The organism is Halosolutus gelatinilyticus, from assembly GCF_023028105.1.
In the GTDB taxonomy this organism is placed as follows: Archaea; Halobacteriota; Halobacteria; order Halobacteriales; family Natrialbaceae; genus Halosolutus; species Halosolutus gelatinilyticus.
This window is the reverse complement of sequence record NZ_CP095491.1, coordinates 2,410,271-2,863,246: the sequence shown is the minus strand read 5'-3', so window position 1 is coordinate 2,863,246 and position 452,976 is coordinate 2,410,271. Positions and strand designations below refer to the sequence as shown.

Sequence of the window (452,976 nt, the reverse complement as noted above, 5' to 3'; positions counted from 1 at the left end):
GCGAGTGCGCGACGGTCGCCGGAGAGATCAACGCGACGCTACGACGTGACGGAGCACCGATCGAGGATGCCGACGTGATGATCGCCGCCACGGCCCGCGTTCACGACGTTCCGGTAGTGACGAACACCGTCGATCACTTCGAGCGAGTCGACGGTCTCGAAATTCTGACGTACTGACCGAGAGTACCCGATCGCCGCTTCCCCATCCGTTTTCACGGTCGGACGTGAACCCGCTCCCATGGAGTATACTACGCTCGGAGACACCGGAACGACCGTATCGCGACTCTGCTACGGCACCTGGCGCTTCGGCAAGGAGAGCGGCGACACCGTCGAGACCGATCGCGAAGAAGCACACGAACTGCTCGACGCTTGCCGGGACCACGGCATCAACTTCATCGACACCGCGAACGTCTACGGCGACCCCGACGGCACCAGCGAGGAGTGGATCGGCGAGTGGCTCGAAGACCAGAACCGCGAGGACTTCGTCATCGCCTCGAAGGTCTACTTCCCCTTCGACGGGTGGGGCGAGCCCGGGCCGAACGACTCCGGGTTAGGCCGAAAGCACATCCGGGCGCAGATCGAGGGCACCCTCGACAGGTTGGGAACCGACTACCTCGACCTCTACTACATCCACCGCTGGGACGAGGATACGCCGATCCGCGAGACGCTCTCCGTGCTCACCGACCTCGTTCGCGAGGGGAAAGTCCACTACCTCGGCGCCTCTTCGATGGCCGCCTGGCAGCTCACGAAGGCGCTGTGGACCAGCGACGTCGAGGGGCTCGAACGGTTCGACGTCACCCAGCCGATGGTCAACGCCGCCCACTACGACGCCGTCGGGGACTACCTCGACGTCTGCGCCGACCAGGACCTCGCCGTGTGCCCCTACTCGCCGCTGGCCGGCGGCTTTCTGACGGGCAAGTACGATCGCACCGAGGACGGCGGCGTCGCAGCGCCGGACGGCTCCCGCGGGAGCCTGAACGACGTCTTCGAGGATCGCTACGCGACCGATCGGGCCTGGGACGTCCTGGAGGCCGTCGAGTCGGTCGCCGACGAGGTCGACGCCGCGCCGGCGCAGGTCTCCCTGCGCTGGCTGATGGAGCAGGATCGATTCACCTGCGTGCCGATCGTCGGCGCGCGATCGCCCGACCAACTCGAGGAGAACGTCGGCGCGGTCGAAATCGACCTCACGGACGAGCAGTTCGATCGGATCGACGCGGCCCGGTCGTCGGACGACTGATCCCCGAATTCAGTTACCGCGCGTTCTCGACCGCGTCGATGATCGCGTCCGCGTCGAACGGATCCTCGACCGCCTCGCCGTCGACCAGCACCGTCGGCGTCTCGTTCACGCCGTTTTCGTCGCCGCGCTGCCAGTCGGCCGCGATGACGGGATAGTACGTGTCGTTCGCCAGCGCGTCCGCGACGGTATCCCGGTCGACGTCGAACTCGTCGGCCGCGAGCGCGGCCAGCCCCTCGTCGCTTTGGTCGTCGACGCCGGCGACCGCGCGCTTGTACTCGAAGAACGCCCCTGCGGGATCGTCGTCCGTCATCGTTTCGGCCTGGACCGCGCGCCCGGCGTTCGCCATCGGGACCGATCGGTCGTCGTCGACCGGGAGCGGGAAGTCGCGGTGGCGATAGGTCGCGTCGTCCGGGTTGAGCATGCGCTCCTCGAGTTCGGGGAGGACGTCCGCGTCGAAGTCGTGGCAGTGCGGGCAGGCGAAGTCGCTGTAGGCGTCGATCGAGACGGGCCCGGCGCCGATCGACGGGGCCGGAAGCTGGTCGGGATCGGGGTCGACCTCTTTGAGTTGGTCGGGAAGGGACGCCTCGAACAATCCCGTACAGCCGGCGATCGAGGCGATCGCGCCCGCACCGGTCAGCGCGAGAAACGAGCGACGGTTCATGAGGGAGCTAGCGGCTGGGGCGTGTTATCGCTGACGTTCCCGGACGGCGAGGTCGTCGGTCGAAACTCGCGGCCTCGGAGACGATGGCCGGCGGTCCGTCTCGCGATTATCGAACCGCGTCAGAAGGGCCTTCCCAGAACGAGTGCGTCCACGAGCACCGCGACCAGCACCGCGCCGAGGAAGGCGTTGGAGGCGTGGAACGATCGGAACGCGGCGGTCTCGGTCTGCTCGAAGTGGAGCCGAACCGCCGCCCAGAGGAAAATTCCGCCGAAGACGGCGACCGTCGCGGCGTACAGCGCGCCGAGGTCGGTGATCCACGCGAGCGCGATCGTGCTGCCGAGCGTCCCGGCGAGGTAGTAGAGGATGTGTTTCCGGGTTTCGGTCTCGCCCCGGACGACGGGCATCATCGGGAACCCGCCGCGGGCGTAGTCGTCCTTGTAGGCCAGCGCGAGGTTGTAGAAGTGCGCCGGCGTCCAGAGGAAGATGACGCCCGCGAGCGCGAGCGCCGGCCAGCCGATCTCGTTGGTGACGGCGGCCCAGCCGATCAGCGCCGGCAGCGCGCCCGCGAAGCCGCCGATGACCGTGTTCTGAACCGTGTTGGGTTTGAGCACGAGCGTGTAGACGACGCTGTAGAACAGGATCGCGGCGAACCCGAGCGCGGCCGCGAGGGCGTTGACCGTCAGGAAGACGGCCATCGAGGCGCCCGTCAGGAAGAATCCGAACAGCAGGGCGTTGCGCACCGGGATGAGATCGGTCGCCAGCGGCCGATCGGCCGTCCGCGACATCCGCCGATCGACGTCGCGTTCGAGGACGTGGTTGAACGTCCCCGACGCGCCGATCGCGAGGACGCCGCCGCCGAGCGTGGCGACGATCGTGTGGCGGTCGAGCGCCGGTCCGGCGGCCAGCGCCATCCCTGCGGCGGCGACGAGACAGAGCAGCCACATCAAGCGGGGCTTCATCATCTTGAAGTAGGCGAAGGCGGTGAGCCGGGCGCGTTCGAGTCCGCCGGACGGGGTCGATCGCTTCGGGACCGGTGCCCCGGGTTCGTCGATCGGCTCCGGGTTCGGCCGTTCGATCGCGTCGTCTTCCTCGCCCGTCGCGAGTTCGAGGTCCCAGGCGAGCGCGAGCACGACCGCCGTGAAGATGGCGAGCCCGAGCGCGAGGTGCAGCCCCGGAACGATCGCCGCGGGGCCGACCGTCGCGGTGACGGCGCCGACGCCGATCTGGACGACGTAGAGGACGGCGCCGACGAGCAGGAGCGCCCGAACGCGTCGGGTCGCGTCACCGAGCGCTGCGGTGATCGCCGTCGCCGCGACCAGGAAGCCGACGAGGACCGCGGCGAGTCGGTGCCCCCAGGCGATCGCGAGTTGGGTCTGGTTCAACGGATCGGTCGGCGCGTGACACGTCGGCCACGTCGAACACGCCGCGGCGGCGTTCGTCAGCGACGTCGTCGCGCCGACGATCAACAGGAGGTAGACGCCCACCGCGGTCGCTGTGAGCAGCGCGGCAAAGCGGCGTTGCGTGCCGATCGGGCGAGGAAACGGCTCGGTTGTCACGGCTATTCTCGTGTGAACCTTCGACTCTGGATATTTATGGCTCCCGCTTTTTCCCGGTCGGTAGTGACCGATTACGCGAGTGTCTGGCACGCAGTACGGCGGTTACCGGATGCGGAAGTCGGCCGAAGAACAATGAGTGTCGAGGTCGTCCCTGCGATCGTGGCGACTCGCGACGCCGAATCCGAACCCGAGACCGACATCCAGCGGGGCGCGACGACCCGCTCGATTCCGGCGACCGCCGTGCCGGACGAAGCAGCGGCGGTCCGCTGTCCCTACTGCGGTCGGCCGTTCCGACGGCGGCGCCAGCGATCGCTCCATCAGGGGATCGAACACCCCGATCGGCTCTCCGATCGGGAGCGCGCGGCCTTCGAACGCGCCGCCCGCGAGGAAACCGCGGCACTCCGCCGATTTCGGTTGTACGTCCTCGGATCGCTCATCCTGCTGTACTTCCTGTTTCTCATCGTCTACGCGCTTGTCGCCTGAACGGCGGTTGTCACCCGAGCGCCGTCAGCGGCGATCGACGAGCACGAAACGATTCGTGCGGGTCACATCCCCATATCCGCGGCCGCCTCTGGAACCGGCAACTCGCGTGGCGAGACGCCGAGTACTTCCCCCGCGTGATCGAGCGCCATATCGAACCCGTAGTACCGCTCGAGTTCGTCGCCGTCGGCCGTCGACCGGACCTTCAACATCGCGTAGCCCTCTCTGTTCTGGGCGATCGCGGCGGTCCCGCTCGCGCGCGTCGAGTCGTCGATCGATCGGAATTCGAGGATCCGCTCCGTCTCGGTCTCCTCGTAGCTGGCCCGAATGCCGTTCGCCTCGGCGATGTGGTCCGCGTCGGTCATGCGTGTCACTCGGGAACCGACCACCGGGAACCTGTCGATTCCGGCTAGGAGTCATCCGATTCCGATCGACGGGGGGATTTGGGTACTATCTTGGGTGGTCAGTCAGCATCGAAAACACCACGACAGCACCTTTCAGTCCCACCCGCGGTGGCATCCTGGTCAACCGCTACGGGTGGGACTGAAAGGTGCTGCCGTTGAGCAGACGCGGAGCGTCTGCGATGCTCGGGAGAGCTGCGTTCTCCCGAGCATCGCGGAAGCAAGCTTCCGCTCAACGCCAGGGACTTCCGTGGTGTTCGTAATCGTTTCCGTACCGCGGACTCCGCACCTGCGCCCACGTCGAACGAATCGACACCGACATTCATTTTTCGGCTCCGTCGAGAGTGTGGGTCGTGACAGCGCCGACGGCCGACACGTCACAGCCCTCCCGGCCGATCGCGACCGTTCGCGTGAGCCGGGCGATCGCGGTCCGGACGATCGTCGTCTCGGTCGTCGCCTTTTTCGCGTCCGCCTACGGCTTCGGACACCTCCGGGCCGCGGTTCGCGGCGAGTCGTTCGAACCGATCGTCGTGCCTGCGACCGCGCCGCCGGACGCGATCGGCTGGCTCGTCGCCACGCTGGGGCTGATCGTGCTCGTCGTCGCTCCGCACGAACTCGTCCACGGGCTGTTCATGGCCCGGTACGGCGGATCCCGCACCTACGGGGTCGGGGTCTCGCGCTTCCTGCTGCCGTACGCCTACGCCGCGGCGGACGGGGCGAGCTATTCGCGCAATCAGGTACTCGTCGTGGTGCTCGCCCCGCTCGTCGGCATCACAGCCGTCGGCGTCCTGGCAATGGCGATCGTCCCCTCGACCCTGCTCGTCGTCGCGCTCGCCGTCAACGTCGCCGGCTCGATCGGCGACTGCTGGATGGCCGGCGTCCTCTGTCGGTACCCGGCCGACGTTCGGATCACTGCGCTCCCGGACGGTGATGGGCGGGGGTTCGGCATCTACGGACCGACCGAAGCCCGCGACGAACGGCTCTCGGAGCCGAGTGCGCTCTCGAGGTTCGTCCTCGGCGTCGTCGCCGCGACCGTCCTGATCGCGGGTGCACTGCTCGTCCTCGTCTTCTACTCGCTGACCGTCGGCGACGGAGACGTGGTCCTCGCCGGCGACGGCTGGCTGCTCTTCCGACACGAACGCCAGCCGGGCGGCAGCGTCCACCTCGCGCTCGGCGCCCGGCTGCTGGCGGCCGTCGCGATCGCCGGCGGGCTCGTACAGGTCGCGATCGATCGGCTGTGGCGAGCGCTCGGTTGACCGATCCCGACGCGGCCGAACCCGCGTCGCCGAGTGTGGGGATCGCGGACCGTAACGTTCGAGCGATTCCCCGATCGATATCGAGCCAACGCATGGCGAAGTGGCTCCAGAGCGGTCGACGACGCGACACGTGTGTTCTGCTCGCGGCCGGCGGCGAGATGCGGGGCCAGCGGCTGAAATCCCAACTCGAGTCCCACTACGACGAGCACATCGAACCGAAGTCGTTCTACGGCTCGCTGTCGGCGCTGGTCGACGCGGGATTCGTCGAGGAGCGGACCGAGGGGATCCACGACGTGTACGCGCTGACCGAGGCCGGCGAACGGCGGGTGCGAGAACACTACGAGTGGATGCGATCGAGCCTCGACGCGAACGGCGACACCGAGTGACACCCTGTCGGAGACGACTGGCTCGGGTCAGCAGGTTTATCTACGACTGATCGGAACAGCGGGCAAATGGGCTCGGACGAGTATGTAGTGAACGTGCAGGGCGCCGTCGTTCGAGACGAGGAATACCTCCTCATCGAACGCGCCGCCGAAGAGGACCACGCCGGCGGGAAGCTAGGATTCCCGGGCGGAAAAGTCGAACAGGAACCAGGCGGGGAAGCGACCATCGAGGCGACCGCGAGGCGCGAACTGCGCGAAGAGGTCGGCGTCGAGGTCGGCACCGTCGAATACGTCTTGAGTAGAACGTTCGAAGCCGACGACGGAACACGGTGTCTCAACATCGTGACCCTCTGCGAACACGAGTCGAGTACCGCACGTCCGCGATCGCCCGCCGAAGTCGTCGACGTCTTCTGGTTGTCGACGGCCGAGATCGCCGACCGCGAGGACGCTCCGGACTATCTCGAACGGGACGTGAAACGGATCGACTCCCATCGCCACAGCGGATCGGCGTAAGCCGTCACCGTTCTCTGCGGGCTTCGGACGGGCACGATCGCCGGGATACGAACCCCGTCTTTCGGGCTCGGTTCGATCGAGCCGGGTAACTCGTGGCGCCGATCGGGTCGATCCGGCTTACTCGGAAAGTACCTGATCGCCGATCGTGTTCCGGAGCACTTCGCTCGTCCCCTCGTAGATCTCGTTGAGCTTGGCGTCGCGGTAGAACCGTTCGGCGGGGAAGTCCTTGGTGTAGCCGTAGCCGCCGTGGATCTGGATGCCCTCGTTGGCGACCTCGCGGCTGACCTCGGAGGCGTAGAGTTTGGCCTGGGCGGCGTCCTTGATGAAGGTCTCGCCGCGAATCTTCTTGTCCGCGGCTTTGTGCATGAGCATCCGGGAGGCCTGGATCTTCGTGTCCATGTCGGCCAGCTTGTGCTTGATCGCCTGGAACTCGCCGATCGGCTGGCCGAACTGCTCGCGCTCGCGGGCGTAGTCGCGGGCCTCGTCGAACGCGGCACGGGCGATGCCGACGCTCCGGGCGGCGATCGTGATGCGGCCGCCGTTCAGGGTCTTCAGGGCGTGGACGAAGCCCTCGCCCTCCTCGCCGAGCCGGCGCGATTCCGGGATCCGGAGGTCGTCGAAGCGGAGTTCCGCCGTCGGACACCCCTTGTCGCCGAGTTTCTCCTCCGTACCTTCGACGATGAAGCCGTCGTCCTCCTCGGGCCGGACGACGAACGACGAAATGCCCTTATTGCCGGCGTCGGGGTCCGTCTTCGCGAACAGGGTGATCGTGTCCGCGACGGAGCCGTTCGAGATCCAGAGCTTCCCGCCGTTGATCACGTACTCGTCGCCCTCCTCTTCGGCGGTGGTCTCCATCGCCGGCACGTCGCTCCCCGCGCCGGCCTCCGAGAGCGCGAACGCACCGATGTCAGTTCCCTCCGCGAGCGGCGTCAGGAACTCCTCCTTTTGGGCCTCGTCGCCGAACTCGTAGAGCATGTTGCCCGCCAGCGAGGTGTGGGCCGCGACGATCGTTCCCAGCCCGCCGGAGCCGCGGGAGATCTCCTCGAGGCCGATCGCGTAGGAGTGGTAATCCAAGCCGGCGCCGCCGTACTCCTCGGGGAAGGGCATTCCCAGCAGCCCCAGTTCCGCCATCTCGCTCACGAGGTCGCGGGGGAACTCGTCGTCGTGGTCGATCTCGCCGGCGATCGGCACGATCTCCTCGTCGACGAACTCCGAAACCATGTCCCGGATCTGCCGTTGTTCGGCTGAGAGCGCGAAGTCCATACCACGACTGTCGATCGGTCGGTTCTTTACTGTTGTTCCAATCGGTCTCCCGTTCACTCTCGTGTATCGCGATCGCGATGTTCGTCCTCGCGAGGTGCGGGGTCTGCCGTCTCCCGCTGGCAAATTTGTCAACGATCGGAATATCCCGCCGGGACCACGGTGTTTTTCCCGGATGGGAACAAAACCCATCCGTTAGATGACCACGGGCCAGCACGAAGAAACAGTCGACGCCGACCTCGAATGGTGTTTCGAGGCGGTACACGGCGTTTCGCGGACTTTTTCGATCACTATCGATCGACTCGACGAGCCGATGGCGACGCACATCTGCCTCGGCTACCTGCTCTGTCGGATCGCGGATACCATCGAAGACGCCGGCCACATCCCGCCGGAGACGCAGACGGAGCTGCTGACCGCGTACGATCGGCTGCTCGATCCCGACGACGAGCTGACGGTCGGCGAGTTCATGGACGCCGTCGAGCCGTGGCTCCCCGACAGCCGAGACAGCGACTGGGAGGTCGTGGCCAAGACGCCGCAGGTCCTGCGGACCTTCGAATCGCTCGAGGCGGAGCCTCGGGAGATCATGCGCGATCCCGTTCGGGAGCTCGTCGACGGGATGGCGATGTTCACCGATCGGTACGCGGACCACGGCGGATTACGGCTGCAGACCCTGGAGGAACTCGAAGAGTACTGCTGGTACGCCGCCGGCACCGTCGGGACGCTGATCACCGGGCTCGTGGCCCGCGGCGCCTCTCAGGAGCGCGCCGACGAGCTGCGCTCGAACGCCCGCTCGTTCGCGTTGCTGTTGCAACTCGTCAACATCGCCAAGGACGTCGAGAACGACTACCACGAGGAGAACAACGTCTACCTGCCCGCCGAGTGGCTCGAAGAGGAGGACGTCGCCGTCGAGAACGTCACCGACGCCTCGAATCACAGCGGAGTCACGAACGTCATCAGACGGGTCACCGGGCGGGCGGAGACGTACCTGGACGACGCCCAGCGCTACCTCGAAGTCGTCCCCGAGACCCACGGCAACCGGCTCTCGGCGTGGGCGATTCCGTACTTGCTCGCGGTCGGTACGATGCGGGAACTTCGCGAACGGCCCGAAGACGTCATCCGCGAGGGCGACGTGAAGGTCTCGCGCGCGGAGGTGTTCGCGCTCCTCCAGCAGTTCGAGGAGGGCGTCCCGCGATCGCGACTCGCCGATCTCCGCAGCGAGATGGCCGAGAAACCGCTCCACGATTGATCGACGCCGAAACGTCTCGAGTTCTAGTTCGGTTCGGCCCGCCGAACGACGGCCGTTTGTCGCCCGATCTGCGAACAGAGATAACCGACAGCGCCGGCGCCGACCCCCCACGGGACGAAGAGGACGCCGGCGAACAGGGGATCGAATCCGAAGACGTAGTACGGTGAAAACGCTGCGACGGGGACGAGCGGCGCGATCACCGCTATCGCGCCGAACTGCCAGGCGGACTCCCCGCACTCGAGCGCGTACCCGAGCGGCAGAAACAGCGCCGCGGCGAGGCCGAAGGAGGCGGCGAGCAGCGCGAGGGCCGGACCGGAGAGGAGCCAGCCGAGGCCGCCGAGGGCCCCCGCCGTTCCGGCGGCGATTCCGACGAGCGTCCGTCGACCGACGGTCCCGCCGAGCCGATCGACGCCGCGCTCGATCGCCGATCGACCCGGTCCACCCAACGGAACCAAGAGTCGACCGGTCCTGGCCGTAGAGGCCGCGACGGTCGCGATCCCGAGAAGAGCGACGGGAGCGATTCCGGCTCGGACGGTGTGCTCGAGGACCAGCGGCCCGAAGACGACCGAGCCCGATCCCCACGATTCCAGCGTTCCGACGACGTCCGATCGGCCGTAGGTCACGTACGTCTTCTGGACGGGAGCGCCGGTTCCGCCGCGGGCGTCGCTCGCTATCCACGTCACCGTTCCGTCCTCGGCGACGGCGTTCGGCGGTTCGTTCGCCGCCTGGTATCCGTCCGGGAGGTGAATCGTCACGCGGTCCGCCGCGAGCTCGTACCGCTGGTTCGTCCCGCCGGCGTAGAGGTAATCGAAGACCCAGCCGTCGCCCACGCCCGCCGTGGCGACGTCGTCGACCGCGTACCGAACGACGACGGTTCGCTCGGAGATCGACGCGTCGACGTCGTCGCGATCGTCTCCGACGGTGTCGTAGCGACGCCAGCCGTCTTCGACGGCCGCGTCGAGCGCCGCGGGATCGCTCCGGTACGCGTCGGCGGCGTTGCCATCGACGGGGACGCGGGCGATCCACTCCGAGTCCCCGTTCTCGTCGACGTGAATGTCGAGCGTGCCGCCATCGGTCGCCCCGTCGAGTCCGTCGCAGACGCTGCAGACGGCGAGGGGCGGGGGAGCCGCGCCGACGAGGGCGGCGGTCGCGAGGACGACGAGGAGACTGCAGCCAACTAGGGCGGGAAGGGACGTACGCATCGGCGCGTAATCGGTCGCGCGATCGTAAATAATTACCTACAGTTGAGAACAGGATTCAACAGAGAATGCGCGAAGACGAGCGACGACTCCGAGAGCGATGACTCCGCGACGCGAATCGCAGAGAATACCCACGACCGAAACCGTGGAGTGAGCTACTCGATCGGCTCAATCGTACTCGTAGAATCCCTTCCCGGTCTTCTTGCCGAGTTCGCCGGCTTCGACCTTCCGCTTCAGGAGGTAGGCGGGCTTGTACCGATCGCCGAGTTCCTCGTACAGCGTCTCGGAGGCGTGCAAGCAGATGTCGAGGCCGATGTGGTCTGCCAGCGTCAGCGGTCCCATCGGGACGTTCGTGCCGAGTTCCATGCCCGCGTCGATGTCCTCCTTCGTGGCGACCCCCTCGTCGTAGGCTCGGATGCCCTCGTTGATCCAGGGCATGAGGATCCGGTTCGTGACGAAGCCGGGCTTGTCGTCGGACTCCCAGGTCGTCTTCTCGAGATCCTCGGCGATCTCGTGGGCCAGTTCGACGGCCTCGTCGGTCGTCTTCTGCCCGACGACGACCTCGACGCCCGTCATGATCGGAACCGGATTCATGAAGTGGAGGCCAACGACGCGCTCGGGCCGATCGAGCACCGACGCGATCGAGGTGATCGAGAGCGTGCTCGTGTTGGTCGCGAGCAGGACGTCATCGTCGCAGACCGACTCGAGGTCCGCGAAGATGTCCCGTTTGACGTCCATGTTTTCGAGGGCGGCCTCGACGACGAGATCGCAGTCCGCGAGGTCGTCGAGGTCGGTCGTCCCCTCGATCCGATCGCGGATCGTCTCGGGGTCCGCCGGAAGGGCGTCCTTCCCCGCGAGGCGATCGAGGCTGTGTTCGATGCTGCCGAAGCCGTTCTCGACGAACTCGGGTTCGACGTCCCGCATCCGGACGTCGTAGCCGTGGGTCGCGGCGACCTGCGCGATCCCGCTGCCCATCGTTCCCGCGCCGACGACGCCGATTCGATCGATCTGATCGCGGACCATACACGGCCGTATTCCCGAGGCGGGCGTAAGTGTGCTGGTTCCTGCCCCGAACTACCGCCGACGCACCGCGCAACGGGGACCTCGGGCGCCGCTAAGGGGTATCACTTTAGTCTCGTCATCGAATCAGGTGGTATGGTCACGGTGCTCACCGCGAACGACGTCGAATCGCTGTGCGATGTGGAGACGATCCTGCCGGCAGTCGAAACCGCGCTCGTCGAACAGGCCGCGGGGAACGTCGAACGGCCCGATCGGCCCCACTTCCCGGTCGGGGCGGGACTGGACGGAAACGATCCTCGCGGCACGGCGCTGACGATGCCGGCGTACGTCCGCGGCGAGCCGTACTACGCCACGAAGCTCGCGAGCGTCCACGAGGGCAACGAGTCCCGCGGACTGCCGACGATCCAGGCCCAGATCGCGCTCACCGACGCCAAGACCGGACGGCCCGTCGCGTACATGCCCGGGACGCGCGTGACGAACGTGCGAACGGGCTGCGTCGGCGGACTCGCGGCCCGATCGCTCGCCGCCGAGCCCGTTCGACTGGCGGTGATCGGCGCCGGCGCACAGGCGCGCTGGCAGACGCGGGCGATCGCGGCGACCTCGGACCTCGACTCGGTGTCGATCTACTCGCCGAGCGACTCGAAGGACGAGTGTGCCGACGACCTCTGCGCAGACGGGATCCCGGCCGAAGCCGTCGAGACGCCTGTGGACGCCGTCTCGGACGCGACGGTCGTCGTGACGGCGACGACGAGCACCGAGCCGGTGTTCCCGGCCGACGCGACCGACGCGGAGCTGGTCGTCGCGGTCGGCGCCTACACCGCCGCGATGCGGGAACTCGAACCCGCGCTCGTCGAGCGCGCCGATCGACGCTTCGCCGACGTACCCGGCGAGGCAATCGAGACGGGCGATTTCCGGGATATCGGGGCGGAGATGGACGATCTCGAGCCGCTGGCGAGGGCGTTCGCGGACGATCGGCCGATCGAACGCGCGGACGGACTCGCGGTGGTGAAAAGCGTCGGGAGCGCGGTCATGGACTTGACCGCGGCGACGGCTGTCTACCGGCGGGCCCGGGCCGACGGCGCCGGAACCGAGGTTCCGTTCCGAACCGGCGGCGAGTGATGGTCCGTTTAGAAGTTTGGGTAACTTTCAAGACGTGAGAGTGTGAGCTACGGGTAACCGGTGAACCGCGTGAATAAGGAATTGATACGGAGCGACCCCGAGGCCGACAGCGGCGCCGATCGGGACGACGTCGAACAGTCCGAGTCGGTGACCGATCGGGGCGGGGAGACGGTCTCTCCGACGAAACTGGTGTTCGGCATGGGATCGGCGCCGGACCGCGCCGGGGAGCGGATCGAATCGGCGGAACGAGCGGCCCTCGAGGCGGCCGGCGTCGACCCCGCCGTCGTCGAGAACAAGGAGTACTCCTACCGGATGCTGCTCGACGACGGCGTCGACGACGAGGCTGCGGACGCGCTCCGCCGGCGCTTTTCGCTCCCCTGGTCGTTCGAGAGCGACGGGGATCTCGATCTGCGATCGGCCGCCGTGCGGGGGCTCGACGACGCCGAGCGCGAGTGGATCGCCGCCAGCGGAACCGAGGACTGGCAGTCGTTCGATTACGCCCGGTCGCGAACCGTCGACGTCGGTCGGGACGAACCGGCGGAGCGCCCGTGGCCGAAACCGACGGCGGTGACGGCGGTGACCGGCGTCGGTCCCGAGGACGCCGATCGACTCGCCGAGGCCGGCATCCGATCGGCCGAGCGGCTGGCGACGATCAACGCGTTCGACGTGGCGAAGGCGCTCGATCTGAACGTGTTGCACGTCCGGACGTGGCGACACAACGCGCGCGAGTTGCTGTGATCGCGATCGACCGGGTCGGCCGATCGCGACCGGCCCGTCGCATCGTCCGCGATCGAAATCGTTTACTACTTCAGTAAGTAATTTAGTTAATTGAGACCACCAGAGATATATAGCGGCCTGGTGGACCAACTACCAGATGATTCCGATCGACGATTCACCGATCGTCCGCGACGGCAAGTGTCTGATTCTGGCGATGGATCACGGGCTGGAGCACGGGCCGGTCGATTTCGAAGACGTCCCGGAGAAACTCGATCCGTCGACGGTGTTCGAGACGGCGACCCACGACGCGGTCACCGCCATGGCCGTCCAGAAAGGGATCGCGGAGGGCTACTACCCGAGCTACGAGGACGACGTCAACCTCCTCCTGAAGCTGAACGGCACCTCGAACCTCTGGATGGGCGAGCCCGACTCGCCGGTCAACTGCTCGGTCGACTACGCCGCCGAACTCGGCGCCGACGCCGTCGGCTTCACCGTCTACAGCGGTTCGAACCACGAGGTGGAGATGTTCGAAGAGTTCCGCGACGCCCAGGAGAAGGCCCGCGAACACGACATCCCGATGGTCATGTGGTCCTACCCGCGCGGACAGGGGCTCAAGAACGACACCAAGCCGGGCACCATCTCCTATGCGACCCGCATCGCCCTCGAGCTGGGTGCCGACATCGCGAAGGTCAAGTACCCCGGCAGCCCCGAGGCGATGCAACACGCCTGCAGGGCCTCCGGCGACATGATGGTCGTCATGAGCGGCGGGTCGAAGACCTCGGACTACGAGTTCCTCTCGACCGTCGAGGCCGCCGTCCAGTCGGGGTGTAAAGGGCTCGCCGTCGGCCGCAACGTCTGGCAGCGCGAGAACCCCACCCACATCCTCGACGCCCTCGAGAAGGTCATCTACGAGGAGGCGACCGCCGACGCCGCGCTCGAGGAGTGATCGTGACGGTGTCCGACCCGGTCGTCGAGGCGGTCGTGTCGACCGTCTGCCGGACGGCCACCGAGATCCGCCAGGGACTGATCGGTCGCCGCAACACGGTCGACGAGGCGAACCCGAGCGGCGAGACCCAGGTCGAGGCGGACGTCTGGGCCGACGACCTGCTCGCCGATCGGCTCTCGTCGATCGACGGCGTCGGACAGTACGCGAGCGAGGAGCGGTCGGACGTGCTCGACTGCGGCGGCGACCCGGATACCGAGACGGACGCGTACGCGGTCGCCGTCGATCCCCTCGACGGCTCCTCGAACCTCCGGTCGAACAACAGTATGGGGACGATCGTCGGCGTCTACGACGCCTCGCTGCCGGCCCGGGGTGACGCGCTCGTCGCGGCTTGCTACGTCCTCTACGGGCCGGTCACGACGATGGTACTCGCCACCGAGGAGACCGTCACCGAGTACGAACTGACCGGCGGCGAGCGAACGATCGTTCGGCGAGACGTCACGCTCCCCGACGAGCCGGTCGTCTACGGCTTCGGCGGCCGCGTCCCCAACTGGACCGACGCGTTCAGCGAGTACGCCCGCGAGATCGAGCGCGAACTCAAACTCCGATACGGCGGCGCGATGATCGGCGACGTCAACCAGGTGCTCACCTACGGCGGGATCTTCGCCTATCCGGGGCTCGAATCCCGTCCGGAAGGCAAACTCCGCCTCCAGTTCGAGGGGAACCCGATCGGCTACATCGTCGAACGGGCCGGCGGCCGCTCCTCCGACGGCGAGCGATCGCTTCTGGCTGTCGAGCCGAACGACGTCCACGGTCGAACGCCCCTCTTCGTCGGTAACACCGACCTGATCGATCGACTCGAAGCGGCTCTCGAGTAAGGATCGAACGGTCCCCCGTTCTCGATTCGCATCGGCGTCGCTCGCTACGGCGACCTCCCGTTACCGCCACCCCGCCGTGATCAGTACGTAGCCGCCGACTCCGAACAGTAGCGCGACGTAGAACGCCCAGCGCGGCCAGCCAGCCGTGAGAAAGAGGAGCGTCAGGAAGACGACCCAGAGCGTGACGACGAACAGGTCGACGAGCAGGCGAGCCCCCATTCTCATCGCGCGGCGGACGGTCCCGGACCGGTTCGAGCGGGAGGCGTCGTTACTCATCGGCTATCGATCGGGTGCCTGCGGTCCGTTTCGGGCTCGGAAGCGGTCGCGACGTCGGTTCCATCCGCGATTCGAATTCCGTCTTGATGTGCAACATTCGTCGATCACTCAGAAGTGGTACCCGTGCATCTCGGTCAGTCGGTACGCCGCGACGCCCCAGATGTAGCTCTGTCCGGGCCACCAGGTTCGGGCGTTGTTGAAGCCGGCGACGAGGACGTCGCCGTCCTCGCCGTCCGGATCGGGGTGGTAGCTCACCGAGCCGCTGTCCCCGTCCGTCAGGTCCATCTCGCCGCCCCACCGGATCTGACCGTGGCGGCAGAAGTCGTCGGTGAAACAGGTGATCGCGTCGATCCCCTGGATCCGACCCCTCGTGTGGCCGGTCAGCGCCCCGACTTTCTCCAGTTCCTTTCCCCGGGCGATGAGGTCGGCCAATCCCCAGCGAGTGTACTGGCCGCGGATTCGGGTCGTCGTCGGCGCGTCGATGGCGGGCGCCGGATCGACCTGCTGACGGGGTTCGATCGCGACGACGTCTTCGCCAGGGTGGATGTGCGCGACGGTCCCGAGCTCCAGGGAGTCCGCGTCTTGAACCGGAAGGAAGAGTTGTCGTCTCCCGAGTTCCGCGTTCCCGTCGAAGGCGTGTGCGGCCGTCACGAAGAACTGTCGCCGACCGTCGGGATGGTACAGCGCGGGTCCGAGCGTCGCCAGACTGGTGGTCGTTTCGCAGGCGACACCGCTCGGAACCCGATCGTCGACCACGGAGCTGATGATTCGCGGTTCGAGCGGTTCGAGCCCGTCATGGATCTCGCCCGACTCGACGATCGTCTCGACGCTCACCGGGACGTCGCCCGAAAGCTGGTCGATCGTCTCCCTGAGCGACTTGGCGTCCGCGGAAATGCCGACCGAGACGGTCGCGGTCCCGCTGGCGTAGTCACCGGGGACGACCACGCTCCCGAGGTACCCGGTGAAGCCGTACCGCGCCAGCAGTTCGTTCACCTCGAGGGCCTTCTTGACGGACGCGTACCACTCGGCGGGGACGTGGCGAACCCGTTCCTCGAGCGACCACGGATCGTTGGGAGCGTTCCGGACGAGCGCGGTGACGACCGGGACCTCGCCGTCGTCGGCCGCGAGGAAATCGTCGACGCCGAGGAGGCGAGACGCGCCGAGCGCGTAGCCGCCGGTGACGAGCGTTCTGAGGAACTCACGACGATCCATCCCCGCGTGCAACCGATCGCGAAGGCTCGCGAGCCGGTGGACCAGAGACGGCGACTGGGTGCCTGACATATCGTCGATTCCGATTCGCGTACTCGTTTCCCGCTGACTCCCGCTCCGCCGACGCTACGGGCGACCTTCAGGAGCCAGTCATAGCTGTCGAATGGACGACGAAAACGTCGATAGGGGTTGTGCCTGCAACTGCCGCGGCCGTGATATCCGGTCCCGAAATGCGACGCGCGCCCCCTCCGATCGGGTGTTCGAGACCGGACGTCGGGCGGTCATATAATACGTGTACGAGTACAGGTGAGCGTTTGTGTCCCTCACCCGCCCACACAGAGACGTCTCCGTGTTGGTGACCACGGAGGCAGCGACATCACTCTCGTGCGGTTCGCGTCGGGTCGCGATTCGTGATCCACCTCGCCTGCTCGTTCGTGACGGTTCGTCCGATCGGTGGCGATCGTCCCGCCGCGATCCGTTTTTATTCGTTCCGCTCGACGCGGAGCGGTCGGGTTCGCGGCGGGCGTCCGATTTCGGCGCCTCTCGGCTACGCTTTTCGGCCAGTGAACGCCCTCGGCGTCGCGAACCGCGATGGAAAACGACTTTTATGCGGGCCGTCACAAATTTTGCCATGAAAGTCCGAATCGCGGCAGGGGCGTCGGACGAGGAGGCGTCGGCGATCGCGGCCGCGCTGGCCGAACACGTCGGCGACACGATCGAGGTCTACGTCGGCGCCGACGACGAGCCGATGGCGACCCACGAACACGAGACGGAACCGACGTCCGGATCGGGCGCAGACGGGCGGCGAGGGCCGACGGTACCCGCCGACGGCGGCGACGCCGACGCAGAACTCGGACCCACCGAACGCGAAGCGCTGCTTCGCGAGGAGATCGCGGACATCCTCGAAGGCGGGCCGGAAAAGTACAGGGACCAACTGCCCGAGGAGGGGAAACTGTTCGTGCGCGATCGGCTCGACCTCTGGTTCGGCGGCGAGAACGACGAGTTCCTCTTCGAGGACGGCAAGTTCGCGGCGTTCGACGACTGGCACCCGCGGGGGATGAATACGGGCCCGGACGACGACGATCGACTCCCGGCGGACGGCCTCATCACCGGCGCCGCGACCTTCGAGGGGCGGGACGTCCACTTCATGGCCAACGACTACACGGTCAAGCGGGGGAGCATGGCCGCGAAGGGCGTCGAGAAGTTCCTCCGGATGCAACAGCGGGCGCTCAAGAGCGGGAACCCCGTGTTCTACCTGATGGACTCCTCCGGCGGGCGGATCGACCAGCAGACGGGCTTCTTCGCCAACCGAGAGGGGATCGGCAAGTACTACTACAACCACTCGATGCTCTCCGGGCGCGTCCCGCAGATCTGCGTCCTCTACGGCCCCTGTATCGCCGGCGCGGCGTACACCCCGGTGTTCGCGGACTTCACGATCATGGTCGAGGGGATGTCCGCGATGGCGATCGCCTCGCCCCGGATGGTCCGGATGGTCACCGGGGAAGACATCAGCATGCAGGACCTGGGCGGTCCGGCGGTCCACGCCCGCGAATCCGGGTCGGCGGATCTGATCGCGAGGGACGAGGAACACGCTCGCGAGCTCGTCGCGCAGTTGATCACCTATCTGCCGGACAACGCCGACGAGAAGCCGCCCCAGCAGGAACCGATCGGACCCGCGAAGTCCTCGGAGGGGATCGACGCCGTCGTTCCCCAGCACCCGAACAAGGGGTACGACATGACCGACGTCATCGAGCGGCTGGTCGACGAGGGGTCGTACTTCGAGTTACGGCCCGATTACGGTCCCGAGATCGTCACCGCCTACGCCCGAATCGACGGCCGACCGATCGGAATCGTCGCGAACCAGCCCGCGAACCGCGCGGGAGCGATCTTCCCCGACGCGGCGGAGAAGGCCGCGGAGTTCATCTGGAAGTCGGACGCGTTTAACGTCCCGCTACTCTACCTCTGTGACACGCCCGGCTTCATGGCCGGCTCCCAGGTCGAAAAGGAGGGCATCTTGGAGCAGGGCAAGAAGATGATCTACGCGACCTCCGCCGCGACGGTCCCCCAGCAGACGGTTGTCGTGCGGAAGGCCTACGGCGCGGGGATCTACGCGATGGGCGGCCCCGCCTACGATCCCGAGAGCGTCATCGGTCTCCCCTCCGGCGAGATCGGCATCATGGGGCCGGAGGCGGCGATCAACGCCGTCTACGCTCGGAAACTCGCCGCGATCGACGATCCCGAGGAGCGCGAGCGCACCGAACGCGAGCTGCGCGAGGAGTACCGCGAGGACATCGACATCCACCGGATGGCCAGCGAGGTCGTCATCGACGAGATCGTTCCGCCGAGTGCGCTCCGCGACGAACTCGCTGCCCGCTTCGACTTCTACGCCGACGTGGAGACGTCTCTTCCGGACAAGAAACACGGCACCATCCTCTGACGGCGACGACGCTGATCGATCGCCGGGTCGTCGGCGGTGAATCGTTGCTGCCGGTCCGATTACCGTCGCCGATCGCGTCGACCGCGACTGTGCATCGGGACTAGTACTATTCGTTGACGGCTCAGCGCCCAGTTACCGCCACGTAACCGAGGCCCCGTCCATCCTACGGTTGCCATAACAATACCGGGAGTGATGGAACCGGCGCGTGCGGTAGCCCCGCGCGCTCTCCGGGCCGGACGGCGATCGGTTCGACTCCGATCGGGAGCCTATGAGTTTCGACGGCGCGTCGCTGCGCCACCGACTGCCCGGCGGCGTCACGCCCGTTCGCCTCGAGCGACTGTTCTGGGGACTCGTGGTCGTCTCGCTCCTCGGCGACGTGGTGACGACCTTCGTCGGCCTGCAACTTGGATTGGCCGAGTCGAACCCGATCGCCCGCGGCGCGATCGATAGCCACGGACTGGCGGGAATGTTCGCGCTGAAAGCGGTCGCGATCGGGATCGGTCTCGTCTGCCGACCGATGCTCCCCGCGGAGTACCGGGCGATCGTTCCGGCCGGCCTCGCGCTGCCGTGGACGGCGGCCGTCTTCATCAACATCTACATGATCGCGACCGTGGCGTGATCGCGATCGGCGATCGAGGTGGATCGGACGCGGCGCTCACGCTTCGAGACAAACCGTTACGTCCGTCGGATTTTCTCTCCACTCCGATCGCGAGACGCTGTATCGGACGCAGTCGACGGGCTCGCCGTCGATGACCTGCCAGTTCCGGAGGGTCCCCTCTCGACCGCCGCCGTGTGCTTCCGTGTACTTCCGGATCGCCCGCTTCGACCGATCGTTATCGACGAGCGCGAGCACCGCGACCACCTCAAGGTCGAGGCGCTCGAACGCGACGTGCATGAACGCGGCGGCGCGTTCGCCGGAGTAACCCCGGCCCCAGAACCGCTTTCGGAGCCAGACGCCGAGCGTCATCGTCCGACGGTCCCAGTCGACGTCGCACCCGGCACCGCCGGCGATCTCTTCCGCCCCGTCTTCGCCCTCGAGAGGGCGAATCACGTACGACGCGGCCTCGTTCGATTCGAACCGGTCGGCCGATCGCTCGACGTGATCGGCGGTTTCCTTCGGCGTCGGATGTGGGTCCCACGTCACGTACGCCGTGACCTCTTCGATCCCCGGATCCGACGAACAGATTTCGTACAACTCGAAGACGTCTACCGTCTCGGGTCCCGTCGCTTCGAGGCGCAGCCGATCGGTCTCGATCGTTTCGGGGAAGAGATCCGCCATGATACTGTCGTCGGGTTGATGGATAAAAGCCTTGCCGACGGTATGGGTACGCGTGCCACGCTGACGAACGGATCGATCGGTGCGGCACCCGGCGATCGGCTCACCGAGACCGTTCGAGGGCGCGCCGCCACCCTCTGACTTCGTCGAGGACGGCGGCCCACTGCTCACGACTGCCCGGCACCGCGGTCGGCGAGTCGCGTCCGCGCTGCGCTTCGAGCCGCGCTCGAACGCGCGCCGGGTCGTCGACGTTGCGGAAGGAAAGCGCCGCGCCGCCGGCGGGGTCGATCTCGACGGAACCGTAGTCGAACAGCCGGCCCGTCACGCCCTGTTCGAACGTCGTGTTCTGGATTCGATCGAGTCCGAGGAACCGCACGGAGAGGCCGAGAACGCCCGTTTTGGCGGCGATTCGACGGTTCGTGATCAGGTACGTTGTCCGCGAGACGCGAAGCGTCAGCCACCACACCGAAACGGCGATTGGCGGAATACAGAGCGCCGCCCACGGCGAGAGAACGTCCGCCGCGATCGCACCGAGGATCGCGATCGCGCCGACGATCCCGAGGGCGGCCCACGGGTAGACGGTCTGGATCCGCGGCCCGCCGACCCAACGAAGTTCCTCGCCGGCGTCGAGCGCGAGCCAGTCGAGTTCCCGATCGGTCGACGGATCGGGTTCGACCGCGCGATCGGTCGGCGATTCGAGACCGTCGGACCGATCAGCCGCTGACCCGGCGTCCGCGCGTTGGGCGTCGTCGCTCATCGTTGCCTTCGGCGGTCGTCGCCATCACGAGCGCCCCGGCCGTCCTTCGAAGGCCGCGCCGCGTCGCTCTTCGACTCCTCTACGGCCGCCCGGATCGCGCGGAGTTCGGTCAGGATCTCCGCGAGCGCGTCGTCGGTCGATCGCTCGTCGTCGCCCTCGCGCCGCGGGCGGTCGATCAGTTCGCTGATCCGCTGCTGGACCGCTCGCGGGTCGGGTACGGAGTCGAACGAGAGCTCGACACCCGAGCCGCCGGCGGTGCTGACGTCGACGTCCCCGTAGCCGAAGTGGTTCCCCAGCGCGCTCTGAGAGTAGGAGATGTCCTGGATCTTCCCGTGTTCGATCCGCTTGACGTCGCGGGAGAACACGCCCGTCTTCTTGTAGAGCGCCTGGTCCGTCACGACGTAGTGGGTGTTCGTCACCCGGAAGTACTCGCCGACGATGACGAAAATCCCGATCAGGACGATCGAGAGCGGGATCCCGACAAGGAGCGCCGGAATGAGCGTCCGTCGATCGGGACCGCTCGCCCAGACGACCTCCTCGTCAGCGTCGAGCGAGAGCCACTCGAGGTCGGCGGGATCCAGATCCGGGGCCGTCATTCGTCCCCCTCTTCCGCGTGCTCGCGCTTCAGCGAGAGGACGGTCCGATCGAACTCGCAGACGAGCGGTTCGTCCGGGTCGTTTACCTTGAAGACTTCGACGTGCATGGTCACGACGCCGCGCTCGCCGTCGCTGGTCTCGCGCTTGTCCGCGACCGTCGACTGAACGCGGATCGTGTCGCCGTGGAAGACCGGGTGCGGGTGCTCGACGGTATCGTACGAGAGGTTGGCGACGATCGTCCCGTCGGTCGTCTCGGGGATCGAGATGCCAACCGCCAGCGACATCGTGTAGAGGCCGTTGACCAATCGCTCGCCGAAGTCGGTGTCCGCGGCGAACTCCTGATCGAGGTGCAGCGGCTGCTGGTTCATCGTCATGTCGCAAAAGCGCTGGTTGTCGCTCTCGGAGATCGTTCGCCGGCGCTCGTGCTCGATCGTCTCGCCGACGGTGAACTCCTCGTAGTACAGTCCGGGCATAGGTTCGGAGTCGCGGAGATCCCACTAAAACGTGTCCTTCGCGCAATGTGTCCGGAGGTCGAAACGACGCGGCCCGCGAACGGGCACCGACGACAGCAAGGGGTACGCCGAAGGAACCGCGGGGATCAGTCCTGGTGGGTGAGTTCCGTGACTGCACACCGAATCGACACGACGACGGCGGGCGATCCGGAGCGCGCGGCGGCCGCGGTCGCCGATCGAGCGACGCCGATCGGTGAAGGCCTGGGCGGCCTCGTCGACGACGTCGCCGACGCGGACGTGGTCCTGCTCGGCGAGGCCTCGCACGGTACCTCGGAGTACTACCGCCTCCGGGCGCAACTGTCGGCGCGGTTGCTCGACGATCACGACTTCGAGTTCGTCGCCGTCGAGGGCGACTGGACCGACTGCTACGAGGTGACGCGGTACGCGACCGGCCGATCGGACGCCGAGAGCGCCCGCGAGGTCCTCGAGTCGTTCGAGCGCTGGCCGACGTGGATGTGGGCCAACTGGGAGGTCGCGGCGTTCGTCGATTGGTTGGCCGGGTACAACGCCGATCGGCCCGTCGGCGATCGGGCCGGTTTCTACGGGCTGGACGTCTACAGCCTCTACGAGTCGATGGCCGCGGTCATCGACTACCTGGAGGGCCTGGACCCCGACTTGGCGGATCGGGCCCGCGACGCCTATCACTGCTTCGAACCGTACGGCGAGGACGCCCGCGAGTACGCGCAGTCGATCCGACTGATTCCCGAAGACTGCGAGGCGGAGGTGATCGACGTGCTTCGATCGCTTCGTGAGGAGATCGCTGATCAGAATGCGGGGTACGACGGGGACGATCCGCTCGAATCCTTCGCCGCCGAACAGAACGCGCTGGTCGCGAAGAACGCCGAATCGTACTATCGAGCGATGGGCCGCGGCGGCGCGAACTCGTGGAATGTGAGGGATCGCCACATGAGCGAGACGCTCCAGCGACTCCTCGAATTCCACGACGGCCCCGGTATCGTCTGGGCGCACAACACCCACGTCGGCGACGCCCGCGCGACGAACATGGTCGATCGCGGGAAGCTGAATCTGGGTCAACTCGCCCGCGAGGAGGTCTGCGAGGACGACGCGGACGTCGCGACCGTCGGCTTCGGCTCCCGCCGCGGGACCGTCATCGCCGGCGAGGAGTGGGGTGCGCCGATGGAACGGATGACCGTCCCCGAGGCGCGATCGGGAAGCCACGAGGACGTCTTCCACCGGGCGGGCCTCGACGACGCCATTGTCCAGTTCGATCGGGGCTACGGAACGGCTGACGAGGACGACGGCGGACCGCTCGCCGAACCTCGGGGCCACCGCGCGATCGGCGTCGTCTACGATCCCGCCTACGAGGGCGGCAACTACGTCCCCACCGTGCTGCCCGATCGGTACGACGCGTTCGTCTACCTCGACGAGACCGAGGCGCTCCACCCGATGGGGATCGAGGGTGGTGAGGCGCCTCCCGAGACGTATCCGTGGGGCGTCTAGCGGCGTCTCTCGACCATCAACTGTCGAGGATAAACCGGACGAGAACACCCCGAAAGCCCCGGACTCGTTCCCACCTCTCAGCTGACCGGGCAGACCACCGCGGGTGGGAATGAAAGGGGCTAGGGCTTTCGTGGTGTTCTCAGAATCGGCGTCGTCTTGGGCGGGGCGCCGATTATCCGTGACCCTGCCCGAAATCACCGTTCATTCGACCATCTCGGTCTCCTCGCCGGCTTCGTGCTGGACCCAGATCGTCTTCGCGTTGACGAACTCGCGGATGCCGTGGCGGGCGAGTTCGCGCCCGTAGCCGGAGTCTTTGACGCCGCCGAACGGAAGCCGCGGATCGGACTTGACGAGTTCGTTCACGAACGCGAGGCCGGACTCGAACTCGCGGGCGACTCGCTCGCCCCGATCGAGGTCCTCCGTCCAGACGCTGGCACCGAGACCGAATCGGGTGTCGTTGGCTTTCTCGATCGCCGCCGCCTCGTCGGAAACCTTGAACACCGTCGCGACGGGACCGAACATCTCCTCTTTGTCCGCGGGCGCGTCTTTCGGCGGGTCCGTGATCACCGTCGGCGGATAGAACGCACCGTCGCGGTCCACCGGTTCGCCGCCGAGTTCCAGTTCGCCGCCCTGGTCGATCGTCTCCTCGACCTGCTCGTGGAGCTCCTCCATCAGATCCTCGCGGGCCTGGGGGCCGATATCGGTCTCGTCGTCCGTCGGATCGCCGACCGTCTGCGCGTCCATCTCCTGGACGAACCGATCGAGGAACTCGTCGTAGACGTCCTCGACCACGATGAACCGCTTCGCGGCGATGCAGGACTGGCCGTTGTTGATGAGCCGGGCCTGGACCGCCGTCTCCACGGTTTTGTCCATCGGGGCGTCGTCGAGGACGACGAACGGATCGCTGCCGCCGAGTTCGAGGACGCTCTTCTTGAGGTTGCTGCCCGCCGTCTCGCCGACCGCGCGGCCCGCGCCGTCGCTTCCGGTGAGCGTGACGCCCCTAATCCGATCGTCTTCGATCACCTGGTCTATCTCGCTCGAACTGATCAGCAGGGAGGTGAACACGCCCTCCGGGTAGCCCGCCTCGCGGAAGACGTCCTCGATCGCCCGGGCGCACCCGGGGACGTTCGAGGCGTGTTTCAGCAAGCCGACGTTGCCCGCGGTGAGGTTCGGCGCGGCGAACCGGAAGACCTGCCAGAACGGGAAGTTCCACGGCATGATCGCGAGGATCGGACCGAGCGGTTGGTAGACGACCTTCGTCGTCGCGTTCGGCTCGCCCGCGACGACCTCGTCGGCGAGGAACTCCGCCGCGTGCTCGGCGTAGTAGTCGCAGACCCAGGCGCACTTCTCGACCTCCGATCGCGCCTGGTCGATCGGTTTGCCCATCTCCTCGGTCATCAGGGTGGCGTACTCGTCGCTGTTCTCGCGAAGGACCTCGCCCGCCGCGGCCAGCAGTCGCTGGCGTTTTTCGATCGGGACTCGCGACCAGTCCTCGAACGCCTCGCTCGCCCGCTTCAGTTGCTCCTCCCGTTCGGATTCGGACTCCTCGTCGAACGTGTCGACGACCTCGCCGGTCGCCGGATTGATGCTCTCGATGGTCACGGGAGGTCGGACCACGACGAGCGGCTTGAATGAGAGGGGAGATAGTGCGCGGTGTGCAAATATTGCACGAACCCGAAGGAAGTAGCAAGGGTTATCCGGATCGTGGAGAAATCCCCTCGCATCGTCCCGGAGACGATCGGGAGCCGGCCCCCGACGGGCGATCGTCTCGCGCGGCTTCGATTCGGGGCGAGAGATCTACGGCGTGACCATGACAACAGCCGATCCCACAGCGGAATCCGACGCGCAGCGCACCGAACCGACGGCGAAGACCGTCGAACCGGAAGCCGAGAACGCCAAATCGGAGGCCGAGAGCGCCGTCGAAACGGCGCGTCGGCAGCTCGATCGCGCGGCGGCCCACCTCGACGTCGACGACGGAATCGTCGATCGGCTCCGGCATCCCACGAGCGTCTACCGGGTGACGATCCCGCTCGAGCGCGACGACGGGACTCGAGCGATGTACACCGGCTACCGCGCCCAACACGACAGCGTCCGCGGGCCGTACAAGGGCGGCCTGCGATACCACCCGGACGTCAGCGAGGACGAGTGTATCGGACTGTCGATGTGGATGACCTGGAAGTGCGCCGTGATGGACCTCCCCTTCGGCGGGGCAAAAGGCGGCGTTGTCGTCGATCCCAAGGACCTAAGCGCCGCCGAAAAGGAACGGCTCACCAGGCGATTTGCGGAGGAACTCCGGCCGGTCATCGGGCCGATGACGGACATTCCCGCGCCCGACATGGGGACGGACCCGGAAACCATGGCGTGGTTCATGGACGCCTACTCGATGCAGGAAGGGGAGACCGAACCCGGCGTCGTCACCGGCAAACCGCCCGTCGTGGGCGGTTCCTACGGCCGGGAGAAAGCTCCCGGTCGCAGCGTCGGCATCGTCGCGCGGGAGGCGATCGACTACTACGGCTGGGATGTCGAAGACACCACCGTCGCCGTCCAGGGATTCGGGAGCGTCGGCGCCAACGCCGCGCGCTACCTCGACGACCTCGGCGCGCAGATCGTCGCGGTGTCGGACGTCGACGGGGCGATATACGACCCGGACGGCCTCGACACGACCGACGTTGAGGACCACGACGAGACGCCGGGGATGGTCTCGGGCTACGACGCCCCCGAGACGCTCTCGAACGCGGACCTGCTCGAACTCGACGTGGACGTGTTGATCCCGGCCGCGATCGGGAACGTGCTCACCGGCGAGAACGCCGCTGACGTCAGCGCGGAGCTGATCGTCGAGGGCGCGAACGGCCCGACGACCTCGACGGCCGATCGAATATTCGAGGAGCGCGCCATTCCGGTCGTCCCGGACATCCTCGCCAACGCGGGCGGGGTCACGGTCAGTTACTTCGAGTGGCTCCAGGATATCAACCGCCGCAAGTGGAGCCTCGAACGGGTCCACGAGGAACTCGAGACGGAGATGCTCCGAGCGTGGGAGTCCGTCCGCGAGGAGTACGACGCGCGGGACGTCACGTGGCGCGACGCGGCGTACATCGTCGCACTCTCCCGGGTCGCCGAGGCGCACGACGCTCGCGGCCTGTGGCCGTAGCATGACCTCGCGACCGAGTTTGGTGCGCAGGTAACGCGGGCGCCCACACCCCTCGTTCAGCGTGATTCGGGATCGACACGCGATACGCCCGTTCAAAGTGAAACCACCCTCGTGCGTTCTTCGATCGCAATTCGGTATCGATCTCCCATCGATTCCCGCTTCGTTTTCACTCTGAACGAGGGGTTCCCATGACGATGCTGCCGGTCCGTCCGATCCGATCGCCCACCCCCCGATGTGGGCCCTGCTCCTCTCGACCCGTCCCAGCAGTTCGATCGGTTCCGGTCGAACGCGTTCCGCGCCGGCTATCCGCCCGATTCCCGCCGTACCGCGTCCCGTACTTTCACGGTCCCGCTTCTCGCACACGTCCGTATGGTACGTCGAAGCGTCCTGTTTACCCCTGGTGATCGTTCCGAGATGCTCCGTAAAGCCCCGAACGCGGGGGCCGACGTGATCGTCTTCGATCTCGAGGACGCCGTGTCCCCGACGCGCAAGGACGAAGCGAGAGACGCGGTTCGCGACGTTCTCGCCGACCCAGAATTCGACCCCGACTGCGAGGTCTGCGTTCGCGTCAACGCGACTGACGACGCGATCAAGGCCGATCTCGATACCCTGCTCGCGTCCCCCGACGAGGTCCGCCTCGACAGCCTGATGCTTCCGAAAGCGAGCGCCGCGGACGACGTTCGCGCGCTCGCCGATCGACTCGCCACCTGGAGCGTCTCCGCGCCGGTGCTGGCGCTGATCGAGAGCGCTCGCGGCGTCCTCGCGGCGCCGGAGATCGCGGCGGTTCCGGCGACCGACGCGCTGGTATTCGGCGCCGAGGACCTCTCGGCCGATATCGGTGCGACGCGGACCGCAGAGGGAACGGAAGTTCTCTACGCACGCGAACGCGTCGTCGTCGCGGCCGCGGCCCACGACTGCGAGGCGATCGACACCCTGGTGACCGACTTCCAGGACGACGAGGGCCTGCGCGAGGACGCCGAGCGATCGGTTCGGCTCGGTTACGACGGGAAGCTGGCGATCCACCCCGCGCAGGTCGGCCCGATCAATGAGGCGTTCACCCCGGACGAAAGCGAGATCGAGTGGGCCGAGGCGGTTCTCGAGGCCAGGCGGGAGGCCGAGGCCGAGGGACGGGGCGTCTTCGAGGTCGACGGCGAGATGATCGACGCGCCGCTGATCGCGCAGGCGCGACGAATCCGCGATCGTGCCGAGGCCGCCAGCGACGGCGCGTAACCCGGGCGCCGCCCGCGCCATCCCGTGGAACTACCTCGCGGTAGCTCGTCTCTGCGGCGCGATGGCGATCCCTCAGTGGTTCGATGGCGATTCCTCAGTAACGAGCGGGCGGTTTCTCGGCGAGACGAGGATGATGCTTCGGTGAGACGGTAGCGATTCTCAGGCGACGGCCGATCGGATGGGCGCACACCAACAATATAATTATCTCCTATTACCTTATATTGGGACTTAGTTACTAATCGGCTTCCGTCACGCTTATTTCGCCAACCTATGAACGTACTCGCAATGTCAGAGACTGCCAACCCATTCGAGAGCCTCCAGTCGCAAATCGACGAGGCGGCGGCGTATCTCGACATCGGCGACGACGTGATCGAGCGGCTCAAACACCCGGAGCGAGTGCTCGAGACCAACCTCACGGTCGAGCTCGACGACGGTTCGCTCGAGCGGTTCAAAGCGTTCCGATCGCAGTTCAACGGCGATCGCGGGCCGTACAAGGGCGGCATCCGCTACCACCCGCAGGTCTCCCGCGACGAGGTCAAGGCGCTCTCCGGCTGGATGACCTACAAGACCGCGATCGTCGACATCCCGCTCGGCGGCGGCAAGGGCGGCATCATCATCGACCCCGACGACTACTCCGAGAGCGAACTCGAGCGCATCACGCGCGCCTTCGCGAAGGAACTCACGCCGATGATCGGCGAGGACCGCGACATCCCCGCGCCCGACGTGAATACGGGCCAGCGGGAGATGAACTGGATCAAGGACACCTACGAGACGCTCGAGAACACCACCGAACCCGGCGTCATCACCGGGAAGGACCTCAACAGCGGCGGCAGCGAGGGCCGCGTCGAGGCGACCGGTCGATCGACCGTCATCGCGGCTCGCGAGGCATTCGACTACCTCGACAAGGATCTCCAGGGCGCGACCGTCGCCGTCCAGGGCTACGGCAACGCCGGCTGGATCGCCGCGAAGCTGATCGACGAGATGGGCGCGACCGTCGTCGCCGCCAGCGACTCCAGCGGCGGGATCTACAACCCCGACGGCTTCGATCCCGTCGCCGCCAAGGAGCACAAGAACGAGACGGGCAGCGTCGTCGGCTTCCACGACGCCGAGGCGGAGATCACCAACGAGGACGTGCTCACGCTCGACGTCGATCTGCTGATCCCAGCCGCCCTCGAGAACGCGATCGACGGCGACCTCGCCGAAGACGTCCAGGCGGACGTCATCTCCGAAGCCGCTAACGGGCCGCTGACGCCCGAAGCCGACGCCGTGCTCGCGGACGAGGACGTCTTCGTCGTCCCGGACATCCTCGCCAACGCCGGCGGCGTGACCGTCAGCTACTTCGAGTGGGTCCAGAACCGCCAGCGATTCTACTGGTCCGAAGAGCGGGTCAACGAGGAACTCGAGAACATCATCGTCGACGGCTTCGACGCGCTCGTCGAGGCGCTCGAGGCGAACGCCCTCGACAACCCGCGAACCGCAACCTACGTCGTCGCGATCCAGCGCGTCGCGGACGCCTACGAGGAAGCCGGCAGCTTCCCCTGATCCGGTAACACGTTTTCAGGGTTCGCGGGGAAGCTTGACCGCAGGACGATACGCTTTTTGTGTAGTGGATGGGATCGACGTACAGAACGTGATTCGACGGCGGCTCAACCGGTATCGCGATCGCGCCCGCAGCGAGTTGCGAGCCGCGTTTCGGACGGACCACACGCCACACCAGATCGGCGCCAGCTTCGCCGTCGGGATCTTCATCACGACGCTCCCGACGGGCGGACTCGGTATCGGCCTCTTTTTCGTGTTCGCGGCGCTGTGGTCGTGGGTCAACAAACCCGCGATCTTCGCCAGCGTCGCCGTCCTCAATCCGTTCGTGAAACCGGCCGTCTACGTCGCGAGTTACCACGTCGGCGGCGTCGTGCTCGGCACCCGGTCGATCCTGTCGAGCGATCCCGCTGTCGATTCGGCCGGAACGGCCGTCGGGCAGACGCTGCTCGGAAACATCCTGGTCGGGATCGGTCTCGCGGTCCTAAGCTACGTTGCGGTCGTCATCCTGACGCGAATTCGACGCGGGCAACAGCGCCACCCGCTCGAACTCTCCTCTGTGTCGGCGGTGCTCGATCCGTTCCGCCGGCGGTAGCGATCGACCGGCCGACGATCCCAACGCGAGCAGGACGAATCCGACGAGGGCCTGTAGGGCGACTACAGGCCGAGTTCCCGGCCGATGACGAGGTGTTGGATCTCGCTCGTCCCTTCGCCGATCTCCATCAGCTTGGCGTCGCGGTAGAACCGCTGCGGGGCGAAGTCCGTCGTGTAGCCGTAGCCGCCGAGCACCTGGACGGCGTCCTCGGCGACTTCGCGGGCGGCCTCGCTGGCGTCGAGTTTCGCGAGGGCGGACTCCCTGGTCACCGGCTGCCCGTCGTCGTAGCGCGTCGCAGCCTTGCGCGTCAGCAGCCGCGCCCGCTCGGTCTTTCGGTGCATGTCGACGAGCTTGTCGCGGATGGCGTCGAACTTCGAGATCGGCTGACCGAACTGTTCGCGCTCCCCGCTGTAGGCTTTCGCGTGGTCGTAGGCGCCCTGGGCCAACCCCGTCGAGAGGGCGGCGATCGAGATCCGGCCCCCGTCTAAGGTCTTTTTCGTCTGTTCCCAACCGTCGCCCTCCTCGCCGAGCAGGCGATCCTCGGGGAGCCGGACGTCTTCCAGCTGGATCTCGCAGGTGGGCGAGGCGTTCAGCCCCATCTTGTCCCAGATCGTCGTCACCTCGAAGCCGTCGTCCTCGCGGGGATCGACGATGAACGTCGAGATCCCGTCGTAGCCCGCCTCTGGGTCCGTGACCGCCTTGACGAGCACCGACCCGGCCTCGGAGGCGTTCGTGATGAACTGCTTCGTGCCATCGAGTACCCACTCGTCGCCTTCTTTCCGCGCCGTCGTGTCCATGTCCGAGGCGTCGGAGCCGCTGCCGGGTTCGGTCAGCGCCCAGCCGCCCATGTGCTCGCCCTCCGCGAGCGGGCGCAGCCAGCGCTCCTTCTGTTCCTCGGTGCCGAAGAGTTCGATCGGCTTCGACGCGAGCGAGATGTGCGCGACGTACGAGAGGCCGACCGAGCCGGAGACGCGGCCGATCTCCTCGGCGACCAGCGAGTACATGAGCGTGTCGCCGCCCAGCCCGCCGTAGGCGTCGTCGATCGGCACGCCCATCATGTCGAGGGCGGCGAGCTGGTCGAAGATCTCCGCGGGGAAGCGGTGCTCGTCCTCGATCTCCTGGGCGATCGGTTCGATCTCCCGCTCGCAAAAGTCCCGGACCGTCTCCTGTACCATTCGGTGCTCGTCGGGCAAGCCGAAGTCCATACGCAAAAATTGCCGGGCCGGAGGTTAAACGCACCGACCTTCGTCCGAGCCGCGATCGACGGACTCGCGCCGAACGCCGCGCGAACCGGCGGGAGCGGAGCGCTTTCGAGCGCTACCAGCCTCGATCGGAGCGATCGTCCTCGTCGCTCTCGTCGTTCTCATCGTCGGAGTGCCCCCACGGGTCGTCCCCGTCGCGGTCGGATCCCCACGAATCGGTCGACCGATCGTCTCCCGTACCCGCGTCCGTCCCGTCGTCCCACGCGCTCGACTCGTCTTCGTCGGCGGTTCCCCAGCGTCCGCCGGGGCGGCCCGGTTCGTCGGGCGTCTCCGCGCCCGCGGCCATCCCGCCGTCCGATCGGATGGCCGCGCGCTGGTCGGGGATCAGATCGAGGTCCGCGTCGGTGTCGCCGAGCAACAACAGCGCGTAGTACTTGAAGTAGGTGCGGACCGGCATCCAGACGACCGCGTAGAACAGCAGGTACGCGACGAGGGCGACGAGGCCGATCGGGATCAAGAGGTACAGCCCGGCGCCGCCCGCCACGTACGCCACAGCGCCGAGGACGAGAAACGGGATCGCGAGCAACAGCCCGCCCACGAGCAACACGAGCGAGATGCCGATATTCGCCACGAGGAGGATGATCCAGGCGAGTATCAGATACACCGCGTACTCGGCCCAGTTGGCCGTCCCCGTCCGCCAGAAGCGCCGCCACCCCCCGAGGACGCCCCGGTCTTCGAGCAACATGATCGGGGCGACGAACTCGGAGGTGAATCGCATCACGATCGCGTAGATCGCGTACCCGACGACGCCGACGAGCACTACCAGCGCGATCGAGCCGCCGAGTCGCTCCGGTGCGGGATCGAGAAGGATGATGTACGCCACGGGCCCCACCACGGCTAGGAGCAGCGGGAGCGTGAGCACCAGCCGGAAGCCGAACAGCCGCAGGCCGCGACCGACGTTGCGGCGCGCGTACCGTCTGACGCGAACCTCGGTCGTCCGCAGCGACTCGATGAAGACGAACTCCATGATCGCGCTGATCAGGCCGAAGACCAGCCAGAGGAGGATCACGAGGGCGAGCGCGATCGCCGCGTAGAACCAGAAATCCTCGGGAAGTTGCTCGATCGCGGAATCGATCCCGAACTCGGAACCGGATCCGGTCCCGGGATCGTCGGCGGGGGCTTCGAAATTGCCGGTCGGCGGCGAGGCGCCGCCGCCGAACCCGACGACGAACAGCACGACGATCGACAGCTTGAGCCACATCTTCGGGCGGACCGGGGTCAGCAGGTTTCTCGTCGCGTCGATCGCGTCCCCCAGATCGTCGATAGCGTCCATAGTTGCGAATACGTCGAGGAAGGTGAAAATGATACTGTTCTGTCGGGTGACTCGGTTCCCCGCGGAGTCGCTCGCCACGGGATCCGGTTCGGTCGCGATATCCGGCGAGCGCGTCACGACCGATCGCCGTCCGCGGGTCGGCGGACACCACCATCCGTTCGAACACATCTCGACGACGACAGTTCGGGAGGCATTTAACCTCGAGAGCCCTCTGTCAGGCATGGACATCCGCCAGCTCGCTCGAGGGAGCGTCGAATGGGAGCGCATCGAGCGCGTGATTCGGACGCTGGCGGCCCGGCACGACCGCGAGGCCGTCCGCGTCGAGTTCCTCGACGCCGACAACTGGCTCTCGACGCCCTGCGTGATCGACGACGAGTGGTTCATCAAGATCGTCTCGCGACAGAACGCGCTCGTCCACGCCGTCCTCACGACCGGCCGGAACGTCGGTGCGTTCACGTCCCGCACCGAGGGCTTCTTCGGGCGGTTCGACACGCCCCGCGAGATGGTCGAACACGAGTACGAGGCGACTCAGCGGATGCGCGAGATCGGCGTCAACGCCCCGCGGCCGATCGAAGCCTTCGAGGTCAACGGGCTCGGCGTCCTCGTCCTGGAGTACCTCCCCGAGTTCGAGTCGTTCGAGGACGTCCCCGCGTTCGTCGTCGAGAACCGATCCCGGGAGCTGTTCGAGATGCTAAAGACGCTCCACGATCACGGACTGGCCCACGGCGACCTGCGGGCCGAGAACGTCCTTATCTACGACGACGAACTCTACTTCATCGACGCAACGAACGTCCACGAGAACCGCGTCACCGAGACGTCGGCGTACGACCTCGCCTGTGCGCTCGCGATGCTCGAGCCCCGTATCGGCGCCCGCGCCGCCGTCGACGCGGCCGTCGCCGTCTACGATCCGTCCGCGCTGTTGCGCGCGCGACGCTTCCTCGATTTCGTCCGCCTGCGACCGGACCACGAGTTCGACTCGACGACGCTGCGCAGCGAAGTCGAAAAGGCGGCCGACCTCGGTCGCGGCTAGTTCGATCGAGCCCCTGTCTTCGAGCGGCCGCCCGGCGCCCATCTCCGACCTCCCGTCTCCCCGGCCGTTGCAGGCAGCAGCCGCTTTCGACGACCGGCGCTATCGTCGCGTATGGCTCCGACACCGTCCTTTTCCGACGACGACGTCGGCAAACGCGTCGAAACCGCCGCCGGCGAACCGATCGGCGTCGTCAAACTGACCGAGGACGAGACGGCGTACGTCGCGACAAAGGAGGGCGCGATCGACGCGATTCGCGCGGCTCACGACTGGGATCTCGACACCGAGGAGACGGTCCCGATCGACGCCGCCGCCGTCGACGCGGTCACCGCGGAGGCGATCCACCTAACGGAAGCGCCGTTCTCCACAGAGGGAACCGATCCGGTCTTCGATCGCGATGAGGGGACCGGCGGCCAGTTCGTCGACGGCGAGCGCCGGGAACTCGGCCCGGGCGCCGGCGAACCGGACGCCGACGACCTCCCGGAAGGCGAGGGCCGATCGGGCAAGGGCGTCCAACCCGAGACGGACGACATGCAGGAGTCGGGCGCCGAGCGCCACCCCGCCGAGGAGGAAGGTGACGAACCGGACGACGGCGAACGGACGGTCACGACGGATCGCGGTCGCGACGACGATCGGTGACGAATCGGTGACGACGCGTTAGACGTCGAACCCGACGGTACGCGCCGGTCGCGGAGATCGACCGCCCGCACCGAACGGGCGTTCGACGCCGGCGGAACCTGTTCGCCAGGGTCGGCGATCGGTCATCAAAGTACGGAATCGAGCACGGAGCGGTCGTGTAAGCGACCATCACTGTTTTCACCCCGCTCGTAGACGATTCGAATATGAGCCAGCAAGCCACGGAGCACGTGTACGGACACTACATCGGCGGCGAATGGGTCGACGGGAGCGGGTCGGACACGTTCGAGAGCGAGAACCCGGCGACCGGCGAGACGCTGGCGACGTTCCAGCGCGGCACCGTCGACGACGTCGACGCGGCGCTCGCGGCCGCCGAAGACGCCGTCGACGAGTGGCGGAACCTGTCGTACATCGATCGAGCGGAGTACCTCTGGGACATCTACCACGAACTGCGCGATCGCCACGAGGAACTGGGCGAGATCGTCACCAAGGAGTGCGGCAAGGAGATCAGCGAGGGCAAGGCGGACGTCACAGAGGCCTGGCACATGGTCGAGTGGGCGGCGGGCAACGCCCGCCACCCCCACGGCGACGTCGTCCCGTCCGAGATTCCGAGCAAGGACGCGTACATGCGCCGCAAACCGCGGGGCGTGATCGGCTGCATCACGCCGTGGAACTTCCCTGTCGCGATCCCGTTCTGGCACATGGCGATCGCACTGGTCGAGGGGAACACGGTCGTCTGGAAACCCGCGGAACAGACGCCGTGGTGCGGCCAGATCATCGCCGAGATGATGGCGGACGCCGGGGTTCCCGACGGCGTGTTCAACATGATTCAGGGCTTCGGCGACGCCGGCGCGGCGATCACCGACGACGAGCGCGTCGACACCGTCCTCTTTACCGGCTCGGCGGAAGTCGGCCACGAAATTTCGGGGAAAGTCGGCGGCGAACCCGGCAAACTCGCGGCCTGCGAGATGGGCGGCAAGAACGGGATCGTCATCACCGAGGAGGCCGACCTGGACGTCGCGGTCCACTCGGCGATCATGTCCTCGTTCAAGACGACCGGCCAGCGCTGCGTCTCGAGCGAACGGCTGATCGTCCACACGGACGTCTACGACGAGTTCACGGAGCGCTTCGTCGACATCGCCGAGGACGTCACCGTGGGCGACCCCCTCGACGAGGACACGTTCATGGGGCCCGCGATCGAGGCCGACCACGTCGAGAAGATCCGCAAGCACAACGAGTTGGCCCGACAAGAGGGCGCCGAGGTGCTCGTCGATCGGTTCGAACTCGACGCGGACGAGATCCCGGAGGGCCACGAGGACGGGGCGGCTGCTGCCGCCGATGGTGAGCGAAGCGGCAGCTTCGCGAACGGTCACTGGGTCGGCCCGTTCGTCTACGAGATCGACTACGACCCGGATCTGCGCTGCCTGAAAGAGGAGTGTTTCGGCCCCCACGTCGCCCTCATCGAGTACGACGGCGACATCGAGCGCGCGCTGGAGATCCACAACGACACGCCCTACGGGCTGGCCGGCGCGATCATCTCCGAGGACTACCGCCAGCTCAACTACTTCCGCGATCACGCGGAACTCGGGCTGGCCTACGCGAACCTGCCCTGCATCGGCGCCGAGGTCCAGCTCCCGTTCGGCGGCGTGAAGAAGTCCGGCAACGGCTACCCGAGCGCCCGCGAGGCGATCGAGGCCGTCACCGAGCGCACCGCCTGGACGATGAACAACTCGACGGACATCGAGATGGCCCAGGGGCTGTCGGCCGACATCACGACGCGCGAGGACTGAGCGCCGATCGGTCCCTCGAGCGCACCGCCGTCGAGTCGGAACGCGATCGACGGCGTCGATCGCCCCGGCGCGTGGCGGGGTCGCCGCCCGATTATTCCTCGGTCGGTTCGACGGGGACCTCGAGTGCGGCGGCCAGGATCGCAGTCTGCACCGTCCGAAGGTCCGAGTTCCGGATCGTCGCCGCGGCCTGGAACAGTTCCCGAGCGCGCGCGACGCGCTCCGGTCTGGCCGCGAGTTGCACGAGCACGAACGCGTCGGGATCGATCCGCGTCGCCGCGTCGAACGCCGCGTGGTCGTACAGCGCGGCGAACTCCGCGACGACGTCCTCGACGAGCGCGTCCGTCGCCTCGGCGCCCGGATCGCCCTCGGGGACCGAGTCTGCCGTCTCGTCGAAGTAGTCGTCGAGGTCGACGACGCCGGCCGTCTCGTACACCGACTCCGCGATCGCGTCGCGGACCGGCCGGGTCACGTACGCGCCGAACAGTTTGAACCGACCACCGGTCATCGTTCCCACCTTCGGGAGCGGCGTACAAATAAGTGCCAGCGGACGATCGCCTCTCGACTCCGCGAGTCGGGACCGAGCGCGAAGGAAGCTTACGCGAGCTTAAAGGTATGTTCGCGGCTCGCATCGCACCCGGGACAGACGTGGCGGTAGACGATTCGACTCCCGTCCGTCCGACTCTCCCAGTTGCCGCTCTCGTCGACGTAGCCGCACTCCGGACACTTCTTCTCGGTCGTCTCGTAGCGCCGCCGCACTCGTTCGAGGAGTGTTGTCATATAGCACAGTCCCGTCGCAGCGGGTAAAAAACGCCTGGTCAGCCCGGTACACTGTCTGCGTGGACTACGTGTTCGATCGTACTCGAACCGCGGCGTCGACCGGCGGGAACCGTACAAACCGACCGGTCAGATGTCCTGCAGAATCGGGCGGCGACCGAGCCGCCAGCCGGCGATCGCCGCAGCGATCGTGCCGGTGACGACCGCGATCGCGATCCCGCCGACGTAGATGGGTTCGGCCGTCCGGACGAGGCCCTCGAAGCCGACGACGGCCGCGGCGAGCCCGTTGAGCAGGCTCACGGCCGGCGGCGTGAGCGCGAGTCCGACGACCCCGCCGACGAATCCGATCGTCACCCCCTGGCCGATCACGATCGCGATCAACAGCGACGACGAGAGCCCCTGCGCTCGGGCCGCGGCGAACTCGCGCCGTTGCTGGAACACGACGAGCGACAGCAGCGACACCGTGAGCGCAACGCCCGCGCCGACCGCGAGCAACACGAGCGCACCGCCGGCCGCGAGGACGAGCACCTGCTCCTGGACGACCGCCTCGAGTTGCTCCTGGTTCGATCGGATCTCGTACTCCGGGTAGGACTCCCGGAGGTCCCGCTGGACGGCGTCGACGTCCGCGCCGTCCTCGCCGGTGATCGTGATGAACGTCGCGGGTTCGGTCCGGGTCGTCCCGGTCACCCGGTAAAGTTCGCTCAGCGGCATCGTCACAGTCGGCGCGCCGAGCATCCGCTCGAAGGTGGGCGAGATCCCGACGACGGTGAACTCGGTGTTGCGAGCGACCGAGAGCGAGCCGCCGACGTTGACCGTATCGCCGACATCGACACCGAGCGAGTTCGCCGTCTCCTCGTCGAGCAGGAGCTCGTTCGTCCGCGGGCCCTCGTAGGTCCCGTTCGCGTAGTGAGGGTCGCCGCTGAGCCCCGCTCCGTCGGTCACCCGGACGGACGACCCGCCGCCCGGAACGCCGGTGCCGACGAACGTCGCGAAATCGCCGTCGCCGGTTCCGACGTACACCGTCTCGAACGCGAGCGGAACCGCGGTGGCGACGCCGTCGTGAGCCTCCATCTCGCGGGCGACGGATCGCGAATCGTACAGCGAGTTCTCGAAGCCGCCGCCGCCGGAGGACGTCAACCGGGTTTCGCCCGCCGTCACCCAGAGATCCCGATCGGCCGCCGCGAACTGCTGTTGTCCCGTCTCGAGCACTCCGACGCCGGCCCCGGCGAGCAGCGTCGTCGCGAGGACGGCGAGCGCCACGCCGACGATCGCCAGCCCCAGCCGGAGCCGATGATGGCGGAGCTGTGCGAACGTCAGTCCGCCGGCGGCCCGGACGCGCTCGCGCACTCGGGCCAGCCGCCCGGATTCGGCGCTCGGACGGCCGGATTCGGCCCCCCGTCGCTCGGGTTCGGGCGCGTCGTCGGTCCTCCGCATCAGGGGACACCTCCGGTCAGTCGGCGTGTCGCCACGAGCAGCCACGGCAGCGACAGCAGTCCGATCGCGATCCCGACGGCGAGTCCGTAGGGGACGAACAGGGGCGTCGACTCGGCGATCGGCTCGCTCGTCAGCGTTCGGACGGCGAGCTCGTTGACGACCCGAATGACGCCGAGTCCGGCGATTCCGCCCAGGAGCCCGCCGACGGCCGTCGTCGCCAGCGTCTGGACGCCGACCAGCGCGAGCTGACTCCGGACGGAGACGCCGAGCGCGCCCATCGTCGCCAGCTGATCGCGATCGGCGACCAGTTCGAGGCCGGCGGTCGTGACGACGAACAGCGTGCCGATCGCGACGGCGACGACGACCGCCGCGAGCCCGAGCGCCAGCGGAAGGTCGGAGTCGAGCGTCCGGCTCGCCGCGAGTTCGCCGCGGGTGAGGACGGACGACTGCGGATACAGTCCGGCGAGGTCGTCTTTCACCTCGGGCGAGTTCGTGGACACTACGAACTGATCGGCCTGGTCGTGCCGATCGGCGCCCGAAAGCGTCTGGAGTTCGCTCAACTGCACCAGCGCGGTCGGAACGCCGCCGACGCGATCGGTCGACTCGTCGACTTCGGCGACGGTGAACGAGTCGTTTCCGGCGACCGAGAGCGGATCGCCGGTCGACGCCCCGAGGACGGACGCGGCGCTGTCGGAGAGGACGGCCTCGCCGGTCCACTCCCCGTCGTACCCGCCGTCGGCGTAGTACGGATCGCCCGGCGTCAGCGGCGCCGTCTCGACGCCGACGATCCGATCGATGTCCGAGTCGTTGACGACGCCGACGACCAGAACGTACTCCGTCGAGGATTCCGTCTCGACCCGCACGACCTGCATCAGGACCGGCGTGACCGAGTCGACCCCTTCGATGGCGGCGACCCGGTCGGTCGTCTCGTGGACGGACCCGAACTGCGGCCCGTCGGTCGCGACCAGCGGCGAGTCCACCCCGTTGCGCTCTGGAACGATCCAGTAGTCGACGTCGTCGTCGTAGACGGTCGTCCCGGTCGCGAGGCCGACGCCGATTCCGGTGACGGCGACCAGCAAGGCGATCGCGACCGCGACCCCGAGGACGCTGAACCGGGTCCGCTGTTGGGCCGTGTGCGTCGCTCGCGAGATCGTTCGCCGGACGCCGACGCCTGCGAGTCCGATCCACCGGACCAGACGCGCGCGAGGCCTCATGGATCGGTTCGAACCCGCGATTCCCGATCCGTTCGTCGGCCGTCTTTCAACCGGATCATCCGATCGCAGACGGCGAGCGTCTCCCGATCGTGGGAGGCGAGCACGACGGCGCGGTCCTCCGCGACGCGTTCGAACTCCCGGAGGATTCGCTCGCCGGTCTCCGTGTCGAGTTCGCCCGTCGGCTCGTCGGCGACGACCAGGGTCGGATCGGTGACGAGCGCGCGAGCGATCGCGACCCGCTGTTGTTCGCCCCCGCTCAGCTCCCGCGGGCGGTGGGTCACGCGGTCGCCCAGCCCCACTCGCTCGAGGAGTTCGGTCGCTCGGCGCCGCCGCTCGCGCTTGCGAACGCCGAGCTCGACCAGCGGCAGGGCGACGTTGGCGCGCGCCGACAGGGAGTCGAGCAGGTGGAAGTGTTGAAAGACGATGCCGACGTGCTCGAGGCGGTACCGCGCCCGCTCGCGAGTCGACAGCGACGAGAGGGTTCTCCCCCGAACCGAAACGGCCCCCTCGGTCGGTCGATCGAGTCCCGCCAGGAGGTGCAGCAGCGTCGACTTCCCGCTCCCGCTCGGGCCGGCGAGGCCGACGATCTCCCCGTCGGCGATCGTCAGCGAGACCGAATCGAGCGCGCGAACGGTCGGCGGCTCCGATCGGCCGAGCGCCCGCCCGAGGCGGCCCGGCTCCGTCCCCCGCGCGTAGCACTTCGTCACGTCGTCCGCGTCGACGACCGGGGGCAGGTCGTCCGAACGATCGGGAGAACCGGCGTGGGCAGCCATTAGCGGGACACTGATCTCGGATCAATTAACTCTCTCGATCGACATGTATCAACGTCGGAACGCGCGCCGGACTTCCGTCGTCCGGTGATCGGAGTACGCGAGCGAATCGCTTATAACTCGAATCCCGGTATCGTGACGTATCGATGATCGCTATCGTGCTCGCCGCCGGCGAGGGGACCCGGATCCGACCGCTTTCCGAATCGGTTCCGAAACCGATGCTTCCGGTCGCCGACCGACCGCTCGTCTCACACACTGTGGATGCAGCCGTCGACGCCGGCGCGACGGAACTCGTGCTCGTGGTCGGCTACGAAGCCGAAGCCGTCCGCGACTATTTCGGGGGAGAGTACCGCGGCGTCCCGGTTTCGTACGCCGTCCAGGAGGAACAACTCGGGACGGCCCACGCCGTCAACGCGGCCAGCGAACATATTGACGGGCCGTTCGCGGTGCTCAACGGTGACAACCTGTACGACCCGGACGCGATCGCGGCGCTGTTCGCGTCCTGTCCCGCAATCTGTGCGATCGAAGTCGACGATCCGCGTCAGTACGGCGTGTTGAGCGCCGATTCCGCGGGCGAGACCGTGACCGGGATCGTCGAGAAACCGGACGATCCGCCGACGAACCTCGCCAACGCCGGCGCCTACGCGTTCCCCGAGGAAGCGGCGGCGTGGCTCGAGGTCCCCGCGAGCGAGCGGGGCGAGTACGAGATCACGGACGTGGTCGCGCGGGTGATCGACGACCACGACGTGACCCCGGTCACGCTCCGCCGGTGGCTCGACGTGGGTCGACCGTGGGAACTGCTCGAGGCGAACGAGTGGAAACTCGGCGCCCTCGATCGACGGATCGACGGCGACGTGAGCGAGGACGCCCACCTGAACGGCGACGTCGTCGTCGAGGCGGGCGCCACCGTCAAACCCGGCGTCGTGATCGAGGGGCCAGCCCTGATCCGATCGGGGGCTACCGTCGGGCCCAACGCGTACGTCCGCGGCGCGACGCTCGTCGGCGAGGGCGCGAAGATCGGCCACGCCGCCGAAGTGAAAAACAGCGTTCTCTCGGCAGGCGCGTCGGTGAGCCACCTCTCGTACGTCGGCGACAGCGTGCTCGGCCGCGACGTCAACTTCGGCGCCGGCACCAACGTGGCGAACCTGCGCCACGACGACGCCGACATTCGGTTCACGGTGAAAGGTGAGCGGGTCTCGACCGGCCGTCGGAAGTTCGGCGTCGTCGCCGGCGACGAGGCCAAAACGGGCATCAACACCAGTCTGACCCCGGGACTGAAACTCTCCGGCGGGGCGACGACCCTCCCCGGCGAAACCGTCGATCGCGATCGATAACGGCACTTCGGGGCCTCCATTTTCGTATTCGAAGCGCTGAGAACACCACGAAAGCCCCTGGCGTTGAGCGGAAGCTTGCTTCCGCGATGCTCGGGAGAACGAAGCTCTCCCGTTGGTCTCCGGTCGAAGGGCTCGCTGCGCGCTCCTTCCAGTCGCATGCTTGCGTCCCCCATCTTCCCGGAGCACGGCAGGGGCTTTCGTGGTGATCTCACGAGCGCCGCAGGCGTCGAATGCGACACGATCACGATCGAATCGAGCCACCGATTCCGGTCAGGCGTCGGTATGGGCGCCCTCGTCCGCTTCAGCAGCCGCCTCTTCGACCGTCACCCAGAGGTGGGCGTGGTACTCCGTATCGTCTATCGACGGGTCCGCCGGGACGTCGCCGCCGGGGAACAGCAGCCAGACGATGCGGACGTTCTCGCCCGTCATCGTCGGCTCGATCTCGTGCGGGTGGTGCCAGGACTCGTTGTGCGCGAGTCGGGTCTCGAAACGATCGAGTTCGCGCTGCTCGGTGACGACCGTCTCGGTGACCGTCGTCACGTTACCGTCGGCCGTGGTCGTCTCGTTTTCCACTTGTTCGGTTCGCTGTTCGAGGACGACGATCGCGTAGTCGGTCGTCTCGTGCTCGTTATTGTCGACGCCGACGACGATCTCCGCGCTCTCGCCTCGGACGAACTCCGTCGGGTAGCCGTCGGCGACGAGGTCGCCCTCGTCGTTCTCGGTGAGGACGTAGACGGCGGAGAACTGCTCGCCCGGCGGCGGGGCGACGACCGCGAACCCGACGGCGGCGACGGCCAACACGATCGACGCGACTAGCAGGACGTTCAGGACGGCGTCGGTTCGCGTGTCGGGTTCGAGCAGTTCCGCGCGGCCCGCGCGATACCAGTTGCGATAGGGAACGGCGAACCGATCCTCGGTCGGAAGCTGCCAGCGCCGGTGTGCGGCGATCGCCGTCGCGGCGAGCGTGAACCCCGTCATCGCGACCATGATCGGGGACAGCCGGATCCCCCACGGAGTGAAATTCAACGCGAGGCCGATCAGCGGCGTGATCGCGATACTGAGGCCGAACGCGAGGGCCACGCGTTCGATCCCGTCGATCCCCGTTCGATCGGATGCCGGAACGAATCCCGCGGCGGTCTCCGGGATCGACCGCCCTGGGTCTCCCTCGGTTCCGGGTGCGCGATCGTCGGGCGGCGCTCCGGTCTCGGGAAAGAGCGCCGCCACGAAGACGTAACCGGGGACGAACAGGGCGAACGCGAGGCTGAGCGGGACCCGAAGCGGGGAGTCGCGAATCGCGGGCGCGAAGACGGCGACGTTGACCAGCGCCGTCACGGCGAGCGCCGCCGCGAGATCGGCCGGCAAGCCGCGCACGTGTCGCGGCAGCAGCAACCGGAGGGTCCGTCGATCGACCATTCACCCCTTCATCGGCGAGAGGACGATAAAAGTCGGTCGATCGACCAGTCGTAGAACGGAGCCGATCGGCTGCCCGCCGAATTCGGTACCGCCGGTCGCCCGACCGTCGACCCGGAGCCGGGGTCAATCGTCCGCGATCGGCGTCTCGGATTCGGTCGGCGGTGACGCCGCCTCGTCGTCACAGAGGGATCGAGCGACGTCGAGGAGCCGCGCCGCCTCCCGACGGGACACCGACTCGGGCGCGAACACCGCTCGTTCGTAAGTCTCCGTGATCGCGCGCAGTCGATCGCGATCGCGGGCGACGTCCTCGTCTCGATCGCCGACCGCGGTAGCCGCGGCGTCGTCGACGCCCCGTTCGGCAGCGACGTCGGCGTCCGCCGGGTCGAACTGCCGGTAGAACTCCCAGTGGGTGAGCGTTCCGGTGCCGATCGAATCCGGCGCGCAAGCCTGCCGAACGGCGGCGTAGCAGGTCCGTACCGCTCGTTCCGGCCGCCCGTCCGAAAGGTGCTCGCGCGCCCGGTCGAACAGCGCATCGACGAGCGCCGTCTCCGGCGTCCCCGACTCGGCTGCGGACGCCGCGGACGCGGTTCCGGCACCCGCCTCGGCCGACGGAGCGCGCGTCGATCCCACGCCCCGGGACCCGCGGTGGCGCCACCAGACCGCCGCTCCGACGCCCGCCAGCCCGATCGCGCCGACGAGAAGCGTCGACGGCGACACCGCAGAGAGCGCCCCCGCGAGAAGCGATCCGCCGCTTCCGGGCGGTCGGACCGTCGCCTCCGTCTCCGCCGCCGCGAGGTTCGTCTCCGGGTCGTCGTAGACGGCGACGACCGTCGCCTCGTCGTCGATCGCCGCCGCCGCGGTCACTCGCTCCGAAAATTCGCCGTTCGGCCCGGTCGCGACCGGGCCCGCTCGCGCGCCGTCGACCTCCACCGCGATCGACTGGTTCGGGACGTCCTGACCGTCGATCGTCGCGAGTCGGCCCTCGACCCTGAACTCGTCGTCGTCGATCGGGGTGACGTCGAGGCGCAGGTCGGTCTCGGTCTCGACGACGGACACCGATGTCGCGGCACTCGTCGCCGCGAGCGCGCGGTCGTCGTGGGGGAACGCGACGGTCAGCGATCGATCGCCGGCGGGGAGCGCCGCCGGAAGCCGAATCGAATCGGCGAACGCGCCGTCGGTGACGGCGACCGTGCCGATCGTGACGTCACCGACGGCGACCTCGAGTCGGACGTCGTCGACCGGAACGCCGTCGACCGAGAGGGTCCCCTCGACGGACAGCGACTCGTTGTACCCGATCGCGCCCGTCGTCTCGAGGTCGGCGATCGTCGGCTCGACCTGCTCGATCGAGGCGTTGACGGCGGTTTCGCTCCCGAGATACGCCGAGTGGGCCTCGGGAACGTACTCGACGGTGACGGTCGTCTCCGAGAGCCGCTGAGTGGTCGGTCGGTACTCGAAGTCGAGCGCGCCGTCGGCGTCCGTCCGCACGTCGATCGGGTGGCCGTCGATCTCGAGGCGCACCGTCTCGTTCGCGACGATCGAGTCGTCCGCCGTTTGGAGCTCCCCCCGAATCCGAATCGGATCGCTGAACGATCCCGTCTCCGCCTCGGCGTCGAGAACGAGCTCGGTCTCGACGAACTGTTCGGTCCGAACGACCGCCTGCAGTCGCCGGACGTTCGACACCGACTCCTCGACCGCGGCGGCGGAGTCCGAGGCGTTCGTCCCCGCCTCCGAGGAGTTCGCTCCGGACTTCGCGGCGATGATCTCGTAGTTCGTCACGACGGTTCCGCCGGTCGCCTCGATCTCCGCCGCGAGCGCCTCGAGTTCGCGGGCGAGGTCGCGAGCGCGGTCCTCCTCGCCCGCCTCCCGTGCGCGTTCGTACTCGGCGGTCGTTTCGTTGTAGGTTTCGACGAGATCGACCAACCGCGCCTGTTCGCTGGCCGTCTCGTCGAACACCGCAGCGTCCCCGTCGCCTCGGCTGCCGTCGTCCGATTCCCCGGCGACCTCGACGTACTGCTCGTACCGCTCCCGGTACTCCTCGCCGAGGTACTCGCGGGCCAGCTCGTACTCGCCCTCGTTGAGGGCTCGCGTGCTGTTCCGGAGCCGTTCGAGCAGCCGATTCGAGAGCCAAGCTTCGAGCTGGTCGGCGTCGCTTTCGCCCTCGTACTCGTCCGGGTGCCGGTGACGCACCGTCTCGCCGTCCCGTTCGGTCGCGTTCGCCGTCGCGATCGCGGCTCCCGAATCGCTCCCGGTCGACGCCGTCGCGCCGACGCCGATCGTCGCGGCGATCGGGAGCGAACACAGGAGCAAGACGGCGGCGAGCGCGCGGACGGCGTCGTTCACGAGCGGTGATTCTTTCCTCGGAACAAAAAGGTGTCTGCTCCCGTCGCGGCGCTCGACGCCCGACCGCACGAGGTGGGCTCTGTACGTTTATACGTCCGCCGACGAAACGTACGCCCGACCGATGGCAACTAGATCCGTCGTACTCGCGATCGCGTCGGGGTTCGCCACGTTTCTCCTCGTCGCGATCACCGTCACCCAAGTCGCCGGACAGTGGGTTGGATTCGCTCCGCTCCTCGGGCTCCCGATCGGCGCTCTCGCCGGGGCCGTCGCGACGGCGGCCGTCACCGCGGGGCTCACGGGCGACGTCCCGCCGCGACAGCGCCGCTTCACCGGCGCGTTCGCCGGCTTCACCGTCGGCTTCGTCGTCGGCTTCATCCTGGCGATGCAGGTCGTCTCGCTCGGGGGACGGCCGTCGTTCGGCGCCGGCGCCGTCGTCGGACTTCTCGCCGCCGCGTGGGGATCGCAACAGGGCGAGCCGCTGCACCTCGAAGAACAGCCCTGACTCGATTCGAGCCGAGCGATCGACCCGCAACTCGTCCCGTAGCGCTCGGTTGCGTCCGGGTCAGTTCTCGCGCGCCAGCTGATCGCCGCCGAACTCGTCGTCGCTTTGGATCCGCGAGGCCTGCGGGCCGGTCTGGTCCTGGTACTTCGAGCCGCGATCGCTGCCGTAGGGTCGTTCGGCGGGCGTTTTGAGCTCCGTGAAGGTCAGCTGGGAGATGCGCATCCCCGGCGTGAGCGCGACGGGCGCGGAGCCGAGGTTCGAGAGTTCGAGGGTGATCTGTCCGCGGTAGCCGGGATCGCACAGGCCCGCGGTGGCGTGGACGACGACGGCGAGGCGGCCCAGCGACGATCGGCCCTCGACGTGGGCGATCAGGTCCGACGGGATCTCGACGCGCTCGTAGGTCGTTCCGAGCACGAAGTCGCCGGGGTGGAGGATGAAGTCGTCCTCGTCCTCGACGACCGTCTCGCTGACGTACTCGTCGACTTCTCGTTCGGAGTCGGGGTGGATGCAGGGGATGTTCGTCCGCTGGAACTCGAGGAACTCGCGTCCCAGTCGGAGATCGACGCTCGCGGGCTGAATCTGGAGCTCGGGATCGTCGAGGGGATCGACGACGAGGTCGCCGTCCTCGAGCCGGTCGAGGATGTCCGCGTCCGAAAGGATCATATCGAGTAAGAGCGAGCCACGGGGCCCTAAATCACCCGATCCGCTGCGGGCAGAACGGGTCAGTGAAACCGGATTTGCCGAGCGGGTTCCGATTTCAGCCCGAACCGATTTGTACGACGCGTTCCGTACGGGGTCGCATGGGTGGGACGCAGGACCGATTCAACGGCGATACGCGGGTCTTGCATCAACGAGCGGTCAGAACGCCGCTCCCCGACGCGGAGGCGGAGCGGCTCTTTCACGAGAACATGATGACGATCGCGGACGCACAGGAGCGGAAGGCGGAGCTGCTCGCCGATCCGGACGTCCCGTTACTCGTCGCCTACGAGGAGGAAGTCGACCGCATCGCCGAGAGCTTCGAAGGGCGGCTCCGACGGGTCGCGGGCGACAACTACGGGGAGGCCGCGATCGCGTACCATCTCGGGGAGCGCGACGACAGGGTCGGGGCGATCGCCGCGTACTACCTCGAAGCGCTCTGGCGGCTCCAGCAGCAGGCCACGGTGACCGACATGGTGTTCTCGCCGCTGATCCTCCGCTACCCGGACAGCTTCACGGTGAACGTTCGCTTCGCCGGCGAGTACGCCGACCCGGACTCGGTCCGCTACGAATCCCCGGAACACTCCTCGGAGGAACTGGCCGAGGAGTACCTCGAGACCTACTACGCGGAGAGCCAGTACTCGCAGCGCCAGGCCGCGGCGTTCCACCGTGAGGCGGCGGCGATACTCCGCGACCAGTTCCCCGATCCGGACGAAGTTCCCTTCGAGGAGCGCAAGTACGGCGGGATCGTCTCCGCGGGCAGCCGGCGAGGGTCGACCTTCTCGGCGATGCTCAAACCCGTCGAACCGGACCGCGATCGATTTTCGGAGCCGGTCGCGGAAACGACGCTCGTCGGGGCCGGCGCGGAGGCGAGACGAACGGAACGGGCCCTTCGTTTCGGCGGCGAGATCATTCGCTGACCGGAACGGCGCCGAACGGGACGGATAGTCAGGGCTAAAGGCGCTCCTGTCATCGGTTCGGCCATGAAACAGGCCATCGTCGCTCGCACCGACATCGGCATGGGCCAGGGGAAACTCGCCGCGCAGGTCGCCCACGCGTCGCTGTCGGCCTACGAGAAGGCCGACGCGCAGTTGCAGCGTCAGTGGAAACAGGGCGGCCAGAAGAAGGTCGTCCTCAAGGGCGAGAACGAGCGCCAGCTGCACGAGCTCTCGGCGATCGCAGATAGCGAGGGGATCCCGAACGCGATCATCCGCGACGCGGGCCACACCCAGCTCGAACCCGGCACCGTCACCGCGCTGGCCGTCGGGCCGGCCGCGGACGACCGCGTCGATCGGGTGACCGGCGATCTCTCGCTGTTCTAGGCTCCGTTCGCCGACTCGCCAACCTCTTTTCCGTCGCGAGCCGTTGCGTCCGGTATGGTTACCGGTCCACACAGCGATCAGCCGATCGAACGCGCGGGATCGTCGCTCGCCGACGCCTCGGCGGCGGTGATCCTCGTCCACGGGCGCGGCGCACGCGCCAGCGGGATGCTCGGCATGGCGAACGAAATCGGCCGCGACGACGTCGCGTACGTCGCGCCGCAGGCCCGGCGCGGCAGTTGGTATCCGAACTCGTTTCTCGCGGACCTCGAGTCGAATCAGCCGCACCTCGACTCCGCGCTCGAGTTCATCGGCGAAACGGTCGAGGCCGTGACGACGGGCGATCTTGACGACGCCGGAGACGGGCTCCCGCTCGATCGGATCGTGCTGCTCGGCTTCTCGCAGGGCGGCTGCCTCGCCACGGAGTACGCGGCCCGCAACGCCGATCGGTACGGTGGCGTCGTCGCCCTGAGCGGCGGTCTGATCGGCCCCGAGGACACGCCACGGGAGTACGACGGCTCGATGGACGGCACGCCGGTGTTCATCGGCTGCGGCGATCGGGATCCGCACATCCCGGTCGATCGGGTCGAGGAGTCGGCGCGGGCGTTCGAGGCCCTCGACGCCGACGTGGAGACGCGGATCTACGAGGGCGTCGGCCACACGGTGCTCGAGGACGAACTAGAGTACGTCAGGGGCCTCGTCGCGGACGTCGCGGACTGAGCGGACCGACGGTTCGGCGGCTGAGACGCGGACGGAACGCCTCGTCAGCCGCCGAGCCAGCCCGCGGCGACGAGGAGCACGATCGTCAGCGCGGTCGCGGCGGCGAACGCGGTTCGCGTCGAGAGAGGGCGATCGACGCGGACGAGCGCCCACAGGAGCACGGCGACCGCGCCGATCCCGATCCAGACGCCGAATCCGGGCCCGTCGCCGGCGACGAACGACGCGACGACGATCCCGGCGCCCGTTCCGACAACCGCCGTAATCGCGCTCCGATCGTCGGACGAGACCATACGATCGGATCGTCAAGCAGGCTGATAAGACGATCGATCCGGAGCCTCGATCGATGGTGGACGGCGGGTCCGCTCTGACGGTTCGATCGCCGTGAGGTGGGCCGGCGGGTTACCGGAACTTCCCGACGTCCCGCGCGTGGAGTTCGTCTTCGGCCAGCCACGTCCGCGGCCGGAAGGCGATGACGACGGCGACGATGTACACCACGCCGAGCAGACCGGCCATCGCGACACCGGAGAGCGGTCCGATCGCCGCGCTTTGGGGCCACGGGGTCGACGAGAACGCGGTGACGTGGATGAACCACGCGCCGAGCATCACGGTAAAGAGCAGCAGATAGATCCGCCGAAGTCGGTGGGCGATCGCCTCTTCGGTGGTGATCTTGATGACGGGCGTGCGGTAGTCCTGGCTCAGTTTCCTCCGCCACTCGAGATCCGCGAGTCCCGCGGACGGATCGAGGCCGTACGCGAAGACGTTCTTCTGGAGGATTCGGACGCGACCGCGCCAGAGGTCGTAGGCCCGGTAGCGCTGTGCCTCCATGAATAGGAAGGCTCCCAGCGCCGCGATTCCGAGCAGAATAATGTAGTGGGGCCGATCCTCGCCGGAAAAGCCCCACGTGAGGACCCCGCTCATGACGATCACCGCCCAGTTCGAGGTCCGATCGAGCCGTTCGCGCCAGTACTTCATCCGGTGGATCTCGCCGCGGTAGAGGTGGGCCATCGCCGAACTCGGTCCCATCTCCTCGTCCAACAGTCCGGCGCCCACCTCCCGGTGCTCGGTATCGGTCGGATCGACGTCCTTGGCCGATGTCGAAGCCATCACTGCTCGCTACCACCGCCGGGCCCATAGAGGGAGTCTCGGCAAGTGAAACCCCGAGCGCGAGAACGAACCGATTTACCTGCGCCACCCCAAGCCGCCCGCAACGAGCATGCGCCCAGCCCACCCCACAGAGCGGACCGTCGGTATGGAGTACTACGTCAGCGACGCCGACGGGATCGGCGGTCGCCTGCGCGAGGCGGACGAGCACTTCCGGGTGCGCGAACTCGAACGGTTCGAAACCCGGCCCGCGGACGCGGACACCGACGCCTACCCGCACCTCGTCTTCCGCGCGACGCTGCGCGGGTGGGACACCAACGACTTCGCGAGCCGGCTCTCGGACGCGATCGGCGTCTCGCGCGAGCGGGTCGACTGGGCCGGCACGAAGGACAAGTACGCCGTGACGACGCAGCTGTTCTCGGTCTACGGCGCCGATCCCGCTGACCTGCCCGACGTCGACGGAGCCGACATCGAGGTGCTCGGCCGCGCGGGCCGATCGATCGAGTTCGGCGACCTCGCGGGCAACGCCTTCGAACTCGTCGTCACCGATCCCGAGCGGTCCGAGAACGCGGAGTCGATTACGGACGAGTTGTGCGAGTTCGGCGGCCTGGAGCCGCAGCGGAGACGCGGTTCCGGAACCGAGGCGGATCCGAACGCCACCCCGATCGGCGTTCCCAACTTCTTCGGCCAGCAGCGGTTCGGCAGCCGACGGCCGATCACCCACGAGGTCGGCCTCGCGATCGTCCGCGGCGACTGGGACGGGGCGGTGATGGCCTACCTCGGAAACCCGACCGACGCGGAACCGGCGTCGACGCAGGAGGCCCGATCCTTCGTACAGGAGACGCGAAACTGGCAAGCGGCCCTCGATCGCTTCCCGAACAGGCTGCGATACGAACGATCGATGCTGCACGAACTGGCCGAGGCGGACGGCGAGCCGGGTCCCGAAACGTTCCGGGCGGCCCTCGAACGATTGCCCTCGAACCTCCAGCGACTGTTCGTCCACGCCGCCCAGTCGTACGCGTTCAACCGGATGCTGAGCGAGCGGCTCGAACGCGGGTTGCCGTTCGATCGACCCGTCGCCGGTGACGTGGTTTGCTTTGCGGACTCGGACGCTCCCGAGGGACTCGTGCTGCCCGATACGGACCGGCTGCAGCGGGTCGACGATCGGCGGGTGAACTCGGTGACGCGCCACTGCGAGCGGGGCCGGGCGTTCGTGACCGCGCCGCTGGTCGGCACCGAGACGGAGCTCGCAGACGGTGAGCAGGGCGAGATCGAGCGGACCGTCCTCGACGACCTCGATCTCGAACCCGCCGATTTCGACCTGCCCGGCGAGTTCCACTCGACCGGAACGCGACGGGCGATCCTCGTCCAGACGCGGGTCGAGGTCGAGTCGGATCCGCTCGCGCTCTCGTTTTCGCTGCCCAAGGGATCCTACGCGACGGTCGTCCTTCGGGAGTACCTGAAGGTCGATCCGATCGACCTCGGGTGAAACCGCGATCATCCGGGCGGCCCTAGGTGGACTCGCCGTTACTCGAAGTACGTCCGCAGCACCGTCCCGAAGCCGGTGGCACCGATCGCGAACGCGATGAGGCCGCCGATCCCGGTCAGCGTGAGCAGGCCGTTGATCCCCGCGCCGACCAGCAGGGGTTTCAGCCAGCCGTCCCCGCGGCCGACCAGTCGCTCGCCGATCGCGAGGTAGGCGAACACCGACCCGATCGCCCACACGAGGTAAGCGGCGATCGCGAGCGGAATGGCGACGAAGATCCCAATGATCGTGATCGCGAACAGGACCGTCAGGATGATGACGGCCAGGAGGGCGAGGAGTCCGTAGATGAACGACCCGATCGGATCGTCGAGCACGACATCCGTCATCCGGTCCGTGTAGTCCGGTGCGATCGCGATCAGGATCGCGCCGATCACCAGCGTCGTCAGGAACGCCCCGATCGCACCGCCGACGAGACCGACGGGTGTGCCGACGTCGACGTTGATTCCGTCGACCTGCGCGACCGCCGCGACCGTCGTGAACGTCCACACGAATCCGTTCATACCTCACTCTCGCACCGGAAGGAGATAGCCTCGCGTATCCTGGTGCGACGTGCCGAGCGAACGGTGAGCGCGGGCCGGGAGACGGACTGCCGGCAGTTCGTGCGCTGCGGGGCGTCGCCCGACGGGTTAGGCGAACCGACAGTCACGCGCGGCCGGTAGGAAGGTTTTGCCAACGCCCGTCCTAAGTGGAGCCATGCGAAGCAATCGCCTGCAACGAGAGATCGACACCCTCGTAGCACAGGGCTGGGCGATCGAAGACGAAGCGCCCGATCGGGTCGTGATGGTCGATCGCGAGTTCGGGTCGGTCGCCTCCCACATCGTCGTGGCGATGCTGACGATCTGGTGGACCATGGGGCTTGGAAACGTCCTCTGGGGCGCGTACAACTACGCCGCCAACTCGCGGCGTCGGGTGCTCTGGGAGCGGCAGCTCGACTGCCCGAACTGCGGCGCGACGGTTTCCGAGGACGTCGCGTACTGCCCCTCCTGCGGGAGGGACGTCGAGGCGGAACCGGTGGTCGACACCGACGTCTGTCCCGAGTGTGATGCCGTCGTCGGAGACGACGCTCGATACTGTCGGGCCTGCGGAGCGAAACTCGCCGACGCGACGGAATCCGCGGGGTGACCGACGTTTGTCGACCGATCGCTCCCGACCGCGGCGAGACGGACGGTGAAATCGACCCGGTCGAAAACACGCTCGTTTTATCGCCGCGGACGAACACACGCGATATGGAGTGTCGCCACTGCGCCTCGCCGCTCGAGAAACCCGGCGACTTCTGTCTGATCTGCCGGGAGGCGAACACCGAGGCGGTGGTCCTCGACGCGTCGCGTGATCGAGCGACGCTGACGATGCTGGCCGGTGGCGACACGGACCCCGATCACACCGAGAACGCGACGGACGACGTCCTTGGCGAGACAACGATCACGACGACGCCGGAGGACGACGGCGAGAACGAGGTCGTCGAACTCCGCAACTTCGCGGGGCTGATCGGCGACGAGATCCGGCGCAAGCGACCCGCGGAGGTGTACGCCGCCGGGACCCGATCGGTGATCCGGGCCGTCCGGGACGACATTCACTATCCCTTCTACCGCGTCGACGGCGAGGACCCGGTCCAGTCGGTGCTCGAGCGGCGCGGCAGTCGAGCCCTGGACGTCGTCGAGACGCCACCCGCCGAGAAGATCGGCGGCAGCCACACGACGCTCATCGGCGGCCGAACCGGGATGCGGGCGATCCAGACCGTCGCCGGTCACCCGCACGTCAAGAAGGTGATCCCGGGGCCGATCGACGCCGGCGGGAAGGGGTCCCAATCCGGGCTGCGGGCGAAGGTGACCCGCGCCGACGACGGCGGCAACGTTCGAATGCTCCTTCGCGACGGTTCGAGCGTCCAGGAGAACCGCGTGGTGACGACCGCCCGCGATCGGGAGATGGGCGAGCGGATCCGCGAGGATTTGAACGAGGCGCTCGAATCGGCGGAATTCCGGTAGATTCGGATCCCGACTGCGCCGCTTCGACAGTTCGTGCCCGCGATCGCGGCGCGTTGGCCGGCGGCGACCAGAACCGGTGAGAGATGGTCACGAGCCGATGGAAGTGACACTCTCTGCTGGTTGTCCACCCCTTATCCGGCTCACTGTAATTAGATATAATTAGCTATGATCGAGCGACCGGACGTCGTCCTGGCTGCGATTCCGCTGCTCGCGGTGAGCGGACTCGCGCTCCGATTGGTGATCGCACTGACGGGAGTCGGAACAGGACTGCTCGCCGCCCCGCTGGCGATGGTGGGGTACCTCGCCGCGCTCGCGCTGGTCATCGGGGAGTTGCTCGTCGGGCCGGTCGCCGAGCGATCCGCCGAGGAATCGTCGTAACGTCTCACGGCTGTCGCCGTGGACGTTCCCCTTGCACTCGCCGCGAACGGGTGACGGTCGCCCACTATAGCCGTGACTCAACAGGTTTAAGAAGCCGGTGACGATAGTGAGCAGTACTATGGCCGATAAAGGAACCGTCGGCAGCGCGGGCCGCTTTGGCGCCCGGTACGGCCGCGTTGCGCGACGTCGCGTCAGCGAGATCGAAGACGAGATGAAACACGCGCAGGTCGACGGCGACGACGTTACGCGCGTCGGAACTGGCATCTGGAAGAACGAGGAGACCGGCGACGTCTTCACCGGCGGCGCCTACCGCCCGCAGACGCCCGCCGGCCGGACCGTCCGCCGCTCGATTCGCGCCGCACTGGCCGACGACGAATAATCCGCGCTCGCACACCACTCCAGTATGAGCTACAAATGTTCTCGCTGTAAACGCGACGTCCAGCTCGACGAGTACGGCGGGGTCCGCTGTCCCTACTGCGGCCACCGCGTGCTCCTGAAAGAACGCAGCCGCGACGTCAAGGAAGTCGACGTCCAGTAAGCCGGTGGCTTCTCACGACGCAACCCTCGAGCTCGAGTACGAGACCGCGTCTCGCGCACGGACCGTGGCCGAGAGCGTCGCCCGCGAAGTCGGCGAGATCGACGACGACCGGTCGCGAACGACGATCGACCGCGACGAGACGCTGGTCCGGGTTGAGATCGTCGCCGCCGACGTCGTCGCCCTCCGAGCGGCGCTGAACACCTGGTTTTCGCTGATCGACGTCGCGGAGCGCACCGCGGACGTCGGATCGGCGATCGTACCCGACGGCGATCGGCCGACCTAGCCGCCGGTCGGCGACCGTCGTCGTACGCACCTTCCGAATAGCCCGTAAACCGGACCGACAGGCCGAATACTCGGCGTCGGCGACGACGATCGGCAAAGCTTGGCTTTATCAGTCCGGAGGGCGACGGACGAAACATGCAAGGCAATCTGCCGCCTGAAGCACAGGAGAAAATCGAAGAGCTGCAGGGACTCCAGGAAACCGCCCAGGAAGTCGCCGTGCAAAAGCAGGAGGCCGAGTCGCGGCTGAACGAGTCCAAGAGCGCCCTCGACGAACTCGAGAATATCGATGAGGAGACGATGATGTACCGGAACGTCGGCGAACTCCTCGTCGAAACGAACTACGACGAGGCCCAGGAAGACCTCGAGGACAAGGTCGATACGCTCGAGATCCGCCTCGAGACCCTGGAGAAGCAGGAAGACCGTATCCAGCAGCAGTTCGAGAACCTTCAGGAGGACCTCGAAGAACTGCTCGGCGGCGGTGCGATGGGCGGCGGCCCGGCCGGCCCCGGCGGCCCCGGCGCCGGCGGCGCGTAGATGAGCGCGGACGAACCGACCGACGAGGAGGTCGTCCGGACGGCGGCCGACGCCGCGGAGGGGCTCATCTTCTCCCGGTACAAGCAATCGGCAGTGCGTGACGTCGACGTCACCGTGACCTTCGAGGACGGCGTCCTCGAGGTCGACGTCTACCTCAACGCCCCCGACGACGACGTCGATCCCGATCGGGTCGCCGACGACGCGGCTCTCGCCGCGCGGGAGGCCGTCGACGACCTCTTCGGCGAGTAGGGAGCCGAACCGTTCTTCTCCGGAAGCCACACCGCCAGAGGCATCGTTCGGGATTCGATTCCGACGGCCCACGTCCCCTCCCGGTACTCGATCCGCCGCGGGAGGTACCCGAAACGATTTTGTGCCAGCGCAGTGACGTTCGGTCCGAGCACGATGGAGACCTCTTCCTTTCGCTGAACCGGGGTCGTTCCGGCCGTCTCGTCGACGACGGTCGACGTGATTCCGCGGTAGCAGCTGACGGCCTAGCCCGGTCCGCGTTCGATTCCAGAGCCCCCGCTCCGCGAGACGCCGAAGCGGGGGCCGCCGTATCGACTCACACTACCATGACGACACTACGATCCACAGCGAAATGGCACGAGCACGAAACGAAAGCAGACGCACAGTCATCGCGAACCGATCGACGACCGCCCCCGTCGCGACCGACGAGATTCGAGCGCTGGTCCGCGCGCTCGGCGACGAGGTCGTCGCCGAACGAACGCAAGTCGGACCCGAAGACGCCGGAACGTACTTCGGCCGAGGAAAGCTCGACGACCTGGCCGAAACCGTGATCGCGACCGACGCCCGGCGCCTCGTCGTCGACGGCGAACTCACGCCGAGCCAGCACCGCGCGATCGAATCGACGATGCCGGACGGGACGGTGGTGATCGATCGCTATCGGCTCGTCCTCGAAATCTTCGAGACGCAGGCGGGAACGCGACGGGCGCAACACCAGGTCGAACTGGCGCGCCTTCGCTACGACCTGCCGCGAGTGATTGAGTCGGCGGACGAGGGGCTGCTCAACGAGGAGACCGAGAAGGGATCCCCCGTTTACGACGTTCGCGATCGAATCGATCGACTAGAAGGAAAACTCGAGGAACTCCCGGATCCCGCCGAGCAGTTCCGAAAACGCCGCCGCGAGGAGGGATTCGACCTCGTCACCATCACGGGCTACACGAACGCCGGGAAGTCGACACTTTTGCACCGGCTCGCCGACGACCTGTCGATCGAGGACGCACACCCCGACGGAGAGGGGGCTGACGGACGCTCGGCCGACGAGGCCTCGAACAAGAACGCGACCGCTGCCGTCGCCGATCGACTCTTCGAGACGCTCGAGACGACGACTCGGCGGGCAACGATCGACGGCCGACCGATGCTCGCGACCGACACCGTTGGATTCGTCGACGACCTGCCCCACGATCTCGTCGAGTCGTTCACTTCGACGCTCTCCGAGGCGGCCGCAGCTGACGTCGTCGTCCTCGTCGCCGACGCGAGCGGCCCTCGGGAAGGGGTTCGCGATCGACTCGAAGTCGCACTCGAGGTGCTCGACGTACAGGGTGTCGACGGCGAGAGGATCGTTCCGGCGCTGAACAAGGTCGATCGACTCTCGGCGGACGAGCGAGTCCGCCGTCGCGAACTCGCGTCGGACCGCGTGCCCGCGTCGGCGGCGGATCCGGTTCCGGTGAGCATCCTCGACGGAACGAACCTCGATCGGCTTCGATCGGCGATCCGGCGCCGACTGCCGACCGAGCGCGCGACGCTCCGAATGCCGAACTGTGACGACGCGATGTCGCTCGTCTCGCGGGCGTACGATCGGACGGCCGTCGAGGAGGTCGAGTACGACGGCGACGCCGTGACGATCGTCTGCCGCGGATCGCCGCCGACGATCGATCGGTTGCGGGCGGACGCGGCCCGGATTACCCGGGCGGCGTAGAAGTCGAAGCGAGCGGACGCTACTCCGGTCCGATCACTGCATCGCCTTGACCCAGCCCGGAACCGACGCCATCCCCTCCTTGTCCTCCCAGCCGCTCTCGCGGAGATAGGTTTCGAGGTCGACGAACTCGAAGCCGAAGCGGTCCTCGAGCGCGTCGATATCCGCGCCGTAGCCGACCTCGTTGAACCACTCGCACATGACGGTGAACTCCTCGCCGAAGGCGTCGTAGGCGTCCTCGATCGGGACGTGAACGGGCTCGACGTCCCGACCGGTGACCTCGGAGAGGACGTCGGCTGCCTCGGCGAGAGTCTTCTCGTCGCCCGCGAGTTCGATGCGATCGCCGACGAATTCGTCGGGGTTCTCGAACGCGACGGCGGCGGCGCGGCCGACGTCGTCGGTGTCGACCATCTGCAGGGGGACGCCCTCCTCGAGCGGCAGGGCGAGCGTCCCGTCTTCGACGACGTCCTCGGCGAACGCTTCGAAGTTCTGGAAGAAGAACACCGGGCCGAGCACGGTCAGGGGAAGGTCGAGGTCCCGAGCGTGCTGCTCGATATCCCACGCGGAATCGAAGTGCGGGACGCCGGTGTCCTCCCAGTGGCTGCCGACGCCGCTGAGGACGAACTGGTCGACGCCCTCGGCGGCGGCGACCTCGGCGATGTTTTCGCCCTGTTGGACCTGCTGGTCGTAGCCCTCGGTCCAGAAGTTGGTGACCGCGAAGACGGCGTCCACCTCGGCGACCCGGGGCGCCAGAGAGTCCGCGTCGTTCAGGTCGCCCTCGACCATCGTCACGCCCCGACCGGCGAGTTCCTGCGCCGTCTCGCCGGAGGCGTCCCGCGTGAGGCCGTAGACGTCGAAGTCGGCATCCGACGCCAAGAGGTGGTCGACGACCGCACCGCCCTGATTTCCGGTCGCTCCGGTGACGAGAACGCGCTCGACCATCTCAGTTCCCCTCCGTCTCGACGGGGCGGTTCGAACTCGATACGGTCGCGCGCGGCGCGTCGATTGACACTGATTGCATCACGTTACCTGATTCGCTTTCTAACCCATATATCCGTTTGGCGACAATAGTGCAACCACGTAACACCGGTGTAATCGGCATCGCACAACCGAGTCGAGAGCGATCGCCGCGAGAGAGTGCGGTCGACTTGCAGGGGTGTTCGGTCCGAACGAATCGAGCGTAACCGACGTAATTACGGAGAGGCCGGTCGAGTGTGGGCCAGAAAACCGTCGGCAGGAGTTACTGCCGGCAGATCTCGACGAAGTTCTCGAAGATTTCCTCGCCCTCCTCGGTGTGGGCGACCTCCGGGTGCCACTGGACCCCGTAGAGGTCGCGATCGGTGTCGCTCATCGCCTCGACGTCGCAGACGTCGCTTCGGGCGGTCAGGTCGAAGCCCTCGGGGAGTTCCTTCACCTCGTCGGCGTGGCTGGCCCAGACGCGGGTCTCGGGGTGCAACGTTCCGGTCAGAGGATCGCCGCCGTCGACGATCTCGACGTTCACGTCGGCGTAGCCGCCGTACTCGCCGCCACCGACGCGGCCGCCGAGTTCCGCTGCGATCAACTGCATCCCCAGGCAGATCCCGAGCACCGGGACGTCCGCGTCGAGGTAGTCGGCCGATCGGCCGATGCGGTCCATGTCCGGGCCGCCCGAAAGCACGACGCCGTCAGCGTCGGCTTCTTCGGGGGGCGTCTCGTTGTCGATCAACTCCGTGTCGACGCCGAGATCGCGAAGCGCCCGGCGTTCGAGGTGGGTGAACTGTCCGTGGTTGTCGACCACGACGATCTTGGTCATTGCAGGAGGGTAGAGAGCGGCCCGGTAAAAACCGTCCGAAACCGCGGTTCGATCGCAGACACTGCCCCGATTCCCGTCGACCGGTTTCGTCCGACTGTCGATCGAGTTCGCGGCGTGGCGATCGATGTCGGCGATCGAGTCGTCGCCGGTGGCCCGAACCGATCGGAGATCCGCGGCCGCCGATCGAGCTCGCGATCAGAATCGAGCGGGTTCCTGTCACCGACACGTTTATAGTTTATTCGCCGGACTGGTAGGATATGGCAGTCGATCTCAGCGAATTCGAGCATCCGGCGTGGATCACCGCTGCGGGGACGGGTGCGGGATATCTGCTGATCCTCGCGCTTCTCACGATCGCCCTGTTCATCGTCCCGTGGCTCGTCTTCGCGACGCTGTAGGTGAGCGCCGATCGCGTTCGGCACTGCGCGATCAGGACCGACTTGCATTCTCTTCTACCGCTCTCGACCGTCTGTCGACGAGATACAGCGCCCACAGATCGACGAGCAGCATACAAACAGGTAGAATTACGGTGATTCCGCGTCCGTTACGGGGCGGCGAAAAACTGCATTTCGACACGATAGTTTCGTGGGCGGTTCAGTGCTTGCCAGATCTCTATGGTCCGTGTGGTAGGCATTTACGATCAGAGTCCGACTGTCCGGACGATGGCTACCGAAGCGACGTTTACGATTCCGTCCGATCAGTTCCCCTTGGGAAGCGTGTTCACACAGCTACCGAGGATAACGGTCGAACTGGAACGGATTATTCCGGGACGAGAGTCGATCGTTCCCTACTTCTGGGTTCGAGGAACGGTCGTTGACGATATCGAGAGTGAATTTTCCGACCATCCGGGCGTGGATGCTATCCAACTTATCGATTCAGTCGAGGATCAATATCTGTTGCGCGTCGAGTGGGCGATGGAGTACAACGGCGTCCTGAGCGTCTTGACAGAAACGGAAATTCCACTCATCGAGGCAGTGGGAACGGCCCAGCAGTGGACGTTCAGCATTCGCGGGGACGACCAGTACGACATCACAACCTTTCAGCAACGCTGCCGAGAGTTAGACATCCCGATCACGCTGACGAAGCTTCACGCACTCACGCCGATCGAGTCGGATACCGAGGGCGCACTGACCGATACCCAAGAAGAGGCGCTGGTACTCGCCTACGATCGCGGGTACTTCAACTCTCCCCGCGACGTGACGATGGAAGAACTCGGAGACGAACTTGGAATCTCACACCAGGCCGTTGCGTCTCGACTCCGGCGTGGAATCCAGCACGTCCTTGGATCGACGCTGTCCGGCGTACGGAGTTCAGCCCGAGAAGACACTTAAAAGAGTGTTGGAAATGCAAAAGCCACCCTGAACCGCGCAAGTCGTTTATGTAGGGGTAATGGTTGGGTCTTCTACCGAGTTCGACGCAGTTCTTGAACTGTGTCAAGATCAGCACCGTCGCATCATCCTCGCAGCTCTCGCCCACGAGAACCGATCGCTAACGATGAACGATCTCAAGCAGATTATCGTCGATCAGAATCATCATACGGCCATAACGGAGCTTTCCGGAGAAGAGATATCGGACATTCAGATCTCGCTACTCCATACCCACATCCCGAAGTTGGAAGACCTCTCGATCGTCGAATACGATCGAGAGCGTCAACTGGTGGAACCAACACCGCAGTTCGAACAGCTGGAGCCCCAGCTTTCAGCCATCATCGATATCGATCCCGGTCTTGACCCACCAGTTACGCTGTGAAATCGGTTAGAACCATCTTCGACGAGAGGAGTTTGATTATTTCGGTAGTAGCAGACACGGAGGCGACGGTCAGTTCGCAACGAGGGTGTGCAATCGGTCCGTGACAGGAGGAGGTGGGTATAGTAGAAACGCCTGCGATCGAGAACCGAGTCGAAACCTGCCGCCCGAGTTTACGCGAACGTCTTCGAGACGTCTTCGGCGGCATCGGACTCCTGCTGGACCTTCTCCCAGGCGTTGTGGAAGTCCTCCATCCGGATCTCGGTGCGATCGTCGCGGATCGCGAACATGCCGGCTTCGGTGCAGATCGCTTTGACGTCCGCACCGGAGGCGTCTTCGGCCTCGGCGGCCAGCGCCGCGAAGTCGACGTCGTCGTCGACGTTCATGTCGCGCGTGTGGATCTGGAAGATGATCTCTCGGCCTTCCTCGTTCGGCTTTGGCACCTCGATGAGGCGATCGAAGCGGCCCGGTCGGAGGATGGCGCGATCGAGCATGTCGAAGCGGTTGGTCGCGGCGATGATGCGGATCTCGCCGCGCTCCTCGAAGCCGTCCATCTCGGAGAGCAGTTGCATCATCGTCCGTTGAACCTCTGCGTCGCCCGACGTTTTCGACTCCGTTCGCTTGGCGGCGATCGCGTCGATCTCGTCGATGAAGATGACCGCGGGTTCGTGGTCGCGGGCGACGTCGAACAGATCCCGGACGAGCTTGGCGCCCTCGCCGATGAACTTGTGGACCAGTTCGGAGCCGGCCATCTTGATGAAGGTGGCGTCGGTCTGGTTGGCGACGGCCTTCGCGAGCATCGTCTTGCCCGTCCCCGGCGGGCCGTACAGCAGGACGCCGCTCGGCGGGTCGATGCCGACGTCATCGAACATGTCGGGCTTCTCCAGGGGCATCTCGACGGTTTCGCGAACCTCCTGTAACTGCTCTTCGAGGCCGCCGATGTCCTCGTAGCTCACGTCGGGGCTCTCGGTGACTTCCATAACCCGAGCGCGCACGTCGGTTTCGTTCGAGAGAGTCTTAACGATAGAGAGGGAGTTGTTGACGGCCACGCGAGCGTCGGGTTCGAGGTCCTCGCGCATCTCCTCGGTGACCTCCGTCAGCGCCTCCTGGTTGTTCCCGTGCTGTTTGATGATGACGCCTTCGTCCGTGATCTCCTGAACCGTGGCGACGAACAGCGGGGACTGTTTGAGCTTCTTGTTCTCGTGGGTCAACCGCTCGAGCTTCTGCTGGTACTTGTTGTTCTCGGCGTTCGCATCGAGGAGTTTGTCGCGCATCTCCTCGTTTTGCGACTCGAGGATCTCCAGCCGTTCCTCGAGCGCCTGGATTTTCTCCTGTTGGGACGCCTCGTCCTCGTCGTACGGGAGGTCGACGTCGTCCACAGTGTCACTCATCACCCATGCTTTGGGTGTTGGTTCATAAGAGGCTTCGGGTAGATGCACTTCGGCGGCCCGATAACTGTGAAGAATAAAATGAAACAGAAAATATTATCACCTCGTATTTAGAATGGGTGAGTACGATGAGCGCATCCGTACAGCAAGAGACCAAGCGGGGCACGTGGGACGACGTGCGCGATCTCCCTCCGAGCGCCAAACTCGTCGCGAAGGTACTCGAGTACAACGACACGATGACCCAGCAACAGATCGCCGACGAGACGCTGCTCCCGGCGCGAACGGTCCGATACGCACTGAACCGCCTCGACGAGGAGAACGTCATCGACTCCCGCTTCTCGTTTTCGGACGCCCGCAAGCGACTCTACAGCCTCGATATCGACGCGTAATCGATCGCCATCCCCGCCGTTTCTCGCCGCCGATCGCCACGGTCGGGCCGTCGAGCGGCGGCGACGTGTCGCCGCTTGGAACCGATCGGCTCGCGTTATTTTCACTCCGGTCGCGGAACCCCTTTAGGGCGGGCACTCGAACGAGTGAGCAATGACGCGGGTGATACACACGGGCGACACCCACATCGGGTACCAGCAGTACAACGCGCCCGAGCGACGACGGGACTTTCTCGACGCCTTCCGGCAGGTCGCCGCCGACGCGATCGACGACGGCGTCGACGCGGTGATCCACGCCGGCGACCTCTTTCACGATCGCCGACCCGGCCTGGTCGATCTGCAGGGCACCGTCGAGATCCTCCGACGCCTCAACGACGCAGACGTGCCGTTTCTCGCCGTCGTCGGCAACCACGAGGGCAAGCGGGACGCCCAGTGGCTCGACCTCTTCGCCGACCTCGGCCTCGCAACGCGCCTCGACGCGACGCCGCACGTGATCGGCGACGCGGCCTTCTACGGCCTCGACTTCGTACCTCGCTCCCGCCGGGACGACCTCGAGTACGCGTTCGCCCCCGTTCCCGACGAGGCCGACCACGCCGTCCTCGTGAGCCACGGCCTCTTCGAACCGTTCGCGCACGCGGACTGGGACACAGAACGGCTCCTCGCAGAATCCTCGGTCGAGTTCGACGCCGTCCTGGTCGGCGACAACCACGATCCGGGCACCGCCGAGGTGAGCGATACCTGGGTCACCTACTGCGGTTCGACGGAGCGCGCGAGCGCGAGCGAGCGCGAACCCCGTGGCTACAACCTCGTCACGTTCGAGGAGGAGGTCGCGATTCGACGGCGCGGCCTCGACACCACCCGCGAGTTCGTCTTCGTCGACCTCGAACTCGAAGCCGACGAAGGGGTCGATCGCGTCCAGGAGCGCGTCCGGGAACACGACCTCGAAGACGCGGTCGTCGTCGTGACGATCGAGGGCGAGGGCCGGCCGATCACTCCGGCCGCGATCGAGGAGTTGGCCCTCGATCGCGGGGCGCTGATCGCCCGCGTCAACGATCGTCGGGACCTCCCCGACGAAGACGAGGAGGTGCGGGTGAGCTTCGCCGATCCGGACGAAGCGGTCCGGGAACGGATCCGCGAACTGGGTCTCAGCGACGCCGCCCGAAGCATCGACAAAACCGTTCGGAACGACGAGCTGCCGGACTCGAACGTCCGCGACACCGTCGAACGCCGCGTTCGAGACCTGCTCGAGGACGATCAGGGAGCGTTCGAGCCGGCGCCCGAACGGGAGCCCTCGGACGGAGACGTGACCACGGTCGCAGACGAACTCGGGTCGGTCGAGGGCGAGCCGGCGGTCGACGCGGAGGCGATCGACGCCGAGTCGGCCGAAGACGGGTCGTCTTCCGCCGAAGCGACGCTCGACGGCGCGGACGAGATGACGTTCGACGATACGGCCGAGACGTCCGAAGACGGGGCGACCACTGGTTCGACGACGGCCGCCGACGCAGCCGAGACGGACGAATCGGGCGGTAGCGACGAAACGGGAGAAGCCGACGCCTCGCTGGGTGATTTCGCGTGAGGGTCGATCGCGTCCGACTCCGGAATTTCAAGTGCTACGGGGACGCCGACCTCTCGCTCGATCGCGGCGTCACCGTCGTTCACGGCGTCAACGGTAGCGGGAAGTCGACGCTTCTCGAGGCCGTCTTCTTCGCGCTCTACGGCTCGAAGGCTCTCGACGATCGCACGCTCGACGACGTGATCACGACCGGCGAGGAGGACGCCGAGATCGAACTTTGGTTCGCCCACGACGGCCGATCGTACCGCGTTGAACGCGAGCTCAAACTGCGCGGCGATCGGGCGGTGACGACGAAGTGCGTCCTCGAGACGCCCGACGAGACGATCGAGGGCGCACGCGACGTCCGCCGCGAAGTGCGGACGCTTCTGCGAATGGACGCCGACGCGTTCGTCAACTGCGCCTACGTCCGCCAGGGCGAGGTGAACAAGCTCATCCACGCCTCGCCGAGCGATCGCCAGGACATGATCGACGACCTCCTCCAGCTCGGGGCGCTCGAGGACTACCGCGAGCGGGCCAGCGACGCCCGCCTCGGCGTGAAGTCGGTGCTCGACGGCAGACGGGAGGTCCTCGAGAACCTCAGGACCCAGGTCGAGAACAAGGAATCGCAGGATCTCCACGAGCAACTGAACGACCTCGAGTCCCGACGCCGGGAGCTTTCGGCGGAGATCGATCGCTTCGAGGACCAGCGCGAGCAGGCCCGCGAGACGCTGGAGGCCGCCGAAGACGTCCTCGATCGACACGAAGAGACGCGAACCGAGATCGAGACGTTGGAGTCGGAGATCGAGGAGCTCCGGGAGAAGATCGCCGAGACGGAGCGCGAGCGCGAGGACACGAAAGACGAGATCCGCAGCCTCGAGGAACGGCGGACGAAACTCGCGGCCGAACGCGACGAGTTGCTCGAGGGAGCCGACCTCGATCTGGTCGATCCCGACCGGGACGCGATCGACGACCGGATCGAAACGCTCGAAGCGCGGGACGAGGAGCTCCGCGACGACCTCGAGGACGTCCGCGTCGCGATCACGGAAAAAAACGGCGAGATCGACCGCCTTCGCGAGGAGGCCGCCGACCTCGAGTCCGACGCGGCGGAGGCGCGGACGGAGGCCGCCGACCTCGAGAGCCAGCTCTCCGCCGACGAGGAAGCGATCGACGAGCGCGAGACGAAACTGGACGACCTCGAGTCGGAGATCGAAACCGCGCGGGCGTCGTTCGACGACGCGTCAGTCGAGGTCGGTGACGCGGCGGATCACCTCGCCGACCTCGAAGCCGAACGCGAGGCACTCACCGACGAGATCGGCGACGTTACGGCCGACATCAGGACCGCCGAGAACGCGATCGAGGACGGGGAGACGCTGCTCGAGGAGGGCAAGTGTCCGGAGTGCGGGCAGCCGGTCGAGGACTCGCCCCACGTCGACGTGCTGGACGAGAAGCGCGAGCAGCTGGCCGAACTCGAGGACCGCCGGGACGAACTCCAGCGCGAGCGCGAGGAGCTCGACGAGCGAATCGAGCGGGCCGAAGCGCTTCGCGAGGCCGAGCGCCGGATCGATCGGCTCGCGGACAACCGCGATAACCTCGAACAGTTGCTCGCGGAAAAACGCGAGACGGTCGCGGAGCGCCGCGAGCAGTGCGAGCGGTTGCGCGAATCGGCCGCGGAGGACGAACGGGACGCCGAGGCGAAGCGCAACGAGGCGGACGCGCTGGAGGAATCGGTCGCGGAGACGCGGACCGGGCTCGGCGAGATCAACACCGAGCGCGGCGAGATCAGAGGGGATCTGGAGACGCTGGAACGCCTGGCCGAGATCGCCGACGAGCGGGCGGATCTCGCCGGGGAGGCGGAGACCCTGCGCGAACGGCGCGCGGACTGGGAGACGATGAACGACGAGCGCCGGGAGCAGCTCTCGGCGAAGCGCGATCGCAAGCGCGAACTCGAATCCGAGTTCGACGAGGATCGGGTCGAAGCGGCGCGCGACGACAAGCAAAACGCCGAGAGCTACATCGAGAAGGTCGATGAGAAGCTCTCGGCGTTGGAGGAACGCCGCGACGAGGTCCAGGGACGGATCGGCCGCGTCGAGGAGAAGCTCGAAGACCTCGAACGGCTCCGCGATCGCCTCGAGGCGGCTGAGCGGCGGTGTGAAAAGCTCGAATCGCTGTACGAGGAGGCAGAAACGCTCCAGGCGACCTACGGCGACCTGCGGGCGGAACTCCGCCAGCGCAACGTCGAGACACTCGAACGGCTCCTGAACGAGACGTTCGATCTCGTCTACCAGAACGACTCGTACGCGGGGATCGATCTGGACGGCGACTACCGGCTGACGGTCTACCAGAAGGACGGCGAGCCGCTCGATCCCGAACAGCTTTCCGGCGGCGAGCGGGCCCTGTTCAACCTGAGCCTGCGGTGTGCGATCTACCGGCTGCTCGCCGAGGGCGTCGAGGGAACGGCGCCGATGCCGCCGCTGATCCTCGACGAGCCGACGGTCTTCCTCGATTCGGGCCACGTCACGCGGCTCGTCTCGCTGGTGGAGTCGATGCGCGGCCTCGGCGTCGAACAGATCGTCGTCGTCAGCCACGACGAGGAACTCGTCGGCGCGGCCGATTCGATCGTCCGGGTCGAGAAGGACGCGACGTCGAACCGATCCAGACTCGAACGCGGCGAGCCACCGGAGGCGGCGTTGCTCGCGCCCGAGTAGCGCCGAATAGCGACACCGGCGATCGGCGACGCAGGACCGCGACCCGTGACCGACGATCGCGCGAGCGGGCGTGGATCGGAGGGACCTGTGATCGGAACCGGAATCGAAGCCGAATTCGCGATCGGGATCAGGCGGAGTCGATCGACGGTTCGTCGGGAACGGCGTCGTCGCCCTCGAGGTCGGGTCGGAGGACGTCGAGCGCGCGCCTGCACGGCTCGGTAATGCGGTAGCCGCGCTCGCCGGCGACCTCGGTTTCGTCGATCAGTCCCGCCGCCGAGAGGACCGTGAGTCTCCCGTGGAGGTCGCTCTCGCAGACGTCGTACGCGTCGAGAAGCGTTCGGATCCGGAGCGGGCCGCGATCCGCGAGTTCGATCAGCAGCCCCAGGGTCTGTTCGTCGTGGACGTTCGTCAGCAGCGTTCGGATCGGGCTGTCGATCGTCTGGGCGGCGGTCTCGAGGGCCGATTCGCCGACGACGTCGAGACGATCGTTCCGGACGTAACATTCGTTTCCGGTTTCGGGATCGCGAACGAGACTCGCACTCTCTGACTGCTTGAGCAGTAGATACCGTTTCCCGGTATCGTCGCGTACGGTTTTCATAGTGGCTGTGAACAGCGCGTGACGGGTGTTGTCGGCGATCGCTGAACTAGGTTTCGACCGATCGTCGGTCGGTCTCCGCCTCCCGTCCGACGGTCGGATCGGGAGTTACGCATCGTCCTCGTCATCCCTTCGCTCCATGTAGTCGCGGTACCGCTTGACGGCGAAGCCGAACAGGACGACGCCGCCGACGAGGAGCCCGAGGCTGCGGGTGTCCGCGCCCTCGAAGAACGCCAACAGCGCGCCGATCGAGAAGGCGAGGATCGCCGCGTTGAGCACCACGACGATCGCCCAGAAGGTTTTGAGTAGCTCGGGCGGAACGTCGGTCTCACCCGCCGAGAGGCCGTCTTCGGAGTCGGTGCGTTCCGATCGCAGATCCGCTCGGAGAGTCGACCCGGCGTCCTCGGTCGAAACCCGCGGAATGGTCAGCGAGTCGCTCTCCGGATCCCGCAGATCTTCCTCGGGGTCGTACTCTTCCGGTTCGTGCTCGGTCCGATCGAAGACCACAAGCGTGTGGACGACAGGCGGGCGCAAAAGGGTTCGCGTTCGCTCGCACGAGCGGGATCTCAGGCGAGATCCTTGAGCGCGAGCGGTCGGGTGGTTTCCACCCAGGCTAACGGGTTCTCCGCGTCGTAGAAGACGACGCCGTCGTCCGTCTCGTACGATTCGATCGTCGCGGTGCCCTCGACACTGGGATCGCTACGCGATTCGCTACTATCCATCGTCTCGTCGTCGTTCGCGCGTGTGGACACGTCGATCACCTGCTACCGTGTTATGTGGTAACACATTATATGTCTTTTTGCCCGCGCAGTATCAGGTTTCGCCGCGCGAGCGGGACGGAGTACGGGGGTTTTTATTCGCCGGCTTCGAACCTCGGTACCATGACCGAGGCGGGCCAGGCCGGACTCGCGGAGTTTGCCGAGGAGTCCGAGGACCGGCCGGACGAAGAGGCGGTTGCCGTGGCCGGCAACGGCGGCACGCGCGTCGCCGAGGTGATCGACGTACTCGATGAGACGCTTCCCGAATCCGACGGCGAACTCGAACTCGCCGTCATGCAGGTCGATTACACGATCGCGGGATACGGAGACTCGGAGCAGCCGATCATGCACGTGTTCGGCCGCACGCCGGACGACCGACTGGAGCACGTGCAGGTCGTCGGCTTCCGGCCGTACTTCTACGCGCCGACGGAGACGCTCGATCGACCGCCCGAAGAGGCGTACGATCGGCTGACGGGCAGCGAGGAGGAAGACGAGACCGGCGGTCCCTACGAGAGCATCCGCGGGGAGCGGCTGACGAAAATCTTCGGCCAGACGCCGCGGGACGTCGGTCAGGTGCGCGATGACTTCGAGCACTACGAGGCCGACATCCTGTTCCCGAACCGGTTCTTGATCGACAAAGACATTCGCAGCGGGATTCGCGTCCCGGAACGACGCGCCGACGACGACTCGCTCGTCGTCCCCCACGAGGAGGTCGAGGCCGCGGACGTCGACGCGACCCCCCGCGTCCAGACGTTCGACATCGAGGTCGACGATCGCTCCGGCTTCCCCGAGGACGGCGAGGAGCCGATCGTCTGTCTCACCAGCCACGATTCCTACCGCGACGAGTACGTCATGTGGCTCTACGAGGCGCCGACCGGCGACGGCGAGATCCCGGCCGAGGTCGCCGACTACGAGCCGATCGAGGGGGCGATCGACTACGACGTTCGGACGTTCGAGGAGGAGGAGGCGATGCTCGACGCCTTCATCGAGTACATCCGAGAAACCGACCCCGACGTCCTGACGGGGTGGAACTTCGAGGACTTCGACGCGCCGTACCTCCTCGATCGACTCGAGGAGCTCCAGGGATCACACCACGAGTACGACCTCTCGATCGATCGGCTCTCTCGCGTCGACGAGGTCTGGCGGAGCAACTGGGGCGGCCCGGACATCAAGGGCCGGGTCGTCTTCGACCTGCTCTATGCGTACCAGCGCCGCGTGTTCTCCGAACTCGACTCCTACCGACTGGACGCCGTCGGCGAGGCGGAACTCGGCGTCGGAAAAGAGCGCTACGCCGGCGACATCGGCGATCTCTGGGAGACCGATCCGACGCAACTGCTGGCGTACAACCTTCGGGACGTGGAACTCTGCGTCGAACTCAACCGCCAGCAGGAGCTGATCCCGTTCTGGCGGGAGATGGCCACGTTCGTCGGCTGCAAGCTCGAAGACGCCCCGACGCCGGGCGACGTCGTGGACATGTACGTCCTCCACGAGGCGAACGGGCGGTTCGCGCTCCCCTCGAAGGGCCAGCAGGAGGCCGGCGAGGAGTACGAGGGCGGCGCGGTGTTCGAGCCGATCACGGGCGTCATGGAAAACGTGACCGTACTCGACCTGAAGTCACTGTACCCGATGTGTATGGTGACGGTCAACGCCTCGCCCGAGACGAAGGTCGACCCCGACGCCTACGACGGCGAGACCTACACCGCGCCCTCGGGAACGCACTTCCGGAAGGAACCCGACGGCATCATCCGGGAGATGGTCAACGAACTGCTCGCCGAGCGCGAGGAGAAGAAAGCCCAGCGTGACGAGTACGACGCCGGCACGCCCGAGTACGAGCAGTACGATCGCCAGCAGGGGGCCGTGAAGGTCATCATGAACTCGCTGTACGGCGTCTCGGGCTGGGAGCAGTTCCGCCTCTACGACAAGGAGGCGGCCTCGGCGATCACCGCGACCGGCCGCGAGGTGATCGAGTTCACCGAGACGGCCGCGAACGAACTCGACTACCAGGTCGCCTACGGCGACACCGACAGCGTCATGCTCGAACTCGGCCCGGACGTTTCGAAATCCGAGGCGCTGGAGCACTCGTTCGCTATCGAGGAGCACATCAACGGTCGCTACGACGACTTCGCGCGCGAGGATCTGAACGCCCAGGAACACCGGTTCCAGATCGAGTTCGAGAAACTCTACCGGCGCTTCTTCCAGGCGGGCACGAAGAAACGCTACGCGGGCCACATCGTCTGGAAGGAGGGCAAGGACGTCGACGATATCGACATCGTCGGCTTCGAGTACCAGCGATCGGACATCGCGCCGATCACCAAGGAGGTGCAACACGAGGTCATCGAGATGATCGTCCGCGAGGGCGACGTCGAGGGTGCCAAGGCATACGTCAACGAGGTCATCGAGGAGGTCCGAAGCGGCGACGTCTCGCTCGACGAGATCGGCATCCCGGGCGGAATCGGGAAGCGTCTGACCGACTACGACACCGACACGGCGCAGGTTCGCGGCGCGAAGTACGCCAACCTGCTGCTGGGGACTAACTTCCAGCGCGGAAGCAAACCGAAGCGGCTCTACCTCGATCGGGTCGATCCGTCCTTCTTCGAACGTATCGAGGACGCGGAGGGACTCGACGCCCGCACCGATCCCCTCTACGGGGCGTTCAAGCGCAATCCCGACGTCATCTGCTTCGAGTACGAAGACCAGGTCCCCGAGGAGTTCGAGGTCGATTACGACGAAATGCTCGAGAAGACGTTACAGGGGCCGATCGAACGCATCCTCGAAGCGCTCGACGTCTCCTGGCAGGAGGTCAAGTCCGGCCAGCAGCAGACCGGACTCGACAACTTCATGTGACTGACTTCCCGGCGAGAAGCCACCGATTGGGAACGCCCGCCGATACGGCGGTCACTAATCGAACCCCGCACGGTCGTCCCCGATGACCTCGTCGATGCCGCTGATCTCGAATCGAGCACCGCCGGTTTCGCTCTCCGTCGCGCGCACCGACCAGCCGTGCGCGTCGGCGATCGCAGAGACGATCGCGAGCCCGAAGCCCGTCCCGCTCCCCGCCGTCGAGTACCCCTCCTCGAACACCTGCTCTCGGTTCGCCGCCGGAATTCCGGGCCCGTCGTCTTCGACGTAGAACCCGTCGGGCATCGACCCCACCGTCACGGTCACGTCGTCCTTACCGTGGTCGAACGCGTTTCGAAACAGGTTCTCGAGCAGTCGTCTGAGTCGACTTCGATCCGCGAGGATCCGCTCGTTCGAGTCGATCCGTAACTCGCCGTCTCGCGTGTCGATCATCGCCCACGACTCTCCGGCGACGGGCTCGAGGTCGACGGGCTCGGCGTCGATCGACTCGGCGGTCTGTCGCGAGATGGTGAGGACGTCCTCGATGATCTCGTCCATCCGATCGAGCGCCCTGTCGATCGCCTCGAGGTTGCTCGGCGAATGTCGTTCGCGTTCCAACTCCAGGTACCCCGTCGCGACGGTAAGCGGGTTCCGAAGATCGTGCGAGACGATGTTCGCGAACTGCTCGAGTCTGCGGTTCTGTTGCCGGAGGAGTTCGGTCTGTTCTCGCAACCGCCGCTCGCGACGACGGTCCGTCGTGACGTCTCTGGCCAGGACGACCCAGCCGACGAACCTCCCGTTGGCGGCGTGCACCTTCGAGACGTCGACGTTGAAGTGACGAAGCTCGTCGTCGTACTGAACCGAGAAGTCCCGATTCGTCTCGACGTCGTCCTCGATCATCTCGACGAACTCCGGGTGCTCGTCGTAGGCATCCTCGACGCGAGAGCCGACGAGCACCGCGCGAGAAGACTCGCTCATCGCCGCCATCGACTTGTTCACGTCGACGATCCGGCCATTGGTGTCGAGGACCATGAAGCCGTGCTCGAGCTCTTTGATGGCGGTGCTGCGGGCGATCGGGACCAGGTTGAGCAGCTCGAACCGGAAGAGCAACGCGTAAAACAGGATTCCGGTGATGGCGAGTGCAACCCCCGTCGGATCGACGAGCGGCTCGGTAGTGATGTACACCGCGCTGGCTATCGAGGGGATGCCGACCGCGAGCGCGAGCAGAATCAACTGTCGTCGGTGCGGGTTCCCCGGCTCCGCGCGAGCGAACTCGAGCACGTACAGGAGTAGCGCGCTCACGACCAGCGCGTACGAGTAGAGGACGTTGATCGTGAACGCCGGTCCCCACGTCGGATCTATCACGAGGAAGTCGCCGGCCGAGACCACGCGGTAGTCCCCGATCACGAGCCCGTGACCCATCGACAGATCGGTAAAGACCAATATCAACACGACGACGAACGGAAGCGCCAACGCCGCGACGGTTCGCCGGGTCAGGTACCGCCCCCGGTTCGTGTACAAGAGCGAGAAGAGGAAAATCGAGAAGACGAGCAGCGACGAGCCGACGAACCCGACGGCGTGTAATCGCAACATAGTCGACGGGTCGTTGCTCGCCAGGATCGCCGCATCCGATCCGGTCCAGATTCCGGATCCGAGGAGAACGCCGATCAGGGGTAGTGCACCTTCCTTGTCGCGGTTGCGATACACGACGTAGCTGAGCCCAAATGAGATGAACGACGAGAGGACGAGAATGCCCAGAAAGATGAATAGCCACTCCATTATTGTGTGATGCGAGTTGGATACGTCGGCGAGTATTCTAGTTCCGACATGACAATACAGCTGGTTATGCCCATCCAGATGGCCTAGTATTGGGGCCGTAGACGTATTAATACACCTCCGAACAGGTCACCGTTCGAGCGATCGCTAAGTGTCAACTGGAAGACCACCGGCGTACCGACGGCCGTCAGCGAATCCCCCATCCGGTCACCGCGTCTCCCGTCGGAGATGATAGAATTTTCGATGTCGGAAGTTTTCTTTTCGAACTGAGAATCGATCCGGTCGAAGACGAAATCGTTATGAGGTGAACGCCCCACCCTTCACACGACAGAGTACTATGGCACGTCTCGAACTACGCAACCTGCACGCGGAAGTGGCGGAGGGCGACGAGAAGATCCTCGAGGGCGTCGATCTCGAGGTCGAGTCGGGCGAGATCCACGCCCTGATGGGGCCCAACGGCTCCGGGAAGTCGACGACCGCGAAGGTCATCGCCGGCCACCCGGCCTACGAGGTCACCGAGGGCGAGGTGCTGCTCCACCTCGACGACGACGAGTTCGGCGACGAGGTCGAGATCGACGAGGACCAGCGCACCTGGGACCTGCTCGACCTCGAACCCAACGAGCGTGCCGCGCTCGGCGTCTTCCTCGGCTTCCAGTACCCGGCCGAGATCGAGGGCGTCACGATGACGAACTTCCTCCGCACGGCACTGAACGCCAAGATCGAAGAGCGCGAGGAGCTCTTCGAGGAAGACGAGGGCGAAGAAGCGGAGGGAGACGAGGGCTACGAGACCTCGCCGATGGAAGGCCCCGCCGACGACGGCGAGGTCGGCGTCGCCGAGTTCCAGCAGCTCCTCCAGGAGAAGATGGAACAGCTGGACATGGACGAAAAGTTCGCCCAGCGGTACCTCAACGCTGGCTTCTCCGGCGGCGAAAAGAAACAGAACGAAGTGCTGCAGGCCGCCATCCTCGAGCCGTCGATCGCCGTGCTCGACGAGATCGACTCCGGGCTCGACATCGATCGCCTGCAGGACGTCTCGAACGGGATCAACGCGCTGCGCGACAACGTCGGCACCGGCATCCTCCAGATCACCCACTACCAGCGCATCCTCGACTACGTCGAGCCGGACCACGTCCACATCATGCTCGACGGTCAGGTCGTCAAGAGCGGCGACGCCTCGCTGGCGGAAGAACTCGAGGACAAGGGGTACGACTGGGTCCGCGACGAGGTCTACGGCGCTGCGTAACCGAATTCGGCTAGAACAACGGTAATAACCCTGCAGCCGTAACCATATACACAATCAAATTATGAGTTCCGAACAAGATCACCTCAAAGAAACCGACACCGAAGCGCGGTTCGAGTTCAAGAAGGAACAGAACGCCGCGGTAAAATCCGACAAGGGGCTGACCGAGGAGATCATCCGGATGATCTCCGAGGACAAGGACGAGCCCGACTGGATGCTCGAGCGGCGCCTCCGCGCGCTCAAGCAGTACCAGAACATGCCGATGCCGACGGACTGGCCCGGGCAGCCGGACCTGTCCGAACTGGACGTCCAAGAGATCGTCCCGTACATCCGGCCGGACGTCGACAAGCGCGAAGGCGTCGACGACTGGACGGAACTGCCCGACGAGATCAAGGACACCTTCGACAAGCTCGGCATCCCGGAAGCGGAGAAGAACGCCCTCTCCGGCGTGGGTGCCCAGTACGAGTCCGAGATCGTCTATCAGAACATGCAGGAGCAGTGGGAGGAAAAGGGCGTCATCTTCTGCAACATGGACGAGGCCGTTCGGGAGCATCCCGAACTCGTCAAGGAGTACTTCATGACGACCTGCGTGCCGCCGAGCGACAACAAGTTCGCAGCGCTACACGGCGCCGTCTGGTCCGGCGGGAGCTTCGTCTACGTCCCCGAGGACGTCACGGTCGAGATGCCCGTCCAGGCGTACTTCCGCATGAACTCCGAGGGGATGGGCCAGTTCGAGCACACGCTCATCATCGCCGAACCCGGCAGCGAGGTCCACTACATCGAGGGCTGTTCCGCGCCCAAGTACGGCACCCACAACCTCCACTCCGGCGGCGTTGAGGTCTTCGTCAAGGAGGACGCCCACGTCCAGTACTCGACCGTCCAGAACTGGTCGAAGAACACCTTCAACCTCAACACCAAGCGCGCCATCGTCGAGGAGAACGGCACGATGGAGTGGGTCTCCGGCAGCATGGGCTCGAAGGCCACCATGCTCTACCCGTGCTCGATCCTCAAGGGGCGCGGCGCGACCGACACCCACATCACGATCGCCTTCGCCGGCAAGGGCCAGAACATCGACACCGGTGCGAAGGTCTACCACAACGCGCCGAACACGAAGTCGACCATCGAGTCCAAGTCGATCTCCAAGGACGGCGGCCGCACCAACTACCGCGGTCTCGTCCACATCGCCGACGGCGCCGAGAACTCCTCCACTGCGGTGGAGTGCGACGCGCTGATGTTCGACAACGAGTCCACCTCGGACACCATGCCGTACATGGAGATCGAGGAGTCGAAGGTCGACGTCGCTCACGAGGCGACGGTCGGCAAGATCGGCGACGAGGACATCTTCTACCTCCAGAGCCGCGGTCTGGACGACGACGACGCCAAGAAGATGATCGTCGCCGGCTTCATCGAGCCGATCACGGAGGAACTGCCGATCGAGTACGCGGTCGAACTCAACCGTCTCATCGAACTCGAGATGGAAGGGAGCCTCGGATAATATGAGCGCAGGAACGCAGGTACACGCCAATCTGACCGAAGAACAGGTACGCGAAATCAGCGAGGGACTCGACGAGCCCGACTGGCTGCTCGAGACGCGTCTCGAGGCGCTCGAGGCGCTCTCCGGGCTCGACATGCCCGACGTCATCCGAACGCCGGGTCGCAACTGGACGAACCTCCACGAGCTCGACTTCGAGTCGCTCGTGGACCCGCTGAACGTGGCGGAGAACAAAGACCAGGTCGGCCCCGATGAGGCCGACGTCCTGCCCTGGAGCGAGGCGGTCGACGAACACGAGGAGCTCCTCCGGGAGCACTTCGGCTCCGTCGTCGATCCCCAGGAGAACTACCTGACGGCGCTCTCGACGGCGCTGTTTAGCACCGGGACCGTGATCTACGTCCCCGAGGGTGTCGACGCCGAGGACGTCACGATTCGGACCGAGCAGAACTCCCGCTCGCTGTTCAACTACACGCTCGTCGTCACCGAGGAGTCCTCCTCGGTCACGATCCTAGAGCGCCAGTCGACCGGCGCCGAGCAGGACGAACAGTACTACAGCGGCATCGTCGAGGTCGTCGCCGGCGAGAACAGTTCGGTTCAGTACGGCAGCCTCCAGAACCTCTCGGAGGAGGCCTACAACTTCGCGCTCAAGCGCGGCGACGCCGACACCTACGCGACGATCAACTGGATCGAGGTCAACCTCGGTACCCAGCTGACGAAGTCCGGCGTCTCCACGGAGCTCAACGGCGATTCCTCGGAGACCCAGATCGTCGGGGCCTTCTACGGCCACAACGACCAGCACTTCGACCTCGACGCGAAGGTCTGGCACCGCGCCGAGCACACGACGGCCGACCTCGTCACCCGCGGCGTCACTGACGACATCGCCCGATCGGTCTACGAGGGCGTCCAGGACGTCGGCAAGGACGCCTGGGATACCAGCTCCTACCAGCGCGAGAACACCCTGATGCTCTCCGACGAGTCCGAGGCCGACGCCTCGCCGAAGCTGATCATCAACAACCACGACACCGAGGCCAGCCACTCGGCGACGGTCGGCCAGATCGACCGGGAGGACCTGCTGTACATGACCTCCCGCGGTGTCGATCCGCGCGCTGCGCGCAATATGCTCGTCGAGGGCTTCTTCGTGCCGGTCTTAGAGGAGATCGCCGTCGACGAACTGCGCGACGATCTCGAAGAACTGGTCGCCGCGCGACTCCGCCAGCGCAACTGATCGGGTACTCTTCCTCGAAACGGGATTTTGCGGTTCTACGTCTCGGTTTTCCGCCGATCGAGCAGCGGTAGCTCCCGCGTCCGCACGGCTCGCGATCGCTCCTGAGTTTTCTCTCGACGATCGTCGGCGAGGGGATCGTCTGACGACCCTTTTAGTACGCCAGTGGTGTACCGGGTGTCGATGCGGTCCCTGCCAGTCGAACTGGACGACGAGACGTTCGAGACGCTCGAGACGGAGCGACGGCTGATCGGCTTCGACAGCCGGAGCGCGTACGTCCGATGGATCATCGAGCACCGCGCCTCGATCACGGAGGAACCCGACGGATCGGAGCGGATTCTCGAGGCGTATCGCGATCGGATCGTCGATCTCGAGCGCCGACTCGCGACACTGGCCGATCGCGACGAGAGAGCGGACTCCGACGCGCAACCGACGACGCCTACCGACGAATCGGCCGCCACCGCAGCGGACCCCGACGACGAAGCGGCGGCGAACGGCTCGAGAGCAAGCGGGGATTCCGATAGCGGGTGGACTCGCTCGGAGCGCTATCCCTCGATCGAGTTTCGCGGCTCGCCGCGGACCACCGTCTCCCGCGATCGGGCCGTCGATACCGTCGATTTCCCCGACGGTACCGAGCGAACCGACTCCGATCGTAGGCGGGAACGGACGGCCGACTCGCGGCCGACCGACGTGGAATCAACGTCGGCGTCCGACGAAGCCGGGACCGACGCGTCCGGACTCGAACCCGAGCGCGTCGTACGCATCCGAGGAGACCCCGTCTCTGAGGACGCGGACGTGCTCGAGACGGTCGAACTCGATCGGCTGGACGAACTCTCCAGACGGGCGGTCGCGAAGACGCGATCGCGGTTGGACCGGCCGGTCGAAACCGGCCTCGAGTACCGATCGTCCACCGAGTTGGGCGACGAGACGATCCGACCGGGCGCGGACGTCGTCGATCTCGACTCGCTGTCGGTCCCCGGTCGGTCGGACGCGGAGGTCGAGGCCAGACGCGAGGTCGCCGGCCGAGCGATCGCGTTCCTCAAGGACCGAGGGCGGGCGCGCAAATCCGACTTCGTCGACGCGCTGTACGAGAGGCATCCCGCTGGGTACGAGACGGTCGAGGGCTGGTGGTCGTGTCTGAAGCGGACGCTCAAGCAGGTCGACGCGATCGACGGCGGCGGCGGCCGACGCGTGTGGCGGTACACGGGTTGACTCGCCACGATCGGATGCAGGAAGTTAAGTAGCATGCACACGGAAGACCAGCTATGAGTTTGGGACAGCGCGTCTCGAGCGACCACCAGCTCGCCCGACTGCTGCAGATCGGGGTCGTGCTCGAGGAGGTCGTCGAGTCACGCGCCGCCCACCACCTCGACTCCCTGCCCGCCGAACAGCGCGAGGCGATCGACGAGGAGGTGGAGGAGCTGCTCGCCGAGGCCGCCGCGGAGTCGGCCGACCACCGCGAGCGGCTCGAGGCGCTGGTCGACGACCTCGACGCCGAGACGGTCGAATACGAGGAGATCAACCAACTGGTCGACGCCCGGTACGGCCCGCCGGAGGACACGGACGGCGTCCTCTACGACCAACTGGCCAACGAGGAGACGGCGTACAAGTTCTACGACGATCTGATCGCGGCGATCGAAGCCTCGGACGCGACGTTCGCGATCGATCGCGATCGGCTCCTCGAAACGCTCTATGACATCCGCGAGGAGGAACGCGACGGCGTCCAGGAGGTTACCGAGATCATGGAGCACAGAGCATGACCGGTGCGTCAGTCGTCGTTCGACGCACCCGGCCCGCGCTTCGAGGCGCCGTGCGACCGCGAGAACCGGCCACAGAATACGTCGCAATCACCGATGGAGGGAGTCAATGAATACCGCAGATCAGTATCTCAAAGCGATCTACCTCGCCCAGCGCATCGAAGACGGTCCGGCCTCGACCGGCACGCTCGCCGACCTGCTCGATGTCAGTCCGGCGAGCGTCAACGAGATGATCGGTAAACTCGAGGGTCGAGGGCTCGTCGATCACGAGAAGTACAAGGGTGCCAGCCTAACCAACGAGGGCCTCGAACGCGCTCACGACGCCCTCCAGACGTACTGTATCATCGAGCGATTCCTCGCGAACGTCCTCGAAGTCGAGGAGTTCCGGGAGGAAGCCCGCGCGCTCGAGAGCGTCATCGACGACACCGTCGCCGAGCGCCTCGACACCATCATCGATCGGCCCGAGCAGTGCCCCGACTGTTTCGATCCCGAACGCGACTACTGCAAGCACCTCGAACTCGAAGCCGACGGTCACGCGGACTGAATCGGCCGCGCCGACGAATCGTTCTCAGCGCAACGCACCGGAGATGTATCACCGCCGCTTTCGAGACGGCGCTTCCGAAACCGCCCGTTGTTCGTCACCGAACCGAACGTACCGTCGCCCGACGATCGCCGCAGCCGCGAGCGCGAGGACGACCGGGAGCGTGAGCTCGATCGGGAACGACCACCCCTCGCGCTCCCAGTCGCCTTCGAAGACGTCGGCGTAGTAGGCGGCCGCGGCTTCGCCGTGGAGGACGAGCAGGACTTCTCGATTTTCCCGCAGGGAGTTGTCGTTCCAGTTGGCGCTGCCGACGACCGCCGTCTCTCGATCGACGACGATCCCCTTGGCGTGGATCTTCTCGAACCGGTTCCACCGTTCGTCGTCTACGAGACGAACGTCGAGGTCGAGGTCGTCGCGCGCGGCCGCCCGATCGAGGCGCGCTGCAAGGCGTTCGTGTTCGTCCGCGACGTACCACGACCCGTCGAGGAGGAGTCGGACCGTGACCCCGCGTCGCGCGGCGTCGATCGACGCTTCGAGCAGGGAGACGTCGGGGTCGACGCCGGCCTGTTCGATGAGCAGTTCGTCGTCGGCCGACGCGAGCAGCTCCTTCAACCGCGGCTCGGCGTTGTCCGGTGCGAGCAGGAGTTCGGCCGACTCGACGGGCATCGTCGTTGGAGGGTGGTCGGCGTCGAACTCGCGGGCCGGCGAGGGGTCGTCCGCGACGAACGACGCATTCTCGACGTGTGCCGGCCCCGGTTCGGTGTCCCAGCCGTCAAAATCGGCCTCGAACACCGCCGCGAGCCCGTCCGCGAGGTCGCCGTCGGAAACGCGGACGCCCCAGCCGCGATTCGACGCACCGCCGACGCCCGACGGCTTCCAGTTCTCGGTCGTGATGAGGACGGCGTCGTCTGCGACGAGGTACTTCGCGTGGTGGTAGCGGTATCGGGCACCCTCGCCGCCGATGACGCGAACGTCAATTCCGGCGGCGTCGAGCCTCTCGATTCGCGTCCGAGTTTCCTCGGGAGCGCCGCCGACCGGACCCGACTCCAGCAAGACGGCGACGTCGACGCCGCGATCGGCCGCGTCGACGAGGTCGGCGGCGATCGCCTCGTCGGTGAAGGTGTAGCCGGCGAGCAGGAGCCGGTCCTCGGCGTTCCGGATCGTCTCCCGCGGAACGTCGGGGGAGTCGGGGAGCACGAACGCCGTCGCCTCCTCCGGATCGAACGTCGAGACGGGGAGACAGGTGGCGTCGCGGGGCCACCACCGGCCGCGAGCGGCGGCGTCGGCTGCCGAATCGCTTTCGGCCGCTCGATCGCTCCGGTACCACCGTTCCGCGAGCGGCGCTCGATCGTAGGCCACGGTATCGAGCGTTGTCGTACCGTTTCGAAGGGAGAGTTCGTCGCCGTCGACCGCGAGCCGGAGCGTTCCGTCGAGTTCGAGGACGGGGTCGGCGGTCAGCGGCTCGGTCGCGGCGGGATCGGCGCTCAGGGCGATACGCCCCGAGACGGTCTCGTTCGGCAGGCGTGCGGTCGTGTGCCCGTCGGTGATCGTCCAGTTCTCGAGAGCGGTCTCGGGCGGCGTCTCGAGAACGAGGTACTCGCCGACGTTGCCGTGCACCGTCGGGTTCGGATAGAGTTCGACGATTCGGGGAGGACCGACGGTCGCCGACGATCGGTCATCGGATCGGTGGCGATCGGCGGGACAACGAAGACCGTCCGCGTCTCCGTCTGCGTTCGCCCTCAGCGCTTCGGACTCCGGACCGATCGCGTCCGGCGACAGTTCCGGCGTCGCGGACGCGGTCGCGATGGCTCCGACCGGCAGCGCGAGCATCGCGCTCGCGATCAGGATGACGAGGCCGACGATGGACGCCCGATCGGACATCGACGTGTCTGGCCGCCCCTCGGTACTTAAACTCCGGCGTCGACAGAACAGGAACGCGTGTCGGCGGCGATTCGAGGGGATTCGGATCGATTCGGGCGGCCGGATCTGGACGGGTCAGGCGACCGGTTCGAGATCGACGTTCTCGGCTTCGGCCTGGACGAGGTACGCGCGATCGTCCTCGTACTCGGCGACGATCTCGAGGGCCTCCCGCGTCCCGATCTGGTTGAGCGCCCACGCGGCGCTGGCGCGAACGCGATCGGACTCGTCGTCTTCGAGGACGTCCGCGAGCGGCTCGATCGCGCGGGTGTCGCCGATCAGGCCGAGCGCGCGGGCGGCCCAGCTACGGACGTCCGCTTCGTCGGCGACGAGTTGCTGGGCGATCGGTTCGACCGCCTCCTCGGCGCCGATCTCGCCGAGGGCGCGAAACGCCGGCTGCTGGAGGTTCGGGTTGGTGTCGACGTAGTCCAGCAGGGTGTCGACGACCTGCTCGTCCTCGACGCCGATCTTGCCGAGGACGCGCATCGCAGCCTGATCCCGGCGGTTCGCCTTCTGGAGCATCGGTTCGGTGGCTTCCTCGGGCCCCATCCGTTCTAAGGCCTCCATGCAGTGTTCCTCCATGAAGCCAGAGTCGAACGTCTCGAGCGCCAGCAGGATCATATCGACGTTGCCCCGCTTTTCGTGGACTTTCAGCGCGTGCCACTCGGGTGGAAAGTCCTTGACGTGATCGAGCACGTCGTAGAACCCCTCGCGGCGCAGCTGTTCGCGGATCTCGAGGTCCGTCCACTCGGTGGCGTCGTCGACGCCGCTCTCGAGGCCGTCGGTCGCGTCGAGCAGGCCGGCGATCGTCTCCGCGTCGTCGTCGGGGTCGAGATCGGCGCCCTCAACCGCCTCGACCGCGGAATCGAGGGTGGCGTCCAGCTGTTCCGAGACGTCCTCGCCCTCGTCGACCAGGGTGACGGCGCTTCCGAGCAGGTCGTTTAGCTCGGCGAGGAAGCCGTCGACGGCCTCGATCAGTTCCGCGTTCCCCTCCTCGGTCCAGCGGGTTCCCGTGATCGTGGCGCTCACGCCGTCGATTTCGCCGACGACGTCCTCGGCGTAGGGACCGCGCTGGTCTTCGAGATCGGATTCGAGGTCCGACACGTCGCTCTCGATGTCGTCGTACCGTTCCTGGAGTTCCTCCTCCGGCGTGACCGACTCCTCGTCCTCGTCTTCGTCCTCCGCCTCTTCCTCCGGCGGCTCCGGGACCTCGATCGTCTCGAGGTCCGATCGGAAGGCCTCGATGTCCTCCTCTACGACGTCGAGGTCGTCTTCGGTCTCGGCGGCCTCGAGGTCCGCGGCGAGCCCTTCGAGGTCGTCTTCGAGGGCTGTGAGGTCCGATCGGATCGCGTCGAGATCGACCGACTCCGCCTCTGCGTCCGCATCTGCCGTCTGCTCGGCGTCTTCGGCATCGTTCGACGATTCCGTATCAGCGTCTTCGTCGCTCATACTTCCACCTCCGGACGGCGCCGACGCGTGACAGTGACCATGCGTACAGGTCGTGTCAGCACGTTCCTAAGCGTTTCCATGCAGGCCCGTCTCGGCCGGCTGGGGCTCGTCGTCGCGCCAGTAGAACCAGGGGCTCAGCGTCATGTACGCGATGCCGAGCGTCAGGAGCGCGTACGGGAACGTCCGGCCGGCGAAGTCGGGGACGAGGATCGCGAGCGCGTGGACGACGCCCATGATCGCGGCGTCGCGCGCGAGCAGGTCCGGGTACGGGATGCGCGAGACCATCAGGTAACAGAACGCGCCGGTGATCGCCAGCACGAGCCGCGGGTCGGCGACGCCGGCGAGGATCGACGCGCCGATGACGGTCGCCGCGAGCGTCGTCTGGACGCCCTCGGTGTACGCGCCGGTCGTGTCGTACGCCGTGTAAAGTCCGAGCCTGGTGACGGCCATCGCGACGAACAGCGCGCTGACGGCCGCTACGAGCAGGAACTCGGGCGTGACGCGATCGAAGCCGATCCCGAGGCCGCCGCGGACCACGACGAAGGCGAGGACGGCGGGGGCGACGGCGAAGGAGGCGACGTCCGCGAGCGAGTCGAGGTACGGCCCCGCATCGGTCCCCCCGTAGCGCCGCGCGAGGATGCCGTCGAGCCCGTCCGCGATCGCCGCCAGCAGGATGAGCCGGGCGGCGAGGTGGATGTCGACGAACGCGACGACGACGGCGACGAAGCCGAGCGCGGCGTTGGCAATCGTCACCGCGTCCGCCGCGCCCAGGCGGCCGACGAAGCGGGGAAGCATACTCCCGGTTTCGACCGGCCGATACCTTACGTGTTTTCGTTCGGATCGCAATCGCCGACGGTCGATCGCGAAACGGGGTCGAACCGACGTCGCAGACCGAGGAGCGAACCGGCGGTCCGGCCAGCGCCGAACGTGTTCGACGGCCGAACCAGGGTCGTTATATCGCGACTCGCCCAATCGTCGCGTATGAATCGGCGCGCCCTGCTCGCCGCCCTCGGCTCCGGCACCGCCGCCGGCCTGTCCGGCTGTTCGTCCGTTCTCAACCTGTCCGGCGGCGACCCGTGCGACGGCGAGTCCTGCGACATCGGCATGACGCGAACCGAGTTCGTCCCCGAGACGTACGAGGTGCGCGTCGGCGAGACCGTCGTCTGGAAGAACACGAGCGAGGCCGTCCACACGGTGACGGCCTACGAGGAACTCATCCCCGACGACGCGACGTACTTCGCGACCGGCGGCTTCGAGAACCAGGCCGACGCCTACGACGCCTGGGGGGAAAGCCGCGGCGGCCGACTCGGGACGCGCGAGACGTTCGAGCACACTTTCGACGTCCCCGGAACCTACGAGTACGTCTGCATTCCGCACGAACGAGCCGAGATGAAAGGAACGATCGTCGTCACGGAGTAACCGATCCGGTACACGACAGAAAGTATTTATATTGGCGGGCAAATGCTCGAATTACCTCGGGTAGGGGTACACGAGGTATACGGTGTTTTTTAGGGACCAACCGATCGAGTCGCGACGCCGATCTGGATGGGGCTACCGGCCGTAGCAGCGGCTGTCGGACGGCGCGTTGCCAGCGTCGGATGAGTCCGGCTATCGCTCGCGAAGCCGCGACCGTCGCGTCGAAAAATCCGATCGGCAGTCGAGAGTCGACCGCGAATCGAGAATCGGGACCCGATCGACGACCGCGATCAGTCGTCGGCGGCGACGTCTTCCTCGTCGACGTCGACGGAGGTCGCCTCTTCTTCGGCGACTTCCTCGGGGTGGGCTTCGAGCGTCGCCTTTTGGATCTCGACGCGGCGCAGCGGGTAGATCGTCTTGGCTTCGCCGTAGATCGCCGACGAGAGCCGGCCCTCGACGACGCCGTCGATGAGCTCTTCGAAGGTGCGGTCGGCGGCCGCGTCCTCGACCATCTCGACCATCGTCTCGCGGATGGCTTGCTCCTGGCTCGCGTCGGCCTTCTTGGTGGTGAAGGCGACGGGCTGGACCTGCACGCGGTAGTCGTCCGTCGTAAGGACAGTGACATACGCCTCGATCTTGGAGGCGCCGCGGCGGACGAGCGAGCGCAGGTAGTCGCGGGTCAGCGAGTGCTCGATGAACTCCGTGTACGCCGCGTCGCTGCCGACGTCGGTCACCTTGAATGTGAGCTTCGTGTTGTTCTCGCTGGCGTTGTCGGTGAGTTCGCCCAGCGTCGTTTCGATGGTTCGGTCGTAGACCTTTTCCGGTTCGTCAGCGGGGGTCTGCCCGAGCTCCGTCCGGTCGAACTGCTCCGGTGCGAGCACGGTGTACCACCGCTTCTCCTGTTTCGCGCGTGAAACTGATCGTTCACTCATTGTTGGTATCTGGATCGCTATCGCTGTCGGACGCAGGTCCCGCGTCCGTCGGTTCCGCGTGCTGTGCAACCCGCATCGCGACGTCTACGTTGACGACGTAGTCGTCGACCGTCGAGTGGAGTCCGCTCGTCGTCTCGCGATCGATTCGCGTGCGGACCGCTCCCGGCTCGATCTCGGTCGGGGCGATCGCGGTCGTCTCCATCTCGTCGGTGTTGTCCGGGTCGAGCGCTCGCGCGAGCACGTCTGGATCGTCGTGTTCCGTCCGGATCGTCGCCGTCGCGCGCCGACTCATCGGAATCCCCTCACCGTCGCGATGATCGTCGACTCGTCCACGTCGGGGTCGTAGCGCAGGTAGCCGCGTCGGCGGGCGCCGTCGTACTCGACCTCGCCGTCGGTCTCGTCGGCGAGTTCGCGGGCGACGGCCTCGACGGTCGCGCCGAGGTCGTCCTCGCGAGCAGCCAGTCCCGCCTCGCCGTCGCCGATCGCGAGCGCGGTCGGCTCCGGAGAGCGGTAGGCCGCGGCGACGCGGGCGATCGCCTCGACGGGGCCGCCGTCGGTGCCGACGACGAACAGGCCGTCGTACCGTCCGGTCGACGCCTCGTCGAGCGCGGCGTGGGCGCGACGGCCGTGCTCGCGCCACGCCGAGAGCGCCGGGTCGACGGCGTCGTGGCCCATCGTAAGCGCGGCGCCGGTCCCGGGCTCGGTCCGGGCCGCCGCTGCGAGCACGTCGGCGTAGCCGCCGATCGTGGCGAACGCGCCGTCGGGGGTGGCGTACGGACGCAACGCGCGCTGGATCGCCGTCGCGGCCGTCTCGGACGCCGTCTCGTCGCCGACCGCGTCGAGCGCGACGACCGAGCCGATCGCCCGGTGGTCGTCTCCGTCGAGCGACTCGGGGTCGTCGCGGGCCGCGTCGGCGACGGCTCCGAGCGCCTCGCGCGTCGCCTCCGGATCGCCGGACCACGGCGCGCGAACGCGCGTGGAGTAGGCGATTCCGTCTACCGGGTCCGCGGTCGGAACGACGGCTCCGGGCCGTCGATCGATGAGTCCCCGATCGCGAGCGGCCTCGAGGAGCCACTCGCTCTCGCCCGCGCCGGGGTCGATCCCGGCGGCCGCGAGGCCGGCGAGCGCCAGGATCGGATCCGGCGTCGCGCCGAGTTCCCGCACGATCTCGCAGGCCGCGAAGGTGGCGGGACGGTCCGTCGTTCCGACGCGGGGAACGTCGGCGTCGGCGGTTCCGATCACGATCGTCTCGTCGCCCGCGCGATCGGTGTCGGCGCTCGCCGCCGCTTTGGCGGTCCGCGACGCGACGGTGCGGCCGATCGTCACCTGAAACGGCGTCCCGCGATCGGCCAGCGATCGGGCGAGCAGGCCGCTCGCGGCGAGACCGTCCCCATCGGCTCGCGTGACGAACCGAACGAAGCTCGCGCTCTCAATGGCGGCCGCGGCGGACGTCTGTTCGGCGGATCGACCCTCGGTGGACATCTGGTGGATAGTCGGTTAGCCTTCGAGCAGTTCCTTGGCCACGTCGTAGGAGTACGTGAAGTCGGGCTCGAGTTCGTCGCCGCGGTAGTAGGTGACCAGGCGGCGAACCTTCGACTCGGTGTTCTGCAGAGCGCGCTTGTTCTGGTGGTCCTGCGGGTTGGCCTGGACGTGCTCGCGCAGGCGCACGGCGCGTTCCATCAGGTTCCGGAGATCCTCGGGAACGTCCGCTTTCGCGTCGTTCTCCTCAAGGATCTCGGTGATCTTCTTGCCGGTCGCCAGTTTGACGTCCGGAACGGGCGTGCCCGTGACGCCTTCGTCACGCAGCGCGATCCCGATCTGGCTGGGATCGTGGCCCTGCTCCGCCAGTTCGACGACCCGCTCTTCGATCTTCTCGGGGTCGACGTCGCTCCACTCCGGGGGTTCGTCTGCCGCCGGCTTGTCCGAGCCGGACGAGCCACGGCGGCGGGTGTGCATTCGTGCCATTGGTAGAGGATAGGAATCGCACTGACCGCAGTCGCGTCTCGCGTGTAACCGGCTCTCGCCGGGTGCACTTCCGCAATCCCAAGCCGCCAGAATCGGCGGCGAGTCAGATTTGCGGCCGTGCGGTTCCCATCGGGTGTATCGCGAGCACCGACTAAAGGGTTGCGCCACGCGATCGATCGGTATCGGTCAGGTCGTGATCTCACAGCGCTGACGCAGTTGAGAATACCACGAAAGCCCCTGGCGGTATCCAGTCGAGGGGCTTGCTGCGCGTGGTTCGAGAGACCTGCGGTCTCTCGTCACTGAACCGAGCGAAGCTCGGCGAGGTCCAAAAGAGCGCATTGCGCTCTTTTGAAGATCACGAAAGACGCGGAGCGTCTTTCGAACGACCTCACTTCGGTCGGTGCTTACGGCGCCCGTCTTCCCGGATACCGCCAGCCCCTTTCAGTCCCGCCCGCGGTGGCAGTCCAATCAGCCGATACGGGTGGAAAGGGAATCGAGGGCTTTCGTAGTGCTTTCAGCAGTTATCGAGGGTCTACGGCAGTATCTGATCGCACCTCTACTCGATCGCGATCGCCGGTCCCCATCAAAAGGCCGATCGAAAAGTCCGCCCGAGCGTCCTATTGCTGACCGACTTTGCGCGCCTCGTCGTCCCAGTATTCCTCGCGAAGTTCGTACTTCTGGACCTTGCCGGTGGCCGTCTCGGGGAGGTCGTCGACGAAGTCGACGCTGGTCGGCTTCTTGTAGCTCGCCAGGTGCTCGCCGACGAAGCTCACGACGCCCTCCTCGTCGAGATCGGCGTCGTCCTTCGGGACGACCAGCGCCTTCGGCGTCTCGCCCCACTGCTCGCTCGGGACGGGGATGACGGCGGCTTTGAGGACGTCCGGGTGGTCGTAGAGGATATCCTCGACCTCGATGCTCGAGATGTTCTCCCCGCCGGAGATGATGATGTCCTTCTTGCGATCCTGGATGGCGATCATGCCGTCCTCGTCGATCGTCGCGAGGTCGCCGGTGTGAAAGTAGCCCTCGACGCGATCGTTGAAAGCCTCCTCAGTGGCGTCGGGCTTGTTCAGGTACCGGTCCATCACCTGATTCCCGCGGACGACGATCTCGCCGATCGTCGCGCCGTCGCGGGGGACGTCCTCGCCGTCCTCGTCGACGACCCGGACGTCGGTGCAGAGCGTCCCGAAGCCCTGTTTCACCTTGAGTTCGCGCCCGCGCTGGGCGAGGCGGCGCGGCGAGTTGCTCGTCGTGATGATCGGCGCGGTCTCGGTGAGGCCGTAGATGTGGATGATCCGCCAGCCGAACTCGTCCTCGACGGTCTCGATCGTGGCCGTCGCGGGCGCGCTCCCGGCCGTGGCGATGCGGACGTCGCGATCGCCGGTCGTCTCGACGTCGGCGTGTTCCTCGGCGTACGCGATGAGGTTGTTGAGCACCGTCGGCGCGCCGCACATGAACGTGACGTCGTCCTCGCGCACGCGATCAAACACACCTTGGGCGTCGAAGGTCCGCTGACAGACGTGCGTGCCGCCGGTGCCCGTGATCGCGTAGGTGTGGCCCCAGCCGTTGCAGTGGAACATCGGCAGCGTCCAGAGGTAGGTGTCGTCGTCCCTGATCTCCATGTGCTGGTTGAGCACCAGCGCGTGCCAGTGTTCGGTGCGGTGGGTTCTGACGACACCCTTGGGATCGCCCGTCGTCCCGGAAGTATAGTTGATGCTGGCGTCGTCGTCCTCGCTGATATCGGGCCGGTCGGGTTCCGCTGCGGACCGACCGTCGATGAACGCCTCGTAGTCGCGCCAGTCGTCGCCGGCTATCTCGTCCGCCCGGTACCCGACGAACGTCTCCGCCGGGATCTCGTCGCGGATCGGTTCGACCTTCTCGGCGTAGTCGTAGTCCGCGATCAGCGTTCCCGCCTCGCAGTCGTTCAAGATGTACTCGTACTCGCCCGTGGCCAGCCGGTAGTTAAGCGGAACGAACACGGCGCCGAGTTTGTTCGTCGCGTACAGGGCCTCGATAAAGTAGTGCGTATTCGGCGCGAGCAACGCGACGCGATCGCCCTGTTCGACCCCGCTGTCGACGAGCGCGTGAGCCAGCCGATTGACCCGATCGTTCACCTCGTCGTAGGTGTATTCGGTGCCGTCGTGCGCGACGACGCCGGTAACGTCCCCGTACAGGTCGACCGCCCGGTCCAGGAAGTCGGTGGTACGCATCTCCTGTTTCATGGTCTGGTATACGTTGGCACTAGACGATAGTCTGGGTCTAATTTCTTGCCACCGTTCGTGATCGCCGCGAACCGATCGCGCGCACGATTCGCGATCGGCGCGAGCCAGTTGTGCGACGCGAAACTCGGCCCGATCCGCGGATACGGCGGCGCTCGGGAGCCCTGGGCGGACGCAGCGGCGTCCGATCCTCGAACGAGGGGGTATCGCTCACCCGTCGCAGCCGCGGACGGCGAAACTGCCGCCTGATCTGTGGCAAACGAGTCCGAAACAATAGCCCCGGCCTGCGTCCGGTCGCCCAAGAGCAATCCGTGACACAATTCGATCGGACATCGCCGTCGCTTTCGCCGCACAGCACCGACGAGCAGGGCGAGGCGGTGGTTCGTCTCGACGCCGTCTCTCACGAGTACGGAACCGGGAGCCGGCGGTTTCGTCCGGGGAAAGACCGATCGGTGACCGCGCTTCGGGAGGTCTCCCTCGACGTCCGTCCGGGGACGATCGTCGGTCTCCAGGGCCCCAGCGGGAGCGGCAAGTCGACGCTGCTCCACGCAATCGCCGGCCTCCTCGTGCCGACGGCGGGGACGATCGAACTGTGCGGGACGGATCTGACGAGCCTCTCCGGCCGTGGGCGGACGCGGCTTCGGCGCCGGCACGTCGGCATCGTTTTCCAGCGCTTTCACCTCCTGCCGTCGCTCTCGGCGCGGGCGAACGTCGCGCTCCCGCTCGTCCAGCGGGGAATCCCGAAATCCGACCGGCGCGAGCGGGCGACGGCGCTGCTCGACGCGGTCGGGCTCGCCGACCGCGTCACGCACCTCCCCGGCGAACTCAGCGGCGGCGAACAACAGCGAGTCGCGATCGCGCGAGCGCTCGCGACGGACCCGGACGTGGTCGTCGCCGACGAACCGACGGGCGAACTCGACACTGACACCGGGACCGACGTGCTCGAGTTGCTCACCGACGTCGGACGCGACCGCGCGATCGTCGTCGCCTCCCACGACCCGAGCACGCTCGCCGTCGCCAATCGGGTGGTCACGCTCCGGGACGGACGGGTGATCGAGGATGGGCGGTGAGGATCCGGCGTACGGCGACGACGCCGGCACGCGCCGGAGCCGCTGGCGTGGACTCGTCGGCGTGACGATCGTTCGCCTCTGGAAGCGAGCGACGAAGACGCGATCGGGGCGGGTGCTCGCGACCGTCAGCGCCGTCGCCCTCACGATCGCGCTGCTGTTGCTCGTGACGGGGATCGCGTTGTCGCTTGCCGGCGGCGGGATCGCGACCGAGACCGACGCCGACGTCCGGGTCGCACCGGCGGACAGCGGGACGCTGTCGACCGTCGACGAGGTCGAGGGACCGCGACTCGGCGCCGCGAGCGAGCGGGCCGAGACGATCCGATCGGAGGAGGGCGTCGATCACGCCTCGCCCGTCCTCTACGAGACGGTCCAGCTCCAATCGGACGGCGGTGAGCCGAAGACCGTTCTCCTCGTCGGCGTCGTCCCCGACGAGCAGTCACGAACCGTCGCGGGCCTCCCGACGGACGAACTCGAGTCGGGCGACCGTCGCGACGCGACCGGCTCGAACGCCGGCCCGTCCGACCGTAAGATCGTCCTGTCGCGCGCGGCCGCGGAGCGCCTCAACGCGTCGACCGGCGACGACCTCGCCCAGTCGAACGATTTTACCCCCTCGAACGCCGATTCGGACGGCGACGCGGCGTGGAACGTGTCCGCGATCGAGACGGCGGGCAAGTCGGAATCAGCGAGCGGGACGCCGGTCGCCGTCGTCCACCTGCACGACCTCCAGTCGGCGTCCGGCGCCGACAACGGCGACCTCGCGAATCACCTCCTCGTCTGGGGGGATGTCGAGTCCGCGGAGGCGGCCGCCACCGAGGCGTACCCGAGCGCCAGCGTCGACCCGCTTGACGGGCACGACCCGTCGGCGCTGGCCGGTGACGGCCTGGCGCTCGCGACGAGTCTGCTCGCGCTCGTCGTCGGCGTCGTCATCTGCGCCTCGTTCGTCGCGACGACCGTCGGCATGACCGTCGACGACGACCGGCGCTCGATCGCCGTGCTCGAAGCCGTCGGGATCCCCACCCACGGTCGGCTCCTCGTGGTCGCGCTGACGACGCTGGCCACGACGCTGATCGGCGCGCTCCTCGGGATCGGGCTCGGAATCGCGGGGATCGCCGTCCTGAACGCGGTCGCCGGCGTGACCGCCGGACCGGGGTCCGTCGCGGCCTTTCACCCGCTGTTCGTCCCGTACGCGATCGTCGTCGCGCTGTTTTCGGGGCTCGTCGCCGTCCCCTATCCGATCGCGGTCGCCGCCCGGACGTCCGTCCTTCAGGAGGTGAGCCGATGAGCGTCCGCGAGGGGACGACGGGCGTCCGCGGCGCGAAGACGCGGGCGAGCGCCGTCGTCGGGATCGCGCTCGCACAGCTTCGCCGGTCGCCGGGCCGGACCGTGCTCACCGTCCTTGCGGTGATGCTGGCCGTGCTCTCGATGACGCTGCTCGCCGGCCTCGGCGTCGGCGTCATCGAGAAGGGCGAGGAGGGGCTCCAGAACGCCAATCGTGACATCTGGATCTCGAACGACCCGGTCGACCGATCCGCCAGCGGCACGGAGAACCCGATCGACGGCGCCCACGGCACCATCGCGGAGATCAACCAGCGAGAGGACATCCGGTCAGCGAGCCCGATCGCGATGCACGAGGTGTACGTGGGGACCGATCCCGGGTCACTGGAGCGCTACCCCGCCGTCGGGGTCCAGGAGACCCACGACAGGTTCAATTACGAAGCCGGCGGCGGATTCGAATTCGAAGCCGCGAACGAAGCCGCCGCGAGACGATCTGACGAACTGCAGTACGGCGAGATCATCCTCGATCCGCGGATCGCCAAAGCCCACGACGCCGAGGTCGGCGACACGATCTACGTCGGAACGAGCCGCGAGACGGCACCCGAGTACGAGTTCACCGTCGTCGGCATCTCCGCCTACCACTCGCAGTTCCTCGGCTCGCAGGCGATCACGGTCCCGTTCGCGGACCTCCAGACCGTCGCCGGGACGAGCGGCACCGATCGCGCGACGTTCATCACCGCCGAGGTGACGGAGGACGCCGATCGGGACGCGGTACGGGACGACCTCGCCGCGGAGTACCCCGACTACGACGTCCGCACGAGCGACGAGCAGGTCGAATCGATGATCGAAGATCGACCCGTGATCATCGCCAGCGGCGCCACGCTGATCGTCCTCGCCGTCGTCGGCGGTATCGCGCTGACGGTCAACGTCTTCGCGCTCGCGACCGCCCGCCAGCGCGGCGAACTCGCGGCCCTCCGAGCGATCGGCCTCTCCCGCTGGCTGCTCGCGGGCACGATCGCCGTCCAGGGGGTCGTCGTCGGCGTCCTCGGCGGCCTGGCCGGCCTCCTCGCTACCCGCCCGATCGCCGACGGGCTGAACGCCCTGGCTGCTTCCGTAGTGGGGTTCGACAACCTCCTACAGACCTCGCCCGTCGTGTACGCGATCGGGTTCGTCCTCGCGATCGTCGTCGGGACGATCGTCGCGGCGATCACCGGCTGGCGAGCGGGCCGGTACGCGCGAATCGAACACCTGAAACAATAGTTCGGAGAATGCGGGTTTCGATCGGAGCCGTTTTGGGGTCCGTGAGCGATCAGCACGATAGCGGTTCCCCCACGCTGTCGGCGAATATCGAGGGGTTTATACGGTCGTGCGTGAAAGCTGCTACTGCGATCGAGGGCTCGTAGATCAGCGGTAGATCACTCCCTTGGCATGGGAGAGGCCCCGGGTTCAAATCCCGGCGAGTCCACTCGAAATTAATTCCCGCGAGCGATGAGTATCACCGCACGGGAGAGGGTTCTAAATGGTCGAAATCAGTAGAATCGGCTAATTCTGACACCGCCGTAGGGAAGAGAGAGCACCGGAAAACTCGGCGGACCTCGACGACGTCGGGCGGTGAGCAAAGGGAGTACGACCCCTACGCACCGGTCTGCAACTACTGCGGCCTACCGATCGACCACGACCATCGGAAGTGCTCTGCGCTTGAGGAGGGGGTATGTCGACCGTGATTCTTCGCTGCGAGTGCGATGGGTTGAACGAACTCGCCGGGCGGGCACTTGGCGACCGCCACTGTGATCAATCCCTGCACGGCGGAGGTGTCGGGCGGTGACCCGATACTGCCCTCACTGCGGCGGCCGGATGAAGCCGGAGACGAGTCCGGGCGGTATCCCACAGATTGTCTGTGAGAACGGGCCGCACCCCGTCGGGGAGGTGTATCGAGGATCATGAGCGCGTTTCCGCAACCGACGGACGGAGAACCACTCGATTTCCACACCGAACGGGACGAGCAGTCGCGATCGTGGACTCGAGCCCGACCCAACGCCGCGCTGATCGAGCGGTTCGGACGGTTCGGTTACAAGGTGACGCTTCGAGGCGGCGAGGACGTCCACTACTGCGCCCTCGGAGTAGAGGAGGACAAGTACATCGGGCGGTGCGACTGCAAAGGCTGGAAGTATCACGACGGTCCCTGTGCGCACCTCTGCACGCTCAGGAAAGCCGCCTTCATCGGACTCATCGACGTCGAGAAAACCGATGGCAGCCCCGGCGACGAGCACGAAATGCGGCAGATGACCGGGGAGACGTTCGACGGAGAACGATTCGACGGCGCCATAGAGCGGGCTCAGGAGGAGGTGTGCCACCGATGACGCACGCACCCGCGCGCGATAGCCCTCCGCGGGCATCCCCCAGGGGGCGTGTGGCTAAACTGTCTATCTCGACGCCGTCTGCGTGTTCACCCGTGAACACGATGGGGTCAAACACCCCCGATTCTGTGTACACGTCGGCAGGTGGTCGTCGATGAGCCGGATGGGTGCCGAAGGCTACAGTAGCGCCGGTCAAACCCGTCTCAGTGCGAAAGTCGACGCGAAACTAAAGGAGGATTTCAAGGCCGCCTGCGAATCACTCGGCGAGACGATGACCGACGTCATCGAGGAGCAGATGCAAGACGTAGTCTCTGAGTATGGTTGCGTCGACGTCGACAGTAGGGACGACGGGTACTATCCGGCTGATCCTCAGCTGCGTGAACTGTACGAAGCATGCCTCAAGTACGCGACGGAAGACCTGAAAATCTACCAGCGGCGTCACGCTGGAAGTATCGCCCAGGAGACTCGGCAAGTGAGTAAGAACGAACTCCCAGACGCGCTAATGCCTCTCCGGCAGCAGGGATTCGTTGCGCTTGGAGCAATGCTGATCGGTCTCTCCGGCGAAGCGCTTCATCGCTGGCGGAACTGGTACGTCAAACCGCCGTGCGCTGATCCGAAACAGTGGAAGTACCGGGAAGGTAACGCGAACTGAGTAATAGGGGCATCTATGATGCCCTCATGCATGTAATCGAGAGCAAAGTTTCGTTCTTACGACTGAGTCGTGAATCGGCTGATCAATATCAGATGCGTATACAGCAAAGAGTGGCCTTAGATATTAGAAATCGAATATCCATTCTTGGAAAGAACTGCCTTAACGTCCTCTTTATAGTTTGAGGGAATATCTTCACGGGCAGCCGCTTCTCCGTTATCATCTACAATGTCAAATTCAATCGTCACTGTAGAGACATCATCATGTTCATCAATACCGATCAGTTCAACAAGCAATCCATCACCAAATGGATGGATTGTCATGGATTCAATCTCTTTCATAGGTCCTGAAACGGCGTATATGGAGCTTCGGCCTGACTCAACATAATTTTTGAGTCGAGGTGATCGTTACCGTCCCGAGCATCCGCGGCTGGGGATGTGTGGTAAAGCAATCAGTAGCCGGCAAACTTCGGTTAGTAAGATCAAACCGACTGTGGAGGCGAGTATGCGCATGATTCGGATGTGATATTCGCCAGCTCACGACCATGGGGACTTTTGTCTATTTCGTTCCTTTGTTCGATATGGCCGTCTACGAGACCGATCTTCCTGGGGTCGGAAAGAAGTTCGAGATCGACCTTGACGGGGAAGCCCAGCTCGTCATCGTCATCCACAACACGGGTAAGCGAGAGCTATTCTTACGGCAGACTCCTGAAGCCGACTCCGAAAAGGTGTTCGAGCTATCAGATAAGCTCGCGCGGCAGGTCGGCACGATCATGGAGGGCGCATATTTCCAACCCATTCGAGATGACCAGATCAGCACTGTATTAGACGACGAGACGATCATCGAGTGGGCCAAGGTGACCGCCGAGTCCTCCTTGATCGGCAAGACGCTCACTGAATCGGGTATCCGCCAGCGGACTGGCGTCTCGATTATCGCCATCCAGCGCGGCGGGGAAACGATCCAGAACCCGCCGCCGGACGTCACAATCGAAGAAGGCGACACGCTTGTCTCAATCGGTGACCGAGAGAGCCACCAAGAGTTCGAACGCCTCGCAGCCGGCGAAGCGAGCCTCGACGAACCTACAGAGAACGGCGAACAGTCGTACATCGACGAGTCGTAGATGGCGGAGACACCCCTGATCGAAATCGGGGCCATGTTCGTTACAGTGGCCCTTGCGGGAGCAATAGCTAATCGGATTGGACAGTCTGTCATCCCGTTTTACATCGTGGGTGGCATGCTCGCCAGCGAGTATGTCCTCGGTACCCTCGCGCCCCTGACGCTTGGCGATGCCGGTGTACAGATCCAGCAGCCGTTCATCTCTGAGAGTGAGTTCATCGAACTCGGGGCCGAGCTCGGGATCGTTTTCCTCCTTTTTTTCCTCGGTCTTGAATTCAGCATGACTCGACTACTCGAAAGTCGAGACCGGATCGGAAAGGCGGGTGTCGTCGACCTGGTGATCAATTTTCCAGCCGGAGTCATAATCGGCCTTGCGCTAGGCTGGTCGCTCGTCGAGGCGGTGTTGCTCGGGGGGATCGTCTACATCTCTTCAAGCGCGGTGATCACTAAGTCGCTGATCGACCTCGGGTGGATCGCCAACGACGAGAGTAGTCCGATGCTCGGGACGCTGGTGTTTGAGGACCTGTTTATCGCGTTCTATCTCGCAACCGTCTCCGCTATCGTGATCGGGAGCGGCGACCTCGGCGAGGCGGCGGCCGACATCGGCGTTGCTGTCGGCTTTCTTCTTATCCTCGTCGTCGGCGTCTTCTACGGTTCCGAATTCTTCCAGCGGTTTCTGGCGATCGACTCCCAGGAACTGACAATACTCCGGACGGTCGCTCTCGTCGTCTTTGTCGCGGGAATCGCGCTGCTGTTGGATGTTAGTGAGGCCGTCGCCGCTTTTTTCATCGGAATGGGATTTTCAAGCACCGATCACGTCGACGAGATCGAGAGGCTGCTGACGCCGGTCCGAGACGTGTTCGCGGCGATATTTTTCTTCTGGGTCGGACTCGGGACCGACCCACGAGTATTCGTCGACCTCGGATTGGTCGCTGTACTGGCGATCGCCGTGCTGGTGACAACGCCGACGAAGCTCGTTAGCGGTTACCTCGGCGGTCGTATCTACGATCTCGACGAGCGGCGATCGCTGCGGGTCGCGACCGGTATGGTCACCCGCGGGGAGTTCTCACTGATCATTGCGGCGACGATCGCAGCGGCCGGTACCGGTCCTATCATGACCGAGACGATTCCCGATCTAACAGTGGGATACGTACTCGTGATGAGCATCCTCGGCAGCGTGCTGATGCAGTATTCCGAATCACTCTGGGCAGTCGTCGGGCCGTATCTCGCCAGGATAGAGCGCGATCAGGTACCAACCACCGACTGACAACAGTAAATCATCGAAGTGTCACAAAATAGTAAGTATGCATGACATTCAAAATACTGTTTTATTATATTACTGTCATAAGACTCCAATGACAGTGTTGCAATTTTTACAGCTGATGAACACTACGTTTTTTCCGCCGACGTTCTTATCGGTAGCTCTAGGTTTGAGTCGGTGTTGACACTGCGGACAAAGCATGGTACCGGTTGATATCACCGTCAAACAGTTAATTCTGTATAACGCCCTATGGAGCAGGGAACAGGTATTCAGAATCATCAGGACAGTTCCCGGTCAACCGCTCACCGCCCTAAGCAAGGAGCAAACATATTGCTACAGCCATCTCCCGTAGCACATCCACGCAACAGTCGACCGGTTATTTAATTGATCGGAGGGTCATAGTGTCGATGACTGGACGTCAATACGCGAACTCAGAGACAGTAAGGGGCTGCATCCGCGGGATTTCACGAAACGTCAACGGCTATTAGTGGTTTTCGTGATCGGTCTCGCTTTGGTCGTTCTCTTCTATACGATCGTCTACAATTGGGGGATGCGAGTGTTCGAAAACCGTCCCCAGTCGGTCTTCCGGTCGTTCCAGACGGTGGTTGAGACGATGACGACGACAGGGTATGGCGCGGATTCGCCTTGGGAAACGCCAGTGATGAACGTTCTGATGGTGACGATCCAATTGACCGGTGTCATCATCGGCTTCGTCACATTGCGTGTCTTGGTCATCCCGTTATTCGAGCGGACACCGTTGAACCTTGATGACCGTCTCACCACCAAGAATGACCATGTCGTCATCGCGGAGTATCAGCGTGACACGGACATGCTCCTCGATGAACTCGACATCGACTACGTCCTCATCGAATCCAACGAAGAAGAGGCGAAACGGCTCTCAGATGACGGCTATCAAGCTATCAACGGCGACCCTGAGGATCGAGCCGACCTTGACCGTGCTACGATCGAACGAGCGGCGTTGCTCATCACCGATGCTGGCGACAAAACCGCAAACGTCGTGTTAACCGCGCTGGAAGCCAATGGGGATCTTCGGGTGATCAGTTTCACAGAGTCGACCCGCCGGCAAAAGGCGCTTGCAGAAGTCGGCGTCGATCGAAGTGTTGCCCCACACGCGCTGATCGGCCAGCGACTGGCGGAGAAAGCGACAACACCCGTCACGATCGATGAACAGTCCGACAACGATAAGGTCGATATCCGCGAGATACTTGTCCGGCGAGATAGCCCGCTTCATGGCGTCCAAGTACGCGACTCGCCGATCGCGAACCACCCAGACCTGACGCTGATCGCCGGTTGGTTGAACGGCAAACTTCACCTACCGCCGTCACCCAACGACAAACTCACGCCTAACACCGTTCTGGTTGTCGCCGGGCCAACGAGCGAGATCGATGAGATAACAAACGAAGTTGCGGGCGTCCGATCACGACGTATCGAGACCCCCTCGAAGATCGTTGTTGCTGGTTTTGGTGAGGGCGGAACAGCTGCTGTCGAGGCGCTCCCGACGGGCGTCTCAGTGACAACTGTCGACGAATCAGAAGGGCGTAGCCCCGACGTTATCGGTGACGTTACTGAACCTGAAACGCTCCGCAAGGCCAGCATCGACGACACCTCTGCACTGGTTGTTACCGTTGATGGCGATTCGACTGCATTGTTGACCATCGCCATAGCTCGCTCAATGTCGAGCGAAATCGAAATCCTTGCGCGTGTAACAGATGGAGAGAAAACGAAAGCAGCGTTCAGAGCTGGCGCCGACTATGTTCTCTCCATCCAGCAAGTATCCGCTCGACTGGTCGCGACGGAAGTCCACGGTGAAAGGGTTATTGATCCAACAAGCCAGATTCGTCTTGTTCGGGCTGACGCAGCCCCATTCGTCGGTAAATCATTGGCAGACGCTCGTCTCACCGATGAACATGGATGGACCCTCATCGGCGTTTCACGCGGTGACACTGTCTGCACAGACGAACGTACAACAATTGGAGTTGACGATGAAGTGATCGTCGCGGGGAGCGACGACGGAATTCAGAAGTTCGAGCGAACGGTCGGCACCTCATGACCACAGAATGTCGAACTAGTTCAATATTTGAGAGATATCGGCGTTCAATTCGCATATGCACTTAGCAAATCCGTCCGTTTATATTCGTAGGAAGATTGAAATAGATAAATAGTGTTTCAACTACCGCTACGCTTCGATCGGCGTCACGATGAACGATCCCGTTTTCACATCATACGCAACGTAGAGCGGTGTTCCTTGCTCGATCTCCTCGTTATCACTAAACGGACTGGGAAGGATCGAGTAGACGCTGTTTCCGCTCTCCTGTGCACGAACCATCCCACACGGGATCGTCTCATCATCGCGGTGGGCCTCAGTTGCTTGCTGGGCGCGAGCCGACGCAGTTGTCATCACATGAGGTAGGTGGTGATACACCTACAAAAATACACGTCTCGATTGGTATTTTGCTGGTTATTGAAGTTTCAATTCTACCCCCCGTGATGTGTGTCACACCGGTTTAGCGGAGTATGGACCCACCCGACGAGTCCGAGAAAAGTATCGACGACGTGTATCACGACCGCAACCTGCTCGCGATCGGCTTCGCGACGATCGTCGCAATGACCTGGGGAACAGGGTACGCTGGTTACTATTATCACGACGGCTGGCCAGTGATCTGGGTCGAAACGCCCGCTGGTCAGAAGTCGTGGCATGTGATGCCCGACCTCGAGGACGTCATCGATCGACCCTCCAGGAGGGCGAGCCGCCCAAAGGATTCGACGGCCACGATCGAGTGACCAGAAATAGCCGCCTCGCTCGCTACATCACAGGCTCATACAGTATCCTTAGCGATCGGCGCCTGACCGAAGAAGGAATCGACTGGTGACGCCATGACCGGCTACTACTGCCCCGTAGAGGGGGGCGAGAAACACGACGACGAATGGGACGACGACCAGCCCCCGTTCGCCTCTCCCGAGGCGCTCAGGGGCCACACCAACGCGATGGGTGACGACGACCACCAGCAGGCCAGGGACGAAGGGCCTGGTCGGACGCCCTCGAGGCCCCCGAAGGCGGGGACGGCGAGGGGGACGAGACCAGCGAGGAAGCGACGGACGAGCAGGTTGAGGAGCCGATCGAGCAGACAGACGACCAGGGAGAAGGGGGGTCGCTGATCCCCTCGGCGAGCCCCACGACGTACCTCGTGATCGCCTCGGCGCTGTTGCTCCTGTTCGTCGTCTGGCGGGTCTACCGCGCCCGTCAGCAGCAGCCCGTTGACCTCGAGGAGGACGACGAGACAAGCCCTGCGGTCGACCGTGACGAGGTGCCGATGATCGAATGAGCGACGAAACCACCCCGGACGACGTCGACGATGTCGAGCCGGACGAGAACGAGGAGGAGCAGCCCGACGTCTCCGGCGGCGCGATCGACCTCGACGCCGTGAAGGAGAGGATCGAGGAGGAGAGCGAGGAGACGACCGACGACGTCGACGACGTCGACCAGGAGGCGAGCGACGACGACGCCCTCGAGGACATCGCCGGCGGGAAGACAATGGGCGACCACTACGTAAACGGCCTCTGCGCCGTCTCGAACGCCGCCATCACCAAGTACGGCGGCGACGAGGCGCAGGGGGTCGACAAGGAACTCGCCCACCAACTCGAGATCGGCGACGCGATGGACGAATGGATTTCCTCGAAGGGCGTCACCGAAGAGATCCCGCCGGGACAGGCGCTCATCATCACGACGCTGATGTTCCTCGTCGCGGCGATCGCGACGAACCCGGCGGTCATCGACGCACTGGCGAGCGAAGCAGCAGCGACGGCGAACACCAGCGAGGGCTCCGCATGGTGGGAATGGACCGACTACCGGGCGTCTCGAGGGAACAACTCACGAAACAACTCGTCGGAAAGATGCTCGAGGGAGAGGCCGGCGACATCCTGACCGGCCTTATCGCCGCGAAGAGATCTCGATGCTTCGAGCCGTCGACGCCCTTCACGACGAGATGGGAATCGACCACATCGAGGAGATCCCCGAGAAGGACGAGCGCAAGGAGCAGATGAAGGCGCTCGTCGAGGCGCTCATCAGCGGGGACATCCCCGGCTTCTGGTTCGACCACGTCGGCGAAGAGCGCCTCGAGAACGCCGACAACGCCCGCGACTATCTCGACCTCGAGGCCGACGAGTGGCGTCGTAAGTGCGACCTCTTGGTGAAGCAGTACCGGAAGCAGGGCTCGGACCTGTCCCGCTCGGAGATCGTCGCTGACTACATCAACCGGCAGTTCGGCGTCTCGGTGGCGTGGTTCGTCTCGCACGTCGTCGTCTGGAACCGGGACATGAACCGGAACGTCGCGCAGATGTTCCTGCTCGGCAACTTCAACGGCGTCGAGCAGGGGATTCGGATCGCGACCGAGGGGATTCGTCAGCACAACGAGCAGGCCCGCCTCGAGGACGTCGACGCCGATCGCGACGACCTCGAGGACGACGTCGACGAGGAGGACGAAGATGCTCCCGCTGAATGATCACCAGGTCGTCGACGTCCTGCTCGCGGCGCTCGTCGTCGCGATCGACGTCGGGCAGCTTCACGCGCTCGCGCATTCCCGGTTCGACGGCATCGATCGACGCGCAAAACTCGAGGAACACACGGAGCGTCGCCAGCTGCCCGTGAAGGGTGACGACGTCCACGTCTTGCTGCCGCAGGACGCAGTAGCGATGGAGATCGCGCCCACTGAGATCGTCGAGGTTGTCGATCCCCTACCTCGTTACACCACTCGACGAAGGCGTTGAGCCGGTACTTGTGGTTCTGGAGCGTCTTTGCGCTCACCTCCAGTTCTCGGTGCGCGACGTAGAGATCGACCGCCTCCTGGAGCGTGATCGGTTCGAAATCGCGGCTCATGTCGATCCCTCCCAATTGGGGAGTGCCTGTCGCAGCATCTCCTCGTCAGCGACTCGTTTCGTATCACGGCTTCTCTCTTATCACGTCAGGCCTCCTGTTCGAAGTTGAGGTCGACCACGATCGAGTCGTCGACTGCGTCGCGAAGGTCATTGAGCAGGCCCGGAAACGATTCCCCCGGGGGATGGCCAACAGTAACGACGACGCGTTCAGGCTGAGAAGTCGGAAGTGAATTGTCACTGATAAACTGAACCTCAACTAAGTTGGCGTCGGCGTACGCTGGGTTGTCGATGACCTCGGTGACGTCGGCCCGAACGTCCTCCCTGATCGTTGCCGCTCGAAGTTCTCCAATCGTGACGACTCCTAAAAAGGACGAGAGTACGAGAAGACAAACCGCGAGGACTGCGATCCGTCTCCGAGCTGCAATCCTGACGGTACCGATCTCAGACCAGTTGCGTGGGCGGTATCCTTGATAATAGAAGCCAGCGATAGCGACGAGGTTAATTGCGAGAAGATTAACAAGTACCAGAATAAGCGCGCCGATGGAGACCATCGGCCTCCCCCACGCAAGTCCGATTCCGACGACGCCCAGCGGCGGTACGAGCGCAGCGGCGACGGCAACGCCGACGAGACTCGTCGAGGAGCCGGTAGAGAGGCTGTAGGCGCCCGCGGCACCGGCGGCGATGGCCACCACAAGAGCGAGGAAGTCCGGCGACGTCCGGCTCGAGATTTCACCGATCGTCATTATCTGGTCGACCGGGAATATGTGGATATATCGAACCAGACTCGCGAATCCGATCGCAACGATTACCGAAACGACCACGCCAGATATCTGCATACTGATACCGCGAACGAATAATTCACGATCGCCGACAACCGTACCCACGCTTGCCGCCAGTGCCGGTCCCATCAACGGTGCGACGACCATCGAGCCGACGACGACCGCGACTGAATTTGCGACGAGCCCAGCGACGGCGATAACGACGCTTAAGATCAACATGACGAAATAGACGACCATTCCCGGGACGAGGTTTTGAGCGCGGGCAAGGAGTTCTTCACGTGCGATTCGCGTTCCGGACTCGGCCGAACTTGAATACCGGGATCGAAGCGCATCGGCCCGATTTGAGATGATGCTCTCTGCGGGGAGGACGACGACTGAGGCGTCGTCATCCTCGAGGCCGTAGTCCCAGAGCCGATCGAGGATCGGTTCGACCGCGTTCACCGGGGCGGGAAATGAGATGGTGACGAGTTCAGCCTCGTCCGGGCCGTCGAGTGGCCCACTCGCCGTGTAGCCGACTTCCTCTTCATCGAGCACGCGACTTACGTCGTTTTTGTACTCGGCGGGAATCACGAGTTCGAGTCTTCGCATAATAATAAAAATGTTTCTGAGGTTGAAATAGGTTCTTGAGGAGTTCCATACTTTCCCTATCATCGGCAATTCCCATCAGGCGTCATTATTCGATATGATTTGAGATGTTTGCTACAGTCGCAATGCGGACGCCCTTGTGACCACAAAGACGGGTTCACAGACACCTCCTACGTCCAAAGATTAGGACCATGGACCAGCATTCGCGGTAACTACGTGTACAAACTGTGCAAGATGGCTAGTTTCTATTCCGACATTTCCCAAGAATATTCACATGAGAGTTTTGAATAGTCGATTATGCCGGAGTGGCTGATAGTATTTGTCTGGGTTGTGTTGGCTATTTGGATCGGTCTGGACGCGAGCGTCAATAGCTCACAGAGTACGTTTCTTTGGGTGCTTGCAACGCTTCTTGGCGGGATACTCAGCGTTATTCTTTACTACTTAGTTGGACGAGACGAAGTAGAGGACGAGACGCGAACTACCAAACGCGATCGAACTCGACGAAACGGACCCATAAGTCACGTCTGTCAGTCTTGTGGTGAGAAGTATCGAACAACTAGCTCAGCTGAAATTTCTTCCTGTCGAAGTTGCGGCGGTATTAGAGTTGAGAAAAGAAGATAGACAGTATATCCATCTGATAATAGATACTTGCTCTATACATACTACGGGACGGATGCCCTCGAAGATAGGCTTCGCAGACATCATACTCGCCGTACCGATTAAACTGATACAATCAGTATCCGACGGACATGTTATTACCCCTCCTCCGTACAGTTGAATACGCGTTATGACCCGAGATCTGCCCCGTTTCCCCGGCAGTGAGACGCTTCGAACTGATGGGGGCGACGGCAATCACGAGACTTCGGGTAGCGACGTACTTGCAGTGCTCGAGTCCGTAGACATCCGAGCGTACGACTCGGCGGAAGCAGTCCCAGAGCCGATCGCCGAGGAGGGGAAAATCGCACTTCTCGCTGATATCGGGTTCGACATTACGGCAGAAACGGTAATCGAGATAGCGATGGTTCACACCCCCCGCATCTCGATCGCCCTCGAATACGTAGGTGAAGAGTCGTTCCAGTATTCTGGTGGGACGCGACTGTGGAGCTGTTTTCTCTCGGATTTCAATAGCACAACTGGCCTTCACTTGTCCCCTGCCGAAACCTCGATTAACCGCACGGACGATCGGTGCTGGATCGCTACTCCCCTCGGAGAAAGTATGGCACTCCAGACGGGAGAAATTCAGCCGTACGACACCCGCGAGAGGGAGTTTGATATCGTGGCCGACCCCGAGAAGAACAGTTGTTACCCGCAGGGTCAGCGCGAAATCCTGCAACGGTGCAGCTTCGCTGAGAAGCCACCGCCTATTAGGGACTGCGGATCGAACTCTCGCGCCTCTAATCAGTACAACGTGTCGATCGCGGGATCGTCGGCCACTGTAGCAGTTTGTTCTGTTCGCCAAACTGTGAGCTCGTTCCCTGGAGAGGTCGTCGAGACGGATACTGGACGCGGCGAGGGGACCGTTCTGTCTCGTAGCCTTCTGCTACGCGCGTTCCGGCAGAGTAGTCAGAGAAAGAAGTTTGATCCCTGACGAATGACTGTCTCACATGATATTCAGTATCGACGATGAAAACGACGTTCTCGAGGGGATCGAGGAGCAGGCGTTGTCCGAGTTGGGGATACTGGAGCGCCAGGATCTCCAAGAATGGGCGATCGAGCAACCTCGAATCCTGGGCGACGACCTGCTGGTTATCACGTCCGAGTACGCCAACTTCGAAGACACGCTGGATCGGCTCGATATTCTCGCCCTCGACCGGACGGGAACGCTGGTCGTCATCGAGCTCAAACGCGATAGAGCTGACCGAACCACGGACCTTCAGGCCATCAAGTACGCAAGCTACTGCGCGACGCTGACCGCCGAAAACATCCAAAAGGACTACCGCGAGTTCTGGAGCGAACGGAACGAAGAGGAGCTGACGCCCGAAGAAGTCGGACAGACCTTCGTCGATTTTCTCGAGGGAGGGGAGGAAAAGATCGTTCTGACGAGTGATGGGTGGGCCGAGTTCGAACTCGATCAGAAGCCTCGTCTCTTACTGGCGGCGGGTCGGTTCGGGACTGAAATCACGGCTCCCGTGATGTGGCTAATCGAGGAGTACGGAATGGACATCACCTGTACGAGGATCGAAGCCTACGAACACCAGGGTCGAGTTCTCCTCAACAGCCAGCAGGTCATTCCGGTTGCCGAGGCCGAGGAATACATGACGAAGCGCCGGGAGAAACAAGAAAAACAACGGAAGACGTCGCGCCGACCTGCGGCCATCAACGTTCTGCTCGAGCGCGAGGTGCTGAAACCCGGCGAGAAGGTGTATTTCGATCCCGAACGTGTGCCGGAAGGAGCAGATCTCGAGTGGTCGGAGGACGATGACTTCTGGTGGGCCACCGTCACGGGTGATACCGGTCGAAGCGACAACGCCCGGTGGGACCACGACGAGAACGTGTACTCGTTCACCGGTCTAACGAAGGAACTCCTGCACGAACTCGTTGGACGGGACCGGGACGACGCGCTAAACGGATACAAATTCTGGTGCCATCCGGGGTTCGAGGGACGTTCACTGAGCGACCTTCGGAACAGCGATGTGAGGGGTGGTGATCGGGAGAGTAAAACTGTCGGGTCGAAACTCACCATCGAGGACTGAGTTCGACGAAGCGTCGCCCCATCCCCGACAGAGAAGCGATCGACGGCGTGACCCGGCGATCCGATCGTACTCCGAGGCAATCGCCCCGTCGTGAACCTCCGTCGGGTGAGCGCCCACTGCGGGAGCTTCAACGAGGCCTCCACAGGGCTGCTGGAATCGCTGGGGTTCGAGCGCAAGGGGACGCTCCAGCAGGCGACGTGGTTCCGCGGCGACTACCACGACCTGTACTGGTACGGCCTGTTGCGCGAGGAGTGGCGGACGCGGAAGTAGTAGCGGCAGACGCGAGAGCGGGAGCCGCGATCGCCAGTGCCCCCGGCGCCCCCGGCGTCGCGAAGCGATCACTCGCGCCCGTAGAACTCGTCGGAGGCGCAGCCGAGTGACTTGTGCGGACAGTCGTAACAGTGTCTCCCGTCGCTATCGTCCCCGAACTGACTCTCGTCCGCGGTCCGAAGGGCGCGGTCCAGCGCGGGACGCGCGTCGAGCAACTGCTCGGCGTCGGCTAGCTGCACGTCGGGGCCGGCCTCGCCGACGTACACGTACCCGGCCGCCTCGATCGGCACCGAGAGCGTCCGCCGGGCGGCGAGCAGGTACAGCAGGAGCTGCGAACTCTCCTCCGGGGCCATCCGCCGGCTCCCGGTTTTGTAGTCGAGGACGACGACGGTGCCGTCGAGATCGCGCGCGATCGCGTCGATCTCGCCGACGATCGTCCCGGAGACGCCCGACTCGTTCGGGTCGAGTTCGAACGGGATCTCCGCCCCGACCGACTCCCAGTCGGCGGCGGCGGTCTCGAAGTACCGGTCGACGCACCGCTTCGCCTCGTCGATCGCGTCCGTCGTTCCGTGCGCGCGACCGAGCCGCTCGCAGGCGGCGGCCCACTGGTCCCGGCTCTCGTAGCTGCGCCAAAACGCCTCCTCCGCGACGGCGTGGAAGAGCGTCCCGACCGCGGTCGGCGTCGGCCCGGTCGCGTCGGGCGAGTCGGGCACGCTGTAGGCGAGCGGATCCTCGAACGCGTAGAGAACGTGATCGAGGACGTGGCGCCGCTCGCAGCCCGTCACGGTCTCGATCGAACTGTGGCTGTGGCGCCGTTCGAGCCGCCGCTCGAGGTCTCGCGTCGGGTCGGTCCGGACGCCGATCGCCTCGGGATCGGTTCCGGAGAGCGTCCCCGCCCGAAGCTGGCTCGCCAGGTCCAGCGCCTCGTCGATCGCCGCGTCCAGCGAGATCGGATCTTGGAAGTACTGCAGCGAGACGGAGTCGCGGTCCAGCCCGGCGTCGATCGGATCGGTGAGATCGGTCGTGAACCGATCGTCGAGCGTCTCGTAGGCGTCGGTGATCCGCTCCCAGACGTCCATGTGGGGCCCGCGGACGCTCCACTCGATCTCGTCGGGGAGGTAGCCATCCAGTTGGGCCGCGGGGACGTCGGGATCCGCCGGGTTGCGGCCGAACAGGAACAGCCGCTCCCGAGCGCGGGTGATTCCGACGTGGAGGATGCGCCACTCCTCGGGGACCTCCCTGGCCGAGAGGTCGGTCCGCAGCGAGGTCGCGCGATCGCCCTCGACGAGGTCAGCGATCGCCGCGAACGAGTGGGTCGACTTCGCGTAGGGATTCGGGAACCGGCCAGGCGGGAGCGGCGGCCAGTCGTCCGCGCTCAAAAACGGCAGGAGGACGACGTCGAACTCCAGGCCCTTGGCCTGGAAGATCGTCATGACGTTGATCTTGTCCGCGGCCTTCTCGGCCGTCTCGATCGTCCCGCCGCGATCCCTGCCGGCGAGGTCGCCCTGCAGTTCGACGTACGAGACGAACGCCTCCGTGAGCGTCGACTGCGTGACCCGGCCCTCGTCGAACGTCTCGATCAGCCGCTCGATCGCCGCGAGGTCGCGTCGCTCGTCGGCGGTGAGAAACCACTCGAAGTTCGTCGTTGACGTGAGTTCGGCGTACAGCTCCGAGATCGAGCGGCTGCGCCGAACCTCGCGCAGTTCCTCGACGTGCGATCGCGCCCGCCCGACGCGATCGGGGGCGTCGAACTCGCTCGCGGGTCGATCGGTGAGTTCGTCGTACGCGCTTCCGGGGCCGCGGTTGAGACGATCCAGATCGGCCGCCGAGAACCGGTAGAACACCGCGAGCACGCGGTTGAGGCTGACGTCGTCGTGCGGGTCGACCAGCACCCGCAGGTAGGCGAGCACCGTCTCGATTCCCGGCGACACGTCGCCGCCCGCGTCGTGGGGCAGCTCGTAGGGGAGACAGGCCTCGTCGAGGTGGCTCGCGACCAGGTTCGCCTGCCGGTTCGTCCGCACGAGCACCGCGACGTCGCCCAGGTCGGCCCGGTCGATCGACGAGAACTCGCCCTTGATCAGCTTGGAGATGGCCGTGCTCACCTGCGTCGCCTGCTCGTCCTCGTCGTCCGCGGCGTCGACCCTGACGACGGCGTTCTCGACGTCGTCCTTGTGCGCGTCGAGGCCGTGCGTGTCGGCCGGCAGCTCGGCCGCGAGGTCCAGGACGGCGTCCGGCGATCGGAAGTTGAGGTCGAGATTGTACGACGCGAAGTCGTCGAGTTCGTCGGTGATCCGGGCCATGTTCTCGGGGTGGGCACCCCGCCACTCGTAGATGGCCTGGTCCGCGTCGCCGATGACGAACAGCTCCGACTCGGCGGCCAGCCGGGTGATGAACTCGAGTTGCGCGCCGTCGGTGTCCTGGAACTCGTCGCAGAGAATCGCGTCCCACTGGCCGACGAGTTCCTCGCGAACCCCGTCGTCGTCGAGTAAGTCCGTCGCGAACCCGATGAGGTCGTCGTAATCCAGCATCGACCGGTAGGCGCCCTCGCCGCGCAGGGTTCGCTCGTAGGCGCGATAGCCCGGCAGGAAGTCGTGGGCTTCCTGGAGGAGCTCGACGTAGGCGACGAGACGGCCGATCGGCGTCTGATGCGTGTCCGCGAAGAACGACGGGACGGTGCCGGCGAACAGCGCCTGCGGCACGAACCGCTCGTACCAGCTCGAAGCGCCGTCGAGCAACAGCCCCTCGACCTCGTCGACCAGTTCGAGCATCGATCCCAGGTAGCCCGCGACGTCGGCCTCGATCGGCGTTCCGTCCTCGAGTCTCGATCGCTGGTGGCGGAGCACTCGCCGGTAGGCGTCGAACCGGCGCTCGAAGGCCAGCGGATCGTCCTTCAGAGCCGGGTTGCGATCGGTGTCGAAGAGCCGGATTCCTAGGTCGCGAAGTTGCCTCGCCAGTTCCGACAGGGCGGCGATCGTTTCCGTCTCGGGGAGGATCGCGTCGACCTCGTCGGGATCGATTCCCGACCGTTTGAGTTCCTCGATGAAGTCGACGAGGTCGCGTTCCACCCGATCGTCGCCGGTCCGGGCGTCGATCGGCTCGACGAACCGGTACTCGAGGTCGTCGACGATCGACTGGATGATCGCGCGGCGCTCGTCCTCGGTGACGAGGTCGAACTCGGGGTCGAGGTCGAAGTAGTAGGCGTACTCGGCGAGCAGGCGGTGGCAAAAGGAGTGGTAGGTGTAGGCGTCGACGTCGTACCCTCGACCGTCGTCGAGCAGGTCGCCCAGGTCGTCCTGGATGGAGTGGGCCGCCTTGTTCGCGAACGTCAGCACGAGGATCCGATCGGGCGCGGTGTCGCCCTCGATCGCGGCCTCGATCCGCCAGGCCATCGTCTGGGTCTTCCCGGTGCCGGCGCCGGCCGAGACGATGATCCGATCGTCCGCCGCCTCGATGACGTCGGGTTGGGTGCCTCGGGGTCGGATCTCCTCGATGTCGCCGTGGGCATCCCGGCTCTCGGCCGCTTCGTCGTCCGACGCCGCGCCGGTGCCGTCGAGCGCGTCTCGTTCAGCCATTCAGAATCGCACCTCCTCGTTGATGTAGTCGAGACACATGGACCGGTACTTGCAGTCGCGACACGATCTGGCCGCGATGGCGTCCCACCGATCGGCGGGATCCCAGTCCCGGGCCGCGACCGAGGTGGCCACCTCCCGGAGCAACGTTTCGCACTCGGAGCCGGCGTCCCAGCACGGATCGGTGACGTTCCGATCGGCGGCGACGACCTCGGGTCGGGGGTTCCGGCCACCGGCGTCGTGGGCGGGGTAGGTCTCCTGGGCGATCGCGTAGTACCGGAATCGCACGTTGTGCGCGCTGACGTCGTGGGCCGCGGCGACCGCGTGGATCGTCGCGTACGCCCGGAGGACGCTCCCGACCTCTCGGGGGTAGAAGCCCTCTCCGCTTCGGTAGTCCGCAACCGGATCGCTGTACGGGTCCTCCCAGACGACGCCGTCGAGCGTCGTGACGAACCGGACGATCTCGTATCCGCCGTCGGCCTCCCTGAAGAGATCGACGGGACAGGCGAGGGTCTCGCCGCCGGCCGCGTAGGCGTACGTCTCCCCGATCGCGATCGCGCTCTCGGCGTGGGCCTCGCCGCGCTCGTCTACGTAGTTCTCGACCGCCGTTCGAACGGTGGCCTCGTCGTAGCGGCGCTGCCGGGAGGTCCCCGGTCGGCCCTCGAAGATCGACGCGCCGTCCAAGTGTTCGTACAGGGCGGCCGTGGCGGTCTCGCGCAGCGTCGATCGATCCGGAGCCGCGGCGGACCACCGATCGAGCGCGGCCGTGATCACCGCCCGGTAGATCGCGGTCCGCGCGGCGACCGCGTCCCGTCGCGTCGCGGTGTGAATCCGCCGCCGGTGTTCGTACTGGTGCCGACGGGGACAACGGAGGTAGGTCTCGACCTCGGCGAGATCGATCGGCTCGGACCGCTCCCCGGCCGTCTCCGCGGGCGCGTCACTCGCCACTCGAATCCACCTCCGTCCCGTCAACCGGTCGATCGGCGTTCGTCTCGTTGGCCGGCCGACCGGCACCCACATCGCCGAGCGCCCGATCGATCTGGGCGTACACCGCCTGTTCGAACCGCGGGTCGAGGTCGTCTGACTCGAGCAGCGTCTGTATCGCGCCGAGCGTCCGCTCGGCCCGTCGCAGATCGTAGGCGGAACCGGTGCTGGCGGCCTGCTGGATCCGTTCGAGCTGGTCCCACGGCTCCGAGAGCACGGTCGCGCTCGCCTCGCCGTGGGAGTAGACGTCCCGGGGCGCGTCCTCGGAGCCGATTTCGATCGTCTCGACGCCCGCGTGTTCTTCGAGGGTGTCGAGGTATCGCGACGGGTGCTGTCGTCTTCCGAGCGCCGAATCGTCCTTCCCGGCCGTACAGAAGTACAGCCGATCGGCCGCCGCCCGGGCCCCGATCGCCAGCTGGCGTCTGGCGAGTTCGGCGTAGTACGCCTCGAACGGTTCGTGGATCGTCTCGGGCGACGTCTCGAACGTCGATCGGACGTCGGCGTCCGCGGGGGTCGTCACGCCGGGGTACCCCGGCATGGCCCGGACCCACTCCTGCGGGAAGAGCCGCGTCAGGCGGGGCGATTCGGGGTATTGGCCCTCGTGTACGTCGACGAGGAAGACGGCCGTCCGCCGCTCGTGCTTGCAGATCCGCACGGCGTCGACGACCACGCCGTTTTCCTCGACGTCGACGCTCGTCGAGTAGGTGTCCGAGGCGACGTACGTGATCGCCCGCTCGAGCACGCGCAGAAAGCCGTCCCACCCGTTCGGCACGAAATCGGCCCGTTCGACGAACTCGGCGATCTCCAGCACCCGCGAGACGTGGTGAAACTGGGCCCGCGCCTCGATCGGCTCGCTCTCGGCGATCCGCCGCTTGAGATCCGTTTCGAGGATCCAGCGGCCGAGCTTGTCTGCCGCGCTCGACGCCGACGAAACGGCGTCGACGGCGTCCTGCGGCCAGCGTCCCAGCCGATCGGCGACGAGTTTTCGAGCGCGGTCGCGTTCCTCGCGATCGGTCGTCGCGTGATACGTCGCGAGGGCGTGGAGTTCGCGGACGGCGCGATCGCCGCCCAGCCCGTTCGCGGTCGCGGAGGCGGTCGGGATGCCGGCCCGCCGAAGAACGCGGCGGATCCGCCGAATCGGTCCGTTCGAGTCCTTGACGAGGACGGCGATATCGTCGTAGTCCCAGCCGTACTCGGCTCTGAGATAGCCGATCTCGTTCGCGATCGTCGACAGCTGTTCGTGAAAGGTGGGTTCCGCGATCCGGTAGATCGGGTCGTCACAGCCGGAAAGTAGTGACTCGTCGCCGGTCGCCAGAAAGCGGGCGACCCGATCGGTCGTCGTCTCGCGATCCCGGAGCCGATCGACCCGTTCGACGGGACGGGAGCCGCCGAGATCCGCGACCGATCCGGGTTCGTTCCACACCCGTGCGATGCTCGCGTCTTCTTCGCCCACGGCGACGAGCGTCGCGTTCTCGGCGAGCGCCGCGAGATAGCGGCGTTCGAGCGCGCCGAACTCCTCGAAGCCGACGGCGACGATCGCCTCGAACTCCCGCTCGATCGTCGATCGGACCGCGTCGTCGGCGAGCGCCGCGGTCGCCCGCCGGAGCACGTCGGGTCGTTCGACCCACCCCTGGGTCTCGAGCCAGTCGTGAAAGTCGTCGCGGACGGTTTGCAGTTCGGCGAGCAACTCGCCGTGCGGTCCCGCGTCGACGTCCGGCCGATCGAACTGACCGCTGTAGGTTCCGGCGAGCAGGATGCGACCGACGTCCCGGCCGAACGACTCGTGGTCGGCGGCCGACGCGAAGTAGTCGTGCTCCCACGCGTGGCCCTCGAGCACCATCGCCAGGGTTTCGATGCGTTCCACCTCGGAGAGGACTCGCGTCTCCGGCGCGCGCTCGGTCAGCACCGTCGAGGCGTGGCGCGCGATCGTCTTGACGTTCGGCCGACTCGGAAGCGCCAGTTCCTCGACCAGCGCCTGCGAGAGCGCCTCGATCCCCGTCGGAAACCGTTTCACAACCAGAATATCCACCAATTCGTACCCGTACGTCTCGCGTAATTCGTCGTACGCCGTCGCGACGTGACGCGTGAGCGCCCCGCCCTCGAACGGCGCCACTCGCAGTTCGCCGCGCAGGGCGGGGTCGTCTCCCGCACGTTGGGCGGACGCGTCACCCGACATTGCTGCGAACCCGTCGACTCCTGTCACTCCGGGGACCGTACATACGCAAGGGAATCGGAACTCCCCGACAAATAGTTTGTGGGGCTGACAGTCACTCGCCGCGATGCGTTCCGATGCCGCGATCCCGAGCCGATGGGAGGTCGAGTCGCCGCTCGCCGTCAGAGACGGCGGGTGCCAGCGAGCGAGGTGGACGGACCGTTCGATCGGCTGGAGACGGGACGAGCCCGGCGAAAGCGGAATCGTTCGCGGCGAAACCGAAACGTCTCCGGTAACAGTGGAACCATCCGGATGCGATCCGACCCTGCCGCCGAGAACTGGCGGCGATCGCAACGAAACAGAACGAAACGAGCTACTCGTTCAAGTGGGATCGATACCCCTTCGGCTCGAACCCGCGCCGGCAGATGACGCGCTTGCGGCCGACGGTGATGGCGCTGACCTGGTCGTCGTCCTCCATCCGATCGATGACCGATTTGAGGCGGTCCGCTGACCAGCCGGTTTCCTCGCGAACGGTCGCTTCGTCGACGCGGCCGCCGCGTTTGACGAGCAATCTGAGAATTTTGTCTTCGTCGGGGAGTTCGCGTTCGTCGACGCCGTACTCGATCTGTTCGGCGTAACTTAATGTTTCGTCATCATCGGGTGTCGGTTCGTCGGATGCGGTCGGTGGCGACTCCGTCGTTTGCCCCTCGTCGGCGTCTGTGGAGGACCAGAAAGACGAGAGCCGTGCTTTGAGCGTATTGAATACCATGTGTCGGTCACCCTTCGTTGAGGTTGTCGCTGATTGAACGCGCACCTACCTTGATCTTATGTTTCTGACCATATATGTCCGTGCGCGTGTTGGTTTGGGTATGCGTATCGTGACGGTTCCGTCACCGAATAACGCGTGCCTTGCGACCTGCAAGCCGGTTATTCAATCACGTTTCCGACACCCGATCGAGCCCGTTTCGATCGGTTCTCGGCGCCGCGGCCGGACTACAGGCGACCGCGAACGTCGCGGACGATCTCGTCGACGTCGAACGCGTCCTCGGCCGTGTCGAAGACGACGTCGTCGTCGACGCGGACGACGAACACGCCGTGATCGCCCGTCCTGAGCGTGACGGCGTCGAGTTCCTCGCCGAGCGTCGAGAGGAGCGCGTGCTGGACGGCTTCGGCTCGATCGAGGAAGCCGCACGGGACGCAGTACTCGATTTCGACCGTCGTCATACCTCCCGTTCGGCCCGCTGATACAAACCATCCCCGGTCGGACGTCGCCCGGTGAATCGATCGGGACTCGCCGACCGGCCGCCGACGATCGCCGGATTCCGGTCGATCGCCGGCGAGTGGGCCGATTCGAAACTACCGATCGGCCCGGCCCGGAACTACCGACCGGAGTGGCCTCGGTCAGCGATCGATCGACGCGGCGCGGTCCGCGTACGCCGCGACGAGGTCCTCGAGAATCTCGTGGTGGTTCGTCGTGTGGGGCGCCGTCAGCGGCGAGAGGCTGATCCGGCCCTCGGCGACAGCCCGGCGATCGGTTCCCTCGGGGTCCGGGATCGACTCGGGGTCCATCGACTCCCAGACGTGGTCGTGGAGGTGGACGACGCCGTCGCGTCGGACGGCGTCCATCTCGTATCGCTTCGAGGGCTCCGTGATCTCGATCGGCGCCGGCTCGCCGTCCGGCAGCGGGACGTTGACGTTGAGGTAGGCCGCGTGCTCGAAGACCCCCGACCGGAGGCCGTGCTCGACGAGGAACTTCGTGACGCGCGTCGCCTCGCTGAAGTCCTCGGCGGTGAGTTCGATCTCCTCGAACGGTGTCTCGTCGTCGACCGGCACGTACAGCGAGGTCGCGACCGCGGGCACGTCGAAGAAGGCGGCTTCGACCGCCGCGCTGATCGTCCCTGATCGACCGAGCACGTACTCGCCGAGGTTCGCGCCCTTGTTACAGCCCGCGACGACGATGTCGGGGACCGGGCCGAGTTCCGCGAGGCCGGCGACGACGCAGTCCGCGGGCGTCCCCTCGACCGCGTAGCCGAGTTCGTGCTCCCGGACGTCGACTTCGTGCGAGATCGATCGGCCGCAGGCGCTCTGATCGCTGGCGGGGGCGACGACGGTCACGTTCGCGCGCTCCGAGAGGGCGTTGTACAGCGCCCGAATTCCCGTACTCCCGATCCCGTCGTCGTTCGTCAGCAGGATCTCGAGGTCGTCGCTCATAGGTAGTCGGTTTGTCGGCGACGCGAAAAGCCCTCCGCTTTTGACACTCGTTCGCACGACGCGATCGATTATCGGGACAATGTAGTGCGATCGGTTTTGATAGGCGCGTAACGTATTCCGCGTCCGCGGACAACACTACGAAAGCCCCTGCTGGCTCCGGGAAGATGGCCGACGTAAGCACTGGACTGAACGAAGTGAAGGAAGCGCGCAGCGAGGCCCGGATGGTCGATCACGTCAGGGGCTTTCGTAGTGGTTTCAATAGATACGGATACAGCAGTGAACTCTTTGAATACGCTTTCAACGGAAGATCTAGCCGCCTCGAGGCACAGTACTAGCCGATCGGATCGACGATCGTCTCCTCGTCGACGACGAGGTTGTAGGCCTCCTCGTCGTCGTTCCAGAGGGCGAGGATCTGCTCGAACGCGAGGACGTCGCCGTAGTCGGCCTCGAGCAGCGGGCGGTTGAGCGAGGTCTCCGTCGTGCAGACGGCGTAGTGGTCGATCGACTCGCTGCCGTCGCTGATCTTGAAGAGGGGATTCGATCGGCCGGATCGGCCGTCGCCGCGATCGTCGCCCCCGCTCAGCGATCGGCTGAGCTTCGCGGCCACGAGGTCGATCCGGTTCGTGACGTGGCGTTCCATGTCGGCCATCCGGGCCCACTCCGACGTATCCGGGTCGAGGTCGATCCGGCGGCGGCCGTCGAGACGGAGCAGCGAGTAGGAAAACTGGACGTCGACGTTGACGAACTCGCCGGGGTCGTGGTTCGGGTCGTTCGGAGGCGTCGCCTCGTCGAGATTCCGCTGGAACGACGGGACCGAGAGATCGGGCCGGACGTCGAACGACCAGCCGCGATCGGACGGAGTCTTCCCGGACCAGAGCCGAACGGTCGGGCCGTAGACGGTGACTCGCCCCGCGCGACCGCGTTGCCGATCGGTCAGCTCGTCCGGATCGTCGAGCGCGACGTCGATCGGCCGACCTTCGAGTTCGCGTTCGAGCTCGCGCAGCTGGATGCTGGTGTTCTTGTCCGCGGGGGCCATCGCGAGGAAGGTCCCGTCCGGCGCGAGCAGTTCGAGGTACGATTCGGCGACGGCGCGGGGGTCCTCGAGTTCGCTCAGGACGTTGCAGGCGAGCACGAGGTCGAAGCCGTCGTCCGGGTGCGCGGGGGTAAAATCGTCGTCAGCAACCGCGTCGGAATCGAACGCCTCCGCGGTCGTTCGGTGGACCGTGGCGTGGACGTTCCGACCGGTCTCTTCGAGGAGTTCGTCGAGCACGTCCGCGGCCGCGCTGGGTTCGATCGCGTGGTACTCGACGAGGGCGTCGCCGGGCAGGTAGTCGACGAGGCCGAGCGCGGGACCGCCCACGCCGGCGCCGACGTCGAGCACGCGAAGGGTGCGATCGAGCAGGACGCGATCGGCCAGGTCGTCCAGCGCGTACTGGACGGCCGCGTAGTAGGCCGGCAGGTGGTAGATCGCGTAGCCGGCCGCGACGTCGTCGTCGTACTCGACGCGTCGCCCGTCGAGGTAGCTGGCCTTGAACCGGCGGACGGTCGATCGGAGCAACTCGCCCGTGGGACCCTCGTGCCAGTTCACCCCGTAGCGGTCGACCAGGAAGTCCTCGACCCGCGACTCGTAGCGGGCGGGGAACCGTTCGATGGGGCCGCGACGAGGCGGGACGGGGTCGTCCTCGACGGGGACGAACGTGCCGTCCTCGCGCTCGAGCAGGCCCAGGTCGACCGCATCCTCACGCAGGTGCTGGCGGACGACCGCCGGATGCGGCGTCCCCTCCACGTACTCGCAGATTTCGTCCGGATCGATCGGTCGGACGTTCCGCAGGTACTTGGCGTTCGATCGGATCGCCTCGCGCTGGTCGCTCACTCGTTGTCACCTCTGAGGTTCGCGTCGGATCGGACGAATCGATCCGACTCCGGCCGGCCGTCGTGCCACTTGGCTGCCGCCTCGCGGTACATCGTTTCGAGTTCGTCGGCGTCGGCGTCGGCGATCGCTGCGGCGGCGGCGGCGACGGCGTCGGCGCCATCGAACGTCCGCTGGATGTCCGTGTACACGCGCGGCGTCCCCTCGGTCATCGTCTCGGCCAGCCGCCGGAGTTCCGCGTAGATCGGCGTCTCGAAGCCCTCGGGGACGGACTCGGCCGCGAGCGCGAACGAGAGGACGGCCGCGTGGGTCGCGGCCTGCACCGTCTCCATCGCCTCGTCGTGTTCGGGCGCCGTCGTCTCGACGAGGTCGTTCCTCCGGGCCGACAGCGCCTCCAGGATCGACTCGGTCGCCGGTCCCGGTTCGTCGCGGACCACTGCGATCGATCCGGGCGCGCGTTCCGGGGCGAAAAGCGGGTGCAGACTCGCCGTTTCGAGCTCCGGAGCGTGCTCGGCCATCGCGTCCAGCGGCGCTCCCATCACGCCCGAGACGTCGACGACGGCTCGCTCCGCCCGACCGGCGTGGGCCGCGATCGCGTCGACGACGTGGGCCATCGGCACCGCGACGCAGACGACGTCGTACCGATCGCTCCCGTCGAGATCGGCGACGTCGCCGCCGACGGCTTCGGCCGCCGCGCTCGCGGCGTCGCGATCGACGTCGGCGAACGTCACGTCGGCGTCGACGGCCCCGCCGAACCACGTCCCCATCGAGCCCGCGCCGACGATCAGTACCTCCATCGGCGTCTCCTATCCGCCGCCGTCGCAAAAGCCGTTCGATCGATCGGTTCGGCTGAGTGTTCGGACGGGCGGGTGGTCTGGTGGCACGAGCGGGTAGTCGAGACGGACGAGTACCGATTGAGTACCCGTACGTCCCGATCGGGCGTCCGGTTCCAAATCTTTGTGTCAGCCCGGTACGAACGACCCGACGATGCCGATCACACCGACGCAGGTCGCCGTGTTCGTGACGATACTGGTCGCAGTCGGATTCCTCTGGCGAATCGGCGGCGGGCGCTGGCGATCGCTGGCCGAAGACCGCCTCCTCTACGGCGTCCCGTGGGGAACGCTGGTCACCGTCGCGATCGTCGTCGCGTTCTACTCGCTGGCCCAGGCGGGCCTGCGCGACTGGAGCGATCCGGTGACGCTGCCGTACGTCACGTGGTCGTACTTCTACCCGACGGGGCTGCTCACTGCGGGGATCGCCCACGGCTCGCCCGGCCACATCGCATCGAATATGGCGGCAACGCTGGCGTTCGCCCCGATCGCGGAGTACGTATGGAGCCACTACGCGCCGTCGCGGCGGTCCGGCGGACCGGGATCGGCTTCCGGCGCGTCCGGGACCGGCGATCGTTCGGGTGGCGACGGACTACTCGCTCGGCCCTGGATCCGCGCGGTCGTCGTGTTCCCCGGGATGTTACTCGCGGCCGCGTTCCTGACGTCGACGTTCGGCCTCGGCCCCGGCCTGGGCTTTTCGGGCGCGGTGTTCGCGATCGTCGGCTTCGCCGTCGTCACCTACCCGATCGCGGCGGTGCTCGCCGCCGTCGCCGCGAGCGCGCTGCAGACCCTGTACCTGGCGCTCAGCGAGCCCGTACTCAGGGAGACGATCTCGACCGGCCCGCCGGAGCCCCCGGCGTGGGCCGGAATCGGCTTTCAGGCTCACTTGCTGGGATTCCTCCTCGGCGTGCTCTGCGGCGCGGTGCTGTTGCGGCGGCGGAACGTTCGCCCGCCCGCCCAGCGGGTCTTCTTCGCGACGCTGCTGCTCGGCCTGGTCCAGTCGCTCTGGTTGCTCGTCTGGATCGGCGAGAACGACACCTTCGTCCTCTATCGCGGCGCCGGTGTCGCCTTCGTGCTCGTGTTGACGATGGCGGTCACCGTCGCGATCGCCGGCTCCGATCGGCCGCTTCCGGGGCCGTTGTCGATCGCGACGCGGATCCTGCCCGCCCGGGTGTCCGCGGGACAGATACGCCGCGGCGCCGTGCTCGCGATCCTTCTTTCGGTGACGGTGCTCGTCGCCCTGCCGAGCGTCCCGCTCAACCTGTTCGTCGTCGGCGCGGACGCCGTCCCCGGCTCCGGCGGCGTCGACGTCGGCGGCTACACCGTGACCTACGAGGAGGACGCGGCGAGCGGCCAGCGCCCGATCGTCGATCCCGGCGATCTGGACGAGGAGGAGGCGGTCCTCCAGCCCACCCAGGACGGGTTGATCGTCGTCAATTCCGATCGCGAGATCTGGACCGTCGCCGAGCGGGCCGACGTCATCGCCCACGACGGGACCGCCTCGGTCGAACTCGGCGGGATCGGCTGGCGCGAGACCGTCGAGGCCGAGCGCACCGGCTGGGACGTCGTCGGCAACGAGAGCGCCTACGCCGTCGACCTCACCGTCGACGGGGAGACGACCCGCTCGTTCGCCACCGATCCGATCCGCGCGGGCGTCACGATCGACGGACGCGCGATCGCCGTCGTTGCGACGGACGACGACTTCCGGCTTCGTGTACTCGACGCCGACAACGGCTCGGTCGTCGGCGAGACGCTGATCCCGGAAGTCGGGGAGACGGGGAGCGTCGGGGCGATCGAGTTCTCCACGGAAGAGCTGGAAAACGATAGCGGCGACGGTGGAAACGGCGACGACCCGACCGTCCGCGTGTTCGCGTCGAGCAACGGCACCGAGGTCCTCGTCGCGGAACGCGAACGATACGCGGACTGACGGCTTCTCACGGAATACGCTGGATCACTCGTAAACGCCAAGCACGACCGAGCGCTATCGCGCTGGTACTGGTGTTCGTTCCTTCGGTGAACACCTAGGAATATTCCTCAACGACGAGCGCACCGGCGACCCCGACGAGCCCCCCTACGAACAATCGCAGACCATCGGACAGGCTATGTTGCATATGACCGAGTAACGACTGCTCGACGCCGACACCGTGTACGAAGAAGTTGGTTACTGTTACCCCGAGAATCGCATTTCCGACGATAAAGACGACCCCGCCGACGAGGAATCCGACGACGACGCTTCCCGGCGTGTGGTCCGCCGCCGTCAGATAATATGCGATCGCGGTACAAGCGAGGGGAATCCCGACGGAGAATACGAATCCCCCGACGGTTGTGATCGATCGCGACCACGTTTCGATGTAGGCCGTGCTCGCCGCCGGGGATAGCAGTTCCTGCGGAACGATAAAGAGCAGTGTCGTCGTCAGCAGAAGGAACAACGCGCCGAATGCACCGATACCTGCGCCGATTTTAGCGGGTTTATGTTGATACATAGATGTCTGTGGAAGTTACTGTATATTAAATTACAGGGTCGACTATCGGTTCGATAATCGTGGAGAGAAGGAGCATCGAAGCTCCGCCCGCGAAAATCACCACGATCGCCCGCGCGAATTTCGGCAAGGCACCGGAGCTGCGCGCAACTATTTCCGTCACGAGATCCGATCGGCGCGTATGACGCGAATCGGAATCGTGGGCGCCGGTGCGGCGGCCGCGGCCGCCGCGTTCGTCCTCGACGACTCGACCGACGACGCGTCCGTGACCGTCCTCGAAAAATCGCGCGGCGTCTGCGGGCGGGCCGCGACGCGGCGCCGCAACGGCGTCGTCTACGACTACGGGGCGAACTACGTCACGTCGGACGACGATCGGGTCGTCGAGTTGCTGACGGAGACGCTGGACACCGAGGGGCTGGTCGACGTCACCGAACCGATCTGGACGTTCGATGCCGCCGGAAACGTATCCAAAGGACGGGACGTCGACGACCACAAATGGACCTACCGGCGGGGGCTCACCCAGATCGCGACGCGATTGTTCGATCGGACGGCAGCAACCGTCCACCGCGAGACGCGGATCGAACGAGTGATCCGAGAGAGCGATTCGGGAACCGAGAACCCCCAGTGGCGCCTTACGGACGCCGACGGCGAGACATGGGGTCCGTTCGACGTGCTCTGTCTGAACCCGCCGGCCCCGCAGACGGCCGAGCTGCTCCGATCGGCCCAGTGGGAGTCCGACAGCCGGGACGCGCTCGTCGAGGCGATCGACGACGTTCCGTACCGGACGATCTGGACGGCGATCTACCACTACCCGTTCGAACTCGAAAAACCGTACTACGCGCTGGTGAATACGGACAAAGACCACGAGATCGGCTGGATCGCCCGCGAGGAGTGTAAACCGGGTCACGTTCCCGACGGAGAGTCGTTGCTGATCGTCCAGGCCAATCACGACTGGTCCGTCGCGCACGCCGACGACGATCCCGAATCGAACCTGGCGACGCTCGCGGAACTCACCGCCGCGTTGTTGGACGCCGATCGGCTCGCCGATCCCGGCTGGACCGACCACCACGGCTGGCGGTACGCGCTCCCCGAGGACGGCGTCCCGGAGGTGCCGGTTCGCAGCGCCGAGGACGCGAACCTGTACTGTCTGGGCGACTGGATCGCCGGCGAGGGACGACTCCACGCCGCCTTGCGGAACGGGCTCGACGTTGGCGAGCGGATCGCGCACGATCGGTAGCGTGCTGGCGGCGATCGGTTCGGGCCGGCCCGTTCAGCCGTAGTGTTCCTCCAGGTAGTCGACGATGGCGTCGCTCTCGTAAAGCGCTTCCTCGCGATCGGTGTCGATCAAGAACGGAATCTGATCCTGGCCGCCCAGTTCGGTCATCTCGCGGTACGTTTGCTCGTTGAGCACATCGCCCCCTTCCTCGCCCGGAAGCCGGGGATTGTGAGCGACGTACGAGACGCCGAGTTCGGTCAGTTTTTGGCGGGCCTTCGCACAGAACGGGCAGCCCTCCGCCTGGTACAGTTCGAGCATTGCAGGAGGAAACTACTATCCCGGGCACAGTCAACGTTGACCTTCCCCGGACGCGCCGACGGACGCGATCGTTACTCGATCGTCGGCCCGTCGCCGATCGGGTACTCGGTCAGGTTCTCGTACCCGTCCTCGGTCACGACGACCAGGTCCTCGATGCGGACGCCGCCGATCGCGGGATCGTAGATCCCGGGCTCGATCGTGATCACGTGGCCGGGTTCCAGCTCGCCGCCCGCGGGGGAGACGCTCGGCTGCTCGTGGATGTCGAGGCCGACGCCGTGGCCGGTGCTGTGGATGAACCCGGTTTCGGCGCTCGGATCGCTCCGCAGTGTCTCGTAGCCCGCCGCCTCGATCGCGTCGCAAGCCGCGTCGTGGACGTCCGAACCCGTGACGCCGGGTTCGATCGCCTCGAGCGCGGCCTCGAATGCTTCGTTGGTGACCTCGTATCGGCGGCGGGCCTCCTTGCCGGGGTCGCCCCTGGCGAAGGTTCGCGTCATGTCCGCGAAGTACTTCGTCTCCTTGTCCCGCGGGAAGATGTCGATCACGATCAGTTCGTTCGCTTCGAGGGGGCCGCTACCCCGATCGTGCGGGTCGGCGGCGTCGGCTCCGCAGGCGACGATCGTGTCGTCGAGCGCGCAGCCGTGGCGGATCAGCGTGATCTCGATCTCCTGTTTGACGCGCTCGCTGGTCAGCGGCTCGCCGTCGCGGACGAGGGCCCCGTTTTCGATCTCGGCGGCCGCGATGAGGTCCGCCGCCGCCGCCATCGCGGCCTCGTTGGCGCGCTGGGTCGATCGGATGCGATCGATCTCCGCGTCCGTTTTCGTCGCGCGGATACCCTTGACGATGCCCTCGGGTTCGACCGCGACCGAAAGCCCGCGATCGCGGAGTCCGTCCGCGGTTCCCGTCGGGAAGTTTCGCGGGACGGCGATCGACTCGACATCGTGATCCTCCAGAAAGGCGGTCACGCCCCGGATTTTCCCCTCGTAGGGGCCGTACTCGGCGAGCAGTTCCTGGAAGGCGTAGTCCGATCGGCGCGCAACGGCGTCGGCGTCGGCGTCCGCGGCGGCGCGGCCGTACTCGAGCCCCGAGACCAGCAGGTGGACCGCGCCGTCCGCGGTGACGAGCGTCTGGTAGGCGTCCGGCGCGTCGAAGCCGGAGACGTACCGTTGATCGGAGTCCGACGCGTCGTCGTCGATGAGGTATCCGTCGAGGTCCTCGTCGTCGAGGAACGAGAGAAGCGGTGAAAGCTCGGCACCCATGTCCGGTGATGTGCGATCGGGCCACATAATTGCCCGGATTCCGGCGACAGAACGGCGCGAACCGGAGACGGTACCGGCTCGGGTCCGCCTCGGCGACGATGATTCGGAATACTACCACCACCGGTATCGTGATAGGGGGGCCGGACACAGACACCGTATGGACGTTACGATCTCTCCGTCGCGGGTTCGCGGAGCGGCCCGCGCACCGCCGTCGAAGAGCTACACCCACCGGGCGATCCTCGCCTCGGGGTATGCGGACAGCGCGACGGTTCACGACGCACTCTGGAGCGCCGATACGCGAGCGACCGCCCGCGCCGTCGAGCTGTTCGGCGGCGACGTCACCCGCACCGACGACGGCACGCTGGAGGTTTCGGGCTTCGACGGCCGTCCTGACGTCCCGGCCGACGTGATCGACTGCGGTAACAGCGGCACGACGATGCGGCTGGTCACGGCCACGGCGGCGCTGGCCGACGGGACGTCGGTCCTCACCGGCGACGACTCCCTCCGATCGCGTCCCCAGGGCCCGCTGCTCGACGCGATAGCCGACCTGGGCGGCGAGGCGTTCAGTACCCGCGGGAACGGCCAGGCGCCGCTGGTCGTCACCGGACCCGTAGAGGGCGACGCGGTCTCGATCCCCGGCGACGTCTCCTCGCAGTACATCACGGCGCTGCTGATGGCCGGCGCCGTCACCGACGAAGGCGTCGAGATCGACCTCGAGACGGAACTCAAGTCCGCGCCGTACGTCGACGTGACGCTCGAGCTGCTCGCGGACTTCGGCGTCGAGGCCGAGCGGACGGAGGCAGGGTTCGCGGTCGCTGGCGGCCAGCGGTACGCCCCCGAGGGCGGCGAATACAGCGTCCCCGGCGACTTCTCCTCGATCTCGTACCTGCTCGCGGCGGGGGCGATCGCCGGCGGCGAGACGGTCACGGTTGAGGGCGCGCAGCCGAGCGCGCAGGGTGACACCGCGATCGTCGACATCGTCGATCGGATGGGTGCCGACGTCGAGTGGGACCGCGACGCCGGGACGATCGACGTCGGAGCGGCGCCGCTGTCGGGGATCGAGGTCTCCGTCGCGGACACGCCGGACCTGCTGCCGACGATCGCGACGCTCGGCGCGGTCGCGGACGACGACACGCACATTGTGGACGCCGAGCACGTCCGCTACAAGGAGACCGATCGGGTGAGCGCGATGGCCGAGGAGCTGGGCGAGATGGGCGTCGAGACGACCGAAAAGCGCGACTCGCTGACGGTCCACGGCGGCGACTCCCGGCTCGAAGGAGCGACGGTTCGCGGCCGGGGCGACCACCGGATCGTCATGGCGCTCGCGCTGGCCGGGCTGGTCGCCGACGGCGAGACGACGATCGAGGGCGCCGAACACGTCGACGTCTCCTTCCCTGGCTTCTTCGACGTACTCGAGGATCTGGGGACGACGGTCGACCGCGCGGACTGACGCCGATCGAAGCCGACCCCGGGCGTGCGGGTCGACGGACGGCGTCCGGGCTCCTGGCCAGCCCGAAGTATGTGTGCCGTTGACACGACCGGGTGGGACTTTATTATCGCGGGTCCGTAGGCGGTGCCATGCTGCGGGATCGCATCGCGGAGACGCTCGGCGAACGGGCGGACGACGGCTACTGGTTTCCGTCGTACGAGGACTACTGCTTCGCCAACGTCCCGGTGACGGCGCTGTCGGTGCTCGACGACGGCTTCGATCGCCGGCTCCCGGAGGGCGTCTTCGACGGCGTCCCGACGGACGTCGACAACGTCGTGCTCTTCCTGCTCGACGGCTTCGGCTACGAGCGCTGGACGGCGTCGCACGACGACCACGGCCTCCTCTCGGCGATCACCGATCGCGGCGCGGTGACGCCGCTGACGTCGATCTACCCCTCCGAGACTGCGGCGGCGATCACGACCGTCCACACCGGCCGCCCGCCGATCGAACACGGGTTGCTCGGCTGGAACCAGTACCTCGACTCCGCCGGACGGATCGTCCAGACGCTGCCGTTTACGACGCTCGAGGGCGAACCGCTCGCGACGGCGTCCCCCTCCTCGGAAGCCCGGGAGCTGTTCGAGGGCGAGCCGCTGTACGGCCGCGCTCTGGAGGCGGGAATCGACGCCTACGCGATCCAGCCGTCGACGTTCGTCGACTCGGGGTACACGCGCGCGACGACCGAGGGCGCCGAGCGCGTCGGCTACGACACCGTCGCCGACCTCGCGCTCTCGATCCGTCGAACGCTCGAAGGCGCGTCGGGACGGACCTACGTCTACGCCTACGAGCCGACGATCGACGTGATCTCACACCGCGAGGGGACGGGCACCGAACGGTACGAGGCGAACCTGGAGGCGATCTGCGATCGGCTGCGGCGGGAACTGATCGACCGCCTCGACCCGGACTTGGCCGAGCGAACCCTGCTGCTGGTGACGGCCGACCACGGGATCGTCGACACCGTCCCCGAGGAAAACGTCGAGATGAGCGAGTGGGACGACTGGTCGTCGTTCCGGGCGGACTTCCGGCGCGACGCCGACGGGAACCCGCGACTACCGACCGGCAGCCCGCGGAACGTCCACTTCTACGTCCGACCCGATCGACTCGAGGAGGTGCGCGAGCGCGTCGAATCGCGGCTGGACGTGCGCACGTTCACCCGTGACCAAGCGATCGAACGCGGGCTATTTGGCCCGGGGACGCCGTCGGACACGTTCTCCCGTCGGTGCGGCGATCTGATCGCGGTCCGTCGAAACCGGGGACTGTGGTGGGGCCCGATGAAGTCGATCGGCATGCACGGCGGACTCACTCGCGAGGAGATGCTCGTTCCGTTCGCAGCGTGTCGGCTGGATCAACTCCGGGAATGAACTCGATCGGGCGGGCGTCGGTTCGGATCCGCTACGCGTCGCGATCGACCGCCGAAAGCGTAAACGAGAACGTCGAGCCCGCGCCGGGTTCGGATTCGACCCAGATATCGCCCTGGTGGCGCTCGATGATCCGGTGACAGAGGGCGAGTCCGATGCCCGTTCCGTCGTACTCACCGCGTGCGTGCAGTCGCTGGAAGACATCGAAGATGCGATCGGCGTCGGCCGGATCGATGCCGATCCCCTCGTCGCGGACGGAGACCACCACCTCGTCGCCGCGCCGGTCGGCCGCGATCTCGACTCTCGGCGGCTCGTCGCCGCTGTACTCGATCGCGTTGGCCAGCAGGTTCTGGAACACCTGTCGAAGCTGCCCGCGATCGCCGGAGGCCCGCGGGAGCGGCCCCGCTGCGATCGCGGCGTCGCTCTCCTCGATCTGTAGCTGGAGGTCCGTCCGGACGTCGTCGACGACGGCGCTCAGGTCGACCGGTTCGAACGATTCGCCCTGGCTCTCGACGCGGGAGTACTCGAGCAACCCGTTGATCATCTCGCGCATGCGGTCGGCGCCGTCGACGGCGAAGTCGATGAATTCCCGCGCATCCTCGTCGAGGGTGTCGGCGTAGCGGCGTTCGAGCAACTGGAGGTAGCTCGTGACCATCCGCAGCGGTTCCTGGATGTCGTGGCTGGCGGCGTAGGCGAACTGTTCGAGCCGTTCGTTCGACGTCTCGAGTTTGCGCTGATACTCCCGTCGCGCAGTGACGTCCTGGACGACGAGCATCCCTCGGTGCTCCTCGCCGGCGGGTTCGATCGGCAGCGCGTGCGCGAGCAACTCCCGACCCCGGTACGCGACTTCGAAGGAGCGCTCTTCACCCCGGAGGGCGGCCTCGAAGTGAGGTTCGACCTCGTCGGCGAGGTCGTCGGGATAGTGATCGGAGATCGACCGGCCGATCGTCGTCTCTCGATCGATCCCGAGGTCGCCGATGAGCCGACCCCCGGCGGCGGTGTACCGCAGGTCGTCGTCGAACAGCGCGACGACGCCGCCCGGGAAGTTCTCCACGAGCGTCCGGTACCGCTCTTCGCTCGCCTCGAGTTTGCGCTGGCGCTCGAGCCGGCCCGTCACGTCGCGAACGACGCCGATTCGCTCGCGCTCGTCGTCGACCGTCGTCGCTCTCGTCACGGTCGCCTCGATCGGGACTCGATCGCCGGTTTTCGTCTCGAGTTCCGTCTCGATCGTCGACCGGTCGGCGTCGGCGGCGATCTGCTCGGCGAGTCCCATCACCGCTTCGTCGACGACGATCGAGCCGTGGCTCCCGAGCAGGTCCTCGCGATCGTGCCCGGTCAGCGCCGCGTAGGCCTCGTTGACCGTCGTGAATCGGCCGTCGCCGTCGAGCGCGTAAACCCCGTCTTCCATCGTCTCGACGATCGTCTCGTACTTCGCGAGGTCGCGCTCTCGCTCCTTCTGCTCGGTGATGTCCTGTGCGGTCGCCAGTCCGTTGAGCACCGTCCCGTCGTCGGCGGTGATCGGCGCCGCGTGGACCAACCACTCCCGATCGGCGTACTCGATCTCGAGCGTTCGCTCGTCGCCGTCGAGTGCCGCCTCGTACGCGGTTTCGAGTTCGGCCGCGGTCTCGGGCGGGAAGACGTCGGTCGGCCGTCGTCCCTCCACCGCCGGTTCGGACGGCGGGATCTCGTCGAACGCCTGTCCGGCCGCGAGCGTGTACCTGAGGTCGTCGTCGTAGAGGACGACGATCCCGTTGGGGAAGTCCTCCGCCAGCGTCCGGTACCGCCGCTCGCTGAGTTCGAGTTGGCGGACGCGCGCTTTTCGCTCCGAGACGTCCCTGAAGTACACCGACAGCCCCGTCTCCGACGGGTAGACGTTCACCTGCGCCCAGAAGCCCAGCGGTTCGGAGTAGTACTCGAACGAGGCCGGTTCCTGGCGCTCCATCGCCTCGTGGTACTGCTCGTAGAGGTCGGATTCGCCGGCCTCCGGGAACATGTCCCAGACGTTGCCGCCGACCAGCTCGTCCCTGGATCGGTCCAGCAACTCCGCCGCGCGATCGTTCACGTGCGTGAACCGCCACTCCTCGTCGAGCGCGTAGACGGCGTCGGAGATCCGGCCGAAGATCTCGCCGAGTTCGCTCTCGAGTTCCCGCTTGCGCCGTTCGAGTCGCCGCTCGTGCTCCTTGAGATGGGTGATCTCCTCGCCGGTCGAAACGACCCGTTCGAGGGACCCGTCGGGGCGGTACACCGGAACCGCGCTGACCGAGTACCACCGCGTCTCCGACGCCGATCGCCGATCGAGCGCGAGTTCCTCGTCGATCACCGGTTCGCCGATCGCTCGAACGCGCGCGGCGGGCGTCTCCGCTGGATCGAGCGGATCGCCGCCGTCGTCGAGGAGGTCCCACTCCTCGGTCCCGGTCGACGACCCCGCCCGCTCCCACGTCGGAAAGCCGGGGACGCCGTCGGCGCGTCGATTCGACAGGATCGTCTCGCCGGACGCGTCCTCGACCGCGATCGCGATCGGCGCGGTCTGGAGCAGTTTCTCTGTCTGGGCTCGCTCCCGCTCCAACCGCCGTTCGTGTCGGAGCCGATCGAACGTCACTTCGAGACTCGACGCGGCGATCCGCGCGAGCGTCAGGTCGTTCTCTCCGAACGCGGCTCGTCGCTCGGAGCCGGCGATGATGATCCCGTAATCCCCGATCGGGAGCACGATCTCGCTTCGAATCGGCGTGTTCGGGTCGTAGACGGCCGGCTCCGTGGTCACGTCGTCGTACACTTCCTCGCGGCCGGTTTCGAAGACGCGCCAGGCGATCCCGTCTCCCTCCTCGAACGTCGGTAGCTCGTCGAAGAGCGCCTCCGATCGGTCGGACCAGGCGATCGGTTCGAGCGCTCGGGCCGCGTCGTCGGCCAGAAAGACGCCGTTGATGTCCAGCCCGAGCACGTCGACGAGGTGTCGACACGCGCGCTCGGCGATCTCCTCGCGGGTCGTCCCCTCGAGCCACTCGTGGACGGCCCGGTTGAGCCGTTGCAACCGGCCGGCGTGGCGGCGGCGGCCGGTGACGTCGTAGTACAGTTCGACCCGGCCGCCGGCGTACGGCCCCGACTCGATCGGCTTGCTCCGGTATTCGAGCCACCGCTCCTCGCGGTCCTCGCCGGCGGTGACGTGGCACTCGAAGCGCTCGACGTAGTTGTCGTCGTCGTCCGTCGCGAACACCGTCTCCGCGAACGCCTCGCCGCCATCGATCCGCCGCCGAAGGGTGTCCCGAATCAGTTCGCGCTTGTCACGACCCACGACGGCCTCGCGGTCGAGCCCGAAGTACCGTCTCGCCGTCTCGTTGATCCACGCGACGTCGAACGCGTCGTCGAGGACGAAGACGCCGACGGCCGCGTCATCGAAGACCGATCGCAGCGCACCGTCGAGCAGGGGCGTCCCGGAGTCCGAGTGCGGGACCGACGCCGGGGAGCGATCGAGCGGCGTCTCGATCCCCTTTCGAGGCGTCTCCGCGCGCTCCCGAGCGATGCCGATCGTTCCGCGGTTCGCGCCGTCGGTCTCGAGACGCGAAACTCGAACTGAACACGGGACGGCCGTCCCGTCACCGGCGCGGAGCGCGAGGTCGCACTCCGCGACCGCGGCGCCGCCGCGCTCGCAGTCGTCGAGTCGCCGCCGAATCCGTTCGAGATCGCGATCGGCGAACGGGCTTCGCCGCCGATCGTCGAGGAGACCCGCGCGGGTGTCTCCGATCAATTCGGCGAACGATTCGTCGACCGCGACGAGGGCCCCGTCAGCGTCGAGGTGGAACACGCCACCGTCGACGGTTTCGGCCAGCGTTCCGTACCACCGGAGCGCCGTCTCGCTCGCCGCCGGATGGGCCGGTGGCCCGGAGTCGGTTGCCCGCTCGGTCATGCGAATATCATGGCGGGTGCCGCGGATAAACCCACTGTCGGCCCGTCAGCCCGCTAACGCTTCGAACCGTGATGCGGCGCGTCGAGGCCGACCAATGTCGCGACCGAGGCCCGTATTGCGCGAACCCTGCAGGGCTAAGTGTCCGCGCCCCCGAGCAGGTCGTAATGAACGGCAATCGCTTCGGTCGTCTCTTTCAGGTGACCACCTTCGGTGAGAGCCACGGAGAGGCGATGGGCTGTACCGTCTCCGGCTGTCCGGCCGGCCTTGAACTGTCCGAAGAGGACATCCAAGCGGACCTCGATCGACGCAAACCCGGCCAGTCGATGATCACGACCAGCCGCGGCGAACCCGACGCCGTCTCGATCAAATCGGGCGTCCAGGACGGCTACACGACGGGGACGCCGATCGGCATGGTCATCCAGAACAAGGACGCCCGATCCGGCAAGTACGAACCGTTCATCACTGCACCCCGGCCCTCTCATGGCGACTTTACCTACTCCGCGAAGTTCGGCACGCGCAACTGGGGCGGCGGCGGCCGCTCCTCGGCCAGGGAGACGGTCAACTGGGTCGCGGCGGGCGCGATCGCGAAGAAGCTGCTCTCACTCGAGGGAGTCGAACTCAAGGCGCACGTCAACCAGATCGGCGACGTCGAGGCGCCCGACGTGAGCTTCGAAGAGCTGTTCGAGCACAGCGAGGAGAACGACGTTCGCTGCGCCCACCCGGAGACCGCCGCGGAGATGCAAGAGCTGATCGAGGACTACCAGGAGGAGGGCGACTCGATCGGCGGCAGCATCTACTTCGAGGCCCGGGGCGTCCCCGTCGGCCTTGGCGCGCCGCGCTTCGACTCGCTGTCGGCGCGACTCGGTCAGGCCATGATGGCGATTCCGGCGACGACGGCCTTCGAGTTCGGCCTCGGCGCGGAGGCCGCCGAGTGGACCGGCTACGAGCGAAACGACGACTGGGAGTTCGACGACGAGGGTAATCCGGTGCCCGTCGAGAACGACCACGGCGGCATCCAGGGCGGCATTTCGAGCGGCGAACCGATCTACGGCGAGGTGACGCTGCACGCGCCCACGTCGATCCCGAAGACCCAGCAGACCGCCGACTGGGAGACCGGCGAGATCAAAGAGGAGAAGGTGATCGGCCGCCACGACCCCGTCCTCCCGCCCCGAGGCGTCCCCGTCGTCGAGGCCATGCTCGCGCTGACGCTGGTCGACTTCATGCTCCTGTCCGGCCGGATGAACCCCGATCGGGTCGACGATCGGCCCGGCGAGTACGATACGGACTACCACCCGAGCAACCCGCACAACGAGTAGCGACTCCGCGGCGTCCCAGGTCCCGAAAAACGCCGTGTGTGGCGCGATCGAACGGACGTCGTCCGCGGAACGGATCGGCGCTCTCCGAACGCACGGACTAGATAGCTATTTGAACTGTCCGCGAGTAGTTCGACTATGAACTGGACGTCCGATCGCCGCCTCCAGGGACGAATGGTCCTCGCGCTCGCCCTGACACTCCTCGGCTACGCCGCCCTTTTCGGCGTCGTCGTAACGGTGTTCTCCGATCGGATCGCCGTCGGCTTCGGCGCGGTCTTGCTCATCGCGCTGGCCGTGAGCGTCACGCAGGCCGATCGCATCGCGTACCTGGCGACGAAAGCGATCGCGATCGACCGCGACCAGCACCCGGAACTCCACGATGCGGTGGAGCGACTGGCACGGCAGGCCGACCTGCCGGTCCCGCCGATCGCCGTGATTCCGAGCGACGAAGCGAACGCCCTCTCGGCGGGAACGGGCGATCGGACGGTCGTCTGCGTGACGACCGGCCTCCTGAAGGCGCTCTCCGAGGACGAACTGGAGGCGGTGCTCGCGCACGAACTGGCCCACCTCAAAAACGCCGACTCGTCGGTCATGACGGTCGCCGGGTTCCCGATGGCCGTCTCCGCGATGGTACTCTCGCTGGCCGGCAGGTCCATTTCGGCCGCGTCGTTCGTCTTCGGCTGGCCGCTGGTGATCGGGATCTACCTGCTGTTCGTGGGGCTCCCGATCTACCTCGTGAGTCTCCCCGGCATCGCCGTGCTCTCCCGGTACCGCGAGTTCGCCGCCGACAGGGGCGCGGTCGCGATCACCGGCGATCCGTACGCTCTCGCCAGCGCGCTCGCGACCCTCCACGGATCGGCCCCGCCGGAGACCGACCTCCGACGCGTCGCGGGATTCAACGCCTTCTGTATCGTTCCGAGTTCGGCGATCGTCCCGCCGCGGGCCACCCACCCGCCGACGCACGAACGTATCAGGCGACTCCGCGAACTCCACCGATAGTCGGGGGCCGTCTCCTTCGATCGGGTGCGGGTGCGTCCACGAGTTCCCGTCCAGGCATCTTTCCGGAAACTGGGTACAGCAACTATTTACAGTCGGTACTTCATCTATCCGGGAATGAGCGCGATACGTGACTTGTCGACCGCGTGGGCCGCGTTTCGATCGAATCCCGTCATCCTGGTGGGGGCCCTGTTCCTGGTCGGGTTGGGTGAAGTCTCCGTCGTCGTCAACGCGTACGTCAGTTCCGTGATCGCGGCGGTACTGTGGCTTCCATGGATCTTCGTGTTTCCGTTCCCTCTGGGCGGCTTGCTCACGATGGCGAACGAAGCGCTCGCGGGCTCGACGGATCTCGGCGCGTTCGTTCGCGGCGGCAAAGCGAGCTACGTCTCGCTGCTGGCCGCGACGATCGTGTTCGCGGTGATCGTGATCAGCGTGTCGTTCGCCGGCGTCATTGCGGCGGCGGTCGTCGGGGTCGGAACGGTGGCGGCGAGCGGGAGCGTCGGCGCCGCGGTGATCGTCGTGTTCGGCCTCGTCGGCCTCCTGGTCGGCCTCGTCGTCTTGTTTCTGCAGTTTTACGACGCGGCGATCGTCGTCAGCGGGGTCGGGGCGATCGATTCGCTGAGCCGGAGCGCGGCGCTCGTGCGCCGAAACTTCGTCAGCGCCGTCGGCTTTTCGCTCGTCTCCCTCGCGATTTCCGCGATCGGTCAGGGGCCGGGGATGGCGCTTTACCTGACGGCCACCGAGACCACGGAGGCGGGAGCTATCGTCGTCACCTCCGGATCGAGGTTCGCGCTGTCGGTCGGGTTGACGCTGGTTCTCGGAACGATCGCCTCCGGCCTCACGTACACGTACCTGGTCGCGTACTACCGCAGCCTCGTCGCGACCGAACCGGCCGCCGTTGCGGGGGTGTGACCGGCGGGTTCGACCGGCTCGGCGCGCGATCGAATCCGTCGCTCCAGAACGCTCAGGTCCGTTCCCAGTTCACTTCGAGCGGCAGATCCTCCCGGAGCAACTGCGAGACGTGACAGCCCCGCTCGCCGAGGTCGACGATGCGTTCGACCGTCTCGGCGTCGGCGTCGGTCTCGAGTTCGACCGTCACCGCGAGTCGATCGACGGAGCCGCGTTCGGGCTCGGCGTCGGCCGTCACGTCGATCGCCCCGACCGACGCCTCGCGTTTGTTCGCCTGGAAGCGCACGCTCAGGGACAGACAGGCGGCGAACCCGCCGAGGAAGACGTCGACGGGCGTCGGTCCCAGCTCCGAGCCGCCGGCCGCCTCGGGTTCGTCGAACCGCCACCGGAACGAACCGGCCTCGATCGTCCCCGCCACCCCCTCGGGATTGTGCGCGGTGAGCGTCCGGGCGGGCATCTCCGTGTCGACGGCGTCGGTCGTCGACTCGCCGGCTTCGGCTCCGGTTTCGGGGATCGCCGTCGCCTCCGCGACGATTTCGGCCAGTTCGGCCGCCGCTTCGGCTTCCAGTTCGGCGACGTCCGCGTCCGCCGGCCCGACGATCCCGATCGGCGTTCCCGGCGGTGCCGCCGCGCCGGCGTCGAAATACATCCGTCGGAGGACGCCGCGATCGCGGGCTTCGACCGCGGTTCCGCTCGGTTCGGCTTCGTCGGCGCTCGATTCGAATTCGACCCGTGCGATCGTCTCGCCCCGTTCGACCGAATCCCCCTCGTCGACGGCCCACGAGCGGAGTGTTCCGGACGCTGTTCCCGCCCTTCGTTTCGGCGTCCTGACAATGTAGCACATATTAACTAGCTCCCCGGGCGTTACAAAAAACGTGCTGGTGGGTCCGCCGTCCGGAACTGTTAGGAGAGACGGCTGTGCCGCCTATCGATCGGTTTGCCCTCTCGGTTCCGGGACTTTCTTCACGAATTTCCCATACAAACTAATCCTGACAGTGTGGTGAATTGGATGGTTGTTCATTCTTCACGATAGATGCATGATAATCTATAGCAAAGGCTTTAGGTACACTGGTCCGAAACTCCGGTACGGTTGGCCAACAGGCCACAGATCTACCCATGAGCGACGACGAACTCATCTGGCGAATCGCAGGCGGTTCCGGCGACGGAATCGACTCGACGAGCCAGAATTTCGCAAAGGCGCTGATGCGCTCGGGGCTCCACGTATTTACACACCGCCACTATCCATCGCGAATCCGCGGCGGTCACACGTACGTCGAGATCCGAGCGGCAGGCCACGAGGTACAGTCACGGGGTGACGGCTACAACTTCCTGCTCGCGCTCGGCGACTCGTTCGCCCGGAACCCCCAGGAGGAAGCGTATTACGGCAACGAAGAGATCAAGCCGCTGTCGGAGAACCTGGACGATCTTCGCGAGGGGGGCGTCATCGTCTACGACGAGGGGCTCCTCAGCGAGGAGGACGTCGCGGAACTCGATCTCGAGAAACGCGCCAAGGAGAACGGCTGGCACGTCTATCCGGTCGACCTTCGCAGCCTCGCAAAGGAACACGGCCGCGAGGTCATGCGAAACACCGCCGGCGTCGGCGTGACGGCGGGGCTGCTCGAGATGGATCTCGAGCACATCGAGGACCTAATGGAGGACGCGATGTCCGGGGACGTCCTCGAGGCGAACCTCGAGATCCTCCACGAAGCCTACGAGATGGTCGGCGACGAGATCGAGGTCGAACACGACCTCCGCATCCCGACGGGCGAACACGAGACCGAGCAGGCGCTGCTGTCCGGTTCGAACGCGATCGCCTACGGCGCGATCGACGGCGGCTGTCGCTTCATCGCCGGCTACCCGATGACGCCGTGGACGGACGTGTTCACCATCCTCAGCCAGAACTTCCCCGACATGGGCGGCGTCTCCGAACAGGTCGAAGACGAGATCGCCGCGGCCGCGCTGGCCGTCGGCGCGAGCCACGCCGGCGCGAAGGCCATGTCCGGCTCCTCCGGCGGCGGCTTCGCGCTGATGAGCGAACCGCTCGGTCTCGCCGAGATGACCGAGACGCCGATCGTGCTCGTCGAGTCGATGCGCGCCGGTCCCTCGACCGGGATGCCGACGAAACCCGAGCAGGGCGACCTCGAGTTCGTCCTCTATACGAGCCAGGGCGACTCCTCGCGGGTCGTCTTCGCGCCGGGGAACATCGAGGAGGCCTACGAGCAAACCCGACTCGCGTTCCACATCGCCTGGGAGTACCAGATCCCGACGATCCTCATCTACGACCAGAAGCTCTCCGGCGAGAACACGAACGTCGACGTCGAGTTCTTCGACCGTGAGCCCGAACCCGACCTGGGATCGACGCTCACCGAGGAGGAACTCCGGGAGGCCGCCCACGACGCTTCCGGGAAGTTCCACCGCTTCGAGTACGAACCCGACAACGACAAACACGTCAGCCCGCGATCGCTGCCGGGCCAGAAGGGCGGACGCTACCTCGCGACGGGTAACGAGCACAGCCCCGTTGGACACATCAGCGAGGACCCGGACAACCGCGTCTACCAGATGGACCGCCGGATCGGGAAACTCGAGGCGATCCGCGAGGAACTCGACGAGGAACACGAGTCGAACCAGACCTACTTCGGCGACGAGACGGCCGAGTACGGCATCATCACCTGGGGCTCCTCCCAGGGTGCCGTCGTCGAAGCCGTTTCCCGCCTGAACGAGAGCGGCCACTCGGTCAAGGGACTGAGCGTCTCCGACATGATGCCGTTCCCCGAAGCCGAAGTCGAGGAGTTCCTCGAGAGCGTCGACGAGGCGATGGTCGTCGAGATGAACGCGACGGCGCAGTTCCGCGGTCTCATCCAGAAGGAACTCGGTCGCTTCGGCGACAGGATGACCAGCCTGCTCAAGTACAACGGGAACCCATTCGAACCTGCGGAGGTCGTCGAGGGGTACGAGGTCAACATCGCGGACGAGGACCGCGAACCGACCGCACAGGTACGCATCGAACCCGCAGCAGGTGATTAACCATGAGTGCATTCAACGCAATCGGTGAAGAACGAGAGATCGACCGGGACGAGTACACGCCCGGTGTCGAACCGCAGCCGACCTGGTGTCCGGGCTGTGGTGACTTCGGCGTTCTGAAGGCGCTGAAGCAGGCCCTCCCGGAAGTCGGCAAGACGCCCGAGGAAGTCCTGACGGTCACCGGGATCGGCTGTTCCGGCAAGCTGAACAGCTACCTGGACACCTACGGGTTCCACACGATCCACGGCCGCTCGCTGCCCGTGGCTCGCGCCGCCAAACTCGCCAACCCCGAACTCGAGGTCGTCGCCGCCGGCGGCGACGGCGACGGCTACGGCATCGGCGGCAACCACTGGATCCACACGGCCCGCGAGAACCACGACATCACCTACATCGTCTTCAACAACGAGATCTTCGGCCTGACGAAGGGCCAGACCTCGCCCACCAGTCCGAAGGGCCACAAGTCGAAGACCCAGCCGTCGGGCAGCGCGAAGACGCCGCTGCGACCGCTGTCGATGTCGCTGAACGCCGGCGCGAGCTACGTCGCTCGCACCGCCGCCGTGAACCCCAACCAGGCCAAGGAGATCATCAAGGAAGCGATCGAGCACGACGGCTTCGCGCACATCGACTTCCTCACGCAGTGTCCGACCTGGAACAAGGACGCCCGCCAGTACGTCCCGTACGTCGACGTCCAGGAGTCCGACGACTACGACTTCGACGTCACCGATCGCCGCGAGGCGGCCGAGATGATGTACGAGACCGAAAGCGCCCTCTACGACGGCACCGTCCTCACCGGACGCTACTACGTCGATGAAGACCGACCGTCCTACCAGGAGGAGAAATCCGCCGTCGGCGAACTGCCCGACCAGCCGCTGGCCGAGCGGTACTTCGACGACGACGCCGAGTGGGAGCGCAGCTACGACCTGCTCGATCGGCACAAGTAACGGGTCTCCCGCGGCTGTCCCACCGTTCGACGCGGATCTTCTGACGGCGTCTCGATACGGAGCGTCGCCGATCGTACTCGAAGCGGCGGTGCGATCGCATTCGGCGAGCGACGTACTCGAACGCGCGCGGCGGTTCAGCCCCGGTAGCCGACGCCGCGGGCGAATAGCTTGCTGACGTAGCTCAACGCGAGCAGCGCGACGATCAGGGCGCCGAGCGCCGCCGGTCGAAAGCCATAGACCATCTCGCGGACGGCGTACGCGATGGTGAGCAACCCCATGAGCATGGCCGTTCCGCCGGCTCGCCGGGCGACGTAGGCGGGATCGACCGACTCGTCGGCGTCGTAGCTCGCGTGGAGATCCACCCGACCGCGAACGCCGATGAGGTAGGCGAGGTAGCAGATTACCAGCCCACAGGCGAGCCAGACGGCGCCGCTGACGAGGTTGAAGGCGACCATTTCGGTTCCAGCATCTGGGGCCGGCGGCCGAATAAGTCCGCCGGAATCCGGACCGCCGTCGACATTCGTCGAGGGACGATTCGGTCGGGAGATCCGACGTTTTCGTATACAAAAGATATTTTCCCGTCGGAGCAAAACTGTATACCATGAGTACCCAGTCGACGGAAGATCGCATCCTCGAAGTTCTCGAGGAGGATGCCCAGGCCTCCTACGCCGAGATCGCCGATCGGGCCGAGGTCTCGAAACCGACGGTCAGAAAGTACATCAACCAGCTCGAAGACGAGGGCGTCATCGTCGGCTACTCGGCCGACATCGACCCGAAGAAGCTCTCGAGCAAGACGATCGCCCTGGTCGGGATCGACGTCGCGAGCGAACGCTACGTCGAAGCGACGAAGGCGCTCAAGGAACTCGCGGAGATCGAAGCCCTCTACAGTTCCAGCGGCGACCACATGCTGATGGCCGAGGTCCGCGCCGCGGACGGCGACGAAGTCGGCGAGATCATTTCCGACAAACTGCTCGAGATAGCGGGCGTCACCGCCGCCCACCCCTCGTTCCTGCAGGAGCGCCTAAAGTAGGCTCTCTCGGTCGCCGATCGGACCGGCGCCGCCGGCGACTCCCGATCCGGGAGATTCGACGGAGGCCGTCCCGTTTTGCCGATCGCCCCCGTAGTCGATATCATGCCGTCGTACGAACGCGAGACGCGGATCGACGCGCCACTCGAGAACGTGTGGGCGTTTCACTCGCGCGTCGAGGGGCTCGAGACCCTCACGCCGGCGTGGATGGGGCTGCGCGTCGAGTCCGTCGTCGGCCCGGACGGCGAACCGAACCCCGATCGACTGGAGGCCGGTTCGGAGATCGATCTCTCGATCCGACCGTTCGGCGTCGGTCCGCGCCGGCGGTGGACGTCGATCATCACGGAGCGCGAGCGCGACGACGGAACGGCCTACTTCCGCGACGAGATGGTTCGCGGACCGTTCGATCGGTGGGTCCACACCCACGCGTTCTACGCCGACGGGGACCGGACGGTGCTTCACGATCACGTCGACTACGAACTCCCGCTCAGCGGGACGCTCGGCGGCGTCTCGAGCGCCGCCGCGCCGATTTCGCAGGCCGGGTTCGAGGCGGTGTTCCGCCGGCGCCATCGAACGACGAAAGCCGAACTCGAGTGACGAGCGGCCGGCGGGTTCCGATCGTGTCGGCGCCGTCGATCGCCCCATCAGGAGCCAAAGCCGTCGCCGTCGGCGACCGGCGATCATCGTCGAGTTCGACGATCGAACCACGCTCGTTTTGCTCGCAGAGTCACAAGAGGGAGGTATCATGACTGGGTTCGAGGGGCGCCCGTTCACGCGGCGTCGACTGCTGGGGAGCGCGGGAGCCGGCGCGACGATCGCCGCCGCGGGGTGTCTGGGCAGATTCGGCGACGACGGTAGCGGGTCCGCCGACTCCGCCGAGGACGGCGACGGCCGCGGCGAAGGTGACGAACACCAGTACGCGACGGACGTCGAACATCCTGGCGGCGAACCACTCGAGTTCTCCGGCGATTACAACTGCCCGGTCTGCAACATGACGCCCGCCGACTACCCGCGGTGGCAGTGCCAGCTCGCCCACGAGAACGGCCAGGGCGCCCTCTTCGACACGCCCGGCTGCATGTTCGCCTACTACGCCGCCCCGCCGATCGACTCGCCGATCGACGGCGCGTGGGTGACGGACTTCGGGTCGGGCGACCTCGTGGACGGAACGGACGCCTCCTACGTGCTCGTCACCGATTCGGAAGCCGTCCCGAACGAGACTATGGGGCTCAACCCGCGACCGTTCGCGTCGTACGACGACGCCGTCGCGTACCTCGACGAGTGGGAGGCCGAGGAGTTGACCGAGGACGACATCGTCGGCCTGGCCGACGTCGACCGGGAGGTCGCCGCGATCTACCGCGGGAACCGGCTTCCGGACGAGTGACGCGCCGGGTTCGGTCGCGTATTGACGCCGTCCGACGCAGGGCGAAGTCCCGACGGGTTCCGACGCCGTGGCCTCGCGGCTGTTCTCGACGGCGCGGCGCTCGCGACAGTTCCGCGCACGATCCGATCGGGAGCTTTCGGAACGCGTTTGCCGCCCCGGGCGCACGTCCCGGACGTGACCGTCTCGATGTCGGATCTCGAGGTGACGCCGATCGCCGCGCTGGCGTTCGCGGTCTTCGCCGCCAGCACGAGCGCGATCCTGGTGCGCTGGAGCCACGCGCCGAGTTCCGTCGCGGCCTTCTACCGGGTGCTGTTCACGACGGCGATCGTCGCGCCGATCGCACTCCTCCGATATCGGGACGATCTGAGCCGGCTCTCGTGGTCCGATCTCGGGTGGGCGATCGTCGCCGGGGTCGCGCTCGCGGTGCACTTCGCCGCCTGGTTCGAGAGCCTGAACTACACCAGCGTCGCCGCCAGCGTAACGCTCGTCCAGACCCAGCCGATCTTCGTCGCGCTCGGCGCCGCCCTCGTGCTCGGCGAACGAGTCTCTCGCGAGACGGTGACTGGAATCGCGATCGCGATCGTCGGGGCGGCGGCGATGTCGTTCGGCGACGCGGGCCAGGCCCCGCTCGCGGACGCGACGCTGTACGGGAACTCGCTCGCGCTCCTGGGGGCGATCACCGTCGCGGGGTACGTCCTCGCCGGCCGATCGATCCGCCAGCGCGTCCCGCTGTTTCCGTACGTGACCGTCGTCTACACGGCCTGCGCGCTGACGCTCGGCCTGCTCGTCGGTGCGCAGGGTCACGCCTACCTCGCCTATCCCGGCCGCGAGTGGCTGCTCTTTCTCGGCATGGCGATCGGGCCGGGCATCCTCGGCCACACGATCGTCAACTGGGTGTTAAAACACCTCGAGTCGGTCGTCGTCAGCGTCGCCTGGCTCGGCGAACCCGTCGGCTCGACGCTGCTCGCGCTGGTGTTGCTCTCCGAGGTGCCGGACGCGATCACGGTGCTGGGCGGCGCGATCGTCCTCGCGGGAATCTACGTGACGACGATCGAACGGGAGCGGCGACGCGGGCCGGACGAGGTCGCGGCGGGCGAGTAACGACCCGTATTTCAGCGAAAACTACTGAGTGAGTTATGCGGAGCGGCGGCTGTATCCTCTTCGATCGGTCCCTACCCGACATGAATCGAGCGCCATCCCCTCCCCACTTGTCAGTAAGAGGGAAGAGTTAGTAGAGGGGAAGAAGCGTTCAAATGAGTAGCCGCCGCGAACTACTGCACCTCATAGGTTAGAACCGCGAAAATATCGCCGTACTTTTGCGCGTCAACCAGTTTCAGGGGCGAATCGGTGATCCTGCGTGGCAACAACGGCGCACCCGAGGCGAGCGTGACGGGAGCAACGGTGAGAATAATCTCGTCGAGTAGGCCGCGATCGTGGAACTGTCCGACGAGGTCACCACCCCCGACAAGCCAGACGTTCTCGCCGTCTGCGGCCGTCACCATCTCTGCATGGACGGGCTCGACGTCCCCCTGCACGAAGCGGACGTCCGCACCGTCGACTGCCGGTAATTCTCGGCTGCTAAACACCCAAGCCGGGACCTCATACGGCCACGTTTCCGGGTTTTCCAGGAGGTTCTCGTGCTCGACGAGCCACTCGTATGTCGTCGACCCCATGGCCAGGGCACCGACCTGGTCTATGAACTGCGGGTAGTCGTCCTTCACGCCCTCGATTTCCTCGATCGCTCCGAACTGGAAGAGCCAGTCGAGCGAGTTATCGTCGTCGGCGAGATACCCGTCGATGCTCGTTGCGGTGTAGTATTGGGTCTTCATCTGTTAACCCCCGTTGAGGGATCGTTTTGGCGACGTAACGGTGGTACATCACCAGTCCGCCATGCGCTATCTTATCCGTCGCTCCTACATAGAGGGAGCGTATCGTACCCGAACTACAGTTCGGGATCCACCGGCGACGACGTGTGCTACACCGGCCGAGAGGCGTCCACTACTCGTCGACGACGATCGCCTCTCAGGAAACCTCGCTCGGCGGCTTCGCTCCGCGAGGAGGTGGCTCCATCCCGTCATGAACCGGCGACGCCACCCTGACCGTATACACCAGGAGTACCGTCCCCACCGCGGTGACGACGAACACCACGATCGGCGTCGCGACGTGGACGAGTTTGAACAGCGAAAACCCGAATCCACCCAGAATCGTGGACACGTACGTCCAGGCGCTTTCCGGGGCGTAGTCGACTACGTGCTTTCGACCGTACGTCGCGTACCAGAAGCCACAGAGGACTCCGAAAAGCGCGACGATCGGACGCTCGTCGGGAGCCGGGAGTCCGACCTCGAAGTGGGCGTGCACGGCGAACACGACCAACAGGGCGACCAGGAAGACGAACTCGCCGCGACGCCCCTCGGGAGTCGCCCAGTCTCCGTTCTCGTCGCGGAACCACTCCAGTATGGCGGCGGCCATCGGGCGTCGGTTCTCGGCGCACCGTCGTAAACATTTTCTAACAGTTCGTGACCGAATCTCCGCGATCGCGGCTCCCGACGCGGGACGCTCGGATCGGCCTTACCCCCGATCGGCGTACGTCGGCCGTTCGGCGTACGCGATCGGATCGCGAACTCCGACGTTCTGGAAGGCCTGCAGCCGGAACGCGCAGGCGTCGCAGGTGCCGCAGGCGGGTTCGTTCTCGCGGTAGCAACTCCACGTGTGTTCGAACGGGACGTCGAGTTCGACGCCGCGGTCCGCGATGTCGGTTTTCGACCAGTCGACGAACGGCGCCTCGATCGCGATCTCGGTCTCGGGTTTCGTTCCGACGTCGGCGACGCGTTCGAACGCGTCGAAGAACGCGGGGCGGCAGTCCGGATACCCCGAGAAGTCCTCGCTGTGGGCGCCGATGAAGACGGCCGAAGAGGCGTTGGCCTCGGCGTAGGAGACCGCCATCGCCAGCAGGTTCGCGTTGCGGAACGGGACGTAGGAGGTGGGGATCTCGTCGCTTTCGAGGTCGGCGTCTTCGACGTCCATCCCGTCGTCGGTGAGACTCGAGGCGCCGATCGCCGAGAGGTGGCCGGTCTCGATCCGGAGGAAGTCGGCGGCGTCGAGTTCGTCGGCGAGTCGGCGGGCACATTCGAGTTCGCGATCCTCAGTGCGCTGACCGTAGGAGGTGTGCAGGGCGTACAGGTCGTAGCCGCGATCGCGAGCCTCGTAGGCGTCAGTGGCGCTGTCCATCCCGCCGGAGAGGAGGACGACGGCGCGGTCAGGAGTCGATTCGTCGGTCGCGGTGTCGGTGAGTGTCTCGGTCATAGCGGTGTCTCGGGGGCGTCGAATTACGTCTCGGGGGCGTCGTTCCAGAGGTCGACGTGCAGCCGCGGCGTGTACCGGAAGCCGTGGTCCATCGCCAGTCGCGCGACGCGATTTCGGGTCTCCTTGAGTCGCGTTCGCGTCGCGCCCTCGGGCATCAGGAGCACGTCGTCGTTTCGAACCGGGACGGCGGCCGCGCCTCGGAGGTCCCCGAGCAACTCGAGGATCTCCGGCATATCGTCCGCGTCGGTGACGACGAACTTCAGTTGGAAATCGTAGTCCTCGACGAGACGGACGAGCGTGCCGAGGTCGATCCGATCGGCCTCGTGGCGCGCCTCCCACTCGCCCTCGCCTTTCGGATCGCGATCGGGCGTGGGCACACTGCTCGCGAGTTTCGGGCTGATCGAGGCGAGATCGATCGGGGCGTCCCGGTAGATCGTGCCGTTCGTCTCGACGGTCGTGTGGTAGCCCCGATCGGTGAGCGCTTCGATGAGGGTGACACTTGCCTCGTGGATCAGCGGCTCGCCGCCGGTGAGAACGACGTGCTCGGCGCTCTCGTGCGACTCCACCTCCGCTACGATCGTCTCGAGATCCATCCACGCGTGCGTGGGTTCCCAGGAGGTGTGATAGGAGTCACAGAACCAGCATCTGAGATTACAGCCGCTCGTGCGGACGAACACCGACGGGACGCCGGCGAGCGCACCTTCGCCCTGCAGGGAGTAGAACAGTTCGTTGATCGGGAGACCGTCGCCGTCCGCGGCGTCCACCTCGCTCGCCCGATCGACCGAGTCGGAGACCGGCATTTCAGAACCGGCTCCCCCCGCAGAGTTCGGACGTCTCGTTGACCTGCACGGCGACGTCGGTGATAGTGTCGGGTAGCGCGGCCTCGAGTTTCCGCTCCAGGAGGACGCTCATCACCTCCGCCGTCGGCGGGTGTTCGAGGACGATCACGGCGTCATCGTCGCCGGTCGCTTCGAACGCCTCGACGAGCGGATCGCCCGCCTCGAGTAGGAACATGTGATCCCACTCGTCGATGACGTCGGTAATATCTCCTTTGTCGGCGATCCACCCCTCCTCGGTGAGTTCGCCCGTCAGGGTGACGGCGATCTCGTAGTTGTGGCCGTGTGGCCGCGAACACTTGCCGTCGTGGTGCAGGATGCGGTGGCCGGCGCTGATCCGGATCGGCCGGTCCCGGCCGACGTGGAGGACGCGTCGAGTTCCGACGACGTCCGCCGAGTTCGCGTCGATCGCCTCGCCGTCTCCTGCTACTCCAGTCATACCTCGAGATTATCGAGAGAGTACTTAACTCTGGTCGATGCGTCGGAACGCGATCGTAGGGCGAGCGAAGCGCCGGGACGCCGTTCGTCTCGACCGCGGGAGGGAGTTGCCGTCCGAAGGAGGTCGACGTGGAGAACGAGACTGGACGCTACCGGCGAGGCTGCACGGAGCACGGGACGCGAGGACGCGCGGGTCGTTCGACGGGCGAGACGAGCGATCGGTTCCGAAGCCGCATCCAACGGTCGGTCGAACGGTCAGTCCTCGAGCTGATCCTGGAGTCTATTTTTGGCCTCCGTTCTGCGCTTTCGAGAGAACGCCGGACCGTCGCCGGAGAAGTCGATTTCGATCTGGTCGACCGTTCGGCGGTAGATGTTCGTTCGACGTCCCTCGTCGGAGAGTTGTCGTCCCTCACAGGTCAACAGGCCGGCACGTACGAGATCTTCGATTCGACGGTAACAGGTCGCGATCGGAATTTCGATATCGTCGCTCAACGCTTGAGCCGACTTCGGCGTCCCCGCTGCACAGAGAATCTCCGCGCTGTACTTGCTTCCCAACGCGGAGAGGACCGTACTCGAATCCGGCTCGTCCTGTTCCGCCACGCTACGAGACATCACCGTACTGTTATCATTATCAAAATTGAATCTTGTGGTTATCTAGCGTACAATTCTCCTGGTATATCGTCGGCGGTGACACGACGGCGGCGCGGGGATCGACGGACGAGAGTCATTTTACCGATCGGTTCGAAGGGAAGCTATGAACGTCGCGGTCGTCACGGTCGGGGACGAACTGCTCGCGGGACGGACGACGAACACGAACGCCACGTGGCTGTGCGAACGCCTCACCGAGCGCGGCGCGAGCGTCGAACGGGTCACGACGGTCCCCGATCGAGTCGGGGACATCGCCCGCGTGATCGACGAGTACCGCGCGGAGTACGATGCGGTCGTCGTCACCGGCGGCCTCGGACCGACGCACGACGATGTTACCATGGAGGGCGTCGCCGCCGCCCTCGGACGGGGGCTGGAGGAACACGAGACCGCCCTCGCGTGGCTCGAGGAGAACGGCTACTCACGCGCCGATCTGACCGAGGGGACGGCGAACCTGCCGATCGGCGCGCGGCCGCTCCACAACGAAGTCGGCGTCGCTCCGGGCGCGGTGCTCGACGGCGTCTACGTCCTCCCGGGCGTGCCGGCCGAGATGAAGGCGATGTTCGAGTCGATCGCTCCCGAATTCGCCGGCGAGCCGACCTACCGGGAGGACGTGCTCGCGGCCGAACCCGAGAGCGCGCTCCTCGATCGGATCGAACGGCTTCGCGAGGAGTTCGACGTCTCCGTCGGCAGCTATCCGGGCGAGTCGGTCCGACTCGTCATCGAGAGTCCGGACGAATCCGCCGCGGCGGACGCCGCGGCGTGGCTTCGCGAGCGAGTCGAGTCACCCCGCTAGCCGCTACCGGTAGAAGTAGGCGATCCAGAGCAGCGTCACGAGCAGGCTGAGTACCAGTACCCCCGGGCCGACGATCTCCATCGGCAGTGCCGGGTCCGACGCGAGAACGGTGGACAGTTCGGTCATGGGCGTCGATCGGTCCCGTGCCCTCTTAACGGTTCAGAAATCGTCGGGAATCGCCGCAGTGGCGCGGCTCGGGATCGCGGACGCGATTTTCCACCCCGCTACCGTACGCCTCTTTGTGCCGGCGCCCGATGTGTCCGCCATGGAGTCGCTCGGCGTCGTCGTGAATCCGATCGCGGGCATGGGCGGTCGGGTCGGGTTGAAGGGAACCGACGGAAACGTCGCGGAAGCGCGTCGTCGGGGAGCCGAACCGCGCGCGCCCGATCGAGCTAAAGAGGCGCTGTCGTCGCTATACCGCCGGAATCCCGACCTCGCGGTCTACGCGGCGGCGACCGTGCTGGGCGCGGACGCCGCTCGCGACGCGGGGTACGAGCCCGAAGTCGTCTACGACCCCCGAACGGGAGGCGAGGGGACGGCCGACGCGACGAACGGGGCCGCGGGACCGTCCAGGTCGATCGATCCGGCCGAGCCGGGGACGTCGGCCGCGGACACTCGCAACGCCGTTCGGGCCTTCCTCGATCGCGGCGTCGACCTCGTGCTCTTCGTCGGCGGCGACGGGACCGCGGTCGACGTCGCCGAAGTCCTCGACGCGGACGGCGCCGAAACGCCGATGCTCGGCGTGCCCGCGGGCGTCAAGATCTACTCGTCGGTGTTCGGCGTCACGCCCGCCGACGCGGGACGAATCGCCGCCGAGTTCGATCGGGTCGAGGACCGCGAGGTCAACGACATCGACGAAGCGGCCTACCGCGAGGGCGAGGTGCGGACGGAGCTGAAGGCCGTGGTTCCGGTCCCCGTCGCCCCCGACGTCCAGTCGAGCAAGCAGATCTCCAGCGGGAACGTCGACGGATTGGCGTCCGGGTTCGCACGCGAGGTCGAGGCCGAACGCACCTACGTCTTCGGCCCCGGCAGCACCGTCGGCGCGATCGAGGAGGAACTCGGGATCGATCCGTCGCCGCTCGGCGTCGACGTCTGGCGCAACGGCGACGTACTGGCGCGCGACGCCTCGGAGTCCGACATCCTCGACGCGCTCGACGAGCCCGCGACGATCGTCGTCTCGCCGATCGGCGGCCAGGGATTCATTTTCGGCCGCGGGAATCACCAGCTCTCGCCGGCGGTCATCGAGCGAGCCGACGAGATCGAGGTCGTCGCCTCGGAATCGAAACTCGACGCGATCGCCGCGTTACGTGTCGATATCGACGATCCGGCAGTCGACGAGGAGTTGCGCGGCTGGGTTCAGGTCCGTACGGGCCGGTTCACGACCCGCCTCGTGAAGGTCGTGTGAGGGCCGGTTTTCGGGTTCGGACCGCGCGAGGATGGACGAGCGCCGGTGACGCGCCGTTCGACCGTCGCGGCGGCCCCGACGATGCTGTTTAAGGAGTACCCGAATACGAGCAGAGAACACAACCATATAGCCATCCGGTTCGGATATAATGAGCATATAGTCAAGATTAAGGTCGATTCGATCGTACCCGATCTCATGGAAACGCGGAAAGTGCAACGACTCGGCCCGTCGACGCTGGCGATGACCCTCCCGGCGGAGTGGGCCGCCGAACACGCGGTCGAGAAGGGCGACGAGGTGTCGCTGCGGACGAGCGGCAAGGGAACGCTGACGGTGATGCCGGAATCTGCGAGCTCCGAAGAGACGGAGGCGATCATCCACTCGGACGATCTGGGCGCCGCAGCCGTCGAGCGGGCGATCGTCGCCCAGTACGTGCTTGGCCGTCGGGTCATCCGGATCGAGTGCGAGGACGGCGCCCTGGAGTCGGCGACGATCAACGCGGTCTACCAAGCGGAGACGCAGCTGATGGGGCTGGGCGTGATCGAGGAGACCCCCGAGAGCATCTCGATCCGCTGTTCGGTCGACCCCGAGGACTTCACGCTCGACAACCTCCTGGAACGCCTGGAGCGCACCGGCCAGACGATGCGCAGCGAGGCGATCAAAGCCCTCGCCCACGGCAATCCGGATCTCGCCCAGCGCGCGCTGAACCGGGAGCGACAGGCCAACAAGATCTTCGTGCTCCTCCTGCGACTGATCTTCACCGCCTACCAGAACCCAAACCTCGCCCGCGCGGTCGGGTTGAACAGCGGCTTCCCGCTGATCGGCTACCGATCGATCGCGAAGAACCTCGAACTGACCGCCGACAACGCGGAGGACATCGGCGAGATCGTCATCGAGACCGAGGGTCACAGCTTAAACGTCGACAGCGCGGTGATGCGCGAGATCCGCGAGTTGAACGAGCTGGTCGACGAGATCACCTCGTGCGCGGTCGAGGCGGCCGTCGAACGGGATTACGACAAGTCCAACGAGGTCCGCAAACTGTTCCACGACATCTCCGACCAGGAGCAGGCGATCCTCTCGGAGCTCCCGGAAATGTCCAACGAGGATCTGCTGCGCGTCCGCGAAGTGCTCGTCAGCCTCCAACAGACCGCCCAGTACGCGATGCGCAACGCCGAAATCGCGGCGAACCTCGCGCTGAACGAGGAGTCCGAATACACGACGATCAACTGAGTCGTCGCTCGGTTCGACAACGAGCGGGAAAACGAGTATAATTAAGAGCGCCGACCCGAAACCCCCGACCATGGCTACACAATCGGAAGCGGCGACGGACAAGGGCATCGGACTATCGCTCGCGCTCGGCGCGCTCGCGGTCATCGGGGCGGCGCTGATGTTCGCCGGGGCGCCCGAGATCGAAGCGGCGTGGGGCTTTGCCGCCGCGATGGTCTTCGGATCGCTAGCTGTCGTCGGTATCCACCTTTACTCCGAGTAAGTGTCGCATTGGGATCGTTCGGCGCCGCGGTTTCGCGGTGCGTATCGGCCGTTAAAAGTTAAGACTACCCGCGCCCTAGATGGCGCTGACGATGACCGACTACTCCGACGAAGAGCAGCGAATTCTCTCGTATCTCCGCGAGAGTGCCGCCCGCGGCGAGCAGTACTTCCGGGCGAAAAACATCGCGAACGCGATCGGACTCTCGTCGAAACAGGTTGGCGCGCGGCTGCCGCACCTCGCCGAGAAATCGGACGACGTCGACATCGAGAAGTGGGGTCGCGCCCGGTCGACGACCTGGAAAGTAACTCTCAGCTGAGCGTTCGTCCTCGTCCCCATCCTCGTCGCCGTCCGTTCGGAACTCGAATTTCCGGCCGCCGGGCGATCGGCCGCTCGCCGCTTGCGGGACGGCCGAGGCCACGGTCTTTTTACCGGTCAATCACCCAGATACGGGCATGACTGTACGGGTCGACCGGTCGTTCGAATTGTCGGCATCGCCCGAGCGAGTCTGGGCGTTCATCGCGGATCCGGAAAACCGCGCTCGGGCGATCAGCGTCGTCGACGAGTACACCGTCACGGACGAGGACGGCTACGAGGTCACGTGGCACGTCGAGTTACCGATCCCCCTCGTGCGCCGGACGATCGCGGTCGACACCGAAGACGTTACGCGGCGATCGCCGGAGTACGTGAAGTTCGTCGGCCGCTCCAGCGTGTTGACCGTCACCGGCGAACACGAGATCGTCGAGACCGACGCCGGGTGTCGCCTCGAGAACCGCTTCGTCGTCGACGGCAAACTCCCCGGCGTCGAGAAGTTCTTCAAGCGGAATCTGGACGACGAGCTGGAGAACCTCCGGCGCGCGCTCGAACGCGACCTCGCAACACAGCAATAGTCATGACCGACCCGACCCCCGAACCCGACGGACCGACCGCCGACGACCGACCGACGGTTGACGAACCGACGATCGCGCTCGCACAGATACGCGTCGAACCGGGCGAGATCGAGGCGAACGTGGATCGGGCGATCGCCGCCGTCTCCCGGGCGGCGGCCCGCGGCGCATCGATCGTCGCGCTCCCGGAGCTGTTCAACGTGGGCTACTTCGCCTTCGACCTGTACGCGCGGAAGGCGGAACCCTTCGAGGGGGAGACGTTCACCCGGCTCCGCGAGGCGGCCGCCGACCACGAAATCGCGGTCCTCGCGGGCTCGATCGTCGAGGACCTCGCGGCGACCGACTCGGTCGAGACGCCGGCCGACGAGGGACTGGCCAACACCGCCGCGCTGTTCGACGCCGACGGCGAGTTGCGACTCGTCTACCGGAAACACCACCTGTTCGGCTACGACTCCGCGGAGTCGGAACTGCTCGTCCCCGGCGAGCGCATCGAGACCGCGTCGATCGGCCCTTTCACCGTCGGCGTGACGACCTGCTACGACCTTCGGTTCCCGGAGCTGTACCGGGAACTGATCGACGCGGGGGCCGACCTGCTGCTCGTCCCCAGCGCGTGGCCGTACCCGCGGATCGAGCACTGGCGGACGCTCTCGCAGGCCCGCGCGATCGAGAACCAGTGTTACGTCGCGACGATCAATGGTAGCGGCGCCTTCGACGAGGCAACCCTACTCGGTCGATCGAGCGTCTACGATCCCTGGGGCGTCCCGCTCGCGTCGGCCGGGGACGACCCGGCGCTCGTGCTGGCCGACGTCGATCCGGACCGGGTCGCAGCCGTTCGCGAGGAGTTCCCGGCGCTCGCGGACCGTCGGCTCTAGCCGGGTTCTCGGCCGGCGATCTCGCGAAGTCAAGTCGCTGCGACGGACCGCTGATTTTTTGGTCTCACCCCGCTTTTTCACGAATGCCGGGAGGGCGCTTTTCACGTCATTTCCGGCACTGCGCGTCGCTCCGGCCCGTCGCACCGCTCGTTTCCCGGGAACGAGCACACCCCGTCTCCTCGTCCACACCTTTCGTCACTCTCGCTTTCCGATCGATTCGCCGCGCGAGCCGCGGCGATCGCTTCCGGCGTGCGTATCCACGCCGAAGAACTATGCGTGCCGTCGTGGTAGCACGTCGGTGCCAGCGGGCGACCGCGTTCCCGCAACGTAGCCCTCGAGGTGTTTCCCCATGACAGTTATCGCCAGATTCGAGGTCATCCCCGTCCGCGACGGGAGCCTCTCCGAAGAGATCGCACAGGCGATCGAAGCGCTCGACGAGTTCGACGTCTCGTACGAACTGACCGCGACCGATACCGTGGTCGAGGCGGAGGAGGTCGACGAGGTGTTCGACGCCGTCCGGGCGGCGCACAACGCGGTCGAGAGCGATCGCACCATCACCTCGCTCGAGATCGACGACTACGGGAGCCGCGATACGGAGGCCGAGGACCGCGTCGAGTCGGTCGCGAACGTGCTCGGGCGCGAGCCGAAGCGCGATCGGTGAGCCGACTCGGACGCGAGCCGCGCACTCGACGCCTGCCGTCGCCCGGTATCGTCCGTTCGCCTGTTCCGAACCCGTCGGCCGATCCGGGCCGCCGCTCGATTCGTCGGAAGCGGATCGGATGACGGCCCCGTGACTCCGCCGCTCGTAGCGGCTGGTATTCGACCGAACTACGTATTTTGAATTTGGTATATTTGAACTAGTGTGTGTAACTAGGAGAGATCCGCTGATTTCGAGCTCTGCGTTTCCGCCACAGAAACACCTTCGTGTCGAACCACATTCCCGTCGAGTAAGCCCTGGTACGGCGATGAGGGGGGTTTCTGTCGATCGGCATTCGAACGCCGGAGGCGACCGAGTGGAGAATCTGATCCCGGAGTCGATCGGTATCGAATTTTACCTGACGATTCGAAATCCGACGTTCGTGCCGTGAAACGTCGAACTGTCGACGATTGGCGTTCGGTATCGCGTTCGACGACGAATATGCCCTATTTATAATTATGAATTATTTAAAAGTATTACTTCTATTTGGTTTCTCCGTCGGAGTATCCGGCGCGGGTTCCGCCGCAACACCGCCGCGCGAACGGCCCTCTCGAACGCGGCACCGGCGACCGAATCGTCGCCACCTTCGCCGTCGATCGACCACCAAGCGATTCCAGACCCGTTCTTCCGATCGGAACCGATGCTTGGACGAGCGATCGCGCGGTACCGTCCTCGTCTCGGCCGCCCTTCGTGAGACGGGCGGCCACAGAGAGGAGACGGCAGACGAGGTTACAGCCGTATGTGTGTAAACACGCGGCGGACTGGCGCCCGTTGCGTCCTGTTTCCAACGAAGACACGTCGCGTACCGATCGCTGCCGGAGGACGAGCGCTGGACCCTCGCCCCGTCGCTGTTCTACTGCGACGACCCGATCGCGATCGCGGCGCTCGCCGCGTTCGTCGAGGAACTCGCGCGGGACCTATCCGACCGGCTAACGTCGCCGCACACCAATTGAGATTTATGCACATAACGGATTACGAACTGTTCGAAGTGTCGCCGCGCTGGCTGTTCCTCAAGGTGACGACGAGCGACGGTACCGTCGGCTGGGGCGAACCCGTCGTCGAGGACCGCGCCAAGACCGTCGAGACGGCGGTCGAAGAACTGATGGACACCTACCTTCTCGGCGAGGACCCGTCGCGGATCGAGGACCACTGGCAGACGATGTACCGCGGCGGCTTCTACCGCGGCGGCCCGATCCTCATGTCGGCGATCGCCGGTATCGACCAGGCGCTGTGGGACATCAAGGGCAAGACGTTCGACGCGCCGGTGTACGAACTTCTCGGCGGGAAGGCCCGCGATCGGCTGCGCGTCTACCAGTGGATCGGCGGGGACGCCCCCTCGGACGTCGCCGACGAGGCCCGGGCGAAGGTCGACGCCGGCTTCACCGCGCTGAAGATGAACGGGACGCCGGCGATCGGATGCGCGAGGCCGTCGGCGACGACATCGACGTCGGCGTGGACTTCCACGGCCGCGTCTCGAAACCGATGGCCAAGCGACTGGTCGCGGCGCTCGAACCGTACGAGCCCTTTTTCGTCGAGGAACCCGTCCTGTCCGAGCAGTTTGACGATCTCGGAGAGATCGCCCAACACACGACGATCCCGATCGCGACCGGCGAGCGGCTGTACTCTCGCTGGGACTTCAAGTCGATCTTCGAGGACGGCCACGTCGACCTCATCCAGCCGGACCTCTCGCACGCCGGGGGCATTACGGAGGTCACGAAGATCGCGAGCATGGCCGAGGCCCACGACGTCGCGATGGCGCCCCACTGTCCGCTCGGGCCGATCGCGCTCGCCTCCTGCATCCAGGTCGACGCCTGTTCGCCCAACGCGCTCATCCAGGAGCAGAGCCTGGACATCCACTACAACGAGACCAGCGACGTCCTCGACTACCTCACCGATCCCTCGGTGTTCGAGTACCGCGGCGGCTACGTCGACATCCCCGAGGGGCCAGGCCTCGGCATCGAGGTCGACGAGGACCACGTCCGGGAGCAAGCGCAGACGGACGTCGACCGGCACAACCCCGTCTGGCGCCATCCCGACGGCTCCGTTGCCGAATGGTGAGTCCCCGATAGACGTCTCCTATTCGGATTGGGCGGGTCCACAGTAGGATTGATCGATACCGCGAAAGTTCCACCCGTGGTAGCCTGTCCGATCAGCCGGGACGGGCGGGGTTGAAAGCGCCAGGGGCTTTCGTGGCGTTTTAACTATCGTCATCTTCCACAACGAACCATCAGACCCAACGAGCGGGGACTCGAACGCTGTGAGGCGACCGTCGCGATCAGCATTCGATCGAGAAGGCCCGCGGCGACGGCGCTTCGGCTCCCTGTCGATCGTAGCGTTTCTTGCGATTACAACGTCTTGAGCCGATGCGACGACTCGTGTTTCTTGAACCGGAACTGCTTGCCGGCGTATCGAAACCGGCGAAACGGCCCGCATCCGAATCACGGATGCGGGCGCCCACGGTGATGCCCGGAGCCCAGCGGCTGGTCGTGCAGTTACTCGAACGCTTCGACGACCCGTTCGTAGCGATCGGCGGGCTCCGTCCAGTCGACGACCTCGAAGAAGTTATCTACGAAGTCGCCGCGGGCGGGACCGTAGTCGTGGTAGTAGGAGTGCTCCCAGACGTCCAGCGCGAGAAGCGGGTGGCTTCCCCAGAGGGCGCCCTGGTCGTGCTTGTCGACCACGACGTTGCGGAGTTGGTTCGAGAAGCTGTCGTAGACGAGCAGTGCCCAGCCGCCGGCGGCGGACGCGGCGGCCTCGAACTCGCCCTTCCAGGCCTCGTAGCTGCCGAAGTCCTCCGCGATGCGATCGGCGAGCGCGCCGGTCGGCTCGTCGCCGCCCTCGGGGCTCATGTTCTGCCAGAACAGCTCGTGGAGGACGTGTCCGGAGCCGTTGTGCGTCACGCTGCGGATCGCGCCGGCCGACGAGGAGAAGTCGCCGTCCTCGCGGTTCGCGGCGAGCGTCTCCTCCGCGGCGTTCCAGCCGTTGACGTAGCCCTGGTGGTGCGTGTCGTGGTGCCAGGTGAGGACCTGTTCGGAGAGGTGCGGTTCGAGTGCGTCGTAGTCGTACGGAAGCGGTGGCAGTTCGTAGTCTGTCATGGATTTGTTCCCACTGGTTTCCAGGGTCCAAATGAAAATAAACGTTCGCTGAAATTGATTTCTGTAGGACGAACCACGGTTACGGAATCGGGACCGCTCGAGCGGTCATCGTCGCTGTGGCTCGAACGGTGCGCGCATCGAGTTAGATAATGTATGAAATCCGTATTCTTCTACATCTTGCGTTATATCGATTATCTCTTCGTCCGAATTTTGTACCTGCAGTCGACGGCTCAGACGGCGACGAAAACGCGCCTCACGGAGGTACTGTCCGGCTCTCGCCCTCTTCTTCCCGAAACATCGATCGCACTGACTTCCGTCCGGATCAAGTCCTTCCGCCGATCGGGCCAATGCGGGTTGCGCGCCCGGGTGCCGCGGGTACGGCCGCCGACACAGCTCGGCGTTCCGGGCGGTAAACCCGGGCGAGACGCCGCCACTTATCGAGACGATATCGCCGAACGCGCCCCATCAATCGGGGCTCGTCGGTCGGAATTCGTCGCTCGCGATCGAGAAAACAACAAATATTTTATATGAATAGGAAAATACATGCTAGCCTACACGATGTGTTAGGACGAAATTGGACTCGCGCCGAGCGCACCGGCGTCGCCCGAATGCTCGTCATCCGCGTCCCCCGGCGGGTCGCCCCCGCTCTCGGCGAGCACCCGCTTCACGCATCGTCTTCGACACCGATCTGGACGAATTGCTCGTACAGTCCCAGATAAAAGGGAATCTTCCGGTTCGAAACGAATAGTGCGCAGTTACCCGACTCGAGCATCTCCTCAGCTAGCGTTCGGTACTCCGCGCTGGTCGCGATGACGGTCCCGGTTTCGGGGGTCGTAATCACTTCGTGGTCGCGCTCCCTCCCGACGACGCGGTCGCGCGCGCTCGTCATCGCCGGCAATCCGATCGCCGAAAGCAGCCCCCGAAACCGGTCCGCCTTCTCCAGGACTTCGATGTGACGGTTGACCGGCGCGTACGGATCGTTCGGGTCCGAGACGACGATCGTCGCGCTGTCGAGCGCGCACGTCGAACTCGAGGAATTCGTCGGGAAACCACCACACGAACGGCCGAAGGCGTTCGACTACCGCCGTCGTTTCCAGGGCCGGCAGGAGCTCTTCGACGACGAGTTCACCGAGGACTGTGCTTCTCACACGTACGATTCGCGACCGTTATCAGGTCCCGATCCTCGAGCGCGATGACGTTCCGTCGAACCGTCACTCGCGACGCGTCGATCCGGTCTCTGAGTTCGCGCTTCGACAGGACCTCGGCCTCGTACAGCAGTTCGAGGATCCGAACCCGCACGGACGATTGCGTCAGGAAGTGCATCCCTTCGACCGACGTTGTGGTGGACATACCTGTGACTCACCCCCAGCATCCGTCCGTTTTCCGCCAGCCTAGTTCGATCTGATTAACGAAATCCGACCGTAGACCGGCGGAAAAATCGTTTCGACGCCGTTCTTGCGATGGAAGTACCCGACGAACGCCCTCTGCTCGGAACCGATCCTTGCGTCGTCATCGCGGAATCTCAGTTCCACCGGTACGCCGACGGCCGGGCCCGTCGCGGCCGAGCGCACAGGCTTTTATCGTCGGATGTGCTACTCGATAGCATGGAAGGGGTGCTCTGGTGGGGGCTCGTCCTCGCCCTCGTGCTCGTGATACTCGTGCTGTTCGCGCCCTGGAGAGCGTCGGGCGGCGAGGCGGATCGCGACGATCCGGAGCGGGGGTCGACCGATATCGGCGGCGGACCCCCGTTCGTCCGTTCCGCCGACGGAGTGACGGCCGTCGAGGAACCGCGGCCGCCACCCGTTCCCGGGCGATGCCGCGCCTGCGGAACCGACAACGATCCCTTCTACACGTTCTGTCGGGAGTGTCTCACGCCGCTTCACTGATCACCGATCACCCGCCGATCCGCAACTCCGGCAATCGGCACCCGGGTCGATCGTCACGGGCCGCCGGGGAGACACGGCCGATCGGATGATCCGGCGGAGTCGACCGAATCACGCGGAATCGTATTCCGCGGCGTCGTACTCGGCGATCTCGGTCGACCCGCAGGAAGGACAGCGCCACTCGGAGGGCGCGAGCGTCGTCCCACAGTTCCGACACTCGTAGATGACCTCGTCGTTGGACAGCCACTGCCGCACCGCAGTGGTGAGTGACATACGTACTGTTCTTTCGAATCCGACGCAAAGACCCTGCGCCTTTCAACTGCCTGTTTCGACCGCCGAGCCGACGAGACGGCCCGCGATCGCGCCGTATCGGTCGACTACCGATCGAACGCGTCGTAATCCTCCCCGTATGGCCGGATTTCCGGGCAGGGATCGCCGTCTGACATCTCGATCGGCGCGTCTCGTCGCGCTGGGCGTCGACAGCCGCAGCCATCGGGGACGCCGATCGCCGAAATCGAAAACCCGCAGAAACGAGGGAGAGGGAGTCGATCGCCGCGAACGAGGCCGCCTAGTCGCCGGCCGAGCCGGTCGCGGCTTCCTTGGCGCTGGTGGGGACCCCGTCGGGAACGGAGAGATCCGGATCGTCGCCGATGTCGCCGGTCTGGACCTTCCCTTGCGAACCGCCGCTGTAGGCGCCGGATTCGAAGTCGATCGACGCCCCTTGGTGGGTGTACAGCGCGGCGGCGTACGGCCCGGCGGCGAAGTGTGACTCTTCGACGGTGACCGGGCCGGGAGACCACACCCAGACGGGACGCCCGTTCTCTTCGACGTACCCGCCGTAGCCGTCGCCGTAATCGGTATCGTCGTTGTACGCCACGCAGTTTCGGATCGCGTCGTTGGGACCGCCGCAGCGGTAGGTGGCGACGCCGTTGTTCTTCCCGTAGCAGCTGTCGAACGTGACCGAGCCGCCGGTCGCTGTGTTCGAACAGTAGAACCCGTTGTTCGGGTAGCCCTGGACGTTACAGCGCCGGAACGTCACGTCGCAGTTGGCGTGCTTGTGCAGGAACACCGCGCCGGGACCGTGGACGAAACTCTCCCCTTCTTTCGTCGCCCCGTCGCCGAGGTAAATGTTCTCGAACAGGATCTCGCCGGCGGGCGCGGTGATGGAGAACTGGAAGCTCTCGCCCCGGTACAGTCCCTTGAACCCGACGTTCCGGATCGTCGAATTACCACCCTCGACCATAAACACGATCGATTCGCCCGTCGTGAGATCGACGAGCGCGTTCTCGAAGGTTTCGCCCTCGCCGATCTCGATCGTCTGCCCCTTGGCCTCGATGACCTCGGGTTCGGCCGCCGTCGCGGGCCCGGCTGCGGCGGCGCCCGTCGTTGCCAGGGCCGCAGCGGCGATCGATCGCACGTACGACCGCCGCGTTAATACCGACTTACGATCGTGTCCGGCGGATTCGTCGCGAGCGGTAATGCGGGGTTTCTGCGGCATACGTTTTGCCAACAAAGCGTTACTGTTATCAATCTTCCCTTTAAATACCCCTAAGTTTTCGCGAGTATTGTTTCTTTTGTCCACATTCTGGCACGGCTTTGGAACGTGCTCGAACGATTGACTGAACGCTGAGCGGCGATTGACGGTCGAACGGCGCCGTCCGCGCCCTACTCGTTCGTAACGTGGTTTTACCGGCTCGCATCCGCCGATCGCGATCGGCACCAGCGCGGGTCGGCGTCCGGGTCATCATCCGACCGGTCGATCGCACCGGCGTCTCGTGCGCGTCGCTTCCGGCGGTTAGGAGCAGGAAAAGCCGAGGGACACGGCGCGTCGTCAGTGCTGTTGACGGAGCGCGAGCAGCGCGACGGAGAGGAGCGCGACGATCGAGGCTATGACTCCGAACCCGGGGACCGGGAGCAGCCCGTCGTCGTCGTCGTCGCCGTCGTCGCCGTCGATGCCGTCGGCCCAGAAGCTTTCGTCGTCATTGCCGGTGCCGTCAGTGCCGCCGGTGCTGCCGGTGCCGTCGTCGCGATCAGCCTCGACCGTCGCGGTGGCCGTCGTGGTGTTTTCCTCGGCGAAGTCGTTCGTGACGGTGAGTTCGACGTCGTACTCGCCGGCCGCGTCGAACGACGTCGTGACGGTTTCGCCCGAGAACGTTTCGCCGTCGATCGTCCACTCGTAGGAGATGATGTCCCGTTCGTCATCGTACGAGTCCGCGCCGGAGAAGGTGACCTCCTCACCGACCTGCGCCGGGTTCGGATCGATAGAGATCACCGCGGTCGGTTCGGGGTTGGGACCGGGGTCGGGGATCGGAGCCGGACCGGGGCCTGGGGCAGGCGCTGGTGCGCCACCCGACGGTTCGAGCGTCACCGTATCGGTGTTAGCCTGGAACTGGTCGGTGGAGTCGCCCATCGCGACGTGGATCCAGCGGTAGTCGCCTTCGCTCCAGTTGCCATAGGTTTCGACGACCAGTTCGGTATCCGCATCGCTGACGTTCGCGGTGGAGGAGGCATTGAGGGTGATCATGTCATCGATTACTTCCGTCTCCGGCTCGTCGAAGTCACCCTCGTTCGCGAAGAACGAGATGATATCGGCGAGGTTCGTCATCCCGCCGACCGATCGAGCGTCGAGCGACTCGCCGAAGAACTTCACGTCCTCGCCGAGAGACTGGACACCGTTGACGTCTTTGACCTCGTGTTTGATCGTGATGTCCTCAGTCGAGAGGTCGGTGGCTAGTTCCTCAGTGACGCTGAACGTCAGCCGACTCTCGGCGAACGCTTGAGCGTCGTACAGGACGATGGCGTGGTTCACGTCACCGTCTAGTTCCGTCGCGCTGACATTGAAGACGACGTCTTCTCCGGGTTCACTGGCGTCAACGGAGACCTTCGAAGGCGCGTCGTGAACGGCGAACTGCTCGACGCCGATGACACGGGCATCGTCGATCGACTTGATATCGCCGTTTTCGACAACGAGGCTGTCGGTACCGTCGACCATCATCACGGTGTAGAAGCCGGCCTCGCTCGGCTCGATTTCGTCGTATCCTTCGAGCTCCCCGTTACTGTCAAGACTCGCTTCCCGCAGCTCGAACGAAACGTTCGCGTTCAGGGTGTCAAGATTATCTTGGGTAAGTTCGTTTAGTAGTTCGTCGCCGGTCATCGGCAGGTCGCTCATATTAACGTCGTCTTCAGTGGTGTTCTCTTCGAGGTGTCCGACCAGGATCTGCACGTCACTACCGAACTGACTGGTGTCGAGGTCCGACGTCTTGTACGAGAGCGGGACTGGCGAGCCGGTCTCGTAGACAGAGATCGCATCGCGGTTCAGCTGCGTGTCGCCTTCGGTTGTCGTCTCGACGGTGAGGCCGGGAATGTCACCGACCGTCACGGCGTTTTCAACGCCGGTCTCCGTCCGAAGCGGAATCGCCGCCCCCTTCCAGATCGAGACGTCGTCGTGTATATCGACGAAATCGCCACCGGAACTGCCCTCCTGGATGTTCGCGGTCGAGGCCCCGCCAGCAGCTCCAACCACCCCGGTGATCGGAGCGAGGATCATGATACTCGCGAGGAATATCACGAGTACGAGTCGTTCATCACTACCCATATATCAGGACAACTAACTCAACCATTTTAACAGTTCCGAGGAATCGGTCGAGATCGCCGGAAATGGTCTGAAACGCCGGAACAAATCGGGGTGAGTGACTGGGAACACTCAATTTAGCCGATCTGATAGGAGTATTATATTCAAGCGCAATAAAAGCCGTCGTAACCGCGATTAGTATTGCCGTCGAGCCGTGCGAGCGAGTCCTAGTATGGCGAGTGCAATCGCGACCACTGCGGTTCCGCCGGTGCCGAGGGAGTCGTCATCGGTCGTTGACTCGTCGGAATCGTCCTCGTTCGGTTCGAGCACCGAATCGTCGCCGGTTTCGCCGTCTCCGTTTTGGTCCGCGTTGCCGTCCGAATCGGCGTGCTCCTCGGAACCGTCTCCCGATTCGTTCGAATCGCTCTGCGTCTCGTTCGCGTCGTCCGCCGGTCCCGTCGACTCGTTGCTGGTCGTCTCGTCCGGGTCGGTGTCTTCGTCAGTGGACTCATCGTCGGATTCGTTTTCGTCGGACTCGTCATCATCCGATTCGTCGCCACCGGATTCGCCGTCCCCCTCGTCGGCCGTGACGGTGATGGTCGCGCCGTTTTCGATCGCGAGGACGGTCTCGTAGTTTTCCACTTCGTCATCGCCTCTGACCGCCGCGTAGGCCTGGTACTCGCCTTCGCCCAGGTCTGCCGCCGGAAGTGCCCCCTCATAGGTCATCTCGCCCGTCTGGTCAAGCGAAATCTCCGTCACGTCGTTGCCGTCCCAAATCGCGACATCGACGCCCGCACCGTTCGACTCCCCGGACGGTTCGGCCGTCGCCGTGAACTCGATCTCCTCGTTGATCGTCGCCGTCTCCGTGTATTCCAGCGAGAGGTCGTATCCCTCCACGACGACGGGGGCGACAGCTTGCCGTCCGTCTTCGGTCTCCGGTGTCAACGAGAGCATATACGTACCTGGTGGGGTCGATGAGGTATCGATTTCGACCTCGTCGTCGCTGGCGCTGTAGTAGTCGTCGTACTCCGATTGTCCGTCCGCGTTGTAGAGATAGAGGTAGTAGTTCTCCATCGATTCCACCCCGACCGTGATCGTCTCTCCTGGTTCGACGACGCCGATGTGATCGATCTTGAACTCGCTTCCTTCGATCGTAACCGTCTCCGTCGGCGTGTCTATTGCACCGGCGACCGTCAGTTCGTACTCGGTATCGGCCACGACCAGCGTCGCGGACGCCGTCGCGAGAAGCAGGAAGGCGACGATCGCGACTCGAACGAAACTTCTTCGCATGGAGCGTGATTTTCAGGGTCGAGATAAAGTCCTTCTGCTCTATCACTCTCCGTTGACAGGACGAGTTGACGACGGATCTCGGACGGGTGTTTCTACACAATTGTAAACAGCTATCCGTTAAAACCACACATGATAAAAATGATGTGGCGTTTCAATCCGAAAGAATAACTTCACTATAGTACTGCTAGTCTCGCATGACCAGTCGCTCCGCGATCGTCCTCGCAGCGGGCGAAGGCCGACGGCTGCGGCCGCTCACGACGAACCGCCCGAAGCCGATGCTCTCCGCCGGGCCGAAGCCCATCCTCGAACACGTCTTCGACGAGTTGATCGACGCCGGCGTCACCGACATCGCGGTCGTCGTCGGCTACCGTCGGAACCGGGTGCAGTCTCACTTCGGGCCGGCCTACCGGAACGTGCCGCTGACGTACGTCGTCCAGGAGAAACAACTCGGCAGCGGGCACGCCCTCCTCGCGGCCGAACCGGAAGTCGACGGTTCGACGCTGGTCGTCTACGGCGACCAGCTCATCGACCAGCGGATCGTTCGCGACGTGGCGTCGACCCACGACTCGGTGGCGACGCTGGGACTCGTCCAGCAGGCCGACGTGACCGAGTACGGCGGCGTCCTGATCGACGACGGCAGCCGCGTCACCGACCTCATCGAGAACCCCCACGACGATCGGGAGTACTACCTCAACGCCGGCGTGTATGCGCTCGAGCCGGAGATCTTCGATGCGATTCGGACGACGACGCCCCGGGCCGGCGAGCACTCGCTCGTCGAGGCCCTCTCGACGCTGGTCGAAGACGGCGCGCCGGTCCGGGGCGTCGTCTCCGACGGCGTCTGGGTCGACGCCACCTACCCGTGGGACCTCCTCGAGATCGCGGACGACCTGTTCGCGGCCGACGGCGTCGCCAGCCAGATCGCACCCACCGCGACGGTCCACGCCGACGCGACGATCGTCGAGCCCGTCGTCGTCGAACCGGACTGCGTCGTCGGCCCGGGCGCCGTCGTCGGCCCGAACGTCTGTCTCGGCGAGAACGCCACCGTCGGCGCGAACGCGGTCGTCGAACACTCCGTCGTCGACGCCGACGTGCGGATCGGGGCGAACGCGACGCTGACCGACTGCGTCACCGGCCGCGGCGTGACGATCGGTCCTGGATCGACCGTCGTCGGCGGTCCCGGCGACGTCGAAATCGGGACCCGAGTCCACCGGGACGAACCGCTCGGCGCGGTGCTGGCCGATCGGGTCCGCGACGAGGGCGGCGTCACCTACCGGCCGGGGACGATCGTCGGCGCGGACGCCGTGCTCCGGGCCGGATCGACCGTCGACGGCGCGATCGAGAACGACACGGAGGTACGCGCCTGATGTGCGGCATCATCGGCTACGTCGGGACCGATCGCGGCGACGACGCGATCGAGGTGTTGCTCGACGGGCTCTCGCAGCTGGAGTACCGGGGCTACGATTCGGCGGGCATCGCGCTGGCCGACGGCGGAATCGCCGTCCACAAGCGCGAGGGCGAACTCTCGGCGCTCGAGTCGACGCTCTCGCCGGAGCGGTTCGACGGCGACTCGATCGGGATCGGCCACACGCGGTGGAGCACGCACGGTCCGCCGTCGGACGCCAACGCCCACCCCCACACCGACGCCGAGGAACGGGTCGCGGTCGTCCACAACGGCATCATCGAGAACTACCAGTCGATACGCGACGAGCTCGCGGCCGCCGGCGTGGCGTTTCGGAGCGAGACGGACACGGAGGTCGTCCCGCACCTGATCGCCGGCTTCCTCGACGAGGGCCTGGATCACGAGGCCGCGTTCCGGGCCGCGATCGATCGCCTCGAGGGAAGTTACGCGATCGCCGCGGTCTTCGACGGGACGGAGACGGTGTACGCGGTGCGAAACGAGTCGCCGCTCGTGCTCGGTGTCGGCGACGACGGCCACTTCCTCGCGAGCGACGTCCCCGCGTTCATCGAGTACACCGATCGCGTGATCTACCTCGACGACGGCCAGTTCGCCCGGCTCACGCCCGCGGAACTCGTCGTCACCGACGGCGACGGACGGGAGCTCGAGCCGTCGATCGAAACGATCAGCTGGGACCCGGATGACGCGGGCAAGAGCGGGTACGACCACTACATGCGCAAGGAGATCAACGAACAGCCCGCCGCGCTCCGGGAATGTTTCCGCGGCCGGCTCGACGAGCTCTCCGGGCGCATCGACGTTCCGGAACTCGACGAGCTCGGCCCGGTCGAGACGGTGACGTTCGTCGCCTGTGGCACGTCGTACCACGCCGCCATGTTCGGCGCCCGGCTGCTCCGCGAGCAGGGCATCCCTGCGCACGCCTTCCTGGCCAGCGAGTTCGGCGCCGACGTCGTCCCGATCGATTCGACGTCGATCGTCGTCGGCGTCACCCAGAGCGGGGAGACGGCGGACACGATGCGCGCGATCCGCGAGGCCAACCGCGCCGGCGCGACGACGGTCGCCCTCACGAACGTCGTCGGGAGCTCCGCGGCCCGCGAGACGGATCACGTGCTGTACATCCGCGCCGGCCCGGAGATCAGCGTCGCCGCGACGAAGACGTTCGCGAGCCAACAGGCCGCGCTGACGATGTTCGCCGCGGCGGTCACCGACCGGCGCTCGCGCGACCTCGTGCGGGAGCTCCGGGCGGTCCCCGATCGGATCCAGTCGATCCTCGACACGTCGAGCGCGCGAGAGATCGCGGAGACCTACCGCGGATCGGGCGCGTACTTCTTCATCGGCCGCGGCTATCACTACCCCGTCGCGCTCGAGGGCGCGCTGAAGATGAAGGAGATAACCTACGAACACGCCGAGGGGTTCGCCGCTGGCGAGCTCAAACACGGCCCCCTCGCGCTGGTCTCCGAGGAGACGCCGGTCTTCGCGGTCGCCACCGGGGACGGCCCGCTCGCCGAGAAAACGATCGGCAACGTCAAGGAGGTCGAGGCCCGCGGGACCCCCGTCGTCGCCGTGACGGACGGCCGGTCCGACGTCGGGCGCTACGCCGATCACGTCCTCGAGGTGCCGGCAACGTCGCCCGTCGCGAGTTCGATCGTCGCGAACGTCCAGCTGCAGCTGGTCGCGTACTGGACCGCGAACGAGCTCGGCCGGCCGATCGACAAGCCGCGGAATCTGGCGAAAAGCGTGACCGTCGAGTGAGGACCACCCCGCCGATTTCCGGCGGGGCGTCCGCCGGCGACGAGTCGTCGCGCGCGGATCGCCCCGTTCGTCGCCGGTTCGACACGGACGGCGGCTACGACGGGCGGAGGACGCGCCAGACGATCTCCGGCGCGAAGAGGGTCCGCGGCGGCCGTTCCAGCCGCAGGACGCGAGAGAACCGCTCGGAAACCCGCCCGTCGGTCTGCGCCGTCCGGAGCAGTCTGGAGACGTAGCGATTGACGAGCGCGGTCCCGCGGGGTTTTGGCCCCGTCGTCCGCGGGAACTGGAAGTCGGCGCAGACCGACAGTCGCCAGGCGGGCTCGACGACCGCCGCCGCCCGATCGAAAAAGCGGGCCGCGAGGGTCCGCCGGTCCCCCGCCGCCAGCGCGTGGTGTAGTTGCATCGCCTCGAGCGCGGCGATCGACATCCCCTGCCCGTAGATCGGATTGAAGCTCGCGATCGCGTCGCCGGTGACGACGAGCCCGTCGGGGAACCGGGGGAGGGCCTCGTAGCGGCGCCACCGACTCGCCGGGAACGGATAGTGTCGGAGGTCGTCCCCGTCCCACCGGTGGGCCTCGAGCAGCTCGCCCAGTTCCGGGGTCGGCAACCCACGCGCGAACTCGCGGAATCCGCGGGCGGTCGGCGGCGGCCGCTCCCCGTGCAGGCCGAACAGCGTCACGATCCACCGATCGCCCTCGACGGGAACGGCCGTCCCGCCGCGGGGAACCGCCGGCGACGGCGCGACGAGGTAGCCGCGGCTCACGTCGGAGGGCCGCTCGACGACGGCCGTACCGTAGACGAGATCGACCGTCACCGCGTCGGTCGTCGGCGACGGATACCCGTGACGTTCGAGCCAGTCCGGCGTCCGCGAGGCCCGACCGGTCGCGTCGACGACGAGGTCGGCCGCGAGTTCCGACTCGCCGCCGGACCGATCGCGAACCACCACGCCGTCGACGGCCGTCCGGTCGTCGGTTCGGTAGTCGACGACGCGACGCCCGGGCCGGATCGTCACGCCGTCGCGATCGGCCAGGCGTTCGCGAATCAGCCGCTCGAACAGCGGTCGACTCGCGGAGTACATCGGAAGCCGGGACGGCCCGTCGGTCAGGAAGCCGCCCCGCTGGTAGTGGCGCAACTCGGTCGCCGCGTCGAGTTCCAGCCCGCCGGCGGCCGAAAGCTCCGCGCCGTATCCCGGGAACAGCCGCTCGATCGTCGCCCGGCCGGCCTCCAGCAGCACGTGCACGTGGCCGGCCTGGGGCACGCCGCGGCGGATCTCGGAATCCGACTCCAGCGGATCCCGCTCGAGGACCGTCACCTCCCGGAACGCGTCCGCGAGCACGCGGGCCGCGAGCAGCCCGGCCATACTTCCCCCGACGACGACGGCGCGCCCGTCGGCGGCGGCGAGTCGATCGGGATCGTACCGCGGAACGGTTCTGAACGTCACGAGCGGTCGGTTTACACTGCACGCCTGATACTGTTATCAGTATTGACATCCGCTTCGCCCGAACGATCGCGACGATCGGGACGGTTCGCCGGCGGGTGTTGCCAGCTCGCGGGGTCGTCACGACGCGGCGATCGCGCCCGAGTCGCCCGTTTCGCCCCTCTCGGCGTTCGCTGTCTCCGCAACGCCGTCGCGCGATCGCTCGGTACCGCGATCGGCCGTGCGGCGTCCGACCAAGGACCGCTCAGTAGAGGTACGAAACAAGCGCCGTGATCAGCTTCCGTTCGGCCCGGCGAAGGTGGTCTTCCGCCGCCCGACGACTGATCCCCAATTCGTCGCCGAGCGCTTCGGTCGTGGTCGCCCGGGGCAGGTCGTAGTAGCCGCGCTCGACGGCGAGCGTCAGGACCTCCCGCTGGCGGGCCGTCAGCGCCGGCAGGACGTCGTCGAGCGTCACGAGCGGCGAGGGTTGGGAGGGGGCGCCGATCTCGCGTTTGGACCGAACGTCGATCGCGAACCCGTCGGCGACCAGATCGCCGTAAAGCGCCGTGAGACTCGCCGACTCGAGCGCGAGGATCCGACAGTGTTTCGCCCCGTTCTCGTACCGCAGCGGCGGCAGGAGGAGGCAGTCGTGTGACTCGAGGTAGCGCTCGATGTACGTCGTCTCGTGTCGTTTGAGACAGGAGCTCGTGATGACGATCGCGTCCCCGTCTCCGCGGATCCGGTTCTCGATTCCGATATCCTCTTCGACCTGCGAGAGCAGCGCCTCGACCGCCGACCCGGCGACGTAGAGGAGGTCCGCGTGATCGTTACACCAGAGTTCGACCCGACAGTCCGTCCCCTCGGTCGGCCGGGCGTAGGCGCTCGAGTCGACGATGGCGAAGGTCGCCTCGTACATGGCGCAGTAGACGGGCGGGTACTAATAAAACATGTTCCAAACGGAACGTTCCCGATCTTGGATCTGGACGTGGTCGGTTCGTCCATGGGTGACGAGACGACTTCGTCCCGTGGACGCGACGCGCCGAGCGAGCAGTGGCGCGAGTACCAGGGGGCGCCAACGGGTACCGATCTCGAGTGTCCGGGATGGCGCCAGGAGGCGGCGCTCCGGCTGCTCAATAACAACCTCGATCCGGCGGTCGCCGAGAAACCGGAAGACCTCGTCGTCTACGGCGGCACCGGCCGGGCCGCCCGATCGTGGGACGCCTACGACGCCATCCTGGCGGAGCTCCGGACGCTCGCCGACGACGAGACGCTGCTGGTCCAGTCGGGGAAACCCGTCGGCCGGTTCGAGACCCACGAGCGCGCCCCGCGGGTCCTGATCGCGAACTCCAACCTGGTCGGCAAGTGGGACCACTGGGAGCACTTCCACGAACTCGAGGCCGAGGGCAAGATCATGTACGGCCAGATGACCGCCGGCTCGTGGGCGTACATCGGCACCCAGGGGATCATCCAGGGGACCTTCGAAACGCTCGCGGAACTCGCCCGCCAACACTTCGACGGCGACCTCGCCGGCAAGATCGTCATCACGGCGGGGCTCGGGGGATGGGCGGCGCCCAGCCCCTCGCGGTCACGATGAACGATGGCGTCTGCATCGCCGCCGAGGTCGACGACGCCCGGATCGATCGGCGCATCGAGACGGGCTACTGCGCGGACAAGACCGACGACGTCGACGAGGCGATCGAACGGGCCGAAGAAGCTGCGGCGGCGGGCGAGCCGTACAGCGTCGGCGTCCGCGCGAACGCCGCGGACATGCTGGAAGCCATGCTCGATCGCGGCTTCGTTCCCGACGTGGTCACCGACCAGACGAGCGCCCACGACGCCCTCGAAGGGTACTACCCGGCCGGCTACACGGTCGCGGGAGCCGATCGGCTTCGCGAGGAGAACCCCGATCGGTACGTCGAGGAGAGCCTCGCGACGATGGAGCGCCACGTCGACGCCATCCTCGAGCTGCAAGAGCGGGGCGCGATCGCCTTCGAGTACGGCAATAACATCCGGGGGCAGGTCGCGGAATACCGCGACCGGGACGGCGTCGACGGGGACCGCTGGCCCGTATCGGGCAGCGATCCGGCGGATCGCCGGCCGTTCGACTTCCCCGGTTTCGTCCCAGCGTACATCCGCCCGCAGTTCTGCCGCGGGAAGGGGCCGTTCCGCTGGGTGGCGCTGTCGGGCGATCCCGCGGACATCCACCGGACCGACGACGCCGTCCTCGAACTCTTCCCCGAGAAGGACCACCTCCGACGCTGGATCGACCTGGCCCGGGAGCGGATCCAGTTCCAGGGGCTTCCCAGTCGCGTCTGCTGGCTCGGCTACAACACGGCGGGCGCGGGCGACGAGGAGCTGACCGAACGCGCCCGCTTCGCGCTGCGGATCAACGACCTCGTGGCCGACGGCGAGATCTCGGCCCCGATTGTCGTCACGCGCGATCACCTCGACGCCGGCTCCGTCGCGAGCCCGAACCGCGAGACGGAGGCCATGCGCGACGGGACCGACGCCGTCGCGGACTGGCCGATCTTGAACGCGCTGCTCAATTGCGCCGCCGGCGCCGACATCGTCAGCGTCCACGACGGCGGCGGCGTCGGGATCGGGAACGCGATCCACGCGAACAACCACGTCGTCCTCGACGGCACCGACCTCGCGGCCGAGAAGGCGAAGGCGGTGTTCACGACCGATCCGGGGACGGGCGTGATCCGCCACGCCGACGCGGGCTACGAGGACGCGCTGGACGAAGCCCGTCGATCGAACGTCCGGATCCCCATGCACGACCGATGAGCCGGGACGCCTTCGACGACGACGACGTGCGGTTCGAACGGCCCGACTGGAACGGGTGGTGCGGCCCGTCGACCGATCCCCGCGATCGGCAGTTCGGGGACGGTATCGAGCCTCTGACCCTGGAATCGGCGGCGGAGGCCGACGCCGTCCTCGTCGGCGAACCCTACGACGGCGCCGTGATCGGCCGCCGCGGCGCCCGCGAGGGGCCGGTCGCGATCCGCCGATCGCTGGCCGGGGTGAAGACCGCCCACCTGACGACCGGTGACGCGATTCGACGTCGCTCGTCGGGTCCGCGGATCGGCGACCTCGGAGATCTCGTCCTGCCGGACGCCGACGTCGCGGCCGTCCAGGCGCGCGTCCGAACCGGTGCCGAACGGATTCACGACCTGGGTCCGCTCCCGGTGTTCCTCGGCGGGGACAACTCGCTCACGTTCGGCAACGTCGCCCCGCTGCTCGACGACCGCGCCGTCGGGGTCGTCAACTTCGACGCCCACCTCGACTGCCGGGTGCCGGACGACGGCCCCACGAGCGGCACGCCCTACCGACAGCTGCTGGATGCGGGCCTCGAGACGTACGTCTGCGTCGGCGCTCGCCACTTCGAAACCTCGCGGACGTACGTCGAGTACGTCCGGGATCGCGACGGGACGATCGTCCCGCCGGAGGCGTTCGACGACGGCGTCGACGCCGTCGCGGAGCGGGTGCGGGACGCGATCGCGGACGTCGACGCGCTTTACCTGAGCGTCGACTGCGACGTCCTCGACGCGACGGTCGCTCCCGGGGTCAGCGCCCCGACCCCCGGCGGGCTGACGACGCGCGAACTCTTCGCGGCCGTCGGTCGCCTCGCCGGCGACGATCGCCTGGCGGGACTCGAGATCGTCGAGTGCGCGCCGCCGCTCGATTCGGCCGGCCGCACCGTCGATGCCGCGGCGCGGACGATCGCGCACGCGCTGTACGGCTACCTGAACCGGGAGGACACGAGATGAGTTACACCATCGTCTACGACGCGACCGAACTGGTCACCGGTCCGGCACGCCGCTCGGGCGCCGAACAGACGCCGACATCCGCGGATGACCCGATCGTCGCGACCGAATCGGACGCCGCGATCGTCGCGAGCGACGGCGACGTCGTCGCGACGGGAGCGAGCGATGCGGTGCGCCGCGAGTACCCCGTCGAGAACGCCGCGACGGCCGTGGACGCGAGCGGGAAGTGCGTCCTGCCCGGCTTCGTCGACTGCCACACGCACGCGCTGTTCGCCGGCGATCGCTCGGACGAGTTCGAGGCGAAGCTCCGGGGAAAGGAGTACCAGGAGATCCTCGCGGAAGGCGGCGGCATCCTCCGCACCGTCCGCGCCGTCCGGGCGGCCGACGAAGGCGCCCTCGTCGAGGGACTGCTCGATCGTCTCGACACGATGCTCGCCCACGGGACGACGACCGTCGAGGTAAAATCCGGCTACGGGCTCGAGACGGAGACGGAGCTGAAGATGCTGTCGGCGATCGAGCGGGCGGCCGAGCGCCACCCCGTCGACGTCGTCCCGACGTTCATGGGTGCCCACGCGGTCCCCGAGGGAGCCGACGCCGACGCCTACGCGGAGACGGTCGTCGACGACCAGCTGCCGGCCGTCGCCGAGCAGGGCGTCGCGGAGTTCTGCGACGTCTTCTGCGAGGAGGGCGTCTTCTCGGTCGATCAATCGCGGCGAATCCTCGCCGCGGGCGCCGACGCCGGCCTGACGCCGAAGATTCACGCCGACGAGTTCGCGAACCTCGGTGGAGCGCGCCTGGCGGCGGCGCTGTCGGCCGCCAGCGCCGACCACCTGCTCCGGTCGACCGACGACGACGTCGGCGCGCTCGTCGACGCCGGGGTGACGCCCGTCCTCCTCCCGGGCACGGCGTTCGGGCTCGACGGCGAGTACCCGGACCTCGCGCCGTACCGCGAACGGGGCGTCGTTCCCGCGATCGGGAGCGACTTCAATCCGAACTGCTACGCGCGGACCATGGGGTTCGCGGCCACGCTGGCCTGCGTCGGCGTCGGCATGACGCCGGCGGAGGCGATCCTCGGCATCACCGAACGCGGCGCGGCCGCGCTCGATCGCGCGGACGGCCGTGGAACCCTCGAACCGGGGGCGGCGGCCGATCTTGTGGTGCTCGACGCGCCGTCGTACCGGCACCTCCCGTACGTCTACGACGGCACCCTCGTCGAGACGGTTCTCAAGGCCGGCGAGGCGGTCGTCGGCGAGCAATAGATCATCGCGGCGGCAGGGCGGTCCCGCCGTCGCGCCGCTTTTAGTTCGCGACGGACCGACCGCGGTGCCGGACGAACCAGAGCGCCGCGGCGATCGTGCCGGCGACGAGGGCCGGCCAGCGATCGCTGCTGAGATACAGGTCGAGCGACGGGAAGCGATACGACGACAGCGGCCAGAGGGCGGCGTACGAGACGCCCGTCACGTTCAACAGCAGGATATCGAGGACGTGGTGCGAGACGGCGCCGATCGCGATCAGAGCGATCGCCCGGCGTCGGTGCTCGGGCGCCACGACCAGCGCGCCGAGACAGACCACCAGGACGGTGCCGCCCAGGGTGTGCAGCGGCGACCAGGAGAACGGGATGCCGAGCACGTACCAGACGAACCCGTCCGGGAACACCAGTTCGATCTTCGCGAAATCCGGCGAGAGCGCGCCGATCATCACCAGGGTGACGTGGACCGGGCGCACCGCCTCGAAGCGAAGCGAGAGGAGCGTTCCGATGCTGTAGCCGACGAGCACGTGGGTGAGCACGTCAGGCACGCCGATCACCGCCGTCCGACGGGACGCCGACCGCGTCGTCCGAGCGATCGGTGCTCGGGTCCGGTCGATCGGAGCGATCGGCGTTCGGACGCGATCGAGCGTCCGGACCGTCGCGATCGTCCCGCGCGGCGGATCGGCGCTCCCGCGGCGCGAACGCGAGCGTCGTCCGATCGAACCGCCAGCCGCGGACGAACCGGCCGACCACCCAGAGCCCGCCGAGCAGCGAGGCGGCGAACATGTAGCGCTCCTCGCCCGACTCGCGGGTCATCGCCCGGTCGACGGCGAGGGTCGAGTCGTCCTCGAGGGTCCCGAACGCGGTGACCCGATCGTTCCGCTCGAGCGGAGCGTCGGCGTTGAGGAGCCGCGCCTCCGCATCGACGAGGGTGAACCGCCCGTACCCACTGGCACGCGTCGCGATCACGACCGGGTCGGTCTCGACGACGAACCCCCCGAGGATGACCCGCTCGCCCACGTACGCGTCCGGCGACCGCATCACGTCGCGCTCGTCGGGGTACTCCTCCTCGATCGGATCGCCGGGGGTCGCGCCCGCGAAGACGAAACTCCCGAACAGCAGCCCGACGAGGACCACTCCAACGAAAACGCGGCTGAGTTGTCCGGGGAGAAGTGGCTGCATTCGTTCTTCTGAATCCAGGGTGGAGCCGTACGAAACCCTTTCCGTTCTCGATTCGGACCGGTTGGCTCGGTGACCAGTCGACGGACGGACGACGGCGGTTCGAGTCTCTTTCCGCGGTAGTCCGGCCGCCCGATCGGCGGGAATGCAAAACCGATCCGCAATGTCGGCCGGATTTTCCGGCGGATCGGTCACGATTTTAACACAATCAGGGTAGCTTGAAAATCTTACATTCGTAGTAGTATATTCAGGATGTATTGACGGTTGCAGCCCTTTAATTCAGAAAATATTATATTCGTTGTCCTATAGGCGCAAGTTTTATATTGGTTAACTCGAGCTTACCGGACGTATGGCAAGAGATCCTGAAGATCAGGAAACACTGAACACCACGGACGGGAGAACTACTGGAAACGCTGACAATGGTAAGGACGCATTACTGAACCGCCGATCGTATCTCAAGCTGACCGGAACGACAGCCGCGGCCGCGGCCGCGGCGACCGGGGTGACGGCTGCGTCGGCCGACTACGACGTGATCGAAGTCGGCGCGGGACAGACGTTCACGAAGCGGCTCTCCCGTGGCGAGACCTGGGAGAACGTTCTGATCGATATCACGGCCCGAGGGGCCGGATACCGAATCATCGCGACGACCGACGACTGGACGATCCGTAACATCGGGGTCCGAGGAAAACTCGATTCGAGCCCCGGCAGCCAGAACTTCGTCGTCCAGGTGTCAAGCAGCGGAGCGAGCGGTCTCATCGAGAACGTCTACCTGCCGGGAACGACGTATCCGCGACGCAGGTCGTCGTTCCCCTCGGGGATTTTCGTCCACGCCAACCACGCGGGCGATCTCGAGATCCGCAACGTCTACGCGACGGACCTGCCCAGTCACGCGATCTACGCGTCCGCCCCCGGAAACCGCCAAACCGGTGGAAAGGGCGGGACCGTCCGCATCCACGACTCGTACGCCGCCGATCTCGAGAACTCGGGGTTCCGCATCGGAACCGACGGATCGTACGTCGACAACTGCGTGGCGTTTCGCACCGTCCGCGGGCTGTGGTCGCGGTGGGCAAACACCGAGGCTCGCGGCTGCGACTTCGGCGACAACGCCACCGACATCGTCGTCGGACAGTCGGGGTACCGCCGATCGTCGACGGTTACGCTCGACGGCAACACGTGCTTCGGGACGGCCCACGAAGCCAACGGGCGGCTGAACGGGCGGTCGTCGGGGACGCCCGAAGAACGGATCCCCGAAGGGTGTCCGCAGTCAGCGACGGAGGCGGCCAGCGGTGGCTCCTCGACGGACCCCGGCGACGGCGAAGACGAGGAGCCGGCGCTCGACAACCTCCTGCTCGTCGACGGCGGCGGGACGAGCGGTGTCACGAACTACGAGTTCGCGGTCAGCGGCGAGGTCGAGAAGTCCACCGAACAGGACGCCACGGTCGACGACGAGGACACCATCGACGGCGGAACCGTCACGGGTGCCGTCGGCGGCTGGTGCGACGCCTTCCGGTTCAGCGGCGACCTGACGGATCTCACGGTCGACGGCGACGCGAAGGTCTACGTCAACGACGAACTGGTCGACCCGAGCGACTTCGACGGCGATGACGACGAGGAGCCGGCGCTCGACAATCTCCTGCTCGTCGACGGCGGCGGGACAAGCGGCGTTACGAACTACGAATTCGCCGTCAGCGGCGCCGTCGAGAAGTCCTCCGCGAAGGATGCGACGATCGACGACGAGGACACTATCGACGGCGGGTCCGTCACAGGGGCCGTCGGCGGCTGGCGCGACGCTTTCCAGTTCAGCGGCGACCTCACGGATCTAACCGTGGAGGGTGACGCGCAGATCTACGTGAACGACGAGCCGGTCGACCCTGATGACGTCGGTGAGGAGCCGGCGCTCGATAACCTCCTGCTCGTCGACGGTGGCGGGACCAGCAGTGTCACGAATTACGAATTTGCCGTCAGCGGCGCGGTCGAGAAGTCCTCTGCAAAGGATGCCACGATCGACGACGAGGACACTATCGACGGCGGGTCCGTCACAGGGGCCGTCGGCGGCTGGCGCGACGCCTTCCAGTTCAGCGGCGACCTGACGGATCTCACGGTCGACGGCGACGCGAAGGTCTACGTCAACGACGAACCGGTCGATCCGAGCGACTTCGACGGCGACGATGGCGACGATAGCGACGATAGCGATGAGGAGCCGGCGCTCGACAACCTCCTGCTCGTCGACGGCGGCGGGACGAGCGGCGTCACGAACTACGAATTCGCCGTCAGCGGCGCCGTCGAGAAGTCCTCCGCGAAGGATGCCACGATCGACGACGAGGACGCTATCGACGGCGGGACCGTCACGGGCGCCGTCGGCGGCTGGCGCGACGCTTTCCAGTTCGGCGGCGACCTCACGGATCTAACCGTGGAGGGTGACGCGAAGGTCTACGTCAACGACGAGCCGGTCGACCCCGACTCGGTGTAGTCGAATCGCGATCCGCGCGATCGCGATCGACGGCGCGACCACCGACGACGGCTCGTCGCATCCGGGCAACGGCGCCACGGTTGCGTCGACCGCGAAGCTCCGACGAACGACGTCGATAGCATCGTTCGCACAGCAGTCAGCGGAACCGTTGCAAATCGGCTCGACCGAGAGCCGACTCTCGTCGGGTCGACTATCTTCGGTCGCGATCGGGCGCACCGAGCGAACCGGCCCTTCGCAGCGCGACTTCTACGGCCGTCCCGCCGAGTACCCGTTCACGACGTCGCCCCCTCAGTTGCTACCGCGCCCGCGTTATGCACCGGATTCTAAATCCTCGAAGACCGTAATATCACCCATTACAATAGATTTAATCGGTACTATATTCGTTCATGACTGGTATTGTCGGAGGAACGGCTGCGGAACCGACGATCGATGCGATGCTCGACTCGCTCTATCAGGAGCCATGGTACGCGATCGAGCGTCGTTCGCTCGAGGAGTTGGGCGTCGGCGTCGCCCATCACGGGGCGAAGGATCCGCAGAGTAGCACGATCTGGGGTACCGACCGCGTTCTCGGGGCGATCTACGGCGTCGTCTCGAACGCGGCAGAGTTACCGTGGACGATGGAAGAACTACTGCTCGCCATCGTCGACTCCCCCGACGTGGCCCTGCCGAAACTCGAGGGTCCGTTCTTGATCACGGCGATGGATCGCAGGACGGGGACGATTCGAATCGCGACCGACAAGGTCGGCAGCCGCCCGTGTTACTATACCGCGGAGTCGGGATTCTTCTTCGGATCCGAGCTCAAACCGCTCCTCGAGCGCGTCGGGTCGCCGACGGTCGATCGCCGCGCCGTGAGCGACCTATTGTTGCTCGGAACGGTCGTCGGCGAGAAGACGCTCCTCGAGGGCGTCCGCAATCTCCCGCCGGCGACGTACCTCACGTACGCCGACGGGGCCGTCGAGACGTCCCGCTACTGGTATCCCGAGTTCAGCGACGATCCGGACGAAGACTACGTCGGCGGCTGGATCCGGCGCCACGATAGCGCGATGGGCGACCTGGCCGGCACCGTCGACGGGCGACTCGGCCTCTGGCTGTCCGGCGGGATCGACAGCCGGGTCGCCGGCGCGTCGCTTCTGCGAAACGGCGCCGATTTCGCGGCGCTCACCTACGACAACGGACTGCCGGGCGACAACAGCGTCGCCCCTCGCGTCGCGGACAGCTTCGGCGTCGAGCACCGGCAGGTCACGGACGTGACGGGTTCGGCCGACGAGTTCATCGAGAGCGTCGAGCGCTGCATCGACTGCAACGACGCGATGCAGTCGTGGGCCTTCGTCCCGGCGCTGCCGTTTATGTACCACGGACTCGCCGAGACAGTCGACGTCGTCATGGAGGGCGGGACGTTTCTCGGGGAGGGCGTTTGGTCGCACGACATCGAAACCGGCGTCTCGCCCGCGGAGATGCTGTACCAAAAGCGGCGGCTGCTGCCGGCCGACGAGGTCGCCTCGCTGGTCCCGGCGATCGACGATCCCCGTCGCTCCCTCCGCTCGGAAGTCGAACACCTCGGCGAGTACAGCAACGCGCGCCAGCTTCGCGACGCGATACAGCGGATCTACGCGTACCTTCACATGCGCAGCAACGTCGTCCAGCGGAGCCAGGTCGGTACCCGGACGATCAGCGACGGCGCGTTCCTGAACCACTTCCTCGAGATGCCCGTCGAACAGCGGATGCAAACCGTTCCGGGGACGAACGGGAAGATCCCGTTCGGCGTGCCGCCGCTCAAACTGCGAGTGACCAGAGAGCTCGGCGCCGGGCTCGACGAGATTCCCTACCAGCGGACCGGCGTCGCGCCGTCCCGATCGTACTGGCTCCACACCGCCGGCTTCGTCGGCAAGCAGCTCGCGAATCGACTCACGAGCGACTCGCCCGGCCCCTACCTCGCCCAGTATCGACGCTCCGAGCGCGTCCGATCGTTCGTCGACGAGCTCGTCGACGACGCCCGAGACCGGCCGTTCTTCGACGGCGACGAACTGCTCGCGCTTCGCGATCGGATTCGCTCCGGGAAGTCGGACAACCTGACGCCGCTGGCGGCAGTGACCGGCCTCGAACGCTGGCTTCAGCGCCACGTCGACCCGCTCGAACGGCCCGCGGCGCCTCAGCCGGCCAGCGCGTCGACGCGGCCGTAGGGCCCCGCTACGGTCCCCTCCCGACCCGGTAACGAGGCCGTAGCAATGACCGGGAGCGCACAAGAACATTCCACGTGAGCCGGACTGTCAACAACGCATGACTCAGTTGAATCGCCAACGCCCTCGCGATCGGCGTGCACGCAGCGGGAGCCGCTACGGGGGCGCGTCGACCGCCAGCCGGCACCAGCCACGCGATGCCCGTCACTGAGAAGGTCGCCGCCGGGATCAAGGCGACGTTCGTCTCCCGCGCGGTGAACACGGGCGTCAACGGGCTCCTGGTCGTCCTCCTCTCGACCGTGCTGCTCGACCCCGGCGGCTACGGACTGCTCTTTCTGGCGATCTCGATCGTCGGCGTGGCCCAGCTGTTCGCCGATCTCGGCCTCGAGCGGTCCGCCGCGCGGTACATCTCGGAGTTCAAGGAGTCCGATCCGTCCCAGGTACCACACGTCCTGGCGATCGCGCTGCGGTATCGGCTCGTCCTGATCGGCGGGACGGTCCTGGCGATCGCGGCGCTGCGGGACGTCATCGCGGGCGCGCTCGCCGAACCCGGACTCGGGACGTTGCTGCTCGTCGGCGCGGCGCTGATCGCGTGCCGATCGCTGCACACGTTCACCACCGTCGCGTTCCAGGGGTTCAACGCGGTCGAACTCAGCGCGCTCGCAAACATCGCCAACTACCTCGCCCGGCTCGTGCTGGTCGTCGGGTTCGTCGCGCTCGGCTGGGGCGTCGCCGGCGCGCTCCTGGGCTACGCGGTCGGCGCGGCCGTCGCCGCCGTCCTCGGGCTGGCCGTCCTCTACGCGCGATTCTACCGCGGCTACGAGGGGAGCGACGAGCCGGAGCCGGAGCTCCGACGGCGGATCCTCGAGTACAGCGTCCCGCTGACGGTTTCGAAGAGCGCGGGCAACATCGCGTCACGGATCGACACGATCCTGATCGGCTTCTTCATGACCCCGGTTGCCGTCGGGTTCTACACGCTCGGCAAGCAGATCTCCGAGTTCGTGCTGGCGCCGGCGGGATCGATCGGGTTCGCCGTCTCGCCGACCTTCGGGGAGGACAAGGCGAACGACGAACTGGACCGCGCCGCCCGGCGCTATGAGAGCACCGTCGAGTACATCCTGCTGCTGTACGTCCCCGCGACGATCGGGATCGTCGTGATCGCGGAGCCGGCCGTGTTACTGTTGTTCGGCCGCGAGTACGCCGGCGCGATCCCCGTGGTTCGCATCCTCAGCCTCTTCGTGCTCGTGCAGGCGGTCACGCTCGTCACGACCGACGTGCTCGACTTCCTCGGCCGGGCCCGGACGCGGGCGGCCGCGAAGGGGCTCGCTTCGATCGCCAACCTGGGGCTGAACGTCGTCCTCATCCCGACCTACGGCGTCTCCGGGGCGGCCGCGGCGACGGTCGTGACCTACGGCGCCTACGCGCTGGCCAACCTCTATATCGTCCACACCGAACTCGATCTGCGCCTCGGCGGCCTCCTCCGGGTCGCGGCCGGAACCGTCGCGATCTCGGCCGTGATGGGCCTGTGCGTCGTGGGTCTGGCGCCGTACGTCGGCGGCGTCGTCTCGCTGGCCGGCGTGATCCTGCTCGGCGCCGCGATCTGGGCGGGACTCGCGACGGTCAGCGGACTGCTCGATCCCCGGGAGACGCTGACGATGCTGGCGTGACCGATCGTCGCAGCGGTCGCGGGGTTCGCGGGTCCCGCTCGACTCGCGTCGATGCCGGGGCGGGGACGAGCCCTGCGCCGATCGTCGCAGTCCCGTCGCTCACGCGCACCGTCGAGTCCATCTCGGCCAGGTGCCCGAGGGCCGATCCGGCGGCGATCCGATCGGCGAGACTGCGGGGCCGGTGATCGGCGAAACTGCGGACTTGTCGATCGTCGAGCCCGCAGTGGGAGACAACATTATCTTCGTGCCCGACCTGCACACCGTAGGAATTGGGCAGCAATTCCCGAGTCGGATCATGAAACCATCACCCTCCACCGGTACAACGGACACGTTCGAAGACGACCTCGCAGACCTCATCATGACGGCCTTCGGCCAGGGCGCCGTCGTCGAGGGCGTCTGGAACGTCTCCCTCCCCATCGCCGACGCCCCTCGGTGGGTCGTCACGATCGAACGACGCGAAACCGACGACGAATCGCCCTACGATCCGGAGTTCCTCACCGAGTGATCGGTCGCGGAATCGGACCGTTTGTTTTCTAGCTCTATTTTTCACAATAAAGGTTATATAGACGCGCGCCTCACGTCGAGACGTACTCTGCTGAAGTCGTCCTGCGAGACCGGTCGGTCGATAGCGCGTAGGTAAAGTACGCAGACATCATGAAGCCGCACACGAAAACCCCCCGAGACGACGCGACCGACACCGAAGCTATCTCTCCCACCGATCTGTTCGCCGCGTTCGCAGCGGCGCGGCGACGGGACACGCTTTCGTACCTCGCCCAAAAACCGGCGGCGATCCACCTCGGCGACCTCGCCGAGTACATCGCGGTCGCGGAAGGCGAGCCGTCGTACGACTGGTACCAGCGGATCCTCGTCGACCTGCACCACCGCCACCTGCCGCACCTGCGCGACGCCGGCCTCGTTCACTACGAGGCGGACAGCGAACTCGTGGACCTAGCGGTCGATCGCGACGTCATCGCACCCTATCTAGAACTCGTCGCCGACGGCGAGCAGTAGCCGCTCTTGGCGGCGTCGAGCTCGCCCCCTCGATCGGCACTTCTCATCGCGTAGTGCCGTCGGTGGCTCGACGATCGCGCCGTCGCCACCCCCTTCGGCGTTCGGCGCGACCGTCGAGCGCCACCGGCGGTCGGACCGGGTCCGTCAGTCCGGCGCCTCGTCGTCGATCGGTGCCTGCGCGTCGTCGGGCGGGTCCGAAGCCCGTGGTCTGTGGTCCGTCATGCGTCGGTACGGAAGCGTCTCGCGGGCGCAGTGTCGGAGACACTGGGCCGCTACTTCGGGACTCGTGAGAGTCCAATCCGCGTTATGCTCCCGTAGTCAGTAGTGCGGGTTCCGATTACTTAAGCTACTAGTGTATATGACCCATATTTGGATCATATGGTCCAAGAAGCGATCGGTCCGATGCAGTTAATCACCGGACAATCAACCTCCGGGATATGCGAGCCCGTGTCTCGTGGATGAACGAGGCGGACGACGCGATTCTGGAGTACTTGCAGGAGTTAGAAACCGACACGGGCCACCGAATTGCACTTCCGCCGACCGCCGTGTGGTACAATCTTGTAGCGGAACTCGGCGTCTTAGATCGAAGCCAGAATACGATCTCCCGGCGGATGAACGTGCTTTCGAATGCCGAATTGCTCGAAAAGATCGACGAGAAACGCGGCTACTATCGGATTACAGATCGAGGATTCGCCTATCTCAACGGAGAACTGGCGGCAAGCGACCTCGAACAGCCTGAAGAGTAGTCGATTGATTTCCGTTTCGAGAGTACTCGGAACAGACACAATGAGCGAACTTGGCGTAGGCGATCGGACGGAGCGCCTAGCTCGTCGGTCGCCGTGCGCGGACGACGCCGGCCCGAACCAGCGCGAGACCGGGGTAGCCGTCCCGGCGCCAGGCGACGAGCGCGAGGCTCGCGAAGCCGACCTCCGAGAGGAAGTAGAGCCCCCCCAGCGGCGGGTGGGAGGCGGCGAGCACCGCCGGGATCGGCACCGCGGCCAGCGGCCACAGGAGAAACGGCTCGCTGGCCGTCGGATCCCACAGTAGCGGCGCGATGTCGAGCAGGCTGTGCGAGAGCCCGCCGATCGCGACGGCGATCGCGTACTCGCCGTGCCCGGACGGCCGCGTGAGGAGGTAGAGCCCGATCGAGAACAACACGATGACCAGGGCCGAGTGGCCGAGCGACCGCCCCGAAGGGAGGAGCCCCAGATACCACGCCAGCGGCTTGTCGATCAGATCCGGGCTGAGACTCGCGACGAGGACGACGAGCGCCGGGCCGTCCGCTGGCGGGGTGCGAGAGCGGACGCGCGTCGAGAGGCTATAGCAGAGGTAGCCGATCGCGAGGTGGCCCAGGGGAAACACGGGCCATCCGACGCATCGGAACGAGAAAAGTGACGCTATCGAGCTCCGCCGGCCTGTCGGCCGAGGGCGGTCGGGCGCCGCCGACCGGTGTCGTGGTGCCACGGTCAACCGATCGCGACGGGCACAGCCCGGGTGCTCGCGACTCACAGGGCGATCGCACTATGTTGAGAGTTGCCAGCTCGTCGCCCGCGGGGGTATCTAACAGTGCCAGTGTTGTTCCAATAAACGAATGTCTGACTAACGTTCAAATAGTGGCCAGTGGAGGCGATTCTATGGAGAGTGCCTCCCTCCACGTGAGAATCGCCCAACGCATTGCCGCCTGTGAAGATGTCGACGCGGCTGCCCTCGACCCACCGTTGCATGCGGTGGTCGACGCAGACGCGCTCGAGAACCTGATCGGCTCTCACCCGCACGAGCGACGCGACTTTACCGGGACCGTGTCGTTCACCTACCGCAACTACACGGTGACCGTTGACCACACCGGAGCCGTGTCTGTGGCGGCATCGATGACCGGGAACGACCGATCCGTCCCGGTGTCCAAGACCGGCTAACCGATCGCCACGCCTGGTGCCGGGCACACGAAGCCACGACGTCCCTCGTCCGGCAGTTCGAGGTGGGTTCGAGATACCCGATCGACATGCCCCGGCAGCTGGCGTAAAGCGTGACCGGAGTGCGGGTGCTTCCGTGCAAGAGCGGAGACGGTCGGATCGGCGGAGCAACCACCGCGCTTCGTACTGATTTCGGTGCCACATCTGTTTCTATGCGAGCCCGCTCCAGAACAAGACCGGTCGTGCATAGCCGAGGCGCGCTGCGGCGTTCGAGACCACTGTTCGGACGGACGCAACCCAGTTCACGTTCTCACCGGCCATCACGAGCACCTGTTGGCACCGCAGTCGGAACTGGAAGTCACGTACCCGTGATCATCGAATACCGACCCGGTCGCTGAGCCGGGCGTCGAGTGCCGGGAGGCCGCCGCCCGTTGCCGTGCCAACGCTGCGGCAATCACAGTTTTCGGGAGCAGAGGCGGGATCGCGCGCCGACGCGTCGGTACACTAATTCGGGAGTGAGTCGACGATCGGAATCGTACGCGAGTTCCCGCAGGTTCGACATGGCTTTCGAGAAGATCGAGCATACGATCGGGTCGGCGACCACTGCTCTCGACAGAGCCTCGAGCAGCGCCGGTTCGTAGTCTTGGTGCGCGACAGTAACGATCGCGCTGACGTCTTTCAGCAACGGCCGGTCGACGCCACTATAGAAAAACTGTGCGGAGCGCGATTGGTGAACCCTATCGCGTCCGTCGCGTCGTACGCGTCGAGGTCGACCCCCCGCAATCGTTCGAGACGTGCCGACCGATCGACCCCTCGAACGCTTCCGGTTCCGCGATTCGGGCTCTGCGCACGCGACGTTCCCGGACGACCGTTTCGAGCGTCGGGTTCGTCGCCGGCGCCCTCCTCAGTCCGGCGTCTCGTCACCGGCGCGCTCGTCGTCGATCGTCGCCACCCCCTGGTCGGCCGCGCGCCGTCGCGCGGCGTCGACGAGCGCCCCCATCGGCCCCCTGACCACCGAGACGGTCCCGTGGGGCTCGGTCTCCGGGCGCGTGTGCCACTCCCCCTCGCACAGCTGCCACGCAGCCCGTTCGAGCTCCGCCCGCACCTCGCGGAGGTGCCTCGTGGCGGTTCGTCGATCGCCCGGCTCGATCGTCTCGTCCCCCTCGATCGCGTCGAGGACGGCGCTAGCGTGCGCGTCGATTGTTGCGAGTCGCGATCGGTAGTCGTCGATCGGTGCCTGCGCGTCGTCGGGCGGGGTCGGAGTCCGTGGCTCGTCGTTCGACATGCGTTCGTGGGGTGCGGAAGCGTCTTGCGGGCGCAGTGTCGGAGACACTGATCCGCTACTTCGGGACTCGTAATCGTCGCGTCCGTACTGAGGCTTCCGCGTCTTTCACTGGTGTGCTCTATGCACTTAACTTCTAGCGTATTTGTGCTACTGTGGGATCGTAAATAGGCCACTTAGTCAGTGAACCAGTCCAAGTTAATGCTCGCCACCGGGACACTCGCGTCGAATGCGCCCTCGGCCAGAGTGGATGTCGCTGTACGACGGTCTCATTCTCGAGTTTCTCGAGGAGCATGACCTTGAACTCCCGGCGAAACCGCTCTATCGAAATCTGAATCGGCACGGCCACGAGATCGGGTATTCGACTGTCCGGCAACGCCTCCGCGAGCTCGAGGATCACAAACTGCTCGAGAAAGTCGACGAGGCGGGGTACTACCAAGTGAGTTCGAAAGGGCGATCGTATCTGAACGGTGATCTTGAGTTGGCTGATCTAGAGTAGGATGTTCGATTTTAGGTCGATCTCTATAGTGTTTCGAATACTCAGAAAGCCCCGGCGCGATCGAGGGCTGCAACTCGCTGCGCTCCTCACTTCGTTGCGGTGCTTGCTTCGTTTCACACCTCGATCGCGCCGCCCCTTTCAGTCCCACCCGCGGCGGTTCAGGCGGGTTGATGCCACGCGTGACCTACCAGGTACCGTCGATCGCTCGGCGGTAACATCGCTCTGCATCTTCGGCGATCGTGTCCCAATCGAATTGGTTGGCGCGACTCGTTGGGTCTGCACCGGGACGCTCACCGGTGACCGCCCGTTCGAGTCTTCTCGTTAAATGCTTCGTCCTCTGGCGAAGCACGGGAAGTGTCTCACGACGAGAACGATATTATTCCTCTCGCTGACCATGGATGTAGAGTTATTCCTCTCACAACTCTAAAAACTGCGCCATTTCGTAATTATCGGTTCTCGAAGGGTATATCCGAATTGACGAGATATCCTATCTAAAGTGACCGAAGAGAGGCCTTCAATCGGCGAGGAACCAAGTTCAACCCTGCGAGTTCTAGCTCTGAACAAGCGGAGCTGGCATCACTCAAAGGCTGGAGGCGCCGAGTTAAATCTGGAGGAAACGACGAAACGTCTCGCCAAGCGTGGTCACGAGGTTCACCTTCTGACCGGGTCTGATGGGGGTCAATCGCGGACGGAACTCGACGGCTCAGTACTCATCCATCGAGTTGGATTCGATGAGAAGGTGCCTGCACCGTGGGACGTTGTGATTTCGTACCTGACCGTCTCGTTGTACTTCTACTGGTATCTATACAAATTATCCCCCAACGTCGTCTACACTGTGAATTCGCCACTACCGTGGCCCGTGATCACTCGAAAGCCGCGAGTTTCTATCTTTCACCATATTGCGATCGACTCGTTCTTCGATACACATCCGTTTCCCCAGAACGTCCTGGGGTGTGTTTCACAGTCACTCGGGGTGTTCCGTGAACGCCGGAATTTGACTGTAAGCGTTAGTCCGAGCACGACGGAAGAACTAGTGAACCGAGGACACAATCCGGAGACCGTTTACGAGATACGAAATGGTCTCAACGTGGATCGATATCGTCCTGGAACGGAGTCGTCTATCCCTCGTATCGTGTATATCGGTGGTCTTGAGCGATACAAGGGTGTAGATCGAATTCCAGAGATCCACGACACTTTACGAGAGATAAGTGATGGTTCGGTTCGTCTCGATGTCGCTGGTCGAGATGGTCCAATGAAGGATGAGATCGCCAAATACTGTTCCTCAACGAACGACGCGCACTATCACGGGTTCGTCTCTCTGGAAAAGAAAATCGAACTTCTTCAGTCCGCGTGGGTGTTTATCGCCCCCAGCCGAGTAGAGGGATGGGGGATTGCGGTATTGGAAGCGAATGCCTGTGGTACACCTGCAGTTGGGAGCAACGTGAGTGGGCTTCGTGACTCGATTCGCCATGACGAAACAGGGCTACTAGTGGATGGATCCAACCCCGACCAATTTGCGAGAGCGATACATCAAATTCTAGAGGATTTCCAGCTGAGGGAAGAGATTGGTACGAACGCCCGCGAATGGGCAGAACAACATACGTGGGATAGATCCGTCCGGAAATTGGAGTTTCTCTTCTATGAAGCTAAATCCCGAGAGTAACTTCGTAGCCATTAGCAGCTCCTTTCAGCAACGAGGAACGCCATTGATTTTTACTATACGCTACAAGGGATAACCAATGAGCGTTGATCACGTACTGCTGTGTAGCGATTATCTCGAACCTTCTGATGGGGGTGTCGAAACCGTCGTTGAGAATCTAGCTCAGGGACTAGTTGATCACGATATCAGCGTTACTGTGTTTTCCCTCGTTGACCAGACTACCCCGTCGCTCGCGTCAATTGATAGAGTTTCTGTGCATCGCGCCCCAACGATTGACTTGACCGAGAAAATCGGGCTGCAGGCTCAGTTCTCTGCTCGTGCTCCTCTTGAGTTACAACGCCTGATTCGCGAGACAGAACCTGATTTGATCCACGCCCACAATCGGTTTTTCTTCACTACTTTTTCAGCCGGATTGCTACGAGTCTTACGCACAACCTCAGTGCCATTTGTCGTAACTTTCCACCTCGGGTCCATGCGAGGAATGAAGGGAGCCGGTGGTCTCTTCGCAAGAGGGTATGATCAAACTGTCAGTCGAACTCTTTTACGTGCTGCCGACGCCTGTATTGGGGTGAGCAACGACGTAGCCAGCCACGCTCTTTCCTTAGGTGCGCCTACGGCAGCTACGTACGCAGTTCCGAACGCTGTCGATGCGGAGACGTTCAAACCTGGTGACAATAGACAAGGAAATACAATCCTGTTTGTCGGGAGGTTAATTGAGAACAAGGGGCCGTCGGTTCTACTTGATGCTGTGGTAGAGATTACAGACAAGCATCCGGATGTAAAGATAAAATTCGTGGGTACCGGTCCGCTTCGAGACGACTTAGAGACAAGAGCATCTGAATTGGATATTTCGGATTCTGTGAAGTTTTGTGGACGCGTGGAATCGGTTGCCGAGGAGATGCAACGGGCCGATGTGTTTTGCCGTCCGTCAAAGACAGAAGGAATGCCGTTGACATTGTTGGAGGCTATGTCCTCTGGTTTGCCAGCTGTAGTTACGCCTATTGCAGGGGTCGATGAAGTCGTTGACGATGGCGAAACGGCCGTCCTCGTTCCGCCCGGTGATCCTGGCGCAGTAGCAACGAAGATATCTGCTTTGTTGTCGGATTCGGATCAGGCCGTCGATCTCGGCAAACGGGCTCGCCAGTACATCCTCGAATCTCATACCTGGGATGAGCGGACCGAAGATGTTCTTTCGATCTATACGGAGGTCGTCTGAATTTGTTTGATGGTTGTCTAGGACGAGTGGAATCTGCGGAAATAGAAAAGTCTGCGTAGCAATTCGATAGCATCACACTTATGATTGAACCGTCTCCTTATTCAATTACACTAGATGCCGACAGTAAGTGTCGTAATACCTACTTATAACCGAGCAGATGTTTTGCCTAGGTCTATTGATAGTGTATATAATCAAACTCTTGATGATTGTGAAATTATTATTGTTGATGACAATTCGTCGGACAATACAGGAGAAATTATTGAACAGTATGATGATTCTAGGATGTCATACATCGTTCACGAAGAGAATATGGGTGGTGCGGCGGCTAGAAATACAGGTATTGAAGCCGCGAGCAGCGAATACATAGCATTTCTCGATAGTGATGACGAATGGCTACCTACCAAGTTAGAAAAACAACTGGAAGTTTTTGACCGAGTTAATCCGCATACCGGAGTTGTCTACACTGGCCACTACCTCTCTGATTCGGACTCTAAACGCTTAGGGCCTGTTCCAACAGCGTCAGGAGATGTCTACCGGGATCAGCTCAAGTCCGATTATATCAATCCAACCTCCACAGTGATGGTGAGAAAGGAATGCTTCGAAACCGCAGGCGGATTCAATCCTAACCTTCCTGCCAGACAGGATTACGACATGTGGCTACGAATATCAGAGCACTACGAATTCCAACCCGTTCGGGAACCTCTCGTTGTCATCTACGAAGATCGTGATGATAGAATCAGTTCACAATACCAGTCCCGGATGGGTGCAAACCACGTAATGGTGGACCGCATCAAAGATCATATTAGAGACTTTGGAGAGATTGATCAGAGGCGGATTTTAGCAAAACAATTCGAATCTATCGCTACTTTCTCGTATATATCAAATGAATTCGACGATTCGAGAAGATACGCACTCAAATCGATCGCTTTGTGGCCAGTGGGAATACAGCGTTGGTTGCTCCTACCACTTTCGAGTTTCCACATCTCCCCAAACAATCGGTATTTGTTGGGGCTAAAGAACGCTGTCTCAAATGTGTTAATGAAGTTCGAAAGGTTGAGATCATGAGATTTTCTCGTACTCAGTCTCTCAAATTATCGCTAACAGTGTTTTTCTTGGCCATAGCAGCCGTCTATGCAGGCACAAGATATCATATCCCTACTAGCTATGCCCGTGACACATTCTTCTACGCAGACTACTTCGTTGCCAATGAAATAGTAAGCACTCACCATATCCCACAAAGTCGTGATATATCTGATTCACTTCCGAATCGTTGGGGGAAGATTGGAGTAGTTGTTAATACACCTATGATGCCTGTCTTTTTGGTAGTATTGGAATCTGTGTCTGGTGTCGATAAGACGATCGTCTATACAGGCTTTCCAGCCTTTCTTCTGCCCCTATTTGGGTTGCTGCTCCTGATTAGGAGGTGGGATATCGGGACACCTCTTGCTTTAATGTTGGCTACTGCTGGTGCCCTCGCTGCTCCCGCGACTGCCTTTTATCCCATAACTGCGCCCACTATCTCCCTCGGAATTATGTTCTTGGGCATCAGTATAGTGGTTATTCATGTCGATTTATCCCAGAATCTGAATATTTCTTCTCTTAAGAGTGTTTCAACGGGTTTGCCCCTGATAATTATACTCACCTTCTTATTTTTCCGATACCCTCCACAGTTTTTCATTCTTTTGATGGTTTTCGTCGTCGCTGGTGTACTAACTTACATTAAACGGCCACAATTATCGTTGTATCTATCAATCGTTGTTTTGGGTGTTCTGATCGCTCTTCAGATTTTCTCTATCCCTCTACAGTCGTACGTGAGGTATTTTCAGTTGGTGCTCATGAACATATTTACACTCGATTTCGTTTCACCAACTGCAGAGTATTCAACTACGCAACCGACCGCTCACGAACCCAAATATTATTCACTTCTCCCGTTACCTGTACTTCTTCCAATCGCAGCTATCGGCGGGATTCTCACAGTATTCGACCTACGAGGACGTCCTAGTAGTGTTTCGATTGTAGCCGTTTCTTGGGGAGTGATAGCGGTTATTTACTCGGTTATTTATATGATCGCGGCCACAGGGTGGCTCATCGGTCGTAGTTACTTCATCGCACTTCCAGTAATGATCCTCGGTGGCGCGAGATTCTTGCGCACACGGAGTGCTTTGACCCAGGCACTTTCCTCGAGTGTTCTTCTTGTACTGATTGTCGCATCACTAATATTGCAGTTAGGTGTTCCAGTGTCGGCGCTCAACTCGTACGAGTCCGGTGTTCAATCAGGATCATATTGGGCGGGAGAGTACATTGATGACTCCTTTACTACGGATCACAAACTGGGTGCATCATTAGCTGCCACTGGTGATTTCAGCGCGGAATATCCAAGAACTCAGGAGTCTGTGGAAGAAGTTTATTACTCCTCGGACTATGGGACTTTCGCCAATTCTACTGGTGGACCTGTGTTATTGTCTAAAGGTATGACCGAATATGGGATTAGCGCGGCTGACTCATCTCATCAGGCCATTCCATCTGAGTCCTATAATAGTCACGTCGGAAAATCAGATAGAGTTTATTCGAATGGTGAGACGATTCTTATAATTCCCCAACATGGCTATCACCATTGATCACCTCAATTCGATTCTGGTGAACCACCGGAGGATGTTATATTTAGAATTTCATATTATAGTTGACCTTGTAGCAGCCACGTGTTTGACATCCCCATGCCTATTAATACGCGAGAAATTAAAGTATTATATCAGTTGACCTCTGTATGTCATCTATGAGCAAATTCCGTCAATTTCTCAACGGATTTTATAAGCCTAGCTGGTGGCTTAACGAGGCTACTCCTTTTCTTAGGGTACGAACTATTCAATATGTGTCGAAATTCAACTACTCATCTCCTGAACCAAAATGTCGAATAATGAATGAGGACTGGGACAACCTCATCATTTTAGATGCATGTCGTTATGATCAATTCGAACGTATAAACACCGTCTCGGGAACACTGGAAGTACGTACTTCGCTTGGTTCAGCGACACCGGAATTCTTGGAGAAAAACTTCGCTGGACAGACTTACCACGATACTGTGTACGTGACTGCCAACCCCATGTATCGAACGAAGGGCCTTGACAACGTCTTCCATGATGTCTTCGACGTTTGGGATTCGAATTGGGACGAGAAACGGCGGACAGTTTCACCCGGAGCGATGGCAGAGGCGGTTCTCGAAGCATACAAGAAGTATCCGAACAAACGGCTTATCGCTCACTTCATCCAACCTCATTACCCATTTATTGGGGATGCAGCAAATCAAATCGGTGAACACGCTGGAATCGAATTCACGTATCGGCAAGTTCAGGGCGAGTCTGCAGAACGGGATGATCCAACTGTCTGGGAGCTATTAGAAGCTGGTGAGGTAGATGAGAATCTCGTCTGGAAGGCCTACGATGAAACGCTCGAAATCGCGCTTGAACACGTCGAAGATCTCGTCGACGAGTTCTCTGAAAAAACGGTGGTTACGTCCGACCACGGCAACCTCGTCGGAGAACGAATTCTCCCCTTCGGCGGTCCCAAGTACGGCCATCCGGTCAGGATCTACACGGACGAACTTCGGAAGGTCCCGTGGTTGGTAATAGAAGGCGAAGAACGAAAGGAGGCCCACAGCGAGGCGCCCCATGAACGGTTGACTGACACTTCGTCTGAAGTGACTGACCGATTGGCTGACCTCGGTTACGTGGATATGTAGCGCCGTTCTTGATGTCCCATCTCCCACATGACGCAAGTTTCTGAGCGAGAACCTGCTGAAGAACACGATCCCGGCGCCGAGTCAGCGAGTGGCGACTCACTCAGGGACATCTCCGGCGGGGCGGCCCTTCACTTCGGCGGCAAAGCCGCCTCCAACGGGTTGGGTTTCGTCTTCAACCTCCTGATGACCAGGACGCTCGGGGCGACACTGTATGGTGTCTTCACCTACGCGAACACGCTGATTGAGTTCCTCATGGTCTTGGCGCGTCTGGGGACCGGCAAATCGATTCTGCGATTCTTGCCGGCTAACGCGGACGATCCAGCCCGGAGCAACTGGATCATCTACGTCGCCTACTTGACGGCACTGGGTTCAAGCATAGTCATCGGAACCGTCTTGTACGTTTTCGCACCCGAAATCAACGATCTGACGCTCAGCGATCCGCTGCTCGTCCTCGTTCTACAGGTGTTGGCGATCGTTCTTCCCTTCAATACGCTCCTCAACCTGACGAACCAGATATTTCGCGGCCTCAAAAGACTTGAATTGCAGGTCGTCGTTGCTGACGTGACCCAGCATCTTGTACGGATTTTCGCGGTCGCTGTGGCGTTTCTCCTGGGTTTCTCCCTCGTCGGTGCTGTCGCCGCAATCGCGATCGGTTCGATCCTTACCCTCGCTATCGCCGTCTCACTCCTCTATACGAAGACCAACATTCGTCCGCTGGGTAAGCGTTCGAACGGGAGTCTCAAACACTTCTACAACTACTCGCTCCCCCTCACGCTGAAAGACATAGGACAGAAGCTATACACGCGAGTGGATATCCTGATGGTCGGGTTGTTCCTGACTGGTTCCGCCGTTGGTATCTACCGAATCTCGATCCTCCTGAGTTCGTTTCTGGTACTCCCGCTGCAGGGGATAAATCAGTTATTCCCGCCGGTCGCGTCGGATCTCAACGAGAACGGCCAACGTGCCGAACTGGAGTCAGTGTATCAGGTCATCACGCGGTGGACGTTCACCATCGTTATCCCGCCGGCCATCGCCCTCGTCATGTACAGTCACGAGGCTCTCAGAATCTTCGGTGACGGGTTCTCCGGTGGTGCCACCGTCTTGGCTCTTTTTGCACTCGCGCAACTCACCAACTGTGCGGTGGGGCCGAGCGGATTCCTGCTCATGATGACCGACCACCAGTACGTGAACATGATTAACCAGTGGGTTCTGGGCGTCTCGAACCTCATCCTAAACTACGTCCTCATCCTGCAGTTCGGTTTCATCGGTGTGGCTGTCGCGACGGCGGGGTCGCTTGCAGTGATCAACGTCGTCCGCGTGATTGAAGTCTGGTACTTGGAGGGGATGACGCCGTACTCTCGGTCCTATTGGAAACCGATCGTCGCGGGGATCCTCACCGTTCCCGTGATGGCCGCCTGGACGTTCGTACTCTCGGGCTACCCGCTGCTGTTCGTCGGGGCAGCGTCGGGGCTGGTCGCGTTCGGTCTGCTTCTCTTCGCATTCGGCATCGAAGCCGAAGATAAGGAGTTCTACGCAGATACTATTGAGCCGGCCCTGGCCGGGCTAAGAGGCTGATGGAAGAACAATGTGATCTCCATCCGTGTTCCGTGCAAGATCACAAAAAGGCGACAGGCGGCCGTCTCACTCGATCCAAGTATTTATAGGAGAGACGTATACTCCAACGAAGTTATCAAAGAATATTTAATATATTGCTGGTAGCGTTCCGTATGGTCGTCGTCGTCCTCGGACACCGCCTATCGAAGAATGGAATTCATCCCGAACTTCGCGATCGAGTCGACGCAGGCATCACGACCTTCCAACAAACGAACGCGCCGTTTCTCGTCTGTTCAGGTGGTCGGACGAACGACGCCGTCCCGAGAACAGAGTCCGAGGTCATGCGGGAGTACGCGATCGAACGAGGCATCGACCGGTCCCGAATCCTCCTCGAAAACCGATCGCTCGATACGATCGGAAACGCCTACTTCGCGCGGCTGCTCGTCGACGAGCTCGCGGACGATCCCGAGACGATCGCGGTCGTGACCTCGGCGTATCACGCTGATCGCGCGGCGTACATCTTCGAGCAATGCTTTGGAGACGACTATCGAATCGACACCTCGTACGCGGTCGAAACGCCGCCGTCCGGTTCACACGGCCGGGCCCGCGAAGCGCGGCGGCTGGAACGAGCACGAACGTTTTTCGAGGCGATCCAGCCGGGAGACGTAGACGCGATCCGTCGTCGGCTGGCCGAGGCCCACGATTACTACGAGATCGAGGCGACGGTTCCGACGCGGTAATTCGTTCGAAGCGACCTGCCGATCGGGCACGGTATCGGGCGACGTCGATCCGAGAACGCATGAAAGGAGAAACCGAGAGGCTGGACCGCGACTCGTTCCCTACTGGTTCACCGCACTGAGGAAGAACGACGAGAATACCGTCTGGAATCCGAGAACGATCGCCGTAAACGCCGCTAACGATCCCATCGTGAACGCGATCGACGAGAAGCCGCTGGAGATCCACTGGTAGACAAGCAGACTCGCGTAGCCGCCGCCGAGGGCGAAGATGCCGAGGCCGAACGTGGCACCGCGTTCGAGCGACAGCGATTCCGTCACCCGTTCTGTGATCGGATCGCGAGGTTTCCGAATCGGATCGCTCGCCACAGTCGCGAACACGCCTAAACTCGCGACCTGATAGCCAACGATCGTAAACAAGCTACCGGCGATCATCGAGTGAATCCCCAAATTGATGCCGCCGATTGTCACACTGCTGGCCGCGATCGCCATGATCGCCAGTCCGAAGACACTCAACAGCGCACCAGGGACCGAGAACAGGTAGCCGGGCGCGTTCACGAGCATGAAGCGCACGTGGCGCCAGCCGTCTTTGAAACTCTCGAGCGTCTCTTCGCCCTCGCGCTCGTGGTAGACGATCGGCGTCTCGACGATCTCGAGGTCCTTCGCGCCGGCCTCCATGATCATCTCGCTCGCGAACTCCATTCCGGTCGTCTGGAGGTTCATCGTCTCGTAGGCGTCACGTGTGAAGATCCGGAATCCGCTGTGGGCGTCGCTTACGCCGGCACCGTAGAACGCGTTCAGGAATTTCGTCAGTAACGGGTTGCCAATGTGCTGGTGCAACGGTGGCATTGCGCCCGGCTTGATTTCGCCTTCGAGTCGGCTGCCCATCACCATGTCGGCGTCCTCCTCGCGAAGGTGCTCGAGCAGGCGCGGAATCTGCTCGAAGTCGTAGGTCGTGTCGGCGTCCCCCATTACGATGTAGTCGCCCCGAGCGCGATCGAACGCGTAGCGGTAAGCGTAGCCGTAGCCCTTTCCGTCGGGTTCGACGACGACCGCCCCCATCTCGCGGCCGATCTCAGGCGTCCGATCGGTGGAACTGTCGCTCAAGATGATCTCCGCTCTCATACCGAGTTCGGCGATCGCGGTCTTGGCGCGCTCGATGCACTCACCGACGCCTTCCTCTTCGTTGAGCGTCGGCATCACAACGCTAAGTTCCGGTGTCTGGTCGCTCTCAGCGTCGATCAGTAATTGGTCGGCTTCGTGTGTGCTGAGTTCTGCCTCTGCGGTACCCGCTGCTACGTGGTGTTCCTGAATAGACATCCGTTTGCTGTTAGTTGATAAAATCTGCGATTGTACAGCCGTTTGAGTACCCTTCCCATTCTAAATCTGATGTGTTAGTGTCTGCGTTTTTCTGTGTGGCGTGGTAATAAGTGTTGGGTTGTATGATTGTTCACAATCCAACCATATATCGTGAAAATAGATGATGATTATTTTATATGCGCCGCAGTAGATCAAAGACTGTCCACTGATCGAATTAATTGCTACAATAATACGAGACAGATACCCGGACAATCTTGACTTGAGATACTATTGGAAAGAATGAATCCAATAGATTATATGACAGGAGTTTCGAGAGGAGGGTATGGTTCGATACCCGGATGGACGGTGTCAGGAATGTGGCGAACGTGAGTTCAGTACAGCCTCTGGCGAACTCTGGTGTCCGAACTGTGTGCAGCTGGCGCGGCTTCAGGATTCAGATGATGACACGGCTGACCAAGCACAAACCAAGCGACGTCAATCGGTTGATTCGACATGATCTACAAACCGATCACAATTCAGACGTACAACTGGCACATCTTGTGATTACCAGACAACGTGGCGCTCTTGGCTATGATTGTAACGTAACAGACTAGTATTGCACCCCGCAGAATCTGCGCCGAAGGACGGAATATCACTAATCTCCCTCATGTATCGTTGACACTGTTTACAAAGGCAGTAGATGGAACAACTGGAGGACATCAGCTGACCGAATCTGGCGATATCGAACAGTAATTCATCGGGAATTGGGAGGAGCGATTCGCAGGAAAACAGTGTCTTGATTGGTATATGAGCAACATTCGCTGCTTCACGGCCATCATGAAACTATATTATAAATATTGGATGCAGCCATAAGATATATGTGATCTATAGAACAGTTCAAATTGATGCAAGAAATCATGGGAACTACCGGCAGGGAGATAGGAATCTTGGACGCGCTCGCGGGATCTGACTGTACCTTTTGTGGAGCAGGCACATTAGACCATGATGTATATAAAGGAAATAATGCAGTCGTGTGTGCTGAGTGTGGTGTCCCAGGAGCGCAGGTCTGGTAACCCACTCAGTTTATCGATATGTGACCTATAGCAACGCTCACTTGGCCGATCGCCCCGCTCCAGCCTATCCGATACTAGAACCGGTGATACAACTCCTATCGGCCGAGAGTAAGGCTTATACGTGCATGGCAATAGTTAACAACTATCGGTGACTCGTCACCGCAGTAGCAGATGGACTCGGACGACCTGACTTCGGCGGCACCGCGGACTGACCGATCGACTGACGAACGCACCACGAGCGGCGCCGAGCGTCGGCTCGCCGGACCGGCCGCGATTCCGGACCGCTACGCGGTGCTCTCCCTGGCGGACGGGGAAGGACTCATCTACGACCAGCGAAATCCCGGCGTGTGGATCCAGTCGGACGTGATCCGATCGCTCGATCGGATGGTGTGACGGGCGGGACGGCTCGACGACCATCGAGCCGTACTGATTGCACTGCTCGCGAGCTGACTGCGGAGGCACGAAGCCGGCTGGGGTCGACGCTCGATCGGCCGGGAGCGACGGCTTCCCGCGGTCACCGAACGCGCGGGCCGCCGCGAACGGACCGAGTACTAGTTCGGAGACCGTCGGCGAGAAACCGCCGTTCGAATCGCATCGATCCGCCGTCGGGCGAGTCCGAGGAGGGGGCGGGCGCCCGGCGCGCCGTCGAGGAGCCAGACGCCGAGCAGGAGTCCGACGAACGCGAGCCCGGTCAGGTCGCTCGGACTCGGCTCCGCGAGCGACGTCGCGGCGGCGGTCAGTATCTCCAGCGTTTGCTCGAGGAAACCCTCGTACTGCGTGGCGGGCTCGTACTCGACGAGCGGCCAGAGGACGCTCGCGAAACTGGTCGATCGCCCCGGGTACAGCGGGACCGCATCGGTCGCGAGGTGCGAGAGATAGCCGATCGCGAACCCCGCGCCAAGCGGCGTTCCGTCGCGCCGTCGCGCGAGTTCCAGCGCGGCGAGGGCGAGCGGGACGGCGATGAACGCGGAGTGGGCGACCGATCGGCCGCTCGGAACGAGTCCGAACTGCCACGCCAGCGGTTTGTCGAGCAGGTCAGGCAGTTGCGAGGCGATCAGCACGACGAGGACCGGCCGCGCAGCGGGCAGGGCGCCGCGACACCACCGCGAGTAGCCGGAGTAGAGCAGGTACGCGATCGCAGCGTGTTCCCACGGGAGCATGAATGTACGTGGATCGAAGACGCCTCTATCCTCTCGGGTCCGCGTCAGGGACTGAAAGCGGTGTTTCACCGGCTGCGAATCCGCCGCTCCGACGCCGATCGCGCCGTCACTCCGTCGCGGCGGCGACGATCGACGTCGCCTCCTCGGCCAGCTCGCCGGCCCGCGCCTCGTCGCGGGCCTCCGCGGTCACCCGGACCACGGGTTCGGTCCCGCTCGCGCGCACGAGGAACCAGCCCTCGCCGGCGTCGACGCGGACGCCGTCGAGCGTCTCCACGTCGTCGTACCGATCGCGAACCCGCTCGGCGACCCGCTCCATGACGCCCGCCTTGTCCGCCACCTCGATCGACGAGCGCTCGATCGGGTACGTCGAGACCGACTCGACGAGCGCGGACAGCGGCCCCCGATCGGCGACCAGTTCGACGAGTTTGCACGCGGCAAGCGGCGCGTCGGGGCAGAGCGTCTCGTCGGGCCAGATCCAGGCGCCGCTGGGTTCGCCGCCGAACGTGACGTCCTCGGCGGTCGCCCGCTCGGCCACGTAGACGTCGCCGACCGCGGTCCGCGTCACCGACGCGCCCACCTCGGCCAGCGCGTCGTCGACCGCGAGGCTCGTGTCGACCGGCGCCGCGACCCGATCGCCTTCGCCCGCGGCCTCGCGCGCGAACAGCGCCAGCAGGACGTCCTTCGGGACGAACGCGCCGGTCTCGTCGACCGCGACGAGCCGATCGGCGTCCCCGTCGTGGGCGACGCCGATCGCGGCGTCGGTCTCCCCGACCACGGTCATGAGCGTCCCCAGCGTCTCCCGGTTGGGCTCGCTGGGGCGGCCGGGGAACGCCCCGTCGGGCTGGCCGTTCAGCGTCTCGACGCGACAGCCCAGGTCGGCCAACACGCGCGCGGTGATCCCGCCGGCGCCGTTGCCCACGTCGACGACGACCTCCGGCGGCTCCTCGATCGAGACCGCCTCGCGTAGCGTCGCGGCGTGGCGCTCCGTCGCGTCCTCGCGGAATCGCTTCGCGCCGAGGCCGTCCCACGGCCGCAGGTCGTACTCCTCCGACGCCAGGCGCTCTTCGATCGCCTCGCGCGCTTCGGGCCCGAACGCCTTCCCGGAGGGCGTCCAGAGCTTGATCCCGTTGTCCGTCGCCGGGTTGTGCGAGGCCGTCACGACGACGCCCGCGTCCGCGTCGTACGCGCCCACGGCGCGGGCGATCGTCGGCGTCGCCTCGACGCCGACCTCGATCACCTCGGCGCCGCACTCCCGCAGCCCGGCGGTCACCGCGTCCAGCAGTACCGCGCCGCTCGCCCGCGGATCGCGACCGACGACGACTCGCTCGTACCCCTCGGACGCGACCGCGCGCCCGACCGAGAGCGCGAGCGACGCAGTAACCTCTTCGCCGACGGTGCCGCGAATACCGCTCGTTCCGAACATACTGCCCGCTTCTTCGAACCCACAGTTAGCAGTACCGGAACATCGAATTCCGGACGAAAAATCGATCGCGATTGCGTTCTATTCACTGTGTGGACACGACGTTGAGACGATCGTGTACTCGATCGATCCTCTCGCGTCGAGTCGCGCTTTCAAACACGCTACCGATCGCAGCGATCGCGATCGAAAACGGGAGCGGGAGATTTACGGTATCCCGCCGCACTCACTCGAGTAGATGTCGACGCGGCGCCGGATGCGATTCGTCCACGCACAGCTCGCCTGGATGGTGGCGACGATCGTGGTCCTGACCCTGCTCGGCGCGCTGTCGTACGAGCTCGTCTTCGTGTGTTCGCTGATCGGCCTGTTGCTCGTCACCGAACTCACGGCGCCGATCGCCGTGACGCCGGCGTGGCGCCGGCGGCTGCTCGTCCTGATCGCGCTCGGCCTCGTCGGGTTCGCGATCGTCGTCGTCAGGCGGGTTCTCGCGATCCTGCCGCCGGAGGTGTTGCCGGTGTGACGCCGGCTCGACCGCGATCGGAGGGGCCGGAAAGATGACCCCGCGAACGTGGCTCCGCGATCGGGACGGGATCGACTGGCCGCGGGTTCTCCTGGTCGCGCTCTCGGCGGCGGTCCTCGGCAGCCTCCTCGTCGCGGCGACGACCTCGACCGCGGCGTTCGGGCTCTACAACCCCGCGTGGGACGGGACCAGCGAGTTCCGGGACGAGATCGAGTCGGACCCCGGGACGGAACACGAGGTGATCCGCGAGACGGCGCGCTACGACGAGGTGCGGGCGAACGAGACGGTCGCGTTCGTCGTCGCCCCCGAGTCGAGCTACGGCGACGAGGACCGCGAGCGGATTCGCCGGTTCGTCGAGTCCGGCGGGACGCTGGTCGTCCTCGAGAACTTCGGCGAGCCCGGCGCCGACCTGCTCGCGGCCGTCGGCGCCGACGCGCGAGTCGACGGCCGCCTCGTCCTCGACACCCGCCGCTACGATCGCGGGCCGGCGATGCCCGTCGCGACGACCGTCGCAAACCGCTCGCGCACGGCGGGCGTCGAGCGGCTCTCGCTGAACTACGCGACGGCGATCGAGCCGAACGGCGCGACGGTGCTCGTCTCGACGAGCGAGTACGCCTACCTCGGCGACGCCGAGGACGACGAGCTCGACGGCGAGGACTCGCTCGGAACCCGCCCCGTCGCGACGGTCGAATCCGTGGGCGACGGGACGGTCGTCGCCGTCGGCGATCCCAGCATCGCGATCAACGCGATGTACGGCGAGCCCGACAACGCGGCGTTCCTCCGGGCGCAGTACGCCGACGCCGACCGCGTCCTGATCGATCGATCGCACGGCGACGAGGCGCCCCCGCTCGTCGGCGCGGTGGCCGCGATCCGCTCTTCGAGTTCGCTCCAGGCGGCGATCGGACTCCTCGTCGTGGGCGTCGTCGCCGCGCTCTCGCGGCGGCCGCTCGCCCCGACGATCGGCGCCGTCCGGAAGCGCCTGTCGCGGTCGTCGCGCCGTCCCGAGTCGATCGCGACGGCCGAGCTCTCGGGCGCCGAGCGCGCCGCCTCCCTCCGCCGTCGCCACCCCGACTGGGACGACGACCGCGTTCGACGGGTGATAGCAGCCCTTAACCGGACCCGGTCGAAAGGAAGCCAGCATGAGCGAGACGGATCGGACTGACGATCGCGGCGATCCGCAGGCGATCTACGAGGCGGTTCGCAACGAGGTCGACCGCGTCCTGGTCGGCAACGAGGCGGCGATCGAGCACCTCACGATCGCCCTGCTGACCCGCGGCCACCTCCTCATCGAGGGTGTACCGGGGGTCGCGAAAACGACGATCGCGAGCCTGTTCGCCCGCGCGACCGGGCTCGAGTTCACGCGCATCCAGATGACGCCGGACATCCTGCCGGCGGACATCACCGGCACCCACGTCTACCACGAGGACGCCGGCGAGTTCGACCTCCGACGGGGCCCCGTCTTCTCGAACCTGGTGGTCGCCGACGAGATCAACCGCGCGACCCCGAAAACGCAGAGCGCCCTCCTCGAGGCCATGCAGGAGCGGACGGTCACGATCGAGGGGGAGACGCTGTCGCTGCCGGAGCCGTTCATGGTCGTCGCGACCCAGAACCCGATCGAGATGGAGGGCGTCTTCGAACTGCCCGAAGCCCAGCGCGACCGCTTCATGTTCAGACTCGCGATCGACCTCCCCGATCGGGCGGTCGAATCGAAACTGCTCGATCGGTTCGACAGCGAGCCCGACCTCGGCCCCGACGATATCGGTCGTCCCGTCGCCGTCGACGACATCCTCGCCGCGCGGGAGACGGCGATGGCGGTCCACGTCGCGGATCCGGTCAAAGCGTACATCCTCGACCTCGTCGGCGCGACGCGATCGCACCCAGACGTGACGGTCGGCGCCTCGCCCCGGGCCAGCCTCGCGTTCCTCGACGGGGTCAAGGCGCGGGCGGCCGTCCGCGGCCGGGCGTACGCGATCCCGGACGACGCGAAGGCGCTCGCGCCCCAGATCCTCGCCCACCGGCTCGTGTTGAGCACCGACGCCGATCTCGGCAACGTCGCCCCCGACGACGTCGTCTCGGCGGTCCTCGAGTCGGTCGACGTGCCCGACGCCGACATCGACGAGCTCGAATCGATCGCCGGCGAGACGGCCTGATACGCCCTGGAACAGCCCTAACACTCCTGAGACGATCGGAATCGATCCGAGAACGCGAACCGGGGCGCCGATCCGACGCGGATCGCGATCGGTCCTTACGCGTCGGCGGGCGCGCTCGAATCGGCATCTCCGTCCGCGCGCCCCGTCGAGTCTCGCGCTTCCGCCGGCGGCTCGAAGCGGCAGGTGACCAGCCAGTCCGATCGCTCGTCGCCGGCGTCGACCGACAGCTCGACCGGCCGGTCGAGGCCGGCTGCCAGCCCGACGGCGACGAACGACGCGATCGGGTGGTCGAACCGATCGACGTCGCCGAACGCGCCGTTCGCGACCGCGACGGTGACGCGGCCGGTCGCGGCGTCGACGTCCGGCCGGGCGCGGTCGGCCAGTTCGAATCCCTCGACGAGCGCCTCGCACAGCTGCGTCGCCAGCGCCGCGGGGTCGGTCGCCGGCTCGTCGGTCAGCGTTCGCCGAAACTCCCGAAAGAGCGGGCCGCCGGTCGCTTCCAGGAGGAGCCCCCGTCCGGCCGCCTCGAGGACGAACGGCCCGTCCGGGACGTCGGGCGGCTCGGAATCCGCGTGGGCGGGCACGTACAGTTCGGCGCCGTCTCCCGCCGCGACCGGGACGTAGAGCCGATCGTCTCGGAGGCCGAGTTCGGTCGCGATCGCGGCCCCGTTGGCGGCCTGGGCGGCGTAGACGCGCTCGCCGACGTCCGCGGCGACGACCCGCTCGGGCGCGAGGGCGTACGTGAGCACGCTCCCGAACAGCCCGGTCGCGCCGAACGCGACGAGCACCTCGCGACTGCCCGGAAAGAGCGCGCCGCCTGCGATCGCCGCGAGCCCGATCGCCGCGAGCCCGATCGCCGTGCGGCGGTACCTGGACTGGCGGACGCGAGCGTACTCGGCCCGGAGCCGGCGGTTCTCCGCCGCGAGCAGCTCCAACCGGACCGACCGATCGAGGTCGTCCTCGGTCGCGTCGACCCGATCGACCTCTGGAGCCGGACGATCGCCCCTCGCGTCCGATCGCCCGCGCTCGGAGTCGGTTCGATCGGTCCCGCGATCGGTTCTCCGGTCCGTCTCGTCGTCCGCCGTCTCCGTCCGCCGGGCGGTGTCGTCGCTGTATTCGAAGCTCATGGGTCGTCAGTCTCCGTGCGAGAAGGGGCGTCTCCGTCGGCGCCGGTCGCCTGTTCGTCGACCACCAGTCCGAACGCGACCAGTTCGTACCGATGGAGGCCGTAGCTCGCGAGCGCGAGCGCGCCGAGCGTCACCAGTCCGGCGACCCACAGCGGCCGATCGCGGCCCGCGAGCCACGCGACGCCGGCCAGCGAGAGCGCGGCCAGCAGCGTGACCGCGATCAGTCGCGCCGTCGCGCGGGCGCCGGTCGTCCCGCCGAGGCGGACGGCCGGGGCGACGAGCAACCCGACGAACGCCGCCTCGGCGACCGCGAACGGGACGACGCCGATCCCGCCCGGAAAGAGCGCGACCAGCAGGACGTGTCCGCCGGCGATCGCGTACGGCGTCCCGGCGGCGTACCAGACGATCGCGGTAGCGAGCCCCGCCAGAACGCCGAACGGCCCCGAAATCAGCCCGAACGCGGCCGCGACCGCGGCGATCGCGATCGCCTCCGGCCACTGCGAGCGCGCGCTGTCGGGGGCCAACAGCCCGGATTCGAGCCGGCCGGCGGGCGCCGACGACGCGTCGGTCACCGGATCTCACCCCGCGTCCGGTCCGCGCCGGCGGCGAGCACTGCCGAGAGTCGATCGCCGGGGGCGACTTCGAGAGCCCGAACCCGATCCGTGCGGTCGAGGTCCCGGCGGAACCGTTCGAACGCGGCGTACCGATCGTACGCCCGCTCGATATCGGCGAGGTCGCCCGGTTCGTAGAGGACGGTCGGAGCGAGCAGGACGAGGACCTCGGTACCGCCAGCCCGCGCCAGCCCGACGGCGTCGCGAACCGTCGCCGGATCCGAATCGTCCGTGCAGATGATCGTCCAGGCGCGGCCGCGCTGGCGAGCCGTCGCGGCGCGGACCCCGGCGAGCAACGGCTCGGTCCCGACCCGCTCGTGGGCGGGCTCTCGGGTCCGGTAGAAGGCGGCGAGCGTCCGGGCGAAGGGGTCGTCGCCGTCGCCCAGCCGTTCGAGCGCCGATCGGGGGTTCGTCGCGACCGATCGTCCGACCGCGACGGTCGGATCCGTCGATCGACGCTTCCGCGTCCCGCCTCCTTCCGCGCCGTCCCGGCTCCGCGATCTGTCCCCGTCCGGCTCGAGGTCGAGGAGCCGCCTCCGGATCGTCCGGTAGCGCGTCGACCGCTCGATCCGGTTTGTCAGTCCCCCGTCGCCGACCGTCACCAGGCCGAGCGGATCGTCGAGTCGGCGCGCGCTCGTGGCGATCGAGAGGGCGGCCTCGCGCAGGTAGTCGAGTTTCGTCTCGTCCGGCGGCCCCGTTGCGAGCGGCGCGCGGTGATCGACGATCAGGGCCGTCGGCCGATCGGTTTCGCTCTCGTACTCGCGGACGTGCGGGGTGCCGAGGCGGGCCGTCGCCTTCCAGTCGATTCGTTCGGTGGTGTCGCCGGCGACGTACTCGCGGAGCTCGGCCGGTTCGAGTCCCGACCCCGTTCGACCCACCTCGTGCGAGCCCTGGGCGATCGCGACGCGGTCGCCGCCCGATCCGACGTGAACCGCCCGGGGACCGCGGGGTTCGACCGTGACCGTCGGCGTCGATCCGACGTCGATCGCGCTCTCGAAGAGCCCGTCGGTCGCGGTGAGTCGGGCCGGCGCGAACGCGTGGCGACCCGCGACGGGCCACTCGACGGTCGCCGTCGTCCGGGCGGTCGACTCGCCGGGCTCGAGCGAGAGCGACGGCGGCTCGGCGTCGGTCGCGCGACATACCGTCGGCACGCCGGCCGCCAGCGCGAGCGAGAGCGAACTCGGCGCCGACCGCTCCGCGGCGATCGTCACCGGCGTCTCCTCGCCGGTCCGGACGGCGCTCGCGGCGCTCGACTGCGCGACCGTCAGCGACTCGACTTCGGTTCGAAGGGTCGCGACGAACAGGTACTGTCTGGCGAGAATCCACGCGCCGATCGCCGCCGTCGCCGCCAGTAGCAGCGGGCGAGCGAAGACGACCGCGAGCCCCGCGCAGGCGAGCGCGAGAAGCCCCGCCGCCCACAGTCGACGCGTCGGACGCATACACCACTGGTTTTGCGGCGACGAGTTGAACTTACTGGTTGGGCGCGGGACGATCGCCGTCCGGAGCGACGGCCGCTGTCGCGAGCAGGTCGCACAAGTTATTCCGTCGGGACCCGTAGCGGGCGCCAACGAATGCAATTCGTCGAAGAGATCGTCGTCGATGAGTTTCTCCCGACAGTCAGGTCGCTGCTCGCCGGTGCGCTGCGCGATCGAGGGCTCACCCAGAGCGAAGTCGCCGACGTCCTCGGAATCAGCCAGAGCGCCGTCTCCAAGTACGCCCACGGCGACGTCACCGTCAACGATCGCATCGCCAACGATCGGCGCGTCGAAGCCCTCGTCGACGAGCTCGCGGACGGACTCGCGGCCGGCGACGTCAGGCCCGTCCGGGCGCTGATCGAGATCGAGGTCCTCATCCGGGAACTCGAGACCGGCGGCGACCTGCTCGCGCAGTTGCACGAGGAGGCCGTCCCCGAACTCGCCGACCACGGCGAGAGCTTCCGCGTCCACGACCCGGAGAGCGACCTCCGGACCAGCGAGCGCGTCCTCTCCTCGCTCCGTCGCGGGCTGCGCATCCTGGAGAACGCGAGCGGCTTCGCCGGGTTGATCCCCGCCGTCGGCTCGAACCTGGTCGCGTGCACCCCCGACGCCGAGGGCATCGACGACGTCGCCGGCGTCCCCGGCCGCATCTTCGACGTGAAGGGGAAGGCGACGGTGCCGGCCGATCCCGAGTTCGGCGTCTCCGAACACGTCGCGACGGTCCTGCTCGCGGCACGGCGATCGGGCGCGGACGTCTCCGCGGGGATCAACATCAGGTACGACCCGAAACTGCTCGCGGAGTTGACCGACCGCGGTCACGTGACCGCCGAGTTCGACGAGGCCGAGGACGTCGCCTCGAGCGTCGCCGACGCGCTCGACGCCGAACCGGACGCGACCGTGCTGTACCAGACCGGCGGCATGGGGATCGAACCCATTACTTACGTGCTCGGACCGGACCCCGAGTCGGTCGCGGATACGATCCGATCGCTCATCTGAGCGGCCGTTCCTCCCGCCGAGACGCCGCTCACTCCGCTGAGACGCACCCGGGCTGCTTTATCGCTCGAAATCGCATCTGTACATCCCACCATGGCCACCCCGCACACGCCCGCCGCGACCGAGACGGCACAGGAATTCTACGGCCGCTGGGCGCGGCTGTACGACCTGATCGCCCGCCGAACGCCGGGAATCCCCCGACTTCGCGAGCGGGCGGCCGCCGCCTGCCGCCTCGATCGGGGCGACACCGTCGTCGAGATGGGCTGCGGGACGGGCGCGAACCTGCCCTACCTTCGCGACCGGGTCGGTCCCGAGGGCGCCGTCGTCGGGATCGACTTCACGCGACCGGTGCTCGATCGAGCCCGGGAGGTGACCGCCGCGTATGATAACGTCCACGTCGTCCGCGGGGACGCGACGCGGCCGCCGATCGGTCGAGACGGCGAGGTTTCGGACGACGTACCGGGAGACGTCGACGCGATCCTCGCCACGTTCGTCGTCGGGATGCTCGACGATCCGACGGGTGCGGTCGACGACTGGTGCGACTTCGTCGGCCCCGGCGGACACGTCGTGCTCGCGAACGCCGCCAGTAGCGCCGAGTGGTACGCGCCGCCGGTCAACGCCACCTTCCGCGGGATCGTCGTCCTCTCGACGCCGCCCACGACGAAACTGCGGTACGAGAACGATCCGACCCGACGCCTCGACGAGAAGATCGGCGACGCCCACGCCCGGCTTCGCGAGCGATCGGACGCGATCGCGGACGAGCGACACGTCTTCGGCGTCGTACGACTGACCGGCGGTCGGATCGGGTAGTTCTCGCACCGCCTCGGACCGGGATCGCGCCCGACTCACGCCGTCCCGTACAGCCGATCGTGCTCGTCGCAGAACTCCGGATCGCGAAGCTGGGCCTCGATCAGGCCCTCGTGGTAGTGGGCGTTGTAGAGCCGACACCCCTCGCGATCGCAGAACGCCTCGCCCGTTTCGAGGACGTCGTAGGCCTGCAGGACGTACCCGCACAGCGCGTCGGTCGTCCGCGGGTCGTCCTCGATCAGGAACTCTCCGTCCACCCGGTTCTCGAGGACTTCCCGCGGCGGCGTATCGCCCGAGAGCAGGGCGTGTCGTTGCTTCTCCTTGTAATACTCTTCCGGCTTCGCCGGCGCCTCGTAGAGGCCGGGCACCGAGACGATCGCCGGTTGCCCGAGGACGTTCACACGTTTGTGCCAGCGGCCGTCGTGGTCGCCCCAGGTTCCGATCGCCCGATCGAGAACCGCCACGTGCAGCGTCTCGAGCCCCCGTTCCGCGGCGGGAAGCGCGGCGTTGAGCGCCCGCTGGATCCCCACGCCGTCGTAGAGGACGCCCCCTTCGCGCTCGGGATTCTCGAGGGCGCGCTCCTCGTACCGGATCGTCCCGAGCATCGCGTTGCCCGTGTCGCGATCGTAGGGTGAGCGCACGCGCGCCTCGGCGAACCGCTCCGCGAGGCCGTCCGTGCGGTGGACGTCGAGGAATCGCTCCCGGGTTTCGACCGTCGCGTCGACCCGTTCCGCGAGCCAGTCGGCGATCGCGTCGACGTCGGCGACGGTGGTGGGCGCCCGATAGCAGATAACGCGTTCGACCATGTACTACCTAGTCGTACCACTGGGTGAAACAGTTGCGGTTGCCGACCGATCCGTACGACAACCCGGGCGAAACCGACGTTACTCGACCGAATCGCAGATCCGGCGCTGGCGATCGCGGAATCGATGCTGACCGCCGGACCGCGAGACCGGCGCTACTCGCGCAGAAACGCGGGCCCCTCGACCCGCTCGGTCTCGGCGTCGCGCCAGGTGTGGGACGGTTCCCAGCCCAGCTCCCGTTCGGCCTTCGCCGTCGAGAACGCCGACCGCTCGCCGTCGAGGTCGCAGTCCGCGGGGAGGTCGCCGAAGACCGCCTCGACGGTCGCCGCGGTCGGCCGACCGAGGTAGTTGTCCGGGGCCATCGCGTGGTACGCCTCGTGACCGCCGAGGTCCGCGCGGAGGGCGGCGTCGACGATCGAGACCACGTCGCGCACGTCGACGTACGACCAGAAGTTGCCGCTCGGGTCGGCCGTCGCCGGGTCGAAGTCCGCGGCGACCTCGCGGGCTTCGTACTCGCCCGGGTACTGGATCCACGACGGCCGGATCGAGGCGATCGAGATCCCGTGCTTCCGGACCGTCTTCTTCGCGAGTTCCTCGCCGACGAGTTTCGAGGCCCCGTAGCCGTCCTCGGGCCGCTGCGGGTGCGCCTCGTCGATCGGCAGGGAGTCGGGGAGGAACGGCTCGGCGGCGAACGGCATCCCGTAGAGGCTCTCGCTCGAGGTCCAGACTACGTCGGCGCCGGCCCGGCCCGCAGCCTCGAACGCGTGGTACGCGGTTGCGACGTTCGTCAGGACGGTCTCCGTCTCGGGCGCGATCCCCATTCGCGGAATTCCCGCGAAGTGAACGACCGCGTCCGGGTCGTGTTCCAGGATCGTCTCCCACGCCCGTCCCTGCTCCGTGAGGTCGGCCGCGAGGAAGGTGACGTTCTCGCGCTCTCGCGGCGGGCGCTCGAGGTCGACGCCGACGACGTCGTGGCCCTCGCTCGCGAAGTGCTCGACGATCCAACTACCCGCACCGCCGGTCGCGCCGGTGACGACGAGTTTCATGCGCGAACGCTGCTCGCGAGTCCCGAAAACGGTGTGGATTTCCGCGTCCGCGCCGCCGCTCCCGACGAGCGCCAGCGTCGATCGATCGCCGTCGTCAGCGGTACCAGCTCTCTACCGGCCGACCGGCGCCGGCCGCGTTCCCGTCGGTCTCGATGCTCGATCGTGTCTCCGAGACCGCCTCCAAGAGGTGCCGTTCGCGAACGAGATCCCCCGCTTGCATCGCCTTCCGGGCGGCGTTGTCCGCGAGCAAGGCGAGATCGCTCGCCGCGTATCCGGCCGTGTACTCGACGGGAGCCGTCCACGAGACGCCGTCGGCGAGGGGCCGATCGGCGAGGTGAACCTGCAGGATCTCCCGTCGCGCGGGGGCGTCCGGCGGCGGCACCTCGATCCGCTCGTCGAACCGGCCCGATCGGAGGATGGCGTCGTCGACGTCGTCGATCCGGTTCGTCGCGGCGACGACCACGACGTCGTCGCCGTCGACGGTCTCGAGTTCCGTCAGGAACTGGTTGACCATCTGGCGCTGGCTGGCGCCGTCGCGCCCCGCTCGCCGACCCGCGACCGCGTCGATCTCGTCGAGAAAGACGACGCAAGGCTGGTTCGCCCGGGCGATCGCGAACAGGTCGGCCACGTTCTGTGCGGGCTTGCCCATCCACTTGCTCGTCAGGTCCGCGGGCGTCACCTCGAGGAAGGCGACGTCGAGTTCGCCGGCCAGCGCCCCCGCGAGGTAGGTCTTCCCGCAGCCCGGCGGGCCGTACAGCAGGACGCCGTTCGTCGCGGCGAGGCCGTACTCCGCGTACCGATCGGCGTTCTCGAAGGGGTCGACGACGGTCTCGCGCAGTCGCGCTTTCAGGTCGCCCATCCCGCCGACGTCGGCGAAGGTCCGTCCCGTATCCGTCGCGACGAGCGATCGGGCGCTCAGGTCGACGCCGTCGGGCTGGGTCACCGTCCGGCCGTCGCCGACCGCGCTCCCGCCCCAATCGGGGACGCTCGAGTCCGTGTCGTCGACGGCGGCCAGCAGGTCCGCGGTTTCGATCGGCGACCCGTCGCGGAGCGCCCGCCGGGCCGCGTCGGCGACGACGTACTCGAGATCACTCGACGCGTACCCGGCTGTCCGATCGACGACGGGCGACAGCGAGCGGTCGTCCGCGAGCGGTCGCCCTTCGAGGTGGATCTCGAGGATCTCCCGTCGCGCGGGAGCGTCCGGCGGCGGCACCTCGATTCGTTCGTCGAACCGGCCCGTCCGGAGGATGGCGTCGTCGACGTCGTCGAGCAGGTTCGTCGCCGCGAGCACGAGCACCTCCGACCCCGCGACGTCCTCGAGTTCCGTCAGCAGTTGGTTGACCATGCCCCGCTCGCTCGTGCTCGACTGCTCCTCGCGGGCGCTCGCGATCGCGTCGATCTCGTCGAGAAAGAGGACGCAGGGCTGGTTCGCTTTGGCGATCGCGAAGACGTCTCGGACGTTCTCCGCGGGCTTGCCCATGTACTTGCTCGAGAGGTCCGCGGGCGTCACCTCGAGGAAGGCGTAGTCGAGTTCGCCCGCCAGTGCGGCGGCGACGTAGGTCTTCCCGCAGCCCGGCGGACCGTACAGCAGGACGCCGGAGACGGGATCGAGACCGTACTCCCGGAACTGCTCGGGCCGCTCGACCGGGCCGATCACCGACCGCCGGAGCGTCGACTCGAGGTCGGCCATCCCGCCGACGTCGGCGAAGCAGCGATCGGGACTCTGATCGACCAGGTAGGCGGCCTCGAGGTCGGCCTCCTCGGGCTGGATCGGCTCGTCGCCGGGCGTGGAGTCCGCCTCGTCGCGGGGCGAGTCGGCCTCCGCCGCCGAGCCGGACTCCCGTTCGGTCGCGGCCGCGGTCCCGTCTGCGACCGCGGCGTCCCCGTCGGTCGACGCGGCTCCGGTCTCGTCCGTCGCCGACTCGTCGGCCGTCGGCGTGCCGTCGATCGTCCGCCGGATCGTCGTGTGGGCGTACCGCGCCAGTCGCTCGGTGTCCTCGCGGAGGAACGACGCGAGCCAGTCGTGACTCGTCGAGCCGTCGGTCCGGACGTCCTCGACGCTGCGAACGACGCCGATCAGGTCGCGCTCGTCGGGGCGGTACACCTCGGCCACCCAGAACGGCAGGTAAAGCCGCGTCACGTCGACCACCTCGTCGAACGTCCCGGCGTCGACGCCGTCGGGGAGCCCGAACGTCTCCCGGAGGGTGTCGGCGAAGGAGTCGGTGACCGATCGCGGATCGTCGAACGCCGCCGACTGCCGGAGGTCGTCGAACCGCTCCGGAAGCAGCCGCTTCGCCCGCCGGGTCGGGACCCGAAACTCGAGCAGCACGGATCGTCCGAGCCCCGTCTCGTCGAGGCCGAAGTCATAGCCTTCGAGCGAGATATCCACGGTCGACGACGTCGGCGATCGGTACCGCTGGAGCGCCGCGTGGTTGTCGGCCCAGAGTCCATCCAGCAGCGCGACCGCGCGCTCGCTCGAGTCGCCCCAAGGGAGCCGTCCCGGCGCCTCGTATGCGTACTCGACGCGGAACACCGGGTAAAAGACCCGGTGGAGGCGGCTGATCGCGGCATCCTCCCCGACGTTCGCCGCCGCGTACTCCGCCAGCGCGTACCTGATCGGTCCGTGCGCGGGAAGCGTCTCGTCGACGGCGATCCGGGTCGGAATCATTCTCCGGCCGTTCCCCCCGTCGCGATCGATCGGCCGCCGCTCGTCGACCAGTCGTCCAGCGTCGATCGGCTCTGCATCGTCGGTCCAGTAGCGGGTTCGTCGTAGTATTGGTTACGGTTCTGATGGATCACGAATCGAACGCCCGGTTCGCCGGAGCGATTCGAAGGCGCGTCGCGCCGCCGCCGAACCGACCGATCGCGGTCAGTCGATCGCGTCGGACGCGGCGGCCTCGAACCGGACCGCGACCGTCGTTCCCGCCGCCGTCGACTCGAACGAGAGGTCGCCGCCGGAGTGGGCGACGACCCAGTCGACGAGCCAGAGCCCGAGCCCGCTGCCGTGCTCGAGGGTCGTCTCCCGTCCCTCCCGGAGGACGTCGATCTCGTGTTGGGGAATGCCGGGTCCGTCGTCGGCGATCTCGAGCGTCGTCGTCTCGCCGCTCCGACGGACGCCGATTCGAACCGTCGGGCCGTCGCTCGTCCTCGATGCGTCGGTCTCGCAGGCGTCCGGTCGAGAGCCCGCGGAGCGTTGCACCGAGTCGTCCTCGCGAGCGCGCGAGTCGGCGTTCGGAGCGCCGTGTTCGACGGCGTTTTCGATCAGGTTCCGGAGCGCCGCGTCGAGGCCGTTGCTCGCGATGATCGGCGCCGCATCGGGGAGCGAGCACTCGATCGTCGCGTTCGGATGGTCGTCCGCGATCGCGTCGGCGATCGATCGGACCCGATCGACGAGATCGTAGCGCACGATCTCGTGGTCGTCGACGAGGCGGGCGATCGTCGTGGTCTTCTGCGCGAGGGCGTCGAGGTGGTCGCCCTCCGCGGCGATCGCGGCCCCCATATCGGCGAACGGCTCGTCGGCCTCCGCCGCGATCGTCTCGCCGTGACCGTTGACGATACAAAGCGAGTTCCGGAGGTTGTGTCGAAGCACGCGGGTGAACACCTGTCGGAGGAGATCCAGTTCGGCCTCCCGCCGTCGGAGCTGTTCCTCCCGGCGTTTCAGCGACGAGATGTCGCGCATGACGAGCACGCTTCCGCGGTGGTTCGACGTGCGCGACAGCGGCGTCAGCGTCACGTGAAAGTGGTAGCGCTCGTCCCGGCCGTCGATCGTGAGCTCCGCTTGCGCCGTCTCGCCGTCCGCCAGAACGGAGACGAGCGCCGGGTGATCGGCGAACGCGCTCTCGGCGCGCGCCCCGACCACGCCGTCGTCCACGTCGAGGATCCGCGCGGCGGCGTCGTTGAGGTCGACCACGATCCGCTCCCGGTCGAGCGTGACGTAGGGGTCGTCCATCGCGTCGATCGCCGTCCGCCTGGCGATCGGGACGACGCTGAGAAATCCCGCGCCGTACAGCGCCCACGTGTAGAGCACCTCGCTCGCGAGGAAGCCGATCGGCGTCAGATCGTACGACACCGGGACGACGTCGAGGTTCGAGACGGCGTTCAGGAGCAGCGGAAACGGCAGCGCGAGCGCGAGGATGGCGCTCTGTCGTCGACGGGCGCCCGTCGAACTCCAGAACTCGACGATCAACAGCCCGCTCGAGAGGACGACGAGCGCGTACCCGAGTCCGGAGTGGAGCCAGAAGACGGGGCCGTAGTCGACGTCGAAGAACAGCGTTCCGGCCCCGCCGGAGCCGACGCGGAAGACGAGTCCGTGCGCGCCGTTCGTCCAGACGAACGCCTGGCCGGCGAGCAGATAGCCGATCAGCACGGCGGCCACCGCGGCCGAGACGTCGCGCTGATCGGTGTACTCGACGGCCAGCAGGACGCAGCCGACGGCGACCAGTTGCGCCGCGAGGATCCGAAGCGCGTAGATCGCGATCGACCCCGCCACCCGATCGATCGCGTACCCGACGCCCACGCTGGTCGACCACAGGCCGATCGCGATCACGAGAAGGGCGAACCCGGTACTCCCGGGCTTTTCGCGATACCTGTAGGCGGTTCTGAGAAAGCCAAGCGAGAGCGTGCCGATCCCCACGTAGACGACGCCGACGGCGGCGGGGTCGATCGACATCAGTTCGAAGGGATTCACGCACGATCATGATAAATGTGGTGACCGTCACGGCCGACGACCGTACCGCGAATCGCGCGGACGCGCCGGCGAACCGTCCCGAAGCCGTCGCTCGACGGGAGATCGGGGCGAGAGAAGGGGTTTGATCGCCGTGTCGCGCCGCGGTCAGTCGTCGGCGGGGGTCGCGCGGCTGGTGATGTCGACCGGATCGGCGTCGACGCCGAGTTCGTCGATCGCCTCCTGGGCGGCGCGCTTGCCGGAGACGAGCATGGCGCCGAACGTCGGCCCCATCCGCGGGAGGCCGTAGGCCGTCGCGACGGCCATCCCGGTCGCGACGAGGCCGTCGTGGACGAGGCCGGTGTGTTCGACGACGGCGTCCTCGGACTTGCCGACCCACATCGAGTCGTGGCCGGGCGAGTCGTGACCGGGCGCGCCGTAGGAGTCGGAGCCGGTCTGGTCCATGACCTGGCCGCGCTCGCGGGCGTCCTTGACGCCGGGCGCGTCGAGCACGCCGCGTTCGTCGAGTTTCGTGATCGCCATCGCGTCGTGGCCGGTCGCGTCGATGACCAGATCGGCCTCGACGGCGATCGGGTCGACGCAGGTGATCTCGCGGGGCAGGGCGTGGACCGGCGTCCAGTTCATCACGATCCCCGAGACCTTGTGATCCTCGCGGATGACGATGTCGGTGAACTCGGTCATGTTCTGCATCTTCGCGCCCGCGTCGCAGGCGGCCTTGATGAGCCCGGAACAGGCCTCGGGTCCGTTGGCGACGTACAGTCCCTCGCTGTCGGCGGCCTGCTTGTAGTCGACGTCGAGTTCGTCGAGAATCTGCTGGGCGGGGTCGCGGACCGTCACCTTGTTCATCAGGAAGCCGCCGAGCCAGAAGCCGCCGCCGAGGTAGTTGTTCTTCTCGACGACCATCGTCTTCACGCCCCGCTCGGAGAGTTCCTTGGCGGCGGTCAGCCCGGACGGGCCGCCGCCGACGATGATGACGTCGGAGTCCGAGAAGTCCATGAACTCCTCGGTCCACTCCTGTCCGATCGCGCGCGTTACGTCCGCTTCGCCGACCTCACTGAACTGATCGAAGTCGCTCATACAACTAGGTGGTAGGATCCAGTGGTGAAAAGTCTGTCGCGACAGCCGGGTGTGCGCCGGCCGATCGGGATCCGTACGCGCTTCCGTCGACGATCCGCCCGTCGGTATCGTCACGTGTGCCGGTTCCGAACGCTGAAGTTTCAGCCGCACGTACCGGCCGACGATGTATCGCCGCGCGTTCCTCGGGGTCGCCGCGCTCTTCCCGCTCGCCGGCTGTCTCAGTTACTTCGAGGGGGACGGCGAGGAGATCACCGAACCGGGCGACGTCGAGATCGTCTACGACGACCTCGTGCGCGAAAACCCCGGGACGGAGGACGAACGAGTCTACGTCTGGGGGGTCGTCAGGAACGTCGGCGAGCGATCGCTGAGCTACATCGAGATCCGGGCCACGTTCTTCGACGCGGAGGGTGAGGAACTCGAGAGCGTCATCGAGAACGTCGAGGAGGACGTCAGCTCCGGCGAGGAGTGGCCGTTCGACGTCGAATTCCCGCACTTCGGCGAGCGAGCGGCCCGGGTCGCCGGCTACGAGCTCGAACCCGCGACGGGGGTCTAAGTGAACGTCAGCATGGGACAGCCAGGCTCGATCGCCGGACCGCGACCGGGCGCACGAACGAACGAAGCAGTACCGGGCATGCGAACGCAAGAGGCACCGCCGGACACAGTACCGCAGTCGATGCCACCGCTGTCGCCATGACCGATCGCGACGAGGGCGTCTCGACACTCGCGAAACAGGGTGGGATCACGTTCGTCGGCAACGTCGTCAAGGGAGTCCTCAGCTTCGCCATCGTGATGCTGATGACGCGGTTCGTCGCCCCCTCGGTCTACGGGCTGTTCGTGCTGGGGACCTCCGTCATCCTCTTTACCCAGGTGTTCGCGAACCTCGGGCTGCCGCTCGCGATCGATTACTTCGTCCCGCAGTACCTCGACGAGGACGAACGCGGGAAGGCCAAGGGCGTGATCGTTCAGGTGACCGCGACGGTCCTGATCACCTCCTCGCTGGTCGCGCTCGCGCTCGCGCTGTCCGCGACGTCGATCGGCGAGTTCTTCCGGGAGCCGCCGCTGCGGGTCGGCCTCCTGCTCCTCTCGGTGACGATCCCGATGCTGGCGATCTACAACGTCCTGCTGACCTCCTACTACAGCATCAAGAAGCTCCAGTACCGGGTCATCATGCGCGACCTCGTGCGCCCGATCGTCCGGTTCTCGGTCACCGCCGGGCTCCTGCTCATCGGCTGGGGGCTGCTCGGCCTCATCGCCGGCTACGTCGTCGGCCTGTTCGTCGCGATCGCGGTCGGCGCGGCGGTGTTCGTCTACCGGGCGTGGGACCTCCTGACGGTGGAGACGGAACTCGTTCCGCCGGGACCGCTCGTGAAGTACTCGGTCCCGCTGGCGATGACGAGCGTCGTCTTCGTCCTCATGGGCCACGTCGACTACTTCGTGCTCGGCTTCTACCTCGACTCCGAACAGGTCGGCATCTACCGCGTCGGCTACATGCTCGGCTCCGGGCTGATGATCATGTTCAACTCCCTCTCGCCGGTGTTCAAGCCGCTGATCGCCGAGACGCGCGACGACACCGCGCTCGTCCAGCAGCGGTTCCGGGTGATGGCCCGCTGGATCGTCGGGCTGACGATGCCGATCGCGATCGTCCTCTCGCTCGGCGCGAGTTCCTACCTCGCCGTGCTCTATACGCCCCAATACGCCGAGGCGAACCTGGTCGTCGTCCTGCTGGCCGGGGCGTTCCTGTTCAACGTCACCTTCGGCGGTCCCGACGGCTCGCTGCTCCAGGGGATGGGCTACTCGCGGATCGTCTTCGCCAACACCCTCGTCCTCTTCGGGACGAACCTCGTCGTCTCGCTGGCGCTCGTGCCGTTCATCGGGATCGAAGGGGCCGCGATCGGATCGGCGACGGCGCTCGTCGTCGTCGGCTGTCTGACGCTCGTCGAGGTGTACCGACTCGACGAGATCCACCCGTTTACCGGCGAGTTCGCCAAGGTCGTCGGCGCCGGGGTACCCGCGACGATCGCCGGCGCTCCCGTCGTCTTGCTCCTCGACTCGGACCTGCTGATCGTCGCCGTCCTCCCGATCGTGGTCGTCCTGACGTACCTGCTCTCGCTGGTCGCCTCCGACGCGTTCACCGACGACGACGCGCAGATGGTCGCCGAGTTTAGTCCGGCCCTGGAGCGGTGGCTCCCGGCGAGTCTCCTGAACCGGTGATCGACGAGGGGGCGAAGACGGCTCGAACCGGCGACCGCGGTCGACACCGCGCGCCGCGATCGGCGGAGCGGACGATCGCCGTCGATCAGTTCGGATCGCGATTCCGGTCCGACCGCGGCCTCGAGAAGGGGGTTTTCCCGTCCCGGAGCGCCCCGACTTCGCGCACCGAGAGGTAGACCAGCAACGCCCCGAAGAACGTCGCGGGCGTCAGCGTGAGGTGCCATAGCAGCGTGGTGGTAACCTCGTACCCCATCCCGTTCAGAACCTCCGCCGTCCGCTCTAACAGATGCAGAACGGCCGGATGGGTGACGTAGATGCCGACGGCGTACTTCCCCCACGAGGGCAACGGGGTCCCCCTCCCGAGCCCCGGCCGCGAGAGGAGGAACGCGAACAGCGAGATCGCGAACAGCGCCGTTCCGATCGTGTAACTCGCCGCGTACACGGTCTGGGAGAGCGTTTCTCCCGTGACGACGTATCCGAGCACGTATCGCTCTCCGACGTGGAGTGCGCCGAAGAGCCCGGTCGCACCGAGGTACACCCGACTTCGATCGGTTTTCGGCCGCCAGTCGCGAGCGCCGACGTAGTAGCCGAGACCGGTGTAGAAGAACCCGAAGAAGAGGGCGTCCCGAACCTCGAACGGTACGTCAACGAACATCGTGTAGCTCGTTCCCAGGAGACCGACGACGTGGAAGGCGAGCGAAATCGGCACCAGATACGCCGTCTTGCCGGCCTGCGCGAAGGTGTGGACGAGCAGTAGCGAGAACACAAGCGCCGGAAGGAACCACAGGACGACCGACACGGAGTCCCCGTAGTAGAGGAGCTCGAGGGGCGAGAGAAATTCGACGAGTTGCCGAACGCCGCTACCGACGGGGTCGCCGTTTTCGGCGCCGTCGAGCACGACGGTTCCCGCGAGAAACACCGGCACGGTGAGCGCCAGCCCGAACGCGTAGAGCGAGACGATCGTGGCCGTCCGTTCGACGAGGTAGGCGGCCGGATCTCGATCCGCCGTTTTACGGGCGAACAGGTAGCCGGATGTCATGAAAAAGAACGGAACGGCGAACCGCGCCGTCGAATCTATCGTGAAATTAACCATATTGCCGTACATCCCGAGACCTCTGAACGGATCTGTATGGATCATGACAACAAACGCCATCGCGATTATCCGCACCGAATCGATGCTGTGGATCCGATCGGTCATTTCCCGTGAGAACCTTATTTCCGAGTATGATCTTTTTGGATCGGACGAATTTGTACTGACAGTAAAAAACAACGTCCGGGATGAATACCGGAAATTTCTGTCTCATTTCACACACATCTATCACTGGTGTGACTTATCTGGCGGACGCGCCGACGAATTCGACTTCGGGAACGTGATGCGACGCGAGCCGCTGCTCGACGCAGCTCAGTCGTCCAGAAACTCCGTGTCGCTGCCCGTGGTCGTCCGATCCTCCGGCGACGTCCGGTCCTCTTCGTCCGCGGCGCCCTCGATTACGCCTTCGCGCCACGTCCCCAACCGGAACCACGCGACGGCGACGACGAACGAGGCGGCCATCCCGAACGAGAACGCCCACCAGATCCCGTCGGCGCCCCAGTCGAGCGCGCCGACGGTGATCCCGAGACCCGGAATCGTGATCGTCCAGGCGAACGCGAGCACGAGCGCGACGGGAACCCGGAACACCCACCGCGAGAGAAACGAGAGCGCCATCGCCGCCTTCGTGTTTCCGGCGCCCCGGAGCGCGCCCTGGATGACCATCACGCCCGCGAACAGCGCCCAGAACGGCGCCATGATCCGCAGGAAGCGGACACCCTCCGCGATCACGTCGGCGTCGGCGACGAAGACGCGCATGGCCGCCGCCGGGAAGGCGACGAGGACGGCCGCGACGGCGAAGATGATCGCCATCGTCGCTGCGGTCGCCGTGCGCGCGACCGCGGCCGCCCGATCGGGCGTCCTCGCGCCGAGGTTCTGACCGACGCCGGTGGCCGTCGCGTCGCCGACCGCGCCCGAGACGGCCCACGTCACCGACATCAGGCGGACGCCGATCCCGTACGCCGCCGTGGGTGCGGCGCCGAATCGAGCGACGAAGCCGGCCATCGCGACCGCGGCGAAACTGCGCGCCCAGCCGTCGATCGTGGCCGGATAGCCGACGGCGATCAGCCGCCGCTGGAGGTCGAGGTCCGGCGCGAGGTCGCCCGGCCGGAGCCGAACGCCGAATCGCCCGTCCAGCAGGATGGCGATCCCAGCCGCCGTCGCGAGGCCGCGGGCGACGAACGTCGCGATCGCCGCGCCGCGGGTTCCCATCGCGGGCGCCGGCCCCCAGCCGAGGATCAAAAACGGGTCGAGCACGACGTTGATCCCGGCGGAGACGAGCACGAGCCACATCGCCGTCTTCGTGTCGCCGGCGCCCTGCAGCGACGATCGGAACGCGAAAAACAGGAACGTCAACGGCAGCGCGAGGAAGATCACCTCGATGTAGGAAAGCGCCTCGGCGAACACCTGCTCCTGGGCCCCGATGAGTCGAAGTAGCGGGCGTCGGAACGCCAGTCCGATCGCCGCGAGCGCCGCCGAGACGGCCAGCGTGAGCAGGATCGTCTGGGCGACGACCCGATCGGCCGTCCGATCGTCCCCCGCGCCGACGTACTGGGAGACCAGCGCGATCGTCGCGGCGGTGATCCCCATCGCCGTCGAGACGAACATCCACGAGAGGGGAAACATCAGGGAGACGGCGGCGACGGCCTCGCTGCTGACGCGGCCGACCCAGAACATGTCCGCGAGGTTGTAGACGGTCTGGAGGAGGTTGCCGAGCACCACCGGCCACGCGAGGTGCAGCAGTTTCGGGGGAATCGCCCCCGTCGTCATGTCCACTCGCTTCCGCTCGGTCCCCGACACGGTATCGTCCGACTCTCGTTCGGCCGTCGGAAAAGCACTCCCCTTCCCCGTCCCCGTTGCCGGCTCCGCGGCGATCGCCGATCCGGTCGGACCGACGCGCGCTACGCATCGAAATCGGCCGTCGGTCCGCCGTCGAACCCGGCTGCTATTCCGTGGCCGTCGCCTCGTTGTGGTCCTCGCGCACACGCGTTGAGTGCGCCCGCGAACGCACGCACACCCGCGCTGTCTGCCGGTTTCGGCGAAAGCGTTATCAGAGACTCAATCGTACCGAGCCACGATGATCGATATCCGTTTCTCCGATCACCGCGCGCGAGGAGGTGAGCCGGCGTGGAGCTGATAATCACCGAGAAGGACAACGCAGCCCGTCGGATCGCCGACATCCTGAGCGGCGGCACCTACGATTCGAGCCGCGAGAACGGCGTCAACGTCTACGAGTGGGGCGGCAAGCGGTGCGTGGGGCTGTCGGGGCACGTGGTCGGCGTCGACTTCCCGCCGGAGTACTCCGACTGGCGGGACGTCGAACCCGTCGAACTGATCGGCGCGAGCGTCGAGAAGACGCCCACGCAGGAGAACATCGTCGCCACGCTGCGCATCCTCGCCCGCAAGGCCGCGCGGGCGACGATCGCGACCGACTACGACCGCGAGGGCGAACTGATCGGCAAGGAGGCCTACGAGATCGTCCGCGACGTCAACGAGGACGTCCCCATCCGCCGGGTTCGGTTCTCCTCGATCACCGAAAACGAGGTCCAGAACGCCTTCGACGAACCCGACGAGCTGGACTTCGATCTGGCCGCCGCAGGCGAGGCCCGCCAGATCATCGACCTCGTCTGGGGCGCCGCGCTGACGCGGTTTCTCTCGCTGTCGGCGGGCCAACTCGGCAACGACTTCATCTCGGTGGGCCGGGTGCAGTCGCCGACGCTCAAACTGATCGTCGATCGGGAGCGCGAGATCGAGGCGTTCGATCCGGAGGACTACTGGGAGCTCTTCGCCGACCTGGTGAAAGCCGACGCAGATGCCGCGTTCGAGGCCCAGTACTTCTACCGCGACGAGGACGACAATGAGGCCGAGCGCGTCTGGGAGGAGGCCATCGCCGAGGAGGTCTACGAGACGCTCGCGGCGAGGGACAGCGCCACGGTCGTCGACGTCAACCGGCGCACGCGCACGGACACGCCGCCGACGCCGTTCAACACGACCCAGTTCATCCGCGCGGCGAGCGCGATCGGCTACTCCGCCAAGCGCGCGATGTCGATCGCCGAAGATCTGTATACCGCGGGCTACATCACCTACCCGCGGACGGACAACACCGTCTATCCGGACGACTTAGATCCCGAGGAACTGCTCGACGACTTCGTCGGCCACACGACGCTCGGCGAGTCCGCCGAGTCGCTGCTGGAAAACGACGACGTCGTCCCCACCGAGGGCGACGAGGAGACGACCGACCACCCACCCATCCACCCCACGGGCGAGATCCCGTCCCGCGGCGACGTGAGCGACGACGAGTGGGAAATCTTCGAACTCGTCGTCCGCCGGTTCTTCGCGACCGTCGCCGAGGCCGCCGTCTGGGAGCACCTCAAGGTCGTCACCGAGGTCGACGACTACCGCCTGAAATCCAATGGCAAGCGGCTGGTCGAACCCGGCTACCACGACGTCTACCCGTACTTCAACACCAGCGAAAACTTCGTCCCCGACGTCGACGAGGGCGAGGAACTCGCGATCGACGGCGTCGAACTCGAGGAGAAACAGACCCAGCCGCCGCGCCGGTACGGCCAGTCGCGGCTCATCGAGACGATGGAGGATCTGGGAATCGGGACGAAGTCCACCCGCCACGACATCCTCGAGAAGCTGTACGATCGCGGCTACGTCGAGAGCGACCCGCCGCGACCGACGCGGCTCGCGATGGCCGTCGTCGAGGCGGCCGAGAACTACGCCGATCGCGTCGTCAGCGAGGAGATGACCGCGCAACTCGAGCGCGACATGGACGCGATCGCGAGCGGCGAGGCGACGCTGGACGACGTCACCGAGGAGTCCCGGGAGATGCTCGAGCACATCTTCGCGAACCTCGCGGACTCGCGCGACGAGATCGGCGATCACCTGCGCAAGTCGCTCAAGGACGACAAGCGCCTCGGCCCGTGTCCCGAGTGCGGCGAGGACCTCCTCGTGCGCCGGAGCCGCCACGGATCGTACTTCGTCGGCTGCGACGGCTACCCGGACTGCGAGAACACCCTCCCGCTGCCCTCGACCGGCAAGCCGCTGATCTTGGAGAGCGAGTGCGAGAAACACGGCTTAAACGAGGTCAAGATGCTCGCCGGTCGCCAGACGTTCGTCCACGGCTGTCCGCTCTGCAAGGCCGAAAACGCAGGCGAGGGGCCGATTCTGGGCGCGTGTCCCGAGTGTGGAGACGAACACGACGGCGAACTCGCGGTCAAGACCCTCCAGAGCGGCTCCCGCCTCGTCGGCTGCACCCGCTACCCCGACTGCGAGTACTCGCTGCCGCTACCCCGGCGCGGAGAGATCGAGGTCACCGACGAGTACTGCGACGAGCACGACCTGCCCGAACTCGTCGTCCACAGCGGCGACGACCCCTGGGAACTCGGCTGTCCGATCTGCAACTACCGCGAGTTCCAGGCCCGCGAGAGCGACTCGGGATCGGACCTCGAAGCGCTCGACGGCGTCGGCGCGAAGACCGTCGAGAAACTCGCCGAAGCCGGCATCGAGAGCCTCGACGACCTGACCGAGAGCGACCCCGACGCCGTTGCGGAGGACGTCGAGGGCGTCAGCGCCGATCGGATCCGGGACTGGCAGGCGAAGGCCTGACCCCGCCGATTGGCAGCCCGGTCGCGACGACGGAGCGGCCGAAGCCAGTGTCTTTTTGCTCGCCGGGGACCCAGGGGCGACCGATACCAGTGACCACCCCGATCGCCACGGCCTTCGCGGGGATCGTCTTCGGCGTCGCCCTCGCCGCGCCGCCGGGACCGATGAACGCCATCATCGCCGAGGAGAGCGTCGTCCGCGGCTGGTCGGCCGGCTTCCGGGCCGGTCTCGGCGCGATGCTCGCGGACGTCCTCTTCTTCCTGCTCGCGCTGGCCGGCGTCGTCGCGGTCATCGATCGGTACCCCGCGGTCCGGCCCGGCCTCTACCTCGCCGGCGGCCTCCTCATGTGCTACTTCGCCGTCGGCGCGATCGAGGAGGCCCGATCGGCGGCCTCGTTCACGGACGGCGGCCGCGCCGGTTCGAAGGGCTTTCGCAAGACGTTCGTGCTCGCGCTGACGAACCCCTATCAGATCGGATTCTGGCTCACCGTCGGCGTCGGCCTGCTCCGGGCCGGCAGCCTCGACGTCTTCGCGCACGTGCCGGGCGTCGGCGAACTCCTCGAAGGTGCGCTCGTCGTACAGACCGGGTCGCCCGCCCTACTGCTCGGGTTCTTCGGCGGAATCGCGGTCTGGATCGTCGCCTACCCCGCCGCGCTGGTCGCCGCGGGCCGGCGGGTCGACGCCTTCGCACCGATCGTCGCCGCCCTCAGCGCCGTCGTGCTGGCCGGCTTCGGCCTGCTCTTTCTCGTCGTGGGCGCGCTCGGCGTCCTTTGAGCGGACCGCGCGATCGTCGCGGGGCCGACGGCGTCGTCAACCCGTCGCGATTCCTCCCGCGCGGCTACGAGCCCTCGTCCCGCTGCTCGTCGTCCGACGCCCCCTCGCGATCGGACGCCTCATCGGGGGAGTCCGAACCGTCGTTCCGATCGCGACGCTCCGCCGCCGTCGGTTCGTCCCGGCTCCGCGGTTCCTCCGACGCGCGTCCGTCCCAGCTACGCGGCCCGGCCCACGAGGCGGACTCGTCGGTGCCGTCGTCGATCGCGTTCCGTTCGCCGGCGTCGGCGGATCGAGCGGTCCCCGCCCGGTCGAGACGATCGCGGCGATCGGCGACCGACCCCGCGTCAGCGCGCACCGCCGCTCGCTGTTCGGGGATGGGATCGAGGGCGTCGGTCGTGTCGCCGAGGATCAACAGCGCGTAGTAGCGGACGTAGGCGCGGACGGGCGCCGCCGCGAGCGCCACGCCGTACTGATAGGCGAGGGACGCGACCAGCAGCGCGACGACGGCGACCCATCCCAGGCTCTGGTCGACCGCGGTCAGTCCAAGCGCGGCGACCGCGAACAGCAACACACCGAAAATAGTCGCGACGAACCCGATACCCGTGATCACGAGCCAGAGCGTACTCCCGATCGTCCACGCGACGACGAGAAACCCGACGGCTCCCCACGGGTTCGATCGCATCGCGCCCGCGAACGCTCGCCAGCCGCCGATCGGGCCCCGATCGTCCAGGAGCATGATCGGGACGACGAACGCCGTCGTGAGCGTGTCGACGGCGTGCCAGCCGACGAACGCGGCGGCCGCGACGAACGCGATGACGGCGATCTCGCCCGCCGACAGTTCGTCGGGCGCGGCGATATCGCCCGCGTAGACGACGGCGGCGACGGCGATCGCGACGACGGCGATCGCGCTGAGCGCGAGGGAAAGGCGAAACAACAGGAGCCAGCACCCGCGCCGGCAGTTCGCCCGCAGGTCCCGCCGGAAGCGAACGGCCTCCGTCCGCAGCGAGTCGACGAAGACGAACTCGAGGACTGCACTGACGTACGCGAAGCCGATCACGACGCCGAGCCCCACTGCCAGAAGCGCGAGTTCGGTCGTCGCGCCGGTCGGATCGTCGAACACGTCCCAGATCGGCTCGAGACTCGCGTTGAGCAGGTGGCTCGAGAGTCCGAGTCCGCCGAGCAGGAAGACGACGACCCCGAGTTTGAGCCAGCCCCGACCGCCGAGCGACCCGAAATAGCGACGGGTGACCGAGAGCGCGTTCCCAAGATTACTGCTGGCATACATGTTACTATCCTAACGTCTGCAGCGCCAAACTAAAACGATTCTGATGCGAGGAGAGCCCCGAAGACTGATGCAGCGGCGCGCGCCCGCAGTCGTCGCCGAAGTCGAGCACGCGATCGGAAATGGCGGCCGCTACGAACGGACGTTATGTCCGCGACGGCTGGCGACGACTCGCCGCTAGTCGCCCATCGCGGCGATCTCGTCCTCGAGCCACTCCTGAAACCACTTGACGCGCTTCAGGCGCTGGTGGGCGATGCCCTCCGCGGTGTCGCTTTGGACCCGCGCGGCGGCGTCGTAGCCGCGTTCGAGGACGCGTTCGACCATCTCGTCGGCGTCCATGTGGCAGCGGGCCTCGTACCCCATCCGCAGCAACATCAGCGCGGTCCCGTTGGCGCCGATCTTGTCGAGCAGGTCGGCCTCGATGAGACACTGGGTCTCGAGCGACAGATCGGTCAGATTGCCCTGGTAAGAGTGATGTTCGACGGCGCGACACACCTGGTGGACGAACGACTCCGGGTACTCGGCGCGGGAGGTCAGGTACTCCCGGGCGACGCGAGCGCCGGCTTCCGCGTGGAGTTCCTGATCCGTCTCGAGTTTCGCCACGTCGTGAAAGAGCGCGGCGACGCGCGTCACGTCCGGGTCCGCGCCCTCCTTGTGGGCGATCTCTTCGGCGAGTTCGACGACGTTGAGGATGTGGTTGTGCCGGTACTCGGCCGAGTGCCACGGGTACCAGCGCATCCGGCCGCCTTCCTCCTCCTTCTCGACGCTGGCCGAGAGGTACTCGAAGACGAAGCCTTTCATCTCTTCGAACTCGGCGTCGGTCACCCTCGTTTCTTTTATCTCGACGCCCACGACAGATCCCTCCGCAATAGATGAACGATAGTCATTAGCTGAATGTAAGGTAGTTTCGCTCTTAGGCCTTTGGTTCGGCATGCGACCCAGTCGCAGTGGTGATGCGCTCGGCCGCGATACCTATCGAAATTGTGACTACTTCGGCGACCGCCGATCGGACACGGTGTCGCCCGCCGACCGCCGCGGGGTCCGCGATCGGCGTCTGCGATCGTGCGACTTGGTCGCGATCGACGCGGCTCCCAATCCTAGGCAATATCCGTTAAAGTCAAACAGGCGGCACGGGAAATGGGGGTATGAGCAGCGAACAGGAGCAGGAGTCGATCCGGTGTCTCGTCGCGAAGGTCGGGCTCGACGGTCACGATCGCGGTGCGCACGTCATCGCTCGCGCGTTCCGCGACGCCGGCTTCGAGGTCATCTACTCCGGTCTGCACAAGGCGCCGGAAGAGATCGTCCAGGCCGCCGTCCAGGAGGACGTCGACGTCCTCGGGATCTCCATCCTCTCGGGCGCACACGATACGCTCGTTCCGAAGATCATGGACGGACTGGCGGAGTACGGCGCCGAGGAGGACACGCTCGTGCTCGTCGGCGGCGTGATCCCCGAGGAAGACCGGGACGAACTCAGGGCCCAGGGCGTGGCCGAGATCTTCGGCCCCGGAACGTCGATCGAGGAGACGATCGAGTTCGTCCGCGAGAACGCGCCCGAGCGATGAACGCGGACGACGAATCGTTGCTCGAGGCTCTGCTCGAGGGAGAGCACCGGGCGCTCGCCCGCGTCATCTCGAAGATCGAGAACCGATCGCCCGGCTACCGGGACCTCGTTTCGGAACTGTACGCGCACACCGGCGAAGCGGACGTGATCGGCGTCACCGGCTCTCCGGGCGCCGGGAAGTCGACGCTGGTCGACAAACTCGCCGAGGCCTACCGCGACGGCGGCGAGACGGTCGGCATCATCGCGATCGATCCCTCCTCGCCGTTCACCGGGGGCGCAGTGCTCGGCGATCGCATCCGGATGGCCTCGACGGTCGGCGATATGGACGTCTTCGTCCGGTCGATGAGCGCCCGGGGCACGCTGGGGGGACTCTCGACCGCGACGGCGGACGCCGTGAAGGCGATGGACGCCTTCGGCAAGGATAAGATCATCATCGAGACCGTCGGCGCCGGCCAGAACGAGATCGACGTCGTTCGCACGGCCGACACCGTGGCCGTGCTCGTGCCGCCCGGGTCGGGCGACGACGTCCAGACCCTGAAAGCCGGCATCCTCGAGATCGCGGACGTCTTCGTCGTCAACAAGGCCGATCGGCCGGGCGCCGATCGGACCGTCCAGGAGCTTCGCGATATGATCCACCTCGGCGAAGCGGGTGGAATGGGCGGCGGCGGACACCACGGCGCCGACGCGATGGGCGCCGGCGGTGGCGGCCGGGGTAACCGCGGAGACGGGACAGACGGAAGCGGGGGTGCCGGAAGCGCCGAACCCGAACGGTGGAGCCCGCCGATCGTCGAGACCGTCGCGACCACGGGCGACGGCGTCGGCGAGTTCATCGACGAACTCGCCGGCCACCAGCAGTACCTGGTCGACTCCGGGGCGAGCACCGAGAAGGCCCGCCGGCGCTACGCCGAGGAGATCCGGACGCTCCTGCGCGAGGACGTCCACGCGCTGCTCGAGACCGAACTCGAACGGGCGGGCGGGATCGACGAGCTCGCGGACGCCGTTCGCGAGGGGGAGACGGATCCGTACACGATCGCGAGCGACCTCCTCGCGCCGGTCGAGGAGTGCCTCGGCGAACTGGAGACGACCGGCGCCGATCCCGAGTAGGGCCGCCCCGCGATCGACCGCGCGATCGGTTACGAGGGGCAGGATCTGCGTTCGAACCGCACTTCTAAGGCACGCGCTGTCGTACGAGCGGCGTATGGAAGCCCGCACCGTCCTCGGCGCCGCGATCGGAACCGTCGGCGCAGCGGTCCTCGGGAATCGCCTCCTCAAACGGCGCGCGAGCGAGTTCGAGAACCCGCTACCGGGCATCGAACGGACCTACCGCTGGCGCGGGATCGAGGTGACCTACACCGTCGCCGGCGATCCCGCCGATCCGGACGTGTTGCTCTGTCACGGCATCCACGCGGGCGCGAGCAGCCACGAGTTCGAGCCGATCGTCGAGCAGCTGTCCGAGAACTACCGCGTCTTCGCGGTCGACCTCCCCGGATTCGGCCGCTCGGAGCGGCCGCCGTTAATCTACTCGCCGACCCTCTACGCCGAGTTCATCCGGGACTTCGCGGCCGACGTCACCGACGAGCCGATCGTGGTCGCCACTTCGTTGACCGGCGCGTTCGCGGCCGACGCCGCCGGCGAGACCGAAACGGAGCACCTCGTGTTGATCTGCCCGACCGACGAGACGACGACCGAGCGGCCGTGGCTCCGGACGCTCGTCCGGACGCCGATCGTCGGCACGACGCTGTTCAACCTCCTCGCGAGCAAGCCGTCGATCCGCTACTTCTACGATCGGGACGGCTACTACGACGCCGATCGGATCAGCGAAGAGGAGGTTGAGTACGCCTGGAAGAGCGCCCACCAGCCGGGCGCCCGCTACGCCCCCGCCTCCTTCACCGCGGGGACGCTCGACCCCGACTTCGACCTCCAGACCGAACTCGCGGCGCTCGACGTTCCGGTGACGCTCGTCTGGGGTCGCGACGCCGAACTCGTCCCGCTCCGCGAGGGGCGCGACCTCGCCGAGGCCGCCGACCTCGAACTGGTCGTCATCGACTACTCGACCATGCTTCCCCACGCCGAACACCCTGACAAGTTCGTCGAGTACCTGAGCGCCGAACTGCCGCGCGCGGAGCGGTAGAGCGATCGGGGCGAAAATTCCGACCCGGCCGCGTCGATCTCGGACGTCGACTAGCGGTCGTTCGATACGCGCCCGATCGCCGTCGCGTCCGGGACGGAGTCGGCGGCGATCGGACCTTCCCGACGCGATCGCGGGTCCCGGCGAACGGTTCGATGCTGATCGCGTTCCGGGACGCGCGGTACTCGGTCGAAACCGAGCGCGCGTGAACTGCGGGATCGAAGATCGTATTCGAACGCGCGCAACCGTTTTCCGTGCTTCTGGCCTCCGTTAGACCGTGACCCAGTTGACGGATTCGCCCGGCATCCACCACGTAACCGGGCTCGCCGACGATCCGCAGACGAACGTGGACTGGTACGCCGGAACCGTCGGGCTGCGGTTTTGCAAACGGACCGTGAACTTCGAGGACATCCTCGGCTACCACCTCTACTACGGCGACGCGATCGGCTCCCCGGGAACGGTCGTCACCTTCTTCCCGACTGCGGCGGCCGATCCGGGACGCGTCGGCTCGCCGCAGCCGACGGCGCTCGCGTTCGCCGTTCCCGAGGGGAGTCTCGGATACTGGACCGATCGGCTGGAAACGCGTGGAATCGACGTCGCCGAGAGGAGCCGATTCGACGAGCGCACGCTCTCGTTTGCGGACCCGGACGGGACGCCGATCGAACTCGTCGCGGTCGCGGCCGATTCCGAACCCCGCGGAACGGAGCCTTGGATCGACGGCCCCATTCCGGAGTCGGCAGCAGTACGGGGCATTCGGGGCGTCACGCTCGACTCCGTGAACCCGTACGCGACGGCCGCGACGCTCGAAACGCTCGGCTTCGATCGGGGCGGCCAGGAAGGCCATCGGGTCCGCTACCGCGCGAGCGGCGATCGGGCGACGACCGTCGACGTCCTCGATCGCCCGCCCGAGTTCGGCAGGGAGGGACCGGGGACGTTCCACCACGTCGCCGTCCGCGCGCCGGACGTCGAGGAACTGTACGACTGGCACGATCTGTTCCGGGAGCGCGACTACGACGTTTCCCGGGTGAAAGATCGCCACTTCTTCCACTCGCTGTACGTTCGCGAACCCGGCGGGATCCTGTTCGAACTGGCGACGGAGACGCCGGGGCTGGCGACCGCCGAAGACGAGAGCGGCGCGCCGGTGGCGGGCGAGTCGCTGTACCTGCCACCGCGGTTCGACGCGGACCGATCGCTGATCGAGAGCCAACTGCCCGAACTCCGCCTCCCGGACGACGCCGGAGCAAACGACGCGGGGCTGGACGACGAATCGACTCGCGAGGGCGAATGACGGGTTCCGGCGGGGCGATCGATCCGCACGGTGACGAGGAAATCCTCATCGCGGGCGCGCCGGCCGCGGCCGCGAACGCCGCGCTCGTCTTGCTCCACGGACGCGGCGCAACCGCGCAGGGCGTCGTCAACCTGTTCGAACCGGTGTACCGGCACGGGCTCGCGGTCCTGGCGCCGCGGGCCCGACGGAGTCGCTGGCTGCCGAACCCGATCGGCGCTCCGATCGCCGACAACGAACCGTGGCTGGGGTCGGCCGTCGATCGGGTCGGCGCAGCCGTCGAAACGGCGGCCGACGCGGGTGTCCCCGCCGATCGAACGGTGATCGTCGGATTCTCGCAGGGAGCCTGTGTCGCGGCCGAGTTCGCCCTTCGACGGCCCCGGCGGCTGGGCGGCCTGTTCGTCCTCTCCGGGACGATCCCGGAGCCGTCGATCGGCGGACGATCGCTCCCGCAGGGATCGCTTTCCGGGACCCCGGTGCGGCTTGAGTGCGGCGACGACGATCCGTACGTGCCGATCGATCGGGTCAGAGAGAGCGCTCGCGTCTTCGAGGCCCGTGAGGCCGACGTGACGACGCGGATCGCACGGGGCGCGGGCCACGCGGTGACGGACGAGGGGTTCGCGGCGCTCGGCGCTCAGCTGGAAACGCTTCTGGAAGGCAAATCGTGAGAAGTGCAACTCGGTAGCCTCGTTTCGGACGATGGCAACCCGCGGCGATCGCGTTACTTCGGCGAGAACGCGAGCACGCGTTCGCCGGTCGTCTCCGAGACGGAGACCTCGATCTCGACTTCGAGACCGGATTTTACCTCCTCGAGGTCGACGCCGACGACCTGGCCGGTGAGTCGCACGGGCCCGAAGTTCGCGATCGCGGTCGCGAACGGCGCGTCCGCCTCGAACGCGGGCGTCGGCACGTACGTGACCGTGAAGGCCTCGATCTCGCCCGTCTCGGGGAGAGGCACGTCCGCGAGATCCGTCGCGCCGCAGTCGGGGCAGACCCGCCGCGGCGGCAGCGAGCCGTGTTCGTTCGAACACTCGAGGTAGTACGCCTCGCCGTCCTCGGCGGCGTCGAGCCACTCGTCGAAGCCCGCGTCCTGGACGCCGTCTTCGGTGTCGCTCATCAGTTCACCACCTCCAGGACGTGAACCGTCGCGCTCGCGACCGTGCCGCCCGCGTTGTGGGCGACGCCGACCGCCGCGTCCGCGACGTGCTCGCTGTTCGGGTGCTCGCCCGAGAGGAGTTTCGCGACCTCGGCGATCTGAGAGGCGCCGGTCGCGCCGACCGGATGTCCCTTCGCCTTCAGACCGCCCGAGAGGTTGATGGGCGTCTCGCCGTCGGCCGTCGTCCGGCCGTCGCGAGCCGCGGAGATCCCCTCGCCGACCTCCTCGATGCCGAGCGCCTCGATCGCGAGCACCTCGGCGATCGTAAAGCAGTCGTGGACCTCCGCGAAGTCCACGTCGGCCGCGTCGATGCCGGCTTCGGCGTAGGCTTCGTCGCCGGCCTCGACTGCCGCGGGAGAGCGCGCGAGGAACTCCCGATCGTGGAGGGCCATCCGATCGCCGCCCTGTCCGGTGCCGGTGATCGCGACGGGGGCGTCGAGATCGTGGTCCTCGGCGTAGTCCTCGCTCGCGAGGACGACCGCGGCCGCGCCGTCCGAGATCGGACAGGAGTCGTACAGTCCCAGCGGACTGGAGACCTGCGGCGCGTCGAGAACGTCCTCGACGTCGATCGCGCGCTGGTACTGGGCCTTGTCGTTGGCGAGTGCGTTCTCGTGGTTCTTGACGGCGACGTGGGCCAGATCCTCGCGCTCGCCGCCGTACTCGGAGAAGTAGGCGTGTGCCATCAGCGCGTAGGCGCCCGGGAAGGTCATCCCGGCCCGCACCTCCCAGAGGTCGTCCGCGGCGATCGCGAGCGCCTCCGTCGCGCCCGCCGTTCCGAGGTTGGTCATCCGTTCGGCGCCGCCGACGAGGATCACGTCCTCCTCGCCGTTGCGGATCCGCTTGACCGCGTCTCGAACGGCGGTGCCGCTCGATGCGCAGGCGGACTCGTAGCGCGTCGCAGGTGCCCGAACCCCGGCGGCCTCGGCCATCAGCGGGCCGTGGTGCCCCTGGTGTTCCGAGAGTTCCCCCATGAAGTTCCCGTAGAGGAGCGCCTCGACGTCGTCGCGCGGGACGCCGCTGTCGTCGAAGGCAGTAACACTCGCTTCCGCGAAGAGATCCCGGCTCGTCCGTTCGGGCGCGTTCCCGAAGGGTGTCAAGCCGACACCTGCCACACGTACGTCACTCATGATCAGGTGTAACGGATGGACCCGTTAATACTCCGCGGTTCACACGTAAACGTACACCATCTTTGCTGTCGATTACCGGTCGGCTACCGAACTCCGGACGACAGCGGGCGAATCGACGCGACCGACGTTTTCAGCGGGCTTAAGGCCGGTACGGTCGACGTACTGGTATGGCAACGATCTCGTTCGACCTCGAGTTACTCACCGAACTGACCGAAACGAGCGGCGTCCCCGGCTACGAGGACCGGGTTCGCGATCTGGTGATCCGGGAGTTCGAGGACACCGTCGATCGCGTCCGAACAGACGCGATGGGAAACGTCGTCGGGACGATCGAGGGCGAATCCGACTACTCGATCGCCGTCGCGGCCCACATGGACGAGATCGGTTTTATGGTGCGTCACGTCACGGGACGCAACAAAGACGAAGACGGGTTCGGCTTCCTCGAACTCGAAGCGCTCGGCGGCTGGGACGCCCGGGTGCTCAAGGCCCAGCGGGTGACGATCCACGCGGAAGACGGCGATCTACCGGGCGTCATCGGCTCGCCGCCGCCGCACACCCTGGACGACGAGGACCGGACGAAGACCCCCGAGGTCGAGGACGTCTTCGTGGACGTCGGCCTCCCCTACGAGGAGCTCGCGGATCGCGTCTCCGTCGGCGATCCCGTGACGATGGACCAGACCACCGAACTGGTCGGCGAGACGGTCACCGGTAAGGCGCTCGACGATCGGGTCTGCCTGTTCGCGATGCTCGAAGCGGCGCGCCGGATCGAGGATCCCGCGGCGACGATCCACTTCTGTGCGACGGTTCAAGAGGAGGTCGGCCTCCGGGGCGCCCGCGCGCTGGGCGTCGACGTCGACCCGGACCTCGCGATCGCGCTCGACGTCACCGTCGCGAACGATGTGCCCGGGTTCGACGCCGGCGAACACGTGACGAAACTCGGCGAGGGAGCCGCCATCAAACTCAAGGACGGAAGCGTCATTACGAATCCGAAGGTTCACCGCCGACTGGCGGCCGTCGCCGAAGAGCACGAAATCGACCACCAACACGAGATCCTTCCCGCCGGCGGCACCGACACTGCCGGATTCCAGTTTTCGGGCGGTGCAAAGCCCGTCGGCGCCATTTCGATCCCGACGCGGTACCTCCACACCGTCACCGAGACGGCTCACGTCGACGACGTCGCGGCGACGATCGAGCTGCTGCAGGCGTTCCTCGAAACCGAGGACGGCACGCACGAGTACACGCTCTAGGTTCCGTCCTGCGATCGATCTTCCCGCGTCAATCTCTGGTTTCCGCGAGTTCGACTCTCGCTCGGTTAGAGCACCGCGGACACCGCGTCGAGCACCTCGGTGTCGAGGAAGACGACCACGTGATCGCCCTCCTGGACGACGGTCTCCCCGCGGGGCGTGATCAACTCGCCCTCGCGGGTCACCGCCCCGATGACGACCCGATCGGGGAGTTCCGCCGTCACGTCCCGAATCCGGTTTCCCTGAAGGAGACTGCCGGGTCCGACCTCGAATTCGAGCACCTCGGCGCGATCGTGTTCGAGCATGGCGAGGTTCTCGGTCGGCTGCTCCCGGGTGAAGCGGGTGATCTCCTCGGCGGTGACGAAGCGCGGGTTGACGCCGACGTCGATGCCGACGGTCTCGAAGAGATCGACGTACTCCGCGTTCTGGACGACGCCGATCGTGCGATCGACGCCGGTCCGGGAGGCGAGCAACGCGACGAGCAGGTTCTTCTCGTCGCTGTCGAGGGCGGCGACGACGATGTCCGACTCGCCGACGTGCTCGCGGACGAGGAAGTCGATGTCGGTCGCGTCGCTTCGCAGGACGAGCGTTCCCGGGAGACGCTCGGCGAGTTCGCGCGCCCGATCGCGATCGCGTTCGATGAGTCGCGGTTCGAACCCGTGCTCTTCGAAGATCCGCGCCGTCTGCGCGCCGATCTCGCTGCCGCCGACGATGACGACCTCGTCGGCGTCGTCGATCGTCGCCGCGGTCGTCAGCGTGCTCGCGAAACTGCGGACACTCGCATCGGTGCCGATGACGACGATGTCGTCGCCGACCCGAATCACCGTGTCGCCCCGTGGGATGATCACCTCGTCGCCGCGAAGGATCGCCGCGAACGTGAGCGAGTCGAACCGATCGGCCTCGGAGACGGTCTGTCCGGCGACCGGGCTCTCCGCCTCGACTTCGAACTCCGCCATCGTGACGATGCCGTTCGCGAAGGTTTCGACGTCGCGGGCGCCCGGCAAGCCGGCGATGCTGACGATCGTCTCGGCGGTCTGCAGATCGGAACAGACCATGAAGTCGACGCCGAACGCGCCCGTCGAGCGCTCCCAGGTCCGCAACAGTTTCGTCTGCTTCACGCGGGCGATCGTGAAGGGCTTGGCGACGGCCTTCGCCGCGCCGCAGACGACGATGTTCGTCTCGTCGACGTCGGTGCTGGCGATGACCATATCCGCGCTCTGAATCCCGGCTTCGTCGAGCGTCTCGATCGACGTGCCGTCGCCCTCGATCGTGAGGACGTCGTGGGAGTAGGTGATCGCATCGATCCGATCCTCGTCCGTGTCGACGACGACGACGTGGTGGTCGGTCGCGAGGCTCTCGGCGATGTTGGTCCCGACTTCGCCGGCGCCGATGACGATCACGCGCACACGTCGTGCACCCCTGCTGGCGCGGCCTGAGTCGGAACTGGTCCGCCGGTAATCGACGCCGGCCCGATCGCACGTCCCTCCGGATGCGGATCGATCGCTTGCATCGATTCCGAGTACGGATTCGAGCGACAAGTCGGTTGCCGTGGGACGAGCAGGGCCGATCCGAGAGCGACGATCGAAACCGGAACGCCGGGTAGATCGGCGCGCCAGCCGGTTTCGGCGCGGGCGCCGCGATCGTCGGACCCGCCTCCCCTACGGCATTTCGTGAACCGTCAGCTCCACCTCCCGGCGCTGGCCTTCGATGTCTCTGACGAGCCGTTCGACGACGGTCCGGGCCTCGCCGAGCAGCCGCGGTTTGACCTTCCGGACGACCCAGTCCAGCGAGACGAACCGCGGCAGTGAGAGCGCGTCCTCGTTCGCCGAATGGGGATCGTAGATCGCCTCGAAGTAGATCCTGCTGGCCGTCTCCTCGCCGTCGGGGGCGGACTCGGGTTCCGCCTCGACCCGCCACTCGCCGCGGGCGTCGATCTCGTTGGTCAACTCCCACTGCAGCGAGTGCGGCTCGGAGATCGCCGTCACCTTCGATCGGGCGGTGTAGCTCAGTTTCCACCAGGCGAGCACGAGATCGTAGACGGAGCCGACGCCGCCGTTCCCGTGGACGCGGACCTCCTTCAGGTGGTCCGTGTACCGCGGATAGTCGGTGAACGACCGGACGTAGGGGAAGACCTCCTCCGGCGAGCGATAGGCGAGCGTGCTGAGGAGAATTCTGTCCACGGGTCCCGTTCGAACGGTTCGATAGTAAGGATTACTCTCGATTTCGACGGCTCTAGGTCCGCGACCGAGACCGCGCCGCGATCGGCATCGGAAAGACGGTGCGACGATCGAGGTGACGACGACGAGCGACGGCGCTCCGATCGCTGACCAGGCCGGCGACGAAGTTGGCAACCTTCTATACTCGAGGGCGGCAACGGTCCTCCATGCGAGACGTCTGCATCGTTGGTGGCGGCGTCGCCGGACTCGCCGCCTCGATCTTCACCGCCCGCGCCGGGCTCGATACCCTCGTCGTCGACGGCGGGGAGTCGATCCTCGCGCGCAACGCTAGCCTCGAAAACTACCCTGGCTTCCCGGACGGCGTCGACGCCCGGCGCTACCTGCGACTGGTCCGCGAGCAGGCCGGGAACGCGGGCGCGACGTTCGAACTCGGGCGCGTCACCCGCGCCGAACCGGCCGACGACGCGGACCTCGAGAAGGGATTCGTCCTCGAAACCGAGGGCGGCGACCCGATCGAGGCCCGTCGCGTGATCGCCGCCTCCTGGTCGGACAGCGACTACCTCGTCCCGCTCGATGTCGGGCGGACGCAGCGCGGTAACAAACACTTCGTCGCGGTCGACGAGGCCGGGCGAACGGCCGTCGATGGCGTCTACGCCGCGGGCCGAATCGCGGCGGAGCCCCACCAGGCGATCGTCGCCGCCGGTCACGGCGCGAAGGTCGCCCTCGCGGTGATCCACGACTCCGAGGTCAACTTCTACAACGACTGGGTCGTCCCCGAGGGCTACTTCACCGGCCGGGACCGCGAGGTACCCCCGGGCTGCGAGGAGATTGACAAGGCGGAGCGACGGCGACGCGACGAGACGGCGCGAGAGACGATTCTGGACGCGTTCGCCGACCCCCTCGACGAGACGCCGACGATGCACCCCAGCGTCGATCAAGCGGGCGATTGAGCAGCGACCCGCGATCGCGGGTTCCGGCCGCAACGAGTTCGGAAAGCGGAACTCTCGTAACCCACGTGGTCGTTCGCGACGAACGGAAGACGATGGAAATCCGACGACTTTCCGCCGAAGACGGAGCCGTCCGCCGCTTTGTCGAAGGCCTGTGGCTGCCCTATCACCGCGAACTCGAGGCGATCGTCGACGCTCACGCGCTGGCCGACGACGTCGACCTGGTCGCCGAGGAGATCCCGTTTCGGCTCGACCGGCTCGAGTCGGCGGGCTACCGCGCGTGGATCGCCGTCGACGAAGCGGGAGACGAAGACGGAGAGCGGAACGCGAGCGACGACAGCAACCTCGACGGCGGCGTCCTCGCCGGTTTCGTCACGACCGAGGTCGACGAGTCGCCATCGGTCTTCGATCGTCCGGATCGGGTCGTCGTGGGCGACATCTACGTCCGCGAGCCGTACCGCGGGACGGGGCTCGCCCGCGACCTGATCGACCGCGCGGCGGATCGAGCGCGGGACGCGGGCTGTGCGGAACTGGCGCTCGACGTCGACGCGGACAACGAGCGCGCCGTCGCGTTCTACCGCAAACTCGGGTTCGAACCGGCCCGCCGCCGAATGCGGGTCGCGGTGGACGACGTGTCGCCCGATCCGTAACCACCGGATCGCTCGCTACCCTTAACACGTCCCCGTGAGAACATCGAACAAATGCTCGATGGAGTCAACGTCGCGCTCGGGGTCACGGGATCGATCGCGGCCGTGAAGACGGTCGAACTGGCCCACGAGTTGCGACGACAGGGCGCCGCGGTGCGGGGCGTGATGACCGGCAGCGCCCGGGGGATCGTCCACCCGTGGGCCGTCGAGTTCGCCACGGAGAACGACGTCGTCACCGAGATCACCGGGAGCGTCGAACACGTCGAGCTCTGCGGGTACGACGGCTGGGCGGACGTCCTCTTGATCGCCCCGGCGACGGCGAACACGGTCGGCAAGATCGCGGGCGCCGTCGACGACACGCCGGTGACGACCTGCGCGACGACGGCCCTCGGCGCCGGGACGCCGGTCGTCGTCGCGCCCGCGATGCACGAACCGATGTACGATCATCCCGGCGTCCTCGAGGCGATAGAGACCGTCGAGGGATGGGGCGTCGACTTCGTCGAGCCGCGCATCGAGGAGGGCAAGGCCAAGATCGCGAGCGAAGAGGCGATCGTCTGCGAGGTCGCTCGCGCTACCGGCGATCGACCCCTCGGGGGCGAGCACGTCGTCGTCACCGGCGGCGCGACGAGCGAGGAAATCGACCCCGTTCGCGTGCTGACGAACCGATCGTCGGGGCGGATGGGACGAGCGATCGCGCGGGCCTGTTACGCTCGCGGGGCCGACGTGACCCTCGTCCACGGCGTCGTCGGTCCGCACCCGATCTCGCGCGCCGAATCGGCGCTCGACGATTCCGGGGTGCCCTACGCCGAGTTGCGCGAGGTCGAGCGCGCCGCCGACCTGCTCGAGGCGACGATCGACGCCTGCGCCGACGCCGACGCGCTGGTCTCCGTGGCGGCGGTCGGCGACTACACCGTCGAGCCGAGCGAGGAGAAGATCCGCTCCGGACAGGACCTCTCGCTCGACCTCGACCCGACGCCCAAGGTGATCGACGAGGTGCGCGATCGGTATCCGGAGTTGCCGATCGTCGGGTTCAAGACCGAGACGTCGGGGGACGACGCGGCGATGATCGACGCCGCGCGGGAGACGCTCGAACGGACCGATCTCGCGTTCGTCGTCGCCAACGACGCGAGCGTGATGGGCGCCGATCGGACCCGCGCTCTCCTGGTCCACGCGGCCGACGCCGCGCGCTACGAGGGAACGAAGGCCGGACTGGGAGACGAAATCGCCGCCTCGATCGCGGCAGTGCTCGGCGACGGATCGACCGCCGACTGACCGGTTTCGTTCACGAAAACGAACCAGTCACGGGAATTATATAGGTGGCGTTCCTGCGACGGAACAACGGGTACGCGGCCGGATTTCGACCGGCGTGGGAAGGAGATCTATGGTGGCACAGCAACAACGCAACGACCTCGACGAGCCGCTCTCGAAAGGCGACGTCTTCGAAGTTCTTCGGAACCAGCGACGGCGCTACGTCCTCCAGTTCCTGAAACAGGACGGCCGTCCGGTCGAACTCGGCGATCTGGCCCAGCAGATCGCCGCCTGGGAGTACGAGACCACGCTCGACGGCGTCACCGCCGAACAGCGAAAGCGCGTCTACACCACTCTCCAGCAGACCCACCTCCCCAAGATGGACGAGGTGGGAATCCTCACGTTCGACTCCGACAACGGGATCATCGAACCGACCGATCGGACGCGGGACATCAGCATCTACCTGGAGATCGTTCCCGGCAGGGAGTTCGCCTGGCGGGAGTTATACCTCTCGCTCGGCGCGATCAGCTGTTCGCTGGTCGCCGCGCTGTGGCTCGGGATCTACCCCCTCACGGTGCTCTCGGACCTGACGTGGGCCGGGATCATCGCCGCGACGGTTACCCTCACCGCGATCGCGCACATCTATCACGAGCGAAATATGCGCGTCGGCCGCGGCGAACAGCCGCCCGAACTCAGCTATGGGGCCGACGACTAGCGTGCCACGGTGCGAACGTATCGTCAACTTTTACTCCGATACCGACCGAGCCACGGCATGGATCAGTTAAAGCGATCGCTTCTCGAGGCCCCGATCATCGAGAAAAACGGGTATCACTACTTCGTCCACCCGATCAGCGACGGCGTCCCCAAGCTCGATCCCACGCTGTTGCGCGAGATCGTCATTCGAATCATCCGCAAGGCCGAACTCGAGAACGTCGATCGGATCGTCACGCCGGCGGCGATGGGCATTCACATCTCGACGGCGGTCTCGCTGATGACCGACCTCCCCTTGACCGTCATCCGAAAGCGCCAGTACGGTCTCGAGGACGAAGTCGCGATCTCCCAGCAGACCGGCTACTCCGAGAACGAGATGTACATCAACGACGTCCGCGAGGGGGAGCGGGTGCTCGTCCTGGACGACGTGCTCTCGACCGGCGGAACGCTCGCGTCGGTGCTCGAGGCGCTCGACGAAATCGGCGCCGATGTCATCGACACCGTCGCCGTCATCAAGAAGGTCGGCGGTGAGAACAAGGTCGACGACGCAGGGTACGAGGTCAAGACGCTGATCAACGTCGACGTCGTCGACGGCGAAGTCGTCGTGGTCGACGAACACGGCGACGAGTAACTGCACCTTCCGACGGACGACGGACCGTCGTGCGAAGTAACGGCGCGTTACGATCGGTACAGCGGGGTATTGTGACAACTTTATCCCATTAATACGAGCGACGATGCTCGCATAAACAATCAACGTTATCCTGGTTTTAAAGAGATGCGCGCAAATATTACCCATTTTAACGCGGACGGGGTCTATTTTTTAATGAACGGCCAGATAGGTTAATTTCGTAGAAAACCACTCGAATAGGGATAAATAGTCACTGGGATTGGAACGAACTCCCTCCGGAAAGTTTATGGATTATGTATGATTACTCCACGGCTATGTCCGATAGTTCCGATCGGAAGGGTGTGAAACAGTCACGCAGACGAATGCTTGCGGCCCTCGGTGGGACCGCGTCAGTCAGTCTGGCCGGCTGTTCGGCCCTCCTCAGCGATGACGGCGACGAAGACGACGGCGGCGACGGCGGGGATGGGACCGACGGAGAGAGTTACGCCGACAAGGCGCAAGCGGCCTGGGAACGTATCCAGAGCAACCCTGGACCGGACGCACAGGACCTGCGCAACGAGGCCTACGTAGAGATCGAGGAAGCGGTCCGAGACGACATGATCATGCTGAATTTCCTGCATGACTTCTCCGAGCGCTTCTGGTACGACTACGTTGACGTCCCCAAAATCGGCCCCCTCGGCCAGGCGCACCAGCAACTCCACACGGTCGAATTGGAGGGTGAAACCGAACTGAACCGGATCAACAGCACGCACAACCACATCGACCCCGTCGAGTCCGACGACGAGGCGTCGTCGACCATCATCACCCAAGTGTACGAACGCTTGGTTGAGTATCCCAACGGCGTCCCCGAGATCCAGAATCAGCTGCTCGATGATTTCGAACTGTCCGATGACAACCTGACCTACACGTTCCACCTCAAGGAGGGCGTGCCGTTCCACACTGGTGGAGAGATGACGGCCCACGACGTCAAGTACTCGTGGCGCCGCGTCATCGAATCGGAAAACAGCGTCCGCGCGAACTTCATGCTCGACAGCCCCGACGGCGTCGGGATCGTCCACGAGGAGGACGACGAAGGGAACCCCGTCCCAGACTCGGCCGCGCTGGAAGTGATCGACGACTACACGCTCGAGATGGAGGTTCGAGACCCGAACCCCGCGGTGATGGACGTGCTGACCTACACCGCGTTCTCGGTCATTCCGGAGGGTCTCGTCGGCGACATCGAGGGATACGACGGCGAGGTCGGCCGCCAGGAGTTCCGGACGTCGATGTCGGCCGGCACCGGTCCCTTCGAGCTCGACGAGTTCGCCATCGACGAGGAACTGCGGCTGACGCGGTTCGACGACTACCACCGCGACACCGCATCTGTCGAGTCGGTCCACTTCGAAATCGTCGAGGACGACGAGGCGCGGTACACCTACGCGATGGAGAAGAACGCCGATATCTTCCCCATCCCGACCCAGTACTACGACCCGAACAAGATCGACGCCGAGACCGACGACATGGGTCGAGAGTCGGGTACCTACGGCGAACTGGAGAACGGCGAGACGGTGAACTACCTCGGCCTTCCCGAGCTGGTTACCCGCTACTTCGGCTTCAACGCGCGAAACGTCCCCAAACCGGTCCGGCAGGCGATCGCGTACGTGACCGATCAGGAGGAGATCGTAAACCAAGTCTTCGCGGGACGCGGCGTCCCGGCGTACAGCTTCACGCCGCCGGGCATCTGGCCCACCGGCCAGGACGGCTACGAGAAGTTCGTCGAGGAATACCCCTACAGCGCCAACGAGACCGACATCGAGGGCGCCAAACAGGTGCTCGAAGAGGCCGGCTACACCTCGGACGACCCGTACGAACTGACCTGTACGACCTATGAGAGCGTGGTTTATCAGGAAGCCGCCGGCCTGCTGCGCGACAAGCTCTCGGGTAACGGCGTCGAGATCGAACTCGACCAGGCGCAGTTCGCGACGCTCCAACAGCGCGGCTACGACGGCGACCTCGAGATGTACTCCCTCGGCTGGGGCTGGAGCTGGGAGAGCGTCGCCTACGGGCACTTCGGCTTCGAGCCGAAGAACACCGACACCTCCGGCATGCCGGGAGATAACAACGGCTACTACCTCGACTGGCACGTCGAACTGTCGGAGAACGACGAGTAACGCCAGACACTCCGCTGAATTATTTGCTGTAAACCCGCGATTTGAAAATCACTATGCACACGACGAGGGAATCAGACGTACGGATGAACGCCAGGATTGGGGGACGCGTTTGCGGCCCGTTACGGCGAAGTCTACCTGCGGGTGATGTGGCGTGAGCCGATGGGGCTATCTCGTGAAGCGGATCGCGCTCTCGATCCCGGTCCTGTTTTCGGCGATTACGTTCCTCTTTCTGATGCTTCGGCTGGGGCCGCTGGACCCGGTCTCCGCGCGGCTCGGGGAACAGGCGAGCGGCGCCGACGTCACCCGGCTACGAGAACAAATGGGGCTCAACGATCCGCTCTGGAAACAGTATCTCGATTTCATGCGGGACCTCCTTACGTTCTCCGGGGAGTCGTGGGTCGTCCAGGCGAACCGGCCCATCACGGACATCGTCGCCCAGGTTGCGCCGACGACGATCTGGCTCGGGTTCTGGGCGATCCTCCTTCCGCTGTTCATCGGCATTCCGTTGGGGTTCTACGCCGGGCTTAATCCGAACTCGAAGAGCGATTACGTCGCTTCGGTGAGCAGCATCCTCTGGCTGTCGATGCCGAACTTCTGGCTGGCAGTCATGGCGCTCGCCTTCCTCAGAAAGACCAAAGGCGGCGGAGTGCTGGGCTTCGACTGGTACGCGCTCGGTCCTGACATCAGTGGTATCACCGGGACGCCCGGGCTCGACTTTCTCACGCTCACGAACGTGTTCGGAGTTCCGCTTCCAACTGCTATGGACTGGATGGCGTTCCTGACCGACTTCAAGTTGATACTGCCGGCGTCGCTCATCCTCGGCTCCGCGTCGATGGCGACCGAGATGCGCATCGGTCGGACGGCGGTGCTGGAGACGGTCAACTCGAACTACGTCGAGACGGCGAAGGCCAAGGGGCTCAAAAGCCGCGCGATCGTCTGGAAGCATATCTTCCGGAACGCACTCATCCCCCTGGTTCCCGTCATCACGAACGAGGCGTTCATCCTGATCGGCGGGTCGGTCATCATCGAGTACATCTTCAACATCAACGGGCTGGGCTCGCTTTACTTCCGAGCGCTCGTAGCCGCTGATATTCCGCTCGCAGGCGCGCTCTTGTTCATGTTCACGCTACTGATAATCTCCCTGAACCTTCTACAGGACTTCCTGTACACGATCATCGATCCACGGGTAGGATACGACAGATGACTAACACACTCTCCAACGAAACGACCGCTGAATCGGCGAGTGCGGACGCAGAGGTACGGACGCTGCGGGACCGCATCGAACGCAACCCGCGACCGGCGCTGCTCTGGCTGGCCGGCGCCGCCGTCCTGTTCGTACTGGAGTTCGGCAGGGTACTTGGCGGACTGCTCGCGCTCGGCAAGGCCGGCCGATTCGTGCTCGAGGGTATCGCATCCATCCCGGGCTGGATCGGAGGCAACGTCGGCGACGCTCTCGGAACCGTCATCGGCGCCGTCGTCTCCGACGTGGTATCGCTCAGTATCCTGTTCATCGCGGCGATCGTACTCCAGAGCTACCTGCCCTGGAGAATCGACGACTTCGTGGACGTCGACAGGAGTCCCAAGTCCAAGGCGTGGCTCGAACGACTCGTGCTGACTGCGATTCTCGCCGTCATCGCGGTTCTGATGGCGTTCACGCCGATTGGGGGCCTCGTCAAAGCAGAGGTCAGCCTGTGGGGCAGTGTGCTCGACTCGCTGTCGTCGCTCCCGACGCTCACCAGCCGTGAAACGATTCCCAACATGGGTCACAGAACGCCCGAAGGTGGGTGGGAGGGGACGTTCCTCGGGCTCTCCCCCAAGTACGCATGGGCGATCAGGTTCGCGCTCGTGTGGGTGTACATGATCACCTGTCTCGTGTGGGTGTGGAAGGGCTTTAACGTCTATCGGGAGCACTACCGGGAAGCCGACTGGACGCCTCGGGACGATACGATTCGTCGGTTCCGAAACCACACCTGGGGCATCTTCGGGCTGATCATCGTCATCGGATTCGTCACGCTCGGAGTGTTCGCTCCCGCGATCAGTCCGGTTCCGGCCGAACACAACATCTACGAGCCGTACAACCACGAGTTCTCGTACCTCAACGACGAGGGCGAGGTCGACCAGATCCTCCACGGGACCGCCAACCTCGACAGCCGCTCCAACGGTCAGAACACCGTCGGACTCTGGGAATACGACGATTACGATCGGTTCGCGCCGCTGGGGACGACACCGGACGGGCAGGACATGCTCACCCATCTCGCGTTCGGTGCCCGAACGTCGCTGGTTATCTCGCTTTCGTCGGTGGCGCTGGGTGGGCTCATCGCCGTCGGGTTGTCACTGATGACCGCCTACTACAAGGGAGCACTCGACATCGTGACCATCGTGGTGAGCGACACCATCATCTCGATCCCCGTTCTCGTCCTGGTGTTGATGATCCTCGTGGTCTTCCAGAACCACCCGCTCCGAGAACCGATGGACGGTGGACTATTACTGTCGCTCGTCCTCGCATTGGCTTACTGGCCGGCGATGTGGCGGGCGATCCGCGGCCCCTCGTTACAGGTCTCGGAAGAGGAGTGGGTCGACGCGGCGAAGAGCTACGGCCAGACGCCGAACAACATCATGCGCAAACACATGGCTCCATATATCGCAAGCTACATCATCATCTACGCATCGTTGCTGATCGGTGGCGTCATCATCAGCGTTGCTGCGCTGTCGTTCCTCGGGCTCGGCATCCAGTCCCCGACGCCGGAGTGGGGCAGACTCATCAGCGACGGCCGGCCGTTCATTCCGACGTCGTCGTGGCACGTTTCGACGATCTCCGGGATACTGATCGCGCTGGTCGTCCTCGCGTTCAACGCCCTCGGAGACGCCGTCAGAGACGCCGTCGATCCGGAAGCGGACATCGGTAACGAAGGTGCCGGCGCCGGAGGTGGTGGATAATGGCCGTCGAATCGACGGTCGAATCCACGACCAACCGGAGCGAGCCGATCATCGAGGTCCGGAACCTCCGGACCGCGTTCTTCACCGATCGGGAGACGGTTCGGGCGGTCGACGGCGTCTCCTTCGACATTGTCCCCGGCGAGACGGTCGGCATCGTCGGCGAGAGCGGGTCCGGGAAAAGCGTCACCGCTCGATCGCTGATGGGGCTCGTCGAATCGCCCGGTCGGGTGCTCGACGGAAGCAGCATCCGGTTCCACCACATCGAGACGGTCCGAGACTTCGCCGAGCAGTTCCCTGGTCGCACCGTCGATCTGGGTGCGCTCGGGGAGCAGTACGACCCGGTGCAGTTGTTCGACAAGGTCGACGCGACGCCGAGTGCGTTCGGATACGACGACAAACGGGAGGCAACGCTCGACGACTTCATCGTGGGCGGCTACGGCGAGAAACTCGGGCTCGTCGACGAGGGCGACTGCGTGTTCGTCACCGAGGGAAGCCCTGACTCCCCCAAGGATATCGCCAGCGGATTCGTCGAGATGGCTCGGCTCAGCGGTGAACCCCAGCGACTCATGCGAGGCAGACGAATCGCAATGGTGTTCCAGGACCCGATGACGAGTCTCAACCCCGTATACACCGTCGGGAACCAGATCAAGGAAGCACTCCAACTGCACCAGGGGTTGAAAGGCGAAGAGGCAACCCGGGAAGCGGCGAACTTGCTCGAGGCCGTCGGAATCCCCGACGCTCGTCGACGCGTGAGCGAGTACCCCCACCAGTTCTCCGGTGGGATGCGCCAGCGGGCCGTCATCGCGATGGCGCTGGCCTGCGACCCCGAGGTGTTGATCTGCGACGAGCCGACGACGGCGCTGGACGCGACCATTCAGGCACAGATTCTGGACCTGCTGGCGGAGTTGCAGCGGGAGCGCGATCTTGCGATCATGTTTATCACCCACGATATGGGCGTCATCGCAGAGATTTCGGACAGAGTAAACGTCATGTACGCGGGTGAAGTCGTCGAAACGGCCAATGTCGAGGAACTGTTCGCAAACCCCAAACACCCGTACACACGGGGGCTGCTCCGGTCGATTCCAGGGCGCCAGTCCGGCGAGCGCCTGGAGACGATAGAAGGCAGCGTGCCGACGCCGAACGAGCCCGCGACTTACTGTCGGTTCGCCCCGCGGTGTCCGAAGGCCTTCGACGCCTGCGAGGCGGTCCATCCCGTCTCGATGTCCGTCGACGGGGCGGACGAGGATCACACCGCGGCCTGTCTACTCTATCCGGAGAACCTGCCGATGGAAAACGCAGTCGAGTTACACGAAAACCGTGCGGACGATCGTAGTGGAGGTGCCGAGCGATGAGTCAGGACGCCATTTCGTCCGACGTCGAGACGACGCCCGACGAGACCGGAGAGGTGATGGTCGAAGTCCGCGACCTCAAGACCTACTATGGCGGCAACGGACTGTTCGGTGAAACGCCGGTCAAGGCGGTCGACGGCGTTTCCTTCGACATTTACCGCGGGGAGACGCTCGGACTGGTCGGGGAATCCGGCTGCGGGAAGACGACGCTGGGCCGGACGCTCCTCCATCTGGAGGAGGCCACCGGCGGGGAAGTTCAGTTCGATGGCGCCGACATCACGGAACTTTCGGGCGACGACCTCTACGAGTGGCGACGAAACGCACAGATGGTGTTCCAGGATCCTGATTCGAGCCTCAACGATCGGATGACCATCGGGGAGATTATCCGCGAACCGCTCGACGCACAGGAGTGGAAGACCCCTCGGGAGCGCCGCAAACGGGTCCGTGAACTGCTCGACACCGTCGGACTGCAGCGCGAACACTACTACCGGTATCCCCACCAATTCTCCGGGGGGCAGCGCCAGCGGATCGGCATCGCCCGCACGCTGGCGCTCGAGCCGGATTTCATCGTGCTTGACGAGCCGGTGTCGGCGCTTGACGTCTCCGTACAGGCCGAAATCATCAATCTCTTAGAGGACCTTCAGGCGGAATTCGGGCTCACCTACCTCTTCATCGCCCACGACCTGTCCGTCGTCCGCCACATCTGCGACCGGGTTGCGGTGATGTATCTCGGCCACATTATGGAGGTCGGTCCGACCGAAGAGCTGTTCACTGACCCGGCGAACCCGTACACGCACGCGCTACTGTCAGCGATTCCCGACCCGGACCCGACGAGCGACCGAGACCGAATCACGCTCCACGGAACGCCCCCGAATCCGCGGTATCCGCCGTCGGGCTGTCCGTTTAGCACGCGCTGTCCGGCGCGAATCCGTCCCCAGAAGTACCAGGGCCTTGACGACGAGCTCTGGGCCCGGTTAAACACCCTCCGGGAGGTGCTCCGCGAGCGGGAACGGGCAGATCGCTCGGTTCGGGAGCGCATCCGGACGAAAATGGGGAAGAAGACGCGCTTCGCGACGGTCGAAGAAACCTATGACGAGCTGTTCGGCGACGTGGACGTGCCGTCGCACGTCCAGTCCGTCCTGGACGAAATCGAGGGGTACGCCAGCGATTACGAGGAAGAGAAGGCGCTCGAGGTGTTGGCCGAGGAATTCGGAAGCGTCTGTGAGAGCACGTCACCGTCGTACCACGACGTGTCCGAAAGCGGTCGGCAAAGCTACTGTCACCGCCACGACGGCGAGTATCCGGAACCCGATACCGTCCTCGAACGTCGTCACCTGTGACGATGCCGCCGACCGATCCGTTCGGCGAACAGTTGGGGAAGATCGCCCGAACCTGGGCTGACGCCCTGGCGTACGCGCTCGTCGTCGCGGCGCTAACTATCGTCGGCGCCCTGGCACTCGGTATCGCGACGGGCGGCGGCGTCGTTCGAGCGAAGTTGTTGTTGTTCATCGGCGGTTGGGCGCTTCTGAGCTACGCGACGGTCCGCCTGTGGCCGACCTCCATCGACGACGCGAGCCCCGCCTCGACGGATCGAACCGGCGAATCGCTTCCCGGAACTGGCGAGACGACGCGGTTCCAGACGCTCGTCAGCGTGCTCCCGCCCGGCCGGTGGATTCAACCGCCGCCGCCGGAAGACCGGATGACGACGCCGGGAAAGCTGCTGGTCGGCAGCCTGCTGGTGTTGCTGGTGTCGTTCCTGATGGAAACCGCCTTGGGCGTCACCTGATGCCGTCATGGACGTGCGGTTCCGGAAAACAGTTAACCATCGTCTCGGATGAGTCTGATACATGGAAGACGAGAACGAAGCCCCCGATCCGAGGGCCCTGCGACGGCGAGATCCGGAGGGTGTAAAGACGGAAGCCTGGAAACGGACGCTCGAAGACATGGAGGTAATCGCCGAAGATCGTCGCGACGACGGCTGGGAGGTCGTGACTATCGTCGCCGCACACACCGACACCGTGAGCCGCGACATGGGCGAGGACGACAAGTTCGGCCTGGTCCACGTCGTCCCGGGCAACTACGCCGACCGATTTACGGACGTCTACGACAGCGACGAGTTCACCGAGTACCTCGCCTACGGCACCGACGTCGAGGGCTTTATGTACGTGGTGACCGAGCTCATCGATCCCGAAAACGAGCGATCGATCCTGATCGCGAGCCGGTACGACATGATGCTGGCCGGCGGCATGATCGCGTCTGTCGAAGACGAAGGCGTCCTCTACACCCACCTCAAGAAGATCGACGGGACGATCCTCGGAACGTTCGAACACGAGGAGTACGAGCCGCTGATCACCAGACCGGACACGTAATCCTTGTTTCGGGATCGCGCCGTACCGTCGGAGATCGCCGCTCGACGGATTCACTCGGCAGGGAGCCGACGGGCGCCCGCGAGGCCGCTTCGAGCGCTATCGTGATCGAAATCTGAACCAACGAGCCACAGAGCGTGGCGGCGATCGAGCGGTGCCCTCCCACTGCGATCACGAGACCCGCAGCGGCAAGTGCGATCGTATCGGTGGCGAAGATGATTCCGACCGGTCTGGCGTCCCGACCAGCCAGGATGTATCCGGGCCAGCGGTGTTCTGCCGTCGTTTATTCCTGTCCTCTTCGATCTCGTCCCGCCGTCCCGCCCGTCTCGTCATACGGTCGGCACCGCTTCAGCCGTCCGCGTTCGGTTCGATCGCGAACCGAAAATCAACGTGACGATCCGGGCGAGCCGCCGCCGATCACTCCGTCGACGGGATCCCGTCGCGGCCGTCCCGCGCCATCGAGGAGGTGACAGGCCGCCTTCCGGTCGCCAGCCCGCTCCTCCAGTGTCGGTCGCTCGCGTTCGCAGACCGTCGTAAACTCCGCGGCGAGTCGTGCGCTCGCTCGTTCGTACTCGCCGTCGACGATCGCATCGAGCGCGTCCTCGACCGCCGCTTCGGCGCGCGGATCGTCCAGACGATGGGGGAGTTCGTACTCGGTTCGAATCCACCGTTTGAGGTCCTCGTCGGCGACGTCCGCCGGCGTCCCGTCTTCGAGCGCAGCGTACTTCTCGGCCCCCAGCAGGCCCACCTCGACGATCCCGTCGAGATCGATCGCCTCGCGATCGACCTGTTTGCGAAACTGGAGCAGGGATCGCCAGACGTCCTGCGTCAGCTCCACCTCGTCCGGGGGGATGACCTCGGGACAGCGCGTGTGGAACCGACAGCCGCTCGGCGGCGCCGACGGGTCCGGGACGTCGCCCCTGAGTTCGACGCCCAGTCCCCGATCCCGCGGGTCGGGCGTGGGGATGGCGGACAGGAGCGCCCGGGTGTACGGGTGCTGTGGATTCTCGAACAGGTCTTCGGTCGGGCCGACCTCGACGAACTCTCCCAGATACATCACCGCGACCCGGTCGCACACTTCCCGGACGACGCCCAGATCGTGGCTGATGACGAGGACCGTCAGATCCAGCGCCTCCTGGAACTCGTCGATGAGCCGGAGGATCTCCGACTTGACGGAGACGTCGAGTGCGGACACGGGTTCGTCGGCGACGATGAGCTTCGGATTCACCGCGAGCGCGCGGGCCAGCCCGATCCGCTGTTTTTGCCCCCCGGAGAACTCGTGGGGATACCGTTTCATATCCGCAGCCGAGAGGCCGACGCGCTCCAGGAGGTCGGCGACGATCGTTCGACGCCGCTCGCGATCCGTCATCCCCTGGACGACGAGGGGTTCGGCGACGGCGTCGCCGATGTTCATCCGAGGGTCGAAGCTCGAATCCGGGTCTTGGAAAATCAACTGGACGTCCCTGCGAAACCGCCGGAGCGCTTCCGCGTCGTACTCCAGGACGTTTTCGCCGTCGAAGACGACCGTCCCGTCGGTCGGCTCTTCGAGGCGGACGATCGACGACGCGGCGGTGGACTTGCCGCAGCCGGATTCGCCGACGATACCGAACGTCTCGCCCCGTTCGAGTTCGAAGTCGATCCCGTCGACCGCGCGGGCCCGGCCGACCTCGGTGTTCAGGGCCCCTTGGGTGATCGGATAGTGTTTTTGCAGCCCCTCGACTCGGAGCAGCGGGTCGTCGTCTCGGCTCACCGTCGATCACTCCGTTCCTCGTCGTCGGATGGTCCCGCGGACGGGGCAGACTCCGGGTCCGGGTCCGGGTCCGGGTTCGGGTCGGGATCCGTCTGTTGGCCCGCGTCCGTCCCCAGTACGGTGGCGGAGTCCCTCCCGGGACCGAAGTGAACGCAGGAGGTCGTGTGATCCGGCGCGTCTCCGACCCGGTACATCGGCGGTTGACCGCCGTCGCGGCAGGCCTCGACGGCGTGCGGACATCGGTCCGCGAACCGGCAGCCGGGCGGCGGGGACCGGGGATCCGGAAGGTCGCCGGGGATTCCACCCAGCTCCCCCCTGCCCGGAAGGCACTCGAGGAGGGCCCGGGTGTAGGGGTGTGCCGGCGTTTCGAAGATGTCGGTCACCGATCCCCGCTCCATGATCTTGCCGGCGTACATCACGGCCACGCGATCGGCGATCTCGGCGACGACGCCCAGATCGTGCGTGATAAACAGCAGTCCCATGTCCCGCTCGTCCTGTAGCTCCCTGAGCAGCTTCAGGATCTGGGCTTGGATCGTCACGTCGAGGGCCGTCGTCGGCTCGTCGGCGATCAACAGGTCCGGTTCGCAGGCCAGCGCGATCGCGATGAGCACTCGCTGTTTCATGCCGCCGGAGAACTCGTGGGGGTAATCGTCGAGTCGCGAACTCGCCTCGGGAATCCCCACTCGGGTGAGCAACTCGACGGCGCGTTCGCGAGCCTCGTCCCCGGAGACGTCGGCGTGGAGCCGAATCGCTTCCCGGATCTGCCAGCCGACCGTATACACGGGGTTCAACGCCCCCTGCGGGTTCTGGAAGACGTGGCTCACTTCGCCGCCCCGGACGCGCCGGAGTTCCTCGGCGGATAGCTCCGTGATCTCCCGGCCGTTGATCTCGATCGATCCCGACGGGATGTAGCCCGGCGGGGACGCGAACAGCCGCGTGATCGCTTCGCTCGTGACCGTCTTCCCCGACCCGCTTTCGCCGACGATCGCGACGGTTTCACCGGGGTCGACGGTCAGCGAAATTCCGTCGACCGCCTTCACGTCCTCGCCGTCCGTCCTGAAGTACGCGTGGAGGTTTCGAACCTCCAGTAGCGGCTGTTCATTCTCCAATTCGAGCTCCGCGTCGATCGTGTCGTCGTTTCGTGTGCTCATTTTCCGCTCCCTCCGTGTCTCGGGTCGAGCGCGTCCCGGAGCGCGTCGCCGAGGAAATTGAACGCGAGGATGGTGAAAAACAGGAAGATACCGGGAATCGTCGAGATCCACCACGCCGTGCTGAGCTGGTCGCGGCCGTCCGCGATCAGTCGCCCCCACGACGGGACCGTGGGATCGCCGAGTCCGAGGAACGCGATCGCGGCCTCCGAAAGGATGATCGTCGGGATCGTGAGCGTCGCGGCGGTGATGAGGCTGTTGGAGATGTTCGGCAGGAGGTGTCGCCGGATCGTCCACCGACTCGAGGCGCCGGCGTTTTTCGCGGCTTTCATGTACGGCTCCTCGCGCCGCTGGAGCGCCTCCGATCGCATGATCCGCGCGGACGACCCCCATCCGAACAGTCCGAAGATGAGAATGAGGACGAACAGGCTACCGCCGACCGTGTACGCGAGCAGCAAGAACATGAAGAACGTCGGGAACGTCATCTGGATGTCGACGTACCGCATCAGCGCCTCGTCGACGAGTCCGCCGTGGTAGGCGGCCGTCAGCCCGACCGCCGCCGCGACCGAGATGCTCATCAACGTCGCGATGAGTCCGACCTGCATGCTCACCTCCATCCCGTAGACGCTCGCCAGGAGGATGTCCTCGCCCGAGGACGTCGTTCCGAGCGGGTGCTGCCAGCTTCCCTGGCACATCAATACGCCGTCAACCATCGCCGTCCCGCCGGGACACTCGGTGCCAGCGACGTATGCTTCAACGGACCCCCACGCTGGCGGTTGGTTCTCCAGCCCCGGCGTCGGTTCCGGCTCAGGGAGGACGCGAGCGCCGACGATTCCGATCGCGAAGATCGCGACCAGGAACAGGGCGCTGATAACCGCTGCCGTGTTCTTTTTGAACTCCGTCCAGTAGTACCGCGTCATCCGCCGGTTCTCGTAAAGCGGAACGATCCCGTAGTAGAAGAGGACGAGTAGCGTGATCGACCACAGCCAGTCGACCGGCGAAATCGGCCCGAGAACGGGGAACTCGGCCTGTCCGATCTCGGCGACGTACCGGGCGTAGAGATCGTAAGCGACGCCGAGCGTCCACAGGCTCACGACCCCCATCCAGACGACGTGTTTTTTCGACCGACGCCCGCTTTCGGCGTCGATCTCGTCCCAGTCGACCGTTTCGAACGTGGCTTCGTCGCGCCGAACGCCGCCGTCCGCTTCGGCCGTCTCCTCGCACATCATCGATCACCGTAGTCGATTCGCGGATCGAGAATCGCGTACATGATGTCCTCGACGAGGTTGCCGACGATCGCCACGAACGTCGGCAGGAGGATCGTAATCGCGACCAGATCCGTATCCTGTCTGATGATCGCCTCGAACGACGCCAGGCCGATCCCCGGGATCCCGAACACCACTTCGATCAGGTACGAGCCGGCGAGGACCAGCCCGAGAATCTTTCCGACCAGGATCGTCAGCAGCGGAATCGATGCCGGGCGGAAGATGTGTTTGACGACGATCGCCCAATTGCTGACGCCTTTCGATTTTGCGGTCTTGACGAAATCTGCGTCGACGTACTCCAGCGCTTCCGCCCGCGCGTACCGCATGACCGAGGCGATCGCACCCGTCATCAATACGAACGTCGGCAGGACGAGCTGTTTGAGGTTCGCTGGGCTGAGAATCCCGACGTACCGCTCGCCGCTGAACTCCTGGCGAACGAACGCCGGATGGCTGTCGTCGACCGTCTCTAGCAGCGTCCAGCTGCCGTCGGCCGCCTTCGGAAGCGCGGCGTTCCAGCCGATGTCGACCCAGCCGAGCCAGGATCCGAAGACGACCAGTAACACGATGCCGAACCAGAAGTTCGGAACGCTGATGCCGAAGAACGCGGCGAACGTCGCCGCGTAGTCTTTCTTGGTGTACTGGTTGACCGCCGAGTAGAGCCCGATCGCCGTCCCGATGATCGTCGAGAGGACGACCGCGGGGACCCCGTACAGCAGCGAATACGGCACGGTCTCGCGGACGACGTCCACGACCGGCTGGTCGTACTCGTAGGACCAGCCCCAGTTGCCCTGGAAGACGTTCGTCATGAAGTCGATGTAGCGCTCGTGGAACGGCCGATTCAGTCCGAGACGCTCCTTCTCTGCCTGGACGGCGGTTTCGACGTCGACGCCGTCCACCGCCGCCCGGAACTCCGCCTCCATTATCTGCTGGTTCGGGACCTGATCCATCAACACGAACGTGATCGTGAGGATGAGGAACGAGGCGAATCCCGCCCAGAGCGTCCGGCGAATAATATACCATTTCATAGAGAGGGATGAATCACTTCGTGGTTGATCTCGCTTTTCGCGACCTCAGACTTCTTCGAGGGTGAAATTGTCGTTCTCGCGCAGGAGGTCACGCGCCGCGGCGATATCGTCCTCGGTGACGTCGATACCGTAGACGTTGACCGCGGACTCGTCGTACCAGTCGGACCACGTCGGCTGGAACGTGACCGCGGGGTCCGCGTTCCCGCGCTGGATCTTCTGGGTGATCGTCTCCTTGTCGACCACGCGGGCGATGGCCTCCCGGCCGTCCCGGTCCCGCGTCAGGACGCTCCCGTTCGATCGCTGGTTGAAAAAGAGGAAGCTGATGTACGGGTCCTGCTCCTCTTCGACGCGAATCTCGTCGACGGTCTCCTCGAACTCCTGGACGTGCTCGCTCGGCAGTTCCATCCGATCGGCTTCCAGGTTCCGGAACCGCTCGACCCGGGTCGACTGCTCGGATTCGGTGTCGAACTGGTACTGATCGAAGTACGGCGCGTCGGCCCAGGCGCCGTCCATGGCCCGGACGTTGCTGTCGTCGGTGTGCTCGCGCATGTAGTAGTCGTCGTTGCGAACGACGGTGAACGATCCCGTCTGCCCGGACGTTCGATCCTCGAACGTGTACGCGCCGAGGTTCCCGGTCCAGGTGAACTCCTGGACTTCGTCCGATTGGCGGAGCGCCTGGGCGTCGGGCGCGTACTGCTCGTAGAGCGCCCGCGGATAGCAGTACTCCCCCCAAAGGATCGGCCGAAGCGGGAACAGCGAGTCCGGTTCGACGAGTTCGAGTTGGAACTCGAGCGTTCCCGTCTGCTCGACGTGTTCGACGTCGGCCCAGTCCTGGGGTTGTCCCGGGGGTAGTTCCTCGTTCCAGACGTCCGCGGCGTCGTCGGCCAGGCCGTGAATGTACTCGATCTGGTAGACCCAGTCCTCGGCCGTCATCTGCCCGTACGGGTTGCCGTCCGCGTCGGTTCCGAACTCGAGGTTGTCCCGGAGGGTACAGACGAACACCTGCCCGTCGCCTGCGTCCTCGACGTCCATGAACAACGGAAATACCTCGTCGTTCGTATCGACCGCGTACGAGTAGTCCGAGATGAGCGCCGTGCGGAAACTCGAGTTGTTGTCCTCCTGTTCGGGCAGGTACGCCTCGTTGAACTGGTTTCCCGTTAGTCGAACGTAGTCGCCCCCGATCGTCTGTTCGTCGCGGTACCGGTGGAGCGCACTGGGCGTGAATCCGTACAGATTGAAGTCGTCAGCCGTGTTGATCCGCTCTTCGAACCCCCAGAAGTTCTTCGACTCCGCCATGAAGTTCGCCGGGAGTTCCTCGGTGAGCGCGCCCATGATCCGGTTCAGCGCATCCTGTTGTTCGGCTTCCGTCTCCGCGTTCCGGAACTCCTCGTACAGCCCGTTCATATCGACCTCCGGAACGTAGCCGTAGGCGTTCGTGCCCGAATCCTTCAGCCAGAACGTGTCGGTGTTCCCCGGCGTCCGCGGGTACGAGTTCGCGGCGATGCCGTAGAGCATGTCCCAGTCGGAGACCGTCCGCGTTCGATCCGGCGGCCCGGCGTTGAACAGCCCCGGGCTGTACTCGAAGTCCTCCGGGTTCTCGTCTGGCAACGGCTCTGAATTGAAGTGGTCGCCGATCAGTTGCGTCTTCCCCTCGAGTTGCAGATCGACCCCGATGAGTTCGAGATCGCTCTGGATTTGGGACGCGATATCCTGGTGGGTGTTGTCGCCCTGATCGAAGTAAATCGTCGGTTCGACGCGATCGCCGTCCGGGCCGTACAGTTCGACCTCCGGCAGGTCCACATCGTCACCCGTCTCGGACCCGGAGCAGCCGGCGAGACCGACAGCAGCACCGACACCCACCGCCTGGATGACTCGTCGACGGGAACTCGTCGCTTTCAGTTTTCTGGGACTGTTTGCCGTGGAACGGTTTGACATGATACTCCATCATGTTCTTCACCATTTATATTTATCGGACAACCATTTCTGCGCCTAAACTATACCACCGAATCTAGTATTTAATGCGTTAGTTACGACACCTGTAAATTTACATGGGTTTATATGTTAGCGACCCGAGGTGATCGTCCGTTCTCGACGGCGCTTCGATCGACGTGTCGCCGACCGGTTGGCGATCCGACGAGCGCACCGATCGGCACCGACGACGCGCAACGGCCCCACGATGACCGGTGACGGGCGGCGCGTCGGACGGTGTGACGAGCGATCGCAGCGACCGAGAGCGAACGTAGCTGTGAACGACATCGGCTTCTGTCGCTTCGCTCCCTCGTCGTCTACTTCACGTCTATTCGTCGAAGCTCACGGATTCAACAACGAACGGCGAATCTGACGAGGAGTGAGTCCCCGGATCCGTGAAAAGTAGCGGGAGGTAGATTTGAACTACCGATCTGCGGGTTATGAGCCCGCCGGAATCTCCTGGCTATCCCATCCCGCTACTTCTTCGTAACCGAGGTTGCTAGTTAAGGGTTGTGATTCGGGCGCCGTGTGTGGGTTTCTATCGTTAGTCCCGATGGACCTTCCACGTGTAGAGGCTCTCACAGGTGTAATTGACGAAGAATCCGACGCCGATCCCGACGACGTTCGCCGCCAGGTACCAGACGTCGAACCCGTAGACCAATCCTGCAAGCGCCGACAGCGTCACCAGAAATCCGGCGAATCGCACCAGATTCGATCGCAGAAAGCGCCTGCCGAGCGGCCGCAGTCCCACGGTGCCGTAGTCCGCGAACGTCCACCGTTCGTTGATCGCGAAGATGACGACGATTCCGATCTCCCACGCGATCGTCTTGGCGACCACGGGTCCGAGCCCCGCCGCCTCGACGAGCAGGAACAGCGCGAGGGTGTCGACGGTCGCCCCGACGAATCCCACGCCCGCGAACTGGCCGATCCGGGCCGTCGAGAGCAACGCACGCACGCGCGTTCGAAGGACGTCTCCCAGCGAATCAGCCATCGTCGACCCTCGATCGGCGTCGAGTTCGATCGGTACTGACGGTCCGCTTCGGCGTCCCTGTCACCGCCGGCAGCGCTCCGTTGCGGCGTGCGATCGGCGCCCGCGATCGAAGACCGATCTCGCCGTGGACCGACGGTCGGGCGGTCGTCCGGCGAGCACCGTCCGCACGCGAGCAGTTCGTCGGGTCATTCGTCCGTCCGCTCCGGGAGCATCGACATCGATTCCAGGGGTGGATCGACGGTTCGATCGGCGGTTCAGATCGCGAGGTCGCCCCGCGGCCGAACGACCTCGACCGCGTCCGCGTCGACGCGATCGACGTCGAGGAAGTGGGGCATGTAGTTGCGCTTCTCGAAGTCCTCGAACTCGTCTTCGGTGCCGACGGTACACCAGAGCTGGACCTCCTTGGGGCCGTGGTACTCGCCGTTTCGGTTGATGCCGAAACAGATCACCTCCTCCCCGTCGTAGTCGATGATCGCGCCCTTCCGGATTCCGGGGTCCCCGTGGATGATGAGCCGCTTCATGGCAGCGAATTCTCGTGAGAAGGGAGTAAGCGTTTCGGACTCCCGGCCTCGAGGCGACGCTCCGGCGTGGTCGAGTCGACGATTCGAAGCAGTAGCCGGTCGCGATCGATCGACGGCGACGAACCAAACGGGTTTTAAACAGCGCTGCCATACCTCACGCCAAGTGAGATAACCATGCAGATGCCACGCCGGTTCAATACCTACTGTCCGCACTGTAACGAACACCACGAAGTCGAAGTTGAGAAGGTCCGTACCGGACGGTCGACCGGGATGAAGAAGGTCGCCGACCGACAGCGACGCCGCCAGACGAGCACGATCGGTAATTCGGGGAAGTTCTCGAAGGTACCCAGCGGCGAGAAGCCCACGAAGAAGGCTGACCTCAAGTACCGCTGCGCCGAGTGCGGTAAGGCCCACCTCCGCGAGGGATGGCGCGTCGGCCGGCTCGAGTTCCAGGAGTGATTACCATGGCAGGAAACTTCTACAGCGTCCGGTGCAGTGACTGCGAGAACGAACAGATCGTCTTCGGCAAGGCCGCCACCGAGGTCTCGTGTGCCGTCTGCGGCACGACGCTGGCCCGACCGACCGGCGGCAAAGCCGAGATCGACCACGAGATCGTCGAGACAGTCGAGTCACGATGAAGTACAGCGGCTGGCCCGATCCCGGCGAACTCGTCGTCGGGAAGATCGACGAGATCGAGGACTTCGGCGTCTTCGTCGATCTCGAGGAGTACCGGGACAAGCGCGGCCTGATCCACATCTCCGAGGTCGCAAGCGGCTGGATCAAGAACGTCCGCGACCACGTCCGCGAGGGCCAGATCGTCGTCTGCAAGGTCCTCGACGTCGACGAAGGGTCCCAGCAGATCGACCTCTCGCTGAAGGACGTTAACGATCACCAGCGCTCCGACAAGATCCAGGAGTGGAAAAACGAGCAGAAGGCCGACAACTGGATGGAACTCGCCTTCGGCGAGGAGATCGACGACGAGGAGTACACGGCGATCGCCAACGAACTGATCGGCGCCCACGGCAGCCTCTACGACGGGTTCAAGCAGGCGGCGATCCACGGCGAGGAAGCCCTCGACGAGACCGACCTCGACGACGACGAGATCGACGCGCTCGTCGAAACCGCCCGCGAGAACGTCTCGGTGCCGTACGTCAACGTCACCGGCTACATCGACATCGAGAATCCCTCGCCCAGCGGCGTCGACGGCATCCGGGAGGCGCTCCAGGCGGCCGAAGGGAACGGCGAAGTTCCCGAGGAGGTCGACCTCGAAGTCAGCTACGTCGGCGCGCCGGAGTACCGCATCACGGTCCAGGCACCCAACTACAAGACCGCCGAATCCCAGCTCGAGTCGTCCGCCGAGCGCGCGATCGCCGCGATCGAATCCCACGGCGGCGAGGGCGAGTACCATCGGGAGCGCCGAACCGACGACGAGTAATGAAGTCCGACATCCGGGTCTGTTCTGCGTGGCCCGAGGCCCACGATCGCCCGGTGTATACGCTTTTTGCTCGCTGTCCCGACTGCGGCGCCGACGCCGAAAACAGCGCGCCGGCGCCGATCGATCCCGACGACCCGTACGGCGAGTACCGACGGTCTCTTAAACGTCGCCGCCGCTGATACGGTATGGACGAACTCGAGATCGACGCAGTTGCCGAGGTCGATCTGGTCGACCCCGTCTTCGTCGAGGGGTTGCCAGGCGTCGGCCACGTCGGAAGCCTCGCCGTCGAGCACCTGCTCGAAGAACTCGAGGCCGAGAGCGCGCTCGTGCGCCGCATCTACTCGCGGGAGTTTCCGCCGCAGGTGAGCGTCGAGGACGGAATCACGGAGCTCACGTGCGCCGAGATTCACGCCGTCTCGGTTCCCGACGGTCGCGACGTGCTCCTGCTGACCGGCGACCACCAGGCGCAGACCAACGCGGGCCACTACGTGCTGACCGACGCCTTCCTCGACGTCGCCGAGGCGTTCGGCGCGAGCGAGGTGTACGCCCTGGGCGGCGTCCCGACGGGCGAACTCATCGAGGAGTACGCCGTCGTCGGCGCGGTCAACGACGAATCCCTGCTCGATCCGCTCGAGGAGGCCGGCGTCGAGTTCCGCGAGGACGAACCCGCGGGCGGCATCGTCGGCGTTTCGGGGCTCTTGCTCGGGCTGGGGGAGCGCCGCGGGTTCGATGCCGCCTGTCTGATGGGTGAGACGAGCGGCTACCTCGTCGATCCGAAGAGTGCCCGGGCGGTCCTCGAGGTGCTCGAGACGGTCCTCGAGTTCGACCTCGACTACGAGACCTTAGACGAGCGCGCCGATGAGATGGAGGAGGTCGTCGGCAAGATCCAGGAGATGGAACAACAACAACAAGGAATGGACGTTCCGACCGACGACGATCTTCGGTACATCGGATAACCCTCGCTCGATCGGTTGAGTACCGAGCCGATCGGATCCGTTCTGCGAACGCGACGATGCTTACCCTTCGAGCACTTCGTAGGAGACGTTCGCGTCCCGGAGCGTATCGGTTACGCGGCCGACCTCGTCGGTCGTCGCGAGGGCGGTCACGTGGAGACCGCGTTCGGCCCCATCGGCGGCGACGTCGCCCGCCGCGAACGTGACGACCGGTTCGATCTCGGCTCGGCGGCAGGCGATGACGGCCTCGACGCCCGTCGCGACGACGAGATCGGCGTTTTCGCAGTGCTCGGAGACGAACTCGGGATCGATCGCTCGGCTGCCGCCCGAGCGGACCGTCGGCACCTGGACGACGGTCACGGAGCCGGGTTCGAGGTCCATCACACCCTCGAAGCTGGTGACGCCGACGTCGGTGCCGGCTTCGGCGTCCGTGGTCGCCACGCCGGTCGCGGGCCCCTCGTCGCCCGATTTCGCGTGTAGCAGGCCGTCCTCGACGAACAGCGAGACCGTCTCGCCCTCCTCGATGTCGTCGGTCGCGATGTAGGCGGCCTCGTTCATCGCGCCGAGGACGTCCCCCGTGACGTGGTTGGCGAACCGGCGAACGTCGTCGGCGGCCCGGAAGAGCCAGTCGACGCCTTCGTTCGTGACGCGATACCGCGATCGACCCTCCTTCTCGACGAGGCCGTCGTCGACGAGTTCGCGGATGTACTCGCTGACGGCCTGACTCGTAACGCCGACCTCCTCGGCGATCTCGCCCTGGCTGACGGCGGGTTGGCGTTCGGCGATCTGAACGAGGATCCGAAACCGCGTCGCCGCGCGCTTGTTGTCGAGGACGTCGACCATACGTATATGTCCGTGTTTCACCGGCGCGGCAAAAAACTACCCGGTCCCACGTCCGATCGTGCTCGAAACGTCTGGACGTATTCGATCGAAACCACGCTAGTTCGGAACCCGCGAAAAGGGCTGGCGCGAGCGTGGTGGCGAAGCCGCCACGTTATAGGCGGTCGGCAAAGCCGACCGCCCGCTCGACGAACCCGGATGACACAAGAACCACAGAGAGCGAAGCTCTCTCGAACGACAGCGAGTTCTGGGAGTCGAACGCGACGGGGGCTTTCGTGGTGTTCAAAGTCGCCTCTCCGACGTCATCGACCTCTTTAACCGGTAGCCAACGTACGATCGATCGCCGATTCAGCGATCGGAACGAGGCGTCAAGTTGATAGCGAGAGAGTCCTTCGGGTAGAGATGAATATGTCTGCCTTCTCAGCGACGGCCGCCGGATCGGCGGGCGTCGGCCTCGAGACGGGACTCGTTCCGGCGGTCTCCCTGTCGGCGCTGCTCGAGTCCGGGCTGACCGACGGGCTGGCGTGGGTCGCGATCGGCGCCTTCATCGTCGCGCTGTGCCTCCAGTGGCTCGGGGCCGCCGATCCCGCGCGGTACGTCGCCACGGGCGCCTGGATCGTCTTCGGCGTGTTCTGGCTGACGATGGTCCCGTACTACTACTACGAGGTTCAGAGCCCGCTGCAGACGATCCTCGCGATCGCTGCCCTCCCGCTGTGTGCGTACACCGGCTACCTCCTCTACGGGGGCCGGGATTCGATCATGCTCCTCTCGAAGGCCGTGATGTTCATGGGGCTGATCTACCTCCCCGTCGAGACGATCCCGGTCGTCAAGACGTGGCTGATCGAGACGACGGCTGCCCAGACGCACTACGGGATGGAACTGTTCGGATACAGTCCCGGCCTGGCGGAGGGGTCGTACGGCTACAAGAGCAAGTTCGACTTCGATCCGAACGAGACGGTGACCGGACGGACGACGTACATCATCCTCGCCTGCACGGGCATCGGGAGCATGGCCATCTTCGGCGGCCTGATCGCCGCGGTGAAGGCGCCGCTGCGCCGAAAGCTCTCCGCGTTCGCGCTGGCGATCGGCGTCATCTGGTTTCTCAACCTCGTCCGGAACGTGTTCATCGGTCTCGCGTCGCCGTGGGGCTGGTTCCAGCAGCCCTGGCTAGTCTCGTTCATGACGACCTACATGGGTGCCGAAGAGGGCCGCGTCTCCTTCCTCGTCGCGCACAACTACATCGCCCAGACGCTGTCGATCGTCGCGCTCATCGGGATCACCTATCTCGTGGTCAAGATCCTCCCCGAGGTGCTCGAACCGCTCGAGGACGTCCTCTTCATCCTGACCGGCAACGAGTACGACCTCTACTCGGCGCTCGACGCCGACGTTCGGGCCGACGGCGGCCGGTCGACGACCGAAGAAGCTTCTACCTCGGACTCGAAGTCCGAGCGATGAGCGACGCCGGCGTCGAGGTCGACGTCCCCTTTACCCTGTACGATCGGGCGGCCTTCCTTCCGGCAGCCGATGCGCTCGTACTCGCCGACCTCCACCTCGGCCGCGGGGCCGCCTCGAACGTCGACGCACCGCTCGGCGACGGCACCGACGCGGTGGATCGCCTCGATCGACTTCTCGCGGAGACGAGCCCCGACACCGTCGTGATCGCCGGCGATCTCCTCCACTCGTTTTCCACCCTCCCGCGGGGCGTCGAGGACGACCTCTTGGACCTCGGCGCGACCGTCGATCGGGCGGGCGCGTCGCTGGTCGTCACGCCCGGCAACCACGACACCATGCTGGAGTCGGCGTTCGACGGGACGTCGATCGACGAGTACCGACTGGCCGACGGCGAGACCGTCGTCTGTCACGGTCACGAACGGCCGGCGGCCGACGCCGATCGGTACGTGATCGGTCACGACCATCCGGCGCTGTCGGTCGACGGGCGCAAACTGCCGTGTTTCCTGTACGGACCCGGCGAGTACGATGGGGCGGACGTCCTCGTTGTGCCGGCGTTTACCCGCCTGGCGCCCGGGTCGACCGTCAACGGCATGCGCGGGCGGGATTTCCAGACACCGCTCGTCGCCGACGCCGACGCGTTCTACCCGGCGATCCGGGGGGGCTCGTTCGAGGAGGCGCTGTGGTTTCCGCCGCTGGGGGAGTGTCGCCGGCTGCTGTGAGGCGCCGATCTGCCGCGAGTCGCCGCCGGTTATCGCTGCTCGTCGACGATCGAATCCGGGAAGAATTGTACGACGCTGCAACGGATGTCAACGAACGGTAGTGATTGTCAACGAGAGCCGCTCGACGACGCGAATAACTTTTGGCGCTTCGCCGCGACGTATTATACACAAACAATTGTGAACAATGGATAACCACGACCCTTCGGAGGGGCCACCGGGCGAAATAGAGGTCTCCCTCGACGACGGAGCGGAGTTAGAACTCTGTGCGATCGAAGTGGATTCGGACGGCCTCCCGCTCGAGTTCTCGATCGACGGCGTCATCAGGGAGCTCGACCCCGGCGCGCTGGACCGACTACGAGGGATGGACATCGAACCGATCGCCGTCCGGTTTCGACTCCGCTCCCGAGAGGAGTAGTAGCATTCCGAACAACGATTTTATTTGTAGCTGGACGATGGTAGCCACGTGCATGGTATTGGCTGATCGGCCCGAGATGGCCATCACCGACGGCGGTGCGTCGTTCAGTACCGACTTTCACGATGAGCCCCCGATCCAGGCGATCGTTACCGCGATCTCCGATATCGACGGGCGACCGGTCGACGAACTCCCGCCGCTCTATCGCTACGTCGACCCTGACTCGATGAATCGACTGATGACGATCGCTCGCGACTCGAACCAGGACGTGACGCTCCGCGTCAGGGTCGAAGAGTACGAAATTTCGATCGAAAGCGACGGAACGATCGCTATCTTCGATCGCGAGCGGGGTGTCGATTCGTCCGACTCGAGGTGACGGCCGGAAGCGAATCCCGGGACGCACCGATCGGTCGGCCGGTTCCCCCGGCGACCCTCCCGCGCCCGACCGAAGTCGAGAGCGCGATCTGCGAAAGCACGTCCGGCGAGGTCGCCGGCGATCGCTCGGACGAGAGACGAACCCGCGGCGCCGGCGGCGCGGACTCGATCGAGCCGATCGGTCGCTCGGCTGACCGGGTGCTCGGCCGGAACCGCCACGGACCTCCCGCGATCGAGTTTTCCCCTCACCGACCCGGCGCCGTCACGTATCGCGGAAGATCCGCAGCGCGAGCCCGCCGAGGATGACGAGCGCGCCGAGGATCGTTGCAACCGGCGGAATTGGGACGAGCAGCAGGCCGATGCCGATTAGGATCACGATCGTCGACAGTCTGACCATACGGTTCGTTCGAGGGGCACCGGGGTAGACCTGGGGCCAGCATTCACAGGAGGGGTGACACGTCAGCAACCACCACGATCTATTGGTGCGCCCGTCGTGGTCGACTCATGGTCGACGCATCCATCACGGCGATCGATCGCGGAACGATCACCGCGGACGTCAACAACATAATCGAGGGCCACACGATAGGGACCGCCGCGGATCCGAACCCGGACACCGCGATGGTCGACGGTCCGGTCTACAACCTGGTGATCGACCACCCGGAGGGGACGATCCTCTGGGATACCGGCTCCCACCCCGACGCCGACTCGGGCCACTGGCCTGCCGAACTGTACGCGGCGTTCGAACACACCGGACTGCGGCCGATCGAGGACGACCTCGACGACGCCGGCTACGACGTGGCCGATATCGACTACGTGATCCAGACGCACCTGCACCTCGACCACGCCGGCGGCCTCTACGCGTTCGAGGGGACGGAGACACCGATCTTCGTCCACGAGGCGGAACTCAAGTACGCCTACTACAGCGCCAAAACCGACGCCGGCGGCGACGCCTACGTGGCGGGTGACTTCGATCGCGACCTGAACTGGACGGTCGTCCACCGCGATCGGGAACGGCGCTTCGAGGAGCTGGAGTTCGTCCGCCTGCCGGGCCACACTCCCGGCCTCCTCGGCGTTCGACTCGACCTCGACGACGCGGGCACCGTGATCCTCGCGGGCGATCAGGCGTACGTCCGGGCGAACTACGACGAAGAACACCCGATGGGCGGCAGCCTCCTGTGGAGCAAACGGGCGTGGTACGAGAGCCTGCGACTGCTCAAGGACGAGGAGCGCCGGCACGACGCCCGTATCGTCTGCGGCCACGACGGCGACGACCTCGACGCGCTGCGATCGGGGTTGTAGGCCGACAGCGGTGTACCTTCCGTAGCACGCCGACAGCGGCGGACCTTCGAGCGGACGGCCGATCGGCGAACAGGCGGTTTGCCGGGGCCGACACGACTTTGCGCGTCGACCGATCGGTGTCGGTATGGAATCGACGGACGACGCCGATGGACCCGAATTCCGGGCCGTCTTCGAGAACCGCGTCCGGTTCGCCGAGACGGACCAGCAAGGGATCGTCTTCTACGGGGAGTACTTCACCTTCCAGGACGAGACCGTCTCCGAGTTCTTTCGCCGGATCGGCTACGGCTTCGCGGACATGGTCGACCGCGGCTGGCAGACCCACGTCGCGAACGCCGAACTGAACTTCCGCGAGGCGGCCGCGTTCGGCGACGTCGTCGTCAACGAACTGCGCGTCGTCGAGTTCGGAACGGCCAGCTTCACCTCCGAGTACCGCGCCCGCCGCAAGGAGGACGAGGCCCTCCTCGCCGACGGGACTGTCACGCACGTCGCCGTCGATCTCGAAACCGAGGAGACGATTCCCGTCCCCGACGGGTTCCGGGAGGCGGTCACCGAGTTCCAGGGCGGGCGCTGATCGGAGCGCAGGGATCGTTCGGCGCGACGATCGAGAACGAACGAGTTGGAACGAGTCGGAGCTGATCGATCGGGCGATCAGTGGACGCCGACGTACGCCTCACGGACGTACTCGTTGTCGTGGAACTCCGCTGACGATCCCGAGAGTTCGATCTCGCCGGTTTCGATCAGCGAGAGCCGTTCGGCGTGGCGCAGCGCGAACGTCGCGTTCTGCTCGGCGAGCAGGATCGTCAGCCCCTCGTCGTTCAGCCGCTCGATCGCCTCGCTGATGTCCTGGATGATGACCGGCGCGAGACCGAGCGTCGGCTCGTCCAGCATCAGCAGGTCGGGGTCGCTCATCAGCGCCCGGCCGATCGCGAGCATCTGCTGTTCGCCGCCGCTCATCGTCTCCGCCTCCTGCTCGCGGCGTTCGTCGAGTCGGGGGAACAGGTCGTAGACCATCTCGAGGTCCGCCTCGACGGCGTTGCGATTCTCCCGGAACTGCGCGCCCATCAGCAGGTTCTCGTGGACCGAGAAGAACGGGAACAGGTCCCGGTCCTCGGTGCAGTAGACCAACCCGTCCCTGACGATCTCCTGGGACCGCGCCGCGGCGAGGTCCGTCCCGTCGTACCGGATCGTCCCCTCGTAGTCGACGAAGCCGGCGATCGCGTTGAGCATGGTCGTCTTGCCGGCCCCGTTCGGACCGATCACGCCGTAGATCTCGCCGCGATCGATCGACAGCGAGACGCCCTTCAGGGCGTGGGACTTCCCGTAGTAGACGTGCAGATCCCGAACGTCGAGCGTCGCCATCTAGACCACCTCCGTGCCGGCCAGGTAGGCTTCCTGGACCGCCTCGTCGTTCGCGATCGCGTCCGGGGTGCCCGCCGCCAGTCGCTCGCCGTTGTTGAGGACGACGATCCGATCGACGAGATCCATCAGCCCGCCCATGTTGTGGTCGACGACGACGATCGTCATCCCCCCCTCGCGGAAGCGCTCGATCCGGGTGGCGAGGTCGGCGATCTCCTGTCGGTTCATGCCGGCGAACGGTTCGTCGAGCAACAGCAGGTCCGGCTCCGTCGCCAGCGCCTTGGCGATCTCGAGCCGGCGGACGTCGGCGTGGGGCAATTCGTCGGGCATCTCCTCGAGTTTGTCCTCGAGATCGACCCGCGCGGCGTACTCGTAGATCTCCGCGTCGCTCGCGCCGCCGTAGAGCGAGCGCACGCTGTTCGGCAGGGTGAACAGCTTGATATTCCCGGCGACGGGGTACAGGTCGATCGGGTTCGACTCCTGGGAGACCCGCGCGATCCCCGTGTTGACGACCTCGTGGGTCGCGTCGCGGGTGATGTCCTCGCCGTCGAACGCGATCGTCCCGTCGGTGACGTCGTGGACGCCCATGATGCAGTTGAATACCGTCGACTTCCCCGAGCCGTTCGGGCCGATGAGCCCGACGATCTCGCCGCGATCGACCGACAGCGAGACGTCGTCGACGGCGACGAGACCGCCGAACGTCTTCGTCAGTCCGCTCACGTCGAGGAGGCTCACTCGCGATCACCCCCGACCGAGCCGAGCGCGTGCCAGCCCCAGCGGAACAAACCATCGCGGGCGAACACGAGCACCAGCAGGACGAGGACCCAGAGCACGATCCACCGCGTCGAGTGGCCGAACCAGAGGCGCAACACCTCGTCGCGCAGCAACACGAACAGGAACGCGCCGCCGATCGGGCCGAGGACGGAACTCATCCCGCCGACGACCGCCATCGCGATCATCTCGATGCTCCGATCGACGACGACGAAGGTCGACGGATCGACGGTCCCGCCGAAGTGGGCGAGCAGGACGCCGCCGATCCCCATGGTGATCGAACTGAGGGCGAACGACCAGAGTTTGAACTTGGTCGGGTCGAGCCCGGCAGCCGAGACGGCGGACTCGTTCTCGCGAATCGCGACGAGCACCATGCCGACGTTCGATCGCGCCACGACCGTCAGCGCGGCGGCGACGCCCAGCATCGGGACGAGCATGTAGTAGTACCGCATCGTGAAGTCCCAGGTGAAGACCTCGACCGCCTGGAACCCGTTTTCACCGCCGAGCGTCTCGCTGAAGCCTATCGTCAGCCGATAGAACAGCAACACGGCGACGAACGTGACCAGCGAGAAGTACGGGCCGGAGAGTCGGAGCGAGGGGAGCCCGATGAGCAGTCCGAACGCCAGCGCCGCGAGAATCGAGAGCGGGATGGTGACCGCAAAGCCCAGCTCCGGGCTGACGCGGACGACCAGCAGCGCGGTCGCGTAGCCGGCGGCGGCCGACAGCGCCGAGTGACCGAAGCTGATGTAGCCGGTGTAGCCGCTCTGTACGTCCCACCCCATCGCGAAGATCGCCCAGATGCAGGCGAGCGTGAGCGTTCGCATGTAGTTGCCCGCGAGCAGCGGCGCCCAGGCCGGGGCGGCCACGAGCGCGAGCAGCGACGCGACGAGCAGCCCCAATTGCAGGCCGGTCACCTCGCCGACGTACGATCCCAGAAGGCGATTGAACCCGTTCGCAGCGGGCTGGAGCGCCCGATCGATCGGTGCGAGCGCGCGAGCGACGGCCTGCCCGCTCGGCGCGAGTATCGATCGCTGAACCGTGCTGCGAAGCCGACCCAGCGGCGGTAGTTCCTCAGTCATGGACGAACTCCCTCCCGTAGAGCCCCTGCGGTAACAGGAACAGGACGACGAGCAGGATCAGCAGCGAGAGGATGCCGCGAAAGCCCTGCCCGAGCGTGGTGACGGTGAGCGTCTCGGTGTAGCCGATCAGGTAGGCGGCAACGATCGACCCCTTGATCGAGCCGATGCCGCCGATCACCACGATGATGAACGCCAGCGCGAGCGGGTTCAGCCACATCAGCGGCGTCGCGGCCTGTCCGCCGCCGAGGAAGATTCCCGCGACGCCCGCGAGCGCGCCGGCGATGAGCCACGTCCGAGTCTGCACCGCGCGCAGATCCACGCCGGTGAGGCGGGCGCCGCGCTCGCTCATGGACGCGGCCAGGATCGATCGCCCGCCGTCGGTCTCGGTGACGTAGTACCACAGCAGGCCGATCGCGATCCAGGAGAGGACGAACCCGGCAAGGTCGTTGGACGAAACGGCCGTGCCGGCCACTTCGACGTTCCCGGAGATGACGGTGTACGAGTACGGCTGATCGCCGAAGATGCCGATCGCGATCTCCGTCACCGCGGTCGCCAGCACGACCGTCGCGAGGAACGTGATGACGGGGTTGTCCTCGACGTAGCGAACGAGCCCGACGTACAGTCCGTACGAGAGGCCCGCGACGATCGCGACCGCGAGCGGGAAGACGACGACTTGCGGTAACGCGATCGAACTCGCGACGATCTCCCGGTTGAGGGCCATGAACACGTACGCGCCGGCCATGATCAGGGCGCCGTGGGCGAGGTTCAACACGCCGCCGACGCCGAAGATCATCGTGAATCCGATCGCGATCAGCGCGTAGAGCGCGCTGATCATCGCCCCGGTGATCAGTATCGAGAGGATCGACTCGAGCATCCTACTCCATCCAGTGCGGCGCGGTGTGGTCCGCGGTGCGGTGCTGTTCGGGGTAGACGCACTCGAGGCCGCCCTCGGGCAGCCACTGAGTGATCGGGAAGTTGGTGATCACGCCCTCGCCGTCGCGCTCCTCCTGGACGTCGTGTGGGTACGTCTCGCCCTCGCCGTAGAAGGAGACGATTCCCGCGGTGCCGGTGAACTCCAGTCCGAGCATCGCGTCGACGATCGCGTCGAGGTCGCCCTCGTAATCCGTCGTCCCGGCCTCCTCGACCGCCTCCCGGTACGCGTAGATCGCATCGTAGGTGTTGAACCCCATGTACATCGGGAGATCCGGCGCGTCCTCGTCGTCCTCGACGAACGCCCGGTACTCGTCGACGAAGTCGAGGGTCTTCTCCGTGATGTCTGTCGTCCCGGCGGCGCCCGACTGGGAGGTCGTCTCGTAGGTCGCGGCGCCCTCGGACAGTTCGTAGAAGTCCGGCGTCATCGAGGCGACGTGGATCCCCTCGACGCCGAAGTCGAGTTCGCGCTGGTGCCACTCGCCGAGCATCTCGGCGCCGATGATGTGCGCGAAAAAGCGGAAGACCGCGTCGGGGTCCTCCTCGTCGAGGGTGTTCATCACCGGCGTGAAGTCGTCGATCTCGGTCGAGAGTTCATCCTCGTAGACGACCTCGTACCCCCGGTCCTCCAGTTCGCCCGGTAGGTTGTTCGTGAACGGATCGGTCCACGCGGCGTCGTCGGCGAGGTACGCGAACGTGTTCCAGCCGTGCAGGTCGGAGAGGTAATCGGCGTACCCGCCCATCGCCTCGGCCTGGAAGAACGAGTTGATCGGGCCGGATCGGAAGATGTTCTTGTACGCGTCGTAGTCCGACCCGACCGAGTTCTCGATGATCTGGGGCGACGCCGACCCCGTGACGATGTAGGGGACGCCGTTTTCCGCGATCATGTCCGTGATGCCGAGCGACACCTCGCTGGAGAACGTCCCGATGAGCACGTCGACGTTCTCCTGGTTGAGCAGCCGCGACGCTTCGTCCTGGGCCGTGGACGGATCGGCCCTCGTATCCGCGCTGACGAGTTCGACGGTCTCGTCGCGGATCCCGCCGTCGTCGTTTATCTGCTCGACGGCCAGCTGAGCGCTCCGATCGGACCCCAGCCCCTGCGTGTTCTCCAGCGGGGCGAGGTGTCCGATCGTGATCGCCCCGTCGTCCTCGCCGCCGAGACACCCGGCGAGCGTCGCCCCCACTGCTCCGGTCCCGGCGACCCCGAGAAACGTCCGTCGCCCGATAGCTCTCCTTCCATCTTTTCCCGAATTGGGAGTTTCATTACCTTTGTTAACCATTTTGGACCACTAGTTTAGCGCCTCCTATGCACCCCTTTTCAACCATCCATATTAAAGATGAGGGAGTGTAGCACATCACAATCGGCAATCGGTACCGGGAACGACACGTTCTGGAAATCGGACGCGACGAGGGCGCGCTCCGGCGACCAGGGCGGAAGAACGGTCAATCGGCGAGGAGTTCGATCGAATCGGGGTCGACGCCGTCGTCGGCGAAGCGATATCGCCCGCCGTCGACGTCGAGAACGCCCTCGCGGCGGAGGTGGTCGAGGTGGGCGTACGCCTCGCCGGGGCCGTGCACGATGTGGATCCCGTCGAGGTCGCCGAACAGGCGGGCGCTGACCGTCCACGCGTCCGCCGGCCCGTGCTCGCGGAGGATCTCGAGCACCGCCGCGGAGCGGTCCCGATGGTGGTCGACGATCGCCAGCGCGCGATCGGCCGGCTCGTCGATCGGCTCCCGGTGACCGGGCCAGACGCGGTCGTAGCCCCGATCGGCGATCCCGCGCAGCGTGGTGAGATAGTTCTCCAGCGGTCGCTGGACCCGGACGTCGGCGCCGCCGACGTTCGGCGTGTACACCGGCAGGACCGCGTCGCCGACGAACGCCTCGGCGCCGTCGGCCGTCTCGAATTCGAAACAACAGAGCCCCGCCGCGTGACCCGGCGCGTGGACCGTCTCGAGCGTCGTCCCGCCGACCTCGAGAACCGTCCCGTCCTCGATTGCCGTCGCTTCCGGCGGCGGGCCCTCGATGCGACTCGTCAGTTCGAGGAACGAGAACAACTCCTCCCGCGCGTCAGCGGGGACGCCCCACTCCTCGAGCAGCGATCGACGGCGCTCGTCGCGGGCGGCGATCGCATCCGGACGTCCCTCGACGAGGGACAGATCGGCCTCGTGGACGTAGACCGTCGCGCCGCCTTCAGCCTGGATCTCCCCGGCCAGCCCCGCGTGATCGACGTGGAAGTGCGTCAGAACGACGGCGTCGACGTCGGCGAACGCGTAGCCGCGATCGGCCAACCCGTCGCGGAGGTCCGCCAGCACGTCGTCGGTCGCGATGCCCGTGTCGACGAGCGCGAGTTCGTCTCGATCGTCGTCGGCGAGGACGTACGCGTTGTTTCGCCCCTCGAATTCGTCGTTGCCCAGCGAAATGCGGTCCATACCCTCCGCACGCCTTCTATCCAATAGTAGCTTCTGGAGCGCGAAACGAAAACGTTGGTAACTCGAGTTCCGAATAGTCGAACAGGAGTAGGAATGGGAGCGCTCAGCTCTCGAGTTCCGCCCGGAGCAACTGATTCACGTCGCCCGGATCGGCGCTGCCGCCGGTTTTTTGCATCACCTGTCCGACGAGGAAGTTGATCGCGCCGTCCTCGCCGGTCTCGTAGTCGGAAACGGCGTCAGGGTTCTCGTCGATCGCCTCGACGACCGCCCGCTGGACCTCGTCCTCGCCGGTCTTGCCCAGCCCCTCCTCCTCGACGATCGTCTCGGGGTCGGCGCCGTCGTCGAGCATCGATCGGAGGACGGTCTCGCGGGCGTTCTTGGCCGTGATCTCGTCCTCGGCGACGAGTTCGACGAGCCGGGAGACCTCGTCGAGGCGATCGGCGATGTCCGTGATCGCCATGTCGCGGTAGTTGAGTTCGCCGAGCAGTTCGTCGGCGACCCACGTCGCCGCGAGGTCGGGGTCGAATTCCCGGGCCACGTTCTCGTAGAAGTCGGCGACCTGCTTCGTCGAGGTCAGCTTCGAGGCGGCCTCCTCGCTCAGGCCGTACTCGTCCTGAAAGCGCTCGCGGCGAGCCGTCGGCAGCTCCGGAATGGCGATTTCCTCCTTCCAGCCCGAGACGCGAAGCGGCGGCAGGTCGGCCTCCTCGAAGTAGCGGTAGTCCTTTTCCTCCTCCTTCGATCGCATCGAGACCGTGATGCCGCGGGATTCGTCCCAGTGGCGGGTCTCCTGTGCGACCGCGCGTCCGCGCTGGATGGCGTTCTTCTGGCGGGTCTCCTCGTAGGCTAAGGCCTTCTCGGCGCCCTTGTGGCTCGAGATGTTCTTGACCTCGGTGCGGTTCGCGGCCGCGAGGGTCTCCTCGCCGATCTCGGCCGTCGAGTGGTCGCCCCCCTCGATCTCGTCGGCGGGGACGATCGAGAGGTTGGCGTCGACGCGCAGACTGCCGTCGCGCTCGGCGTCGAAGACGCCCAGGTACTCGAGTACCTCCTCGAGTTCGGCGAGGAACGCCCGCACCTCGCTCGGGCTGCGGAAGTCCGGCGCCGTGACGATCTCCATCAGCGGCGTCCCGGCGCGGTTGTAGTCGACGAGGGTGTAGTCGGCGGTGTCGATGCCGCCGCCGCCGCCGACGTGCTGGAGGCTGCCCGGGTCCTCCTCCAGGTGGGCGCGCTCGATCGTCACCGTGCGGCGCTCGCCCTCGACGCTGATCTCGAGTTCGCCGTCCTGGCAGATCGGCTCGTCGTACTGCGTGATCTGGAAGTTCTTCGGCAGGTCGGGGTAGTAGTAGTTCTTCCGGTGGAACCGCGTCTCCTCGGGGATGTCGGCGTCGATCGCCTTGCCGATCTTGACCGCTGCCTCGACGGCGGCCTCGTTTAACACCGGCAGGGCACCCGGCAGGCCGAGACAGACCGGGCAGACGTTCTCGTTGGGCTCGTCGGTCCGATCGGTCGAACAGCCGCAGAAGATCTTCGTGTCGGTCTCCAGCTGGACGTGCACCTCGAGCCCGATGACGGTCACGAGGTCGCCCTGCTGGACGGTCTGGGCAGTCATTGGGCCTCGATTCGGGCCGGTGGCGGTAAAGCGTAACGACTGGCGATCGGGGTGCGAGCGGCCCGCGGGTCGTGGCCGTCGGCGGCGTCGCCCATCCGACCGGGAGTCGTCACCCTGCGGGCGGATCCGGCGGGTCGGGATCGGTCTCCCCCTCGTGCTCGGCGAGCCACGCGTCGTACGTCTCGCGATCGACGGCCGTCACGTTCGCCTCCATCTGAGCGTGGCGGGCGCCGCAGAACGCGGTGCACCGAGCGCGGTACTCGCCGCGCTCGTGAACGCGAGTCCGGATCACCGTCTTCTCGCCGGGAAATACCTGCCGCTTGACGCCGAGGTCGGCGATCGAGAACGCGTGGATCACGTCCCGCGAGGTCATGACGAGGCGCACCTCCTCGTCGACCGGCACCACCAGCTCGTTCCGCGTCGTGACGTTCGCCTCGTCGTACGTGAACTGCCACGCCCACTGCGAGGCGACGACCTCGATTTCGGTGACGTTCGATTCCGCGCCCGGAGTCGCTTCGGTCCCCGCCGACTGGCCTCCCGGCGAGAGATAGGGGGTGGCGAGCACCGGGTACGCCCAGAGGGCCACGACGAGCAGAACGGCGGCCGTCGCCGCGACCCACGCGATCTCGAGCGACGGCTTCTCGGGCGTGGGCTCCGGTTCGGCGCCGTTCGCGCCCGCCGGCTCCCGAAAGCGAACGGCGGCGTACGCGAGAAAAGCCAGCACGGCCAGCGTCAGCGGAACCGCGATCGCGAGCAACCGAACGTGGAGCGATTCGATGAGGTTCCTGTTCACCGACTGTGCAGCGGCTGATTCCGTCGCGAACGGGACGGCCGCGAGCGAGCAACTCCCGAATACGGCGATCCGGGCGAGCGCCGTCGAGCGCTTCGGGCTGTCGGCCGCGGCGCGGCCAATCGCCTCGATCGCTCGTCGCATCGAGCGCGGTCGGCCGAGCGCACCGCGGGAAGCGTTCGTTTCGAATCGTGAACGGATGGACATGACGTGGGACAGCAGTCGTGCTCGTTTCGCGCGCAGTTCGTGGTCGAGTTCGGTTCCGAGCCGACGGCGTTAGTACCGCCGCTCGAACACCGTTCCGGACTCGCCGACGACCAGTTGCGGCGTGCGGGCGGTTCCGAGCGCGACCGCGTGCAGTTCGTTCCCGGGTTCGAGTCGCGCGGATTCGCTCCAGCCATCGAACCCGCGCTCGTAGATCGTCCCCGAAGACGAGACGGCCATCGCGTCGTAGCGATCGCGCGCGAGCGCCGCGATCGGCTGCTCGCCGAGGGTCGTCCGGGACCAGTCGACGCCGTTGTAGGTGTAGACGGTGCCGTTCCCGCCCGCGACCGTAACGTGGCCCGAGTCGGAGGCCGCGACCGTTTCGAAGTCGATCGCCGCGTCCGCGATTCCGATCCGGCTCCAGGAGACGCCGCCGTCTCGGGACTCGAAGACGCCGCCGTCGGTATCGACGACGTAGCCGTACGCCAGCGGGGTGAGCGAGACGTCGGTGACGCTCGAGCCGGAGCCGGGTTCGACGACGTCGAACCACTCGACGGTCGCGTCGTCGCGCCGCCCACGGAGGAGTTCCCCGGAGCTGTTGATGACCGTCAGCCGCTCGTCGCCGGCCAGTCCGGCGGCCGCGACCGCCGTCCAGGAGGTCGTCTTCTCCTCCGGGGCCGAGAAGTCCGCGACGTGGTCGGCGACGACGTCGTACAGTCCGAGCGCGCCGCTGTCGCCGGCGACCCACATCGCCCGCCCGTTGCTCGTCACCGCCGCGGTGCGGAGCCCGTCTCCCGCACCGCCGATCCCGTTCTCGAGGCGGACGGTCCAGTCGTCACCGTCGCGCGCGAGGACGACGCCGTCTTCGCCGACGGCGTAGACCCCGCCGGCCGTCGTCACGACGTCGTACAGCGCCGCGTCGGTGGGCACGTCGGCGGCGACCCATTCGCTGTCGGGATCGACGTCGACGCAGCCGGCGATCGACAGCGAGCCGACCCCGGCGCCGATCGATGCGAGGACGGCGCGACGAGTGCACGAACGACGATCGGGCATTAGTTCCCCTCGCCGTCACTTTCGGTCTCGTCTCCGTCTTCGCCCTCGGTCTCGCTCGAGCGTGCGGAGCGATCGCCGTCGGCGTCGGTCCCGGTCGCGTGCGGATCGTCGACGTCGACTTCGTTCGTGCGGTGGTACTCGCCCGACGGCGTGAACGCGCCCGGCGCGGAGGTTCGCTTGAGGATGGCCGAAACGCGAACGACGTACGCGAAGAGGACCGCGAGGGGACTGAAGGCGACCGCGAGCGCGAGGCTCACGAGGACGAGCAGCCACCCCTCGAAGGCGACCGGCGGGTAGCCGCTCGCGTAGATCATGATGACCAGCGACGAGAGCAAGATCGCGGCGGTGCCGCTGTAGGTGATCAGCCGCGACAGCCGCGCGAGCTCGCGCTGCAGGTAGATCGTCGTGAAGTACTGACGCGTCGCGTCGGCGGTGACGAACAGTTCCCGGAGCTCCGCAAGCAGCGCCGCGGATCGGTCTGACAGGTTCTCGTCGAACCGCCGTCCGAGCCGCCGCGCCTCGTTGGCGGCGCCGGCGTAATCGTGGTTGATCGTCGGCAACACGACGTCGAACACCGACTCCGTCTCGCCGGTGAGCTGCGCAGAGAGATCGCGGGCGTGCTCGCGCGTGTTGGCCGCGAAGCGACAGATCGACTCGAGGGCGGCGGTCGGTGTCGCCCCCTCACCGGGCCGACCGTCACCGAGAAATCCCTCGTCCGATCGATCGGTCGCGTCGTCCCCGCACACGGTCGCGAGTTCGTCGGCGCGGCTGCCGAGCGTCCCCGCGAGTCGAGCGAGGAAGGCCGCGGGATCGGTCGGACTGACGCCGTCGCCCTCGGTCTGGGTCTCGACGCGGCTGCGAAACTCCTGGACGCCGTCGATGCGCTCGGTGAGCCGATCGGGCGTGCCGAACAGCCGCGAGATGATCAGCTGGTTGACCGAGACGACGATCGGGATGAACGAGAACAGCCCCGCGATCATCGTACTGAACATCGTCGTGACGAACCGGCTCTCGCGGACGCCGATGACGTCGCTGACCCCGAGGAGCAGGGCCAGGGCGAAGACGCCGACGACGAAGGCGCCGACGATCGCGCGGCGGTCGCCCTCGAGCAGGAGCCAGCGGCGCCACTCGCGGCGCGACGCCGTGTCGGTGAGCAGCCGAGATCCGATGCGGACGCCGGTCCACAGGAGCCGGCCGACGATCAGCACCGCCGCGACGGCCAGTCGAAGCGCATAGCCGACGATCGACAAGCCGATCGACCGTTCGTCGTCGCGGTCGTCGCCGTTGTCAGCATCGCGGTCAGCACCGTCGCGAACCGGGTGTTCGTCGCCGTCGTTCGATCGATCGGTATCGGGTGCGGATGGTGATGGGGCGTCAGACATGAGCGGTGGGAGCGTGGGTTCGGTTCAGAGGCCGTTGGAGACGACCTCGAGCAGTCGGAGCGCGATCAACAGCAGGACGGTCAACAGGGCGGTGCGCCGGAGGATGGCGGCCCTGGTCGTTCTGATCCGCGAGTGGTCCGTGGGGTGGAACCCGACGGTCCAGAGGGTCGCGATCGCGCCGACGTTGATCGCGATGAGGTTCACCGCGACGACGACGAGCGAGCCGAGGACCACCACGGGTTCGCCCCAGGCGACGCCGACGCCGACGACGCCGATCGGTGGCATGATCGCGGCCGCGATCATCACGCCGATGAGGTCGGTGATGCCGGTCGTCGCCATGCCGAGGCCGCCGGCGATGCCGGAGCAGACCGCGACGGTCACGAGCAGTGACGGCGGCAGGCCATGACTGCCCAGCCCGAGGCTGGCCTCGAGATCGACGGCGGTCGCGACGACCGTCGAGGTCCGCGCGAACATCGCGAACACGAGCGCGCTCGTCGTCGCGACGCCGATTCCGGTTAACTGGAGTTTGACGCCGCGGGCGAAGAGCCGGCGTTCGTCGAGGACGGTCGCGACGCTCGAGGCCATCGCCGGTCCCAGCAGCGGCGCGATCACCATCGCGCCGACCAGCACCGCAATCGAGTTCAGGAGGACGCCGGTGGTGGCGACGACGCCGCTGATCGCGGTCATCGCGACGAAGATGACCAGCGACGGCAACTGGGATCGGGCTTTCGACCGGAGCTCGCTCCTGGAGATGCGTTCGAACGAGAGCCACTCTCCCTGCCGCGGGGACGGCCCCTCCCAGTCGCTGCCGACGACCGCCATCGGTTCCTCGACGACGATCGTAATGTCGCAAGGGACCGACGTCAGATCGTCTTCCAGCGGTTCGACCGCGTGCTCGGGGGCGGGAATCGTGATCGTTCGATCCTCGCCGTCGGCGTCGTCGGCGAGGCTGTACGTGAGGTCGTGGCGCTCGAGGACGGCCATGACCTCGTCGGTCGCGGACTGCGAGTCGGTAAGCACCGTCAGCAGGCGCATGGTGGACGTCGACGTTCCGATGGAAGCGCGACGACTGCCGTCGCGGTCGATCACAGTAGTGCGAGCGCATCCGTTTCAGGGGGCACGTCGTTGGGATACGTTCGCGCGAACAACGATCGAACGGCGGTCCGAATCTCGTCGAGGCGATCGTCCCGTCGGTCCCGGCACGAACTACCGCAGCGGCCGACCAGGCCGTCGGGCCCGTCGACGTACGCCAGCCGACTGCCGCAATCCGGACACCGGGGTTCGACGTGAGCTGTCATCCACGACACGTCGAATCCGTCGCACGTGAGCCGTTCGCCCAGCGCGAACCAGACGATTATGTCGCGTTCCTCGCGGCCAGACGCCGTTCGCTTGAGGCGGCCGAGCGCGGTCGCGACGCGACGGTAGAGATCGTCGTCCGCGTCGGCGTGTCGGCGGTGACACCGCCGAAAGTACGTGAGCAGCGCACGCCTCGAAGAGCGGCGTTTCCCGGTCGTCAGCGGGGCGTCGAGGGTCGCGTTCGGTGCGAGGTCGTCGGACTGGGGGACGCGCTCGGGGCGGCCGCAGTCGTCGTAGTGGATCTCTCGCGAGAGAGATGCACCGCTGGTCGGACAGAATGCGTGTTCACCAATCATGTGTTTGGGTGGTCGATCGAACCGTCGGTGCGGTCCGACCGGGCACGCCGGGATAGCGGTGCCAGGGTCATAAGATGACACAGTACTGAAACGGTCTGAAATAAATTTGCTGACCCGTAGGGAAACTTACTGTCCGAATGCAGTGATTTTGTGCGGAAAAGTTAGGAATTTGGACGACTTATCCGTCGGCGAGGCGAACGGCGGATGCACCATGTCACGTGGTGAACTTCCGTCCATCGATTCGATCGACCGATATCCGTGGTACTGGTACGTCCTGATCGGCTACCCGGCGCTGAGCCTGCTCGGGATTGTCTCGCTCGCTCGCCTCACCGGCGGCGGTTCGGTGCTGGCCTCGAGTCTCGGCGGCGTCGCGCTTCTGATCGTGATCACCGCCGCTGGAGCCGTCACGCTCCCCGCGATCTGGCGCGACGTCGAGTTCGTCGCGACTGAAACCGACGACTGGACGCCGGATCGCGAAATTTACGTCGGTACGGCCGTCGCCGCCCCGCTGCTTCTCGCCGTCCTCTCCGGACTGGCGGCCGGATTCGGCGTCGCCCTCGCGATCGCGATCGTCGCGTTTCTCCTCTCGACGGTAACGGTTTGCGTCGTCTACCTGTACAACCGCCACCGAACGATCGGGTTGCTGACGCGATGAGGCCGATCCGATTCGAGAACCGACCGCTTGCGACGACGAACTGACCGCGAACCGTCGTTCTACTTTCTCTAGGTTCCGTCCACCCTTATACGTCTCCGACCGTTGGATACCGCTGTTGGAAGGCCCGGACGACGCGCCGGCTCGGCGCGGATGACCTCCCGGCCCGACAGCATAGCCGCTACTGTTCGCTCGACAGCGGTCCGTACAGGCCGCTTCGTTCCGCGCCGTCCCCATTCCTTCGAGTCCTCACCATGCTTTCGGCGACACACACGCTTACCGACGCGTCCACCGTCGGACACGTATACGGACGATTGGTCCCCACGCTAGCGCTCCTGGCGATCGATCAGTGGCCGCTCGGTTTCGAACCGGTCGTCGACGGTTCGGTAGTCGGCGCCCGGTTCGCTCGCCCGCACGCGGCCGGAAGCAGCCTCGAGCTCGCAGCTCGGCTCGTCGGCCTGCTCGGCGCCGTTCTCCTGGGTATCGTCGAGGGGGCGATCATCGCCTTCGAGATGGCCTGGGAGACGTGGTGGGCGCTCGTGCTCGGCTTCACGATCACCGGCGCCGTCCAGGAGTTCGTCTCCGCGGACCGGCTCACCGACTACCTCGGTGACGACGACTGGAGAGCGGTCGCCTACGGGTCGTTCTTCGGGGCTTCGTCCTCGAGTTGCTCGTTCTCCGCGGTCGCGACGACGCGGTCGTTGTTCACGAAGGGCGCGTCGGCCGCGGCCAGCCTGGGCGCGTTCCAGTTCGCGAGCACCGATCTCGTCCTCGAACTCGCCCTCGTCGTGTTGCTCCTGCTGGGCTGGCAGTTCGCGGCCGCCGAGATCGTCGGCGGGCTCGTCGCGATCGTCGTCCTCGCGATCGTCTACCGGCGGTTCGTTCCCGAGTCGTGGATCGAGCGCGCGCGGTCTCGCGCGCGGTCGCTCGAGGAGATCGAGTGTGCGACCTGTGGGATGCGCGCGGATCCGACCGACGAGGACACCGTCGTGCGGGAGTTCGACGGCGAACGGCGGTACTTCTGCTGTGACGGCTGTCGCGGTGCGTACGATCCGACGACCGACCGAGAGGCGGTCACCGCCGGCCCCGAACTCTTCTCGGGCGATCGCTGGCGATCGGCGGCCGCGAACACGATTCGCGAGTGGGACATGCTCTGGCGGGACATCGCGCTGGGGTTCCTCATCGCCGGCCTGCTGGCCGCGTTGGTTCCCACCGCCTGGTGGACCGCCGTCTTCGGCGTCGGCGCCGAGGGAAGCGCCGTTCGGCTCGTCTCGAACGTCGTGCTTGGCGCCGTCGTCGGCGTGTTGACGTTCCTCTGTTCCGTCGGCAACGTCCCCTTTGCGGTCGTGCTCTGGCAGAACGGCGTCTCCTTCGGCGGCGTCCTCTCGTTCATCTTCGCCGACCTGCTGATCCTGCCGCTGGTCCGCACCTACCGCCGGTACTACGGCACCCGCATGGCCGGCGTGATCTTCGTCGGGTTCTTCCTCGCGGCGGTCACCGCCGGTCTCGCCGTCCAGCTGTTGTTCGGCGGTCTGGGTCTGATTCCGCCCGTGTCCGAGGCCGGCGGCACCGTCCCCGGGACGTACACGGCCCTGCTCAACGTCGTCACCCTCCCGATCCTCGCGGTCCAACTGTACGCCGCCCTCGAGCCGGCCCAGCGGCGGCGGCTCGGAAACCGGCTGGCTCCCCACGTCGCCGGCGTTCTCATCCGATCCTACCTCGTCCTCCGGCGGATCGCCTACGCGCTCGAGGACCGCGGCCTGAAGTGAGCGCCCGGATTCGAGCGGCGACTTTCGACGCGTCCGCCACCCCCGAAGAATCCCCGTTCCAGTATCCATGATGCCACCACCGATAGCGACAGCCGGCGAACAGTCCGATCCGGCCCGACTGGTCACCCTCGCCGCGCTCGCGGCGAGCCACGGGCTGATCCGCGTGACCGAACGCTACCTTCCCGAGTTCGTGGTCGCCCTCGGCTACGGGCCGATCGTCGTCGGCGCGCTGGCGACGCTCGGACTCGGTATCGCCGCCGTCGCGGCGGAGCGCTCGACCGCGGGCGTCGACGAACGCGATCGTGAGCGGGCGGTCGCAGCCCTCTCGGCGCTACTCGCCGCCGCCGGGCTGCTCACCTGGACCGGCGCGCCGACGCTCGACGGCCTGCTCGGAACGCCCCTCTCGGCGCTGGGGTGGCTCGCGATCGGCGTCGTGCTCCTCCAGGCGTGGCACGCCCGCGGTCCGACGCGTCACTTCTGGCCGATCGACACCCGCGTGTCGCCGTTCTGGAGAAGCCCCGTCGGAGACGACGATCGGTCGGACGGAACCGCGGACGCGGACCAGGCCGCGGGCGCGACCGGGGTGCGACCGGATCGGCGAACCGCAGTCGTGCTCGGCGCGCTCGGAATCGCCGTCGCCGCGGTGATCGCGACGGCCGCCGTCGCGGGCGCCGATACGGTCTCCGCCGGTATCGCGCTCGTCGCCGCGGCCGGCGCCGCGGTCGCGCTCGTCGGGGCGGTCGCGCTGAGCACTGTCGTCGACGGCGCGACGACCGCCGGCGATCGAGCGACCGGCGGCGCGATCGAGACCGCGGCCGGCGACGATCGATCGCTCGAGACCGTTCGAAACGGCGTCTCGAGACTGCCGGACCGAAGACGGTGGGCCGTCATCGGCGACGGACTCGTCCGGGTCGCGATCGCCGGGATCGCGCCGTTTCTGGTCCTCCTGGTCGTCGAGTACGAGTCGATCGGCCTCTCGATCGGCGGCTTCTCGCTGGCTCCGGCGGCCGTCTTCGGGCTGTTCCTCCTCGCGGAGGCGGGCGGTGCGATCCTCGGCGCCCTCGGCTCCGGTCCGCTCGCCTCGCGAGTCGATCGGCGGGCGTTGCTCGCCGTCGGGCTCGCGGTCGCGTCGCTGGTCCCGATGGCGCTCGTGGCGGCACCGAAGGGCCCCGGCGTCGTCGCCGCGCTGTTCGCGCTGTTCGGCTGTCGCACTGCGATCGAGCCGCTGCGACCGACCGTCGGGGCGAGCGCCCGAGCCGCGCCGATTCCGGGATCGGAACTCCCTGAGACGGTTCGAACGGCGGTCCGGATCGCCGTCGTCCCCGCGCCGCTGATCGGCGGGCTCCTGTACGCGGTCGACCCCCTCGCCGCGTTCACCGCCGCGACGACGGTCGGCCTGCTCGGCGTTCGCGAGCTGGGGCGGGCGTTCACGTTCGGCCGCGACGGCGACCGATGACGCGGTCCACGCCGCGGCGCGCCCTCGAGAGTGCGGCCCGCGCGATCGGGTCGGCCGGCGCGACGAGGGTCGCGGTCGATCACCGGCGGCTCGCCCGCTGGTACCTCGGGTTCGCGCTGGCGTTCGGCCTGTGGGGCGGGTTCGACGCCCTGTTGCTCCGGACGGCGCTGGTCACGTCGTGGCAGGATCTCGTCTCGGCCGAGACCTACAACGCCCTCTTCACGACCCACGGGCTGACGATGCTGTTCCTGTTCGCGCTGCCGGCGATCTGGGGCGTCGCGTACGCCGCCGTGCCGCCGCTGATCGAGGCCGAGGGGACCGCGTTCCCCGCGCTCGGCACCGCGGCGTTCTGGTCGCAGGTGCCGGCGGCGCTGGCGATCCGCGCGGGCACCCTCGGCGGCATCCTCGGTGTGGCGGGCCTCGAGCCGGTCGCGACCGGGTGGACGCTGTACCCGCCGCTGAGCGCCCTGTCGCGGAATCCCGCCGTCGACGCCCTACTCGTCGGACTCCTGCTCGTCGCCGTTGGGTCGGCGGCGACCGCCGCGAACCTCGCCGCGACGATCCTGTGGCGCCGCGACGTTCGGTGGCGCGACGTGGACACGTTCACCTGGACGGTTCTGACGAGCGCGGCGATGACGGTGGTCGCGTTTCCGGTCCTGGCGTTCGCGGCGACGCTGTTGCTCGCCGATCGGACGATCGGAACGACGTACTTCGTCGCCGGCGGCGGGCCAACGAGCTGGCAGCAGGTGTTCTGGTTCTTCGCCCACCCGCTGGTGTACGTGCTGGTGTTACCGCCGATGGGTATCGTCAGCCACGTCCTCCCGCGGTTCGCCGGTCGACGGCTGTTCGGGTGGCGATCGTCCGTCTACTCGACGCTCGCGATCGGCGTCCTCTCGTTCACCGTCTGGGGACACCACCTGTTCGTCGCCGCCACGGGACCGTCCGTTCGGGTCGTCTTCATGGTCGTCACGCTGGCGATCGCCCTGCCGAGTTCGGCGAAGTGTTGCACGTGGCTCGCGACGCTGTGGGGCGGCGCGATTCGGCACACTGCGCCGATGCTCGCCTGTCTCGCCGCCGTCGGCTTCTTCGTCGTCGGCGGCGTCACCGGCGTCCTCCTCGCCGTCGTGCCGATCAACGTGCGGTACAACGGCACCTACTACGTCGTCGCGCACTTTCACCTGCTGCTCGCCGGCTTCGTCGCACTGGCGCTCGTCGCCGGGGGATACTACTGGGCACCCCTGCTGACCGGACGGCGCCTCGAGCCGGGGCTCGCCCGCCTGCACGTCCGGCTCACGATCGTCGGCGTCGCCGTCACGTTCGGCGCCCTCCTGCTCGTCGGCCTCGCGGGGCTCCCGCGGCGCATCGCGACGTATCCGGCGACGTACGCGCCGCTGCAGCAACTCGCGACCGTCGGCGCCTACGTCATCGCCGGCGGCCAGCTCGTCTTCCTCTGGAACCTCGCCCGATCGCTGCGGGCCGGCGAGCCCGCGTCCGCTCCCGCCGACCCGTGGGATCTCGCTGACGGCCCATCGCACGCTCGCGAGTGGGATACCGCGGCCGAGTCGACCGAGTAGGACCGACGCCGAGCCGCCGCCGTCGCGATTGCATCGTTGTCGAACGCAGCTGTCTCACCGTCGAACGCGGCTGCACCGTCATCGAACCACCGCAGATGCCTGCGGCCCGCCCACTGCCGCACCACGCTAGCATACGCCCATGTCAACCACCGCAAACACCGACGTCGCACTGATGCTCTTGCAACTGATCGCGCTGACGATCCCGCCGACAGTCGTCCTCATCGAACAGCTCCGCCGATCCGAGAACCTCGAGTGGCAGCTCCGCAAGGTGAGCTTCGCCCTCGTGCTCTCGAGCGTCCTGTTGCTGATCGCGGCCGCGATCGGCGTTCTGGCCTACTTCGTGACGGCGGTCGGGTTGTCGACGGCGATCTACGCAGCGCTATTGCTCGTCGTTCTCGGACTCGTCCCGCTCGGGGCGTTCGTCGTCGTTCTGTACCGGGAACATCGGCTCGAACACGGTCCCTGAGACCGCCCGCTACGTCCGGTCCGGCCGGGTGCGGGTTCGACCCCCGCGCGTAGCTTCGGCGGCCGAGCCGCCGATGACGTACCGATGTCCAATCGCACGCAATCGAACGCCTACGACGGTGAAGAATCGAGCACAAAAAAGACCGGCTGTGCGCGTCCGCTGACGGACCTCACGGGCTTCAAGCGCGACCAACTGTTCGTCATTCGGATGCTCGCGGCCCGAAACCCACACGGCCTCGTCATCAAGGACAAACTGGACTGTTACTACGACGAGGAGATCAACCAGGGACGGCTCTACCAGAACCTCGGCGAACTCGTCGAAGAAGGGTACGTTGAGAAGTACCCGCTCGACGGTCGTACCAACGCCTATCGGCCCAGTACACGAGCCAACAAGCGACTCGAGGAGCACCACGAGTGGGAACGGCGCTGTCTCCGCTGCGATCAGTAAGCGCTCTGCGGCCGCTCCTGGCGGCGATCGCGGAGGGTCGGTTCGAGGCAGCTCTCGCCAGCTGCCGGACGCAGTTCTCGACACAGCCGGCTGACGGTCGCGATCGCCGATGCAACTGATCCGAACCCATCGATTCGTAATGTCAGCATACAGTTCTTCGGACGACACCAGTCGAACAGCACCCGATCTCGAAGCGCCGTGGACGTACGCGACAACCGCCGCGCACCGTCTCGGCCTCCCCGACGACATCGAGCAGCGGTTCCTCCACCCGCGTCAACGCGAGCGGATTTCGGTCCCGTTCGAACGCGACGACGGGGCGTACGACGTCTGCGAGGGGTACCGCGTTCGCCACGAGACCGTCCGCGGACCGCCCGCGGGCCCGCACCGGTACTTCCCCGCGCTGAACGGCGACGACTGCGCCGGCCTCGCGGCCGCGGCGACCGTCAGCGCGGCGATCGCCGACGTGCCGTTCGGCGGCGCCGCGGGCGGGATCGCGGTCGATCCCGCGGAACTCTCCCGGGACGAACGGGCGCGGCTCACTCGAGCGTACGCGACCCGAATCACCGGCGTCGACAGCGACGGCGACGTCTTCATGCCGGACGTCGGCACCGATCGGCGAACCATGGCGCGGATCGCCGACGCCATCACCGATCGCGTCGACGCTCCGGCTCGGGCGACGGTCGCCGGCAAACCGCCGGCGATCGGCGGGTTCCGCGAACTCTCCGAGCCCGGAGCCCACAGCGTCGCGACCGTCGCCCAGGACGTCCTCGAGACGGACCGCGCTCGACCGCTGTCCGACGCGACGATCGCCGTCTACGGCACCAGCACCGTCGGCTCGACGGCCGCCCGACTGCTCGAGTTCCGCGGCGGGACCATCGTCGCGATGTGCGGCGACGGCGCGGGACTCGCCGCCGCCGACGAAACGGGGCTCGACACGAACCTCGCCCCCAGCTACCTCCGGCGGCCGGGGACGCTCGCGGAGTTCGACGGCGGGACGGTGACCGGCACGAGAAACGTCCTCGAGCACGACGTCGACGCCCTGCTCCTCGCCGACCCCGCGACGACGGTGACCGCCGAGAATGCCGACGGGATTCGAGCCGATCTCGTCGTCGAGGGCACCGTCGGCAGCGTGACGCCCGGCGGCCAGCGCACCCTCGAAGAGCGAGGCGTCACCGTCGTCCCCGCGGTGCTGGCGACGGCCGGTCGGATGATCGCGGCCCACCTCGAGTGGGTCCAGAGCGTCGGCCGCGACCGAATGAGCGACGCGCGCGTGGGCAACGAGTTCCGGTACGCGCTCGCCGACGCCGTCGACGATGTCCGGGATCGTCGCGACCGGTGCGACCTGAGCTGGCGCGAGGCAGCCTACAGCGTCGGCTGTTCCCGCGTCGCGGCGGCCCACGAGGTGATTCGATGATCGATCGCGTCGACGACTCGCTGTCCGACGCGCTCGACTGGCTCCAGGATGTCGGCTTGCCGGACCGGGTGGCGTCCGACGACTCGAGCGGCGACGGCGCGAACGAGGACGAAGTCCGGCTGCCGGTCGTCGACGCCGCTGACGATCGGTCGAGCGACGGGGATGGAGACGAGAGCGACGACGCGGATACCGGGACGAACGACGGCACCGGCGGATGGGGCGCCGCCGAATCGCCCACGTCGCGCGCCCTCCACGCCGTCGTCCACGGCCACGACGGACCCTACGCCTGCGGCGAGGGCGGGCTCCTGCTCCACCGGGGTGATGACGGTTGGCAGGTCGTCCTCGAGCGCGGGCCGGGTGTGTCGGAAAACACCCTCCGCGACGTCGCGGCGACCGACGACGGCTGTCGGCTCTGGTTCGCCGGCGACAGCGGCGCGCTCGGCTGCTACGACGTGGTCGACGGGCGCCTCAGCGACTACTCGGCGCCGATGGAGAAGACGAGCACCTGGGAGGCGATCGCCGTCACCGGATCGACCGGCGAGGAGCGCGTCCGGATCGCGAACGGCTCCGGCGAGGTGCTCGATTGCACCGTCGAGGACGGCTGCCCGACCTGGGGCGACGTGGTCGAACCCGGCGGCGGGTCGACGGTTCCCGGGTTGACGGCCGGGCCGGACGGATTCTGCGCCGTCGACACCAGCGGCGGCGCGTACCGAGAATCCGCGGATCGAGACGAAAACGGCGAATCGACCTCCGATACCGAGAGCACCTCGTCCGATCGGTGGGAACGGATCGGCGTCCGGAACGCGCAGGTCGACTTCCAGGATATCTGGGCCGGCGACGGCGCCGTCTACATCGCCGGCGCCGACGGCATCGCCTACCGGTACGATCCCGACTGCGAGAACTGGACGCCGCTGCACGTCGGCCAGGGCGCTCTCCAGGCGATCCAGGCGCGCGGTACCGGCGCCGTCGCGGTCGCGACCGGCGGACGGATCTACCGCCGCGAGGAGAGCGTCCGCTGGGCCGAACTGGACACCCCCACCGAACAATCGTTGCAGGGTCTCGCGCTCGCCCGATCGAGCGACGACGTCGACGGCGGACTCGCGACCAGCCCCGTCGACGTCGCCGTCGGCGCCGGCGGCGTCATCCTCGAACGCGATCGATCGCCGTGACCGATCTCGGTTCCACGTTGTCGAGTCGAAGCGATCTCCGACCGTTCAGCGGTTCCTCGCCGTTCCACCGACCGTAGCTGATGGTTTCCGATACACTTCGCACCGTCGTTAGTCGTATCGATCTCGATAGCCCTCCGCTCGCGGACACGTTCGTGCTCTCGCTCGCCGCGTTCCTGTGGCTCGTCCTGCTCGAAGGGTGGCTTCCCGGCCTTGGTCCCGCTCCGGCCGATCTCGAGGCGCCGATGGACGCACCCGGCGTCCCCGAGGCGATGGCGACGGCGAACGGACTCACCGGCGTCACCGCGTACCTGCTCATATGGGGAACGATGATGCTGGCGATGATGCTGCCGTCGCTCGTTCCCGCCGTCCGACGGTATCGTGAGGAGATTTGTGACGATTCGACCCTCTTCATCCGCTCGATCGCCGCCTTCCTCGGCGCGTACGGGCTCGTATGGACGCTCGTCGGGGCCGTCCCGCTGGCGGTCCAGTACGTGGTTCCGATTCACGATCTGGTGACCGAATCCGCGCTCGGGTGGAGCGCAGGATCGGTGGTGGTCGCCGGCCTGTTCGCCTTCGCCGGCGGCTACCAGTTCACGTCGCTGAAACGCGATCTGCTCGAACGCTGTGCGTGCTGTCGATCGATCCCGCACCATCCGGACGTCACCCGCATGGTCCGGACGGGACTCGAGTACGCCGTCAACTGCGTCGGCTGCACCTGGCCCCTGTTCGCGGTGATGGTCGCGCTCGGGTCGATGAACCTCTCCGTCATGATCGGCCTGACGGTCGTCGTCGTGCTCGAACGCGTGGCGCCCGAGAGCGATGACGTCGCCCTCGCCTGGGGCGTCGTCCTGCTCGCCGCCGCCGCGTTCACGCTGCTGGTCGGCGTTCCGAGCGTGTGATCGCGACGCCCGTCTCCGCCGATCGTTATTCCAGTCGAGCCTTTTTGACCGCGGTCGTGGAAGCGCTAGTCGAAAGGGTGTTACACGCCAACAAACACCTCGTTTTCATACTGGCGGAGGTATCGTTCGATACCTGTTCACCGGGCTGGCCGTGGCGAACCCGGTTAACCCGGGAACGGGGCTGACCCTGGCAGAGGGTGTGGAGTTTGAGCCAGCCGAGGCGCCCGACTTCGTCGAGGTGATCGTCGGCATCGTCCCCAAGAACCCAATGGCCTCATCGACGACGGGATAATCGTCCTCCCGGAAAAGACCTTAGAAGAGCCCCGGGAAGAGGACGTAGCTGAACACCGTCGCGACGACACCGACCCCGATCGCGTAGTACACCAGCGGGATCAGGTTCAGCCGCATCACGCGGCCCTCCTGGCCGACGAGGCCGACGGTCGCGAGCGCGGCGACGACGTTGTGGACGGCCACGAGATTGCCGATCGCGCCGCCGACGGCCTGCGCGCCGACGATGAGCTGCGTGGGGAGGCCGAGTTGGCTCGCGGCCTCGAACTGGAACCCGCCGAAGGTGATGTTCGAGACGGTGTTCGAGCCGGCCATCGCGGCCCCGAGGGCGCCGATGAGCGCGGCGATGAACGGATACGCCGGACCGACGGCGTCGGCGGTCGCCTGCGCGAGGACGAAGATCATGCTCTCGGTGCCCTCGGCGTGCGCGCCGGACTGGAGCATCACCTGCACCATCGCGATGACGAACACGAGCGCGATGAACGGTGCAACGAGCTTCCGCAGGGCCTCACCCCAGGCGGCCGTCACCTGGTCGCCGTCCATCCGGTACAGCGGGATCGCGAGCAGCGCACAGAGGACGAGCCAGAAGCCCGGGACGTAGATCCAGTCGATCCCGCCGCCGAGTCCGGTTCCACCGCCGATATCGGTCCATCGAGTGAAAAACAACAGCGGGTGAATCTCGATCTTGCCGCCGAGCAGCCAGACGTCCGGCAGAGATACGGTGACTGGCGGAATTTCGAGGGACACTCCGAGCAGAGTCGTCGGCTCGCCCTGCAGGAACGCCGCGATCGGGTCCCAAACGCGCGTGACGACCAGGAGCGCGACGAGCAGGATGTACGGGGTCCAGGCGCGAAGCAGGGACATGTCGGTCCGTCCGATAGACGCCGTACCAGCGCCGCCGTCGGCGACCGCTGCGCCGTCGTCCGTTCCGGTAGCGACGCCGCCGCTGCTCGACTCTCCGGGCTCGATCGTGCCGACCCAGTGGGCGGGCCACTCCTCGCGGTCCGGGAAGTCCCACTCCTCGTCCGGCACGAAGTAGCCGGCTTTCAGGGCGCCGACGACGATCGCGCCGCCGACCATCGACCCCAGAAGCGACGGGAACTCCGCGCTTACCTGGGCGGAGAGCCAGTACGGAACCACGAACGCCAGCCCGGCGAACAGACACAGCGGCGCGACCTCCCAGGCCGGTTCGAGGCTGCGCTCTTCCCGGTCGCCGAAGAAGTAGACGACCATTCCCACGGCGAACAGCGGCATGAGGAACCCGACCAGCGTGTGGTAGGTCGCCGCCCAGACGGCAACCTCGAGCGAGTAGTCGGCGACGGTAAAGCCACCGTCCGTGATCGCCGTCTCCGTCGCGGCCGTCGACGAGAGCGGATCCTTGATCCCGATGATGATCGGCGTCCCGACGGCGCCGTAGGTCACGGCGATGATGTGGCCGATCAGCGCGGCGATCACCGCGGCCAGCGCCGGGAAGCCGAGCGCCAGCAGTAGCGGCGCGACGACCGCCGCCGGCGTCCCGAATCCGGCCGCACCCTCGATGAACGTCGCGAGGAAGAACCCGAGCAGGATCACCTGGACGCGGCGATCGTCGCTGATCTGCGCAAAGCCCTGGTTGATCCTGTCGAACGCGCCCGCCTGCATCAGCGTGTACAGCAACAGCAGCGCGCCGAAGACGATCCAAAGGATCTGGATCGCCGTCATCGCGCCGGCGATCGAGGCCGCTGCGACATACTCCCCCGGCATACCCCAGACGCCGAGCCCGACCGCCACCGCGGCGAGATAGGCGATCGGCATCGCCCGCGTCGCGGGCCACAGCAGTCCGACGAGTAGGACGCCCGCGAGAACGAGCGGCGTCGCCGCGAGCAGGATTTCGACCGGACTAGCCACGGCCACCACCTCGACGCCCCGTCGGGGAAGCTCGTAACGGGCGATCGGTGCCGCCACCGCGTGTGATCGGATCTGGCATGGTGTGGCAACCATCAAATCATCATATATAATCTTCGATCGTTCACATAATGTGACCAACCCAGCGATCGGTTTCGAGAGTCTACTGCTCGTTTTCCCCCGCAACGCACGCGGAGGCGTCGCGTCTTGCGACGATCGAGCGCTTGCGGCGCGCTCACGCAGGCTAACAGTCGAGAACTCGCTACGAGAACTCGGAGCGGGCGCCGGAACCGCCCTCGATCCGCATATTTCGAGGGGCTCGCGCCGGAGTCGTGAACCGGCGCACCTCGCCCCTTCGCTCGCCGATCGACGGCCGCGCCGCCGTCCAGAGTGCCGTGCAAACGGGAGGTGACCGCGTCTGCCGGGGGTACGCTCGCGACGCTAGTCGACGAGCCCTCGGCGGACGAGACGACGAAGAACCGAAGATCTGTCCGCGATCGATTCCGCGTCGAGTTCGGCTGGTGTCTCCTCGTCCTCCAGAAGGCGCAGGGTGACCGGTTTCATCGCCACGTTCTACCACGTCCCCGAAATAGTCGTTCCGGACTTCGATTCGGGATCCGCGATACCGCTCGAAGTGGGCGTCCCTCAACGGGCCTCCTCGAGCCGATCGAGCGCCTCGGGGTTCTCGATGCTGCTCATGTCGCCGAGGTCCTCGCCCGTGTAGGTGGCCTCGATCGCCCGCCGGATGATCTTCCCGCTCTGCGTCTTGGGGAACTCGTCGACGAACAGCACCTCGCGCGGACGGAACGGCTTGCCGAGCTCCTCGCCGACCTGCGCGCGCAGTTCCTCGCGCAGGCTGTCGGTCTCCTCGCGTCCGTCTTCGAGGATGACGTAGGCGACGACCGCCGTCCCGGTGGTGTCGTCGGGGGCGCCGATGGCCGCGGCCTGGTTGACCGCCTCGTGGTCGATGAGCGCGCCCTCGACCTCGGCGGGGCCGACCTTTCGGCCGGCGACGTTGAGCGCGTCGTCGGCGCGGCCGTGGAGGAACCAGAAGCCGTCCTCGTCCTTCTGAGCCCAGTCGCCGTGGTTCCACATCGGTGGATCCTCGAACGTCGACCAGTACTCCTCCAAGTAGCGCTCGTCGCCCGACCAGAGCGACTTCGTCATCGACGGACAGGAGTCCCTGGCGACGAGGAAGCCGCGTTCGTGGTCCTCCTTGATGGACTCGCCCGAGGCGTCGACGATGTCGATATCCATGCCGAGGCCGGGGCCGCCCAGCGTGCAGGGTTTGAGCGGTTCGGTCGGCATCGGCATCAGGAAGCAGCCGCAGATCTCGGTGCCGCCGGAGATATTGATGATCGGGCACTCGCCGCCGCCGACGTTCTCGTAGAACCAGCGCCAGGACTCGGGGTCCCAGGGCTCGCCCGTCGAGCCCAGCAGTCGAAGCGACGAGAGGTCGTGACCGGAGAGCCAGCCGCCCCCGTGCTTGCGCAGGGCGCGAATCGCCGTCGGCGAGATGCCGAACTGGGTCAGTTCGTGGCGATCGATCATCTCCCAGAAGCGATCGGGGTCAGGGTAGTCCGGCGCGCCCTCGTACACGAAGACGGTGCCGCCGAAGGTGTGCGTGCCGATGAGCGTCCACGGCCCCATCATCCAGCCGATGTCCGAGACCCAGAAGAACCGATCGGCGGGTTTGAGATCCATGCCGAAGTGGACCTCCTTCGCACACTGGACCTGGACGCCAGCGTGGGTGTGGACGATCCCCTTCGGCTTGCCCGTCGTGCCCGAGGAGTAGAGGAGCATCGACTCCTGGTCCGACGGGAGCGACTTGGTCTCGTACTCGTCGTCGGCCGTCTCGACGGCGTCGATCCACCACTCGTCGCGATCGTCGTTCCAGGAGATCTCGTGTTCGCTCTTCGGAGCGCTCTGCTCACGGGTCGCTTCGCTCACGGGTCGCTCGCGCTCCCCGTTCGCGTTTTCGAGGTCTTCGCTCCGCTCAGACCTCGCATCGTTCCCCGTTCGCATTTCCGAGGCGCTTTGCGCCTCGCTCCCCAGCCTATCGAAAACGATCGTGTGCTCGACGTGGCCGGCTTCCTCGATCGCCTCGTCGGCGGCCGACTTGAGGAAGACGGGATCCCCGCGGCGGTAGAAGCCGTCGCCCGTAAAGAGGACCGAACACTCCGAATCGGCGATTCGGGTCGCGGCGGCGTCGACGCCGAACCCGGAGAAGATGGGGACGGCGATCGCGCCGACCTTGAAACAACCGTAGAGGATGGAGACGACCTCCGGCACCATCGGCATGTACAGCCCCACGGTGTCGCCGGTTTCGATGCCGCGCTCTTCCAGCGCGTTGGCGACCATGTTCGACTGTCGGCGGAGTTCGTGGTACGTCACCTCCCGGATCTCGCCGTCCTCGCCCTCCCAGATGGTCGCCACTTTATTTCGGCGCTCCTCGTCGACGGCCGCGTGCCGATCGAGGACGTTGTGCGCGATGTTGAGCTCGCCGCCGGGGTACCAGTCGGTGAATTGCGGCCCCTCGCTGTCATCTCGTACCGTCTCATAGTCCTCGTAGAACTCGACGCCGAGGTAGTCGACCAGTTCGTCCCAGAACCAGTCGACGCCCGACTCCTCGACCCCGTCGAGTTCCGTCGTCGTGCGCTCGATCAACTCCTCGTAGCCGTCGATCCCGTACGCCTCCATGAAGGCGTACACGTTCGTCGAGTCGACGAACGCCTCGTCGGGTTCGTGGACGATCTCGTCGACGTCTTCGAGGCTCGGGTCGGTGGTTCCGGACATAGTCAGTCGTACGTAAGGGTCATTCCACCATCAAACAACAGGTCGCCGCCGTCTAAGTGTCGGCCCAGATCGGAGAAGCCGATCAGGAACAGGTTGGCGACGTCGATCGGCTCCATCATCTCCTTCACGCGGGACTGGCCGAGCATCACGTCCTGAATCACCTCGTCGACGCTGATTCCGCGCTGCTCGGCCGTGTCCTCGAGCTGGTTCGTCACGAGCGGCGTTTTCACGTAGCCCGTGCTGACCGAGAACGCGCGGATCTCGCCGTCGCCCTCCGCCGCGATCGACTGGGTGAGCCCGCGCAGACCGAACTTCGAGACGTTGTAGGCGACCTTGTCGCTGGTGACGTAGTGGCCGTGGACCGAGCCCATGTTGCCGACGCAGCCCCGCCCATCATCGGTCTCCCGAAAGTGCGGAATGCAGCGCTTCGAGAGGTACAGCGGCGCCCGGAGCATGATGTCGTGCATCCGATCGTAGGTCTCCATCGGGAACTCTTCGATCGAGTCGATGTGTTGCATCCCGGCGATGTTCGCGAGGTACTTGATAGCGCCCAGGTCGGCCGCCTCGTCGACGACTCGCTCGATGTCGTCGTCGTCCGTGAGGTCCCCGGGGATCGATTCGATCGATCCGTCGAGATCGAGCTCCGACCTCCGCTCGATCGTCCCGTCGAGCCCCTCCTCGTCGACGTCCGTCGCCGCGACGGTCAACCCGTTACCGGCGGCCGCGAGCGCGGTCGCCCGTCCGATTCCCGACCCGGCACCCGTCACGAGACAGACGTTGCGCCCCGTGAACGCATCGTCGTCGATCGTGTGGATGTCCTCCCGCGTCACCGTCGGTGGCGTCACTTCTCGAGACATGGTCCTACAAAATACGTCACCCTGGGACGTGCTAAAACTGGGTCGTTAACATATCAAGCCCGATCGGCGAGCCGGCAGAGTATCCTCGGCGTCGAGCGAGCGAGCCGTTCGAGATCCTCGGCGTCGAGCGAGCGAGCCGTTCGAGATCCTCGACGCGGACGAAATCCACCTCGACGGCCCACGAACGGCCGGATCGGCACGGTTCGCTCGATCATCGTGCAGTCTTACCGACCAGGGGGGTCACGAGATCAGCGTGGATCTCGCTCTTTAGGCGGGGAACCTCATAACCCAAGGCCTTTGCCGCTGACATCGCCCATATCTCCTTCAAGCCGGGATAACAACTTTTGACGTTTCTCTTCCGGGAGGTTCTCGATTAGGTTTTGGAGGTCGTCGACCTGGACGTCTTCCGGGTTGGGTAGGTTACTACTCATAGTACTCACCGCCAGGTTTACGACCACAGAGGGGATAATAAAGCCTTGTTCACGGTAGATACTATACCACTTACGCGAATGTGTCATTAAAAATCGCCTCTTCCGTTTACGTGAAGGTCTCGAACCGGTTGGCGTCACTCGATCACGCCAGGCGGTGGTTATGCGGATCGATCGGCTCCATCAGACGTGGATGGGCGAGCGAGCCAGCGCAGCGCGCTGGCTTACCGGCTTCGCCCACTAGTACAACACACAACGGCCGAATCAGGCGCTGGACAACCGCACTCCTGTAGAAGAAGTGATGGACTGATGACCGGACGCTGCCATGTGGGGGATAATAACAGTTAATGTCTATCATGATCGTTCTTCATCAAGCGATGATCGACCTCGATCTCGATATGCGGCAGTACGATTGTCCGTTCATCGATACGACCGACGACGTCGACATCGCGTTTTCGGCCGTCCAGTGGCAACTCGACACGGACGCCGAGAAACTCGAGACGCGGCTCATCGCGAAGGCCGACTCGGTGGGAGCGCTCGACGACGGCCTGCACACGCTTCGAGATCATCCCAACATGACGGAGTGTTATATCCTCTCGAAGCGGGAGAACGTCGCCCAGATCGGGACGAAGATCGAACAGACGAACGCCATGGAGACGATCCGGGCGAACGGCGGCTACATCACCGGTCCGTTCCAGATCGAGAGCGGCCGAGAGCACTGGCACGTCGGCTTCGACGACGACCGGGACGAGGATCACGCCCTGGCCGAACTCGAACGCCACAACGACTACCGCGTCGAAAACCGCGATCGACTCGGGCCGACGGCGCTGTTCGACCTGCTCGAGAACGCCGACGGCGCGATGCAGCTGCTCGAGAGCTGTCGATCGCTGACCGAGACCGAACGCGAGACGTTCGAGGTCGCCTCCCGAAAGGGGTACTACGAGACGCCGCGCGAGACGACCCTCGACGAACTCGCAGATCACTTCGACGTCTCGAAGACTGCCGTCTCGATGAACCTCCGGCGCGGCGAGCGAAAGCTCCTGACGGGAGCGCTCTCGGCGCTGGACGAACTTTCCGACGCCGAAGACACGACAAATTGACCGCTGGCCGCCGCGGTTTCGGGACTCGCCGGCGTGTTCACTGATCGGTCGTTCCGTCCGTGTACGGCCATAGCCGCCCGGTGATGATACAGAGCCCGCCGGAGAGGATCATCACCGCTCGTTGCGTCCCTGTAGTGTCCGAGAACATTGCCGCGCCGACGTAGCCTACGGTGAACGCGAACGCGGCCGCCCACTCGGGAAGAACAATTCGAAACTCTGTACGGTTACTACAAGCGAACTAATCGATAAAACTGCCAATATCGCAACTGATAGTAGTTGCAATTCTACCATCCGTCCTCGCTCTGTCCGCGGAAAATTTTAATTTTTCCGATAGCAACCACCTCGGTCGACCAGCGATCGACTGATCCACGTCGATCGGGCATTTGCCAGATCGGTTAATTGTGTCTGACGTACGTTTATGTGTCCGGACAGATCCCTAGGAGGTATGTCGAAAAACCGCGTCGAGCAGCTCGAATCGACGGTCGCAGAACTCGAGTCGACGGTGGATGGGTTGACGGACGAGCTCATCGAAGCGAAAGAGCGGATCCGCGTGCTCGAAGCCGAACTCGACGCCGACACGCCGACGCGCGTTCCCGAACGACGCGCGTCCGATGCGGACGAGGACGCGCCGTCGGCGGACACCGAGGAAGCGGACCCCGACGACGTCGCCGAGGCGGCGGCGGAGGCCGACGATGCGACCGGCGACGAAGCGGAAGACTCAGGTAGCGACGACATTATAGTCGCATAACCGAACGACTACGTCGCGAACGGATCTCGGTGATCGCGGCGCACGCGATCGACTCAGGGAGACGGAGGGTTCGAGAAGGGATGTACATCAAGGCGCTCGTTCTGGACAACTTCAAGAGCTTCGGCCGTAAGACCAAGATCCCGTTCTACCAGGATTTCACCGTGGTTACCGGCCCGAACGGCTCCGGAAAGTCGAACATCATCGACGCCGTGCTCTTCGCGCTCGGACTCGCCCGGACCCGCGGCATCCGCGCCGAGAAACTGACCGACCTCATCTACAATCCCGGCCACGAGGACGGCAGCGGCAACCGGTCCGGTCCGCGGGAGGCCACCGTCGAGGTGATCCTCGACAACGAAGACGGGACCCTCACCCGATCGCAGGTCGTCAACGCCGCCGGTAGCGAGGACGTCGGCGACGTCGACGAGATCCGCATCCGCCGGCGCGTCAAGGAGACCGAGGACAACTACTACTCCTACTACTACCTGAACGACCGCTCGGTCAATCTCTCCGACATCCAGGATCTGCTCGCGCAGGCGGGCGTCACGCCGGAGGGATACAACGTCGTCATGCAGGGCGACGTCACCGAGATCATCAACATGACGCCCCACGCCCGCCGCGAGATCATCGACGAGATCGCGGGCGTGGCGGAGTTCGACGCCAAGAAGGAAGACGCCTTCGAGGAACTCGAGGTCGTCCAGGAGCGGATCGACGAGGCCGAACTCCGGATCGAGGAGAAACGCGATCGGCTCGCGCAATTAGAAGACGAACGCCAGCAGGCCCTCCGATATCGGCGCCTCCGCCGCGAGAAGGAGGAGTACGAGGGGTACAAGAAGGCCAGCGAACTCGAGGAGAAACGCGGGGAACTCGAGCGGATCGAATCGCGCGTCGACGACCTCGAAAGCGACCTCGAGGACCTCCAGCGCGAACTCGACGAACGGCAGGGCAAGGTCGTCCGCCTGCAGGAGGACCTCGAGGATCTAAACGCCGAGATCGAGCGCAAGGGCGAGGACGAACAGCTCCGAATTAAAAGCGAGATCGAGGAGCTGAAAGGCGAGATTTCGCGACTCGAGGACAAGATCGAGGCCAGCGAGGAGCAGATCGAGGACGCCGAGGCCAAGCGGCGCGAGGCGTTCGTCCAGATCGATCGCAAGCAGGAGACGATCGCCGACCTCGAGGACGAGATTCGCGAGCACAAACTCGAGAAGGCGTCGATCAAGACGGAGATCCAGGAGCGCGAGACGGAACGCGACGCGCTCGAGACGGAGATCGAGGAGGTCGACACCGAGTTCGACGAACTCAAGACGGAACTCGCCGAGCGCAAGGACGACGTAGAGGAAGCCAAAACGGAAAAGAACGACCTCCAGCGCGAGCAGGACCGCCTGCTCGACGAGGCCCGCCGGCGATCGAACGCGATCAGCGAGAAGGAAGCGGCGATCGAGGAGAAACGCGAGGAGCTGCCGGAGATCGAGAGCAAGCGGTCGGACCTCGAACGCGAGTTGCGCAAGGCCGAGGCGAACCGCGAGAACATCGCGAGCGTCGTCGATGACCTCAAGGCCGAAAAACGGCGCCTGCAGGGAGACCTCGACGACCTCGACGACAAGTTGCAGGCCAAACAGCAGGAGTACGCCGAACTCGAGGCCAACGCGGGCGAGAGCGGCGACTCCTCGTTTGGCCGGGCGGTGACGACGATCCTGAACTCGGGGATCGGCGGCGTCCACGGTGCGGTCGCCCAGCTCGGCTCCGTGTCGAGCGAGTACGCGGTCGCCTGCGAGACCGCCGCGGGCGGCCGCCTCGCGAACGTGGTCGTCGACGACGACGTCGTCGGCCAGCAGTGTATCGAGCACCTGAAGTCCCGCAACGCCGGTCGGGCGACGTTCCTGCCGATGACGGACATGCGGAAACGGGGGCTGCCGAAGGCCCCGTCCGATCCCGGCGTCGTCGGCTTCGCGTACGACCTCGTGGAGTTCGACAGCCAGTACGCGAGCGTCTTCTCGTACGTGCTCGGCGACACGCTAGTCGTCCAGGACTTAGAGACCGCCCGCTCGTACATGGGCGACTACCGCATGGTCACGCTCGACGGCGATCTGGTCGAGAAGAGCGGCGCCATGACCGGCGGCTCCCGGAAGGGGTCGCGCTACTCCTTCACCGGCGGCGGCGAGGGCCAGCTCGAGCGCGTCGCCAAGCAGATCACCGACCTGCAGGACGAACGCGAGTCCCTCCGCGAAGAACTGCGGGACGTCGAGGGACGGCTCGACGACGCCCGCGATCGAAAGACCGACGCGGCCGACGAGGTCCGCTCGATCGAGACCGAGATCGAGAAACTCGACGACCGCCGCGAGACGATCGAGGGCGACGTCGAGCGCCTCGAGGGCGAACTCGAGGAACTCCGCGAGGAACGGGAGTCGGTCGACGAGCGGATGAACGAGATCGCCGACGAGATCGAGACAAAGACCGCGACCGTGGAGTCGATCGAGGCCGACATCGCCGAGCTGGAAGCCGAACTCGAGGACTCGAAGATCCCCGAACTGACCGCCCAGATCGAGGAGTTGGAGGCCGAGATCGACGAGCGCGAGGACCGAATCAGCGAAATCGACGGCAAACTGAACGAGCTGAGCCTCGAGAAGGAGTACGCCGAGGACGCGATCGACGATCTCCACGATGACATCGAGGCCGCCCAGAACCGGAAGGCCGAACACGAAGAGCGCATCGCCGACTGCGAGGAGACGATCGAACAGAAGCGCGAGGCGCTCGAGGCGAAACACGAGGCCGTCGCGGAGCTAGAGGACGAACTCGCCGAGCTGAAGGACGAGCGCGGCGACCTGAAGGAGGAGCTGTCCGAGGCCCGGACGGAGCGCGACCAGCAGCAGGATCGCGTCAACGCCGTCGAGAGCAAACTTGAGGACCGCCGCGAGCGGGCGGGGAACCTCGAGTGGGAGATCGAATCCCTCGAATCCGAGGTCGGCGACTACGACCCCGAGGACGTCCCCGACCACGACACCGTCCTCGAGATGATCGACCTCCTCGCCGCCGACATGGAGGCGATGGAGCCGGTGAACATGCTCGCGATCGACGAGTACGACGAGGTTCGCGGGGATCTCGAGGAACTGGAGGACGCGAAGGCCACGCTCGTTGAGGAGGCCGACGGTATCCGCGATCGGATCGAACAGTACGAGACCCAGAAGAAGGAGACGTTCATGACGGCCTACGAGGCGATCTCCTCGCACTTCACGGAGATCTTCGAGAAGCTCTCGGAGGGGACCGGGACCCTGCACCTGGAGAACGAGGCGGACCCGTTCGACGGCGGGCTGACGATGAAGGCCCAGCCCGGCGACAAGCCGATCCAGCGGCTGGACGCGATGTCCGGCGGGGAGAAGTCGCTGACCGCGCTCGCCTTCATCTTCGCGATCCAGCGACACAATCCGGCGCCGTTCTACGCGCTCGACGAAGTCGACGCCTTCCTCGACGCCGTCAATGCCGAGCGGATCGGCGAGATGGTCGACGAACTCTCCGATCGGGCGCAGTTCGTCGTCGTCTCTCACCGGACGGCGATGCTCGATCGCTCCGAGCGCGCGATCGGGGTGACGATGCAACAGGACAACGTGAGCGCGGTGACGGGGATCGATCTGAGCAGCGGGGAGGTGCCGGCGGATGACTAGCGAGGAGCCACGCTCTTCGGAAAAAGCGAGCGGCGAAGCCGCGAGCAGGGAGTCGCGAAGCGACTCCGAAAAGCCGACCGGGGAGCGAGGCGACCCACGAGACAGCGAGGGAAGCGGGTCGCGAGAAAGCGACGAGAGCGGTGAGGACATCCCGCTGAACATCGCCGGCCACGAGGACCGAGAGCGGCCAGGCGACGAGACGGTCCTCGAATTCGCGGACGACGGAGACGACCCCGAGATCGAGGGCGCGAAACGGGACGCCGAGGACGAAGACGAGGAGGTCGAACCCGTCGAACTCCTCGTGCAACTCGCCAAGGACGGCGAAATCGATCCGTGGGACATCGACGTCGTCCGCGTCACGGACAAGTTCCTGGCGGCGCTGGACGACGCCGACCTCCGCACGTCGGGCCGGGCGCTGTTCTACGCGAGCGTCCTGTTGCGGATGAAAAGCGACGAGCTGTTCGCGCCGGACGAACCCGAGGAGGAGGAACTGCCCCCGTGGGAGGCACCGTTCGCCGACGAGGGGCCGATCGACGGCGGCGACGGCGGCAGACCGGCGCCCGGGTTCGACCCCGTCGAGAACCTCGAGGCGGAAATGGAACGGCGGCTCGAGCGGAAACAGGCCCGTGGAAAGCCCGAGACGCTGGACGAGCTCGTCCGTGAACTCCGGGACGCCGAGCGCGGCAGTTGGTGGAAGGAATCTCGCAGCTACGACACCAGCGACTCGCCGCGGGGGTACGGCCGCGGCGTTCAGGAACTCAGCTACCACACGGAAGACGAGTTTCGCGTCGACGACGAGCCAACGAGTGACGACGTCACGCACACGACCCACGAGGAGGACATCGAGGCCGTCATCGACGATGTCGAAACGGTCCTCGAGGAGCAGTACGAGAAGGGCCGCGACGAGGTCCTCTACGCCGAGATCGACGAGGTCGGGGGCACGCGCGTGATGACCTACCTCGCGCTCCTCTTTCTCGCCCACCGCGGCCGCGTCACCCTCGAACAGGACGAACTGTTCGGCGACCTCTGGATCCAGCGCGTGACCCTCGACGCGGAGCCCGAGGAAGCGATCGCCGACTAGGTCGATCGCTGCGGCTAGTGGGAGTGTTGAGCCCCGTTCCCGATCGCACGCACAAAGCACAGCTCGAAGCGCGTGAGCAATATATTTGTGATCGTAGTTCGAACGCGAAAGTAATGGCCGATCCGAGCGGCGGGCTGGACGAGCGGCGCTCGATTACGCAGTTCGGAAGCGTTCGAACGGTCGATCACCGAACGGTTCGGCCGGAGGAGAACCACACGGAGCGCTGCGTTTCGTGCGAGGCGCGGATGACCCGCGGACTCGTCCGACGATTCCGCGAGCAGTTCGTTATCGCCGGCGTCCCCGTCCGATCGCTGTCGGAAGGGCGTAACCACTACTGTCTCGACTGCGCGACGAGGGACCACGATCGGTCGGATTCCGCGACCGCGACCCGGCCATCGAGCGACCGCCGAGACGACGAGGCGAGAGAGCGGGTCGTCGATCGGGATCGCCAGTAGGCGTTCCGCGCGACGTCCGACTCGGCCGATCGGAACCCGGCGCACGACCGTCGCCGATCGGACGCCACCGCATTTCGGACGAACGGATTGTCCAGCGTTATCACATCTCCCGAGCGCACAAATAGACCGACCGTCTGGATAGTGGTATGTCGAGCGGGCCGAACGTAAACGAAGACAGTCTCACGGAGGGCGAACTCGTTCGCCCGATGTTCAGACTGGCGTGGCCCCTCGTGGTCATTCAGTTGTTACAGGTCGCGTACAACGTCGGCGACACCTTCTGGCTGGGCGCGCTCTCGCCCGACGCCGTCGGCGCGATCAGCCTCGCGTTCCCGCTCCTCTTTCTAGTGATCTCCGTCGGCGGCGGGTTCACCGCGGCCGGCGCCATCCTCATCGCCCAGCACACCGGCGCGGAGAGCGGGAAGGGCGGGTTGATCGCCGGACAGACGATCTCGTTCATCTCGCTGGTCGCGATCGGCCTCGGAATCGTCGGCTACTACGCGACGGAGCCGATGCTCGAGGCGCTGCCCGCCGATAGCGACACGAAAGCGGAGATCCTCCCGCTGGCCGCCGAGTACCTGGAGATCTTCTTCCTCGGCGTTCCGTTCGTCTTCGGCTTCTTCGTCTTCGCCTCGCTCATGCGGGGGTACGGCAACACGCGCGCGCCGATGCGCGTGATGGCGATCAGCGTCGTGATCAACCTCCTGCTCGATCCGCTGTTGATCTTCGGCTGGTGGGTGTTCCCCGAACTCGGCGTCGCCGGCGCCGCCGTCGCGACGGTTCTCTCGAGAGCGATTGCGACGGCCGTCGGCTTCTACCTGCTGTACTACACGGACGTCGGCCCGGAGATCGGCGTCGACCACATCCGCCCGCGCCTCGAGTACGTCACCGAGATCGTCCGGCTGGGGGTGCCGACGGCCCTCGAGCAGTCGATGACGGCCCTGGCGCTGGTCGTGATGACGGCGATGGTCGTCACCTTCCCGCCGGCGGTGGTCGCGGCCTACGGCCTGGGCAACCGACTCATCTCGCTCGCGTTCCTGCCGGCGATGGGGCTAGGTCAGGCGACGGACTCGATCGTCGGCCAGAACCTGGGTGCCGACAGGTCCGATCGCGCGGCGAAGGCGACGTGGATCGCGTCCGGCGTGATCGCCGGCATCATGCTCCTCGCTGGCGCGATCGCCTTCCTCTTCCCCGAGCCGTTCGTCTCGGTCTTCCTCACGGCCGACGAAGCGGGGCGCGCCGAGACGATCGCCTACGGCGTCACGTACCTCCAGTTCGCCGCGTTCGCGTTCGTCTTCATGGGCGTCCTGCAGGTGATTCAGGGGGCGTTCCGCGGCGCGGGCAACACGAAGACGGCGCTCGTCTTCGCCGTGCTCGGACTCTGGATCGTCCGCGTCCCGATCACCTACTACCTCATCTTCATCGCGGAGTGGGGAACGACCGGGATCTGGACGGGCGTCGTGCTCGGCGACGTCGCCAGCGCGATCGCGGCCGTCGCGTGGTTCACGCGCGGGACGTGGAAGAAGTCGATCGTCGAGGAGGAACCGGGATCGACGGCCGACTCGGCCGATCAAGCCGATCCAGCCGAGGATAGCACACTCGCCGAGTAATCGAGGGTATCGCGTTCACTCCGTCGCGAGCGCCCACTCGTCCGGCCCCGTCGACTCGATGACGTCGCGTCGTTCCATCTCCGCCAGCACCTCGGGAATCCGATCGGGCTGTGCGATCTCCATCTCGATCCGATCGATGCCGTGGAACTCGGCGAGGAAGTGACGGATCTCCTCCCGCGTGAACGTCTCCTGGTCGGCCTGGTCCATCACGCCCGAGATCAGATCGGTCATGTCCTCGATGAAGTTCCACGGGTAGACGATCCAGGTCCACTCCTCGAGGCGTTCGCCGACGTACTCGGGTTCGAACACGCTCGTCTGGAGGAGTTGGAGCGTCGCCGTGCGGACTTCGTCGGCGTCCCGCTCGTCGACGTACTCGTAGGCGTGTTCGATCGAGCCGCCGGTGTCGGCGATGTCGTCGATGATGAGGACGTCCTTGCCCTCGACGCTGCCCTCGGGCATCGGGTACCGGACGGTCGGTTCGCCGCTCTTCTCGGCGGTGCCGACGTAATGTTCCATCTTCAGGCTCGTCAGATCGTCGAGTCCGAGAAAGTCACAGAGACACCGGCCCGCGAACCAGCCGCCGCGGGCGAGCGCGACGATGACGTCTGGTTCGAACTCGTCGCGTCGAACCTCGTCGCTCACGTCTCGACACAGGCCGTAGATGTAGTCCCAGTTCGTGATCGTACAGTCGAAGTCGTCCGGTAAGTCGGACATCTGGTTGCACCTACTCGGTGCCAGGTCCGGGGAGCCTATAAGTGGGCTGAAACGGGGTACCTTCCGAAATAGCAACTGGACGTCACATTTTCGACTCCACGACACGGTCCGCGGAACCGAAACTCGATCGACTCTCGATCCCGTCGATCACCGCTCGATCGGCCAGCCAGGGACCGGACAGGACAGCGCCAGAGCTATATAATCGAGTAATACAACTAGATTATCGATGGCGCGAACCCAGATCGAAGCCGCCCGCGAGGGAACGATCACCGAGGAGATGGAACGAGCCGCCGAGCGCGAGAACCGCGATCCCGAGTTCGTTCGGGAGCAGGTCGCCGCGGGACGGGCCGTGATCCCGGCGAACCGGAACCACGACGCGATCGATCCGATGATCATCGGCCGCGAGTTCGCGACGAAGGTCAACGCGAACATCGGCAACAGCGAGACGACCAGCGATCTCGCGGAAGAGGCCGAGAAACTCCACGCGGCGGTCCACTACGGCGCGGACACGGTGATGGACCTGGGGACGGGGAGCGACTTAGACGAGATTCGCGAGATGCACGTCGATCGCTCGCCCGTGCCGATCGGGACGGTGCCGCTGTACGAGGCCGTCAAGCGAGCGGGGAGTCCGGAGGACCTGACGAAAGACCTGCTTCTCGAGGTCATCGAGAAGCAGGCCGAGCAGGGCGTCGACTACATGACGATCCACGCCGGAATCCTGCTGGAGCATCTGCCGCTGACCGACGGGCGGAAGACGGGAATCGTCTCGCGCGGCGGTTCGATTATGGCGTCGTGGATGGAGTCTCACGGGAAGCAGAACCCGCTGTTTCAGGTCTACGACGAGATCTGTGAGATCTTCGCCGCACACGACGTCACGTTCAGCCTCGGCGACAGTCTCCGGCCGGGCAGTCTGGCCGACGCCTGCGACGAGGCCCAGTACGCCGAACTCGATACGCTCGGCGAACTCACCCGCCGCGCCCGGGAGTACGACGTCCAGGTGATGGTCGAGGGACCGGGCCACGTCCCGATGCACAAGGTCGCCGAGAACGTCGAGCGCCAGCAGGCCGTCTGCGACGGCGCCCCGTTCTACGTCCTCGGGCCGCTCGTGACCGACATCGCGCCCGGCTACGATCACATCACGAGCGCGATCGGCGCCGCGATGGCCGCGCAGGCCGGTGCTGCGATGCTGTGTTACGTGACGCCCAAGGAACACCTCGGGCTGCCCGAGGAGGAAGACGTCCGCGAGGGCCTCGCGGCGTACCGGATCGCCGCACACGCGGGCGACGTGGCCAACGAACGACCGGGCACCCGGGACTGGGACGACGCCCTCTCGGAGGCCCGGTACGCCTTCGACTGGCGCGAGCAGTTCCGCCTCGCGCTCGATCCCGATCGGGCCCGCGACTACCACGACCAGACGCTCCCCGGAGACAACTACAAGGAGGCGCGCTTCTGCTCGATGTGCGGCGTCGAGTTCTGTTCGATGCGGATCGATCAGGATGCGAGGGAAGATGGCGAGATGGCCCGCCTCGAATCGACGACCGATCTCGACTCCTCGCCCGCCGCGGAGGTGAACCTGCCGCCGACCGGGACGCACGAGGTCGACGAACGCGACGCTCTCGCGGAAGAGGTCCCGTCCGGAGACGACTGATCGGTCGATCGCGAACCGTACTCGAAAACCGTCGAAGCGGTCGTTACGGCCAGAGCGCCCGCCGAACGTTTACCAGACCGTACCCCTGCTGCTCGGCGGGGAGTCCGATGTCGTCGGCCGTGTCGCGGAGTCGCTGGCGCGCGTCTGCGCGAGACAGGCCGGTGGCCATCAGCTGGGCGCCGGCGCCGGCGACGTGCGGAGCGGCCATCGACGTACCGGAGAGGCGCTGGTAGTCGTCGTCGGGATACGTCGACAGCACGTCCACGCCGGGCGCCACGAGTTCGATCTCGGGGCCGGAGGCCGAGAAGTTCGCGAGTGTGTCGTCCCGATCCGTCGCGCTGACGGCGATGCACTCCTCGAACGCCGCGGGATAACTGATGCAGGTGGCACAACCGCCGTTGCCCGCCGCGGCGACGAGCAGGACGCCGCGCTCGGCGGCGTATCGGCAGGCGTCGTGGATGACGCCCGAGTAGCGCCCGCCGAGGCTGAGGTTCGCGACGTCGATCCCCTGGTCGGCGGTCCACTCGATGCCGGCTGCGATGTCCGAGTAGGTGCCGGTTCCGTTGCCGTCGAGCACCTTGACGCCGTAGAGGTCGACGTCGGGACCCACGCCGACGACGCCGTCGCCGTTCAGGGCTGCCCCGGCGGTGCCCGCGACGTGGGTGCCGTGCCCGTTGTCGTCGTCCCAGCACGTCTCGCAGCCCTCGGAACAGCCGGAGAAACAGGCTCCGCCGGCGACGTTCCCCTCGAGATCGGAGTGCGACGAGTCGATACCGGTGTCGATGACCGAGACGCTGGCGCCGGCTCCGCCGTAGCCGCTGTCGTGGGCGACGTCGGCCTCGACCCGTTCGATCCCCCACGGGTAGTCATCGAGGGCCCGCATCTCGCCGTTCTTCTCGACGTACTCGACGTGCGGGTTCTTCTTCAGACCCTTCGCCGCGGTCTCGGGGACGTCGATCGTCACCGCGCCGAACGCGAACTCCCGTTTCACGCCGCCGGCCGCTTCCGCTCGCGCGACCTCGGCGCCGCGCTCGTCATCGAACCCGACGTTGATCTCCAGCAGTTCCTCGGAAGCCGCCACGGTTCCGGCGAGTCCGAGGGCCGCCGATCCGCCGATCGTTCGCAGTACGTTTCGCCTTCTTATTTGATTATTATTACTCATCTAGCGATCGTCTGAACGACGTTTTCATAATTATTGTTTTCTGAATGAAATTGAAAATATCTAGCGCTCAATTACTTTCTACTGATTTCTGTTCGTGTTGAATGGTAGTTAGGTAATTCGAGAGGTCGATCGGAACCCCGGGCGAAACCGTCCACCGACGAATCACCGTCGGCGGGTCGACACGACTTTGGTCCCGGCTACACCTTCGATGGAATATGTACGACACACGGACGGTGGGAGTGCGACTCGTCGACGCGTTCACCGACGAACCGCTCGCGGGGAACCCGGCTGGCGTCGTCCCCGACGCCGACGGCCTCTCGACGGCACAGATGCAGGCGATCGCGAACGAACTCTCCGTGAGCGAGACCGCCTTTGTTCTCGGGAGCGACGACGCCGATCGGCGGATTCGCTACTTCACGCCGACCCAGGAGGTCGACCTCTGTGGACACGCGACGATCGGCTCGTTCGCAATCCTCCGCGAGGAGGGGCTCGACGCGGGAACGACGACGCTCGAAACGAACGTTGGGGTGCTCGAGATCGAGGTCGAGTCGGACGGGACGGTCTGGATGACCCAGGACGCGCCGACGATCCGCGAAGTGGACGTCGACTACGATCGGATCGCCGACGCGCTCGGCGTCGAGCGAGCCGCGCTGGAGGGTGCGAGCGCCGACCTCCCGCTCGCGGTATCCTCGACCGGACTCCCGTTCCTGATCGTTCCCATCACCTACCTCTCGGATCTCGGGAACGCCGAGCCGGACATGCGCGCGATCGAAGCGCTCGCCGACGACGTCGACGCGACCGGGGTCTACGTGTTCACGTTCGACGCCCTCGGCGCCGAATCGACCCTCCACGGGCGGATGTTCGCCCCCGGCGCGGGCGTTCCGGAGGATCCCGTCACGGGGACCGCGAGCGGCGCCGTCGGCGCGTACCTCGATCGGTTCGGCGCGTTCGACGACGACTTTCCGGACGAACTGCGACTGGAGCAGGGCCACTACGTCGACCGGCCCGGAGTCGTCTCCGTTCGAGTGGCGGGAACCGTTCGGGTCGGCGGCCGCGGCGTGACGGTCCTCGACGGCACGATCGCCGTCCCCGCGGACGAAGACGACGAGATCCTCGAAGCCTGAGTCGATCGGATCAGCGAACCGTCCGCCGGCTTCGCCCGCGCGATCGGGGCGTCCGACGCCGACTGCGGACCGCCGGGGTCGGCGGACCGTCCGGGTGGCGCACCGCCGGTCGGGGGCCCAAAAATTGCCACCGACTCGAGAGAAGTCATTCACCCACGAGTTACGATTCGTGCGGGCTGTTCGCAACCTTCTTTATTCGGTCGAGTGACCACGCAGGTACAGATGGCTGTACTCTGGCTGGAAGAAATCAGCGCCGACGACCTCGAGACGGTCGGCGGAAAAGGTGCGTCCCTCGGCGAGTTGACGGGAGCCGGGCTGCCCGTCCCGCCCGGATTCGTCGTCACCGCGGGGACGTACCGCTCGTTCATCGAAGAGGCGAACATCGACGAGGAGTTGTTCGCCGCCGTCGACGTCGACGTCGACGAGTCGAACGCGCTCGCCGAGGCGGCCGATCGCGCGCAAGAACTCATCCTCGAAACTCCCTTCCCCGAGGACCGCCGCGAGGAGATCCTCGACGCCTACCGAGAGGTCGGCGACGGGGACGCCTTCGTCGCCGTCCGCTCGTCGGCGACGGCCGAGGATCTGCCCGACGCGTCCTTCGCCGGCCAACAGGAGACGTTCCTCAACGTCACCGAGGAGGCCCTGCTCGATCGGGTCCGCGAGTGCTGGGCCTCGCTGTTCACCCAGCGGGCGATCTACTACCGCCAGGAGCAGGGCTTCGACCACTCGGCGGTGAACATCGCGGTCGTCGTCCAGCAGATGGTCGACGCCGAGAAGTCCGGCGTGATGTTCACGAGCCACCCCTCGACCGGCGATCCGACGATGATCATCGAAGCCGCCTGGGGCCTCGGCGAAGCGGTCGTCTCCGGCGCCGTCTCGCCGGACAACTACGTCGTCGAGCGCGACGATCGATCGATCGACGCGACCGTCGCCGAGAAGAAGGTGATGCACGTCAAGGACGAGGAAACCGGCGAGACGGTCGAGCGCGAGGTCGCCGAGGAAAAGCGCAACGCGCGCGTTCTCGCCGACGACGAGATCGACGAACTGCTCGATCTCGGCGAGCGCGTCGAGGACCACTACGACCAGCCCCAGGACGTCGAATGGGCGATCGCCGATGGGGACGTCTACATGCTCCAGTCGCGGCCGATCACGACGATCGACGAGCAGGACGCGGGCGCCGTCGATCCGCTCGAGAGCGAGATCGAGGCGGCGAAGGGGGTGACCGACGGCAGCGGTAGCGTCCAGGCCGCCGAAGACACCGGGACGGAGGCTGGGACGTCCGGCGCGTCCAGCGAGGTCGTCGTCGACGGCCTCGGCTCGAGTCCGGGAACGGTCAGCGGCGCCGCCCGGATCGTCAAGAAACTCGACGACCTCGACAGGGTCGGCGAGGGCGACATCATCGTCACCGAGATGACGATGCCTGACATGGTTCCCGCGATGAAACGCGCCGCGGGGATCATCACCGACGAGGGCGGCATGACCAGCCACGCCGCGATCGTCTCGCGGGAACTGGGCGTCCCCGCGATCGTCGGCACGACCAACGCCACGACGGTCCTCCAGGACGGCCAGGTTGTCACGCTCGACGGCGAGAAGGGCCGGGTGCTCGAGGGACGCGAGGTCGAACCCGACGAGGAGACCGAACCCGTCGAGGAGGTCCGTCCGCAGTCGCCGGTCAAGCCGATGACCGCGACGGAGGTCAAGGTGAACGTCTCCATTCCGGAGGCCGCCGAACGAGCGGCCGCCACCGGCGCCGACGGCGTCGGCCTGCTCCGCATGGAGCACATGATCCTCTCGCTGAATCGGACGCCCGCGAAGTTCATCGAGGACGAGGGCGAGGACGCGTACGTCTCGGAACTCGTTCAGGGCGTCCGCACCGTCGCCGACGAGTTCTACCCGCGCCCCGTCCGCGTGCGCACACTCGACGCCCCGACCGACGAGTTCCGCCAGCTCGAAGGCGGCGAGAACGAGCCCGACGAGCACAACCCCATGCTCGGCTACCGCGGCATCCGGCGCTCGCTCGATCGACCGGACGTCTTCGCCCACGAACTCGAGGCGTTCCGTCGGCTGTACGAGATGGGCTACGACAACGTCGAGATCATGTTCCCGCTGGTCAACGACGCCGAGGACGTCTACCGCGCGAAACAGCTGCTGACGGAGGCCGGGATCGACCCCGAAAAGCGCAAGTGGGGCGTGATGATCGAGACACCCGCCTCCGCGCTGTCGATCGAGGGAATGGCCGAGGCGGGCATCGACTTCGCCTCCTTCGGGACGAACGACCTCACCCAGTACACGCTCGCGGTCGATCGGAACAACGAGCACGTCGCCGATCGGTTCGACGAACTCCACCCCGCCGTGCTCCGGCTGATCGGCGACGTGATCGCGACCTGCCGCGAACACGACGTCGCCACGAGCATCTGCGGCCAGGCCGGCTCCAAGCCGGAGATGGCTCAGTTCCTCGTCAACGAGGGCGTGAGTTCGATCTCCGCGAACATCGACGCCGTCCGCGACGTCCAGCACGAAGTGAAGCGGGTCGAGCAGAAGCTGATGCTCGAGTCGGTTCGATAACCGCTTCCGAGGTCACGTTCCCGTCTTTTCGACCCGGTACCAGCCCCCGTCCCAGCTCAGACCGTACCCGAGCAGCGACTTCAGCGTGAGGATGCCGAAGGCGGGGTAGAACAGCGGCGCGAGGACGACGCACCAGTGGAGGCCGTCGATTCGGCCGTCTCTCCGGTCGCGCCACGCGACGAGCCCGATCGTCGCCAGAAGAACGGTAAACGGCATCAGAAACGCGGATTCGACGTCGAGAACGAGCAAGAGGAGGAGTTTCGAGGCGAGCGCGAGCGTGACCAGGCACCCGAACAGGCTCGAACACATCCGGCCGATCGAGACGAGGCCGCGACGGCGGACCCGTCCGCGGAGCAGTTCGACGAGCGTCGCGTGTAACACCTCGATCTGGCCGACGCGCCAGCGCTTTCGCTGTCCCCAGAGGTCGGACAGCGTGTGGGGTGCCTCCATCGTGTTGGTGCACTGGCGGGCCTGCCTGACGTCGAGTCCCTCGCGATAGCAGGCGTGGGCGAAGTTGAGGTCCTCGGTGAGCACGTCGTCGTAGCCGTCGACGCGTTCGAACGCCTCGCGGGTCATCACCGTCGAGGAACTCCGGCAGTTCGTGAAGTCGAACAGTTCGACCAGCTTGTAGCTCGCGTGGAAGACGATCCGCTCGCAGTAGGCGACCGTCTCGACGGGACCGGTCGGGCGCGGAACGCGCCGGCCCTGGAAGACGTCCGCCCCGTCGGAGAGGGCACCCATCGCCTGGGAGAGAAACTCCGGGGCGATCCACTCGTCGGCGTCGAAGACGGCTACGTTCTCGGCGTCGAGTTCCCTGACGGCGTAGTTGACCGCCCCCGCTTTCGAACCGGACTCGCCGTTGATGAGTACCTCGACCCCGTCGTGGGCGTCCGCGAGCTCGCGGGCGCGCTCGCAGGTCGCGTCGTCGTTCGGTTCGGCGACGATCGCGATCTCGAGCGGGTCGTACTCGCTCTCGACGAGACTCTCGACGCTCGCGTCCATCACCCGATGATCGCGATAGACCGGGACGATCGCCGTCACCGGCGGGCCGTCGGCGATCGGTTGAACGGCGTCCCGAGACGTCCACACTTCGCGAACGAGGAGCGCGCCGGTGAGCGTCACGAACAGCGTGAACACGGCCACGGTCGAGAGGGCTTCGAGGAAGACGAATCGAATCGTGACGACGAATAGATCGATCGTCAGCCGCTGCACGTCCGCCCCGTGGACGAGTCCGACGAGCAACAGTCCGGCGGCGCCGGCGGCGGTTCCGGCGTGCTCCACCGCGCGCGGCAGACGGCCGTTCATGGACGGCCATTTCAACGCACCGGTTATCAATATGTGTTGTTTCGAGCGATCGAGACGTCGATCGAGGACGGCCGGCTCGTCGACCCGGATCCGATCGTCGATTCGGCGCTCGAGCCCCGCGAGAGCGGTTCGCGACCGATAAACGCAACTACTAAACCGTCGACCAACTACGTACGCGATATGCAAGCGGAGCCGCAGTCGTTCGATCGGGTGCTCTCGTCGATGTGTACGGAGCCACACCCGGTAGCGCGCGACGCGGCCGAACGATTTCTCGCGACGAATCCGGGCGACCCGGGAACCTATCCGGCCGTTGCGGCCCTCGAGGACGACGCGATCGCGATGCTGGGCGAGATCGCGGACCTCGACGAACCCGCGGGATACGTCGCCAGCGGCGGGACGGAAGCGAACATCCAGGCCGTCCGCATCGCCCGCGAGCGGTGCGAGGCGGACACCCCGAACGTCGTCATGCCCGAGTCGGGCCACTTCAGCTTCCGGAAAGCCGCGGACGTACTCGGCGTCGAGCTCCGCATCGTCCCGACCGACGACGACTACCGGGTCGACCTCGACGCCGTCCGCGCCTGCGTCGACGAGGAGACGGCGCTGGTGATCGGCGTCGCCGGCACCACCGAGTACGGCCGCGTCGATCCGATTCCCGAACTCGGATCGATCGCCCGGGAGGTCGACGCCATGTTCCACGTCGACGCCGCCTGGGGCGGGTTCGTCCTGCCCTTCACGGACTACGAGTGGAACTTCGCGCACGCGCCCGTCGACACCATGGCGATCGATCCGCACAAGATGGGACAGGCCGCGGTGCCGGCCGGCGGACTGCTCGTCCGCTCCGCCGGGTTGCTCGACGAACTCGCGGTTTCCACGCCGTACCTCGAGTCGACCTCCCAGGCGACGCTCACCGGGACGCGGTCGGGTGCGGGCGTCGCCAGCGCCGTCGCCGCGATGGAGGAGCTGTGGCCCGCGGGCTACCGCAGCCAGTACGTCCGATCGCGGAATAACGCCGAGTGGCTGGCCGATGCCCTGGAGAAACGCGGCTACGAGGTCGTCGATCCGGCGCTGCCGCTCGTTGCGGCCGACGTGCCGCGATCGACCTTCGACGCGCTCCGGGCGAGGGGGTGGCGGATCTCGCGAACGGGGTCGGGCGAGCTTCGGATCGTCTGCATGCCCCACGTCAGCCGCGAGATGCTCGCCTCCTTCATCGGTGACCTCGATCGCCTCGAGGTGCGCGCGAGCGTGCCGATCGCCGGCGACGACTGAGCGGATCGGCGAGCGTCGACCGGCCGCTCGTCGGCGCCGAAACCGATACGCGTTTTTGGCAGCCCCGCCCAGGTCCCGCCGTGAATCTCGACCGACAGGACGGGGTCGCGATCGTCGGCTTCGCGGCGATCGTCGCCCTCTCGCTTCTCGCCGAACCGACGGTTCTATCGGCCGCACTCGGCGGTTTCCTCCTCTCGATCACCGTCCGGCGGCTCTACGAGGGGCGGCCGTGGGAAGCGCTGGCCTGGCTCGCCTGGGTCGGCGCCGCCATCGGGCTCGTCTTCGCTCCCGACGGCCCGGCGTTCGCCGCGACGGTTCTCGCGCCGCTGGCGATCGGCTCGGGGCTGCTCTTCGCCAGCCGGTTCGAGTTGCTGCCGCCGATCTGGGACGCCGATCGAGAGCCCGCCGACGGACGGTAAGAACGGTTTCGAGAGGCGGAGTGCGAAAGCGAGCGACTCCGCCGAGACGGACGTCCCCGACGGTCGCCGCCGCTCGCTCCGTCGCAGCGACCGACGAGAATCGGGGGTGATCCCGCCTCGTTCCGATCGGGCGGGAGGTGACGGTTCGATTCGGTTGAACTACCGAATCAGAAGAACGTTCCCTGCAGGAAATTGACGTACTCCACGACCGCGAGGTACACCGTGTACGCCAGCACGAGCGGAACGATCCACCGGACGACGGTAATCCAGTACGTGTCGAAGCCGTTGTTTCCGCCCCGCCCCTGTCCGAGTTCGTCGAGGGCGTCGGGAGCGTACACCCAGCCGATGAAGATCGAGAGCACCAGCCCGCCAAGGATGAGCAGAATGTTGTTCGCGAACTTGTCGTAGGTGTCGAGGTACGTCAGGTCCATCGCGGTCGGAAGGCCCACGACGAAGATGATCCCCGCCAGTCCGAGCGTCGCCGGGATGCGATCGATGTCGAACGTGTCGGTCACGAACGAGACGACGACTTCGAGGATGCTGAACGCGCTGGTCAGCGCGGCGATCGCCAGCATGATGAAGAAGATGCCGCCCACGATAGTGCCCGCGGGCATGGTCTCGAACGCGGTCGCGAGACTGATGAAGACCGCGCCGGCGCCGCCGCCGTCTTGGACGAGGTTGACCCCCTGGGAGGCGAGGAACGGGAAGGCGACGAGGCCCGCCAGGATCGCGACGATCGTATCGATGGCGACGATGATGAGCGAATCGCTGAGCAAGTTCCGATCCTCACCGAGGTACGAGGAGTAGGTGATCATCACGCCCATCCCGAGCGAGAGCGTGAAGAACGCCTGCCCGGCCGCGGCGGGCAGAATGTCCACCACGTCGGAGACGAACGTATCCACGTTCGGGGAGAGGTAGAACTCGTAGCCGGCGCCCGTGCCCGGGAGCGTCGCGGCGTACACGGCGAGGCCCACGAGGAGCACGATGACGCTCGGCACCATCAGCTTGGCCGCCCGCTCCAGCCCGTCGCGGACGCCGAGGGAAACGATGCCAGCAACGAGCGCCATGAAGACGGCGTGGTAGATGATCGCGTTCGTTCCGGACGCGGTCTGGCCGAAGAAGGTCGCTGGGTCTTCACCGTAACCGCCGGTGAAGCTGGCAATAATGTACTGGAGAACCCAGCCGCCGACGACGCTGTAGTACGACAGGATGATGAAGCCGGCGACCGCGCCGATCACCCCGGCGAACTTCCAGGACGGATGCCCGAGACGCCTGAACGCGCCGATCGGGTTGCGCTCCGATCGTCTGCCGATGACGAACTCGACGAGCATCACCGGCAGTCCGATGAGCGCGACCAGGAACAGGTAGACCAGCACGAACACTGCTCCGCCCGATTCGGCCGTCAAGAACGGGAACCGCCAGATGTTTCCAAGCCCCACTGCGCTGCCAACGGCGGCAAGAATGAATCCTGCCCGCGTTGCCCAGGTATCACGTACCATAGGCTTAGCTTGACTGATAGTGGATTAAATACCTACTGAATCTGCGACGCCGCCCTCCAGTATTCCGCGCCAACGGTTTTTCTGATACATTTTCGTAAATTCCCAGACACTATCACGATACTGGATGAATATTACTGAACAGAATTCCACAAAATCGGCTATGGATGAATTAATTTGGGTACGGTGGCACGGGTCGCGAGACCGGCCGTACGAGTCCTCCGAAATCCCGTGCGTTGGAGCCGGTCGCTGCCCGTCGGCGGTCGCGGATCGAGAACAATGCTTTTGGTGACGCCGCCGAAATACTGACCCGAGTGATGACGACGCTCGCTGCGGCCGGCGCTCGTTCTATGCGGATGCGGCGATAGCGTCGTCTACGGGTAGACCGCCGCGCGTTGTACCGGTCATACGGTTTCCGCGCGACGCGAAACCCGGACCGATCGATCTTCAACGGTACCGCGCGCGAACCGATCGAAAACCGGCGGGTTTTACGCCCGCCACCGACAGCACACAGATATGAGCACCGACGAGTTTCCGACGGACCGCCCCGCGGTCGTGACCTGCGGGTTGCCCTACGCCAACGGCGACCTCCACATCGGTCACCTCCGCGGATACATCGGCGCAGACGCGTTCAACCGCGCGCTCCGGACGCTGGGCCAGCGATCGGCCTACGTCTCCGGCTCCGACATGCACGGCACGCCGGTCGCCGTCAACGCCGAGGAGCAGGGCGTCGATCCCGAAGACTTCGCTCTCGACTGGCACGAGCAGTACGAGGAGACGTTCCCGCAGTTCAACGTCGAGTTCGACAACTACGGCCACACCCACGACGAGACCAACACCGAACTGACCCAGGAGATCGTTCGAACGCTCGACGAGGAGGGGTATATCTACGAGAAGGCGATCCAGGTCGCCTACGACCCCGACGCCGATCAGTACCTCCCCGATCGCTACGTCGAGGGGACCTGTCCCTACTGCGGCGCGAAGGCCCGCGGCGACGAGTGCGACGAGGGCTGTCAGCGCCACCTCGAACCCGGCGAGGTCGAGGACCCGAAGAGCGCGATCACCGGCAATCCCGCGGAGTACCGCGAACGCACGCACAAGTTCTTCCGCGTCTCCGAGTTCGCCGACTACCTGACCGACTTCCTCGACGATCTCGAGGGCACCTCGAACGCGCGCAACCAGCCCCGCCAGTGGATCGAGGACGGCCTCCAGGACTGGTGCATCACGCGGGACATGGACTGGGGGATCGACTATCCTGCCGACGGCGACGACGGCGCCGACGATCTCGTCCTCTACGTCTGGGTCGACGCCCCGATCGAGTACATCGCCTCGACGAAGCAGTACGGCGAACGCGTGGGCGAGGACGAGTACGACTGGGAGCGCGTCTGGAAGGACGACGGCGAGATCGTCCACGTCATCGGCCGCGACATCATCCAGCACCACACCATCTTCTGGCCCGCGATGCTCGAGGGGGCCGGCTACAACGCCCCGCGCGGGATCGCCGCCACGGGCTTCATCACGATCGGCGGGAAGGGGCTGTCGACGAGTCGCAATCGCGCCATCTGGGCCCGCGAGTACCTCGACGAGGGCTTTCACCCCGATCTGCTGCGGTACTACCTGACGACGACGGGCGGCCTCCAGCAGGACGTCGACTTCACGTGGGACGCCTTCCGGGAGAAGGTCAACGGCGAACTGGTGGGGACGATCGGCAACTTCTGGTACCGATCGCTACTGTTCGCCTACCGGAACTACGAGGGAACCCCCGACGCCGACGTCTCCGAGGAGGTCCGCGAGCGGATCGAGGGCGCGATCGGCGAGGTCCGCGAGAGCGTCAACGACTACTCGCTGCGCGGGGTCGGGCAGGCCGCCACGGCGCTCGCCCAGTTCGGCAACGAGTACATCCAGCGCAACGAGCCCTGGAAGCTGACCGACGACGACCCCGATCGCGCCGAACAGGTCATTCGCGACTGCGTCCAGATCGCCAAGGCCGTCGGCGTCCTCCTCGAACCGATCGCGCCCGACAAGGCCCAGCGGCTGTGGGAGCAGGTAGGGGAAGACGGCGCGGTCGCGGACGCCCACCTCGAGGACGCGCTCGAGGCGCCCCCGCGGAACTTCGACGAACCCGACGAACTGTTCGCGAAGATCGAAGACGATCGCGTGGCCGAACTGGAGGAGAAACTGGACGCCCGGATCGAGGAGGCCGCCGCGGCCGAGGACGAAGGCGAAGAAACCGAAAGCGACGACACCCCCGCGGACGAATCCGAGGCCATGACGGACACCGAGGACCTCGAACCGCTGCTCGAGGACCGCATCAGCTTCGAGGACTTCCAGAATCTGGACATTCGCGTCGGCCGGATCGAGTCGGCCGAGGGGATCGAGGGCGCGGACGACCTCGCGCGCCTCGAGGTCGACATCGGGTTCGAGACGCGACAGGTGGTCGCCGGGATCAAGCAGCTTCACGACCTCGACGAACTCTCCGGCGAGAAATGCGTCCTGCTGGCGAACATGGAGCCCGCGGAGCTGTTCGGCGTCGAATCGAACGGAATGATCCTCGCCGCCGGCGACGAGGCTGACCTGCTGACGACCCACGGCGACGCCGCGATCGGCGAGAAGGTCCGGTAACGCGGCGACCGAAATACCCCGTCGACCCGTTAGATCTCGTCGACCAACTGCGAGAAGTCGTCCGTGTCGACGATCTCCATCGTTTGACCGTCGAGGCCGTGCCGGCGAAACGTCAGCGCGCACTTGAACGCCGCCTCGTTGTCCCTAGCCTCGAAGGTGACGAGAAAGTCGTGCTCGCCGAGAACCGCGTAGGAATCGAGTAGCTCGGCGTTGTGCTGCTCGAACTCCGTCCGGATTTCTCCCCACACCGACGCCATCTCTTGAGCGTTTTGGACGTCTCGATCGGCCAGTTCGATGAGCGAAGCGTAGGTGGGCATACGTCAGGCGTGGGCGAGGCGATGGAAAACGGTTGTCGTGGCACAGGACGGGACGCGAGCGCACCGTTCAAAAGAAACTCAGTATCGAGTGAATCACGCATCTTTTTGCCGGTGCCGACGGTAGATCTCGCCATGAGAAACGCGAAGATCGTCTGTACGCTGGGCCCCGCCTCGAGCAGCGGGGCAGTGATTCGGGATCTCGCCGACGCCGGGATGTCCGTGGCCCGGTTGAACGCGAGCCACGGCAGTCGCGAGGATCGGGCCGAGCTCGTCGATCGAGTTCGCGACGTCGACGGCGGGCGCGAGGAACCCGTCGCCGTCATGCTCGACATGCAGGGGCCCGAGATCCGAACCGCGCCGCTCCCGGACGGCGAAACGGTTCCGCTGGAGACCGGATCCGAGATCGAGTTCACCGTCGGCGACGAGGCGACGCCCGATCGAGTCGGCCTCTCCTTGCCGATCGACGCCGTCGAGGCGGGCGATCGCATCCTGCTCGACGACGGCCTGATCGAGACGACCGTGCTGGAGGGGACGGACGATCGGATCCGGGCGCGGGTCGACACCGGCGGCGACCTCGCGGGCCGCAAGGGCGTCAACGTCCCGGGCGTCGACCTCGATCTGGACATCGTCACCGAGTCCGATCGCAAGGACCTGGAACTCGCCGCCGAGAAGGAAGTCGACTTCGTCGCGGCGAGTTTCGTCCGCGACGCCGAAGACGTCTACGAGGTCAGCGGAGTCTTGGAGGAATTGGGCGTCGAGATCCCGATCATCGCGAAGATCGAGCGGGCTGGCGCGGTCGAGAACCTAGACGAGATCACCGACGCCTCCTACGGGATCATGGTCGCCCGCGGCGACCTCGGCGTCGAGTGCCCGATGGAGGACGTGCCGATGATCCAAAAGCGGATCATCCGGAAGTGCCAGGCGGCCGGTAAGCCGGTCATCACGGCCACGGAGATGCTCGACTCGATGGTCCACGCGCGCAGGCCCACGCGCGCTGAAGCGTCGGACGTCGCCAACGCCGTCCTCGACGGCACCGACGCCGTGATGCTCTCGGCCGAGACCGCGATCGGCGATCACCCCGTCGCCGTCGTCGACGCCATGGACCGCATCGTCCGCCAGGTCGAGAACTCCACCGAGTACGCCGAGACGCTCGAACAGCGCGTGCCGCCATCCGGCGACGCGCGGACGGACGCGCTGGCCCGATCGGCGCGCTACCTCGCGCGCGACATCGACGCGGACGCGGTGGTGGCCGCGACCGAGTCCGGCTACACGGCGCTGAAGACCGCGAAGTACCGCCCCGGCGTCCCCGTCGTCGCGTCGACGCCGAACCACGGCGTGCGCCGCCGCCTCGCGCTCTCGTGGGGCGTGACGCCGCTGTACGCCCACGTCTCCGACCAGGGGGCCGGCGCGGTCGTCGAGAAGGCCGTCCAGTCGGCCCTCGACGCGGGCGTCGCCGACAGCGGCGACACCGTCGTCGTCCTCTGCGGGATGATGACCGAACTCGAGGGGGCGAACACGACGAACATGCTCAAGGTCCACGTCGCCGCCGAGGCGCTGACGACCGGCCGCGTCGTCGTCGAGGGCCGGACCTCCGGACCGATCGCCCACGTCCCCGACGGCGATCTCGCGGACGTTCCCGACGGCGCGATCGTCGCGCTCTCCGCGGAGTTCGACGCGGAGTTCGAGGGCGATCTGACGAAGATCGCCGGGATCGTCGACGCCCAGCGCGGCATGACGGGCTACCCTTCGCTGGTCGCCAGGGAGATGGACATCCCGATGATCAGCGGAGCGGACCTCTCCGAGACCGAGGCGGGAACCGTCGTGACCCTCGACGCCGAACGGGGCGTCGTCTACGGCGGGAATACCCGACACCGGGCGGATCGCGCCTGAAAGCCTTCGGCTAGCGGCGGTCTCGTTCGGAGTCCGTGTTTTCGGTGGTGAATCGCCCTCGCTCGCGTCAGTAGTGACATCCCGCGACTAACCCGGTACGATCGCCGGCGGACCGCGGGTTTTTGGCGGCGGCGCGCATACTGCGTCGCATGGCAGACGAGGCGTCCGGAAACGGTGCCGGCGAGCGCGACGACGCCGTCGCCCCGTCGCGGACGAGCCCGGACGAAACGGACGATCGAACGCGAGCGGACGACCGAGACGACCACGGCGATCGGATCCCGATCGATCTCTCCGGCTCGAACGCGGCCCGGTCCGACGGAGCGGACGAGGAGGACCCCTACGCGCCGGAACCGAACTCTGAACCGATCGAACCCGGCAATCCGGAACTCGAACACGCGGTGTTCGTCGTTCTCGGCGCACTCGTGACCGTCGCCGTGATCGTTCGGCTGCTCGCGCTCCCGGTCTGATAAAGCGCGGCCGTCCGTGCAATAAACCTTTAATCGGGCCGAGACCTTAGCCACCAGTATGGTCGAACCCCTCTTCGAGAACGTCCCCCTGTTGCTGCTGGCGGTGGGACTCGTCCTGATGGGACTCGAGGCCCTCTCGCCCGGCGCGCACTTCATCGTCATCGGGGTCGCGCTGGCCGGCGCGGGGCTCGTCGGGTTACTCTTCCCGCCCGCAGCCCACGTGCTCGTACTGGCCGCGCTCACGCTGGCGATCGGAATCGCCGCGACCTACGTCTACCGCGAGTTCGACTTCTACGGCGGGAAGGGAACCGCCCAAACGTCGGACTCGAACTCACTGGCCGGGGCGACGGGCTACGTCACCGAGACCGTCACGAACCGCGGCGGCGAGGTCAAACTCGAAAGCGGCGGCTTTTCCCCCTACTACAGCGCGCGATCGACCGGCGACACGATCGAAGAGGGCGAGGAGATCATCGTCCTCGATCCCGGCGGCGGGAACGTGCTCACCGTCGAATCCATGTCGGCGATCGGCGAGGACGAGATCGATCGCGCGCTCGCTCGCGAGGCGGCGGTCGACCGGGCGTCGACCGAGGTCGACGATGACCACTCGACCGAACCGTCCGAAACCGAGTCGGGGACCATCGACTGACGGTCGGCTCCGCGAAAACATGTCTGATCAGTAAGGGAACGCTTTTTATCCCACCGGCGTAAGGGCGAAACATGGAACTACTCCCCATGCAGACTACCGGTGCTGCGGTGCTGATCATCGGTGCCCTCGTACTCGTCGTCGTCATCGCCGCGCTCCTCAGCGCGATCGAGATCGTCGACGCGTACGAGAAACGCGCCCTGACCGTCTTCGGCGAGTACCGGAAACTCCTCGAGCCGGGGATCAACATCGTCCCGCCGTTCGTCTCGAACACCTATCGGTTCGACATGCGAACGCAGACGCTGGACGTCCCCCGACAGGAGGCGATCACGCGGGACAACTCGCCCGTCACGGCCGACGCCGTCGTCTACATCAAAGTGATGGACGCGAAGAAGGCGTTCCTCGAGGTCGACAACTACAAGACCGCCGTCTCGAATCTCGCTCAGACGACCCTGCGGGCCGTGCTGGGTGACATGGAACTCGACGACACCCTCAACAAGCGCCAGGAAATCAACGCGCGCATCCGCCAGGAACTCGACGAACCCACCGACGAGTGGGGGATCCGCGTCGAGAGCGTCGAAGTGCGCGAAGTGAATCCCTCGAAGGACGTCCAGCGCGCGATGGAGCAACAGACCTCCGCCGAGCGCAGACGGCGGGCGATGATCCTCGAAGCGCAGGGTGAACGCCGCAGCGCCGTCGAGAAGGCCGAGGGTGACAAGCAGAGCCAGATCATCCGCGCCCAGGGTGAGAAACAGAGTCAGATCCTCGAAGCCCAGGGTGACGCCATTTCGACCGTGCTTCGCGCGCGATCCGCCGAGTCGATGGGCGAGCGGGCGATCATCGACAAAGGGATGGACGCGCTGACCGAGATCGGCCAGAGCGAGTCGACGACGTTCGTGCTCCCGCAGGAACTGTCCTCGATGGTCGGGCGGTACGGCAAACACCTGACCGGCAGCGACGTCGCGGACGGCGACGACCAACTCGAGAGCCTCGAGTTCGACGAGGAGACCCGCGAACTGATCGGCCTCGACGATATCGCCGAGATCATCGGCGAGATCGACCAGGAGGCCGACATGGACGTCGAGGCGATGGAACAGGAGGCCCAGGCCATCAAGGAAGGAAAGGAGCCGGCGGATATCGCCGACCCGAACGAAGTAATCGAGGAGATGGACCAGGACTTCCAGGGGCAGACGGACGGCGGCTCCGACGCGGTGGTCGGCGACACTGACGAATCGAACGAGCGTAACTGACCGCGACCCGAACGATCGATCGTCGACGATCGGACGCGGGCAATCGACGATTGTCCCCACCGAGGGGACGTTCAAAACCGCCAGAGAGTCTCGGTACGAGTAACGAAACGGAGCGAAACCGGTTTTACGACGCGCCCCATGGGCAACTGTAGACGCACGATGACTGCTCCCGACGGGGTCGACGATAGCAAACGGGCGACCCTCCGCCGATTCGCCGCGCTCGGTGCCACTGCGCCACTCGCTCGATTCTCCGAGACGGGCGCGGCCGAGACCGGCGAAAGCGACGCTCGGGACGCGATCGCCGGCTACCTCTCGACGACGCCCGGCGCGCACTTCTCGAAGATTCGGGACGACCTCCAGCTCGGGACGGGCGAAACCCAACATCACCTCCGCCAGCTCGAGGATGTCGGCGCGATCGAGCGCTACCGGGATGGCGACTACAAGCGGTTCGTGCTCGCGAACCGGTTCGACGAGTTCGAGAAGGACGCGCTCGGCTACCTCCGTCGATCGACCCCGCGCGGGATGTTGATCGAACTCCTCCTCGATCCCGAGGCCACCGCCGGCGACCTCGCTGACGCCCTCGACGTCTCCCCGCCCACCGTCAGCAAGTACGCGGGCGAACTCGAAGACGCGGGGCTCCTCTCGCGCGAGGACGGCTACGCGGTCGAACGGCCCGAGACGGTGTTGCTTCTGATCGTCCGCCACGCAGACTCGTTCGGCCAGCGAGCGATGACGCTCGCCGGAAACGCCGACGGGTATCTCGAATACAGCGGGTGAGACCGGTCGCAATCGGCACGCCGGACGCCGTGGTTTTCACGGTTGCTGCCGAAGACGGCGAGACGGGGCGCTCGCCGGGACCGAGTAGCGTCGAAACAAATATCGAACCGCGTGGAGGGACCCCGCTAACGCGCGGTTAAACGTCGACTTTCCAAGTGGTACTGGAGGAGTAACCCCACTTTTCGATGTCGACGTCGTACTCGCCTTCCTGGAGCGCCGTGATGTTCGCACCGACTTCTTTGGCCGTCATCCCGAGTTCTTTCCCGATCAGCCGCGATTTGAAGTACGTCTTCGTCGCCGCGTTCTCGCGGAGGTACTGAAGAATCTGCCGCTGTTTGCTCGTGAGTTCGGGGGCCATTGCAGTGCTCATAGTCGTTCGGATGGCCGGATCGCCCTTAGGGGGTTTGGTACGTCCGGTTAACCCGCCGCCGTCATGCGGTTTTTGCGTCGGGTAATCGATCGATACTCGGCTGGAAAGGTAGCGTTGGTACGCCCGGTTAATTCATTCCGTTCGGGGACTGTACCGATCGACTGACTGTTTCGGGGGAAACGAGCGGCTAGCCTCGCGATTGCCGGCTACCGATCGTACGCCGTCGTCCGGAAGGGACCGAACGCGCACGCGACCGCCTCGCCGAGCGCGCGCGTCCGATCGGTCAGCCCGTCGGTGAGCGCGCCCGCCGCCCCTTCGGATTCGGCGACGCCGTCGGTGTCGAGGAAGTCGTCCATTACCGGCCCGAGTTCCGCGCCCGCGTCGAGTCGATCGGCGACGCGATCGGGGAGCCGGAGGGTCGGGCCGCCCCCGCGTTCGACTCGGTCGCCGTCGGTGACGGCGGCCCACATGATCAACGAGAGCCCCGGCGCGCCGTCGAGTCGAGCGACGCCGCCCTCGAGTCCGACGCCGTAGGTCGCGTCGGTCGCGGTCAGGGATCGACGAGCGCGGTTCTCCGCGCCCGTCACCGTCTCTTCGATCGACCACGGCTGTTCCGGAATTCCCGGATCGACCGCGACCGGCGTGACGGTCGGGTCGAACCGATCGAGCGTCCGTTCGACCGCCTCGATCTTGACGGGGTTCGTACTGCCGACTGCGACGTCCATACCCGCCGTTAGCGCCGGCGAACTTCAGGGTTCGCGATCGCGCCCGACGGAACCTCACTTTAATGTTTTGATTTTTAATGCCAGACCCGACGAATTACCCGTTTTCGAGCGGTGTCGGATCGAGATTTCGAAAGCATTAAACCTTGGGTGTCAGAACGAGGTAGGTAACGACTCCGTCCGGCTTTTGCGATTGGTTCGGCCGGGCAGCACTCGCCATCGCATGACAAGCACACGATCGAACACCAGAGTACGACGTACCGAACGAGAAACGACCGACGAAACCGCCGAACAGGAAGCCGACAGCCTCGCCTGTCCGGAGTGTACGGGTAACCTCATCGTCGACGACGAGCACGGCGAAACCGTCTGTGAGGACTGCGGCCTCGTCGTCGAGGAAGACTCCGTCGACCGCGGGCCGGAGTGGCGCGCGTTCGACGCCGCCGAGAAGAACGAGAAGTCCCGCGTGGGCGCGCCCACGACGAACACGATGCACGACAAGGGACTCTCGACCAACATCGACTGGCGGAACAAGGACGCCTACGGTAACTCCCTCGGATCGCGCCAGCGCGAGAAGATGCAGCGCCTGCGCAAGTGGAACGAGCGCTTTCGCACCCGAGACTCCAAGGAGCGCAACCTCAAACAGGCACTGGGCGAGATCGATCGGATGGCGAGCGCGCTCGGCCTGCCGACGAACGTCCGCGAGACCGCTTCGGTGATCTACCGCCGCGCGCTCGAGGAGGATCTTCTGCCCGGCCGATCGATCGAGGGCGTCTCGACGTCCTGCGTCTACGCGGCCGCGCGCCAGGCCGGCGTCCCGCGCAGCCTCGACGAGATCGCGGACGTATCGCGCGTCGAGAAAAACGAGATCGCCCGCACGTACCGCTACGTGGTCCGGGAACTCGGCCTCGAAGTCCAGCCGGCCGATCCCGAGAGCTACGTGCCGCGGTTCGCCTCCGGACTCGAACTCTCCGACGAAGCCGAACACCGCGCCCGATCGCTGCTCCAGAACGCAAAGGAGAAGGGCGTCCACAGCGGCAAGTCGCCGGTCGGCCTCGCCGCCGCCGCGGTCTACGCCGCCGCGTTGCTGACCAACGAGAAGACCACCCAGGCCGCCGTCAGCGACGTCGCCGACATCTCCGAAGTGACGATCCGAAACCGCTACCACGAACTCCTCGAAGCCGAGGAGACGCTGGGCGTCGCGTAATCGCCGCCGCTACCGATCGCGGAATTCGCCGAAACGACACCGTTTTTCCGCCGCCGCGCGCAGTATCGCACAACGATGCCGCTGGACTTCGACTCGTTCGTTCTCGCCGCCTCGACCGCCGATCTCGCGGACGCCGACGATCCGGTCGCCCGCGAGCACGCCGACGCCGTCGAGTACCGAATGGACCTCGCCGGCGATCCGATCGCCGAACTCCACGCGTACGACGGCGACCTGCCGATCCTGGCGACGAACCGCCCCGACTGGGAGGGCGGCGAGTACGACGGCGACGACGAGGCGCGACTCGCCGCGCTGATCGACGCGACCGCGATCGACGCCGTCGACGCGATCGACGTCGAACTCGAGGCGATCCTCGACGACGGGATCGACACGGACGACCTCCTCGAAACCGCCCGGGATCGAGACGTCTCGATCGTCGTCTCGGCCCACGACTTCGAAGGGACGCCGCCACGTCGGGAACTCGTCCGAACGCTAACGGAAGCGAGCAAGTACGGCGACGTCGCGAAGGTAGCCGTCACCGCGGAGTCGACGGCAGATACCCTCGCGCTGCTCTCGGCGACGGAACAGTTGACCCACCACGGCGACGCCGTCGCGACGATGGCGATGGGCGAGGTCGGGAGCCACACCCGCGCGGTCGCGCCGGTGTACGGCTCGAAGATCGGCTACGCACCCGTCGATCCCGGAACGGCGACCGCTCCGGGGCAGTACGATCTGGCGACGCTCTCCGAGCTGGTCGCCCGCCTCCGCTGAGTCCCGAGTCCGGACGGGTCCGCCAGGTGTATCGATCGAGTTCCGGCTCGTCGTCGGGTTTTCGCGTCAACATATCGGGTTCAACCCTTGCCGCCGGCCGACGACGGTCTATAAAAAAGCTGCACCTGTGAACCCGGCCACTCTTGAGCGACGGTTACGCATCGGCGCGTCGTTCCGATCGGCGGATTGAACAAAAAGAGAAATCGGAATGTTAAGGGCGGAGGTAACCGACCATCCGACAATGACGTGGCTCCGCGCGATCGCCGCCGCAATCCTCTCCGTGATCATGCCCGGCGCAGGCCACGCGCTCATCCGGGAGTGGCTTCGCGCCCTGCTGTTCGCCGGCGTATTCTTCACCGCGGTCGCGATCTTCATGCCCGAGGCCGCAGAACAGGTCGCGGCGGCCGATACGATCGCCAACGGGATGGACGTCGTGGCCGAGGAGACCAGTACGACGAGCCAGTTCGTCCTCTCGTTTATCGCGCTGTTCGCGGCGATCGACGCCGCCCTTCGCGCGGTCGGATTTCCGCCTGGTTCGGCGAATCAGTCCGCCGACGGCCCGACCTGTCCCGAGTGCGGAAAGGAACTCGACGAGGAACTGGCGTTCTGTCACTGGTGTACGACCCGGCTCGAACCGCCCGCCGACGAGGAATTCGAACCGGGATCCGACTCGGAAGCCGAGCGTCCGACAGGGCCGTGACGAGCCCGGTTCGGAGACGACAGTCGATCCGCCGCGCGATCGGCGGCTACTTTTCGATGATGCTCTCCTCGACGGCCTCGCCGAAGTGGCGGGCCGTGTCCTCGTAGAACAACAGGAGTTCGTCGCCGGCTTCGAGGTCGGTCACGGCGGTGCGACCCTCGCTCGTGGCGACCTTGATCGTCTCGGCGTTCTGGAGCAGCGTCTCGACCCGATCGCCGTCCTCGGCCTCTAAGGCGACCCGGAACATCGGTCGCTTCTCGATCTTGACCCGGCCGACGATCGCCTCGCGGGTGTTACCGGCGGTGTCGACGACCTGGACCTCGTCGCCGCTTTGCAGTTCCGAGAGGTACTTCGTGCCGCCGTCGGGCGTGCGGACGTAGGCGTGAACGGCGCCCGCGTTGACCCGGAACGGACGCGAGGCGACGTACGGCGATTCGGCGGTCTCCGCGTGGACGAAGACGAGGCCGCGGGCCATCGAGCCGACGAGCATCCCCTCGTCGTGTTCGAGCAGAGTGCCCGTATCGACGCAGACCCGATCGGCGCTGCCGACCTGCTCGACGGCCAGCACCTCGGCGTACTCGAGGTCGAGCGATTCGCGCTCGGCCTCGTCTCGCACCTCGACGGTCCCCCGGATCTCGTCGGGATCGTCGGCGTCGAGCAGGACGGCGTCGGCGCCGATCTCGAGGGTCTCGAACGCGGTTTTCGCCTCGGCGGCGCTCGTTACGCCTGCAACGAGATCGGTCTCCTCGCCGATCCGCGCGATCAGGTTCTCGAGCGGGATGATCGTCCAGTCCTCGCCGACGACGATCGTGTGGTCCGCCTCCTCGGCGGCCGTCTCGGCGAACGTCTCGTACTCCCTGCCGAGGATGCGCACGTACGCGCCCCGGTCGAGGTCACCGTCGCGACGGAGCGTCGAGAGATCCGCGGAGCCGGAGAAATCCTCCGGGAGGTCGACCGTCCCGTCGCCTTCGCCCTCCTTGCCGACGACGATCGCATCCGCCGCCGTGGCCGGGTCGGCGCCGTCGCCCTCGGCGTCGTCGACCAGCGTGACGTCCCCGTCGGTGCGAAACGCCGCGACGTTGATGTCGCCGAGTTCGCGGACGCGCTCAACGTCCCCCTCGTCGACCAGTATCCAGTCTGCACCCGCTTCGAGCGCGGCGGTGATCCGCGCCCGGCGGTCGTCCCAGTCGCCGACGGCGTCGTCGGCTTTGATCCAGACAGTTCTCGTCATATTTCCACGGTCGAAGGGAATCGGCTTGAACGTGGCGAATCACGCAGGAACGACGACCCGATCGTCGATCCCGAACGATCCTCGCCGCCCGCCTCCCGTCCGATCACCATCGCCGATCCGCCGATGCGACGATCGCCGCAATCGTCACCGTAGATAAAATAGTAACAACACTCACGATAGTGACGATAGTTCGAACACCTTCTCAGAAATTGATAATATCCGTTCGGCCGACTGTTCGAGTATGGGTCAGCGCCACCTCGAAATGGACGCCGAACTGACGATCGACTGCGCCGCCCACCGACTCGAGGTGGACTCCGTGGCCGAGATCGCTCGAGCGGTGTTCGACCACGCGGGCGAGCTCGCGACGGTCCAGTACGGCCGATCGGCGGCCGTGCTGGGCGCCGTCCGGCTCGCGTGTCGCCGCGCCGACGTCGGCGACCTGGAACGCGAGCGGCTCGCGGACGCGTTCGACGTCGATCCGGATCGCGTCGTCGCGGCCCACGAACTTCAGGCTCGCTACCTGACGCCGCCCGCGACCGTCGACGAGATCCGCTCGCTGCGACGCACGCTCATCGTGGCCCGGGAAGTCCTGGCCGCAGTCGAGCGCGGCCGCAACGCTGGCCCCGAGCTCCCGGGTTCGCACCTCGCTGACGCTGCGCCCTTCCTGCTCGCTCGCGCGAGCAGCCACCTCGATTCCCGCACCGATCGCGAGTTCCGGGGGCTCGAACCGGCGGCGCTTCGCGACCACGTCGAGCGACTCGAGACCGACCTCGAGTTCGCCCGGCTGGGCACGAAACTGTACGCCCTGGTCCACGACGGGGACTGAGCCGCCGTCCCCCGTCGCCGCCTTCCTCTACCGCGCCTCGCCTGCGTCGTCGATGAGCTTGTGTCGGAACGCCCGGTAGGCGTTTTCGCCCCGCTCGGTCAGCTCGACGACGCGCCGGCGACCCACCGACTCGATCGTGACATAGCCGTCGTCGGCGAGCGGCTCGAGGACGTGGGTATCCAACACGCGGAACGCGCCCTTGTCCTCGCCAGATCGCTCGTCGGGCGAGCGTCGATCGGCCATAAAGGAGAGGGCGCGGTCCCGAGCGTACTCGATGAGATCCTTCTTTTTCGGCGGGGCCGTCCGATCGTCGTGGAACCCCTCCCACGCCGCGGGGTCGGACAGGAACTCCATGATCGCGACCTGGTCGCGCGTCGGCGAATCGATCGGGTAGGTCGGCACCTCTTCGATCTCGTCGACGCCGACGGAGGCGGGTTCGATCGTCCCGTCGTGCACGTACTGCTCGGGTTCGACGTAGTAGGCGTGTGCGTTCGTCGAGACGTCCATGCACGCGATCGTCGCGCCGATCGCGGCGATCGTTCCCGCCCCAGAGACGTTGACGTAGACCTGATCGTCGGGGTGGACGTCGGCGATCGTCGTCACCTCGCCGAGGACGGCGTAGACGTCCGCCAGGTCACAGCCCACGGTCCGCACCTCGGGGACGATCGACTCGAGTTCGGCGCGCAACTCGTCGTGGTACTCCGCCATCGCCCCGTCGGCGCTATCGTCTTCGAGCAGGTACACCAGGTCGGCTCGCTGATTCCGAATCGGCTCGAGGATTCGATCGAACTCGTACCCCACCGGAACGACGTGTACTCGCTTGACGACGTCCATACCACGGTGAGTGTCGGCGATCGTATAACGTCCATCGAAACGTCAGCGGCCGTATACCATCCGCCGAAACGGCGGGACCGACTGGTGCCATCCGACCGACGCCGTCCTCCGGGTCTGCGGCTCGGTCGATGGCGAGCGGTTCGAAAGGTTGAGCACGGCCGACCGACTACCACGAACAGATGGCCGCGTACGACGCGATCTGTTTCGACCTCGACAGCACCCTGTGTGAGCCCACGCAGGACGCGGAGACGGTCCTCGAGCGAACGTTCGATCGGGCCGGGCCCGACCGGTTCTGTACGCCCGCGGACCTGCGGGCGGCCGTGCCGGCGCTGCCGACGGCCGAAACCGATCGCGAGTTCTACGAGAACCTCTTCACCGAGGTCGCCGCGCGCAACGGCGTCGATCCGGCGATCGCGCCGACGCTCGCGACACACTACCTCGAGCTGCAGGACCCGACCGCCGTCCGGTTTCGACCCGGGGCCGAAGCCGCCCTCGAGCACGCCCGCGACCGCGGCCGCGTCGGCCTCATCACGAACGGCGGCCGCGAGACGCAGACGAAGAAGCTCCGGACGCTCGGCATCGAGGACGCCTTCGACGTTCGGGTGTTCACCGAGCCCAGCGCCGGCATCTTCCCCAAACCCGACGCAGCCCCCTTCGAACACGCCCTCTCGACGCTCGGAGCGGTTCCCGATCGGGCGATCCACGTCGGCGACTCGCTGCACGCCGACGTCGCCGGCGCGAACGCGGTCGGCCTCGATTCGGCGTGGATCGACGCCGGGTACGACCGATCGGCCGAGCACGAGCCGACGTACGAACTGACGTCGCTTGAAGCGTTTCCGGAGATCGTCTGATCGCGACCGCCGTCACTCTCTTTGCGGGACGAGATCCCTGTGGACGACGGCCCGGTACTGGCGGCCCGCGGCCGCGTCGACTCGCGCGAGCAGTGCCGCGACGGCATCGAACCGATCGGGGAGCTCGAACGGGTCGTGCTCGTACTCGGCGCGGCGCTTGCAGAGCGTGACGAACGATCGGACGTCGTCGTCGGCGCCGACCGGCAGGTAGACGACGCCGATGTCCGTTCCCTCGGGGACCTGTTCGGCCCACGCGTCGGCCAGCGGTTCGACCGCCCGACGCGGCGTCTCCGTCCGATCGACGAGCGCGTCGAGGTCGACCGACGCGTCGTCGCCCAGCCCCTCGAAAACCGACTCCAGTTCCTCCCTGTTCTCGTCGATCGACGGGGCCGTCTCCACGGCGTCGATCGCCCCGCGGAGCGCCTCGATCTCCGATCGGCGAACGGCGACCGGATATACGAAATCGTGGTTCTCCCGGGAGAGCAGGTACGAATCCGCGCTCGAGGCCCCGTCGCCCGGCGCCGATTGTCCCAGCATGAGCTCGAGTATTCCCATATAGTGATCTGTAAGCGGTGCCCGAATAAGTGTTCCGCGCACGCTCTCGTTTCCCGACGATCGAGTCCTCACCACTCGTCGTCGAGCGCCGCTTTCGCGCCGCCGTAGCCGCTCGCGCTCGTCCACGTCCGCCCGCTCGCGACGTGTTCGACCTCGTAGAACCCGCCGCAGGAACCGCACCGGTATCGATCGGGCGCCTTCACTGGCTTCGACGCGCGGTGGCGACTCGCGCGCCAGCCACAGGCGTCGTCGCGACAGCGGAGGACGTACCGCGGCTCCGAAAACGTTCGGCAGTGTCGCGGCGCGTCGAGCGCCGCGGCCCGCTCGCGAAACCGCGGGCCGTGGCCGGAGTCGCCGAAGCGCTGGAACTCCCAGGCGTGGACGAGTTCGTGCCTGACGACCGCCGCGAACTCCGGCCAGTCGTAGGCCTCGTAGGCCCGGCGGGCAAGGACGATCGTCGCCGCCTCGCGGTCGGGGTGCCAGCGGCACGCCCCCGCGCGACGACGGGCCCGAGCGGAGACCGTCCACGCCAGCGCATCGAGGTCGACGGCGAGGTCGCACTCGGCGACGACCTCGCGGGCGTGGATCCGCGCCCGGGCGACGATCTCGTCTTCGAGCGTGTACGCGCCGTCGGTCACGATCGGACGAACGGAGAGGGGGACCGAAATCGTTCCGATCCCGTTCGGCGTGCGATCTCGCGCGACTTCGGAGGCTCTTTGCTGCGACCGAACCGACTCTCGACCATGTCTGCGAGCGATCGGACCCCGCCGGAACCGCGGGTTCCCGACCCGGACGATCCCGTGCGACCGTCGGCGCTCGTCCTGCCCGCGGTCGACGACCCGCCGCTGAACGAACTGGAGCCCTGGCTCGATCGCCGCGAAATCGTCGACGCCGTCGCGGTCCCGGGGACGGCGACCTCGCTGTACCTGACCGCGGAGGGGATCGCCGTCACGACGACCGGGATCGGCAAGAGCGACGCGGCCGCGACGGTGACGGCGCTGCTGGCCGCGCCCGCGATCGACCTGGAGTCGGCGTACGTCGTCTCCGCGGGGATCGCCGGCGCCGCGACGACGACGGCAGCACTCGGATCGGTGGTCGTCGCCGACGCGATCGTCGACTGGGACCGGAAGCACCGGTGGGATCGACAGGGCGAGACGCCCGACATCGCCGAGGGGAAAAGCGAGCGGGATCGCCCGATCGATCTCCTGAACTACCGGCCACGGGACTACGTCTGGCGCCTCGACGAGTCGCTCGTCGAGCGGGCGATCGCCGCTGGCCGCGACGTCGTCCTCCGGGAGGATCCGGCCACCCGCGAGTACCAGGGGCGGTACCCGGACGCGCCCGAGTCGGGACCGACCGTGGAGACGGGGACGACGGTCTGCGGCGACGAGTTCTGGCACGGTCCGCGGTACGCCCGAGAGGTCGAGTGGCTGTGCGAGCAGTACGGCGTCGGTCCGTACGCCACGACCCAGATGGAAGACGCCGCGACGGCGACCGCCCTCGAACGCTTCGGCCTGCTCGATCGCTACCTGAGCGTGCGCGCGATCGCCAACTACGATCGGTCGTCGCCGGGCGAGACCGTCGAAGAGAGCTTCGACGGGAGCGAGGCGAGCCTCGCGCTGGCGATCGACAACGCCGAGCGGGTCGGGTCGGCGATCGTCGAGGACCTCGTCGCGACGGATCCGCTCGGAATCGGAGCGGAGGGGACGAACCCGACGAGCTGAGTCAGAGTCGATCCTCGCGGACGAGCGACTCGAGCGCGGAGACAACGGCGTCGGGTTCGCGGATCCGAGCGCGAGCGCTCTGCTCGAGTTGCAGCCCGCCTCGATCGCTTGCGGCGAGCCAGTTGACGAAGTTCGCCGGGCTGACGCCGCCGTACGGACCGTCGGCGACGATCTCGACGGGGTCCGAGACGGCGCCGGCGAATCGCTCGACGACCCGTCGCTTGACCCCCTCGTCGATCGCCCCGCCGACGAGGACGCGATCGTCCTCGAGTCCGTGAAAACTGATCACCGTCTCGAAGCCGCGATCGGCGACCTCGCCGAGCAGCGGATAGTCGTCGGGCGAGACGGCCGACGAGGGCGGATGCCAGAGGTCGAACTCGCTGCAGACGTCGTCGTACCCGAGACAGGCCCAGCAGCTGGCGTTCGGGAGCCGAGCTGCGAGGTCGATCGCCTGTTCCGCGGTACCGGGTTCGATCCGGCCGCCGTGGGCCGCACAGACCAGCACCTCGTCGTTCGACTCGTCGTCGTACAGCAGTTCGGTGAGCCGACCCGTCTCGGTCCGTTCGAGCACTCGCGTTCGACACCTCGATCGGGGCACGCGGAGCGCGTACGCCGCACATTGGGATAACTGTTGGCGCCCGGAGACGGACGGCCGACGGGCCTCCGAACGATCGCGTTGGTTACCCCTCCTCTTGATTCGTATCACTCTGCCCGAAAAATTTAGACGGAGCCGAGGACACTATATGTGTGGTAACCGACATCTCGTCGCGGATGATGTCCTCGCCGGCGTGGAACCACCCGCGTCGGCCCCTCGTCTTGCTCCCGGTCCTGTACGTCGTCGGGTCCGCGATCGGCCACCTCGGCGGCGTTCACCTCGTCACAACCCTGCAGGACGATGTCGTCGCCCTGCTGTTCGGCACCGGTACCATCCTCCTCGGCGGCGCGGCGCTCGCGCTCGTCAATTGAGCGGACGCGGAAAACGCGCAGAGACGGAGACGAGCGACGGAACGAGAACCGCTTCAGGCTTCGATCGCCAGTCCGGCTTTTGTCAGCGCCTCGTCGGTCGAGAGGTCGTCGTGGGTGATCCCCGACACCGCGGTCGCGATCGCTTCGGGATCGTCGTGCTGGAAGATCGACCGGCCCATCGAGATGCCGGCGCCGCCGGCGTCCATCACGCCGCGGACCATCTCGACCGTCTCGCGATCGGTGCCCTTCGAGCCGCCGGCGATGACGACCGGCAGCCGGGTCGACTCGACGACGTGCTGGAAGCTCTCGGCGTCGCCGCTGTAGCCCGTCTTGACGATGTCGGCGCCGACTTCCTCGGCGAGGCGAACCGCGTGGCCGAGCGCCTCCGGGTCCGTCGAGTCGACGCCGGGACCGCGGGCGTAGGCCATGGCGAGTACGGGCACGCCGAGCCGTTCCGCGTCAGCGGTGACCTCGGAGAGTTGCGCGAGCTGATCCGGTTCGTAGGTCGAGCCGACGTTGATGTGAAAGGAGACGGCGTCGGCGCCGACCCGGACGGCCTCCTCGACGGTGCCCGTCAGCCGCTTGTCGTTCTCGTCGGGGCCGATCGTCGTCGAGCCGTTGAGGTGGACGATGTACCCCTTGCCGTTTTTGTTCTCGTGGACGCGGGGTGCGATTCCTTTCTGCGTGAGAACGGCGTCCGCGCCGCCGCGGGTGACGGCGTCGATCGTCGATTCGATGTCCTTGAGCCCCTTCACGGCGCCCATCGTAAGGCCGTGGTCCATGGGGATTATCATGTAGTTGTCGTCTGTGCCGATGCGATCGAGTCGGGCGTTGATTCCTGTCGATGTAGTCATTGCGGGTCACTAGCAAGCTTGCGGTTATTGGTGTTCCGGTTCCGGTGCATCTTCCGCGCCCGCGCCGCGACGGGCGCCGCGTTTGAGCTCCCGAGCTTTGGCCTCGAGATCGGCAGCAGCGGGTGTGTTCCCGTCAGCGCCGTGCTGGGCGATGTTCTGGGACTCCGTCCCAGAGCCCGCTGCGCTGTGTTCAGCGATGATGTCCACCAGGGCGCTGCCGACGATGACGCCGTCGGCGCCCGCCTCGATGATTTCGGCGGCGTGGTCGCCTTCGCTGACGCCGAAGCCGACGGCCTTGGGGACGTCGTACTCGGACAGCCGTGCGAGGCTCCGGTGCGTCGCGCTCGAGACGTCCGCGCGGGCGCCAGTCGTCCCGAGACGGGCCTGCACGTAGGCGAAGCCCGAGACCTGCGACATGATGGTCTCCAGGCGATCGCCCTCGGTCGTCGGCGCGACGATGAAGACGAGATCGAGACCGTGGTCGTCGCAGGCCTCGCGCAGCGGATCGGCCTCCTCGGCGGGGAGGTCGGGGACGATGATCCCCGAGAGGCCGGTCTCGGCGGCGCGTTCGACGAACGGGCGCACGTCGGGTTTGGCTCGCGGGCGCTGCCCGCTCACGGCTTCGCCGTTCGCATCATCGAGGCCCTCACTTCTTTCGCGCCTCGCACCGCTCGCTTCTTCCGAGGCGCGTGGCGCCTCGGTATTCCCGTACTGCAGGATCATATTGTAGTACGTCATCACCAGCAGCGGCGCCTCCGTCTCCAGCTCGTCGACGAGTTCGAAGAACCCTCGCGGTGTCGTCCCGGCATCGAGCGCGCGGTTGATCGCCGCCTGGATCGTCGGCCCCTCCGCGATCGGCTCCGAGAACGGCAGGCCGAGTTCGATCAGGTCCGCGCCGCCGCGATCGAGCGCCTCGACGTACGCCTTCGTCTCCTCGAGCGAGGGATCGCCCGCGGTGATGTAGCTGATGAGCGCGGGGTGGTTCTCGCGGATGGCGGCCTCGACGTCGCTGTCGGTAGTGACTTCGTCGCCGCTCGCGGGTCGCGTTGCTCCCCGCTCGTCGTTTCGAGGCTCTCCTCCCGGTGGTCGTCGATCCTCGCCACTCACGAATCGAACACCTCCACGTTCGGCGCGGCCTCCAGATCGCGCTTCTCGGTTTCCTCCAGCACCGTTTCGAGATCCTTGTCGCCGCGACCAGAGACGGTGACGACGACGATCTCGCCGAGTTCGTCGTGTGCTTCCTCCAAATAGCCGAGCGCGTGACTCGACTCCAGCGCCGGAATGATCCCCTCCAGATTCGAGAGCCGGTGGAAACCGTTGAGCGCGGCGTCGTCGTCGACGCTGACGGGTTTGACGCGCCCCGTTTCGACGAGGTGGGCGAGTTCTGGACCGACGCCGGCGTAGTCCAGTCCCGCGCTGACGCTGTGGGACTCGACGATCTGGCCGTCGCCGCTCTGGAGGAGCTTCGTCATCGCACCGTGGAGCACGCCGTCGGTGCCCGTCGAGAGCGTCGCGGAGTTGGGTGCCAGCGCGTTCTCCTCGTCGATCTCGAGACTGGAGCCGCCGGCCTCGACGGCGACCAGATCGACGCCCTCGTCGGGGACAAACTCGTGGAACGCGCCCATCGTGTTCGAGCCGCCGCCCGCGCAGGCGACGACGCTGTCCGGCAGGCGGCCGGCCTTCTCTCGGATCTGCTCGCGGGCTTCCCGGCCGATGACCGACTGGAAATCCCGAACGAGCTTCGGGAACGGGTGCGGGCCGACGACCGACCCGATCACGTAGTGGGTCGTCTCGACGGTCGTCGCCCAGTCGCGCAGCGTCTCGTTGATCGCCTCCTTCAGCGTGCCGGAGCCCGCGGTGACGGGGTTCACCTCGGCGCCGTTCATCCGCATTCGGTAGACGTTCGGCCGCTGGCGGTTGATGTCCGTCCGACCCATGTAGATCTCGCAGGGCACGTCGAGGTGGGCCGCCGCCATCGCGGTCGCCGTCCCGTGCTGGCCGGCGCCGGTCTCGGCGATGATCCGCTCCTTGCCCATGTACTTGGCCAGCAGGACCTGTCCGAGCGCATTATTGAGCTTGTGCGCGCCCCCGTGAACCAGATCCTCGCGCTTGAGGTAGACCTCCCGATCGTAGCGCTCGCTCAGCCGATCGGCGCGCTGTAGCGGCGTCGGCCGGCCGCCGAAGTCCCGCATCCGATCGCGGAACTCGTCCATGAAGCCGTCCTCGTTGGTCAAGACGTAGCGCTCGTAGGCGTCCTCGAGTTCCTGAAGCGCCGGCATCAACGCTTCCGGTACGTACTGTCCGCCGTAGTCGCCGAAATTGCGCTCGCTGTCGCGCTCCCGATCGCTCTCGCTCGTACTCATGTCTCGTCCTCCGTCGCTGCGGGCGTCTCCGCCCGCTCGGCTCGCGTCAGTCGCTGCGTGTTCTCCGTCACGTCGCCGTCTCCGCCGTGGTCCATGATCGCGCTCCCGACGAGCAGGGCGTCGGCGCCGGCCTCCCGCATCCGTCGAACGTCTTCGGGCGTCGAGACGCCGCTTTCGGCGATCAGGGTCACGTCATCGGGAGCGCGGGGGGAGACGTCCTCGAACGTCGCGAGATCCACTTCGAGCTTAGCCAGGTCCCGGTTGTTCACGCCGATTATGCCGGCGCCCGCGTCGATCGCCGCCTCCAGTTCCGTTCGGTCGTGGACCTCGACCAGCGGCTGGAAGCCGCGATCGCGCGCGGCCGTCACCAGTCCCGCGAGATCATCCACGAACCGCGCGATGAGCAGGAGCAGGTCGGCCTCGACGACGTCCAGGTGTTCCTCGCGGAGGACGAAATCCTTGCGGAGCACCGGGACGTCGACGGCCTCGCGAACGCGGGTCAACGCCTCCGGCGAGCCGCCGAAGTGCGTCGGCTCGGTCAGCACCGAGATCGCAGCCGCGCCGCCCTCGACCATCGCCTCAGCCAGTTCGACGGGGTCGTCGGCGCGCATTCCGTCGGCGGTCGGGCTCGTCGGCTTCACTTCCGCGACGATCGGCACGCGACCGTCGGACTCCGCGCGGTCGAGGGCGTTCGGCAACGATCGCGGCGTCACCGAGACGCGCTCGCCGTCGCCGGCCGATCGCTCCCGCGCGGCCTCGAGGATCGACGCCACGGCGGGCGCGACCTCCGTATAAGAGTTCATTATTGTACATCGACGTACTCATATGTACATAAGACTTGCGCCATCGGCGTGGCAACTCGACGACAGGACGACGCGACCGGCGGATATTCAAGGACACGGCTACTCTCTGATGGTATGGACGACGTCACCGACGCCGGGATCTACGCGCGCGAGTCGGCGTACCTCGATCGGTACGTGCAGGTCGGCGCCGCGAGCGGCCGCGTCCTGCGCGTTGCGTTCCCCGAGACGCCCGAACCGAACGCCGAGGACGAACACCCCGTTCTCGACCGGATCTTCGAGTACCTCGAAGGGCTGGAGGAAGTGACGTTCGACGACGTGCAAGTCGCGCTGACGGTCCCGACGGATCAGCGGGCCGTCCTGGAGCAACTCAGGACGATCCCCTACGGCGAACAGGTCGACGTGAAGAGCCTCGCCGGACTGACACCGGAGCTCGACCCCGACGACCAGGACGACCTCGTGCTCGTCCGGACGGCGCTCGACGAGAACCCCGCGCCGATCCTCCTCCCCGACCACCGCGTCCGCGACGGCCCCAGCGCCGCCCCGCCGGCGGTCGAACAGAAGCTTCGCTCGATCGAAGGGCTGTAATCCGTCCGCGCTCGGTCGCTCGTCGCGGTCTTGCCGTGCAGGGCCCGGCTACCGCGCGTACACCGCGTAGACGTAGAGTCCGATTCCGATGAACACGGTAATCGACGCGAGCAGGTCCAGTTCGGGGACGGCGAGCCCGGCTACCTGCGTCGCGCCGCCCACGACGAGACAGGTCGCCGCGGCGGTAATCGGCTCGAGCCGCCGGGACGACTGCCAGTAGAGCACGGCGCCGACGCCGATCGCGACGAGTCCGAACAGCGCGTCGGCGACGTCCCACACCAGCGGATCGCCGGTGATCGTCGCGTAGCCGAACAGCAGGAAGTAGGCGACGACGCTGACGACGATCGTTCGGTACACCAGCGGCGGCGCGTCCTCGAGGGTCGTCATAGCAGCCGGAACGAACGCGCCGACCTTAGCTTTCGAGGATTTCTGCCCACTCGAACTCGAACCCCTCGTGGACGACGAACTCCAGGGCGTTGATCAGGTAGTGGGCGACGACCACGACGAGGAAGCTTTCGGTGACGATAAAGATCGTCGCCAGGACGAACCCGAGCACTCCCGTAACTACGATTCCGATCGTTCCCTGCATCCCGTGGCCCAGTGCGAACGCGATCGACGAGCCGATCGCGAGCGGCCACGGCGAGAGGCCGAAGCCGGTCGACAGAACGCCGATCAGCGCCGCCCGGAACAGCAGTTCCTCGAAGACCGCGATGATCGGCAGGACGAGGAACAACAGCACGAGCCAGCCTTGGACCGAGTCCGGGGCCAGCAGCTCCCGCAACCGCTCGTCGTGATCGAATCCGAATCGGGTCGCCGCCGCCGAGCCGATCTCGTTCGCGACGTAGAGGACGAGTCCGCAGGCCGTCCCCAGGCGGAGCCCCGTCTCGAGATACGCCCGCGAGAGGTCGATCCCGAGCGCGTCCAGCGGGATCCCCGTCACCACGATCGCCCCGAGCAACACGAGTGCGAACAGCCCCTGCGAGGCCGCGACGTTCGCCAGGACCATCCCGGTCGACAGCGACCCGGGATCGACGCCTCGACCGGGGCCGCGGTCGAACTCGCCCGGCCAGGACGGTCGATCGAGATCGGCCCGATCCGACCAGGTCTCGGCCGACGGATCCGCCGGCCGTCCCGTCTCGGGGGATCGGCGGTCGGCATCGGACTCAGACGGGGACGTCCCGTTCGAGTCGGCCGATTCGAAATCGGATTTCGCGTGCGTGTCCGTCGATCCGGCCCGCGGCGACGACGACGACGACGACGGAGACCGATCGGTTCGATCGGCGTCGGTCGATTCCGGGCGGAGAGCGGTGGAGTCGCCATCGCGATCGGAGTCGGCGCCGCTGAACGCCGTCTGCGTGAGGTGCGACAAAACGAGCAAGAGCACGAGGACGACGCCAGTTATCCCGGCGAACGTCGTCCACTGCGTCATCCGCGGCTACTGCGGGCTCGGGTTCGAGCCGCTGGTCGAGCCGACGCTGCCGTGTTCGAGCGCCGAACCGGTGATCTGCTTTAAACGATCGACCAGCGAGTCCTTCTTGGGTTCGCCCATCAGGGCGACGTCGAGCACTTCGCTGATGTTCGCACAGGGGATGATCTCGATCATCTCATCGTACTCCTCTTCGATCATCACGTCCTGCTCGTTGGCGGCGGGGATGATGACCTTGTCGCAGCCGGCCTTCGCCGCGGCCTCGATCTTGTGGGTGACTCCGCCGACCGGAAGGACGTCCCCGCGGACCGAGAGCGAGCCGGTCATGGCGACTGACTGGTCGACCGGGATGTCCTCGAGCGCGGAGATGACGGCGGTCGCCACCGTGATGGAGGCGGAGTCGCCATCGACGCCCTGCTGGCCGGCCTGGACGAACTGGATATGGATGTCCTTCTCCGAGAGGTTCACGTCGGAGAACTTCTTGATGATCGCGGAGACGTTCTGGACCGACTCCTCGGCCATCTCCTTGAGCTTTCCGGTGGCGATCACCTGGCCCTGGCCCTGCGCGGGGGCGATCTCGGCCATCACGGGGAGCATGATGCCGGAGTCTTCGCCCATGACGGCGAGGCCGTTGACGCGGCCCTCGACGCCGCCCTCGTTGACCTGCAGTTCGTAGTCCTTGCGCCGTTCGATGTAGTCGTCGGCGAGCTGTTGCTCGATCGAGCGCGAGCGGCGCTTGGCCTGGAGGACGTCCTCGCGGGTGGTGGCCTCGCGGTCCTCGGCACGGGCGATGTCGCCGGCGACGCGGATCAGACCACCGAGGCTGCGGAAGTGCAGCGTCAGGTGGTTCTTCCGACCCGAGCGGCGCTTGGCCTCGAGGATGATCTCCTCGACGGCCTCGTCGGTGAAGTGGGGTAAGCGGCCGTCGCGTTCGACCTCCTGGGCGACGAACCGGGCGTACTTCCGGCGCATCTCGGGGGTGTCCTCGATCGTGTCCTCCATGTAGACCTCGTAGCCGTACCCCTTGATCCGGTTGCGGAGCGCGGGGTGCATGTTCTCCATGGCGTCGAGGTTGCCCGCGGCGATCATGATGAAGTCACAGGGGACGGGTTCCGTCTGGACCATCGCGCCCGAGGAGCGCTCGGACTGGCCCGTGATGGAGAACTCGCCCTCCTGGATCGCCGTCATCAGCTTCTGCTGGGTGCGGACGTCGAGCGTGTTGATCTCGTCGACGAACAGCACGCCCTTGTTGGACTTGTGGATCGAGCCGGGCTCGACGCGGTCGTGGCTCGGCGTCTCCATGCCGCCGGACTGGAACGGGTCGTGGCGGACGTCGCCCAGCAGCGCGCCGGCGTGGGCGCCGGTCGCGTCCTCGAACGGCGCCGTGCGCTGGTCGCCGTTGTCGACGATCATGTTGGGTACCATCGCGTCCGTGCCGCGACTGGTGTAGCGGAAGATCAGCCAGACGATACCGGCCGCGAGGATACCGAGGAGGATGTTCGTGGTGAGGATCGCGTACCCGATGATGATCGCGATGATGATCCACATCAGGATCGATCGCATCTGGTTGCGCTTGCGGGCTTCCTCCTTGTGCGCGTCGATGATCTGTTCGCCCTTCCCGGCGGGGACGGTCCGGACCTTCGGCTCGTTGCCGTCGTCCGGATTGTGGTAGACGAGAACGTCCTGGAGATCCTCCTGGGGCAGCAGTTGACTCATCGCCTTCGCGAGCATCGACTTGCCGGTCCCCGGCGAGCCGATCATCATCACGTGTCGGCGCTGCTTGGCTGCCTTGATAATGATATCCCGCGCTTCGTCCTGACCGATGACCTGGTCGACGAGCCGATCGGGAACCTCGATGTCCGACGTCGTGTCGATCTTGAGGCCGCCGAGGAGGTCGTCCTCGGCGATGTCCTCGTCGACTTCGACGCCCGGATCGACCTCGACCTCGCTGCCGAGGTCGTTGACGGTCTCGATGTCGTCGTCGCCGTCGTCGCTCACCGAGTCGGGATCGAACTCCTCGATCGGATCGTCGACGCCGTCGCGACGGTCGCCGCCCTCCTCGGCTGGCGACCGATCTCCCTGACGCTCCTGATCGCGGACCTCCTCCTCGCTGGAGGCGGTCTCAGCAGCGTCTTCGGGAGGGTCGTCAACGTTCGTATCGTTACTCATAGAACTCTGTTCGGTACCTGATTCGAAGGGTTTGCCACTGATATACTTTCTCCATGCGGAGGATGGTGTCAGGACGGGATACCGCCTTTCACAGCGGCCGACGGCACGATTGCGCGGACGACGGCGCCCCTTCCGTTCAGATCCACTCCTTTCGAAAATAGTCAGGAGATCCGGACTGTAACGAAACCCGATATTCGACGGCGATCCCGATCGCGCGAGCAGCGACGGCGAAAACACGCCACGCTTAAGCGGCCGCCACGAGCACTGTCTGTCATGACCCGGGGGTTCTACATCGGCCGATTCCAGCCGTTTCACAACGGTCACCGCAGCATGGTCGAGCAGATCGCCGACGACGTCGACGAACTCGTGTTGGGGATCGGCAGCGCCGACGACTCGCACACGACCAGAAACCCGTTTACGGCCGGCGAACGGATCATGATGATCACGAAGTCGCTCGTCGAGTACGACCTCGTCACGTACGCCGTTCCGATCGAGGACTTAGAGCGGAACTCGGTGTGGGTCAGCCACGTCCAGAGCATGAGCCCCGACTTCGACGTTGCCTACTCCAACAACCCGCTGGTCATCCAGCTCTTTCGCGAAGCAGATATCGATATCCGCCAGTCGCCGATGTTCAACCGCGACGTGCTCGAAGGCAGCGAGGTCCGCGAGCGGATGATCACCGGCGGCGACTGGCAGTCGCTGGTCCCAGAGCCGGTCGTCGACGTCGTCGAGGAAATAGGCGGCATCGAGCGGATTCAGATGGTCAGCGATACGGACTCGAACGGAGGCTGACGCGTCCGCGCGGCGGCGAGCCGGCCGTCACGGGCGGCCGAATTCGTCGATCACTTCGAGGACCTGTTCGACCCCCGACGCCCGCAGCAGCGGTGGTTCTTCCAGAATGCGGTCGCGTGACCAGAACGCCGCGGTGACGGCGTCCGACCCTGCTTCGAGGGTGCCCGAGGCGACTCGCAATGGGGCCGCGTAGTTGATCGACACCATCGTGTGCCCGCTTTCAAACTCGAGGAATCCGGTGTCGAGCAACGAGAGATCGGCCGGCGCGACGGAGAGTCCCGTCTCCTCCGCCAGTTCGCGAGCCGCGGCGACTGCCGGCGGTTCGTCGGCGTCTACGTGCCCGCCCGGCAACGCCCACGAGCCGACGTCCGCCCCCGCACCGCGCTCGATGAGGAGGGCGCGGTGCTGGTCAACGACGGTCGCGCGGGCCATCGGGACCGGATTCCGGTACAGCGTCTGATCGCACGCGCCATAGTGAGGGAGCCGATCGCCCTCGTGTCGACGATCCGTGAGCCGGTCCCCGCACCACGGGCAGTACTCGGGTCGATCGCGGCCCTGTGAGGGGCCACGTCATGTCTCCACCGTCCCGGGCGCCCGAGAAATCCGTACCGCCTTTGCCGTCTCGGCGGCTACGCACGCGCATGATCACGCTCGCGTCGGATTTCGGCTCGCCGTACCCCGCGGCGATGAAGGGCGTCGTTCTCCAGCGAACCGACGCGCGACTCGTCGACGTCGCGCACGACTTCCCCCGGCAGAACGTCCGCGCAGCGGCGTTCTGGCTGCGCGAAGTACTGCCGTACTATCCGTCCGCGACCCACCTCGTCGTCGTCGACCCCGGCGTCGGCACCGATCGGAACGCGATCGTCGTTCGCGCGGGCGAGCACGCGCTCGTCGGGCCGGACAACGGCGTTCTCCTCCCGCCGGCGCGGCGACTCGCGGTGGACGACCCGCTCGAGACGTACGCGATCGACGAAACTGCGCTGGAGACGGTCGAGCCGACTGCCCCCGCAGAGCCGACGCTTGACGCGCCCACCGGCGACGGGAGATCGGATGAGGCGACGGGCGCGACCGATCGGCGGGGCCCGGCGAGCAACACCTTCCACGGCCGGGACGTCTTCGCGCCCGCCGCCGCCGCGGTTCACGACGCTCCGCTCGACGACCTCGATTCGCTCCCGTTTCTCACGGCGAGCGAGCACGAGGCGGATCTCGCCCTCCCGACGGCGACCGTCGCGACCGATCGCGCGAGCGGCGAGGTGCTGGTCGTCGACGGCTTCGGAAACGCGATCACGAACGTCCCAGGGTCGTTCCTCGCAGATCGGCAGACGATCGTCGCGAACGGCGAGGAGGTGCCGGTTGGAGAGACCTTCGCAGCCGTCTCCCCCGGCCAGCGACTCGCGACCGTCGGGAGCCACGGCTACGTCGAACTGGACGTCAATCGCGGCCGCGGCGACGAGGCGTTCGGACTCGCGACCGGCGACGAGGTCGTCCTCGAAGCCGACGGCTCGCGACCGTCGTAGTCGACCTGCCGTCCGGGCACGACGAACGACGGTGAACCCGACGAACCGTTTCGACGGCGATAAAAAGCGGAGATCGAACCGGCGACGATTCGGCGGCTATCCGGCGGTTACTCGGCGGCGATGACGTCGTCGATGCGGACGATCATCGTCGCGGCCTCCGTGGCGCTCTCGATCGCCTCGCGCTTGACGTCGGCGGGGTCGACGACGCCGTACTCGAACGGGTCGGCGATCGTGACCTCCTCGCCGCTGGTGATCAGGCCCGCGCGGCCCTCGGACTCGTGGGCGGCACGGAGGTCCACGAGCGCGTCGATCGGGTCCTGGCCGGTGTTGGCGGCCAGCGTTCGCGGGACGACGTCGAGCGCGTCGGCGAAGGCCGTCACGGCGAGCTGCTTGCGACCCTCGATGCCGGCGGCCTCCGAGCGGATCTTGTCCGCGATCGCGATCTCGGTGGCGCCGGCGCCGGGGACGACCTCGCCGGATTCGAGCGCCGTCGCGACGACGTCGAGCGCGTCGGTGATGGCGCGCTCGAGTTCGTCGACGACGTGTTCGGTCCCGCCGCGGACGAAGACGGTGACGGTTTCGGCGGCCGCGCCGCCCTCGACGAACGCGAGATCCTCGTCGCCGAAGGAGTCGGTGCGGATGCGCTCGGCCTCGCCGAAGTCTTCCGCCTCGAGGTCGTCGAGGGCGCCGACGCGGGTCGCGCCCGTCGCGGACGCGATCTTGCGGGCGTCCTTGTTCCCGAGGTCCTCGAAGACGAGGACGCCCTCGTTGGCGAGGTAGGTGCTGACGCGATCGTCGACGTCGTCGGTCGTGAAGACGACGTCGGTGCCGCTCTCGGCGATCGTCTCGGCGTAGCCCCGGACCTCGCTCTCCTCCGCGTCGAGTGCGGCGTTGAGCTGGTCGATCGAGTCGATCGCGTACTCGGCGTCGACCTCGCCGGTTCGGACGCCGAGTTCGACGTCGAGGATGGCGATCGAGGCGTCCTCGACCGACGCGGGCATCGCCTCGTGGGCGGGCTCCTCGTCGATGATGATGCCGGGGACGAGTTCGGTCGCGTTCGAGGAGGCGCCGATCTGGGTGTGGACGGCAACGTTGTCGCGCTCGACGCCGTCGTCGCTCTCGACGTGGCGGATGGCCTCGACGACCGTCTCGGCCAGCGTCTCGGCGGTGAGACCGCCGGTTCCCTTGCCGGTCATACTCGATTCGGCGACCTGCTTCAGGACGTCGTCGTCGACGTCGGCCTCGCTGACCTGTTCGGCGATCGCTTCGAGGGCGATTTCCGCGGCTTCGTGGTAACCCTCGACGATCGTCGTCGCGTGGACGTCCTGTTCGATCAAGTCCTCGGCCTCGCCGAGCAGGTTGCCGGCGATCACGGCCGCCGTCGTCGTCCCGTCACCGACTTCCTCCTCCTGCGAGTCGGCGACCTCGACGATCATCTGCGCCGCAGGGTGCTCGATGTCCATCTCGTTTAAGATGGTTGCCCCGTCGTTCGTGATGACGACCTCGCCGCTGGAGTCGACGAGCATCTTATCCATCCCGCGGGGGCCGAGCGTCGTCCGTACGGCCTCGGCGACGGCCTTGCCGGCCATGATGTTCGACGATTGGGCGTCGCGACCCTGCGTTCGCTGACTGTCCTCGCTCAGAATGAACATAGGCTGTCCGCCCATGCGTCGCTGTTGTGCCATGGTTATCCTCACTAACCATGTCGTCAGCACTTCTATATAAAATTTTCTGTACCGGCGCCGCTCCGTCTGGCGATTGCGCGTCGAAGCGATCGGCGCAACTCGGTGAGGCGGACGAGAGTCGGTTACGCACCCGAGTAATACGCTTCTGACGCCACGAAAGTCCCTGGCCGGCATCTGGGAAGCTTCCGCTCAATGTCGGATCCCTTCAGCCCCGTCCGCGTCGTCGGATCGGACTCCCACTTCGGGCGGGAGTGAAAGGGGCTTTCACGGCGTTTTCGATCGGGGTACGGGACCCTCCGGCGGCGAACGGGACCGAGTCGGTACGAAGATATAGATCGGTCGGAAACAGTCCCGTGGGATGCTGGAGCTGGAACACGGGTTTCGTATCGTCGACGTCTACGCGCGTCTCGCGCCGGGCGAGGGGACCGGCGACTACGAGCCGATCACGCCCGATCGGCTCGAACGCGAGCAACACCAGGCGGGGATCACGAGGACCGTCGTCTTCCCGCCGCCGCAGCCGGAGACGAGCTACGTCGCGGCGAACAACGGGGTCGCCCGGGGCAGCGTCGATCGCCCCTTCGTCGCGTTCGCGCGGATCAACGGGACTCGACGCCCCGACGAGACGGCCACCGGCCGCCTTCGCAATGCCGTGAGTCGTCGCAAGGAGTACCACACCACGCCCGAGGACGTCGAACGGTACGCCTACGACGATCGGTTTCACGGATTCGTCCTCGATTCGGGGGTCGACGACTACCCCGATACGGATCTCCTCGCCGTCCTCGAGGACGTGGGCCTTCCGGTTCTCGTCGAGGGTGGCGTCGAGGCGCCGCCCGAAACCCTCGCAGCGATGCTGTTCGAGTACGACTTCCCGGTGATCGTCGCCCACTTCGGCGGCCACCCGCTCGATCGATCGCTCGCGAACGAGATGATCGACCTGCTGTCCGAGTACGACGACTGCTACATCGAGACGAGCCTCGTCAGGTACCGCCGGGAACTCGAGCGCGCCCTACTCGAACACCCCGATCGGGTGCTGTTCGGCAGCGGCGCCCCGGCCTGCCACCCCGACGTCGCCGTCATGGAGATTCTCACGCTCGACGTCTCCGAGGACAAACTCTGGCGCGCCTTTTCGAAGAACGCCTGCCGCGTGATCGACGTGCTCGCACCGGATGCGGAACGGCCGGGGTAGCCCGCGACCGACGCTGCGAGAACGCGACGATCGCCGGCCGGCGAACTCGACGACACCCGCGACCGCCGCGACTACCGTAAGGGAATCGACGAGCGGGATGGGGATCGAGGCTCTGACTGTGGAGAAGTAACGAGGGAAGGAGCGAATTCGGACGGTCAGCGCCGATCGTAGATCCGGACCGCCCGGTCGTGTCGCGTCGAGACGCCGTTCGGGTTCCGTCGGGCCGATCGATCGGCGAAGCGGGCCCGGACTCCGTCGGCGAGCCCCGACGCGGTGCTCCTGACGACGTCGAGCCCGTCGTCGAACCAGCCTGTCGGCGTCTCCTCGCCCGCGAAGATCTTCCGCACGCCGCCGACGCCGTCCCGGACGGCGCTCCCCGCCGCCCGGCCGAAGACGGTGGGACGCGGGCCGTAGTTCTTGACGAGGCGGTAGGACAGTCCGTGGTAGGCCGTCCCCCAGTCCGGATCCGCGCGGCCGCCGTCGGCGCCGATCTCGCTTCGGGCAGCCATCGCCGGCGCCCAGGTGACCTCGAACCCGAGGCCGGCCACGCGATGGGCGCAGTCGGTTGCGCCGTCCGTCTCGAGGTACTCGTCGAACCCGTCCAGCGCCTCGAGGACGGTCCGATCGAACGCGACGTTGTCGCCGTCGAACTGCGTCACTCGGCGGCCGGCGATCGTCTTCGCCGTCCCGTCGCGATCAGTCGACCCGGCGTCGGTGACGGGGCCGGTGACGACGTCCGCGCCGGCGATCGCCCCCTCCAGCGCGTCGTACCACCCGTCTTCGACGACGTACTCGCCGGCGAGAAACGCGACGACGTCGCCGGTCGCGATCTCGAATCCGGCGTTGCGCGAGACGTTGGGATTTCGCTCGGAGATCTCCACGAGCACGTCCACGTCCGATCGGTCGCGGACGACGCCGGTCGTCCCGTCCGACGAGGGTCCGTTGACGACGACGACCTCCGTCGACGAGGGCGTCCGCTCGCGGAGGACGTCCAGACTGGAGAGTAGCTGCTCTCGGTCGTTGAGCGTCGACACGACTACCGAGAGCTCCATACTGAACTGTAGCATTCTCCGACGGTAAAAAGAGGACGGGTTCGCGTCAACGCGCGACCTCGCGGGATCGGTGTCACCGGACGCGCGTGTTCCAGTACGATACCGACGCGAGGTGGTCCGTCACCGGCAGCGCGCCGATCGTCTCGTCGATCGCGCGGATCGGTTCCGCGAGGACGTTCGGGATCGATCGGTAGAGCCCGTAGGGAACGATGAAGTCGTCCTCGACCTCGACGAGGGTAAGGTCGGCCTTCGCGAGGAGGACGCTCACTTCGCTCTTCGAGTAGAGTCGTGACCCCATCGGCAACGCCCAGTTGTAAACGCTGCGGGAGCTGAACCGGTTGAACGTATCGAAGACGATCTGTTCGCTCGAGACCCGTCGCATCTCCCGCAGAAACGCCTCCGGATCGTCCGCCAAGTGGAAAAATCGCATCGCGATCACGGTATCGAAGTGATCGTCCGGGAACGGCAGCCGCCCTGCGTCACCGCGGAGGAACTCGAGCGTGCCCTCGAGATCGGCATTTCGCGCTTTCCGGCGCCCTTGCTGTAACATCGCTGCAGAAATGTCGAGTCCCACGACGTCGGCCCCGCGCTCGGCGAGCATCACGGTGAACCGCCCGGTACCGCAGGCGATTTCGAGTACGTTCCGATCCTCGACGGGCATGATCGCGTCCAGGACGGCCGTTTTCTCCCGCTGGTCGATCAGCTGCCCGCCGCGAGAGAACCGCTTATCGTCGTACTCCTCGGCCACGTCGTCGGCCTGGTACCACTCCTGTCCTTTCACACTGGACGCAACTACAGGAGTCGGAGGATAAAACGATACTGGAGTTACTCGACCGGTGACCGGATCGTTCGATCGGAACCGCACCGATTCACCCGCTCGACGGCCGTGGTCCCGGGGTTTTTCCGTCATCGCTGGTCGGAGTGCAACAACTGCCCTAACCGTCGCGTTGACCCCCCTGGAGCGCGAACGGTCGACACATTGACGGCCGATTCGAGCAGCCTGCTCGACCCCCTATATAAACGTAATCGGCCGACGGCGGAGGGATGCAAGTGGTTGTGTTAATACATCATTTAAACGCCTTAGACAAACTTGACTATTCGTATCCACATATAGGGAAGCTTTACCAGCACGGTCTCCGGTGGGTGTAGGTATGAGCATGAGTACCGCTGAGGACAGTGCTGCAACCGCGGAAGAACCCCTCTCGGAGGACGAGTACCGCGACCGGCTTCGAGAGCTGCCGCCGAGCGCGAAGCTCGTCGCGAAGGTACTCGAGTCGGACTCGCCGCTCTCCCAGGGACAACTCGCCGAGGAATCGCTACTTCCGGACCGGACCGTTCGCTACGCGCTTAATCGCCTGGAGGACGTCGGACTCGTCGACTCCCGGTACAGCTTCCGGGACGCGCGCAAGCAGGTCTACTACCTGAACCACTGACCCATCCCGCGATCGTCGATCGCTCGTCGGCCGTCCGGACCGGGGGCTCCGGACGGTCGACACGCACTTTTCTATTCGGTCTCCAGTTCGCGTATGAACGTCACTCGCCACGCCGTGTCGGTGCCGACGCGCGCGCCGACCGGAACGACCAACGCGTACCTGCTCGGCCACGATTCGGCGGCGCTCGTCGATCCCGCCGCGCGAACCGACGACCTCGATCGGCTCGTTCGCGAGCGATCGGTCGAACACGTCCTGGTCACACACACCCACCCCGACCACGTCGGCGCCGTCGACGCCTACGCCGAGGAGACCGGCGCGACCGTCTGGGCCCGCTACGGACGCGTCGACCGGTTTCGAAACGCGACGGGGCGCGACCCCGATCGCGTCTTCGCGCCGGGAACGACGATTCCGATCGGCGACGATCGCGCGACTGTCCTCGACGCACCCGGCCACGCCCCGGATCACGTCGCCGTCGTGGCCGGACGCGACGGCCCGATCCTGTGCGGCGACTGCGCTCTCCGCGAGGGCAGCGTCGTCGTCGGCGCTCCCGAGGGAGACATGCGCGCGTACCTGACCACGCTGCGTCGGCTCCGGGCGATCGATCCGCCGACGCTCTATCCTGGCCACGGACCCGCGATCGACGCGCCGCGCGACGCGCTCGAGCGCCTGCTGTCCCACCGGTACGAGCGCGAGCGCCGCGTTCGATCGGCGGTCGCCGACGGGGCGACGACCCTCGACGAAATCCTCGACGGCGCCTACGAGAAGGAGCTAACCGGCGTTCGGGATCTCGCACGCGCGACCGTCCGCGCGCACCTCGAGAAACTGGCCGTCGACGGCGCGCTCTCGTGGGACGGCGAGCACGCGACGATGGATCGGGGAGACGCCTGACGCGACCCGCGAAGCGGTCCGCTGCGATCGCCGCCCGCTTACTCGTTCGAGGTGAGTTGGAACTGCATCGTCAGCTGATCTTCGATTTTTACCTTGACGCCGCCGAACTCCTCGGCGATCTGGGTTCGGGCCTCGGAACTCGGCTCGATCGTCGTCGTGACGGTGTTGCTGTTGGCGTTGTACTCGATCTTGCCGACGATGACGTCGAACGCGAAGAGTTCCGGGACCTCCTCTCTGAGGAGATCGCGGACGTCGTCGATCTCCGACTGGACGCTGGCCATCTCCTCGTTCAGCGATGACATTAACGGAGCTAGGTCGTGTGAACAGGTAACGGTTTACACTGCATCCTCGGGCCGGCGCCCGGTCCCGTCTCGCGTTCGGGACGTCGATGCGACTTCCTTTTCCGCGTCCGCGCGAAAGACAGGTCGTGCAATCGCTGGAGGCCGAACTCGAGCAGGCCCGCGCGCTCGCCGTCGCCGACCTCGCCGACGCGATCGAGTCGATCGGGTTCGAGTGCACCCGCTGTGGCGCCTGTTGCAAGGGGACCGGCGAGGACGAACACACCGCGACGGTGTTCCCGGACGAGGTCCGCGAACTCGAGAGGACCGGCGGTCTCGACGGGGAAGACGATACCGACGGCGCCTCCGACTGGCGCGACGTCGCCCGACCGATGCCCTACGGCCTGCGGGAAACGGCGGACGGCAACCGCGAGGGCGAGACGTTCGAATGGGCGCTCCAGACCGACGGCTGCGGCGACTGCGTCTTCTACGAGGAGGACGAGTCGGGCACCGGCGCCTGCGTCGCCCACGACGATCGGCCGTTGATCTGTCGCACCTATCCGTTCAGCGTGGCGCTCGCGGGGACCAGCCAACCGATGGGCGAGGCCGTCGACAGCGTTGCGCTCCCAGCGCAACGGGAAGCCGGCGATGAAGAGGGGCTCGTCCGCGTACACGAGTGCGAGGGTCTCGGCCGGGACATCTCGCGCGAGGACGCCGAGGAGTTGGCCGCCGCGCTCAAGGAGCGAGCGGTGCGAGAACTGGAGGAGGCGATCGGCGTCCGCGACACCTACGCGCCCGCCGACCCCGATCCCGGCGAGGTCGTCGTCCACGATTCCGAAGGCGCAAAGGGGATCGACGGAACGCCGATCGACGAGTGAGTGCCTCGTGCGGCCACTCACGACGGGTCTCGGGGTCGACCGGCTCCCTCGACGCGGTAGTTATTGGGTGGCCTCGAGGATACGCCAGAGCAAGGCACCGACGAGGACGAGAACGAGGCCAAGAACCACGATCGAAACGCCGGCGAACAGCAGCGGCAAGACGATCGGCCAAAGCAATATCGCGACGATCCCGAGCAACAGCAGAATGATGACGTTAAGGCGAAACAGGATGGCGTCGTCGGACATTATATTTGCGAAGAGAGTGGATCAATAAAGCTGTTCGGGAAACGTCCGTACTCCGTAATCTACCACACGGTTCGGCCGACATCGCGACTATGAGTGTTGTACCGGGAGCGAGACCACTGTGCGGCCGAGCGAGCGGCCTTTTTTGGTCCAGATTTTTTGCGTGAGGGGGCGGCGGAGCCGGCCCGAACGCAAAAAAGGTGGTTCTTAGAACGTTTCCTCGATGATCTCGCCGACGGCGAAGTTCGACTTAACCTCGGTGACCTCGACTTTGACGCGCTCGCCGACGTCGGCACCGGGAACGATGATCACGTAGCCGCGTTCGACGCGAGCGATCCCGTCGCCCTGTTTCCCGATGTCTTCGATCTCGACGTAGCGCGTTTCGCCGACGTCGACCGGTGGCTGCGGTTCAGACGGCGCCGTCTTCGGTTGCGACGTCCCACCGTCGTCGCTCGTCTCTTCGCGCGAGATGAGCGCGACGCGATACACGTCCCCCGGTTCGATGTCGCCAGTTTCGACTTCCTGGCGCGGCACCTCGATGACGTACCGATCCTCCTCTGCCGAGACGTCCGTACTGAACAGACACAGCAGTTTTTCAGATATTTCCACAGGTAGACCCTCATTATTCCCTCTGCGCCCCATCCATAATAGAACTACCGACCGATCGTCGCCATTTGGCGGGCGAATCTGCAAGTCCTTTCGGCCGTGCGCTCAGTCGGCGGGTTCGATCGGCCCCGTCGTCGCGAACCCCTCGAGATCGACCTCGGTACCGAAATCGGCGTCGGTGACGGACTCGTAGGGTCGATTGACGACGATGTCGCCCGCGGTCCGATCGCCGACGCCCGGGATCGCGGTGAGTTCGTCCATCGACGCCGCATTGAGGTCGAGCGGGTAGGGGACGCCGGTGACCGATCGGTAGCCGTGATCGACGACGGCGACGTCGATCGTGCGGCCGAGTTCCCGTTCGCCGGGGATGCCGACGAGAAGCGGGTACGTGCCGAGTTGGCGCCCGAAGGTCGTCCCGTCCTGGTGGTACTCGAGGTGGACGTCGGGGAGGACGGTTCCGGGTGGGGCGACCCGCCCGAGCATCGGATTGTCGATCTCCTCGCGGACCTGCCGTTTGTACCGTTTGAAGAGCTTTTTATGCTCGATCGCGATTTCCGCGCCCGTGTCGTTCATGTCGGTGCCGGCGAAGGACATCACCTGCCGGATGTTGACCCGCCGAAGCATGTATCCCTCGTCGTAGACCCGGTGGAGGAACTCGAGGTTGCGCTCGTAGGTCTCCTCGCGTTCGCCCTTGAGGCCGTGGAGGAGGTTGATCCCGGGCAGGAGTTTGGGCAGGCGTCGCGCCGCGTCGACGGGGACTCCGCCCGCGCGATCGGAGGGCCTCGGGTCTCTCGACCCTCCCGGGCGCCAGCCGGCCTCCTCGTTGACGATCTTGACCGCTTCGAAACACTCATCGGCGCTGACGTTTAAGTTGTTCTCCGCCTGGACGATCGGATCGGCGGATTCGAGGCCGAACGCGGCCGTGTCGCCGGGCGTGTTGTGCTCGGCGATGATCCGGATCCCCTCCCGGCTCTCCTCCGGCCACTCGACGATCGTGATGGGGTTCATGTTGTCGAGGTGCAGCGTCTCGAGGTCGGGCGCGACCTCGCGGATCCCGCCGTAGAGTTCGCGGAGCGCGTCCGGGTTGGGCGCCTCGCCGTCGCCGCCGTAGGCGAGGATGTCGGCCTGGCGGCCGACCCGGAAGTGTTTGACGCCGCAGTCGGAGAGGGCGTCGACCTCGCCGACGACGGTTTCGGGCGGGCGGAACGACGGGTTCCCGTAGAGCGGTTCCGTGCAGAACGAACACCGGTAGGCGCAGCCTCGCGAGGTTTCGAGTTCAGCGATGAGGTATTCCGGGTGGTTCGGGTGGTGCTCGACGATGAACGCCCCGTCCCGGGCCCACCGCGACACCTCGTCGATGTCGCGCATCCGGTTGTTGAACCCCTCGAGGCCGCTCTCGACGAGGTCGAAGACGGCGGCTTCGACGTCTCCCTTGGCGACGAAGTCGAAGTCCAGATCTTGACGCTCGGTCTCGGTCGCGCCGGCGTTCTCGTCGCCGACGCCGAACTTGACGGGGCCGCCCATCAGGCTCGTTCCGCCGGCAGTCCACGCGAGCTTTCGCACCTCGTCCGGCTCGGCGGGCGTGCCGCCGACGTACTTTCCGGGGACTGTCATCCCCCCGAGGTAGATCATGAGGTCGGCCTCGTCGACGTCGCGCCACCGATCGGGCTCGTCGCGGAGGCCGTCGATCGTGTGGTACGTGATCCGCTCGCGGGGAACTCCCGCGTCGACGAGCGCCCCCGCGGCGTACCGGGGGTACGTCGAGATGTACGGCGGCACCCCGAAGTGTGCGGGCTCGTCGACGTAGCCGTCGACGATCGTCACGGACAGTGTTTCGGGGTCGGTCATGGCAGCGTATAGCTACTCGACGGGTAAAACGGTGACTACCTCCTCGTCGCGGACGCAGCCCCGATCGGGTGGCCGGCCGCGTCAGCGATCGGTCACCTCATCGAACGTGAACGCATCCTCAGTATCGGCCTCATCTGTCCGATCGGCGTCGGCCTCACGTCCGCCGAGGACGTGAGCTACGGGTGTGACGAGGGATCGGCGGCGGACTGTTCGCTCGGCGAGTACGGTGACGAGTAGCGACTCCCGTGACGCTCGGGCGGTGCTCGCCCGCGGCCAGAACGATCGGTCGATCGGCGGTGCCCGCCGGTCCGAGAATCGACGACCCGGCGCGGCCCGCCGCTACCGCCGCGTTGATGGTTCTGGTACCGATACATGCACGCATGCCACCGACCGAAGAGATCATCTGTACCGCGGAGGACTGTTTTCTCGACCTGTTCGAGAACCATTACACCTACGACGTTCCCGAGGACCTCGAGGTGTCCGACCTCTCGTGTCCGGTCTGCGGCGGCACCGACTGTCTGAAACCCGTCGAGCTGTAGTGCCGCAGCCCCGAGACGCGCGGCTGTCCCCCGCGAGCGCCGCGTTCGCGGCGACGACAACGAACTACCCGTCAGACATTTATTTTGGATTCATCAAAACCAATAAGAAGCCGCTTGTCATAGAGGTACATCCGGACATGTCCCACACGTACCGCCACCCTCCTCGCCCGGTCCCCGCGGGCGACACGAACCCCGCGAGAGGTGATGCGCCGTGAGCCTCAACGACCTCCGCAAGTCAGTCGGGAACGCGATCTACCGACAGATCGGCCGCGCGAACGGTCACCTCCAGAATCAGCGCACGCTCCCGGTCGACATCCTCGAGAACGAGACCTCCTACCTCGTCGTCTTCGACGCCCCCGGCGCGGAACCGGAAGACGTGCAGGTCCGATACCTCGACGGAAGCGTCAGAATCCGGATCGATCGGTTCCGACAGTTCTACGAGAGCTTCGAGATGCGGTTTCCCGGACGGGGAATGGGGCTCGACGGCGAAGCCGAGTTGCCCGCCGACGCCGTCGTCGATCCCGACGCCGGCACCGCTAAGCTCACCGAAGTCGGGACGCTCAACGTCGAAATTCCGAAAGCCGCATCGATTGACGACGACGATACCGACGCCGACTCGGCCGCCGAAAACGCCGGCGCCGCGACGGAAGAAGTTCCGATCGACGACTAGCCGCTGTCGCCCGATCCTCAGCCTCGGTATCAGCCCCGACTCCCGATCTCGCTATCGGACCTGGCTCTCGGCCTCGGTATCGTCCCCGCCTTCGATCCCGGTTTCGGCTCCGTCGATCGTCATCCCCGCGGCGATCTCGAACGATTCGTCGCCGTCGAATCGCGTCGGGTCGAACGGACCGATCCCCTTGCCGCCGAGGATCTGGTCGGCGATCCGCTGCCCGATCGCCGGTGCACGCATGAAGCCGTGGCCTTGGAAACCGGTCGCGACGTAGAGTCCGTCGGCGAGTTCGCCCACGAGCGGATCGCGATCCGGCGTCGCCGTACAGAGGCCAGCCCATGCCCGATCGAGATCCGTTTCGACGCCGGGGAGCCGCTCCGCGACCCGATCGAGCAGGCCCTCGGCGAAGCCCGGATCCGCGTTCCGATCGTAGCCGTCGGGATCGGCTTCGACCCGCTCGGTGCCGTCGCCCGCGAGGAGGCCGTCGGGGTGGGGCCGGCAGTAGAAGTCGCCCGTCGCGTCGAACACCATCGGCTCCGCGAGGTCGGCGTCCGCGACCAGCGCCTGCACGCGGTAGGGCTTCATCGCGATCGAGATTCCGGCGTCCGCGAGCAACCGTTTCGTGTGGGCACCGGCGGCGACGAGCACCGCATCGACCTCGCGGACCGTCCCGTCGCCCTCGCGAACGACGCGCGGCGGATCGGCGCGGACGCTCACGGGCGTCTCGGTGGCGAGCGTCGCGCCGGCGCCGTTCGCCGCGGCGGCGAGGCAGGCGGTGTACGCGGCGGGATCGGTGTAGCCCGCCGCGCCGACGATCCCCGCGACGGCGACGTCTTCCGTTTCGAGTTCGGGGAACCGATCGTCGAGTTCGTCGGGGCCGACCGCGACCGCCACGACGTCGTTCTCCTGCATTCGACGCACTTGCTCGCGGATCGCGTCGGCCCGCTCGGCGTCGCCCTCCCGCGCGAGCCAGACGTACGGACGCTCGACGAACGGGAAGGTGTCGTCGCCGGAGAGCGCCCGGAACCGTTCGATCGCCTCGGTGCCGATCTCGGCGTCGAGCGGGTCCGCGAACGCGTTGTAGCACACGCCCGCCGCCCGCCCGCTGGATTCGGCGGCGATCGAGCCTCGATCGTAGAGCGTGACCTCGGCGCCCTCGCGCGCCAGGTCGTACGCCGCCGTCGCCCCGATCGCGCCGGCGCCGACGACGGCCACTTCCAGACCCGCCCCCGCCTGCGCGAACGCGTCCGCGCCGACCGCGAGTTCGGGCTCGCCGCTCATCGATGATCACGGGACCGACGGTCCTCGATCGTGTTCAAACCGACTCGTGTCATGCCCTCCTGTGGATGCCGGAGGGTCTTATTTGCACGGGAGGTTCGGCCCCGGATTCGCGAGGCGACTCGAACCCGAAGTGAGCGTCGATCGTGACGCGACGGCGGCAGCCGATCGACGGCTCAAGAACGGAGCGACTCGATACCGCGCGCCGGATAGCCGACGATCGTCGTCGCGCCCGCCTCGTGGAGCGCGTCCGTCTGCGCGCGGAGCTCGTCTTCGGTGCCGACGACGGCGTACTCGCGGGCCGCCTCGAGCAGCACGTCTCTCGCACGTCCCGTCGCGCTCGAATCGGTCGGCGCGCCGTCGGGAAGGACGGCCGCGACGGGTCGACGCCGGGCGACGTAGGCGCCGACGGCGTCGAGCACGGCGTCCTCGTCGTCCGTCAACACCGTCGGCGCGTAGACCGCGATCTCCCCGGCGAACCCCGCCGCACGGAGCGCCCGGAGTTCCCGCGGCGTCGATCGCGAGAGGAGGTCGTACTGCGTCGCACCGGTCGCCATGGCGACGCGCTCGACGCTCTCGGTGCCGACCCACGCGTCGGGGTCGTCCGCGAGGGCGTCACCCAGCCGCGGCGCGACCGCTCGCGCGCGTTCCTCCTCGGAGAGGTACGCGGGATGTCCCGCGACAAGCACGCGCCCGATCGATTCCGGAAGGTCCGCGAGCAGCGACGCGTCGCCGAGCGGGTCGAACCCGTCGGCCCGGACCGGCGTCGTCAGCCGGACATCCGTCTCGTCGGCTAGATCGGCGAGGACGTCCGGGTCGGGGAAGTGCTCGCGGCCCTCGTAGTCGATCGCGACCGTCTCGATCGGCATCGACGCGGCGGCCGAGACGTCGCACTCGGTCGGCTTGAGGGCGATCGCATCCAGTCCGACGCGGGCGAGGGTGGTCGAGGTAGTTAACACAGAAACTCACCTCGCGCGACGAGCGGGTAGTTACAGTCGGTGCGGAACTCGATCCATCGTCTGCGCGACCATAGGCCTGCTGAGGCGCCGGCGCGCAAAAAGGTGACGTTCCGCGCATTGATTCCCATTACTCAGGATAAGCGAGTTCGAGAGAGTCGATAGAAAACACCACGGAAGCCCCTTTCAGTCCCACCCGCGGTGGTCCGGTCAGCTGCTACGGGTGGGACTGAATGAGGCTGGTGGCTCCGGTCGAGGGGCTTGCTGCGCGTGGTTCGAGAGACCCGCGGTCTCTCGTCGCTGAACCGAGCGAAGCTCGGCGAGGTCCAAAAGAGCGCATTGCGCTCTTTTGAAGATCACGAAAGACGCTCCGCGTCTTTCGAACGACCTCACTTCGGTCGGTGCTTACTGCGCCCGTCTTCCCGGAGCCACCGGGGGCTTTCGTGGTGTTTTAGCGGCCTCGTAAAAATCCTGGGCCAGATCGCGATTCAAAACTACATTCAAAGAGTCGATCGATCGACCTTCTCAGGCGCTTCGAAGTCGGTCGCGAGTTCGAGCAACTGGACGAGGATCCGACCCGTCGCGCCCCAGACGGTGTAGCCGTCGACGTGGAAGTAGTGGATGACGATGTCGCCGTAGTAGGGGTGGTCTCGGCGCTCGTACTCGTAGTTCTCCGGGTCGAGGAGGCCGGACAGCGGGAGAGCGATGATCTCGGCTACCTCGTCCTCGTCGCGGTCGTACTCCCGATCGGGGATCCGAGCGACGAAGGGCGTGACGGCGTACTCGGTGATCGTCCGGATGTCGTCGAGTTGGCCGACGATCTCCGCTTCCGACGCCCGGAGGCCGATCTCCTCGTCGGCCTCGCGGAGGGCGGTGTCGAGGATCGTCTCGTCCTCCGGTTCGGCGCCGCCGCCGGGGAAGCTCATCTGGCCGGGGTGCTCCCCGAGGTGGTCGGCCCGGCGGGTGAACAGCAGGTGGTGCTCCCCGTCGCGTTCGATCACGGGCGCGAGGACGGCCGCGTCGTGTTCCTGATCGTCGATCTCGACCGGTCGGTGGGCCGCGATCGGATCGAAGTGCAGCGTCTGTTCCGGCATGCGATCACTCGAGCGCCGCTTCCAGCCGCCGTCGGTCGTCGGTCACGTCGACGGGCGCCCACGCGTCGACGTCGTAGCTGACGTCGATCAGGCGGTGGATCCGATCGTCGTCGCCCGCCTCGATCGCCGCGTCGGCCGCGCCGGCGAACCGCTCGCACACCGTCTCACCGAGCGCCTCGCGATCGGGTCGGCGCGGGTCGACGTCGAGGATGTGCGGGAGGTCCTCCGCGTGCTCCGGCAGGGTCGGAAACGCCGTCGGGCCGGCGATGAACAGCGACTCGGCGTCTCCGTCGGCGCCCTCGTCGGCTCGGTCGTACCGGACGAGGGCGAACGACGCGAGGGCGCTATCGATCGTCTCTGCGAGGGCCGCCTCGTCGACGGACCGCCCGTCGGCCCGGAACGCGGCCTCCGCGAGCGCGCGTTCGAGCTCCGCGCGGGTCAGTCCGCCGAAGAGGTCGACCACGCCGGCGAGTTCGTCGGCGGTGGCGTCCATAGGGGGCACAACGAGTGAGGCGCTGATAAAGACTTTGAGGACGCTCGGGGCGCCGGCGGGTCAATCGTCCGCGCTGGAGCCGACGCGGCCGCCGATCCACGGCCGGGCCGCGTCGCGAACGTCGCCCGGCGCGAGCGGCGCGTCGCGCCACGGCGGCAGCCGCCGATCGAGGCCCGGCGGCGCGATCGAATCGGCGTAGCGTTCCAGCTGGTCGCGCTCGCTCGCGCGATCGTACGCGAGGCCGTTGAACGCCGCGTCGGCGCCGTACCGGTCGAGCAGCCGATCGCCGACGGCGAGGTAGCGATCGGGCAGGGTTCCGTAGTCGGGGTCGACGCCGCGTTCTTCGACCACCCGCAGGAGTTCGGCGGCGACCTCGCGGCTCATCCCCTCGAGACCCGTCTCGCCGGCGACCGCGCGGTGGTCGTGCTCGTGGCGGCCGAGGTCGACCTGCGCGGTGCCCGCGACGCCCGCGTGGTCGAACGCGGCGCCGAGCGTCCCGACCTCGAGCCCCCACGTGCGGGGCGGTCGGAGGCGGCGGGCGAGGTCGGCGGTGGCGGCGAACTCGCCGGCGAGCGCGTAGCGAAAGGCGCCGAGATACTCGAGGATCGGAGCGTCGTGGCTCGCCGAAAGCGCCCGGATCAGGGGGTCGTAGAACAGGCGGAACAGCCGGCCGTAGAGTCGGCCGTCCTCGACGCGGGCGTAGTACCCCTTCGAGAACGAAAATCCCATCGTGAGCGGCGCAAGCAGGCGACGGACGTGTCCGGCCTCGTAGCTGCGGGCGTCGGCGTCGTGGACGACGACGTACTCGCCGGCGGCCGCGGCGGGTCCCAGCGCCAGCCAGACGTCGCGTCCCTTTCCGAAGCCGCCGGACAATCCCGCCGCTCGGAGCCGCTCCTCGACGGCGGGAGCGGTACACCACAGCACCTCGATCGGGAGCGCGAACGACTCCAGCCACTCGCGGAAGGGGCCGATCCGGTCCGGCGCGGCGCGGACGGGGACGATCACCGCGGCCGGATCGAGTCGCTCGAGTTCGGCAAGCACGCGCGCGGCGGCGGGGCTCTCGTGTTCGCGGTCGGTCATCGGGACGACGACGGCCGTCTCCCCGACGGCGCGCGCGATCGCGTCGTCAGCCGCGACCCCGCCGATCCCCGACCCGCCGAGGTCGTGGAGCGTCGCGATCCGCTCCTGGACGTACTCCATCGGTGGAGTGTTCGGCCGAACCGGTAAAACGGCCACGACTCCGGCGAATCGCGCTCGATCGTCAACCGGGGATCCGACGTAGCCGTTTCACGCCCGCACGGGCGTTTCGAGCAAAAGCGATCGGTATCGATCGCACGGACCGGCCGGTGAAGCCCTCGAAAAAGCACCGGTCTTTTTCTCCCCCACCTTCGTAGGACGGCAACATGAAATCTGTCCGGAAGGCGCTCCGCGAAGGCGAACTCGAGAAGGACACGTACGATCGACTCGTCTGTAGCGAGTGCGAGAAGCCTCTGAAGACCGAAAACAACCCGGACGAGATCAAGACGCTCCGAATCTGTCCGGACTGCGACGCGCGGTGGAAGGAGATCCGGTGAGCGAAGCGGGACGTCAGTCGATCGGTGTCGCGACCGCCTTCGCGTCGGCCGCGTCGGCTCGTCCGGCCGCGAGGGCCGCCTCGACGTGGGCGGGGCGGCTCGTTCCGCCCGGCGACGATCGGACGACGGCGATCGGACGCTGAACGGGCTCCCCGTCGGGACCGCCGTGCGGCTTCTTCGGGAATCCTTGTCGCGATCAGCACGGCGCCGCAATCGACGTCGCTCGTCCGTCGCGCCGCCGGACTCGCGGAAGGTGCCCGCTGAACAAGCCCTCGGACGCGTCGCGGTAGTCCCGGATCGCCGTGCGCGCCGGGTCCGCAAGGAACACGAGGCCCCACCGCTTTTGGCGGTCAGCGTGGCAGGTACTCGTCGTGAGCTACGCGGCCCTCCGCGATCGACTGACGGCATTTCGCAACGAGCCGAAGCGCGTCGCCGCGCTCCCGGACGGGAGCGTCGATCGCTGCTACCGGGTCTCGGGACCCGGCGGCGATCGATTCGAGACCCCCGAGGCGCTGGCACGGTACCTCCGGTCGGGCGACGGCGACACCGTTCCGATCGAGCCGATCGACGTCCGACCCGGCGGACAGGCGGTCAACGCGGCGAGCCAAGTCCACGCGCTCGGCGACGACGCCGCCCTCGTCGGTCACCTCGATCACCCCGTCTTCGCGACGCTCCCGTTCGAGACGCGCTCGATGGGCTCGCCCACGGAAATTCACGCGTTCGTCTTCGACGGCGAGGAACGGCTCTTTCCAGACCGATCGACGCAGGCGCCCGACTGGGATGTCGACGACCTGCGGGACGCCGTCGAGTGGGATCGCCTCGTCGACGCGGACGCGCTCTGCTGTGCGAACTGGGCGTCCTATCGCGGTCTCGTGGGGGTGTTCGATCGGCTCGCGGAGCGCCGTCCCGACGATCTCCCGGTCGTCGTCGATCCGGGCGCGATCGAACTCGTCGGGGACGCCGAACTCGAAACGCTGCTCGGCGCGCTGACCCGCGCGGACGCCGCCGCGGACGTCTACCTGAGCGTAGACCCGAACGAGTACGGGAGGGTCGCGAACGTCGTCGACGCCTCTGAGATGCCCACCGAACGCCGCGCCGCCGCGCTGCGATCGGAACTGGAGATCGCAGGGATCGTCTCCCACGGCGCCGACGAGGCGATCGCGGCAACCTGCGAGGGGACGGCGGCGGTCGAGATGCTCGAGATCGACGATCCGATGTTTACGATGGGAGCGGGGGACCGGTTCTCTGGCGCGCTCGCGTGCGCGCTGGCTCGCGACTGGCCGCGGGAGCACGCGCTCGCGCTCGGGAACGCCTGCGCCGCGTCGTTCGTCGCGACCGGCGAGACGGCGGCTCTCGACGCACTGGAGTCGCGACTCGCGGGTGCCGGGTAGCGTCCACCGACGTCGACTTCGGCGGGACGGTTCGCTTCGGACGACGTCAGGATCGTTCGCCCGCGAGCGCCGAGAAGAGTCGATCCTCGAACTCCGGCTTGCTGATCCCGTCGGACGGGCCGATCCCCTTCATGTGATCGACCGAGATCTGGCCGCCGCCCATGCGAGCGTGGCCCCCCGCGTTGGCCATCGGGATGTCCTTGACGGCGTGGCGAAGCGTCTCGCCCATGTGGACCCGATCGTCCCGCGATCGACCCGAGAGGTGGAGCGTGCCGTCGTTCTCGCCGTAGACGACGACCGCCGTGACGCCCTCCAGTTGGACGAGTTCGTCCGCGGCCTGCGGGATCGCGTCGACGTTGCCGATCTCGCCGACGTCGCAGATGGCGAACGGCCCCTCGATGCGCTTCTCGGTGATCGCCCTCGCCTTGATCCGCAACACGTCGTCGCTGACCTTCGGGTTGGCGATCCGATCGAGTAGGTCCTCGTCGATCCCCGGGTAGAGGAACGCGCAGGCGTCGAACTCGGCGCGTGAGCAGCCGTTCGTCAGGTGGTTCGTGTCCGACTGGATGCCGTACAGCAGGCCGGTCGCGAGTTCCGGCGGGATCGTCGGCTCGCTCTCGTCCTCGGCGGCCATCGTCGCCCCGATCTCGTCCAGATACTCGGCGATGATCGACGACGCCGCGCCGTAGTCGGTGCGGACGTCGGTGAACGCCGTGCCGGCGCCGTTACCCGGGTGGTGGTCGATCACCGCGATCGGTTCGATCGTCTGGGCGCCCGTAAACCCTCGCGCCGTGTTGTGATCCACCAGCACGACCGCGTCCGCCGCCAGGTCCGAACTCGATTCGACGCGTTCCGTGTCGAGATTGAGAACGGTCCGAAACGCGCGGTTCTCCTGGTGGCGGATCTCGCCGGGAAACTGCAGCGTCGTCTCGGTCCCGACCGTGTCGGCGATCGCGGCGACGCCCATCGCACACGACATGGCGTCCGGGTCGGGATTGGGGTGCATCAACACCGCCACGTCGTCGTGGGTCCCGAGGACGCGCTGGAGCCGAACACCGGGCGGCCGTCGAAACCACCGGACGACCCACCAGCCGCCGACGCCGAGGCCGACGACGACGAGGACCAGCAACGAAAGAACCAGCGGCTCCAGCGATTCCACCGCCTCGATTGCGGGTCCAATCGCCAGTACGTCCGCCCCGGAGGCGGCAGTTGACGAGACGCTCCGGGAAACCATACCGGACAATCAAAGTGAACCCCTAAGAAATTTCCCCATGCGGTTACGTTCAGGTCGAACTGATTGTGATCGGCAGATGACGGTCCGATCGAACGTCAGGAAACGGTCCGATCGGCGACGGGCGGCGGTCGGATCAGTCGGCTGTCGAGTCCGCTTCCCGGTCGACCGTCACGCGTCCCCGTAGGCCGCGATCGCAGCGCGGTACCCCTCGCGGAAGGTCGGGTGGGCAAACTCGTAGCCCAGATCCCGAAGCTTCTCGTTGGAGCAGCGCTTGCTCGTCAGGATCCGCCGGCGGGCGGCTTCCGAGAGGCCGTCGTCCTCGAGTCGCTCCGCCTTGGTCCGTTTCGGCGGCTGTTCCAGCTCACACTCGTCGGCTAACCAGTCCGCGAACGACCACTTCGAAACCGGTTCGTCGTCGACGACCTGAACGACCTCCCCGCGGGCGAGGTTCCGTTCGAGCAGGTACCGGACCGCGCCCGCGGCGTCGTCCCGATGGACCATGTTGAGATACCCCTCCGTGACCGGCCCCTCCAGGTACCGCTCGAGGCGGTACCGATCGGGGCCGTAGAGGCCCGCGTACCGGGCGACGGTGCCGTCGAACCCGTACTCCCGCGGGAGATCGAGGGCGATCCGTTCGGCCTGGGCGAGCACCGCGGTCTTGTCGGTGGTGGGATCGATCGGCGTCCCCTCGTCGACCCGGGCGCCGCCGTGGTCGCCGTGGACGCCCGTCGAGGAGGCGTAGATCAGTCGCTCCGGCGGCTCGTCGCGCTTCCCGAAGGTCTCGATCGCCGTCCGCAGTCCGTCGACGTACACCTCGCGAGCGGCGTCGGCGCCGCGGCCCCCGCTGCTGGCGGCGAAGACGATCGCGTCGACGGCCGGAACCGCCGCGAGGTCGTCGGGATCGGTGACGTCGGCCCGAATCCCCTCGAACCCCGCCGCCTCGATCGCGTCGAGCCCCTCGGCCGATCGGCGGACACCGATCGCCTCGTGGCCGCGATCGGCCAGTTGGCGGCCGAGTTCGAGCCCGACGTAGCCGCAGCCGAGAATTGCAACGTTCATACCGGCGTTCGGTGACGGAGCGCCATAGTCGCACTGCTCCCGGAACCGCCGTCGGACGGATCTTCCGTCCGCCCCCCGTGCGGGGTCGCCGCCGTCGATCAGAAGGTACTCAACCGCAGGGTCGAATCCCGTGACAGAAACGATGTCGCGATCGAACCGCGATGCGAGCGACGTGCGATGGGGGTGGTACTGTCCACGGTGCGATCGGAAGACGAGGATCCGGCGAGATCCGTCGACGGAGACGTTCCGGTGGGAGTGTCCGGACGAGACGTGTCCGGCCGTCGGCTTCGGCTTCATTTCGAGACGCCGCGCGCGGATCGCGCTCAGGGAGTATCGCGATCGCCAGGAGAACGTGTACCGGTAGCGTACGGGAACTCGACGCCCGACGCGTCGGGCTGCGAACCGATCGGTCCGACCGGCGCTCCGTCTACGGCGCGCCGTCCGCGATGACGTACTGAATGTGGACGAACTCGTCGAAGGTCATCGGCGCCCGCCGCTCGATCTTCTGTTGGATCTCCTTTGCCTCCGCGTCGAGGTCGACCCGGCTCTCGAGCGTGTCGACGTCGAGTACCGCGGTCGACATTCCCAACAGGAGGTGCTCGCAGGCCATGGTCACGATCGCGTCGGGATCGGGTTCGTCCTCCCCGAGCGCCTGGATCTCGGCGGCCTCTTCGATCGTGAGGGCGGGCGACGCGCCGTCGGTCAGCGACTCGAGCCGGTCTCGATCGACGCCCGTCTCGTCGGCGACGGGGTCGATCCCGCGCTCGTCGACGATCGATCGGAGGTCGTCGTCGTACTCCGCCCGGAGGTCCGCGGGCGAGTCCGGGACGGTCGTCCGTTGGTCGTAGAACATACGAGCACTGAGAGCGGGCACCGTCAAGTGAATTGTCATCGTCGACTCGCCGCCGATCGATCCGGCGGGTTCGACCGGGACCGCGCCGCGATCCGGAAATCCCAAACGTTCAACACGACGCCGACGTATTGGCTGCCATGAAAGTCGCTCTGATTGGTGTAGGACAGGCCGGTGGGAAGATCACCGAACGACTCGCGCGCTTCGACGCGGAGATGGGATTCGACGCCGTTCAGGGGGCGCTCGCGATCAACTCGGCCGAACAGGACCTCCAGTCGGTCGAGTTCGCCGAGACGCTCCTGATCGGCGCCGATCGCGTCAACGGCCACGGCGTCGGCGGCGACAACGAACTCGGCGCCGAGATCATGCAGTCGGACGTCCAGCAGGTCATGGACGCGCTCGACGGGCGCGTCACCTCCGCGGCCGAGGCCATCTTCGTGGTCGCCGGGCTCGGCGGCGGCACCGGCAGCGGCGGCGCGCCCGCGCTCGTCCACCACCTCCAGCGGGTCTACGACGTCCCCGTCTACGCCCTCGGCGTGCTGCCGGGGCGCAACGAGGGCGCCCTCTACCAGGCCAACGCCGGTCGCTCACTCAAAACGCTCTTCCGGGAGGCCGACGCGACGCTCCTGATCGACAACGACGCCTGGCACGAACAGGGTGAAAGCGTCGAGGGCGCGTTCGAGACTATCAACGGCAAGATCGCCCAGCGAGTGGGGCTGCTGTTCGCCTCGGGCGAGGCCGTCGAGGGAGTGGGAGAAAGCGTGGTCGATTCGAGCGAAGTCATCAACACGCTCCGATCGGGTGGTGTCGCAGCGCTCGGCTACGCCAGCGCGGTCGCCGCGGAGGAGAGCGCCGAGAACATCAATACGGTGATGACGGTCGCCCGTCAGGCGCTCCTGACGGGAACCAGCCTGCCCGACGCGACGGCGGCCGACTCGGCGCTGCTCGTCGTCGCCGGCGAACCCGAGCGAACCCCCCGCAAGGGCGTCGAACGCGCGCGCCGCTGGCTCGAAGACGAGACCGAGAGCATGCAGGTCCGGGGTGGCGACTTCCCGCTCGAGAGCGATCGGCTCGCCGCGCTCGTCCTCCTGGGCGGGGCCGAGCGATCCGATCGGATCGAGCGGTTCATGGAGCGAGCGCGGGAGGCGAACCGAAACCGGGGGCGAGACGAGGCGGGGTCCGACCCGGCGGCGAAACTCGTCGACGATCGACTCGAGGATCTGTTCTAGCTCCGGCCGTCCGCCAGCCGTTCTCGCGGCCGCCGTCGGGTCGTCGTGGATCCCGTCGCCGTCACCGTGCGGACCGTCGGACCGTTTACGGGCCCGAACCGTCGGAACAGCTTTTTGCCCTGGGTTCACTGTACCGCGATAATGACTCACAGGTGGACTGGTGGGATCGTCGAGACGGGTGCCGCGGACGGGCCGCCCGCGGTCGACGAGTGGCGCCCGGTCGCCGTTCCCGGGCGGCCCGCCGCGTTCGGCGACGAGTTCGACGGCGACCGGTCGATCGCCTACCGGACGACGGTTCCGGACCCGCGCGAACGCGACGCCGAGCGGGCGCTACTCGAACTCCGCGGGGCGTACGATCGAACGCGAGTGTGGGTTAACGGGACCGAGCTGGGCGAGCACGAGCCCTACTTCGTCCCCGCGCGGTTCGAATTCGATCCGGAACCCGAGAACGAGCTGGTCGTCGTCTGCGAACCGCCGTCGTCGCTTGCCGGCATCTACGGAACCGACGAGGTGCCGATCGAGACGGCGACGCCCGGCATCTGGTGGGGGGTCAACGTCGAATCCCGCCCCCGAACCTTCCTTCGGCGCGTCGACGCGACGCCGCGGTTGACCGACGGGACCGCCGCTATCGACGTCACCGTCGAGGTCGACGCCGGCGCGACGATCGACGACGCGGTCACGCTCTCGCTGCGGCCCGAGGGGTTCCGCGGCGGCGCCTCGATGGAGCGCGTTCCCGTCCGAGCCGACGCGGGAGCGCGGGTCGCGGTCTCGACGTCGATCGACGTTCCCGAACCGGCGCTGTGGTGGCCCCGCGGCTACGGCCCCCAGCCCCGCTACACCGTTCGCGCCAAACTCGGCGACGATACCCGCGAGGAGACCGTGGGATTCTGTCGCGTCGAGCGCGACGCGGACGGACTGCTGGTCAACGGCGAGCGCGTCCTGGCGCGCGGATTCACGCGACTCCCCGGCGGCGATCCGACGGCTGACGTCGAGCGAGCCGTCGACGCGAATGCGACAATCGTTCGCGCCCGCGCACACGTGCCGTCACCCGGCTTTTACGCGGCCTGCGACGAGGCCGGCGTGCTCGTCTGGCAGGACCTCCCCGCGACCGGGAGCGATATCGACGCCGAGCGCGCCACGGCGCTTACGACGGCGATCGCGAACGCGTACGGCCACCACCCGAGCCTCGCGATGTACGGCGCCCAGGACCAGCCGGTCGATCCGTTCTCCGATCCGCTCGGCGAGGGACTGCTGTCGAAACTCGCGCTGCGGTACCGCGCGTGGCGAACGGCCGTCGACGACGGCGCCGCGAGGGAGGTCGCCACGTCGTTCCCGGACGATCGCCCCGTCGTGGCCGTGACCGGCGCGCCGGGGACCGGCGCCGACGCCGCGCACCTCGCTCCCGGCTGGCAGTACCTCGCGGCCGCGGACGTCGACTGGCTCCTCGATACGTACCCCGCGCTCGGCGCGATCGTCGGCGGTTTCGGCGCCGGGTCCCTGACCGACGACGACGTCGATCGGGCGGCGGTTCCCGGCCTCGATCCGGCCGCGCTCGATCGGCGGGCCGCGACCGCCGCTGAGTCGCGCGACTACCAGGAACGAACGCTGAAAACCGTCGCCGAGGCGCTCCGCCGTCGCGGCTGCGGGGTCCTCGCCGCGGCGACCCTCCGCGATCCGGGCTCCGGGGGCGGCCCGGGCGTGCTGACGGCCGACGGCGATCCGAAGTCCGCCTACGACGCGATCAAACGGTCGTTCGAGCCGATTCAGGCCGTCCTCGACGCGCCGCCGACGCGCGGCGTCGTCGGCATCACCCTCTGTAACGACACCGTCGACGCACAGGAGGCCACGGTCGGCTGGCGCGCCGGCGACAGGGACGGCGAGACGACGGTCACCGTCGATCCGCTCGGGACGGCGCCGGCCGGCACGGCGCAGATTCCGATCGACGCCGGTCGAATCGATCTCGCAGTATCGCTGGCCGATCGGACGGTCCACAACCGGTACTCCTTATAAGGATACGAATCCCTTGGTACACCCCGGCACGGGGGAGACGACGGCCCTGCTAACGGTTTTCACGGGTTTCGGGACCGGTACATTTAAATTACAGGCGACAGTAGGTGGCAGTACCAGAACGCCACCGGGGCGCGTATCGCTCGACGATCGATGACAGGAAATCTTATTCACCGAGGTTTCGCAGGTCGTGAGCGATCGCTGTCGACGGCGAGCCGGACCGCGTCGGACGATCGCCCGATTAGTGGGCGACCGTCCACGCTATCGTCCGCTCGACGCCTCCCGGTGCGGGTATGGCACAGAGGTTTGACTAACACATGGTAGACGAATCGAAAAACATCGAACTGACAGAGGACGACCTCGAGAACAAATCGAAAGGACAGCTCATCAAGATGGCCGGTCAGCTGCGAGACCGGCGAAACGAGCTGAACCAGATGGCTTCCGAGCGGGCTTCCAAACGCGACGAGTTGAACGCGAAGACCCGCGAGAAGGTCGACGAGGCCCAAGAGCACCGCGAGAAGCGCGACGAGCTCAACGAGCAGGTCCAAGAACACAAGGAACAGCGCAACGAGCTCAACGCCGAGGCCAACGAGCTGTTCGACAAGGTCGAGAAGCTCAAGTCGGACATGGAGCTCGACGAGGGCAAGGACCTCGAAGAACTCGAGGAGGAGATCGAACAGCTCGAGTTCAAACAGCAGACCGAAGTCCTCTCCAGCGAGGAGGAAAAGGAGCTCATCGAGAAGATCGAGTCCAAGCGCGAGGAGTACGAGGAGCGCAAGCAGAAACTCGACCAGAATGAGGACTTAGAGGCGCTCGTCGAAGAAGCCGAGGAAGTCCGATCGGAAGCCTCCAAACACCACCAGAAGGTGACGGAGCTCGCGGACCAGGCCCAGGAGCACCACAACAAGATGATCGAGGCCTACCGCGAGGCCGACGACATCCGCGACGAGGCCGACGACATGCACGAGAACTTCGTCGAGGCCCAGGAGGCCGCCGACCAGCACCACGAGGACTTCGTGCGCGTCCAGAAGCGCCTGCGCGAACTGGACAAGAAAGAAGAGGAACAGCGCAAGTCCGCACGCGACAAGAAGAAAGAAGCGGCCAAAGAGGAGGCCGAGGAGATCTATCAGAAGTTCAAGGAAGGCGAAACCCTCGACACCGAGGACCTGATGAAACTCCAGAAGACGGGACTGCTCTAGGTCGATTCGTCCACCTGTGTCTTTGCGGTTTTCTCGACCGTCGTGAGCGACGGCGGTCCGCACTCGATTCCCCAGCCGTCCGCAGCTCGGTTCCGCTTTCGATTCGAGACTGGTAGCTGCGGCCGTCACCGCGCGGCGACGATCCGTCTACCGGCAGGAGCATCTCGCGGGTCGGCGCCGGCGAGTCGCGATCGTAGCGGCTGCCTACGGCGGTGTAGGCGGGAAGCCGCGAGCGCCGACCGGAGTTCCGGGCCGAGGCGACGGTGAGCGATCGACAGGCGAGGTCTCGACTCGATACCGAATCCGTCCCCCTCCGCGGCGAGTAGGCCCCGCTTACGCCGCCCTCGCGGGATCGCGAGCGTCCTTCGATCGGCGAGCGGGCAGTATCCCGGCCATAATAATTACCGCGGCCCCGCTTGGGTGGACCATGCACCGACAGCAGGACGACGCGGGCGTGTTCGTGCCCGGGATCGACGCCCCGAGCACCGCGGCCTGTCTGCGCTCGCTGCGTCCGCGCGGCGTCCGGACGATCGTCGGCTCCGAGCGGCCGACGACCCCGTCGGCCGCCTCCAGATACTGCGACGAGTTCGTCCGGGTTCCGGATCCTCGAACCGGGTTGACCGCGTACGGCGAGGCGCTGCTCTCGATCGCCGAGCGGGCCGACGTCCGGACGATCGTTCCCGTTCGAGAGGAGGACGTCTACGTTCTGTCGGCGAACAGGGAGGCCTTCGCCGACTCGGTCGCGACGCCGTGGCCGACGTTCGATCGCCTTCGCCGGGTCCAGGATCGGGTCGAACTCTTCGACGCGGCCGAGACGGCCGGCGTCGCGATTCCCGAGACCGCGCCGATGGACGCGTGGGACGACTGGGACCGCGAGACGATCGTCAAACCGCGGTACACCGTCGCCGCGCCGGCGTACCTCGGGCCGGAGGTCGACGGGGGCGATATCGGATCGACGACGTATCGGACGCCCGGCGTCGAACCCGACGTCGCGGACTGGATCAATCGGTACGGCCACGTGCCGCTCGTACAGGAACGGGTACCGGACTCGCGGGAGTACGGGTTCTTCGCGCTCTACGACGAGGGCGAGCCAGTCGCCACGTTCCAGCACTGCCAGCGCCGCGGCTGGACGTACGCCGGCGGGCCGAGCGCGTACCGGGAGTCCGTCTACGATCAGGACCTGGAGGACGCCGGCCGATCGCTGCTCGACGAACTCGACTGGCACGGCCTCGCGATGGTGGAGTTCCTGCGCGATCCCGACAGCGGCGTGTTCAAACTGATGGAGATCAACCCCCGGTTCTGGTCGTCGCTCCCGTTTTCCGTCCGCGTCGGCGCCGACTTCCCGTACTACTACTGGCGGATGGCGAGCGGCGACCCGATCGAGCCCGGCCCGACCTACGATGTCGGCGTCGGCGGTCACCTGCTCCGCGGCGAGGTGAGCTACCTCGCGAGCGTCGTCACCGACGACTACCCCCTCGTCGAGCGGCCGCCGCTCGCGGGCGCGCTCCGGGACGTTCTCGGGTCGCTCGTTCGCGAACCGCGGTTCGACTACGCCGTCGCCGACGATCCGCTCCCGTTCGTCCGGGACGGCGCGAACGTCGCCGGCGAATGGTGGACGAAGTACGTCCGCCCTCGGCTGGCCGGCGCCCGAACGGAGGGCGCGACAGGGCCGGAAGCGGGGACGGGGGCCGAAACAGACTCGATCGACGGCGGGCGAGATCCCGCCGATATCGATGTCGACGCGTCACAGTAGCCGATCGACCGGCCGCGTCGATCGCCGCCCGGCTCTCGGACCGTCAACACTTAGGAGGAACGCACCCCCAGCCACGGGTATGACTCGAGGTGTCTCCCGTGGTCAGTAGCGAAGGAATCGGCCGGCTGGCGATCGTGCTCGTCGGCGCCGCAGCGTTCGCCGCCATCGGTGTCGGCCTGTTCGTCCTCTTCCCGGAGACGCTGGCGGATCTGCTCGGCGTCCTCGCCGCGCTCGCCGTCGTCGCAGTCGGGCTCCGGTTTTCGAGTTCGATCGCCGACTCGGTGTTTCCGGGGTACGACGTCGCTGAAGTGGCCGTCGAGGGGCCGATCACGCGCGACGGCGGCGGCGGGCCGCTGCCGTCGAGCCCGCGGGCGACGCCGGCCGACGACGTCGTCGAACAGATCGACCGGGCGAACGAGGACGGCAACGCGCGGGCGCTGTTGCTGAAGCTCAACACGCCGGGCGGCGAGGTCGTCCCCAGCGACGACATCCGCCTCGCCGCCGAACGCTTCGACGGGCCGACGATCGCGTACACGAACGACGTCTGCGCCAGCGGCGGGTACTGGATCGCCAGCGGCTGCGACGAGCTCTGGGCCCGCGACGGAAGCATCGTCGGCTCGATCGGCGTCATCGGCTCGCGGGTGAACGCGAGCGATTTCGCCGACAAGGTGGGACTCTCCTATGAGCGGTTCGCCGCGGGCGAGTACAAGGACGCCGGCACCCCGCTGAAGGAACTCGAAGAGGACGAGCGCGCGTACCTCCAGGGGCTAATCGACGACTACTACGAGACGTTCGTCGAGCGGGTCAGCGACGGACGCGACCTCGACCCGGAATTCGTCCGCGATACCGAGGCCCGGATCTACCTCGGCGACGACGCGTACGAACTCGGCCTCGTCGATCACCTCGGTACCCGCCGCGAGATCGAGACCAAACTCGCCGATCGGCTGGACACCGACGAGGTCACCGTCGAGGAGTTCGAGCCCGAACGGCCGCTGATGGCTCGCGTCGGCGCGGGGGCTCGATCGATCGCCTACGCCTTCGGCGCAGGAATCGCCGGCGTCTGGTTCGGCGAGGGGCGCGATTCCGGATTTCGGCTGCGGAGCTGAACTGGCGCTCGAGCCGCCGTGAACGAGTAAGTGGTTTTATCGTCGCCCGGAATGCAACGGCTATCGTGACAACGCTGGTCGTCTGTCTCGATCGGACCGACGACGTGGGGCGAAAGACCGGCCTCCGATCGCCCGTCGTCGGCTGGGAGGCAGTTCGCGCGCTCGTGACCGACGTCGGCCTCGCGGATCCCGAAGATTCGGGCGTCAACGCCTTACTGGAGACGCTGCGCGTTGCCCAGGACCTTCGCGACGAAAACGAGGACGTCGTCGTCGCCGTCGTCTCGGGGGACCGAGAGTCGATGGTCTCCGCCGATCGGGCAGTCGCGCGCCAGCTCGACGATCTCATGGTGGAGCACGACCCCGGCTCCGCGGTCGTCGTGATCGACAGCGCGGAGGACGAGCGACTCGTGCCGATCGTCGAGAGCCGCGTGCAGGTGGACTCGGTCGATCGGGTGGTCGTCCGGCAAGCCCGCGACATCGAGTCGACCTACTATCTGCTCAAGCAGTTCCTCGCCGACGAGGAGCTTCGCCAGACGGTGCTCGTTCCCCTGGGGCTGACGCTGCTCGTGTTTCCGCTCCTTGCGATGCGGTTCAGCGCCGCGGAAGGGGCGGCCGCAATCACCACCGTCATCGGGCTCTTCCTGCTCTACAAGGGCTTCAGCGTCGACGAGATCATGACCGGCGTCGCCCACCAGGTGCGCGAGTCGCTGTACTCCGGGCAGGTCTCGGTGGTCACCTACGTCGTCGCCGCCGGCCTGACGCTGGTCGGGGTGTTCGCCGGCGCCCTCGGCGCGTCGGGGCTCGACGACCCGCAAGGCGTCCTGATCCCCGCGATGTGGTTCGCCTTCGACAGCGTGCCGTGGCTCGCGATGGCCGCCCTCACCGCCAGCGCCGGCCGGCTCCTCGACGAACTCATCGACGAGGAGCCGGTCAGGCGATCGTACCTCAATCTGCCGTTCATCGTCGTCGCCGTCGGACTGGTGATCCGGGGCTTTTCCGCGTACTTCCTCGAACAGCAGGACGTGATTGGTCCGATCGTCGTCCCGCACGTCGAATTCGGGCGACTCACCGTCGACAGGTTCGCCATGGCGGCCGGCGAGCGGCTGGCGCTGTACGTCGTCACCGCGATCGTCGTGAGCCTCGTCGGCACGCTCGTCGCCTCGCACTTCAGCCGAACCGTCGAGCGCGGCGACCGCGGTGAGCGCGTCGACGGTGGAGCCGCCGAATCCGAACTCACCGACGGCGGGCCGCAGACCGACGACGCGGCCGCTCCCGGAGACGTCTCACCCGCATCATATCCCGACTCCGAAGCGGAGTACGAGGCCGATCGATCGCAGGCGGACGATCGGCCGGACGACGATCGCTCCGAGTCGAAACCCGACGGAGAAACCGACGTCTATCGATCCGAATAACCGGTTCGTCGACGACTCGGCAGCCCTTTAGGGGCGTACGCCAAGCCCCTAGCATGAGCGAGACGGACGGCGCGTGGATCAGCCTCTTCTCCGGCGGCAAGGACTCCTCGTGGGCGCTCTATCGGGCGCTCGAGCGCGGACTAGACGTGCGACGACTGGTCACGGTCCACCCGACCGGCGACTCGTACATGTACCACGTCCCGGCGACGGAACTGGCGTCGCTGGCGGCCGAGAGCGTCGGCATTCCGCTGGTCGACGTCGAACCGGACGATTTCGACGCCGAGTCCGCGGTCGACGCCGGCGCGCAGGGCGACGTCGAACTCGAACCGCTCGAAGCCGCGCTCCGGAAGTTGGACGACGACCTTGAGGGTGGCATCGCCGGCGTCACCGCTGGTGCCATCGAGAGCAAGTACCAGACGAGCCGGATCGAAGGCATGTGCGATCGGCTCGGCTGCGACCTGTTCGCGCCGCTGTGGCGGGAAGATCCTCGGACCCTCGCCGACGCCATGCTCGACGCGGGCTTCGAGATACAAATCATCAGGGTCGCGGCCCGCGGCCTCGACGAGTCCTGGCTCGGTCGATCGCTCGATCGCGAGGCGATCGCCGACCTCGAGCGGCTCAACGAGGAGTACGGGGTCCACATCCTCGGGGAGGGCGGGGAGTTCGAAACCCTGGTGGTGGACGGACCGCACATGGACCGGGCGATCGAATTGGAGTACGAACCCGGATGGGAGGGGACCCGCGGGACGATCCGCATTACGGACGCGCAGTTGGCGTAGCCGGATCGCGGTCGAGTCCGTCGCTTGATCGACCCCGACGGGTTTCACACGACGGGTGAACCTCTTTGCGGATCGTCGGTGACACCACCGACGGGATGATCGACCACGATCGCGACCTGTTCATCCGGGAGCTTCGGGACCTCTACCACATCGAACGCGAACTCGAGGAGTTGCAGGCCGAGTTGGCCGAGTCCGCGACCGGCGAAGAAGTCGAGGAGTTCTACCTCGGACACGGCGAGACCACGACTGATCAGATCGGACGCCTCGAGACGCTGTTCGACGCGATCGAGGCCGAGATCGAACCCGGGACGATCGAGAATGCGGCGCTCGACGGCCTTCGGACGGAACGCGACGCGCTCGTCGCCGACATCGACGATCCGGTGCTCGGCGACCTCGTGGAGACGGAACTCGGGCGGGCGATCGAACGCCTCGAGATCACGAAAGTCGAGACGCTGCTCGAACTCGCCGATCGGATGGAGCTCCCGAACGAGGTGATCGAGCAACTGGAGACGACGAAGACGGAGATGGAGACCGGGCTCGAACGGGCGACGGAACTGACGGTGATCTAGCGGCGACGCCGGCTCAGGCGAGCCCGCTGGCCGCGAGTACCGCCTCGCGGTCGTCCGGGTCGGTGCACGTCCACCAAGCGAGCCGATCGACCTCCAGCGGGGTGTACGTCGTCCGGAGGGAGAGCCACTCGCAGGCGGCGATCGTTCGCAGCGGCGTCGCGTCAAGCACCGCCGCGTCGAGCGCCGTCGCGGGACGCGGCGCGGATTCGAGGTCCGCCGCGAGGAGGTCGAGAAAGGCTCGCACGGCCGGTGACGGGCAGACGGCCTCGACGCCGGCCAGCTGTCTGAGGTACTGGAAGCTCGCGGGCCCGACGCCGGAGATCGAGCCGATCGGATCCGCCTCGTAGCGGTACTGATCGGCCTCGGCCGCCCAGGCTCGCAGCGCGTCGAGGTCGTCGGACTCGGGCCGGTCGGCGAGGACGGCGGCGATCTCCAGCAGGACGCCCCGCTTTCGCTGGGCGCCGAGCGCGGCGACGAGCGCGTCGTCGTCGACATCGAGCGCGGCGAGATCGGCGAACGACGGCGCGCGGTCCGCGGCGACGAACGCCTCCCGGAAGCGCTCGACGGCCGGCTTGACGCCGCCGACGAATCGCTGACCGGTCGTCGACGCGGCGGCCTCCGCGACCAGCAACACCGGCTCGTCGCCCGTCCAGCGCTCGAACGATCGATACGCGGCGGCCAGCGATCGGACCGGCGTCCCGTCCCCGTACTCGTCGAGGACCGCCTGAACGGTGGTCATGTCGTTGGTACTCGTCGGCACATCTCACGGGAGACTAAAAACTGTATTGACCGGTTCCGCGTCGGGACCGATCGCGGCCCGGATCGATCGGAGCGCGGCCGCCGATTGCCGTCGGCGTCTCGAGGCGAGCTATCGGCGTCTCGACCGGGCCGTCCGCCGAGGCGAGGCCGTTTCCGGTTCAGAGCGAGCCGTTCGAATTCAGGGCGAGCCGTTCGTGATCGTCGTGTGTGCGCCGATGAGTGCGCTCGCGAGGTCCAGATCCTCCAGGTAGGTCCCCTCGTCGATGATCGAACGGCGAATGTCGGCGTTTCGGACCGTCGCCTCGGGGAAGATCACCGCGCGGTCGAGGTTCGTGTTCTCCAGGGTGACGTCCGCCATCACGTGGACGTTGTCGCCGACCGTCGCGTCCTCGAGGCTCGCGGATTCGGCGATCAGCGAGTCGCCGTCCAGGTGCCACGCGACGGCGTCGAGGTAGCTCTCGGGGGTGCCGATGTCGAACCAGGCGCCCTCGAACGTGTAGGCGTAGGTCGCCTCCCGGTTCTGGAGCCACTGGACGAACCAGCCGGGTTCGTCGGGATTGTTGCCCTCCTCGAGGTAGGTCGGCAGCAGGGAGAGCGATTCCCGTGGAAAGGCATAACAGGCGATCGAGACCAGCGTGCTCTTTGGGTTCTCGGGCTTTTCCTGGAAGTCGACGACCCGATCGCCCTCGAGATCGACGAGGCCGTACGATCTCGCCTTCTCCCGGGAGCCGACGTCGTAGGCGGCGAGCGTCGGCGCCTCCGTCGCCTCGAAGTAGTCGAGGAAGTCGGAGATGGCGAAGCTGATCAGGTTGTCGCCGGCGATCACCAGCAGCTCGTCGTCGACGTTCTCTCGATCGATCAATTGGGCGAGCGCGCCGACGACGCCGAACTTCTCGTTCTCTTCGCTCGTGTCCTCGACGGACAGTTTCGGCTTTTCGAACTCGCTGTCGGCGAGGTGAGCCTCGAAGTCGCTCGCGAACCGTTCGTTCGTGCTCACGTACACGTCGTCGATCCGCTCGTCGGCTTCGAGCTCGGCGAAGATACGATCGACGACGGTCGAGTCGCCGATCGGGAGGAACATCTTGGGTCGGTGTTTCGTGATCGGCCACATCCGCGTCGCGTATCCGCCGGCAAGGACCACGGCCTTCATGCTCATCGATTCATCAGCGGGGTGTAAGTCACTTACCCTTCTTTCAATTTCGCGTCGCCGACGGGGCAGAGGCCGAAGAGCTAACCGCATCAGCGAGGAACGGCTCCGTATGCGAGAGGCCGACCGAACGACCCGGCAGCGACTCGCCGACGCTCTCCGCGCCGAACCGGCAACGCCGAGCGAACTGGCCGCGCAGTTCGATCTGACGCCGAACGCGGTACTCGGCCACGTCGAGCACATCTCGCGCTCGCTCGATCGATCGGACGAACGGTTTCTCGTGGCGCCGCCGACCTGCCGGGACTGTGGCTTCGACGACTTCGACGACCTGCTGAACCTGCCCTCCCGGTGTCCCGGCTGCAAAAGCGAGGCCGTGACCGAACCGACGTTCACGATCGAGTGACCGTCGGTCTCGACGGCCATCCGCCGCGGTCTGCGGGGCCGTCTGAGCGGGATTCGACACTAATATTTAGCGTCGAGGCGAGAACTCGGTACGAAGCCCCAGCGGACGGACGTCCGCGACTCGGTCCCATCGGCGGTCGTGTCGGTCTCGTCTCCAGCATCCGGCCGTCTTCGTCCACGGGGAGTCCACAGAGGATACGAATGACTGCCACGTCCCATCCCGAGTCCGACTGTGTCGATTTCGTGTTGGCGGTCCTCGATTGGCTCGACGGCCGCGAGGTCTCGACCGGCACGGTCGACGAGGCGTTCTCACTCCTCGGCGAGCAGCGCCGCCGGCTGTTGCTCGATGTGATGGCGACCTACGGCGAGGAGCTGACGCTCCCCGACGTCGCCGAAGAGGTCGCCGTTCGAGAAACCGGGCGCAACGTGACCGACCTCTCCGCCGAAGAGGTCGCCGACGTCTACATCTCGCTGTACCACGACCACCTCCCGAGGCTGGTCGACACCGGGCTCCTCGCGTACGACCAGGAGCGCGACCTCGTCCGTCCCGCCGCCGTTCGCGACTTCTAGAATTCGACGTTCGAGGTCGACGTCCGATCGATCTCGTCCGTCTCGATCGGACCGGGGCCGACGAACTCGTAGCCGTCGTCGGTCAGGTACACGTCGCCGTCGTCGACGGTGATCTCGACCGCCGTCAGATACGCGCCCTCGCACGGCCCGAAGGTACACTCGCCGGACTCGCAGTCGAAGTAGGCGCCGTGGTTCGCACAGACGAGTTCCCCGTCTCGCATCGGCGCCCCCGAACCCTTGTCCAGTTTGATGTGAGTGAGGTGCCGACAGTAGTTCAACCAGCAGGCGACCTCGTCGGATCCGTCGTCTTCTCCGCGGGTCCTGACGAGGATCGCCTCCCGCTCGTCGCCCGTCTCGTCCGCGACGCGAACGCAAACCGTCGACTCCTCCGGAACGTCCGCCAGCGATGCGATCGGCTCTGCGGTCGCCATTACCCCGGATTTCGAATCCCCCGTGGTGAACGTTTCGATCCAGCGTACGCAGCTTCGAAACGTGCTCTCGGTTCCGAAACGAACGCGAACGCGTCGGCGTCGAGACGCGGTGACCGCCTGCGATCGTCTGACCACGTTTTATGACCGGGACCGTCCTAGAACGGCCGATGGACTCCCTCCTCATCTACGGCTCGTACGGCTACACCGGCCGGCTGGTCGCGCGCGAAGCCGTCTCGCGGGGAGGGGCGCCGGCGATCGCGGGCCGCGACGACGAGGCGGTGGTCCGGCAGGCCGACGACCTCGGCGTCGAGGGCCGGTCGTTCGACCTCGGATCGGCCGACCTCCCGGCCCGAATCGGCGAGTTCGACGCGGTCCTGAACTGCGCCGGCCCGTTCGCGGACACCGCCGTCCCGCTGGTAGACGCCTGCCTCGAAACCGGAACGGACTACCTCGACATCACCGGCGAGGTTCCCGTCTTCGAACGGCTCCGCCGGCGCGACGAGGCGGCCCGATCGGCGGGCGTCACGCTCCTGCCCGGCGTCGGCTTCGACGTCGTCCCCTCGGACTGTCTGGCCGCGTTCCTCCACGAGCACCTGCCGTCGGCGGACGAACTCGCGTTGGGCGTCGACGGCGCGCTCTCGTTCTCCCGCGGCACGGCGCGAACGCTCGTCGAGCAGTTCGGCCGCGGCATCGTTCGCCAGAACGGCCGCCTCGTCGAGGTCCCCGTCGCCTACCGATCGCGCGAGATCGACTTCGGCTCGGGTCCGAAACCCGCCGTCACGGTCCCCTGGCCGGACGTCGTTACGGCGGCGCACACGACCGGCATCGAAACCGTCGAGGTGTACGCCGCCGTTCCCGGCCGCGCGAAGCCGGTGCTGCCGATCGCCGACGCCCTCGGCTGGCTGGTCGAGCGCCGGCCGATCGAACGCCTCGTGAAGCGGGCGATCGACCGCGCTTTCGACGGACCGGACGGGCGGGAACTGGCGACCGGTACGGCCACTGTCTGGGGAGAGGTGCGCGAAACGGATACCGGTCGAACGGCCCGCGGCCGAGTCCGAACGCCCAACCCGTACTCGCTGACCGCGGAATCCGCGGTGAGCGCCGCCGAGCGCGTTCTCGCGGGTGACGCGCGGATTCGGGCGGGGTTCCAGACCCCGGCGAACGCCTTCGGTTCCGAATTCGTGCTGGATCTCGCCGGGACGAGTCGCGAACTCGTCGAGGTTCCCTCGGACGAGGATCGAACGAAACTGGAGCGATCGGTCGCCGAGGGCGGCGAGTGAAGCGACCGTACGGCGGACGTCCCGATCGCGATCGGCGGCGGAATCGGGCTCGCGATCGCGAAACGGGGGTCTCGTTCGACGACCGGGAATCGTGACGGGGCGCATTCGAGAACGCGAACGAGACGCGACCCGACCTACCGATAGCAGGAGTCCTCGACCCGTTCGTCGTACGCTCGCGACAACCGCCCGGTGACGGGGCCGCCGCCGACCGCGATATCGTCGATCGACGCGATCGGGCGGAGTTCCCAGGTCCGGTTCGTAAGAAACGCCTCGTCGGCCGCGAGTACGTCTTCGATCGCGTAGCTTCCCTCGGAGACCGGGACGTCCGCACCGCTCGCGAGTTCGCGGACGATCCCGCGGGTGATTCCGGGCAGGACGGGCCCCTCGATCGTCGGCGTGTAGAGCGTGCCGTCGCGGACGAACCAGACGTTGCTCGCGGCGCCCTCGGCCACGTTGCCCTCGAGATCGCACACGAGCGCCTCGTCCGCGTCGGTGCCTCGGAGTTCCGCCCGCGCGAGAATCCCATTCAGGTAGTTGTGGGTCTTGGCGGCGGCCGGGATCGCCTCGTCGGGGATTCTGCGGGTGTCGACGGTTCGGACGATCGCCGGCTCGTCCCAGACCCGCTCACCCTCGACGCCGCCGCGCGGGAGCGGTTTGACGGAGACGACGACCGTCGGATCGACCGCGGAGCGCGGGGTGAGTTTTCCCGGCTGGACGCCGCGCGTGATCGAGAGGCGGACGTACGCGTCCGCCAGGTCGTTCGCCGCGAGCGTCTCGTCGATCCGCCGCCGAAGATCGGCGGCCGAGAGGTCGTGATCGATCGAGAGCAACTCGCAGGTGGTTTCGAGGCGATCGACGTGGGCGTCCCACGCGAAGATCGTCCCGCCGTAGGCTCGGCAGGTCTCGAAGGCTGCGTCGCCGTAGCGAAAGCCCCGATCGTCGACGCGAACGGTCGCCTCGCTCGCGGGAACGAGATCGCCGTCGACGTGGTACAGGAGGTCGCGGGTATCGGTCATGGCTGTCGGTCAAAGGGGGGCGCTCCACCGGTCCCGCCCGATCGTTCGTCGGCGGCCAGGCGGCAGAAGTTCGCGATCATCCGCTTGCCGAGCGCGAGCGAGATGCCGTCCCCGCCGGCCGCCTCGTCGCGGGCCCGCGTGAGGATGCTCTCGGGGTGGAACTGCACGCCGACGTGGGGGTTCTCGCGGTGGCGAACCGCCATCAGGACGCCGCGGTCGTCGGTCGTCCGCGCCGTCTCCGCGAGCGACGCCGGCAGGTCGTCCCGATCGACCGCGAGCGAGTGGTACCGGCCGACCCGGAAATCCGCCGGGAGCCCCGCGAAGATCCCGTCGCCGTCGTGACTGACGACCGACGGCTTTCCGTGGACGACCTCGGGCGCATGGACGACCGGGGCGCCGTTGGCCGCACACAGCGCCTGATGGCCCAGACAGACTCCCAGGATCGGGTACTCGGTCTCGGCGAACAGCGGGATCGAGATCCCCGCCTCCTCGGGCGTTCCCGGTCCGGGCGAGACGACGATCCCCGTCGGATCGAGGTCGCGGACGCCGGCGAGATCGATCGCGTCGTTCCGACGGACGATCACCTCGTCGGCGACCTCGCCGACGTACTGGACGAGGTTGTACGCGAACGAGTCGTAGTTGTCGATCACCAGGATGCGGGCGTCAACGCTCCCACCCGTCTCGGATCCCGCCGCGACCTCACGCATCCGAATCACCGCCGCGTCCGTCGAGGGGAGTCGGTTCGTTCGTTCCATCGCCGCCGTTCGTCTCGTTGCTATCCGTCACATTGCCGTCCGTCTCGTCGCCGTCAGCTTCTAGCGCCATTCCGGCCCGCTCGCCCAGCGCCTCGTCGACCGCCGCGATCAGGGCGCGAGCTTTGGCCAGCGTCTCGTCGTACTCCCGATCGGGGTCGGAGTCGTGGACGATCCCGGCGCCGACCCGCAGGTGGTACTCGTCCGCGTGGCGGACGAGCGTGCGGATGACGATGTTCAGCGTGGCTCGACCGTCGAAGCCGAAGACGCCGACGCCGCCCGTGTAGGGGCCGCGACGGGTCGCTTCGAGTTCGTCGATGATCTCCATGGTTCTGGGTTTCGGCGCCCCCGTAATCGTCCCGCCGGGGAAGACGGCCGCGATCGCGTCCGCGAGCGTCTCGTCCGGGCGAAGTCGGCCGGTGACGTTCGAGACGAGGTGCATGACCTCGGAGTAGCGATCGATCCGACGGTACTCGTCGACCGCGACGGAGCCGAACTCGCAGACCTTTCCGAGGTCGTTCCGTTCGAGGTCGACCAGCATCGCGTGTTCGGCGCGCTCCTTCTCGTCGGTCCGGAGGTCGTCTTCCAGCGCCGCGTCCTCCTCGGACGTCGCGCCGCGTGGGCGAGTCCCCGCGATCGGTTCCGTTCGGACGAAGTCGCCGTCGCGCTCTCGCGGACGCCGTCCGCTCGCGGGTCGTTCCTCCCCGCTCGCTTCCTCGGGGCGCGAACGAGGTGAGCGCCCCGCACCGCTCGAGGACTTCGAGGAACCACGCTCCTCGTACTCCAGCAAGAGTTCAGGACTCGCGCTCACCAGGTCGGCCGATCGGAACTCGATCAGGCAGGAGTACGGCGCCGGGTTCACCCGCCGAAGGGCGTCGTATGCCTCGGCCGGGTGGACCGCGGCGGGTGCGGTCAATCGCTGTGAGATATTCGCCTGGAAGGTGTCGCCGTCGCGGATGTACGACTTCGCTCGCCGCACCCGATCGGCGAACGCCTCGCTCCCGCAGTCGCTCTCGAAGGTCGCTTCCGGCGTCGAGACGGACGGATCGCCGACGGTCGGGTCGCCCTCCAGCGCAGCCCGGGCGAGGTCGAGCGCGCGGTCGCAGCCCCGCTCGTAGGCGACGGCGATCGCGTCCTCGGTGATCGCGTTCCGGTCGACAGTGGCCGCCGCATCGCCGTCGCCCTCGGTCGCGTCGACCCGCGGACAGGCGGTGATCCGCAGCGTGACCTCGCCATCCGCCGGTTCCTTCCACGCCGCGAGCCGATCGAAGACGGCCGCCTCGAGCCGCGGCAGCCCGCGATCGTCGACCGCCGAATCGGGAAGCGCCTCGAGTTCGCGGGCGACGTCGTAGGAGAGCCAGCCGACCGCGCCGCAGGGGTACGGCACGTCACAGTCGCCGCGGGCGAGGCGATCGGTACCGAGCAGTCCCTCCAGCGCCGACAGCGTCGGGGAGTCACCATCCGTTCGAGGTACCGCGTCGGGGCCGACGGTGAGCCGATCGACCGGATCGACCCCGAAGTAGCCCCACCCGGGCTGCCCGCCGGTCGTCTCCAGGAAGACGCCGTCGTCGCCCGATCGCGCCCGTCGGTAGGCGAGAAACGGATCGGAGACCGTGGCCCGGACCTCGATCGGCACCCTGAACGGACGGCCGCCGCGCGCCGTCGACTCGTCCGTTTCGGCGCGTTCGAGGCGATCGCGAACGACGGTCCGAACGGCGTCCAGTGTGGTGACGACGCGCGGATCGCTCATGTGCCCGTAAAAGGAGCGTATCCCTAATCCTCTTGCGATTCCGAAGACGAGAAGCGAAACTCTAGAGCGAAGTCGAAGAGGGTTTCTCTCGCGGCCGGGCTACCTGACTTCGGCCCGATCGATCCAGCCCTGGATGCGCTTCTCGGAGATGTCGGTCTGCGATTCGAGCTCCTCGGCGTCGGCGGCCGCGAGGTCCGCGACGGTCTCGACGCCGGCGTCGGTCAGTCGATCGGCGTAGGCCGGGCCGATCCCCTTGATGACGTCGACCGGTTCGCTCGCGTCCTCGGTCTCGGGTTCGGGCTCGGCTTCAGGTTCGTCGGTCTCAGCTTCGTCGACCTCGGCTTCGGCTTTCGAATCCGTTTCCGCTTCGGCTTCGTCGACGAGGGCTTCGTCCTCGTCTTCCGCCGGTTCGGCTTCGTCTTTCGGCGCGCTCGGCGCCGGCGATTCGGACGCCTCGGACTCGGCGGCGGGCTGCTCGCCCGTCGGCGTCGAATCGCCGTCATCCGGCGTTTTCTCTTCGGTCGGAGCCGCGTCCGTCTCGCTCGGACCGGTCGCTTCGCCCGGTTCCGCCGCCTCGTCGGCGTCGGCCGAGTCGACGATCGATTCGGTCGATCCCGCGGTCGTCGTCTCGGCTGCCGGGGATTCCGACTCGTCGGATTCGGTGGTGCTCGGTTCGTCTCGCCCCGTCCGCTCCCGCTCGACGGTGACGCCGACGTCACGAGTGTCTCCCCGCTCCGAGCCCGAGTCGTCGAACCCCAACAGCGACTTCAGCTTTTGGAGGATTGCCATTATGTCGATATAGTCGACAACGACACTTAAATTCGGCTGATACCCGATCGTGACGCGGATCTGCCGAGCCGACCGGCGGTTACAGCCGGGATCGGAGCGCGTCGTTCATCGCGTCGATCGGCGCCGTTCGACCCGTCCAGCGTTCGAACGCCTCGACGCCCTGATACAGCAGCATCCACGCGCCGTCGACGGGCGTCGCGCCGATAGCTGCCGCGTCGCGCAGTAGTCGCGTCTCGAGGGGCCGGTAAACGGCGTCCATGACGGCGAGATCCGCGTGGAGCGCGTCCTTCGGGACCGGGGTGGCGTCCGCTTCCATTCCAACGCTGGTCGCGTTGATCAGCACGTCGGCCTCGTCGAGCAGGGCCGCGAGCGCGTCGAGACCGTGACCCGCCGCGCCCGGCACCTCGTCCGCGAGGTCGCGGGCCGTCGACTCGGTCCGGTTCGCGATCGCGACCGACGCGCCCGCGTCCGCGAGGCCGAACGAGATCGCCCGCCCGGCCCCGCCGGCGCCGACGACGACCGCGTCCGCGCCGTCGATCGCGAGGTCGTGATCCCGGAGCGCGCGCATGGCCCCGACGGCGTCCGTGTTGTGGCCCGTCGGGACGTCGCCGGAGAAGTCGATCGTGTTGACCGCGCCGATCCGGCTCGCCAGCTCGTCGGCCTCGACGAGGTCGAGGACGTCCCGCTTGAACGGGATCGTCACGTTCAGTCCCGCGATTCCGAGCGCTTTGGCGCCGTCGATCGCGCCCTCGATCGCGTCCCGATCGGGTTCGAAGGTGACGTACCGCGCGTCGATGTCGAGTTCGTCGTACGCCGCCTCGTGCATCGGTGGTGACAACGAGTGGCCGACCGGATTGCCGAGCAGCCCGTACACGTCCATCGCCATACGCTCACTCGCCGCGGCGGGAACATAACGGGTGTGGCTTTCGATCGAGGCTGCTAATTTTGGATTCGGTCCAATCCCGCTCGTGTCCAGCAGTTACGCTGGGTGATTCGGGCTCGCTGACAACACCACAAAAGCCCCACCCGTATCGGCTGGTCGGCGAGCCACCGCGGGTGGGACTGAAAGGGGCGGATCCGGTCGGCGAAGCCCGACACCTCAAGCACCGGAGCCGAGCGAAGCGAGGTCGTTCGAAACGCCGAGGGCGTTTCGTGATGACGAAAGACGGTTCGCGTCTTTCGAACCACGAGGAGCGAAGTGTGTGGTGCGCGAATCGACCGGATCAGGGGCTTTCGTAGTGATCTCAATCGCTTCGATCGCGTTCCCATTTGCGCCGATCAATACTTGCCGGCGTCGTTTCGGGGGTCTTATAGCCTACTCGTGAATACGACCGCTCATGCTCTCCGGGATGCCCCTCTCCATCCTCTTGCTCGCGGGCGGAATCGTTGCGCTTTACGGCGGGGCCGAGTTGCTCGTCGCCGGCGCTGGGCGGCTGGCTCTGGGAATCGGCCTCCGCGCGGCGACGGTCGGCGTGACGGTCGTCGCGTTCGCGACAACGGCACCGGAACTGTTCGTCGCGACGGTCGGCGCGCTGGACGTCTCGACGGACGTCGGTCTCGGCGCCGTCGTCGGTTCGAACATCGCGAACATCGGGCTGGTGTTGGGCACCGCTGCGATCATCAAACCGCTCTCCATCTCCGAGATCGTCATGCGACGGCACGTCCCCTTCATGGTCCTGGCGGCGATCCTGCTGATCGCGATGGGCGCGAACGGGACGATCGGCCGCCTCGAAGGCGCCGTGTTCCTCCTGGTGCTCGCCGGATTCACCGGCTACCTGCTCTACTACGTCAACGCTGATCCGGCGCCGATGGTCGACGCGCCCGACGCGGACGACGGGATCGCCGGTCGCGACGTCGCGCTCGTGATCGGCGGTCTCCTCGTGCTCGTCCTCGGCTCGCGGTGGCTCATCACCGGCGCGACGGACCTGCTGTCGTCGCTCGGCGTCTCCCAGCTGTTCATCGGGCTCACCGTGCTCGCGCTCGGCACCTCGCTCCCCGAACTCGCGGCCTCCGTCGTCGGCGCCCTCCGCGGCGAAACCGCCTTCGCCGTCGGGAACGTCGTCGGCTCGAACATCTACAACGTCCTCGCCGTGCTCGGCGTCGTCGCGCTGATCACCCCGATCGAAATCACCGCGAGCACGCTCCGGTTCGAACTGCCGATCATGATCGTCTTCACCGTCCTGCTGGTGGGGCTGATGGGGTACGGACGGCGGCTGACGCGCCTCGACGGAGTCGGACTGGTCGTCGGCTACGCGGCGTTCGTCTACCTGCTGCTACCTTGATCGTCTCCTCGCGTCCCCGATCGACCCCTGTCGAACGCGTCGGCCTCCCGTCGCCGAACACGGCTTCCTGCGTCCGTCAACGCCGGCGGCGCCGCGTCGATCACGGAGTCGCTTTCGACGGCGAAAAGTCGCGGCCGGGTGGTCGAGCCGCTAGGGGATCCGAGATTCGCGCAGCGGCCCGCCGCATTCCGGGCAGTTGGCTCGGTAGGTGTACGGATTAACGGTCGTCGAACACTCCCGACACTCGTACGCTCCCCGGTGGCTACGCATTCGACATCACGACGTATGGTATCACGGCACAACCAGATAAGCGTTGGCCTTCGCGCGATCGTCCGGGACGTCACATCGGAAGGGGAATCGCCGAACCCTCGCGTTCGGCGTCCTCACTCTCGGTCGCGAGGCGATCGAGTCGGGGCCCGAGGTGGTCCCGGACGAGCCGGACCAAGGCGTTCTCACTTCCGCTCCCGGTGATCGCGGTCGGCCGGAGCTCGCCGCCCGATCGATCGATCGTCACCAGCATGACGCCGTCGCGGTCGGCGAAGACCACACGACCGGGATCGACGCGCTCGATCGGGAGGTTGACCCAGTCGAACCTGGGTTCGCAGACGGTGATTCCGGAATGTGCGGTTCCGGCGAGTTCTCGGACCCGGGACGATCGCGATCCGACGTACACGTCGACGCCGCGCTCGACCGCGGCGGCCCAGCGATTGAGGCACCTGCGTTGGATCGACCCGGCGTCGGGAACGGTCACGAACAGTTCTGACTCGGCCTCGTCGGCGAGTTGGTACCCTCTCTGGAGGATGGGAGCCGGCCCCTCGAGCGTCCAACAGGCGTCCGCCTCGGGGGCGGCGGGATCGACGCCGGAATTCACCTGACTGCCGTCGGTATCGCGAGTTTCGACGCTCCACAGCGGCTCGATCGCCGACCCGATGGGACTCTCGAGCAGCCACTCCGCGTCGAACTGCACCGCGTCGGGCGCGATCGCCGCTGTCTCTCCGTCGAAGTCGACGACACCGACGTTCGCGAGCGCCGGCAGGTCCCGATGGACGAGCGCGGCCGCCAGGCCGGCCGAATCGGATTCGGCGACTTCGACGAGACGGACACCCCGGGCGCGAGCGACGGCCATCGTTGCGAGATCGTGGACGTGAACCGGTCCTCGCCGTCCGGCGAGAACGGCGATGATCCGACGACGACGCGCCGGACGGAGCGCCTCGAGCGTCCGATCGAGCAGTGGCTCGTCGCAGACCGATCCGGCCGGCCGTTCCAGCAGCGTTCGGACCCACTCCTGTTCGAGTATCGGGTGCGCCGCGAGGGCGACGGCATCGGCGACGCCGCGGTCCGCCCGAGGCGAATCGGCGGCAGCGTTCTCGCCGCTTGCTCGTTCCAGAACCCCTACCTCGACGAGTTTCGGCACGTCGACGTGAACGAGTTGCAGGTGCGATCGCCTGCACCGCTCGTCCGAGACGATCGGGCGGCCGCGTTCTCGCGCCGCGACCTCGGTTGCGAGCGTCGACAGCGACGCCGGCGTCGACTCGTCCCGATCGAGAAGGGCCGAGAGGAGATACCGACGGCTGGCTGAGGAGAGAACGTCGAACGCGACGGTCGTCGATTCTGCGGCGGTCAAACGAGCGGTCATTACACTGACGGAGACGACCGCCGCAGGAAAGGAGTATACCAGCGTGCTCTGGTAGTAGCCGGTGGTGCCGACGGCGAGGATCCGGTCGCTTCCGATCGAAATCGGCAGGCTGCGAGGCGGTCGGAGCAGACCGACGAAGACCGGAGCGGGATCGATCGCTGGGGTTCGGGCGGAATCAATCTCTGAGGGGCCGAGTACGACCGGACTCTGAGGATCCGATCGAAGCCGGCTTTCACCCTCGTCGCGGCCGCTACGGCGAATTCTCGAGGTGGGTGCCGACCAGTTTTCCGACGGCGACGCGGAGGTGCTGGTGGAACGTCTGGCGGGCGATTCCGAGTCGGTCGGCGATCTCGCCGGCGTCGCTGACCCGGGTCGGCCACTCGAAGTACCCCCCGTAGTAGGCCGCTTCGAGCGCGAGCCGCTGTTTTTCGGTCAGGTCCGGGTCGGCGGCTCCGGTGTCGTCGCCCACCTCGAGCGGCCGTTCGACGGTGCGCTTCGAGACGAGTTTCGTCTCGGGATAGACCGACCGGATCGCGTCGACCAGTTCGCGAATCTCCGTCTCCGGGCTGGCCTCGATCACTATGTTCGCGACGCCGTCGGAGACGACTTTCGTTCGAATCCGCGCGCCGTACTCCGTGAGAAAGGCGGCGATCGTCGAGCCGTGAACTTCGATCTCCCACCGGCTGTGCGCCGCGTCGAGCGGGCGCAGTTCGCCGACGTTCGAGTGGCTCGCCGCGACCTCGCGGAACCGGTCGGCGTCGACGTCCGAGGCGGTGAGATAGTAGACGAATACGTCGTCCGTCAGCGGGAGTACGTGGTCGATCGAGAGCCGGCAATCGCCCTCCCGGGAGAGCGCGACGCAGACGTCGCGCGGATCGCTCGATTCGAGTTCGAGTTCGACGACGGCATCGGCGTAGAGGAGTCGTCGAACTTCCATCGCGGCGATCGCGTGGCCGATCGTCGCGCCGAACTCGAGGAGGATCTCTTGCTCCCGTTCGGCGAACGCGTCCGGATCCGTCGCGTACAACCCCAGCACGCCGAGCGTCCGGGTCTCGGCGACGATCGGAACGGCGGCGATCGATCCGAAACCGTGCTCGCGCGCGACGGCCCGCCACTCCTCGATCGGATCCTCGTCGAGGTGTCGCCGAACCGCAACGGTTTCCCGTTCGACGGCCCGCACCGCGGGTCTCTCGGCCGACGACTGCGGCGGGAGCACGCCGGACGGCGGCGTCGCGTCGGCGCCGGCCCCGACGCGGGGTCCGAACCCGTCGGTCGGATCGTACGTTCCGATGACGGCCGAAACGAACGCGTCGTCGGCGGCGAAGGTGTCGACGATCCCCGTTTCGAGGTCCCGTCGGGTCTCGGCGCCGATGAGCGCGTCGTCGATCGATCTTATGACACCGTTGAGCCGATCGAGTCGCTCGCGCTCTCGCTCGCGCGCCCGCCGCTCGCTGACGTCGCGACCGACCCCGGTGAACCCGAGAACGGTTCCGTCCGGGGCGCTGATGGGTGCGCTGTTGAACTCGTAGGGGATCCGGGTGCCGTCGTTCGTCAGCAGGTCGGCCTCGAGGGAGCAGCGCCCGCCGTCGGCCAGGATCCGATCGGCCGCCGCCTCGATCCGGTCGCGGTCTTCCGGCGCGATGAACGCGAGCGGCCCCATCTCGGCGAGTTCGTCGGGATCGTAGCCGGTTACGGTGACGAACCGATCGTTCCACTGGAGCAGCTCCCGGTCGACGTCGAACGCGTAGATGATGTCCGGTTGGGCGTCCAGGACGCTTTCGACGAAGGCGTTCTCGGTCCGGAGATCCGCCTCCCGGGTGTACTCGTCCGTCACGTCGTGTGCGACGACCGCGTACCCGGTCAGCGTCCCCTCCTCGTCCCGAATCCTCGCGAGGACCTCCCACGACCGAAACTGCGTTCCGTCGCGCCGACGCCGCCACTCCTCCATCTCGATCCGTCCGGTCGACGCCGCCTCCGCCAGCAGCTGATCGGGACGGTCGGCTTCGCGCGCCGGTTCCGGGAAGAACCGCTCGTAGTGGGAGCCGACGACGTCCGATTCCGCGTACCCCGTGAGTCGGCTCGCCGCCTCGCTCCAGACCGCGACCCGCCCGGCGCGATCGAGGACGTAAACCGCACAGTGGGGAACCAACTCGACCAGTCGGCCGGTATCGAGGGGGAACGCCGTTCCGCTCGAGGACGCCCCGTCGCTCGTATCGTCGTCGGTCATCTTCGGTATCGAAGGATCCGTCAGTAACTCGTCCACAGGTAAAAGTCCGACCGACGTAGCAGCAGCCCCTTTATGTGTTGTGCTATCGTGGAACACGATAGTCCGCTACGCGCGACGATCGGAGACGGTCTCGATCGCGCGCCGATCGGCGGCGGCGATCGATCTGCCGGCCGGAAACCGGTTCCGTTAACGCCCTCCCGGGCGCGTCTCCGGTATGACCCTCGCCATCGTCGAAAGCCGGGCCGATCGCGCGTCGGTCCACATCTGCGATCGCCTCCGTGAACTCGCGGAGTGGGAGGAACGGCGGGACGAGACCCGACCCGACGGCGGCGGCGCCTACTACCGGACCGAGGGAGCCGAACTCCGATCGTTCGACGACCTCCACCTCGACCTGGAATCGCCCGCCGACGCGTTCGACTGCGATCCCGACCTGCTGGTGTTCGCCTCGCGCCACTCGGGGGATACGGGGCCGCTGCTGACTGGCCACTTCACCGGGAACGTCGGTCCCGCGGAGTTCGGCGGCGACGACAACGCCCTCGCGAAAGCGGCGCCGAACGCGCTGGTCGCGTTGCTCGAGGCCTTCGACGAGTACGCGCCCGAGGGGTACGACGTCGGCGTGGAGTGCACCCACCACGGCCCGACCGAGGTCGGGTGCCCCTCGCTGTTCGCCGAACTCGGGAGCGACGACGCGCAGTGGGACGACCCCGCGGGCGCCGAGGCCGTCGCCCGCGCCGTCCTCGACCTCCGCGGGGTCGACCCTCACCGATCCAGACAGGTTGTCGGCTTCGGCGGGAGCCACTACGCGCCCCGGTTCGAACGGATCGTGCGCGAGACGCCGTGGGCGGTGGGCCACGTCGCCGCCGACTGGAGCCTCGACGCGATGGGGCACCCGGAGAGCCACCGCGACGTTCTCGACGCGACGTTCACTGCCAGCGACGCCGACCTCACGGTCATCGAGGGCGATCGACCCGCCCTCGTCGAAACGATCGAGGACTTGGGCTACCGCGTCGTGAGCGAAACCTGGCTGCGCGAGGTCGGCGGCCGCTCGCTCGGCCTCGTGGACGCGATCGAAGCCGACCTCGGGACCGTCGCCGACGGGGTCCGGTTCGGCGATCGATCGATCGATTCCGAGGACGCGGTCGACGCCGGAGAAGGCGGCCGCGAGCGGTCGTTCGCCGTCGTCGACCTCCCGACCGAACTGGTCGACGCCGCGGAGGGGATCGATCCCGATCGGGTTCGATCGATCGTCGAAGACCGTGCGGTGGCGTTCGAGACCGAAAACGGCGGCAGCCGCGTCGGGTCGCGGGCGGCGATCCCTAACGAGCGCGATCGGAACGCGATCGTCGAGGCGCTTGCGGCCGTCCTCGAAGCGAAGTACGAGACCGTCCGCGTCGAGGACGACGCCGTCGTCGCCGAAGCGATCGGGTTCGATCCGGCCCTCGCGGCGGACGCCGGCGTCCCCGAGGGGCCGAAGTTCGGCGTGCTGGCCGCGGGCGAGTCGGTCACCGTCGACGGGAAACGGATCGATCCGGACGACGTTCACCGAGAACGGACGGACCGGTTTCCGCGGTGAGACGTTCCCGTCCCGCGACTGGTTCCGACTGAGACACTAACTCGAGCGTACCGGGGCCGGTCGCCGAGGACGAAACGTATTCGAATCGAGAGGCGTAATTCACCGTTACCGCGTCAGACAGACGTCTGACGTGTGGGGGAAAGGTAATTATGCTCCATCTTTTAGACTGGGCCAAGAATGGACTCCATCATCGACGACGCTATCGACGAGGCCGAGAACGGGGAGCCGGCCGACGCTCCCCAGGACGGCCACCCGGCCGACGCGACGTCCGCCGGCGGCCGAGAGTCGGGCACGATGACAGACGACGAACTGAAAGACGTCCTGCAGGACCTCCAGACCGACATCACGGTCGTCGGCTGCGGCGGCGCCGGCGGCAACACGATCAACCGGATGCACGAGGAGGGCATTCACGGGGCGAAACTGGTCGCCGCGAACACCGACGTCCAGCACTTAGTCGAGATCGAGGCCGACACCAAGATCTTGATGGGCGAGCAGAAGACCGGCGGTCGGGGCGCCGGATCGCTCCCCCAGGTCGGCGAGGAAGCCGCCCTCGAAAGCCAGCAGGACATCTACGACGCGATCGAGGGCTCCGACATGGTGTTCGTCACCGCGGGTCTGGGCGGCGGTACCGGAACGGGTTCGGCCCCCGTGGTCGCGAAGGCCGCCCGCGAGGCCGGCGCGCTGACGATTTCGATCGTCACCACTCCCTTCACCGCGGAGGGCGAGGTGCGCCGGACGAACGCCGAAGCCGGCCTCGAGCGCCTGCGCGACGTCTCGGATACGGTGATCGTCGTCCCGAACGACCGACTGCTCGATTCCGTCGGCAAACTGCCCGTCCGCCAGGCGTTCAAGGTCTCGGACGAGGTGCTGATGCGGTCGGTCAAGGGCATCACGGAACTCATCACGAAACCCGGCCTCGTCAACCTGGACTTCGCCGACGTTCGCACCGTCATGGAGCGTGGCGGCGTCGCGATGATCGGCCTCGGCGAGTCAGACTCCGAGGCCAAGGCCGAGGACTCGGTCAAGACCGCGCTCCGATCGCCGCTGCTCGACGTCGACATCTCCGGCGCGAGTTCCGCCCTGGTCAACGTCACCGGCGGCAACGACATGGCGATCGAGGAGGCCGAAGGCGTCGTCGAGGAGATCTACGACCGGATCGATCCGGACGCGCGCATCATCTGGGGGACCTCGATCGACGAGACCCTCGAGGGCAGCATGCGGACGATGATCGTCGTCACCGGCGTCGAATCGCCGCAGATCTACGGCCGTCCGGACGGCGAGGCCGTCCAGCCCGAGCCCCCGGCCCAGGGCGACGACATCGACTTCGTCGACTGATCCGCCGACCGGCCGCCGTCCCGCGACAGTCGACAGTCCATTCGCCTCCGGCCGTGGCTATCGTCGGATGCGTTCGACCGGTCGTCGGTCGCGTCGGTCCGCGACTCGCACGATCGATCAGCGGCGAGCGATCGCGACCGGCCGTTCTCGGCTCGTTCTGATTGCCGTTCACGCCGTGAACTCCGCTCATCGAGTGAGTACATGCCGACGTACCGCTACTATCAGTCCGATGCATTCACGTGTGATCCGTCGACCGTCCAGACGGCGGCTGCTCCGAGTCGCCGGAGTTGCGTCGGCGGGAATTCTCGCCGGCTGTCTCGACGGGGAGACGGCCGATGACGGCGACGCCGATAGCGGAGACGGAACCGACGAAGACGGGAACGATAGCGACAGCAGATCCGGCGACGGCGACGGAACCGACGATCCGATCGAGGCGACCTGGGAACCGTTCGAATTCGATCGCCCGGTCGCCTACACCTTCGACACCTATTCGGCCGACGACGGACCGGGAACGCTCGTCTGGGACGTGACCGGCGTCACCGACGACGGCGCGACGGTCACCCTGAGCTACGAGACGGCGGAGACGCAGTTCGAGACGACCGTCACCGGGACGAAAGACGACCTCCAGAGTCAGTTGCTCCTGACGCCCGCCGGTCCCTTCGTGCTCTCGACGCTGTTCTCGCCGACGATGGGCTACTACGAGGGACGGCACCTCTCGGTCGGCGAGGAGTGGTCGTACTCGTCGCCGGACGGGTCGATGCGATTCGAACTCACCGAGCGGCGCGCGTACGCGGGTGTCGACTGTTACGCTTCCGTGACGGAAGTCGACGAGGCGCTCGTCCACGAGGGTTGCTTCTCGCCGGCCCTCGAGTTAGCGCCGTACACCGTCTACTACGACGAGAACGGCGATCGAGCGTTCGAGATGACGCTGGTGTCCCTCGAGGACTGACGCGTCGGTCGCGGCGAAGCCCGCTCGGAACGACGGCGCCTTCAGACGACGCGGGTGGCGGCCGATCGGTAGTGCTCGAACACTCGCTCCCCCCAGGCGTAGGCCTCATCGTCGTCCGTATCGACGAAGACCGACAGGAATCCGACCTCGTCGTCGTAGCGGCCGATGCCGACCCGATCGTCGAACAGCGCCAGCCCGAACGGGAGGTCGTCGATCGCCCAGAGCGTGAGGTTCTCGCGATCGAACGCGTCCTCGGCCAGATCGGCGTACTCCGTCGCGAGCCGATCGATCACCGGCGTCTCGAACACGATTTCGACCGGCATCCCGTCGACGATTCGCTCGTGAACGTCCTCGACGTAGGTGGGCGCAACCGAGGTCGTGTCGATGCCGCGCAGCGAGTCGGTGTTTCCGAGCAGGTCGATAAACCGGTTCAGAGGACGGTACGGATCGTGGGAGTCGATCGTGGTGACGGTGGCGTCGGCGAAGACGTCGGGTTCGACCTCGACGGGAAGCGTCGCCGCAAAGAGGAGGTCGTAAAGCGGCGTCAACCGGCGCGCTTCGACGACGGCGGAGCGATAGCTTCGCACTGCTCGTCCCATTCGTTCACCGAGCGGCGTCAACGCGTACCCGCCGTCGGTCCGCGCGATCCAGTCGTTTTCGCGAAAGGACGTGAGGATGCGATGCGTCGTCGCCGGAGACACGTCGAGCGCCGACGCGAGTTCGGGCTTCTCGAGGGGATCGTTCGCTAAGACCGTGAAAACCTCGTGACGGCGGACCAGTTCCAGGAGATCGTCCTCGAGGTCGGTTCCGATCGGCTCCGGGTTCATTGGCCTCTCATTGGAAGTATCATCCAAGAATCTTTTCATAGGCTGAACGCGGTTCAGCGAGTGAGTATAGGTAATCTTGCTTCGATCGTCGAGTTATGCAACGTGGGTTCGGTGTGGGGATTGGAGTCGTACTGCTCGTCGTACTCGTCGGATCGCCAGCGGGCTGACGAACGCGACGTTCCACGTCGCCACGACGGCCGGACCCAACGTGATCGGCGGGGCGACGATCGGCGGCAACTTCTGGGCCGGCCCGGACGGGAACGGATTCGGCGAGGCGTGCACCGATCGCGGGGACGGCATCTGCGATTCGGCGTACGCGCTCGACGGCAGCCACGTCGATCATCTGCCGCTCGCAGCCCCCGCCACCGGAGACGCACCCGCCCACTTCGCGATCGGAATCGACGGAGCCAACAGTCCCGTGGTGGTCGGACAGCCGCTCGAGGTTACCGCAACCGTTCAGAACGCAGGTGACGAGAACGCGACCCAGACGATCGCCCTCGACCTGAACGGAACCGAGGTCGACAACCGAAGCGTGACGCTCCGGGGCGGAAACGCGACAACGATCACCCTCGGATACGTCCCCGGAGACGCGGATGCGGGCTCGCACACGGCGACGGTCTCCTCGGCCGACGAGAGCGCATCCGTCTCGATCGAGGTGACGGACGACAGTGGTGACGACGGAGACGACAAGGACGACGGATCGGGCGGCGGAACGCCGCGTCCGCCCGTAAACGACGATGACGACGATGATGGCGGAGACGACGGGAACGCATCCGACGGAGACGGCGATGAACCGGACGATCACGATACCGAAGACGGGACGGGCAACGATCCGGACACCGACGACGAATCGAACGCGGATTCGGATGATGGCACCGGCGATGGGACCGAAACCGGCGACGGAACCAACGAAGAGACGATCGACGACGGTTCGGACGAATCCGGTGACGACTCCGGGAGCAATGCGGACGACGCCAACGGCGACGAGATCCCCGGGTTCGGCCTGCTGATCGGAATCGCGGCCCTGCTGCTCGCGCTCGCCGTCCGAGTTCGATAACGTCAGCCGCGATCGGTTTCGGTCGAGCCGGGCCGATCGATCGCACCGCGCGAAGGCTCAGCAGATCGGCTTCGGGTCGAGGCCGAGGTCGTCGAGCGAGTCCGCGTACGCCGCGTACGCGGCGGCGATCACGTCCTCCGCGGCGGATACCGCATCGTCCCAGTTCTCGTCGTCGCAGACGCCTTCGAGAATCGCGGCCGCCCGATCGCCCTGGGCCGTCGTCTCGCTTCGCAGCTCGCGGAAACAGTCGGCGCGTCGCTCGTTCCCCTCGTTGACGAAGAAGTTCACCACCTGCAGGTGGGTCCGCTCGGCGACGAGCGCTCGACCGACGACGCCGCCGAGTCGCGCCTCGGTCGGTTCGAACGATCGAAGCCGATCGTGCATCTCGCCGCCGTCCGCGCCGTCACCGTCGTGCTCGCTGTCGAGCAGGTCGACCACCCGATCGTAGTGCTCGCGCTCCTGATCGCGAAACTCGGCGAATGCATCCCGCGCGTCCGGGTGTTCCTCGTCCGCGGCCCAGGCCTCGAAGGTCTCCACCGCCGCGCGCTCGCTGTCCGCGGCGATCCGCAGGACCCGATCGGCGGTCAGGTCCGCGCTCGTGAGCGCGACGAGGCGTTTCGAGGATCCGAGTCGCTCGAGTTCGACGGTCATCGAGTCCTCGATCGTCCGCTGGAGTTCGGCGCCGTCCATACCGGTACGACGGGCCGATCGGTGTTGAACGTTGGCGACGGGTACCGATCGTGCGAACGACGGCCGCGTCCGGTCGCGACTGCGGGGTATTCGTCGGGTCGAACGCGCTGTTCGTGGCGTTCGCGGCGGTGGTAGTACAGACACTCCACCGGGAACGCTCCGACGAGTATCGAGGACGAGCCGCGACGTTAACTGCGCCGAAGGCGTACCGATCGACATGACCGACCCCGCCGGACGATCGGCCGACGAACCGCACTCGATCGCTCCCGACGCGCTGGCGGAACGGATTCGATCGGGCGACCCGCTGACGCTGCTCGACGTTCGCAACCGCGACGAGTTCGAGCGGTGGCACATCACGGGCGACGGGATCGAGGCGGTCCAGGTTCCGCACACGAAATTTATCCAGGCGCAGGCGACCGGCGGCGTGACCGATCTCGTCGCCGATCTCGAGGACCCGATCGTCGCGGTCTGCGGCCGCGGGGAGGCGAGCGCACACGCCGTCGGACTCCTCCGGGATGCGGGGATCGACGCGAAGAACCTCGCCGGCGGAATGGACGCCTGGGCCGGCCTGTACGTCGCTCGCGAGCTCGCCGTCGACGCGCCCGCGACGGTGCGCCAGTACGATCGCCCCTCGAGCGGGTGTCTCGCCTACGCGATCGAAAGCGAGGGCGAGGCGGCGGTGATCGATCCGCTGCGGGCGTTCGCCGATCGCTACGTCGACGACCTTGAGGAGCGGGACGTAAAACTCCGCTACGCGATCGACACGCACGTCCACGCGGATCACGTCAGCGGCGTGCGAGCCCTCGAATCGCGAACCGGTGCGGAGGCGGTCGTTCCCGCAGGCACGCGCGATCGCGGCCTCGCGTTCGACGACGGAGTGGCGACGACCGCTCTCGAAGACGGCGACGAACTCCGCGTCGGCGATGCGACGCTGACCGCGGTGGCGACACCCGGTCACACGACGGAATCTATCTCGATCCGTCTAGACGGCGTCCTGTTCACCGGCGACACGCTCTTTCTGGAGGGCGTCGGCCGTCCGGACCTCGAACGCGGCGACGAGGGGGCGGACGCTGCCGCCCGACGATTGTACGAGAGCCTTCACGGACGGGTTCTGGAACTCCCCGACGGGACGACGATCGCGCCCGGACACTACGGCGACGCCGCCGATCCGCGATCGGACGGGACGTACGCCGCCCGATTGGGAGAGCTACACGATCGGCTCGGCGCGCTCTCGGCGTCCGAAGCGGCGTTCGTCGAGCGAACGACGAACGACCTGCCGCCGCGGCCGGCCAACCACGAGCGCATCGTCGCGGCGAACCTCGGGCGCGAAACCGTCGACGACGAGACGGCGTTCGAACTCGAACTGGGGCCGAACAACTGCGCGATCGCCGACTGACGGCGGAGCGATCGGCGACGGGCGACCGAGCGCGCGAACCGAGAATCAGTCGTCCGCAGCGGCCGCGTCGTTCGAACGACAGGCGTCGACGTCGCCCTCGATGCTCGGCGGGTACTTCCCGCGATCGAGTTTCAGGTCGGATTGGGGTCGCGCCATGCAGGTGAGTGCGTACGCCTCGGCTTCCGCCTCCGTGAGTCCGCGGGCCGCGGGCTGGGTGACCTCGCCCTCGACGATTTCGGCGGAACACGCCAGACACATCCCGACCCGGCAGGAGTACTCCTGGGCGATCCCCTCCTCGAGACACCGGCTGAGAATCGTCTCCTTGTCCGAGCAGGTGATGGTCTCCCCCGTCCCGACGAATTCGACGGTGTACTCTGTCATACCGCTCGCTACGAAAGACCCCACCAAAACTCTTTATTACAATTTTGTCGATACAGTCACGACAGATAGCAGGACAGCCTGGACGATCGTCGCCGCCGATCGGGCGATGCACGAATCGGCGATGGCTGCGAGTCGAGAGCGCGGTCAGTCGATCGACCGGAGCGGCGGATCGTGTTTTCAGCGTCGCGACACAACGACCATAAAACGTTTTCTTACCGCGGTGTGCACACTGCTGGTATGAGTACGCAGGAGCAGTCCGCCGCCGCCACGCCCGACCGGCACTCGCCAGACGTCGTCGTGGTCGGGGCCGGGACTGCGGGATGTTACGCCGCAGCGACCGTCGCACGAGAGGGGTACGACGTCGTCATCGTCGAGCGCAAGTCAGAGGAGGAGGCGGGCCACATCGCCTGCGGGGACGCGCTCAAGGGCGCCGACGCCTTCCCCGAGTCGATTCCCAAATCGCAGATCGAACCCGCGTTCACCAACACCGACGTCGACCACGGCCGGTTCGAGATTCCCCAGGAGGACACCGTCCTCGAGATCCCGGTCCCCGGCGAACTGGCGGTCATCGATCGGTGGGAGTACGGCCGGCGCATCATCGAGGGCGCGAAGGACGCCGGCGCCGAGCTGCACTACGACACCGTCGTCCAGAACGTCACCCAGGACGACGGTGGACGAGTAACCGGCGTCGAGGCGATCCACAAGGGGACGCCCCGGACCTACGAGGCTGATATCGTCGTCGACGCGGCCGGCTCGCTGTCGGTGCTCCAGGACAAGGTCGATTTCGCCGGCTCGACGTTCGACACGAACGTCAACTACACCCACTTCTGTTCGGCCTACCGCGAGATCGTTCACGTGGAAGAACCGGTCGAGTGGTCCGACGCGCTGGTGTTCAAGCCGACCGAGCGGGCCGCGGGCTACCTCTGGTACTTCCCGCGGACGGAGACCGAGATCAACGCCGGACTCGGCTTCCAAATGACCGAAGAACCGATGAAGCTCGTCGAGGACTTAAAGCGCGACCTCGAGAGCCGCGCCGAGTTCGACGGTGCCGAAGTCGAGGACAAACTCGGCGCGGCCCTTCCGACCCGCCGGCCCTACGACTCCGCGGTCCACCCCGGTTACATGGCCGTCGGGGACGCCGCCGGCCACGTCAACCCGACCACCGGCGGGGGAATCGCCGGTGCCGCCTACGCCGGCAAGTACGCCGCCGAGCAGGCGATCGAAGCCCTCGAATCGGGCGACGTCAGCGAGGCCACCCTCTGGCGATACAACGAGCGCGTGATGGACCACTTCGGCGCTCGCTACGCCGCGCTCGACATCTACAACATCCTCTCCACCGCGGTCGACGTCGACGATCTGATGGGACTGCTCGCCGCGATGCCCGGCGAGAAACTCGCCGAGGCCCTGTATTCGGGGAGTGCGAGCATCGGTCCGAAGCTCGCCGTCGAATCGCTCATGCAGAGTCGCGGCTACTGGGGGACGATCTGGACGCTGTTCAAGACGAAGCGCCGCGCCGACGAGCTCCTCGACCTCTACGAGAACTACCCCTCCCACCCGGGCGCCCTCGAGAACTGGCAGCGGCGCCGCGACGACCTGATGGAAGCCGTCTACGAGACGACCGGGGCCGATCCGAAGTATTAGAAACGAAGTTTTGCTCTGCGGGTGCGCCGAAGGCGCACCCTCGGCAAAAATTCGATTAAAAGCACTCCTCCTTCTGTTCCGAGCGCGAAGCGCTCTCCACATCAGTCGTCGGCCCGCTCGCTCGTTCCACTCGCTCGCGGTACGGCGCTCATGTGGACGCCTGCCCTTCCCCGGATCGCGCGCCCCTCACAGCGTTCGGGCCACGCTTTCGGCCGGATAACTCTCGTCTCTCTACGGGCGCTCAGACCACCGATCGAGATCAAAGATACCTTTCTCTGTTAGATATCCCACATCCCAGTCACTCGAGGCCGGAACGTACGAAGGGATGTTTCGCAAGGTGCCGCGATCGGTATCTCGCGATTCAAAGCGGTTTCAGAACCGCTCGACCGATTGTTGATCGGTGACCGACTGACTGAACAGTGATCTGGCGCCGATTCTCGACCTCGGTTTCAGGGCCGATCGCGACCGATCCGTTCGATCGCGCCGGTGAGCGTCTCGATGCCGTGGCCGATGCTCGCCTCGTCGACGTCGAACGTCGCGGTGTGGTGGCCGCCGGGGTGATCGGTGCCGACGCCGACGTAGCACGCCAGCCCGCCGTTTCGCTGCACCTCCTGCATCAGGTAGGTTGCGTCCTCGCTGCCGCCGAGGGCGTCGCGTTCGATGACGGTTTCGACCCCCGGCGTCTCGCCCGCCGCATCGGCGACGATCGAGACGAGGTCGTCGTCGCTTCTCGCGCTCGGGGCCTCCGCGCCGACTTCGATCTCGACCTCGCAGTCATGCATCTCGGCGGCGCTACGGAGGACGCGCTCGGCCTTCTCGGTCATGTACTCCATCAGGTCGGTCGTCTCGCCGCGGACCTCGATCTGCATGTACGCGTCCTCCGGGATGACGTTCGACGCGCTCCCGGCTTCGATGACGCCCGCGTTGACCCGCGTCGCGCCGTCGTTGTGACGGGGGATGCCGTAGAGGTTCTGGACTGCCGTCGCCATGGCCTGAGCCGCGTTGCGGCCCTGTTCGGGGTGGCCGCCCGCGTGGGCCGACTCGCCCGCGATCGTCGCGTCGAGGTGGCGAACGGCGAGGAAGCCGTCGATTCCAGCGACGATCTCGCCGGTCGGGTGGTCGAGGCCGACGTGGAGGGCCAGGAGGTAGTCCACGTCCGCGATGTGCTCGCTTTTCGCCATCGACTTCCCGCCGCCGATGACCTCCTCGGCGGGCTGGAAGAACACCTTCAGCGTCCCCGAAAAGTCGCCCCTCGCGATTCGCTCCAGGACGCCGATCCCGATCGTCGCGTGGGCGTCGTGGCCGCAGGCATGCATCGCCCCCTCGTGTTCGGATCGGAACCCTTCCGCCGCGGGGACGTGCTCGCGGTCGTCGCTCTCCGGACGCGGGAGGCCATCGATGTCGACCCGGAGGCCCACGGTCGGCCCCTCACCGCGCTCGAGGACCGCGACGGCGCCCGTCCGTCCGCCCTCGAGGTCGGCCAGGACGTCCTCGTCGACGCCCGCTTCACGGGCCCGGTCGTACCACGCCGCCAGTTCGGCGTCGTCCGGAACGCCCATCCGCTCGTCGGTGGCGATCGCGTCCGGCCCGACGTAGAGGGCGTCGAGGTCGAGGCGGGTTTCGAGTTCCTCGACGATCCGGGCGGTGGTGTAGAACTCCCGCCACGCGGGTTCCGGTTTCCGGTGCAGATCTCGGCGCAACGAAACGAGGTCGGCTGCGGTCATACCCGAAACGTGGATCGGCGCACCAATAAGTACTCACGTCTCTCTCGCCGGTGGACGGCGCCGCGATCGGTTCGGCGATCGCGATGCCGATAGCGCCGACGAGTGCCGAGAAAGCCGCGTCTAGTTCCCGCGACCGGCGCCGTGGATCTGTTCGACTTCGGCCTCGATGTGAACCGAGTCGGGAAAGTTCTGCTCCGCGATATTCCGGGCGAGGTTGTCGTGGCCGTGAATCTCGAGCACCCGCGTGAAGACGGTGTACTGCCACGAGGAGAACTGTCGTTCGTCGTCGCCGTGGAGCCGGGCGTATTGCGGTACCGACAGTTTTTCCGGCGGATGGGAGTGCGGTCCTTTCAGCGCGGCCCCCTTTCGCTCGGCGGTGGACTTGATGTCGTCGACGATCGCGTCGAGCGCGGCTCTGTCGCCGCTCTGGAGCGTAAGGCGGGTGACGAAGGTCATGGCTGTGTTGTGCAATCGTCCACGGTCAGCGCGTAAAAACCTGCTGAGATACGTCTACGCAGGACGAACAGTCCGATATTCTCTTAACGTCGCACCCGTTATTTCGGGTAATGGCAGTCGAAGCTACGAGCGCAGGCGCAATCCTCTTCCGCGACACGCGGGGCCGGCGCGAGTATCTTCTACTCAAGAGCCGCCCTGGAGACTGGGAATTCCCCAAGGGCGGTGTCGAAGGAGATGAAGAGCTACAACAGACGGCGATCCGCGAAGTAAAGGAAGAGGCAGGTATCGACCAGTTCCGACTCATCGACGGCTTCCGCGAGGACTACGACTACGTCTTCGAGGCGAACGGCAAGACGATCCACAAGACCGTTCACCTCTTCATCGCGAAATCCTACGAGGCGAGCGCGGAACTCTCGAACGAACACCGCGACCTCCAGTGGCGCGACTACAAGCAGGCGGTCAACACCGTCACCCAGGACGGGCCGCGGGAGATCTTAGAGGAGGCCCACGTGTTCCTCGATGACCTCGCGGAAGAAGAGGAGATCTAAGTCGATCACCGGCGGCGATCGACGGGGCGAGTAACGCGGCGCTCGACGCGCGGGCTGTCCGCGATCGGGGCGCCACGCTGGCGTCCCGTCCCCACCGCGGTCGATCCGCGCGTATAGTGCTCACTGAACGCAAAGGCAATTTTATAGATGCCGGGTACATCCGTGATGTACGAACCGCAATGATCGAAGACAGTATTCGGTATCCGGTGCAGGGGAGCTGGGCGAAGCGGATCGGGATCGGCGGCGTACTAGCCGTCCTCTCGATCTTTCTCCTGCCGGCGTTCCTCCTGGCCGGCTACAACGTTCGCGTGATGAGAGAATCGATCGCGGGGAGCGACACTCCGCCGAAGTTCGATCGGCTGGGAGACATGTTCGTCGACGGGCTCAAGGCGGCTGTCATCGGGATTGCCTACGCGATCGTTCCGACGGTCGTCTGGCTGGTGGCGGTATCAGGCCTCGTCAGACTCGGCAGCCTCGGCGGCGACGGAGCGGCCGCGGTGTCCGTGATCGGCGTCCTCCTCATGGTATTGCTGATGATCCCGCTCATGCTCCTGATCGGCTACCTCATCCCGGCGGCGATGGCGAACTTCGCGAAGGAGGACTCCATCGGCGCGGCGTTCGACTTCGGGACCCTCAAACCGGTGTACCTCGGGGGCGACTACGTGATCGCGGTGGTGGTCGCGGTGGGCGTATCGATCGCGCTCAACGTCGTGACGACGATCCTTAGCATCACGATCGTCGGTCTGGTCCTCGTTCCGTTCCTCTTGTTCTACGGCGCCATGGTTTCGTCCCGGCTGTACGCCGCCGGGTTCGCAAAGTCGCTGGACCATCCGTCGTCCGAGTCCGTCCCGTCGGCGCCCGCCGTACAGTAAGCCGATCGTCGATCGCGTAGCGTTTTTACCGGCCCGAACCAAGAGCGGACGTGATGGGGGACTCGTCCGAGTTCGGCTTCGAACTTCGTACCTGCCGGTGGGTCGAGCGAGAGTGGCCGACGGCCGCCGAGGATGATTCGGATTCGACGGCGATCGTCGTCGCCCGCCAACTCGGGACGAAGCGGCGGCGCTGGGACACGATCGTCGTCGAGTGCGATCGCGAGGCGCTCGAACGCCGCGCCCGATTCGGACCGGAACGACTCGACGGCGACCTCCTCCACGTCGTTCGCAACGCCCCCGCAGAGTGGGCGTTCTACCGCGACGCGCTGCCGCACCCCGGCTACCCGTGGCGGTACGTCCGCGAGGCGATCCATCAGGCTGACGACCGCGGCGTCGTCGAGACCCGCCGGAACGGTAACCGGATCGAGATCCGTCGCAAGTGGTCCTACCCCGACTGGGTCGATCGGATCGTCGCGATCGAGAACAAGCCCGACCTGGATAGGAGCGCCGCGCGGGCGCTGGGGAGCCAACTCGAGCACGACGTCGCGATGGCGCTGGCCGACGAGGTCTGGGTCGCCACCCGGCGAACGGACGAGCGCGTCGAGCCGATCCTGTTCGAAGACCTGCCGGTCGAAGCCGGCGTGCTCGCACTCGATCCTCGGGACCTCGACGCCGAGGTGGTCTGGCACCCCCGATCGCTCGCCGTCGACGATCCCGGAACTCGGATCCTCGAACGCCCGGCCGGGGGTGATCGAGACGGCTCCGCGGCCCGATTCGAGTACGTCGATCCGGACGAAAAGGCAGAGACGAGGCTCGAAATCGCCGAACGGACCTACGAACGCGGCTGGCGATCGTTCGTCGAGACGATGCGCCCGGACTGTCGTCACTTCGAGTTGCGTGCCCGCGCCGGGGAGCAGCTCGTCCCCCGCTGTTCGGTCAAGGATCGATCGCAGACGGCCGCGGAGTGTTCCGGTTCCTGCCCCGAGTTCGAACCCGAACCGCCCGCGTGGCGCACGCGCGGCTGGCCGATCGAGGGCGGGCCGGGAAAACGGTGCCGACGGCTGCTCGAGAACCGTCGTCGCCGACGGCGGCCCGGGTTGTAGGAGGGCAGCCGTGGACGACCCGCGCCCGTCAGGTGGAAACGTCGACGTCGAGTTCCTCGCGCGCCACCGCCAGCCGGAACGTCGGGACGGTCCGGTACTCGACCTCGACGACGCCCTTGCGCCGCAGACTCTGGAGGCCCGATCGGACGTCCTCGGCGTCGGGGTCGACGTCGTACTCGTCCCGGAGTTTGTGCAGGACCGAGACGACGCTCTCGGATTCCTCGTCGTGACCGGCTAGTACGGCGACGATCTGCGCGTGGAGTTCGGGGACGCGGATGCGTGAGGGGACGCCCTCGGCGTCGGGATCGCTCTCGATGCCGGGTTCGACGTCGACGAGGTCGGCCGCCTCGGCCGTCGCGCGGATCAGGCTGTTGTCGTCTCGGAAGTAGTAATCGCCGAGTTCGTTCTCGAGGTACTGGTGGACCTCGCTACCGCTGTCCATCTCCCACCGTTCCTGCAGTTCGGCGTTCTTCGTCGGTTGGAGCTCGACGACGTCCGCCAGCCGATCTTTGGCCTCCTCCGAGAGGGTCATCGTCGAATCGTATGCGGATGCGCTACTTTTGCGTTGCGTCCCGCCACCGTCGGCCTCGAGGAGTCACGCCGATTCGAAGACGAACAATCCGTTACCGGTAGCCACGATCACGACGCCTTCGGCGATCGCGAACGTGGACCCGGCGTGCCCCTCCAGGTCGTAGGCGTCGATCCGATCGCCGCTCGCGGCGTCGAACCGAAGCAGTCGGGCGTGACCCCGCGATCGGTCGCTCGGTTAGCCGCCGGATTTGCGTTTCGAATCGAAATGTCCTTCGGCCGGACAGTCGCCGCCGGTGACTGCGCGTTACAAGCCTGCGGAGGGCGAACGAAGGGTATGGCGAGCACAGTCAAACTCAACGAGATCAGCGAGCAATTCGGCGAACTCGAGTACCCGATCACCGCGGACGCGGCTGCGACGGAATTCGAGGACGTTACGCTCCTCCTCGCCGACGGAGAGCGAAACCTGGGAGCGCTGATCGCCCGCAGCAACAGTTCCCGGTTCGAGTCGGCCGACGACCTCGAGTCCGAACTGCACAACGTGTTACCCCGCGAGGCGGTCGGCGAACCGTATCAGTCGGAAGGCGAGGGCTAGGTGCCCTCGATCAAACGGGTTGCTTAAGTCGCTCGACCGCCGTAGCCCGGACAACGATGGAATTCTGCGACGAATGCGGCTCGATGATGAAAGCGGAGGACGGCCGCTGGCAGTGCGGGAGTTGCGGGTTCAGCAAGCCGAAAGGCGACGCCGCCCAGTACACGGTCACCGAAGGCCAGGAGGCAAGCGAGATAATCGAATCGTCGGAGGAGACGTCGCTGCCGGAAACCGACGCCCACTGCCCCGAGTGTGGCAACGATCGCGCCTACTGGTACATGCAACAGATCCGATCGGCCGACGAGTCCGAGACGCGCTTTTTCATCTGCACCAACTGCGAGTACAAGTGGCGCGAAGACGATAACTGAACGTCTCTGCGATTCTCGGCCAGCACCTCGATCCGAGAGCCGGTGGTCCGACGGGGCCGGTGGGGAGCCGCCGCGTCCGGCGACTCGTCGCGACGATCGGCGACGAACCGACCGGACGCCTCGCAGGTGCGAACGCGCGGAAAAGCGGGGAGAACGTGTCGCGTCGGAACGGCGGGTGCCTGCGCAGTTCCGGTGACACGATCGGTGGTAGGTGGCGTGCCGGCCGCGGCGGGGTGCCAGTGCCGCGTTCCGGCGCGCGGGGATAGGTGGCTGGTGAGACTCGGCGCAACCAACGTCCGGGGGGTACGCTGGTAGGTCACTGTCTCGAAGTGAGCCGTTCTCGAACGGCATCCGTTCGTTGCATTGCTGCCAGTAAAGCGGCATCGCCTAGATTATTTGGTATCGGCGCGCCGGCCCCCGTTATTCGTTTCGAGCGAGCGTCAAGTATCCAGTGTGTCCGACGGGTGCCGTCGACGGACGGGTGCCCCGATCGTCGACGTCCAGCTCCCGCTGGATCGTCTCCCGGGTCCGAACGTTCGCCAGTCCGACCTCGCGGGCGGTCTCGACGACCTCTCGAGTCGACTCGACGAACGGACTGTAGACCGCGACGAAGCCCCCGTCGACGAGCAGGTCTGACGCGCGGGCGACGATCGACGGCGCGTCCGCGGTGTCCAGGGTGAGCACGTCGAACGAGTCCGGGGACGACGCGAGGTCCTCGAGTTCGTCCGTGACGTCGCCCGTTCGCACCTCGATGTCGTCAGAAACGCCGCCGAGGGCCATGTTCTCGCGGGCGACCGCGGCGAAGTCGGGGTTTTGCTCGTAGGTCACGACCGACGCGCCGGCGCGGGCCATCGACGCCGCGAGGACGCCCGTTCCGGTGCCGGCGTCGAGCACTCGATCGCCGCGCGAGACGCCGGTCTCGCCGATCACCAGGCCGACGTCGCGGGGGACCATCGGCGCGCCCGTCCGCTCGAAGTGGTGAAACAGGTCGGGTCCGCGCAGCCGGCGCACGCGAAACTCGTCGCCGAGGTGGGTCTCGATCGTGTCGCCGGGTTCGACGTCCACCGGCACCTCCAGAACGCCGAGGTCGGTCCCCATCTCCTCGCCCGGTTCGACGAGAAACTCGCGATCGCCGCGAACGAGGAGCACGGGGTCGCTCACGTCCGTCACTCGAGCGATTCGACCGCGGCGGCGAGGTCGCCGTCGTTCGCCTCGAGCGCCTCGCGGGCCTCGTCCTCGCTGACGCCGGTCCGCGCGGCGACGAGTTCGACGTCGTCGTCCGGAATCTCCGATCCCGCGTCGGCGCCAGCGCCGGCGTCCGCACCGGCATCACCGCCGGCACCGGCCGCGCCGGATTCGACCTTCTCGGGCGAGCCGATGACCTGGTAGGTCTCCTGGCCGCGGGCGTCCATCTTCGTGACGTCGGCGTCGCTGAAGACGAGGTCGTACTCCTCGGTCCGGATGATGACCTCCTCGGCGTCGATCTCGTCGACGTCGATCCCCATCTGCTTCATCATCTGTTCCATCTTGCGCGGATTGAGTCCGCCGCCTCCTCCAAACATACCCGACACGTCGGCACCCGCAACCTTTTACCTTGTCGTTCCTTCGAACGAGTTCGCGCCAGCGCCGACGAAAACGTGCCGGTCGCGACGGACGCGAGCACTAATTAGCGGTTCACACGAAAAGGTCCCGCAACGCCCGTATATCGGTTCCCGTAACTGAAACGGTCTTTCAGCGATTAGCGATCGCCCTTCGCGGGCGCGCCCTCGCGCACGTTCACCGCCATCCCGGTGTTGAAGTCCGCGATCGAGTCAGCGTCGAGTTCCGCGCGGCCGACGGCGAGCAACTCACCGCGCTCGTGAGTGACGAGTACCTCGTCGCCCGGGCGGATCTCGGGGCCGGCGTCGACGACGAACTTCGCGAAGACGTTCTTGCCGTCGCGGACGAAGGGGTCGCTCTCGTCGTCGACGACGACGCGGTACGCCGGGAGGTCGAGGGCCGCGTCCAGTCGAAAACCGCCCTCGAGCCCGAGGGTAAACCGGCCGTCGACGCCGAAGGAGACGAGTCGCCCGTCCTCGCAGTGGACCTGTTGGGGCCGCCCCGAAGTCGTCCGCTTGACCGTCAGCGACTCCTCGCGCGGAAACAGTGCCTCGCCCGCACCCGCGCCGAACTGGTAGTCCGCGATCGTCCGAAGCTGGTCTACCCCCGCGCTCCCGTCGGCAGGATCCGTCATCGATCGTCGTTCGACGCGGGCGCTCGAAAGCCCTTCGACCTCGCCGCGACCGCGATCGGTCGATCCGCGTTCGATCGAACGTGTCGACGTACGATATAGACTGACTGTCGTCACGAACGATATATATAGCACGAGGCAGTATTCGGCCCCTGAGATGGACCTCACGCAGATCGCCCTCGGCGTGGCCCTGCTGGTCGTAAGCACGCTCACGTTCGTCGGGCCGTCCGTCCTCGAGTCGCACGCGCTCGTCTACGCGCTGACGGGGGCGACGTTGCTGATCGGCGCGGGTGCGCTGGTCGTTTGTTTCGCGACCGATCAACGCGAGTAGGCGGATCGAGCGCCGGCCTGCGGGCGGCGCGCTCAGAGCAGGAACGTTTCGGGACGCTCGCCGAGATCGAGGAACGACTCGGCCTCCGCGATCAGTTCCTCCGCGGTGGAGGATTTGAACGCCATCACTTCGATGCGGACGCCCTCGTGGCGAAGGTGCGAGCAGAGCCGCGAGAAGTCGCCGTCGCCGGTACAGAGGACGATCGTATCGACGTGGTTGGCGAGCGTCACCGCGTCGAGGCTCATGCCGACGTCCCAGTCGGCCTTCTTCGAGCCGTCGGCGAACGTCTTGATGTCCTTGATCTTCGTCTCGAAGCCGATGTCGACGAGCGCGTCGAAGAAGCTCTCCTCTTCCGGCGCGTCCGCCCGGATGACGTAGGCGATCGCACGCGTGAGCTGGCGGTCCTGGACGGCCTTCTCGAGCAGCGCGGAGTAGTCGATGTTGCGGCTGTGAAGGCTCTGTGCCGTATGGTAGAGGTTTTGGGCGTCGACGAGCACGGCGACGCGCTGGCCTGGGTGAATCTCGGTCACGTGCTAGGGTGTTGGAGTCGACCGTAAAAAATCGCGCCGGTCCGCCGATCGACCGTGACCGCGGGGATCCTCGTCGACAGTCGAGTCGCGGAACCGATCGTCGCCCGGGCGGCCGTCGCCGGTCAGCCCCGGAGCTTCTGGATTCGCTTTTCGGTCGGCGGGTGAGTCGCGAACAACTGCGCCAGGACACTCTTGTTCGAGTTGAAGATGCAAAGGGCGCTCACGCTATCGTCGACGACGGACTCGCGCCCTTCGGCGCCCCTGGAGATCTTTTCGAGGGCGCGCGCGAGCGGGTCGCCGCTGCCGATGGCCTGGCGTGCGTCGTCGTCGGCGACGTACTCGCGGTACCGCGAGATGGCGAGCACGAACACCATCACGAGCATCTGCGCGAGGTTCGAGAGGACCATGCCGACGATGATGCTGCCGAAGCCGCGCTCGTTGCTCATGATGTACACCATGTACGCGACCCAGCCGACCATCATCGCAATCGAACTGCCGACGACCATCGCGAGGACGTCGCGGTTCTTGATGTGGGCGAGTTCGTGCGCGACGACCCCTTCCAGTTCGTCCCGCTGGAGGTGGCGGATGAGTTCCGTCGACACCACGACGACGCCGTTGCCCTTCCGGCCGGTCGCGAAGGCGTTCGGAACGCCCATGTCCATGACCAGGAGCTTCGGCTTCTCGATGCCCATGTCCCGGCTCAGGGACTCGGTCATCCGGTGGATGGCGGCGTACTGACCCTCCTCGGGCATCGGTTCGGCCCGCCTGGTCGCGGACCAGACCCCGATCTTGTACTGGATCACGGGGAGGACGAGCAGGCCGAGCAGAACCAGCGGCCACGCTCCGGGACCCAACACCGCCAGCCCGAACGCGCCGACGAGCATGTAGAACGCGAACAGGATCGATCCGACGATCGCCATCCGCACTTTCAGTCCGAAGTCAGTCATACGAGACGGTAAGTAACGAAATGGGATAAATTACGCGAAACTGTATGTCGGATGGCATCACGCCGGTCGTTGACCGAAGACACAACCACTAAGTCGGTTCGTTTCCGTCTGTCGAGTATGCGCCGCGTCGCTCACCCGACGATCGACCCCGCCGTGAGCGGCGCCGCCCTTCGCTTTTCGAAACGCAAACGCGCGTGAATGCGCTCGCGGCGGGAGTGGCACCCCCGTCCCGGGCGCGGCCCGGATACGCGCGATCGATCAATAACTACTACCCGACCGCTGACCCATACACATCCAACCGATCACGAGGATTCGACACGCATGAGTTCAGATATCGACCTTTCGGGCGTCTTTCCGGCGATGTGCACGCCCTTCGACGAGGACGAACGGATCGACTTCGAAACGCTGCAAACCGACGCCCAACGGCTCGAAACCGCGGGCGTCGACGGACTCGTTCCCGTCGGCTCCACCGGGGAATCGGCCACGCTGACCCACGACGAACACGTCCAGGTCGTCGAGGCCGTCATCGAGGCCGTCGACGACGTGCCCGTCATCGCGGGCACCGGTTCGAACAACACCCGCGAGGCGCTGGAGCTGTCCGAGCGCGCCGCCGACGCCGGCGCCGACGGTCTCCTGTTGATCTCGCCGTACTACAACAAGCCCGAACAGCGCGGCCTGATCGAGCACTACCGGACGATCGCCGACGCCGTCCACCTGCCCCAGATCGTTTACAACGTCCCCTCCCGGACGGGCCGCAACATCGAACCCGACACCGCGATCGAACTCGCGAGTCACGAGAACATCGTCGGTTTCAAGGCCGCGAGCGGCGACCTCGGTCAGATCGGCGAGATCACCGAGCGAACGCTCGACAAGGACTTTGCGGTCCTGTCGGGCGACGACGCGCTCACCCTGCCGATCGTCTCGGTCGGCGGCACGGGGACGATCAGCGTCGCCGCGAACGTCGAACCCGAGCGCACGTGCGCGATGGTCGGCGCGGCGCTCGACGGCCACTACGAGCAGGCCCGCGAACTCCACCACGAACTCGGCCCCCTGTTCAGGGAACTGTTCGTCGAGACCAACCCCATCCCGGTCAAGGAAGCCATGCAGATACGCGGCTACGGCCCCGCCCGCCTGCGCCCGCCGCTCACCCGCCTCGCCGACGAGTACCGGGAGGGCCTCGAACGCGTCCTCGCGGACCTCGAAGACGAGTCCGTGACCGTCGCGAGCGCCGACGCGGGAGGCGATCGATGACGGTCCGGCTCGGCGTCACCGGCGCGACGGGCCGGATGGGACGGGAAGTGATCGCCGCGGCGGCCGATCACGAGGACTGCGAGGTCGTCTTCGCCGTCAACCGCGATCCGGGCGACGAGACCGTCGACGGCGTAGCCGTCGAGCCGGCATCCGAGTTCGACTCGCTGCTGGTCGATCGGGAACCGACGGTCGTCGTCGACTTCACCGGCCCCGACTCCGCCGTCGACTACGCTCTATCGTGCGCCGACGCGGGCGTCGCGTTCGTCACGGGGACGACCGGGTTCGACGAGGACCAACGCGGGGCGATCGACGCCGCGGGCGACGAGATCCCCGTCCTCCGCGCGCCGAACTTCGCCCGCGGGGTGCAGGCCCTGTTGAACGTCGTCGGCGAAGCGGTGCGGAGCCTACCGGGCTACGACGTGGAACTCGTCGAAACGCACCACAATGCGAAGCGCGACGCGCCGAGCGGCACCGCGAATCGGCTGCTTGAGGAGATCGAAGCCAACGGCGACTTCAGCGGCCGAACCCACGGCCGCGAGGGTGACGATCCGCGCGACGGTGCCGAGATCGGCGTCCACGCGCTCCGCGCCGGGAACGTTACGGGCGAACACGAGATCGTCCTCGCGGGCAATCACGAGGAGGTCCGGCTCACCCACCGCGCCGAGGACCGGGGCGTCTTCGCCGCCGGCGCGGTCGACGCGGCGGTCTGGATCGCAGGACGGAAGGCGAGGCGTTACGAGTTTTCGGACGTGATCAGCGAATGAGTGCACTACAGGACGAAATCGAACAACTGTGGACACAGTATAACGACGGCGAAGTCGGCGCTGACTCGGCCGGCGAGGACGAGTACGCGACGCTCGAGGCGTTCCTCGACGCGCTCGAGGCCGGCGAGATCCGCGCCGCCGAGAAGCGCACTGACGCGTGGGAGGCCAACGAGTGGGTCAAGCAGGGCATCCTGCTCAACTTCGGCCTCCGATCGATCGGTCAGTACGAACACGGTGGCGTCACCTACAACGACGTCCTCCCGCTGGCGGATACGAGCGGCTACGGCGATCGGAGCAGCCGCAACACGCCGGACGGTACGGTCGTCCGCCAGGGCGCGCACGTCGGCTCGAACTGCATCCTGATGAGCCCAGCGTTCGTCAACATCGGCGCCTACGTCGGCGACGGCACGCTCGTCGACTCCTGTGACACGGTCGGCTCCTGCGCCCAGATCGGCGAAAACGTCAAGCTGGGGGCGAACACGCTGATCGGCGGCGTCCTCGAACCCGTCGAAAACGCGCCGGTCATCGTCGAAGACGACGTCTCGCTCGGCGCCGGCTGCCGCGTCACCAGCGGCTTCGTCGTCGGGGAGAACAGCGTCGTCGGCGAGAACACCCTGCTGACGCCGCGAATCCCCGTTTACGACCTCGTCGAGGATGAAGTACTGTACGGTGAGCTTCCGGCCGATCGGCGCGCGTTTACCCGCTTCGTCGAGTCCTCGATCAGCGGCCACGACCTCTTCGACGGTGGCGCGTACAAGCCTGCCGTCGTCGCGACCGACCTCGAAACGGAGACGCTCGAAGCGACGGAACGCGAGGAGGTGCTGAGAGAGTGAGTGAGTCCGCGGACGGCGAGAGATCGAACGTACGTTCCGACGGTGACGGCAGCGACGGTGGCGGCGAGAATCCCGCAGTCCGGCGGCTCGACGATTGGGACGCCGATCGGCTGCAGGCGCTCGTCGACGACTACGGCTCGCCGCTGTACGTCCTCGACCTCGATCGCGTCCGGGAGAACCACCGGCGCGTCGAGGTGGCGTTTCCCGACGCCGAGATCATGTACGCGGTGAAGGCGAACGCGGTTCGGGGCGTCCTCGCGGCGGTCCACGAGGCCGGCGCCGGGCTGGAGTGCGCCTCTGCCGGCGAGGTCAAGCGATCGCTCGAGGCCGGCGCGCCGGGCGCCGACGTCCACTACACCGCGGTCAACCCGCCCGCTCGCGACCTCGACTGGATCGTCGACGCCTGGGCGGACCACCCCGACCTGACGATCACCGCCGGGGCCGAGGACACGATCGATCGCCTCGCCGATCGCGGCTACGACGGCCGGCTCTGTCTTCGGGTCAACACCGGCATCGGCGCCGGCCACCACGAGAAAGTAGAGACGGGCGCCGAACCGAAGTTCGGCGTGCCGATCGAGCGCGCCGTCGAGGTCCTCTCGGACGCCGCCGGTCGTGGTATCGACGTGGTCGGAATCCACGCCCACGTCGGCTCCGGCGTCTCGAGCGACCAGTTGGAGGCCCACCGGAAGTTCGTCTCGCGGATGGGTGACCTGGCGAGAGACGTGAACCGGGAACTCGACGGCGACGGCCTCGAGTTCGTCGACGTCGGCGGCGGCTTCGGCGTCCCCTACCACGAGGACGAGGAGCCGCTCGATCTGGAGGCCGTCGCCGAGGCGACACGCGAGGCGATCGGCGGGATCGACGCGGCGCTGACGATCGAGCCGGGCCGGTATCTCGTCGCCGACGCCGGCGTCCTGCTGACCGAAGTCAACACCGTCAAGGACGCCCGGGAGACGACCGCCGTCGGCGTCGACGCAGGGATGACGACGCTGATTCGACCCGCGATGTACGGCTCCTACCACCCGATCCGAAATCTGACGGCGGACACCGCACCGGCCGAGTCCGCGGCGGCGCCGGCACGCGGAACGACCCCGCAGACGATCAGCGGCCCGATCTGCGAGAGCAGCGACGTCTTCTGTGCGGACCGCGAACTGCCCAAGAGCGAGCGCGGGGACGTCCTCGCGATCGGCAACGCCGGCGCGTACGGCTACGAGATGGCCACCCAGTACAACTCGCGTCCCCGGCCCGCCTCGATCGTCCTCGACGGCGACGCGGCGCGACTCTCCCGGCGTCGGGAGACGTTCGACGACGTGACCCGCCTGGAGCCCGACGCGCACGGCGCGGGAGACGCGACCGCGCGAACGAACCGAGAGAGCGATAACGACCACGAGGAACGATAGCACGATGACCGTCCCATTCCAGAAGTACCACGGCACCGGCAACGACTTCGTAATCATCCACGCGGACGAAGCCGTCCCCGACAGGGGCGCGCTCGCGGAACGCGAGTGCGATCGAGACGACGGCGTCGGTGCCGACGGCGTCCTCTTTCTCGCGCTCGAGGAGGGGTTCACCCCGCCGCGCGTCGTGATGACGCTGGTCCAGCCGGACGGCGCCACGGCGCCGATGTGCGGCAACGGCGCCCGGTGTGCCGCCGAGTGGGCGATGGAGCGGACGGGCTCCGACAGCGTGATGATCGACACTCAGGCGGGGACCCTGCGGGCCGATCGGTCGGACGCGGACGACATCGTCATCGAGATGGGGTCGCCGACGTTCGACCCCGAGAAGGTCCCCGTCGAGGCCGACGAGCAGGTCTTCGAGACCGAGATCGAGGGCCTCGAGGTAACGATGGTCAACACCGGCGTCCCCCACGCCGTCGCGTTCGTCGACGACGTCGACGAGGTCGACCTCGGGGCGGCCGCACCGCCGGTGCGCCACGCGGACGTCTTTCCCCGCGGGACGAACGTCACGGTGGCCAGCCCGGACGGCGACGGCGGCTTCTTCCAGCGCACCTACGAGCGCGGCGTGGAGGGCGAGACGGACTCCTGTGGCACCGGCGCGGTCGCGATCGCCGTCGTCGCGCGGCGACTCGGGCTCACCGACGCGGACCCCGTCCGCGTCCGGCCGCCGGGCGGCACCCTGCGGGTGAGCTTCAACGAACGCGGCCACGCGACGCTCGCCGGCCCCGTCGAACACGAGTTCGACGGCGAGATGACGATCGAATCGCCGACCAGAACGTGACTCGAGAACAGTGACGGGACGCGATTCCACCGCCGACGCCGGTACTGGTTCTGACGCCGAGACGGACGAGTACGCGAGCGAGCGCGCGGCCGATCGGCCGTTCGATCCGATCGCCTTCCTCGAGACGGCCGTCCGGCACCCCTCGAACGATGGCGTGGGGCCGATGCGCGAGTTCCTCTGCCAGACGCTCGAAGCGCAGGGCGTCGCGCCGCGGGTCGACGACGACGGGAACGTGATCGCGCGCCGCGGACCGGCGAACGCCGACGCGCACGTCGTTTTGAATACCCACATCGACACTGTCTCGCCGCACGTCCCGTTCGAGCGCGACGGCGGCGGGCCTGACGGCGAGACGGGTGACGGCGACGAAATCGCCGCGGACGTCATCCGCGGACGCGGCTCCTGCGACGCGAAGGGGCCGCTCGCGGCGATGCTCGCGGCCTTCTTCGCGATCGATCCGTCCCGGGGACGAGTGACGCTCGCCATCACTCCCGACGAGGAAGTGCTCTCGACCGGCGCGTACGCGCTCGTCTCCGGCGACGAATCGATCGCCGCGGGCGCGGACGCTGTGATCGTCGGCGAACCGACCGGTCTCGACGTCTGCACGGCGGCGAAGGGGCGATTTCAGGGGACGGTTCGCCTCACCGGCGCGAACGCCCACGCCGCCGAGCCGCAGTCGGGAACGAACGTGATCGCGGCGCTCGAGCCCGCGCTGAAGGCGACCCGAACCTTCGACGAGCGCGCCGATGCGCCGCCGACACACCCGCAACTCGGCGCTGCGACGCTCACGCCGACCGTCGTCGAAGGCGGGGAGTCGACCAACCAGGTGCCGGCCGACTGCAGGCTGACGATCGATCGGCGTAGCGTCCCTCCGGAGACGGGCGAGGCGTTCCGCGAGGCGCTGACAGAGCACCTGCGGACGACCGTTCCCGAGGACGTCGGCGTCGAGTTCAGCTTTACCGATCGGCCGACGCCGTTTCTCGAGGCCTGGGACACCGATCCCGACGCGCCGGTCGTGAGTCTGCTCGCCGAGGCCGCGGAGAGCGACGTCCGTCCGTTCACCGCGGCGACGGAGGCCTCCTACTTCGCGGCGGACGCGCCGACGGTCGTCTTCGGCCCCGGCGTGCTGGCCGACGACGAGGGCGCCGTCGCCCACGCCCCCCGGGAGTACGTCCGCGTCGCGGACGTCGAGGCCGCGGCCGCGGCGCTCGAAGAGACGCTCGCGGCGATCGTCGAGTAGCGCGTTCCCGGCGACCGCCGTTTCGATCGCCTCGATCGAGAACACTATCGTCCGTCCCGGCGGGGGAGGAGGTATGACTGAGCCGACGGTTCGAGAGTTGACGTCCAGAGCCGAGTGGATCGGCGCCTTTCCCGTGATGCGACAGTTGCGAACGCACCTCGACGAGGCGGCGTACCTCGACTACCTCGATCGGATGACCGAGAACGGGTACCGGCTGTTCGGCCTGTTTTCGGACGACGAACTCGTCGCGCTCGCGGGCGTCGACGTCTCGGTCAACATGTACTACGGGCGGCACCTGTGGGTATGCGAGTTGATCACCGACGCCGACCACCGATCGGAGGGGTACGGAAGGCGCCTCTTCGAGCACCTCGTGGAGTGGGCCGAGGGGATGGGATGTGAGAAAATCGCCCTGTCGTCGGGGGTACAGCGCGAAGAGGCCCACCGGTTCTACGAGGAGCGCGTCGCCATGGATCGCGCGAGCCACGTCTTCACGCGGAACCTCGATCGGTAACGGAGCTACCGCCGGGTTGAGCGCTCCGCGATCGATCCCTCACCCTCCAGATACGCCAGCACGTGCTCGTGTTGCGGCCCGCGATCCTCGACGAGCGTGTCGGAATCGAGTTCGGGGATCGCGTCGACCGCCGTCAGGTAGCTCATACAGCCGACGCGGTAGGAGCCGTCCGGATCGATCGGCTCGCCCTCGACGAGCGCGCCGCCGTCGGTCGATCGCGACGGGCCGTCGGCCACGATCTCCCCCGCCGTCTCGTGGTCCAGCCCCGTGCCGCGATCGACGATCGCCGCCATCGTCCGACCGTCGACGCGGTGGACGTGTAGCATGGAACCGAACGGAACGACGCCGATGACGTCTCCGCGCGTGACGTCCCCGGGGAGCCCGTCGCGGACGGACCCTCGAGCCACGAGACCGACGGCGGCAGTTCCACGCTCCCGGTACGCGCGAGCGACCGTCCGCGCCGTCGTCGCGCGATCGATCGGCTCCGGCAGCGTCGTCACGACGTCGGCGAGTCCGGTGGCGTCGTAGCGCTCGCGGTAGGCCGATTCGATCCGTTCGTGGCGGGGTTCGTCGTCGATCGCACACACCTCGACCGCGGGCGGATCGGTCAGGCGGACGACCTGGAACGCACCCGCCTGTCCGCCCTCGGTGCGCGCGACGAGCGTGCCGTCGACCCGTTCACGGACGCGCTCGTGGTCGTGGCCGCCGAGGACGATGTCCGCATTGGTCTCCGCAGCGATCGTCGAATCGAGCGGCCCGCAGTGCGAAAGGACGACGACCCGCTCGCAGCCGCGGGACCGAAGCCGATCGCTCGCCGCGCGAACGGCCGTCACCGGATCGGTGAATTCGACGTCGAGGTCGATCCCGGATATCTCGGCGGTTCTGGGATCGGTGACGCCGACGAGGCCGATTCGCGCGTCAGCGACCTCGACAACCGCACTCGGCGTCGTCGCGCCGTCCGGAAGTCCCTCGACGTTCGCGAGGAGGTGGCGTCCCGGCGTCGTCCGCACCCACGCGGCGGCCCGATCCGCGCCGTAGTCGAACTCGTGGTTCCCGAGGACGTCGGCGTCGGGATCGATCGTCTCGTACAGCGGCCGGGCGAGTTCGCGGCCCTCCTCGCTGACGAACGCGAGCGCACCCAGCGCCGTCGTGTCGCCGGCGCCGACGACGAGCGTCCGATCGTCGCGCCGCGCGCGCACCGCGCCGGCCAATCGGCCAACCCGTTCCGGGTCGTCGTAGATCGTCTCGAGGTCGGCGACGTGGACGAGTCGCGGGACCGTCATGCTCGCCTCTCAGTCAGGATAAGTGATAAGTGATAGGTCTCCGGATTCGGTTGGCGCCCGCTGCACCGCCGATCACCGCGCTTCCCGGGACGACGCCGGTCCGCGGTTCCGATCGGGCCGGAACCCGCCGTTCTCGCAAGTTGCAACGTAAGGGCACGCGAATTAGTACCGCGATGGTTCAGTTCAGGTATGGCATCGATCCCGGACGACTTCCAGAACCTGTTCGAAAAGCAGACGTTCGCGCACATCTCCACCCTGTTGCCGAACGGTGCGCCCCACGTGACGCCGGTGTGGATCGACTACGACGCCGACGCCGATCGGCTGCTCGTCAACACCGAACGCGATCGGCGCAAGGAGAAGAACGCTCGCAACGATTCGCGGGTCGCAGTGAGCATGGTCGATCCCGACAATCCGTATCGAATGCTCTCCGTGACGGGCGAGGTCGACGAGATCACGACAGAGAACGCCCGCGAACACATCGACGAACTGGCCAAGCGGTACATGGGCGAAGACGAGTACCCGAACCCGATCCAGACGGAGCGGGTCATCATCTCGATCGAACCGGAGAACGTGCGAGCTTTCGAGGCGTAGCCGGTCCGAGTCGCGACGACCTGGGTTGCTGTGCGGTTCTGGACGGGGGTTGCGGACGGGACTCGTCGCTCGATGCGGACGAGCGATTCCCCGTTCGGACGCCGATCGAAGCGGCGCGTACGAGGGTTTTATTGCGCTGACAGTTTCTCGTGACGATCGTTCAATAGCTCGCGTATCCAGACGGCAAATCCGTGGTCGCGTCCGTACGTCCAGACCGCGAGTTCCTGGGTTACGTCGGGCAGATCCGTCTCTTCGATGCCCGCTGCGACGACCGATCGATTGTCGACCATGAGCAGTTGGCCGGGCCACTCCCCGTACACCGGATTCGTCGTTTCCAGGTCGCTCGCCACGACGACGTCCGCGTCGGGTACCGCTTCGCGAAGGCGCTCTCCGAGATCGTCGGTCGAAACTTCGACGACGACCTCGACGCCTCGATTAGCAGCCTGGTCGAGGTGTGTAAGGATCGATCGTTCGACCACCTCCTCGGTCACGATGACGTAATGAATCTCGTCTTCGGCGGCGTCCAGAAAGAGTTCGATGCGCTCGGTTACGTGGTCCGGCTGGGTGATCGCCCACATCCCCTCGTCGTCATCGGTTTCCGGCTCTTCCACCTGTTGTAACGCGTTTTCCGCGGCGTTTATCCGAGAATCGTAGTCCTCGCGGATCCGGCGTACTGCCATCTCGATCGGTACGGCTTTGAACTCCCGCGGATCGGATTGCTGGATCTCGACGAGCCCCCTTCGTTCGAGCCCTTCGATCGTGTCGTACACCCGCGATCGAGGAATATCCGCAACCTGGCCGACTTCCTTCGCCGTCCCGTTCGATATCCGAGTCAGCGCGACGAAGCACCGCGCCTCGTACTCCGTCAATCCCAGCGCTTCCATCGCGAGGACCGCTTCCTGCGTCGCGGACATATCCGGGGTACGGCGTGAACGCGGAAAAGTGGGGCGGCGAGTTATGCGGCGTTCGACGCCAGCAACTGAAAATTCCCTTCGCCGCAGGGACATCCCGCCACGTTCCCGATCGGGATGATCCGCCCATCAGACGTTTGCCAAACGGCGAACGCGCGACCGCACGTCTCGCAGCGAGCCGCCGCCCTCGTTTTTGCGGCCATCGATTCGAGTAAAGCGAGATGATAATATAATAATATTGGTGTTATCCGGATAACAGCAGCTTCGTTTTTTCGATCGAAGTACACGAGGGGACCGGAAGCGGACGACGCGGAGACCGGACTGTCCACGAATACCGGAGGAAGACGGATCGCGCTTACGTGAGATCGTCGACCAGCTCGCTCGCGACGCCGGTATATCCGGTCGGCGTGAGCGCGTGCAGTTCCTCGCGGACGTCCTCGTCGACGTCGAGTTCGTCGAACATCGATCGAAAGTCCTCGATCGTAACCTCCCGGCCGCGGGTGACGGCCTTGACGCGCTCGTAGGCGTCTTCTTGGCCCTCGCGTCGGAGGATAGTCTGGACGGCTTCGCCGATGATCTCGGGCGTGTTTTCGAGTTCCTCGCGCATGACCGCCTCGGTCGGGACGACCTTCTCGAGGCCGGTGGCGGTCTTCCCGTAGCCGATCAAGCAGTGGGCGAACGCCGCGCCGATGTTGCGCTTGACGGTCGAATCCGAGAGGTCGCGCTGGAGCCGCGAGGTCGTGACGTAGTCGGCGAGGAAGGTCAGATCGGAGTTGGCCTTCGAGAGGTTCCCCTCGCTGTTCTCGAAGTCGATCGGGTTGACCTTGTGGGGCATCGTCGACGAGCCCGTTTCGCCCTCGACGGCCTCCTGGCCGAGGTAGCGATCGGAGACGTAGAGCCACACGTCGAGGTCGAGGTCGAGCAGGACGTCGTTGGCTCCGCGGAACGCGTCGAACAGGGCCGCGAGGTCGTCGCAGGGGTTGACCTGCGTCGTGAGCGGCTCGAACGCGAGGCCCAATCCGGTGACGAAGTCCTCGGCGAAGGCCCGCCAGTCGACGTCCGGGTAGGCCGCGACGTGGGCGGCGTAGGTCCCGGAGGCACCGCCGAGTTTGCCGCGGAGACCGTCCGTCGCCCGCCGAATGCGTCCGGTCGCGCGACCGAGGCGCGCGGCGTAGACGGCCATCTCCTTGCCGAACGTCGTCGGCGTGGCGGGTTGGCCGTGCGTTCGCGCGAGCATCGGGAGATCGCGGTGGTCGCGGGCCATGTCGGCGAGGGACTTCCGCACCTCGTACAGTTTCGGGAGGAGTACCTCGTCTACGGCGTCGCGGACGAGCAGCCGGTGGGCGAGGTTGTTCACGTCCTCGCTGGTCAGTCCGAAGTGGATCCACGCCGAGGCGTCACTGTCCTCGGAAAGCCGGTGGCGGACGAAGTACTCGACGGCCTTGACATCGTGGTTCGTCGCGTCGAAGCCGGCGTGACCCTCCGTCTCCAGTTTCTTTATCAGCCGGGCATCCTCCTCGGCGAAGTGCTTGTACAACCCGCGCAAGGCTTCGCGTTCGTCGATATCGATCGCAAGCGGCGTCGCGTCGAGATCCGCGAGGGCGATCAGGTACTCGACTTCGACGCGGACGCGGGCGCGCATGAGTGCAGCCTCGCTCGCGTACGGCGACAGCGGCGCGGTCCGGCCGGCGTAGCGGCCGTCTAGCGGCGAGACGGCGTACAGGGCGTCAGTTTCGGTCATTGTGCGACTCTTTCCAGCGGGGCGCAAAAGGGTTATCGAAAGACCGAGCCACGAGCGTGCATATTTCTACGGTCGTGGTCGAGAATATCGCCAAATTGATACACGTACGTGTATATATCGGCGGTCGAGACCGCAACCACTTTCCCCTTTGCGGGCGGCTATCCGCGCATGACGCGAATCGCCGGGATGGCCGGCAACCGAGGGCGCAACCTGTTGAACATCGCCGATCGAGCGCCGGGCGGGGCGGAACTCGCCGTCGTGCTGACGAACAGCGGGGACGCGCCGGTGCTGGAGGCCGCCGCCGAGCGAGGTATTCCCACCGAGGTCGTCCCGCTGGGGGAGGACATGAGCCGCCGCGAGCACGAGGAGGCCGTCAACGCGGCGCTCGATGACTACGCGTACGACCTGGTCTGTCTGGACGGCTACATGCGCATCCTCTCGGACGCGTTCCTCGACGTCCAGCCGACGACGCTGAACGTCCACCCGTCGCTGCTGCCGTCGTTCCCCGGCATGGACGCCTGGGGCGACGCCCTCGCGGCGGGCGTCTCGGTCACGGGCTGTACGGTCCACGTCGTCACCGACGCGACCGACGAGGAGGGCGAGGTCGTCGAGTCGGAAGTCGACGTCGGCCCGATCGTCACCCAGGAACCGATCCCGGTCTACGAGGGTGACGACGCGGAGGCGCTCAAAGAGCGCGTCCTCTACGAGGGCGAGTTCCGCGCGTATCCACGAGCGGTAAAGTGGTTCGCCGAGGGCGCCGTCGGCGTCGATCGCGAGGCGGGCGAGGTGACCGTCGACGCGGACGTCGCGAGTACCGAGGATGACGACCACGACGACAGCGAGGCGCCACGCGCCTCGGATGGTCGAGCGGCGAAGCCGCGAGGCGGCCTTCCGGCCCGCCGACTCGTCTCGAGCGATCGGATCGACACCCTCCGCTACGGGGAGAACCCCCACCAGGACGCCGCGGTCTACGCCGACTACACCTGCGACGAGGCCAGCGTCGTCCACGCCGACCAGTTGAACGAGGGCGCGAAGGCGCTGTCGTACAACAACTACAACGACGCCGACGGCGCGCTGAACCTGATCACGGAGTTCGACGAGCCCGCCGCGGCGGTCATCAAGCACACCAACCCCGCGGGCTGTGCGACGGCGGACTCGATCGCCGAGGCCTACGAGAAGGCGCTTTCGACCGATCCGATGAGCGCGTTCGGCGGGATCGTCGCCGTCAACCGGGAGTGCGACGCCGCGACCGCGGAACTGATCGTCGACTCGTTCAAAGAGGTCGTCGTCGCCCCCGGTTACACCGACGACGCCCTCGACGTCCTCCGCGAGAAGAAGAATCTGCGCGTGCTCGACGTGGGCGAACTGGGAGAGCGAACCGATCGCTTCACCGAGAAGCCGATCGTCGGCGGCCGACTCGTCCAGGAGCGCGACCTGCAGTCGATCGACGTCGACGACCTCGAGGTCGTCACGGAGCGCGAACCCACCGGCGAAGAACTCGAGTCGATGGTGTTCGCGTGGCGGACGCTCAAGCACGTCAAGTCGAACGGCATTCTCTTCGCGACGGGCACCGAAACGGTCGGCATCGGCATGGGACAGGTGTCCCGCGTGGACGCGGTCCGACTCGCGGCGATGAAAGCCGACGAGCACGCCGAGGGCAAGGACGCCGACGGCGCCGTCATGGCCTCCGACGCCTTCTTCCCGTTCCCCGACGGCATCGAGGAGGCCGCGAAGGCGGGTATCGAGGCGGTCGTCCAGCCCGGTGGCTCGGTCAACGACGACGACGTGATCGCGGCCGCGAACGAACACGGCATCGCGATGGCGTTTACGGGGCAGCGGTCTTTCCGTCACGACTAACGACCGTGAGCGAGTGAAACGAGCGAACGGTCTTTTTTGGTCCAGATTTTTTCGTGAGTGGTGAGCGAACGGCGCGCGGCGCCACGCGCCGCGGAAAATGAGCGGGGAACGGAGCGACCCGCGGGTAGTGAGTGAACCCGAACGGAAAAAGGTGGATGCCGCGATGGCGTTTACGGGGCAGCGGTCTTTCAGACACGACTGCACAACGCGGGGATCTGAACGCGTTGCGGGACCAGAATCGTCGGATGACCGCTCCCCGTTCCGTTGAATCGATCGGCCTTGTTGAAATCCTCAGAGAATAATAAGTTCCCCCAGAGTGCTGATTGGTGGTCCACAATGTGTAATCCATCGACGGATATCTTGCCAAGGCACTCACTGAATGAACGCAAACCGGAACAAAAATCTCTATTGATTCTAGAGAGAGGCACATTACGAATGACGGGCTAGAATACAGAATGAGTAAAAACTGGCTCCAACTGGTATCTGCTCCCGCACTTCACGATCGGACCCCAATTCCGGACCGCCACGCGACGTGGTTGGAGCTGTTCTTCGATCTGGTGTTCGTCGTTGCCGTTGCCGAACTTGGTCGTATTCTTGCAGACTCCTTGACGGCCAATGGGATCGTCGAATTCGTAGTACTGTTCATCCCTGTTTGGTGGGTATGGGGAGCACACAGTTACTATGGCGATGTTTTTGACCAGAACGACGTGATTTATCCGCTTGCCTCGATCACTGTAATGCTCGGTGTGATTGTCTGGTCGTTCACGTTCTCTGATGCCCTTCATGGCGGCGCAACAGCGTTCGCTATCTTCTATATCCTACTCCGGCTACTGAATACAGGGCTCTATTTGATCGTCAGTCGAATAGTACCCGAAGCGCGTGAGCTCGCGACGATACTGTCGATCGGTTACATGATCGGGATTATGTTTTGGGCCGTATCCTTGGCGATTCCACCTCCACTAACGTACGGACTTTGGGCGGCCGGACTCGTCATCGAAATTTCCTGGACGTCGATCGTCTACATGATACTCGAGGATGTGCCTGCTCAACGTTCTCATATGGACGAGCGATTCGGTCTGTTTACCATCGTCGTCTTAGGCGAAGCAATCCTTGGCGTAGCGTCAGGGACGGCCGATACGAATTGGCAGACCGTACCCGCAATAATCGGTATCGCGGGATTTTTGATCGCAGTTAGTTTTTGGTGGCTCTACTTCGCATATTCCGATAACGATATCGTCAATCGATTCGTTCGAAGCGATTGGTTCGGGGTCATACGATGGAGCCTCTATGGCTACGGGCACCTTCCCGTATTTGCCTGTATCACTGCGTTCGGAATCGGTATCGAGACCACTATCATTGCAGGTGCAGAGGGTCACGAATTTGAGGGTGCTAGCCGACTTATTCTCTTCGGGAGTATCGCTGGATTTCTCGCCACAGTAACGATTATTCAGTGGGCGGGCCTCCATGCCCTTCCCCGGTCAACGATTGCAACAAGGTTCGTTGGTGTTGGTATCGTACTAATTCTCGCAGTAACCAGTACCCACCTCGGACTACTGACGACGATGGTATTACTAGCAGGCGTATTCGTTGTTTTACTCACACTCGAAATTTTTCGTCTTACAAGCATTCAAGCGTCGAACGGCCATTTTGAGTAGGCGTTAGAACCGGTATATTTCACAGTGAACGGATGCTTCCGGCAATAGTGATCACCGACAGACGAACTGAACTTCCGAGGATGAAGCAGTATGCTCGTGAACGATCCAGTTAGCAGGATCCGATCGAAACGTGTTTGAATGCTGTCGAATCACGATTCCTTGCCATGTAGTTGACGTAACGGGCCGTCTGTCCTCGAGGTCATCCGCCCCTTCAACACCCGTATGAGCGTCGGCTTGAAGCCGATAATTTGTGACATCTATACTGATGAGACAGTCGTTGTCTTCGATGCAAGCGGGACAGCGCGCGACGGCAGGTCTTATGCCAACACCTATGCATGGTTTCTTGAGCGACGCGACGACAAGGTGGTAACGGTATCAGCCTTCTTCGATAGTATCGAGTTCAACGGGTTTTGGCAACGCGTTACTCCCGAATAGGACTGGTAAAAGTAAACGAAACGTCCTTACAGCAATATATCCGCGGAAAAGATGCTTCTGAGTCGGTGAACAGACAATGGCGAATACTTGATGAATGTCGGCCAATTCAGTGTAGTTCCTAACAGCGGTTCCAATGACTAATTCACCAGTACTGACCGGTCACTCTCCTTCGTAAATCGCCTCTCAGTTTGTGCCACATTCTCACTATGTATTCAGCGCGGCCACCGAAACCGATCACCGGCTGAGGATTTCAACGAGGCCAATCGATCGTGACCGCGTGGCGAACCAACCCGCGTGGACTGGATGCCGCCCGGATATTTTGGATCGCCTAAAAATCGATCTGCTTATAGCCCTTTAGGTGAGCCTAAAATATGGTATGCGAAACGAGATCGACGCGCGGACGCGACGCGAGATCGTCGCCGGCGGTGCAGCCGTCGGCGGCGCGCTCGTGGCGGGGTGTGTGAGCGGAACAGAACAAGCGGGCGAATCTGATCGCGACGAGTCGAACACGGACGCGGGGGACGAGAGCTACACCGTCAGCATGGAGCCGATGGGGGAGGTCACGTTCGAGTCCGTTCCCGAACGGTGGATGGCGTACTTCAGCACGTACGGAGACATGGGCATCGCGCTCGGACAACTCGATGGACTCGAGGCGCTCATCTTCGCGGAGAACTGGCCCGATCAGTTCTACGAGACCGTCCCGGGTCTCGGCGTCGATCTCGGCGACGTCGACCAGTTGATGGGCGATTCGGGCATCGACAAGGAGACGTTCTACGAACTGGATTGCGACGTCCACCTGTTCGATCGGAACTTCATCGCTCGACTCGACGATAGCTGGGACGACGACGATTTCGACGAGATCGACTCGGCGGTCGGTCCGATCTTCGGCAATCTGATCCGCCGACGGGGCGAGGAGTGGCACGACTACACGTACTACTCGCTGTACGAGGCGTTCGAGAAGATCGCCGACGTGTTTCAGGAGCGAGCGCGCTACGGGGCGATCAAGGCGATTCACGACGAGTTCGTCGGGACGATCGAAACCGGCCTTCCGCCCGAGAACGAGCGACCCGAAATCGGGCTGTTCTCGATCAACTCGGACTTCGACGGGGGCTCGTTCTACGCCTACCCGATCGTCGGCGGCAACGAACACAAACACCTCCGCGATCTGGGGATCCGGGACGCGTTCGATCAGCACATCGACGGCACGCACACGGAGTGGGACTACGAGCAACTGCTCGAAGTCGACCCCGACGTCCTCGTGTTCTCGTTCGGGTTCTCCCACGCGACCGCCGCGGAATTCGACGATCGGATGGCGGCGTTACGGGACCACCCCGTCGGCAGCAAACTCGCGGCAGTCCGGAACGACCGACTGTACCGCGGCGGGACGGCGTACCAGGGACCGATCATCAACCTGATCCAGACCGAAATCGCCGCGAAGCAGTTCTATCCGGACGTCTTCGGCGAGTGGAACGGCGTCGAGGCGCTCGCGGAGGACGACGAGCAGTTGTTCGACCACCGACGGATCGGAGAGATCGTCGGCGGTTCGATCTGAGCCCATACAGGCACCGATCGCGCCCCCCGATCACAACGCGAGAACGTCGCGATCGCTACTCGAACGTGAGAAACGAGAAGAAGGCAGAGAAGATTAGTCGTCGGCGGGAACGGCCGTCGTCGCTCGGGAGTCGGCCATCGCGAGGACGTCGTCGAAGAAGTCGAGGGTGTCCTCGGGGCCGGGGTTGGCCTCGGGGTGGTACTGGCGGGTGATGACGTCGTACTCGATGCCGTCGATCCCCTCCGGCGTGTCGTCGTTGACGTTGACCTGGGTGACTTCGAGGTGGTCGCCGGGATCGGCGACGGTGTAGCCGTGGTTCTGCGTGGTCATGACGACCTGGCCCGATTCGAGGTCGAGAACGGGCTGGTTGACGCCGCGGTGGCCGAAGGTCATCTTCTCGGTGGTGCCGCCCAGCGCCTCGGCGACGATCTGCTGGCCGAGACAGATGCCGGCGACGGGCGTGTCCTCGACGAACGCCTCGACGAGGGCGATCGCCGCCTCGTAGTTCGCGGGGTCGCCGGGACCGTTGGAGATGAAGAGGATGTCGGGGTCGACGGCCTCGACGTCGGCCGCGGTCGCGTCGTGGGGTAGGACGTGGACGGTCGCGTCGCGAGCGAGCAACGAGTCGACGATCGAGCCCTTCGCGCCGCAGTCAACGAGCGCGACCGTCTCGCCGTCGTTGTCGGCGCCGTGGACGGCGGGTTCGTCGACGCTGACCTGGGCGCCGATCTCGGTGTGCTCGCTCATGCCCTTGCACTGCTCGAGTTCGGCGAGCGCGTCCTCCTCGGTGACGTCCTCGCCGACGGCGATGCCGCACTTCATAGCGCCGCCGTCCCGGATGTCGGTGACGACCTCGCGCGTGTCGAGGTGATCGATCGCCGGCACGTCTTCGCTTTCGAGCCACTCGGCGACGTCTTCGGTGAGTTCGCGTGCGAGCACCGCCCGCGGGTGGACGCGGTCGGACTCGAATCGCTCCTCGCGGACGCCGTAGTTCCCGATCAACGGGTACGAGAAGGTCAGAACCTGCTCCTCGTAGGAGGGATCGGTCAGGCTCTCCTCGTAGCCGGTGTACGCCGTTGTGAAAACCAGTTCGCCGCGAGCCGTGCCCGGAGCGCGACCACGTCCCTCGAGTACGCGGCCACCCTCCAGCGCAACGTAGGCCTCTGTCATTACGAACTACGTATCGGACACACCGCCATAAGTGTTGTCTTCGAAGCTGAGTTACGAAATTCGTAATCGGTAAGTGCACCCCGAGTGTATCCACGCACCTCCATGGACGATCTGGACCGACAGATCCTCGATATCCTCCGGCGCGACGCCCGAACGCCGTACACGGAGATCGCAGACGAGGTCGAGACGAGCGAAGGCACCGTGCGAAACCGCGTCGAGCGCATGATGGACGAGGACGTCATCGAGCGCTTCACCATCTCGACTCGCACCGGGAATGTCAAGGCGATGATCGAGGTCAGCGTCGCGGTCGACGTCGACACCAAGGCCATTTCCGAGCGAATGGCAGAGTGGGAAGAAGTCGACTTCGTCTGGATGGTCTCGGGCGAACAGGACGTCGTCCTCGTCGTCGACGCCACGGACACGCGCGGGGTGAACGATCTCATCACGCAGGCTCGCGATCAGGAAGAGGTCGTCAGCACGAAGACGCGACTGATTCTGGACGAGCAGTTAGGGTGATTCGAGAAGCCGACGATCGCGCGTCTCGTCAAGGAACCTCGTTGACGGCGTCTCGCAGCTCGTCCGCGTCGATCCACTCGTGGCAGCGATCGCCGGTCAGGAGGAGTTTGACGTGCGATGCCGCCATTCCGTTGTCGTACCGCTCGCGTTCGGTCTCTTCGTCCGGGTATCGCCGTTTCAACACCCACACGCGGTCGCGGTACGACGGGGCGAATAACAGCCCCAGCTCCCAGACGTAGCCGCCGTCGAAGTCTTCGAGCACGGCGACGATGTGCGTCGCTCGGCCGCAGCAGATGTCGAAAACGCGGTGCCAGAGCCTGATATCCTCGGGCGTGAGGCCGAAGTCCTCCAGTCGAAAGGCGACCGACGGCGGATCGGTGCGCTCGTCGAGCAGGTCACAGACCGTTTTCCGACGCGTCGCAGCGCCGGTCTCGCCGCCCGCTCCCGCAACCAGATACCGCCGATCGTAGCCCTTGATTCGGTTCATCTCTTCGCCGTTGACGAGATCCTTGACCCGCTGGTGTTCGCTCGGAGAGAGGTTGACGGACTCGATCTCGGTCAAGATCTCCTCTGCTCCCGGCGCCTCGGCCTCCTCGCGGTCCTCGAACTGGTCCCGCCCCTCGGGCCCGGGACCGCCGTCCGTGTTCATCGTTCGGTCAAGTGACCGGTAGCATTATCAACCGTTCGTTCTCAGTCAAATTAGTTGTGGGATTAGTTGCAGAATCACCCGCATTTAGATGCGAGTGTTTATGGTGGTGGCTCTCCAAGTGTGACACATGATACCCGAGACGGCCGATCCGGGCCGGGAGGGAACCGCGGGATTCGACGCGTGGCGGGCGCTCCAGAAGGCGACCGACAAGAAGCGAGCCGACATTCTCGCGGACGTCGTCGGTCACCCGAAGGGGATGCCCAGCGTCGAGGAACTGGACTACATGAATCCACCCCTCAGCGACGACGCCATCCGTCGACACCTTCGAACGTTGGAGAGCGTCGGCGTCGTCCGCGAACGCGAGTTCGAGACGGGGAACCGGCTTCGGGACTACCCTTACAAGTTCTACGAACTCACCGAAGACGCGCGCGAGCTGTTCGATCGCAACGGACTGTTTCCTGAAGAGGCGTGGAAGCGCCAGTATCAAGCGGTCGAGAAGACGGCGCGGATTCGAGAGATCGAATCGATGCCACGCCCATAATACGACGCAGAATCTTCGTTTTCACCCGTCTCCACCCGCTTCGTTTTCGCCGGGTGGCACCCCCACGCCGGGTGTCGGCGTCTCGATCGCGTCGATCACCTTCTTGCGCCGGTGGATAGTTCGATAGCCCTTGCGCAGGAGCCGATCGAACGACGTCCACGAGACGCGGGCGCTGACCCGACCGTCGCGGATAGCGTCGACGATCGCCGACGGTGCGAGCCGATCCGCGTCGACGACGGTGTACGCTCGTCCCACCTCGAACGGGTAGTGGGCGTCGCTCCCGCCGACCAGCGGCAGATCCCGTCTCCGCGCTAACTTCTCGACCAGCGGGCGCGATCGCGGGTGTTTGCCGTTGACCTCGATCGCGTCGAACGGAACGTCCTCGAGTTCCCGAACCGTGCTGTTGCGAAACGGGTGGGCGACGATCGCGGCGCAGTCGCGGTCGTGAGCGAGCGCGACCGCCTCCGCCGGCGAGAGCGCGCCCGGTTTCGTCGCCTCGGGCGGATCGGGCCCGACGACGAGGACGTGTCCCCGATCGGTCGTGATCTCGATCCCCGGCAGGATGGCGACGTCGGCGCCCGGCTCGAACCGCGTGAGGTAATCGTGGTTGGTCGTCGCGAACCCGTCGAGGCCCCGTCGATCGGCCGCCCACGCGAGCGCGCGAACGCCGATCGGGTCGAACCGATCCCCGAGCTCGCGGTGACCGTGGAAGAATCGCGTGTGCGTGTGCAGGTCGATCGCGTACACGGCGAAGCATACGCCGGGCAGGTCCTTTTGCGTGGGGCCGGCGTATCCCGCCGCATGCCATCCGACGGCGAAGACGAACGCGTCCTCGTCCTCAATCCCGTAAGCGGGAGCGAAGATCACGCCGACGGGGTGATCGAACTGGCGGCCGATCGCGGCTTCGACGTTCGAACGACGGCGGAAGCCGGCGACGCGAAGCGGCTGGCGCGCGAGGCCGCACCCGAGGCCGACCTCGTCGGTGCGGTCGGCGGTGACGGCACCGTAAACGAGGTCGTCAACGGCGTTCGGGCCGCGGACGAACTGGAGACGACGACCGTCGCCGTCGTTCCCGCGGGGACGGGCAACAACTTCGCGGCGAACGTCGGCATCGAGGGCGTCGAACACGGGTTCCGAGTGATCGAAGACGGCCGACGGAGACGGATCGACCTCGGGATCGCGAACGATCGCGCCTTCGTCAACTCCTGCATCGGCGGCGTGACCGCCGAGGCGAGCGGCCGGACGGCCTCCGACAGGAAACGCGAGTACGGCGTCCTCGCGTACGTGATGAACACGCTCGAGACGGTCACCTCGTTCGAATCGCCGCGGCTGCGGGTGATGACCGTGGAGTCGAACGGGGAGGTAAACTCCGCGTGGGAGGGCAAGGCGCTGTTCGTCCTCGTCGGGAACTGCCGACGGTTCTCGGGGTCGCGGACCGCCCAGGCGAACGTCGAGGACGGTCGCTTCGAGGTCACCATCGTCGAGGATGCCTCCGCGATCGACCTGTTGCGGGAGGCGGCTCTCGACAGGCTGTTCGATCAGGAGGGAGAGGCCATCGTTCGCCGGCGAACCCCCGCGCTCACCGTCGACAGCTTCCGCGAGGCCGTCGAGTACAGCCTCGACGGGGAGATGCTCGAAGCGGAAACGCTGACCCTCGAGACGGTTCCGAACGCGCTGGAGATCGCGGTCGGTGCCGACTATCGGCCGGATCCCGACGATCGGGCGCTGTTTCGAGCCGCCGACCGGTGATTCGGTCCCCGGACGTCCGCTACCGACCGGTTTCGACCCGTCGGCGGCCAAGACGATACTGGTTTCAAGAGCCTCTCCGATTGTGGTGGTATGAGCAGCCAGGACGACGAACTGCCGCACAGGAACGCAGCACAGGACGTTATCGCGGTCGACGAGGACGACAACGAACTCGACGTCGTCAACCGGCTCGAAGCCCACACGGGCGACGGCATCCGCCACCGGGCGTTCACCTCGCTCGTCTTCGACGAGAGCGACAACATCCTCCTCGCGCAGCGAGCGCCCGGAAAACGCCTCTGGGGCTCCTACTGGGACGGCACCGTCGCCTCCCACCCGGTCGAAGGACAGAGCCAGGAGGACGCGACCCGCGAGCGACTCGAGGAGGAACTCGGCGTCACCCCCGACCAGTACGACGACCTGCGGCTGACCGATCGCTTCGAGTACAAGCGCTACTTCGAGAACGCGGGCGTCGAACACGAGGTCTGTGCGGTCCTCAAACTGACGCTCTCGGACGCGTCACTCGATCCCGACGAGGAGGAGGTCGCCGGGCTGCTGTGGGTGCCCTACGAGCGCCTGCACGAGAACCCCGAGTGGTACCGCCAGCTCCGCCTGTGCCCGTGGTTCGAGATCGCGATGCGCCGGGACGTCCGATCCGGCTGAGACGCGATCGTCCGTCGGTTTGGGGCGAATCGAGACGCGATCGGCGAGTCGAGTCGATCGACGCATCGCCCATCAAAACTGTCACCCGCACCGCACTGTGATAACTCGTGACAAGGTTTATGAGGCCCCCCTTCGTAGCGTCGGATGAGGGCCGTCGAAATCGGTCCGTGTGACGAAATGAGTTCCACACCCCCGGAAACCGAGACGCACGAAGTCACGCTCTCCAGAGAAGAGCAGTGGGTCGTCCACCACGTCCTGTCCGAGCGCGTCGACGCCGCACTCGACGAGGACGAAGCGCCCCCGACGTGGACGCTCGACCTGTTCGAGACGATCGAAGCCGGTGAGAAAACGCTCACCGGCGCTCAGGCACGACACCTCTACGACGAATTGACGGCGTACGTCAACCGGGACGAAACTCCCTCGGAGGACGTCGTCCACGGATCGTCAGTCCTCTCGCGACTCGAGGAGCTCCTCGAGCCCGCGAGCTGAGTACGAGTTCCCCGCCTTTTTACGGACGCGTCGTCGCCCAGATGGCCGTCACCGCCAGCAAGAGTGCGGGAGCCAGCGGCACGATCAGCAGCGCGAAGCGGTAGCCCTCGGCGCTCGGCGGCAGCAGGATGATCGTCGCGGGCGCGACGACGAAGGCGAAGAAGATCACGCCGACCAGCACCCAGCCGCGCCAGTCGAACTCCCGATCGGCAGCGTCCGGGTGGGCAGGGTCGTCGACCCAGTCATCGCTCGACGAGTCCGCCAGCGAATCGTCCGCGGACTCGCGTCGCGCGTCGTTCTCGTCGAACGCGGATGGATCGTGGACGTAGCCGCCGTCGTCGCTCGAAGTCACGAGCGATCGTTGCGCGCGCGCAGACAAAGCAGTCACGATTGCGGAACTGGCCGCGATCGGATTCGATCGCGGATCTCCGGCGCGAAGCGCGATGCGTGCGATCGGTGGCGCCTACAGCTCGCTATCCGGCCGGACGACGACCTTTCCGAAGCCCTCGCGGTTCTCGATGATCTCGTGGGCCCGGGGCGTCTCGCTCATCGGCAACACTTCGCGGATCGCGGGCTCGAACGTGCCGTCCCAGACGAGGTCCATGACCTCGTCGACCTGACCGGGCGTTCCCATCGTCGATCCGATGACGTGGAGCTGGTTCCAGAAGATCCGCGGGATGTCGGTCTCGGGGTTGCCGCCGGTCGTTCCGCCGCAGGTGACCAGCCGGCCGTTCTTCGCGAGGCTCTTGATCGAGTCGCGCCAGGTCGCCGCGCCGATGTAGTCGACGACGACGTCGACGCCGCGCCCGCCCGTCTGCTCGCGGACCCAGCTCGCGAAGTTCTCCGCCTCGTAGTCGACGACGTGGTCCGCGCCGTGCTCGCGGGCGTAGTCGAGTTTCTCCTGACTGCTGCCGGTCGCGTACACCTCCGCGCCCGCGTAGTCGGCGATCTGGAGCGCGGCGTGGCCGACGCCGCCGCTCGCACCCAGCACGAGCACCTTCTCGCCGGGGTCGATGTCGGCCCGATCGATCAGCATCCGCCAGGCGGTCTGGAACACCAGGCAGGCCGAACCGGCGGTGGTCCAGTCGACGTCCTCGGGAACCGGGATCAGGTTCTCCTCGGGGATCGCGGCGTACTCGGCGTGGACGCCCGGGACGTGCTCGCCGATGATATGAAAGCGCCGACAGAGCGTCGGATCGCCCGATCGGCAGAACTCGCAGTGACCGCAGTTCACGCCGGCGGCGAGCGCGACCCGATCGCCCTCCTCGAACCGAGTGACGTCGGGACCCGTTTCCGCGACGATCCCCGCCGCGTCGCTGCCCGGGACGTGGGGCATCTCGAGGTCGAGCGTCGGCAGTCCGCGGCGGACCCAGATGTCGAGGTGGTTGAGCGCCGCCGCTTTGACGTCGACCAGCACCTCGTCCCGATCGACATCGGGGTCGGGGTGCTCGCCGTACTCGATGACGTCCGTGTCGCCGTGTTCCGTGATCTTGACCGCGTCCATGGACGGGGATTTGACAGGGTCGATCATAACGATTGGCAAGGCGGAACCGCGGGGACGCCGGGGCGGGACGGGACTCGAGGCCGACCGTTTTACTCGCCGGCCGTCGAACGACGGATATGACCGAACACGAGACGAACGGGACCGATGCGGCGGCCGGTGCGAGCGAGGCGCTCTGTGCCGGCGTCGTCACGATCGCCGACGAGCGGGATCTCGAGTCGGACGAGGCCGGCGAAGCCGTCGTCGAACGCCTCGAGCGCGCGGGCCACGAGATCGCTCTCCGCGACCACGTCGGGTGCGGGTACGACAAGGTGCAGTCGATCGTCGAACGGATGATCGAGCGGAACGACGTCGATCTCGTTCTCACGGCCGGCGCGACGAGCGTCGAACCCGACGACGTCACGCTCGAGGCGGTCGAACCGCTGCTCGAGAAAAAACTGACGGCGTTCGACGAGGTGTTCACGATGCTCGGGTACGAACAGGTCGGCACGCGCATCGTCGCGGCGCGAACCCTCGCGGGAATCTCGGATTCGGTGCCGGTGTTCTGTCTCCCCGGCCACCCCGACGCGGTCGCGCTCGCGATCGACGAGATCATCCTTCCCGAAGGTGCCGCGATCGTCGACCTCGCGCGCGAAGACGAGACCGCCGAGGAAGAGGCCGACGGAGATCGAGGCGGAGACGACGGCGCCTGACGATCGCGTCCGCGTCTGCGTCGGTCGGGACTCGGACGTCCGCGTTCCGGAGACCGTGCGGATATACGGGGCCGGCCGCACACGGGTGAGGTATGGGTAAACAGGACCGCCGAGAACGCGTCTGGGACGAACTGGAAGAGCGGGGCGCAGCCCGCTTTCCGTACCCGCCCCACGGCCGGATTCCCAACTTCGCGGGAGCGGACGACGCCGCCGATCGACTCGTAGAGACGGACGCCTGGCGGCGGGCGGACGCGATCAAGTCCAATCCGGACGCGCCGCAGCTCCCGGTCCGCCGGGCGGCGCTGTGCCAGGGAAAGACCGTGTACATGGCCGTGCCGCGACTGCGCGACGAGAAGTGCTTCCTGCGACTCGATCCCGCCGAGATCGAGGACACCGATCGCGCGGCGACGATCGGCGGATCGTCCGACCTCGGAACGCGGGTCGGCCCGGACGAAATGGAGCCGATCGGCCTGATCGTCTCGGGGAGCGTCGCGGCGAACGACCGCGGCGAGCGGATCGGGAAGGGAGAGGGCTACAGCGACCTGGAGTTCGCGATTCTCCGGGAGTTCGGGCTGGTCGACGACGAGACGACGACCGTCACGACGGTCCACGAGATCCAGGTCGTCGACGAGGCGTTTCCGACAGCCCACCACGACGTGCCGATGGACCTCATCGTCACCCCCGATCGGACGATCCGAACCGACGCAGGCGAGCCCAGGCCGATCGGCATCGCGTGGGACGAACTCGACGACGATCGGATCGAGGAGATCCCGATTCTCGACCGGTTGCGATCGCAGTAGCGGCGGCGACGATCGACGGAGACGCCGGTTCGTGCCGACCCTCGATCCGCGACGGGACTGCCGATCGAAGATATAGTGGACAAATAGCCATGTAAAACGCGAATAATTGACCAATCATAATCAGGTAAGACGTATTGTTCATCATAGATATTTGATGTGCCGACATTACGATACCTTTATCATATTATCTCCGTACCACCCTGCATGAGCAAGGGCCAACAGCGCTCCGAGTCGACCGATCGGGAGGGGCCGCCGACCGAAGCGACCGCGCCCGACGAGGCGATTCGGGACGCCGTCGAACGATCGCGCAGCGGCGCCCCGGCCGCCGGGGCCGTCGTCCGCGATCGGTTCTCGTCCGACGAGATCTTCCACCGGATCGTCGCCGCAGCCGACGAGGAGATGCAAACCGGCGCGCGCGAACTGTTCTTCAGCGCGCTGGCCGCGGGCTTCGCGATCACGATCACGTTCATGCTCTACGCCTCGTTGACGGCGAAAACTGGCGGCGCGCCGATCCTGAGCGCGCTGTTGTACCCGCTCGGGTTCATCTACATCATCCTCGGAGACTACCAGCTGTACACCGAGAACACGCTGCCGCCGGTCGCGCTCGTCCTCGAACGGCTGGCAAGCGTTCCCGCGCTGTTGACCGTCTGGACGATCGTGCTGATCGGGAACCTGACCGGCGGCGCGATGGGCGCGTTCCTCCTGGCGTCGACGGGCGTGTTCTCGCCGGAGGTGATGGCCACGGCGATCGATCTCTCCCAGAAGGGGGTCGAGACGCCGCGGCTGGACCTGTTCTTCAAGGCCGCCTTCGCCGGACTCATCGTCGCCGGCGTCGTCTGGCTCGACTACGCAGCCCAGGACACGCCCTCGCGACTGGTGCTCGTCTACGTCGCGTTCCTCGCGATTCCGCTCGGCAACCTCTTTCACGTCGTCGTCTCCGCCACGGAGGCGATGTTCCTCGTCTTCCACGGCCAGCTCCACCCCCTGATCGGAGCGACCGACTTCGTACTCCCCGTCCTCCTCGGGAACACGATCGGCGGCGTGTTACTCGTGACCGTCGTCAACTACTTCCAGACGGTCGAACGCGAGTACCAGTCGCAGAATTACCGGCTCTCGCCCCGGGAGATGCTTTTCGGAAAAGGCGCACTCGACGAACGGACGTCGGTGACGAATGCGGTAGACGACTGATCGACGCGGCCGCATCGGGCGCGCCGATCGGCCGGATCGATGCGGTCGCGATCGTCGCGCGTCGGTCGGCCGGCGCTTACGAGCGCAGCGAGGCGTGCCGTCCCAGATCGCTGAGCGTCTGCTCGGGGTAGTGACGTTCGCCGCAGACTCGACACTTGGCGACGAGAACGGAGACGTCGGTCTCGATCTCGATACCGAGGTCGCACGGGTCGATCGCCACTTCTCGGAGATCACCGCCGCACGCCGAACAGGGAAGGTCGAATTCCGATGTCATACGTTGGCTCCTGCGATCTCTCCTTCGTGGTGACGGGCCGCCGAAACGCACGCGTCGATCAGAACGCGGTGCGAGCCGATCGAGAGCCGCCCGCACGGCAAAGGAAACGAGACCGCAGTCGAGTATGTAACGTTTCTTCACTCGCTCGTAAATACGTTTCCCCGATCGGCGCGAACGGCGTCCGGAGGCGGCTGAAAATCGTCCGTGTGCGGCGTCAGTCTGAACCGGGCGACGGCTCCCCACGGCGTCCCGATACGAAAACTGAAACCTTCTTACGGACCGGCCACCGCAACTGGTGTATGGACTACGGCGGCCCGCACGCGAGGTGGATCCCGTGACGAGCGTCAAAGAGTTCCGAACCGAGGAGGCGGCGACCGCCGACGAACTCGGTCGCGGCTCGTTCGTCTTCACCGACGATTACTCGGTGTTCGACTGGGGGAAGATGCCCGACCAGATCCCCCAGAAGGGCGCGAGCCTCTGTACGATGGGCGCGTTCAACTTCGAACTGCTCGAGTCCGAATGCGTGCCGACCCACTACCGCGGTATCGTCGAGAACGGCGAGGTCGTGCCGCTGGACGACGCGTCGAACCCGCCGTGGGAAATGGCGATCGATCTGACGCAGGTCCCCGACCTGCCCCACGAGGGGCGGGACTACGACTACGAAGCCTACCACGCCGACGCCGGGGAGAACTACCTCGTCCCGCTCGAGATCGTCTTCCGCAACCGCGTCCCCGTCGGCTCGAGCCTCCGCCGACGGACCGATCCAGCCGATCACGGCCTCGAGTTCGACAGCTGGCCTGCGGAGGCCGTCGATCTCGACGAGCCGATCGTCGAGTTCTCGACGAAGTACGAGGAGGGCGATCGCTACCTCGATCGCGAGGAGGCCGACGACATCGCCGGCGAGGCCGCGATCGACGACCTCGAGTCGGTCGCCCGCGAGGTCAACCGGATCGTCACCGCACAGGCCGACGCCGCCGGCCTGGTCCACGAGGACGGCAAGATCGAGTGCCTCTACTACCGGGGCGAGATCCGCGTCGCGGACGTCGTCGGGACGTTCGACGAGAACCGGTTCAGCTACGAGGGGACCCAGCTCTCGAAGGAGGTCATCCGCCAGTATCACAAGCGAACCCAGCCCGAGTGGGTCGAGGCCGTCTCGGCCGCCAAGGCGGAGGCAAAGCGCGAGGACGTCGCGGACTGGAAGTCGCTCTGCGACGTCGACCCCGAGTCGCTCGACGAGTCGGTGATCGAGACCGCCCGAGACGTGTACTGCGCCGGGACCAACGCCTACCTCGGCCGCGAGGTCTTCGACGCCCCGCCGCTCTCGAGTGCGATCGGCGCTGTTCGCCGCCTCTGATCCGCGGCGTCCGCCGCTCTCGAGCGCGATTGTTATCCGCTTCGGTCGTCACCGCTCGCCGCGAGCGACGCTCGAATCCGTGCCCCTCGGTAGCACCCCACAGCCCTCGAGCGACAAGGTAACCCTCATATGATGGGCCGAGAAAACAGTCGCTCGAGCGTCAATGACCCTCGCTATCAGTGGCATCGTCGCAAGCATCGTCCCGTCCGGACTGACCGGTGGTATCGCAGCCGTCGCGACCGCTATATTGACCGTCTTCATGCTCGTGATGGTCGGTTTCGCCATCGCATCGATCGTCTCCTCGTCGTGGACTGGCCAGTCGACCGCGACGTCGGCGTCCGCCGCCAGCGGCGCCGAACCCGGCGACGACTGACGACGGCCGCTCGACGACCGATCCGATTCCGATTTTGCGACCATCGCCGTTTCGTTGCCGTTCAACGCGTGCGTCGAACGCAGCCCGTCGGGACCGACCGATGAACGGTGCCGTTTCTCGACCATCGGTACTCCGATCGCGTCTTCGGAGTCAGTCTCGAACCGGAACCGACCGATCCGGTACGGAGACGCGACGGTATGGATCCCACACCGAACGAGACGGGTCGAATCGCTCAGCGCGGTGAGCGGTCGGCTCGACGCCGTCGATCGAAACCCGATCGGAAAACTCTACGATGGTGACGGGTTGCGCCCGAGCGTCAGGGTGCCGGTCGACGGCGAGCGAGCTCCTCTGGAAGACCGAGTTCCGGTGGGCGCGTCGATGACGCTGATGTCCGCGGTTCAGGGCGGACCTCGAGAGTCGGTGTCGGATCGAGGGAAAATCGGCAAGAGCGCTGGTTCGGACCTACAGGCCGTACTGCTCGCGCACCAGGTGTGCCATCCCGCGCGCTTCGAGGACGTCCATCGGCGCGAGCATATCGAGTTGGACGACGCCCGGGAGGCGGCCGATCTGGACGCCGCCGGTGAACGTACACCGCGATCGGACCTCGCCCTCGCTCATGTCGAGGAGTTTCCCGGCGCGATCGAAGGCGTTCTCGGTGGCGGCGTTGATCGTCCCGCCGGACCCGATCACCTGGATCGGCCCCGCGTCGTCCCGAATGTCAACCCCGCGCTGATCGGCGAGTTTGCGGCCCATTTCGAGTTCCGCTTCGCTGTACGGTTTGCTGATGTGCGGCAGGTCCTCCTCGTTGGGCAGCAGGATCGGGCCGTCGATATCGAGGCCCGTGATGACCTCGACGTCCATCGTCACGTTCCCACTGACGTCGGTCGTGTGCAGGGAGAGTTCCCCGTCGCCCTGGTTGGCGTGCAGATCGCCGACGTAGACGCCCGCGCCGTCGACCTTGACGGGACAGATCAGCGTCGCGCCGGCCCGCACTTCCGGAATATCCATGTGGCCGTCGGTTCGCGCTTCGAGTTCCGCCTCGCTTTCGAGGCCCCAGTCGTGGTCGGCGCCGATCAAGAACTGGCCGAAGTCGCCGGCGTTGTGCGAGTCGGGGAGTTCGATCGGCGGCGTCGTGCCGACGTTGCCGATGAACGGGCGCAGGCGGCCGAGCGTGCCGGGCATCTCCGAGGGCTCGTACAGCAGGATCGGGTGCTGCCGAGAGTGTTCGGGAATGTCCATCACCTCCTCGGCGTCCGTCGCGAGTTCGTGGGCGCCCTCCGCGTCCATCGTGAGGCCGACGGTCCGATCGTCGTCGAACGCGACGGTGTAGCCGTACTCGAACCCGAAGGAGGAGACGTTCGCGCCGCACTCGGCGCACCGAATCGCGTCCTCGCCGGTTCCCTCGACGACCGAGTCAGGCCACACCGTGCCGCACTCGGGACAGCGGTGGTCGACGAACGGGTCGGCGTCGAACGCCTCGTCGCGCTCGCGCATCGACCCCGTGCTCGTCGCGAGACTCGTCACCTCGACGTCCCGGATTTTGAGCGCCACCGCGTCGCCGATCTCGGCATTCTCGACCCGGATCGGCCGCGTCACCTCGTGGCCGCCGCGGAACGAGGGCGTGATCATCGGCCCCCAACAGCCCGGCGGCGTGTAGGTCTCGATCGTGCCGCCATCGGCGACGGTGCCGGCCCACTCCTGGTCGGGACCGACGAGGCCGAGCGTGTACTGGTCGACCGAAAGCTCCTGCTGGATCTCTTGCTGTGCCATACCATATCAAGGTACGACGTTCCTCCGGATAAAGCGTATAGTAGCACGGGTGTCAGTCGCCGAGTGCGCAAACTCGCGGACGATGGCGACACAGGGAAGGCCCTCTCGGAGGTCAAGTCGCTGTTCACCGGCGGTACGGACGTCCGATAGTCCGCCAACCGGCGCGACGGATCGACCCTTGCACCTGAGTTCCCAACCTCGAAATCTATCACTCGTGAAGGCTCCCGTATGCAGGAAAGCGAATTCTATACGCTCGTTCAGGAAGCGGGTCACCTCGACACCGTCGATCGCGCACAGGAGGCGACCGAGGGCGTGCTCCGAACGCTCGGCGAGACCCTGACGGGCGGCGAAGCCGAGGACGTTGCCGGGCAACTGCCCGACGACCTCGCGGGGATCGTCGAAGACGCCGACCACGACGCAGCCGGCTACGGGTACGACGAGTTCGTCCAGCGCGTGAGCGAACAGCTCCGCGGAACCGACGTCGAGCCGGACGACGCGGAGCGATACGCCGATGCGGTCACGGACGCGATCGCGGCCGCGCTCACGGAGGGCCAGCTCCAGGACCTGAAGGCGCAACTCGACGGCGATCTTCAGCCGCTGTTCGAGGGGGTCTCCGTCGATCAGAAAAACGTCTGAGCCGGACGATTCTCGATCGAGCGGACCGCGCTCCCGCGCGGCGGTTTCCGCCGCAACGGGTTCCTTCAAGTCCCTGCGTCACACCTTGTCACGGCATGGGTGACTCGGAAGACGAAAACGGACCCGAGTGTCGGACGTGCGGCGAACCGATCGACGCGGCCGACGATCGGCGAGTCGTGACGGTCGTCGAGGGCGGCGAGGCGATCTACCGGCAGTTCTGCGGCGAGGACTGCCTGTCCGACTGGGAATCCTGAGAAACGTTCGGGCGCCGAATCGGTTTCGGACCGCTACTGCGATCGGTCGTTGGCGATCGCGGCGCCGATGCCGTCGACCGGTCGGTCCGGCGTGAGCTCGTCGATCTCGTCGGGGAGGCCGAGCTGGTACTGCGTGCCGTTCTCGCGGACCGTCGTCCGGCCGCGGTGGACGGAGACGTCGCCGTTCAGGTGGAGCCGAACCGCTTCGAGCAGCGCGTCGGCTTCGAGGGGCTGGCCGCGCGCTTTCATCTCGTCTAAGCCGGCGTCGTCGGGGACGTCGAACGCCCGCTGGGTGATGATCGGTCCCTGGTCGAGGTCGGTCGTCACGTAGTGGGCGGTGACGCCGGCCACGCGGACGCCCTCCTCGACGGCCTGGCGGTAGGCCTCGGCGCCGGGGAAGGCGGGCAGCAACGAGGGGTGGACGTTGATGATGCGGTCCTCGTAGCGGAAGACGACCTTGGGGGAGAGAATGCGCATGTAGCGGGCGAGCACGATCAGGTCGGCGTCGTACTCCGCGAGCAGCTCGAGGAGTCGCTCCTCGTTCTGCTGGCCGGTTTCGTTTCCGATGTCGTGAAACGGGACGCCGTAGTGCTCGGCGAGGGGCTGGAGGTCGTCGTGGTTGCCGATGACGACGCCGATGTCGGCCCCGAGATCGTCGTTGGCCCACGCCTCGAACAGCACCTCGAGGCAGTGGCTCTCCTTCGTCACGAGAACGGCGATCTGCTGGTGGTCCCGATCGGCCGGGAACCGAACCTGGACGTCGAGTCCGAGGTCGTCCCCGAGGTCGTGGAGGTCCGCGCGCAGCTTCTCCTCGGTGCAGACCATCTTCGAGGTGTCCACGGCGAGGTACATCCGGAAGACGCCGTCGCGAACCGCCTGATCGAGATCCTCGATGTTGATCCCGCGCTCGAACAGGAGGCTCGTGACGCGAGCGATCAGTCCCGTATCGTCCTCTCCGATGACCGTGATTTCGGTCAGATCAGTCGTCATCCCGCCACCTCCGCTCGAGCGAATATCGATCCATCAGTACGGTTGCAGTCAACGAGCGGCTAAAAGTCCTGCTTTCCGCGGACGCGTATGGGAATGCCCGACACCACTCGCAGAGCCGATCGAACCGACCTCGTCGGCGGGTGCCGGCTCCCCGCGCCGGTCGTATTCTCGCTCGGCGTCGAGTGCGCTCTCGCTCGATGTCCGACAGACGTGTGACTGCGACCACCGTGCCGGACCCCATCGTATTAAATTTCGTCGTACAATCGCATGTAGATTGTCTGACGGGGATTTATGCTATCGACCGTGGTGCGTATTTCTGTCACACTACGTGACGGTCCTTGAACGGTGACCACCATGACAGCCACACAAACGGAGTACGGCGGTACCGGAATCGACCCCGAGACGGAGACGGCGATCGTCTCCCACGACTGGGACGGCGATGAGTCGCTGTCCGCGACGATCGTCTCGACCATCGCGGGACTCTCGGAGACGGATCCCGCCGACGTCGATCGACTCTACGATCGGATCGACCCGGACAGCCTCGAGACGATTTTCGAACCCACGAACGGCACCTCGCGACGAAACGGCGGGCAGTTGTCGTTCCAGCTAGACGCGTACTCGATTACGGTGCACGCGACGGGCGCCGTCGTCGTCACCCGGTCGGACTGAGCGGCTGTCGGCCGGACCGAACGGATCGGCCCGGCGCGACGAGAGAGACGGGAACCCGACCGAGCTGACGACCCTTGCCGCCGAGGTATTGGCCCCGCAGCCGCCGAGGTACGGCTTCGAGACGTCCCCGTTGTCGGGCACCCCACCGACCTTGTTTTCGACCCGCGTCGATCCTCGATCGAGGATGCGTCCTCGATCTGGTATCCACGAACGTGTATTAGGTATCGAAGTCGAAAGCGTTTTTGAGCACGGATACGGGGGTTCCAGTAATGACCGCGTACACCGCGACGGTGACGGTTCGACTCAAACGCGGGGTTCTGGACCCCGAGGCCGAAACCACGAAGCAGGCGCTCAAGCGTCTCGGGTTCGAACTCGAGGGCCTTCGATCGGCCGATCGGTTCGAGGTCGACCTCGACGCCGCGTCGACCGCGGACGCCCGCGACCGCGCGAGCGAGATGGCGGAACGACTCCTCGCGAACCCGACCATCCACGACTACGACGTGGAGGTCGACGAACGGTAGATGATCGTCTCGATTACGCCGATCGAAGCCGTCGATCACAACGCCAGGGGGTGGCGACCGTGACGGTTTCGATCGTCCGATTCGGCGGCTCGAACTGCGACCGCGACGCCGAGCGCGCGCTCGAGCACCTCGGCATCGACGCCGAGATCGTCTGGCACGAGGACGGGCTTCCGGCGGAGACGACGGGGATCGTGCTCCCCGGAGGATTCTCCTACGGCGACTACCTCCGCGCCGGCGCGATGGCGGCGCGATCGCCCATCATGGCCGAGGTCCGCGAGGCCGCGGCCGAAGGAACGCCCGTGCTCGGCGTCTGCAACGGCGCCCAGGTCGGCTGCGAGTCGGACCTGACCGAGGGCGCGTTCACGACGAATCAGAGCGCCCGCTTCCAGTGCGAACGCGTCTACCTCCGCGTCGAACGCGACGACACGCCCTGGACCGAAGCGTACGACGAGGGCGAGGTCATCGAAATCCCGATCGCCCACGGCGAGGGGCGCTACGAGATCGACGAGGATCGACTCGCGGAGCTCGAGGCCGACGATCGAATCCTCTTTCGGTACTGCGACGAGAACGGCGACGTCGGCGCCGACGTCAACCCGAACGGCTCGAAGCACAACGTCGCCGGCGTCCTCGGAGAGACCGACTCGGTCGCGGTGTTGATGCCACACCCGGAGCGAGCGACCCTTCCCGACGTCGGGCCGACCGACGGACGGGGCGTGCTTCGCGGCTTCGAGTCGCCCTGATGCCTGCCCGCCGCAATTATCGTTTCCCGCTATAGATCCCCTCCGATACCTACCGGGCCACAACTCGACGCCTGAAATAACGAGCCCCGCGGGACGGTCGTCCGACTCGAAGTGCCGCAGGCCGACGCTGATTCGGTCCGATCGAGGATCGACGGCGCGACGGTGAGTGACTGAGGACACAGTCGCCGTCCGATTACCATCCCAAGCGCGGTGATTCTGCCGGGGACCACTTATCACCAGAGCGTAACCATAACGCTACCATGAGTGGTCGACACGGTACCCCTCCGATCGAGAGCGAGCGACTGCGGCGTTCGGGTTCAGAGATTCACTATTGGGTTACGGGGCCGGACGATGGACCGCTTGTCGCCTGTACGCACGGGGCAGCAATGGACCACCGGATGTTCGATCCGCAAATCGCACCGCTGGTTGACGAAGGGTACCGGGTAGTCACGTGGGACGTCCGCGGCCACGGACAGTCGAAACCCATCGGTGACGAATTTACCGTCTCGACGGTAGCTGACGACCTACTCGCCCTCATCGACCATCTCGGCCACGAAACGGCCATCCTGATCGGGCAGTCGTTCGGTGGCTACGTCTCCCAAGAGGTCGTCTTCCGCCACCCGGCGCGTGTCGATGCCGTGGTCGTGATCGGCACAACGGACATCACGACACTCCCGTCTCGGCTCGAACGACTCGGCCTCAAACTGTCACCGTACCTCTTCAAAGTCTGGCCGGCCGGCCATCTCCGAACGCTCATCGCGGAGAATACAGCGGTAACCCCAGACGTACAACAATACGCTGCCGACGCAGCCGGTCAAATGACGAAGCAGGAGTTCGTCACCGTCTGGAAAGCAGTTGCCACCTGTCTCCACGAAGAGCCGGGTTATCGCATTCAACAGCCGTTCCTCTTAACTCATGGTGAGTACGACGAAACTGGGATCATCTCAAAGGCGGCCCCGGGCTGGGCCGACCGGGAACCGAACTGTCGCTACGAGGTGATCCCGGATGCAGGACACAACGCCAATCAAGATAATCCAGACGTATTCAATCGGATTCTGCTCGCATTCCTCGAAGAAACCGTTTCCGATTAGCGATCGGTGAGAGTCGAGTGACGCTCTGGCTACTCACAAGACGATCCGCCCGATCGATAAGCGCGGTCTATTCAGCAGCCCAGATCAGAACTGACGAGCCGCTGGGTGATGTGCCAAATGCAGGGAATGCGTTCAACACGGCGACTTCGTTTGCTTCACGCCGAATCCAGCGAATCTACCGATCAGTAGGTCTGCGTACGTAACCTGATGAGAGGCGATCGGCGAGGGACAGTGAACGGTCAGTAGAGGAATCCGCTTACTAGATATGCTGGGACTTTATTACAGACAGGATACTAGACTTAGCATAATGGTGCCAATACTCTCCGAAGTGGGTGTCCTTCTCAGCGACAGTGTACCTGCGACCGAGGGACTGGTACTGGTTGTTGTGGTGGGGATACTGCTAGTGGGGGTTCCAACGATCGGCATCTATCGGGAATCGAGTACGCAGAGTGACCATCCGTATTCCTGGACTGGTGGTATGTTTCTGCTCTCTGTTCTCGCCCCGGTGATCGGGCCGGTCGTACTTTGGATACTGTATACGAGAGCTGAGGTACGCAGTTGACGCCCCACGGATCCGGCTGTTCAGTTCGCACATGAACCTAACGTAGCATCACGATAGTGCTGGCTCGGTGTCTCCTTACAATCGATCCCACCCTGCACCGAAAGCGACACCGATGCATATGCCGATAGCGATCCCCATCGCGATATTGCCCATCGTAACCCCCAAAGCGACCCCTAATGGAAGCCCGACCGCGATTCCTGCGCCCATTTTGGTTGAATCCATCTGGTCGCTTCCCTCTTCAGACATGGAATCTCCTTCGGGGTATGAGGAGATAAGCACGTGGATTAAATGACACATGGGTCTCCCGTACTGAGCGGTCAATTCAGTTCAGAACCAAACGAAATCGACTTCTCGTTTTCCTTCCTGAATCGGTTCGCGGCCGTCGGTCCGATCGACACCGGGCTGTTTCCCGGCGAATCGGTCCGATCGCTACGCCCCGGACCGAACAGTGACATCCCGTGAGCTCGGTTCCACACCGACGCGTTCAGCAGGAGGTTTCGCTCGTTCCGTCAAATTTGCAGTAGTTATAAGTAACGGCACATCAGCAATTAGAACGGAAGCCACAACGGCGGGCATGAATGAAATGCCCCGGGTGCTGGAACCACCCGAGACGTGGCTTCCAAACCCTCACCGGGGTTTGAAGCCATGATTGCGTTCATTCTACCGGGATATAAACGTCCCGCACGATCGACGTATCGCTACACACGAGTACGATCGCTCTCGATCACCCGCGTACCTACTGGAGGCGACGATGAGCGCTGAGCACGGGGACGACAAATCGTCCCCGTACCCGCCGTGTTCGGAGTGCGGCGGGACGGTACTGGCGGTCACGGTCTTCGGCCCGATGGCTGCGATCGCCAGCCCCTGCGGCTGTTCCGTCTCGCCCGAGATATTCGACGGCGCCGGTCGAGAGTAAGTCGCCGATCGCGGGGATGACTCGTCGACGCTCGCGCGGCCGGGGCAGCAGCGTCGGCGGGCACCCGAATCCGTCGACCGGAACTAACGGTCGATCGATCACTCGTGCCGGAGGGCTGCGATCAGCCCTACCGCGTCAGCGGCTGGTTGAAGCTCCGCTCGCGTTCCATCACGACCTCCCACGTCCGCTCGCACTCGCAGGACACCTGCTCGAAGACCGAGGGATCCTGCCGGAGGTCGAAGTCCTTGATCGCCTTCTGGACGAGGTCGTCACACTCCGTGCAGTTGTGCGGACCGCGATCGGAGCCGTGGCCGACGGGATCGGAGACGACGATCGCGTCGACGTCCGCGGTCTCCTCCAGCACGTGGGCGACCGACCAGAGCCACGGCGGGCGGTAGCCGTCGTTGAAGTAGAGTTCGTCGACCATGGTGTAGCGCTGGACGTTGCAGGGGTTCATCGAGACGGTGTGACAGCCCTCGACGTCGGCGCAGCGCTCGATCGAAGAGATCATATCCGCGACGGCTTCGGACTCGGTGAGGAAGGGCGGCTTCATCAGGAGGTACGCCTTGATCCCCGCCTCGACGTCCGTGCCGGCGTCCTCGTTCGCGGCGGCGGCCTCCGCGCAGGCGTCCTCGAAGTCCGCGAAGTCGAAGTACTTGTTCACGCAGTCGTGGCGGACCCGATCGGTCGCCGTCTCCAGGCCGATCGCGACGTCCGTGTCGATGCCGTGTCGCGTGAAGTCGGCGATCTTCTCGCGATCGACGAAGTCGGGGAGGGACTCGACGACCATGCGCTCGCGATCGGCGAAAGTGTCGGCGATCGCCTTTCGAGTACGGGCGCCGACCTCGCGCTCGTCCAAGAAGGACCCGGAGGTGTAGATTTTGATGAGGTCGGCGGATTCGTCGACGTTCGCTTCTTCGTGCTCGAGACAGACGTCGATCTGGTCCATCAGGGCCTCGTGGCTCACGCTGCCGCCGTCGACGCTCTCGGCGACGTAACCGCACATCGTACAGCCGCCGGCGCGGGCCCAGCGACAGCCCCCGGTGTTGAGGATGATCGTCAGGCTCCGCTTGACGCCGGTCGGCGTGTTGTCCTCGTCGAGCCAGACGCGGGTGGGCTCGTGGGGATCGTAGCTCGCCTCCTTTCGCGAGCGGATCTCCCGCATCACCTGGTTGTGGGCGTCCATGCCCTTGCCCTGCTCGTAGACCTCGGGCGTGGGTTTGCTCATTAGCGGGACAAGCGCTCGGACGCGTAAAGCGGCTTCGTCTCCGTCGTGTATCCGGATCGTCCGGTCGAATCGGTACGATCGGCCGAGCCGCGGGACTGTCTCGGGGCGGACCCGCGGACCGGAACGCCGGCGATCAGTACGAGTGGGTCACCCGCGCCGAGACGTACTGCCCGCCGGCGCCGTCGTCCCAAACGAACCGGACGTCGATCGACGAGCCATCGCCTGACGCGTCGCGAACGTGTTCGTGGATGCTGCCCGCGGGATCCATGCGGTAGCCGACCCAGGAGTTCGTTCCTGGCTCGGCGAACTGGATATCCGCCCAGTCGGCCGCGTTGTTCGGTTCGAACCGCCACGTGCTCGAATCACCCTCGTCGGTCGCGGTCGCCGACCAGCCGTCGCCCGCCGAGCCCGAGTACGTCGAGTCACCGCCGTCGTTGCCGTCGTCGCCATCGTTGCCGTCGTCTCCGTCATCACTGCCGCCGACGATCTTTCCGCCGACGAGCCGCGGGTCGTCCTCGGCGTGGCCGGGCGCGACCGCATCGTAGTAGACGTCGCCGCCGTCGAGGGTGATCTCCCACTCCCAGTCGGTGTGGACGTCGTCCGTGGCGTCGAGGTAGATCTCGTCGTCGAGGGCGACGTCCCGCAGGTGAGTGGTCGGTTCGCCCGCGAGGATCTGCTCGCCGCGGATGTTGATCTCCGCGTTCGTTACGTCCTCGAACGTCGGGTTCCGGATCTCCGCGATTCCGTCGGTCAGTGCGCCGATGCCGTCGTTCCAGTTCTCGATCGTCGCGTCCTCGACGCACAGCCCTCGCGCCCGCATGTTGTGGACGATGCCGGCGCCCTCGCCGGTGCCGATCAGGCGGGCGTTCTCGATTTTGAGGTGATTCGCGTACCGCATGGAGATGCCGATGTTGACGCCTCGGGGGAACTCGAAGTTGACGTCGTCGCCGTGGCGCATCTCGAACGCCGGAAGGTCGGACTCGCCGTCGCGGCCGCCAATGGCGTACGCCGTGAAGTTCTTCACCAGGCCGTAGTAGTCGTCGTTCCCGTGGACGGTGTCCGAAGGCCCCTCGACCCCGCGCAGGTGGTTCATGACGTCCATGCCGGCGCCCGAGGCGAACGCCACGTTGTCGACGTTCCGGATCGGGATGCTCCCCGCGTCCACGAAAGTGGCGGCGCCGGCGTCGTGCGTCGTGTGAGCGAACGCCGCGACGTTCGGACCCGGCGAGCCGGGGGCAACGTTGTGCGTCTCGGACGGCTTGTCGTCCCCGTATTCGGCGGGGACGTTGGGAATCTTCCCCCTGTGCCGACCGACGTCCGCCTCCTCCACCGGTCGGTCGAGTTCCGACGGCGGGACGGCCGGGTCGGACACCTCGTCGGGAACGTAGTCGCCGAGTGCGCGGGTCCAGTAGGCGTAGGCGAAGTTGCGGTGGCCGGCGGCGACGTTATCCTCGACGGAGACGAGGGGGCCGTGCAGCCAGAAGCCGTGGCCGCCGTGACCGTAGTCGTCGATGAGCGGCCGGTTCGCGTGGTCGGCCCAGGCGATGAACTCCCGCCAGTCAGGGTCCTCGCCGCTCCCCGCCGATCGCAGCGCGAAGTTGTTCCGGAAGACGCCGATTTCGACGCCGGTCTCCGTCATGAAGTGCGTTCCGAAGACCCTGTAGCTGACGCAGTCTCGAACGTTCGCGTACGAGCCGTGGTTGGTGAACCCCCAGCCCGGACTGCCCTTCCACCCGGCCGCGTCCGTGTGCGGGGCGACCACGCAGCCGGTCACCTCGTGGGGCTCGAGGTCCCGGCGGGCGCCCGTCCGGTGGAAGTGAAGCGGGTACCGCGCCTTGCGATTGTCGTTTTCCGCCAGGTCGAACACCCCGTCGTTTCTGATCTCCGACTCCTTGTAGAGCGGATCCGAGAGCGGGATGCGCTTGTCGGTCCGTCCCAGTTCGTAGAAGCCGACGTACTCGAACGCGGTTCCGGTCGACATGGCCATGACGTGCCCGCGCCGGTCGACGTCCGTGCTCTCGGAGCGGAGCCGAACGTTCCGATCGAGGTTCAACGCGTACGAGTCGAGATCCGCCGCGGGCGGGCTGTGATCGTACTCGAGCGATTCCTGAAGGTGGACGGTGCCGCCGCTCACGCTCGCGATCGTCACCTCCTCGTCCTGGTTCTCCCGGTGGGAGACGCCGGGCACGACCAGCGCGTCGCCCGCCCGCCAGTTCGTCGGCGTCGACTCGAGTTCGAGCGTCCCGTCGCCGGGCGACGGGTGGGACGCGAGCGTCGTGTGGGGCGTCTTCTCCGCGCCGACGAGTTCGACCTCGCCCGCGGCCAACAGGCCGCGGCTCAGGCGTGTGGGGTCCCACGATTCGTCGATCGGGCCGCGGTCGACGAACTCGATTTCGGCGGTCGCGTCCGATCGGACCGGCGACGATGCCGTGCCGATCTCGAGGCTGCTCCCCGGCGCGGTGACGAGCGTGTCGACCTGAAGCCGCGTGTCGACGTCGGTCGCGAACGCGAGCGTACCGTCGACGCGGATCCACTCGAGCCGCGCGGCGTCCTCGTGGTCGAGCGTGACCGTCACGCCGGAGTCGACGCGCACGCGAGCGCCGTTGCCCGGCGACGAGCCGCCCGCCCAGACGGCGGCGTCGCGCCACGATCCGTCGGCCGTCGCGGTGTGGGTGGCCTCGGACGTCGGAACGAGATCCAGCACTGCGTCGTGACCGTGATCGTGAGAATCGGCCGTCCCGGGGGTCGCCCCGACTATCGCCGCCGTGGCTCCGGCGCCGAGCACCTTGCAGTAATTTCGACGGGAGAGCGCCCGCTCCGCGCCGTCCGATTCGGCTGCCTGACGGTTCGTCGTCCGATTCTCCTGTCCGTTCGTCGCCCTGTTCTCCTGATGGTTCGTCCGCTGATTCGCGTTTGTCGTGTCTTCTGGCATGTATCGGATGGTCGATCGGTCGAGTCGTTCCGGAGCCCTCGATCTCCGTTCGACGGAGTCGGACGGGCTCGTCTCGATACCCGGGTGCCTCGTGGGTCCAACCGTCGATCGAAGCGACGACCTTCCGACTTCCGCTACCGTCCCACAAGGACCTTCGAGATATTTATTATGTTTGTACTTAAAATTAGCTACTTAATAGTTGTTATTTTTGCCCCGTGAGCGAATCGCACGACGCGGTGTGGTCGTCGGGTGCGCGGAATTCGGGCCGGACGATCCCGCCGGCAGCCCCGCTCGGCGCTCGAGGGGCGTCGCCCGCCGCGATCGAGTCACCCGGCCGGTATCCAGTCGCTCGTCGGAGTCGTGCGACGAGCGCCGCGGCGGGCGGTCAGAATGATTCCGCGATTCGACTCACGTCTGCGTGGTGGAGCCGATCCCGACGGTTCTCGCGGGTCGAACGGCCTACCGGCAGCGGCCGTCTCGGGAGCGCTCACTCGAGGCGCAGTTCTTTGATTTCGACGGCGTGACAGGTTGGGCAGACGAACTGGTACCGGACGCGGCTTCCCGCGGCGGTAACGCGCCAGCCTCCCTCGTCGCAGACGGCGCCACACTCGCCGCAGCGATCGTTCGACTCGTCGAACTTCGCTCGGAGCCGCTCGAATGGGGATCGGAAAGCAGACATACGGTATCGTGCACCACGACAGATAATAACATTCTAGGGTAGGTGCCGCGCCCGCGAACCGTCTCGACCGGCGCAACGATTCTTACGCTCGCCTTCCTGTGTAGGGACACGGGGACTGTTGACGCGGGCGGCGGACCCGGCCCGAACGTAGCGTCCGAATTCGCGCGATCGAAAGCGAGAACGGCCGGGCCCGGCTCACGCTCGAGATCCCTCGCTCGGCCGACGTTCGATCGATCGTCGAAGCCGTCGAGGAGCGGTGCGACGGAACCGACGTGATCTCGTTCCGGCAGCGCGACCGCGGCGACGAAACCCACCAGGAGTTCGCGACGCGACTCGAAGACGACCTCGCAGACCGCCAGTTCGACGCGTTACAGCGCGCCTACCTCGGCGACTACTTCGCGTGGCCTCGGCCGACGACCGGGGAGGAACTCGCGCAGTCGGTGGGCGTCTCGCGGCCGACGTTCCACGAACACCTGCGAGCCGCCGAGGTGAAGCTCTGTCGGTCGTTTTTCGGCGGCGACTGATCGCGGCCCGCGTTCGAACCGTTGAACGCACCTTACTCCGCCGTAGCCGGGTCCTAACGATCAGGACGGTCGCCGCCGTTTATGTGACGGCGCGTGGCCAACACGGCCATGTTCGAACTCGCAATGGCGACTCCGATGCAGATCGGTGGCGGCGAATTTCTGTATTGGGCGGTAATCTTCTTCATTCTCGCGATCGTCGCGGCGGCCGTCGGCGCGCGCGGCGTCGCCGGCATCTCCATGGAGATCGCACGGATCTTCGTGTTGATCTTCATCATTCTGGCGATCGTCGCCCTGTTGCTGTAGCCGACCCGGTCGCTCTCGGCTACGGTACTCGGTCGCGATCGGTGGCTGCGGAGACGGTCGTTCACTGTCGTCGCCACCGCGTCGATCGAACGCGAACACTTGTGATTTCGGTTCCGCAGAAATTGCCGTTTAGATAACAGACCCGAACCGGGTGGCGATCGAGGGGACGAGCGGCGTCCGCGGCGACCGTCCGACCGAACGGCGTAACCGGTTTCCGTTACGTGTGGTTGCGAACGACTAACAGCCTCCGCGCCGTAGATAACGAGTGAACGTTTACCATGACTGAACTCGGCGGTTTCCAGGACAGGGTCGCTCGCATCGACCTCTCGGACGGGAACGTCGCGTACGAGTCGATCGACGACGAGGACGCGAAGAAGTACATCGGTGCGCGCGGCCTGGGGGTAAAGTACGTCTTCGACCAGGGGCCGGACGTCGATCCGCTCGGTCCGGAGAACCTGCTGGCGTTCATGAACGGGCCGCTGTCGGGGACGCAAGTGACCATGAGCGGCCGGATCGCCGTCTGCACTAAATCGCCGCTGACCGGCACCGTCACCGACAGTCACCACGGCGGCTGGTCCGGCGCTCGGCTGAAGTGGGCCGGCCTCGACGGCCTGCTGTTCGAGGGCCAGGCAGACGAACCGGTCTACGCCGTCGTCGAGGACGGTGACGTCGAACTCCGCGACGCCTCCCACCTCTGGGGCAACGGGTTCCACGAGACCCGCGACACGCTCGAAGAGGAGGTCGAAGGGTCCTACGGCAAGAACCTCTCGATCATGGGCATCGGTCCGGGCGGCGAGAACCAGGTGCGCTACGCCTGCATCATGAACGAGGACGATCGCGCCTCGGGTCGCGGCGGGACGGGCTGCGTGATGGGGTCGAAGAACCTCAAGGCGATCGTCGTCAAGTCGAACACGAAGATGCCCAAACCCGCGGACAAGGAAACGTTCATGGAGGGCCACCAGCAGGCGATGCAGGCCATCCAGGAGTCGGAGGTCACCGCGCCCAACGAGGGCGGCCTCTCGATGTACGGGACGAACGTCCTGATGAACATCACCGAGGAGATGTCCGGCCTCCCGACGAAGAACGCGACGTACACCTCGACGCGGGACGCCGTCGACGACGGCTGGGCCGAGGAGGGGTTCGACTCGGAAAAGATCTCGGGCGAGAACGTTCGCGAGAACATCCTCGTCGACGAGCCGACGTGTCACTCCTGTCCGGTCGCCTGCAAGAAGGAAGTCGAGGTGCAGGCGATGCACAAGGGCGAGGAGATGAACGTCCGCATGGAGTCCTACGAGTACGAGTCGGCGTTCGCCCTCGGCCCCAACTCCGGGCACACCGAGCGCGACGACATCGCCCTCATGATCGACCGCTGTAACGACATGGGGCTGGACACGATCGAGACGGGCAATATGATGGCGATGGCGATGGAGATGACCGAGGAGGGCAAACTCGAGGACGTCGGCGACGACCTCGAGTGGGGCGACTCCGAGACGATGATCGACCTGATCGAGCGGATCGCCCACCGCGAGGACGACCTCGCGGACCTGCTCGCCGAGGGTGCGAGCCGCGTGGCCGAGAAGAAAGGCGCCGCCGACAACTCGCTCGCGGTCAAGGGCCAGACGATCCCCGCCTACGACCCCCGCTGCATGAAGGGGATGGGGATCGCCTACGCCACCTCGAACCGCGGCGCCTGCCACCTGCGGGCCTACACGCCCGCCGCGGAGATCCTCGGCATTCCCGAGAAGGTCGATCCCTACGAGTGGGAGGGCAAGGGCGAACTCACCGCGGAGTTCCAGAACCTCCACGCAATCAGCGACTCGTTCGACATCTGCAAGTTCAACGCGTTCGCGGAAGGCATCGAGGAGTACGTCCTCCAGTACAACGGCATGACCGGCATGGACGTCGACGAGGACGAACTGATGGAGGCCGGCGAGCGAGTCTACAACTTAGAGCGGTACTACAACAATCTCGTCGGCTTCGACGGCGCCGACGACTCGCTGCCGGCCCGGTTCCTCGAGGACGGCATCCCCGGTCAGGGCGCGAGCGAGGGCGAGTACTGCGAACTCGAGGAGATGAAAGACGAGTACTACGACTACCGCGGCTGGGTCGACGGCGTCGTCCCCGACGAGAAACTCGACGATCTCGAGATCGACGTCGGTCCCGGTACCGGCGTCAGCAGCACGGGCGGCGCGCCAGCTCCGTCGGACGACTGATCGACCAACGCGGATATCGCTCCGCCGAGCGGTTCATTTTTCGAGACGACGATCGATCTGGGCACGCGTTGAACCGTCATGGCGATGCACCCGTTCCGGTACAATTTCGGCCTCTACCACTGGCGACGTCGGCTGGCACCGATCGGCGCCGCGATCGCCGCTGCGATCCTCACGGGCGCGATCCGGCGACGAACGGATCGCCGTAGCCACCGTGTCGTCACGATACTGATCGCCGCTGGAGCGATCGCCCGCGCTCTCCGCGTCGCACACCAAGCGCTGTCGCCGCCGCCGTGGGCGATCGAGCGCGGGAAATACGACGCGCTCGCGGCGCGGCTCCCGCTTTCGGACGCGGACCGAGTCCTCGACGTCGGCTGCGGGACCGGCCGATCGCTCGTCGGTCTCGCGCCGCACGTCCGCCCGGGGAGCGAGGTGCTCGGCCTCGACGTCTTCGACGATCGGATCATCCTCGGCAACGGGCCGGCGCTCGCCCGACGGAACGGGGCCAGGGCGGGACTCACGGCGACGCCGATCGTCGGCGACGCGGCGCGACTCCCCGTCGCGGACGACTCGATCGACGTCGTCACCGTCTGTCGAGTGCTGCACGACCTCGACGCCTCGGACGTCGATCGGACGCTCCGCGAGTTGCGCCGCGTCTGTCGTCCCGATGGGACGATCGGCGTCCTCGAACTCCCGCTCGTTCCCGACGGCGTTTCCCGGGATCCGGGCGTCTACTGGCCGGAGCGAGTTTCGGTGACGGGCTTCCGAATCGAGACGCTCGACAGCATCGATCGCGACGGTCGCGACGGATCGTACCTGGTTCTCGTCGCGTCGCCGTCCGGCTCGGACGATCGCGATCGGTGATCGGTCCGCTCGATCGACTTCGGGTCGACCGCCGCGAGTCGATCGGATCCAGAGGGGATTAGACCCCCGCGTTCGAGTTCGACGACGCCGAATCGCGGAGGAGGTCGGCCTGGTCGAGCGCCGTCCGCAACCGCTCCCACATCTCCGCCCGTTGCCAGCCCCAGCCGCGTTCGCGGACGGCGTCGCTCTCGCCGAACCGCGTCGCCGCTCGCTCGAACGTCCGCTCGATCATCACCGGCGAGTCGCCGCTTCTCGCGGCGATTCGTTCGGCCGCCGGTCGAGGGTCGCAGCGCGCCTCGGCCCAGCCAGCGGTCGTCCCCGCCAGAAAGTCCCGAATCCGGGCCGGTCGATCGGCGAGCGTCGCCTCGCGAACGACGATCGTCGGACCGTAGAACGGAAAGTGATCGGCCAGCCGGAGGACGTCGACCGTCAGCCCGTCCCGTTCGAGTTCGAGCGGGTCCGCGAACGAGCCGGTCACGACGTCCGCGACCCGCCGGCGGAGGTGGTCCCGCTCTTCGCCGTTCGTGTCGACGATGTCGATCTCGTCCGCGAACGCGGTCTGCGAGAGGAACAATCGCCCGAGCAGCCGCGTCTCGGTCGCCGGCGGCATTCCGACGCGCCGTCCCTCGAGCTGGTCGACGCTCCCGAGGGGCTCCCCGAACACGTCCCTGACGGTGTAGAGCACGGTCATCGCCCGCTGGTAGCATAGCGCGATCGGGATGATCGGTTCGCCCGCTTCGCGTGCGCGGACGACCGTCGCGGCTCCGGCGACGGCGAGCTCCGCAGCGCCGGACGCGACGCGATCCAGCGCGCGTCGGGACCCGTCGCAGTGATCGAGGTCGACGCCGACGCCGAACTCGTCGTACCAGTCCGTCTCGATGGCGGCGTGGATCGGCGCGTGGAGGGCGTTCGGGCGCCAGTTGAGTGCGATCGAAAGATCCGCTGCGGCATCGAACGGTTCCGACTCGGATGCCACGGATCCCGTCTCCGAAATCCCGTGACAGTTGCATGCGCGATCGAGCAACGCCTCCGCGTGCGTTTCGTAGGTTCGGGCGATCGTCGGCTCCCGATCGGCGATCGGTCGCCAGGCCGTCTGCGGCCGGCCGGGATCGCCCTTCCGAAGGGCCGATCGAGCCGCCAGGTCGCGGTCCGCGAGGCGCGTCGTGGCCTCGGCGATCGCCGTCCGGTTGAGCCGCGTGCCGACCTGGAGGTGCACACTCGTCGCGGGATCGTCGACCCGCTCGGTTCGCAGGATGAGGTACGCGAGAACCCGCGCCGGAGTTCGGCCGAGGCCGGCCGCGACCCTGTCGATGACCGCCTCGTCTGCGTCGTCGAGTACCCAGAACGAACGCGGACGCATCGCGTGTCGTGTGGCCGGTCACCGCCGCCGAATATAATGGTATCACTACGGCGGGAGACGGCGTCGAATCCGAATGGACGACGGCATCGGCCGCGCTGCGAAGCGAACCGGGCCGGCACCTC

General features: G+C 66.1%; 441 protein-coding genes, 2 tRNA genes and 7 pseudogenes (1 of these 450 running past the window's edge). 251 read left to right on the top strand and 199 right to left on the bottom strand.

Features of this window, described 5'->3' with window-relative positions; translation table 11 throughout:
• Positions 1–176 carry the 3' portion of a PIN domain-containing protein gene (locus MUH00_RS14145; protein WP_246999615.1) on the top strand. Its footprint begins 100 nt before the window's first position, so the window shows 176 of its 276 coding nt (coding positions 101–276); its start codon lies beyond the left edge, outside the window; the stop codon is at positions 174–176.
• Positions 177–237: 61 nt separating this feature from the next.
• Entirely contained in the window at positions 238–1,236 is a 999-nt protein-coding gene (locus MUH00_RS14140) for an aldo/keto reductase (protein WP_246999613.1), read from the top strand.
• Positions 1,237–1,249: 13 nt separating this feature from the next.
• On the opposite strand, the gene MUH00_RS14135 is transcribed toward MUH00_RS14140, so the two are convergent.
• Positions 1,250–1,897: a DsbA family protein gene (locus tag MUH00_RS14135; protein ID WP_246999611.1), complete on the bottom strand. Its 648-nt coding sequence runs from the start codon at positions 1,895–1,897 to the stop codon at positions 1,250–1,252.
• 119 nt (positions 1,898–2,016) lie between these two features.
• The gene (locus tag MUH00_RS14130) at positions 2,017–3,453 is read right to left on the bottom strand and encodes a heme o synthase (protein WP_246999609.1); all 1,437 of its coding nucleotides are present in this window, start codon (positions 3,451–3,453) and stop codon (positions 2,017–2,019) included.
• Positions 3,454–3,585: 132 nt separating this feature from the next.
• Between MUH00_RS14130 and MUH00_RS14125 the strand changes: the two genes are divergently transcribed.
• On the top strand, positions 3,586–3,936 hold the full coding sequence (locus tag MUH00_RS14125) for a DUF7410 domain-containing protein (RefSeq protein WP_246999607.1): 351 nt from the start codon (positions 3,586–3,588) through the stop codon (positions 3,934–3,936).
• A gap of 62 nt (positions 3,937–3,998) precedes the next feature.
• Here the strand turns inward: MUH00_RS14125 and MUH00_RS14120 are convergent, their stop codons facing one another.
• The gene (locus MUH00_RS14120; RefSeq protein ID WP_246999605.1) at positions 3,999–4,298 is read right to left on the bottom strand and encodes a DUF7111 family protein; all 300 of its coding nucleotides are present in this window, start codon (positions 4,296–4,298) and stop codon (positions 3,999–4,001) included.
• A gap of 389 nt (positions 4,299–4,687) precedes the next feature.
• On the opposite strand from MUH00_RS14120, the gene MUH00_RS14115 reads away from it, so the two are divergent.
• The 3 genes from MUH00_RS14115 to MUH00_RS14105 all read left to right on the top strand — a co-directional run bounded on the left by MUH00_RS14115 (position 4,688) and on the right by MUH00_RS14105 (position 6,486).
• Positions 4,688–5,590: a DUF3267 domain-containing protein gene (locus MUH00_RS14115; protein WP_246999603.1), complete on the top strand. Its 903-nt coding sequence runs from the start codon at positions 4,688–4,690 to the stop codon at positions 5,588–5,590.
• Between the two features lie 92 nt (positions 5,591–5,682).
• Entirely contained in the window at positions 5,683–5,976 is a 294-nt protein-coding gene (locus MUH00_RS14110) for a PadR family transcriptional regulator (RefSeq protein ID WP_246999601.1), read from the top strand.
• A 66-nt stretch (positions 5,977–6,042) separates the two neighbouring features.
• Positions 6,043–6,486: an NUDIX hydrolase gene (locus MUH00_RS14105; protein WP_246999598.1), complete on the top strand. Its 444-nt coding sequence runs from the start codon at positions 6,043–6,045 to the stop codon at positions 6,484–6,486.
• A 117-nt stretch (positions 6,487–6,603) separates the two neighbouring features.
• Here MUH00_RS14105 and MUH00_RS14100 read toward each other — a convergent pair whose 3' ends face one another.
• On the bottom strand, positions 6,604–7,749 hold the full coding sequence (locus tag MUH00_RS14100; protein WP_246999596.1) for an acyl-CoA dehydrogenase: 1,146 nt from the start codon (positions 7,747–7,749) through the stop codon (positions 6,604–6,606).
• Between the two features lie 196 nt (positions 7,750–7,945).
• On the opposite strand from MUH00_RS14100, the gene MUH00_RS14095 reads away from it, so the two are divergent.
• Complete coding sequence (locus MUH00_RS14095) at positions 7,946–8,992, top strand: phytoene/squalene synthase family protein (protein ID WP_246999594.1); 1,047 nt, start codon at positions 7,946–7,948, stop codon at positions 8,990–8,992.
• Positions 8,993–9,015: 23 nt separating this feature from the next.
• On the opposite strand, the gene MUH00_RS14090 is transcribed toward MUH00_RS14095, so the two are convergent.
• Together MUH00_RS14090 and MUH00_RS14085 are read right to left on the bottom strand one after the other, a co-directional pair.
• Positions 9,016–10,194 carry a hypothetical protein gene (locus tag MUH00_RS14090; RefSeq protein ID WP_246999592.1) on the bottom strand — a complete coding sequence of 393 codons (1,179 nt, stop codon included), beginning with the start codon at positions 10,192–10,194 and terminating at the stop codon, positions 9,016–9,018.
• Between the two features lie 165 nt (positions 10,195–10,359).
• Positions 10,360–11,214: a 3-hydroxyacyl-CoA dehydrogenase family protein gene (locus MUH00_RS14085; RefSeq protein WP_246999590.1), complete on the bottom strand. Its 855-nt coding sequence runs from the start codon at positions 11,212–11,214 to the stop codon at positions 10,360–10,362.
• Positions 11,215–11,346: 132 nt separating this feature from the next.
• On the opposite strand from MUH00_RS14085, the gene MUH00_RS14080 reads away from it, so the two are divergent.
• The 4 genes from MUH00_RS14080 to MUH00_RS14065 all read left to right on the top strand — a co-directional run bounded on the left by MUH00_RS14080 (position 11,347) and on the right by MUH00_RS14065 (position 14,868).
• Positions 11,347–12,330 carry an ornithine cyclodeaminase family protein gene (locus MUH00_RS14080; RefSeq protein WP_246999588.1) on the top strand — a complete coding sequence of 328 codons (984 nt, stop codon included), beginning with the start codon at positions 11,347–11,349 and terminating at the stop codon, positions 12,328–12,330.
• Positions 12,331–12,399: 69 nt separating this feature from the next.
• Entirely contained in the window at positions 12,400–13,068 is a 669-nt protein-coding gene (locus MUH00_RS14075; RefSeq protein WP_246999586.1) for a hypothetical protein, read from the top strand.
• Positions 13,069–13,204: 136 nt separating this feature from the next.
• The gene (locus tag MUH00_RS14070) at positions 13,205–13,993 is read left to right on the top strand and encodes a class I fructose-bisphosphate aldolase (RefSeq protein WP_246999584.1); all 789 of its coding nucleotides are present in this window, start codon (positions 13,205–13,207) and stop codon (positions 13,991–13,993) included.
• Positions 13,994–13,995: 2 nt separating this feature from the next.
• Complete coding sequence (locus tag MUH00_RS14065; RefSeq protein WP_246999582.1) at positions 13,996–14,868, top strand: class 1 fructose-bisphosphatase; 873 nt, start codon at positions 13,996–13,998, stop codon at positions 14,866–14,868.
• Between the two features lie 60 nt (positions 14,869–14,928).
• On the opposite strand, the gene MUH00_RS14060 is transcribed toward MUH00_RS14065, so the two are convergent.
• On the bottom strand, positions 14,929–15,144 hold the full coding sequence (locus MUH00_RS14060) for a DUF8119 family protein (RefSeq protein WP_246999580.1): 216 nt from the start codon (positions 15,142–15,144) through the stop codon (positions 14,929–14,931).
• Between the two features lie 108 nt (positions 15,145–15,252).
• Complete coding sequence (locus tag MUH00_RS14055; RefSeq protein ID WP_246999578.1) at positions 15,253–16,425, bottom strand: hypothetical protein; 1,173 nt, start codon at positions 16,423–16,425, stop codon at positions 15,253–15,255.
• A 559-nt stretch (positions 16,426–16,984) separates the two neighbouring features.
• On the opposite strand from MUH00_RS14055, the gene MUH00_RS14050 reads away from it, so the two are divergent.
• Positions 16,985–18,790 carry an acyl-CoA carboxylase subunit beta gene (locus MUH00_RS14050; protein WP_246999576.1) on the top strand — a complete coding sequence of 602 codons (1,806 nt, stop codon included), beginning with the start codon at positions 16,985–16,987 and terminating at the stop codon, positions 18,788–18,790.
• Positions 18,791–19,058: 268 nt separating this feature from the next.
• Entirely contained in the window at positions 19,059–19,409 is a 351-nt protein-coding gene (locus MUH00_RS14045) for a DUF5658 family protein (RefSeq protein ID WP_246999573.1), read from the top strand.
• A gap of 36 nt (positions 19,410–19,445) precedes the next feature.
• Here the strand turns inward: MUH00_RS14045 and MUH00_RS14040 are convergent, their stop codons facing one another.
• The 4 genes from MUH00_RS14040 to MUH00_RS14025 form a co-directional block, all read right to left on the bottom strand.
• The gene (locus MUH00_RS14040) at positions 19,446–20,069 is read right to left on the bottom strand and encodes a GNAT family N-acetyltransferase (RefSeq protein ID WP_246999571.1); all 624 of its coding nucleotides are present in this window, start codon (positions 20,067–20,069) and stop codon (positions 19,446–19,448) included.
• A gap of 100 nt (positions 20,070–20,169) precedes the next feature.
• Positions 20,170–20,823 carry a PH domain-containing protein gene (locus tag MUH00_RS14035; RefSeq protein WP_246999570.1) on the bottom strand — a complete coding sequence of 218 codons (654 nt, stop codon included), beginning with the start codon at positions 20,821–20,823 and terminating at the stop codon, positions 20,170–20,172.
• Positions 20,820–21,419 carry a PH domain-containing protein gene (locus MUH00_RS14030; RefSeq protein WP_246999568.1) on the bottom strand — a complete coding sequence of 200 codons (600 nt, stop codon included), beginning with the start codon at positions 21,417–21,419 and terminating at the stop codon, positions 20,820–20,822. The genes MUH00_RS14035 and MUH00_RS14030 overlap by 4 nt, the downstream gene beginning before the upstream one ends.
• Complete coding sequence (locus tag MUH00_RS14025) at positions 21,416–21,892, bottom strand: MaoC family dehydratase (RefSeq protein WP_246999565.1); 477 nt, start codon at positions 21,890–21,892, stop codon at positions 21,416–21,418. Before MUH00_RS14025 ends, MUH00_RS14030 begins: the two co-directional genes overlap by 4 nt.
• A gap of 147 nt (positions 21,893–22,039) precedes the next feature.
• On the opposite strand from MUH00_RS14025, the gene MUH00_RS14020 reads away from it, so the two are divergent.
• A complete protein-coding gene (locus MUH00_RS14020) occupies positions 22,040–23,392 on the top strand; it encodes an erythromycin esterase family protein (protein ID WP_246999563.1) in 1,353 nt (450 codons plus the stop codon).
• Positions 23,393–23,593: 201 nt separating this feature from the next.
• Here MUH00_RS14020 and MUH00_RS14015 read toward each other — a convergent pair whose 3' ends face one another.
• The gene (locus MUH00_RS14015; protein WP_246999561.1) at positions 23,594–24,994 is read right to left on the bottom strand and encodes an NAD-dependent succinate-semialdehyde dehydrogenase; all 1,401 of its coding nucleotides are present in this window, start codon (positions 24,992–24,994) and stop codon (positions 23,594–23,596) included.
• 208 nt (positions 24,995–25,202) lie between these two features.
• Here MUH00_RS14015 and gdhB point away from each other — a divergent pair, with 208 nt between their 5' ends.
• The 4 genes from gdhB (at position 25,203) to MUH00_RS13995 (ending at position 29,901) form a co-directional block, all read left to right on the top strand.
• The gene (gene gdhB / locus MUH00_RS14010; RefSeq protein ID WP_247003976.1) at positions 25,203–26,540 is read left to right on the top strand and encodes a glutamate dehydrogenase GdhB; all 1,338 of its coding nucleotides are present in this window, start codon (positions 25,203–25,205) and stop codon (positions 26,538–26,540) included.
• 369 nt (positions 26,541–26,909) lie between these two features.
• The gene (locus MUH00_RS14005; protein WP_246999559.1) at positions 26,910–27,770 is read left to right on the top strand and encodes an HpcH/HpaI aldolase/citrate lyase family protein; all 861 of its coding nucleotides are present in this window, start codon (positions 26,910–26,912) and stop codon (positions 27,768–27,770) included.
• A 285-nt stretch (positions 27,771–28,055) separates the two neighbouring features.
• Positions 28,056–29,312: a Glu/Leu/Phe/Val family dehydrogenase gene (locus MUH00_RS14000; protein ID WP_246999557.1), complete on the top strand. Its 1,257-nt coding sequence runs from the start codon at positions 28,056–28,058 to the stop codon at positions 29,310–29,312.
• Positions 29,313–29,400: 88 nt separating this feature from the next.
• Positions 29,401–29,901, top strand: coding sequence for a DUF2062 domain-containing protein (locus MUH00_RS13995; RefSeq protein WP_247003975.1), 501 nt, complete (start codon positions 29,401–29,403; stop codon positions 29,899–29,901).
• A 62-nt stretch (positions 29,902–29,963) separates the two neighbouring features.
• Here MUH00_RS13995 and MUH00_RS13990 read toward each other — a convergent pair whose 3' ends face one another.
• Complete coding sequence (locus tag MUH00_RS13990; RefSeq protein WP_246999552.1) at positions 29,964–31,106, bottom strand: acyl-CoA dehydrogenase family protein; 1,143 nt, start codon at positions 31,104–31,106, stop codon at positions 29,964–29,966.
• A gap of 112 nt (positions 31,107–31,218) precedes the next feature.
• Entirely contained in the window at positions 31,219–32,436 is a 1,218-nt protein-coding gene (locus tag MUH00_RS13985; protein ID WP_246999550.1) for a DUF7544 domain-containing protein, read from the bottom strand.
• A gap of 220 nt (positions 32,437–32,656) precedes the next feature.
• On the opposite strand from MUH00_RS13985, the gene MUH00_RS13980 reads away from it, so the two are divergent.
• The 3 genes from MUH00_RS13980 to MUH00_RS13970 all read left to right on the top strand — a co-directional run bounded on the left by MUH00_RS13980 (position 32,657) and on the right by MUH00_RS13970 (position 35,889).
• Positions 32,657–33,466: an RIO1 family regulatory kinase/ATPase domain-containing protein gene (locus MUH00_RS13980; RefSeq protein ID WP_246999548.1), complete on the top strand. Its 810-nt coding sequence runs from the start codon at positions 32,657–32,659 to the stop codon at positions 33,464–33,466.
• A 111-nt stretch (positions 33,467–33,577) separates the two neighbouring features.
• A complete protein-coding gene (locus MUH00_RS13975; protein ID WP_246999546.1) occupies positions 33,578–34,102 on the top strand; it encodes a hypothetical protein in 525 nt (174 codons plus the stop codon).
• 203 nt (positions 34,103–34,305) lie between these two features.
• On the top strand, positions 34,306–35,889 hold the full coding sequence (locus MUH00_RS13970; RefSeq protein WP_246999544.1) for an aldehyde dehydrogenase family protein: 1,584 nt from the start codon (positions 34,306–34,308) through the stop codon (positions 35,887–35,889).
• A gap of 91 nt (positions 35,890–35,980) precedes the next feature.
• On the opposite strand, the gene MUH00_RS13965 is transcribed toward MUH00_RS13970, so the two are convergent.
• From MUH00_RS13965 to MUH00_RS13945, 5 genes are all read right to left on the bottom strand, one after another.
• Complete coding sequence (locus tag MUH00_RS13965) at positions 35,981–36,394, bottom strand: hypothetical protein (RefSeq protein ID WP_246999542.1); 414 nt, start codon at positions 36,392–36,394, stop codon at positions 35,981–35,983.
• An 89-nt stretch (positions 36,395–36,483) separates the two neighbouring features.
• Positions 36,484–36,666, bottom strand: a complete 183-nt coding sequence (locus tag MUH00_RS13960; protein ID WP_246999540.1) for an HVO_0649 family zinc finger protein — start codon at positions 36,664–36,666, stop codon at positions 36,484–36,486.
• Positions 36,667–36,792: 126 nt separating this feature from the next.
• Positions 36,793–38,097, bottom strand: coding sequence for an ABC transporter permease (locus MUH00_RS13955; RefSeq protein ID WP_425603011.1), 1,305 nt, complete (start codon positions 38,095–38,097; stop codon positions 36,793–36,795).
• Positions 38,097–39,311: an FtsX-like permease family protein gene (locus tag MUH00_RS13950; RefSeq protein ID WP_246999538.1), complete on the bottom strand. Its 1,215-nt coding sequence runs from the start codon at positions 39,309–39,311 to the stop codon at positions 38,097–38,099. The genes MUH00_RS13955 and MUH00_RS13950 overlap by 1 nt, the downstream gene beginning before the upstream one ends.
• Positions 39,308–40,084 (bottom strand): ABC transporter ATP-binding protein, encoded by a 777-nt coding sequence (locus MUH00_RS13945; protein WP_246999536.1) that lies wholly within the window; start codon positions 40,082–40,084, stop codon positions 39,308–39,310. The genes MUH00_RS13950 and MUH00_RS13945 overlap by 4 nt, the downstream gene beginning before the upstream one ends.
• Before the next feature lie 143 nt (positions 40,085–40,227).
• Here MUH00_RS13945 and glmU point away from each other — a divergent pair, with 143 nt between their 5' ends.
• Positions 40,228–41,415 (top strand): bifunctional sugar-1-phosphate nucleotidylyltransferase/acetyltransferase, encoded by a 1,188-nt coding sequence (gene glmU / locus MUH00_RS13940; RefSeq protein ID WP_246999534.1) that lies wholly within the window; start codon positions 40,228–40,230, stop codon positions 41,413–41,415.
• Positions 41,416–41,685: 270 nt separating this feature from the next.
• Here the strand turns inward: glmU and MUH00_RS13935 are convergent, their stop codons facing one another.
• Both MUH00_RS13935 and MUH00_RS13930 read right to left on the bottom strand, forming a co-directional pair.
• A complete protein-coding gene (locus MUH00_RS13935) occupies positions 41,686–42,828 on the bottom strand; it encodes a DUF1616 domain-containing protein (RefSeq protein WP_246999532.1) in 1,143 nt (380 codons plus the stop codon).
• A 123-nt stretch (positions 42,829–42,951) separates the two neighbouring features.
• Positions 42,952–45,168, bottom strand: coding sequence for a hypothetical protein (locus MUH00_RS13930; protein WP_246999530.1), 2,217 nt, complete (start codon positions 45,166–45,168; stop codon positions 42,952–42,954).
• A 121-nt stretch (positions 45,169–45,289) separates the two neighbouring features.
• On the opposite strand from MUH00_RS13930, the gene MUH00_RS13925 reads away from it, so the two are divergent.
• On the top strand, positions 45,290–45,670 hold the full coding sequence (locus MUH00_RS13925; RefSeq protein WP_246999528.1) for a DUF8147 domain-containing protein: 381 nt from the start codon (positions 45,290–45,292) through the stop codon (positions 45,668–45,670).
• A 60-nt stretch (positions 45,671–45,730) separates the two neighbouring features.
• On the opposite strand, the gene dcd is transcribed toward MUH00_RS13925, so the two are convergent.
• Positions 45,731–46,333 (bottom strand): dCTP deaminase, encoded by a 603-nt coding sequence (dcd, locus tag MUH00_RS13920; protein WP_246999526.1) that lies wholly within the window; start codon positions 46,331–46,333, stop codon positions 45,731–45,733.
• Positions 46,334–46,470: 137 nt separating this feature from the next.
• Between dcd and MUH00_RS13915 the strand changes: the two genes are divergently transcribed.
• The 3 genes from MUH00_RS13915 to MUH00_RS13905 all read left to right on the top strand — a co-directional run bounded on the left by MUH00_RS13915 (position 46,471) and on the right by MUH00_RS13905 (position 48,405).
• Positions 46,471–47,286 (top strand): hypothetical protein, encoded by an 816-nt coding sequence (locus MUH00_RS13915; RefSeq protein WP_246999524.1) that lies wholly within the window; start codon positions 46,471–46,473, stop codon positions 47,284–47,286.
• Positions 47,287–47,349: 63 nt separating this feature from the next.
• Positions 47,350–47,688 carry a peptidyl-tRNA hydrolase Pth2 gene (pth2, locus tag MUH00_RS13910; RefSeq protein ID WP_246999522.1) on the top strand — a complete coding sequence of 113 codons (339 nt, stop codon included), beginning with the start codon at positions 47,350–47,352 and terminating at the stop codon, positions 47,686–47,688.
• A 54-nt stretch (positions 47,689–47,742) separates the two neighbouring features.
• Positions 47,743–48,405: an alpha/beta hydrolase gene (locus MUH00_RS13905; protein WP_246999520.1), complete on the top strand. Its 663-nt coding sequence runs from the start codon at positions 47,743–47,745 to the stop codon at positions 48,403–48,405.
• A gap of 44 nt (positions 48,406–48,449) precedes the next feature.
• On the opposite strand, the gene MUH00_RS13900 is transcribed toward MUH00_RS13905, so the two are convergent.
• A complete protein-coding gene (locus MUH00_RS13900) occupies positions 48,450–48,695 on the bottom strand; it encodes a hypothetical protein (protein WP_246999518.1) in 246 nt (81 codons plus the stop codon).
• A gap of 109 nt (positions 48,696–48,804) precedes the next feature.
• On the bottom strand, positions 48,805–49,509 hold the full coding sequence (locus tag MUH00_RS13895; RefSeq protein WP_246999517.1) for a DUF2270 domain-containing protein: 705 nt from the start codon (positions 49,507–49,509) through the stop codon (positions 48,805–48,807).
• Positions 49,510–49,618: 109 nt separating this feature from the next.
• On the opposite strand from MUH00_RS13895, the gene truD reads away from it, so the two are divergent.
• Positions 49,619–50,995, top strand: a complete 1,377-nt coding sequence (truD, locus tag MUH00_RS13890; RefSeq protein ID WP_246999515.1) for a tRNA pseudouridine(13) synthase TruD — start codon at positions 49,619–49,621, stop codon at positions 50,993–50,995.
• A 38-nt stretch (positions 50,996–51,033) separates the two neighbouring features.
• Here truD and MUH00_RS13885 read toward each other — a convergent pair whose 3' ends face one another.
• Positions 51,034–51,552 (bottom strand): DUF8173 domain-containing protein, encoded by a 519-nt coding sequence (locus MUH00_RS13885; RefSeq protein WP_246999513.1) that lies wholly within the window; start codon positions 51,550–51,552, stop codon positions 51,034–51,036.
• A gap of 193 nt (positions 51,553–51,745) precedes the next feature.
• Here MUH00_RS13885 and MUH00_RS13880 point away from each other — a divergent pair, with 193 nt between their 5' ends.
• The 9 genes from MUH00_RS13880 (at position 51,746) to hflX (ending at position 56,705) form a co-directional block, all read left to right on the top strand.
• Positions 51,746–52,174 (top strand): zinc ribbon domain-containing protein, encoded by a 429-nt coding sequence (locus tag MUH00_RS13880; protein WP_246999511.1) that lies wholly within the window; start codon positions 51,746–51,748, stop codon positions 52,172–52,174.
• Positions 52,175–52,278: 104 nt separating this feature from the next.
• Positions 52,279–53,034: a DUF2103 domain-containing protein gene (locus MUH00_RS13875; RefSeq protein WP_246999509.1), complete on the top strand. Its 756-nt coding sequence runs from the start codon at positions 52,279–52,281 to the stop codon at positions 53,032–53,034.
• A 165-nt stretch (positions 53,035–53,199) separates the two neighbouring features.
• On the top strand, positions 53,200–53,412 hold the full coding sequence (locus MUH00_RS13870) for a hypothetical protein (RefSeq protein WP_246999508.1): 213 nt from the start codon (positions 53,200–53,202) through the stop codon (positions 53,410–53,412).
• A gap of 118 nt (positions 53,413–53,530) precedes the next feature.
• On the top strand, positions 53,531–53,791 hold the full coding sequence (locus MUH00_RS13865; RefSeq protein ID WP_246999506.1) for an eL43 family ribosomal protein: 261 nt from the start codon (positions 53,531–53,533) through the stop codon (positions 53,789–53,791).
• 24 nt (positions 53,792–53,815) lie between these two features.
• On the top strand, positions 53,816–53,950 hold the full coding sequence (locus tag MUH00_RS13860; protein ID WP_006181151.1) for a DNA-directed RNA polymerase subunit P: 135 nt from the start codon (positions 53,816–53,818) through the stop codon (positions 53,948–53,950).
• Between the two features lie 4 nt (positions 53,951–53,954).
• A complete protein-coding gene (locus MUH00_RS13855; protein ID WP_246999504.1) occupies positions 53,955–54,233 on the top strand; it encodes a KEOPS complex subunit Pcc1 in 279 nt (92 codons plus the stop codon).
• 134 nt (positions 54,234–54,367) lie between these two features.
• Positions 54,368–54,766 (top strand): prefoldin subunit beta, encoded by a 399-nt coding sequence (locus MUH00_RS13850; RefSeq protein WP_246999502.1) that lies wholly within the window; start codon positions 54,368–54,370, stop codon positions 54,764–54,766.
• Positions 54,767–55,015 (top strand): DUF3194 domain-containing protein, encoded by a 249-nt coding sequence (locus MUH00_RS13845; protein WP_246999500.1) that lies wholly within the window; start codon positions 54,767–54,769, stop codon positions 55,013–55,015.
• Between the two features lie 349 nt (positions 55,016–55,364).
• A complete protein-coding gene (gene hflX / locus MUH00_RS13840; protein ID WP_246999497.1) occupies positions 55,365–56,705 on the top strand; it encodes a GTPase HflX in 1,341 nt (446 codons plus the stop codon).
• A gap of 33 nt (positions 56,706–56,738) precedes the next feature.
• Here the strand turns inward: hflX and MUH00_RS13835 are convergent, their stop codons facing one another.
• Together MUH00_RS13835 and MUH00_RS13830 are read right to left on the bottom strand one after the other, a co-directional pair.
• Positions 56,739–57,644, bottom strand: a complete 906-nt coding sequence (locus tag MUH00_RS13835) for an NmrA/HSCARG family protein (RefSeq protein WP_246999495.1) — start codon at positions 57,642–57,644, stop codon at positions 56,739–56,741.
• A gap of 298 nt (positions 57,645–57,942) precedes the next feature.
• Positions 57,943–58,494, bottom strand: coding sequence for a GMP synthase subunit A (locus tag MUH00_RS13830; RefSeq protein WP_246999494.1), 552 nt, complete (start codon positions 58,492–58,494; stop codon positions 57,943–57,945).
• 257 nt (positions 58,495–58,751) lie between these two features.
• Between MUH00_RS13830 and MUH00_RS13825 the strand changes: the two genes are divergently transcribed.
• From MUH00_RS13825 to MUH00_RS13815, 3 genes are all read left to right on the top strand, one after another.
• Positions 58,752–58,889 (top strand): hypothetical protein, encoded by a 138-nt coding sequence (locus tag MUH00_RS13825; protein ID WP_246999493.1) that lies wholly within the window; start codon positions 58,752–58,754, stop codon positions 58,887–58,889.
• Between the two features lie 264 nt (positions 58,890–59,153).
• Complete coding sequence (locus tag MUH00_RS13820; RefSeq protein ID WP_246999492.1) at positions 59,154–59,822, top strand: helix-turn-helix domain-containing protein; 669 nt, start codon at positions 59,154–59,156, stop codon at positions 59,820–59,822.
• Positions 59,823–59,880: 58 nt separating this feature from the next.
• Positions 59,881–60,240: a DUF7344 domain-containing protein gene (locus MUH00_RS13815; protein WP_246999491.1), complete on the top strand. Its 360-nt coding sequence runs from the start codon at positions 59,881–59,883 to the stop codon at positions 60,238–60,240.
• Between the two features lie 170 nt (positions 60,241–60,410).
• Here the strand turns inward: MUH00_RS13815 and pan1 are convergent, their stop codons facing one another.
• The gene (gene pan1, locus MUH00_RS13810; protein WP_246999490.1) at positions 60,411–61,628 is read right to left on the bottom strand and encodes a proteasome-activating nucleotidase Pan1; all 1,218 of its coding nucleotides are present in this window, start codon (positions 61,626–61,628) and stop codon (positions 60,411–60,413) included.
• A 125-nt stretch (positions 61,629–61,753) separates the two neighbouring features.
• Here pan1 and MUH00_RS13805 point away from each other — a divergent pair, with 125 nt between their 5' ends.
• From MUH00_RS13805 to rad50, 3 genes are all read left to right on the top strand, one after another.
• Positions 61,754–62,014 (top strand): MarR family transcriptional regulator, encoded by a 261-nt coding sequence (locus tag MUH00_RS13805; protein WP_246999488.1) that lies wholly within the window; start codon positions 61,754–61,756, stop codon positions 62,012–62,014.
• Positions 62,015–62,165: 151 nt separating this feature from the next.
• On the top strand, positions 62,166–63,587 hold the full coding sequence (gene mre11 / locus MUH00_RS13800; RefSeq protein WP_246999486.1) for a DNA double-strand break repair protein Mre11: 1,422 nt from the start codon (positions 62,166–62,168) through the stop codon (positions 63,585–63,587).
• Positions 63,584–66,268 (top strand): DNA double-strand break repair ATPase Rad50, encoded by a 2,685-nt coding sequence (gene rad50, locus MUH00_RS13795; protein WP_246999484.1) that lies wholly within the window; start codon positions 63,584–63,586, stop codon positions 66,266–66,268. The genes mre11 and rad50 overlap by 4 nt, the downstream gene beginning before the upstream one ends.
• A gap of 127 nt (positions 66,269–66,395) precedes the next feature.
• Here the strand turns inward: rad50 and MUH00_RS13790 are convergent, their stop codons facing one another.
• The 3 genes from MUH00_RS13790 to MUH00_RS13780 form a co-directional block, all read right to left on the bottom strand.
• Positions 66,396–66,866: a DUF7346 family protein gene (locus tag MUH00_RS13790; protein WP_246999482.1), complete on the bottom strand. Its 471-nt coding sequence runs from the start codon at positions 66,864–66,866 to the stop codon at positions 66,396–66,398.
• Positions 66,867–66,971: 105 nt separating this feature from the next.
• Complete coding sequence (locus MUH00_RS13785; protein ID WP_246999480.1) at positions 66,972–67,370, bottom strand: DUF7322 domain-containing protein; 399 nt, start codon at positions 67,368–67,370, stop codon at positions 66,972–66,974.
• Positions 67,371–67,429: 59 nt separating this feature from the next.
• Positions 67,430–67,624, bottom strand: a complete 195-nt coding sequence (locus MUH00_RS13780) for a DUF7331 family protein (RefSeq protein ID WP_246999479.1) — start codon at positions 67,622–67,624, stop codon at positions 67,430–67,432.
• Between the two features lie 120 nt (positions 67,625–67,744).
• Between MUH00_RS13780 and MUH00_RS13775 the strand changes: the two genes are divergently transcribed.
• Positions 67,745–70,465, top strand: a complete 2,721-nt coding sequence (locus MUH00_RS13775; protein ID WP_246999478.1) for a DNA-directed DNA polymerase — start codon at positions 67,745–67,747, stop codon at positions 70,463–70,465.
• Between the two features lie 54 nt (positions 70,466–70,519).
• Here MUH00_RS13775 and MUH00_RS13770 read toward each other — a convergent pair whose 3' ends face one another.
• Positions 70,520–72,238 (bottom strand): sensor histidine kinase, encoded by a 1,719-nt coding sequence (locus MUH00_RS13770; protein ID WP_246999477.1) that lies wholly within the window; start codon positions 72,236–72,238, stop codon positions 70,520–70,522.
• Between the two features lie 334 nt (positions 72,239–72,572).
• Between MUH00_RS13770 and MUH00_RS13765 the strand changes: the two genes are divergently transcribed.
• The 6 genes from MUH00_RS13765 (at position 72,573) to MUH00_RS13740 (ending at position 78,490) form a co-directional block, all read left to right on the top strand.
• Entirely contained in the window at positions 72,573–73,478 is a 906-nt protein-coding gene (locus MUH00_RS13765; RefSeq protein ID WP_246999476.1) for an ABC transporter ATP-binding protein, read from the top strand.
• A 61-nt stretch (positions 73,479–73,539) separates the two neighbouring features.
• Complete coding sequence (sufB, locus tag MUH00_RS13760) at positions 73,540–74,970, top strand: Fe-S cluster assembly protein SufB (RefSeq protein ID WP_246999475.1); 1,431 nt, start codon at positions 73,540–73,542, stop codon at positions 74,968–74,970.
• 1 nt (position 74,971) lies between these two features.
• The gene (gene sufD, locus MUH00_RS13755; RefSeq protein WP_246999474.1) at positions 74,972–76,192 is read left to right on the top strand and encodes a Fe-S cluster assembly protein SufD; all 1,221 of its coding nucleotides are present in this window, start codon (positions 74,972–74,974) and stop codon (positions 76,190–76,192) included.
• A gap of 180 nt (positions 76,193–76,372) precedes the next feature.
• The gene (locus tag MUH00_RS13750) at positions 76,373–77,401 is read left to right on the top strand and encodes a hypothetical protein (RefSeq protein WP_246999472.1); all 1,029 of its coding nucleotides are present in this window, start codon (positions 76,373–76,375) and stop codon (positions 77,399–77,401) included.
• A gap of 53 nt (positions 77,402–77,454) precedes the next feature.
• Positions 77,455–77,949 (top strand): ferritin-like domain-containing protein, encoded by a 495-nt coding sequence (locus MUH00_RS13745; RefSeq protein ID WP_246999464.1) that lies wholly within the window; start codon positions 77,455–77,457, stop codon positions 77,947–77,949.
• Positions 77,950–78,055: 106 nt separating this feature from the next.
• A complete protein-coding gene (locus tag MUH00_RS13740) occupies positions 78,056–78,490 on the top strand; it encodes a metal-dependent transcriptional regulator (RefSeq protein ID WP_246999462.1) in 435 nt (144 codons plus the stop codon).
• 48 nt (positions 78,491–78,538) lie between these two features.
• On the opposite strand, the gene MUH00_RS13735 is transcribed toward MUH00_RS13740, so the two are convergent.
• The 3 genes from MUH00_RS13735 to MUH00_RS13725 form a co-directional block, all read right to left on the bottom strand.
• Positions 78,539–80,368, bottom strand: a complete 1,830-nt coding sequence (locus tag MUH00_RS13735; RefSeq protein WP_246999458.1) for a phospholipase D-like domain-containing protein — start codon at positions 80,366–80,368, stop codon at positions 78,539–78,541.
• 114 nt (positions 80,369–80,482) lie between these two features.
• Entirely contained in the window at positions 80,483–81,853 is a 1,371-nt protein-coding gene (locus tag MUH00_RS13730; RefSeq protein ID WP_246999456.1) for a HEAT repeat domain-containing protein, read from the bottom strand.
• Positions 81,854–81,919: 66 nt separating this feature from the next.
• Positions 81,920–82,648, bottom strand: coding sequence for a protein sorting system archaetidylserine synthase (locus tag MUH00_RS13725; RefSeq protein ID WP_246999454.1), 729 nt, complete (start codon positions 82,646–82,648; stop codon positions 81,920–81,922).
• Positions 82,649–82,834: 186 nt separating this feature from the next.
• Here MUH00_RS13725 and MUH00_RS13720 point away from each other — a divergent pair, with 186 nt between their 5' ends.
• A complete protein-coding gene (locus MUH00_RS13720) occupies positions 82,835–83,272 on the top strand; it encodes a cupredoxin domain-containing protein (RefSeq protein WP_246999453.1) in 438 nt (145 codons plus the stop codon).
• 287 nt (positions 83,273–83,559) lie between these two features.
• Here MUH00_RS13720 and MUH00_RS13715 read toward each other — a convergent pair whose 3' ends face one another.
• The 5 genes from MUH00_RS13715 to MUH00_RS13695 all read right to left on the bottom strand — a co-directional run bounded on the left by MUH00_RS13715 (position 83,560) and on the right by MUH00_RS13695 (position 88,385).
• Positions 83,560–84,201 carry a 30S ribosomal protein S3ae gene (locus MUH00_RS13715; RefSeq protein WP_246999451.1) on the bottom strand — a complete coding sequence of 214 codons (642 nt, stop codon included), beginning with the start codon at positions 84,199–84,201 and terminating at the stop codon, positions 83,560–83,562.
• Entirely contained in the window at positions 84,194–84,493 is a 300-nt protein-coding gene (locus tag MUH00_RS13710) for a KEOPS complex subunit Pcc1 (RefSeq protein ID WP_246999442.1), read from the bottom strand. Before MUH00_RS13710 ends, MUH00_RS13715 begins: the two co-directional genes overlap by 8 nt.
• Entirely contained in the window at positions 84,490–85,683 is a 1,194-nt protein-coding gene (locus MUH00_RS13705) for an exonuclease (protein ID WP_246999440.1), read from the bottom strand. The genes MUH00_RS13710 and MUH00_RS13705 overlap by 4 nt, the downstream gene beginning before the upstream one ends.
• 15 nt (positions 85,684–85,698) lie before the next feature.
• Positions 85,699–86,166, bottom strand: coding sequence for a 30S ribosomal protein S15 (locus MUH00_RS13700; protein ID WP_246999438.1), 468 nt, complete (start codon positions 86,164–86,166; stop codon positions 85,699–85,701).
• A gap of 617 nt (positions 86,167–86,783) precedes the next feature.
• On the bottom strand, positions 86,784–88,385 hold the full coding sequence (locus tag MUH00_RS13695) for a long-chain-fatty-acid--CoA ligase (protein WP_246999436.1): 1,602 nt from the start codon (positions 88,383–88,385) through the stop codon (positions 86,784–86,786).
• A 374-nt stretch (positions 88,386–88,759) separates the two neighbouring features.
• Here MUH00_RS13695 and MUH00_RS13690 point away from each other — a divergent pair, with 374 nt between their 5' ends.
• From MUH00_RS13690 to MUH00_RS13665, 6 genes are all read left to right on the top strand, one after another.
• Positions 88,760–89,452 (top strand): ABC transporter ATP-binding protein, encoded by a 693-nt coding sequence (locus MUH00_RS13690; protein WP_247003973.1) that lies wholly within the window; start codon positions 88,760–88,762, stop codon positions 89,450–89,452.
• Positions 89,442–90,734 carry an ABC transporter permease gene (locus MUH00_RS13685; RefSeq protein WP_246999435.1) on the top strand — a complete coding sequence of 431 codons (1,293 nt, stop codon included), beginning with the start codon at positions 89,442–89,444 and terminating at the stop codon, positions 90,732–90,734. The genes MUH00_RS13690 and MUH00_RS13685 overlap by 11 nt, the downstream gene beginning before the upstream one ends.
• Positions 90,731–91,987 carry an ABC transporter permease gene (locus MUH00_RS13680; protein ID WP_246999433.1) on the top strand — a complete coding sequence of 419 codons (1,257 nt, stop codon included), beginning with the start codon at positions 90,731–90,733 and terminating at the stop codon, positions 91,985–91,987. Before MUH00_RS13685 ends, MUH00_RS13680 begins: the two co-directional genes overlap by 4 nt.
• 133 nt (positions 91,988–92,120) lie before the next feature.
• Positions 92,121–92,192 (top strand) — tRNA-Ala (locus tag MUH00_RS13675).
• Between the two features lie 475 nt (positions 92,193–92,667).
• Positions 92,668–93,087, top strand: coding sequence for a hypothetical protein (locus tag MUH00_RS13670; protein WP_246999431.1), 420 nt, complete (start codon positions 92,668–92,670; stop codon positions 93,085–93,087).
• A 151-nt stretch (positions 93,088–93,238) separates the two neighbouring features.
• Positions 93,239–93,736, top strand: a complete 498-nt coding sequence (locus MUH00_RS13665) for a hypothetical protein (RefSeq protein ID WP_246999429.1) — start codon at positions 93,239–93,241, stop codon at positions 93,734–93,736.
• Between the two features lie 116 nt (positions 93,737–93,852).
• Here MUH00_RS13665 and MUH00_RS13660 read toward each other — a convergent pair whose 3' ends face one another.
• Positions 93,853–94,074 (bottom strand): hypothetical protein, encoded by a 222-nt coding sequence (locus MUH00_RS13660; RefSeq protein ID WP_246999427.1) that lies wholly within the window; start codon positions 94,072–94,074, stop codon positions 93,853–93,855.
• A gap of 239 nt (positions 94,075–94,313) precedes the next feature.
• Between MUH00_RS13660 and MUH00_RS13655 the strand changes: the two genes are divergently transcribed.
• The 3 genes from MUH00_RS13655 (at position 94,314) to MUH00_RS13645 (ending at position 98,181) form a co-directional block, all read left to right on the top strand.
• Positions 94,314–94,853, top strand: a complete 540-nt coding sequence (locus MUH00_RS13655) for a cation:proton antiporter regulatory subunit (protein ID WP_246999425.1) — start codon at positions 94,314–94,316, stop codon at positions 94,851–94,853.
• Positions 94,854–96,116, top strand: coding sequence for a cation:proton antiporter (locus tag MUH00_RS13650; protein WP_246999423.1), 1,263 nt, complete (start codon positions 94,854–94,856; stop codon positions 96,114–96,116). It abuts the gene before it with no gap.
• 415 nt (positions 96,117–96,531) lie between these two features.
• Positions 96,532–98,181 carry a potassium channel family protein gene (locus MUH00_RS13645; protein WP_247003972.1) on the top strand — a complete coding sequence of 550 codons (1,650 nt, stop codon included), beginning with the start codon at positions 96,532–96,534 and terminating at the stop codon, positions 98,179–98,181.
• 126 nt (positions 98,182–98,307) lie between these two features.
• On the opposite strand, the gene MUH00_RS13640 is transcribed toward MUH00_RS13645, so the two are convergent.
• On the bottom strand, positions 98,308–98,529 hold the full coding sequence (locus MUH00_RS13640; RefSeq protein WP_246999421.1) for a hypothetical protein: 222 nt from the start codon (positions 98,527–98,529) through the stop codon (positions 98,308–98,310).
• Between the two features lie 116 nt (positions 98,530–98,645).
• On the opposite strand from MUH00_RS13640, the pseudogene MUH00_RS13635 reads away from it, so the two are divergent.
• From MUH00_RS13635 to MUH00_RS13615, 5 genes and pseudogenes are all read left to right on the top strand, one after another.
• Positions 98,646–99,001 (top strand): annotated as a pseudogene (locus MUH00_RS13635) (hypothetical protein).
• 4 nt (positions 99,002–99,005) lie between these two features.
• Positions 99,006–99,287, top strand: coding sequence for a hypothetical protein (locus MUH00_RS13630; protein WP_246999419.1), 282 nt, complete (start codon positions 99,006–99,008; stop codon positions 99,285–99,287).
• 29 nt (positions 99,288–99,316) lie between these two features.
• Positions 99,317–99,454 (top strand): hypothetical protein, encoded by a 138-nt coding sequence (locus MUH00_RS13625; protein ID WP_246999417.1) that lies wholly within the window; start codon positions 99,317–99,319, stop codon positions 99,452–99,454.
• On the top strand, positions 99,451–100,053 hold the full coding sequence (locus MUH00_RS13620) for a hypothetical protein (RefSeq protein WP_246999415.1): 603 nt from the start codon (positions 99,451–99,453) through the stop codon (positions 100,051–100,053). Before MUH00_RS13625 ends, MUH00_RS13620 begins: the two co-directional genes overlap by 4 nt.
• A 28-nt stretch (positions 100,054–100,081) precedes the next feature.
• The gene (locus MUH00_RS13615; protein WP_246999413.1) at positions 100,082–100,630 is read left to right on the top strand and encodes a hypothetical protein; all 549 of its coding nucleotides are present in this window, start codon (positions 100,082–100,084) and stop codon (positions 100,628–100,630) included.
• A 10-nt stretch (positions 100,631–100,640) separates the two neighbouring features.
• Here the strand turns inward: MUH00_RS13615 and MUH00_RS23220 are convergent.
• Positions 100,641–101,004 (bottom strand): annotated as a pseudogene (locus MUH00_RS23220) (site-specific integrase); the annotation flags it as partial.
• Positions 101,005–101,089: 85 nt separating this feature from the next.
• Positions 101,090–102,370 carry a TIGR00341 family protein gene (locus tag MUH00_RS13605; protein ID WP_246999408.1) on the bottom strand — a complete coding sequence of 427 codons (1,281 nt, stop codon included), beginning with the start codon at positions 102,368–102,370 and terminating at the stop codon, positions 101,090–101,092.
• Between the two features lie 784 nt (positions 102,371–103,154).
• On the opposite strand from MUH00_RS13605, the gene MUH00_RS13600 reads away from it, so the two are divergent.
• The 3 genes from MUH00_RS13600 to MUH00_RS13590 all read left to right on the top strand — a co-directional run bounded on the left by MUH00_RS13600 (position 103,155) and on the right by MUH00_RS13590 (position 105,330).
• Entirely contained in the window at positions 103,155–103,955 is an 801-nt protein-coding gene (locus MUH00_RS13600) for a hypothetical protein (protein WP_246999406.1), read from the top strand.
• 16 nt (positions 103,956–103,971) lie between these two features.
• Positions 103,972–105,060, top strand: coding sequence for a PDDEXK family nuclease (locus MUH00_RS13595; RefSeq protein ID WP_246999404.1), 1,089 nt, complete (start codon positions 103,972–103,974; stop codon positions 105,058–105,060).
• Between the two features lie 90 nt (positions 105,061–105,150).
• Positions 105,151–105,330, top strand: coding sequence for a GNAT family N-acetyltransferase (locus tag MUH00_RS13590; RefSeq protein WP_246999402.1), 180 nt, complete (start codon positions 105,151–105,153; stop codon positions 105,328–105,330).
• Between the two features lie 68 nt (positions 105,331–105,398).
• Here the strand turns inward: MUH00_RS13590 and MUH00_RS13585 are convergent, their stop codons facing one another.
• From MUH00_RS13585 to MUH00_RS13550, 8 genes are all read right to left on the bottom strand, one after another.
• Positions 105,399–108,902 carry an ATP-dependent helicase gene (locus MUH00_RS13585; RefSeq protein WP_246999400.1) on the bottom strand — a complete coding sequence of 1,168 codons (3,504 nt, stop codon included), beginning with the start codon at positions 108,900–108,902 and terminating at the stop codon, positions 105,399–105,401.
• Positions 108,903–109,847 (bottom strand): PD-(D/E)XK nuclease family protein, encoded by a 945-nt coding sequence (locus MUH00_RS13580; protein ID WP_246999398.1) that lies wholly within the window; start codon positions 109,845–109,847, stop codon positions 108,903–108,905.
• Positions 109,837–112,059, bottom strand: coding sequence for a PD-(D/E)XK nuclease family protein (locus MUH00_RS13575; protein WP_246999396.1), 2,223 nt, complete (start codon positions 112,057–112,059; stop codon positions 109,837–109,839). Before MUH00_RS13575 ends, MUH00_RS13580 begins: the two co-directional genes overlap by 11 nt.
• Positions 112,060–112,408: 349 nt before the next feature.
• Positions 112,409–112,804 (bottom strand): helix-turn-helix transcriptional regulator, encoded by a 396-nt coding sequence (locus MUH00_RS13570; RefSeq protein WP_246999394.1) that lies wholly within the window; start codon positions 112,802–112,804, stop codon positions 112,409–112,411.
• 224 nt (positions 112,805–113,028) lie between these two features.
• Positions 113,029–113,259 (bottom strand): SelT/SelW/SelH family protein, encoded by a 231-nt coding sequence (locus MUH00_RS13565; protein WP_246999392.1) that lies wholly within the window; start codon positions 113,257–113,259, stop codon positions 113,029–113,031.
• Positions 113,260–113,436: 177 nt separating this feature from the next.
• Complete coding sequence (surE, locus tag MUH00_RS13560; protein ID WP_246999389.1) at positions 113,437–114,246, bottom strand: 5'/3'-nucleotidase SurE; 810 nt, start codon at positions 114,244–114,246, stop codon at positions 113,437–113,439.
• Positions 114,247–114,577: 331 nt separating this feature from the next.
• Positions 114,578–116,119 carry a small ribosomal subunit Rsm22 family protein gene (locus tag MUH00_RS13555; protein WP_246999388.1) on the bottom strand — a complete coding sequence of 514 codons (1,542 nt, stop codon included), beginning with the start codon at positions 116,117–116,119 and terminating at the stop codon, positions 114,578–114,580.
• Positions 116,116–116,913 carry a prephenate dehydrogenase/arogenate dehydrogenase family protein gene (locus MUH00_RS13550; RefSeq protein WP_246999386.1) on the bottom strand — a complete coding sequence of 266 codons (798 nt, stop codon included), beginning with the start codon at positions 116,911–116,913 and terminating at the stop codon, positions 116,116–116,118. The genes MUH00_RS13555 and MUH00_RS13550 overlap by 4 nt, the downstream gene beginning before the upstream one ends.
• A 190-nt stretch (positions 116,914–117,103) precedes the next feature.
• On the opposite strand from MUH00_RS13550, the gene MUH00_RS13545 reads away from it, so the two are divergent.
• Positions 117,104–118,873, top strand: coding sequence for a rhomboid family intramembrane serine protease (locus tag MUH00_RS13545; protein ID WP_246999384.1), 1,770 nt, complete (start codon positions 117,104–117,106; stop codon positions 118,871–118,873).
• A 94-nt stretch (positions 118,874–118,967) separates the two neighbouring features.
• On the opposite strand, the gene MUH00_RS13540 is transcribed toward MUH00_RS13545, so the two are convergent.
• Positions 118,968–119,429 carry a hypothetical protein gene (locus MUH00_RS13540; RefSeq protein ID WP_246999377.1) on the bottom strand — a complete coding sequence of 154 codons (462 nt, stop codon included), beginning with the start codon at positions 119,427–119,429 and terminating at the stop codon, positions 118,968–118,970.
• A gap of 178 nt (positions 119,430–119,607) precedes the next feature.
• Between MUH00_RS13540 and MUH00_RS13535 the strand changes: the two genes are divergently transcribed.
• Entirely contained in the window at positions 119,608–120,663 is a 1,056-nt protein-coding gene (locus MUH00_RS13535) for an NAD(P)/FAD-dependent oxidoreductase (protein ID WP_246999376.1), read from the top strand.
• Between the two features lie 33 nt (positions 120,664–120,696).
• On the opposite strand, the gene MUH00_RS13530 is transcribed toward MUH00_RS13535, so the two are convergent.
• Together MUH00_RS13530 and MUH00_RS13525 are read right to left on the bottom strand one after the other, a co-directional pair.
• Complete coding sequence (locus tag MUH00_RS13530) at positions 120,697–120,960, bottom strand: glutathione S-transferase N-terminal domain-containing protein (RefSeq protein WP_246999373.1); 264 nt, start codon at positions 120,958–120,960, stop codon at positions 120,697–120,699.
• Between the two features lie 71 nt (positions 120,961–121,031).
• Positions 121,032–122,216, bottom strand: coding sequence for a M24 family metallopeptidase (locus MUH00_RS13525; protein ID WP_246999370.1), 1,185 nt, complete (start codon positions 122,214–122,216; stop codon positions 121,032–121,034).
• A 157-nt stretch (positions 122,217–122,373) separates the two neighbouring features.
• Here MUH00_RS13525 and aroA point away from each other — a divergent pair, with 157 nt between their 5' ends.
• The gene (gene aroA / locus MUH00_RS13520) at positions 122,374–123,666 is read left to right on the top strand and encodes a 3-phosphoshikimate 1-carboxyvinyltransferase (protein WP_246999368.1); all 1,293 of its coding nucleotides are present in this window, start codon (positions 122,374–122,376) and stop codon (positions 123,664–123,666) included.
• A gap of 128 nt (positions 123,667–123,794) precedes the next feature.
• Complete coding sequence (locus MUH00_RS13515; RefSeq protein ID WP_246999366.1) at positions 123,795–125,063, top strand: alkaline phosphatase family protein; 1,269 nt, start codon at positions 123,795–123,797, stop codon at positions 125,061–125,063.
• A 31-nt stretch (positions 125,064–125,094) separates the two neighbouring features.
• Here MUH00_RS13515 and MUH00_RS13510 read toward each other — a convergent pair whose 3' ends face one another.
• On the bottom strand, positions 125,095–128,961 hold the full coding sequence (locus MUH00_RS13510) for a PAS domain S-box protein (protein WP_246999364.1): 3,867 nt from the start codon (positions 128,959–128,961) through the stop codon (positions 125,095–125,097).
• Between the two features lie 164 nt (positions 128,962–129,125).
• Between MUH00_RS13510 and aroC the strand changes: the two genes are divergently transcribed.
• From aroC to MUH00_RS13495, 3 genes are all read left to right on the top strand, one after another.
• Positions 129,126–130,277, top strand: coding sequence for a chorismate synthase (aroC, locus tag MUH00_RS13505; RefSeq protein WP_246999362.1), 1,152 nt, complete (start codon positions 129,126–129,128; stop codon positions 130,275–130,277).
• 135 nt (positions 130,278–130,412) lie between these two features.
• Complete coding sequence (locus MUH00_RS13500) at positions 130,413–131,273, top strand: M48 family metalloprotease (RefSeq protein WP_246999360.1); 861 nt, start codon at positions 130,413–130,415, stop codon at positions 131,271–131,273.
• A 114-nt stretch (positions 131,274–131,387) separates the two neighbouring features.
• The gene (locus MUH00_RS13495; RefSeq protein ID WP_246999351.1) at positions 131,388–132,182 is read left to right on the top strand and encodes a DUF7847 domain-containing protein; all 795 of its coding nucleotides are present in this window, start codon (positions 131,388–131,390) and stop codon (positions 132,180–132,182) included.
• A 52-nt stretch (positions 132,183–132,234) separates the two neighbouring features.
• On the opposite strand, the gene MUH00_RS13490 is transcribed toward MUH00_RS13495, so the two are convergent.
• A complete protein-coding gene (locus tag MUH00_RS13490) occupies positions 132,235–133,023 on the bottom strand; it encodes an OsmC family protein (RefSeq protein ID WP_246999349.1) in 789 nt (262 codons plus the stop codon).
• Positions 133,024–133,295: 272 nt separating this feature from the next.
• On the opposite strand from MUH00_RS13490, the gene MUH00_RS13485 reads away from it, so the two are divergent.
• Both MUH00_RS13485 and MUH00_RS13480 read left to right on the top strand, forming a co-directional pair.
• The gene (locus tag MUH00_RS13485; protein WP_246999347.1) at positions 133,296–135,203 is read left to right on the top strand and encodes a 2-oxoacid:acceptor oxidoreductase subunit alpha; all 1,908 of its coding nucleotides are present in this window, start codon (positions 133,296–133,298) and stop codon (positions 135,201–135,203) included.
• A gap of 2 nt (positions 135,204–135,205) precedes the next feature.
• Positions 135,206–136,141: a thiamine pyrophosphate-dependent enzyme gene (locus tag MUH00_RS13480; RefSeq protein WP_246999345.1), complete on the top strand. Its 936-nt coding sequence runs from the start codon at positions 135,206–135,208 to the stop codon at positions 136,139–136,141.
• A gap of 134 nt (positions 136,142–136,275) precedes the next feature.
• Here the strand turns inward: MUH00_RS13480 and MUH00_RS13475 are convergent, their stop codons facing one another.
• Positions 136,276–136,596 carry a hypothetical protein gene (locus tag MUH00_RS13475; RefSeq protein WP_246999343.1) on the bottom strand — a complete coding sequence of 107 codons (321 nt, stop codon included), beginning with the start codon at positions 136,594–136,596 and terminating at the stop codon, positions 136,276–136,278.
• A 146-nt stretch (positions 136,597–136,742) separates the two neighbouring features.
• On the opposite strand from MUH00_RS13475, the gene lrpA1 reads away from it, so the two are divergent.
• From lrpA1 to MUH00_RS13455, 4 genes are all read left to right on the top strand, one after another.
• On the top strand, positions 136,743–137,171 hold the full coding sequence (gene lrpA1, locus MUH00_RS13470; RefSeq protein WP_246999341.1) for an HTH-type transcriptional regulator LrpA1: 429 nt from the start codon (positions 136,743–136,745) through the stop codon (positions 137,169–137,171).
• Positions 137,172–137,273: 102 nt separating this feature from the next.
• Positions 137,274–137,765 carry an SRPBCC family protein gene (locus MUH00_RS13465; RefSeq protein ID WP_246999339.1) on the top strand — a complete coding sequence of 164 codons (492 nt, stop codon included), beginning with the start codon at positions 137,274–137,276 and terminating at the stop codon, positions 137,763–137,765.
• A 148-nt stretch (positions 137,766–137,913) separates the two neighbouring features.
• Positions 137,914–138,549 (top strand): nitrous oxide reductase accessory protein NosL, encoded by a 636-nt coding sequence (locus MUH00_RS13460; protein WP_246999330.1) that lies wholly within the window; start codon positions 137,914–137,916, stop codon positions 138,547–138,549.
• A gap of 186 nt (positions 138,550–138,735) precedes the next feature.
• The gene (locus tag MUH00_RS13455) at positions 138,736–139,650 is read left to right on the top strand and encodes a DMT family transporter (RefSeq protein ID WP_247003970.1); all 915 of its coding nucleotides are present in this window, start codon (positions 138,736–138,738) and stop codon (positions 139,648–139,650) included.
• A gap of 170 nt (positions 139,651–139,820) precedes the next feature.
• Here MUH00_RS13455 and MUH00_RS13450 read toward each other — a convergent pair whose 3' ends face one another.
• From MUH00_RS13450 to MUH00_RS13425, 6 genes are all read right to left on the bottom strand, one after another.
• Entirely contained in the window at positions 139,821–140,378 is a 558-nt protein-coding gene (locus tag MUH00_RS13450; RefSeq protein WP_246999328.1) for a dihydrofolate reductase family protein, read from the bottom strand.
• Between the two features lie 193 nt (positions 140,379–140,571).
• Positions 140,572–141,018 (bottom strand): hypothetical protein, encoded by a 447-nt coding sequence (locus tag MUH00_RS13445; RefSeq protein ID WP_246999326.1) that lies wholly within the window; start codon positions 141,016–141,018, stop codon positions 140,572–140,574.
• A gap of 99 nt (positions 141,019–141,117) precedes the next feature.
• Entirely contained in the window at positions 141,118–141,852 is a 735-nt protein-coding gene (gene queC / locus MUH00_RS13440) for a 7-cyano-7-deazaguanine synthase QueC (protein ID WP_246999325.1), read from the bottom strand.
• Between the two features lie 23 nt (positions 141,853–141,875).
• On the bottom strand, positions 141,876–142,652 hold the full coding sequence (locus tag MUH00_RS13435; protein WP_246999323.1) for a 7-carboxy-7-deazaguanine synthase QueE: 777 nt from the start codon (positions 142,650–142,652) through the stop codon (positions 141,876–141,878).
• Position 142,653: 1 nt separating this feature from the next.
• Complete coding sequence (locus tag MUH00_RS13430; protein ID WP_246999322.1) at positions 142,654–143,127, bottom strand: 6-pyruvoyl trahydropterin synthase family protein; 474 nt, start codon at positions 143,125–143,127, stop codon at positions 142,654–142,656.
• Positions 143,128–143,381: 254 nt separating this feature from the next.
• A complete protein-coding gene (locus MUH00_RS13425) occupies positions 143,382–143,738 on the bottom strand; it encodes a winged helix-turn-helix domain-containing protein (RefSeq protein WP_246999321.1) in 357 nt (118 codons plus the stop codon).
• Between the two features lie 142 nt (positions 143,739–143,880).
• Here MUH00_RS13425 and MUH00_RS13420 point away from each other — a divergent pair, with 142 nt between their 5' ends.
• Complete coding sequence (locus MUH00_RS13420) at positions 143,881–144,567, top strand: competence/damage-inducible protein A (RefSeq protein ID WP_246999320.1); 687 nt, start codon at positions 143,881–143,883, stop codon at positions 144,565–144,567.
• 3 nt (positions 144,568–144,570) lie between these two features.
• On the opposite strand, the gene MUH00_RS22880 is transcribed toward MUH00_RS13420, so the two are convergent.
• Complete coding sequence (locus tag MUH00_RS22880; RefSeq protein WP_256464793.1) at positions 144,571–144,693, bottom strand: hypothetical protein; 123 nt, start codon at positions 144,691–144,693, stop codon at positions 144,571–144,573.
• 139 nt (positions 144,694–144,832) lie between these two features.
• Here MUH00_RS22880 and MUH00_RS13415 point away from each other — a divergent pair, with 139 nt between their 5' ends.
• The 8 genes and pseudogenes from MUH00_RS13415 to dgoD all read left to right on the top strand — a co-directional run bounded on the left by MUH00_RS13415 (position 144,833) and on the right by dgoD (position 151,969).
• A complete protein-coding gene (locus MUH00_RS13415) occupies positions 144,833–145,972 on the top strand; it encodes an ATP-NAD kinase family protein (protein WP_246999319.1) in 1,140 nt (379 codons plus the stop codon).
• Between the two features lie 195 nt (positions 145,973–146,167).
• The gene (locus MUH00_RS13410; RefSeq protein ID WP_246999318.1) at positions 146,168–147,199 is read left to right on the top strand and encodes a phosphate uptake regulator PhoU; all 1,032 of its coding nucleotides are present in this window, start codon (positions 146,168–146,170) and stop codon (positions 147,197–147,199) included.
• Between the two features lie 70 nt (positions 147,200–147,269).
• The gene (locus MUH00_RS13405; RefSeq protein ID WP_246999311.1) at positions 147,270–147,458 is read left to right on the top strand and encodes a DUF7525 family protein; all 189 of its coding nucleotides are present in this window, start codon (positions 147,270–147,272) and stop codon (positions 147,456–147,458) included.
• A gap of 91 nt (positions 147,459–147,549) precedes the next feature.
• Positions 147,550–147,774, top strand: a complete 225-nt coding sequence (locus MUH00_RS13400; RefSeq protein ID WP_246999309.1) for a DUF7123 family protein — start codon at positions 147,550–147,552, stop codon at positions 147,772–147,774.
• A 136-nt stretch (positions 147,775–147,910) separates the two neighbouring features.
• The gene (locus tag MUH00_RS13395) at positions 147,911–148,345 is read left to right on the top strand and encodes an SRPBCC family protein (RefSeq protein ID WP_246999307.1); all 435 of its coding nucleotides are present in this window, start codon (positions 147,911–147,913) and stop codon (positions 148,343–148,345) included.
• Between the two features lie 2 nt (positions 148,346–148,347).
• Positions 148,348–149,214 carry a carbon-nitrogen family hydrolase gene (locus MUH00_RS13390; RefSeq protein ID WP_246999306.1) on the top strand — a complete coding sequence of 289 codons (867 nt, stop codon included), beginning with the start codon at positions 148,348–148,350 and terminating at the stop codon, positions 149,212–149,214.
• A 349-nt stretch (positions 149,215–149,563) separates the two neighbouring features.
• The gene (locus tag MUH00_RS13385) at positions 149,564–149,875 is read left to right on the top strand and encodes a thiamine-binding protein (RefSeq protein WP_246999304.1); all 312 of its coding nucleotides are present in this window, start codon (positions 149,564–149,566) and stop codon (positions 149,873–149,875) included.
• 994 nt (positions 149,876–150,869) lie between these two features.
• Positions 150,870–151,969, top strand: a pseudogene (gene dgoD / locus MUH00_RS13380) (galactonate dehydratase).
• Between the two features lie 434 nt (positions 151,970–152,403).
• Here the strand turns inward: dgoD and sod are convergent.
• The 3 genes from sod to MUH00_RS13365 form a co-directional block, all read right to left on the bottom strand.
• Positions 152,404–153,006 carry a superoxide dismutase gene (gene sod, locus MUH00_RS13375; RefSeq protein WP_246999302.1) on the bottom strand — a complete coding sequence of 201 codons (603 nt, stop codon included), beginning with the start codon at positions 153,004–153,006 and terminating at the stop codon, positions 152,404–152,406.
• 664 nt (positions 153,007–153,670) lie between these two features.
• On the bottom strand, positions 153,671–153,922 hold the full coding sequence (locus tag MUH00_RS13370; RefSeq protein ID WP_486606285.1) for a transcriptional regulator FilR1 domain-containing protein: 252 nt from the start codon (positions 153,920–153,922) through the stop codon (positions 153,671–153,673).
• Positions 153,923–154,131: 209 nt separating this feature from the next.
• On the bottom strand, positions 154,132–154,356 hold the full coding sequence (locus MUH00_RS13365) for a hypothetical protein (protein WP_246999295.1): 225 nt from the start codon (positions 154,354–154,356) through the stop codon (positions 154,132–154,134).
• Positions 154,357–154,610: 254 nt separating this feature from the next.
• Here MUH00_RS13365 and MUH00_RS13360 point away from each other — a divergent pair, with 254 nt between their 5' ends.
• Positions 154,611–154,892: a DUF7577 domain-containing protein gene (locus MUH00_RS13360; protein WP_246999294.1), complete on the top strand. Its 282-nt coding sequence runs from the start codon at positions 154,611–154,613 to the stop codon at positions 154,890–154,892.
• A gap of 108 nt (positions 154,893–155,000) precedes the next feature.
• Here MUH00_RS13360 and MUH00_RS13355 read toward each other — a convergent pair whose 3' ends face one another.
• From MUH00_RS13355 to MUH00_RS13340, 4 genes and pseudogenes are all read right to left on the bottom strand, one after another.
• Positions 155,001–155,162: a hypothetical protein gene (locus tag MUH00_RS13355; protein WP_246999292.1), complete on the bottom strand. Its 162-nt coding sequence runs from the start codon at positions 155,160–155,162 to the stop codon at positions 155,001–155,003.
• Between the two features lie 304 nt (positions 155,163–155,466).
• Positions 155,467–156,387: pseudogene (locus MUH00_RS13350) on the bottom strand (hypothetical protein); the annotation flags it as partial.
• Between the two features lie 333 nt (positions 156,388–156,720).
• Positions 156,721–158,484 carry a PKD domain-containing protein gene (locus tag MUH00_RS13345; RefSeq protein ID WP_246999290.1) on the bottom strand — a complete coding sequence of 588 codons (1,764 nt, stop codon included), beginning with the start codon at positions 158,482–158,484 and terminating at the stop codon, positions 156,721–156,723.
• A 171-nt stretch (positions 158,485–158,655) separates the two neighbouring features.
• Positions 158,656–159,750 (bottom strand): T9SS type A sorting domain-containing protein, encoded by a 1,095-nt coding sequence (locus tag MUH00_RS13340; protein ID WP_246999288.1) that lies wholly within the window; start codon positions 159,748–159,750, stop codon positions 158,656–158,658.
• 194 nt (positions 159,751–159,944) lie between these two features.
• Between MUH00_RS13340 and MUH00_RS13335 the strand changes: the two genes are divergently transcribed.
• Positions 159,945–161,114 carry a sugar phosphate nucleotidyltransferase gene (locus tag MUH00_RS13335; protein ID WP_246999286.1) on the top strand — a complete coding sequence of 390 codons (1,170 nt, stop codon included), beginning with the start codon at positions 159,945–159,947 and terminating at the stop codon, positions 161,112–161,114.
• Positions 161,114–162,916, top strand: a complete 1,803-nt coding sequence (gene glmS / locus MUH00_RS13330) for a glutamine--fructose-6-phosphate transaminase (isomerizing) (protein WP_246999284.1) — start codon at positions 161,114–161,116, stop codon at positions 162,914–162,916. Before MUH00_RS13335 ends, glmS begins: the two co-directional genes overlap by 1 nt.
• Positions 162,917–163,010: 94 nt before the next feature.
• On the opposite strand, the gene MUH00_RS13325 is transcribed toward glmS, so the two are convergent.
• Positions 163,011–164,357: an FAD-dependent oxidoreductase gene (locus tag MUH00_RS13325; protein WP_246999282.1), complete on the bottom strand. Its 1,347-nt coding sequence runs from the start codon at positions 164,355–164,357 to the stop codon at positions 163,011–163,013.
• A gap of 241 nt (positions 164,358–164,598) precedes the next feature.
• On the bottom strand, positions 164,599–165,249 hold the full coding sequence (locus MUH00_RS13320; protein ID WP_246999280.1) for a helix-turn-helix domain-containing protein: 651 nt from the start codon (positions 165,247–165,249) through the stop codon (positions 164,599–164,601).
• 84 nt (positions 165,250–165,333) lie between these two features.
• On the opposite strand from MUH00_RS13320, the pseudogene hutU reads away from it, so the two are divergent.
• The 3 genes and pseudogenes from hutU (at position 165,334) to hutI (ending at position 169,359) form a co-directional block, all read left to right on the top strand.
• Positions 165,334–167,120 (top strand): annotated as a pseudogene (gene hutU, locus MUH00_RS13315) (urocanate hydratase).
• Positions 167,117–168,103: a formimidoylglutamase gene (gene hutG / locus MUH00_RS13310; protein WP_246999278.1), complete on the top strand. Its 987-nt coding sequence runs from the start codon at positions 167,117–167,119 to the stop codon at positions 168,101–168,103. The pseudogene hutU and the gene hutG overlap by 4 nt, the downstream one beginning before the upstream one ends.
• A complete protein-coding gene (gene hutI, locus MUH00_RS13305) occupies positions 168,100–169,359 on the top strand; it encodes an imidazolonepropionase (protein ID WP_246999276.1) in 1,260 nt (419 codons plus the stop codon). The genes hutG and hutI overlap by 4 nt, the downstream gene beginning before the upstream one ends.
• Before the next feature lie 40 nt (positions 169,360–169,399).
• Here hutI and MUH00_RS13300 read toward each other — a convergent pair whose 3' ends face one another.
• Positions 169,400–169,906, bottom strand: coding sequence for a metal-dependent hydrolase (locus MUH00_RS13300; protein ID WP_246999274.1), 507 nt, complete (start codon positions 169,904–169,906; stop codon positions 169,400–169,402).
• Positions 169,890–170,531 (bottom strand): OB-like fold-containing membrane protein, encoded by a 642-nt coding sequence (locus MUH00_RS13295; protein ID WP_246999272.1) that lies wholly within the window; start codon positions 170,529–170,531, stop codon positions 169,890–169,892. The genes MUH00_RS13300 and MUH00_RS13295 overlap by 17 nt, the downstream gene beginning before the upstream one ends.
• Positions 170,532–170,877: 346 nt before the next feature.
• On the opposite strand from MUH00_RS13295, the gene MUH00_RS13290 reads away from it, so the two are divergent.
• The 6 genes from MUH00_RS13290 to MUH00_RS13265 all read left to right on the top strand — a co-directional run bounded on the left by MUH00_RS13290 (position 170,878) and on the right by MUH00_RS13265 (position 178,599).
• Positions 170,878–172,998, top strand: a complete 2,121-nt coding sequence (locus MUH00_RS13290; protein WP_246999270.1) for a right-handed parallel beta-helix repeat-containing protein — start codon at positions 170,878–170,880, stop codon at positions 172,996–172,998.
• Between the two features lie 386 nt (positions 172,999–173,384).
• Positions 173,385–175,178, top strand: a complete 1,794-nt coding sequence (locus MUH00_RS13285; RefSeq protein WP_246999268.1) for an asparagine synthetase B family protein — start codon at positions 173,385–173,387, stop codon at positions 175,176–175,178.
• Positions 175,179–175,372: 194 nt separating this feature from the next.
• Positions 175,373–176,842: a flippase gene (locus MUH00_RS13280; protein ID WP_246999266.1), complete on the top strand. Its 1,470-nt coding sequence runs from the start codon at positions 175,373–175,375 to the stop codon at positions 176,840–176,842.
• A gap of 295 nt (positions 176,843–177,137) precedes the next feature.
• Positions 177,138–177,347: a hypothetical protein gene (locus MUH00_RS13275; protein ID WP_246999264.1), complete on the top strand. Its 210-nt coding sequence runs from the start codon at positions 177,138–177,140 to the stop codon at positions 177,345–177,347.
• A 149-nt stretch (positions 177,348–177,496) separates the two neighbouring features.
• Positions 177,497–177,853: a DUF7344 domain-containing protein gene (locus MUH00_RS13270; protein WP_246999262.1), complete on the top strand. Its 357-nt coding sequence runs from the start codon at positions 177,497–177,499 to the stop codon at positions 177,851–177,853.
• A 437-nt stretch (positions 177,854–178,290) separates the two neighbouring features.
• Positions 178,291–178,599 (top strand): transcriptional regulator, encoded by a 309-nt coding sequence (locus MUH00_RS13265; protein ID WP_246999260.1) that lies wholly within the window; start codon positions 178,291–178,293, stop codon positions 178,597–178,599.
• Between the two features lie 76 nt (positions 178,600–178,675).
• Here the strand turns inward: MUH00_RS13265 and MUH00_RS13260 are convergent, their stop codons facing one another.
• Positions 178,676–179,215, bottom strand: coding sequence for a metal-dependent hydrolase (locus tag MUH00_RS13260; RefSeq protein ID WP_246999258.1), 540 nt, complete (start codon positions 179,213–179,215; stop codon positions 178,676–178,678).
• A 272-nt stretch (positions 179,216–179,487) separates the two neighbouring features.
• On the opposite strand from MUH00_RS13260, the gene MUH00_RS13255 reads away from it, so the two are divergent.
• The gene (locus tag MUH00_RS13255; protein WP_246999256.1) at positions 179,488–179,766 is read left to right on the top strand and encodes a HalOD1 output domain-containing protein; all 279 of its coding nucleotides are present in this window, start codon (positions 179,488–179,490) and stop codon (positions 179,764–179,766) included.
• 901 nt (positions 179,767–180,667) lie between these two features.
• On the opposite strand, the gene MUH00_RS13250 is transcribed toward MUH00_RS13255, so the two are convergent.
• Positions 180,668–181,048, bottom strand: coding sequence for a hypothetical protein (locus MUH00_RS13250; protein WP_246999254.1), 381 nt, complete (start codon positions 181,046–181,048; stop codon positions 180,668–180,670).
• A 247-nt stretch (positions 181,049–181,295) separates the two neighbouring features.
• On the opposite strand from MUH00_RS13250, the gene MUH00_RS13245 reads away from it, so the two are divergent.
• The 8 genes from MUH00_RS13245 to MUH00_RS13210 all read left to right on the top strand — a co-directional run bounded on the left by MUH00_RS13245 (position 181,296) and on the right by MUH00_RS13210 (position 190,450).
• Complete coding sequence (locus tag MUH00_RS13245; protein WP_247003968.1) at positions 181,296–181,544, top strand: winged-helix domain-containing protein; 249 nt, start codon at positions 181,296–181,298, stop codon at positions 181,542–181,544.
• Positions 181,545–182,040: 496 nt separating this feature from the next.
• Positions 182,041–183,207 (top strand): glycosyltransferase family 4 protein, encoded by a 1,167-nt coding sequence (locus MUH00_RS13240; protein WP_246999253.1) that lies wholly within the window; start codon positions 182,041–182,043, stop codon positions 183,205–183,207.
• Positions 183,208–183,283: 76 nt separating this feature from the next.
• Entirely contained in the window at positions 183,284–184,420 is a 1,137-nt protein-coding gene (locus tag MUH00_RS13235; RefSeq protein WP_246999252.1) for a glycosyltransferase family 4 protein, read from the top strand.
• A 114-nt stretch (positions 184,421–184,534) separates the two neighbouring features.
• Positions 184,535–185,485 (top strand): glycosyltransferase family 2 protein, encoded by a 951-nt coding sequence (locus tag MUH00_RS13230; protein WP_246999250.1) that lies wholly within the window; start codon positions 184,535–184,537, stop codon positions 185,483–185,485.
• Positions 185,482–187,038: a hypothetical protein gene (locus tag MUH00_RS13225; protein WP_246999248.1), complete on the top strand. Its 1,557-nt coding sequence runs from the start codon at positions 185,482–185,484 to the stop codon at positions 187,036–187,038. The genes MUH00_RS13230 and MUH00_RS13225 overlap by 4 nt, the downstream gene beginning before the upstream one ends.
• A gap of 296 nt (positions 187,039–187,334) precedes the next feature.
• Positions 187,335–188,156 (top strand): hypothetical protein, encoded by an 822-nt coding sequence (locus MUH00_RS13220; protein ID WP_246999246.1) that lies wholly within the window; start codon positions 187,335–187,337, stop codon positions 188,154–188,156.
• Between the two features lie 27 nt (positions 188,157–188,183).
• On the top strand, positions 188,184–189,731 hold the full coding sequence (locus tag MUH00_RS13215; RefSeq protein WP_246999244.1) for a flippase: 1,548 nt from the start codon (positions 188,184–188,186) through the stop codon (positions 189,729–189,731).
• 152 nt (positions 189,732–189,883) lie between these two features.
• A complete protein-coding gene (locus MUH00_RS13210) occupies positions 189,884–190,450 on the top strand; it encodes a YdcF family protein (protein ID WP_246999242.1) in 567 nt (188 codons plus the stop codon).
• A 99-nt stretch (positions 190,451–190,549) separates the two neighbouring features.
• Here the strand turns inward: MUH00_RS13210 and MUH00_RS13205 are convergent, their stop codons facing one another.
• On the bottom strand, positions 190,550–191,764 hold the full coding sequence (locus MUH00_RS13205) for a glycosyltransferase family 2 protein (RefSeq protein ID WP_246999240.1): 1,215 nt from the start codon (positions 191,762–191,764) through the stop codon (positions 190,550–190,552).
• Between the two features lie 884 nt (positions 191,765–192,648).
• Here MUH00_RS13205 and MUH00_RS22995 point away from each other — a divergent pair.
• Both MUH00_RS22995 and MUH00_RS13200 read left to right on the top strand, forming a co-directional pair.
• The gene (locus MUH00_RS22995; RefSeq protein WP_321576063.1) at positions 192,649–192,816 is read left to right on the top strand and encodes an HVO_A0556 family zinc finger protein; all 168 of its coding nucleotides are present in this window, start codon (positions 192,649–192,651) and stop codon (positions 192,814–192,816) included.
• 171 nt (positions 192,817–192,987) lie between these two features.
• Positions 192,988–193,209 (top strand): hypothetical protein, encoded by a 222-nt coding sequence (locus tag MUH00_RS13200; protein ID WP_246999238.1) that lies wholly within the window; start codon positions 192,988–192,990, stop codon positions 193,207–193,209.
• 158 nt (positions 193,210–193,367) lie between these two features.
• Here MUH00_RS13200 and MUH00_RS13195 read toward each other — a convergent pair whose 3' ends face one another.
• Both MUH00_RS13195 and glmM read right to left on the bottom strand, forming a co-directional pair.
• A complete protein-coding gene (locus tag MUH00_RS13195; RefSeq protein WP_246999236.1) occupies positions 193,368–193,976 on the bottom strand; it encodes a metal-dependent hydrolase in 609 nt (202 codons plus the stop codon).
• Between the two features lie 106 nt (positions 193,977–194,082).
• Complete coding sequence (gene glmM, locus MUH00_RS13190; RefSeq protein ID WP_246999234.1) at positions 194,083–195,399, bottom strand: phosphoglucosamine mutase; 1,317 nt, start codon at positions 195,397–195,399, stop codon at positions 194,083–194,085.
• A gap of 232 nt (positions 195,400–195,631) precedes the next feature.
• On the opposite strand from glmM, the gene MUH00_RS13185 reads away from it, so the two are divergent.
• Genes MUH00_RS13185 through MUH00_RS13175 form a run of 3 tightly spaced genes read left to right on the top strand, consistent with a single transcriptional unit; the run spans position 195,632 to position 198,063 of the window.
• The gene (locus MUH00_RS13185) at positions 195,632–195,913 is read left to right on the top strand and encodes a DUF8044 family membrane protein (protein WP_246999228.1); all 282 of its coding nucleotides are present in this window, start codon (positions 195,632–195,634) and stop codon (positions 195,911–195,913) included.
• Positions 195,914–195,947: 34 nt separating this feature from the next.
• Entirely contained in the window at positions 195,948–197,075 is a 1,128-nt protein-coding gene (locus tag MUH00_RS13180) for a DUF4350 domain-containing protein (RefSeq protein WP_246999227.1), read from the top strand.
• On the top strand, positions 197,053–198,063 hold the full coding sequence (locus MUH00_RS13175; protein WP_246999226.1) for an AAA family ATPase: 1,011 nt from the start codon (positions 197,053–197,055) through the stop codon (positions 198,061–198,063). Before MUH00_RS13180 ends, MUH00_RS13175 begins: the two co-directional genes overlap by 23 nt.
• 95 nt (positions 198,064–198,158) lie before the next feature.
• Here the strand turns inward: MUH00_RS13175 and MUH00_RS13170 are convergent, their stop codons facing one another.
• From MUH00_RS13170 to MUH00_RS13160, 3 genes are read right to left on the bottom strand one after another with little or no spacing between them, the layout of a single operon-like run.
• On the bottom strand, positions 198,159–199,190 hold the full coding sequence (locus MUH00_RS13170) for a DUF7982 domain-containing protein (RefSeq protein WP_246999225.1): 1,032 nt from the start codon (positions 199,188–199,190) through the stop codon (positions 198,159–198,161).
• Positions 199,187–199,762, bottom strand: coding sequence for a DUF8163 family membrane protein (locus MUH00_RS13165; RefSeq protein WP_246999224.1), 576 nt, complete (start codon positions 199,760–199,762; stop codon positions 199,187–199,189). Before MUH00_RS13165 ends, MUH00_RS13170 begins: the two co-directional genes overlap by 4 nt.
• A complete protein-coding gene (locus tag MUH00_RS13160) occupies positions 199,759–201,240 on the bottom strand; it encodes a DUF58 domain-containing protein (RefSeq protein WP_246999223.1) in 1,482 nt (493 codons plus the stop codon). Before MUH00_RS13160 ends, MUH00_RS13165 begins: the two co-directional genes overlap by 4 nt.
• 132 nt (positions 201,241–201,372) lie before the next feature.
• On the opposite strand from MUH00_RS13160, the gene MUH00_RS13155 reads away from it, so the two are divergent.
• Both MUH00_RS13155 and MUH00_RS13150 read left to right on the top strand, forming a co-directional pair.
• On the top strand, positions 201,373–202,272 hold the full coding sequence (locus MUH00_RS13155; RefSeq protein ID WP_246999221.1) for a thiamine-phosphate synthase family protein: 900 nt from the start codon (positions 201,373–201,375) through the stop codon (positions 202,270–202,272).
• 90 nt (positions 202,273–202,362) lie between these two features.
• The gene (locus MUH00_RS13150; protein WP_246999218.1) at positions 202,363–203,079 is read left to right on the top strand and encodes a class I SAM-dependent methyltransferase; all 717 of its coding nucleotides are present in this window, start codon (positions 202,363–202,365) and stop codon (positions 203,077–203,079) included.
• A gap of 35 nt (positions 203,080–203,114) precedes the next feature.
• Here MUH00_RS13150 and MUH00_RS13145 read toward each other — a convergent pair whose 3' ends face one another.
• The 5 genes from MUH00_RS13145 to MUH00_RS13125 all read right to left on the bottom strand — a co-directional run bounded on the left by MUH00_RS13145 (position 203,115) and on the right by MUH00_RS13125 (position 210,686).
• Positions 203,115–203,882 carry a DUF7001 family protein gene (locus tag MUH00_RS13145; protein WP_246999216.1) on the bottom strand — a complete coding sequence of 256 codons (768 nt, stop codon included), beginning with the start codon at positions 203,880–203,882 and terminating at the stop codon, positions 203,115–203,117.
• Positions 203,883–204,034: 152 nt separating this feature from the next.
• Positions 204,035–204,925, bottom strand: coding sequence for an NAD-dependent epimerase/dehydratase family protein (locus MUH00_RS13140; RefSeq protein ID WP_246999214.1), 891 nt, complete (start codon positions 204,923–204,925; stop codon positions 204,035–204,037).
• A 94-nt stretch (positions 204,926–205,019) separates the two neighbouring features.
• Entirely contained in the window at positions 205,020–207,593 is a 2,574-nt protein-coding gene (locus MUH00_RS13135) for an AAA family ATPase (RefSeq protein WP_246999212.1), read from the bottom strand.
• 201 nt (positions 207,594–207,794) lie between these two features.
• Complete coding sequence (locus tag MUH00_RS13130; RefSeq protein ID WP_246999210.1) at positions 207,795–209,594, bottom strand: histidine kinase N-terminal 7TM domain-containing protein; 1,800 nt, start codon at positions 209,592–209,594, stop codon at positions 207,795–207,797.
• Between the two features lie 162 nt (positions 209,595–209,756).
• Positions 209,757–210,686: a sulfide-dependent adenosine diphosphate thiazole synthase gene (locus MUH00_RS13125; protein ID WP_246999208.1), complete on the bottom strand. Its 930-nt coding sequence runs from the start codon at positions 210,684–210,686 to the stop codon at positions 209,757–209,759.
• A 163-nt stretch (positions 210,687–210,849) separates the two neighbouring features.
• Between MUH00_RS13125 and MUH00_RS13120 the strand changes: the two genes are divergently transcribed.
• The gene (locus tag MUH00_RS13120; protein WP_246999205.1) at positions 210,850–211,239 is read left to right on the top strand and encodes an FxLYD domain-containing protein; all 390 of its coding nucleotides are present in this window, start codon (positions 210,850–210,852) and stop codon (positions 211,237–211,239) included.
• A 137-nt stretch (positions 211,240–211,376) separates the two neighbouring features.
• On the top strand, positions 211,377–212,897 hold the full coding sequence (locus MUH00_RS13115; protein ID WP_246999204.1) for a flippase: 1,521 nt from the start codon (positions 211,377–211,379) through the stop codon (positions 212,895–212,897).
• Between the two features lie 85 nt (positions 212,898–212,982).
• Here the strand turns inward: MUH00_RS13115 and MUH00_RS13110 are convergent, their stop codons facing one another.
• Positions 212,983–214,095 (bottom strand): acyltransferase, encoded by a 1,113-nt coding sequence (locus MUH00_RS13110; protein WP_425603009.1) that lies wholly within the window; start codon positions 214,093–214,095, stop codon positions 212,983–212,985.
• 204 nt (positions 214,096–214,299) lie between these two features.
• A complete protein-coding gene (locus MUH00_RS13105) occupies positions 214,300–215,754 on the bottom strand; it encodes an MATE family efflux transporter (RefSeq protein WP_247003967.1) in 1,455 nt (484 codons plus the stop codon).
• Positions 215,755–216,111: 357 nt separating this feature from the next.
• Here MUH00_RS13105 and MUH00_RS13100 point away from each other — a divergent pair, with 357 nt between their 5' ends.
• Both MUH00_RS13100 and MUH00_RS13095 read left to right on the top strand, forming a co-directional pair.
• Positions 216,112–218,598, top strand: coding sequence for a DNA topoisomerase I (locus tag MUH00_RS13100; protein ID WP_246999200.1), 2,487 nt, complete (start codon positions 216,112–216,114; stop codon positions 218,596–218,598).
• A gap of 161 nt (positions 218,599–218,759) precedes the next feature.
• On the top strand, positions 218,760–219,368 hold the full coding sequence (locus tag MUH00_RS13095) for a LysE family translocator (protein ID WP_247003966.1): 609 nt from the start codon (positions 218,760–218,762) through the stop codon (positions 219,366–219,368).
• A 64-nt stretch (positions 219,369–219,432) separates the two neighbouring features.
• Here the strand turns inward: MUH00_RS13095 and MUH00_RS13090 are convergent, their stop codons facing one another.
• Entirely contained in the window at positions 219,433–220,653 is a 1,221-nt protein-coding gene (locus tag MUH00_RS13090; protein WP_246999198.1) for a DUF7544 domain-containing protein, read from the bottom strand.
• Between the two features lie 174 nt (positions 220,654–220,827).
• Positions 220,828–221,502, bottom strand: coding sequence for an HD domain-containing protein (locus MUH00_RS13085; RefSeq protein ID WP_246999196.1), 675 nt, complete (start codon positions 221,500–221,502; stop codon positions 220,828–220,830).
• A 293-nt stretch (positions 221,503–221,795) separates the two neighbouring features.
• Between MUH00_RS13085 and MUH00_RS13080 the strand changes: the two genes are divergently transcribed.
• The 5 genes from MUH00_RS13080 (at position 221,796) to MUH00_RS13060 (ending at position 226,292) form a co-directional block, all read left to right on the top strand.
• Positions 221,796–222,212: a cobalamin B12-binding domain-containing protein gene (locus MUH00_RS13080; RefSeq protein WP_246999194.1), complete on the top strand. Its 417-nt coding sequence runs from the start codon at positions 221,796–221,798 to the stop codon at positions 222,210–222,212.
• Positions 222,209–223,315 (top strand): methylmalonyl Co-A mutase-associated GTPase MeaB, encoded by a 1,107-nt coding sequence (gene meaB, locus MUH00_RS13075; protein WP_246999192.1) that lies wholly within the window; start codon positions 222,209–222,211, stop codon positions 223,313–223,315. The genes MUH00_RS13080 and meaB overlap by 4 nt, the downstream gene beginning before the upstream one ends.
• 94 nt (positions 223,316–223,409) lie before the next feature.
• Positions 223,410–224,342, top strand: coding sequence for an alpha/beta fold hydrolase (locus MUH00_RS13070; RefSeq protein WP_246999190.1), 933 nt, complete (start codon positions 223,410–223,412; stop codon positions 224,340–224,342).
• A 274-nt stretch (positions 224,343–224,616) separates the two neighbouring features.
• Complete coding sequence (locus tag MUH00_RS13065; RefSeq protein ID WP_246999189.1) at positions 224,617–225,627, top strand: VOC family protein; 1,011 nt, start codon at positions 224,617–224,619, stop codon at positions 225,625–225,627.
• Positions 225,624–226,292: an alpha/beta hydrolase gene (locus tag MUH00_RS13060; protein ID WP_246999182.1), complete on the top strand. Its 669-nt coding sequence runs from the start codon at positions 225,624–225,626 to the stop codon at positions 226,290–226,292. Before MUH00_RS13065 ends, MUH00_RS13060 begins: the two co-directional genes overlap by 4 nt.
• A gap of 53 nt (positions 226,293–226,345) precedes the next feature.
• On the opposite strand, the gene MUH00_RS13055 is transcribed toward MUH00_RS13060, so the two are convergent.
• Entirely contained in the window at positions 226,346–226,741 is a 396-nt protein-coding gene (locus tag MUH00_RS13055; RefSeq protein WP_246999180.1) for a Zn-ribbon domain-containing OB-fold protein, read from the bottom strand.
• Positions 226,741–227,907, bottom strand: a complete 1,167-nt coding sequence (locus MUH00_RS13050; protein ID WP_246999179.1) for a thiolase domain-containing protein — start codon at positions 227,905–227,907, stop codon at positions 226,741–226,743. Before MUH00_RS13050 ends, MUH00_RS13055 begins: the two co-directional genes overlap by 1 nt.
• Before the next feature lie 167 nt (positions 227,908–228,074).
• Here MUH00_RS13050 and MUH00_RS13045 point away from each other — a divergent pair, with 167 nt between their 5' ends.
• A complete protein-coding gene (locus MUH00_RS13045) occupies positions 228,075–229,151 on the top strand; it encodes a M42 family metallopeptidase (protein ID WP_246999178.1) in 1,077 nt (358 codons plus the stop codon).
• A gap of 65 nt (positions 229,152–229,216) precedes the next feature.
• Here the strand turns inward: MUH00_RS13045 and trkA are convergent, their stop codons facing one another.
• The gene (trkA, locus tag MUH00_RS13040) at positions 229,217–230,554 is read right to left on the bottom strand and encodes a Trk system potassium transporter TrkA (RefSeq protein WP_246999177.1); all 1,338 of its coding nucleotides are present in this window, start codon (positions 230,552–230,554) and stop codon (positions 229,217–229,219) included.
• 252 nt (positions 230,555–230,806) lie between these two features.
• Entirely contained in the window at positions 230,807–231,328 is a 522-nt protein-coding gene (locus MUH00_RS13035) for an SRPBCC family protein (RefSeq protein WP_246999176.1), read from the bottom strand.
• 203 nt (positions 231,329–231,531) lie between these two features.
• On the opposite strand from MUH00_RS13035, the gene MUH00_RS13030 reads away from it, so the two are divergent.
• The 12 genes from MUH00_RS13030 (at position 231,532) to MUH00_RS12975 (ending at position 244,311) form a co-directional block, all read left to right on the top strand.
• Positions 231,532–232,275 carry an NAD(P)/FAD-dependent oxidoreductase gene (locus tag MUH00_RS13030; protein ID WP_246999175.1) on the top strand — a complete coding sequence of 248 codons (744 nt, stop codon included), beginning with the start codon at positions 231,532–231,534 and terminating at the stop codon, positions 232,273–232,275.
• Positions 232,276–232,367: 92 nt separating this feature from the next.
• A complete protein-coding gene (locus tag MUH00_RS13025; RefSeq protein WP_345780929.1) occupies positions 232,368–232,922 on the top strand; it encodes a GNAT family N-acetyltransferase in 555 nt (184 codons plus the stop codon).
• Between the two features lie 51 nt (positions 232,923–232,973).
• On the top strand, positions 232,974–234,191 hold the full coding sequence (gene coaBC, locus MUH00_RS13020) for a bifunctional phosphopantothenoylcysteine decarboxylase/phosphopantothenate--cysteine ligase CoaBC (protein WP_246999172.1): 1,218 nt from the start codon (positions 232,974–232,976) through the stop codon (positions 234,189–234,191).
• Positions 234,192–234,300: 109 nt separating this feature from the next.
• Positions 234,301–234,882, top strand: coding sequence for a DUF7344 domain-containing protein (locus tag MUH00_RS13015; protein WP_246999170.1), 582 nt, complete (start codon positions 234,301–234,303; stop codon positions 234,880–234,882).
• 57 nt (positions 234,883–234,939) lie between these two features.
• Complete coding sequence (gene hpt / locus MUH00_RS13010; RefSeq protein ID WP_246999168.1) at positions 234,940–235,509, top strand: hypoxanthine/guanine phosphoribosyltransferase; 570 nt, start codon at positions 234,940–234,942, stop codon at positions 235,507–235,509.
• Between the two features lie 359 nt (positions 235,510–235,868).
• The gene (locus MUH00_RS13005) at positions 235,869–237,656 is read left to right on the top strand and encodes an ABC transporter substrate-binding protein (protein WP_247003965.1); all 1,788 of its coding nucleotides are present in this window, start codon (positions 235,869–235,871) and stop codon (positions 237,654–237,656) included.
• A gap of 151 nt (positions 237,657–237,807) precedes the next feature.
• Positions 237,808–238,860, top strand: a complete 1,053-nt coding sequence (locus MUH00_RS13000) for an ABC transporter permease (RefSeq protein ID WP_246999166.1) — start codon at positions 237,808–237,810, stop codon at positions 238,858–238,860.
• Positions 238,857–240,593 (top strand): ABC transporter permease, encoded by a 1,737-nt coding sequence (locus MUH00_RS12995; protein ID WP_246999164.1) that lies wholly within the window; start codon positions 238,857–238,859, stop codon positions 240,591–240,593. The genes MUH00_RS13000 and MUH00_RS12995 overlap by 4 nt, the downstream gene beginning before the upstream one ends.
• The gene (locus MUH00_RS12990) at positions 240,593–241,945 is read left to right on the top strand and encodes an ABC transporter ATP-binding protein (RefSeq protein WP_246999162.1); all 1,353 of its coding nucleotides are present in this window, start codon (positions 240,593–240,595) and stop codon (positions 241,943–241,945) included. Before MUH00_RS12995 ends, MUH00_RS12990 begins: the two co-directional genes overlap by 1 nt.
• Positions 241,942–243,282, top strand: a complete 1,341-nt coding sequence (locus MUH00_RS12985) for an ABC transporter ATP-binding protein (protein WP_246999161.1) — start codon at positions 241,942–241,944, stop codon at positions 243,280–243,282. The genes MUH00_RS12990 and MUH00_RS12985 overlap by 4 nt, the downstream gene beginning before the upstream one ends.
• A gap of 2 nt (positions 243,283–243,284) precedes the next feature.
• Positions 243,285–243,728, top strand: coding sequence for a DUF7555 family protein (locus tag MUH00_RS12980; RefSeq protein ID WP_247003964.1), 444 nt, complete (start codon positions 243,285–243,287; stop codon positions 243,726–243,728).
• Positions 243,729–243,789: 61 nt separating this feature from the next.
• Positions 243,790–244,311 (top strand): DUF7529 family protein, encoded by a 522-nt coding sequence (locus tag MUH00_RS12975; RefSeq protein ID WP_246999159.1) that lies wholly within the window; start codon positions 243,790–243,792, stop codon positions 244,309–244,311.
• A 382-nt stretch (positions 244,312–244,693) separates the two neighbouring features.
• On the opposite strand, the gene MUH00_RS12970 is transcribed toward MUH00_RS12975, so the two are convergent.
• The 8 genes from MUH00_RS12970 to MUH00_RS12935 all read right to left on the bottom strand — a co-directional run bounded on the left by MUH00_RS12970 (position 244,694) and on the right by MUH00_RS12935 (position 252,976).
• A complete protein-coding gene (locus MUH00_RS12970; RefSeq protein WP_246999157.1) occupies positions 244,694–246,058 on the bottom strand; it encodes an ABC transporter ATP-binding protein in 1,365 nt (454 codons plus the stop codon).
• Positions 246,055–247,209, bottom strand: a complete 1,155-nt coding sequence (locus MUH00_RS12965) for an ABC transporter ATP-binding protein (RefSeq protein WP_246999155.1) — start codon at positions 247,207–247,209, stop codon at positions 246,055–246,057. The genes MUH00_RS12970 and MUH00_RS12965 overlap by 4 nt, the downstream gene beginning before the upstream one ends.
• Complete coding sequence (locus tag MUH00_RS12960) at positions 247,206–248,432, bottom strand: ABC transporter permease (protein ID WP_246999152.1); 1,227 nt, start codon at positions 248,430–248,432, stop codon at positions 247,206–247,208. The genes MUH00_RS12965 and MUH00_RS12960 overlap by 4 nt, the downstream gene beginning before the upstream one ends.
• Positions 248,432–249,496: an ABC transporter permease gene (locus MUH00_RS12955; RefSeq protein ID WP_246999149.1), complete on the bottom strand. Its 1,065-nt coding sequence runs from the start codon at positions 249,494–249,496 to the stop codon at positions 248,432–248,434. The genes MUH00_RS12960 and MUH00_RS12955 overlap by 1 nt, the downstream gene beginning before the upstream one ends.
• A 45-nt stretch (positions 249,497–249,541) precedes the next feature.
• Positions 249,542–251,431: an ABC transporter substrate-binding protein gene (locus MUH00_RS12950; protein WP_246999148.1), complete on the bottom strand. Its 1,890-nt coding sequence runs from the start codon at positions 251,429–251,431 to the stop codon at positions 249,542–249,544.
• Between the two features lie 436 nt (positions 251,432–251,867).
• Positions 251,868–251,942, bottom strand: a tRNA-Met gene (locus tag MUH00_RS12945).
• Positions 251,943–252,008: 66 nt separating this feature from the next.
• Positions 252,009–252,455, bottom strand: coding sequence for a GtrA family protein (locus MUH00_RS12940; protein WP_246999146.1), 447 nt, complete (start codon positions 252,453–252,455; stop codon positions 252,009–252,011).
• A 254-nt stretch (positions 252,456–252,709) separates the two neighbouring features.
• Entirely contained in the window at positions 252,710–252,976 is a 267-nt protein-coding gene (locus MUH00_RS12935) for an HAH_0734 family protein (RefSeq protein ID WP_246999144.1), read from the bottom strand.
• 174 nt (positions 252,977–253,150) lie between these two features.
• On the opposite strand from MUH00_RS12935, the gene MUH00_RS12930 reads away from it, so the two are divergent.
• From MUH00_RS12930 to MUH00_RS12910, 5 genes are read left to right on the top strand one after another with little or no spacing between them, the layout of a single operon-like run.
• Positions 253,151–253,435 carry a 50S ribosomal protein L44e gene (locus tag MUH00_RS12930; RefSeq protein ID WP_246999143.1) on the top strand — a complete coding sequence of 95 codons (285 nt, stop codon included), beginning with the start codon at positions 253,151–253,153 and terminating at the stop codon, positions 253,433–253,435.
• Positions 253,436–253,440: 5 nt separating this feature from the next.
• Positions 253,441–253,614: a 30S ribosomal protein S27e gene (locus MUH00_RS12925; protein ID WP_246999142.1), complete on the top strand. Its 174-nt coding sequence runs from the start codon at positions 253,441–253,443 to the stop codon at positions 253,612–253,614.
• A complete protein-coding gene (locus MUH00_RS12920) occupies positions 253,611–254,411 on the top strand; it encodes a translation initiation factor IF-2 subunit alpha (protein WP_246999141.1) in 801 nt (266 codons plus the stop codon). The genes MUH00_RS12925 and MUH00_RS12920 overlap by 4 nt, the downstream gene beginning before the upstream one ends.
• Entirely contained in the window at positions 254,411–254,590 is a 180-nt protein-coding gene (locus MUH00_RS12915; protein ID WP_246999140.1) for an RNA-protein complex protein Nop10, read from the top strand. The genes MUH00_RS12920 and MUH00_RS12915 overlap by 1 nt, the downstream gene beginning before the upstream one ends.
• 6 nt (positions 254,591–254,596) lie before the next feature.
• On the top strand, positions 254,597–255,367 hold the full coding sequence (locus MUH00_RS12910) for a proteasome assembly chaperone family protein (RefSeq protein ID WP_246999139.1): 771 nt from the start codon (positions 254,597–254,599) through the stop codon (positions 255,365–255,367).
• 60 nt (positions 255,368–255,427) lie between these two features.
• Here MUH00_RS12910 and MUH00_RS12905 read toward each other — a convergent pair whose 3' ends face one another.
• Complete coding sequence (locus MUH00_RS12905) at positions 255,428–256,207, bottom strand: DUF7839 domain-containing protein (protein WP_246999137.1); 780 nt, start codon at positions 256,205–256,207, stop codon at positions 255,428–255,430.
• Positions 256,208–256,612: 405 nt separating this feature from the next.
• Here MUH00_RS12905 and artA point away from each other — a divergent pair, with 405 nt between their 5' ends.
• The 4 genes from artA (at position 256,613) to MUH00_RS12885 (ending at position 259,163) form a co-directional block, all read left to right on the top strand.
• On the top strand, positions 256,613–257,659 hold the full coding sequence (artA, locus tag MUH00_RS12900) for an archaeosortase A (protein WP_246999135.1): 1,047 nt from the start codon (positions 256,613–256,615) through the stop codon (positions 257,657–257,659).
• On the top strand, positions 257,656–258,375 hold the full coding sequence (locus tag MUH00_RS12895) for a metallophosphoesterase (protein WP_246999133.1): 720 nt from the start codon (positions 257,656–257,658) through the stop codon (positions 258,373–258,375). The genes artA and MUH00_RS12895 overlap by 4 nt, the downstream gene beginning before the upstream one ends.
• A 184-nt stretch (positions 258,376–258,559) precedes the next feature.
• Entirely contained in the window at positions 258,560–258,790 is a 231-nt protein-coding gene (locus MUH00_RS12890) for a hypothetical protein (RefSeq protein WP_246999132.1), read from the top strand.
• Positions 258,791–258,842: 52 nt separating this feature from the next.
• Entirely contained in the window at positions 258,843–259,163 is a 321-nt protein-coding gene (locus MUH00_RS12885; RefSeq protein ID WP_246999131.1) for a HalOD1 output domain-containing protein, read from the top strand.
• Positions 259,164–259,424: 261 nt separating this feature from the next.
• On the opposite strand, the gene MUH00_RS12880 is transcribed toward MUH00_RS12885, so the two are convergent.
• Positions 259,425–259,559, bottom strand: a complete 135-nt coding sequence (locus tag MUH00_RS12880; protein ID WP_246999129.1) for a transporter — start codon at positions 259,557–259,559, stop codon at positions 259,425–259,427.
• Positions 259,560–259,666: 107 nt separating this feature from the next.
• On the opposite strand from MUH00_RS12880, the gene MUH00_RS12875 reads away from it, so the two are divergent.
• Both MUH00_RS12875 and MUH00_RS12870 read left to right on the top strand, forming a co-directional pair.
• A complete protein-coding gene (locus MUH00_RS12875) occupies positions 259,667–260,461 on the top strand; it encodes an N-acyl homoserine lactonase family protein (RefSeq protein ID WP_246999128.1) in 795 nt (264 codons plus the stop codon).
• A 124-nt stretch (positions 260,462–260,585) separates the two neighbouring features.
• Entirely contained in the window at positions 260,586–261,032 is a 447-nt protein-coding gene (locus MUH00_RS12870; protein WP_246999127.1) for an acyl-CoA thioesterase, read from the top strand.
• Between the two features lie 77 nt (positions 261,033–261,109).
• On the opposite strand, the gene MUH00_RS12865 is transcribed toward MUH00_RS12870, so the two are convergent.
• From MUH00_RS12865 to MUH00_RS12810, 12 genes are all read right to left on the bottom strand, one after another.
• Complete coding sequence (locus MUH00_RS12865) at positions 261,110–261,820, bottom strand: ABC transporter ATP-binding protein (protein WP_246999126.1); 711 nt, start codon at positions 261,818–261,820, stop codon at positions 261,110–261,112.
• Positions 261,821–262,552 carry an ABC transporter ATP-binding protein gene (locus tag MUH00_RS12860; RefSeq protein WP_246999124.1) on the bottom strand — a complete coding sequence of 244 codons (732 nt, stop codon included), beginning with the start codon at positions 262,550–262,552 and terminating at the stop codon, positions 261,821–261,823. It lies immediately after the preceding gene.
• On the bottom strand, positions 262,549–263,667 hold the full coding sequence (locus MUH00_RS12855; protein WP_246999122.1) for a branched-chain amino acid ABC transporter permease: 1,119 nt from the start codon (positions 263,665–263,667) through the stop codon (positions 262,549–262,551). The genes MUH00_RS12860 and MUH00_RS12855 overlap by 4 nt, the downstream gene beginning before the upstream one ends.
• Complete coding sequence (locus tag MUH00_RS12850; RefSeq protein ID WP_246999120.1) at positions 263,660–264,541, bottom strand: branched-chain amino acid ABC transporter permease; 882 nt, start codon at positions 264,539–264,541, stop codon at positions 263,660–263,662. The genes MUH00_RS12855 and MUH00_RS12850 overlap by 8 nt, the downstream gene beginning before the upstream one ends.
• A 1-nt stretch (position 264,542) precedes the next feature.
• A complete protein-coding gene (locus MUH00_RS12845) occupies positions 264,543–265,877 on the bottom strand; it encodes an ABC transporter substrate-binding protein (protein ID WP_246999118.1) in 1,335 nt (444 codons plus the stop codon).
• Between the two features lie 163 nt (positions 265,878–266,040).
• Positions 266,041–267,027 carry an MBL fold metallo-hydrolase gene (locus MUH00_RS12840; RefSeq protein ID WP_246999116.1) on the bottom strand — a complete coding sequence of 329 codons (987 nt, stop codon included), beginning with the start codon at positions 267,025–267,027 and terminating at the stop codon, positions 266,041–266,043.
• A gap of 103 nt (positions 267,028–267,130) precedes the next feature.
• Positions 267,131–268,633 carry an Asp-tRNA(Asn)/Glu-tRNA(Gln) amidotransferase subunit GatB gene (gatB, locus tag MUH00_RS12835; RefSeq protein ID WP_246999114.1) on the bottom strand — a complete coding sequence of 501 codons (1,503 nt, stop codon included), beginning with the start codon at positions 268,631–268,633 and terminating at the stop codon, positions 267,131–267,133.
• A gap of 109 nt (positions 268,634–268,742) precedes the next feature.
• The gene (gene coxB / locus MUH00_RS12830; protein ID WP_246999112.1) at positions 268,743–269,567 is read right to left on the bottom strand and encodes a cytochrome c oxidase subunit II; all 825 of its coding nucleotides are present in this window, start codon (positions 269,565–269,567) and stop codon (positions 268,743–268,745) included.
• Positions 269,568–269,699: 132 nt separating this feature from the next.
• Positions 269,700–270,680, bottom strand: a complete 981-nt coding sequence (locus MUH00_RS12825; RefSeq protein WP_246999110.1) for a WD40/YVTN/BNR-like repeat-containing protein — start codon at positions 270,678–270,680, stop codon at positions 269,700–269,702.
• Entirely contained in the window at positions 270,680–272,062 is a 1,383-nt protein-coding gene (locus MUH00_RS12820; RefSeq protein ID WP_246999108.1) for a DUF7972 family membrane protein, read from the bottom strand. The genes MUH00_RS12825 and MUH00_RS12820 overlap by 1 nt, the downstream gene beginning before the upstream one ends.
• 24 nt (positions 272,063–272,086) lie before the next feature.
• Positions 272,087–273,097 carry a TIGR00341 family protein gene (locus tag MUH00_RS12815; protein ID WP_246999105.1) on the bottom strand — a complete coding sequence of 337 codons (1,011 nt, stop codon included), beginning with the start codon at positions 273,095–273,097 and terminating at the stop codon, positions 272,087–272,089.
• 50 nt (positions 273,098–273,147) lie between these two features.
• Positions 273,148–273,714 (bottom strand): hypothetical protein, encoded by a 567-nt coding sequence (locus tag MUH00_RS12810; protein ID WP_246999103.1) that lies wholly within the window; start codon positions 273,712–273,714, stop codon positions 273,148–273,150.
• A 211-nt stretch (positions 273,715–273,925) separates the two neighbouring features.
• On the opposite strand from MUH00_RS12810, the gene MUH00_RS12805 reads away from it, so the two are divergent.
• From MUH00_RS12805 to MUH00_RS12765, 9 genes are all read left to right on the top strand, one after another.
• Positions 273,926–274,369: a hypothetical protein gene (locus MUH00_RS12805; RefSeq protein WP_246999102.1), complete on the top strand. Its 444-nt coding sequence runs from the start codon at positions 273,926–273,928 to the stop codon at positions 274,367–274,369.
• Positions 274,370–274,620: 251 nt separating this feature from the next.
• The gene (locus MUH00_RS12800) at positions 274,621–276,135 is read left to right on the top strand and encodes a permease (protein WP_425603008.1); all 1,515 of its coding nucleotides are present in this window, start codon (positions 274,621–274,623) and stop codon (positions 276,133–276,135) included.
• A gap of 70 nt (positions 276,136–276,205) precedes the next feature.
• A complete protein-coding gene (locus MUH00_RS12795) occupies positions 276,206–277,591 on the top strand; it encodes an MFS transporter (protein ID WP_246999100.1) in 1,386 nt (461 codons plus the stop codon).
• On the top strand, positions 277,588–279,165 hold the full coding sequence (locus MUH00_RS12790; RefSeq protein WP_246999099.1) for a cbb3-type cytochrome c oxidase subunit I: 1,578 nt from the start codon (positions 277,588–277,590) through the stop codon (positions 279,163–279,165). The genes MUH00_RS12795 and MUH00_RS12790 overlap by 4 nt, the downstream gene beginning before the upstream one ends.
• Positions 279,166–279,304: 139 nt before the next feature.
• On the top strand, positions 279,305–279,631 hold the full coding sequence (locus MUH00_RS12785) for a hypothetical protein (RefSeq protein ID WP_246999098.1): 327 nt from the start codon (positions 279,305–279,307) through the stop codon (positions 279,629–279,631).
• Positions 279,632–279,715: 84 nt separating this feature from the next.
• Entirely contained in the window at positions 279,716–280,078 is a 363-nt protein-coding gene (locus tag MUH00_RS12780; RefSeq protein ID WP_246999097.1) for a helix-turn-helix transcriptional regulator, read from the top strand.
• 139 nt (positions 280,079–280,217) lie between these two features.
• Complete coding sequence (locus MUH00_RS12775) at positions 280,218–281,492, top strand: Glu/Leu/Phe/Val family dehydrogenase (RefSeq protein WP_246999096.1); 1,275 nt, start codon at positions 280,218–280,220, stop codon at positions 281,490–281,492.
• Complete coding sequence (locus MUH00_RS12770) at positions 281,489–282,661, top strand: hypothetical protein (RefSeq protein WP_246999095.1); 1,173 nt, start codon at positions 281,489–281,491, stop codon at positions 282,659–282,661. Before MUH00_RS12775 ends, MUH00_RS12770 begins: the two co-directional genes overlap by 4 nt.
• 80 nt (positions 282,662–282,741) lie before the next feature.
• Positions 282,742–283,560 (top strand): DUF2182 domain-containing protein, encoded by an 819-nt coding sequence (locus tag MUH00_RS12765; protein WP_246999093.1) that lies wholly within the window; start codon positions 282,742–282,744, stop codon positions 283,558–283,560.
• A 312-nt stretch (positions 283,561–283,872) separates the two neighbouring features.
• On the opposite strand, the gene MUH00_RS12760 is transcribed toward MUH00_RS12765, so the two are convergent.
• The 5 genes from MUH00_RS12760 to MUH00_RS12745 form a co-directional block, all read right to left on the bottom strand.
• Positions 283,873–285,735: an L-lactate permease gene (locus MUH00_RS12760; protein WP_246999091.1), complete on the bottom strand. Its 1,863-nt coding sequence runs from the start codon at positions 285,733–285,735 to the stop codon at positions 283,873–283,875.
• A gap of 438 nt (positions 285,736–286,173) precedes the next feature.
• Positions 286,174–286,296 (bottom strand): hypothetical protein, encoded by a 123-nt coding sequence (locus MUH00_RS22875; RefSeq protein WP_256464788.1) that lies wholly within the window; start codon positions 286,294–286,296, stop codon positions 286,174–286,176.
• 81 nt (positions 286,297–286,377) lie between these two features.
• On the bottom strand, positions 286,378–288,528 hold the full coding sequence (locus tag MUH00_RS12755) for an AMP-binding protein (RefSeq protein WP_246999089.1): 2,151 nt from the start codon (positions 288,526–288,528) through the stop codon (positions 286,378–286,380).
• Between the two features lie 2 nt (positions 288,529–288,530).
• On the bottom strand, positions 288,531–289,385 hold the full coding sequence (locus tag MUH00_RS12750) for an SDR family oxidoreductase (RefSeq protein ID WP_246999087.1): 855 nt from the start codon (positions 289,383–289,385) through the stop codon (positions 288,531–288,533).
• A gap of 281 nt (positions 289,386–289,666) precedes the next feature.
• Positions 289,667–289,816: a hypothetical protein gene (locus MUH00_RS12745; protein ID WP_246999085.1), complete on the bottom strand. Its 150-nt coding sequence runs from the start codon at positions 289,814–289,816 to the stop codon at positions 289,667–289,669.
• Positions 289,817–290,190: 374 nt separating this feature from the next.
• Between MUH00_RS12745 and MUH00_RS12735 the strand changes: the two genes are divergently transcribed.
• The 6 genes from MUH00_RS12735 (at position 290,191) to MUH00_RS12710 (ending at position 298,460) form a co-directional block, all read left to right on the top strand.
• Positions 290,191–290,913 carry a helix-turn-helix domain-containing protein gene (locus tag MUH00_RS12735; RefSeq protein WP_246999083.1) on the top strand — a complete coding sequence of 241 codons (723 nt, stop codon included), beginning with the start codon at positions 290,191–290,193 and terminating at the stop codon, positions 290,911–290,913.
• A 445-nt stretch (positions 290,914–291,358) separates the two neighbouring features.
• Positions 291,359–291,661 carry a DUF7518 family protein gene (locus MUH00_RS12730; RefSeq protein ID WP_246999082.1) on the top strand — a complete coding sequence of 101 codons (303 nt, stop codon included), beginning with the start codon at positions 291,359–291,361 and terminating at the stop codon, positions 291,659–291,661.
• Between the two features lie 80 nt (positions 291,662–291,741).
• On the top strand, positions 291,742–295,317 hold the full coding sequence (gene smc / locus MUH00_RS12725; protein ID WP_246999081.1) for a chromosome segregation protein SMC: 3,576 nt from the start codon (positions 291,742–291,744) through the stop codon (positions 295,315–295,317).
• Positions 295,310–296,398 carry a segregation and condensation protein A gene (locus tag MUH00_RS12720; protein ID WP_246999080.1) on the top strand — a complete coding sequence of 363 codons (1,089 nt, stop codon included), beginning with the start codon at positions 295,310–295,312 and terminating at the stop codon, positions 296,396–296,398. The genes smc and MUH00_RS12720 overlap by 8 nt, the downstream gene beginning before the upstream one ends.
• 113 nt (positions 296,399–296,511) lie before the next feature.
• The gene (locus MUH00_RS12715; protein ID WP_246999079.1) at positions 296,512–296,853 is read left to right on the top strand and encodes a DUF8108 domain-containing protein; all 342 of its coding nucleotides are present in this window, start codon (positions 296,512–296,514) and stop codon (positions 296,851–296,853) included.
• 146 nt (positions 296,854–296,999) lie between these two features.
• Entirely contained in the window at positions 297,000–298,460 is a 1,461-nt protein-coding gene (locus MUH00_RS12710; protein WP_246999078.1) for an MATE family efflux transporter, read from the top strand.
• A gap of 15 nt (positions 298,461–298,475) precedes the next feature.
• Here the strand turns inward: MUH00_RS12710 and MUH00_RS12705 are convergent, their stop codons facing one another.
• Complete coding sequence (locus MUH00_RS12705; RefSeq protein ID WP_246999077.1) at positions 298,476–299,174, bottom strand: phosphoribosyltransferase; 699 nt, start codon at positions 299,172–299,174, stop codon at positions 298,476–298,478.
• Between the two features lie 226 nt (positions 299,175–299,400).
• Here MUH00_RS12705 and thiC point away from each other — a divergent pair, with 226 nt between their 5' ends.
• Complete coding sequence (gene thiC / locus MUH00_RS12700; RefSeq protein ID WP_246999075.1) at positions 299,401–300,822, top strand: phosphomethylpyrimidine synthase ThiC; 1,422 nt, start codon at positions 299,401–299,403, stop codon at positions 300,820–300,822.
• 43 nt (positions 300,823–300,865) lie between these two features.
• Here the strand turns inward: thiC and MUH00_RS12695 are convergent, their stop codons facing one another.
• Positions 300,866–301,984, bottom strand: a complete 1,119-nt coding sequence (locus MUH00_RS12695) for a S8 family peptidase (RefSeq protein WP_246999073.1) — start codon at positions 301,982–301,984, stop codon at positions 300,866–300,868.
• A 215-nt stretch (positions 301,985–302,199) separates the two neighbouring features.
• Between MUH00_RS12695 and MUH00_RS12690 the strand changes: the two genes are divergently transcribed.
• Positions 302,200–303,108, top strand: a complete 909-nt coding sequence (locus MUH00_RS12690) for a PhzF family phenazine biosynthesis protein (protein WP_246999071.1) — start codon at positions 302,200–302,202, stop codon at positions 303,106–303,108.
• Between the two features lie 222 nt (positions 303,109–303,330).
• Complete coding sequence (gene ppsA / locus MUH00_RS12685; RefSeq protein ID WP_246999069.1) at positions 303,331–305,673, top strand: phosphoenolpyruvate synthase; 2,343 nt, start codon at positions 303,331–303,333, stop codon at positions 305,671–305,673.
• Between the two features lie 12 nt (positions 305,674–305,685).
• Here the strand turns inward: ppsA and MUH00_RS12680 are convergent, their stop codons facing one another.
• Positions 305,686–306,978: a glycosyltransferase family 2 protein gene (locus tag MUH00_RS12680; RefSeq protein WP_246999067.1), complete on the bottom strand. Its 1,293-nt coding sequence runs from the start codon at positions 306,976–306,978 to the stop codon at positions 305,686–305,688.
• A 180-nt stretch (positions 306,979–307,158) separates the two neighbouring features.
• On the opposite strand from MUH00_RS12680, the gene mfnA reads away from it, so the two are divergent.
• Both mfnA and MUH00_RS12670 read left to right on the top strand, forming a co-directional pair.
• The gene (mfnA, locus tag MUH00_RS12675; RefSeq protein ID WP_246999065.1) at positions 307,159–308,244 is read left to right on the top strand and encodes a tyrosine decarboxylase MfnA; all 1,086 of its coding nucleotides are present in this window, start codon (positions 307,159–307,161) and stop codon (positions 308,242–308,244) included.
• 80 nt (positions 308,245–308,324) lie between these two features.
• Positions 308,325–308,663 carry a hypothetical protein gene (locus MUH00_RS12670; RefSeq protein WP_246999063.1) on the top strand — a complete coding sequence of 113 codons (339 nt, stop codon included), beginning with the start codon at positions 308,325–308,327 and terminating at the stop codon, positions 308,661–308,663.
• Between the two features lie 167 nt (positions 308,664–308,830).
• On the opposite strand, the gene MUH00_RS12665 is transcribed toward MUH00_RS12670, so the two are convergent.
• Positions 308,831–310,162, bottom strand: a complete 1,332-nt coding sequence (locus tag MUH00_RS12665; protein WP_246999061.1) for a sodium-dependent transporter — start codon at positions 310,160–310,162, stop codon at positions 308,831–308,833.
• A 513-nt stretch (positions 310,163–310,675) separates the two neighbouring features.
• Here MUH00_RS12665 and metG point away from each other — a divergent pair.
• Positions 310,676–312,781, top strand: coding sequence for a methionine--tRNA ligase (gene metG, locus MUH00_RS12660; RefSeq protein WP_246999059.1), 2,106 nt, complete (start codon positions 310,676–310,678; stop codon positions 312,779–312,781).
• 29 nt (positions 312,782–312,810) lie between these two features.
• On the opposite strand, the gene MUH00_RS12655 is transcribed toward metG, so the two are convergent.
• Positions 312,811–313,098, bottom strand: a complete 288-nt coding sequence (locus MUH00_RS12655; protein WP_246999057.1) for a GYD domain-containing protein — start codon at positions 313,096–313,098, stop codon at positions 312,811–312,813.
• 132 nt (positions 313,099–313,230) lie between these two features.
• Here MUH00_RS12655 and pyk point away from each other — a divergent pair, with 132 nt between their 5' ends.
• From pyk to MUH00_RS12630, 5 genes are all read left to right on the top strand, one after another.
• On the top strand, positions 313,231–314,988 hold the full coding sequence (gene pyk / locus MUH00_RS12650; RefSeq protein WP_246999055.1) for a pyruvate kinase: 1,758 nt from the start codon (positions 313,231–313,233) through the stop codon (positions 314,986–314,988).
• A gap of 149 nt (positions 314,989–315,137) precedes the next feature.
• Positions 315,138–315,455, top strand: a complete 318-nt coding sequence (locus MUH00_RS12645; RefSeq protein ID WP_246999053.1) for a DUF7312 domain-containing protein — start codon at positions 315,138–315,140, stop codon at positions 315,453–315,455.
• Positions 315,456–315,513: 58 nt separating this feature from the next.
• The gene (locus tag MUH00_RS12640; protein WP_246999051.1) at positions 315,514–316,101 is read left to right on the top strand and encodes an NfeD family protein; all 588 of its coding nucleotides are present in this window, start codon (positions 315,514–315,516) and stop codon (positions 316,099–316,101) included.
• Positions 316,102–316,172: 71 nt separating this feature from the next.
• The gene (locus tag MUH00_RS12635; RefSeq protein ID WP_246999049.1) at positions 316,173–317,348 is read left to right on the top strand and encodes an SPFH domain-containing protein; all 1,176 of its coding nucleotides are present in this window, start codon (positions 316,173–316,175) and stop codon (positions 317,346–317,348) included.
• Between the two features lie 159 nt (positions 317,349–317,507).
• Entirely contained in the window at positions 317,508–318,125 is a 618-nt protein-coding gene (locus tag MUH00_RS12630; RefSeq protein WP_246999047.1) for a winged helix-turn-helix transcriptional regulator, read from the top strand.
• 136 nt (positions 318,126–318,261) lie between these two features.
• Here MUH00_RS12630 and MUH00_RS12625 read toward each other — a convergent pair whose 3' ends face one another.
• Together MUH00_RS12625 and MUH00_RS12620 are read right to left on the bottom strand one after the other, a co-directional pair.
• Positions 318,262–318,483 (bottom strand): DUF7123 family protein, encoded by a 222-nt coding sequence (locus MUH00_RS12625; RefSeq protein WP_247003963.1) that lies wholly within the window; start codon positions 318,481–318,483, stop codon positions 318,262–318,264.
• 218 nt (positions 318,484–318,701) lie between these two features.
• Positions 318,702–319,220: a DUF84 family protein gene (locus MUH00_RS12620; protein WP_246999045.1), complete on the bottom strand. Its 519-nt coding sequence runs from the start codon at positions 319,218–319,220 to the stop codon at positions 318,702–318,704.
• Between the two features lie 220 nt (positions 319,221–319,440).
• Between MUH00_RS12620 and MUH00_RS12615 the strand changes: the two genes are divergently transcribed.
• The 3 genes from MUH00_RS12615 to MUH00_RS12605 all read left to right on the top strand — a co-directional run bounded on the left by MUH00_RS12615 (position 319,441) and on the right by MUH00_RS12605 (position 321,889).
• Positions 319,441–320,421: a transcription initiation factor IIB gene (locus MUH00_RS12615; protein WP_246999043.1), complete on the top strand. Its 981-nt coding sequence runs from the start codon at positions 319,441–319,443 to the stop codon at positions 320,419–320,421.
• A gap of 75 nt (positions 320,422–320,496) precedes the next feature.
• A complete protein-coding gene (locus tag MUH00_RS12610; RefSeq protein ID WP_246999041.1) occupies positions 320,497–321,189 on the top strand; it encodes a type I 3-dehydroquinate dehydratase in 693 nt (230 codons plus the stop codon).
• 241 nt (positions 321,190–321,430) lie between these two features.
• Positions 321,431–321,889: a DUF7575 domain-containing protein gene (locus tag MUH00_RS12605; RefSeq protein ID WP_246999040.1), complete on the top strand. Its 459-nt coding sequence runs from the start codon at positions 321,431–321,433 to the stop codon at positions 321,887–321,889.
• Positions 321,890–321,935: 46 nt separating this feature from the next.
• Here the strand turns inward: MUH00_RS12605 and MUH00_RS12600 are convergent, their stop codons facing one another.
• Positions 321,936–323,120: a 3-dehydroquinate synthase II gene (locus MUH00_RS12600; RefSeq protein WP_246999038.1), complete on the bottom strand. Its 1,185-nt coding sequence runs from the start codon at positions 323,118–323,120 to the stop codon at positions 321,936–321,938.
• Between the two features lie 241 nt (positions 323,121–323,361).
• Here MUH00_RS12600 and MUH00_RS12595 point away from each other — a divergent pair, with 241 nt between their 5' ends.
• Entirely contained in the window at positions 323,362–323,946 is a 585-nt protein-coding gene (locus MUH00_RS12595; RefSeq protein WP_246999036.1) for a hypothetical protein, read from the top strand.
• A 27-nt stretch (positions 323,947–323,973) separates the two neighbouring features.
• Here the strand turns inward: MUH00_RS12595 and MUH00_RS12590 are convergent, their stop codons facing one another.
• On the bottom strand, positions 323,974–324,780 hold the full coding sequence (locus MUH00_RS12590; RefSeq protein ID WP_246999034.1) for an HFX_2341 family transcriptional regulator domain-containing protein: 807 nt from the start codon (positions 324,778–324,780) through the stop codon (positions 323,974–323,976).
• Positions 324,781–324,959: 179 nt separating this feature from the next.
• On the opposite strand from MUH00_RS12590, the gene MUH00_RS12585 reads away from it, so the two are divergent.
• Positions 324,960–325,631, top strand: a complete 672-nt coding sequence (locus MUH00_RS12585) for an HAD family hydrolase (RefSeq protein ID WP_246999032.1) — start codon at positions 324,960–324,962, stop codon at positions 325,629–325,631.
• 12 nt (positions 325,632–325,643) lie between these two features.
• Here the strand turns inward: MUH00_RS12585 and MUH00_RS12580 are convergent, their stop codons facing one another.
• Entirely contained in the window at positions 325,644–326,186 is a 543-nt protein-coding gene (locus MUH00_RS12580; protein ID WP_246999030.1) for a hypothetical protein, read from the bottom strand.
• A 68-nt stretch (positions 326,187–326,254) separates the two neighbouring features.
• Positions 326,255–326,824, bottom strand: coding sequence for a SprT family zinc-dependent metalloprotease (locus MUH00_RS12575; protein WP_246999028.1), 570 nt, complete (start codon positions 326,822–326,824; stop codon positions 326,255–326,257).
• 105 nt (positions 326,825–326,929) lie between these two features.
• Between MUH00_RS12575 and MUH00_RS12570 the strand changes: the two genes are divergently transcribed.
• Positions 326,930–327,910 (top strand): purine nucleoside permease, encoded by a 981-nt coding sequence (locus MUH00_RS12570; RefSeq protein WP_246999026.1) that lies wholly within the window; start codon positions 326,930–326,932, stop codon positions 327,908–327,910.
• A 1-nt stretch (position 327,911) separates the two neighbouring features.
• On the opposite strand, the gene MUH00_RS12565 is transcribed toward MUH00_RS12570, so the two are convergent.
• A complete protein-coding gene (locus MUH00_RS12565; RefSeq protein ID WP_246999024.1) occupies positions 327,912–328,508 on the bottom strand; it encodes a poly-gamma-glutamate hydrolase family protein in 597 nt (198 codons plus the stop codon).
• A 149-nt stretch (positions 328,509–328,657) separates the two neighbouring features.
• Between MUH00_RS12565 and MUH00_RS12560 the strand changes: the two genes are divergently transcribed.
• Positions 328,658–328,876, top strand: coding sequence for a hypothetical protein (locus MUH00_RS12560; protein WP_246999022.1), 219 nt, complete (start codon positions 328,658–328,660; stop codon positions 328,874–328,876).
• A gap of 53 nt (positions 328,877–328,929) precedes the next feature.
• Here the strand turns inward: MUH00_RS12560 and MUH00_RS12555 are convergent, their stop codons facing one another.
• From MUH00_RS12555 to trpC, 4 genes are read right to left on the bottom strand one after another with little or no spacing between them, the layout of a single operon-like run.
• Positions 328,930–329,730: a 2-amino-3,7-dideoxy-D-threo-hept-6-ulosonate synthase gene (locus MUH00_RS12555; RefSeq protein ID WP_246999020.1), complete on the bottom strand. Its 801-nt coding sequence runs from the start codon at positions 329,728–329,730 to the stop codon at positions 328,930–328,932.
• A 24-nt stretch (positions 329,731–329,754) separates the two neighbouring features.
• Entirely contained in the window at positions 329,755–330,837 is a 1,083-nt protein-coding gene (gene trpA, locus MUH00_RS12550) for a tryptophan synthase subunit alpha (RefSeq protein ID WP_425603007.1), read from the bottom strand.
• Positions 330,834–332,093, bottom strand: a complete 1,260-nt coding sequence (gene trpB, locus MUH00_RS12545) for a tryptophan synthase subunit beta (RefSeq protein WP_246999018.1) — start codon at positions 332,091–332,093, stop codon at positions 330,834–330,836. Before trpB ends, trpA begins: the two co-directional genes overlap by 4 nt.
• Positions 332,090–332,896 (bottom strand): indole-3-glycerol phosphate synthase, encoded by an 807-nt coding sequence (trpC, locus tag MUH00_RS12540; RefSeq protein WP_246999015.1) that lies wholly within the window; start codon positions 332,894–332,896, stop codon positions 332,090–332,092. The genes trpB and trpC overlap by 4 nt, the downstream gene beginning before the upstream one ends.
• 114 nt (positions 332,897–333,010) lie before the next feature.
• On the opposite strand from trpC, the gene MUH00_RS12535 reads away from it, so the two are divergent.
• Positions 333,011–333,481, top strand: coding sequence for an MGMT family protein (locus MUH00_RS12535; protein ID WP_246999013.1), 471 nt, complete (start codon positions 333,011–333,013; stop codon positions 333,479–333,481).
• Between the two features lie 48 nt (positions 333,482–333,529).
• Here the strand turns inward: MUH00_RS12535 and MUH00_RS12530 are convergent, their stop codons facing one another.
• The 3 genes from MUH00_RS12530 to lonB are packed head-to-tail and all read right to left on the bottom strand — an operon-like array spanning position 333,530 to position 337,076.
• Entirely contained in the window at positions 333,530–333,868 is a 339-nt protein-coding gene (locus MUH00_RS12530; RefSeq protein WP_246999011.1) for a hypothetical protein, read from the bottom strand.
• 25 nt (positions 333,869–333,893) lie between these two features.
• Complete coding sequence (locus MUH00_RS12525) at positions 333,894–334,910, bottom strand: CPBP family intramembrane glutamic endopeptidase (protein ID WP_246999009.1); 1,017 nt, start codon at positions 334,908–334,910, stop codon at positions 333,894–333,896.
• A gap of 6 nt (positions 334,911–334,916) precedes the next feature.
• Positions 334,917–337,076 carry an ATP-dependent protease LonB gene (lonB, locus tag MUH00_RS12520; protein WP_246999007.1) on the bottom strand — a complete coding sequence of 720 codons (2,160 nt, stop codon included), beginning with the start codon at positions 337,074–337,076 and terminating at the stop codon, positions 334,917–334,919.
• A 273-nt stretch (positions 337,077–337,349) separates the two neighbouring features.
• Between lonB and MUH00_RS12515 the strand changes: the two genes are divergently transcribed.
• Positions 337,350–337,868: a nicotinamide-nucleotide adenylyltransferase gene (locus tag MUH00_RS12515; protein WP_246999006.1), complete on the top strand. Its 519-nt coding sequence runs from the start codon at positions 337,350–337,352 to the stop codon at positions 337,866–337,868.
• A 27-nt stretch (positions 337,869–337,895) separates the two neighbouring features.
• Here MUH00_RS12515 and MUH00_RS12510 read toward each other — a convergent pair whose 3' ends face one another.
• Positions 337,896–338,300 carry an NUDIX hydrolase gene (locus tag MUH00_RS12510; RefSeq protein ID WP_246999004.1) on the bottom strand — a complete coding sequence of 135 codons (405 nt, stop codon included), beginning with the start codon at positions 338,298–338,300 and terminating at the stop codon, positions 337,896–337,898.
• Positions 338,301–338,509: 209 nt separating this feature from the next.
• Here MUH00_RS12510 and MUH00_RS12505 point away from each other — a divergent pair, with 209 nt between their 5' ends.
• Positions 338,510–339,385, top strand: coding sequence for an SAM hydrolase/SAM-dependent halogenase family protein (locus MUH00_RS12505; protein ID WP_246999002.1), 876 nt, complete (start codon positions 338,510–338,512; stop codon positions 339,383–339,385).
• Positions 339,386–339,492: 107 nt separating this feature from the next.
• On the opposite strand, the gene thsA is transcribed toward MUH00_RS12505, so the two are convergent.
• Positions 339,493–341,037 carry a thermosome subunit alpha gene (gene thsA, locus MUH00_RS12500; RefSeq protein ID WP_246999000.1) on the bottom strand — a complete coding sequence of 515 codons (1,545 nt, stop codon included), beginning with the start codon at positions 341,035–341,037 and terminating at the stop codon, positions 339,493–339,495.
• A 391-nt stretch (positions 341,038–341,428) separates the two neighbouring features.
• Between thsA and MUH00_RS12495 the strand changes: the two genes are divergently transcribed.
• A complete protein-coding gene (locus MUH00_RS12495) occupies positions 341,429–342,256 on the top strand; it encodes an amidohydrolase family protein (protein ID WP_246998998.1) in 828 nt (275 codons plus the stop codon).
• Positions 342,257–342,411: 155 nt separating this feature from the next.
• Here MUH00_RS12495 and MUH00_RS12490 read toward each other — a convergent pair whose 3' ends face one another.
• Together MUH00_RS12490 and MUH00_RS12485 are read right to left on the bottom strand one after the other, a co-directional pair.
• Positions 342,412–343,308, bottom strand: coding sequence for a glycosyltransferase family 2 protein (locus MUH00_RS12490; RefSeq protein ID WP_246998996.1), 897 nt, complete (start codon positions 343,306–343,308; stop codon positions 342,412–342,414).
• Positions 343,309–343,381: 73 nt separating this feature from the next.
• Entirely contained in the window at positions 343,382–344,089 is a 708-nt protein-coding gene (locus MUH00_RS12485) for a class I SAM-dependent methyltransferase (protein WP_246998994.1), read from the bottom strand.
• A 370-nt stretch (positions 344,090–344,459) separates the two neighbouring features.
• Here MUH00_RS12485 and MUH00_RS12480 point away from each other — a divergent pair, with 370 nt between their 5' ends.
• Together MUH00_RS12480 and MUH00_RS12475 are read left to right on the top strand one after the other, a co-directional pair.
• Positions 344,460–344,741 carry a helix-turn-helix domain-containing protein gene (locus MUH00_RS12480; protein ID WP_246998992.1) on the top strand — a complete coding sequence of 94 codons (282 nt, stop codon included), beginning with the start codon at positions 344,460–344,462 and terminating at the stop codon, positions 344,739–344,741.
• Positions 344,742–344,834: 93 nt separating this feature from the next.
• Positions 344,835–345,629, top strand: a complete 795-nt coding sequence (locus tag MUH00_RS12475; RefSeq protein WP_246998990.1) for an MBL fold metallo-hydrolase — start codon at positions 344,835–344,837, stop codon at positions 345,627–345,629.
• 38 nt (positions 345,630–345,667) lie between these two features.
• On the opposite strand, the gene MUH00_RS12470 is transcribed toward MUH00_RS12475, so the two are convergent.
• On the bottom strand, positions 345,668–345,931 hold the full coding sequence (locus tag MUH00_RS12470; protein WP_246998988.1) for a hypothetical protein: 264 nt from the start codon (positions 345,929–345,931) through the stop codon (positions 345,668–345,670).
• 125 nt (positions 345,932–346,056) lie between these two features.
• On the opposite strand from MUH00_RS12470, the gene MUH00_RS12465 reads away from it, so the two are divergent.
• Complete coding sequence (locus MUH00_RS12465; RefSeq protein ID WP_246998986.1) at positions 346,057–346,785, top strand: YkgJ family cysteine cluster protein; 729 nt, start codon at positions 346,057–346,059, stop codon at positions 346,783–346,785.
• A 60-nt stretch (positions 346,786–346,845) separates the two neighbouring features.
• On the opposite strand, the gene MUH00_RS12460 is transcribed toward MUH00_RS12465, so the two are convergent.
• The 3 genes from MUH00_RS12460 to MUH00_RS12450 all read right to left on the bottom strand — a co-directional run bounded on the left by MUH00_RS12460 (position 346,846) and on the right by MUH00_RS12450 (position 349,482).
• Positions 346,846–347,031: a hypothetical protein gene (locus MUH00_RS12460; protein WP_246998983.1), complete on the bottom strand. Its 186-nt coding sequence runs from the start codon at positions 347,029–347,031 to the stop codon at positions 346,846–346,848.
• A 204-nt stretch (positions 347,032–347,235) separates the two neighbouring features.
• Complete coding sequence (locus tag MUH00_RS12455) at positions 347,236–347,637, bottom strand: TRAM domain-containing protein (protein ID WP_246998982.1); 402 nt, start codon at positions 347,635–347,637, stop codon at positions 347,236–347,238.
• A gap of 102 nt (positions 347,638–347,739) precedes the next feature.
• A complete protein-coding gene (locus tag MUH00_RS12450; RefSeq protein WP_246998980.1) occupies positions 347,740–349,482 on the bottom strand; it encodes a radical SAM protein in 1,743 nt (580 codons plus the stop codon).
• 380 nt (positions 349,483–349,862) lie between these two features.
• Between MUH00_RS12450 and MUH00_RS12445 the strand changes: the two genes are divergently transcribed.
• On the top strand, positions 349,863–350,021 hold the full coding sequence (locus MUH00_RS12445) for a DUF7559 family protein (RefSeq protein ID WP_246998978.1): 159 nt from the start codon (positions 349,863–349,865) through the stop codon (positions 350,019–350,021).
• A gap of 211 nt (positions 350,022–350,232) precedes the next feature.
• On the top strand, positions 350,233–350,691 hold the full coding sequence (locus MUH00_RS12440) for an Hsp20/alpha crystallin family protein (protein WP_246998976.1): 459 nt from the start codon (positions 350,233–350,235) through the stop codon (positions 350,689–350,691).
• A 51-nt stretch (positions 350,692–350,742) separates the two neighbouring features.
• Here the strand turns inward: MUH00_RS12440 and MUH00_RS12435 are convergent, their stop codons facing one another.
• From MUH00_RS12435 to MUH00_RS12415, 5 genes are all read right to left on the bottom strand, one after another.
• Positions 350,743–351,972, bottom strand: a complete 1,230-nt coding sequence (locus MUH00_RS12435) for an NAD(P)/FAD-dependent oxidoreductase (RefSeq protein WP_246998974.1) — start codon at positions 351,970–351,972, stop codon at positions 350,743–350,745.
• Between the two features lie 173 nt (positions 351,973–352,145).
• Complete coding sequence (locus MUH00_RS12430; RefSeq protein ID WP_246998972.1) at positions 352,146–352,928, bottom strand: DUF7388 family protein; 783 nt, start codon at positions 352,926–352,928, stop codon at positions 352,146–352,148.
• A 497-nt stretch (positions 352,929–353,425) separates the two neighbouring features.
• Positions 353,426–354,019, bottom strand: coding sequence for an NUDIX hydrolase (locus MUH00_RS12425; protein WP_246998970.1), 594 nt, complete (start codon positions 354,017–354,019; stop codon positions 353,426–353,428).
• 4 nt (positions 354,020–354,023) lie between these two features.
• Positions 354,024–354,512 (bottom strand): DUF7109 family protein, encoded by a 489-nt coding sequence (locus MUH00_RS12420; protein WP_246998968.1) that lies wholly within the window; start codon positions 354,510–354,512, stop codon positions 354,024–354,026.
• Positions 354,513–354,572: 60 nt separating this feature from the next.
• Entirely contained in the window at positions 354,573–355,712 is a 1,140-nt protein-coding gene (locus tag MUH00_RS12415) for a glycosyltransferase family protein (RefSeq protein WP_246998966.1), read from the bottom strand.
• Between the two features lie 203 nt (positions 355,713–355,915).
• Between MUH00_RS12415 and MUH00_RS12410 the strand changes: the two genes are divergently transcribed.
• The 3 genes from MUH00_RS12410 to MUH00_RS12400 all read left to right on the top strand — a co-directional run bounded on the left by MUH00_RS12410 (position 355,916) and on the right by MUH00_RS12400 (position 357,477).
• On the top strand, positions 355,916–356,086 hold the full coding sequence (locus MUH00_RS12410; protein WP_246998964.1) for an HVO_0758 family zinc finger protein: 171 nt from the start codon (positions 355,916–355,918) through the stop codon (positions 356,084–356,086).
• Complete coding sequence (locus MUH00_RS12405; RefSeq protein WP_246998963.1) at positions 356,083–356,229, top strand: hypothetical protein; 147 nt, start codon at positions 356,083–356,085, stop codon at positions 356,227–356,229. The genes MUH00_RS12410 and MUH00_RS12405 overlap by 4 nt, the downstream gene beginning before the upstream one ends.
• A gap of 228 nt (positions 356,230–356,457) precedes the next feature.
• Positions 356,458–357,477 carry a carbohydrate kinase family protein gene (locus tag MUH00_RS12400; RefSeq protein ID WP_246998961.1) on the top strand — a complete coding sequence of 340 codons (1,020 nt, stop codon included), beginning with the start codon at positions 356,458–356,460 and terminating at the stop codon, positions 357,475–357,477.
• A gap of 46 nt (positions 357,478–357,523) precedes the next feature.
• Here the strand turns inward: MUH00_RS12400 and MUH00_RS12395 are convergent, their stop codons facing one another.
• Both MUH00_RS12395 and MUH00_RS12390 read right to left on the bottom strand, forming a co-directional pair.
• Complete coding sequence (locus MUH00_RS12395; protein ID WP_246998959.1) at positions 357,524–358,711, bottom strand: DHH family phosphoesterase; 1,188 nt, start codon at positions 358,709–358,711, stop codon at positions 357,524–357,526.
• Positions 358,712–358,879: 168 nt separating this feature from the next.
• Positions 358,880–359,770: an SDR family oxidoreductase gene (locus tag MUH00_RS12390; RefSeq protein WP_246998957.1), complete on the bottom strand. Its 891-nt coding sequence runs from the start codon at positions 359,768–359,770 to the stop codon at positions 358,880–358,882.
• A 142-nt stretch (positions 359,771–359,912) separates the two neighbouring features.
• Here MUH00_RS12390 and MUH00_RS12385 point away from each other — a divergent pair, with 142 nt between their 5' ends.
• Positions 359,913–360,134 (top strand): hypothetical protein, encoded by a 222-nt coding sequence (locus tag MUH00_RS12385; protein WP_247003961.1) that lies wholly within the window; start codon positions 359,913–359,915, stop codon positions 360,132–360,134.
• Between the two features lie 63 nt (positions 360,135–360,197).
• On the opposite strand, the gene MUH00_RS12380 is transcribed toward MUH00_RS12385, so the two are convergent.
• Positions 360,198–360,623, bottom strand: a complete 426-nt coding sequence (locus MUH00_RS12380; RefSeq protein WP_246998955.1) for a DUF5791 family protein — start codon at positions 360,621–360,623, stop codon at positions 360,198–360,200.
• 137 nt (positions 360,624–360,760) lie between these two features.
• Between MUH00_RS12380 and MUH00_RS12375 the strand changes: the two genes are divergently transcribed.
• From MUH00_RS12375 to MUH00_RS12340, 8 genes are all read left to right on the top strand, one after another.
• Positions 360,761–361,849, top strand: a complete 1,089-nt coding sequence (locus MUH00_RS12375; protein ID WP_246998954.1) for a tubulin/FtsZ family protein — start codon at positions 360,761–360,763, stop codon at positions 361,847–361,849.
• A 141-nt stretch (positions 361,850–361,990) separates the two neighbouring features.
• The gene (locus MUH00_RS12370; protein WP_246998952.1) at positions 361,991–363,859 is read left to right on the top strand and encodes a glycoside hydrolase family 2 protein; all 1,869 of its coding nucleotides are present in this window, start codon (positions 361,991–361,993) and stop codon (positions 363,857–363,859) included.
• A 314-nt stretch (positions 363,860–364,173) separates the two neighbouring features.
• The gene (locus MUH00_RS12365) at positions 364,174–365,055 is read left to right on the top strand and encodes a coiled-coil protein (protein ID WP_246998950.1); all 882 of its coding nucleotides are present in this window, start codon (positions 364,174–364,176) and stop codon (positions 365,053–365,055) included.
• A 427-nt stretch (positions 365,056–365,482) separates the two neighbouring features.
• Positions 365,483–366,808 (top strand): carboxylate--amine ligase, encoded by a 1,326-nt coding sequence (locus MUH00_RS12360; RefSeq protein ID WP_246998948.1) that lies wholly within the window; start codon positions 365,483–365,485, stop codon positions 366,806–366,808.
• A 98-nt stretch (positions 366,809–366,906) separates the two neighbouring features.
• Complete coding sequence (gene sppA / locus MUH00_RS12355) at positions 366,907–367,914, top strand: signal peptide peptidase SppA (protein ID WP_246998946.1); 1,008 nt, start codon at positions 366,907–366,909, stop codon at positions 367,912–367,914.
• A 65-nt stretch (positions 367,915–367,979) separates the two neighbouring features.
• Complete coding sequence (locus MUH00_RS12350) at positions 367,980–369,326, top strand: DUF373 family protein (protein WP_246998944.1); 1,347 nt, start codon at positions 367,980–367,982, stop codon at positions 369,324–369,326.
• Positions 369,327–369,379: 53 nt separating this feature from the next.
• The gene (locus MUH00_RS12345; protein ID WP_246998942.1) at positions 369,380–370,105 is read left to right on the top strand and encodes a diphthine--ammonia ligase; all 726 of its coding nucleotides are present in this window, start codon (positions 369,380–369,382) and stop codon (positions 370,103–370,105) included.
• A gap of 95 nt (positions 370,106–370,200) precedes the next feature.
• Complete coding sequence (locus tag MUH00_RS12340; RefSeq protein WP_246998940.1) at positions 370,201–370,674, top strand: DUF892 family protein; 474 nt, start codon at positions 370,201–370,203, stop codon at positions 370,672–370,674.
• Positions 370,675–370,687: 13 nt separating this feature from the next.
• On the opposite strand, the gene MUH00_RS12335 is transcribed toward MUH00_RS12340, so the two are convergent.
• Together MUH00_RS12335 and MUH00_RS12330 are read right to left on the bottom strand one after the other, a co-directional pair.
• The gene (locus MUH00_RS12335) at positions 370,688–371,413 is read right to left on the bottom strand and encodes a hypothetical protein (protein ID WP_246998938.1); all 726 of its coding nucleotides are present in this window, start codon (positions 371,411–371,413) and stop codon (positions 370,688–370,690) included.
• A gap of 198 nt (positions 371,414–371,611) precedes the next feature.
• The gene (locus MUH00_RS12330) at positions 371,612–372,583 is read right to left on the bottom strand and encodes a nucleotidyltransferase family protein (RefSeq protein WP_247003960.1); all 972 of its coding nucleotides are present in this window, start codon (positions 372,581–372,583) and stop codon (positions 371,612–371,614) included.
• Between the two features lie 109 nt (positions 372,584–372,692).
• On the opposite strand from MUH00_RS12330, the gene MUH00_RS12325 reads away from it, so the two are divergent.
• Positions 372,693–372,983 (top strand): transcriptional regulator, encoded by a 291-nt coding sequence (locus MUH00_RS12325; protein WP_246998936.1) that lies wholly within the window; start codon positions 372,693–372,695, stop codon positions 372,981–372,983.
• Between the two features lie 200 nt (positions 372,984–373,183).
• Positions 373,184–373,552, top strand: coding sequence for a DUF7344 domain-containing protein (locus MUH00_RS12320; RefSeq protein WP_246998934.1), 369 nt, complete (start codon positions 373,184–373,186; stop codon positions 373,550–373,552).
• Here MUH00_RS12320 and MUH00_RS12315 read toward each other — a convergent pair.
• Positions 373,549–373,983: a Rieske (2Fe-2S) protein gene (locus MUH00_RS12315; protein WP_246998932.1), complete on the bottom strand. Its 435-nt coding sequence runs from the start codon at positions 373,981–373,983 to the stop codon at positions 373,549–373,551. The genes MUH00_RS12320 and MUH00_RS12315 overlap by 4 nt on opposite strands.
• A 167-nt stretch (positions 373,984–374,150) precedes the next feature.
• On the opposite strand from MUH00_RS12315, the gene MUH00_RS12310 reads away from it, so the two are divergent.
• Positions 374,151–375,263, top strand: coding sequence for a saccharopine dehydrogenase family protein (locus tag MUH00_RS12310; protein WP_246998931.1), 1,113 nt, complete (start codon positions 374,151–374,153; stop codon positions 375,261–375,263).
• Between the two features lie 134 nt (positions 375,264–375,397).
• Here the strand turns inward: MUH00_RS12310 and MUH00_RS12305 are convergent, their stop codons facing one another.
• The 5 genes from MUH00_RS12305 to MUH00_RS12285 form a co-directional block, all read right to left on the bottom strand.
• On the bottom strand, positions 375,398–376,279 hold the full coding sequence (locus tag MUH00_RS12305; RefSeq protein WP_246998930.1) for an aminotransferase class IV: 882 nt from the start codon (positions 376,277–376,279) through the stop codon (positions 375,398–375,400).
• Complete coding sequence (locus MUH00_RS12300) at positions 376,276–376,986, bottom strand: anthranilate synthase component II (RefSeq protein ID WP_247003958.1); 711 nt, start codon at positions 376,984–376,986, stop codon at positions 376,276–376,278. Before MUH00_RS12300 ends, MUH00_RS12305 begins: the two co-directional genes overlap by 4 nt.
• Positions 376,979–378,781, bottom strand: coding sequence for an anthranilate synthase component I family protein (locus MUH00_RS12295; RefSeq protein ID WP_246998928.1), 1,803 nt, complete (start codon positions 378,779–378,781; stop codon positions 376,979–376,981). Before MUH00_RS12295 ends, MUH00_RS12300 begins: the two co-directional genes overlap by 8 nt.
• Before the next feature lie 99 nt (positions 378,782–378,880).
• A complete protein-coding gene (locus tag MUH00_RS12290) occupies positions 378,881–379,570 on the bottom strand; it encodes a helix-hairpin-helix domain-containing protein (RefSeq protein WP_246998926.1) in 690 nt (229 codons plus the stop codon).
• A 79-nt stretch (positions 379,571–379,649) separates the two neighbouring features.
• Positions 379,650–380,450, bottom strand: a complete 801-nt coding sequence (locus tag MUH00_RS12285; RefSeq protein ID WP_247003956.1) for a shikimate dehydrogenase — start codon at positions 380,448–380,450, stop codon at positions 379,650–379,652.
• A gap of 457 nt (positions 380,451–380,907) precedes the next feature.
• Here MUH00_RS12285 and MUH00_RS12280 point away from each other — a divergent pair, with 457 nt between their 5' ends.
• Positions 380,908–381,852, top strand: a complete 945-nt coding sequence (locus MUH00_RS12280; protein WP_246998924.1) for a calcium/sodium antiporter — start codon at positions 380,908–380,910, stop codon at positions 381,850–381,852.
• Between the two features lie 150 nt (positions 381,853–382,002).
• Here MUH00_RS12280 and MUH00_RS12275 read toward each other — a convergent pair whose 3' ends face one another.
• From MUH00_RS12275 to MUH00_RS12265, 3 genes are all read right to left on the bottom strand, one after another.
• A complete protein-coding gene (locus MUH00_RS12275; protein ID WP_246998922.1) occupies positions 382,003–382,122 on the bottom strand; it encodes a rubrerythrin-like domain-containing protein in 120 nt (39 codons plus the stop codon).
• A 70-nt stretch (positions 382,123–382,192) separates the two neighbouring features.
• The gene (locus MUH00_RS12270; protein WP_246998920.1) at positions 382,193–383,488 is read right to left on the bottom strand and encodes a DUF7344 domain-containing protein; all 1,296 of its coding nucleotides are present in this window, start codon (positions 383,486–383,488) and stop codon (positions 382,193–382,195) included.
• A 250-nt stretch (positions 383,489–383,738) separates the two neighbouring features.
• Entirely contained in the window at positions 383,739–385,715 is a 1,977-nt protein-coding gene (locus MUH00_RS12265) for a bacterio-opsin activator domain-containing protein (protein WP_246998918.1), read from the bottom strand.
• 214 nt (positions 385,716–385,929) lie between these two features.
• Between MUH00_RS12265 and MUH00_RS12260 the strand changes: the two genes are divergently transcribed.
• From MUH00_RS12260 to MUH00_RS12250, 3 genes are all read left to right on the top strand, one after another.
• Positions 385,930–387,288 (top strand): D-aminoacyl-tRNA deacylase, encoded by a 1,359-nt coding sequence (locus MUH00_RS12260; RefSeq protein ID WP_246998916.1) that lies wholly within the window; start codon positions 385,930–385,932, stop codon positions 387,286–387,288.
• 177 nt (positions 387,289–387,465) lie between these two features.
• Complete coding sequence (ftsZ, locus tag MUH00_RS12255) at positions 387,466–388,623, top strand: cell division protein FtsZ (RefSeq protein WP_246998914.1); 1,158 nt, start codon at positions 387,466–387,468, stop codon at positions 388,621–388,623.
• Positions 388,624–388,852: 229 nt separating this feature from the next.
• The gene (locus tag MUH00_RS12250; RefSeq protein ID WP_246998913.1) at positions 388,853–389,572 is read left to right on the top strand and encodes a hypothetical protein; all 720 of its coding nucleotides are present in this window, start codon (positions 388,853–388,855) and stop codon (positions 389,570–389,572) included.
• A 41-nt stretch (positions 389,573–389,613) separates the two neighbouring features.
• Here the strand turns inward: MUH00_RS12250 and MUH00_RS12245 are convergent, their stop codons facing one another.
• Positions 389,614–390,399, bottom strand: a complete 786-nt coding sequence (locus tag MUH00_RS12245; protein ID WP_246998911.1) for a helix-turn-helix transcriptional regulator — start codon at positions 390,397–390,399, stop codon at positions 389,614–389,616.
• Between the two features lie 208 nt (positions 390,400–390,607).
• Between MUH00_RS12245 and MUH00_RS12240 the strand changes: the two genes are divergently transcribed.
• Positions 390,608–391,456 (top strand): CARDB domain-containing protein, encoded by an 849-nt coding sequence (locus MUH00_RS12240; RefSeq protein WP_246998909.1) that lies wholly within the window; start codon positions 390,608–390,610, stop codon positions 391,454–391,456.
• Between the two features lie 57 nt (positions 391,457–391,513).
• Here the strand turns inward: MUH00_RS12240 and MUH00_RS12235 are convergent, their stop codons facing one another.
• Positions 391,514–392,146, bottom strand: a complete 633-nt coding sequence (locus tag MUH00_RS12235; RefSeq protein WP_246998907.1) for a ferritin family protein — start codon at positions 392,144–392,146, stop codon at positions 391,514–391,516.
• Positions 392,147–392,363: 217 nt separating this feature from the next.
• Between MUH00_RS12235 and MUH00_RS12230 the strand changes: the two genes are divergently transcribed.
• Positions 392,364–393,542 (top strand): MBL fold metallo-hydrolase, encoded by a 1,179-nt coding sequence (locus MUH00_RS12230; RefSeq protein ID WP_246998905.1) that lies wholly within the window; start codon positions 392,364–392,366, stop codon positions 393,540–393,542.
• A gap of 45 nt (positions 393,543–393,587) precedes the next feature.
• Here MUH00_RS12230 and MUH00_RS12225 read toward each other — a convergent pair whose 3' ends face one another.
• Positions 393,588–393,923 (bottom strand): 2Fe-2S iron-sulfur cluster-binding protein, encoded by a 336-nt coding sequence (locus MUH00_RS12225; protein WP_246998903.1) that lies wholly within the window; start codon positions 393,921–393,923, stop codon positions 393,588–393,590.
• A gap of 237 nt (positions 393,924–394,160) precedes the next feature.
• Between MUH00_RS12225 and MUH00_RS12220 the strand changes: the two genes are divergently transcribed.
• Positions 394,161–395,564, top strand: coding sequence for a geranylgeranyl reductase family protein (locus tag MUH00_RS12220; RefSeq protein WP_246998901.1), 1,404 nt, complete (start codon positions 394,161–394,163; stop codon positions 395,562–395,564).
• A gap of 449 nt (positions 395,565–396,013) precedes the next feature.
• Here MUH00_RS12220 and MUH00_RS12215 read toward each other — a convergent pair whose 3' ends face one another.
• Positions 396,014–397,288, bottom strand: coding sequence for an amidohydrolase (locus MUH00_RS12215; RefSeq protein WP_246998899.1), 1,275 nt, complete (start codon positions 397,286–397,288; stop codon positions 396,014–396,016).
• A 120-nt stretch (positions 397,289–397,408) separates the two neighbouring features.
• The gene (locus MUH00_RS12210) at positions 397,409–397,744 is read right to left on the bottom strand and encodes an uS10/mL48 family ribosomal protein (protein ID WP_246998897.1); all 336 of its coding nucleotides are present in this window, start codon (positions 397,742–397,744) and stop codon (positions 397,409–397,411) included.
• Between the two features lie 110 nt (positions 397,745–397,854).
• Here MUH00_RS12210 and MUH00_RS12205 point away from each other — a divergent pair, with 110 nt between their 5' ends.
• The 3 genes from MUH00_RS12205 to MUH00_RS12195 all read left to right on the top strand — a co-directional run bounded on the left by MUH00_RS12205 (position 397,855) and on the right by MUH00_RS12195 (position 400,267).
• A complete protein-coding gene (locus MUH00_RS12205; RefSeq protein ID WP_246998895.1) occupies positions 397,855–398,292 on the top strand; it encodes a bis(5'-nucleosyl)-tetraphosphatase in 438 nt (145 codons plus the stop codon).
• A gap of 179 nt (positions 398,293–398,471) precedes the next feature.
• Positions 398,472–399,164: a DUF4013 domain-containing protein gene (locus MUH00_RS12200; RefSeq protein WP_246998893.1), complete on the top strand. Its 693-nt coding sequence runs from the start codon at positions 398,472–398,474 to the stop codon at positions 399,162–399,164.
• Between the two features lie 53 nt (positions 399,165–399,217).
• Positions 399,218–400,267 carry a DUF5787 family protein gene (locus MUH00_RS12195; protein ID WP_246998891.1) on the top strand — a complete coding sequence of 350 codons (1,050 nt, stop codon included), beginning with the start codon at positions 399,218–399,220 and terminating at the stop codon, positions 400,265–400,267.
• A 28-nt stretch (positions 400,268–400,295) separates the two neighbouring features.
• Here the strand turns inward: MUH00_RS12195 and MUH00_RS12190 are convergent, their stop codons facing one another.
• On the bottom strand, positions 400,296–400,799 hold the full coding sequence (locus MUH00_RS12190; protein ID WP_246998889.1) for a DUF5797 family protein: 504 nt from the start codon (positions 400,797–400,799) through the stop codon (positions 400,296–400,298).
• A 333-nt stretch (positions 400,800–401,132) separates the two neighbouring features.
• On the opposite strand from MUH00_RS12190, the gene MUH00_RS12185 reads away from it, so the two are divergent.
• On the top strand, positions 401,133–401,390 hold the full coding sequence (locus tag MUH00_RS12185; RefSeq protein ID WP_246998888.1) for a DUF5789 family protein: 258 nt from the start codon (positions 401,133–401,135) through the stop codon (positions 401,388–401,390).
• A 56-nt stretch (positions 401,391–401,446) separates the two neighbouring features.
• Positions 401,447–401,755, top strand: coding sequence for a transcription factor S (locus MUH00_RS12180; protein ID WP_246998887.1), 309 nt, complete (start codon positions 401,447–401,449; stop codon positions 401,753–401,755).
• Positions 401,756–402,175: 420 nt separating this feature from the next.
• Here the strand turns inward: MUH00_RS12180 and MUH00_RS12175 are convergent, their stop codons facing one another.
• From MUH00_RS12175 to MUH00_RS12165, 3 genes are all read right to left on the bottom strand, one after another.
• Positions 402,176–402,925: a methyltransferase domain-containing protein gene (locus MUH00_RS12175; RefSeq protein ID WP_246998886.1), complete on the bottom strand. Its 750-nt coding sequence runs from the start codon at positions 402,923–402,925 to the stop codon at positions 402,176–402,178.
• Entirely contained in the window at positions 402,922–403,317 is a 396-nt protein-coding gene (locus MUH00_RS12170) for a nascent polypeptide-associated complex protein (RefSeq protein ID WP_246998885.1), read from the bottom strand. The genes MUH00_RS12175 and MUH00_RS12170 overlap by 4 nt, the downstream gene beginning before the upstream one ends.
• 176 nt (positions 403,318–403,493) lie before the next feature.
• Positions 403,494–403,988 (bottom strand): PUA domain-containing protein, encoded by a 495-nt coding sequence (locus tag MUH00_RS12165; protein ID WP_246998884.1) that lies wholly within the window; start codon positions 403,986–403,988, stop codon positions 403,494–403,496.
• A 154-nt stretch (positions 403,989–404,142) separates the two neighbouring features.
• On the opposite strand from MUH00_RS12165, the gene MUH00_RS12160 reads away from it, so the two are divergent.
• A complete protein-coding gene (locus tag MUH00_RS12160; RefSeq protein WP_246998883.1) occupies positions 404,143–404,316 on the top strand; it encodes a hypothetical protein in 174 nt (57 codons plus the stop codon).
• 32 nt (positions 404,317–404,348) lie between these two features.
• On the opposite strand, the gene MUH00_RS12155 is transcribed toward MUH00_RS12160, so the two are convergent.
• Together MUH00_RS12155 and MUH00_RS12150 are read right to left on the bottom strand one after the other, a co-directional pair.
• Positions 404,349–404,846: a LabA-like NYN domain-containing protein gene (locus MUH00_RS12155; protein WP_246998881.1), complete on the bottom strand. Its 498-nt coding sequence runs from the start codon at positions 404,844–404,846 to the stop codon at positions 404,349–404,351.
• Positions 404,847–404,968: 122 nt separating this feature from the next.
• Positions 404,969–405,793 carry a M48 family metallopeptidase gene (locus MUH00_RS12150; protein WP_246998879.1) on the bottom strand — a complete coding sequence of 275 codons (825 nt, stop codon included), beginning with the start codon at positions 405,791–405,793 and terminating at the stop codon, positions 404,969–404,971.
• A 321-nt stretch (positions 405,794–406,114) separates the two neighbouring features.
• Here MUH00_RS12150 and dapA point away from each other — a divergent pair, with 321 nt between their 5' ends.
• The 7 genes from dapA (at position 406,115) to MUH00_RS12115 (ending at position 412,627) form a co-directional block, all read left to right on the top strand.
• Entirely contained in the window at positions 406,115–407,044 is a 930-nt protein-coding gene (gene dapA, locus MUH00_RS12145) for a 4-hydroxy-tetrahydrodipicolinate synthase (protein ID WP_246998876.1), read from the top strand.
• Entirely contained in the window at positions 407,041–407,808 is a 768-nt protein-coding gene (gene dapB, locus MUH00_RS12140; RefSeq protein WP_246998875.1) for a 4-hydroxy-tetrahydrodipicolinate reductase, read from the top strand. The genes dapA and dapB overlap by 4 nt, the downstream gene beginning before the upstream one ends.
• Positions 407,805–408,641: a 2,3,4,5-tetrahydropyridine-2,6-dicarboxylate N-succinyltransferase gene (locus tag MUH00_RS12135; RefSeq protein ID WP_246998873.1), complete on the top strand. Its 837-nt coding sequence runs from the start codon at positions 407,805–407,807 to the stop codon at positions 408,639–408,641. Before dapB ends, MUH00_RS12135 begins: the two co-directional genes overlap by 4 nt.
• Before the next feature lie 110 nt (positions 408,642–408,751).
• Complete coding sequence (gene lysA, locus MUH00_RS12130; protein ID WP_247003954.1) at positions 408,752–410,041, top strand: diaminopimelate decarboxylase; 1,290 nt, start codon at positions 408,752–408,754, stop codon at positions 410,039–410,041.
• 4 nt (positions 410,042–410,045) lie between these two features.
• Positions 410,046–410,879: a diaminopimelate epimerase gene (gene dapF, locus MUH00_RS12125; protein WP_246998871.1), complete on the top strand. Its 834-nt coding sequence runs from the start codon at positions 410,046–410,048 to the stop codon at positions 410,877–410,879.
• Between the two features lie 10 nt (positions 410,880–410,889).
• Positions 410,890–412,116: a M20 family metallopeptidase gene (locus tag MUH00_RS12120; RefSeq protein ID WP_246998869.1), complete on the top strand. Its 1,227-nt coding sequence runs from the start codon at positions 410,890–410,892 to the stop codon at positions 412,114–412,116.
• Positions 412,117–412,189: 73 nt separating this feature from the next.
• Complete coding sequence (locus tag MUH00_RS12115; protein ID WP_246998868.1) at positions 412,190–412,627, top strand: GNAT family N-acetyltransferase; 438 nt, start codon at positions 412,190–412,192, stop codon at positions 412,625–412,627.
• 5 nt (positions 412,628–412,632) lie between these two features.
• On the opposite strand, the gene MUH00_RS12110 is transcribed toward MUH00_RS12115, so the two are convergent.
• Positions 412,633–413,910: a 5'-nucleotidase C-terminal domain-containing protein gene (locus MUH00_RS12110; RefSeq protein ID WP_246998866.1), complete on the bottom strand. Its 1,278-nt coding sequence runs from the start codon at positions 413,908–413,910 to the stop codon at positions 412,633–412,635.
• 189 nt (positions 413,911–414,099) lie between these two features.
• On the opposite strand from MUH00_RS12110, the gene MUH00_RS12105 reads away from it, so the two are divergent.
• Positions 414,100–414,501, top strand: a complete 402-nt coding sequence (locus MUH00_RS12105) for a PPOX class F420-dependent oxidoreductase (RefSeq protein ID WP_246998864.1) — start codon at positions 414,100–414,102, stop codon at positions 414,499–414,501.
• Between the two features lie 128 nt (positions 414,502–414,629).
• Here MUH00_RS12105 and MUH00_RS12100 read toward each other — a convergent pair whose 3' ends face one another.
• Together MUH00_RS12100 and purB are read right to left on the bottom strand one after the other, a co-directional pair.
• The gene (locus MUH00_RS12100; RefSeq protein WP_246998862.1) at positions 414,630–415,415 is read right to left on the bottom strand and encodes a TrmB family transcriptional regulator; all 786 of its coding nucleotides are present in this window, start codon (positions 415,413–415,415) and stop codon (positions 414,630–414,632) included.
• A gap of 352 nt (positions 415,416–415,767) precedes the next feature.
• Complete coding sequence (gene purB / locus MUH00_RS12095) at positions 415,768–417,153, bottom strand: adenylosuccinate lyase (protein WP_246998860.1); 1,386 nt, start codon at positions 417,151–417,153, stop codon at positions 415,768–415,770.
• Positions 417,154–417,321: 168 nt separating this feature from the next.
• Here purB and purH point away from each other — a divergent pair, with 168 nt between their 5' ends.
• The 3 genes from purH to MUH00_RS12080 all read left to right on the top strand — a co-directional run bounded on the left by purH (position 417,322) and on the right by MUH00_RS12080 (position 422,652).
• On the top strand, positions 417,322–419,010 hold the full coding sequence (purH, locus tag MUH00_RS12090; RefSeq protein WP_246998858.1) for a bifunctional phosphoribosylaminoimidazolecarboxamide formyltransferase/IMP cyclohydrolase: 1,689 nt from the start codon (positions 417,322–417,324) through the stop codon (positions 419,008–419,010).
• A gap of 455 nt (positions 419,011–419,465) precedes the next feature.
• Complete coding sequence (locus tag MUH00_RS12085) at positions 419,466–420,665, top strand: low temperature requirement protein A (RefSeq protein WP_246998856.1); 1,200 nt, start codon at positions 419,466–419,468, stop codon at positions 420,663–420,665.
• A gap of 811 nt (positions 420,666–421,476) precedes the next feature.
• Positions 421,477–422,652 carry an ABC transporter substrate-binding protein gene (locus MUH00_RS12080; protein WP_246998854.1) on the top strand — a complete coding sequence of 392 codons (1,176 nt, stop codon included), beginning with the start codon at positions 421,477–421,479 and terminating at the stop codon, positions 422,650–422,652.
• Between the two features lie 93 nt (positions 422,653–422,745).
• Here the strand turns inward: MUH00_RS12080 and carA are convergent, their stop codons facing one another.
• Positions 422,746–423,822, bottom strand: a complete 1,077-nt coding sequence (carA, locus tag MUH00_RS12075) for a glutamine-hydrolyzing carbamoyl-phosphate synthase small subunit (protein ID WP_246998852.1) — start codon at positions 423,820–423,822, stop codon at positions 422,746–422,748.
• A gap of 102 nt (positions 423,823–423,924) precedes the next feature.
• Here carA and MUH00_RS12070 point away from each other — a divergent pair, with 102 nt between their 5' ends.
• Positions 423,925–424,338 carry an Lrp/AsnC family transcriptional regulator gene (locus MUH00_RS12070; protein ID WP_246998851.1) on the top strand — a complete coding sequence of 138 codons (414 nt, stop codon included), beginning with the start codon at positions 423,925–423,927 and terminating at the stop codon, positions 424,336–424,338.
• A gap of 28 nt (positions 424,339–424,366) precedes the next feature.
• Here the strand turns inward: MUH00_RS12070 and MUH00_RS12065 are convergent, their stop codons facing one another.
• Complete coding sequence (locus MUH00_RS12065; RefSeq protein WP_246998848.1) at positions 424,367–424,987, bottom strand: hypothetical protein; 621 nt, start codon at positions 424,985–424,987, stop codon at positions 424,367–424,369.
• 127 nt (positions 424,988–425,114) lie between these two features.
• On the opposite strand from MUH00_RS12065, the gene MUH00_RS12060 reads away from it, so the two are divergent.
• Positions 425,115–425,528, top strand: coding sequence for a helix-turn-helix domain-containing protein (locus MUH00_RS12060; protein ID WP_246998846.1), 414 nt, complete (start codon positions 425,115–425,117; stop codon positions 425,526–425,528).
• A gap of 21 nt (positions 425,529–425,549) precedes the next feature.
• Here the strand turns inward: MUH00_RS12060 and MUH00_RS12055 are convergent, their stop codons facing one another.
• A complete protein-coding gene (locus tag MUH00_RS12055; RefSeq protein ID WP_246998844.1) occupies positions 425,550–426,275 on the bottom strand; it encodes a PHP domain-containing protein in 726 nt (241 codons plus the stop codon).
• A gap of 54 nt (positions 426,276–426,329) precedes the next feature.
• Here MUH00_RS12055 and MUH00_RS12050 point away from each other — a divergent pair, with 54 nt between their 5' ends.
• From MUH00_RS12050 to MUH00_RS12040, 3 genes are all read left to right on the top strand, one after another.
• Positions 426,330–427,277 (top strand): diacylglycerol/lipid kinase family protein, encoded by a 948-nt coding sequence (locus MUH00_RS12050; protein WP_246998842.1) that lies wholly within the window; start codon positions 426,330–426,332, stop codon positions 427,275–427,277.
• A 90-nt stretch (positions 427,278–427,367) separates the two neighbouring features.
• Positions 427,368–427,934 carry an NUDIX hydrolase gene (locus MUH00_RS12045; protein WP_246998840.1) on the top strand — a complete coding sequence of 189 codons (567 nt, stop codon included), beginning with the start codon at positions 427,368–427,370 and terminating at the stop codon, positions 427,932–427,934.
• 177 nt (positions 427,935–428,111) lie between these two features.
• Complete coding sequence (locus MUH00_RS12040; protein WP_246998839.1) at positions 428,112–428,423, top strand: DUF7853 family protein; 312 nt, start codon at positions 428,112–428,114, stop codon at positions 428,421–428,423.
• 19 nt (positions 428,424–428,442) lie between these two features.
• On the opposite strand, the gene MUH00_RS12035 is transcribed toward MUH00_RS12040, so the two are convergent.
• Complete coding sequence (locus tag MUH00_RS12035; protein ID WP_246998837.1) at positions 428,443–428,775, bottom strand: DUF7977 family protein; 333 nt, start codon at positions 428,773–428,775, stop codon at positions 428,443–428,445.
• A gap of 111 nt (positions 428,776–428,886) precedes the next feature.
• On the bottom strand, positions 428,887–429,927 hold the full coding sequence (locus MUH00_RS12030; protein ID WP_246998835.1) for a zinc-binding dehydrogenase: 1,041 nt from the start codon (positions 429,925–429,927) through the stop codon (positions 428,887–428,889).
• A gap of 116 nt (positions 429,928–430,043) precedes the next feature.
• Here MUH00_RS12030 and MUH00_RS12025 point away from each other — a divergent pair, with 116 nt between their 5' ends.
• From MUH00_RS12025 to MUH00_RS12015, 3 genes and pseudogenes are all read left to right on the top strand, one after another.
• The gene (locus MUH00_RS12025; protein ID WP_246998834.1) at positions 430,044–430,616 is read left to right on the top strand and encodes a MogA/MoaB family molybdenum cofactor biosynthesis protein; all 573 of its coding nucleotides are present in this window, start codon (positions 430,044–430,046) and stop codon (positions 430,614–430,616) included.
• Between the two features lie 92 nt (positions 430,617–430,708).
• Positions 430,709–431,416, top strand: a complete 708-nt coding sequence (locus MUH00_RS12020) for a 5-formyltetrahydrofolate cyclo-ligase (protein WP_246998832.1) — start codon at positions 430,709–430,711, stop codon at positions 431,414–431,416.
• A 204-nt stretch (positions 431,417–431,620) separates the two neighbouring features.
• Positions 431,621–432,553 (top strand): annotated as a pseudogene (locus MUH00_RS12015) (formate/nitrite transporter family protein); the annotation flags it as partial.
• 127 nt (positions 432,554–432,680) lie between these two features.
• Here the strand turns inward: MUH00_RS12015 and MUH00_RS12010 are convergent.
• Positions 432,681–432,878, bottom strand: coding sequence for a hypothetical protein (locus tag MUH00_RS12010; protein WP_246998830.1), 198 nt, complete (start codon positions 432,876–432,878; stop codon positions 432,681–432,683).
• A gap of 334 nt (positions 432,879–433,212) precedes the next feature.
• Here MUH00_RS12010 and MUH00_RS12005 point away from each other — a divergent pair, with 334 nt between their 5' ends.
• Positions 433,213–434,232 carry a phosphoribosylaminoimidazolesuccinocarboxamide synthase gene (locus tag MUH00_RS12005; protein ID WP_246998828.1) on the top strand — a complete coding sequence of 340 codons (1,020 nt, stop codon included), beginning with the start codon at positions 433,213–433,215 and terminating at the stop codon, positions 434,230–434,232.
• Positions 434,233–434,280: 48 nt separating this feature from the next.
• Here the strand turns inward: MUH00_RS12005 and MUH00_RS22990 are convergent, their stop codons facing one another.
• Positions 434,281–434,730 carry a hypothetical protein gene (locus MUH00_RS22990; RefSeq protein WP_321576061.1) on the bottom strand — a complete coding sequence of 150 codons (450 nt, stop codon included), beginning with the start codon at positions 434,728–434,730 and terminating at the stop codon, positions 434,281–434,283.
• Between the two features lie 337 nt (positions 434,731–435,067).
• Positions 435,068–436,375: an acetamidase/formamidase family protein gene (locus tag MUH00_RS11990; protein ID WP_246998825.1), complete on the bottom strand. Its 1,308-nt coding sequence runs from the start codon at positions 436,373–436,375 to the stop codon at positions 435,068–435,070.
• A gap of 228 nt (positions 436,376–436,603) precedes the next feature.
• On the opposite strand from MUH00_RS11990, the gene MUH00_RS11985 reads away from it, so the two are divergent.
• Both MUH00_RS11985 and MUH00_RS11980 read left to right on the top strand, forming a co-directional pair.
• Positions 436,604–437,011, top strand: coding sequence for a DUF2267 domain-containing protein (locus MUH00_RS11985; protein ID WP_246998824.1), 408 nt, complete (start codon positions 436,604–436,606; stop codon positions 437,009–437,011).
• Between the two features lie 95 nt (positions 437,012–437,106).
• Positions 437,107–437,265 (top strand): DUF7576 family protein, encoded by a 159-nt coding sequence (locus MUH00_RS11980; RefSeq protein WP_246998823.1) that lies wholly within the window; start codon positions 437,107–437,109, stop codon positions 437,263–437,265.
• A 33-nt stretch (positions 437,266–437,298) separates the two neighbouring features.
• Here the strand turns inward: MUH00_RS11980 and MUH00_RS11975 are convergent, their stop codons facing one another.
• Positions 437,299–438,255, bottom strand: coding sequence for a formyltetrahydrofolate deformylase (locus tag MUH00_RS11975; RefSeq protein ID WP_246998822.1), 957 nt, complete (start codon positions 438,253–438,255; stop codon positions 437,299–437,301).
• A 354-nt stretch (positions 438,256–438,609) separates the two neighbouring features.
• Here MUH00_RS11975 and MUH00_RS11970 point away from each other — a divergent pair, with 354 nt between their 5' ends.
• From MUH00_RS11970 to MUH00_RS11955, 4 genes are all read left to right on the top strand, one after another.
• Complete coding sequence (locus MUH00_RS11970; RefSeq protein WP_246998821.1) at positions 438,610–438,924, top strand: HalOD1 output domain-containing protein; 315 nt, start codon at positions 438,610–438,612, stop codon at positions 438,922–438,924.
• A 269-nt stretch (positions 438,925–439,193) separates the two neighbouring features.
• Positions 439,194–439,445 carry a phosphoribosylformylglycinamidine synthase subunit PurS gene (purS, locus tag MUH00_RS11965; protein ID WP_246998820.1) on the top strand — a complete coding sequence of 84 codons (252 nt, stop codon included), beginning with the start codon at positions 439,194–439,196 and terminating at the stop codon, positions 439,443–439,445.
• 59 nt (positions 439,446–439,504) lie between these two features.
• Positions 439,505–440,185 carry a phosphoribosylformylglycinamidine synthase I gene (gene purQ, locus MUH00_RS11960; protein ID WP_246998819.1) on the top strand — a complete coding sequence of 227 codons (681 nt, stop codon included), beginning with the start codon at positions 439,505–439,507 and terminating at the stop codon, positions 440,183–440,185.
• 386 nt (positions 440,186–440,571) lie between these two features.
• Positions 440,572–441,276: an alpha/beta fold hydrolase gene (locus tag MUH00_RS11955; protein WP_246998818.1), complete on the top strand. Its 705-nt coding sequence runs from the start codon at positions 440,572–440,574 to the stop codon at positions 441,274–441,276.
• A gap of 637 nt (positions 441,277–441,913) precedes the next feature.
• On the opposite strand, the gene MUH00_RS11950 is transcribed toward MUH00_RS11955, so the two are convergent.
• A complete protein-coding gene (locus tag MUH00_RS11950; protein WP_246998816.1) occupies positions 441,914–442,084 on the bottom strand; it encodes a glycine zipper domain-containing protein in 171 nt (56 codons plus the stop codon).
• A 505-nt stretch (positions 442,085–442,589) separates the two neighbouring features.
• Here MUH00_RS11950 and MUH00_RS11945 point away from each other — a divergent pair.
• Positions 442,590–442,754 (top strand): hypothetical protein, encoded by a 165-nt coding sequence (locus tag MUH00_RS11945; RefSeq protein ID WP_246998814.1) that lies wholly within the window; start codon positions 442,590–442,592, stop codon positions 442,752–442,754.
• 127 nt (positions 442,755–442,881) lie between these two features.
• Here MUH00_RS11945 and MUH00_RS11940 read toward each other — a convergent pair whose 3' ends face one another.
• From MUH00_RS11940 to MUH00_RS11930, 3 genes are all read right to left on the bottom strand, one after another.
• Positions 442,882–443,982: an archaeosine biosynthesis radical SAM protein RaSEA gene (locus tag MUH00_RS11940; RefSeq protein ID WP_246998812.1), complete on the bottom strand. Its 1,101-nt coding sequence runs from the start codon at positions 443,980–443,982 to the stop codon at positions 442,882–442,884.
• A 133-nt stretch (positions 443,983–444,115) separates the two neighbouring features.
• Positions 444,116–446,914 (bottom strand): G8 domain-containing protein, encoded by a 2,799-nt coding sequence (locus tag MUH00_RS11935; protein ID WP_246998810.1) that lies wholly within the window; start codon positions 446,912–446,914, stop codon positions 444,116–444,118.
• A 487-nt stretch (positions 446,915–447,401) separates the two neighbouring features.
• Positions 447,402–447,593, bottom strand: a complete 192-nt coding sequence (locus tag MUH00_RS11930; protein ID WP_246998808.1) for an HVO_0649 family zinc finger protein — start codon at positions 447,591–447,593, stop codon at positions 447,402–447,404.
• Positions 447,594–447,736: 143 nt separating this feature from the next.
• Here MUH00_RS11930 and MUH00_RS11925 point away from each other — a divergent pair.
• From MUH00_RS11925 to MUH00_RS11910, 4 genes and pseudogenes are all read left to right on the top strand, one after another.
• Positions 447,737–448,117 (top strand): annotated as a pseudogene (locus tag MUH00_RS11925) (bacterio-opsin activator domain-containing protein); the annotation flags it as partial.
• Positions 448,118–448,225: 108 nt separating this feature from the next.
• Positions 448,226–448,420, top strand: a complete 195-nt coding sequence (locus tag MUH00_RS11920; RefSeq protein WP_246998806.1) for a DUF1328 family protein — start codon at positions 448,226–448,228, stop codon at positions 448,418–448,420.
• A gap of 278 nt (positions 448,421–448,698) precedes the next feature.
• Positions 448,699–450,633, top strand: a complete 1,935-nt coding sequence (locus MUH00_RS11915) for an aldehyde ferredoxin oxidoreductase family protein (RefSeq protein ID WP_246998804.1) — start codon at positions 448,699–448,701, stop codon at positions 450,631–450,633.
• A gap of 78 nt (positions 450,634–450,711) precedes the next feature.
• On the top strand, positions 450,712–451,494 hold the full coding sequence (locus tag MUH00_RS11910; RefSeq protein ID WP_246998802.1) for a class I SAM-dependent methyltransferase: 783 nt from the start codon (positions 450,712–450,714) through the stop codon (positions 451,492–451,494).
• 58 nt (positions 451,495–451,552) lie between these two features.
• On the opposite strand, the gene MUH00_RS11905 is transcribed toward MUH00_RS11910, so the two are convergent.
• Entirely contained in the window at positions 451,553–452,854 is a 1,302-nt protein-coding gene (locus MUH00_RS11905; protein ID WP_246998800.1) for an ABC transporter substrate-binding protein, read from the bottom strand.
• Between the last annotated feature and the right edge of the window lie 122 nt (positions 452,855–452,976).

Bases quoted from the DNA above. Each gene is read 5' to 3' on its own strand.
- MUH00_RS12080 (WP_246998854.1), top strand. From the start codon at position 421,477: ATGCGAAACGAGATCGACGCGCGGACGCGACGCGAGATCGTCGCCGGC.
- MUH00_RS12815 (WP_246999105.1), bottom strand. From the start codon at position 273,097: ATGCGCCTGCTGACGGTGCTTACCGACTCGCAGTCCGCGACCGACGAG.
- MUH00_RS12585 (WP_246999032.1), top strand. From the start codon at position 324,960: ATGGCCGCGTACGACGCGATCTGTTTCGACCTCGACAGCACCCTGTGT.
- MUH00_RS13265 (WP_246999260.1), top strand. From the start codon at position 178,291: ATGCGAGCCCGTGTCTCGTGGATGAACGAGGCGGACGACGCGATTCTG.
- MUH00_RS14030 (WP_246999568.1), bottom strand. From the start codon at position 21,419: ATGACGGCCCCGGATCTGGATCCCGCCGACCTCGAGTGGCTCTCGCTC.
- MUH00_RS12085 (WP_246998856.1), top strand. From the start codon at position 419,466: ATGAGTAAAAACTGGCTCCAACTGGTATCTGCTCCCGCACTTCACGAT.
- MUH00_RS12160 (WP_246998883.1), top strand. From the start codon at position 404,143: ATGGACCTCACGCAGATCGCCCTCGGCGTGGCCCTGCTGGTCGTAAGC.
- MUH00_RS13355 (WP_246999292.1), bottom strand. From the start codon at position 155,162: ATGTCACTCACCACTGCGGTGCGGCAGTGGCTGTCCAACGACGAGGTC.
- MUH00_RS13185 (WP_246999228.1), top strand. From the start codon at position 195,632: ATGTCGACGCGGCGCCGGATGCGATTCGTCCACGCACAGCTCGCCTGG.
- MUH00_RS13090 (WP_246999198.1), bottom strand. From the start codon at position 220,653: ATGTATGCCAGCAGTAATCTTGGGAACGCGCTCTCGGTCACCCGTCGC.
- MUH00_RS12195 (WP_246998891.1), top strand. From the start codon at position 399,218: ATGGGGGACTCGTCCGAGTTCGGCTTCGAACTTCGTACCTGCCGGTGG.
- MUH00_RS14110 (WP_246999601.1), top strand. From the start codon at position 5,683: ATGGCGAAGTGGCTCCAGAGCGGTCGACGACGCGACACGTGTGTTCTG.
- MUH00_RS12600 (WP_246999038.1), bottom strand. From the start codon at position 323,120: ATGACGAGAACTGTCTGGATCAAAGCCGACGACGCCGTCGGCGACTGG.
- MUH00_RS12385 (WP_247003961.1), top strand. From the start codon at position 359,913: ATGTCGCGATCGAACCGCGATGCGAGCGACGTGCGATGGGGGTGGTAC.
- MUH00_RS12930 (WP_246999143.1), top strand. From the start codon at position 253,151: ATGCAGATGCCACGCCGGTTCAATACCTACTGTCCGCACTGTAACGAA.
- MUH00_RS13685 (WP_246999435.1), top strand. From the start codon at position 89,442: ATGGGCGGTGAGGATCCGGCGTACGGCGACGACGCCGGCACGCGCCGG.
- MUH00_RS13105 (WP_247003967.1), bottom strand. From the start codon at position 215,754: ATGACGACGGGGGCGATTCCCCCGAAACTGCTGCACCTCGCGTGGCCG.
- MUH00_RS12390 (WP_246998957.1), bottom strand. From the start codon at position 359,770: ATGAACGTTGCAATTCTCGGCTGCGGCTACGTCGGGCTCGAACTCGGC.
- MUH00_RS12435 (WP_246998974.1), bottom strand. From the start codon at position 351,972: ATGAGCGGCGAGCCCGAACTCGCGGTCGGCGCGGACGCGTTCGCGCAG.
- MUH00_RS13875 (WP_246999509.1), top strand. From the start codon at position 52,279: ATGGAGTGTCGCCACTGCGCCTCGCCGCTCGAGAAACCCGGCGACTTC.
- ftsZ (WP_246998914.1), top strand. From the start codon at position 387,466: ATGGACTCCATCATCGACGACGCTATCGACGAGGCCGAGAACGGGGAG.
- MUH00_RS14135 (WP_246999611.1), bottom strand. From the start codon at position 1,897: ATGAACCGTCGCTCGTTTCTCGCGCTGACCGGTGCGGGCGCGATCGCC.
- MUH00_RS12775 (WP_246999096.1), top strand. From the start codon at position 280,218: ATGTCAGCATACAGTTCTTCGGACGACACCAGTCGAACAGCACCCGAT.
- MUH00_RS12610 (WP_246999041.1), top strand. From the start codon at position 320,497: ATGCCGCTGGACTTCGACTCGTTCGTTCTCGCCGCCTCGACCGCCGAT.
- MUH00_RS12340 (WP_246998940.1), top strand. From the start codon at position 370,201: ATGATCGACCACGATCGCGACCTGTTCATCCGGGAGCTTCGGGACCTC.
- MUH00_RS12265 (WP_246998918.1), bottom strand. From the start codon at position 385,715: ATGACCGACGACGATACGAGCGACGGGGCGTCCTCGAGCGGAACGGCG.
- MUH00_RS13665 (WP_246999429.1), top strand. From the start codon at position 93,239: ATGAGCCGGATGGGTGCCGAAGGCTACAGTAGCGCCGGTCAAACCCGT.
- MUH00_RS13080 (WP_246999194.1), top strand. From the start codon at position 221,796: ATGAGCAGCGAACAGGAGCAGGAGTCGATCCGGTGTCTCGTCGCGAAG.
- MUH00_RS13885 (WP_246999513.1), bottom strand. From the start codon at position 51,552: ATGAACGGATTCGTGTGGACGTTCACGACGGTCGCGGCGGTCGCGCAG.
- MUH00_RS12755 (WP_246999089.1), bottom strand. From the start codon at position 288,528: ATGTCCGGAACCACCGACCCGAGCCTCGAAGACGTCGACGAGATCGTC.
- MUH00_RS13130 (WP_246999210.1), bottom strand. From the start codon at position 209,594: ATGTCGATCGACCCCGCCGCCGTCGGCGTCGTCTACGTGGGGATCGGC.
- MUH00_RS12625 (WP_247003963.1), bottom strand. From the start codon at position 318,483: ATGGCCCCCGAACTCACGAGCAAACAGCGGCAGATTCTTCAGTACCTC.
- MUH00_RS12380 (WP_246998955.1), bottom strand. From the start codon at position 360,623: ATGTTCTACGACCAACGGACGACCGTCCCGGACTCGCCCGCGGACCTC.
- MUH00_RS13420 (WP_246999320.1), top strand. From the start codon at position 143,881: ATGAACGTCGCGGTCGTCACGGTCGGGGACGAACTGCTCGCGGGACGG.
- MUH00_RS12345 (WP_246998942.1), top strand. From the start codon at position 369,380: ATGAGCGAGACGGACGGCGCGTGGATCAGCCTCTTCTCCGGCGGCAAG.
- MUH00_RS13025 (WP_345780929.1), top strand. From the start codon at position 232,368: ATGGAAATCCGACGACTTTCCGCCGAAGACGGAGCCGTCCGCCGCTTT.
- MUH00_RS12530 (WP_246999011.1), bottom strand. From the start codon at position 333,868: ATGACGACCCTCGAGGACGCGCCGCCGCTGGTGTACCGAACGATCGTC.
- MUH00_RS13135 (WP_246999212.1), bottom strand. From the start codon at position 207,593: ATGATTCCGACCCGGATCGCCGTCGACGAGACGCTTCCCGCGCACGGA.
- MUH00_RS13530 (WP_246999373.1), bottom strand. From the start codon at position 120,960: ATGCTCGAACTGTACCAGGCGGAGGGCTGCCCGTTCTGTGCGAAGGCC.
- MUH00_RS14105 (WP_246999598.1), top strand. From the start codon at position 6,043: ATGGGCTCGGACGAGTATGTAGTGAACGTGCAGGGCGCCGTCGTTCGA.
- MUH00_RS12535 (WP_246999013.1), top strand. From the start codon at position 333,011: ATGGACGACGTCACCGACGCCGGGATCTACGCGCGCGAGTCGGCGTAC.
- coaBC (WP_246999172.1), top strand. From the start codon at position 232,974: ATGCTCGATGGAGTCAACGTCGCGCTCGGGGTCACGGGATCGATCGCG.
- MUH00_RS14045 (WP_246999573.1), top strand. From the start codon at position 19,059: ATGAGTTTCGACGGCGCGTCGCTGCGCCACCGACTGCCCGGCGGCGTC.
- MUH00_RS14050 (WP_246999576.1), top strand. From the start codon at position 16,985: ATGAAAGTCCGAATCGCGGCAGGGGCGTCGGACGAGGAGGCGTCGGCG.
- MUH00_RS12395 (WP_246998959.1), bottom strand. From the start codon at position 358,711: ATGGTTTCCCGGAGCGTCTCGTCAACTGCCGCCTCCGGGGCGGACGTA.
- MUH00_RS12915 (WP_246999140.1), top strand. From the start codon at position 254,411: ATGAAGTCCGACATCCGGGTCTGTTCTGCGTGGCCCGAGGCCCACGAT.
- MUH00_RS13900 (WP_246999518.1), bottom strand. From the start codon at position 48,695: ATGGTCTCGTCCGACGATCGGAGCGCGATTACGGCGGTTGTCGGAACG.
- MUH00_RS13880 (WP_246999511.1), top strand. From the start codon at position 51,746: ATGCGAAGCAATCGCCTGCAACGAGAGATCGACACCCTCGTAGCACAG.
- MUH00_RS13445 (WP_246999326.1), bottom strand. From the start codon at position 141,018: ATGGCCGCCGCCATACTGGAGTGGTTCCGCGACGAGAACGGAGACTGG.
- dapA (WP_246998876.1), top strand. From the start codon at position 406,115: ATGAGTTCAGATATCGACCTTTCGGGCGTCTTTCCGGCGATGTGCACG.
- MUH00_RS14005 (WP_246999559.1), top strand. From the start codon at position 26,910: ATGGTACGTCGAAGCGTCCTGTTTACCCCTGGTGATCGTTCCGAGATG.
- MUH00_RS13805 (WP_246999488.1), top strand. From the start codon at position 61,754: ATGAGCGCATCCGTACAGCAAGAGACCAAGCGGGGCACGTGGGACGAC.
- MUH00_RS13425 (WP_246999321.1), bottom strand. From the start codon at position 143,738: ATGTCTCGTAGCGTGGCGGAACAGGACGAGCCGGATTCGAGTACGGTC.
- MUH00_RS13985 (WP_246999550.1), bottom strand. From the start codon at position 32,436: ATGGACGCTATCGACGATCTGGGGGACGCGATCGACGCGACGAGAAAC.
- MUH00_RS11990 (WP_246998825.1), bottom strand. From the start codon at position 436,375: ATGGCACAGCAAGAGATCCAGCAGGAGCTTTCGGTCGACCAGTACACG.
- MUH00_RS13145 (WP_246999216.1), bottom strand. From the start codon at position 203,882: ATGGTCGAACGCGTTATCTGCTATCGGGCGCCCACCACCGTCGCCGAC.
- MUH00_RS11930 (WP_246998808.1), bottom strand. From the start codon at position 447,593: ATGTCTGCTTTCCGATCCCCATTCGAGCGGCTCCGAGCGAAGTTCGAC.
- MUH00_RS13915 (WP_246999524.1), top strand. From the start codon at position 46,471: ATGGGTGGGACGCAGGACCGATTCAACGGCGATACGCGGGTCTTGCAT.
- MUH00_RS14095 (WP_246999594.1), top strand. From the start codon at position 7,946: ATGACCACGGGCCAGCACGAAGAAACAGTCGACGCCGACCTCGAATGG.
- MUH00_RS13565 (WP_246999392.1), bottom strand. From the start codon at position 113,259: ATGACGACGGTCGAAATCGAGTACTGCGTCCCGTGCGGCTTCCTCGAT.
- MUH00_RS13735 (WP_246999458.1), bottom strand. From the start codon at position 80,368: ATGTCCGATCGGGCGTCCATCGTCGGCCTCGTCATCCTGATCGCGAGC.
- MUH00_RS12590 (WP_246999034.1), bottom strand. From the start codon at position 324,780: ATGGACGTCGTCAAGCGAGTACACGTCGTTCCGGTGGGGTACGAGTTC.
- lrpA1 (WP_246999341.1), top strand. From the start codon at position 136,743: ATGAGTACCCAGTCGACGGAAGATCGCATCCTCGAAGTTCTCGAGGAG.
- MUH00_RS12025 (WP_246998834.1), top strand. From the start codon at position 430,044: ATGACCGAACACGAGACGAACGGGACCGATGCGGCGGCCGGTGCGAGC.
- MUH00_RS11940 (WP_246998812.1), bottom strand. From the start codon at position 443,982: ATGAGCAAACCCACGCCCGAGGTCTACGAGCAGGGCAAGGGCATGGAC.
- MUH00_RS12065 (WP_246998848.1), bottom strand. From the start codon at position 424,987: ATGAACACGGACGGCGGTCCCGGGCCCGAGGGGCGGGACCAGTTCGAG.
- MUH00_RS13815 (WP_246999491.1), top strand. From the start codon at position 59,881: ATGGTTGGGTCTTCTACCGAGTTCGACGCAGTTCTTGAACTGTGTCAA.
- MUH00_RS12620 (WP_246999045.1), bottom strand. From the start codon at position 319,220: ATGGACGTCGCAGTCGGCAGTACGAACCCCGTCAAGATCGAGGCGGTC.
- MUH00_RS12925 (WP_246999142.1), top strand. From the start codon at position 253,441: ATGGCAGGAAACTTCTACAGCGTCCGGTGCAGTGACTGCGAGAACGAA.
- MUH00_RS12645 (WP_246999053.1), top strand. From the start codon at position 315,138: ATGGCAGACGAGGCGTCCGGAAACGGTGCCGGCGAGCGCGACGACGCC.
- MUH00_RS13745 (WP_246999464.1), top strand. From the start codon at position 77,455: ATGAGTTTGGGACAGCGCGTCTCGAGCGACCACCAGCTCGCCCGACTG.
- sod (WP_246999302.1), bottom strand. From the start codon at position 153,006: ATGACAGACTACGAACTGCCACCGCTTCCGTACGACTACGACGCACTC.
- MUH00_RS12965 (WP_246999155.1), bottom strand. From the start codon at position 247,209: ATGAGCACACGAAACGACGACACGATCGACGCGGAGCTCGAATTGGAG.
- MUH00_RS13320 (WP_246999280.1), bottom strand. From the start codon at position 165,249: ATGTACGAGGCGACCTTCGCCATCGTCGACTCGAGCGCCTACGCCCGG.
- MUH00_RS13415 (WP_246999319.1), top strand. From the start codon at position 144,833: ATGGAGTCGCTCGGCGTCGTCGTGAATCCGATCGCGGGCATGGGCGGT.
- MUH00_RS13160 (WP_246999223.1), bottom strand. From the start codon at position 201,240: ATGCGTCCGACGCGTCGACTGTGGGCGGCGGGGCTTCTCGCGCTCGCC.
- surE (WP_246999389.1), bottom strand. From the start codon at position 114,246: ATGAGCGACGACCTCGAGATCCTGCTGACGAACGACGACGGGATCGGG.
- MUH00_RS12570 (WP_246999026.1), top strand. From the start codon at position 326,930: ATGTCTGCGAGCGATCGGACCCCGCCGGAACCGCGGGTTCCCGACCCG.
- MUH00_RS12190 (WP_246998889.1), bottom strand. From the start codon at position 400,799: ATGACCCTCTCGGAGGAGGCCAAAGATCGGCTGGCGGACGTCGTCGAG.
- MUH00_RS12305 (WP_246998930.1), bottom strand. From the start codon at position 376,279: ATGACCGATACCCGCGACCTCCTGTACCACGTCGACGGCGATCTCGTT.
- MUH00_RS12105 (WP_246998864.1), top strand. From the start codon at position 414,100: ATGGCATCGATCCCGGACGACTTCCAGAACCTGTTCGAAAAGCAGACG.
- MUH00_RS13485 (WP_246999347.1), top strand. From the start codon at position 133,296: ATGAGCGACGACGAACTCATCTGGCGAATCGCAGGCGGTTCCGGCGAC.
- MUH00_RS13095 (WP_247003966.1), top strand. From the start codon at position 218,760: ATGAACGCCATCATCGCCGAGGAGAGCGTCGTCCGCGGCTGGTCGGCC.
- MUH00_RS13515 (WP_246999366.1), top strand. From the start codon at position 123,795: ATGCTGCGGGATCGCATCGCGGAGACGCTCGGCGAACGGGCGGACGAC.
- MUH00_RS13670 (WP_246999431.1), top strand. From the start codon at position 92,668: ATGAGCGCGTTTCCGCAACCGACGGACGGAGAACCACTCGATTTCCAC.
- MUH00_RS11985 (WP_246998824.1), top strand. From the start codon at position 436,604: ATGCAGGAAAGCGAATTCTATACGCTCGTTCAGGAAGCGGGTCACCTC.
- MUH00_RS12845 (WP_246999118.1), bottom strand. From the start codon at position 265,877: ATGGTTAACAAAGGTAATGAAACTCCCAATTCGGGAAAAGATGGAAGG.
- MUH00_RS13050 (WP_246999179.1), bottom strand. From the start codon at position 227,907: ATGAGTGACGTACGTGTGGCAGGTGTCGGCTTGACACCCTTCGGGAAC.
- MUH00_RS13455 (WP_247003970.1), top strand. From the start codon at position 138,736: ATGTCGGATCTCGAGGTGACGCCGATCGCCGCGCTGGCGTTCGCGGTC.
- MUH00_RS11910 (WP_246998802.1), top strand. From the start codon at position 450,712: ATGGCGATGCACCCGTTCCGGTACAATTTCGGCCTCTACCACTGGCGA.
- MUH00_RS12880 (WP_246999129.1), bottom strand. From the start codon at position 259,559: ATGGTCAGACTGTCGACGATCGTGATCCTAATCGGCATCGGCCTGCTG.
- MUH00_RS12460 (WP_246998983.1), bottom strand. From the start codon at position 347,031: ATGTCCGACGACGCCATCCTGTTTCGCCTTAACGTCATCATTCTGCTG.
- thsA (WP_246999000.1), bottom strand. From the start codon at position 341,037: ATGTTCATTCTGAGCGAGGACAGTCAGCGAACGCAGGGTCGCGACGCC.
- MUH00_RS13765 (WP_246999476.1), top strand. From the start codon at position 72,573: ATGGCACGTCTCGAACTACGCAACCTGCACGCGGAAGTGGCGGAGGGC.
- MUH00_RS14000 (WP_246999557.1), top strand. From the start codon at position 28,056: ATGTCAGAGACTGCCAACCCATTCGAGAGCCTCCAGTCGCAAATCGAC.
- MUH00_RS12580 (WP_246999030.1), bottom strand. From the start codon at position 326,186: ATGGGAATACTCGAGCTCATGCTGGGACAATCGGCGCCGGGCGACGGG.
- MUH00_RS13835 (WP_246999495.1), bottom strand. From the start codon at position 57,644: ATGGTCGAGCGCGTTCTCGTCACCGGAGCGACCGGAAATCAGGGCGGT.
- MUH00_RS12410 (WP_246998964.1), top strand. From the start codon at position 355,916: ATGAAATCTGTCCGGAAGGCGCTCCGCGAAGGCGAACTCGAGAAGGAC.
- MUH00_RS13450 (WP_246999328.1), bottom strand. From the start codon at position 140,378: ATGAAGACCCAATACTACACCGCAACGAGCATCGACGGGTATCTCGCC.
- MUH00_RS13460 (WP_246999330.1), top strand. From the start codon at position 137,914: ATGACTGGGTTCGAGGGGCGCCCGTTCACGCGGCGTCGACTGCTGGGG.
- MUH00_RS13725 (WP_246999454.1), bottom strand. From the start codon at position 82,648: ATGCTTCCCCGCTTCGTCGGCCGCCTGGGCGCGGCGGACGCGGTGACG.
- MUH00_RS13430 (WP_246999322.1), bottom strand. From the start codon at position 143,127: ATGACTGGAGTAGCAGGAGACGGCGAGGCGATCGACGCGAACTCGGCG.
- MUH00_RS12320 (WP_246998934.1), top strand. From the start codon at position 373,184: ATGACTGCCACGTCCCATCCCGAGTCCGACTGTGTCGATTTCGTGTTG.
- MUH00_RS12250 (WP_246998913.1), top strand. From the start codon at position 388,853: ATGCATTCACGTGTGATCCGTCGACCGTCCAGACGGCGGCTGCTCCGA.
- MUH00_RS12215 (WP_246998899.1), bottom strand. From the start codon at position 397,288: ATGACCGCAGCCGACCTCGTTTCGTTGCGCCGAGATCTGCACCGGAAA.
- MUH00_RS12280 (WP_246998924.1), top strand. From the start codon at position 380,908: ATGCTCTCCGGGATGCCCCTCTCCATCCTCTTGCTCGCGGGCGGAATC.
- MUH00_RS13385 (WP_246999304.1), top strand. From the start codon at position 149,564: ATGACAGTTATCGCCAGATTCGAGGTCATCCCCGTCCGCGACGGGAGC.
- MUH00_RS13480 (WP_246999345.1), top strand. From the start codon at position 135,206: ATGAGTGCATTCAACGCAATCGGTGAAGAACGAGAGATCGACCGGGAC.
- MUH00_RS12170 (WP_246998885.1), bottom strand. From the start codon at position 403,317: ATGTTTGGAGGAGGCGGCGGACTCAATCCGCGCAAGATGGAACAGATG.
- MUH00_RS12200 (WP_246998893.1), top strand. From the start codon at position 398,472: ATGATCGAAGACAGTATTCGGTATCCGGTGCAGGGGAGCTGGGCGAAG.
- MUH00_RS13255 (WP_246999256.1), top strand. From the start codon at position 179,488: ATGGAGAGTGCCTCCCTCCACGTGAGAATCGCCCAACGCATTGCCGCC.
- purH (WP_246998858.1), top strand. From the start codon at position 417,322: ATGACGCGAATCGCCGGGATGGCCGGCAACCGAGGGCGCAACCTGTTG.
- dapB (WP_246998875.1), top strand. From the start codon at position 407,041: ATGACGGTCCGGCTCGGCGTCACCGGCGCGACGGGCCGGATGGGACGG.
- MUH00_RS13820 (WP_246999492.1), top strand. From the start codon at position 59,154: ATGGCTACCGAAGCGACGTTTACGATTCCGTCCGATCAGTTCCCCTTG.
- MUH00_RS12715 (WP_246999079.1), top strand. From the start codon at position 296,512: ATGGCCGATCCGAGCGGCGGGCTGGACGAGCGGCGCTCGATTACGCAG.
- MUH00_RS12875 (WP_246999128.1), top strand. From the start codon at position 259,667: ATGGTCGACGCATCCATCACGGCGATCGATCGCGGAACGATCACCGCG.
- MUH00_RS13390 (WP_246999306.1), top strand. From the start codon at position 148,348: ATGACCGACCCGACCCCCGAACCCGACGGACCGACCGCCGACGACCGA.
- MUH00_RS12045 (WP_246998840.1), top strand. From the start codon at position 427,368: ATGAGCAGCCAGGACGACGAACTGCCGCACAGGAACGCAGCACAGGAC.
- MUH00_RS13775 (WP_246999478.1), top strand. From the start codon at position 67,745: ATGACCGAGGCGGGCCAGGCCGGACTCGCGGAGTTTGCCGAGGAGTCC.
- MUH00_RS13140 (WP_246999214.1), bottom strand. From the start codon at position 204,925: ATGAAACTCGTCGTCACCGGCGCGACCGGCGGTGCGGGTAGTTGGATC.
- MUH00_RS13545 (WP_246999384.1), top strand. From the start codon at position 117,104: ATGCCGATCACACCGACGCAGGTCGCCGTGTTCGTGACGATACTGGTC.
- MUH00_RS13640 (WP_246999421.1), bottom strand. From the start codon at position 98,529: ATGACAACTGCGTCGGCTCGCGCCCAGCAAGCAACTGAGGCCCACCGC.
- MUH00_RS11920 (WP_246998806.1), top strand. From the start codon at position 448,226: ATGTTCGAACTCGCAATGGCGACTCCGATGCAGATCGGTGGCGGCGAA.
- ppsA (WP_246999069.1), top strand. From the start codon at position 303,331: ATGGCTGTACTCTGGCTGGAAGAAATCAGCGCCGACGACCTCGAGACG.
- MUH00_RS12555 (WP_246999020.1), bottom strand. From the start codon at position 329,730: ATGACTACATCGACAGGAATCAACGCCCGACTCGATCGCATCGGCACA.
- MUH00_RS12475 (WP_246998990.1), top strand. From the start codon at position 344,835: ATGAACGTCACTCGCCACGCCGTGTCGGTGCCGACGCGCGCGCCGACC.
- MUH00_RS13970 (WP_246999544.1), top strand. From the start codon at position 34,306: ATGAGCCAGCAAGCCACGGAGCACGTGTACGGACACTACATCGGCGGC.
- MUH00_RS13005 (WP_247003965.1), top strand. From the start codon at position 235,869: ATGCTTGCGGCCCTCGGTGGGACCGCGTCAGTCAGTCTGGCCGGCTGT.
- MUH00_RS12470 (WP_246998988.1), bottom strand. From the start codon at position 345,931: ATGTCATCGCTGAACGAGGAGATGGCCAGCGTCCAGTCGGAGATCGAC.
- MUH00_RS11915 (WP_246998804.1), top strand. From the start codon at position 448,699: ATGACTGAACTCGGCGGTTTCCAGGACAGGGTCGCTCGCATCGACCTC.
- MUH00_RS14035 (WP_246999570.1), bottom strand. From the start codon at position 20,823: ATGAGCGACGACGCCCAACGCGCGGACGCCGGGTCAGCGGCTGATCGG.
- mfnA (WP_246999065.1), top strand. From the start codon at position 307,159: ATGCAAGCGGAGCCGCAGTCGTTCGATCGGGTGCTCTCGTCGATGTGT.
- MUH00_RS12235 (WP_246998907.1), bottom strand. From the start codon at position 392,146: ATGGACGGCGCCGAACTCCAGCGGACGATCGAGGACTCGATGACCGTC.
- MUH00_RS13215 (WP_246999244.1), top strand. From the start codon at position 188,184: ATGACGCAAGTTTCTGAGCGAGAACCTGCTGAAGAACACGATCCCGGC.
- MUH00_RS12315 (WP_246998932.1), bottom strand. From the start codon at position 373,983: ATGGCGACCGCAGAGCCGATCGCATCGCTGGCGGACGTTCCGGAGGAG.
- MUH00_RS13535 (WP_246999376.1), top strand. From the start codon at position 119,608: ATGACGCGAATCGGAATCGTGGGCGCCGGTGCGGCGGCCGCGGCCGCC.
- MUH00_RS13405 (WP_246999311.1), top strand. From the start codon at position 147,270: ATGGCTACACAATCGGAAGCGGCGACGGACAAGGGCATCGGACTATCG.
- hflX (WP_246999497.1), top strand. From the start codon at position 55,365: ATGGCACGAGCACGAAACGAAAGCAGACGCACAGTCATCGCGAACCGA.
- MUH00_RS13960 (WP_246999540.1), bottom strand. From the start codon at position 36,666: ATGACAACACTCCTCGAACGAGTGCGGCGGCGCTACGAGACGACCGAG.
- MUH00_RS13180 (WP_246999227.1), top strand. From the start codon at position 195,948: ATGACCCCGCGAACGTGGCTCCGCGATCGGGACGGGATCGACTGGCCG.
- MUH00_RS12865 (WP_246999126.1), bottom strand. From the start codon at position 261,820: ATGGCGACGCTCGACGTTCGGGATCTGCACGTCTACTACGGGAAGTCC.
- MUH00_RS13195 (WP_246999236.1), bottom strand. From the start codon at position 193,976: ATGCTCCCGTGGGAACACGCTGCGATCGCGTACCTGCTCTACTCCGGC.
- MUH00_RS12730 (WP_246999082.1), top strand. From the start codon at position 291,359: ATGTCGAAAAACCGCGTCGAGCAGCTCGAATCGACGGTCGCAGAACTC.
- MUH00_RS12490 (WP_246998996.1), bottom strand. From the start codon at position 343,308: ATGGAGCTCTCGGTAGTCGTGTCGACGCTCAACGACCGAGAGCAGCTA.
- MUH00_RS12735 (WP_246999083.1), top strand. From the start codon at position 290,191: ATGATCGACCTCGATCTCGATATGCGGCAGTACGATTGTCCGTTCATC.
- MUH00_RS14125 (WP_246999607.1), top strand. From the start codon at position 3,586: ATGAGTGTCGAGGTCGTCCCTGCGATCGTGGCGACTCGCGACGCCGAA.
- trpC (WP_246999015.1), bottom strand. From the start codon at position 332,896: ATGAACTCTTATACGGAGGTCGCGCCCGCCGTGGCGTCGATCCTCGAG.
- sufB (WP_246999475.1), top strand. From the start codon at position 73,540: ATGAGTTCCGAACAAGATCACCTCAAAGAAACCGACACCGAAGCGCGG.
- MUH00_RS13220 (WP_246999246.1), top strand. From the start codon at position 187,335: ATGAATGAGGACTGGGACAACCTCATCATTTTAGATGCATGTCGTTAT.
- MUH00_RS12710 (WP_246999078.1), top strand. From the start codon at position 297,000: ATGTCGAGCGGGCCGAACGTAAACGAAGACAGTCTCACGGAGGGCGAA.
- MUH00_RS13150 (WP_246999218.1), top strand. From the start codon at position 202,363: ATGGCCACCCCGCACACGCCCGCCGCGACCGAGACGGCACAGGAATTC.
- MUH00_RS13030 (WP_246999175.1), top strand. From the start codon at position 231,532: ATGCGAGACGTCTGCATCGTTGGTGGCGGCGTCGCCGGACTCGCCGCC.
- MUH00_RS22875 (WP_256464788.1), bottom strand. From the start codon at position 286,296: ATGAAACCGGTCACCCTGCGCCTTCTGGAGGACGAGGAGACACCAGCC.
- MUH00_RS12840 (WP_246999116.1), bottom strand. From the start codon at position 267,027: ATGGACCGCATTTCGCTGGGCAACGACGAATTCGAGGGGCGAAACAAC.
- MUH00_RS12115 (WP_246998868.1), top strand. From the start codon at position 412,190: ATGACTGAGCCGACGGTTCGAGAGTTGACGTCCAGAGCCGAGTGGATC.
- MUH00_RS13850 (WP_246999502.1), top strand. From the start codon at position 54,368: ATGCAAGGCAATCTGCCGCCTGAAGCACAGGAGAAAATCGAAGAGCTG.
- MUH00_RS13980 (WP_246999548.1), top strand. From the start codon at position 32,657: ATGGACATCCGCCAGCTCGCTCGAGGGAGCGTCGAATGGGAGCGCATC.
- hutG (WP_246999278.1), top strand. From the start codon at position 167,117: ATGAGCCGGGACGCCTTCGACGACGACGACGTGCGGTTCGAACGGCCC.
- MUH00_RS12260 (WP_246998916.1), top strand. From the start codon at position 385,930: ATGACCCTCGCCATCGTCGAAAGCCGGGCCGATCGCGCGTCGGTCCAC.
- MUH00_RS14090 (WP_246999592.1), bottom strand. From the start codon at position 10,194: ATGCGTACGTCCCTTCCCGCCCTAGTTGGCTGCAGTCTCCTCGTCGTC.
- MUH00_RS12480 (WP_246998992.1), top strand. From the start codon at position 344,460: ATGAGCATGAGTACCGCTGAGGACAGTGCTGCAACCGCGGAAGAACCC.
- MUH00_RS13155 (WP_246999221.1), top strand. From the start codon at position 201,373: ATGCAATTCGTCGAAGAGATCGTCGTCGATGAGTTTCTCCCGACAGTC.
- MUH00_RS13500 (WP_246999360.1), top strand. From the start codon at position 130,413: ATGAACTGGACGTCCGATCGCCGCCTCCAGGGACGAATGGTCCTCGCG.
- MUH00_RS12425 (WP_246998970.1), bottom strand. From the start codon at position 354,019: ATGCCGGAACAGACGCTGCACTTCGATCCGATCGCGGCCCACCGACCG.
- MUH00_RS11905 (WP_246998800.1), bottom strand. From the start codon at position 452,854: ATGCGTCCGCGTTCGTTCTGGGTACTCGACGACGCAGACGAGGCGGTC.
- MUH00_RS12415 (WP_246998966.1), bottom strand. From the start codon at position 355,712: ATGGAGTACGTCCAGGAGCGGATCGCGACGCTCCACGACCTCGGCGGG.
- trpB (WP_246999018.1), bottom strand. From the start codon at position 332,093: ATGAGTACGAGCGAGAGCGATCGGGAGCGCGACAGCGAGCGCAATTTC.
- MUH00_RS12640 (WP_246999051.1), top strand. From the start codon at position 315,514: ATGGTCGAACCCCTCTTCGAGAACGTCCCCCTGTTGCTGCTGGCGGTG.
- pth2 (WP_246999522.1), top strand. From the start codon at position 47,350: ATGAAACAGGCCATCGTCGCTCGCACCGACATCGGCATGGGCCAGGGG.
- MUH00_RS13965 (WP_246999542.1), bottom strand. From the start codon at position 36,394: ATGACCGGTGGTCGGTTCAAACTGTTCGGCGCGTACGTGACCCGGCCG.
- MUH00_RS13345 (WP_246999290.1), bottom strand. From the start codon at position 158,484: ATGGGTAGTGATGAACGACTCGTACTCGTGATATTCCTCGCGAGTATC.
- MUH00_RS13860 (WP_006181151.1), top strand. From the start codon at position 53,816: ATGAGCTACAAATGTTCTCGCTGTAAACGCGACGTCCAGCTCGACGAG.
- MUH00_RS14070 (WP_246999584.1), top strand. From the start codon at position 13,205: ATGATTCCGATCGACGATTCACCGATCGTCCGCGACGGCAAGTGTCTG.
- MUH00_RS13845 (WP_246999500.1), top strand. From the start codon at position 54,767: ATGAGCGCGGACGAACCGACCGACGAGGAGGTCGTCCGGACGGCGGCC.
- MUH00_RS13115 (WP_246999204.1), top strand. From the start codon at position 211,377: ATGACCGATCGCGACGAGGGCGTCTCGACACTCGCGAAACAGGGTGGG.
- MUH00_RS12850 (WP_246999120.1), bottom strand. From the start codon at position 264,541: ATGCTCGAGTCGATCCTCTCGATACTGATCACCGGGGCGATGATCAGC.
- MUH00_RS14140 (WP_246999613.1), top strand. From the start codon at position 238: ATGGAGTATACTACGCTCGGAGACACCGGAACGACCGTATCGCGACTC.
- MUH00_RS12955 (WP_246999149.1), bottom strand. From the start codon at position 249,496: ATGAAATGGTATATTATTCGCCGGACGCTCTGGGCGGGATTCGCCTCG.
- MUH00_RS12135 (WP_246998873.1), top strand. From the start codon at position 407,805: ATGAGTGCACTACAGGACGAAATCGAACAACTGTGGACACAGTATAAC.
- MUH00_RS13120 (WP_246999205.1), top strand. From the start codon at position 210,850: ATGTATCGCCGCGCGTTCCTCGGGGTCGCCGCGCTCTTCCCGCTCGCC.
- MUH00_RS13335 (WP_246999286.1), top strand. From the start codon at position 159,945: ATGACCAGTCGCTCCGCGATCGTCCTCGCAGCGGGCGAAGGCCGACGG.
- MUH00_RS12935 (WP_246999144.1), bottom strand. From the start codon at position 252,976: ATGAAGCGGCTCATCATCCACGGGGACCCCGGAATCCGGAAGGGCGCG.
- gatB (WP_246999114.1), bottom strand. From the start codon at position 268,633: ATGACTGCCCAGACCGTCCAGCAGGGCGACCTCGTGACCGTCATCGGG.
- MUH00_RS12100 (WP_246998862.1), bottom strand. From the start codon at position 415,415: ATGTCCGCGACGCAGGAAGCGGTCCTCGCGATGGAAGCGCTGGGATTG.
- MUH00_RS13290 (WP_246999270.1), top strand. From the start codon at position 170,878: ATGGCAAGAGATCCTGAAGATCAGGAAACACTGAACACCACGGACGGG.
- MUH00_RS13490 (WP_246999349.1), bottom strand. From the start codon at position 133,023: ATGTGCTACATTGTCAGGACGCCGAAACGAAGGGCGGGAACAGCGTCC.
- MUH00_RS12030 (WP_246998835.1), bottom strand. From the start codon at position 429,927: ATGGACGCGGTCAAGATCACGGAACACGGCGACACGGACGTCATCGAG.
- MUH00_RS12230 (WP_246998905.1), top strand. From the start codon at position 392,364: ATGACCGACCCCGCCGGACGATCGGCCGACGAACCGCACTCGATCGCT.
- MUH00_RS13740 (WP_246999462.1), top strand. From the start codon at position 78,056: ATGAATACCGCAGATCAGTATCTCAAAGCGATCTACCTCGCCCAGCGC.
- MUH00_RS13225 (WP_246999248.1), top strand. From the start codon at position 185,482: ATGAGATTTTCTCGTACTCAGTCTCTCAAATTATCGCTAACAGTGTTT.
- pan1 (WP_246999490.1), bottom strand. From the start codon at position 61,628: ATGAGTGACACTGTGGACGACGTCGACCTCCCGTACGACGAGGACGAG.
- MUH00_RS13245 (WP_247003968.1), top strand. From the start codon at position 181,296: ATGTCGCTGTACGACGGTCTCATTCTCGAGTTTCTCGAGGAGCATGAC.
- MUH00_RS12205 (WP_246998895.1), top strand. From the start codon at position 397,855: ATGGCAGTCGAAGCTACGAGCGCAGGCGCAATCCTCTTCCGCGACACG.
- MUH00_RS11980 (WP_246998823.1), top strand. From the start codon at position 437,107: ATGGGTGACTCGGAAGACGAAAACGGACCCGAGTGTCGGACGTGCGGC.
- MUH00_RS22880 (WP_256464793.1), bottom strand. From the start codon at position 144,693: ATGACCGAACTGTCCACCGTTCTCGCGTCGGACCCGGCACTGCCGATG.
- MUH00_RS12635 (WP_246999049.1), top strand. From the start codon at position 316,173: ATGGAACTACTCCCCATGCAGACTACCGGTGCTGCGGTGCTGATCATC.
- MUH00_RS12705 (WP_246999077.1), bottom strand. From the start codon at position 299,174: ATGTCCGACTTACCGGACGACTTCGACTGTACGATCACGAACTGGGAC.
- MUH00_RS12895 (WP_246999133.1), top strand. From the start codon at position 257,656: ATGAGCGACGCCGGCGTCGAGGTCGACGTCCCCTTTACCCTGTACGAT.
- MUH00_RS12050 (WP_246998842.1), top strand. From the start codon at position 426,330: ATGCCATCCGACGGCGAAGACGAACGCGTCCTCGTCCTCAATCCCGTA.
- thiC (WP_246999075.1), top strand. From the start codon at position 299,401: ATGGCGCGAACCCAGATCGAAGCCGCCCGCGAGGGAACGATCACCGAG.
- MUH00_RS12185 (WP_246998888.1), top strand. From the start codon at position 401,133: ATGGCGAGCACAGTCAAACTCAACGAGATCAGCGAGCAATTCGGCGAA.
- MUH00_RS12375 (WP_246998954.1), top strand. From the start codon at position 360,761: ATGAAAGTCGCTCTGATTGGTGTAGGACAGGCCGGTGGGAAGATCACC.
- carA (WP_246998852.1), bottom strand. From the start codon at position 423,822: ATGACAGAGGCCTACGTTGCGCTGGAGGGTGGCCGCGTACTCGAGGGA.
- MUH00_RS13715 (WP_246999451.1), bottom strand. From the start codon at position 84,201: ATGAGTGAACGATCAGTTTCACGCGCGAAACAGGAGAAGCGGTGGTAC.
- MUH00_RS13475 (WP_246999343.1), bottom strand. From the start codon at position 136,596: ATGGTCGCCTTCAACCTCGTCAGCGGCGCCGTCTGGCTCGCCTGTGGG.
- MUH00_RS13585 (WP_246999400.1), bottom strand. From the start codon at position 108,902: ATGGCTGAACGAGACGCGCTCGACGGCACCGGCGCGGCGTCGGACGAC.
- MUH00_RS13950 (WP_246999538.1), bottom strand. From the start codon at position 39,311: ATGAGGCCTCGCGCGCGTCTGGTCCGGTGGATCGGACTCGCAGGCGTC.
- MUH00_RS12165 (WP_246998884.1), bottom strand. From the start codon at position 403,988: ATGACGGATCCTGCCGACGGGAGCGCGGGGGTAGACCAGCTTCGGACG.
- MUH00_RS13945 (WP_246999536.1), bottom strand. From the start codon at position 40,084: ATGGCTGCCCACGCCGGTTCTCCCGATCGTTCGGACGACCTGCCCCCG.
- MUH00_RS12505 (WP_246999002.1), top strand. From the start codon at position 338,510: ATGATCACGCTCGCGTCGGATTTCGGCTCGCCGTACCCCGCGGCGATG.
- MUH00_RS12820 (WP_246999108.1), bottom strand. From the start codon at position 272,062: ATGTCTGACGCCCCATCACCATCCGCACCCGATACCGATCGATCGAAC.
- MUH00_RS12910 (WP_246999139.1), top strand. From the start codon at position 254,597: ATGGACGAACTCGAGATCGACGCAGTTGCCGAGGTCGATCTGGTCGAC.
- MUH00_RS13595 (WP_246999404.1), top strand. From the start codon at position 103,972: ATGATATTCAGTATCGACGATGAAAACGACGTTCTCGAGGGGATCGAG.
- MUH00_RS13465 (WP_246999339.1), top strand. From the start codon at position 137,274: ATGCCGTCGTACGAACGCGAGACGCGGATCGACGCGCCACTCGAGAAC.
- MUH00_RS12420 (WP_246998968.1), bottom strand. From the start codon at position 354,512: ATGGACGCCACCGCCGACGAACTCGCCGGCGTGGTCGACCTCTTCGGC.
- MUH00_RS12985 (WP_246999161.1), top strand. From the start codon at position 241,942: ATGAGTCAGGACGCCATTTCGTCCGACGTCGAGACGACGCCCGACGAG.
- MUH00_RS12785 (WP_246999098.1), top strand. From the start codon at position 279,305: ATGTCAACCACCGCAAACACCGACGTCGCACTGATGCTCTTGCAACTG.
- MUH00_RS12525 (WP_246999009.1), bottom strand. From the start codon at position 334,910: ATGACGCAGTGGACGACGTTCGCCGGGATAACTGGCGTCGTCCTCGTG.
- MUH00_RS12285 (WP_247003956.1), bottom strand. From the start codon at position 380,450: ATGGACGTGTACGGGCTGCTCGGCAATCCGGTCGGCCACTCGTTGTCA.
- MUH00_RS13710 (WP_246999442.1), bottom strand. From the start codon at position 84,493: ATGAGTCGGCGCGCGACGGCGACGATCCGGACGGAACACGACGATCCA.
- MUH00_RS12180 (WP_246998887.1), top strand. From the start codon at position 401,447: ATGGAATTCTGCGACGAATGCGGCTCGATGATGAAAGCGGAGGACGGC.
- glmS (WP_246999284.1), top strand. From the start codon at position 161,114: ATGTGCGGCATCATCGGCTACGTCGGGACCGATCGCGGCGACGACGCG.
- MUH00_RS13990 (WP_246999552.1), bottom strand. From the start codon at position 31,106: ATGGACTTCGGCTTGCCCGACGAGCACCGAATGGTACAGGAGACGGTC.
- MUH00_RS12980 (WP_247003964.1), top strand. From the start codon at position 243,285: ATGCCGCCGACCGATCCGTTCGGCGAACAGTTGGGGAAGATCGCCCGA.
- MUH00_RS12310 (WP_246998931.1), top strand. From the start codon at position 374,151: ATGGACTCCCTCCTCATCTACGGCTCGTACGGCTACACCGGCCGGCTG.
- MUH00_RS13395 (WP_246999307.1), top strand. From the start codon at position 147,911: ATGACTGTACGGGTCGACCGGTCGTTCGAATTGTCGGCATCGCCCGAG.
- MUH00_RS12800 (WP_425603008.1), top strand. From the start codon at position 274,621: ATGCTTTCGGCGACACACACGCTTACCGACGCGTCCACCGTCGGACAC.
- MUH00_RS13660 (WP_246999427.1), bottom strand. From the start codon at position 94,074: ATGAAAGAGATTGAATCCATGACAATCCATCCATTTGGTGATGGATTG.
- MUH00_RS11935 (WP_246998810.1), bottom strand. From the start codon at position 446,914: ATGCCAGAAGACACGACAAACGCGAATCAGCGGACGAACCATCAGGAG.
- MUH00_RS13680 (WP_246999433.1), top strand. From the start codon at position 90,731: ATGAGCGTCCGCGAGGGGACGACGGGCGTCCGCGGCGCGAAGACGCGG.
- MUH00_RS12605 (WP_246999040.1), top strand. From the start codon at position 321,431: ATGACGTGGCTCCGCGCGATCGCCGCCGCAATCCTCTCCGTGATCATG.
- MUH00_RS13525 (WP_246999370.1), bottom strand. From the start codon at position 122,216: ATGGGTGCCGAGCTTTCACCGCTTCTCTCGTTCCTCGACGACGAGGAC.
- MUH00_RS13705 (WP_246999440.1), bottom strand. From the start codon at position 85,683: ATGTCCACCGAGGGTCGATCCGCCGAACAGACGTCCGCCGCGGCCGCC.
- MUH00_RS12370 (WP_246998952.1), top strand. From the start codon at position 361,991: ATGACTCACAGGTGGACTGGTGGGATCGTCGAGACGGGTGCCGCGGAC.
- MUH00_RS12210 (WP_246998897.1), bottom strand. From the start codon at position 397,744: ATGACCTTCGTCACCCGCCTTACGCTCCAGAGCGGCGACAGAGCCGCG.
- MUH00_RS12870 (WP_246999127.1), top strand. From the start codon at position 260,586: ATGGAATCGACGGACGACGCCGATGGACCCGAATTCCGGGCCGTCTTC.
- MUH00_RS14085 (WP_246999590.1), bottom strand. From the start codon at position 11,214: ATGGTCCGCGATCAGATCGATCGAATCGGCGTCGTCGGCGCGGGAACG.
- MUH00_RS12270 (WP_246998920.1), bottom strand. From the start codon at position 383,488: ATGACCGCTCGTTTGACCGCCGCAGAATCGACGACCGTCGCGTTCGAC.
- MUH00_RS12110 (WP_246998866.1), bottom strand. From the start codon at position 413,910: ATGACGGTCCCGCGACTCGTCCACGTCGCCGACCTCGAGACGATCTAC.
- MUH00_RS12665 (WP_246999061.1), bottom strand. From the start codon at position 310,162: ATGGTACGTGATACCTGGGCAACGCGGGCAGGATTCATTCTTGCCGCC.
- dapF (WP_246998871.1), top strand. From the start codon at position 410,046: ATGACCGTCCCATTCCAGAAGTACCACGGCACCGGCAACGACTTCGTA.
- MUH00_RS12950 (WP_246999148.1), bottom strand. From the start codon at position 251,431: ATGTCAAACCGTTCCACGGCAAACAGTCCCAGAAAACTGAAAGCGACG.
- MUH00_RS12810 (WP_246999103.1), bottom strand. From the start codon at position 273,714: ATGATTGGTGAACACGCATTCTGTCCGACCAGCGGTGCATCTCTCTCG.
- metG (WP_246999059.1), top strand. From the start codon at position 310,676: ATGAGCACCGACGAGTTTCCGACGGACCGCCCCGCGGTCGTGACCTGC.
- MUH00_RS13110 (WP_425603009.1), bottom strand. From the start codon at position 214,095: ATGACCGATCGGATCCACAGCATCGATTCGGTGCGGATAATCGCGATG.
- MUH00_RS13055 (WP_246999180.1), bottom strand. From the start codon at position 226,741: ATGAGCGACACCGAAGACGGCGTCCAGGACGCGGGCTTCGACGAGTGG.
- MUH00_RS13015 (WP_246999170.1), top strand. From the start codon at position 234,301: ATGGTGGCACAGCAACAACGCAACGACCTCGACGAGCCGCTCTCGAAA.
- MUH00_RS12855 (WP_246999122.1), bottom strand. From the start codon at position 263,667: ATGACTGAGGAACTACCGCCGCTGGGTCGGCTTCGCAGCACGGTTCAG.
- MUH00_RS13295 (WP_246999272.1), bottom strand. From the start codon at position 170,531: ATGCAGCCACTTCTCCCCGGACAACTCAGCCGCGTTTTCGTTGGAGTG.
- MUH00_RS13270 (WP_246999262.1), top strand. From the start codon at position 177,497: ATGAAGCCGCACACGAAAACCCCCCGAGACGACGCGACCGACACCGAA.
- MUH00_RS13630 (WP_246999419.1), top strand. From the start codon at position 99,006: ATGACCGGCTACTACTGCCCCGTAGAGGGGGGCGAGAAACACGACGAC.
- mre11 (WP_246999486.1), top strand. From the start codon at position 62,166: ATGACGCGGGTGATACACACGGGCGACACCCACATCGGGTACCAGCAG.
- MUH00_RS13060 (WP_246999182.1), top strand. From the start codon at position 225,624: ATGACGGGTTCCGGCGGGGCGATCGATCCGCACGGTGACGAGGAAATC.
- MUH00_RS12495 (WP_246998998.1), top strand. From the start codon at position 341,429: ATGCTGGAGCTGGAACACGGGTTTCGTATCGTCGACGTCTACGCGCGT.
- artA (WP_246999135.1), top strand. From the start codon at position 256,613: ATGTCTGCCTTCTCAGCGACGGCCGCCGGATCGGCGGGCGTCGGCCTC.
- MUH00_RS13205 (WP_246999240.1), bottom strand. From the start codon at position 191,764: ATGTCTATTCAGGAACACCACGTAGCAGCGGGTACCGCAGAGGCAGAA.
- MUH00_RS12150 (WP_246998879.1), bottom strand. From the start codon at position 405,793: ATGACTGACTTCGGACTGAAAGTGCGGATGGCGATCGTCGGATCGATC.
- MUH00_RS14060 (WP_246999580.1), bottom strand. From the start codon at position 15,144: ATGAGTAACGACGCCTCCCGCTCGAACCGGTCCGGGACCGTCCGCCGC.
- MUH00_RS12615 (WP_246999043.1), top strand. From the start codon at position 319,441: ATGACAAGCACACGATCGAACACCAGAGTACGACGTACCGAACGAGAA.
- dcd (WP_246999526.1), bottom strand. From the start codon at position 46,333: ATGATCCTTTCGGACGCGGACATCCTCGACCGGCTCGAGGACGGCGAC.
- pyk (WP_246999055.1), top strand. From the start codon at position 313,231: ATGAGAAACGCGAAGATCGTCTGTACGCTGGGCCCCGCCTCGAGCAGC.
- MUH00_RS12890 (WP_246999132.1), top strand. From the start codon at position 258,560: ATGGATAACCACGACCCTTCGGAGGGGCCACCGGGCGAAATAGAGGTC.
- MUH00_RS13170 (WP_246999225.1), bottom strand. From the start codon at position 199,190: ATGAGCTTCGAATACAGCGACGACACCGCCCGGCGGACGGAGACGGCG.
- MUH00_RS13825 (WP_246999493.1), top strand. From the start codon at position 58,752: ATGGCAGTCGATCTCAGCGAATTCGAGCATCCGGCGTGGATCACCGCT.
- MUH00_RS13650 (WP_246999423.1), top strand. From the start codon at position 94,854: ATGGCGGAGACACCCCTGATCGAAATCGGGGCCATGTTCGTTACAGTG.
- MUH00_RS12655 (WP_246999057.1), bottom strand. From the start codon at position 313,098: ATGCCCACCTACGCTTCGCTCATCGAACTGGCCGATCGAGACGTCCAA.
- MUH00_RS12780 (WP_246999097.1), top strand. From the start codon at position 279,716: ATGTCCAATCGCACGCAATCGAACGCCTACGACGGTGAAGAATCGAGC.
- queC (WP_246999325.1), bottom strand. From the start codon at position 141,852: ATGACCGAGACACTCACCGACACCGCGACCGACGAATCGACTCCTGAC.
- MUH00_RS12770 (WP_246999095.1), top strand. From the start codon at position 281,489: ATGATCGATCGCGTCGACGACTCGCTGTCCGACGCGCTCGACTGGCTC.
- MUH00_RS12885 (WP_246999131.1), top strand. From the start codon at position 258,843: ATGGTATTGGCTGATCGGCCCGAGATGGCCATCACCGACGGCGGTGCG.
- MUH00_RS13695 (WP_246999436.1), bottom strand. From the start codon at position 88,385: ATGAAACAGGAGATGCGTACCACCGACTTCCTGGACCGGGCGGTCGAC.
- MUH00_RS14080 (WP_246999588.1), top strand. From the start codon at position 11,347: ATGGTCACGGTGCTCACCGCGAACGACGTCGAATCGCTGTGCGATGTG.
- MUH00_RS12220 (WP_246998901.1), top strand. From the start codon at position 394,161: ATGAGTACGCAGGAGCAGTCCGCCGCCGCCACGCCCGACCGGCACTCG.
- MUH00_RS12325 (WP_246998936.1), top strand. From the start codon at position 372,693: ATGCGAGAGGCCGACCGAACGACCCGGCAGCGACTCGCCGACGCTCTC.
- MUH00_RS22990 (WP_321576061.1), bottom strand. From the start codon at position 434,730: ATGGTCGAGAAACGGCACCGTTCATCGGTCGGTCCCGACGGGCTGCGT.
- MUH00_RS13615 (WP_246999413.1), top strand. From the start codon at position 100,082: ATGCTTCGAGCCGTCGACGCCCTTCACGACGAGATGGGAATCGACCAC.
- MUH00_RS12940 (WP_246999146.1), bottom strand. From the start codon at position 252,455: ATGGCTGATTCGCTGGGAGACGTCCTTCGAACGCGCGTGCGTGCGTTG.
- MUH00_RS12690 (WP_246999071.1), top strand. From the start codon at position 302,200: ATGTACGACACACGGACGGTGGGAGTGCGACTCGTCGACGCGTTCACC.
- lonB (WP_246999007.1), bottom strand. From the start codon at position 337,076: ATGAGTAACGATACGAACGTTGACGACCCTCCCGAAGACGCTGCTGAG.
- MUH00_RS13925 (WP_246999528.1), top strand. From the start codon at position 45,290: ATGGCAACTAGATCCGTCGTACTCGCGATCGCGTCGGGGTTCGCCACG.
- MUH00_RS13495 (WP_246999351.1), top strand. From the start codon at position 131,388: ATGAGCGCGATACGTGACTTGTCGACCGCGTGGGCCGCGTTTCGATCG.
- MUH00_RS12630 (WP_246999047.1), top strand. From the start codon at position 317,508: ATGACTGCTCCCGACGGGGTCGACGATAGCAAACGGGCGACCCTCCGC.
- MUH00_RS12070 (WP_246998851.1), top strand. From the start codon at position 423,925: ATGGACGATCTGGACCGACAGATCCTCGATATCCTCCGGCGCGACGCC.
- MUH00_RS12680 (WP_246999067.1), bottom strand. From the start codon at position 306,978: ATGAACGGCCGTCTGCCGCGCGCGGTGGAGCACGCCGGAACCGCCGCC.
- MUH00_RS12745 (WP_246999085.1), bottom strand. From the start codon at position 289,816: ATGAGTAGTAACCTACCCAACCCGGAAGACGTCCAGGTCGACGACCTC.
- sufD (WP_246999474.1), top strand. From the start codon at position 74,972: ATGAGCGCAGGAACGCAGGTACACGCCAATCTGACCGAAGAACAGGTA.
- MUH00_RS13070 (WP_246999190.1), top strand. From the start codon at position 223,410: ATGGAAGCCCGCACCGTCCTCGGCGCCGCGATCGGAACCGTCGGCGCA.
- MUH00_RS12335 (WP_246998938.1), bottom strand. From the start codon at position 371,413: ATGACCACCGTTCAGGCGGTCCTCGACGAGTACGGGGACGGGACGCCG.
- MUH00_RS13045 (WP_246999178.1), top strand. From the start codon at position 228,075: ATGGCAACGATCTCGTTCGACCTCGAGTTACTCACCGAACTGACCGAA.
- MUH00_RS12975 (WP_246999159.1), top strand. From the start codon at position 243,790: ATGGAAGACGAGAACGAAGCCCCCGATCCGAGGGCCCTGCGACGGCGA.
- MUH00_RS13730 (WP_246999456.1), bottom strand. From the start codon at position 81,853: ATGAGCGACGAAGACGCTGATACGGAATCGTCGAACGATGCCGAAGAC.
- MUH00_RS13620 (WP_246999415.1), top strand. From the start codon at position 99,451: ATGAGCGACGAAACCACCCCGGACGACGTCGACGATGTCGAGCCGGAC.
- MUH00_RS13570 (WP_246999394.1), bottom strand. From the start codon at position 112,804: ATGGTATTCAATACGCTCAAAGCACGGCTCTCGTCTTTCTGGTCCTCC.
- MUH00_RS11975 (WP_246998822.1), bottom strand. From the start codon at position 438,255: ATGACGACTGATCTGACCGAAATCACGGTCATCGGAGAGGACGATACG.
- MUH00_RS13275 (WP_246999264.1), top strand. From the start codon at position 177,138: ATGAAACCATCACCCTCCACCGGTACAACGGACACGTTCGAAGACGAC.
- MUH00_RS14040 (WP_246999571.1), bottom strand. From the start codon at position 20,069: ATGGCGGATCTCTTCCCCGAAACGATCGAGACCGATCGGCTGCGCCTC.
- MUH00_RS13975 (WP_246999546.1), top strand. From the start codon at position 33,578: ATGGCTCCGACACCGTCCTTTTCCGACGACGACGTCGGCAAACGCGTC.
- MUH00_RS13510 (WP_246999364.1), bottom strand. From the start codon at position 128,961: ATGACCGAGCGGGCAACCGACTCCGGGCCACCGGCCCATCCGGCGGCG.
- MUH00_RS13230 (WP_246999250.1), top strand. From the start codon at position 184,535: ATGCCGACAGTAAGTGTCGTAATACCTACTTATAACCGAGCAGATGTT.
- MUH00_RS13250 (WP_246999254.1), bottom strand. From the start codon at position 181,048: ATGTCGAACGACGAGCCACGGACTCCGACCCCGCCCGACGACGCGCAG.
- MUH00_RS12245 (WP_246998911.1), bottom strand. From the start codon at position 390,399: ATGAACCCGGAGCCGATCGGAACCGACCTCGAGGACGATCTCCTGGAA.
- MUH00_RS12450 (WP_246998980.1), bottom strand. From the start codon at position 349,482: ATGACCGACCCCGAAACACTGTCCGTGACGATCGTCGACGGCTACGTC.
- MUH00_RS13895 (WP_246999517.1), bottom strand. From the start codon at position 49,509: ATGGCTTCGACATCGGCCAAGGACGTCGATCCGACCGATACCGAGCAC.
- MUH00_RS13200 (WP_246999238.1), top strand. From the start codon at position 192,988: ATGGACTCGGACGACCTGACTTCGGCGGCACCGCGGACTGACCGATCG.
- MUH00_RS12010 (WP_246998830.1), bottom strand. From the start codon at position 432,878: ATGACATCGGAATTCGACCTTCCCTGTTCGGCGTGCGGCGGTGATCTC.
- MUH00_RS13360 (WP_246999294.1), top strand. From the start codon at position 154,611: ATGGAAGGGGTGCTCTGGTGGGGGCTCGTCCTCGCCCTCGTGCTCGTG.
- MUH00_RS13410 (WP_246999318.1), top strand. From the start codon at position 146,168: ATGGAAACGCGGAAAGTGCAACGACTCGGCCCGTCGACGCTGGCGATG.
- MUH00_RS13865 (WP_246999506.1), top strand. From the start codon at position 53,531: ATGGCCGATAAAGGAACCGTCGGCAGCGCGGGCCGCTTTGGCGCCCGG.
- MUH00_RS13655 (WP_246999425.1), top strand. From the start codon at position 94,314: ATGGCCGTCTACGAGACCGATCTTCCTGGGGTCGGAAAGAAGTTCGAG.
- hutI (WP_246999276.1), top strand. From the start codon at position 168,100: ATGAGTTACACCATCGTCTACGACGCGACCGAACTGGTCACCGGTCCG.
- MUH00_RS13340 (WP_246999288.1), bottom strand. From the start codon at position 159,750: ATGCGAAGAAGTTTCGTTCGAGTCGCGATCGTCGCCTTCCTGCTTCTC.
- MUH00_RS11945 (WP_246998814.1), top strand. From the start codon at position 442,590: ATGAGCGCTGAGCACGGGGACGACAAATCGTCCCCGTACCCGCCGTGT.
- MUH00_RS13400 (WP_246999309.1), top strand. From the start codon at position 147,550: ATGACCGACTACTCCGACGAAGAGCAGCGAATTCTCTCGTATCTCCGC.
- MUH00_RS12995 (WP_246999164.1), top strand. From the start codon at position 238,857: ATGACTAACACACTCTCCAACGAAACGACCGCTGAATCGGCGAGTGCG.
- MUH00_RS13905 (WP_246999520.1), top strand. From the start codon at position 47,743: ATGGTTACCGGTCCACACAGCGATCAGCCGATCGAACGCGCGGGATCG.
- MUH00_RS12990 (WP_246999162.1), top strand. From the start codon at position 240,593: ATGGCCGTCGAATCGACGGTCGAATCCACGACCAACCGGAGCGAGCCG.
- MUH00_RS12750 (WP_246999087.1), bottom strand. From the start codon at position 289,385: ATGTCTCGAGAAGTGACGCCACCGACGGTGACGCGGGAGGACATCCAC.
- glmM (WP_246999234.1), bottom strand. From the start codon at position 195,399: ATGTTCGGAACGAGCGGTATTCGCGGCACCGTCGGCGAAGAGGTTACT.
- purB (WP_246998860.1), bottom strand. From the start codon at position 417,153: ATGACCGAAACTGACGCCCTGTACGCCGTCTCGCCGCTAGACGGCCGC.
- MUH00_RS12060 (WP_246998846.1), top strand. From the start codon at position 425,115: ATGATACCCGAGACGGCCGATCCGGGCCGGGAGGGAACCGCGGGATTC.
- MUH00_RS13830 (WP_246999494.1), bottom strand. From the start codon at position 58,494: ATGACCAAGATCGTCGTGGTCGACAACCACGGACAGTTCACCCACCTC.
- MUH00_RS12765 (WP_246999093.1), top strand. From the start codon at position 282,742: ATGGTTTCCGATACACTTCGCACCGTCGTTAGTCGTATCGATCTCGAT.
- MUH00_RS12920 (WP_246999141.1), top strand. From the start codon at position 253,611: ATGAAGTACAGCGGCTGGCCCGATCCCGGCGAACTCGTCGTCGGGAAG.
- MUH00_RS14120 (WP_246999605.1), bottom strand. From the start codon at position 4,298: ATGACCGACGCGGACCACATCGCCGAGGCGAACGGCATTCGGGCCAGC.
- MUH00_RS13790 (WP_246999482.1), bottom strand. From the start codon at position 66,866: ATGAAAACCGTACGCGACGATACCGGGAAACGGTATCTACTGCTCAAG.
- MUH00_RS12275 (WP_246998922.1), bottom strand. From the start codon at position 382,122: ATGCGTAGCCACCGGGGAGCGTACGAGTGTCGGGAGTGTTCGACGACC.
- MUH00_RS12595 (WP_246999036.1), top strand. From the start codon at position 323,362: ATGGGTCAGCGCCACCTCGAAATGGACGCCGAACTGACGATCGACTGC.
- MUH00_RS12020 (WP_246998832.1), top strand. From the start codon at position 430,709: ATGGGTAAACAGGACCGCCGAGAACGCGTCTGGGACGAACTGGAAGAG.
- MUH00_RS12905 (WP_246999137.1), bottom strand. From the start codon at position 256,207: ATGGTCGACGTCCTCGACAACAAGCGCGCGGCGACGCGGTTTCGGATC.
- MUH00_RS12225 (WP_246998903.1), bottom strand. From the start codon at position 393,923: ATGACAGAGTACACCGTCGAATTCGTCGGGACGGGGGAGACCATCACC.
- MUH00_RS13575 (WP_246999396.1), bottom strand. From the start codon at position 112,059: ATGTCGGGTGACGCGTCCGCCCAACGTGCGGGAGACGACCCCGCCCTG.
- MUH00_RS13550 (WP_246999386.1), bottom strand. From the start codon at position 116,913: ATGGAGGTACTGATCGTCGGCGCGGGCTCGATGGGGACGTGGTTCGGC.
- MUH00_RS12795 (WP_246999100.1), top strand. From the start codon at position 276,206: ATGCCACCACCGATAGCGACAGCCGGCGAACAGTCCGATCCGGCCCGA.
- MUH00_RS11950 (WP_246998816.1), bottom strand. From the start codon at position 442,084: ATGTCTGAAGAGGGAAGCGACCAGATGGATTCAACCAAAATGGGCGCA.
- MUH00_RS13210 (WP_246999242.1), top strand. From the start codon at position 189,884: ATGGTCGTCGTCGTCCTCGGACACCGCCTATCGAAGAATGGAATTCAT.
- MUH00_RS12290 (WP_246998926.1), bottom strand. From the start codon at position 379,570: ATGGCAATCCTCCAAAAGCTGAAGTCGCTGTTGGGGTTCGACGACTCG.
- MUH00_RS13770 (WP_246999477.1), bottom strand. From the start codon at position 72,238: ATGGAGTGGCTATTCATCTTTCTGGGCATTCTCGTCCTCTCGTCGTTC.
- MUH00_RS13600 (WP_246999406.1), top strand. From the start codon at position 103,155: ATGACCCGAGATCTGCCCCGTTTCCCCGGCAGTGAGACGCTTCGAACT.
- MUH00_RS13365 (WP_246999295.1), bottom strand. From the start codon at position 154,356: ATGTCCACCACAACGTCGGTCGAAGGGATGCACTTCCTGACGCAATCG.
- MUH00_RS12040 (WP_246998839.1), top strand. From the start codon at position 428,112: ATGAGTTCCACACCCCCGGAAACCGAGACGCACGAAGTCACGCTCTCC.
- MUH00_RS13935 (WP_246999532.1), bottom strand. From the start codon at position 42,828: ATGGTCGATCGACGGACCCTCCGGTTGCTGCTGCCGCGACACGTGCGC.
- MUH00_RS12360 (WP_246998948.1), top strand. From the start codon at position 365,483: ATGCACCGACAGCAGGACGACGCGGGCGTGTTCGTGCCCGGGATCGAC.
- purS (WP_246998820.1), top strand. From the start codon at position 439,194: ATGACCGCGTACACCGCGACGGTGACGGTTCGACTCAAACGCGGGGTT.
- MUH00_RS13720 (WP_246999453.1), top strand. From the start codon at position 82,835: ATGAATCGGCGCGCCCTGCTCGCCGCCCTCGGCTCCGGCACCGCCGCC.
- MUH00_RS12330 (WP_247003960.1), bottom strand. From the start codon at position 372,583: ATGAAGGCCGTGGTCCTTGCCGGCGGATACGCGACGCGGATGTGGCCG.
- MUH00_RS12805 (WP_246999102.1), top strand. From the start codon at position 273,926: ATGTCACGTGGTGAACTTCCGTCCATCGATTCGATCGACCGATATCCG.
- MUH00_RS13870 (WP_246999508.1), top strand. From the start codon at position 53,200: ATGATCGAGCGACCGGACGTCGTCCTGGCTGCGATTCCGCTGCTCGCG.
- coxB (WP_246999112.1), bottom strand. From the start codon at position 269,567: ATGCGACGAGCGATCGAGGCGATTGGCCGCGCCGCGGCCGACAGCCCG.
- MUH00_RS11955 (WP_246998818.1), top strand. From the start codon at position 440,572: ATGGACCACCGGATGTTCGATCCGCAAATCGCACCGCTGGTTGACGAA.
- MUH00_RS13955 (WP_425603011.1), bottom strand. From the start codon at position 38,097: ATGCGGAGGACCGACGACGCGCCCGAACCCGAGCGACGGGGGGCCGAA.
- MUH00_RS12365 (WP_246998950.1), top strand. From the start codon at position 364,174: ATGGTAGACGAATCGAAAAACATCGAACTGACAGAGGACGACCTCGAG.
- MUH00_RS12300 (WP_247003958.1), bottom strand. From the start codon at position 376,986: ATGCGTGAGGTCGCGGCGGGATCCGAGACGGGTGGGAGCGTTGACGCC.
- MUH00_RS12515 (WP_246999006.1), top strand. From the start codon at position 337,350: ATGACCCGGGGGTTCTACATCGGCCGATTCCAGCCGTTTCACAACGGT.
- hpt (WP_246999168.1), top strand. From the start codon at position 234,940: ATGGATCAGTTAAAGCGATCGCTTCTCGAGGCCCCGATCATCGAGAAA.
- MUH00_RS13280 (WP_246999266.1), top strand. From the start codon at position 175,373: ATGCCCGTCACTGAGAAGGTCGCCGCCGGGATCAAGGCGACGTTCGTC.
- MUH00_RS13605 (WP_246999408.1), bottom strand. From the start codon at position 102,370: ATGCGAAGACTCGAACTCGTGATTCCCGCCGAGTACAAAAACGACGTA.
- MUH00_RS12790 (WP_246999099.1), top strand. From the start codon at position 277,588: ATGACGCGGTCCACGCCGCGGCGCGCCCTCGAGAGTGCGGCCCGCGCG.
- MUH00_RS14100 (WP_246999596.1), bottom strand. From the start codon at position 7,749: ATGGACTTCGCGCTCTCAGCCGAACAACGGCAGATCCGGGACATGGTT.
- MUH00_RS14055 (WP_246999578.1), bottom strand. From the start codon at position 16,425: ATGTCAGGCACCCAGTCGCCGTCTCTGGTCCACCGGCTCGCGAGCCTT.
- MUH00_RS13700 (WP_246999438.1), bottom strand. From the start codon at position 86,166: ATGGCACGAATGCACACCCGCCGCCGTGGCTCGTCCGGCTCGGACAAG.
- MUH00_RS12295 (WP_246998928.1), bottom strand. From the start codon at position 378,781: ATGAGCGATCCGCGCGTCGTCACCACACTGGACGCCGTTCGGACCGTC.
- smc (WP_246999081.1), top strand. From the start codon at position 291,742: ATGTACATCAAGGCGCTCGTTCTGGACAACTTCAAGAGCTTCGGCCGT.
- gdhB (WP_247003976.1), top strand. From the start codon at position 25,203: ATGACAACAGCCGATCCCACAGCGGAATCCGACGCGCAGCGCACCGAA.
- MUH00_RS13750 (WP_246999472.1), top strand. From the start codon at position 76,373: ATGCGGTCCCTGCCAGTCGAACTGGACGACGAGACGTTCGAGACGCTC.
- MUH00_RS14025 (WP_246999565.1), bottom strand. From the start codon at position 21,892: ATGCCCGGACTGTACTACGAGGAGTTCACCGTCGGCGAGACGATCGAG.
- meaB (WP_246999192.1), top strand. From the start codon at position 222,209: ATGAACGCGGACGACGAATCGTTGCTCGAGGCTCTGCTCGAGGGAGAG.
- MUH00_RS22995 (WP_321576063.1), top strand. From the start codon at position 192,649: ATGCAAGAAATCATGGGAACTACCGGCAGGGAGATAGGAATCTTGGAC.
- MUH00_RS13175 (WP_246999226.1), top strand. From the start codon at position 197,053: ATGAGCGAGACGGATCGGACTGACGATCGCGGCGATCCGCAGGCGATC.
- MUH00_RS13285 (WP_246999268.1), top strand. From the start codon at position 173,385: ATGACTGGTATTGTCGGAGGAACGGCTGCGGAACCGACGATCGATGCG.
- MUH00_RS12720 (WP_246999080.1), top strand. From the start codon at position 295,310: ATGACTAGCGAGGAGCCACGCTCTTCGGAAAAAGCGAGCGGCGAAGCC.
- MUH00_RS12510 (WP_246999004.1), bottom strand. From the start codon at position 338,300: ATGGCCCGCGCGACCGTCGTTGACCAGCACCGCGCCCTCCTCATCGAG.
- aroC (WP_246999362.1), top strand. From the start codon at position 129,126: ATGAACGGCAATCGCTTCGGTCGTCTCTTTCAGGTGACCACCTTCGGT.
- MUH00_RS13235 (WP_246999252.1), top strand. From the start codon at position 183,284: ATGAGCGTTGATCACGTACTGCTGTGTAGCGATTATCTCGAACCTTCT.
- aroA (WP_246999368.1), top strand. From the start codon at position 122,374: ATGGACGTTACGATCTCTCCGTCGCGGGTTCGCGGAGCGGCCCGCGCA.
- MUH00_RS13540 (WP_246999377.1), bottom strand. From the start codon at position 119,429: ATGTATCAACATAAACCCGCTAAAATCGGCGCAGGTATCGGTGCATTC.
- MUH00_RS12960 (WP_246999152.1), bottom strand. From the start codon at position 248,432: ATGTGCGAGGAGACGGCCGAAGCGGACGGCGGCGTTCGGCGCGACGAA.
- MUH00_RS13435 (WP_246999323.1), bottom strand. From the start codon at position 142,652: ATGCCGGTCTCCGACTCGGTCGATCGGGCGAGCGAGGTGGACGCCGCG.
- MUH00_RS12445 (WP_246998978.1), top strand. From the start codon at position 349,863: ATGCCACCGACCGAAGAGATCATCTGTACCGCGGAGGACTGTTTTCTC.
- MUH00_RS11970 (WP_246998821.1), top strand. From the start codon at position 438,610: ATGACAGCCACACAAACGGAGTACGGCGGTACCGGAATCGACCCCGAG.
- MUH00_RS12695 (WP_246999073.1), bottom strand. From the start codon at position 301,984: ATGAGTAATAATAATCAAATAAGAAGGCGAAACGTACTGCGAACGATC.
- glmU (WP_246999534.1), top strand. From the start codon at position 40,228: ATGATCGCTATCGTGCTCGCCGCCGGCGAGGGGACCCGGATCCGACCG.
- MUH00_RS12825 (WP_246999110.1), bottom strand. From the start codon at position 270,680: ATGCCCGATCGTCGTTCGTGCACTCGTCGCGCCGTCCTCGCATCGATC.
- MUH00_RS13125 (WP_246999208.1), bottom strand. From the start codon at position 210,686: ATGAGCGACTTCGATCAGTTCAGTGAGGTCGGCGAAGCGGACGTAACG.
- truD (WP_246999515.1), top strand. From the start codon at position 49,619: ATGCGCCCAGCCCACCCCACAGAGCGGACCGTCGGTATGGAGTACTAC.